The sequence below is a fragment of the Streptomyces sp. NPDC054783 genome (genome assembly GCF_053611725.1).
On the sequence record NZ_JBSHAY010000002.1, the window covers coordinates 227,946 to 590,727 of the forward strand.

309 protein-coding genes, 5 tRNA genes, 10 pseudogenes and 2 riboswitches (1 of these 326 running past the window's edge) are annotated in these 362,782 nt (G+C 69.8%); of the genes and pseudogenes, 170 read left to right on the forward strand and 154 right to left on the reverse strand.

Annotated features, from left to right (window positions below; all coding sequences use genetic code 11):
• Positions 1 to 54, forward strand: the 3' portion of a protein-coding gene (locus ACWGJ5_RS05330; RefSeq protein ID WP_355721006.1) for an SCO5389 family protein. Its footprint begins 339 nt before the window's first position; 54 of the gene's 393 nt are visible here — the last part of the coding sequence; its start codon lies beyond the left edge, outside the window; the stop codon is at positions 52 to 54.
• A 116-nt stretch (positions 55 to 170) separates the two neighbouring features.
• Here the strand turns inward: ACWGJ5_RS05330 and ACWGJ5_RS05335 are convergent, their stop codons facing one another.
• A complete protein-coding gene (locus ACWGJ5_RS05335; protein ID WP_453308442.1) occupies positions 171 to 1,199 on the reverse strand; it encodes an LLM class flavin-dependent oxidoreductase in 1,029 nt (342 codons plus the stop codon).
• Positions 1,200 to 1,421: 222 nt separating this feature from the next.
• Between ACWGJ5_RS05335 and ACWGJ5_RS05340 the strand changes: the two genes are divergently transcribed.
• Positions 1,422 to 1,754, forward strand: a complete 333-nt coding sequence (locus ACWGJ5_RS05340) for an ATP/GTP-binding protein (RefSeq protein ID WP_453308443.1) — start codon at positions 1,422 to 1,424, stop codon at positions 1,752 to 1,754.
• A gap of 19 nt (positions 1,755 to 1,773) precedes the next feature.
• On the opposite strand, the gene ACWGJ5_RS05345 is transcribed toward ACWGJ5_RS05340, so the two are convergent.
• The 7 genes from ACWGJ5_RS05345 to mce form a co-directional block, all read right to left on the reverse strand.
• Positions 1,774 to 2,661, reverse strand: a complete 888-nt coding sequence (locus ACWGJ5_RS05345; RefSeq protein ID WP_453308444.1) for an ABC transporter permease subunit — start codon at positions 2,659 to 2,661, stop codon at positions 1,774 to 1,776.
• Entirely contained in the window at positions 2,658 to 4,049 is a 1,392-nt protein-coding gene (locus ACWGJ5_RS05350) for an ATP-binding cassette domain-containing protein (RefSeq protein WP_453308445.1), read from the reverse strand. Before ACWGJ5_RS05350 ends, ACWGJ5_RS05345 begins: the two co-directional genes overlap by 4 nt.
• 100 nt (positions 4,050 to 4,149) lie before the next feature.
• Positions 4,150 to 4,917 (reverse strand): ABC transporter permease, encoded by a 768-nt coding sequence (locus ACWGJ5_RS05355; RefSeq protein ID WP_453308446.1) that lies wholly within the window; start codon positions 4,915 to 4,917, stop codon positions 4,150 to 4,152.
• A 5-nt stretch (positions 4,918 to 4,922) separates the two neighbouring features.
• Positions 4,923 to 5,876 (reverse strand): ABC transporter ATP-binding protein, encoded by a 954-nt coding sequence (locus ACWGJ5_RS05360; protein WP_453308447.1) that lies wholly within the window; start codon positions 5,874 to 5,876, stop codon positions 4,923 to 4,925.
• A gap of 101 nt (positions 5,877 to 5,977) precedes the next feature.
• Entirely contained in the window at positions 5,978 to 6,913 is a 936-nt protein-coding gene (locus ACWGJ5_RS05365; RefSeq protein WP_453308448.1) for a cellulose-binding protein, read from the reverse strand.
• A 182-nt stretch (positions 6,914 to 7,095) separates the two neighbouring features.
• On the reverse strand, positions 7,096 to 10,977 hold the full coding sequence (gene scy / locus ACWGJ5_RS05370) for a polarized growth protein Scy (protein WP_453308449.1): 3,882 nt from the start codon (positions 10,975 to 10,977) through the stop codon (positions 7,096 to 7,098).
• 206 nt (positions 10,978 to 11,183) lie between these two features.
• The gene (mce, locus tag ACWGJ5_RS05375) at positions 11,184 to 11,624 is read right to left on the reverse strand and encodes a methylmalonyl-CoA epimerase (RefSeq protein WP_453308450.1); all 441 of its coding nucleotides are present in this window, start codon (positions 11,622 to 11,624) and stop codon (positions 11,184 to 11,186) included.
• Positions 11,625 to 11,772: 148 nt separating this feature from the next.
• Between mce and ACWGJ5_RS05380 the strand changes: the two genes are divergently transcribed.
• The 3 genes from ACWGJ5_RS05380 to ACWGJ5_RS05390 all read left to right on the forward strand — a co-directional run bounded on the left by ACWGJ5_RS05380 (position 11,773) and on the right by ACWGJ5_RS05390 (position 15,328).
• On the forward strand, positions 11,773 to 12,972 hold the full coding sequence (locus ACWGJ5_RS05380) for an acetyl-CoA C-acetyltransferase (protein ID WP_453308451.1): 1,200 nt from the start codon (positions 11,773 to 11,775) through the stop codon (positions 12,970 to 12,972).
• Positions 12,973 to 13,023: 51 nt separating this feature from the next.
• Positions 13,024 to 13,980 carry a methylmalonyl Co-A mutase-associated GTPase MeaB gene (meaB, locus tag ACWGJ5_RS05385; protein ID WP_228623613.1) on the forward strand — a complete coding sequence of 319 codons (957 nt, stop codon included), beginning with the start codon at positions 13,024 to 13,026 and terminating at the stop codon, positions 13,978 to 13,980.
• A 148-nt stretch (positions 13,981 to 14,128) separates the two neighbouring features.
• Positions 14,129 to 15,328, forward strand: coding sequence for an MFS transporter (locus ACWGJ5_RS05390; protein ID WP_453308452.1), 1,200 nt, complete (start codon positions 14,129 to 14,131; stop codon positions 15,326 to 15,328).
• A 113-nt stretch (positions 15,329 to 15,441) separates the two neighbouring features.
• Here the strand turns inward: ACWGJ5_RS05390 and ACWGJ5_RS05395 are convergent, their stop codons facing one another.
• From ACWGJ5_RS05395 to ACWGJ5_RS05410, 4 genes are all read right to left on the reverse strand, one after another.
• Positions 15,442 to 15,918 carry a MarR family winged helix-turn-helix transcriptional regulator gene (locus ACWGJ5_RS05395; RefSeq protein WP_351611926.1) on the reverse strand — a complete coding sequence of 159 codons (477 nt, stop codon included), beginning with the start codon at positions 15,916 to 15,918 and terminating at the stop codon, positions 15,442 to 15,444.
• Positions 15,919 to 16,010: 92 nt separating this feature from the next.
• Positions 16,011 to 16,772, reverse strand: coding sequence for an AIM24 family protein (locus ACWGJ5_RS05400; RefSeq protein WP_453308453.1), 762 nt, complete (start codon positions 16,770 to 16,772; stop codon positions 16,011 to 16,013).
• Between the two features lie 53 nt (positions 16,773 to 16,825).
• Positions 16,826 to 17,476 (reverse strand): AIM24 family protein, encoded by a 651-nt coding sequence (locus ACWGJ5_RS05405; protein ID WP_453308454.1) that lies wholly within the window; start codon positions 17,474 to 17,476, stop codon positions 16,826 to 16,828.
• A gap of 2 nt (positions 17,477 to 17,478) precedes the next feature.
• Positions 17,479 to 18,111 (reverse strand): AIM24 family protein, encoded by a 633-nt coding sequence (locus tag ACWGJ5_RS05410; RefSeq protein WP_228623656.1) that lies wholly within the window; start codon positions 18,109 to 18,111, stop codon positions 17,479 to 17,481.
• Between the two features lie 193 nt (positions 18,112 to 18,304).
• Between ACWGJ5_RS05410 and ACWGJ5_RS05415 the strand changes: the two genes are divergently transcribed.
• The 3 genes from ACWGJ5_RS05415 (at position 18,305) to ACWGJ5_RS05425 (ending at position 19,796) form a co-directional block, all read left to right on the forward strand.
• A complete protein-coding gene (locus ACWGJ5_RS05415) occupies positions 18,305 to 18,649 on the forward strand; it encodes a DUF3817 domain-containing protein (protein ID WP_453308455.1) in 345 nt (114 codons plus the stop codon).
• Positions 18,646 to 18,942 (forward strand): MTH1187 family thiamine-binding protein, encoded by a 297-nt coding sequence (locus ACWGJ5_RS05420; RefSeq protein ID WP_453308456.1) that lies wholly within the window; start codon positions 18,646 to 18,648, stop codon positions 18,940 to 18,942. Before ACWGJ5_RS05415 ends, ACWGJ5_RS05420 begins: the two co-directional genes overlap by 4 nt.
• A gap of 98 nt (positions 18,943 to 19,040) precedes the next feature.
• The gene (locus ACWGJ5_RS05425; RefSeq protein ID WP_453308457.1) at positions 19,041 to 19,796 is read left to right on the forward strand and encodes a hypothetical protein; all 756 of its coding nucleotides are present in this window, start codon (positions 19,041 to 19,043) and stop codon (positions 19,794 to 19,796) included.
• Here the strand turns inward: ACWGJ5_RS05425 and ACWGJ5_RS05430 are convergent.
• The gene (locus tag ACWGJ5_RS05430) at positions 19,744 to 20,796 is read right to left on the reverse strand and encodes a DUF5937 family protein (RefSeq protein WP_453308458.1); all 1,053 of its coding nucleotides are present in this window, start codon (positions 20,794 to 20,796) and stop codon (positions 19,744 to 19,746) included. The two genes, ACWGJ5_RS05425 and ACWGJ5_RS05430, sit on opposite strands and share 53 nt — an antisense overlap.
• Positions 20,797 to 20,870: 74 nt before the next feature.
• Between ACWGJ5_RS05430 and ACWGJ5_RS05435 the strand changes: the two genes are divergently transcribed.
• The 4 genes from ACWGJ5_RS05435 to ACWGJ5_RS05450 all read left to right on the forward strand — a co-directional run bounded on the left by ACWGJ5_RS05435 (position 20,871) and on the right by ACWGJ5_RS05450 (position 24,815).
• Positions 20,871 to 22,115 (forward strand): MFS transporter, encoded by a 1,245-nt coding sequence (locus ACWGJ5_RS05435; protein WP_453308459.1) that lies wholly within the window; start codon positions 20,871 to 20,873, stop codon positions 22,113 to 22,115.
• Positions 22,116 to 22,137: 22 nt separating this feature from the next.
• Entirely contained in the window at positions 22,138 to 22,647 is a 510-nt protein-coding gene (locus ACWGJ5_RS05440; protein ID WP_453308460.1) for a MarR family winged helix-turn-helix transcriptional regulator, read from the forward strand.
• A 43-nt stretch (positions 22,648 to 22,690) separates the two neighbouring features.
• Positions 22,691 to 23,029: a DUF3817 domain-containing protein gene (locus ACWGJ5_RS05445; protein WP_453308461.1), complete on the forward strand. Its 339-nt coding sequence runs from the start codon at positions 22,691 to 22,693 to the stop codon at positions 23,027 to 23,029.
• A gap of 85 nt (positions 23,030 to 23,114) precedes the next feature.
• The gene (locus ACWGJ5_RS05450; RefSeq protein WP_453308462.1) at positions 23,115 to 24,815 is read left to right on the forward strand and encodes an acyl-CoA mutase large subunit family protein; all 1,701 of its coding nucleotides are present in this window, start codon (positions 23,115 to 23,117) and stop codon (positions 24,813 to 24,815) included.
• 6 nt (positions 24,816 to 24,821) lie between these two features.
• Here ACWGJ5_RS05450 and ACWGJ5_RS05455 read toward each other — a convergent pair whose 3' ends face one another.
• Positions 24,822 to 25,439 (reverse strand): TetR/AcrR family transcriptional regulator, encoded by a 618-nt coding sequence (locus tag ACWGJ5_RS05455; RefSeq protein WP_453308463.1) that lies wholly within the window; start codon positions 25,437 to 25,439, stop codon positions 24,822 to 24,824.
• Positions 25,440 to 25,672: 233 nt separating this feature from the next.
• Between ACWGJ5_RS05455 and ACWGJ5_RS05460 the strand changes: the two genes are divergently transcribed.
• The 4 genes from ACWGJ5_RS05460 to ACWGJ5_RS05475 all read left to right on the forward strand — a co-directional run bounded on the left by ACWGJ5_RS05460 (position 25,673) and on the right by ACWGJ5_RS05475 (position 29,934).
• The gene (locus tag ACWGJ5_RS05460; RefSeq protein ID WP_453308464.1) at positions 25,673 to 26,641 is read left to right on the forward strand and encodes a tetratricopeptide repeat protein; all 969 of its coding nucleotides are present in this window, start codon (positions 25,673 to 25,675) and stop codon (positions 26,639 to 26,641) included.
• Positions 26,642 to 27,264: 623 nt separating this feature from the next.
• A complete protein-coding gene (locus ACWGJ5_RS05465; RefSeq protein WP_453308465.1) occupies positions 27,265 to 27,897 on the forward strand; it encodes a DUF6230 family protein in 633 nt (210 codons plus the stop codon).
• Positions 27,898 to 28,013: 116 nt separating this feature from the next.
• Positions 28,014 to 28,568, forward strand: coding sequence for a DUF6114 domain-containing protein (locus tag ACWGJ5_RS05470; protein ID WP_453308466.1), 555 nt, complete (start codon positions 28,014 to 28,016; stop codon positions 28,566 to 28,568).
• The gene (locus ACWGJ5_RS05475; protein ID WP_453308467.1) at positions 28,558 to 29,934 is read left to right on the forward strand and encodes a hypothetical protein; all 1,377 of its coding nucleotides are present in this window, start codon (positions 28,558 to 28,560) and stop codon (positions 29,932 to 29,934) included. The genes ACWGJ5_RS05470 and ACWGJ5_RS05475 overlap by 11 nt, the downstream gene beginning before the upstream one ends.
• A gap of 99 nt (positions 29,935 to 30,033) precedes the next feature.
• Here the strand turns inward: ACWGJ5_RS05475 and pyk are convergent, their stop codons facing one another.
• The 3 genes from pyk to pta form a co-directional block, all read right to left on the reverse strand.
• Positions 30,034 to 31,464, reverse strand: a complete 1,431-nt coding sequence (gene pyk, locus ACWGJ5_RS05480) for a pyruvate kinase (protein ID WP_453308468.1) — start codon at positions 31,462 to 31,464, stop codon at positions 30,034 to 30,036.
• An 87-nt stretch (positions 31,465 to 31,551) separates the two neighbouring features.
• Positions 31,552 to 32,772: an acetate kinase gene (locus tag ACWGJ5_RS05485; protein ID WP_453308469.1), complete on the reverse strand. Its 1,221-nt coding sequence runs from the start codon at positions 32,770 to 32,772 to the stop codon at positions 31,552 to 31,554.
• A gap of 23 nt (positions 32,773 to 32,795) precedes the next feature.
• The gene (pta, locus tag ACWGJ5_RS05490; RefSeq protein WP_453308470.1) at positions 32,796 to 34,925 is read right to left on the reverse strand and encodes a phosphate acetyltransferase; all 2,130 of its coding nucleotides are present in this window, start codon (positions 34,923 to 34,925) and stop codon (positions 32,796 to 32,798) included.
• 219 nt (positions 34,926 to 35,144) lie between these two features.
• Between pta and ACWGJ5_RS05495 the strand changes: the two genes are divergently transcribed.
• On the forward strand, positions 35,145 to 36,170 hold the full coding sequence (locus ACWGJ5_RS05495; protein ID WP_453308471.1) for an ATP-dependent 6-phosphofructokinase: 1,026 nt from the start codon (positions 35,145 to 35,147) through the stop codon (positions 36,168 to 36,170).
• A gap of 36 nt (positions 36,171 to 36,206) precedes the next feature.
• On the opposite strand, the gene ACWGJ5_RS05500 is transcribed toward ACWGJ5_RS05495, so the two are convergent.
• The 6 genes from ACWGJ5_RS05500 to ACWGJ5_RS05525 form a co-directional block, all read right to left on the reverse strand.
• The gene (locus ACWGJ5_RS05500) at positions 36,207 to 36,899 is read right to left on the reverse strand and encodes a helix-turn-helix domain-containing protein (RefSeq protein ID WP_453308472.1); all 693 of its coding nucleotides are present in this window, start codon (positions 36,897 to 36,899) and stop codon (positions 36,207 to 36,209) included.
• A gap of 180 nt (positions 36,900 to 37,079) precedes the next feature.
• Entirely contained in the window at positions 37,080 to 37,907 is an 828-nt protein-coding gene (locus ACWGJ5_RS05505; protein ID WP_453308473.1) for a carbohydrate ABC transporter permease, read from the reverse strand.
• 7 nt (positions 37,908 to 37,914) lie between these two features.
• Entirely contained in the window at positions 37,915 to 38,772 is an 858-nt protein-coding gene (locus ACWGJ5_RS05510; RefSeq protein WP_453308474.1) for a carbohydrate ABC transporter permease, read from the reverse strand.
• Entirely contained in the window at positions 38,769 to 40,142 is a 1,374-nt protein-coding gene (locus ACWGJ5_RS05515; protein ID WP_453308475.1) for an extracellular solute-binding protein, read from the reverse strand. Before ACWGJ5_RS05515 ends, ACWGJ5_RS05510 begins: the two co-directional genes overlap by 4 nt.
• A gap of 326 nt (positions 40,143 to 40,468) precedes the next feature.
• Positions 40,469 to 41,161 (reverse strand): response regulator, encoded by a 693-nt coding sequence (locus ACWGJ5_RS05520; RefSeq protein WP_453308476.1) that lies wholly within the window; start codon positions 41,159 to 41,161, stop codon positions 40,469 to 40,471.
• Positions 41,158 to 42,789, reverse strand: a complete 1,632-nt coding sequence (locus tag ACWGJ5_RS05525; protein ID WP_453308477.1) for a sensor histidine kinase — start codon at positions 42,787 to 42,789, stop codon at positions 41,158 to 41,160. The genes ACWGJ5_RS05520 and ACWGJ5_RS05525 overlap by 4 nt, the downstream gene beginning before the upstream one ends.
• Positions 42,790 to 42,944: 155 nt before the next feature.
• Between ACWGJ5_RS05525 and ACWGJ5_RS05530 the strand changes: the two genes are divergently transcribed.
• Positions 42,945 to 44,324, forward strand: a complete 1,380-nt coding sequence (locus tag ACWGJ5_RS05530) for a cation:dicarboxylate symporter family transporter (RefSeq protein ID WP_453308478.1) — start codon at positions 42,945 to 42,947, stop codon at positions 44,322 to 44,324.
• Between the two features lie 112 nt (positions 44,325 to 44,436).
• Here ACWGJ5_RS05530 and ACWGJ5_RS05535 read toward each other — a convergent pair whose 3' ends face one another.
• The gene (locus ACWGJ5_RS05535; RefSeq protein ID WP_453308479.1) at positions 44,437 to 45,060 is read right to left on the reverse strand and encodes a TetR/AcrR family transcriptional regulator; all 624 of its coding nucleotides are present in this window, start codon (positions 45,058 to 45,060) and stop codon (positions 44,437 to 44,439) included.
• Between the two features lie 135 nt (positions 45,061 to 45,195).
• Between ACWGJ5_RS05535 and ACWGJ5_RS05540 the strand changes: the two genes are divergently transcribed.
• Positions 45,196 to 46,869: an MFS transporter gene (locus ACWGJ5_RS05540; RefSeq protein WP_453308480.1), complete on the forward strand. Its 1,674-nt coding sequence runs from the start codon at positions 45,196 to 45,198 to the stop codon at positions 46,867 to 46,869.
• A 110-nt stretch (positions 46,870 to 46,979) separates the two neighbouring features.
• Positions 46,980 to 47,744 carry a DUF2127 domain-containing protein gene (locus tag ACWGJ5_RS05545; protein WP_453308481.1) on the forward strand — a complete coding sequence of 255 codons (765 nt, stop codon included), beginning with the start codon at positions 46,980 to 46,982 and terminating at the stop codon, positions 47,742 to 47,744.
• Positions 47,745 to 47,832: 88 nt separating this feature from the next.
• On the opposite strand, the gene ACWGJ5_RS05550 is transcribed toward ACWGJ5_RS05545, so the two are convergent.
• Positions 47,833 to 48,726 carry an aldo/keto reductase gene (locus tag ACWGJ5_RS05550; RefSeq protein WP_453308482.1) on the reverse strand — a complete coding sequence of 298 codons (894 nt, stop codon included), beginning with the start codon at positions 48,724 to 48,726 and terminating at the stop codon, positions 47,833 to 47,835.
• A gap of 1 nt (position 48,727) precedes the next feature.
• Positions 48,728 to 49,633 (reverse strand): NAD-dependent epimerase/dehydratase family protein, encoded by a 906-nt coding sequence (locus ACWGJ5_RS05555; RefSeq protein ID WP_453308483.1) that lies wholly within the window; start codon positions 49,631 to 49,633, stop codon positions 48,728 to 48,730.
• A gap of 45 nt (positions 49,634 to 49,678) precedes the next feature.
• Between ACWGJ5_RS05555 and ACWGJ5_RS05560 the strand changes: the two genes are divergently transcribed.
• The 4 genes from ACWGJ5_RS05560 (at position 49,679) to ACWGJ5_RS05575 (ending at position 53,405) form a co-directional block, all read left to right on the forward strand.
• Positions 49,679 to 50,194, forward strand: a complete 516-nt coding sequence (locus tag ACWGJ5_RS05560) for an Lrp/AsnC family transcriptional regulator (protein ID WP_453308484.1) — start codon at positions 49,679 to 49,681, stop codon at positions 50,192 to 50,194.
• 52 nt (positions 50,195 to 50,246) lie between these two features.
• Entirely contained in the window at positions 50,247 to 50,675 is a 429-nt protein-coding gene (locus ACWGJ5_RS05565) for a MerR family transcriptional regulator (protein WP_453308485.1), read from the forward strand.
• Entirely contained in the window at positions 50,672 to 51,004 is a 333-nt protein-coding gene (gene trxA, locus ACWGJ5_RS05570; RefSeq protein ID WP_453308486.1) for a thioredoxin, read from the forward strand. Before ACWGJ5_RS05565 ends, trxA begins: the two co-directional genes overlap by 4 nt.
• Positions 51,005 to 51,143: 139 nt before the next feature.
• Positions 51,144 to 53,405: a HelD family protein gene (locus ACWGJ5_RS05575; protein WP_453308487.1), complete on the forward strand. Its 2,262-nt coding sequence runs from the start codon at positions 51,144 to 51,146 to the stop codon at positions 53,403 to 53,405.
• Here ACWGJ5_RS05575 and ACWGJ5_RS05580 read toward each other — a convergent pair.
• The 5 genes from ACWGJ5_RS05580 to ACWGJ5_RS05600 all read right to left on the reverse strand — a co-directional run bounded on the left by ACWGJ5_RS05580 (position 53,392) and on the right by ACWGJ5_RS05600 (position 61,918).
• Complete coding sequence (locus ACWGJ5_RS05580) at positions 53,392 to 54,219, reverse strand: hypothetical protein (RefSeq protein ID WP_453308488.1); 828 nt, start codon at positions 54,217 to 54,219, stop codon at positions 53,392 to 53,394. The two genes, ACWGJ5_RS05575 and ACWGJ5_RS05580, sit on opposite strands and share 14 nt — an antisense overlap.
• Positions 54,220 to 54,324: 105 nt before the next feature.
• Positions 54,325 to 56,529, reverse strand: coding sequence for a 1,4-alpha-glucan branching enzyme (glgB, locus tag ACWGJ5_RS05585; RefSeq protein WP_453308723.1), 2,205 nt, complete (start codon positions 56,527 to 56,529; stop codon positions 54,325 to 54,327).
• Positions 56,530 to 56,607: 78 nt separating this feature from the next.
• Positions 56,608 to 57,981, reverse strand: a complete 1,374-nt coding sequence (locus ACWGJ5_RS05590) for a maltokinase N-terminal cap-like domain-containing protein (RefSeq protein ID WP_453308489.1) — start codon at positions 57,979 to 57,981, stop codon at positions 56,608 to 56,610.
• 86 nt (positions 57,982 to 58,067) lie between these two features.
• Positions 58,068 to 59,768: a maltose alpha-D-glucosyltransferase gene (treS, locus tag ACWGJ5_RS05595; protein WP_453308490.1), complete on the reverse strand. Its 1,701-nt coding sequence runs from the start codon at positions 59,766 to 59,768 to the stop codon at positions 58,068 to 58,070.
• Positions 59,765 to 61,918: an alpha-1,4-glucan--maltose-1-phosphate maltosyltransferase gene (locus ACWGJ5_RS05600; RefSeq protein WP_453308491.1), complete on the reverse strand. Its 2,154-nt coding sequence runs from the start codon at positions 61,916 to 61,918 to the stop codon at positions 59,765 to 59,767. Before ACWGJ5_RS05600 ends, treS begins: the two co-directional genes overlap by 4 nt.
• Positions 61,919 to 62,249: 331 nt before the next feature.
• Here ACWGJ5_RS05600 and glgP point away from each other — a divergent pair, with 331 nt between their 5' ends.
• Positions 62,250 to 64,868 carry an alpha-glucan family phosphorylase gene (gene glgP / locus ACWGJ5_RS05605; protein WP_453308492.1) on the forward strand — a complete coding sequence of 873 codons (2,619 nt, stop codon included), beginning with the start codon at positions 62,250 to 62,252 and terminating at the stop codon, positions 64,866 to 64,868.
• Between the two features lie 9 nt (positions 64,869 to 64,877).
• On the opposite strand, the gene ACWGJ5_RS05610 is transcribed toward glgP, so the two are convergent.
• Together ACWGJ5_RS05610 and ACWGJ5_RS05615 are read right to left on the reverse strand one after the other, a co-directional pair.
• Positions 64,878 to 65,054 (reverse strand): DUF397 domain-containing protein, encoded by a 177-nt coding sequence (locus ACWGJ5_RS05610; RefSeq protein WP_453308493.1) that lies wholly within the window; start codon positions 65,052 to 65,054, stop codon positions 64,878 to 64,880.
• A gap of 8 nt (positions 65,055 to 65,062) precedes the next feature.
• Positions 65,063 to 65,896 (reverse strand): helix-turn-helix domain-containing protein, encoded by an 834-nt coding sequence (locus tag ACWGJ5_RS05615; protein ID WP_453308494.1) that lies wholly within the window; start codon positions 65,894 to 65,896, stop codon positions 65,063 to 65,065.
• Between the two features lie 181 nt (positions 65,897 to 66,077).
• Here ACWGJ5_RS05615 and ACWGJ5_RS05620 point away from each other — a divergent pair, with 181 nt between their 5' ends.
• Positions 66,078 to 66,494, forward strand: a complete 417-nt coding sequence (locus ACWGJ5_RS05620; protein WP_453308495.1) for an ATP-binding protein — start codon at positions 66,078 to 66,080, stop codon at positions 66,492 to 66,494.
• A gap of 32 nt (positions 66,495 to 66,526) precedes the next feature.
• Positions 66,527 to 67,423 carry a hypothetical protein gene (locus ACWGJ5_RS05625; RefSeq protein WP_453308496.1) on the forward strand — a complete coding sequence of 299 codons (897 nt, stop codon included), beginning with the start codon at positions 66,527 to 66,529 and terminating at the stop codon, positions 67,421 to 67,423.
• A 401-nt stretch (positions 67,424 to 67,824) separates the two neighbouring features.
• Here ACWGJ5_RS05625 and ACWGJ5_RS05630 read toward each other — a convergent pair whose 3' ends face one another.
• The 7 genes from ACWGJ5_RS05630 to ACWGJ5_RS05660 all read right to left on the reverse strand — a co-directional run bounded on the left by ACWGJ5_RS05630 (position 67,825) and on the right by ACWGJ5_RS05660 (position 78,880).
• The gene (locus tag ACWGJ5_RS05630; protein ID WP_453308497.1) at positions 67,825 to 68,289 is read right to left on the reverse strand and encodes a barstar family protein; all 465 of its coding nucleotides are present in this window, start codon (positions 68,287 to 68,289) and stop codon (positions 67,825 to 67,827) included.
• Positions 68,286 to 72,992: a putative T7SS-secreted protein gene (locus tag ACWGJ5_RS05635; RefSeq protein ID WP_453308498.1), complete on the reverse strand. Its 4,707-nt coding sequence runs from the start codon at positions 72,990 to 72,992 to the stop codon at positions 68,286 to 68,288. Before ACWGJ5_RS05635 ends, ACWGJ5_RS05630 begins: the two co-directional genes overlap by 4 nt.
• Complete coding sequence (locus tag ACWGJ5_RS05640) at positions 72,992 to 73,642, reverse strand: hypothetical protein (protein ID WP_453308499.1); 651 nt, start codon at positions 73,640 to 73,642, stop codon at positions 72,992 to 72,994. Before ACWGJ5_RS05640 ends, ACWGJ5_RS05635 begins: the two co-directional genes overlap by 1 nt.
• Positions 73,639 to 74,169 (reverse strand): hypothetical protein, encoded by a 531-nt coding sequence (locus ACWGJ5_RS05645; protein ID WP_453308500.1) that lies wholly within the window; start codon positions 74,167 to 74,169, stop codon positions 73,639 to 73,641. Before ACWGJ5_RS05645 ends, ACWGJ5_RS05640 begins: the two co-directional genes overlap by 4 nt.
• 187 nt (positions 74,170 to 74,356) lie before the next feature.
• On the reverse strand, positions 74,357 to 74,878 hold the full coding sequence (locus ACWGJ5_RS05650; RefSeq protein WP_453308501.1) for a DUF1990 domain-containing protein: 522 nt from the start codon (positions 74,876 to 74,878) through the stop codon (positions 74,357 to 74,359).
• A gap of 72 nt (positions 74,879 to 74,950) precedes the next feature.
• Positions 74,951 to 76,600 carry a M4 family metallopeptidase gene (locus tag ACWGJ5_RS05655; RefSeq protein WP_453308502.1) on the reverse strand — a complete coding sequence of 550 codons (1,650 nt, stop codon included), beginning with the start codon at positions 76,598 to 76,600 and terminating at the stop codon, positions 74,951 to 74,953.
• 237 nt (positions 76,601 to 76,837) lie between these two features.
• Positions 76,838 to 78,880, reverse strand: coding sequence for a M4 family metallopeptidase (locus ACWGJ5_RS05660; RefSeq protein WP_453308503.1), 2,043 nt, complete (start codon positions 78,878 to 78,880; stop codon positions 76,838 to 76,840).
• Between the two features lie 343 nt (positions 78,881 to 79,223).
• Here ACWGJ5_RS05660 and ACWGJ5_RS05665 point away from each other — a divergent pair, with 343 nt between their 5' ends.
• A complete protein-coding gene (locus ACWGJ5_RS05665; RefSeq protein WP_453308504.1) occupies positions 79,224 to 79,727 on the forward strand; it encodes a hypothetical protein in 504 nt (167 codons plus the stop codon).
• 414 nt (positions 79,728 to 80,141) lie between these two features.
• Here the strand turns inward: ACWGJ5_RS05665 and ACWGJ5_RS05670 are convergent, their stop codons facing one another.
• From ACWGJ5_RS05670 to ACWGJ5_RS05695, 6 genes and pseudogenes are all read right to left on the reverse strand, one after another.
• On the reverse strand, positions 80,142 to 82,202 hold the full coding sequence (locus tag ACWGJ5_RS05670; protein WP_453308505.1) for an ABC transporter ATP-binding protein: 2,061 nt from the start codon (positions 82,200 to 82,202) through the stop codon (positions 80,142 to 80,144).
• On the reverse strand, positions 82,199 to 83,905 hold the full coding sequence (locus ACWGJ5_RS05675) for an ABC transporter transmembrane domain-containing protein (protein ID WP_453308506.1): 1,707 nt from the start codon (positions 83,903 to 83,905) through the stop codon (positions 82,199 to 82,201). Before ACWGJ5_RS05675 ends, ACWGJ5_RS05670 begins: the two co-directional genes overlap by 4 nt.
• Before the next feature lie 93 nt (positions 83,906 to 83,998).
• The gene (locus ACWGJ5_RS05680; RefSeq protein ID WP_453308507.1) at positions 83,999 to 84,643 is read right to left on the reverse strand and encodes a response regulator; all 645 of its coding nucleotides are present in this window, start codon (positions 84,641 to 84,643) and stop codon (positions 83,999 to 84,001) included.
• Positions 84,633 to 85,883: pseudogene (locus ACWGJ5_RS05685) on the reverse strand (sensor histidine kinase). Before ACWGJ5_RS05685 ends, ACWGJ5_RS05680 begins: the two are co-directional and overlap by 11 nt.
• Before the next feature lie 25 nt (positions 85,884 to 85,908).
• Entirely contained in the window at positions 85,909 to 86,643 is a 735-nt protein-coding gene (locus ACWGJ5_RS05690) for an ABC transporter permease (RefSeq protein ID WP_453308508.1), read from the reverse strand.
• Entirely contained in the window at positions 86,640 to 87,548 is a 909-nt protein-coding gene (locus tag ACWGJ5_RS05695; protein ID WP_453308509.1) for an ATP-binding cassette domain-containing protein, read from the reverse strand. The genes ACWGJ5_RS05690 and ACWGJ5_RS05695 overlap by 4 nt, the downstream gene beginning before the upstream one ends.
• 195 nt (positions 87,549 to 87,743) lie before the next feature.
• Between ACWGJ5_RS05695 and ACWGJ5_RS05700 the strand changes: the two genes are divergently transcribed.
• The 3 genes from ACWGJ5_RS05700 to ACWGJ5_RS05710 all read left to right on the forward strand — a co-directional run bounded on the left by ACWGJ5_RS05700 (position 87,744) and on the right by ACWGJ5_RS05710 (position 92,208).
• Complete coding sequence (locus tag ACWGJ5_RS05700) at positions 87,744 to 89,537, forward strand: ABC transporter ATP-binding protein (RefSeq protein ID WP_453308510.1); 1,794 nt, start codon at positions 87,744 to 87,746, stop codon at positions 89,535 to 89,537.
• Positions 89,534 to 91,408, forward strand: a complete 1,875-nt coding sequence (locus ACWGJ5_RS05705; protein WP_453308511.1) for an ABC transporter ATP-binding protein — start codon at positions 89,534 to 89,536, stop codon at positions 91,406 to 91,408. Before ACWGJ5_RS05700 ends, ACWGJ5_RS05705 begins: the two co-directional genes overlap by 4 nt.
• A 275-nt stretch (positions 91,409 to 91,683) precedes the next feature.
• Positions 91,684 to 92,208, forward strand: coding sequence for a hypothetical protein (locus tag ACWGJ5_RS05710; protein WP_228625455.1), 525 nt, complete (start codon positions 91,684 to 91,686; stop codon positions 92,206 to 92,208).
• Between the two features lie 34 nt (positions 92,209 to 92,242).
• On the opposite strand, the gene ACWGJ5_RS05715 is transcribed toward ACWGJ5_RS05710, so the two are convergent.
• The 5 genes and pseudogenes from ACWGJ5_RS05715 to glgX all read right to left on the reverse strand — a co-directional run bounded on the left by ACWGJ5_RS05715 (position 92,243) and on the right by glgX (position 97,799).
• Positions 92,243 to 93,484, reverse strand: a complete 1,242-nt coding sequence (locus ACWGJ5_RS05715; protein ID WP_453308512.1) for a hypothetical protein — start codon at positions 93,482 to 93,484, stop codon at positions 92,243 to 92,245.
• A gap of 29 nt (positions 93,485 to 93,513) precedes the next feature.
• A pseudogene (locus ACWGJ5_RS05720) lies at positions 93,514 to 94,293 on the reverse strand (dolichyl-phosphate beta-glucosyltransferase); the annotation flags it as partial.
• A gap of 70 nt (positions 94,294 to 94,363) precedes the next feature.
• Complete coding sequence (locus tag ACWGJ5_RS05725; RefSeq protein WP_453308513.1) at positions 94,364 to 94,927, reverse strand: hypothetical protein; 564 nt, start codon at positions 94,925 to 94,927, stop codon at positions 94,364 to 94,366.
• Between the two features lie 10 nt (positions 94,928 to 94,937).
• Positions 94,938 to 95,444: a SigE family RNA polymerase sigma factor gene (locus ACWGJ5_RS05730; protein WP_453308514.1), complete on the reverse strand. Its 507-nt coding sequence runs from the start codon at positions 95,442 to 95,444 to the stop codon at positions 94,938 to 94,940.
• Positions 95,445 to 95,546: 102 nt separating this feature from the next.
• Positions 95,547 to 97,799 carry a glycogen debranching protein GlgX gene (glgX, locus tag ACWGJ5_RS05735; RefSeq protein WP_453308515.1) on the reverse strand — a complete coding sequence of 751 codons (2,253 nt, stop codon included), beginning with the start codon at positions 97,797 to 97,799 and terminating at the stop codon, positions 95,547 to 95,549.
• Positions 97,800 to 98,139: 340 nt separating this feature from the next.
• Between glgX and ACWGJ5_RS05740 the strand changes: the two genes are divergently transcribed.
• The 10 genes from ACWGJ5_RS05740 (at position 98,140) to ACWGJ5_RS05785 (ending at position 107,101) form a co-directional block, all read left to right on the forward strand.
• A complete protein-coding gene (locus ACWGJ5_RS05740) occupies positions 98,140 to 99,309 on the forward strand; it encodes a L,D-transpeptidase (RefSeq protein WP_453308724.1) in 1,170 nt (389 codons plus the stop codon).
• Between the two features lie 155 nt (positions 99,310 to 99,464).
• Complete coding sequence (locus tag ACWGJ5_RS05745; protein WP_453308516.1) at positions 99,465 to 100,691, forward strand: L,D-transpeptidase; 1,227 nt, start codon at positions 99,465 to 99,467, stop codon at positions 100,689 to 100,691.
• A gap of 124 nt (positions 100,692 to 100,815) precedes the next feature.
• Entirely contained in the window at positions 100,816 to 101,583 is a 768-nt protein-coding gene (locus ACWGJ5_RS05750) for an enoyl-CoA hydratase/isomerase family protein (protein ID WP_453308517.1), read from the forward strand.
• 299 nt (positions 101,584 to 101,882) lie between these two features.
• On the forward strand, positions 101,883 to 102,386 hold the full coding sequence (locus ACWGJ5_RS05755; RefSeq protein ID WP_228625445.1) for an ATP-binding protein: 504 nt from the start codon (positions 101,883 to 101,885) through the stop codon (positions 102,384 to 102,386).
• 85 nt (positions 102,387 to 102,471) lie between these two features.
• A complete protein-coding gene (locus ACWGJ5_RS05760; protein WP_453308518.1) occupies positions 102,472 to 103,287 on the forward strand; it encodes a polysaccharide deacetylase family protein in 816 nt (271 codons plus the stop codon).
• Positions 103,287 to 104,474 carry a YVTN family beta-propeller repeat protein gene (locus ACWGJ5_RS05765; protein ID WP_453308519.1) on the forward strand — a complete coding sequence of 396 codons (1,188 nt, stop codon included), beginning with the start codon at positions 103,287 to 103,289 and terminating at the stop codon, positions 104,472 to 104,474. The genes ACWGJ5_RS05760 and ACWGJ5_RS05765 overlap by 1 nt, the downstream gene beginning before the upstream one ends.
• A 47-nt stretch (positions 104,475 to 104,521) precedes the next feature.
• Positions 104,522 to 105,433, forward strand: coding sequence for a helix-turn-helix domain-containing protein (locus tag ACWGJ5_RS05770; protein ID WP_453308520.1), 912 nt, complete (start codon positions 104,522 to 104,524; stop codon positions 105,431 to 105,433).
• Positions 105,434 to 105,492: 59 nt separating this feature from the next.
• Positions 105,493 to 105,705 carry an EF-hand domain-containing protein gene (locus tag ACWGJ5_RS05775; RefSeq protein ID WP_453308725.1) on the forward strand — a complete coding sequence of 71 codons (213 nt, stop codon included), beginning with the start codon at positions 105,493 to 105,495 and terminating at the stop codon, positions 105,703 to 105,705.
• 273 nt (positions 105,706 to 105,978) lie between these two features.
• Positions 105,979 to 106,335, forward strand: coding sequence for a hypothetical protein (locus ACWGJ5_RS05780; RefSeq protein WP_453308521.1), 357 nt, complete (start codon positions 105,979 to 105,981; stop codon positions 106,333 to 106,335).
• A 106-nt stretch (positions 106,336 to 106,441) separates the two neighbouring features.
• Positions 106,442 to 107,101 (forward strand): NADPH-dependent F420 reductase, encoded by a 660-nt coding sequence (locus ACWGJ5_RS05785; protein WP_453308522.1) that lies wholly within the window; start codon positions 106,442 to 106,444, stop codon positions 107,099 to 107,101.
• 6 nt (positions 107,102 to 107,107) lie between these two features.
• Here ACWGJ5_RS05785 and ACWGJ5_RS05790 read toward each other — a convergent pair whose 3' ends face one another.
• Together ACWGJ5_RS05790 and ACWGJ5_RS05795 are read right to left on the reverse strand one after the other, a co-directional pair.
• Positions 107,108 to 107,662, reverse strand: coding sequence for a glycoside hydrolase family 25 protein (locus ACWGJ5_RS05790; protein ID WP_453308523.1), 555 nt, complete (start codon positions 107,660 to 107,662; stop codon positions 107,108 to 107,110).
• Between the two features lie 94 nt (positions 107,663 to 107,756).
• A complete protein-coding gene (locus ACWGJ5_RS05795) occupies positions 107,757 to 108,794 on the reverse strand; it encodes a phosphatidylinositol-specific phospholipase C domain-containing protein (RefSeq protein WP_453308524.1) in 1,038 nt (345 codons plus the stop codon).
• 117 nt (positions 108,795 to 108,911) lie between these two features.
• Between ACWGJ5_RS05795 and ACWGJ5_RS05800 the strand changes: the two genes are divergently transcribed.
• From ACWGJ5_RS05800 to ACWGJ5_RS05815, 4 genes and pseudogenes are all read left to right on the forward strand, one after another.
• Positions 108,912 to 109,256, forward strand: a complete 345-nt coding sequence (locus ACWGJ5_RS05800; RefSeq protein ID WP_453308525.1) for a VOC family protein — start codon at positions 108,912 to 108,914, stop codon at positions 109,254 to 109,256.
• Between the two features lie 70 nt (positions 109,257 to 109,326).
• A pseudogene (locus ACWGJ5_RS05805) lies at positions 109,327 to 109,823 on the forward strand (class I SAM-dependent methyltransferase); the annotation flags it as partial.
• Between the two features lie 310 nt (positions 109,824 to 110,133).
• Positions 110,134 to 111,618, forward strand: a complete 1,485-nt coding sequence (locus tag ACWGJ5_RS05810; RefSeq protein WP_453308526.1) for a zinc ribbon domain-containing protein — start codon at positions 110,134 to 110,136, stop codon at positions 111,616 to 111,618.
• A 46-nt stretch (positions 111,619 to 111,664) separates the two neighbouring features.
• Positions 111,665 to 112,036 (forward strand): hypothetical protein, encoded by a 372-nt coding sequence (locus ACWGJ5_RS05815; RefSeq protein ID WP_453308527.1) that lies wholly within the window; start codon positions 111,665 to 111,667, stop codon positions 112,034 to 112,036.
• Between the two features lie 152 nt (positions 112,037 to 112,188).
• On the opposite strand, the gene ACWGJ5_RS05820 is transcribed toward ACWGJ5_RS05815, so the two are convergent.
• From ACWGJ5_RS05820 to ACWGJ5_RS05830, 3 genes are read right to left on the reverse strand one after another with little or no spacing between them, the layout of a single operon-like run.
• Positions 112,189 to 113,904: a hypothetical protein gene (locus tag ACWGJ5_RS05820; RefSeq protein WP_453308528.1), complete on the reverse strand. Its 1,716-nt coding sequence runs from the start codon at positions 113,902 to 113,904 to the stop codon at positions 112,189 to 112,191.
• Positions 113,905 to 113,921: 17 nt separating this feature from the next.
• On the reverse strand, positions 113,922 to 114,839 hold the full coding sequence (locus ACWGJ5_RS05825; RefSeq protein WP_453308529.1) for a protein phosphatase 2C domain-containing protein: 918 nt from the start codon (positions 114,837 to 114,839) through the stop codon (positions 113,922 to 113,924).
• Between the two features lie 26 nt (positions 114,840 to 114,865).
• Positions 114,866 to 115,549 carry a vWA domain-containing protein gene (locus ACWGJ5_RS05830; RefSeq protein ID WP_228625417.1) on the reverse strand — a complete coding sequence of 228 codons (684 nt, stop codon included), beginning with the start codon at positions 115,547 to 115,549 and terminating at the stop codon, positions 114,866 to 114,868.
• Between the two features lie 563 nt (positions 115,550 to 116,112).
• Between ACWGJ5_RS05830 and ACWGJ5_RS05835 the strand changes: the two genes are divergently transcribed.
• Positions 116,113 to 117,990: a DNA/RNA non-specific endonuclease gene (locus ACWGJ5_RS05835; protein ID WP_453308530.1), complete on the forward strand. Its 1,878-nt coding sequence runs from the start codon at positions 116,113 to 116,115 to the stop codon at positions 117,988 to 117,990.
• Positions 117,991 to 118,128: 138 nt separating this feature from the next.
• On the opposite strand, the gene ACWGJ5_RS05840 is transcribed toward ACWGJ5_RS05835, so the two are convergent.
• Positions 118,129 to 119,565, reverse strand: a complete 1,437-nt coding sequence (locus tag ACWGJ5_RS05840; RefSeq protein WP_453308531.1) for a tyrosine-type recombinase/integrase — start codon at positions 119,563 to 119,565, stop codon at positions 118,129 to 118,131.
• A 114-nt stretch (positions 119,566 to 119,679) separates the two neighbouring features.
• Positions 119,680 to 119,946 carry a helix-turn-helix transcriptional regulator gene (locus tag ACWGJ5_RS05845; protein WP_453308532.1) on the reverse strand — a complete coding sequence of 89 codons (267 nt, stop codon included), beginning with the start codon at positions 119,944 to 119,946 and terminating at the stop codon, positions 119,680 to 119,682.
• Between the two features lie 1,158 nt (positions 119,947 to 121,104).
• On the opposite strand from ACWGJ5_RS05845, the gene ACWGJ5_RS05850 reads away from it, so the two are divergent.
• Both ACWGJ5_RS05850 and ACWGJ5_RS05855 read left to right on the forward strand, forming a co-directional pair.
• Positions 121,105 to 121,677 carry a hypothetical protein gene (locus ACWGJ5_RS05850; protein WP_453308533.1) on the forward strand — a complete coding sequence of 191 codons (573 nt, stop codon included), beginning with the start codon at positions 121,105 to 121,107 and terminating at the stop codon, positions 121,675 to 121,677.
• A 511-nt stretch (positions 121,678 to 122,188) separates the two neighbouring features.
• Positions 122,189 to 123,079 (forward strand): hypothetical protein, encoded by an 891-nt coding sequence (locus ACWGJ5_RS05855; RefSeq protein WP_453308534.1) that lies wholly within the window; start codon positions 122,189 to 122,191, stop codon positions 123,077 to 123,079.
• 469 nt (positions 123,080 to 123,548) lie between these two features.
• Here ACWGJ5_RS05855 and ACWGJ5_RS05860 read toward each other — a convergent pair whose 3' ends face one another.
• The gene (locus tag ACWGJ5_RS05860) at positions 123,549 to 126,530 is read right to left on the reverse strand and encodes a patatin-like protein (RefSeq protein ID WP_453308535.1); all 2,982 of its coding nucleotides are present in this window, start codon (positions 126,528 to 126,530) and stop codon (positions 123,549 to 123,551) included.
• A 77-nt stretch (positions 126,531 to 126,607) separates the two neighbouring features.
• Here ACWGJ5_RS05860 and ACWGJ5_RS05865 point away from each other — a divergent pair, with 77 nt between their 5' ends.
• A complete protein-coding gene (locus ACWGJ5_RS05865) occupies positions 126,608 to 128,632 on the forward strand; it encodes a GMC oxidoreductase (RefSeq protein ID WP_453308536.1) in 2,025 nt (674 codons plus the stop codon).
• A 213-nt stretch (positions 128,633 to 128,845) separates the two neighbouring features.
• On the opposite strand, the gene ACWGJ5_RS05870 is transcribed toward ACWGJ5_RS05865, so the two are convergent.
• The 10 genes from ACWGJ5_RS05870 to ACWGJ5_RS05915 all read right to left on the reverse strand — a co-directional run bounded on the left by ACWGJ5_RS05870 (position 128,846) and on the right by ACWGJ5_RS05915 (position 140,656).
• Positions 128,846 to 130,375 carry an amino acid permease gene (locus ACWGJ5_RS05870; protein WP_453308537.1) on the reverse strand — a complete coding sequence of 510 codons (1,530 nt, stop codon included), beginning with the start codon at positions 130,373 to 130,375 and terminating at the stop codon, positions 128,846 to 128,848.
• 42 nt (positions 130,376 to 130,417) lie between these two features.
• Entirely contained in the window at positions 130,418 to 131,080 is a 663-nt protein-coding gene (locus ACWGJ5_RS05875; protein ID WP_453308538.1) for a hypothetical protein, read from the reverse strand.
• A 728-nt stretch (positions 131,081 to 131,808) separates the two neighbouring features.
• Positions 131,809 to 132,564, reverse strand: a complete 756-nt coding sequence (locus ACWGJ5_RS05880) for a TylF/MycF/NovP-related O-methyltransferase (RefSeq protein WP_453308539.1) — start codon at positions 132,562 to 132,564, stop codon at positions 131,809 to 131,811.
• On the reverse strand, positions 132,561 to 133,523 hold the full coding sequence (locus ACWGJ5_RS05885) for an LLM class flavin-dependent oxidoreductase (RefSeq protein ID WP_453308540.1): 963 nt from the start codon (positions 133,521 to 133,523) through the stop codon (positions 132,561 to 132,563). Before ACWGJ5_RS05885 ends, ACWGJ5_RS05880 begins: the two co-directional genes overlap by 4 nt.
• On the reverse strand, positions 133,520 to 134,605 hold the full coding sequence (locus ACWGJ5_RS05890; protein ID WP_453308541.1) for a phosphotransferase: 1,086 nt from the start codon (positions 134,603 to 134,605) through the stop codon (positions 133,520 to 133,522). Before ACWGJ5_RS05890 ends, ACWGJ5_RS05885 begins: the two co-directional genes overlap by 4 nt.
• A 17-nt stretch (positions 134,606 to 134,622) precedes the next feature.
• Positions 134,623 to 135,684: a tryptophan--tRNA ligase gene (gene trpS / locus ACWGJ5_RS05895; RefSeq protein ID WP_453308542.1), complete on the reverse strand. Its 1,062-nt coding sequence runs from the start codon at positions 135,682 to 135,684 to the stop codon at positions 134,623 to 134,625.
• On the reverse strand, positions 135,677 to 137,443 hold the full coding sequence (locus ACWGJ5_RS05900) for an aminotransferase class I/II-fold pyridoxal phosphate-dependent enzyme (RefSeq protein ID WP_453308543.1): 1,767 nt from the start codon (positions 137,441 to 137,443) through the stop codon (positions 135,677 to 135,679). Before ACWGJ5_RS05900 ends, trpS begins: the two co-directional genes overlap by 8 nt.
• Positions 137,444 to 137,718: 275 nt before the next feature.
• Positions 137,719 to 138,576, reverse strand: coding sequence for a hypothetical protein (locus ACWGJ5_RS05905; RefSeq protein WP_453308544.1), 858 nt, complete (start codon positions 138,574 to 138,576; stop codon positions 137,719 to 137,721).
• Positions 138,561 to 139,181 (reverse strand): HAD hydrolase-like protein, encoded by a 621-nt coding sequence (locus ACWGJ5_RS05910; protein WP_453308545.1) that lies wholly within the window; start codon positions 139,179 to 139,181, stop codon positions 138,561 to 138,563. Before ACWGJ5_RS05910 ends, ACWGJ5_RS05905 begins: the two co-directional genes overlap by 16 nt.
• A gap of 776 nt (positions 139,182 to 139,957) precedes the next feature.
• Positions 139,958 to 140,656, reverse strand: coding sequence for an HAD family hydrolase (locus ACWGJ5_RS05915; protein ID WP_453308546.1), 699 nt, complete (start codon positions 140,654 to 140,656; stop codon positions 139,958 to 139,960).
• Positions 140,657 to 140,754: 98 nt separating this feature from the next.
• On the opposite strand from ACWGJ5_RS05915, the gene ACWGJ5_RS05920 reads away from it, so the two are divergent.
• Both ACWGJ5_RS05920 and ACWGJ5_RS05925 read left to right on the forward strand, forming a co-directional pair.
• Positions 140,755 to 141,504, forward strand: a complete 750-nt coding sequence (locus ACWGJ5_RS05920) for an XRE family transcriptional regulator (RefSeq protein WP_453308547.1) — start codon at positions 140,755 to 140,757, stop codon at positions 141,502 to 141,504.
• 7 nt (positions 141,505 to 141,511) lie between these two features.
• Entirely contained in the window at positions 141,512 to 141,979 is a 468-nt protein-coding gene (locus ACWGJ5_RS05925) for an NUDIX hydrolase (protein WP_453308548.1), read from the forward strand.
• A 10-nt stretch (positions 141,980 to 141,989) separates the two neighbouring features.
• Here ACWGJ5_RS05925 and ACWGJ5_RS05930 read toward each other — a convergent pair whose 3' ends face one another.
• Positions 141,990 to 142,559, reverse strand: a complete 570-nt coding sequence (locus tag ACWGJ5_RS05930; RefSeq protein ID WP_453308549.1) for an HD domain-containing protein — start codon at positions 142,557 to 142,559, stop codon at positions 141,990 to 141,992.
• A 187-nt stretch (positions 142,560 to 142,746) separates the two neighbouring features.
• Between ACWGJ5_RS05930 and ACWGJ5_RS05935 the strand changes: the two genes are divergently transcribed.
• On the forward strand, positions 142,747 to 144,126 hold the full coding sequence (locus ACWGJ5_RS05935) for a hypothetical protein (protein ID WP_453308550.1): 1,380 nt from the start codon (positions 142,747 to 142,749) through the stop codon (positions 144,124 to 144,126).
• Here the strand turns inward: ACWGJ5_RS05935 and ACWGJ5_RS05940 are convergent.
• Both ACWGJ5_RS05940 and ACWGJ5_RS05945 read right to left on the reverse strand, forming a co-directional pair.
• Positions 144,123 to 145,025, reverse strand: coding sequence for a phosphotransferase enzyme family protein (locus ACWGJ5_RS05940; RefSeq protein ID WP_453308551.1), 903 nt, complete (start codon positions 145,023 to 145,025; stop codon positions 144,123 to 144,125). The two genes, ACWGJ5_RS05935 and ACWGJ5_RS05940, sit on opposite strands and share 4 nt — an antisense overlap.
• Before the next feature lie 132 nt (positions 145,026 to 145,157).
• Complete coding sequence (locus ACWGJ5_RS05945) at positions 145,158 to 145,598, reverse strand: pyridoxamine 5'-phosphate oxidase family protein (protein ID WP_453308552.1); 441 nt, start codon at positions 145,596 to 145,598, stop codon at positions 145,158 to 145,160.
• A 687-nt stretch (positions 145,599 to 146,285) separates the two neighbouring features.
• On the opposite strand from ACWGJ5_RS05945, the gene ACWGJ5_RS05950 reads away from it, so the two are divergent.
• From ACWGJ5_RS05950 to ACWGJ5_RS05960, 3 genes are read left to right on the forward strand one after another with little or no spacing between them, the layout of a single operon-like run.
• Positions 146,286 to 146,828 carry a hypothetical protein gene (locus tag ACWGJ5_RS05950; RefSeq protein WP_453308553.1) on the forward strand — a complete coding sequence of 181 codons (543 nt, stop codon included), beginning with the start codon at positions 146,286 to 146,288 and terminating at the stop codon, positions 146,826 to 146,828.
• Between the two features lie 12 nt (positions 146,829 to 146,840).
• Positions 146,841 to 147,947 (forward strand): MAB_1171c family putative transporter, encoded by a 1,107-nt coding sequence (locus ACWGJ5_RS05955; protein WP_453308726.1) that lies wholly within the window; start codon positions 146,841 to 146,843, stop codon positions 147,945 to 147,947.
• Positions 147,948 to 147,975: 28 nt separating this feature from the next.
• Positions 147,976 to 149,169 (forward strand): amidohydrolase family protein, encoded by a 1,194-nt coding sequence (locus tag ACWGJ5_RS05960; RefSeq protein WP_453308554.1) that lies wholly within the window; start codon positions 147,976 to 147,978, stop codon positions 149,167 to 149,169.
• Between the two features lie 126 nt (positions 149,170 to 149,295).
• Here ACWGJ5_RS05960 and ACWGJ5_RS05965 read toward each other — a convergent pair.
• Positions 149,296 to 150,489 (reverse strand): annotated as a pseudogene (locus ACWGJ5_RS05965) (IS701 family transposase); the annotation flags it as partial.
• Between the two features lie 2,339 nt (positions 150,490 to 152,828).
• Between ACWGJ5_RS05965 and ACWGJ5_RS05970 the strand changes: the two are divergent.
• Positions 152,829 to 153,848, forward strand: a complete 1,020-nt coding sequence (locus ACWGJ5_RS05970; RefSeq protein ID WP_453308555.1) for a GntR family transcriptional regulator — start codon at positions 152,829 to 152,831, stop codon at positions 153,846 to 153,848.
• Between the two features lie 125 nt (positions 153,849 to 153,973).
• Here the strand turns inward: ACWGJ5_RS05970 and ACWGJ5_RS05975 are convergent, their stop codons facing one another.
• A complete protein-coding gene (locus tag ACWGJ5_RS05975; RefSeq protein ID WP_453308556.1) occupies positions 153,974 to 154,876 on the reverse strand; it encodes a helix-turn-helix transcriptional regulator in 903 nt (300 codons plus the stop codon).
• A gap of 833 nt (positions 154,877 to 155,709) precedes the next feature.
• On the opposite strand from ACWGJ5_RS05975, the gene ACWGJ5_RS05980 reads away from it, so the two are divergent.
• From ACWGJ5_RS05980 to ACWGJ5_RS06030, 11 genes are all read left to right on the forward strand, one after another.
• The gene (locus ACWGJ5_RS05980) at positions 155,710 to 156,078 is read left to right on the forward strand and encodes a hypothetical protein (protein WP_453308557.1); all 369 of its coding nucleotides are present in this window, start codon (positions 155,710 to 155,712) and stop codon (positions 156,076 to 156,078) included.
• Between the two features lie 2 nt (positions 156,079 to 156,080).
• Positions 156,081 to 157,019, forward strand: coding sequence for a hypothetical protein (locus ACWGJ5_RS05985; protein ID WP_453308558.1), 939 nt, complete (start codon positions 156,081 to 156,083; stop codon positions 157,017 to 157,019).
• Entirely contained in the window at positions 157,019 to 157,732 is a 714-nt protein-coding gene (locus ACWGJ5_RS05990) for an ATP-binding protein (RefSeq protein WP_453308559.1), read from the forward strand. The genes ACWGJ5_RS05985 and ACWGJ5_RS05990 overlap by 1 nt, the downstream gene beginning before the upstream one ends.
• A 98-nt stretch (positions 157,733 to 157,830) precedes the next feature.
• Positions 157,831 to 158,415: a WhiB family transcriptional regulator gene (locus tag ACWGJ5_RS05995; protein ID WP_453308560.1), complete on the forward strand. Its 585-nt coding sequence runs from the start codon at positions 157,831 to 157,833 to the stop codon at positions 158,413 to 158,415.
• The gene (locus tag ACWGJ5_RS06000; RefSeq protein ID WP_453308561.1) at positions 158,412 to 159,440 is read left to right on the forward strand and encodes a DUF2637 domain-containing protein; all 1,029 of its coding nucleotides are present in this window, start codon (positions 158,412 to 158,414) and stop codon (positions 159,438 to 159,440) included. The genes ACWGJ5_RS05995 and ACWGJ5_RS06000 overlap by 4 nt, the downstream gene beginning before the upstream one ends.
• A 103-nt stretch (positions 159,441 to 159,543) precedes the next feature.
• Positions 159,544 to 159,768, forward strand: a complete 225-nt coding sequence (locus ACWGJ5_RS06005; protein WP_453308562.1) for a hypothetical protein — start codon at positions 159,544 to 159,546, stop codon at positions 159,766 to 159,768.
• 236 nt (positions 159,769 to 160,004) lie between these two features.
• Positions 160,005 to 160,388, forward strand: coding sequence for a plasmid mobilization protein (locus tag ACWGJ5_RS06010; RefSeq protein ID WP_453308563.1), 384 nt, complete (start codon positions 160,005 to 160,007; stop codon positions 160,386 to 160,388).
• A gap of 4 nt (positions 160,389 to 160,392) precedes the next feature.
• Complete coding sequence (locus ACWGJ5_RS06015) at positions 160,393 to 162,141, forward strand: relaxase/mobilization nuclease domain-containing protein (RefSeq protein ID WP_453308564.1); 1,749 nt, start codon at positions 160,393 to 160,395, stop codon at positions 162,139 to 162,141.
• A gap of 77 nt (positions 162,142 to 162,218) precedes the next feature.
• Complete coding sequence (locus tag ACWGJ5_RS06020; protein WP_453308565.1) at positions 162,219 to 162,617, forward strand: hypothetical protein; 399 nt, start codon at positions 162,219 to 162,221, stop codon at positions 162,615 to 162,617.
• A gap of 119 nt (positions 162,618 to 162,736) precedes the next feature.
• Positions 162,737 to 163,450, forward strand: a complete 714-nt coding sequence (locus ACWGJ5_RS06025) for a TIGR02391 family protein (protein ID WP_453308566.1) — start codon at positions 162,737 to 162,739, stop codon at positions 163,448 to 163,450.
• Positions 163,451 to 163,674: 224 nt separating this feature from the next.
• Complete coding sequence (locus tag ACWGJ5_RS06030; protein ID WP_453308567.1) at positions 163,675 to 164,091, forward strand: hypothetical protein; 417 nt, start codon at positions 163,675 to 163,677, stop codon at positions 164,089 to 164,091.
• 368 nt (positions 164,092 to 164,459) lie between these two features.
• Here ACWGJ5_RS06030 and ACWGJ5_RS06035 read toward each other — a convergent pair whose 3' ends face one another.
• From ACWGJ5_RS06035 to ACWGJ5_RS06045, 3 genes are read right to left on the reverse strand one after another with little or no spacing between them, the layout of a single operon-like run.
• Positions 164,460 to 164,822 (reverse strand): esterase, encoded by a 363-nt coding sequence (locus ACWGJ5_RS06035; RefSeq protein ID WP_453308568.1) that lies wholly within the window; start codon positions 164,820 to 164,822, stop codon positions 164,460 to 164,462.
• A gap of 56 nt (positions 164,823 to 164,878) precedes the next feature.
• Positions 164,879 to 165,103 (reverse strand): hypothetical protein, encoded by a 225-nt coding sequence (locus tag ACWGJ5_RS06040; protein ID WP_453308569.1) that lies wholly within the window; start codon positions 165,101 to 165,103, stop codon positions 164,879 to 164,881.
• Positions 165,104 to 165,143: 40 nt separating this feature from the next.
• Positions 165,144 to 165,518, reverse strand: a complete 375-nt coding sequence (locus tag ACWGJ5_RS06045) for a DUF317 domain-containing protein (protein WP_453308570.1) — start codon at positions 165,516 to 165,518, stop codon at positions 165,144 to 165,146.
• Between the two features lie 238 nt (positions 165,519 to 165,756).
• Between ACWGJ5_RS06045 and ACWGJ5_RS06050 the strand changes: the two genes are divergently transcribed.
• Positions 165,757 to 165,909, forward strand: a complete 153-nt coding sequence (locus ACWGJ5_RS06050; RefSeq protein ID WP_453308571.1) for a hypothetical protein — start codon at positions 165,757 to 165,759, stop codon at positions 165,907 to 165,909.
• On the opposite strand, the pseudogene ACWGJ5_RS06055 reads toward ACWGJ5_RS06050, so the two are convergent.
• The 17 genes and pseudogenes from ACWGJ5_RS06055 to ACWGJ5_RS06135 all read right to left on the reverse strand — a co-directional run.
• Positions 165,903 to 166,651 (reverse strand): annotated as a pseudogene (locus ACWGJ5_RS06055) (IS630 family transposase); the annotation flags it as partial. The gene ACWGJ5_RS06050 and the pseudogene ACWGJ5_RS06055 overlap by 7 nt on opposite strands.
• A 75-nt stretch (positions 166,652 to 166,726) precedes the next feature.
• Positions 166,727 to 168,052, reverse strand: coding sequence for an IS110 family transposase (locus tag ACWGJ5_RS06060; protein WP_453308572.1), 1,326 nt, complete (start codon positions 168,050 to 168,052; stop codon positions 166,727 to 166,729).
• 219 nt (positions 168,053 to 168,271) lie between these two features.
• Positions 168,272 to 168,622 (reverse strand): annotated as a pseudogene (locus tag ACWGJ5_RS06065) (helix-turn-helix domain-containing protein); the annotation flags it as partial.
• Positions 168,623 to 168,703: 81 nt separating this feature from the next.
• Positions 168,704 to 169,579 carry a DUF317 domain-containing protein gene (locus ACWGJ5_RS06070; protein WP_453308573.1) on the reverse strand — a complete coding sequence of 292 codons (876 nt, stop codon included), beginning with the start codon at positions 169,577 to 169,579 and terminating at the stop codon, positions 168,704 to 168,706.
• A gap of 209 nt (positions 169,580 to 169,788) precedes the next feature.
• Positions 169,789 to 170,262 carry a hypothetical protein gene (locus tag ACWGJ5_RS06075; protein ID WP_453308574.1) on the reverse strand — a complete coding sequence of 158 codons (474 nt, stop codon included), beginning with the start codon at positions 170,260 to 170,262 and terminating at the stop codon, positions 169,789 to 169,791.
• Positions 170,259 to 171,065, reverse strand: a complete 807-nt coding sequence (locus ACWGJ5_RS06080; RefSeq protein WP_453308575.1) for a hypothetical protein — start codon at positions 171,063 to 171,065, stop codon at positions 170,259 to 170,261. The genes ACWGJ5_RS06075 and ACWGJ5_RS06080 overlap by 4 nt, the downstream gene beginning before the upstream one ends.
• A 1-nt stretch (position 171,066) precedes the next feature.
• Positions 171,067 to 171,669, reverse strand: a complete 603-nt coding sequence (locus ACWGJ5_RS06085) for a DUF4913 domain-containing protein (protein ID WP_453308576.1) — start codon at positions 171,667 to 171,669, stop codon at positions 171,067 to 171,069.
• Between the two features lie 94 nt (positions 171,670 to 171,763).
• Positions 171,764 to 172,660, reverse strand: coding sequence for a DNA cytosine methyltransferase (locus ACWGJ5_RS06090; protein ID WP_453308727.1), 897 nt, complete (start codon positions 172,658 to 172,660; stop codon positions 171,764 to 171,766).
• A gap of 91 nt (positions 172,661 to 172,751) precedes the next feature.
• Positions 172,752 to 172,943: pseudogene (locus ACWGJ5_RS06095) on the reverse strand (DNA cytosine methyltransferase); the annotation flags it as partial.
• On the reverse strand, positions 172,933 to 173,535 hold the full coding sequence (locus ACWGJ5_RS06100) for a hypothetical protein (protein ID WP_453308577.1): 603 nt from the start codon (positions 173,533 to 173,535) through the stop codon (positions 172,933 to 172,935). The gene ACWGJ5_RS06100 and the pseudogene ACWGJ5_RS06095, both read right to left, overlap by 11 nt.
• Entirely contained in the window at positions 173,535 to 174,710 is a 1,176-nt protein-coding gene (locus ACWGJ5_RS06105) for a DnaB-like helicase N-terminal domain-containing protein (RefSeq protein ID WP_453308578.1), read from the reverse strand. Before ACWGJ5_RS06105 ends, ACWGJ5_RS06100 begins: the two co-directional genes overlap by 1 nt.
• Positions 174,707 to 174,943, reverse strand: a complete 237-nt coding sequence (locus tag ACWGJ5_RS06110) for a hypothetical protein (protein ID WP_453308579.1) — start codon at positions 174,941 to 174,943, stop codon at positions 174,707 to 174,709. Before ACWGJ5_RS06110 ends, ACWGJ5_RS06105 begins: the two co-directional genes overlap by 4 nt.
• A 104-nt stretch (positions 174,944 to 175,047) precedes the next feature.
• Positions 175,048 to 176,841, reverse strand: a complete 1,794-nt coding sequence (locus ACWGJ5_RS06115; protein ID WP_453308580.1) for a type IV secretory system conjugative DNA transfer family protein — start codon at positions 176,839 to 176,841, stop codon at positions 175,048 to 175,050.
• 159 nt (positions 176,842 to 177,000) lie between these two features.
• Positions 177,001 to 177,708: a hypothetical protein gene (locus ACWGJ5_RS06120; protein WP_453308581.1), complete on the reverse strand. Its 708-nt coding sequence runs from the start codon at positions 177,706 to 177,708 to the stop codon at positions 177,001 to 177,003.
• Between the two features lie 14 nt (positions 177,709 to 177,722).
• Positions 177,723 to 178,220: pseudogene (locus ACWGJ5_RS06125) on the reverse strand (hypothetical protein).
• Between the two features lie 246 nt (positions 178,221 to 178,466).
• Positions 178,467 to 179,027: a hypothetical protein gene (locus ACWGJ5_RS06130; protein ID WP_453308582.1), complete on the reverse strand. Its 561-nt coding sequence runs from the start codon at positions 179,025 to 179,027 to the stop codon at positions 178,467 to 178,469.
• A 24-nt stretch (positions 179,028 to 179,051) separates the two neighbouring features.
• Positions 179,052 to 179,768 carry a hypothetical protein gene (locus tag ACWGJ5_RS06135; RefSeq protein ID WP_453308583.1) on the reverse strand — a complete coding sequence of 239 codons (717 nt, stop codon included), beginning with the start codon at positions 179,766 to 179,768 and terminating at the stop codon, positions 179,052 to 179,054.
• 404 nt (positions 179,769 to 180,172) lie between these two features.
• Between ACWGJ5_RS06135 and ACWGJ5_RS06140 the strand changes: the two genes are divergently transcribed.
• The 3 genes from ACWGJ5_RS06140 (at position 180,173) to ACWGJ5_RS06150 (ending at position 182,328) form a co-directional block, all read left to right on the forward strand.
• Complete coding sequence (locus tag ACWGJ5_RS06140) at positions 180,173 to 180,373, forward strand: hypothetical protein (protein WP_453308584.1); 201 nt, start codon at positions 180,173 to 180,175, stop codon at positions 180,371 to 180,373.
• Positions 180,374 to 180,440: 67 nt separating this feature from the next.
• Positions 180,441 to 181,772 carry a hypothetical protein gene (locus tag ACWGJ5_RS06145; protein ID WP_453308585.1) on the forward strand — a complete coding sequence of 444 codons (1,332 nt, stop codon included), beginning with the start codon at positions 180,441 to 180,443 and terminating at the stop codon, positions 181,770 to 181,772.
• A gap of 25 nt (positions 181,773 to 181,797) precedes the next feature.
• Positions 181,798 to 182,328 carry a hypothetical protein gene (locus tag ACWGJ5_RS06150; RefSeq protein WP_362129493.1) on the forward strand — a complete coding sequence of 177 codons (531 nt, stop codon included), beginning with the start codon at positions 181,798 to 181,800 and terminating at the stop codon, positions 182,326 to 182,328.
• A 259-nt stretch (positions 182,329 to 182,587) separates the two neighbouring features.
• Here the strand turns inward: ACWGJ5_RS06150 and ACWGJ5_RS06155 are convergent, their stop codons facing one another.
• From ACWGJ5_RS06155 to ACWGJ5_RS06185, 7 genes are all read right to left on the reverse strand, one after another.
• Complete coding sequence (locus ACWGJ5_RS06155) at positions 182,588 to 184,093, reverse strand: ATP-binding protein (protein WP_453308586.1); 1,506 nt, start codon at positions 184,091 to 184,093, stop codon at positions 182,588 to 182,590.
• Positions 184,094 to 184,111: 18 nt separating this feature from the next.
• Positions 184,112 to 184,567, reverse strand: coding sequence for a DUF6238 family protein (locus tag ACWGJ5_RS06160; protein ID WP_453308587.1), 456 nt, complete (start codon positions 184,565 to 184,567; stop codon positions 184,112 to 184,114).
• A 43-nt stretch (positions 184,568 to 184,610) separates the two neighbouring features.
• Entirely contained in the window at positions 184,611 to 186,080 is a 1,470-nt protein-coding gene (locus ACWGJ5_RS06165; protein ID WP_453308588.1) for an SCO6880 family protein, read from the reverse strand.
• Positions 186,081 to 186,170: 90 nt separating this feature from the next.
• Complete coding sequence (locus tag ACWGJ5_RS06170; RefSeq protein WP_453308589.1) at positions 186,171 to 187,541, reverse strand: SCO6881 family protein; 1,371 nt, start codon at positions 187,539 to 187,541, stop codon at positions 186,171 to 186,173.
• Positions 187,542 to 187,572: 31 nt separating this feature from the next.
• Positions 187,573 to 188,259 (reverse strand): hypothetical protein, encoded by a 687-nt coding sequence (locus tag ACWGJ5_RS06175; protein WP_453308590.1) that lies wholly within the window; start codon positions 188,257 to 188,259, stop codon positions 187,573 to 187,575.
• Complete coding sequence (locus tag ACWGJ5_RS06180; protein ID WP_362129475.1) at positions 188,259 to 188,567, reverse strand: DUF6112 family protein; 309 nt, start codon at positions 188,565 to 188,567, stop codon at positions 188,259 to 188,261. Before ACWGJ5_RS06180 ends, ACWGJ5_RS06175 begins: the two co-directional genes overlap by 1 nt.
• A 67-nt stretch (positions 188,568 to 188,634) precedes the next feature.
• Positions 188,635 to 189,762 carry a C40 family peptidase gene (locus tag ACWGJ5_RS06185; RefSeq protein ID WP_453308591.1) on the reverse strand — a complete coding sequence of 376 codons (1,128 nt, stop codon included), beginning with the start codon at positions 189,760 to 189,762 and terminating at the stop codon, positions 188,635 to 188,637.
• Between the two features lie 621 nt (positions 189,763 to 190,383).
• On the opposite strand from ACWGJ5_RS06185, the gene ACWGJ5_RS06190 reads away from it, so the two are divergent.
• The 3 genes from ACWGJ5_RS06190 (at position 190,384) to ACWGJ5_RS06200 (ending at position 195,139) form a co-directional block, all read left to right on the forward strand.
• The gene (locus tag ACWGJ5_RS06190; RefSeq protein ID WP_453308592.1) at positions 190,384 to 191,148 is read left to right on the forward strand and encodes a DNA-methyltransferase; all 765 of its coding nucleotides are present in this window, start codon (positions 190,384 to 190,386) and stop codon (positions 191,146 to 191,148) included.
• Between the two features lie 150 nt (positions 191,149 to 191,298).
• Entirely contained in the window at positions 191,299 to 191,571 is a 273-nt protein-coding gene (locus tag ACWGJ5_RS06195) for a hypothetical protein (protein WP_453308593.1), read from the forward strand.
• A gap of 262 nt (positions 191,572 to 191,833) precedes the next feature.
• The gene (locus tag ACWGJ5_RS06200) at positions 191,834 to 195,139 is read left to right on the forward strand and encodes a hypothetical protein (RefSeq protein WP_453308594.1); all 3,306 of its coding nucleotides are present in this window, start codon (positions 191,834 to 191,836) and stop codon (positions 195,137 to 195,139) included.
• A 230-nt stretch (positions 195,140 to 195,369) separates the two neighbouring features.
• On the opposite strand, the gene ACWGJ5_RS06205 is transcribed toward ACWGJ5_RS06200, so the two are convergent.
• Positions 195,370 to 196,284 (reverse strand): DUF5655 domain-containing protein, encoded by a 915-nt coding sequence (locus ACWGJ5_RS06205; RefSeq protein WP_453308595.1) that lies wholly within the window; start codon positions 196,282 to 196,284, stop codon positions 195,370 to 195,372.
• Positions 196,285 to 196,764: 480 nt separating this feature from the next.
• Between ACWGJ5_RS06205 and ACWGJ5_RS06210 the strand changes: the two genes are divergently transcribed.
• Complete coding sequence (locus tag ACWGJ5_RS06210; RefSeq protein ID WP_453308596.1) at positions 196,765 to 198,678, forward strand: DNA cytosine methyltransferase; 1,914 nt, start codon at positions 196,765 to 196,767, stop codon at positions 198,676 to 198,678.
• Positions 198,679 to 198,688: 10 nt separating this feature from the next.
• Here ACWGJ5_RS06210 and ACWGJ5_RS06215 read toward each other — a convergent pair whose 3' ends face one another.
• The 15 genes from ACWGJ5_RS06215 to gcvT form a co-directional block, all read right to left on the reverse strand.
• Positions 198,689 to 199,237, reverse strand: coding sequence for a very short patch repair endonuclease (locus ACWGJ5_RS06215; protein ID WP_453308597.1), 549 nt, complete (start codon positions 199,235 to 199,237; stop codon positions 198,689 to 198,691).
• 8 nt (positions 199,238 to 199,245) lie between these two features.
• Entirely contained in the window at positions 199,246 to 201,258 is a 2,013-nt protein-coding gene (locus ACWGJ5_RS06220; protein ID WP_453308598.1) for an AIPR family protein, read from the reverse strand.
• A complete protein-coding gene (locus ACWGJ5_RS06225; protein WP_453308599.1) occupies positions 201,251 to 202,264 on the reverse strand; it encodes a PD-(D/E)XK motif protein in 1,014 nt (337 codons plus the stop codon). The genes ACWGJ5_RS06220 and ACWGJ5_RS06225 overlap by 8 nt, the downstream gene beginning before the upstream one ends.
• A complete protein-coding gene (locus ACWGJ5_RS06230) occupies positions 202,261 to 205,053 on the reverse strand; it encodes a Z1 domain-containing protein (protein ID WP_453308600.1) in 2,793 nt (930 codons plus the stop codon). Before ACWGJ5_RS06230 ends, ACWGJ5_RS06225 begins: the two co-directional genes overlap by 4 nt.
• Positions 205,054 to 205,120: 67 nt before the next feature.
• Entirely contained in the window at positions 205,121 to 206,605 is a 1,485-nt protein-coding gene (locus tag ACWGJ5_RS06235; protein ID WP_453308601.1) for an ATP-binding protein, read from the reverse strand.
• Positions 206,606 to 206,900: 295 nt separating this feature from the next.
• Positions 206,901 to 208,481: a hypothetical protein gene (locus ACWGJ5_RS06240; RefSeq protein ID WP_453308602.1), complete on the reverse strand. Its 1,581-nt coding sequence runs from the start codon at positions 208,479 to 208,481 to the stop codon at positions 206,901 to 206,903.
• Between the two features lie 99 nt (positions 208,482 to 208,580).
• The gene (locus ACWGJ5_RS06245; protein ID WP_453308603.1) at positions 208,581 to 210,479 is read right to left on the reverse strand and encodes a hypothetical protein; all 1,899 of its coding nucleotides are present in this window, start codon (positions 210,477 to 210,479) and stop codon (positions 208,581 to 208,583) included.
• Positions 210,479 to 213,934, reverse strand: coding sequence for a helicase-related protein (locus ACWGJ5_RS06250; protein ID WP_453308604.1), 3,456 nt, complete (start codon positions 213,932 to 213,934; stop codon positions 210,479 to 210,481). Before ACWGJ5_RS06250 ends, ACWGJ5_RS06245 begins: the two co-directional genes overlap by 1 nt.
• A 903-nt stretch (positions 213,935 to 214,837) precedes the next feature.
• The gene (locus ACWGJ5_RS06255) at positions 214,838 to 218,041 is read right to left on the reverse strand and encodes a metallophosphoesterase (protein ID WP_453308605.1); all 3,204 of its coding nucleotides are present in this window, start codon (positions 218,039 to 218,041) and stop codon (positions 214,838 to 214,840) included.
• Positions 218,042 to 218,341: 300 nt separating this feature from the next.
• A complete protein-coding gene (locus tag ACWGJ5_RS06260) occupies positions 218,342 to 218,782 on the reverse strand; it encodes a transposase (RefSeq protein WP_453308606.1) in 441 nt (146 codons plus the stop codon).
• Entirely contained in the window at positions 218,779 to 218,928 is a 150-nt protein-coding gene (locus ACWGJ5_RS06265) for a hypothetical protein (RefSeq protein ID WP_453308607.1), read from the reverse strand. The genes ACWGJ5_RS06260 and ACWGJ5_RS06265 overlap by 4 nt, the downstream gene beginning before the upstream one ends.
• Before the next feature lie 413 nt (positions 218,929 to 219,341).
• Positions 219,342 to 220,709, reverse strand: coding sequence for an L-serine ammonia-lyase (locus ACWGJ5_RS06270; protein ID WP_453308608.1), 1,368 nt, complete (start codon positions 220,707 to 220,709; stop codon positions 219,342 to 219,344).
• A gap of 104 nt (positions 220,710 to 220,813) precedes the next feature.
• Positions 220,814 to 222,082 (reverse strand): serine hydroxymethyltransferase, encoded by a 1,269-nt coding sequence (glyA, locus tag ACWGJ5_RS06275; RefSeq protein WP_453308609.1) that lies wholly within the window; start codon positions 222,080 to 222,082, stop codon positions 220,814 to 220,816.
• Between the two features lie 14 nt (positions 222,083 to 222,096).
• Positions 222,097 to 222,474 carry a glycine cleavage system protein GcvH gene (gcvH, locus tag ACWGJ5_RS06280; protein WP_228625406.1) on the reverse strand — a complete coding sequence of 126 codons (378 nt, stop codon included), beginning with the start codon at positions 222,472 to 222,474 and terminating at the stop codon, positions 222,097 to 222,099.
• Positions 222,475 to 222,582: 108 nt separating this feature from the next.
• A complete protein-coding gene (gene gcvT / locus ACWGJ5_RS06285) occupies positions 222,583 to 223,710 on the reverse strand; it encodes a glycine cleavage system aminomethyltransferase GcvT (RefSeq protein WP_453308610.1) in 1,128 nt (375 codons plus the stop codon).
• Between the two features lie 44 nt (positions 223,711 to 223,754).
• A riboswitch (glycine riboswitch) is annotated at positions 223,755 to 223,867 on the reverse strand.
• Positions 223,868 to 223,965: riboswitch (glycine riboswitch) on the reverse strand.
• A 178-nt stretch (positions 223,966 to 224,143) separates the two neighbouring features.
• Between gcvT and ACWGJ5_RS06290 the strand changes: the two genes are divergently transcribed.
• The 10 genes from ACWGJ5_RS06290 (at position 224,144) to ACWGJ5_RS06335 (ending at position 235,546) form a co-directional block, all read left to right on the forward strand.
• Entirely contained in the window at positions 224,144 to 224,788 is a 645-nt protein-coding gene (locus tag ACWGJ5_RS06290; RefSeq protein ID WP_453308611.1) for an AAA family ATPase, read from the forward strand.
• 66 nt (positions 224,789 to 224,854) lie between these two features.
• On the forward strand, positions 224,855 to 225,646 hold the full coding sequence (locus ACWGJ5_RS06295; RefSeq protein ID WP_453308612.1) for an enhanced serine sensitivity protein SseB: 792 nt from the start codon (positions 224,855 to 224,857) through the stop codon (positions 225,644 to 225,646).
• A gap of 174 nt (positions 225,647 to 225,820) precedes the next feature.
• Entirely contained in the window at positions 225,821 to 226,639 is an 819-nt protein-coding gene (locus ACWGJ5_RS06300) for an enhanced serine sensitivity protein SseB C-terminal domain-containing protein (RefSeq protein WP_453308613.1), read from the forward strand.
• A 269-nt stretch (positions 226,640 to 226,908) separates the two neighbouring features.
• Positions 226,909 to 227,916: an ABC transporter permease gene (locus tag ACWGJ5_RS06305; RefSeq protein WP_453308614.1), complete on the forward strand. Its 1,008-nt coding sequence runs from the start codon at positions 226,909 to 226,911 to the stop codon at positions 227,914 to 227,916.
• A 70-nt stretch (positions 227,917 to 227,986) separates the two neighbouring features.
• Complete coding sequence (locus ACWGJ5_RS06310; RefSeq protein WP_453308615.1) at positions 227,987 to 229,774, forward strand: ABC transporter substrate-binding protein; 1,788 nt, start codon at positions 227,987 to 227,989, stop codon at positions 229,772 to 229,774.
• A 111-nt stretch (positions 229,775 to 229,885) separates the two neighbouring features.
• Complete coding sequence (locus ACWGJ5_RS06315) at positions 229,886 to 230,884, forward strand: ABC transporter permease (RefSeq protein ID WP_453308616.1); 999 nt, start codon at positions 229,886 to 229,888, stop codon at positions 230,882 to 230,884.
• Positions 230,881 to 231,978: an ABC transporter ATP-binding protein gene (locus ACWGJ5_RS06320; protein ID WP_453308617.1), complete on the forward strand. Its 1,098-nt coding sequence runs from the start codon at positions 230,881 to 230,883 to the stop codon at positions 231,976 to 231,978. Before ACWGJ5_RS06315 ends, ACWGJ5_RS06320 begins: the two co-directional genes overlap by 4 nt.
• A 23-nt stretch (positions 231,979 to 232,001) precedes the next feature.
• Complete coding sequence (locus ACWGJ5_RS06325) at positions 232,002 to 233,348, forward strand: ABC transporter ATP-binding protein (protein WP_453308618.1); 1,347 nt, start codon at positions 232,002 to 232,004, stop codon at positions 233,346 to 233,348.
• 100 nt (positions 233,349 to 233,448) lie between these two features.
• The gene (locus ACWGJ5_RS06330) at positions 233,449 to 234,840 is read left to right on the forward strand and encodes a M1 family metallopeptidase (protein ID WP_453308619.1); all 1,392 of its coding nucleotides are present in this window, start codon (positions 233,449 to 233,451) and stop codon (positions 234,838 to 234,840) included.
• A 46-nt stretch (positions 234,841 to 234,886) separates the two neighbouring features.
• The gene (locus ACWGJ5_RS06335) at positions 234,887 to 235,546 is read left to right on the forward strand and encodes a trimeric intracellular cation channel family protein (RefSeq protein ID WP_228625384.1); all 660 of its coding nucleotides are present in this window, start codon (positions 234,887 to 234,889) and stop codon (positions 235,544 to 235,546) included.
• Here the strand turns inward: ACWGJ5_RS06335 and ACWGJ5_RS06340 are convergent.
• Positions 235,455 to 236,786 carry an alpha/beta hydrolase gene (locus ACWGJ5_RS06340; protein ID WP_453308620.1) on the reverse strand — a complete coding sequence of 444 codons (1,332 nt, stop codon included), beginning with the start codon at positions 236,784 to 236,786 and terminating at the stop codon, positions 235,455 to 235,457. The two genes, ACWGJ5_RS06335 and ACWGJ5_RS06340, sit on opposite strands and share 92 nt — an antisense overlap.
• A 172-nt stretch (positions 236,787 to 236,958) precedes the next feature.
• Here ACWGJ5_RS06340 and ACWGJ5_RS06345 point away from each other — a divergent pair, with 172 nt between their 5' ends.
• Entirely contained in the window at positions 236,959 to 237,822 is an 864-nt protein-coding gene (locus tag ACWGJ5_RS06345; RefSeq protein WP_453308621.1) for a thioesterase family protein, read from the forward strand.
• Between the two features lie 100 nt (positions 237,823 to 237,922).
• On the opposite strand, the gene ACWGJ5_RS06350 is transcribed toward ACWGJ5_RS06345, so the two are convergent.
• Complete coding sequence (locus ACWGJ5_RS06350; protein WP_453308622.1) at positions 237,923 to 238,525, reverse strand: TIGR03086 family metal-binding protein; 603 nt, start codon at positions 238,523 to 238,525, stop codon at positions 237,923 to 237,925.
• 152 nt (positions 238,526 to 238,677) lie between these two features.
• Here ACWGJ5_RS06350 and ACWGJ5_RS06355 point away from each other — a divergent pair, with 152 nt between their 5' ends.
• Both ACWGJ5_RS06355 and ACWGJ5_RS06360 read left to right on the forward strand, forming a co-directional pair.
• Positions 238,678 to 239,703 (forward strand): helix-turn-helix transcriptional regulator, encoded by a 1,026-nt coding sequence (locus ACWGJ5_RS06355; protein WP_453308623.1) that lies wholly within the window; start codon positions 238,678 to 238,680, stop codon positions 239,701 to 239,703.
• Between the two features lie 45 nt (positions 239,704 to 239,748).
• The gene (locus ACWGJ5_RS06360; protein WP_453308624.1) at positions 239,749 to 240,111 is read left to right on the forward strand and encodes a hypothetical protein; all 363 of its coding nucleotides are present in this window, start codon (positions 239,749 to 239,751) and stop codon (positions 240,109 to 240,111) included.
• A 37-nt stretch (positions 240,112 to 240,148) separates the two neighbouring features.
• On the opposite strand, the gene ACWGJ5_RS06365 is transcribed toward ACWGJ5_RS06360, so the two are convergent.
• On the reverse strand, positions 240,149 to 240,775 hold the full coding sequence (locus ACWGJ5_RS06365; RefSeq protein WP_453308625.1) for a TetR family transcriptional regulator: 627 nt from the start codon (positions 240,773 to 240,775) through the stop codon (positions 240,149 to 240,151).
• Between the two features lie 145 nt (positions 240,776 to 240,920).
• Between ACWGJ5_RS06365 and ACWGJ5_RS06370 the strand changes: the two genes are divergently transcribed.
• From ACWGJ5_RS06370 to ACWGJ5_RS06380, 3 genes are all read left to right on the forward strand, one after another.
• On the forward strand, positions 240,921 to 241,088 hold the full coding sequence (locus ACWGJ5_RS06370) for a hypothetical protein (protein ID WP_453308626.1): 168 nt from the start codon (positions 240,921 to 240,923) through the stop codon (positions 241,086 to 241,088).
• Positions 241,089 to 241,120: 32 nt separating this feature from the next.
• Positions 241,121 to 241,399 carry a DUF4190 domain-containing protein gene (locus ACWGJ5_RS06375; protein ID WP_453308627.1) on the forward strand — a complete coding sequence of 93 codons (279 nt, stop codon included), beginning with the start codon at positions 241,121 to 241,123 and terminating at the stop codon, positions 241,397 to 241,399.
• A 266-nt stretch (positions 241,400 to 241,665) separates the two neighbouring features.
• On the forward strand, positions 241,666 to 242,835 hold the full coding sequence (locus ACWGJ5_RS06380; RefSeq protein WP_453308628.1) for a cysteine desulfurase family protein: 1,170 nt from the start codon (positions 241,666 to 241,668) through the stop codon (positions 242,833 to 242,835).
• A gap of 262 nt (positions 242,836 to 243,097) precedes the next feature.
• Here ACWGJ5_RS06380 and ACWGJ5_RS06385 read toward each other — a convergent pair whose 3' ends face one another.
• On the reverse strand, positions 243,098 to 243,751 hold the full coding sequence (locus ACWGJ5_RS06385; protein ID WP_453308629.1) for an N-acetylmuramoyl-L-alanine amidase: 654 nt from the start codon (positions 243,749 to 243,751) through the stop codon (positions 243,098 to 243,100).
• A 438-nt stretch (positions 243,752 to 244,189) separates the two neighbouring features.
• Between ACWGJ5_RS06385 and mnmA the strand changes: the two genes are divergently transcribed.
• On the forward strand, positions 244,190 to 245,314 hold the full coding sequence (gene mnmA / locus ACWGJ5_RS06390; RefSeq protein ID WP_453308630.1) for a tRNA 2-thiouridine(34) synthase MnmA: 1,125 nt from the start codon (positions 244,190 to 244,192) through the stop codon (positions 245,312 to 245,314).
• Positions 245,315 to 245,381: 67 nt separating this feature from the next.
• On the opposite strand, the gene ACWGJ5_RS06395 is transcribed toward mnmA, so the two are convergent.
• Both ACWGJ5_RS06395 and ACWGJ5_RS06400 read right to left on the reverse strand, forming a co-directional pair.
• Positions 245,382 to 246,173 carry an alpha/beta fold hydrolase gene (locus ACWGJ5_RS06395; protein WP_453308631.1) on the reverse strand — a complete coding sequence of 264 codons (792 nt, stop codon included), beginning with the start codon at positions 246,171 to 246,173 and terminating at the stop codon, positions 245,382 to 245,384.
• 37 nt (positions 246,174 to 246,210) lie between these two features.
• Complete coding sequence (locus ACWGJ5_RS06400) at positions 246,211 to 246,534, reverse strand: DUF427 domain-containing protein (RefSeq protein ID WP_453308632.1); 324 nt, start codon at positions 246,532 to 246,534, stop codon at positions 246,211 to 246,213.
• A 76-nt stretch (positions 246,535 to 246,610) separates the two neighbouring features.
• Here ACWGJ5_RS06400 and ACWGJ5_RS06405 point away from each other — a divergent pair, with 76 nt between their 5' ends.
• The 5 genes from ACWGJ5_RS06405 to ACWGJ5_RS06425 all read left to right on the forward strand — a co-directional run bounded on the left by ACWGJ5_RS06405 (position 246,611) and on the right by ACWGJ5_RS06425 (position 253,731).
• Positions 246,611 to 247,150 (forward strand): LOG family protein, encoded by a 540-nt coding sequence (locus tag ACWGJ5_RS06405; RefSeq protein WP_453308633.1) that lies wholly within the window; start codon positions 246,611 to 246,613, stop codon positions 247,148 to 247,150.
• 7 nt (positions 247,151 to 247,157) lie between these two features.
• Complete coding sequence (locus tag ACWGJ5_RS06410; RefSeq protein ID WP_453308634.1) at positions 247,158 to 247,856, forward strand: SDR family oxidoreductase; 699 nt, start codon at positions 247,158 to 247,160, stop codon at positions 247,854 to 247,856.
• Between the two features lie 150 nt (positions 247,857 to 248,006).
• Positions 248,007 to 249,014: a methionine synthase gene (locus ACWGJ5_RS06415; protein WP_453308635.1), complete on the forward strand. Its 1,008-nt coding sequence runs from the start codon at positions 248,007 to 248,009 to the stop codon at positions 249,012 to 249,014.
• Between the two features lie 15 nt (positions 249,015 to 249,029).
• Positions 249,030 to 251,222, forward strand: a complete 2,193-nt coding sequence (gene ligA, locus ACWGJ5_RS06420) for an NAD-dependent DNA ligase LigA (protein WP_453308636.1) — start codon at positions 249,030 to 249,032, stop codon at positions 251,220 to 251,222.
• A 262-nt stretch (positions 251,223 to 251,484) separates the two neighbouring features.
• Complete coding sequence (locus ACWGJ5_RS06425; protein ID WP_453308637.1) at positions 251,485 to 253,731, forward strand: putative bifunctional diguanylate cyclase/phosphodiesterase; 2,247 nt, start codon at positions 251,485 to 251,487, stop codon at positions 253,729 to 253,731.
• Positions 253,732 to 253,825: 94 nt separating this feature from the next.
• On the opposite strand, the gene ACWGJ5_RS06430 is transcribed toward ACWGJ5_RS06425, so the two are convergent.
• Positions 253,826 to 254,404 carry a TetR/AcrR family transcriptional regulator gene (locus ACWGJ5_RS06430; RefSeq protein ID WP_453308638.1) on the reverse strand — a complete coding sequence of 193 codons (579 nt, stop codon included), beginning with the start codon at positions 254,402 to 254,404 and terminating at the stop codon, positions 253,826 to 253,828.
• 89 nt (positions 254,405 to 254,493) lie between these two features.
• Between ACWGJ5_RS06430 and ACWGJ5_RS06435 the strand changes: the two genes are divergently transcribed.
• The 12 genes from ACWGJ5_RS06435 to ACWGJ5_RS06490 all read left to right on the forward strand — a co-directional run bounded on the left by ACWGJ5_RS06435 (position 254,494) and on the right by ACWGJ5_RS06490 (position 266,587).
• The gene (locus ACWGJ5_RS06435) at positions 254,494 to 254,865 is read left to right on the forward strand and encodes a DUF4267 domain-containing protein (RefSeq protein ID WP_453308639.1); all 372 of its coding nucleotides are present in this window, start codon (positions 254,494 to 254,496) and stop codon (positions 254,863 to 254,865) included.
• A gap of 22 nt (positions 254,866 to 254,887) precedes the next feature.
• The gene (locus tag ACWGJ5_RS06440; protein WP_453308640.1) at positions 254,888 to 255,382 is read left to right on the forward strand and encodes a cupin domain-containing protein; all 495 of its coding nucleotides are present in this window, start codon (positions 254,888 to 254,890) and stop codon (positions 255,380 to 255,382) included.
• 94 nt (positions 255,383 to 255,476) lie between these two features.
• The gene (gene gatC, locus ACWGJ5_RS06445; protein ID WP_004925108.1) at positions 255,477 to 255,773 is read left to right on the forward strand and encodes an Asp-tRNA(Asn)/Glu-tRNA(Gln) amidotransferase subunit GatC; all 297 of its coding nucleotides are present in this window, start codon (positions 255,477 to 255,479) and stop codon (positions 255,771 to 255,773) included.
• Positions 255,774 to 255,778: 5 nt separating this feature from the next.
• Positions 255,779 to 257,278 carry an Asp-tRNA(Asn)/Glu-tRNA(Gln) amidotransferase subunit GatA gene (gene gatA, locus ACWGJ5_RS06450; RefSeq protein WP_453308641.1) on the forward strand — a complete coding sequence of 500 codons (1,500 nt, stop codon included), beginning with the start codon at positions 255,779 to 255,781 and terminating at the stop codon, positions 257,276 to 257,278.
• The gene (locus tag ACWGJ5_RS06455; RefSeq protein ID WP_228625348.1) at positions 257,275 to 257,514 is read left to right on the forward strand and encodes a hypothetical protein; all 240 of its coding nucleotides are present in this window, start codon (positions 257,275 to 257,277) and stop codon (positions 257,512 to 257,514) included. Before gatA ends, ACWGJ5_RS06455 begins: the two co-directional genes overlap by 4 nt.
• 16 nt (positions 257,515 to 257,530) lie before the next feature.
• Positions 257,531 to 259,045, forward strand: a complete 1,515-nt coding sequence (gene gatB, locus ACWGJ5_RS06460) for an Asp-tRNA(Asn)/Glu-tRNA(Gln) amidotransferase subunit GatB (RefSeq protein ID WP_453308642.1) — start codon at positions 257,531 to 257,533, stop codon at positions 259,043 to 259,045.
• A gap of 269 nt (positions 259,046 to 259,314) precedes the next feature.
• Entirely contained in the window at positions 259,315 to 261,546 is a 2,232-nt protein-coding gene (locus tag ACWGJ5_RS06465; RefSeq protein ID WP_453308643.1) for an MMPL family transporter, read from the forward strand.
• Complete coding sequence (locus tag ACWGJ5_RS06470) at positions 261,524 to 262,099, forward strand: GNAT family N-acetyltransferase (protein WP_453308644.1); 576 nt, start codon at positions 261,524 to 261,526, stop codon at positions 262,097 to 262,099. Before ACWGJ5_RS06465 ends, ACWGJ5_RS06470 begins: the two co-directional genes overlap by 23 nt.
• Before the next feature lie 52 nt (positions 262,100 to 262,151).
• The gene (locus ACWGJ5_RS06475; RefSeq protein ID WP_453308645.1) at positions 262,152 to 262,724 is read left to right on the forward strand and encodes a hypothetical protein; all 573 of its coding nucleotides are present in this window, start codon (positions 262,152 to 262,154) and stop codon (positions 262,722 to 262,724) included.
• Positions 262,725 to 262,921: 197 nt separating this feature from the next.
• Positions 262,922 to 263,110, forward strand: coding sequence for a hypothetical protein (locus ACWGJ5_RS06480; RefSeq protein ID WP_453308646.1), 189 nt, complete (start codon positions 262,922 to 262,924; stop codon positions 263,108 to 263,110).
• Between the two features lie 203 nt (positions 263,111 to 263,313).
• Positions 263,314 to 266,367 (forward strand): helix-turn-helix transcriptional regulator, encoded by a 3,054-nt coding sequence (locus ACWGJ5_RS06485; protein WP_453308647.1) that lies wholly within the window; start codon positions 263,314 to 263,316, stop codon positions 266,365 to 266,367.
• Between the two features lie 37 nt (positions 266,368 to 266,404).
• Positions 266,405 to 266,587 carry a DUF6191 domain-containing protein gene (locus ACWGJ5_RS06490; RefSeq protein ID WP_453308648.1) on the forward strand — a complete coding sequence of 61 codons (183 nt, stop codon included), beginning with the start codon at positions 266,405 to 266,407 and terminating at the stop codon, positions 266,585 to 266,587.
• A gap of 9 nt (positions 266,588 to 266,596) precedes the next feature.
• On the opposite strand, the gene ACWGJ5_RS06495 is transcribed toward ACWGJ5_RS06490, so the two are convergent.
• Positions 266,597 to 267,763, reverse strand: coding sequence for a PQQ-dependent sugar dehydrogenase (locus ACWGJ5_RS06495; RefSeq protein WP_453308728.1), 1,167 nt, complete (start codon positions 267,761 to 267,763; stop codon positions 266,597 to 266,599).
• A 122-nt stretch (positions 267,764 to 267,885) separates the two neighbouring features.
• Positions 267,886 to 268,884, reverse strand: coding sequence for an aldo/keto reductase (locus ACWGJ5_RS06500; RefSeq protein ID WP_453308649.1), 999 nt, complete (start codon positions 268,882 to 268,884; stop codon positions 267,886 to 267,888).
• A 76-nt stretch (positions 268,885 to 268,960) separates the two neighbouring features.
• Between ACWGJ5_RS06500 and ACWGJ5_RS06505 the strand changes: the two genes are divergently transcribed.
• From ACWGJ5_RS06505 to serA, 6 genes are all read left to right on the forward strand, one after another.
• Complete coding sequence (locus ACWGJ5_RS06505; protein WP_453308650.1) at positions 268,961 to 269,902, forward strand: 2-hydroxyacid dehydrogenase; 942 nt, start codon at positions 268,961 to 268,963, stop codon at positions 269,900 to 269,902.
• Between the two features lie 376 nt (positions 269,903 to 270,278).
• Positions 270,279 to 273,344: a putative bifunctional diguanylate cyclase/phosphodiesterase gene (locus ACWGJ5_RS06510; RefSeq protein ID WP_453308651.1), complete on the forward strand. Its 3,066-nt coding sequence runs from the start codon at positions 270,279 to 270,281 to the stop codon at positions 273,342 to 273,344.
• A gap of 243 nt (positions 273,345 to 273,587) precedes the next feature.
• Complete coding sequence (locus ACWGJ5_RS06515; RefSeq protein WP_453308652.1) at positions 273,588 to 275,435, forward strand: acetolactate synthase large subunit; 1,848 nt, start codon at positions 273,588 to 273,590, stop codon at positions 275,433 to 275,435.
• Between the two features lie 21 nt (positions 275,436 to 275,456).
• Positions 275,457 to 275,981 (forward strand): acetolactate synthase small subunit, encoded by a 525-nt coding sequence (gene ilvN / locus ACWGJ5_RS06520; protein WP_055708145.1) that lies wholly within the window; start codon positions 275,457 to 275,459, stop codon positions 275,979 to 275,981.
• A gap of 131 nt (positions 275,982 to 276,112) precedes the next feature.
• Complete coding sequence (gene ilvC, locus ACWGJ5_RS06525) at positions 276,113 to 277,111, forward strand: ketol-acid reductoisomerase (RefSeq protein WP_453308653.1); 999 nt, start codon at positions 276,113 to 276,115, stop codon at positions 277,109 to 277,111.
• Between the two features lie 243 nt (positions 277,112 to 277,354).
• Positions 277,355 to 278,944 carry a phosphoglycerate dehydrogenase gene (gene serA / locus ACWGJ5_RS06530; protein ID WP_453308654.1) on the forward strand — a complete coding sequence of 530 codons (1,590 nt, stop codon included), beginning with the start codon at positions 277,355 to 277,357 and terminating at the stop codon, positions 278,942 to 278,944.
• Between the two features lie 60 nt (positions 278,945 to 279,004).
• Here serA and ACWGJ5_RS06535 read toward each other — a convergent pair whose 3' ends face one another.
• Positions 279,005 to 280,540, reverse strand: coding sequence for an MFS transporter (locus ACWGJ5_RS06535; RefSeq protein WP_453308655.1), 1,536 nt, complete (start codon positions 280,538 to 280,540; stop codon positions 279,005 to 279,007).
• A gap of 97 nt (positions 280,541 to 280,637) precedes the next feature.
• Here ACWGJ5_RS06535 and ACWGJ5_RS06540 point away from each other — a divergent pair, with 97 nt between their 5' ends.
• Complete coding sequence (locus ACWGJ5_RS06540; RefSeq protein ID WP_453308656.1) at positions 280,638 to 281,225, forward strand: TetR/AcrR family transcriptional regulator; 588 nt, start codon at positions 280,638 to 280,640, stop codon at positions 281,223 to 281,225.
• 301 nt (positions 281,226 to 281,526) lie between these two features.
• Here ACWGJ5_RS06540 and ACWGJ5_RS06545 read toward each other — a convergent pair whose 3' ends face one another.
• Positions 281,527 to 283,107, reverse strand: coding sequence for a PucR family transcriptional regulator (locus ACWGJ5_RS06545; RefSeq protein ID WP_453308657.1), 1,581 nt, complete (start codon positions 283,105 to 283,107; stop codon positions 281,527 to 281,529).
• Positions 283,108 to 283,271: 164 nt separating this feature from the next.
• On the opposite strand from ACWGJ5_RS06545, the gene ACWGJ5_RS06550 reads away from it, so the two are divergent.
• The 3 genes from ACWGJ5_RS06550 to ACWGJ5_RS06560 all read left to right on the forward strand — a co-directional run bounded on the left by ACWGJ5_RS06550 (position 283,272) and on the right by ACWGJ5_RS06560 (position 286,533).
• Positions 283,272 to 284,198: a proline dehydrogenase family protein gene (locus ACWGJ5_RS06550; RefSeq protein ID WP_453308658.1), complete on the forward strand. Its 927-nt coding sequence runs from the start codon at positions 283,272 to 283,274 to the stop codon at positions 284,196 to 284,198.
• 39 nt (positions 284,199 to 284,237) lie between these two features.
• Positions 284,238 to 285,869 (forward strand): L-glutamate gamma-semialdehyde dehydrogenase, encoded by a 1,632-nt coding sequence (gene pruA, locus ACWGJ5_RS06555; protein WP_453308659.1) that lies wholly within the window; start codon positions 284,238 to 284,240, stop codon positions 285,867 to 285,869.
• Between the two features lie 124 nt (positions 285,870 to 285,993).
• Complete coding sequence (locus ACWGJ5_RS06560) at positions 285,994 to 286,533, forward strand: GNAT family N-acetyltransferase (protein ID WP_453308660.1); 540 nt, start codon at positions 285,994 to 285,996, stop codon at positions 286,531 to 286,533.
• Positions 286,534 to 286,540: 7 nt separating this feature from the next.
• On the opposite strand, the gene ACWGJ5_RS06565 is transcribed toward ACWGJ5_RS06560, so the two are convergent.
• The gene (locus ACWGJ5_RS06565; protein ID WP_453308661.1) at positions 286,541 to 287,536 is read right to left on the reverse strand and encodes a zinc-binding dehydrogenase; all 996 of its coding nucleotides are present in this window, start codon (positions 287,534 to 287,536) and stop codon (positions 286,541 to 286,543) included.
• Between the two features lie 103 nt (positions 287,537 to 287,639).
• Here ACWGJ5_RS06565 and ACWGJ5_RS06570 point away from each other — a divergent pair, with 103 nt between their 5' ends.
• From ACWGJ5_RS06570 to ACWGJ5_RS06595, 6 genes are all read left to right on the forward strand, one after another.
• A complete protein-coding gene (locus ACWGJ5_RS06570; RefSeq protein ID WP_453308662.1) occupies positions 287,640 to 288,548 on the forward strand; it encodes a LysR family transcriptional regulator in 909 nt (302 codons plus the stop codon).
• Positions 288,549 to 288,805: 257 nt separating this feature from the next.
• A complete protein-coding gene (locus tag ACWGJ5_RS06575) occupies positions 288,806 to 288,934 on the forward strand; it encodes a hypothetical protein (protein ID WP_451554187.1) in 129 nt (42 codons plus the stop codon).
• A 90-nt stretch (positions 288,935 to 289,024) separates the two neighbouring features.
• On the forward strand, positions 289,025 to 290,068 hold the full coding sequence (locus ACWGJ5_RS06580; protein ID WP_453308663.1) for a 3-isopropylmalate dehydrogenase: 1,044 nt from the start codon (positions 289,025 to 289,027) through the stop codon (positions 290,066 to 290,068).
• Between the two features lie 247 nt (positions 290,069 to 290,315).
• Positions 290,316 to 291,404, forward strand: a complete 1,089-nt coding sequence (locus ACWGJ5_RS06585) for a branched-chain amino acid aminotransferase (protein ID WP_453308664.1) — start codon at positions 290,316 to 290,318, stop codon at positions 291,402 to 291,404.
• Between the two features lie 178 nt (positions 291,405 to 291,582).
• Positions 291,583 to 292,626, forward strand: a complete 1,044-nt coding sequence (locus ACWGJ5_RS06590) for a hypothetical protein (RefSeq protein ID WP_453308665.1) — start codon at positions 291,583 to 291,585, stop codon at positions 292,624 to 292,626.
• A gap of 33 nt (positions 292,627 to 292,659) precedes the next feature.
• Positions 292,660 to 293,979: a KamA family radical SAM protein gene (locus ACWGJ5_RS06595; RefSeq protein ID WP_453308666.1), complete on the forward strand. Its 1,320-nt coding sequence runs from the start codon at positions 292,660 to 292,662 to the stop codon at positions 293,977 to 293,979.
• Between the two features lie 39 nt (positions 293,980 to 294,018).
• On the opposite strand, the gene ACWGJ5_RS06600 is transcribed toward ACWGJ5_RS06595, so the two are convergent.
• A complete protein-coding gene (locus tag ACWGJ5_RS06600) occupies positions 294,019 to 295,455 on the reverse strand; it encodes a cytosine permease (RefSeq protein WP_453308667.1) in 1,437 nt (478 codons plus the stop codon).
• A 144-nt stretch (positions 295,456 to 295,599) separates the two neighbouring features.
• Between ACWGJ5_RS06600 and ureA the strand changes: the two genes are divergently transcribed.
• The 6 genes and pseudogenes from ureA (at position 295,600) to cimA (ending at position 302,066) form a co-directional block, all read left to right on the forward strand.
• The gene (gene ureA / locus ACWGJ5_RS06605) at positions 295,600 to 296,283 is read left to right on the forward strand and encodes an urease subunit gamma (RefSeq protein WP_453308668.1); all 684 of its coding nucleotides are present in this window, start codon (positions 295,600 to 295,602) and stop codon (positions 296,281 to 296,283) included.
• The gene (locus tag ACWGJ5_RS06610; RefSeq protein ID WP_453308669.1) at positions 296,280 to 297,962 is read left to right on the forward strand and encodes an urease subunit alpha; all 1,683 of its coding nucleotides are present in this window, start codon (positions 296,280 to 296,282) and stop codon (positions 297,960 to 297,962) included. Before ureA ends, ACWGJ5_RS06610 begins: the two co-directional genes overlap by 4 nt.
• 16 nt (positions 297,963 to 297,978) lie before the next feature.
• Positions 297,979 to 299,019: an agmatine deiminase family protein gene (locus ACWGJ5_RS06615; RefSeq protein WP_453308670.1), complete on the forward strand. Its 1,041-nt coding sequence runs from the start codon at positions 297,979 to 297,981 to the stop codon at positions 299,017 to 299,019.
• 16 nt (positions 299,020 to 299,035) lie between these two features.
• A complete protein-coding gene (locus ACWGJ5_RS06620) occupies positions 299,036 to 299,644 on the forward strand; it encodes a TetR/AcrR family transcriptional regulator (RefSeq protein WP_453308671.1) in 609 nt (202 codons plus the stop codon).
• A gap of 78 nt (positions 299,645 to 299,722) precedes the next feature.
• A pseudogene (locus ACWGJ5_RS06625) lies at positions 299,723 to 300,167 on the forward strand (MFS transporter); the annotation flags it as partial.
• 288 nt (positions 300,168 to 300,455) lie between these two features.
• Positions 300,456 to 302,066 carry a citramalate synthase gene (cimA, locus tag ACWGJ5_RS06630; protein WP_453308672.1) on the forward strand — a complete coding sequence of 537 codons (1,611 nt, stop codon included), beginning with the start codon at positions 300,456 to 300,458 and terminating at the stop codon, positions 302,064 to 302,066.
• Positions 302,067 to 302,116: 50 nt separating this feature from the next.
• Here the strand turns inward: cimA and ACWGJ5_RS06635 are convergent, their stop codons facing one another.
• Positions 302,117 to 302,716 (reverse strand): GOLPH3/VPS74 family protein, encoded by a 600-nt coding sequence (locus ACWGJ5_RS06635; RefSeq protein WP_453308673.1) that lies wholly within the window; start codon positions 302,714 to 302,716, stop codon positions 302,117 to 302,119.
• 127 nt (positions 302,717 to 302,843) lie between these two features.
• The gene (locus tag ACWGJ5_RS06640; RefSeq protein WP_453308674.1) at positions 302,844 to 304,709 is read right to left on the reverse strand and encodes a ricin-type beta-trefoil lectin domain protein; all 1,866 of its coding nucleotides are present in this window, start codon (positions 304,707 to 304,709) and stop codon (positions 302,844 to 302,846) included.
• Positions 304,710 to 304,817: 108 nt separating this feature from the next.
• Between ACWGJ5_RS06640 and ACWGJ5_RS06645 the strand changes: the two genes are divergently transcribed.
• On the forward strand, positions 304,818 to 307,832 hold the full coding sequence (locus ACWGJ5_RS06645) for a glycoside hydrolase family 3 protein (protein ID WP_453308675.1): 3,015 nt from the start codon (positions 304,818 to 304,820) through the stop codon (positions 307,830 to 307,832).
• A 48-nt stretch (positions 307,833 to 307,880) separates the two neighbouring features.
• Entirely contained in the window at positions 307,881 to 309,257 is a 1,377-nt protein-coding gene (locus ACWGJ5_RS06650) for a hypothetical protein (protein WP_453308676.1), read from the forward strand.
• Positions 309,258 to 309,260: 3 nt separating this feature from the next.
• On the opposite strand, the gene ACWGJ5_RS06655 is transcribed toward ACWGJ5_RS06650, so the two are convergent.
• Entirely contained in the window at positions 309,261 to 309,596 is a 336-nt protein-coding gene (locus tag ACWGJ5_RS06655) for a MarR family winged helix-turn-helix transcriptional regulator (RefSeq protein ID WP_453308677.1), read from the reverse strand.
• Between the two features lie 10 nt (positions 309,597 to 309,606).
• Between ACWGJ5_RS06655 and ACWGJ5_RS06660 the strand changes: the two genes are divergently transcribed.
• Positions 309,607 to 309,894 carry a hypothetical protein gene (locus ACWGJ5_RS06660; RefSeq protein WP_453308678.1) on the forward strand — a complete coding sequence of 96 codons (288 nt, stop codon included), beginning with the start codon at positions 309,607 to 309,609 and terminating at the stop codon, positions 309,892 to 309,894.
• Between the two features lie 152 nt (positions 309,895 to 310,046).
• On the opposite strand, the gene ACWGJ5_RS06665 is transcribed toward ACWGJ5_RS06660, so the two are convergent.
• Complete coding sequence (locus ACWGJ5_RS06665; RefSeq protein ID WP_453308679.1) at positions 310,047 to 310,655, reverse strand: YceI family protein; 609 nt, start codon at positions 310,653 to 310,655, stop codon at positions 310,047 to 310,049.
• A 258-nt stretch (positions 310,656 to 310,913) separates the two neighbouring features.
• Here ACWGJ5_RS06665 and ACWGJ5_RS06670 point away from each other — a divergent pair, with 258 nt between their 5' ends.
• From ACWGJ5_RS06670 to ACWGJ5_RS06680, 3 genes are all read left to right on the forward strand, one after another.
• Positions 310,914 to 311,429, forward strand: coding sequence for a hypothetical protein (locus ACWGJ5_RS06670; RefSeq protein WP_453308680.1), 516 nt, complete (start codon positions 310,914 to 310,916; stop codon positions 311,427 to 311,429).
• Positions 311,430 to 311,759: 330 nt separating this feature from the next.
• On the forward strand, positions 311,760 to 313,355 hold the full coding sequence (locus ACWGJ5_RS06675) for an acyl-CoA carboxylase subunit beta (protein ID WP_453308681.1): 1,596 nt from the start codon (positions 311,760 to 311,762) through the stop codon (positions 313,353 to 313,355).
• A gap of 57 nt (positions 313,356 to 313,412) precedes the next feature.
• Entirely contained in the window at positions 313,413 to 313,607 is a 195-nt protein-coding gene (locus tag ACWGJ5_RS06680) for an acyl-CoA carboxylase subunit epsilon (RefSeq protein WP_453308682.1), read from the forward strand.
• Between the two features lie 147 nt (positions 313,608 to 313,754).
• On the opposite strand, the gene ACWGJ5_RS06685 is transcribed toward ACWGJ5_RS06680, so the two are convergent.
• From ACWGJ5_RS06685 to ACWGJ5_RS06720, 8 genes are all read right to left on the reverse strand, one after another.
• Complete coding sequence (locus ACWGJ5_RS06685; protein WP_015657622.1) at positions 313,755 to 314,336, reverse strand: GTP-binding protein; 582 nt, start codon at positions 314,334 to 314,336, stop codon at positions 313,755 to 313,757.
• Positions 314,317 to 314,892, reverse strand: a complete 576-nt coding sequence (locus ACWGJ5_RS06690) for a DUF742 domain-containing protein (protein ID WP_453308683.1) — start codon at positions 314,890 to 314,892, stop codon at positions 314,317 to 314,319. Before ACWGJ5_RS06690 ends, ACWGJ5_RS06685 begins: the two co-directional genes overlap by 20 nt.
• Positions 314,893 to 314,989: 97 nt before the next feature.
• Positions 314,990 to 315,403 carry a roadblock/LC7 domain-containing protein gene (locus tag ACWGJ5_RS06695; protein ID WP_004983065.1) on the reverse strand — a complete coding sequence of 138 codons (414 nt, stop codon included), beginning with the start codon at positions 315,401 to 315,403 and terminating at the stop codon, positions 314,990 to 314,992.
• A 10-nt stretch (positions 315,404 to 315,413) separates the two neighbouring features.
• A complete protein-coding gene (locus ACWGJ5_RS06700) occupies positions 315,414 to 318,638 on the reverse strand; it encodes a nitrate- and nitrite sensing domain-containing protein (protein WP_453308684.1) in 3,225 nt (1,074 codons plus the stop codon).
• A gap of 391 nt (positions 318,639 to 319,029) precedes the next feature.
• Positions 319,030 to 319,605, reverse strand: a complete 576-nt coding sequence (locus ACWGJ5_RS06705) for a GTP-binding protein (RefSeq protein ID WP_453308685.1) — start codon at positions 319,603 to 319,605, stop codon at positions 319,030 to 319,032.
• Positions 319,586 to 319,984 carry a DUF742 domain-containing protein gene (locus ACWGJ5_RS06710; RefSeq protein WP_030168425.1) on the reverse strand — a complete coding sequence of 133 codons (399 nt, stop codon included), beginning with the start codon at positions 319,982 to 319,984 and terminating at the stop codon, positions 319,586 to 319,588. Before ACWGJ5_RS06710 ends, ACWGJ5_RS06705 begins: the two co-directional genes overlap by 20 nt.
• Before the next feature lie 110 nt (positions 319,985 to 320,094).
• Positions 320,095 to 320,508 carry a roadblock/LC7 domain-containing protein gene (locus tag ACWGJ5_RS06715; RefSeq protein ID WP_023546525.1) on the reverse strand — a complete coding sequence of 138 codons (414 nt, stop codon included), beginning with the start codon at positions 320,506 to 320,508 and terminating at the stop codon, positions 320,095 to 320,097.
• A gap of 9 nt (positions 320,509 to 320,517) precedes the next feature.
• The gene (locus ACWGJ5_RS06720; protein WP_453308686.1) at positions 320,518 to 324,402 is read right to left on the reverse strand and encodes a nitrate- and nitrite sensing domain-containing protein; all 3,885 of its coding nucleotides are present in this window, start codon (positions 324,400 to 324,402) and stop codon (positions 320,518 to 320,520) included.
• Positions 324,403 to 324,973: 571 nt separating this feature from the next.
• On the opposite strand from ACWGJ5_RS06720, the gene ACWGJ5_RS06725 reads away from it, so the two are divergent.
• The 3 genes from ACWGJ5_RS06725 (at position 324,974) to gltX (ending at position 327,616) form a co-directional block, all read left to right on the forward strand.
• Complete coding sequence (locus tag ACWGJ5_RS06725) at positions 324,974 to 325,165, forward strand: hypothetical protein (protein ID WP_453308687.1); 192 nt, start codon at positions 324,974 to 324,976, stop codon at positions 325,163 to 325,165.
• Positions 325,166 to 325,344: 179 nt separating this feature from the next.
• Entirely contained in the window at positions 325,345 to 326,130 is a 786-nt protein-coding gene (locus tag ACWGJ5_RS06730; RefSeq protein ID WP_453308688.1) for a fumarylacetoacetate hydrolase family protein, read from the forward strand.
• Positions 326,123 to 327,616, forward strand: coding sequence for a glutamate--tRNA ligase (gltX, locus tag ACWGJ5_RS06735; protein WP_453308689.1), 1,494 nt, complete (start codon positions 326,123 to 326,125; stop codon positions 327,614 to 327,616). Before ACWGJ5_RS06730 ends, gltX begins: the two co-directional genes overlap by 8 nt.
• 60 nt (positions 327,617 to 327,676) lie before the next feature.
• Here the strand turns inward: gltX and ACWGJ5_RS06740 are convergent, their stop codons facing one another.
• Positions 327,677 to 327,961 (reverse strand): hypothetical protein, encoded by a 285-nt coding sequence (locus ACWGJ5_RS06740; RefSeq protein WP_453308690.1) that lies wholly within the window; start codon positions 327,959 to 327,961, stop codon positions 327,677 to 327,679.
• A 41-nt stretch (positions 327,962 to 328,002) separates the two neighbouring features.
• On the opposite strand from ACWGJ5_RS06740, the gene ACWGJ5_RS06745 reads away from it, so the two are divergent.
• From ACWGJ5_RS06745 to ACWGJ5_RS06770, 6 genes are all read left to right on the forward strand, one after another.
• The gene (locus tag ACWGJ5_RS06745) at positions 328,003 to 328,734 is read left to right on the forward strand and encodes an HAD family hydrolase (RefSeq protein ID WP_453308691.1); all 732 of its coding nucleotides are present in this window, start codon (positions 328,003 to 328,005) and stop codon (positions 328,732 to 328,734) included.
• 90 nt (positions 328,735 to 328,824) lie between these two features.
• Positions 328,825 to 328,896, forward strand: a tRNA-Gln gene (locus ACWGJ5_RS06750).
• 21 nt (positions 328,897 to 328,917) lie between these two features.
• Positions 328,918 to 328,990 (forward strand) — tRNA-Glu (locus ACWGJ5_RS06755).
• A 29-nt stretch (positions 328,991 to 329,019) separates the two neighbouring features.
• Positions 329,020 to 329,092: transfer RNA gene (locus ACWGJ5_RS06760), tRNA-Glu, on the forward strand.
• 21 nt (positions 329,093 to 329,113) lie between these two features.
• Positions 329,114 to 329,185, forward strand: a tRNA-Gln gene (locus ACWGJ5_RS06765).
• 28 nt (positions 329,186 to 329,213) lie between these two features.
• Positions 329,214 to 329,286 (forward strand) — tRNA-Glu (locus ACWGJ5_RS06770).
• A gap of 51 nt (positions 329,287 to 329,337) precedes the next feature.
• On the opposite strand, the gene ACWGJ5_RS06775 is transcribed toward ACWGJ5_RS06770, so the two are convergent.
• Complete coding sequence (locus tag ACWGJ5_RS06775; protein WP_453308692.1) at positions 329,338 to 329,982, reverse strand: MerR family transcriptional regulator; 645 nt, start codon at positions 329,980 to 329,982, stop codon at positions 329,338 to 329,340.
• 81 nt (positions 329,983 to 330,063) lie between these two features.
• On the opposite strand from ACWGJ5_RS06775, the gene ACWGJ5_RS06780 reads away from it, so the two are divergent.
• Positions 330,064 to 330,573, forward strand: coding sequence for a DUF4188 domain-containing protein (locus ACWGJ5_RS06780; protein ID WP_453308693.1), 510 nt, complete (start codon positions 330,064 to 330,066; stop codon positions 330,571 to 330,573).
• Positions 330,574 to 330,660: 87 nt separating this feature from the next.
• On the opposite strand, the gene ndgR is transcribed toward ACWGJ5_RS06780, so the two are convergent.
• Positions 330,661 to 331,377 carry an IclR family transcriptional regulator NdgR gene (gene ndgR, locus ACWGJ5_RS06785; protein ID WP_009320373.1) on the reverse strand — a complete coding sequence of 239 codons (717 nt, stop codon included), beginning with the start codon at positions 331,375 to 331,377 and terminating at the stop codon, positions 330,661 to 330,663.
• 208 nt (positions 331,378 to 331,585) lie between these two features.
• Here ndgR and leuC point away from each other — a divergent pair, with 208 nt between their 5' ends.
• The 4 genes from leuC to ACWGJ5_RS06805 all read left to right on the forward strand — a co-directional run bounded on the left by leuC (position 331,586) and on the right by ACWGJ5_RS06805 (position 334,889).
• Positions 331,586 to 333,010 carry a 3-isopropylmalate dehydratase large subunit gene (gene leuC / locus ACWGJ5_RS06790; protein ID WP_453308694.1) on the forward strand — a complete coding sequence of 475 codons (1,425 nt, stop codon included), beginning with the start codon at positions 331,586 to 331,588 and terminating at the stop codon, positions 333,008 to 333,010.
• A gap of 6 nt (positions 333,011 to 333,016) precedes the next feature.
• Entirely contained in the window at positions 333,017 to 333,610 is a 594-nt protein-coding gene (leuD, locus tag ACWGJ5_RS06795) for a 3-isopropylmalate dehydratase small subunit (protein ID WP_453308695.1), read from the forward strand.
• Positions 333,611 to 333,874: 264 nt separating this feature from the next.
• A complete protein-coding gene (locus tag ACWGJ5_RS06800; protein WP_453308696.1) occupies positions 333,875 to 334,105 on the forward strand; it encodes an SCO5555 family protein in 231 nt (76 codons plus the stop codon).
• Positions 334,106 to 334,241: 136 nt separating this feature from the next.
• Positions 334,242 to 334,889 (forward strand): HU family DNA-binding protein, encoded by a 648-nt coding sequence (locus ACWGJ5_RS06805; protein ID WP_453308697.1) that lies wholly within the window; start codon positions 334,242 to 334,244, stop codon positions 334,887 to 334,889.
• 70 nt (positions 334,890 to 334,959) lie between these two features.
• Here ACWGJ5_RS06805 and ACWGJ5_RS06810 read toward each other — a convergent pair whose 3' ends face one another.
• Positions 334,960 to 335,163, reverse strand: coding sequence for a hypothetical protein (locus ACWGJ5_RS06810; protein ID WP_228622983.1), 204 nt, complete (start codon positions 335,161 to 335,163; stop codon positions 334,960 to 334,962).
• Positions 335,164 to 335,388: 225 nt separating this feature from the next.
• The gene (gene cofC / locus ACWGJ5_RS06815; RefSeq protein ID WP_453308698.1) at positions 335,389 to 336,027 is read right to left on the reverse strand and encodes a 2-phospho-L-lactate guanylyltransferase; all 639 of its coding nucleotides are present in this window, start codon (positions 336,025 to 336,027) and stop codon (positions 335,389 to 335,391) included.
• 154 nt (positions 336,028 to 336,181) lie between these two features.
• Here cofC and ACWGJ5_RS06820 point away from each other — a divergent pair, with 154 nt between their 5' ends.
• The 3 genes from ACWGJ5_RS06820 to ACWGJ5_RS06830 are packed head-to-tail and all read left to right on the forward strand — an operon-like array spanning position 336,182 to position 339,212.
• Positions 336,182 to 336,988: a lysophospholipid acyltransferase family protein gene (locus tag ACWGJ5_RS06820; protein ID WP_453308699.1), complete on the forward strand. Its 807-nt coding sequence runs from the start codon at positions 336,182 to 336,184 to the stop codon at positions 336,986 to 336,988.
• The gene (locus tag ACWGJ5_RS06825; protein ID WP_453308700.1) at positions 336,985 to 337,995 is read left to right on the forward strand and encodes an NAD(P)H-dependent glycerol-3-phosphate dehydrogenase; all 1,011 of its coding nucleotides are present in this window, start codon (positions 336,985 to 336,987) and stop codon (positions 337,993 to 337,995) included. Before ACWGJ5_RS06820 ends, ACWGJ5_RS06825 begins: the two co-directional genes overlap by 4 nt.
• Positions 337,996 to 338,054: 59 nt before the next feature.
• The gene (locus tag ACWGJ5_RS06830) at positions 338,055 to 339,212 is read left to right on the forward strand and encodes a D-alanine--D-alanine ligase family protein (RefSeq protein WP_453308701.1); all 1,158 of its coding nucleotides are present in this window, start codon (positions 338,055 to 338,057) and stop codon (positions 339,210 to 339,212) included.
• 12 nt (positions 339,213 to 339,224) lie between these two features.
• Here ACWGJ5_RS06830 and ACWGJ5_RS06835 read toward each other — a convergent pair whose 3' ends face one another.
• Positions 339,225 to 339,746: a DUF3515 domain-containing protein gene (locus ACWGJ5_RS06835; RefSeq protein ID WP_228622988.1), complete on the reverse strand. Its 522-nt coding sequence runs from the start codon at positions 339,744 to 339,746 to the stop codon at positions 339,225 to 339,227.
• 20 nt (positions 339,747 to 339,766) lie between these two features.
• Entirely contained in the window at positions 339,767 to 340,000 is a 234-nt protein-coding gene (locus tag ACWGJ5_RS06840; protein WP_003997603.1) for an Lrp/AsnC family transcriptional regulator, read from the reverse strand.
• A gap of 247 nt (positions 340,001 to 340,247) precedes the next feature.
• Between ACWGJ5_RS06840 and ACWGJ5_RS06845 the strand changes: the two genes are divergently transcribed.
• The gene (locus tag ACWGJ5_RS06845; RefSeq protein ID WP_228622989.1) at positions 340,248 to 341,213 is read left to right on the forward strand and encodes a thiamine-phosphate kinase; all 966 of its coding nucleotides are present in this window, start codon (positions 340,248 to 340,250) and stop codon (positions 341,211 to 341,213) included.
• Positions 341,210 to 342,091 (forward strand): bifunctional hydroxymethylpyrimidine kinase/phosphomethylpyrimidine kinase, encoded by an 882-nt coding sequence (gene thiD, locus ACWGJ5_RS06850; RefSeq protein WP_453308702.1) that lies wholly within the window; start codon positions 341,210 to 341,212, stop codon positions 342,089 to 342,091. Before ACWGJ5_RS06845 ends, thiD begins: the two co-directional genes overlap by 4 nt.
• A 109-nt stretch (positions 342,092 to 342,200) precedes the next feature.
• Here thiD and rpmB read toward each other — a convergent pair whose 3' ends face one another.
• On the reverse strand, positions 342,201 to 342,386 hold the full coding sequence (rpmB, locus tag ACWGJ5_RS06855) for a 50S ribosomal protein L28 (RefSeq protein ID WP_009190838.1): 186 nt from the start codon (positions 342,384 to 342,386) through the stop codon (positions 342,201 to 342,203).
• Between the two features lie 260 nt (positions 342,387 to 342,646).
• On the opposite strand from rpmB, the gene ACWGJ5_RS06860 reads away from it, so the two are divergent.
• Positions 342,647 to 344,428 carry a DAK2 domain-containing protein gene (locus tag ACWGJ5_RS06860; protein WP_453308703.1) on the forward strand — a complete coding sequence of 594 codons (1,782 nt, stop codon included), beginning with the start codon at positions 342,647 to 342,649 and terminating at the stop codon, positions 344,426 to 344,428.
• Between the two features lie 9 nt (positions 344,429 to 344,437).
• On the opposite strand, the gene ACWGJ5_RS06865 is transcribed toward ACWGJ5_RS06860, so the two are convergent.
• Positions 344,438 to 347,851: a tetratricopeptide repeat protein gene (locus ACWGJ5_RS06865; RefSeq protein WP_453308704.1), complete on the reverse strand. Its 3,414-nt coding sequence runs from the start codon at positions 347,849 to 347,851 to the stop codon at positions 344,438 to 344,440.
• Positions 347,848 to 349,695 (reverse strand): HSP90 family protein, encoded by a 1,848-nt coding sequence (locus ACWGJ5_RS06870; RefSeq protein ID WP_453308705.1) that lies wholly within the window; start codon positions 349,693 to 349,695, stop codon positions 347,848 to 347,850. The genes ACWGJ5_RS06865 and ACWGJ5_RS06870 overlap by 4 nt, the downstream gene beginning before the upstream one ends.
• 153 nt (positions 349,696 to 349,848) lie before the next feature.
• Between ACWGJ5_RS06870 and ACWGJ5_RS06875 the strand changes: the two genes are divergently transcribed.
• The 8 genes from ACWGJ5_RS06875 (at position 349,849) to mutM (ending at position 358,240) form a co-directional block, all read left to right on the forward strand.
• The gene (locus ACWGJ5_RS06875) at positions 349,849 to 353,088 is read left to right on the forward strand and encodes a helicase-related protein (protein WP_453308706.1); all 3,240 of its coding nucleotides are present in this window, start codon (positions 349,849 to 349,851) and stop codon (positions 353,086 to 353,088) included.
• 107 nt (positions 353,089 to 353,195) lie between these two features.
• On the forward strand, positions 353,196 to 353,783 hold the full coding sequence (gene rsmD / locus ACWGJ5_RS06880; protein ID WP_453308707.1) for a 16S rRNA (guanine(966)-N(2))-methyltransferase RsmD: 588 nt from the start codon (positions 353,196 to 353,198) through the stop codon (positions 353,781 to 353,783).
• 26 nt (positions 353,784 to 353,809) lie between these two features.
• Positions 353,810 to 354,289, forward strand: a complete 480-nt coding sequence (gene coaD / locus ACWGJ5_RS06885) for a pantetheine-phosphate adenylyltransferase (RefSeq protein WP_453308708.1) — start codon at positions 353,810 to 353,812, stop codon at positions 354,287 to 354,289.
• A gap of 66 nt (positions 354,290 to 354,355) precedes the next feature.
• Positions 354,356 to 355,429: a cell division initiation protein gene (locus tag ACWGJ5_RS06890; RefSeq protein ID WP_453308709.1), complete on the forward strand. Its 1,074-nt coding sequence runs from the start codon at positions 354,356 to 354,358 to the stop codon at positions 355,427 to 355,429.
• A 128-nt stretch (positions 355,430 to 355,557) separates the two neighbouring features.
• Positions 355,558 to 356,202, forward strand: a complete 645-nt coding sequence (locus ACWGJ5_RS06895; protein WP_228622997.1) for a YceD family protein — start codon at positions 355,558 to 355,560, stop codon at positions 356,200 to 356,202.
• A gap of 2 nt (positions 356,203 to 356,204) precedes the next feature.
• On the forward strand, positions 356,205 to 356,378 hold the full coding sequence (gene rpmF / locus ACWGJ5_RS06900; RefSeq protein ID WP_003951102.1) for a 50S ribosomal protein L32: 174 nt from the start codon (positions 356,205 to 356,207) through the stop codon (positions 356,376 to 356,378).
• Positions 356,379 to 356,386: 8 nt separating this feature from the next.
• Positions 356,387 to 357,295, forward strand: a complete 909-nt coding sequence (gene rnc / locus ACWGJ5_RS06905; protein WP_453308710.1) for a ribonuclease III — start codon at positions 356,387 to 356,389, stop codon at positions 357,293 to 357,295.
• Between the two features lie 84 nt (positions 357,296 to 357,379).
• Positions 357,380 to 358,240: a bifunctional DNA-formamidopyrimidine glycosylase/DNA-(apurinic or apyrimidinic site) lyase gene (mutM, locus tag ACWGJ5_RS06910; protein WP_453308711.1), complete on the forward strand. Its 861-nt coding sequence runs from the start codon at positions 357,380 to 357,382 to the stop codon at positions 358,238 to 358,240.
• Here mutM and ACWGJ5_RS06915 read toward each other — a convergent pair.
• Entirely contained in the window at positions 358,213 to 358,608 is a 396-nt protein-coding gene (locus ACWGJ5_RS06915; RefSeq protein ID WP_453308729.1) for a winged helix-turn-helix transcriptional regulator, read from the reverse strand. The genes mutM and ACWGJ5_RS06915 overlap by 28 nt on opposite strands.
• Positions 358,609 to 358,725: 117 nt before the next feature.
• Here ACWGJ5_RS06915 and ACWGJ5_RS06920 point away from each other — a divergent pair, with 117 nt between their 5' ends.
• From ACWGJ5_RS06920 to ACWGJ5_RS06940, 5 genes and pseudogenes are all read left to right on the forward strand, one after another.
• On the forward strand, positions 358,726 to 359,307 hold the full coding sequence (locus tag ACWGJ5_RS06920; protein ID WP_453308712.1) for a flavodoxin family protein: 582 nt from the start codon (positions 358,726 to 358,728) through the stop codon (positions 359,305 to 359,307).
• 317 nt (positions 359,308 to 359,624) lie between these two features.
• A complete protein-coding gene (locus ACWGJ5_RS06925; RefSeq protein WP_453308713.1) occupies positions 359,625 to 360,035 on the forward strand; it encodes a VOC family protein in 411 nt (136 codons plus the stop codon).
• 321 nt (positions 360,036 to 360,356) lie between these two features.
• A pseudogene (locus tag ACWGJ5_RS06930) lies at positions 360,357 to 361,099 on the forward strand (replication initiator); the annotation flags it as partial.
• On the forward strand, positions 361,096 to 361,290 hold the full coding sequence (locus ACWGJ5_RS06935; protein WP_031167282.1) for a helix-turn-helix transcriptional regulator: 195 nt from the start codon (positions 361,096 to 361,098) through the stop codon (positions 361,288 to 361,290). The pseudogene ACWGJ5_RS06930 and the gene ACWGJ5_RS06935, both read left to right, overlap by 4 nt.
• 196 nt (positions 361,291 to 361,486) lie before the next feature.
• Positions 361,487 to 362,200 (forward strand): tyrosine-type recombinase/integrase, encoded by a 714-nt coding sequence (locus ACWGJ5_RS06940; RefSeq protein ID WP_453308714.1) that lies wholly within the window; start codon positions 361,487 to 361,489, stop codon positions 362,198 to 362,200.
• 20 nt (positions 362,201 to 362,220) lie between these two features.
• Here the strand turns inward: ACWGJ5_RS06940 and ACWGJ5_RS06945 are convergent.
• The coding region (locus ACWGJ5_RS06945; protein WP_453308715.1) for a CAP domain-containing protein at positions 362,221 to 362,782 on the reverse strand (562 nt) is incomplete at its 5' end.

The window sequence follows — 362,782 nt, forward strand, 5'->3', positions numbered from 1 at the left end:
ACATCGGTACGCAGCCAGTTGCTGAACCAGTCGCCGGAGCTTCGGGACTGCTGACGGGGCAGTCCCGGTACGGCAGACGTTGTGAGCCGCTAGCTTGCCGCTCCATCCGCGGGAGGTGCATTCAGTGCTGGGGCGGCAAGCCCTCATGACGGCCGGTGAGTTGCGGCGGGTCAGCGCAGCTGGGGCAGCACCTCGGCGCCCAGCCGCCGCAGGTTCTCCTCCGTCGCGGCGAGGTCGCCCGAGCCCTCCACCAGGAGGGCGAAGCGGGAGATGCCGGTGCGCTCCGAGGTGGCCGCGAGCCGGTCGGCGGCCAGCCGCGGGGTGCCGACCGGGTGCAGTCCGCAGAGCAGTTCGGTGTAGGCGTAGGGGTCGCGCATCGCGCGGACCCGGCCGTCCACCGTCACATGCGCCTCCAGCCCCTGCTTCAGCCAGCCCGGCATGGCCTTCAGCAGCGTCTCCGCCGCGTCCGTGCGCCGGTCGGCGAGCTGGCACACCCCGGCCGAGACATGCGCGGCGCCCGCGATCTCCTCGCCCGGTCGGCCGGCCGCGCGGGCACAGCGTTGCCAGAGGGCCACCATCTCGGCCTTTTCCTCGTCCCCGACGTGCATGCCGAGCAGCATCGGCAGCCCGCGCTCGGCGGCCAGCCGTACGCTCGCCGGGGAGGTGCAGGCGACGACGACCTCGGGGCCCGGGGTCTCCGTGAGCGCCTCCGACGGGCGGGGTACGACCGGCACCTCGCGGAAGCTGAACCGTTCGCCGGACGCCGACACCCGTGGCTCGCGCAGCCAGCGCAGCAGCAGATCGAGTGACTCCGGGAACCCGTGTTCGTACGCCTCCAGGCCCGCGCCGAAGACCTCCAGGTCCACCCAGGGCCCGCCGCGGCCCACGCCGAGGGTGAACCGTCCGCCGCTCGTCAGGTGCAGCAGCGCGGCCTGTTCGCCGAGGGCGACGGGGTGGGCGGTGGGCAGTACGCTGACCGCCGTGCCGACCCGGATGCGGCTGGTGCGGCCGAGCAGCAGCGCGGCAAGCGTGACGGCGGACGGGCATGTGCCGTACGGCACGAAGTGGTGCTCGGCCAGCCACACGGCGTCCAGCCCGGCCTCCTCGGTGACCTCCGCCGAGCGGACCGCCCGGTGAAGGGCCTCCCCGGGGCCCTGGCCCGGGAACTGGGCGCCCAGCACAAAACTTCCTACGTACATCGCATTTCCTGCTTCCTTGGCTCCGACTCGGAGCTCCCCCACCCGGCATAACCGTCTGACACGTGCCCAGGACACGGCCTCGCGGAGAGATTTGCGGATTGTCTGCAGAATGGGTCGTCCTGGAGGGGGACTTGTGCGGGTTGGTTCCGTACGCGTACCCCGCACGGCGGCGCGTAGGCTGGATACAGCCCGTGCTTCCTGTATAGCCCCGAGAGGTGTCCCGTGTCCCCGCGTCGCAACCGACCGAACGCAGCCGGATCGTCGGGCCGGAGCGCCGAGGACGACCGGACCGGCCGGTACGGCGGCTGGCAGTCGACCGAGAACTGGCAGGGCGAGGACTGGAGCGTGCGCCATGTCGCCGGGTCGAGCGCGGAGGGCAAGACCTATCGCTGCCCGGGCTGCGACCAGCTGATCGCCGCCGGGGTCCCGCACGTGGTGGCCTGGCCGGAGTACGCGGGCGTGGACGACCGCCGCCACTGGCACAAGGCGTGCTGGAACGCGAAGGACCGCCGCACCACGCGGGTGCAGCGGTCCCGTAACGCGCCGAAGTTCTAGCGGCCGTCCGGCAGCGGCCTCACACGTCCCGCTTCTGCAGCAGCGCGAAGGCACCGGCGAACGCGACCGCCGACAGGCCCAGCATGATCCACAGCGGGTCCCAGCCCGTGGGGCCGGACCTGCTCAGGGAGTTGTCGTAGAAGCAGCTCATCTGGCTCGGGATGGAGTACTCCAGCAGCCACTGCCGCACCTTCTCCAGGGACTGCGAGGCCATGAACAGCGCGATCACCAGCGGGGCCAGCACCGTGCCGATCATGATGGTGATGGCGCCCGCGGAGTGCCGGATGATCGAGCCGACGAGCAGCGAGAACAGGCCGAGCAGCGCGACGTAGAGGCTGATGCCGACGGTCGCCTTGAGCCAGTCGCCGGCGGAGGGGGTGCGCGCACCGCCGACGTCCTTCAGCATCGACGCGTGGATCATGGCCACGAAGCCGGACGTGGCGAGGGTGACGACGAAGGCGACGACGAAGAACACGATCGCCTTGGCGGCGAGCACCCGGCTCCGGCTCGGGCACGCGACCATCGTCGTACGGATCATGCCGGTGCCGTACTCCGAGGCCGTGGTCAGCACGCCGAGCGTGATGATGCACATGCTGCCGAGGAGCAGGCCGAAGAACCCGAACTGCAGCGGGTTCTGGTCCGACATGCTCTCCGCGCCGGAGTTGGACCTGACCAGCGAGGCGGACAGCAGGCCGATCCCGAGGACGAGGACCACGAACACGCCGAGCGTCCACATCGTCGACCGCACCGACTTGATCTTGGTCCACTCGGAGGCCAGCGCGTGCCCGAGATGGGTGCGCACGACCGGGATCGGCGAGGTGTAACCGGGGTACGGCCCGCCGGGCGCCGCCTGCCAGTCGGGCGCGGCGGCCGGGGCCTGCGGCATCGGGGGCTGGTGGGTGCTCATCGGGCGTCCTCGGGCTTGGTCAGGTCGGCGGGGGCGGTGGCCGGGGCAGCAGCGGCGGGCGCCTGCTGCGGCGGCACCGGGACCGGCGGCTGGTCCTGCGGGGCCGGAGCGGCCTGCGGGGCGGCGGGGGCCGGCGGCTGCGCCTGCGGGGCCTGCGGGGCGGCTGCGGCGGCCGAGGCCGCGCCCAGTGCCAGCGTCTGCGGCGCCGGGACGCCCTGCGGGGCGGAGCCGGGCTGCTGGGCCTGCTGGGCGTACGGGTTGGCCGTCTCGGTGCCCGGGGCGGCCGGCGTGCCGTAACCGGGCGGCTGCGGGGCGCCGTACGGGCCCGCGGGCGTCTGGGGCATCGCGAAGGCCTGGCCGCCCTGCTGGGGCGGCGGTGGGGCGTACCAGCCGGGCTGGCCCTGGCCGGGCACCGGCATGGGCGGCTGGGCGCCCGGCGGCAGCGGCTGCTGCAGGCCCGCCTTCTGGTCGACGGTCGAGCGGTAGTCGACAGCGCCCTGCGTCATCCGCATGTACGCCTCCTCCAGCGAGGCCTGGTGCGGCGACAGCTCCCACAGCCGGACGCCCGCCTCGTGCGCGAGGTCGCTGATCCGGGGCAGCGGCAGCCCGGTCACGCGCAGCGCGCCGTCCGGCTCCGGCAGCACGTGGCCGCCCGCCTCGGCGAGCGTGGTGCCGAGCTTCTCGCGCAGCTGCGGCTCGGTGTCCGGGGTCCGCACCCGGGCGAAGTCGGCGGAGTTGGCCGAGATGAAGTCCTTCACACTCATGTCGGCGAGCAGCTGGCCGCGCCCGATGACGATCAGGTGGTCGGCGGTCAGCGCCATCTCGCTCATCAGGTGCGAGGAGACGAAGACCGTACGGCCCTCGGCGGCCAGGGCCCTCATCAGGTTGCGGACCCAGAGGATGCCCTCGGGGTCGAGGCCGTTGACCGGCTCGTCGAACAGCAGCACCTGCGGGTCGCCGAGCAGCGCGGCGGCGATGCCGAGACGCTGGCCCATGCCGAGCGAGAAGCCCTTGGAGCGCTTGCGTGCCACGTCCTGAAGGCCGACGACGCCGAGCACCTCGTCCACGCGCCGGGCCGGGATTCCCGACAGCTGGGCGAGGCTCAGCAGGTGGTTGCGGGCGGTCCGGCCGCCGTGTACCGCCTTGGCGTCCAGCAGCGCGCCGACCTGGCGGGGGGCGTTGGGCAGCTTGCGGTACGGGTAGCCGCCGATCGTCACCGCCCCGGACGTCGGATTGTCCAGCCCGAGGATCATCCGCATCGTCGTCGACTTGCCCGAGCCGTTCGGCCCGAGGAAGCCGGTGACGGCACCCGGCCGCACCTGGAAGGAAAGGTTGTACACGGCGGTCTTGTCGCCGTAGCGCTTGGTCAGGCCGACAGCCTCGATCATGCTCCGCACCCATCGAAAGGTTCAGGACAGCGGGGACCCGCCCCCGTAAGGGTTAGGAGGATATCGGGGCGCTGACGGTTCCGCCCAAGAGAAAGTAAAGCTATGCGTCCCGGTTCTTGAGCACTGCGTAACCGCCGGCGAGCGCGGCGATCACCCACAGCACCATGATCCCGAGCCCGCCCCAGGGCCCGTACGGCGTGTCGTCGGCCCTCGGCACCACCCGCATGATCCGGCTGCCCGCCTGGTCCGGCAGGAACCGGCCGAGCTTCTTCGTCGCGTCGACGTTGCCGAGGATGTTGGAGATCAGGAAGAAGAACGGCATCAGGATGCCGAGCGACAGCATCGGCGAGCGCAGCATCGCGGCGACGCCCATGGAGAACATCGCGATCAGCGTCATGTAGAGCCCGCCGCCGAGCACCGCGCGCAGCACACCGGGGTCGCCGATCCGCGCCCCGTGCGGGCCGAGCATCGCCTGGCCGAGGAAGAACGCGGCGAAGCTCGTGGCCATGCCGACCACGAGCGCGAGCGCGCCGGCCACCGCGATCTTGCCGAACAGGAAGGTCGCACGCTGCGGTACGGCGGCCAGCGAGACCCGGATCATGCCGGTGCTGTACTCGTTCGAGACCACCAGCACACCGAACACGATCATGGCGAGCTGGCCCAGGCTCATGCCCGCGAAGCTGACGTAGGTCGGATCGAACGACAGCCGGTCCTGCACCGGCATCGAGTCGAACTGGTTCCGCGAGAGCGCGGAGATGAGCAGTCCGAGGGCGATGGTGACCACCACGGCCAGCGAGAGCGTCCACACCGTGGACGCCACCGACCGGATCTTGGTCCATTCCGACCGGATGACCTGTGCGGCTGCCATGGACGTCAGGCCCTCCTCCAGTCGGCGCCCCAGTCCCGCGGGGCGGGCTCCGGCCCGGCGTGCGCGTGGTACTCCACCGCCTGGGCCGTCAGCTGCATGAACGCCTCCTCGAGCGAGGCCTGCTGGGGGCTCAGCTCGTGCAGCACGATCCCGTCGCGCGCCGCGAGCTCACCGATCCGCTCGGCCTTGCCGCCCGCCACCTCCAGCGCACCCCCGCCGGCCTCCACGACGGTGATCCCGTCCTCGTGGAGCACATCGAGCAGCCGCTCGCGCTGCGGAGAACGGATCCGGACGCACGACCGCGAGTTCTCCCGGATGAAGTCGGCCATGGACGTGTCCGCGAGCAGTCGTCCCTGCCCGATGACGACGAGGTGATCGGCGGTCAGCGCCATCTCGCTCATCAGGTGGCTCGACACGAACACCGTCCGCCCCTGCGCGGCCAGCGATTTCATCAGGTTCCGGATCCAGTGGATGCCCTCCGGGTCCAGCCCGTTGACCGGCTCGTCGAACATCAGGATCCGCGGGTCACCGAGCAGCGCCGCGGCGATCCCCAGCCGCTGCCCCATGCCGTAGGAGAACCCCTTGGCCTTCTTCCGTGCCACGGCGGTGAGCCCGACGGTGTCGAGCACCTGCGCCACCCGGGCCCGCGGGATCCCGTTGCTCTGCGCGAGACACAGCAGATGGTTGTAGGCACTGCGCCCGCCGTGCACGGCCTTGGCGTCCAGCAGCGCGCCGACGTACGTCAGCGGGTCCTTCAGCTGCCGGTAGTGCCGGCCGTCGATACGCACGTCGCCGGCGGTGGGGTGATCGAGCCCGAGGACCATGCGCATGGTCGTGGACTTCCCGGCCCCGTTGGGCCCGAGGAACCCGGTCACCATCCCGGGCCGCACGGCGAAGGTGAGCCCGTCGACCGCCACCTTCTCGCCGTACCGCTTGGTCAGCCCCTCCAGCTCGATCATGCGGCCACGCTAGGACGAGCGGAAGCCCCCTGCCACCGGAAGTGACAGGGGGCTTCCCCATGCTCAGTGAACGTACGCGTGCCGACGGCGCACGCGAAGCGTCACCGGGACTGCTGCGCCGGCACCCCACGGGAGATGGGCTCGTCGTCGCCCGGCGTGCCCGCGGCGGCGACAGCGGCGCCCGTCAGCGTCGCCAGCATCTCGCGGACGTTGGTCAGCTGGGCGTTGATCGAGTCGCGGCGGTTGGTCAGCGCGGCGAGCTCGCGCTCGGATTCCGAGCGGATGCGGTCGGCCTTGGCGTTGGCGTCGGCCACGATGTCCTCGGCCTGACGCTGGGCCGTCTCCACCGTCTGGCGGGCGCGGCGCTCGGCGTCGGTGCGCAGCTTCTCCGCCTCCAGGCGCAGCTGCTCGGCGCGGTGCTCGATCTCCGCCAGCCGCTTCTCGGCCTTCTGCTGACGCGAGGCCAGGTCGCGCTCGGACTGCTCGCGGCGCTTGGCGAGGTTCGTCTCGAAGTCGGCGGCGGCCTGCGCGGCCTTGGCGCGGGTCTCCTCGAAGAGGGCGTCCGCCTCCTCGCGCTTGGACTGCGCGTCCTTCTGCGCCTCGGTACGCAGCTGGGCGGCGTCGCCCTTCGCCTTCTCGACGATCCGGATGCCCTCGTCCTCGGCCTTGGCCTTGCGCTCGGCGGCGTAGGACTCCGCGTCGTTGCGGACCTGCTGGGCCGCGGACTCGGCGAGGTCGCGGTGCTGTTCGGCCGCCCGGCGGGCCTCCTCACGCAGCTCCTTGGCCTCTTCCTCGGCCAGGCGCAGGATCTTCTCGACCCGGGCACCGAGACCCGCGTACGACGGCTCGGCGTCGGTGACCTGGGCCTGGGCGTTCTGCGTCTCGAGGTGGAGCTCCTCGATGCGCTTCTCCAGGGCGGTGATGCGGGCGAGAGCGCTGTCACGGTCGGAGACGAGCTTGGAGATACGTTCGTCCACCTGAGCGCGGTCGTACCCACGCCGCACAAGCTCGAAGCCGTAGGGGGAAGTGTCGCTCATGGGGTTCCTGTCAATGAGACCGGTGAGGTGATAAGGGGAATCCTAGGGGCCGAAGCGGTGTGTCATCGAGCGGATACGGTTTTGATCTGGAGAATGGCACCTCTTTTGGGTGGCTGACCGCCGGAGGGCTTGCCAACGACTCGGGCAAAGCCCCCAGACGTTACCGGAACGCACCGCTGACATTAGCCGTCTGACGACTTGCCACCCGATCGGGGGGCGCCGACCGTCGCGCCGGCCTTGACCGAGCCCTCCTTGCCGGACGTCGGTGCCTCGAAGGACTCCAGCGCCTCCAGGACGTCCTGGACCCGGGAGATCTCGGCGTTGATGTCCTCGCGCCGGCGCACCAGGATCTCCAGCTCGCGCTTGCCCTCCTCGACCGTGCGCCGGGCCTCGCGGATCGCCTCGGCCTTGAGCTCCTCGGCCTCCTTGACGAGGCTGGCCTTCTTCTGCTCGGCCTCCTTGAGCAGCCCCTCCGCCTTCTTGACGGCGGCGATGCGCACCTTGCCCGCCTCGGAGTTGGCGTCCGAGACCAGCTCCTTGGCCTTCGCCTCCGCCTTGGCCAGCTGCTCCTCGGCGGCCTTGATGAGGGCGTCGCAGCGGTCGCCGGTGGACTTCATCGTCTCGGCGGCCTCGCGGCGGGCCCGCTCGTGCAGCTCCTCGATCTCGGTGGTGATGCGGTCGCGCAGCTCCTCCGCGCGCTCCCGGATCGCGGTCGCGTCCCGGCGGGCGCCGACCAGCAGCTCGTCGGCGTCCGTGCGCGACTTCTCCACCATCGAGTTGCCCTCGATCGTGGCCTCGGAGACGATCCGCTCGGCCTCGCTGCGGGCCGCGCCGACCATCGTGTCGGCCTGCGACTCGGCGTCCGCGGTGGTCTTCAGCGCCTGCTCCTGCGCCTCGCTGAGCAGCTTGTCGACCTCGGCCGTGGTCTCGGTGATGAGCGTGTCGACCTGCTCGGCCGCCTCCGAACGCCGCTTGTTGGAGTCCTTGCGGGCCTCGTCCAGGGTCCGCTCCGCCTCCTCGCGGGCGGAATTGACGAGCCGTTCTGCCGTGTCCTCCGCGTCCGCCCTGAGCTGCTCGGCCTCCGCCCGCACCCGATCGGCGTGCGCCTGCGCCGAGCCGACCGTCTCCGCGGCCTCCGCGCGCAGCCGCTCGGCCTCGCCGGTGGCGTCCCCGATGAGCTGCTCGGCGGCCGCCAGGGCCTCCGCGCGCACCCGGTCCGCCTCGGCGGCGGTCTCCGTCTGGAGCCGGTCCGCCTCGGCGACCGTCTCGTTCTGCAGGCGCTCGGCCTCGTTACGAGCCTCGGTGATGAGGGTGTCCGCCTGGGTCGCCGCGTCGGAGCGGATCCGGTTGGCGTCCTCGCGGGCGTCCGCACGGGTCCGGGCGGCCGCCTGGTCGGCCTCGGCGAGCGCGTCCGAGGCCTCGGTGCGCACCCGCTGGGCGTAGTCGCCGGCGTCCGCGCGCTGCCGCTCGGCCTCCGCCATCGCCTCCGCGACCGTACGCTCGGCCAGCGCCCTGGCGGCCTCCGACTCCTCGCTCGCCTTGCGGCGGACGCGGCTCGCGTCCTCGCTCGCCCGCTCCCGCTCGGCGTAGGCGTCGGCGCGGACCCGGTCCGCCTCCTCCTCGGCCTCCCGCCGGGTGCGGTCCGCCGCGTGCTCGGCGGCCGAGCGCAGCCCGGTGATCTCCTCCTGCGCCTGCTCGTGCAGCCCGACGACGGAGTCCCGCACCTGCTGGGCGTGCTGCTCGGCGGCGGACACCATCTCGATGGCCCGCCGGTCGGCCTCCTCGACCAGCCGGACCGCCTCGGTCTGCGCCTCCTCGACCCGCTTGCGCGCCGAGGCCAGCAGCTCCTCGCTCTGCTCACGGGCCCGAAGCCGCTCCTGGTCGGCCTCTTCGCGTGCGGACCCGAGGGTCTCCTCGGCCTCGCGACGCCGCCGGACGGCCTCCTCCTGGGCGGCGGCCAGCGTCTCGGACGCCTCCGTGCCGAGCCGCTCGGCGGCGGCCTGCGCCTCCGCGCGCACCCGGTCGGCGGTGTCCTGGGCCTCCGCCTTCAGCCGCTCGGCCTCGGCGGCGGCCTCGGAGCGCAGTCGTACGGCGACGGCCTCGCCCTCGGCGCGGGAGGCGGACGCGTCGGACGCGGCCTCGTTGCGCAGCCGGTCGGCCTCGGCCTCGGCCTGCTGCTGGAGGGCGCGGATGCGTTCAGCGGCCTCGGCGCGCAGCCGCTCGGTCTCCTCGGCGGCCTCGCGGCGGATCCGGGCGGCCTCCCCGCGGGCGTCCGTGAGCGCCTGCTCGGCCGACTCCAGCCGGTCCTGCGCCTCGGTCTGCAGCCGCGTGAGCCCCTCGGCGGCCTCGGCGCGGCGGGCCTCGACGGCGCGCTCGGTCTCCTCGCGCAGCTCGCGCGCGGCGGTCTCGGCGTCCGCCTTGACCGCCTCGGCCTGCTCGTCGGCCTCGGCCCGCAGCCGTTCGGCCTCCTTGCGGGCCCGGTCCAGGGTCTCCTCGGCCTGCCGGCGCAGGCTGGTGGCCCGCTCGATGGCCTCGGTGCGGACCTTCTCGCTGTCGGTGGTCGCCTTCTGCCGCAGCTCGTCGGCGTCCACCTTGGCCTTGGCCAGCAGCTCCTCGGCGGACTTGGCCGCCTCCTCGATCTGCGCGACCGCCTCCCGGCGGGCCTCCGCGCGGATCGACTCGCCCTCGGCGACCGCGTCCGCGCGCAGCTGCTCGGCCTCGCCGCGCAGCCGGCGAGCCTCCTCCTGCAGCTCGACCGTCTTGGCGCGGTACTCCTTGGTGTCGTCCTTCGCCGCGCCCTTGAGCTGCTCGGCGATGTCGTGCGCCTCGGCGCGCAGCCGGTCCGCCTCGGCCTCGGCCTCCGTGCGGATCCGCTCGGCCTCCTCGGCGGCGGCCTTGGTGGTCTGCTTGGCTTCCTCGGACGCCTTGTCCAGCACGTCCTCGGCGGTCCTGGCCGCCTTGGACAGCTGGCTCGCCGTCTCCTCGGCGGTGATCGAGCGGGCCTTCTCGGCGGCCTCGGCGACGATCTTCTCGGCCTCGGCACGGGCGTCCGCGACCAGCTGCTCGGCCTCGGACCTGGTGTTCTCGGCCTCCTTGGTGGCCTCCTCGACCAGCCGGGCGACCTGCTCCTTCGCGGTGCGCGTACGCGCCTCGCCCGCGGCCTCGGCGCTGGCCAGGGCCTTGGTGGCGGCCTGCTCGGCCTCCGTCTGCAGCTTCTCGGCCTCCGCCTGCGCCTTGCGCAGCGCCTCCTCGGCCGCCGTCATCCGCTCCTCGGCGGCCCGGGTCAGCTCGGCGGCCTGCCGGCGGGCGGCGTCCGACTCGCTGACCGTGCTGGTGCGCAGCTGCTCGGCGTGGTCGGTGGCCTCCTGGGCCTGGGTGGAGGCGGCGTTCAGCAGCCGCTCGGCGTCCGTGCGGGCGCGGCGCAGGATCTCCTGGGCCTCCGTGCGGGCCGTCTCGGCGTCGCTCTGGAGCCGCTCGCGGGCCTCCCGGGTCAGCCGCTCGGCCTCCGTGCGGGCGGTGGCGAGCGCCTGCTCGGCCTCGGTGCGGGACTCGTCGAGGAGGCGGCGGGCCTGCTGTTCGGTGCGGGCGCGCAGCTGCTCGGCCCAGGCCACGTTCTCGTTGACGTGCGACTCGACGGTGGCGCGCCGCTCGGCCAGCTCCTGGTCGAGCTGCTGGCGCCGGGTCACCGCCTCCTGGTGCAGCTCCGCCTGGAGGCGGGCGGCCTGCTCGGCGTGCTCCTGCAGGATCCGCTGGGTCTGCGCGCGGGCCTGGCTCAGCTCCCGCTCGGCGTCCTGACGCAGCTGGTCGGCCTGCATCTGGGCATTGCGGAGCAACTGCTCGGCCTGATAGCCGATGTCACCGCCGTCGAAGGCGGGCCGGGTCATCAGGGTGCGGCGCGCCTCGTGCAGCTTGGCGCGCAGCACCTCGACCTGGTAGCCGAGGTCCTCGGCGTGCTGGATCGCCTTTTCCCGCTCGGTCTTCAGCCGCTTCATCTCGGCCTCGAACCGAGAGAGGTGGTCGACGTCAGCCGCCGGCTCTCGCTCCTGGCTCTCGTAGCCCCGCACTGCGCGGTCCCATCCGTCCCCTGGTCAGCTTCTCCAACGAGCTCCGTCCATCCGCCGAACGGGGCCCCCGGGGAATGGTGTCAGATCAACGGCGGAGCACGGGCTGTTGCCCCGACGCTCGTCCCCCGAAACCCGGACCCCGGCACGGCCGTCCCCCGCTTTCAGGGACGACCGCCCCCAACCCTACCGGCCCATATGTACGAGGGTCAGTGCTCGGGCGACTCAACGGGGGCCGAAGTGACCAGTTCTGTGAGCACGCCATGGCAATCCTTGGGGTGCAGGAAGGTGATCCGCGACCCCATGGAACCGCGCCGTGGCTCGTCGTACAGGACGCGAACGCCCTTGCTGCGGATGTCCGCGGCGTCCCCGTCCACGTCCGCCGTACCGAAGGCGATGTGGTGGACGCCCTCCCCGTTCTTCGCGAGCCACTTGCCGACCGCGGAGTCCTCGCGGGTCGGCTCCAGCAGCTGGAGGTAGGAGGCGCCGCCGTCCGAGGTCTCGTTGATCTTGAGCATGGCCTCGCGCACGCCCTGCTCCTCGTTGACCTCGGTGTGGAACACCTCGAAGCCGTACGTGGCCCTGTAGAACTCGACGGTCGCGTCGAGGTCGTGGCAGGCGATTCCGATGTGGTCGATTCGCGTCAGCATGGATTCAGTGCAGCGCGCCGGGCATGGTTACGCAACGTGCGCGCGATCACACCGACGGCCCGATGACGGCACGGAGTGCCATCAGTACATTCGAAGTAAACCCTCGTTCACTCCTCGGCTGTGCAGGCCGGTAAGGGGATCGCAGCTCATGCCTTCTGGAACGACCAGCTCGGTGATCGTCGCGGGTGCGCGCACCCCTATGGGACGACTGCTCGGCTCTCTCAAGTCCTTCTCCGGAGCCGACCTCGGCGGCTTCGCGATCAAGGCCGCCCTCGACCGTGCGGGGATCGGTGGCGACCAGGTGCAGTACGTGATCATGGGCCAGGTGCTCCAGGCCGGCGCCGGCCAGATCCCGGCCCGCCAGGCCGCCGTGAAGGCCGGCATCCCGATGAACGTCCCGGCGCTCACCATCAACAAGGTGTGCCTCTCCGGCCTCGACGCCATCGCCCTGGCCGACCAGCTGATCCGCGCCGGCGAGTTCGACATCGTCGTGGCGGGCGGCCAGGAGTCCATGACCAACGCCCCGCACCTGCTGCCGAAGTCCCGCGAGGGCTTCAAGTACGGCGCGGTCCAGATGATCGACGCCATGGCCTACGACGGCCTGACCGACTCCTTCGAGGGCGTCGCCATGGGCGAGTCCACGGAGAAGCACAACACCCGCCTCGGCATCGGCCGCGCCGAGCAGGACGAGATCGCGGCCCTGTCCCACCAGCGGGCCGCCGCCGCGCAGAAGAACGGCCTGTTCGAGGCCGAGATCACCCCGGTGGAGATCCCGCAGCGCAAGGGCGACCCGGTCCTGTTCAGCAAGGACGAGGGCATCCGCGGCGACACCACCGCGGAGTCCCTGGGCAAGCTGCGCCCGGCCTTCAGCAAGGAGGGCACGATCACCGCGGGGTCGAGCTCCCAGATCTCGGACGGCGCGGCCGCCGTGGTCGTGATGAGCAAGGCCAAGGCGGAGGAGCTGGGCCTGACCTGGCTCGCCGAGATCGGCGCGCACGGCAATGTGGCCGGACCGGACAACAGCCTGCAGTCCCAGCCGTCCAACGCCATCCAGCACGCCCTGAAGAAGGAGGGCCTGGAGGTCTCCGACCTCGACCTCATCGAGATCAACGAGGCCTTCGCCGCCGTCGCCGTGCAGTCAATGAAGGACCTCGGCGTGTCCACGGAAAAGGTGAACGTCAACGGCGGCGCGATCGCCCTCGGTCACCCGATCGGCATGTCCGGCGCCCGTCTCGTCCTCCACCTCGCGCTGGAGCTCAAGCGGCGCGGCGGCGGCGTCGGCGCGGCCGCGCTGTGCGGTGGCGGCGGCCAGGGTGACGCGCTGATCGTGCGGGTACCGAAGGCGTAATCATCCCCGTTGTACCCGTCTGTACGTCTGTGAACTGAACGGAGCTGTTTGATGCAGGACGTCTCCTCTCTGGTGGCCCTGGCCAGGGAAGGCCGGCCGCGGGCCGTGGCCCGGCTGATCTCCCTCGTGGAGGGGGCGTCCCCGCAGCTCAGGGAGGTCATGGCGGCGCTGGCCCCGCTGACCGGCAACGCCTATGTCGTCGGTCTGACGGGCTCCCCGGGTGTCGGCAAGTCGACCTCGACCTCCGCGCTGGTCACGGCGTACCGCAAGCAGGGCAGGCGGGTGGGCGTCCTGGCCGTCGACCCGTCCTCGCCGTTCTCCGGCGGCGCCCTGCTCGGCGACCGCGTCCGCATGTCGGACCACGCCTCCGACCCGGGCGTCTACATCCGCTCGATGGCGACCCGCGGTCACCTGGGCGGCCTGGCCTGGGCCGCCCCGCAGGCGATCCGGGTGCTGGACGCGGCGGGCTGTGACGTGATCCTGGTGGAGACGGTGGGCGTCGGCCAGTCGGAGGTCGAGATCGCCTCCCAGGCCGATACGAGCGTGGTGCTGCTGGCCCCGGGCATGGGCGACGGCATCCAGGCGGCCAAGGCGGGCATCCTGGAGATCGGCGACGTCTACGTCGTCAACAAGGCGGACCGGGACGGCGCGGATGCCACCGCCCGCGAGCTGAACCACATGCTGGGTCTCGGCGAGTCCCGCGGCCCCGGCGACTGGCGCCCGCCGATCGTGAAGACGGTCGCGGCCCGCGCCGAGGGCGTCGACGAGGTCGTGGAGGCCCTGGAGAAGCACCGCGCGTGGATGGAGGAGCGCGGTGTCCTCGCCGAGCGCCGCAAGGCCAGGGCGGCCCGTGAGGTGGAGACCATCGCGGTGACGGCCCTGCGCGAACGCATCGGCGACCTCCACGGCGACCGCCGCCTCAGCGCGCTCGCGGAACGCATCGTCGCCGGCGAACTGGACCCCTACCGCGCGGCGGACGAACTGGTGGCGGGCCTGACACAGGGCTGAACGGGTCGCCAACTCCGCGCCGGCACTGCTAGTTTGAGGGGCATGTTCCTCCTCCTGGCGTAGAGCGCACACCGGATCGCGAGGCCGACGACAAGGCCCTCGCGTCCCTCGGTGTCCCCTCTTCCGCCTCCACCTGAGGAACATCAGCATGTCGACGCATGCCCCTTCGCGGCCCTCCTACGCCGCCGTGCTGCGCCTCCCGCACGCGCGCCGCACCTTCGTCTCCGCCCTCACCGCCCGCCTGTCCTACGGCACGGTCTCCCTGGCGGTGCTGCTGTCCGTCACCCGGGCCACCGGCTCCTACGCCGTCTCCGGCGCCGTGCTGTCCCTGTTCGGCGCCACGTCGGTCTTCCTGATGCCGTTCAGGGCCGCCTTGATCGACCGGCATGGCGCCCGCCGGGCCCTGCTGCCCATGGCGGTGCTCTACGGCGCCCTGCTGTGCGTGCTGGCCGCGCTGACCTGGCGCCCCGGCGCGCCGCCGCCGGCCGTCGGCGCCGCGGCGGCCCTCGCGGGCGCGTGTGCCCCTCCGCTGGGCCCGACCATGCGCGCACTGTGGGCGGAACTGGCACCGGAACCGGGCATGCTGGCCCGCGCCTACAGCCTGGACGGCATCGCCGAGGAACTGCTGTACGTCTCCGGACCGGCCCTGGTCGGCGTGCTGACCGGCTTCGCCCCGCCGGCTGCCGGGATCCTGCTGAGCGCACTGCTGATCGTGGGCGGCACGTCCGTCTTCGTCACCTCCCCGGTGATGTGCGGCCCCCGCGCCGCCGCCCCCGGGCAGAGCCGCGGCGCCCTCTCCGGTCTGCTGGTTCCGGTCGCCGTGGCCACGGGCGTGGGACTGGCTCTCAGCGGCGTGGACCTGCTGCTGATGGCCTTCGCCACACAGCGTTCGTACGACACCGCCGTGGTGCCCTGGGTGCTGGGTGCGCTCTCGGCGGGCAGTGCGGTGGGCGGGCTGGTCAACGGTGCGGTCCGGTGGCGGGCGCCGGCCCGGGTCCGCCTGTGCCGGTTCGCCGTGGCTCTCGGCCTGGTGATCGCGGCGGCGGGCCTGGCCCCCGACCTGTGGACGCTCACGGCGGCCATGGCCTGCGCCGGAGCGGTGGTCGCTCCGGCGCTGACCACGGCGTATCTGCTGGCCGCGGAGATGGCGGGCGAAGGCTCGCGCACGCATGCCGGGGCGTGGGTGAACACCGGGGTGAACGCCGGGAGCTCCGGCGGAGCGCTTGCCGTGGGACTGCTGATCGGGCGGGTGCCGATCGGGATGTGCTTCCTGCTGGCGGGCGGGGCGGCCGTGCTGCCCGCCGTGGGGGCCTTTCGCCGTCTCAGGGTGCCGGCCGTGGTGGGCTGATCGCGCCCACGCTCGGCGGCCGCACATCGATACGGCCCCGCGTCCCCTGCGGGGCGCGGGCCGGGCGCACCCACCCCTGCCCGGCCACACTGCCCCGGGCTTGCAGGCCGAGCTCAGGGACGCCCCCGTTGCCCCCTCAGGTGCTCGGCGATCGGCTTCAGCGCCTTGTCCAGTTCCGTCAACGCCTCCGGCGACAGCAGATCGATGAAATGCCGCCGCACGGAGGCGACATGATGTGGCGCCACCTTCTTCATCGTGTCCATGCCATGCTCGGTCAGCACGGCGTACAGTCCCCGCCGATCGGACTCGCAGTTCTCGCGGCGCACCAGGTTTGCGTTCTCCATGCGCGTGATCTGGTGTGACAGCCGGCTCTTGGACTGGAGAGTCGCGGAGGCGAGGTCGCTCATCCGCATCCGGTGGTCCTCCGACTCGGACAGGTTCACGAGGATCTCGTAGTCGTTCATAGTCAGGCCGAACGGCTGCAGATCCTTCTCCAGCTGGTACGTCAACAGCCTGTTGACCTCCAGGTGGGTGCGCCAGGCGCACTGCTCCGCATCGGTCAGCCAGCGCGTGGCCGTCTCGGTCTCCATGAATGAAGTCTACCTAAGAAGTTGAATTCCGAACTACATTGGATGGTGTGACAGTGCGCACGCGTTCGATGTCACCCTCCGCAGACTACCGCTCACAGCCCGAAGCGGCGCTGGAGGTCTCCCAGCTGTCCGGGAAGACGCGGTACACCCGATGGTTGCTGACCGTGTCCGCCCGGTGCCGCTCCGCCACCGCCGGGCACCCCCGGTTCGGACGGAACGACCCCCGTCGCCGCCTCCTCCATGAGGGTCTCCGTCGACTGCAACAGGACCGTCCCGGCGCCCACGAACTCGAACTGGTGCTCCTCACCGGATACCCCGCCCAGGCCCGTCATCGCACGTAGACCGCCCAGCACACCCGTCAGATACCCGTGGTCGTAGTGATGACACGGTGACGGGCAGTCGGCCCACCCGACGAGCGCCTGCGGGTCGACCCGGATCGGAGGTTCCACGAACACCACCGGACCGTTAGATGCGGCGACAAACTTTCCGGTTCCGATAAGGGTCAGAAAACCCGGCACGATCGATTGCTTGAGCGCGAGACTTGGCTGAAAAGCGAGCAGGTTGCCCGCGCGAATGGTCAAGTTCCCGTCGTCCAGGTCGTAGGAGTTGACGTCGAAGGCCCGGTCGGCGAGCAGCATCTTGCCCGAACCCTCCGCCACGACCCAGTCGCTCGCGTGCAGTGGCGAATGAAACGAGGTACGGACAAGTCGGTCGAGTCGGCCGTGCCCGATGCCGTTGAACGCGATCGCCCCGTAGTAGGCGATCATCTTCCCCTTCTGCAGGAACCACTGCCCGCTCTTGAGCTCGACGCAGAACGTGTACTTGTTGACGTTGTCGTCGGCGGGCAGGGTCATCGGGTCGTGCACCACCGGGCCGCCGGGGGTGCCGTACGTGCCTCCGTACGCGCTCACAGCTTCTCCTCCGACGCCTGGACGTACACCGTGCCGTTGCCGCTCAGCTCCAGCTGGAAGGCCTCGCCGGAGCCGCGGCCCACCATGTCGCGCCAGCCCAGCGCGGCCGACAGCTTGTTGCGGACCTCGCCGTGATGGGCGACGTACGCCTGCGGGTCGACGTGGACCGGGTGCTGGGGGGTGATCGGGATCTCGAAGACGCCGCCGTGTGCCATCACGGCGACCGAGCCCTGCCCCTGGAGGGTGGTGGTGAACAGGCCCTGCCCGGTGACCTGGCCGCGGACCAGGCCCATGACCCCGCCCTGCGAGCCCATGAACATCGTGCCCTGCCGGAGCGTGCCCTCGAAGGCGAGCAGGCGGTCGGCCTCGACGTAGAGGGTGTCGCCGGAGAGGTTGATGACGTGGACGTGGTGGCCGCCGTGCCCGAAGAAGACCGTGCCGCTGCCCTCGACGGTCATCAGCGGGGTCGCCTCGCCCGTCACCCGGCGCCCGATCATGGACATCAGCCCGCCCTGACCGCCCTGGATGTTCGGTGTGAAGGACACGTCCCCCTTGTAGGCGAGCATCGCCCCGCGCTGACTGAACAGCCGCTGCCCGGGCAGCACGGCCGCCTCGACCATCTTGGAGTTGATCTCCCGGAACGCCATGGCTACAGATCCCCCGCGATCGTGTTCCGCTCGCTCGGCTGCACGTACACCAGTCCGTCGCCCTCGAAGCGGATCTGGAAGGCCTCGCCGCCGCCCTCCCCGAAGAACGTGCGGAACGTCACGCCGGACTGGAAGGACTGCCGGACGTTGCCCTGGTGGGCGATGTAGGCACCCGGATCGACGATCAGCGGGTACTGCGGGCTGACCCGGAGCACCACCGCCGGCCCGTCGGACATGATCGCCGCCTGCCCGTGCCCCTCGACGGTCGTCGTGAACAGGCCGTTGCCCTGCGAGGCGCCGCGCAGCCCGGTGAACGTCGTGCCCGTGCGCAGCCCCGCGTCCGTCACGAGCAGGTTGCTCGACTCCACGTACAGCTTGTCGCCCTGGAGGCTCACCAGGTTGATCTCGGTCGCCCGGTCCGCGAACCAGCAGGTGCCGTGCCCCTTCACCTCCATCACCGTCATCTGCTCGCCGGTGAGCCGCCGGGTCACCATCCCGCGCAGTCCCTCGCCCCCACCGGTGAGCTTCTTGAAACTCATCTGCCCGTCGTACGCGACCATCGAGCCGTTCTTCGCCTTCACGGCGTCCCCGGTCATGTCGACGGCGAGCACCTTGCTGCCTTGCAGTCGGAACATCGCCACGCAGCGAAAGTAGCGGCGACGCGGGTGGACGGAACAGAGCCCGTGGGTGGACACGGACCCTGAGCGGACCCCCAGGGCCGTCGTTTGCCACAATGGGGGACGCTTGTGCGTGCGTTCACAAACTGCAGCCCGCTGCCGACGGACCGTAACCGCAGACCGTCGCGACCCCTCCCACCGAAGGTGATCCGTGGACATCAAGACCGCCACCGCCCTCCGCCGCCTCCGCCTGGTCTCGGCCCCGGAGGCCGTGTCCTTCCTGATCCTCCTCGTCTGCTCGGTGCTGAAGCGGACCACGGACTTCAACGCGGTCCCCGTCATGGGCGCGGTCCACGGCGTCCTGTTCGTCCTGTACGTGATCTTCTGGGCGGACGCCTGGAACCGCGCCAAGTGGCCGCTGAGGACCGCGGCCCTCTACTTCGTCCTCTCGGTGCTGCCCACCGGCGGCTTCTTCGCCGAGCGCAAGCTGCGCCGCGAGGCCGAGGACGCCGTCATCGCGGCCCGCGCCCGCAAGGAAGGAATCGTGAACGCATGATCGTCGCCTTCTCCGTGACGCCCCTCGGCGTCGGCGAGGACGTGGGGGAGTACGTCGCCGACGCCGTGCGCGTCGTCCGCGAGTCGGGGCTGCCCAACCGGACCGACGCCATGTTCACCTCCATCGAGGGCGAGTCGTGGGACGAGGTCATGGACGTCGTCAAGCGTGCCGTCGCCGCCGTGCAGGAGCGCGCCCCACGCGTGTCGCTCGTCCTCAAGGCCGACATCCGCCCCGGCGTGACCGACGCACTCACCTCCAAGGTCGAGACCGTCGAACGGCACCTGGCGCAGTAGTCGGCCCCCTTTTGAGCGGTCGCATGCGGAGGTGTACGTTCCCCTCCTGATCATCCGAGCGATCGCTCAACTTCACTGTTCTGACCTGGGGGAACACCATGGGTCGTCTCTACAGAGAGACACACATACGCGCCGACCTCGACGAGCTGTGGGCGTGTACCCAGGACCCCGTCACGCGCCTGCGCTGGGACCTCCGCTTCACGTCGATCACCCCCCTCCCGGCCGTGGCCGGCGAGCCGCGGCGCTTCACCTGCACCTGGCGTGTGCTGCCGCTCCTCACCGTGCCCGGCACCGGCGTCGCCGCCGGGGAGAAGGACCGCCCCGACGGCACGCGCGTGTGCGCCCTGCGTTTCTCCTCCTTGCACCCGCTGTCCCCGATCGCCGAGGCGAGCGCCTACTGGCGTTACCAGCCCGACGCGCACGGCGTACGCCTGCTCACCGGGTACGAGTACCGCGCCCGCGGGGGCGCGTTCGGGGCGGTCGCGGACCGCCTGGTGCTTCGGCCGCTGACCGGCTGGGCGACGGGGTGGTCCTTCGACCGGCTCCGGCTCTGGCTGGAGCGGGGGATCACTCCCGAGCGTGCCCTGGTCAACTGGATCGTCGAGCTGGCGGTCCGTGCGGTTGTCCTCACGGTGTGCCTGACCGGGCTCGGGCTGGAGTCGCTGCTGCGGCTCTTCGGGACCTTCGCCGACACCGTCGCCTATGTGTGCCCGCTGCTCCTGGTGGTCGGCGGCTCCCTCGCGGTCTTCAAGGCGCCGCTGGCCGGGACGCCCGCCGCCCGGCGGTGCCTGCGGGCGCCGGTCACCCGGGCGCGTGCGCCGAGGGTGCTGCGGCGGCTCGAGGCGTACGGGTGAGGCTCCTGGCGACCTGCGGGGCCCCGGAGCTCGTCAGTGCCACGCCCAGCGGTGTCCTCTCGTACAGCACCTGATGTCCGTACCGCCGTGAGGTGAGCAGACCGGCGTCGCGCAGTACCGTCAGGTGGGCCGACACCGACGAAGGGGCCAGTCGCAGCCGGTGGGCCAGTGCTGTGGTCGTCGCCGGTTCGTCCAGTGCGGCCAGCACCTCGGCACGGTTTCGGCCCAGCAGCCGTACCAAGGCCTCCGGCGTGCGTTCGCCCGACTCCGTCCACAATCCCGCGATTCCCCGGGCCGGGTAGACCAGCGTCGGCTGCCACGGCGGCTCGAAGCCGGTGATCACGTCGGGCCAGGAGAAGACGCTCGGCATCAGAATCAGGCCCTGGCCGTCCAGGGCGCGGGTGTACTCGTCGTGTCCCGCGAGCGTGAGCGTACGGCCGTCCCAGGCCAGGCGGCTGTCCAGTTCCGGCAGCAGCGTGCCGAGGCCCACCTCGGCCAGGCGGCGGGAGTGGAAGGCCACATCCGCCTCCAGCAGGGCCCGCAGCCGGGGCCAGTCCGGGGCGATCAGCACCCGCCAGGCCTCCTCCATGGCATCCGCGAGCTCCTGGATCATCCGCACCGGATCCGCCAGCCAGGCCCGGCCCTGCGGTGAGCGGAGCGCGCCCGGTGTACAGGCCAGCGAGCGGGCGGTGTCCTCACGGGCCGCCTCCGGGTCCGACGCCCGTACGGCGGCGATCTCCTCCTCGAAGGTGGCGGCCGGCCCGATCGGCGGCGCGCCCAGCCAGTCCGGCGAGTGCCCCCGCCGGGGCATCAGCAGCCACAGCGGAGCCAGCTCGAGACCGGCCGCCGCCTGTCTGATCCGCCGCAGCCATGGCGCCTGATAGGCGTGCCGGTCGGGCCTTCTCAGGGTGCGCACCGCCTCCTGTGTCTCCCACAGCGGGGAGATCGCGAACCGGCAGCGCAGGAAGTCGTCGTCGCCGAAATGCAGCCGCGACGCCATGGGCACCCCTTCGGAGATTCGGCTGGGGCCGAAACTCTACGGCGTCCGGCCCGTTGCCGGGCACGCTGCCCGGCATGTCCGCACCCACCCAGGCCGCCCCGGCGTCCGCCGGCTACGGCCGTGTCCTCGCCGTGCCCGAGTTCCGGGCCGTCTTCGCCGCGCACGTGCTGTCCATGCTCGGCGTGATCGTCAGCGAGATCGCTCTCTCCGTCCTCGTCTACGACCTCACGCGCTCGCCCCTGCTGAGCGCGCTCACCTTCGCGCTGGGCTTCCTGCCGTACGCCGTCGGCGGCGCCCTGCTCGCACCCTTCGCCGACCGCTTCCCGGCCCGGCCCGTGCTGGTCGGCTGCGACCTGGTGTGCGCGGGCTGTGTGGCCCTGATGACGGTCCCGGGCAGCGGCATCGGGCTGCTGCTCGCGCTGCGCTGCGCGCTCGCCGTCGTCGCGCCGGTGTTCTCCGGCACCCGCATGGCCACCCTGGCCGACGTCCTCGGCGACGGCGACCTGTTCGTCCTCGGCCGCTCCCTGCTGCGGATCGTCGCCCAGAGCGCCCTGCTCGTCGGCTACGGCCTCGGCGGTCTGCTGCTGACCGCCGTCAGCCCGCGCCACGCCCTGCTGATCACCGTCGCCACCTTCCTCGCCTCCGCCGCGCTGCTGCGCTGCGGCACCCGGCACCGCCCCGCCCGCAAGCGCCGGAGCACGGACACCGCGCCGGGCCCGCGCCCGCTGTGGGCCGACCGCCGGGTGCGGGTCCTGCTGCTCATGTTCTGGATCCCGGCGGCGTTCTCGGTCGTACCCGAGGCGCTGGCGGCGCCGTACGCCGACGAACTGGGCAGCGGATCCGCGGGCCTCGGCCTGCTGATGTGCGCGCTGCCCGTCGGCACGGTGGCCGGCGAACTGTTCGCCGGGGCCAGGCTCGGCCCCCTGGCCCGCGAGCGCGTCGCGCTGCCTCTGCTCTGTCTGACCCTGCTGCCGTACCTCGGCTACGCCCTGCGCCCGGGCCTTGCCGCCTCCCTGGTGCTCCTGCTGCTGTCCGGGGCCGGGTCGGCCTACACCCTGGGCCTGGACCAGTGGTTCGTGCGGGCCGTGCCGGAGGAGTTGCGCGGGCGGGCCATGACCGTGCTGCACGCCGGGCTGATGACCGTCCAGGGCGTCGGCATGGCGCTGGCCGGCGTGGCGGCGCAGACGGCGGGGGTGCGTACGGCGGTGGCCGGGGCCGGTGTGGCCGGTGTGCTGTGCTGCTGCGCGCTGGCCGTAGCGGCGCGGGCGACCGGGAACGACAGGCGACCGAAACCCGAGACGGGGCTGCCCGGAATATGACTGGCCGGTAGGGTCTGATGACGTGCCGAAGCCACTCAGCCTCCCCTTCGACCCCATCGCCCGCGCCGACGAGCTCTGGAAGCAGCGGTGGGGAAACGTGCCGCCCATGGCCGCGATCACCTCGATCATGCGGGCCCAGCAGATCCTGCTCGCCGAGGTGGACGCGGTGGTCAAGCCGTACGGCCTGACGTTCGCGCGGTACGAGGCACTGGTGCTGCTCACGTTCTCCAAGGCCGGCGAGCTGCCCATGTCCAAGATCGGCGAGCGTCTGATGGTGCATCCCACGTCCGTGACGAACACCGTCGACCGGCTGGTGAAGTCCGGGCTGGTCGCCAAGCGTCCCAATCCCAACGACGGCCGCGGCACCCTCGCCGTCATCACCGACAAGGGCCGCGAGGTGGTCGACGCGGCCACCCGCGACCTGATGGCGATGGACTTCGGACTCGGCGTGTACGACGCGGAGGAGTGCGCGGAGATCTTCGCGATGCTCCGCCCGCTGCGCATCGCGGCGCACGACTTCGAGGACGAGTGACCCCGGACAAGATCTCCCGGAACGGGTGGTTACGCTCATGGGCATGAAGAAGAGCGTGCTGACCCGCTACCGCGTCATGGCCTACACCACCGGTGTCCTGCTGGTGCTGCTGTGCCTGACCATGATCGCGAAATACGGGCTCCACATCGACGGCGCCGCGGACGTCACCCGGGTCGTCGCCATCGCCCACGGCTGGCTGTACGTCGTCTACCTGGTCGTCGCCTTCGACCTGGGGTCCAAGACGAAGATGCCGATCGGCAAGCAGCTGTGGGTGCTGCTCGCGGGGACGATTCCCACCGCCGCCTTCTTCGTCGAGCGGAGGATCAGCCGCGAGCTGGAGGCCAAGGTCGCCGACCAGGCCCCGGCCGCCGCCAAGGCGTAGGGCGACGGGCGTCACACCGCCGTACGGACACCGTACGGCGGTCAGCCATCGACATTTACTAGGACGTCCAAGTAAATTCGATGGTATGGACGCTCACGCCATCGAGGAGGGCCGCCGACGCTGGCAGGCCCGCTACGACGCCGCGCGCAAGCGCGACGCAGACTTCACCACGCTCTCCGGTGATCCCGTGGAGCCGGTGTACGGGCCCCGACCGGGCGACACGTACGAGGGATTCGAGCGGATCGGCTGGCCCGGGGAGTACCCCTTCACGCGCGGGCTCCATCCAACCGGTTACCGCGGGCGTACCTGGACGATCCGGCAGTTCGCCGGGTTCGGCAACGCCGAGCAGACCAACGAGCGGTACAAGATGATCCTGGCCGCCGGTGGCGGCGGCCTGTCCGTGGCCTTCGACATGCCGACGCTCATGGGCCGCGACTCCGACGACCCCCGCTCGCTCGGCGAGGTCGGGCACTGCGGGGTCGCCATCGACTCGGCCGCCGACATGGAGGTTCTGTTCAAGGACATCCCGCTGGGCGATGTGACGACGTCGATGACCATCAGCGGACCGGCCGTGCCCGTCTTCTGCATGTACCTGGTCGCCGCGGAGCGGCAGGGCGTGGACCCGTCGGTGCTCAACGGCACGCTGCAGACCGACATCTTCAAGGAGTACATCGCGCAGAAGGAGTGGCTCTTCCAGCCCGAGCCGCATCTGCGCCTGATCGGCGACCTCATGGAGTACTGCGCGGCCGGTATTCCCGCCTACAAGCCGCTGTCCGTGTCCGGCTACCACATCCGTGAGGCGGGGTCGACGGCCGCGCAGGAGCTCGCGTACACCCTGGCGGACGGCTTCGGGTACGTCGAACTGGGGCTCAGCCGCGGCCTGGACGTGGACGTGTTCGCGCCCGGCCTGTCCTTCTTCTTCGACGCGCACGTCGACTTCTTCGAGGAGATCGCCAAGTTCCGTGCCGCGCGCCGGATCTGGGCACGCTGGATGCGGGACGTCTACGGCGCGAAGAGCGACAAGGCGCAGTGGCTGCGGTTCCACACGCAGACCGCCGGTGTGTCGCTGACCGCGCAGCAGCCGTACAACAACGTCGTCCGTACGGCCGTGGAGGCGCTGGCGGCGGTGCTCGGCGGGACCAACTCGCTGCACACCAACGCGCTCGACGAGACCCTCGCGCTGCCCAGCGAGCAGGCCGCGGAGATCGCGCTGCGCACCCAGCAGGTGCTGATGGAGGAGACCGGGGTCGCCAACGTGGCCGATCCGCTGGGCGGTTCGTGGTACGTCGAGCAGCTGACGGACCGGATCGAGGCCGACGCGGAGAAGATCTTCGAGCAGATCAAGGAGCGCGGCCTTCGGGCCCACCCGGACGGGCGTCACCCGATCGGGCCGATCACCTCCGGGATCCTGCGCGGGATCGAGGACGGCTGGTTCACCGGGGAGATCGCCGAGTCCGCCTTCCGGTACCAGCAGGCGCTGGAAAAGGGCGACAAGAAGGTCGTCGGCGTCAACGTCAACACCGGGTCCGTCACTGGTGATCTGGAGATCCTGCGGGTCAGCCACGAGGTGGAGCGGGAGCAGGTGCGGGTGCTCGCCGAGCGGAAGGCCGGGCGGGACGAGGCCGCGGTGCGGTCCGCGCTGGACGCGATGCTGGGTGCGGCCCGGGACGGGGCCAACATGATCGAGCCGATGCTGGACGCGGTGCGGGCGGAGGCCACCCTGGGCGAGATCTGCGGGGTGCTGCGGGACGAGTGGGGGGTGTACACCGAGCCTGCCGGCTTCTGAGCGGGCTCAGGCGGACGAGGTCAGGCCCAGGAGCAGCACGCGCGTGAAGTCGCGCACCCACTCCTCGTCCGCCGGTTTGCCGCTCACCAGGGTGCGGTGGACGACCGCGCCCGCGACCACGTCGAAGATCAGGTCCACCGTGCGGGCGGACTCCTCCGGGTCGGGTTCCGGGGGGAGCTCGCCCCGGCTCTGCGCGCGGGTGCGGCCCTGGAGGACCAGGCGCATCTGGCGCTCCACGATGGAGGTGCGGATGCGCTCGCGCAGGGCGTCGTCGCGAGTGGACTCGGCGACCACCGCCATCAGGCCACTCTTGGCCTCGGGGCGGGCCAGGATGGCCGCGAACTGCAGCACCACGCCCTCGATGTCGGCGGCCAGGCTGCCGCGGTCGGGAAGCTCCAGCTCGTCGAAGAGTTCCGCCACCGCGTCGCACACCAGCTCGGGCTTGCCCGCCCAGCGGCGGTACAGCGTCGTCTTCGCAACCCCGGCCCGCGTCGCCACGTCTCCCAGCGTCAGCTTGGACCACCCCAGCTCCACCAGCGCCTCCCGGGTCGCGGCCAGGATCGCGGTGTCCGCGGCGGCGCTGCGCGGGCGCCCCGTACGGCTGGCGGGAGTGCGGCTCTGCATCCCTCGACCATAACCGGCGGGATCTGTGCGGTCGTGAGGGAGATCACCGGCGAGTGGTGTCGCGAGGGGTCCGCATGGCATTACGCTACGAGTCGTAGCGAAAGCTCGTGGGGGCTCGTGATGGACGTACACGAGGCGTGCACGAGCAGTGATCATGAGGGCGTGGGGTGGGGACCCGGCGCCCACGCACACCGCTTTTTCATTTCGACGCGGTAACGGGGGAGGATAGACGCATGCAGCCACGGAACATGTCCATGAGCGGCGTCGTCGACCTCGCCGCGGTGAAGGCGGCCCAGGAGGCCAAGGCCAAGGCCGAGCAGACGCGCGCCGAGGCCGCCCGGCAGGGCGGCACGGGAGCCGTCTCCCCGGCCGATCTCGTCATCGACGTCGATGAGGCGGGCTTCGAGAGGGACGTCCTCCAGCGATCCGCCGAAGTTCCCGTCGTGATCGACTTCTGGGCCGAGTGGTGTCAGCCCTGCAAGCAGCTGAGCCCGGTCCTGGAGCGGCTGGCCGTCGAGTACGACGGACGCATCCTCCTCGCCAAGATCGACGTCGACGCCAACCAGATGCTGATGCAGCAGTTCGGGGTGCAGGGCATCCCGGCCGTGTTCGCCGTCGTGGCCGGACAGGCGCTGCCGCTGTTCCAGGGGGCGGCCGGTGAGGAGCAGATCCGGCAGACCCTGGACCAGCTGGTGCAGGTCGCCGAGCAGCGGTTCGGCATCACCGGCCTGACCGTCGACCCGGACGCGCAGCCGGGCGGTGCGGCCGTACAGGAGCAGGCGGGGCCGTACGACGCGGCGCTGAACGCCGCCGCCGACGCGCTCGACGCGGGCGACCTGGGCGGTGCCGTCCGGGCCTACCAGAACGTGCTGGCCGACGACCCGGGCCACCCCGAGGCCAAACTGGGCCTCGCGCAGGCCGAGTTGCTGCAGCGGGTGCAGGGCTTCGACCCGCAGAAGGTCCGTCAGGAGGCCGCCGAGAACCCGAAGGACGTCGACGCGCAGATCGCCGCCGCCGATCTGGACCTGGTGGGCGGGCACGTCGAGGACGCCTTCGGCCGGCTGATCGAGACCGTGCAGCGTACGGTGGGTGACGGCCGGGACACCGTGCGGCGCCGACTCCTCGAACTGTTCGAGGTCGTGGGACCCGAGGATCCGCGTGTGGTGGGCGCTCGAAGGGCCCTCGCGCGCGCCCTGTTCTGACCAGTCGCTAAACGCCACGGCTTGTGATGCCGGGGTGAAAGGTTTGCCGACGAGTCGTCACGGTGGCAGTGCTTTACCAAATCTTGGTAATCGCGCAACCTGTTACTCGGAGTAAGTCGAGGCCGTTGATCTGTCTGGTTTCGTCCAGGGATCAACGGCTTTGCTCTGCCCTTGGATACCACCCAGCGTCGCGCTCCGAGACCGGTCGGTCGTCCTCCGGTTATCCGGCCGTTACTAGCCAGTAACGAACCCCCTTGTGCCCGGGCCGAGAATGCACCACGATCGGCGACGCTCGGTCCATTCCCGTACCCCGACAGCCGGTCGGGTCACGGGAGAATCTGGGTCCCCACCGAGCAGAGCCGGCGGCAGTGGCGCCGGCTCTAGGGCAGGGGGGTCTTCGCCCACCCGGCGAAGCCTGTCCAGCAAGGTTGTGCGTGATGCGTGTCAGGCGCGACCAGTGGTTGTCGCTCGGGGGTGATCGCCGGTGATTCGGGCGCGGTTCGCGCCTCCGAGCGCGGGCGCTCTCCTTCCCGAGGACGTAGCACTTCTCCCATCCCTGCCCGGCTGAGCCGCCGACGGCGGCGAGTCCGGGCCAGGAGATGTACGTCCGAGAAGGAGGAAATATGGAGTCCCAGGTGCGTGGCGGGACCAGATGGAAGCGGTTCGCTGTGGTCATGGTGCCCAGCGTGGCCGCCACGGCGTGCATAGGTGTCGCCCTCGCGCAGGGCGCTCTCGCCGCGTCGTTCAGTGTGTCGGGTCAGTCGTTCAAGGTGACGGCGGACAAGCTGGTCGGTCAGGGCTTCGAGCAGTACGGCGCGATCGACAACGGGTACACCCTCAGCGGACAGAAGACGGCGCACCCGGTTGCGGTCTCGGCCTTCAAGAAGGCCACGATCAACAACATGTGCCAGTCCGTCGTCACGCCGGACATCCCGGTGTTCGGCTCGGTGAGCCTGGTCCTGAAGGCGGGCGCCGACAAGCCGGTCGAGGCTGACAACCTCTACATCGACGTCTCCGACCTCAACGCCGACGCCACCTTCAACAACATCGACATCGGTGTTGCCGGCAAGGACGCCGACAAGGGTCCGGGCATGAAGGGCGGCAGCGAGCAGGCCAACCCCTACGGGTTCGCCCAGCAGGCCGACTCGGCCACGCTGACCGACGTGAAGCAGACGGCCTGGGCCACCACGGCCGGAACCTTCAAGCTCAGCGGACTGCACATGTCGCTGCAGACGGGTTCGCACGAGTGCTACTGAGCACGCGGTGATGGGCGGGGGAGCCGGTGGCGCCCCCGCCCGTCCACTCTCCGGCCGTGTTTCACACGCGGCACACATCACCACCACAGCAACGCCGCACCAGGGAGCTGTTTTCCATGAGCGCCGAGACCTCTGCCGCCGCGCCCGGCCAGTTCACCCGCCGGAGGCTGCAGTTCCGCGCCTGGCGGGGCACCCGTCCGTTCTGGGCCGGCCTGTTCGTCTTGCTCGGCGGCTTTCCGATCATGTACTTCCCGTACGCCCATCTCCAGATCGGCCATCTGACGCTGGCGATGGCGACCACCGCGGGAGCCGGGTCCCTGATCATCGGCGTGCTGCTGGTCGTCCTGGGCATCAGCCTCTGGTTCCAGAAGCACGTACGGGTCTTCGCCGGAGTCGCCGCGATCCTGCTCGCGCTGGTGTCCATCCCCGTGTCCAACTTCGGCGGCTTCGTCATGGGCTTCCTCTTCGCCCTCATCGGCGGAGCGATGGCCGTGGCCTGGGCGCCGGGCACGCAGCCGCAGCCGCAGCCGCCGGCCGAGGCGGCCCCGGGCGAGGGCGGTGCCCCGCAGATCGCGGAGCTGCCGCCGCAGTACCCGGACGCGGTGAAGTCGAACGACCTGTCAGGAACGAGCCCGGCCAACGGGGCGAACGGGAGGCACAGTGCCGGCTGACGAGGTGACCCGCGGGACCGATGTGGACGGGTCCCGCGCGAGAACCGGGCCCCGCCACGCGGCTCCCAGAAAGCCGCTGTTCACCAGGTTCCACATGCCGGCCGGCAAGGCGATCGCCTCCGTGGCGATGCCGACGGCGGTGCTGATGGGCATGGGCTTCACGTCCACGCTGGCCCTCGCGGCCGGCAACGGCGGCAGCCCGTCCCCGTCGACCACGGCCAAGAGCCTGACGGCCGACGAGTACAAGGACTGCGTCAAGGCGCTGGACAGCTCCAAGGACGCCTCGTCCTCGCCCTCGCCGTCCGCCTCGAAGAGCGCTGACACGGCCACGCCGTCGCCCTCGGCGAGCGCGGACGCGAAGGACTCGAAGTCCGGCGGTTCGGGCACGTCCTCTTCGCCGGATTCAGGTTCCGGCGACCAGGCCACGCCCAAGCCGACCGCGACCTCCGGCTCCTCCGGTTCCGGCTCGGACGCGGGCTCCGGCTCCTCGGGTTCGTCGTCGCCCTCCGGCGGTGACACGGCCACGCCCACCCCGTCGGCGTCCACGAGCAGCGGCGGTCTGCTGGGCACCCTCGGCGACACGCTCGGCGGCATCCTCGGCGGCGGCAGCTCGGACTCCGGCAGCTCCTCCGCGAGCCCCACGCCGTCCGCGACCCCGTCGGCGAGCGCGTCCTCGGACTCCGCGTCCCCGTCGGGTACGTCGTTGTCCGGTTCCAAGGCCACCGGCGCCGTGGGCGACACCGTCTCCAAGGTCACCAAGACGGTCGGCGACACGGTGAAGAAGACCACCGACACGGTCTCCAAGACGGCCGGGGACGCCACCAAGGCGGTCACGGACGCGGCCGGGTCGGTCACGCCGAGCCCGTCGGCGAGCTCCTCCACCTCGGCGCAGGACTGCCCGGCGGCCACCACCGACCAGGGCGGCGTCGACAACAAGGTGCCGGTGGCGGACGACCCGTGGTACCTGAGCGCCAGCTCGCTGCTGCTCAAGGGCGCCGACTACCAGGGCATCGTGGAGGTGAAGACGGCGTCCGGCACCACCAAGAAGGTGCTGAAGTACGTCATCTCCGACGGCACGGACATCGGCGACCTGCACCAGACGGTGAACGACAAGCTCTCCGGCAAGACCTACCACGTGCAGGCGGCCAAGGGCTCGACGTCCACCATCCGGGGCGGCGCCACCACGATGTACACCGAGAGCATCTCGGGCAACCTGTTCGGTCTGATCCCGATGACGTTCACGCCCGACAGCCCGCCCCCGCTGAACCTGCCGCTGATCTACTTCACCAACGTCAAGGTGGTCCAGGCGGCACAGTTCGGCGGCAACCTGCACGTGCCCGGCATGCACGTGTACACGACCGACTGACCGGTCCTGCAAGCCCGTTCGGGAGCCGCACACAGCTGAGGGCGCCCCCCTGGTCCAGGGGGGCGCCCTCAGCGCCGTACAAGGCCCTTGTGAGGCTTGTCAGTTGTTCTGGGTGCCACCGAGGTGGTGGACGCGCAGCATGTTGGTGGTGCCGGGGACGCCGGGGGGCGAGCCGGCGGTGATGATGACCGTGTCGCCCGCGTCGAAGCGGTCCAGCCGGGCGACCTCCTGGTCCACCAGGTCGACCATCTCGTCCGTGGTGTTCACGAACGGCACGACGTGCGGCTCCACGCCCCAGCTGAGGGTGAGCTGGTTGCGGGTGCCCTCGTCGGTGGTGAAGGCGATGATCGGCTGGACCGCGCGGTAGCGGGACAGGCGGCGCGCGGTGTCACCGGACTGCGTGAAGGCGATCAGGCCCCGGCCGCCGAGGAAGTCGGCGATCTCGCAGGCCGCGCGGGCCACCGAACCGCTCTGGGTGCGCGGCTTCTTGCCCGGCACCAGCGGCTGCAGGCCCTTGGAGAGCAGCTCCTGCTCGGCCGCCTGGACGATCTTCGACATGGTCTTGACCGTCTCGACCGGGTACGCGCCCACGCTGGACTCGGCCGACAGCATGACCGCGTCGGCGCCGTCCAGGATCGCGTTGGCCACGTCGGAGGCCTCGGCGCGGGTCGGACGGGAGTTGGTGATCATCGACTCCATCATCTGGGTCGCGACGATCACCGGCTTGGCGTTGCGCCGGCACAGCTCGATCAGGCGCTTCTGCACCATGGGGACCTTCTCGAGCGGGTACTCGACGGCGAGGTCACCCCGGGCGACCATCACACCGTCGAACGCCATCACGACGTCCTCCATGTTCTGCACCGCCTGCGGCTTCTCCACCTTGGCGATGACCGGGACCCTGCGGCCCTCCTCGTCCATGACGCGGTGCACGTCGTGGACGTCCTTGGCGTCCCGGACGAAGGACAGCGCGACCAGGTCGCAGCCCATGCGGAGGGCGAAGCGCAGGTCCTCGATGTCCTTCTCGCTCAGCGCGGGCACGTTGACGGCCGCACCGGGCAGGTTGATGCCCTTGTGGTCGGAGACGACACCGCCCTCGATGACGATCGTCTTCACCCGGGGGCCCTCGACGTCCAGGACCTTCAGCTCGACGTTGCCGTCGTTGATCAGGACCTGGTCGCCGCGGGAGACGTCGCCCGGCAGCCCCTTGTACGTCGTGCCGCAGATGTACTTGTCGCCCGGCACGTCCTCGGTCGTGATGACGAACTCGTCACCGCGTTCCAGCTCGACCGGACCCTCGGCGAAGGTCTCCAGGCGGATCTTCGGGCCCTGCAGGTCGGCGAGGACGCCGATGGGCCGGCCGGTCTCCTTGGACGCGGCCCGGACGCGGTCGTACCGCGCCTGGTGCTCGGCGTGGGAGCCGTGACTGAAGTTGAACCGGGCCACGTTCATGCCCGCCTCGATCATGGCGACGAGCATCTCATGGGAGTCGACCGCGGGGCCGAGAGTACAGACGATTTTCGAACGGCGCATGGGGCGATCCTATCGGTTTGTTTCGCTACGGAATATTCCGTCTGGCGGAAGATACAAATGAGTGCCGCACCGCTCAGGTGCTGCTATTCAGTTGTTCTTTCCGACCAGTGCGTAGGTCTGCGTCGCGATCTCCAGTTCTTCATCCGTCGGCACCACGGCGACCGCGACACGCGCACCCTTCGGCGAGACGATCCTGGCCCGGTCCGCTCGCACCGCGTTCAGCTCCGGGTCGACCGCCAGGCCCAGGGACTCCAGGCCCGCGACCGCCGCCTCGCGCACGGGCGCCGCGTTCTCGCCGACCCCCGCCGTGAACGCGACCGCGTCCACCTTCCCGAGCACGGCGTAATAGGCGCCGATGTACTTCTTGAGCCGGTGAATGTAAATGTCGAACGCGAGAGCGGCCGCTTCGTCACCCTCGTCGATCCGGCGGCGGATCTCCCGCATGTCGTTGTCCCCGCACAGACCGAACAAACCGCTCCTCTTGTTGAGAAGAGTGTCGATCTCGTCCATGGACATTCCGCCAACCCGGGCCAAATGGAAGATGACGGCAGGATCCACATCACCGGAGCGCGTACCCATCACCAGTCCCTCCAAAGGCGTGAGCCCCATGGAGGTGTCCACGCAGCGGCCCTTCTCCACCGCGGTCGCCGAGGCGCCGTTGCCCAGGTGCAGCACGATCACGTTGACCTCGGACGGGTCCTTGCCCAGCAGCCGCGCGGTCTCCCGCGAGACGTAGGCGTGCGAGGTGCCGTGGAAGCCGTAACGGCGGATGCGGTGCCGGTCGGCGATCTTCGGGTCGATCGCGTAGCGCGCCGCCGACTCCGGCATCGTCGTGTGGAACGCGGTGTCGAAGACGGCGACCTGGGGCAGGTCGGGGCGCAGCGCCTGGGCGGTGCGGATGCCGGTCAGGTTGGCCGGGTTGTGCAGCGGGGCGACGGGGATCAGCCGCTCGATCTCGCTGAGCACCTCGTTGTCGATGACGGTCGGCTCGGTGAAGAACATGCCGCCGTGCACGACCCGGTGCCCGATCGCGGCCAGCTGCGGCGAGTCGAGGCCCAGGCCGTCCCGGCTCAGCTCCTCGGCGACCGCCTTCAGCGCGGCGTCGTGGTCGGCGACCGGCCCGCTGTGCTCGCGGGTGTCACCGGTGGTGAGGCAGGTGTGCTTGAGCCGGGAGGTCTGCTCGCCGATGCGCTCCACCAGCCCGACGGCGAGCCGGCTCGCGTCGCGCATGTCGAGCAGCTGGTACTTCACCGACGAGGAGCCGGAGTTGAGGACGAGTACGCGGCTCGCCGCGAGGTGTTCTGTCACGGTGATTCGGATGCTCTCTGTGGTCAGGTGACGGGCGTCTGGGCCTGGATCGCCGTGATGGCGACAGTGTTGACGATGTCCTGGACGAGCGCGCCCCGGGACAGGTCGTTGACCGGCTTGCGCAGACCCTGCAGGACCGGTCCGACGGCGATCGCGCCGGCCGAGCGCTGCACGGCCTTGTAGGTGTTGTTGCCTGTGTTGAGGTCCGGGAAGATCAGAACCGTTGCCTGGCCGGCGACATCGGAGCCGGGCAGCTTGGTCGCGGCGACGGACGGCTCCACGGCCGCGTCGTACTGGATCGGGCCCTCGATCCTCAGGTCGGGCCGCCTGCTGCGCGCCAGTTCGGTGGCCTCGCGCACCTTGTCGACGTCGGCGCCCGAACCGGAGGTGCCGGTGGAGTACGACAGCATCGCGATCCTCGGCTCCACGCCGAACTGCGCCGCCGTGGTCGCCGACTGGATGGCGATGTCCGCGAGCTGCTCGGCGTTCGGGTCGGGGTTGACCGCGCAGTCGCCGTAGACCAGCACCTTGTCGGCCAGGCACATGAAGAAGACGGACGAGACGATCGACGACTCCGGCCTGGCCCGCCCGTCTCCCACCGCCGCCTTGTCCGACGCGCTTCGCGCGGCCCCCTTTGCTCCTATGATCTCGAAGGCGGGCCGGATGGTGGCCGCCGTCGAATGCACCGACCCGGACACCATGCCGTCGGCCAGGCCCTCCTGGACCATCAGGGTGCCGAAGTAGTTGACGTCCGACACGACGTCGTAGGCCAGCTCGGCGGTCACGCCCTTGTGCGCCCGCAGCCGGGCGTACTTCTCGGCGAAGGCGTCGCGCAGCTCGGAGGTGGCTGGGTCGATCAGCTGGGTGTCGCCGAGGTCGACGCCGAGGTCGGCGGCACTCTTGCGGATCCGGTCCTCCGGCCCGAGCAGGGTCAGATCGCACACGCCCCGGCGCAGCAGCACCTCGGCCGCGTGCAGCACCCGCTCCTCGGTGCCCTCCGGCAGCACGACCCGGCGCTTGTCGGAGCGGGCCTGCTCCAGCAGCTTGTGCTCGAACATCATCGGGGTGACCCGGTCGCCGCTGGGGGCGCTCACGCGCGCGGCCAGCCCGGCGGTGTCGGCGTACCGCTCGAACAGACCTAGCGCCCGCTCCGCCTTGCGCGGGGTGGCCGCGTTCAGCTTGCCCTCCAGGGAGAACAGCCGCTCGGCGGTGGGGAAGCTGTTGCCCGTCACGGAGAGCACCGGGGTGCCCGGGGCGAGGCGGGCGGCGAGGGTGAGGATCTCCTGGCTCGGCACCTCGTTCAGGGTGAGCAGCACGCCGGCTATCGGCGGAGTGCCGGCGCTGTGCGCGGCCAGCGAGCCGACGACCAGGTCGGCGCGGTCGCCCGGGGTCATGACCAGGCAGCCGGGGGTCAGGGCGCCGAGCAGGTTGGGCAGCATCGCGCCGCCGAAGACGAAGCCGAGGACGTCCCGGGCGAGCCCGGAGTCGTCGCCGAGCAGCACCTTGGCGTCGAGGACCTGCGCGATCTGGGCGATGGTCGGCGCGGACAGCGCGGGCTCGTCGGGGACGACGTAGCAGGGCACCGGCAGTCGGTTCGCGAGCCGCTCGGCGATCTCGTCGCGGTCCTCGCGGGCCACCCGGTTGGTGACCATCGCCAGCACGTCGCAGCCCAGACCGTCGTACGCCCGGTAGGCGTTGCGGGTCTCGGCGAGCACGGACTCGGTGGTCTGCCCGCGGCCGCCGACCACCGGGATCACGGAGGCGCCGAACTCGTTGGCGAGGCGGGCGTTCAGGGACAGCTCGTCCGGCAGCTGGGTGTCGGCGAAGTCGGTGCCGAGGACGAGGACGACGTCGTAGTCGCGCGCGACCAGGTGGAAGCGGTCGACCAGCGCGGAGACCAGCTCGTCGGTGCCCTGCTCCGCCTGGAGCGCGGATGCCTCCTGGTAGTCCATGCCGTAGACCGTCGCCGGATCCTGCGAGAGGCGGTACCGCGCCCGCAGCAGCTCGAACAGCCGGTCGGGGCCGTCGTGCACGAGCGGACGGAACACGCCCACCCGGTCGACCTGCCGGGTCAGGAGCTCCATGACCCCCAGCTCCACGACCTGGCGGCCGTCACCGCGGTCGATCCCGGTCACGTACACGCTGCGCGTCACGCGTCCACTCCGTTCCTCATGCTGTATGACCTGCACTGACCTGTACGCCTTGAATGTCGCGTCATCGGCATAAAAATCGCCCACCAAGGTGAGCAGAACCCTCTTGACAATACCCCCGCCGCCGGATAAGGCGCCCGTCAAGTGGCTCAGTGTCCCGGCGGACGTGAAACAATCGACACTGGCTCACCGGTAACGACAGCGAGCAGGAGACACAGCACGATGCGCATCGGAGTTCTCACCGCAGGCGGCGACTGCCCCGGCCTGAACGCCGTGATCCGGTCGGTCGTGCACCGGGCGGTTGCGCAGTACGGCGACGAGGTCATCGGCTTCGAGGACGGCTACCGGGGTCTGCTCGACCGGCACTACCGCAGCCTCGACCTGGACGGGGTCAGCGGCATCCTGGCCCGCGGCGGCACCATCCTCGGCTCCTCCCGGCTGGAGCGCGACCGACTGCGCGAGGCCTGCGAGGGGGCCGCCGACATGGTCGAGGAGTTCGGCATCGACGCGCTGATCCCGATCGGCGGCGAGGGCACGCTCACCGCGGCCCGCATGCTCTCCGACGCGGGCCTCCCGGTCGTCGGCGTCCCCAAGACCATCGACAACGACATCTCCTCCACCGACCGCACCTTCGGCTTCGACACGGCCGTCGGCGTCGCCACCGAGGCGATGGACCGCCTGAAGACCACGGCCGAGTCCCACCAGCGCGTGATGGTCGTCGAGGTGATGGGCCGGCACGCCGGCTGGATCGCCCTGGAGTCCGGCATGGCCGCCGGCGCCCACGGCATCTGCCTGCCCGAGCGCCCCTTCGACCCCGCCGACCTGGTCAAGATGGTCGAGGAGCGCTTCGCCCGCGGCAAGAAGTTCGCCGTCATCTGCGTCGCCGAGGGCGCCCACCCCGCCGAGGGCACCATGGACTACGGCAAGGGCGAGATCGACCAGTACGGCCACGAGCGCTTCCAGGGCATCGGCACCGCGCTGGCGTACGAGCTGGAGCGGCGCCTCGGCAAGGAGGCCAAGCCGGTCATCCTCGGCCACGTCCAGCGCGGCGGCGTCCCCACCGCCTACGACCGTGTCCTCGCCACCCGCTTCGGCTGGCACGCCGTCGAGGCCGCGCACCGCGGCGAGTTCGGCAGGATGACCGCGCTGCGCGGCACCGACATCGTGATGGTGCCGCTCGCGGAGGCGGTCACCGAGCTCAAGACGGTGCCGAAGGACCGCATGGACGAGGCGGAATCGGTCTTCTAGGCCACCCTGTCAGTCTTCCGGACCGTACCTGTCGGCCTACTGCGCCGACCTGTCCGCCACGCCCTCCCAGAAGGTCTCCACGATCCGGTCGAGGAACTCCCGGCCGGACTCGCTGGCGCTCGTGCTGCCGCCGCCCCAGCTCAGGGTGGCGGCCATGTGACCCTGGTAGTCCTCGTAGAGCTGCTGCAGCACGCCTTCGAGGACGTCCGTGTCCAGGGGCGCGAGCTTGCGCACCGGCCGCACATAGGCCTGCCAGCGGGTGGTCACCGCGCTGTGCAGCAGGTCGGCGAGCTTCGCCTCGCGGCCGGTGACGGCGACGAAGTCGGGCAGGGCCAGGTCCAGCACCCGGGCGAGCGCGGCCGACTGGCGCTCGTTGCCCCGCCACTGCCCGTTCTCCTCCATGCGCAGGTAGCTGCGCAGGTCCATGTCGACGGCACGGGCGAGGTCCTCGGGTGCGACGGCGCGGGCGATGCGATGCTCGCGCAGGGTCTGCGGCCGGCCGAGGAGTTCGCCCGGGGAACACCACAGCACCCCGGCCAGCGCGGTGAGTTCCGGGTGGCTGGGAGCCACCGAGCCGCGTTCCCAGGCGATCACCAGATCGGGTGTGACGTAGGGCAGGCCGTACGAGGCCCGCATGCCGTAGGCGACGTGCTCGGGGCCCATGCCGAGCGCGGCGCGCAGCCGACGGGCCGCCGGGGCGTTGAAGGGGGGAGCTGAGGGTTGGCGCACCTCGCACAAGCTAGGGGGACCGTGACGGGATGGCTACGGTCTGTTCGGACAGGATCACGGATTGTCGGAACGTACAGTTCCGGCCGTTCGGTATGTAACGGACGGACCACCCTTACGGCGCACCTCTTGACCCCCTTCCCGTGCGCCCCTTGACCTCTTCCGTCCGCCCCTTGGCCCCGCTCATCCCTTGACCGCCCCGCCCAGCGCGAAGCCACCTCCCAACCGTCGCGCCACCAGGACGTAGAGCAGGATCACGGGCGTCGAGTAGATGACGGAGAACGCGGCGAGCTGGCCGTAGGCCACCATGCCCCGGTTGCCGAAGAAGTCGTTGATGCTGACCGAGGCCGGCATCTGGTCCGGGGTGAGCAGCAGCATGAAGGGGACGAAGAAGTTCCCCCACATCATCACGAACGAGAACACCGTGACGACGGCGAGCCCCGGCCCCATCAGCGGCAGCACGATCCGGACCAGGGACTGCAGCGAGGACGCCCCGTCCGTCCAGGCCGCCTCCTCCAGCTCCTTCGGCACCCCGTCCATGAAGTTCTTCATCAGCCAGATGGCGAAGGGGAGTTGGGAGGCGGCGAAGAACAGGATCGTGCCCTGCAGGGTGTCGATCAGGTTCACCCGCACGAACAGCGCGTAGACCGGCACCATGATCGCGGTGATCGGCAGGCTCGTCGCGAACAGGACCGACAGCAGGAACGGCCGGTTGAGCCGGGAGCGGAAGCGGGAGAGCGGATACGCGGCGAGGGCGGCGCAGGCGACGGTCAGCGCGGTGGCGCCGCCGCACAGGATCAGGCTGTTGAGCAGTGGGGTGTAGGTGATGTCCGGGGTCAGGATCGCGTCGAAGTTGCCGAAGGTGAACCCGTCCGGGGCCTTCACCCTCAGGTCCGCGTGGGGGTCCACGGAGGACAGCACCACCCAGGCGAGGGGCAGCGCGAAGGCTACGGCCACGATCAGGAGCGAGACATCGGCGGCGAGCCGGCGGGAGGTGCGCTTGCGGGGCATTCCGTGCTCACACCTCCGTCCGCAGCAGCCGCAGGTAGACGACCGAGAACAGGGAACCGACGAGCAGCAGGAGCAGGGCGACCGCGGTGCCGTACCCGATCATGCTGTTCTGGAAGGCCTGTTCGTACATGAACAGCGGCAGGGTCTGGCTCTTGTTGCCGGGGCCGCCCCGGGTCATCACCCAGATCAGCCCGAAGACGGACAGCGTCTGCAGGGTGTTGAGCATCAGGTTGGTGCCGATGGACCGCCGGATCATCGGGAGGGTGATGTGCCACATCCGCCGCCATCCGCCGGCCCCGTCCACCTCGGCGGCCTCCGTGATCTCGGCGGGTATCTCGTCCAGCGCGGCGGAGTAGACGAGCATCGAGAACGCCGTACCGCGCCAGACGTTGGCGAAGGACACGGCGAGGATCGGCAGCGTGAACAGCCAGTTCTCGCGCGGCAGACGAAGCCAGTCCAGGATGGCGTTCAAGGTCCCCTCCCGCCGGAAGAAGGCGTACAGCAGGAACCCGGCGACCACCTCCGGCAGCACCCACGCGGTGACCACGACCCCGCCGGTGAGGGTGCGCACCGGTTTCGAGGCCCGCTTCATGAGCGCCGCCAGGGCGAGCCCCAGTGTGTTCTGCCCGACGAGCGAGGACAGCACGGTGAACACCAGGGTCAGCCAGACGGCGTTCAGGAACGCGTCGTCCTGGAAGGCGTGCCGGAAGTTGGCGAACCCGACGAACGACGAGTGCGCCTGACCGGTCAACTGCAGGTCGGTGAAGGCGATGCAGACGCAGTAGGCGATCGGCCCGGCGAGGAAGAGCAGGAGGAGGACGAGGGCGGGGGCGAGCGGGAGGGCGCGGCTGATCCGGCGCCTCATTTGCCGACCACTTGGCCGCCGGTCACGTCCTTGAGCGTGTCGTCGTACCCGCCGGCCGCCTTCTCCGCCGACCGGTCGCCGGTCGTCACGCCTTCCATGGCCTCCTGGATGGCCGTCGACACCTTCGGGTAAGCCGGGTACGCGGGCCGGTAGTGCGTGCTGGACACCAGGTCGGTGAAGAACCTGATGCCGGGCTGGGCGGTGGCGTAGGCGGGGTCGGCGGCGACGTCCTTGCGTACCGAGATGCCCGAGTTGACGATGTACCACTTCTTGGCGTTCGCCTCGGTCTGCATCGTCCTGATGAAGTCGAAGGCGAGGTCCGGGTTGCCGGCCTTGGCCGGGATGGCCCAGGTCCACCCGCCGGACATGCTGACCTTCCCCGGCGCCTGCCCATGCTCGGTCGGCATGTACGCCAGCCCCAGCTGCTTGGACCAGTCCGGCCACTCGTGGCCGCTGCCCGGAAGCCAGGTCAGCGGAAGCCAGGAGCCGTCGAGGTTGATGCCGATCTTGCCCTGGGGGAGGAGCTCGCCCATCACGGTGGTGGCGAAGTTGGGGTCGAGGGCGTCGGAGACGTCGGGCCCGAGCTTCTCCTTGAAGACGGTTTCGACGAACTTCAGCGAGTCCGTGAACCCCTGGCTCCCGGCGATCCACTTCTTGCTGCCGCTGTCGTACAGGGGGTCGGACTTTCCGTCCCCTGTGCCGTAGAGCAGCATCTCCATGCCCTGCATGGTGGCCCGCTCACCCGCCGGCTTGCCGGTGTAGATGTTGAGCGGGGTGACGCCGGGGACCTTCTGCTTGATGGTCCGGGCGGCGGCGAGGACGTCGTCCCAGTTCTTCGGCTGCCAGTTCTCCGGCAGCCCGGCCTTCCGGAACACCCGCTTGTCGAACCACAGTCCGCGGGTGTCGGTCCCGTCCGGAACGCCGTACGTCTTCCCGTCCTCACCCCTGGCCGCCGCCTTGGCGGTGTCGAGGAACCGGCCCCAGTCCGGCCACTTGGCCAGGTACGGGTCGAGCGGTTTCAAGTACCCGCTCGTGATGTCGGAGTTGATGAGGAAGGTGTCCTCGTAGACCAGATCGGGCGCGGTCCTCGGAGAGCGCAGCATCTGCTGGAGCTTGGTGTAGTACTCGGAATCCGGGGCCTTGATGGGCACGAACTCGACCTTCTTCCCCGGGTACTTCTTCTCGAAGTCCTTCTTGATCCCGGCGAGGTAGGTGTCCATCACCTTCACGGAGTTGTCCGTGGACTGCTTGTACGACACCTTGATCGTGTTCGGGCTGCTTCCGGAGCCGTTGCCGCACGCGGTGAGGGCGGTGGCGGCGAGAGCGGCGGTGAGGAGGGCGGAGAGGGCGGCGGTGGGGCGCACGGGCATGACCTCCTGAGAACGCACTGCTGAGTGGCCAGGTGGTTGCCGTGTGAAGGTAAGAGGAGTGGTCTAGTCAGGTCAATGTGCTTGCGCAGGATTGGAGTTCGGCGATCTCCAGAAGGTTCGGAGGCCGTCCGCGAGCCGCGCCGTAATCTTGGCGCACCCGCCACCGATGGCGGGCCTGTACCAAACCTTGCCGATGATGTATCCGCCGCGCCCCTGAAGACTGCACACGGTGAAGACATCACCGTCATCGTGGAACGTCATGCTCCCCAAGCCGTCACGGTCACGGATGGTGGCGGCGTGCGACATGGGAGGTTGGCCCCCCGGTCTCACCGCCCCTGCGGCACCCACCGATACACCAGCTCAGGCCTGCCCACCTGCCCGTACAGCGGGCTCCGGCCCGCCCGCCCCGCCTCCACCAGGTGCTCCAGGTACCGGCGCGCGGTGATCCGGGAGATGCCGACCGCCTCGGCCAGGCCGGCCGCGGTCAGCCCCTCGGAAGCCTCGCGCAGTGCTCCCGTCACCCGTTCCAGCGTCGGGCCGCTCAGGCCCTTCGGCAGCGCGGCGGGCGACGGGGCCCGCAGGGCCGCCAGTGCGCGGTCGACCTCGTCCTGGCCGCTCGCCTCGCCCGCCGCCGCACGGAACTCGGCGTAGCGGACCAGGCGGTCCCGGAGCGTGGCGAAGGTGAAGGGCTTCAGGACGTACTGGACGACGCCAAGGGAGACGCCCTCGCGGACCACCGCCAGGTCCCGGGCCGACGTGACCGCTATGACGTCCGCGTGATGGCCGGCCGCGCGCAGGGAGCGGGCCAGCTGCAACCCGTGCACATCCGGCAGATGCAGGTCCAGCAGCAGCAGGTCCACGGCCGTACGGTCCAGGAGGCGCCGCGCCTGCGCGCCCGTGTGCGCCTTGCCGACCGCGACGAATCCCGGCACCCGGTCGACGTACATGACGTGCGCGTCGGCGGCCACCGGGTCGTCCTCGACGACCAGGACGCGGATGGGCTGCCGCTCGTTCGTCATCTGCTGCCACCCGCGGGGGTACGCAGCGGCAACCGCACCTCGAACACCGCTCCGCCCCCGCCCTTTCCGTCGGACTGCGCCACCGTCAACGTGCCCTCGTGGCGGGTCACCGCCTGCCGGACCAGGGCCAGCCCGAGGCCCCGTCCGCCGGGCCCGGCCGGCTTCGTCGAGAACCCCCGCTGGAATACCAGGCCGGCATGGTCCGCGTCGACACCGGGGCCCGTGTCCGACACCCTGAGGACCACCTCGGTGTCCGAGGCGTACGCCGTCACCGTCACCCGCGCCCGGACGCTGCCCTGCGCCGCGTCCACCGCGTTGTCGATCAGGTTGCCGAGGATGGTCACGAGGTCGCGGGCCGGCAGGTCGTCCGGGAGCAGGCCGTCGTCCAGGCGGCTGTCCTCGGACACCACCAGCTCCACGCCCCGCTCGTTCGCCTGGGCCGTCTTGCCGAGCAGCAGGGCGGCGAGCACCGGTTCGCCGACCGCCGCGACCACCTGGTCGGTCAGCGCCTGGGCCAGCTCCAGTTCCGCCGTGGCGAACGCCACCGCCTCCTCGGCCCGGCCCAGTTCGATCAGCGAGACCACCGTGTGCAGGCGGTTGGCGGCCTCGTGCGCCTGCGAGCGCAGCGCCTGGGTGAAGCCCCGCTCCGAGTCCAACTCGCCCATCAAGGACTGGAGTTCGGTCACGTCGCGCAGTGTGGCCACCGTTCCGCGGCGCTCTCCGCCCGACACCGGGGAGGTGTTGACCACCAGCACCCGGGACGCCGTCAGGTGCACCTCGTCCACCCGGGGCTCGGAGGACAGCAGCGCGCCGGTCAGCGGGGCCGGCAGGCCCAGCTCGGCGACCGAGCGGCCGATCAGCTCCGTGTCCGGAGCCCCCAGGCCCAGCAGCTCCCGTCCGCCGTCGTTGATCAGTGCCACCCTGTACTGCCCGTCCAGCATCAGCAGGCCCTCGCGGACCGCGTGCAGCGCCGCCTGGTGGTAGTCGTGCATCCGGCTGAGCTCGGTTGCGTTCATGCCGTGGGTGTGGCGGCGCAGCCGGGCGTTGATCACGTAAGTGCCGACCGCGCCGAGCAGCAGGGTCGCGCCGGCGACGCCGAGCAGGGCCGTGACCTGGCCCTGGACCCGGGCGCTGATCGCCTCCACCTTGATGCCGGCGCTGACCAGGCCGATGACGCGGCCGTTCTCCTCGATCGGGGTGACCGCGCGGACGGAGGGCCCGAGGGTGCCGGTGTAGGTCTCGGTGAAGGTGTGGCCGTGCACGGCGGGGCCGATACGGCCGAGGAAGCGTTTGCCGATCTGCTTCCGGTCGGGGTGGGTCCAGCGGATGCCCTCCGGGTTCATGATCGTGACGAAGTCGACGTCCGCGTCCCGCATGACCATGAGCGCGTACGGCTCCAGCGCCGCAGTGGGACGGGAGGTGTGGATCGCCGAGCGCACCGAGGGGGCGTCCGCGATCGAGCGGGCCACCGCGGTGACCTGGCGGACCGCCGCGTCCTCGGCCTGCCGCTGGTCGCCGACGTAGGTGAACAGCGCGTACCCGGCCACGACCACCGCTATCAGCACGGCCTGCATGGCGAACAGCTGGCCCGCGAGGCTGCGAGGACGGGGGAGGAACGGGAAGCGCATGTCAGCAGTGTGCCTCTCCGGTTAAGCGTGAACTAAATGAACGGAAGGGTGACCGCCCTCACAGGGCGGGAGATAGTCACGGCATTCCCCGAACAAAGCCCGGACGTGAGCCGCACGCCGGTTGTTCACCGACGAAGACGTCAAGGAGGGCAGTCGTGGCCGCCAGCTCCCCCGACACGGCACCTGCCGCAGCCCGCGTGAAGCGGGACCGGACCCATTACCTGTACATCGCCGTCATCGTGGCGGTCGCGCTCGGTATCGCCGTGGGCCTCATCTGGCCCGACGCCGCGGTCCAGCTGAAGCCGCTCGGTACGGGCTTTGTGAACCTGATCAAGATGATGATCTCGCCGATCATCTTCTGCACGATCGTGCTCGGGATCGGGTCCGTACGGAAGGCCGCCAAGGTCGGCGCCGTCGGCGGTATCGCCCTCGGCTATTTCCTCGTGATGTCGCTCGTCGCGCTCGCCATCGGGCTCGTCGTCGGCAACGTGCTGCACCCCGGCGACGGGCTGCACCTGACGAACGCGATCAAGCAGAGCGGCCATGCCCAGGTGTCCACCGAAGCGCTGCCGCCCGTCGAGTTCGTGCTGTCGATCATCCCGACCACCTTCGTCTCGGCCTTCACCGGGGACCAGGTCCTCCAGACGCTGCTGGTGGCTCTGCTCGCCGGGTTCGCGCTGCAGGCCATGGGCTCGGTCGGGCAGCCGGTGCTGCGCGGCATCGAGCACATCCAGCGGCTCGTCTTCCGCATCCTGTCGATGGTCATGTGGGCCGCGCCGGTCGGCGCCTTCGGTGCGATCGCGGCCGTCACCGGTTCGGCCGGAATCGACGCGCTGAAGAGCCTCGCCGTGCTGATGCTCGGGTTCTACGTCACCTGCTTCCTGTTCGTCTTCATCGTGCTCGGCGCGCTGCTGCGGATCGTCGCGGGCCTGAACGTCCTCTCGCTCTTCAAGTACCTGGCGCGGGAGTTCCTGCTGATCCTGTCCACCTCCTCCTCCGAGTCCGCGCTGCCGCGGCTGATCGCGAAGATGGAGCACCTGGGCGTCAGCAAGCCGGTCGTCGGCATCACCGTGCCGACCGGTTACTCCTTCAACCTCGACGGCACGATGATCTACATGACCATGGCCTCGCTGTACATCGCGGACGCCCTGGGCACGCCGATGTCCGTCGGCGAGCAGATCCCGCTGCTGCTCTTCCTGCTGCTCGCCTCCAAGGGTGCGGCGGGTGTCAGCGGCGCCGGTCTCGCCACGCTGGCCGGCGGCCTGCAGTCGCACAAGCCCGCGCTGGTCGACGGGGTCGGGCTGATCGTCGGTATCGACCGGTTCATGAGCGAGGCCCGTGCGCTGACGAACTTCGCGGGCAACGCGGTCGCCACGGTGCTGGTGGGCACGTGGACGAAGGAGATCGACAAGGCGCGGGTGCGGCAGGTGCTCGCCGGTGAGCTGCCGTTCGACGAGACCACGCTGATGGACGAGGGGCAGGGGACCGTCACCGCGGTTCCCGAGCCGCGGGAGGGGGAGCTGGCCAAGGCCTGATCCCCGAGAAGGAACTCCGGATGCCCGGCCCCGCCTGAACCCGGGCCGGGCATCCGGGAACCACCGCCGGGCGGCTGGGGCTCCCCCCGTACCTCAGCCGCCCGGCTTTTCGTCATTTCCCCTCACTCACCCTGGCCACCAGCTCGGTGGCCGTCGGGGCGGGTACGCCCGCCGCGGTCAGGACCGTGACCGTGGCCGAGCGTCCCGCCTCCTGTGCTGCCAGGAGGCCGTCGTTCACCGCCTCCATCACCGCCATGATCATCTGCTCGTGCACGTACGCCAGCGCCGGCGCCGGCAGGGGTGAGCTGAACACCCCCTGATCCAGGCCGTGCTGGAGCAGTTCGACCTTGCCCGCGCGCAGCGGGGCGAGGCGTTCGCGGATGCCCTGGACGGTGACCGTGCGCTGGGCCAGGGCGATCAGCAGCCGGTAACGGTCGGCGATCTCCCCGATGGCGAGCACCGAGCGGGCCACCGCCTCCGCCGGGTCCGTCACCCCGTCACGGGCGCGGGCGTCCGCGTCCGCAAGCGCTGCCACGGCCTCGTCGACGAGGGTGCTGATCAGCGCCTCGCGGCTGGGGAAATGGCCGTACACCGTCCGTCGTACGACTCCCGCGGCGCGCGCGATCTGGTCCATGGAGGCGTCGGGATCGCGCAGCAGTTCGGCGAGGGCGACGTCGAGGATGCGGCGCCGGTTGGCGTCGGCGCGGCTGGTGTTACCCGTGGTCATGGCGGTCATTGTGCCCCCTCGGTCAACTTGCACAGCAGTGTGCAAAGGCGTACCTTGCACATGGCTGTGCAATTGCACGCTGTTGTGCAAGTCCACTCCGTACCTCACGTTCTCGTCGCGCATCCGAGGAAGGCGACCCCTGCCATGCGACTCGTCATGACCGAACCGGTCGAGAAGATGGAGCGCCCGTACGCCCGGCGCTGGTGGGCACTGCTCGTGCTCTGCCTGAGCCTGCTGATCATCGTGATGGCGAACACCGCCCTCACGGTCGCCGCGCCCGACATGACGAAGGACCTCGGGCTCTCCAGCGCCGACCTGCAGTGGGTGATCGACGGCTACACCGTCCCCTACGCGGCGCTGATGCTCCTGCTCGGCGCCATCGGCGACAAGTACAGCCGGCGCGGCGCCCTCGTCCTCGGGCTCCTCGTCTTCGGCGCCGGTGCCGTCTTCGGCTACCTCGCCGACAGCGCGGCGACCGTCATCGCCGCCCGCGCCGTGATGGGCGTCGGGGCGGCGCTGATCATGCCCGCCACGCTCTCCCTGCTCGCCGCGACCTTCCCGCGCGCCGAGCGGGCCAAGGCGATCACGCTGTGGACCGCCACCGCCGGCCTCGCCATCGCCGCCGGTCCCGTGGTCGCGGGCGCCCTGCTGCGCGACCACGGCTGGTCCTCGACCTTCCTGATCAACGTGCCCATCGCGGCCTTCGCGCTCGTCGCCGCATTCGTCCTGATCCCGCCCTCCAGGGCCGGTCACCACGACCGCATCGACTACGTCGGCGGACTGCTGTCGGTGATCTGGACCGGCTCGCTGGTCTACATGATCATCGAGGGCCCGCACTTCGGCTGGGGCGTGAAGGCCGTCACGGCGGCGGTCGTCGCGGGCGCAGGCCTGGTCGCCTTCGTCCTGTGGGAGCTGCGCCACCCCCGCCCGATCCTGGACGTGCGCCGCTTCGCGCACCGCCGCTTCGCCGGTTCCAACCTGGCCGTCGCCCTGTTCTTCCTGGCCGTCTTCGGCGCCTTCTACTACCTCACCCAGCACCTGCAGTTCGTCCTCGGCTACGACGCCCTGGAGACCGGCGTGCGCATGCTGCCGCTGGCCGGCGCGGTCTTCGCCGGCTCGGCACTGACCGGCTGGCTCACCCCGCGCGTCGGCATGAAGTGGACCGTCACCGCGGGCATGGTCGGCGGCACGACCGCGCTGGCCCTCCTGACCCGGGTGGACGCGGCCTCGGGCTACGGCGACTTCCTGGCGCCCCTGATCATCCTCGGCCTCGCCATCGGCCTCGCCCTCTCGCCCTGCACCGACGCCATCATGGGCGCCTTCCCGGAGTCCGAGCTGGGCGTCGGCGGCGCGGTCAACGACACCTCGCTGGAGCTCGGCGGTTCCCTCGGCATCGCCATCCTCGGCTCGCTGCTCGCCACGTCGTACGGCAACCATCTGAGCGACGCCACCGCGGGCAGCAGGCTCCCGGCGAGTGCCCTGGACACCGCGCAGGACTCGGTCGGCGCCGGGTACGCCGTCGCCCAGGGCATCGGCGAGAAGGCGCACGCGCTGGCCGCGCAGGCCGCCCACGCCAAGGACCCCCAGCAGGCCGCACAGCTCAAGCAGCAGGCCGCCGAACTCGCCTCCGGCGCCCGACGGATGGCGGACGCGGTCGGCTCCTCCTTCTCCGACGCCGTCGCGCACACCAGCCTGGTCGGCGCGGTGATCCTCGGCATCGGCACGGTACTCGTGGGCATCCTGCTGCCGCGCCGTGAAACCGCCGCGCCGGAGGTGAAGACCGAGGAGAGGGAGCTGGTGAACAGCCCGGCCGACTGACGGTTACCCGCCTCCATCCGCTAACGTGCCGCTCCGGACCGACCGGAACGGCACGTTCGTGCCTGGCGTCAGTACATGTGAGTCAGTAGCTGTATGGAGGCACGGGGGACATGAAGATCGACTGGGACCGGCGGACCTGCGCGCGCAAGGGCCATGTGACCTACGCACCCGACGACCCCCGGCTGCGGTTGCGGCTGCACGCCGAGACCGCGCTCGGGGACGTCTGGCGCTGCCTGCGCTGCGGCGACTTCGTGCTCGGTGAGCCGCACGGCTCCGGCCCGGCCGGGGACGCCCCGCTGGTGCCGCGCGGCAAGGTCCTCCGGGACCTGTTCATCCTCCGCTTCCTGGCGATCGAGCGGGCGGTGCGCGGGGTGTTCATCGTGCTGGTCGCGGTCGCGGTGTGGAAGTTCAGCAACAGCCAGGACTCGGTGCGCCGGCTGTTCAACGAGTACCTGGACGTCTTCCGCCCGGTCTTCCGCCACTTCCACTACGACCTCGACCACTCACCGGTCGTCGGCTCCATCCAGAAGGTGTTCGGCTACAAGCACTCCACGCTGCTGCTGGTCGCGGCCCTGCTGCTCGCCTACGCGCTGATCGAGCTGATCGAGGCCGTCGGCCTCTGGTACGCCAAGCGCTGGGCGGAGTACCTGACGGTGGTCGCCACCGCCGCCTTCCTCCCCCTGGAGATCTACGAACTCACCGAGAAGGTCAGCTACCTGAAGATCGCCACGCTCACCCTGAACATCCTCGCGGTCCTCTACATCGCCCTGGCCAAGCGCCTGTTCGGCCTGCGCGGCGGCCGCCGCCGGTTCGAGGAGGAGCGCCACAGCGCCTCCCTGATGGAGGTGGAGGAGTCGGCGGGGGTGACCGTCTGATTCCGGACGAGACGCCTGCCGCTCCGCCGAGGACACCACCGACCGGTTCCGGCTGCGGACCCTGACGGCGATCACGGGCCGCGGGGCCTCACCGGGGCCGCGCGGCCTCCGCCAGACGGGTCAGCTCCTCCTGCGTCAGCACCAGGTCCGCGGCGCCCGCCGAGTCCCGGATCGTCTGCGGGCGGCTCGAGCCCGGGATCGGGACGACGGTCGGGGAGAGCGACAGCAGCCAGGCCAGGCAGACCTGCTGGGGGCTCACCCCGCGCTCCCGGGCCACCTCGTGGAACGCCAGGTGGCGTGCACCGGCGGTCTGCCCCGACGGGCCGTCCAGGGAGCTGCGGGAGATCCCGCCGAGGGGGCTCCACGGCAGGAACGCCAGGCCCAGCTCGGCGCACAGCCGCAGCTCGGGGTCGCTGTCACGGGTCCCGGGGGAGTAGCGGTTCTGTACGGAGACCAGACGGTCGCCGAGGATCGCACGGGCCCGGTGGATCTGGTCGGACGTCACGTTCGACAGGCCCGCCAGGCGGATCTTGCCCTCCTCGAGCAGGTCGCGCAGGGCGCCGACGGACTCCTCGAAGGGGACGGCCGGGTCCGGCTTGTGCAACTGGTAGAGGCCGATGGCCTCGACCCCGAGCCGCTTCAGGGAGGCCTCCGCGGCCGCCTTGAGATGCGCGGGTGTGCCGGTGACCGTCCAGCTGCCGTCGGCCGGACGGCCCCGGCCGCCCTTGGTGGCCACCAGGACGCCGTCCGTGTCGCCGCCGTAGGCTGCCAGGGCGCGGGCGAGGAGCAGTTCGTTGTGGCCGGGAGCCTGGCCGGGCAGGTGGTAGGAGTCGGCCGTGTCCAGCAGGTTCACGCCCGTGTCCAGGGCCGCATGGATCGTGGCCAGGGCGCGGGTCTCGTCCGGCCGGCCCTCGATCGACAACGGCATGGCGCCGAGCCCGACCGCGCTCACCCGCAGTCCGCCAAGAGTGCGGTAGCGCACGTCAGATGTCCTTTCCGAGCATCTCGGAAACGGCCTTCGGCAGCCACTCCCGTACGTCCCCGAAGGCGAAACCGAGCCGCACGGCCCGGGAGTTGTCCATGGCGTAACGGCGGCGGAAGGCGAAGGGGGAGGCGGCGCCGTCCGTCACCTCGAACACCGGCGTGCCGCCGTCGAGCCGGGCTGCGACCGTCTCGCACAGCTCCTGCACCGTCAGCTCTCCGTGCGAGGCGGCGTTGACCGGTCCCGTGAAGTCCTCGCCCGCCGCCCAGAGCATGAAGTCGGTGATCTCCTCCACGTGGATGTACGTCGCCGGCCGCGCGGTGGGCGGTACGGCGATGGGGGCGCCGGTGCGGATGCGGTCCGCGTAGTGATCGAGGCGGCCCGTGAAGTCGTCCGCACCGCCGAGGACATGCGCCACGCGCACCGAAGCGAACGGGAAGCCGGCGCCCGTGAGCACCGCTTCCGCCTGCCGCTTGCCCTCGCCGTAGTGCGCCTCGGTGAATTCCGGGTCGCCCCAGGGGAGTTCCGGCTCCACCGCGACCGCAACCGGATCGACCGCGCTCTCCGGTACCGGCGCCGGGGAGTCCTCGTGCTCGTACACCTCCACCGTCGAGGTCATCACATAGCGGCCGGTGCGGCCGGCGAAGACCCGGCGGGCGATCGCCGCCTGGCGCGGGGTGTAGCAGACCTGGTCGAGAACGACGTCGAATGCGCGGGTCCCGAGCGCCTCGGTCAGCGCCTTCTCGTCGTCGCGGTCGGCCACCAGGTGCTCCGCGCCGGGCGGCGGGGCCACCGACCCCCGGTTCAGGACCGTCACCCGGTCACCCGCCGCCAGCAGCCGCCCGATCAGCCGCTTGCCGAAATAGCGGTTGCCGCCGATGACCAGTACCTCTCGTGCCTTTGTCATGACCATAATTCTCCGGGCCGACACACAGGTCCTGAAGGGGGAGACATGGGAGATACGACCACCGCACCGAAGGAACCACGGCATCTGCGGGCCGTCGCCAACGAAACACCGGTGGTGTTCGATGCGGTGGACCGGCAGATCCTCCAGCTGCTCCAGACCGACGGGCGGATCAAGCTGAGCGAGCTGGGCCGGCGGGTCAGTCTGAGCCCGGCGGCCGTCACCGAGCGGGTGCGCCGGCTGGAGGCGGCGGGCGTCGTCGAGGGGTACGGCGCCCGGGTCGCGCCCACCCGCCTCGGCTACGGCATCCAGGCCTTCATCCGGGTGAACCCGCACGGCGGCTACACCCTCAAGCACCCGAGGACCCTGGAGCTGATCGAGCGCCCGGAGATCACCGAGGTGCACCACGTCGTCGGCGAGGACTGCTGGATCCTCAAGATCGCGGTCACCGGCACCGCGCACCTGGAGGAGATCCTGGAGCAGACCTCGGCGCTGGGCCGTACGACGACGTCGATCGTGCTGTCCTCGCCGGTGCGCCGCAAGCCGCTGCTGCCACCGACGTGAGGGGAGCCCACCGCTTGCCTTGACGCCGACGTCAACACCTACCGTCATAGGCATGCGAATCGGCGAGCTGGCCGCACGGGCCGGAACCACCACCCGCACCCTGCGCTACTACGAGGCACGGGGGCTGCTGTCCGCCCGGCGCGACGACAAGGGACACCGCACCTACGACGAGGGCGACCTGCGGCTGCTCCGGCAGATCCGGACGCTGCAGGACTTCGGGTTCGACCTGGAGGAGACGCGGCCGTTCGTGGAGTGTCTGCGCGCCGGGCACCCGGAGGGCGACTCCTGCCCGGCCTCCCTCCTGGTCTACCGGCGCAAGCTGGACGAGCTGGACGCGCTCATCGGGCAGCTGACGTCGGTGCGGGAGACGGTCGCGGGGCAGTTGCGGCGGGCGGAGCGGGCGCGGGACGCGCTGGCCGCCGAGGCGCTGGTTCCGGGGGGTCCGGAACCCGTGTGCGAACTGGGAGGGCTGACGCGGTGAGTGTGGTGAGCGGACTGGCCGAGGTGACGGACGCGGATTTCCAGGCGGAGGTGATCGGCGCCGACCTACCGGTCCTGGTGCAGTTCACGGCCGACTGGTGCGGTCCGTGCCGGCAGCTGGCGCCGGTGCTGAAGGACATCGCCTTCGAGGAGGGCGACCGGCTGAAGATCGTGCAGCTCGACGTCGACCGCAATCCGGAGACGACGGTCGCCTACGGGGTGCTGTCCACGCCGACCCTGATGGTCTTCAGGGACGGTGAGCCGGTGCGGTCGATGGTGGGGGCGCGGCCCAAGCGGCGCCTCATGGAAGAGCTGGCCGACGTGCTGTAAAGCACGGCCGCCCACGAAAAAATCCCCTGAGCAATTGCGCTCGGGGGATTTCTCTGCGTATATTCAGTGGTTCGCGACTTCAATTGGACAGGGTCGCGGAGAAGTTCACTGGGCAGAGTATATCCGGGCGGGAGCGGAATTGTCAAACACCGAATTTCCGGACGATGAATTGCAGCGTGAGCAGGAATTCATCGACGGACTGTACGCGCGCGTGGACGTACTGCGCGGCGCGGCCGAGACCTCGGTCGCGGACGCGCTCGCCCAGGGCGACAAGCCCATGCAGGCCCGGCTGGAGCGGGACATCCTGGTCGCCGAGCGCTCGGGGCTGCTCGCCGCGCTGAACGCCGTCGACGGCTCGCTCTGCTTCGGCCGGATCGACCTCGCCGACGGCGCCGCCCACCACATCGGCCGGATCGGGCTGCGCGAGGACGACGCCGAGCGCACCCCCGTCCTCGTCGACTGGCGGGCCGACGTCGCCCGCCCCTTCTACCTGGCCACCGGGCACACCCCGATGGGCCTGCGCCGCCGCCGGCACATCAGCACCGAGGGCCGGACGGTGACCTCCCTGCACGACGAGATCCTCGACCTCGGCGACGCCACCCGCACCGGGTACGAGGACCACAACGGGGACGCCGTGCTGCTGGCCGCGCTGAACTCGGCGCGCACCGGCCGCATGAGCGACATCGTGCAGACCATCCAGGCCGAGCAGGACGAGATCATCCGGGCGCCGTACCGCGGGGTGCTGGTGGTCGAAGGCGGGCCCGGCACCGGAAAGACCGCGGTCGCGCTGCACCGCGCCGCCTACCTCCTGTACGAGTACCGCGAGCTGCTGGCCCGCCGGGCCGTCCTGATCGTCGGCCCCAACCCGGCCTTCCTCGGCTACATCGGCGAGGTGCTGCCCTCCCTCGGCGAGACCGGAGTGCTGCTGGCCACGGTGGGCGAGCTCTTCCCCGGTGTGAAGGCGACCGCGGCCGACACCCCGCAGGCGGCCGCCGTGAAGGGCCGCGCCGACATGGCCGACGTGCTCGCCGCCGTCGTACGCGACCGGCAGGCCCTGCCGGACCCGGTCATCGCGATCGAGCACGACCGCGAGGTCCTGATGCTCGACGACGGACTGGTCTCCGTCGCCCGGGAGCGCACCCGCGCCGCCAAGCTGCCGCACAACGCCGCCCGCGAGCACTTCGAGGGCCACATCCTCAACACCCTCACCGAGCTGTACGCCGAACGTGTCGGCACCGACCCGTACGACGGCTCCAGCCTGCTCGACGCCTCCGACATCACCCAGATCCGCGACGAACTCGCCGAGAACCCCGAGGTGTGGTCCGCGATCGACCAGCTGTGGCCGCGGATCACCCCGCAGCGCCTCGTCGCCGACTTCCTCGCCGCACCCGACGGCCAGCTGGACGACGAGGATGCGGCCGCCGTCCGCCGCCCGGTGACCGGCGCCTGGACCGTCGCCGACGTCCCCCTCCTGGACGAGGCGGCCGAACTCCTCGGCGAGGACGACCGGCTGGCGCGGGCGCGTGCCGACCGCGAGCGCGAGACCCAGATCGCCTACGCCCAGGGCGTGCTCGACGTGTCGTACGCCTCCCGGACCTATGAGTTCGAGGACAGGAACGACGAGGACTCCGAGGTGCTGTCGGCGCACGACATCATCGACGCCGAGCGGTTCGCCGAGCGGCAGGAGGAGGCGGACCACCGCAGCGCCGCCGAGCGCGCCGCGGCCGACCGGACCTGGGCGTTCGGGCACATCATCGTGGACGAGGCCCAGGAACTGTCGCCGATGGCCTGGCGGCTGCTGATGCGGCGCAGCCCGACCCGCTCGATGACCCTGGTCGGCGACCCCGCCCAGACCGCCGAGGCGGCCGGTGTCGGCTCCTGGGCGGACATCCTCGCCCCTTATGCCGAGGACCGCTGGGAGCACACCCGGCTGGGCGTCAACTACCGTACCCCGGCCGAGATCATGGAGCTGGCCGCGGCCGTCGTCCGCGCCGAGAACCCGGACTTCGAGCCGCCGAGCTCGGTCCGGTCGACCGGGGTACGGCCCTGGGTGCGGCGGGCCGACGGCGACCTGCCCGAAACCGTGGTCAAAGCGGTCGCCGAACTCACCCCGGCCGAGGGCCGCCTCGCGGTCATCGCGCCGCGCGAGCTGCACCGCTTGCTGGCCACCCGGCTGGACGGCGTCACGGCGGGCGCCGAGCCCGACCTGACCCGCACGGTCGTGCTGCTCGACCCCCGCCAGGCCAAGGGCCTCGAATTCGACTCGGTCCTGGTGGTCGAGCCGGGCGCGTACGGCACGAGCGACCTGTACGTCGCCCTGACCCGGGCCACCCAGCGGCTCGGCGTGCTGTACACGGACGAACTGCCCCAGGCGCTGGCCGCGGGCATCACCGGGGAGTAGGGGAACCGCCGGTGCGTGACGGCGGCGGATAGCTCGGGTGCAGCGAGGAGGACAGCGGCTCCAGCGACGCGCACAGCGCGGTCGGGAAGGCCGGTTCCCTTCGCTGCACCGCCGTGCAGCCGCCGGCCGCGCTCTCGAAGAACGGCTCCCAGCCGGAGCGTTTCGCGCGCAAGAAGTAGCGGTCGCCGAGGTGGGACGTGCAGGCGGAGTCCTTGGTGTCGTCGCCGCACGCCGGCCCTGTGCGCCAGGAGAAGTCCAGCACCAGCCATTTTCCGTCGCAGTGCTCGGCGTCACGGTAGGAGTGCATGGGCGCGTCGACGGCGATCATCGCCTGCTCGTAGGAGGCGGTGGTGCAGCCGGTGACCGGCGGGTGGCAGCCGAGCCGGCCACACAGGCGCAGCGCGGGCGGCTCGGCGCCGTCTGCGGTGAAGACCGTGTCGTTGTCGACCACCAGCTCCCGCTTGCCCAGCGGCTCGGGCAGCCGCACGCGGGCGGTGGCCGTCCGCTCCTTGGTGCACCCGGAACGCCGGTCGAGGGAGGTGGAGTCGAAGGTGAGCTGCACGTGCACGGTGCCCGGCACACTGCCGTACCGGGCGTCGGTGTCCACCGCCTTGAAGTCCCGCATGCAGGGATACGCGCCGCTGGGCACGTCCGCGTCGACGCTCAGCGTGCGGTGGTCGGCGTCGAGCCGGGCGGCGGTGACCCGGGAGGGCGCCCCGAGGGTCCACTGGATCGGCCCGGTCTCCGTGGCAGACGCCCCTCCGCCTGGCCCTGCCACCCGGGTGCCGCAGCCGCTCAGCAACCAGACGGCCACTGCACACAGCATGGCGGCCAGTGATCTGTACGGTCGCACGTGCCTCAATCTCCCCGTAGTGCACCCAAGTTGACCTGGGAGCACTATAAGGCGCGCGTCGTCCGGTCAGGCCGGCCGGAGCCAGAGGGTGGCCAGCGGCGGCAGGGTCAGCCGGATGCTCGCCGGGCGGCCGTGCCATCCCTGGGGCTCGGGTTTGATGATGTCGGGATTGGTGACGTCGCCGCCGCCGTACCGCGCGGTGTCCGTGTTCAGCGACTCGTGCCAGGCGGGTACCTCCTCGGGCACGCCGAGCCGGTAGTCGTGGCGGACCACCGGGGACATGTGGGAGACCGCGAGGAGCGGGTTGCCGTCGGTGTCCAGGCGCAGGAAGGCGAAGACGTTGTCGTCCGCCGCGTCTCCGGTGATCCACTGGAAGCCCGCCGGGTCGGTGTCCCGCTGCCACAGTGCCGGGACCGCCCGGTACAGCGCGTTCAGGTCCCGCACCAGATCCCGTACGCCCCGGTGGTCGGCCTCGGCGCCGTAGGACGGGTCGAGCAGCCACCAGTCGGGGCCGTGCGCCTCGGACCACTCGGCGCCCTGCGCGAACTCCTGCCCCATGAACAGTAGTTGCTTGCCGGGGTGGGCCCACATGAAGCCCAGGTACGCGCGGTGGTCGGCGCGCTGCTGCCACCAGTCACCGGGCATCTTCGACACCAGGGACCGCTTGCCGTGCACGACCTCGTCGTGGGAGATGGGCAGGACGTAGTTCTCGCTGTACGCGTACACCATCGAGAAGGTCATCTCGTGGTGGTGGTACTTGCGGTGCACCGGCTCGTGGCCCATGTACTGCAGCGAGTCGTGCATCCAGCCCATGTTCCACTTCAGGCCGAAGCCGAGCCCGCCGAAACCGCTCGGGCCCGTGTGGTGGGTGGGGCGGGTGACGCCGTCCCAGGCCGTGGACTCCTCGGCGATGGTCACCACACCCGGGCAGCGCCGGTAGACCGTGGCGTTCATCTCCTGCAGGAAGGCCACCGCGTCCAGGTTCTCCCGGCCGCCGTGCTCGTTCGGCGTCCACTGGCCCGGCTCGCGCGAGTAGTCCAGGTAGAGCATGGAGGCGACCGCGTCCACGCGCAGGCCGTCGATGTGGAACTCCTCGCACCAGTACACGGCGTTCGCCACCAGGAAGTTGCGCACCTCCTTGCGGCCGAAGTCGAACTCCAGGGTGCCCCAGTCCGGGTGGGCGGCCCGCAGCGGATCGTGGTGCTCGTACAGCGGACGCCCGTCGAACTCGGCCAGCGCCCAGTCGTCGCGCGGGAAGTGCGCCGGCACCCAGTCCATCAGCACACCGATGCCGGCCTGGTGCAGCCGGTCCACCAGGTACTTGAAGTCGTCCGGGGTGCCGAGCCGGGCCGTCGGGGCGTAGAACCCGGTGACCTGGTAGCCCCACGAGCCGCCGAAGGGATGCTCGGCGACCGGCATCAGCTCCACATGCGTGAAGCCCATCTCCCGTACATAGGCGGGGAGTTGCTCGGCCAGCTGTCGATAGGTGAGGCCGGGACGCCAGGAGGCCAGGTGGACCTCGTAGACGGAGAAGGGCGCCTCGTGCACGGGCGTGTCGGCCCGGTGCGCCATCCATTCCGCGTCGGCCCACTCGTGCTCCGAGACGTCCACGATCGACGCGGTCGCGGGCGGGGCCTCCGTACGGCGGGCCAGCGGATCGGCGCGCAGGGTGCGCGAGCCGTCCGGGCGGGTGATCTCGAACTTGTACACCTCGCCCGCGCCGATCCCCGGCACGAACAGCTCCCACACCCCGGAGGAGCCCAGCGAGCGCATCGGGAAACCGGTGCCGTCCCAGAAGTTGAAGCCGCCCGCGATCCGCACGCCCCGCGCGTTGGGCGCCCACAGGGCGAACCGGGTGCCGGACACCCCCTGACGGGTGGTGACGTGCGCGCCGAGCGCCCGCCACAGCTGCTCGTGCCGGCCCTCGCCGATCAGGTGCAGGTCCAGCTCGCCGAGGGTGGGCAGGAAGCGGTAGGGGTCCTCGGTGTCCAGCACGGTCCCCTCGTACGCCACCAGCAGCCGGTACTCCGGTACACCTGCGAGCGGCAGCAGCCCCGAGAAGAACCCGTCGCCGTCGTCGTGCAACTCGGCCCGCAGCTCGCCGGCGACGACCGTGACGGACAGCGCGTACGGCCGGAAGACCCGGAAGACCACGCCTCCGGGCACCGGGTGCGCGCCCAGCACCGAGTGCGGGTCATGGTGGGTGCCGTGCAGCAGCCGCTCACGGTCGGCGGGGGAGACACCGGCCGCCGGGCGCTCGTGCGCCGGCACCTTCTGCCTCGGAACCGTCTTCTCCCTGGTCCTGGTGTGCTTCTTGCCCTTCGGGGTCACGGACGAGCCTCCTGGTCTTCACGCGGCGAGGCGACGGATCGCCGAGAGCGGTACGGGCAGCCAGTCGGGGCGGTGCCGGGCCTCGTAGACGATCTCGTAGACCGCCTTGTCGGTCTCGTAGGCCCGCAGCAGCACCGGATCGGTGCGCGGATCGCGGCCGGCCACCTCCGCGTACCCGCAGCAGTAGGCGGCCCGGCACACGCGCGTCCAGTCCGGCGCGGGCGGGGTCACGGAGTGGGCCGCGTAGTCGAAGGAGCGGAGCATCCCCGCGATGTCCCGCACCGGCGGCTGCGGCATCCGCCGTTCGGCCGGCGGCCGGGCCGGCTCGCCTTCGAAGTCGATCAGCGACCACTCCCCGGACGGGGAGCGCAGGCACTGGCCCAGGTGCAGATCGCCGTGGATCCGCTGGGCGGTCCAGGTGCGGCCCTCGGTGGCGAGGGAGGCCAGCGCCGCATAGGCCGAGCGCAGCCCGCTCTCGTACGGCCGCAGGCTGGGCACCGCCTGGACGGCCGCCGCCAGCCGCTCGGTCATGCCGTCGGCCAGCGACTGCAGCTGCACATGACCGAGGGTGACCGTCGGCAGGGCACGGGCGAGCGCGGTGTGCACCTCGGCGGTGGCCCGGCCCAGCGCCCGAGCCTCGGCGGCGAAGTCCTCGCCCTTGGCCAGCTCGCGCAGTGCCAGCTCCCAGCCGTCGCTCGCTCCGCTGACGAAGGGCTGGAGCACCGCCAGGACGTACGAGTCCGTTCCCAGCTCGGCGTGCAGCCAGGCGGTCGGCGCGGGCACCCGGGGGCAGCCCTCGCGGGCCAGGGCCAGGGGTATCTCCAGGTCGGGGTTGACGCCGGGCACCACTCGGCGCAGAAGTTTCAGGATGAACGTATCGCCGTAGACCACCGACGAGTTGGACTGCTCGGCGGTCATCAGCCGGGCCACGAGGCCCTCGCGTATCTCCTGGCGCGGGTCCCGCTCGAAACAGAGACCGCCGATGCGGGCCCGGGTGCGCAGGGCCTCCAGGAGCACTTCGGCGGGCCGTGGGTCGTACAGGGCCTCGTACACCGTGCGTCCGGCGAGCGGCCCGTCCTCCACATGTCCGATCAGCGCGGGCGCCAGCCGGGGCGGCAGCGCCTCGCGCACGCCTATGAGGAGCTGGTAGCAGTCGCCCGGGTGGGGCCCGGCGCCAGGCGTGGACGGCTGGTGGACGCGCAGCAGCAGGTGGTAGAGGCCCAGCCGGCCGTCGGGCGGCAGCAGTTCGGTCACGGCCACGGGGGTGAACCCGGTGACCGGACGCCCCTTGCCGGCGAACCAGCGCTGCCTCGGCAGCCACTCGCGCAACAAGGGGTCGAGCGAGGCGAGGAGAGGAGTGTTGGTGCTGGAAGATGTGACCGTTTCCGCCATGGGCGTCACGTCCCTTCCCCGGGTCGTCGGGGTGTTACTGATGCGTGCCCCGGGTGGGGCGGTGGAAACCGCCCCACAAGAGCCCACTACGCGGCGTCCCGCCGCAAGCGGAACCAGTAGAAGCCGTGCCCCGCGAGGGTGAGCAGGTACGGCAGTTCGCCGATCGCCGGGAAGCGGACCCCGCCGAACAGCTCGACCGGGTGCCGCCCGCCGAACCGGCTCAGGTCCAGTTCGGTGGGCTGTGCGAAGCGGGAGAAGTTGTGGACGCACAGCACGAGGTCGTCCTCGTACTCGCGCAGGAAGGCGAGCACCGCCGGGTTGGTGGACTGCAGCTCGTTGTAGGACCCCAGTCCGAAGGCAGGATTCTGCTTGCGGATCTCGATCATGCGGCGGGTCCAGTGCAGCAGCGACGACGGCGAGGACATCGACGCCTCGACGTTGGTGACCTGGTAGCCGTAGACCGGGTCCATGATCGTGGGCAGGAAGAGCCGTCCTGGGTCACAGGACGAGAAACCCGCGTTGCGGTCGGGGGTCCACTGCATCGGGGTGCGCACGGCGTCGCGGTCGCCGAGCCAGATGTTGTCGCCCATGCTGATCTCGTCGCCGTAGTACAGGATCGGCGAGCCGGGCAGCGAGAGCAGCAGGGCGGTGAACAGTTCGATCTGGTTGCGGTCGTTGTCGAGCAGGGGCGCGAGCCGCCGCCTGATGCCGATGTTGGCGCGCATCCGTGGGTCCTTGGCGTATTCGGCCCACATGTAGTCGCGCTCTTCGTCGGTGACCATCTCCAGGGTCAGCTCGTCGTGGTTGCGCAGGAAGATGCCCCACTGGCAGCCGGAGGGGATGGCCGGCGTCTTGGCGAGGATCTCGGAGACGGGGTAGCGGGACTCGCGGCGTACGGCCATGAAGATGCGCGGCATGACGGGGAAGTGGAACGCCATGTGGCACTCGTCGCCGCCGGAGGCGTAGTTGCCGAAGTAGTCGACGACGTCCTCCGGCCACTGGTTGGCCTCCGCCAGCAGCACCTTGTCGGGGTACTGGGCGTCGATCTCCTTGCGCACCCGCCTGAGGAACTCGTGGGTCGCCGGCAGGTTCTCGCAGTTGGTGCCCTCCTGCTGGTACAGGTACGGCACCGCGTCCAGCCGGAACCCGTCGATGCCGAGGTCCAGCCAGAACTTCAGCGCGGAGATCATCTCCTCCTGCACCGCCGGGTTCTCGTAGTTGAGGTCCGGCTGGTGCGAGAAGAAGCGGTGCCAGTAGTACTGCTTGCGTACCGGGTCGTACGTCCAGTTGGAGGCCTCGGTGTCGACGAAGATGATCCGGGCGTCCTGGAACTGCTTGTCGTCGTCGGCCCAGACGTAGTAGTCCCCGTACGGACCGTCCGGATCCCGCCTCGACTCCTGGAACCACGGGTGCTGGTCGCTGGTGTGGTTCATGACGAAGTCGATGATCACGCGCATGCCGCGCTGGTGGGCGGCGTCCACGAACTCCACGAAGTCGGCCAGGTCACCGAACTCCGGCAGCACCGCGGTGTAGTCGGAGACGTCGTAACCGCCGTCCCTGAGCGGCGACTTGAAGAAGGGCGGCAGCCACAGACAGTCGACCCCCAGCCACTGCAGATAGTCGAGCTTGGCGGTCAGACCCTTCAGGTCGCCGATGCCGTCGCCGTTGCTGTCCTGGAAGGAGCGGACCAGGACCTCGTAGAAGACGGCCCGCTTGAACCAATCCGGGTCCCGGTCCCTCGCGGGCGTGTTCTCGAAGGTGTCCGGGACGGGCTCATTGACGATCATATTGTGGGTGACCCTCCGATCTGCGGGTTGGACGGTCGCAGGACGGTGAAGACATGCGCGGGCCTATGACCCGGTTCGAGGCGCACATAGTTGGCCCTGCCCCAGTAGTAGGTCTCGCCGGTGAGCTCGTCGCGCACCGGCACGGACTCGTGCCAGTCCAGGCCGAGTTGCGGCATGTCCAACGAGACCGTTGCCTCCTGGGTGTGGCGGGGGTCGAGGTTGGCGACCACGAGAACCGTGTTCGACCCGCTCCGCTTCGAGTAGGCGATCACCGCGTCCTGGTCGGCGTGGTGGAAGTGCAGGTCGCGCAGTTGGCGCAGGGCCGGATTCTGCCGTCGGACGGTGTTGAGGCGGGTGATGAGGGGCGCGATGGTCCGGCCCTCGCGCGCCGCCCCCTCCCAGTCCCGCCTTCTGAGCTGGTACTTCTCCGAGTCGAGGTACTCCTCGCCGCCCTCCCTGAGCGGGGTGTTCTCGCACAGCTCGTAGCCGCTGTAGATGCCCCAGGCGGGGGAGAGGGTCGCGGCGAGCACGGCCCGCACCTCGAAGGCGGGGCGTCCGCCGTGCTGGAGGTAGGCGTGCAGGATGTCCGGGGTGTTGGCGAAGAAGTTCGGCCGCATGTAGGCCGCTGCCTCACCCGCCAACTCGCCGGCGTACTCGGTGAGTTCCTGCTTGCTGTTGCGCCAGGTGAAATAGGTGTAGGACTGCTGGAAGCCGATCTGGGCGAGGGTGTGCATCATCGCCGGCCGGGTGAACGCCTCGGCGAGGAAGACCACGTCGGGGTCGGACGCATTGATGTGGGCTATCACCCGCTCCCAGAAGACGACCGGCTTGGTGTGCGGATTGTCGACCCGGAAGATGCGCACCCCGTGGCCCATCCAGTGCCGCAGAACGCGCACCGTCTCCGCGACCAGTCCGTCCATGTCCGCGTCGAAGGCGACCGGGTAGATGTCCTGGTACTTCTTCGGCGGGTTCTCGGCGTAGGCGATCGTGCCGTCGGGCCGGTGGTGGAACCACTCGGGGTGTTTCTGGACCCACGGATGGTCGGGCGAGCACTGCAGCGCGAAGTCGAGGGCGATCTCCAGCCCCAGTTCTCGGGCGCTTTCGACGAAGAAGTCGAAGTCCTCGATCGTGCCGAGGTCGGGATGGACGGCGTCGTGCCCGCCCTCGGGAGAGCCGATCGCCCACGGCACGCCCACGTCCTCCGGCCCGGCGGTGAGCGTGTTGTTGGGCCCCTTGCGGAAGGTCGTACCGATGGGGTGGACGGGCGGCAGATAGACGACGTCGAATCCCATGTCCGCGATCGGCTTCAGCCGGCGCGCGGCCGTACGGAAGGTGCCGTGCGGCTGTTCTGCCGTGCCCTCGGAACGCGGGAAGAACTCGTACCAGGAGCCGTACAGCGCCCGCTCCCGCTCGACCAGCAGCGGCATCGGGTCGGAGGCGGTGACCAGCTCCCGCAACGGATAGCGGGCCAGCAGGTCCCGCACCCGAGGTGCCAGCGCCGCCGCGAGGCGCCAGGCGGCCGGGCGGTTGTCGTTCCGCAGGGCCGCCACCGCCTCTCGGAGGACCGGTCGTTGCCCGTCGGGGATCCCGGCGGCCGCCCGATCGTACAGCCGCGCGCCCTCCTCCAGGACCAGTTCGGTGTCGATGCCCGCCGGGATCTTGATGCCGGCGTGGTGCTGCCAGGTGGCGACCGGGTCGGACCAGGCCTCCACCGTGTACGTCCAGCGGCCGGGCTCGCCCGCGGTGACGGTGGCGCCCCAGCGGTCGGTGCCCGGGGCCAGTTCGCGCATCGGCGTCCACGGCCCGGGCCGGCCGGCCGGGTCGCGCAGCACCACGTTCGCCGCGACGGCGTCGTGCCCTTCCCGGAAGACGGTGGCGGACACCTCGAACGACTCACCGGTCACCGCTTTGGCCGGCCTGCGCCCCTGCTGGACCACGGGGCGTACGTCGAGGACGGGGATACGGCCGAGGGTGCTCTCCCCGGAGGCGGGTTGGGGGTCGGCGGGGCCGGGCGGGCCGGGCACGTCGGCGGCGGCCTTTACGGCTTTCTTGCCCGATGTTTTCCTGGCCGGTTTCTTCGCGGCCTTCGCTGCCGCTGCCGTGGCCTTGCTGCTTGTCGGGGGTGCTGACGAATGGTGCGTGGCGGGCATGACCGCTCCTGTCCGCGTCAACGTGGGTGTGGGCGGATGGATGTGGGGAGGTGGGTCCTGCGGAGGTGCTGTGGGACGCCTGTGGGGTCGTACCGGAGGAGCCTTCCCACCCTGATCGGGTGGGCAATCCGGAACATTGTTAACTACTCCCGCGTATGTCCACCCACAAGACCGGCCCCTTTTTACCAAGTGCCCGCAGGCCGCTCCTTGACGCCCCGACACCCGCGCCGGCGCCTCCCCACCGACGCCCCGGTAACCACTACCGTCGAGGTTGACGACGAGACGTACAGCGCCGTGCGTCTCACTCCGTGACGCGTCCGAGGTGGCAGCTGTGAAGGCGATCCGTCGGTTCACCGTCCGTCCCGTTCTCCCCGAACCCCTCCGGCCACTGAGCGACCTGGCGCGCAATCTGCGCTGGTCCTGGCATGCGGAAACGCGCGATCTGTTCCAGTCCGTGGATCCCGAGGCATGGGCCGCAGCCGGGGGCGACCCGGTGCGGATACTGGGCCGGGTACGGCCGGCGCGGCTGACCGAGCTGGCCGCCGACCGGCGCTTCCTGCGCCGCCTCACCGCGGCCGCCGACGACCTCGACGACTATCTGACCGGCGAGCGCTGGTACCAGGCCCAGGCGGACGGCATGCCCGCGGCCATCGCCTACTTCTCCCCGGAGTTCGGCATCACGGCCGCGCTGCCCCAGTACTCGGGCGGCCTCGGCATCCTGGCGGGCGACCATCTCAAGGCGGCCAGCGACCTCGGCGTACCCCTGATCGGGGTCGGGCTGCTGTACCGGCACGGGTACTTCCGGCAGACACTCTCCCGCGACGGCTGGCAGCAGGAGCACTACCCGGTGCTCGACCCCAACGAACTGCCCCTCACCCAGCTGAAGGAGGCCGACGGCACCCTGGCGCAGGTCTCGCTCGCGCTGCCCGGCGGCAGGGCACTGCGCGCCCGGATCTGGCTGGCCCAGGTGGGCAGGGTGCCGCTGCTGCTCCTCGACTCGGACGTGGAGGAGAACGACCTCGGCGAACGCGGGGTGACCGACCGGCTCTACGGGGGCGGCAGCGAGCACCGGCTGCTGCAGGAGATGCTGCTCGGGATAGGGGGTGTCCGGGCGGTACGGACGTACTGCCGGCTCACCGGCCACCCGGAACCGGAGGTGTTCCACACCAACGAGGGCCACGCGGGCTTCCTGGGCCTGGAGCGGATCGCCGAACTGTGCGAGCGGGGCCTCGACTTCGACTCGTCCCTGGAGGCGGTGCGCGGGGGCACGGTCTTCACCACCCACACCCCCGTCCCGGCCGGCATCGACCGCTTCGACCGGGAGCTGGTCGCCCGGCACTTCGGGGAGGACGCCGAGCTTCCCGGCATCGACGTACAGCGGATTCTGACCCTCGGGATGGAGACGTACCCGGGTGGCGAGCCGAACCTGTTCAACATGGCCGTGATGGGGCTGAGGCTGGCCCAGCGGGCGAACGGCGTGTCCCTGTTGCACGGCCAGGTGAGCCGGGAGATGTTCGCGGGCCTGTGGCCGGGATTCGACGCCGAGGAGGTGCCGATCACCTCCGTGACGAACGGGGTGCACGCGCCGACCTGGGTGGCCCCGGAAGTCCTGCGCCTGGGCGCCCGGCAGGTCGGCTCGGAGCGGGCCGAGGAGGCGCTGGCCGTCGGCGGCTCCGAGCGCTGGGACTCGGTCGCGGAGATCGAGGACCAGGAGATCTGGGAGCTGCGCCGCACCCTGCGCGAACAGCTGGTGCTGGAAGTGCGGGAGCGACTGCGGGCGTCCTGGCGGCAACGGGGCGCCGGCAACGCCGAGTTGGGCTGGATCGACGGAGTGCTGGACCCGGAGGTCCTGACGATCGGCTTCGCGCGCCGGGTCCCGTCGTACAAGCGCCTGACGTTGATGCTCCGCGACCGGGACCGCCTGATGGAGTTGTTGCTGCATCCGGAGCGCCCGATCCAGATCGTCGTGGCGGGCAAGGCGCACCCGGCGGACGACAGTGGCAAACGCCTGGTGCAGGAGCTGGTCCGCTTCGCCGACGACCCGCGGGTCCGCCACCGCATCGTCTTCCTCCCCGACTACGGCATGGCGATGGCGCAGAAGCTCTACCCCGGCTGCGACGTGTGGCTGAACAACCCCCTGCGCCCGCTGGAGGCGTGCGGCACGAGCGGCATGAAGGCGGCCCTGAACGGCTGCCTGAACCTCTCCGTCCGGGACGGCTGGTGGGACGAGTGGTTCCAGCCGGACTTCGGCTGGTCCGTCCCGACGGCGGACGGCGCGGGCACGGACCCGGACCGTCGCGACGACATCGAGGCGGCGGCGCTCTACGACCTCCTGGAACAGCGGGTGACTCCGCGCTTCTACGAGCAGGGCCGGGGCGGACTGCCCGACCGCTGGATCGCGATGGTCCGCCAGACCCTCACCCTGCTCGGCCCCAAGGTGCTGGCCGGCCGCATGGTCCGCGAGTACGTCGACCGCCTCTACGTCCCCGCCGCGCAGGCGCACCGCGCGCTGACCCCGGACACGGCGGGCGATCTGGCCGTCTGGAAGGCCCGGGTCCGGGCGGCCTGGTCCGCGGTGAGCGTGGACCACGTGGAGACGACGGTGACGAGCGCCACCGCTGAACTGGGCACGACGGTGGGGCTGAGGGTCCGCGTCGGCCTGGGCGATCTGACCCCGGACGACGTGGAGGTCCAGGCGGTGTCGGGCCGGGTGGACGCGGAGGACCACATCACGGATGCGACGGTGGTCCCGCTGAAGCCGACCGGCGCCCCCGACCTGGAGGGCCGCCTGCTGTACGAGGGCCCCCTCGCCCTGGACCGCACAGGCCCGTACGGCTACACGGTCCGCATCCTCCCGAGCCACCGACTGCTTGCGTCCGCGGCCGAGCTGGGGCTGGTGGCGGTGCCGTCGGAGGAGGCGGTGGAGGGGGCGGGGGTGCTGCTGCGGTGAGCGAGGGGCTCAAGCCTTCTTGAGAGCCTCGATGAGGAGGGCGAAGGACCCGGCCGGGACGGTGAGGACGCCTGCGGCCGGGTCCTTGGAGTCGCGGATGGTGGTGTGGGTGGGGGTGGTGGCTATTTCCACGCATTCGTTGCCGTCGCCCTCGCCCGAGTAAGAAGACTTCCGCCAGTTGTCCATGGGGTGCCTCACAGCTCTTTTGCCAGCCGGTTGATGAAGTCACGGGACTCGGCCGGTTCGAGTGATACGGCCTCCACCATACGGAAGCGCGTTCGATAAATGTTGAGCTGAGCCTCGGAATCGATGAAGACTGTGCCGTGGGGCGCGTCACGCACCACCGTGTCCAACTGGGGCAGGGGGCCGCCGGCGTAGGTCATCCCGCTTGACGCGGCGAAGCCATCCAGGTCAAAGGGGATGACGCGCAAGGTGACGTGGTCCGCCTCGGACAGCTCGAGGAGCCGGGTGAGCTGTGCCTTCGAGGTGGCACGGTCGCTGACCCTGATGCGAAGCGCCGCCTCATGGATCAGTGCTTCGTACGGGGTGGTGATCCTCTGGCGCTCCTTTCGGTGACGAATGCGCAACTCGAGCTCGTCATCGGTGAGTTTGGGCAACCTTGACGAGAAGACGCCACGGGCATAGTCCTCCGTCTGCAGCAGCCCGGGCACGTACAGAATTGCCACGTGGTGCAGGAACCGGGCGTGGTGCTCCAGCTCGGACAGGTCCAGGAACGACGTGGGCAGGAGGTGCCGGTACTCCTCCCACCAGCCACGCGTCCTGTCCGTGGCCATCTCGACCAGTGCGTCGATGAACTGGCCGTCGGTACAGGCGTAATGAGACGCCAGCCGACGCAGCCGTTCCTCGCTCACTCCAATGAGCCCCGACTCGATGTGGCTGATCTGGACCCTGTTCATCCCGAGCAGCGCCGCCGATTGGACGGCGGTGAGTCCGGCCGCCTCACGGAGCCTGCGCAGTTCGAGCCCCAGGCGCAACTGACGACCTGTTGGTTCACGCCTCTGAACCATGAGTTGCTCCTGCTCTTTCGGGGGTGGATCGTGCGATCAGCTTGTCACGGGTAACAGATTACCCCTACCGTCGGTGACGTAGCGCACACGCAGCGGAAGCGCACTGCTCCGCCGTGCCATGGCGGTTGCGGCAATGCCACCGCGTGCAAAAACCCCACTCACTGAACGGAGTTGATGACGCATGCCCGAAAGCGAAACCTGGGACTACACGCTCTACATCCCCAACGACCTCAGAGCCGTGACTGTCTGCCGCCGCACCCTGCGCCTGATCCTGACCCTGCACGGTCTGATCGGCCTGGTGGACACGGCGGAGCTGCTGGCGGCGGAGCTGGTGTCGAACGCCGTACGGCACACCAAGGGGCCGGCCGCGCTCAGGGTCCGCCGGACCCCGGAGGGCACCGTGTGGATCGGGGCGTGGGACACCGACCCGGCGCCGCCGGATCCTCCACGTGAGCTGGAGCAGGTGGCGGAGCTGGAGTGGGAGGACGGGCGGGGGCTGGGTCTGGTGAAGGCGTGTGCGGAGTACTGGGGGTGGCAGCCGACGGCCAGGTTCGGGGACCGGGGGAAATTCGTGTGGTGCGAACTTGCGGCGGCGTAGCTCGTTGATCACGGCGATGGAAAGGAGAGCTGATGGTCGGCTCGTCGCATGAGGCGTTGCACCGGATCTTCCAGAAGGATCCGACACTGCTGACGAAGGCGTTACAGAGGGTCCTGCACGTCCCCTTCCCCGAACCGAGGGAGATCGCCGCGCTGAACGTGGACCTCACCGAGATCGAACCGGTCGAGCGCCGCGTGGACACGCTGCTCAGGGCGGAGACGGACGAGGGCACGTATCTGCTGGTGGTGGAGTCGCAGGGGAAGGTGGACGAGCGCAAGCGGGGCAGCTGGCCGTACTACCTCTCCTACCTGTACGAGAAGTACCGCTGCGAGCCGGTGCTCATCGTCATCACCCAGAGCAGTACGACAGCGCGGTGGGCCTCCCGGTCGATCCGGCTCGGCTTCCCGGGCTGGGAGTCGCTGACGGTACGTCCGCTGGTGCTGGGTCCGGACAACGTGCCGGTGATTGCGGACGAGCGGCAGGCCGAGAAGGACGTCCCCCTTGCGGTGCTCTCGGCCATGACACACGGCCGTGGACCGCAGGCTCCGGCCATACTGGAATCCCTGGCCGCCGCCCTGCGGACCATCGACCCGGACAGCGCCGCAGTCTTCGTGCAGTTCGTCGACTCCTGCCTGGCCGACCCCCAGGCGAAGCAGATGTGGAGGGACCTGATGACCGCCATCCAGTACTTCTGGCGACACCCGCTGGCCGAACAGGTACGCGAGGAGGGGCGAGAACAGGGCCGGGCTGAAGCCAAGGCTGAGGCCAAGGCCGAGATGGTCCTCCGTGTCCTGGAGTGGCGTGACATCCCAGTGCCCGACGACGTCCGAGAGCGTGTGATGTCCTGTACAGACCTGGACCAGCTCGACGTCTGGGCCCAGCGGGCGGTGCATGCGGCGGACGCGACGGAGTTGTTCGACGCCGGGTGAGGAAGTGACCGCTGGGCCGCCCGCTTCTCGGTCAGCGTCGTGCCTCCGCGAGGCGAGTCAAGGGCGCTGCGCGTCGCCTTCGGCGATGGCCTTCCGGGCCACCCTTGACACACCTCGCTCCAGCACGAGGAGGAAGCGAGCGAGCGGCACTGCAAGACGGCGGTCCGGGACGGTGTCTGTGGGCATCCGCCAGCTAGGCGCCTGCCGTCGGCCTGGCGGGCGCGCTCTCGGTGCGCCCCCCGTTGGGCGGTGTTGGCGGCCTGCTGTCAGTGGGCGGTGAGTCGCGGGCTGACGCGCGACTCGGCAGGAGCGGAATACCGGCTGACGCGGTGGTCGTAACCCACATGTGGCATCGACGGAGACCGGGCCACCAGATCAATACCGACTGAGCCCCGAGTGACCTACGAGCTCAGGAGTTCGTTGCGAACCTCTTCCTGGATGTCGGGCGGACACAGCAGCACGACCTCGAAGGTGGTCTTCTCTTGCCCCGGCAGTTCTGGTCTCCCCGCCCAGAACCTCACAGCGTTTTTCAGGGTACGCATGAGAATTTTGCGTTCTTCAGGATCTTCTGACAGAACTGCGTCGGCGTCGTCAATGATGAGGAAGAAGTGTACGGCATTGAGCCAGTGGAGATCGCGCAGGCAGTCCAGCAACGCGTTCCAGTTCCAGCCGAAGTAGTCCGGGAGACGCAGTGCCTCGTAGAACTGAGTGAACACGCCGTCGGAATCGCGCATCTCGCGGCCCTGCATTCGGGCCGAGTAGATCAGGCCGGTGGGAGGAAGAGCACAGGTCACGGGGATCGTAGAATCGATCGGCGCAACACGGACTTCGGCTTCGTCTCCGCCCCACCAGAAGGTCTCGTTCATCGGCCGGTCTCCATGACGATGTATGTTTGGTAATGGGTTGGAGTGTAGTAGGCGGAACCGTCGGAACCGGTCACGATTCTCTCGCCACCCCATTTCGGATTGTCGATGGACTGCACCGTTCCCCATTCCGTGTATTTGATCGGATTCCCTTGACTGTCGAATTCTGGGAGCTTGTATCCGCCGCCCTTACCGCTGTTCTCGAACGGTTGGGGAAGGGAGGGGCCCATGCGCTGAGGACCGGCGCCCTGCGCCTCGACGCCGAACTCGCGGATGTCTTGTAGGACTGCCTTGGATTCCTCCGGCACCTGGGTGGGGATCCACCCGGTCAGCTTTGACGTGTCCCCCAGAGCCTGGCCCACCTGGTAGTTCGGCGAGAGCCCCAGTGGGTCCGTCCAGGTATGCGGGTGGGACACGTACGCGTGGGGATTGGGAGCAGGCGCCAGGCCGAGCGGATCGGGGGTGGTGTATCGGGCGGTCTCGGGATCGTAGTGACGGAAGTAGTTGTAATGGAGGCCGGTTTCGGGGTCGTAGTACTGCCCGGGGAAGCGAAGCGGGGTATAGCCCGTGGCATCAGTATTCCAGGCCGTGGTGCCCCAGAGCGTGCTGCGGGTGCGCCAGGCGATGGTGCCATGCGCATCGACTAGTTCGCTGGGGGTGCCGACAAGGTCGGTGACGATGGCGAAGAAACGGGAGTCGATGTCTTCTTGGGGAGCGTCGACGGAGGCGATGCGTTCCGTCTGGGTGACGGGATGAAGATCCTGGTGGTCCCAGGTGAGGGTGACCTGGTTAGGTGACTCCGAGGTGCGCGTTGTTTGTTCGCACAGCGTGGTGCCGTCCCAGGTGAAATCGGTGTGTTCCAGGACCGTTTGATCGTCGCTGGCGTAGCGAAGCTTGGCTGTACGACGGCCGAGTGGATCGTAGGTGTATCGCCAGCGAGTGCCGTTAGGGGTGACGACGGAGGTCAGGCGGTCTTCGGCGTCCCACTCGTAGCGCCAGGTGTCCGGCTTTCTCGACAAGCGGGCCTTTTGGCGCAGGGTTATGCGGCCCAGGGCGTCGTGTTCGTAGCGGACGTTCCCGGCTCGGGTGATGCGGGTGCCTGCGTAACTGCGGGGGCCCGTTGCCTCCGCGCCCGGGTGGTCCGACGGCCAGGACGCCTGGGTCTGGTTGCCTGCTTCGTCGTAGGCGTACCGCTCCGTCCAGTTCGCCGCGTGGACCGCGGTGACCCTGCCGGTTGCATCCAGGTCGAAGCGGCGGGAGCCGGACAATTGGTCGTCGATGCCGATGAGGTTGCCGTCGGCCCGGTAGGTATAGGTTCGCTGTTGGAGTCTGCGATCCTCAATCCCCGCTACCGACTGGCTAGTAAGGCGGCCCACCGCGTCGAAGGTGTGCCGCAGGGTGATCGTCTCGCCGATGTGACGGGACAGTTCGCGGCCTGCCTCGTCGTGCTTGAAGTCGATTGCCCGGCCCGAGGCCACCATGCCCGTGCGGCGGCCTGCGACGTCGTACGACCAAGTCGTCGTTGCGCCCGTGGGGGTGGTGCGGCTCGTGCGGCGGCCCAGGGCGTCGTACGTGTATGTCACCGTGCGGCCGTTGACCGTTTCCGAGCGCAGGCGGCCGCGGCGATCTCGCAGCAGGGTCAGTGTGGTGCCGTCCGGGCCCGTGGCCTGGGCCATTTGGTCCGTCAGGTCGTATGCATAGGTCGTGACCTGGCCTGCTGCATCCTTGTGGAGCACCTGGCCGAGTTCATTGCGTTCGAAGGACACCGCCTCGCCGAGTGCGTTCCGCCGTGTGACAAGGCGGCCTGCGGCGTCGTATTCGTACGTCAGCGTGCGGTCGTCGAAGTCTGTCTCCGACAGCACGCGGCCGGCTTGGTCGTACACGTACTCCCACGTCAGGCCCTGAGGGTTGGTGACCTTGGCCAGGCGCAGTTCGGTGTCGTGGGCGAATTCGTAGCGGACTCCGTCCGGGCCCGTCCGGGCCGTCAGCAGGTCGAAGTGGGTGTACTCGAAGTGCGAGACGCCGCCCAGGGCGTCGGTGTGGCTCGTGCAGTTGCCCTCGCCGTCGTACGTCCACGTCTCCGTCGTGCCGTCGGGGGCCGTGCGGCGGGTCAGGTGGCCCTCGATCGACCATTCCAGGCGTGTTGTTGCCCCGGTGGGGTCGGTGATCGCGGTCGGGCGGCCGAGTGTGTCCCGTTCGTAGCGGGTCACCGCCCCCAGGGGGTCCGTCACCTCGGTGGGGAGTCCTGCGCGGTCGCAGACCACCGTTGTCGTGTGGCCGAGAGGGTCGGTCACGGACGTCAGGTGGCCGGCCTCTGTGTACGTGAAGTGGGTCGTCTGCCCCGCCGGGTCCGTCACCGATGTGCGGTTGCCCCGCTCGTCGTACGTCTGGCGGATCACCGTGCCGTCCGGGTTCGCCACCTTCACCGGCAGACCCAGGTCGTTGTACTCCGCCTTCGACTCGCGCCCGTCCGGGCGGGTCACCGAAGTGAGGTTGCCCTCGTCGTCATAGTGGAACGTCGTCGTGTGGCCCAGCGGGTCGGTCGTGGAGAGCAGGCGGTTGTAGCGGTCGCGGACGTATCGGGTGGTGGCGCCGAGTGCGTCGGTCTCCGCCACCACCTGCCACGCCTTGTTGACCAGGTAGCGGCGGGTGTGGCCCTCGCCGGTCGTCGCCGTGGTGGTGCGCAGGCCCGTCGCGGGGTCCGGATCCTCGTACGTCAGGCGCAGGGCCATGTGGCCCTCCGAGCCGCCCTCCGCAACGCAGCGGTCCTGGTCGTCGTACTCGTACGTGTAGCTGCGATCGTTCGTGTCCGTCCAGGACGTGACGCGGCCCCGGTCGTCGTACGTGAAGCGGAGGGGAAGGCCCGAGGAGTTGATGACCTCCGTGAGGTTGCCGTCCGTGTAGGCGAAGCGCTTCAGCTCCTCGCCTGTCGCTGTCAGGTGGTACGCGGTGACGCGGCCCGAGTCAGTGGTGATGCGGACGCCCTGGCCGGCGCTCGTGTGGACGGCGAGTGGGGTGCCTTCGGTGTCGTACTCGAAGGTGGTCCAGTTGCCGTTGCGGTCGTCGATCTGTTCCAGGACCGCCAGGCCGGGTCCGCGATCCGCGAAGTGCCAGGTGCGGTGCGTGCGCGGGTCGGTGATCGTGTAGCCGCCGTCGACCCGGTCCAGGGGGAGGCGGGGGCCGTGGCTCGCCAAGGTGGGCAGGCCCGGTGCCGGATGCGGGTACGGCAGGAGCAGGCCGTCTTCCGAGACGTAGACGACTCCCTCGGCGTCGATCTCCAGGCGCTGGTCCAGAGTCGAGGACCAGGACGGGCCGAACCAGCGGCCCAGGCGGTAGCCCGACTCCACCCGGCGGGTCAGGACCAGCGGCAGTGCTCCGGGGAGCGCGACGTCCGTCTGCGGCAGGTACATCTTGCCGGTGGCCAGGTTGATCGGGTCGGTACCGCCGCTCTCTGTGCTGTTCTCGTCATGCGAGTGCTGGGGCGGGTCTTCGTTGACCTCGTCCCGGGCCGTTGCCTTGCCCGCGTCCTCCGCTCCCGCCCGCGCCTCCCGCCCTGCGGCCCCCTCCGCCACCTGGCGCACCAGTCCCGCCTCCGCCGCGTCCCGGGCCAGCCCGATCTCCATTCCGGCGCCGTCGCCGAGGAAGAGCTGGGGGAGCATGCGGCCGCCGAACTCCGACGGGTCCTTGCGGAACTGGGTCCACATGTCCTTCAGGGCGCGGTCGGGATGCGTGCCGGTGGAGACCAGGCCCGTGATCGTCATGCTGACGTTCTGCAGGTACTGGGCGGGGTGGGTGATGTTGTAGGGGTCGGTGGGATCCAGACCGCGGGCGAAGCTGATCAGGCCGGCGGTGCCTTTGACGAGGCCGCCCGTGAAGTGGAGCGCCTCGGTGTTGAGGGCGCCGGCGCCGTCGAGGGCGTCCGCCTTCAACCGGGTGAGCGCAGGTGGCTCGGCGGGGGCGTGGGACAGGGCTTTGTCCACGGCCTTGGCGGTGGCCTCGGCAGCTGTGTTGCGCTGTTTGCGGGCCTCGTGAAGGACTTCCCGGGCGCGTTGAATGTCGGCTGTGCCCGGGTCGTGGAACTTGCCGGGCCGTGGGCCGGGGTCGTCGCCCGATTTCACGGCTGCGTTGTAGGCGTCGACCTTCTTGTTGTACGCGTCCGCCGCCTCCTTGGAGGCGTGCGTGCCCTTCTTGTACAGGGCGATCGCGTGCGTGGCCTGCTTCTGTGCCCATTCGACGGTCTCGGCGTACGCGTCCAGAGCCGTGGCGGCGCCGCCGCAGGCGTCCGCCGCCTGCAGCCATTTCGCCGGGTGCATGGCGAACTTCTTGCGGAAGGCGTCGGCCGCCTCGCCCTGCCAGGACGAGGAATCCAGCGTGCGCATGCCCTGGCCGACGTTGTCGAAGGCGGTGTGGAATTTCTTCAGGTCTTTGGCGGAAGACCGGATGGCCGCCGGGGCGCCGTGAACCAGTTCCGAGGCGATGTCGGTCTCGCCGAGCTGTTTCTCACCCGGGGTCGCGCCCAGTTCGGAACCGATGTAGTCGCCCGTACTCCTGATGATGTCGGCGTACTTGTGGGCGCCGACGTGGTCCAAGAGGTCACCGGTGAGGTCGGCACCCTTCTCGATGCCCTTGCCGACCAGTTTCTTGCCCGAGTCGTAGAGGTGCTCGCCCTCGTCCAGGAGTGAGTTGGTGACGTCCCCGAGGCCCATCAGCCCTCACCGCCCTGCTGTTGGGCGGCCTTGGCGCGGGCCTCGGCAGTGGGACCGAAGACCTCGTTCATGTCCTTGTTCCACTCGGCGTCCGACACGCCGCTGGGCTTGAGGCCCAGGTTGTCCGCGACCTGCGAGGTCATGAAGTCGTGGCTGGCGTCCGTCCAGCCCTGCTTGCTGTTCTCCCACGCGTCATGGAAGGACTTCTCGCTGTAGTCCGGGTGCATGTAGGCGTCGGCGGTGCTGTCGGCCCACTGGCTCCAGCTCATCTTCTCGACGTCGGCCTCGGAGGCGTGCGGGTTGCCCACCAGCGCGTTCGCGCCGACCCTCAAGGTGCCACCGACGTACTGGTCCGTCTCGTAGAGCGTGCCCGCGGACAACCCCACCTCCGCCGCGAAGGCGTTGCCCTCCGCCACCAGGCCGCGTACGCCCCACTCCCAGCGCTCGCAGAACGAGGTGAACTTCGACGTCAGGTCCTCATGGCCCAGCTCCATCCCGGAGAGTTCCAGGATCGAGAAGCCCCGGCCCGCTCCCGCCAGGCCGACGAGGCCCAGGTCCTTCAACTCGTCCAGCGTCTGGGTGATGCCCTGCGCGATCAGGTTCAGCCCGGCGGCCTTGATGTCCTTGCCGCCGCCCTTGTCCCCGCTCATCGCGGTGTCTCCCCGTTCGTCTCCTCGACGGCCCGGTCGACGGCCGCCGCCTCCGGCACGATCCCCACCACCGGCGGGAACAGCACCCCTTCGCCCTCGCTGCCCACATCCAGGGCGACCCCGCAGGGCACGCCCACTGCCGGGACACCGGCATCCAACAGGCGTGCTCCCAGCCACCTTTGATACGCCCACTCCCACTCGCCCTCACCCCGCGCGACGGCGAAACGGGCCAGGGCGCGTTCGTTCGAGAAGGCATGGATCCAGCGGACGCCGCCGAAGTCGCCCGTCAGGGGTGCGTCGGCCTCGTCCACCGGCACGAGCACTGCGGTACGACGGAACTCGCCCAGCAGCACCGCGAACTCGCGGCGCCTACGCTCAACCTCGTCGGAAGAGCGGACATCGGGAGAGCTGATGCCCGGCGAAGACGCGGGCTGCTCTTCGTCCCCTCCGGCCATGTCCGCGTAGTCGTACAGCCGTGACCTGGGTATGCGTGCGGTCGAGTTGGTGTCGCCCCCGAGCTCGGACATATCTCAGATCATCACATCAGTCCATTGCGCATCGCAAAGCAGAAAGGGGACTCGGCGCACAGGTCGGCCGAATTCAGATCCCGGCGTGCCGGCACCGGCGCCAGTCCCCGCCGTTCTGTGCGGGGCAGGACGGCGAACACGAGTAGGGCACCCAAGGCGCAGGCGAGGCCCGTCCGGGCCCTTCGGGTCATTCCTCGGACAGCCCCTCGCACAGCCTGCGCAACACCGTCCCGCACCGCCGGGCGTACGCATGCTGCAACCCCCGTGTCGCCGGGCCGCCGGCCTTCGCGTACCACTTGGCCGGTTTGCTGAAGGCGGCCACCGTCAGCCAGACCGTGCCGTCTCCCGTGCGGTCGACCACGAAGGCCTCCTCGCCGCATTCGGGGTGGTCCTCCAGGGTGCCGTAGGCCCAGCCGGCGCGGCGGGGTTCCTCGGTGGTCCAGACGATGCGGCAGGGGGCCTTGATCAGTGCGGCCAGGGTGACCGTGACGTCGACGCCCTCCGCGGCTCTGTCCGCGCTCGCGTCGATGCCCACGCCCAGGGCGCGGTGCATCTCCCAGGTGAGGACCGCCTCGGCCGCCCGCTGGAAGAGCTTCTGGCCCTCGCCGAGGCGGGTGCGGACGAGCATCGGGTGGAAGCCGGGCGGGCAGTACGTCAGGTCGTCGCGGGTCGCGCCGACCGGCTCGTAGGTGAAGGGCGCCGAGGACATGGGTCACAAGGGTAGGGCGGCACCCGGAAGGTCCTTCTTCCGGGTGCCGCCCCGTACCGGTGAGGCCGTGGTTCAGTTGACGTTGACCGCCGACCAGGCCGCGGCCACCGCCTTGTACTCGGTGCTGCTGGAGCCGTAGAGGGCCGATGCCGCGCTCAGCGTGCCGGTGCGGGCCGCCTTGTAGTTCGTCGTCGACGTGAAGTACGTCGTCAGCGCCTTGTACCAGATCTGCAGCGCCTTGGCGCGGCCGATGCCGGTGACCGTGGAGCCGTTGGAGGTGGGCGAGTTGTACGTCACTCCGTTGATCGTCTTCGAACCGCTGCCCTCCGAGAGGAGGTAGAAGAAGTGGTTCGCGACGCCCGAGGAGTAGTGGACGTCCAGGTCGCCGACCGACGAGGACCAGTAGTCGGCCGAGCCGCCGTCCTTGCTGGGCTTGTCCATGTAGCGCAGCGGGGTGCCGTCGCCGTTGATGTTGATCTTCTCGCCGATGAGGTAGTCACCGGGGTCGGAGGCGTTGTTGGCGTAGAACTCCACGCCGGTGCCCATGATGTCGCTGGTGGCCTCGTTCAGGCCGCCGGACTCGCCCGAGTAGTCCAGGCCCGCGGTGTTCGCGGTGACGCCGTGGCTCATCTCGTGGCCGGCCACGTCCAGCGAGGTCAGCGGGTGGGTGTTGCTGTCACCGTCGCCGTAGGTCATGCAGAAGCAGCTGTCGTCCCAGAAGGCGTTGACGTAGTTGCTGCCGTAGTGGACGCGGGAGTAGGCGCCGACGCCGTCGTTCTTGATGCCGCTGCGGCCGAAGGTGTTCTTGTAGAAGTCCCAGGTCTCCTGCGCGCCGTAGGCGGCGTCCGCGGCGGCGGTCTGGTTGGAGGAGGAGCTGGGGGCGGTGCCGGTGCCGAAGATGTTGGTCGAGTTGCTGACCAGGGTGCCCTTGCCGGACGTCTTGCGGGCCAGGTTGTAGGTCTTGTGACCGCCCCGGGAGGCGTCGGTCAGGTTGTACGACGAGCCCGACTGCGTGGTGGTGAGGCTGACGGTGCCCGAGTAGAACGTCTTGCCGGTGCCGGTCGCGTTCTCGACGCCCTGGTACTCGAAGAGCTTCTTGCCGGTGGCGGCGTCGGTGATGACGTGCAGCTGGTTCGGGGTGCCGTCGTCCTGGAGGCCGCCGACGACCGTCTCGTAGGCCAGCACCGGCGTGCCGTTCGCCGCCCAGATCACCTTGCGGGCGCCGTCCGCGGCGGACTTGGCGGAGCCGAGGGTCTTGGCGGCGGACACCGCCTGCTTCTCGGCCTTGGCGGCGGAGATCTGCGGCTTGAGCGAGGCCACCTTGATGGCCGCCTTGGTCGCCTTGGTGACGCCCTCGGTTCTGCCGGACTTGGCGGTGTGGACGACCAGGTCGCCGCCGAGCACCGGCAGGCCCGCGTAGGTGCGCTCGTAACGGGTGTGGACCGTGCCGTCGGCGTCCTTGACGACGTCCTTGACGATCAGCTTCTCCTTGGCGCCGAGGCCTATCTGCTGCGCGGTCTGGGCCGCGTCGGCCTGCGCCTTCTGTATCAGGGAGATATGGGCCGAGTCCGACAGCGCGGCCGGCGCGGCGGCGAGCGTCGAGCTGCTCTTGCCGGCGGCGGTCGCGGTGGTGGTCAGACCGGTGGAGAGCAGGGCTCCGGCGGCGACGGCGGTGGCGATGGCCAGAGTGGCGCGCTTGTGACGCGTGTAGAGGGGGGTCACGCAAGCTCCTTCTCGTGGGGAGTCCGGTCAGCGTGGGGTTACTGGCCGGAGAGGTGGGGTGAAGCTCTGCGGCGGGTGAAGGAAGGGTGACATTGGGGGCGCGTACATGTCAGGCCCCTGAAGTGATGTTGGCCAGAAATCAACTGTCCGAGAAACGTTTCGGGTGTGTTAACCGGCGCCGTCCGAGGGTGTCGGACCCTCGAACGGCGCCCAGTTCCCGGGCTTTTGGCGGTCGATTTACGGGAACGTCAGCTTCCAGCCGTTGATCGTTCCGGTGTCGTAGGTGGCCTGATCCTGCACCCGCAATTTCCAGGTTCCGTTGGCCGGTTCGGCGGAGGCGTTGACCGTGTAGGTCTGCTTCACGTTGTCCGCCGAGTCCGAGGAGCTGAAGTTCTTCAGGCGGTAGGCGGTGCCCGAGGGGCCGACGAGGTCGATCACCAGGTCACCCCGCCAGGTGTGCGTGATGTCGACGTACACCTGCAGGTTGCTCGGCGCGTTTCCGGTCCTGCCGGAGACGGTGATGTCCGAGGTGACGGCGGGTCCGTTGTCCGGGATGGCGACCTGGGCGTTGCTCTCGTACGTCGTACCGCCGCCGCCTCCGCCGCCGTCGGAGCGCGAACCGACCGCCACGGCCGCCCAGGCGTCCTGCACCGCCTTGTACTCGGTGCTGGAGGTGCCGTACAGCTCACCGGCCGCCGCGAGGGTGCCGGTGCGGGCGCCGGCGTAGTCGGTGGTGGAGGTGAACTTGGTGGTCAGCGCCCGGTACCAGATCTGCAGCGCCTTGTCCCGGCCGATGCCGGTGACCGGAAGCCCGTCCGCCGTCGGCGAGTCGTAGCTGACGCCGTTGATCACCTTGGCGCCGCTGCCCTCGGACAGGAGGTAGAAGAAGTGGTTCGCGACGCCGGACGAGTAGTGGACGTCCAGGTCGCCGACGCCGGAGTACCAGCTGTCCGCCGAGCCGCCGTCCTTGCTGGGCTTGTCCATGTAGCGCAGCGGGGAGCCGTCGCCGTTGATGTTGATCTTCTCGCCGATGAGGTAGTCACCGGGGTCGGACGAGTTGTTGGCGAAGAACTCCACGCCCGTGCCCATGATGTCGCTGGTGGCCTCGTTCAGGCCGCCGGACTCGCCCGAGTAGTCCAGGCCCGCCGTGTTCGAGGTGACGCCGTGGCTCATCTCGTGGCCCGCGACGTCGAGCGAGGTCAGCGGGTCGGCGTTGTTCGAGCCGTCGCCGTAGGTCATGCAGAAGCAGCCGTCGTCCCAGAAGGCGTTCACGTACGAGTTGCCGTAGTGGACACGCGAGTAGGCGCCGACGCCGTCGTTCCTGATGCCGCTGCGCCCGAAGGTGTTCTTGTAGAAGTCCCAGGTCTCCTGCGCGCCGTAGTGGGCGTCCGCGCCGGCGGTGGCCGCGTTGGACGTGGTCCCGTTGCCCCAGGTGTCGTTGCTCTGGGAGAACAGGGTGCCGGTGCCCGAGGTGCCGTGGTTGAGGTTGTACGTCTTGTGGCCGCCGCGCGCCCCGTCGGTCAGCGTGTACGCCGACCCCGACTGGGTCGTCGTCAGGTTCACCTGGCCGCTGTACTGGGTGTTGCCGACGCCGGTCTCGATGCCCTGGTACTCGTAGAGCTTCTTGCCGGTGGCGGCGTCGGTGATGACGTGCAGCTGGTTCGGGGTGCCGTCGTCCTGGAGGCCGCCGACGACCGTCTCGTAGGCCAGGACGGGCTTTCCGGTCGCCGCCCAGATCACCTTGCGGACACTGTCCGCGGCGGACTTGGACCCGCCCCGGGCCTTGGCCCGCTGTACGGCCTGCTTCTCCGCCGTGGCCTGTGACACGGCCGGGGTGAGACCGGCGACCTTCACGGTGGCGCGGGTGGCCTTGACGACGTCCATGGTCTTGCCGGACGTGTTGCTGTCCACGACCAGGTCACCACCGAGCACCGGAAGGCCGGCGTAGGTGCGCTCGTAGCGGGTGTGCAGGGTGCCGTCGGCGTCCTTCACGACGTCCTTGACGACCAGCTTCTCCTTGGCGCCGAGGCCGAGGGACCGGGCCGTCGCGGCCTTCGAGGCGTCGGCGTGGCGTATCAGCTCGGCGCGCTGCGAGGGCGTGAGCTTGACCGCCACATGGGCCGGATTCACCTTGCCGGGCTGGGGCTTCGCCGGTGCTGCGCTGGCCGCGCCCGACTGGACGGCGGCGGCGATCAGGGCGGCGACGCCGGCGAGGGCGACGGTGGCAGTGCGCCGGTGTGACGCGTGGGGGGTGCGTCTGCGAGAGGAACTGCTGCTCAACACTGACTCCTTCTGCGTGGCCGCGGGTCGCGCGGCCAGGGGAGACCGGACGGTGGGTTGGGGACGTCCGGGCAGAACAGGGCGGTACGCGGAACCACGTGCAGGCCGGCTCACACGAGCAGATGTGACTGTGGGGTTGCTGTGAGTCGGCCTGGGAAGAGTGACAGGGGATCACGGCGCCTGTCAGGACCGCGTCAGAAAGTTGGCCGGAAATGGTTCGTTGACCGGATGTTCATGTTCGATATGCGGACTGGTCATGCGGGTGTGCAAACGGGTGTGCTCCGGGGTGTGTTCAGGCCGTCCATTACGGTGGCCGGCCCGGCTACGGGGGTGAGAGCGGACGGTGCAGGGGCGGGAACGCAGGGGCGGGCGCGGGACGCTGGGCCGGGGGCTGCGAGTGGGCCTGGTGATGGCGGGTGTGCCCGCGGTGCCCTGGGCCGCCCTCTGTCTCGTGGTCGCCGCGGCCGAGTGTCTCGGGGGAGGGGACACCGAGCTCGCCGCCTTCGACCTGCGGGGCTTCGGACTGCTCGTGGGTGGCGGTCTGCTGGCCGGCGTGCTGATGGGGCTCGGTCTCGCGGGCGGGCTGGCCCTGGCATCCCGTGTGCTGCGCGGCACCGGGGGACTGACGTTGGTGGGAGCACTGCTGGGCGGGCTGGTCTTTCCCGCCGAGTTCGTGGTCGTGGGTGTCGCCTCCGACGGGGGGTACGCGGAGTTCGGCACGACCTTCCTGCTGTGGCCGGTCATGACGGCGGTGGCCGGCGCGCACGGTGCCGACATCGTGGGCCGCACCCGCAGGCGGGGGTGGCTGTGGAAGCCGTTGCGGGGGCGCGGCCCGTCGGAAGGCTGACGGGGCGTCGGGGGCGTGGTCGGCGGAGCGTTCGGGCCGGCGTCTGCGGCTCGGGTGGGTTGATCCGTACGCCGAGTCGTGCCGGTCGGAGGCGGGTCGGTTCGTGTCCGTGGTTTCGGGTGGGGCTGGGCTGCAGGCCGAGTCGGGTGGTTGGTGCCGGGCCGGGGCGTGTCCGTGGGTTTGGGTGGGGCCGGCCTGTGGCGGCGTGGTGCGGCTCGTGTCGGGTCAGGTCAGGTCGGGTCGTGTCCGTGGCTTGGGCGCGGTCGGCACGTGGCTGGGTGGTGCGTCCAGTGTCGGGTCGGGGCGTGGCCGTGGCCTCGGGGGGCTGGTGTGGGCCGAGTGTGCGGCGTCCGTGGCTCGGGCGGCCGGCCATTCCCGGAGTCGCGTGGCCGGGCCGGCCGGTGCCGAGTCGGCTCACCTCTCAGTGGTGTCCCCGTGCCAGGTCCGCCACAGGGCCGCGTAGGGGCCGCCGGCCGTCACCAGGTCCTCGTGCGTGCCCAGTTCGGTCAGGCGGCCGTCCTCCATGACCGCCACCCGGTCGGCGTCGTGGGCCGTGTGGAGGCGGTGCGCGATGGCGATGACCGTGCGGCCCTGCAGGACGGCGGCGAGGGCGCGTTCGGCGTGCCGGGCCGTCGTGGGGTCCAGCAGGGCGGTCGCCTCGTCCAGGATCAGGGTGTGCGGGTCGGCCAGCACCACCCGGGCCAGGGCGAGTTGCTGGGCCTGGGAGCCGTCGGTGGAGCGGCCGCCCGCGCCCAGCCGGGTGTCGAGGCCGTCCGGCAGGTCCCGGACCCAGTCGTCGGCCCCGACCGTCGCGAGCGCCGCCCACAGGTCGTCGTCCGTGGCGTCCGGCTCGGCGATCAGCAGGTTGTCGCGGACCGTACCGAGGAACACGTGGTGTTCCTGCGTGACCAGGACCACCTGGCGGCGCAGCAGCTCCGGCTCCAGGTCGGCCACCGGCACTCCGCCCACCGTGACGGTGCCCGTGCCGGGCCGGTCGATGCCCGCGAGGAGTCTGCTGAGTGTCGTCTTCCCGGCGCCGGAGGGGCCCACCACCGCGAGCCGCTCCCCGGGCCGTACGGTCAGGTCCACCCCGCGCAGCACCTCGCCGCCGCGCTCATAGGCGTACCGGACCCCGCGCACGTCGATCCGGTCGTCCGCCGGGACCGGGGAACGGGCCCCGGTCTCCCCGCACGGCGTCTGCGCCGGGCGGGCGCAGTCCGCGCCGTGCGCGTGCACCGCCCTCGCCGATTCCCCGCGCCGCGCGGGTGACGGCCCTGCGGTGTCCCGGCCGCCGGCCCGCGCCGTTCCTGCGGTGTTTCCGTGCCCTGCTCGTGCCGGCCCCGCAGTGTCTCCGTCACCCGTCTGGCCCGGCCCGGCGGCGCCCCCGCCACCCGCCCGCGCCGGCCCTCCGGTGTCTTCGCCACCCGCCTGCGACAGCCCGCCGGTGTCCCCGCATGGCGTCGGCGCCGTACTCGCGGGCTTCCCGCGCGGTGCCTGGGCCAGGCCCTCCACCCGCGCGAACGAGGCGCTGCTGCTCTGCAGTTGCTCCACGCGCATCAGGATCTGGTCCAGTGGCTCGGTGAACTGCCGCAGGTACAGCGCCGCCGCCACCACCGCGCCGACCCCCATCGCGCCCCGCTGGTGCAGCCAGCCGCCGAGCAGCAGCACGCCCACCACGGGCACGGTGTACGTCACCTCGACCGCCGGGAAGAACACCGTGCGCAGGAACAGCGTGTAGAAGCGGGTGCGGCGGGACTTCTCCAGCGCGTCCCGGCTCGCCGCCGTCCGCCGCTCCTGCAGCCCGAACGCCTCGACCGTCCGGGCCCCGGCCGCCGTCGAGGCGACGATCTCCGCGACCTGGGACGTGGCCGCGCCCTCGGCGAGGTAGCCGTCCCGGGCCCGCCGCAGATACCAGCGCAGCGCCAGCCAGATCGGGGTCAGCCCGAGCAGCCCGAACGCGCCCAGCAGGGGGTCGAGCGCGAACACCGCCACCAGCACGAACAGCGCCTGCACCGTGTTGACCAGCAGCTCCGGTCCGACGTCCCGCAGCGTGGTGCCGACGATCGCCACGTCCGCCGTGCCGCGTGCCGTCAGATCGCCGGTGCCGGCCCGCTCCACCACGGACGCGGGCAGGGCCAGCACCCGCTCGACATACTGCTCACGCACCCGGGCCAGCGTCCGCTCCCCGAACCGGTAGCCCACGTCGCGCGCCCAGCGGGCCAGCAGCAGCTGGGCCAGCGCGCACACCAGGATCCATGGCGCGAGCCGGTCCACCGCGTCGACCCCCTGCCCGCCCCGCACATCGTCCACGATCCGCCCGACCAACCACGGCCCGACCAGCCCCGCGCCCGCCGCCAGCGCGTTCAGCAGCAGCGCGGCGACGAACGCCCGCCCGTCGGCCCGCACCAGCCGCAGCGCGGCGCGCCGCACCCGAGCCCGGTCGGCGACCGGTAGCAGTCCCTGGCCCCCCGTCACCGTGCGACCCCCTCCGTATCCCGGGCCACCAGCGCCCGGTAGCCCGGTTCCGCCGTGAGCAGGCGGCGGTGTGGGCCGGTTGCCGCGACCTTTCCGTCGACCAGGAACACAACCGTGTCCGCGCGGTCCAGCATCAGCGGCGAGGTCGACGTCACCACCGTCGTGCGGCCCTCCCGGGCCTCCCGCAGGCGGCGTGCGACCGTCGCCTCGGTGTGTGCGTCCAGCGCCGACGTCGGCTCGATCGCAAGCAGCACCTCCGGGTCGGCCGACAACGCCCTTACCAGCCGCATCCGTTGGCGCTGGCCGCCCGACAGGCTGCGGCCCTGGCCGGACACCGGCGAGTCCGGGCCCTCCGGCAGCCCGCGTACGACGTCCTCGGCGGCCGCCGCGTACAGCGCCCGGCCGAGCGCCGCCTCGTCGACGGGGCGCCCGGCGGCCACGACCTCCCGCAGCGGGCCCGCGAACAGGTCGGCCTCGTTGTCCGCGACCAGGATCCGCCCGCGCACGTCCGCCAGCGGGACCGCGTCCAGCCGTACCCCGCCCCAGGTGGCGTCGGTCGGCCCGAAGCGGCCGAGCCGGTCCACGACGGTGGCGGCCTCGGCGGGCCGCGCGGTGGCCAGCGCGGTCAGCCGGCCCGGCACCACCCGTACTCCCGACGCCGGGTCGTGCAGCTCGGCCGGTTGCTCGGGAGCCGGCAGCGTACCCTCGTCCGGCTCCGGCTCCAGCCGCAGCAGCCGTACGACGCGGCGCGCGGCCACCACCCCCCGGTTGAGGTCGTAGGCCATCTGCACGAAGAAGGCGACAGGACCGATCAGTACGGCGACATAGCCGTACACGGACACCAACTCGCCGATGGTGATGGACCCTTGGGCCGCGAGCCGCGCCGCGAGCCAGGTCACCACGGCCAGGAACAGGGTGGGCAGGCCCACGCCGAGCGCCTGCACCCAGCTGGCCACCGCACCCACCCGGTAGCCCTGCGCGCGCAGCCGCTGGGAGTCCTGCCGGAAGGCATCCGCGAACAGGCCTTTCCCGCCCAGGCCGTTGAGGACGCGCAGTCCGCCCGCGAGGTCGCCGATGCGCGCGGTCAGCACGCCCTGCCGTTCGCGGTAGGTGCTCTCCGCGCCCTGCAGCCGCAGTGTCAGCGGCCCGGTGACCAGCGCGATCACCGGCAGTCCGAGCAGCACGACGGCGGCGAGCGGCGCCGAGAGCGCCAGCAGCAGCCCGGCCACCACGACGTAGACCACGGCCGAGCCGACGCCCGGTCCGACCACGGTCAGCGCCTGCGCGAGGGTGTGTACGTCGCCGACGCCGATCGTCACCACCTCGCCGGCCCCGGCCCGGCGCGGCAGCGCGGCCCCGAGCCGCACCACCTGCCCCACGACGACCTTCACCGTGCGGAAGTAGGCGTCCATCCGCACCCGGGTCATCGTGCGGTGCCGCATGATGCTCAGCCAGGCGTTCACCGACCCGACCACGAACATCACCCCGGTCCACGCGGCCAGCACCCCCAGCCGCCCCGGCACCAGCCCCTCGTCCACGGCCCGCGCCAGCAGATACGGCTGCGCGGCCAGCAGCACCATCCACACACTGCCCAGCAGCGCCCCGGCCGCCGACCGCATCGGCTGGCGCAGCACCAGCCACCACAGATAGCGCCAGCCGCCGCGGGTGTCCGGGGTGCCGGGATCCTCGTACGCGTCGATCATCCATCCCCCGATCGGCTCGGCCCCGCCCTGGGAAAGGTCGAAGCTATCGAGGGCGGGGGCGGCTGCTCCAGCCAATTAAGCCGGGGGGTGGTCCTACCCGAGGATCCCCCGGTCGTACCCCGCCGCCACCGCCGCCGCCCGGTCGTTGACGCCGAGCTTGGCGTACAGATGGGTGAGGTGGGTCTTCACCGTGGCCTCGCTGATGAACAGTTCGCGGGCGATCTCCCGGTTCGACGTGCCTTTGGCCACCAGCACCAGAACCTCGCGCTCGCGGGCCGAGAGCGGCTCGCCCGCCGGGGTGCGGGGCGCGCGGACGGCGTGGACCAGACGGGAGGCGACGGCCGGGGAGAGGACCGTACGGCCCTCGGCGGCGGCGCGTACGGCGGTGAACAGCTCCTCGCGCGGGGCGTCTTTCAGGAGGTAGCCGGTAGCGCCCGCCTCGATCGCGGGCAGGGTGTCGGAGTCGGTGTCGTAGGTGGTCAGGACCAGGACCTTCGCGCGGGCGCCCCGGCGGGTCAGCTCACGGATCGCCTCGACGCCCGAACCGCCCGGCATCCGCAGGTCCATCAGGATCACGTCCGGGTCCAGGGCCGCGGCCCGGGCCACCGCCTCGGTGCCGTTCGCCGCTTCCCCGAGCACCCGGAAGCCCGGGGCGGACTCGAACATGCCGCGCAGGCCGTCGCGGACCACCGGGTGGTCGTCGACGATCAGGAGGGAGACGGCGGGCTCAGCGGTCATCGCGGACCAAGGGTACGCGAGCCGACACCGCCGTACCGTGACCCGGCTCCGACTCGATGGTGAGGGAGCCCGCGATGCGCTCGGCCCTGGCCCGCATGCCGTCCAGGCCGAAGCCGCCGCTGCGGGTGCGCTCCGGTACGGCGGCCGGGTCGAAGCCGGTGCCGTCGTCACGGATGTCCAGCGTGACCTCGTCGCCCATGAAGGACAGGGTCACCCCGACGCGGGTCGGGCGGGCGTGCCGGGCCGCGTTGGACAGGGCCTCCTGAGCGATGCGCAGCAGGGTCGCCGAGACCTCGTCGTGCAGCTGCTCGGTGGTGCCGGTGACCGTGAACTGGGCGCGTACTTGGGTGCGTTCGCCCCATTCGGCGACCGTCTTCTGCAGCGCCTCCGGCAGCCCGTCGGCGGCGAGGGCGACCGGGGCGAGGTTGTGCACCGAGCGGCGGGCCTCGCCGAGGCTGTGCCGGGCGAGGGCGGAGGCGCGCTCCAGGTGGGTGCGGGCGGTGTCCAGGTCGGGGGCGTTGGCGACGACCTGGAGCTGGGCGATGATCCCGGTCAGGCCCTGGGCGATGGTGTCGTGGATCTCGGCGGCCAGTCGGCGGCGCTCGTCGGCGACGCCCGCCTCCCGTGCCTGGAGCAGGAGTTGGGCGTGCAGCGCGGCGTTCTCGTCGAGGGCCTGCTGCAACGCCGTGTTGGTGCGCTCCAGTTCGGCGATGGTGTCGGCCTAGACGACGGCGCGATCCTGCTCCTGCACGGCGTACCGGGTGAACACGCTGACCATGCCCATGTTGACGGCCAGGACGAGGAAGAAGCCGAGCCACAGGAACGGCCCGTGCGGCGGCCAGCCGCCGATCTCGCTGCCGGCCATGGTGACGGCGGTCAGGAACAGACCGGGCAGCACCAGCCGGCGCGGCAGCTCCTGGGCCGCGGTGTAGTAACCGGTCACGGCGTAGAAGGCGAAGAACGGGTTGGCCCAGGTCAGCATGAAGGCGATGGCCCAGCGCAGCAGGTAGAGGCAGACACTGGTCCGGCTCGGGTCCGGCCGTTTGCGCTTCACCCTTCCCCGGCACAGCTGCAGCACGACACCCACGGGCACGAGCACGGCGCTGACGATCATCCCGGGCCGGTCCATCCCGACCGCGCGGGCCGAGAACGCCGCCGCGACGACACCGACGGCCAGCAGCGCCCAGGGCCCCCACGTGTCGAAGGAGGCCCGGGCCGGCAGTTGCGCGGCAGTCGTCATCCCACCAGTGTCCGGCACGGCCAGTTCACTCCCAGCGGAACCAACGTGCCGCCCCCGCCGTCAGGAGCACCGCCCAGCCCGCGAGCACGCCCAGGTGCCCCCAGCCCGGCCAGTCGCCGGCGGCCGCCTCGCCCAGGGCGCGGGCCGCCGCGCCGAACGGGGTGAGCTGGACCACGCGGGCCATGGCGTGCGGCATCTGCTGCACCGGCAGCCACACGCCCGCGCAGAACATCATCGGGAAGAACACCGCCGAGCCGATCGCGCTCGCGATCTTCGTGGTGCGGGACAGCGCCGAGACTACGGAGCCGAGGGCGAGGGCCGACGCGGTCGCGAGCAGCAGGGCCAGCAGATATCCGGCCGGCTGCGCGGGCAGCTTCACGTCGAAGGCGAGGCGGCCGACGACGAGCGCGAGCAGCGCCGAGGCCAGCGCCACCGTGCCCTGCACGACCATCTGAGCGGACAGCAGGGCGGAGGGCCGTACGGGGGTGAGCCGCATCCGGCGCAGGATGCCGCGCTCCCGGTGGCCGGTCAGGGCCTGGGGCAGCGACTGCACCCCGGACATGATCAGGGCGATCAGAACTGCGATGGGGACATAGGCGTCGACCGGCCGCAGCCCGCCCAGGGACCTGTCGGCCTCCCGGAACGACGGGATCGAGCCGAGGATGACCAGGAGCAGCGTCGGGAACAGGAAGATCCAGAAGACGGCGCCGGGTTCCCGGCGGAACAGACGGAACTCGGCGCGCAGGACTGCGGTGTTCATGCCGCGGCCTCCTTGGTCAGGTCCAGGAACGCGTCGTCGAGGGTGGCGTCGAGGACACGGAGCTGATGGGCGGTGATGCGGTGCCGGGCGAGCAGGGTGATGACCGCGTTGACGGTCTCGTCGGTGCCGGAGAGCGTGATCCGGCCGTCCTTGCGCTCGATGGAGGCGATGGCCGGGAGCGCGGCGAGGTCATGGTCGTCCAGCGGGGCCGACGGGGTGAAGCTGATGACGGTCGCGCCGGCCGAGCGGCGGATGAGTCCGGCCGGGGTGTCCAGCGCGGCGACCCGTCCCTTGTCGATGACCGCGATACGGTCGCACAGCCGCTGCGCCTCCTCCATGAAGTGGGTGACGAGCAGCACGGTGACGCCGCTCGTGCGGACGTCCTCGATGAGCTGCCAGGTGTCGCGGCGGGCACGCGGGTCGAGGCCGGTGGTCAGCTCGTCCAGCACCACGACCCGGGGGCTGCCGATGAGCGCCAGCGCGATGAACAGCCGCTGCTGCTGCCCGCCGGACAGCTTGCCGAACCGGGTGCCGAGCTTCGCCGTGAGCCCGAGGCGTTCGGCGAGCGGCCGCCAGTCGGCCGGGCTGGGGTAGAAGGCGGCGTACAGCTCCAGCGCCTCGCGCACGGTGAGCTTGGGCTGGAGTTCGCTCTGCTGGAGCTGGGCGCCGAGGATCCTGGCGACCTCGTCGTGGTCGGCGACGGGGTCCAGGCCGGCGACCCGGATCCGGCCCGCGTCGGGGACCCGCAGCCCCTCGACGCACTCCACGGTGGTGGTCTTGCCGGCGCCGTTCGGGCCGAGGATTCCGAAGATCTCGCCCTCCTCGACGGCGAAGGAGACCCCGTCGACGACGGCCCGGCCGCCGTAGGACTTGCGCAGATCGGTGACTTCGATGACGGATGGCATGCCTCGAGAATCCCGGGCGGACGGGGGCCCGCACATCGGCCGGCCCGCTCGAAGCGGCATCGTCCGATCGGTTGATGCCGGGCTACGACTTCCGTGTGCGGATGCTCGAACAGGCAGGTCGTAGGACCAAGGGCGGACCCGGGTCCGGCCGAAACTCAGTGGGCGATGTCAGTGCCGGTCCGTACGCTCGCGGTGATGCCCACGACACGTGCAACCACCGAGGACCGTTCCGCCGTTCGTACCCTGCTGCGGCTGTGGCCGTACGTCCGCCCCGTGCGGGCGCGGCTGTTCACGGCCGCGTTCGTCGCGATCGTCGCCTCCTGCACCGGGCTGGTGATCCCGCTCGTCCTGAAGTGGATCGTGGACGGGCCGGTCGCCGACCGGGACCCGGCGGGAGTGTGGCTCGGCGCGCTGTACCTGCTCCTGCTCGGGATCGCCGAGGCGGTCCTGTTCGGCATACGGCGCTGGCTGGTGGCCCGCCCGCTGTCGCATGTCGAGGCGGAGATGAGGGCGGGCCTGTACGGCCATCTGCAGCGGCTGCCCGTCGCCTTCCACGACCGCTGGGCCTCCGGCCAGCTGCTGTCCCGGGGCACGACCGACCTGATGCTGCTCCGCATGTTCCTCGCCTTCCCGCTGACGTTCCTGCTGGTCAACGGGGTCACGATCCTCGTCGGCGTGGTGATCATGCTGATGCAGGACTGGGTGCTGGGGCTGGTCATCCTCGGCCCGGCGATCCCCGTGATGTGGACCTGCGCGGTCTTCGAGCGGCGGTACGCCGAGGTGGCGCGGCGCGCGCAGGACCAGGTCGGCGACCTGACGACGGTGGTCGAGGAGAGCGTGCTCGGTATCCGCATCATCAAGGGCTTCGGCCGGCACCGCAGCCAGGCACGGGCGTTCCGCGAACTGTCGGTCACCCTGCGCGGCACGGAGCTGCGCAAGGCTCGGCTGCTGGCGATGATCTGGGGCGTCATCGTCACCCTGCCGGAGCTGGCGATCGGGGCGGCGCTGGTGCTGGGCGCGGTCAGGGTGGCCGACGGGGGGCTGTCGGCCGGCACGCTGGTCGCCTTTCTGAGCACGGCACTCGCGCTGCGGTGGCCCGTGGACTCGATCGGTTTCCTGCTGGCGATGAGCCAGGAGGCGGCGACTGCGACGGAGCGGTACTTCGAGGTGATGGACGAGGTGAGGGAGGACGACGCGGTGGCACCCCGCGAGGGCGGGCAGGCGCGAGCGGCCGACACCGGACTCCGCTTCGAGAACGTCCTGTTCCGCTACCCCGACGCACCCCCCGGCTCCCCGCCCCTGCTCACCCGCATCGACCTCCACGTCCGCCCCGGCGAATCCATGGCCCTCGTCGGCGCGACCGGCAGCGGCAAGACCACCCTCACCGCCCTGGTCCCCCGTCTGCACGAGGTCACCTCGGGCCGGATCACCCTCAACGGCGTCGACATCACGGCGATGCCCCGCGAGGAGCTGCGCGCGAAGGTGGCCGTCGCCTTCGAGGAACCCACTCTGTTCTCCACGAGCGTCGGCGAGAACGTCCTGATGGGCGCCCCCGACGGTGCCGGACGACCGGACCTCGACCGGGCGCTCGCGGTCGCGCAGGCCGACTTCGCGCACGCCCTCCCCCAGGGCACCGACACCCGCGTCGGCGAGCAGGGCCTCAGCCTTTCCGGCGGCCAGCGGCAGCGCCTCGCGCTGGCCCGCGCGGTGGTCGGCAGACCGGAGTTCCTGGTGCTGGACGACCCGCTGTCCGCCCTGGACGTGCACACGGAGGCCGCCGTGGAGGCCGCGTTGCGGCAGGTCCTCGCCGACACCACCGCGCTGATCGTGGCGCACCGCCCGTCGACGGTGCTGCTCGCCGACCGGGTGGCCCTGCTCTCGGGCGGCCGGATCGCCGCCGTCGGCACCCACCAGGAACTGCTGCGCACCAACGCCGAGTACGCGCATCTGATGTCCGGAGACTTCGAGGACACGGAGGACTCCCGTTGACCACCACGACCGCCTCCACCCCCACCGCCGAGGACGACGAACTACCCGGCCCGCAGGGCCAGGGCACCGGCAGCGACTCGGGTGACGTCTTCGACCGGGATGTACTGCCCGCCCCGCCCGGCGCCACGGCCGCCCTGCTGCGCTCCCTGCTCGCGCCCCTGAAGGCCCGGGCCGTGGTGACCATGCTCCTGCTGCTGCTCCAGCAGGCGGCGGTGCAGGTGGGCCCGTTGCTGGTGGCGTACGCCATCGACAGCGCCGTACCGGCGTTCCGGGAGCACCGGCACGGCCCGCTGATCGCGGTCGGCGTCGGCTATCTGCTGTGCGCCCTCGCCTCCGGCGTGCTGCAGTTCGCGTTCATCGAGGCCTCCGCCCGGGTCAGCCAGGACGTGCTGCTGGATCTGCGGGGCCGGATCTTCCGGCACGCGCAGGCGCTGAGCATCGACTTCCACGAGCGGTACACGTCCGGACGGCTGATCTCCCGTTCCACCACCGACGTGGAGTCGCTGCGCGAACTCCTCAACGACGGCCTCCAGGAGCTGGTGACCGTCGTGCTGTCCTTCGTCTACATCTCGGCGATGCTGCTGTGGCTGGACCTCTCGCTGGGCGCGGTCGCGGTGGCCTCGTTCGTGCCGTTGTACCTGCTGGTCCGGGTCTACCAGCGGCGGGCGGGACGGGTGTACCGGGCTCGGTCGACGGCGATCGCGGCGGTGATCGTGAGGTTCGTGGAGACGATGAACGGCGTCCGCCCGGTGCGCGCCTTCCGCCGGGAGGCGGCCAACGACGCCGAGTTCGCCGTGCTCAACCGGCGGCACGAGCGGACGAACGGGGACGCGCTGTTGGAGATGGCCCGCTATGTGGTCGGCTCCCGGCTGGTGGCCAACACGGCGGTCGCGGGGATTGTGCTGTGGGGCGCCTACCGGGTGGCGTCCGGCTCGCTGGCGCTGGGCGTGCTGGCGGCGGCGGTGCTGTATCTGCGCCGGCTGTACGACCCGATCGACCGGCTGGGGATGTTCCTCAACTCCTACCAGTCGGCCGCCGCCTCCCTGGAGAAGGTCGCCGGGCTGCTGGCCCAGACCCCGTCCGTGCCGGAGCCGGCGGTCCCTGGTGAACTCCCGCCGCTGAAGGGTGACTTCCCGGGCCGCGAGGTCGTCTTCGACCGGGTCCGGTTCGGCTACCGCACCGGCGGTGAGGTGCTGCCCAGCTTCGACCTGACCCTGCCGGCCGGCCAGACGGTCGCCGTGGTGGGTGCCACGGGCGCCGGCAAGTCCACCCTCGCCAAGCTCCTCGCCCGTTTCTACGACCCCTCCGAGGGCCGCGTGCTGCTGGACGGCGTGGATCTGCGCGAGCTGCCCGTGCCGGAACTGCGGCGCGGTGTCGTCATGGTGACCCAGGAGGCCTTCCTGTTCTCCGGCACGGTCGCGGACAACATCGCCATCGGCCGGCCGGACGCCACCCGTGAGGACATCGAGCGGGCGGCGAAGGCGATCGGCGCGCACGAGTTCATCAGCGCCCTGCCCGACGGCTACGACACCGACGTCCGCAAACGCGGCGGGCGCATCTCGGCCGGGCAGCGCCAACTGGTCGCCTTCGCCCGCGCGTTGCTCGCCGACCCGGCGGTGCTGATCCTGGACGAGGCGACCAGCTCGCTGGACATCCCGGGCGAGCGGGCCGTGCAGCGGGCGATGTCGACGGTGCTGCGGGGTCGTACGGCGGTGGTGATCGCGCACCGGCTGTCGACCGTGGAGATCGCGGACCGGGTGCTGGTGATGGAGCACGGCCGGATCGTCGAGGACGGCCGCCCGGATGAACTGATCGGCGGCACGGGCCGGTTCGCGGATCTGCACAGGGCGTGGCGGGACAGCCTGGCGTAGGTGTGTCATTGTGTCGTTCAGCGTGTGTTCACTCGGGCTATGGTGGGTAGTTGACGAGCGATCACGCCGCCGTCGGCGCACGTCCGGGCCTCTCGGCCGGATGCGATGTCAAGCCCGCGTCAAGGCCTTGCCTCGCACTGTTCTCGCGTGGATAAACGTTCAACCAAGGAAGCCCTCGGTCGGGCAAAGGGGTCTACTCGCATAGATGATCCCGGTGCTGTCATGCTCACGACCGCCCGGAATCTCTGCCGGGCACCGCACCGGGAGACCCCCACATGTCCCGAATATCGCGCCCCCTGGTGACCGCCCTCTCCTCCCTCGCCCTCGCCGCCGCGGGCCTCACCGTCACCACCGGTACGGCCCACGCCGCCAGTTGCAGCCAGGACTACCTCCCCCTGCCCGACCCGGCCTGCACGCCCGGGGCCCTCAACCCCGACGTCACCCAGGACACCATCGACTCGACCATCTGTGTCTCCGGCTGGACCGCGACCGTACGGCCGCCCAGCTCCTACACCACCGCGCTGAAGAAGCAGCAGATCGTCGAGTACGGCTACTCCGACACCAACCCCTCGGACTACGAGGAGGACCACTTCCTCCCGCTCGAACTCGGCGGCGCCCCGAGGAGCGCGGAGAACCTCTGGCCCGAGCCGCACTACGGCACCGAGACCTCCGCGAACAAGGACACCGTCGAGAACAAGCTGAAGAGGGCCGTCTGCGCCGGCGACGTCAGCCTCGACGACGCACAGAACGCGATCATGACCGACTGGACGACCGCCCTGTCCAGCCTCGGCCTGGGCTGAGCGTTCGGCTCCCCGCCGGGCTGGGGGTGCCGGATCACGGCACCCCCAGCTCGAACAGGGCGTACCCCGCGTACGACCCGGAGGCGAGCGCCGCGATGCCGAGCAGGGTGCACTGCACCGGCAGGCTCAGCCGGCGCATCGCGACAGCGAGCGGCAGGAACAGCGGGAAGCAGGGCAGCAGATAGCGGGAGACGTTCGCGAAGATCTGCTGGCTGCCGAGGACCAGAGCGAGGGTGAGGACGGTGTGCACGACCAGCACCGCCGGCGGCCGCAGCCTCAGCAGCAGGGGCAGCAGGGCGAACGCGAGCAGGACCACGCCGACGCCGATGACGTCCGCGAAGGGGTAGGCGAACAGGTAGCCGCCGAAGTTGCCCACCGGTACGGACGTCAGCACGTCCAGGGTCTGCCTGCCGTAGTCGAACTCGTGCGCCCAGGCACCCGACTGCAGCTTGAAGTAGCCGCCCAGGTCACCCATGCGGTCGCCGACCCAGAGCAGATAGCCGATCAGCCCGAGCGGGGCCAGGGCCGCCGCGCACAGCGGGCGCAGGCCGTCGTCCTCGCGGCGGCGCAGGGAGAGCAGCGCGGCGATGCCGACCCCGGCGATCAGCGCGGCGGCCGTGGGCCGGTTGAGGCCGGCCGCGAAGGCGAGGACGCCGGCGGTCAGCCAGCGGCGGGTGATGACGGTGTAGCAGGTCCAGGCGGCCAGGGCCACGTAGAGGGAGTCGGAGTAGACCGCCCACTCCACGCCCGAGCCCGGCCACACCGCCCACAGCCCGGCCGCGGCGAGCCCGGCCCGCCGCCCGCCGAACCGCTCCGCGATCGCATGGACGGCGAGCGCGGCGGCGAAGGAGGCGAGGACCGACACCAGCAGGCCGGCGCCGTACGGACCGAGGCCGGTGACGGCCGTGACCATCCGCGTCAGGGCCGGGTACAGCGGGAAGAACGCCGCCGAGTTGCCCTCCAGGGTGATCAGTCCGGTGGCACCCGGCACGTGGACGAGCCGCGGGTCGTAGCCGTGCAGGGCGATCTGCTGGTACCACCAGCCGTCCCAGGTGCCCAGGACGTCCCAGGCGTGCGCTCCGCCGCCGAACCGGGGGTCCTTGGTGCGGTAGTCCCCGGCCGAGGACAGCAGGTACATGAAGGAGAGGAAGCCCGTCAGCTTCAGCGCGCCGAACAGCGCGAGCACGGGGCCGTGCCGGCGGGCGGCGGCCCGCAGCCGGGAACCGGAGGCGACCTGCGCGGCAGGGGCCGGCGTGCGCGGCAGCGTCACGGTCACGAGGCGGCCGGTCCGGTACGGCCACGGCGGCGGGCCGGGGTCCGCAGCATCCGGGCGATCCCGCGCAGGTCGGCCAGCGCGGTGGCGACGATGTCGACACTGCTGTCGGGGTCGTCGACCCAGTCCACCGGGACCTCGTGGATCCTCAGGCCCGCCCGCTCGGCCAGCACCAGCAGCTCGGTGTCGAAGAACCACTCCCCGTCCCGCACCTGCGGCAGCAGCCGTTCGGCGACCTCGCGGCGCACCGCCTTGAAGCCGCACTGCGCGTCGGAGAAGCCGACCGCGAGCGTGCAGCGCAGCAGGACGTTGTAACAGCGGGAGATGACCTCGCGCTTGGCACCGCGCACCACCCGTGCGCCGGGCGCGAGCCGGGTGCCGATGGCCAGGTCGGAATGGCCGGATATCAGCGGCGCGACCAGCGGCAGCAGCGCGGCGAGTTCCGTGGACAGGTCCACGTCCAGGTACGCCAGCACGGGTGCCCGCGACCCCGTCCAGGCCGCCCTGAGCGCCCGGCCGCGGCCTTTCTCCGGCAGCCGCAGCGAGACCACCCCGGGCAGTTCGCCGGCGAGCCGGGCGGCGATGTGCGGGGTGCCGTCGGTGCTCGCGTTGTCGGCGATGGTGATCCGGAACGGATAGGGGAAGGTGTGCCGCAGATGTGTGTGCAGCCGCCGGACGTTCGGCTCCAGGTCCTTCTCCTCGTTGAACACCGGTACGGCCAGGTCCAGGACGGGTTCGCCCGCCTGCGGCGACAGGGGTGCGCGCTGGGGCGCCGGTGCCGTGGCCGAGGCTCGGCCCGGTCGGAGTTTCATCACGTTGTTCCCCGTTTGTTCCTGTTGGTCGGGCATGCCGAAGGGACTTGGACACGGTGGTGGACGCGGGTCAGCGGGTCGGGCTGATCGCCGATGAGGGGTTGTCCGACGGCTCGGCCGGTGCGCTCACCGTCGCGGAGGCCGGCGGAGCGGTGGTGCTCCGCGAGGTGGCTGTGCCGGACGGCGGCTGCTGTGTGGTGGTGGCGGTGGCAGAACTCCCGCTCGCACCGGGCGGGTTGGCGGTCGACGTGGTCGAGTCCGGGGTGGCGGGGGCCGTCGCGGGCGAGGACGGCGGCCCGCTCGGCGCGCCCGTGGTGCTCGGCGACTGCGACGGACCCGGTGAGGTGCTCCGGACGGGCGCCGGGCTGGTCGCGGGCCGGGGGTGCGGGGCGCTGGGCCGGTCGTCGGTGTGGCCGTGCGGCCACAGCAGCAGACCGAGACCGAGTCCGCCGACCGCCAGCACGGAACCGGCAGCCCGGCGCGCCGCGCGCACCCGGCGCCGCGCCCGCACGCCCGCGTGCAGCGCCTCCTGGTGCCGGGGCTCGTAGCGCACCGGTTCCCGTGTGCTGTGCATGAGCCGCGTCAGCTGCCGCTCGAAGTGATCCATGTGCTCGGTGTCGTCCAAGTGCTTCACGGGTCCCCCCTCACCCCACCGGCTCGATGACGTCGGCCAGCAGCCGGCGCAGCCGGGCCACCCCGCGCGCGGCATGCGACCGGGCGGTGCCCACCGGACAGCCCAGGATCTCCGCCACCTGCCGGTCGGGCAGGTCCTGGTAGTAACGCAGCACGACCGCGGCCCGCTGCTGCGGGCTCAGCTGGGCGAGCGCCGCCTCCAGCCGGGAGCGCTCGGCCACGGTCGCCGACAAGTCGCCGGCCGCCGCCACCTCGGGCAGCACCTCCACGGGCCGCTCGCCCCACCAGCGCCGGCGGGCCGAACGGGCCGCGGCCCGCGCCAGCACCCTGCGCACATACGCCTCCGGTGCCTCGTCGGCGACCTTCGGCCAGACGAACCACAGCTTGACCAAGGACTCCTGCAACAGGTCCTCGGCCCGGTGACGGTCCCCTCCGGTGAGCAGACGGGCCAGATGGAACAACACCGACCAGCGGGCCGCCACGAACGCGTCGTACTCACCGGCCCGAGCCTGCTCCATCCTCACGGTCCCCGTTCTCGCCGGCTGTCTTCACGAGGAGTAAGGCCCTGGAGGCCCGGGAACGCTGCACCGGCCGGGCGTGATCCGCGTCACGCACGGCCGTCACTCAGGGGTGACCCGCAGGAGGAGTACGGAGCGTCCCGGCACCGTGATCTCCGCGCCCGCCGGGTGGACCGTGCCCGGCGGCTCGGCCTGGTCCTCCCGGGAGGTGTCCACGACCACCTCGTACCGGTCCGCCCACGGCTGACCCGGCAGCACGAAGACCGCCGGGCCTTCGCCCGCGTGCAGGACCGCGAGGAAGCTGTCGTCCGCGACCGGTGCGCCCCGCTCGTCGCGGCCCGGGATGTCCCGGCCGGAGAGGTACATGCCGAGCGTGGCCGCGGGGGCGTACCAGTCGCCCTCGGTCATCTCCGTGCCCCGCGCGGTGAACCAGGCCAGGTCCCGCAGCCCGTCCGCCGAGTGGGCGCGGCCGGAGAAGAAGGCGCGGCGGCGCAGCACCGGATGCCGGTGGCGCAGTGCGATCAGCCGGGAGGTCAGCTCGAACAGGGGCCGCCAGGAGGGGTCGTCCAGCAGGGACCAGTCCAGCCAGCTGATCTCGTTGTCCTGGCAGTAGGCGTTGTTGTTGCCGCGCTGGGTGCGGCCGAGTTCGTCGCCGGCCACCAGCATGGGCACGCCGGTGGACAGCAGGAGAGTCGTGAGCAGGTTGCGCATCTGACGGCGGCGCAGGGCGCGTACCCGCTCGTCCCGCGTCCCGCCCTCCACCCCGCAGTTCCAGGAGCGGTTGTCGTCGCTGCCGTCGCGGTTGTCCTCGCCGTTGGCCTCGTTGTGCTTGTGCTCGTACGACACCAGGTCGCGCAGGGTGAACCCGTCGTGCGCGGTGACGAAGTTGACCGAGGCGTACGGGCGCCGGCCGCCCCAGGCGTACAGGTCGCTGGATCCGGACAGGCGGTAGCCCATCTCGCGTACGTCCGGCAGGGCGTGCCGCCAGAAGTCGCGGACGGCGCCCCGGTAGCGGTCGTTCCACTCGGTCCACAGCGGGGGGAAGGCGCCCACCTGGTAGCCGCCGGAGCCGATGTCCCACGGTTCGGCGATGAGCTTCACCCGGTGCAGTACGGGGTCCTGGGCGATGACCGCCAGGAACGGGGACAGCATGTCGACGTCGTGCATCGAGCGGGCCAGCGCCGCCGCGAGGTCGAAGCGGAAGCCGTCCACGCCCATCTCCGTCACCCAGTAGCGCAGCGAGTCGGTGATCAGGCGCAGCACCTGGGGCTGGACGACGTGCAGGGTGTTGCCGCAGCCGGTGTAGTCGGCGTACCGGCGGGCGTCGTCCTGGAGGCGGTAGTAGCCGCGGTTGTCGATGCCCTTCAGGGACAGGGTGGGGCCCAGCTCGCCCGCCTCCGCGGTGTGGTTGTAGACCACGTCGAGGATGACCTCGATACCCGCCGCGTGCAGCGCGCGCACCATCCGCTTGAACTCGCCGACCTGCTGTCCCGTCGTACCGGACGCGGCGTAGGCGGCGTGCGGGGCGAAGTAGCCGATGGAGTTGTAGCCCCAGTAGTTGCCAAGGCCCCGGCGCAGCAGGTGGTCCTCGTGCGCGAACTGGTGGACGGGGAGCAGCTCGACGGCCGTGACGCCCAGCGTCACCAGGTGCTCGATCGCCGCCGGGTGCGCGAGGCCCGCGTAGGTGCCGCGCAGCTCCTGGGGGACGCCGGGGTGCAGCTTGGTGAAGCCGCGTACGTGCAACTCGTAGATGACGGAGTCGGCCCACGGGGTCTTCGGCCGGCGGTCGTCCTCCCAGTCGTCGTCATCGTCGACGACGACGCCCTTCGGGACGTACGGCGCCGAGTCCCGGTCGTCGCGCACGGTGTCGGCGACACGCTGCTCGGGCCAGTCCCGGACATGCCCGTACACCTCCGGCGGCAAGCCGAACTCCCCGTCCACCGCCCGCGCGTACGGGTCCAGCAGCAGCTTGGCCGGGTTCCAGCGGGCGCCGGTCCACGGGTCCCAGCGGCCGTCCACCCGGTAGCCGTAGCGCTGCCCCGGCATCACGCCCGGCACGAAACCGTGCCAGATCTCGTGCGTCAGCTCGGTCAGCCGGACCTGGGTCTCCCGGCCCCCCTCGTCGAACAGGCACACCCGGACCGCCTCCGCCCCGCCCGCCCACAGCGCGAAGTTGGTGCCCGCGACCCCGTCGGGGCCGACCCGGAACCGGGCCCCCAGCGGTGTCGGGGCGCCCGGCCACACCACGGGGGCCGGCACCGTGGCGTGCCGGGCGCCGTTCACCACGGCCGGCTGCTGCCCGGTCCCGGCGGCCGGCTCCCCGGCCGGTGCCCGCTGCTCGGCTGCGCTCGTCACCTGTCGGCCCCTCTTTCAGTGGCTCGCCCCGGGGCGGCGCAACCGGCCGTGCCGAAGGGCCGAGGCTGCCCCGCAGCACCCTCGGCCGCCCGGTACGGCTGCGCCCCCACGGTCGGGGCGCCCTCCGGATCGCGCGTTCCGTCCCTTTCCGTCGGTCCGATCCAAGAAGGCGCCCTGCTCGGTACGGGCGCGGCGGCTCCCCAGCGTGTCGTCCTTCCCTCTGTTCTGCCCAGTGCGTGCGTCGCACTCACGTTTCCCCGGAGCGGGCCCGGTCGTTGAGCCGCGCGTGAGGCACGTACAAGGACGCGCGCGGCGCTCGGGGGTCGCACTGGCCGCCGTAATGACCTGGGTGGCACTGCTGGGAGGGTGCTCCTCCGGGGGCTTCGGACCGCTCGGGCTGGACGGGGTGCCCGGCAGACCCCCGGCACCCGAGGACGTCATCCACGTCACCCCCGACGCCGACAGCAAGGCCGTACGCCCCGACCGGCGGCTGCGGGTCCGGGTGCCCGACGGGCGCCTGCAGCGGGTCACCGTCGTCGAGTCGCAGGACGCGCAGGACTCCCCGGTGCCCGGGCACATCAGCGCCGACGGCCGGACCTGGCGGCCGGACGAGGACCGGCTGGCGCTCGCCGCCACGTACACCGTCGACGCCGTGGCGCTCGACGCGGACGGCCGCCGCTCGGCCCGGCACACCACCTTCACCACGTTCGTCCCCGACGAGCGGTTCATCGGCTACGTCACCCCCGAGAACCGCGCCGTCGTCGGCACCGGCATGATCGTCTCCCTGAGCTTCGGCCGGGGGATCACCGACCGGGCCGCCGTAGAACGCGCCGTGCGGGTCAGCGCCCGGCCCCCCGTCGAGATCCGCCCGCACTGGTTCGGCCGCAGCCGTCTCGACTTCCGTCCCGAGCAGTACTGGAAGCCCGGCACCGAGGTCACCGTCGACCTGAACCTGAGGGACGTCCAAGGAGCGCCCGGCGTCTACGGGTTGCAGGACAAGACCTTCTCCTTCACCGTCGGCCGCAGTCAGGTCTCGCTGGTCGACGCCGTCCGGCACACCATGCAGGTACGCCGGGACGGCCGGCTGCTCGCCACCGTGCCGATCACCGCGGGCGCCCCGCGGAACCCCACGTACAACGGCAAGATGGTGGTGATGGACATGCTGGACGTCACCCGGATGAACAGCCGCACGGTCGGCTTCGGCGGCGAGTACGACATCCCCGACGTCCCGCACGCCATGAAGCTCACCGACTCCGGCACCTTCGTGCACGGCAACTACTGGTCGCCGAACGCCCCGGGACGGGTCAACGTCAGCCATGGCTGTGTGGGCCTCAGGGACGTCAAGGGCGGCAGCTCGGCCACCCCGGCCGGCTGGTTCTTCGACCGCAGTCTCGTCGGTGACGTCATCGAGGTCGTGGGCAGCCGGGAGAAGACCGTCGCCCCGGACAACGGCCTCGGCGGGTGGAACATGACCTGGCAGGAGTGGAAAGCGGGCAGCGCGGTGAAGTAACCGGGGAGGGGCCAGGGTTCGGGCGGGGGACCGGGCGGAAGTTGCGACGGAACGGTGACATTCGCCTGACACCCCACTCAAAACCAGGCGGTTAATATGCGCGCACCAATGTGGTGGGGAGCGGGCCTGACCAGGCCCGGCGAGGGGAGAACAACTTGAACGTGCGGCCTATAGCGGGGGCGTCGGTGGTGGGGCGGCGAGGCCGTAAGGGGCTGGCGCTCATATCCGGCGCCCTGGTGCTCACCCTCGCGGCGTGCGGCGGGGGCGGGGGCAAGGGTGCCGGCGACGGCAAGGGCAAGGAGACCCAGCAGGGCAAGCAGCAGTCCACCGCCGCCGTCACCATAGCGCCGAAGTCCGGTGCCACCGGCGTCGACACCAGCGGCGCGCTGAAGGTGAGCGTCGCCAAGGGCAAACTGACCGAGGTGACCGTCAAGGACGCCAGGGGCGCCGCGGTCGCCGGCACCATAACCGGCGGCGGCGCCTCCTGGGCGCCGTCGACCCACCTGGCCGCCTCCACCAAGTACACGGTGCACGCGGTCGCCAAGGACTCCGAGGGCCGCGAGGCCGCCGAGGACTCCACGTTCACCACCCTGACCCCGAAGAACACCTTCCTCGGCTACTTCACCCCCGAGGACGGCTCCACCGTCGGTGTCGGGATGCCGTTCTCCGTCAACTTCACCCGGGGAATCACGCACCCGCAGGCCGTCGAGAAGGCCATCAAGATCAGGACCGAGCCGGCCGTCGACGTCGAGGGCCACTGGTTCGGCAACGACCGCCTGGACTTCCGTCCCGAGCAGTACTGGAAGGAAGGCACCAAGGTCACCGTCGACCTCGACCTCGACGGGGTCGCGGGCCGCGACGGCGTCTACGGCAAGCAGCACAAGACCATCAAGTTCACCATCGGCCGCAACCAGGTCTCCGTCGTGGACGCCAAGAAGCACACGATGAAGATCACGCAGGACGGCAAGGTCATCAGGACCCTCCCGGTCACCACCGGCAAGCCCGGTTACGAGACCTGGAACGGCCAGATGGTCATCAGCGAGAAGCTCGCCGTCACCCGGATGAACGGCGAGACGGTCGGCTACGGCGGCGAGTACGACATCAAGGACGTCCCGCACGCCATGCGCCTGACCACCTCCGGCACCTTCCTGCACGGCAACTACTGGGGCGGCGACGCCTTCGGCAACTACAACGCCAGCCACGGCTGCGTCGGCCTGCGCGACGTGCGCGGCGGCTACGACAGCTCCACCCCGGCGGCCTGGATGTTCAACCACTCGATCATCGGCGACGTGGTGATCGTGAAGAACTCCCACGACCGGACGGTGGACCCGGCGAACGGGTTCAACGGCTGGAACATGTCGTGGGCGGACTGGACGAAGTAGACCTTCACCGACGTACGGACCCGGTGCCGTGAGGTACGGCACCGGGTCCGTAGCCGTTGGTGCCCGGCCGAATGTGATCGACCGCACCGGACCGGATGCCGTTAGTGGCCGTTAACCTGCCTCCATGACCGTGAATCTCGAAGTCGCCGAAGGTGTCGGAACCCTGCGCCTGGACCGCCCGCCGATGAACGCGCTGGACGTCGCCACCCAGGACCGGCTGAAGGAGCTCGCCGAGGAGGCCACGCGCCGCGACGACGTGCGCGCCGTGGTCATCTACGGCGGTGAGCGGGTGTTCGCGGCGGGCGCGGACATCAAGGAGATGCAGAACATGGACCACACCGCGATGGTCCTGCGCTCCCGCGCCCTGCAGGACTCCTTCACGGCCGTCGCCCGCATCCCCAAGCCCGTCGTCGCCGCCATCACCGGCTACGCCCTCGGCGGCGGCTGCGAACTGGCCCTGTGCGCCGACTACCGCATCGCCGCCGAGAACGCCAAGCTCGGCCAGCCCGAGATCCTGCTCGGCCTGATCCCGGGCGCCGGCGGCACCCAGCGGCTGTCCCGGCTGGTCGGCCCCTCCAAGGCCAAGGACCTCATCTTCACGGGCCGTCAGGTCAGGGCCGAGGAGGCCCTCGCGATCGGCCTGGTGGACCGGGTCGTGCCGGCCGCCGAGGTGTACGAGCAGGCGCACGCCTGGGCCGCGAGGCTCGCCCAGGGCCCGGCGATCGCCCTGCGCGCGGCGAAGGAGTCCGTCGACACCGGCCTGGAGACCGACATCGACACCGGTCTCGCAGTCGAACGGAACTGGTTCGCGGGCCTGTTCGCCACCGAGGACCGCGAGACCGGCATGCGCAGCTTCGTGGAGGAGGGCCCGGGCAAGGCCAAGTTCCGCTGAGCGTCAGCGGTGTGAACTTCCCCGTAACTCCCGTGGCACGTCTTGCAATTGACGTCTCGTCTCCTCAGGGTCCCTCGATGGGGCGGTTTATGGGAGCCTTAAGGCAGCCTTAAGCCCGCTCGGTCGAGGGAGCCTGACGATTGCCCGAAAGCGAGCCGTCTTCGCAGCTCAACCGGGCCCTACCGGCCAGTGACATGCCTTCGGCATATGCCGGTCGCTGGGCGGAGAGCGGGGGCGTGCAGGGGGCGTATTCCTTCGGAACGGCCCCCAAGACGACTCCGGGCCGCCATCATGGGGGCATGGCGGGGCTGGAGGGCATCGAACAGCCGCGGGGACACAGCCGTGCGGCCGCGGCGCGCTGGTCGCCCGCGGTAGAGGACGAACAGGCGCTCAAGGCGCTCGAACTGTACGGTGACCCGGCGGTGACAGAGGTGCCGCTGCCGTCCCGCCCGGAGTCCGCGGCCGCCGCACGGCGGCTCGCCCAGGTCGTCGTCCTGCGCACCTGGCACCTCACCCCCAAGCTCACCGAGGACGCCGTCTTACTCGTCTCCGAACTCGTCGGCAACGCCGTACGGCACACCGGCGCCCGGGTCTTCGGCCTGCGGATGCGCCGCCGCCCCGGCTGGATCCGGGTGGAGGTCCGCGATCCCTCGCGCGGCCTGCCCTGTCTGATGCCGGTTCAGGAGATGGACGTCAGCGGCCGCGGGCTGTTCCTCGTGGACAAGCTCTCCGACCGCTGGGGCGTGGACCTCCTGCCGCGCGGCAAGACGACCTGGTTCGAAATGCGGGTGGCCGACCGGTAGCGAGGGGATGACATCCTCCTTACGGCGACCCGAAATCGTCCCACATTCGGGCCAATCGGAGGTTTTCTTACCTATCGCCCCTTAAATGGTGCGGGTGACCACCACCAACCGACGCGGGGTGCTGCGCGCGGGCGCCGGAATCGTCGCCGGCGGCGCGCTCGCCGCCGGTTGCGACGCAGGCCGGGACGCCCCGCCCAACACCCAGGACTCCGCGCCCCCTTCCGCCTCCCCGGCCGGCACCTCCTCGGGCCACCACACGGCCGGCGCCAAGGCCGCCCCCGCTCCCCGGGCCTACCCCGGACAGCCCGCCCAGATCACCCACGGCCCGCGCAGCCGCGCCCAGGTCGCTCTCACCTTCCACGGCCAGGGCGACCCCGCCATCGCCCACTCCCTGCTCGGTACGGCCGAGCAGCACGGCGCCCGGCTCACCGTGCTCGCCGTCGGCACCTGGCTGGACGAACACCCGGACATCGCCCGCCGGATCGTCGACGGCGGCCACGACCTCGGCAACCACACCCAGCACCACATCGCCGTCAACGCACTCGCCGAGGCGGACGCCCGCAAGGAGATCACCGACTGCGCGGACCGGCTGAAGCGGCTCACCGGTTCCATCGGCACCTGGTTCCGTCCCTCCCGCTCGCCGACCGCCTCCCCGCTGGTGGCCCGGCTCGCCCGTACCGCCGGCTACCCGCACGTGCTGTCGTACGACGTCGACTCGCTCGACTACACCCGCCCCGGCGCCGCCGCCGTCACCCGCAAGGTTCTCGCCGACGTGCGCGGCGGGTCGGTGGTGAGCCTGCACTTCGGGTACCCGGACACGGTCGCCGCCCTGCCCGACCTCCTCCACGAACTCGACCGCCGCGGACTGCGCGCGGTCACCACCACGGAGTTGCTGAGCTGATGCGAACCAACAAAGCCGCCCGCCTGCTGGCCGTCGGTGCCGCCCTCACCGCCCTGACGCTGCTGCCCGCGTGCACTTCGGGCTCTCAGCACCACGCGAACGAGACCTTGGCCAGCAGGGCCCCGGCCCAGCCGGGGAACGGCAAGCGGCAGGTGAACGTGCTGCCCGGGATGCCGCCCGTCCAGAACCCGAAGGACCTCTACTCCGCCGACCGCCCGAACCGGCTCTCGCCGGTCGTCAGGGACTTCCCGTCCCGGGTGTACGTCCCCAACACCAACTCGGACACGGTCACCGTCATCGACCCGGCAACCTACAAGGTCATCGACACGATCCCGGTCGGCCGCCAGCCCCAGCACGTCGTGCCGTCCTGGGACCTGAAGACCCTCTGGGTCAACAACGACCTCGGCGACAGCCTCACCCCCATCGACCCGAAGACCGGCAAGGCCGGCAAGCCGGTCGCCGTGCACGACCCGTACAACCTGTACTTCACGCCCGACGGCAAGTACGCCGTCGTCATGGCCTCCAGGGACCGCCAGCTGGTCTTCCGTGACGCGCACAGCATGAAGGTCGTCAAGGCCGTGCCGGTCAGCTGCTACGGCGTCAACCACGCCGACTTCTCCCCGGACGGGCGCTACTTCATCGTCTCCTGCGAGTTCAGCGGCGAGATCCTCAAGGTCGACACCGCGAAGATGAAGGTCCTCCGCCAGGAGCGGCTGCCGTACGAGGGCGCGATGCCGCAGGACGTCAAGATCTCCCCGGACGGCAAGCTGTTCTACGTCGCCGACATGGCCGCGAACGGCCTGTGGATCCTCGACGGCGACAAGTTCACCAGGCCCCGCTTCCTCTACACCGGCAAGGGCGCCCACGGCCTCTACATCAGCCGTGACTCCCGCGTGATGTACATCTCCAACCGGGGCGAGGGCACCATCTCCCTGTTCGACTTCGGCAAGAACCGGCTCACCGCGAAGTGGCACCTGCCCGGCGGCGGCAGCCCCGACATGGGCGGCGTCTCCGCCGACGGCACGGTGCTGTGGCTGTCCGGCCGCTACAACGCCGTGGTGTACGCCATCGACACACGGACCGGAAACGAACTGGCCCGCATCAAGGTGGGCAGCGGCCCGCACGGCCTCGCCGTCTACCCGCAGCCGGGCCGCTACTCGCTCGGACACACCGGCATCTTCCGCTGAACCCGCCGGTTGAGTCTCCACCCGCTGGAAGGCCCAGACTCGCCGACATGACCGAAGACGGCACCGGACTCCTCACCATCGGCGAGCTGGCCCGGGCCACCGGGCTGAGCGTGCGCACCATCCGCTACTGGTCGGACGAGGGCGTCCTCACCCCGGTGACCCGGTCCTCCGGCGGCTACCGGCTCTACGACGGCGCCGCCGTGGCCCGCCTGGAGCTGATCCGCACCCTGCGCGAGCTGGGGCTCGGCCTGGACGACGTACGCCGGGTGCTGGCCGGGGAGCGGACGCTCGCCGAGGTCGCGGCCACGCACGTCGCGGCCCTGGACGCGCAGATCCGGTCGCTGAGGGTGACCCGCGCGGTGCTGTCGACGGTCGCCCGACGAGGCTCGACCGCCGAGGAGATGACCCTGATGAACAAACTTGCCCGACTGTCGGCCGCGGAGCGACAGCGGATCGTGGACGACTTCGTGGAGGAGATCTTCCACGGGCTGGACACGGCCGACCCCTGGATCCGGGAGCGGACCCGGACCCTCGGCGTGGCCCTGCCGGACGACCCCACACCGGAGCAGGTCGACGCCTGGGTGGAGCTGGCGGAACTGCTGCAGAACCCGGACTTCCGGGCCGCGATGCGCCGCATGATCGAGTACAACGCCGCCGACCGCACCCCGGGCACTCCGGCCGGCGCCTCGGCGATGTTCTTCAAGCGGCTCGTCGAGCTGGTCGGCGCCGCCCGGGAACGCGGGGTGACCCCGCATTCGGCAGAGGCGGACACCGTCCTGACCGAACTGCTCGGCGCGGACACCGACCGCGCGGCCGTGCTGCGCCGTATCGACCTGGGCAACGAGGTCGTCCGCTACCGGGAGTTGGCCGCCGTGATCAAGGGCGAGCAGGAGCCCCCGAGGTTCCAGGAGGAGTTCGGCTGGGTGGTCGCGGCACTGAAGGCCTGGCCGGGCCGTTAATCTGACCAGCGTCAGTACGCCAGCACGGCATGAGAAACACGAATAAAAGGGGCGGATCGGTGGCGGACATCGAGGAAGCACGCAAGCAGTTCCAGCGGATCGACGCGGACGGCGACGGATTCATCACCGCCGCGGAGTTCAAGGCCGCCCTGGCTCAGGGGGGCGACTGGAACGTCACGGACACTGTCGCCGAGGCCATCATCAAGCAGCGGGACCTCAACGGCGACAAGGTCCTGTCGTTCGACGAGTTCTGGGCCTACCTGAACAAGTGACGTGCTGAGAGGGGCCCTCACCGGGGTGAGGGCCCCTTGGTCATGCCCGCCGCGTCCGCACGCTCCACCGGCCCTCCGGGGTGCGGCCGCGCTCGCCCTGCGGGAGGGCCGAGCCGGCGGGCGTCCCGGAGTGCGGCGAGCCGGAGCCCGAGCGCGGACGGCCTCGGCCCGCTCCGCCTGCTCTGCAGACGGCCGCCGCCTCGGCACCGGCGCCACTGAGTTCGTCACCCCGGTGAGCACCACGTCCCCTCCGGAGAGCGGCGAGGTCGGCGGATGGCGCGCGTCGACGTGTCCGGCGTGTGCCCGCAGTTCCCGCAGACCGACCCGGCCCGAGCGCCCCCGAGTACCTCCACCGTGCCCCGGGTGGGGGGCACCGTCAGCGACACCTCCCGCAGGACGGGCCGCCCGCCCCGGGCGAGATCGACGCCCGCGGTGCGCAGCACCTCGGTCACCGGGCCGCCGCCCGCCTCGCCGCACGGCGCCGCACACCCGAGGACGTCACCGTACTGCGGGCCGCGCCGGAGGGCCGCCGTGCGGCTGCGCGAAGGCCTGGTGACCCTGCACCGGCGCGCCGCCACACCGCCTGACGGAGTACAGCCGCCACACCGGCAGATCGTCGTACCGCTGTGAGTGCGTTCACCCGATTGCCGCAGGGACGGAATAGCACCCGCCTCCAAGGGGTTGTCGCCCACGACGGACACATGCACATGCATACAAGGATCCCGGAGGGCCTGTCATGAAGATCGGCATCATCGGCGCGGGCAACATCGGCGGCAACCTCACCCGGCGGCTCACGGCTCTCGGCCACGAGGTGTCCGTGGCCAACTCCCGCGGCCCCGAGACGCTCAACGAGCTGGCCGAGGAGACCGGAGCGACCCCGGTCCGCGCAGCGGAGGCGGCCAAGGGCGCCGAGGTGGTGGTCGTCACCGTCCCGCTGAAGGCGGTCCCCGGCCTTCCCTCCGGCCTGCTGGACGGCGCCGCCGAGGGCGTGGCGGTGATCGACACCGGCAACTACTACCCGCAGCGCGACGGCCGGATCGCGGCCGTCGAGGACGAGGGCCTGACCGAGAGCCGCTGGACCGAGCGACACCTCGGCCACCCGGTGATCAAGGCCTTCAACGGAACCTACGCCCAGGACATCCTGGACCGCCCCCGCCCCGCGGACGACCCCGAGCGCCTCGCCCTACCCGTCGCCGGCGACGACGAGGCGGCCAAGACGAAGGTCCGTGCCCTGATCGACGAACTCGGCTTCGACACGGTCGACGCGGGCGGCATCGACGACTCCTGGCGCCAGCAGCCCGGCACCCCGGTCTACGGCCTGCGCGCAGGCGTGGAAGGAGTGAAGAAGGCCCTCACGGTGGCCTCCCCGGAGCGCCCGGCCGACTTCCGGGGCTGACCGGCACTACGGCGTGGCCCACTCCTTCAGTGCGGCCTTGCTGGAGAAGTTGGCCACGTCCTTGTCGTGCGGCGTGCTGGAGTACTGGTGGAAGCGCCAGTGCGCCTTGATGCGGGGGTGGCCGGCGGTGACGTAGTCGGCGATCCACAGGCCGTCGCCGGCGTAGGACGTGGAGTCGATGGTCAGCCAGAAGTCGCGGTTGCAGTAGAGGATGACCCGGTGGGTGGGCCGCAGGGCCTTCACCTTCTTGAGGAAGGTGTCCTTCTCGGAGTTGCTCGCGTGGGTGCCGTCGCCGGTGGTCTCCCAGTCGACGGCGAGGATGTCGCCCGCCTTCGACGGGGCGGCGGTCACGAAGTGCTCCGCCTGGGCGGTGAGGTTGCCCGGCCACAGGAAGTGGTAGAAGCCCACGACCAGGCCGGCGTCGCGCGCGGTCTTCGCCTGGGCGGTGGCGTGGGGGTTGACGTAGGAGCGGCCCTCCGTCGCCTTGATGAAGGCGAAGGAGAGGCCGCTCGTGTCGTACGAGGACGACTGGTACGCGCTGACGTCGATGCCGCGGAGCATGTGGGGACTCCTCGATGTGCCGGTGGGGGAAAGGAGTTGCTGGTTGAGTGATGCCCCACGATGGCACGCCCGATCCGCCGCGGGCGGGGGAACGTCAGCTCCGGGTGACCACCGAACTGAGTACCGAGGCCGGCTTGGCCGACCAGTCGGAGGTGATGAGGCTCGCGTGGTCCTTGGCCAGCAGGGCCAGCCGGGCGGCGACTTCGGCGTCCGTCGGGTTGGTCGAGGAGATGGCCGGAGAGACGTTGTAGGCGTCGGTCATGATCGAGATGTAGTGGTTCGTGGAGTAGAACGACGTGTCGTAGCCGTTGTTGACGTACGTCGCCGCGTCACCGTCGAAGAACACGAACCAGGGGCGGATCGAGGTGTCGGAGGTCCAGCGGGTCGCCCGTGGGTCGCCGTTCGCCGCGCCCAGCACCGCCGGGAAGGCCTCGGCCCGTGAGATGTTCCCGGCCGCGTACAGGTCGCGCAGGTGGTCGCCGTACTCCTGGTCCGTCCAGTAGTGGTCGAAGGGGTTGTTCATCTCCACGGTGCCGGGGATCACCTCGAAGACGAACTTGCCCTTGAGGGAGTCGCGCGACGGCCAGGCGTTGGCCTTGGCGGCCGCGTCCAGCGTGCTGTACGTGCCGTTCAGCAGGTCGGCCGGCTTGTAGACGCTGCCGCCGAGCTTCTGGTCGACGAGGGTGTCGAACTCGTCGGGGCCGAGCCCGATGTTGTTGTTGAAGCCGACCTTCATCTCGATCTTGAAGACGATCGGCGGGTGGTCGGGGTGGAGCTGGTTCCAGGCCGCGATGTTGTCCAGGCAGCTGCCGAAGTCCTGGTCGCGGTTCTTGCTGTACAGCTCGCTCGGGGTCTTCGCGGCCTCGCAGTTGTTGTCGTCGCCGAACGGGTTGCTGTGGCTCACCCGCCAGCGCCTGCTCAGGCTGTCCGCGTAGATGTCGATCTCGAGCAGCGAGGCGCCCGAGTCCAACGCCTGGGCGAAGTACGTGTACTTGGACTTGTCGTACGCGTTGTGCGTGCCGATCGCCGTCGTCTCGGAGAACTTCGGCGCCGCCGCGTGGGCGTTGCCCGGCCCCACCATCAGCAGAGCGGCGGCCCCCGCGAATGCCGCCAGTCGTCTCACCGCACCCATTGCTCAACTCCCCTTCACTGTCGCCGAGTTGGCGGCAGCGTAGAAGCGAGCGGTTACTGCACGGTAGCCCCTGGAGGAACATCGGCCACTTTCCGGCCGTCGCGCGGGCCGTCATCGATGGCGCTGGTCGCAGACGCACTGCGCGCCGTTTCCCTGGAGACCCACAACTGGGGAAAGGCGTCGAAGTTCTTCCAGGCGCTGGGCTACGACCTGGAGTTCGCCACCGACCACGACTCCGGCCTGCTCCGCAACGGCGAAGGTCCGTACGTGTTCATCGCCGACGTCCCCGAGGACCGGGAGCCGCAGACGCAGATCGTGCTGAAGGTGCCGGACGCGGACGCGTTCCGCGCCGACCCCGCCGCCGAGGTCGTCACGCCGTTCGAGGACACCCACTTCGGAACCCGGATGATGACGGTCCGCGACCCCGACGGGCGGCTGTGGAGCCTCCAGACCCCGCGGTGAAGCGACGGGCACGGGAGGCGCTGCCATGACCGGCAACGCTACGGGCGACAACGCTACGGGCGACAACGCTCTGGCCGGCGAGCGGACCGGGACGCCGGACGACACGGCAGTGCGGTGCGCCCTGCGGCGGGCGATGCACGTCCAGGTCGACCCGCCGCCCCACGTGCTCGAGGACGAGATCGGCCTGCGGATCGCGGACCCCGGTGACGGTGGCGCGACTCCCCGGACATGGACCAGGAGGCCACCCGCGGATTCCGTGCCGCCATGGTGGCCCGCGCCCGCTTCGTCGAGGACCTGGTCGCCGCGCAGGCGGACCTGGGCGTCGACCAGTACGTCCTCCTCGGCGCCGGCCTGGACACCTTCGCCCAGCGCGCCCCGGGGACCGCCTCCCGGCTGCGGGTCTTCGAGGTCGACCAGCCGGGCCCGCAGGCCTTCAAACGCCACCGCCCGGCAGAGCTGGGCCTCGGCATCCCGGACCGGCTGCACCTGGTGCCGGTGGACTTCGAGGCGGCCGGCGGGTCCTGGCCGGAGCGACTCACCGCACCGACGGCCTGCGCCCCTCGACCGGAGAGGACCTGCTGCCGGCCACCACCTGAGCCCCGGCTCAGCCCGCATGACCCGATGCTGTCCTGCATCCTGCGGCGGTTCAGCCCAGGTCGAGCGCCAACCCAACGCACCGTCCGTGTAACGGAATTGGTCTAGGTGACGTTGGTGACGCCTCCTTGCGGTATGTGTGGTGCACCGTAATCTTGCGGGTTCGCTTACGAACGGGGGAGCAATGACGACGGCATGCCCCGGATGTGGCCGGGGCGCGGCCACGTGGTCCACGCTGTGCGCCTCGTGCGGTACACCCCTGAACACCCCGAAGCCGGCCGCTGTGCAGCCCACGTCCCCTGCTGCCGCGCCGCTCACGGTCAAGGGGCCCACCACGTGGGGCGGCGGACGACGCCATACCTCCGCGATCCGATGGGGCGGAGGCCTGGATGTCACCAGATATCTGTGCGCGGCCGCGTACCTGGACCGCGCGTACGCCGAGTTACTCATCAAGCAGATCGCCGCGGAACCCCACCTGGGGGTGGGGGCGGCCCCGGCATGCGAGGTGCCGGTGGTGCTCCGCCACGCCTATCTGGCCAATGCGCGCCGCCACCAGCGGGACCTCCTGCTCGCCCCACTGCTCGTGCTGTTACTGCTCTTCGTGTTATGGGCTCACGACTCCGGGGTTGCCCTTCTGGTGCTGTTCCTGGCCTGGCTGACCGTGTTGGCCTTCGAGCTCTCGACCCGTTACGGGGGGCACCTGCAGAGCCTGCGCCCGAACCGGTTCGACCCCGCGGCCGCGCCTCCTCCGCGCAACGGTGACATCGCGACGCGGCTCAGCCAGATCAGCGCCTACGCTGACGGAAACACCATCGTCTACAGCGGATACTCCCCCTTCGTCGGGTACGGAGTTCCACTCGACTCGTGGTCCTTGACGTTCGACGTCAGTGCCCCGGGCCCGCTCGGGGGTACTCCACAGGACTTCGACGTGACGGAGCTCTACGACCACGTCGCCGCGCGCCTCGGCACCCTGTCTCTGCCCTGTCTGGAGATCGAGGAACGGCTCTTCGTCGAAGGAACGACCCTCCTGGGGGACGCCCGCTTCCTTGCCGACCCACTCGGCCGGCCCGTCCCCCGGATCGGCCAGGACCAGATGGACAAGCTGAAGCGAGCACCCGAGGAAGGCGCCCGCCCCTATCTGGCCGTGCACTCCACCGGCTGGGGCGGTGAACTGGTCACCTCGCTCTTCCTGCGCTTCGTCCGGTCCGACTCCAACCTGTGCGTGGAAGCGACTCAGACGGTGTTGTTCCCCCTCGCCGACCGCTACCGGATCATCGACACTCTCATGCCCCGGCCATCCCTGCGCCAGGTGGCTGAGCTGATGTCGGAGACCTTGGCCAGCACCCCGTTCGTCCTGCTGGCCTCGCCTGTACGCGCGGTCACGGGGTTCTCCCCCGACTACCGGATCACGCGGCGCGTACGGCAGCAGAACAAGCTGATCACCTCGCTGCGCCGGTTCGACTACGGCGCGCGGTGGGGCGTACGACAGCAGGCCGCCGCGACGAGTCATCAACGCCACTTCCACAAGGCCGACAGCGGTCTTGCTCTGAAGATGATCGAAAGGCGTGCCCTGGACGCGCTCATCGAATTCGCCGAGGCACGTGGCATCGACGTGAGCGAGCTGATCCAGCGCCAGCAGCTGATCGTCAACAACGGCATCATCGCGACGGGCGGTTCGCAGGTGGCGTCCAGCTCGATCGCCTCCGGAACGCAGTCACGGATCTACATGCGCTTGCTCAACAAGATCCCACTGGTGAACACGGATTGATGTCCAGAAGGCCGCACGGTTCGAGGACGAGGTTTGGAGGACAGGAATGAACAGCAATCGCGGGATCATCGCGACGGGCGGTTCGCAGGTCGTCGGGAACGCTGTTGCCAGCGGCAGGAACGCGAAGGCCGACGTTCGGGACAGCGGTCTGATCCAGTCCGGCGAGGTCAGGCAACGCACGCCCCAGGAGATCGGCGACCTGCTCGGCCAACTGATCGATGAGCTGGGCCGGTCCGAGCATCCCGAGCGCGCCGACCTGATCGAGGCCGCGCAGGACGCGCGGGACGAACTCGGCTCCGAGACACCGCGTGTGGGCAAGCTGAAGCTGTTCTCGCGAGCACTCGTGGACGCGGTGCCGGGGGTCACGGCGATGGCCTCCCTGGCTGCGACGATCGAAGAGGCGATCCACAGGCTGTAGCCGGGCCGGCAGCAGAACCCGGTGCCGGCGCGGATCAGGGGGACCCGGTGAGCTCCCGTGATGGCCCGCCGGCGGGCCTCGGCGGACTCGGCGAGTTCGCCGCCATCGCGAGGCCGCTGCCGGACGGGCCGATCGTGGGTGGTCTCGGAGGGCTACATGTCGGGAAGGCCGTGACGCTTCCAGATGCCCTTCCCGCACAGGACCGCGCCGTTGCCGGGCTTCCACAAGCGGTCCCTCCCGCAGGCGTCGTCAGGAGCGCCGCCGGGGTACACCCTCGTGAGCTGGACGGTGTACTGGTAGTCGTCGGGGATGCCGGCGTCGCACGGAGTGACGGCGTTGAAGTACATCGAGAGCGTCTGGCCGCTGGCTTTGGCGAACATGCACTGGCCGGTCACGTAGTTGCGGTCCAGGCAGAGATTGGTCTCGGTGTAGTCGCTGTTGTTGTGGTACCAGGTCATGTCGTCGGAGGAGCAGGTCCCGTGCTCGACCGACGCCACACGGAAGTAGGCGTCGGTGTCGGAGCAACTGGTCGTCGTCGGCGTGGACGAGTTCCATTCCGCGTCCTTGTAGTAGTCGCTCAGGCAGTCGTCGGTGGAGACGTCGCTGAATGCCTGGTCCTCCGCGCTGGGCGGAGTGGTGCTGGGGTCGGTGGTCGTCGCTCCACCACCGTCGCTGCTGCTTCCACTGCCGCTGCTGTCGTCGGCGGTGCCGTCGCTCGGGTACTGGGAGGGCCCGCTGGTGTAGTCCTGGGAGACGGTGGGCTGCGGTGAATCGTCCGACGCGGAGCTGGAACCGCTGTGCGAGTGCGTGGCCACGAACGCGACGACGATCACGATCAGGGCGACCACAGCAGCGACTGCATTGAGAACGGACCAGTTGACACCGGGTTGATTGCCCGCCGGGCCGTGCGAGACCCCCGCCGCGCTCCCTCCGCCGGGGTGGCCGGCCGATGAGGCGTTGGCCCGGCGGGACGTGCGCTGCGCGGTGGGCGCTGTGGCGGGGGCGGTCGATGCGGTGGTGCTCGCCGCGCTGAGCTGCTCGGCCCACGCGGCCGGGGCCGGCCTGCGGGCTGTGTCGGGGTTGAGACTGGCGCGGGCGAGGTCACCGAGTCCCGGGCTGAGCGCGGTGAGCGCGGTGGGGTCGGTGGCGGACTGATCGCGGGCGAAGAGCCGGATGGCGAGCAGCGCGAGCTTGTGGACGTCGCTGGCGCGTGTGGCCTTCTCCTCGCCCGAGGGGACCTGCCAGTCGGGTGTCTCGGCCTGGGGCAGCACGGTGGTGCCCCGCACGCGCATGGCGTCACAGTCGATGAGGAAACACTCCGGCCGCGGGGCCGTGGTGAAGAGCAGGTTCTTGGGGGAGAGGTCGCCGACCGTGATGCCGATGCGATGCAGCCGGGCGAGGGTGGCCGCCAAGTCGGTCAGAATGTCGAGCCGGTCGCGTTCGCTGATGGTCAGACCGACCCCCGCGACGTAGGCGTCGTCGTTCAGCAGGTACTCCAGATTCGCCAGGCGCCTTGTTCCCGTGGGCGTGCCGGCCAGGCTCTGGAAGCTGAAGCGGAACCGGTCGGGAACGGCACGCATGAGGAACCCGCAGGCATGGCCGTGGCGTTCGACAACGGCCGCGGGCCAGGCGGTCTTGTCGCACAGCCACCGGCCGTCCTCGGCGCTCAACTCGCCGAGCAGGCCCACTTGCGCTGCCAGTGCGGCCGCGTCGAGGTCGGGCAGCACGGCGGTGGCGTACTCCTTGTAGGCCACGTCCCAGCCGGCGCCCTCGGCCTCGTTGATCTTCTTGTTGGTGACCTGGTACACGGTGCCCTGGCCGCCTTGGCCCAGCCGGCGGCCCAGGGTGAGCGTGCTGTGTTCGACCACCGGTAATGGCCTGGGGCTCATCGTGACTCTGCCGTGGAGTGGGGCCAGACGGCCAGCAGAGTGCGGTCGTCGTCGAAGGTCTCCCGGGAGAAGTCCAGCAGATGCGCCAGCCACAGCGCGGGCGGCGGGGCCGCGAGGTGGCGGGCGAACAGGGAGCCGACCTGGCCGTCGCCGTCGCCGAGCGGATCCTCGAACCCGTCGGTGCCGATCAGCAGCGCCTGACCGGAGTCCAGGCGGGCGCTGGTGTGTTCCAGCGGATCGGGGACGTGGGGAAGCGGTGTCACCTCGTTCGACACCACCAGGGCGTCCGAGTCGGTCTTCGGGCCGAACAGCGGCTGATACCGCCCGCTGGGCGAGTCCAGTACCCAGGCGCCGGAGTCCCCGATACGGCAGATCTCGGCCACGGGCCCCGACGGGTGGGCGCGTACGGCGCCGGCGACGAGCGTCGTCGCGTAGAGGCCCGCCACCTCGCTCGGCTGGGGCTCTTTACCGTTCAAGCGCCACCGGGCCAGCTCCCGCAGTCGCTCGGCGGCATGCCGGGCCACCTCCGGAAAGACCAACGTGCCTTCGGCTTCGGAGAGTTGATGCAACATCATCTCAATGGAGGCCCGGCACGCTTCGACAGCGCCCAACTCGGAATTGGCGGCGCTGGAGACACCATCGGCCACGGCGAAGACGACGCTGCCCGTGGATTCATGTACCGCGGCACGTGCGGCATCCTGGCGCGGCCGGCGGTAGTACCGGTGTTTGGCACCGCGTACCGAAGCGAAGCGCAGGGACAGCGAAGGTGTCGACCAGCCGTCACACTCGGTGTCGGGGAAGTCGAAGTCGTACTGGCCCGGCGGCCGCGCCTCGAACTCGGGGCCCGGAACGCCCACCGTGACCCGTTGCCAGGGCGCAGGCCCATGTGCGGCCACGGGGGAGGTCGGCGCCACGGCGGGACCGTCGCCCCTCGGGAACTTCACTCGCCGACCTCATCGATCGCCATGGTGAACTGGTCCGGCCGGTTCACCACCAGTTGCGGGCTGGCCGAGTTCAGCGCCTGCCCCGAGGCGACCAGGCTCGCGGTGAGCGCGTGGAAGAACTCGGCGACCGCCCGGCCGATGTCGGTGCCCGGCTTGGCGACGAAGGCGAACTCCTTGCGCGTGGCGACCTCGACCATCGTGTGAGCCTGGGCATCACCGATCCCGCAGGCCACGATGTTCGGGGCGGTCGGTGTCGTCGCCTTGTCGGTCAGCTTGGCATGGGGCTGACGCCAGGCCCCGCCGTCGGTGGGCTGCCCGTCGCTGAGGAAGAACACCACCGGACGGTGAACCTTGTACCCCTCACCGCGCAGCCACTGGACGTCGGAGGGAATCCGGGCCAACAGATCGTCGAACACCGCCTCGTAGTTGGTCAGGCCCCGGATGCTGACCTGGGGCAGGCTGGTCTCGGTACGCATGTCGGCCACCGCGAGACGCACCTGCACGTCGTCGGAGAAGCCGAGCACGGCCAGCCGTAGCTTGGCCGCGACCATGGGCTCGGCCCGAAGGCCCTCACACAACGACACAAGACCATTCGACAAGTCCTGCCGGTACGGTCCCATCGACTGCGACTCGTCCGCCAGCACATAGGCCGGCAGCAGTACGCCCCTGGTCTCCGCCATTGAGTCGGTCTCCCCCGTTGTCTGGTCCGTCGCGCCGTGTCGGAAGTGTGCAGGGCTGGGTGAACTCCTATGACTGCCCTGGGAGTTGAAGTATGTTCCCGCGATGGGTGTAGAGGCTAGCGATACGGGGTGGAGCTTCGGTGGGGAATCGCTCCTGGAGTAACGAATCCGACGAGCCGAAGTTGCCGACCTGGCAGCAGACGCCTCGTGCCGTGCCACCGCCCCAGGGACGGCCCGCGCCCCTGCCACCCACCCGGTCCGGCGCGGGCGGAGCTGCCGCTCAGGGCGGATCGACCTGGACCGCCACGGGTGCGAAGCCTCCCGCAGGCGCGGCTGGATCGCCTCCCGCAGGCGCGGCTGGATCGCCTCCCGCAGGCACGGCTGGATCGCCTCCCGCAGGCACGGCTGGATCGCCTCCCGCCGGTGCGAGGGCATCGACGTGGGCCGGTCCGGCGGCACCGCGGTCCGCACCGCCGCTGTCCCCGGGCCCCGGACCGGCTCCGGGACCGGCCCCCGGGCCACCGCACCAGCCGACGCTCCGGACCGGCGCCGCCGTAGCCGTCATGTCCACGCACCGCGCCGGCCGCTGGGTGGCGCTCGTGGCGTTCGGTGTGATCGCCGCCCTCGCCGCCGTACTGCTGACCAGGCACGGCTCCACGACACCGACACCGACACCGCAAACCGATCGCCGGGCGCCGTTCGCCGCCGCCCTGGTGGATCTGGCTCTGCAGCCCGGCGTGCGGTACTCCTCGACGACGGACGGTTCCGGCTGGACACAGTCACAGGTCACGGCCACCGGTGAAGCGCTCGGCGAGGAGCCGTACGCCGGCGCGCGCGTCAAGACGCTGACCGTGGGCGGCACCACCTACGTCAAGATGCCCGACCCGCTGCCCGCCGGGCTCGGTGGCTCGGACGGCCGGACGGATCTCGCGGGCAAGTGGGTGACCGGGGTCGCGGAGGCCGATGCGGCGAGCGGTGCGACACCCCGCGCCGGGCTGAGTCCCGCGGTGCTCGCGAACCTGCTGCTCAAAGCGGTCAACAGCGGAAGTACGGCCCTGCCGGACTCCGACGCCGCGCCCGTGAGCGCGGACGGTGTGCCCGCGCTCAGGGCGAGGACCGCCCAGGGCGACCTGTACGTATCGAAGGCACCCCCGCACCGGTTCCTTCAATTCGTGCCGCGTGCCTCCTCGCGGAGCGGGCAGAGCCGTACGGGAACCGGCACGCAGCAGGCCGACGCGCGCGAGCCGGCCGTCGCGAACCGTCTCGCCGCCTTCACCACATGGGCGAGCGCACCCGCCACCGGCGCCTTCACGGTATCCGCACTGTCCGGACCGGAGAGCAGCTCTCTGCTCGGCGAGATCCACGACGACACCGCGCAGCTGTCCGGCGCGCTGGACAGCGGCGTCACGGCGCGTGCCGAGGAAAAGCCGCACGTGAGCTGCTCTGCCACCGGATGCGTGGTGGGCAGTCACATCACCGGCGTCGTCCCCAGCGGTGAGGCCAGGAAACGGATCACCAGCGGACGGGTGACGGTCGAGCTGACGGCGACCGTGACGATCGAGGGCCAACCCGCCGGCACCTGCACCGCCACGGCGGAACTGCCGCTGGAGAGCTCCGGCGACATCACGTGCAGTGACGCGGACGCCGGCCCGGTCTTCGCCGAACAGGAGGCCGAGAGGAGGCAGGAGGCGGAATCCGAATCCCGGGCCCAGGGCGGGACGTCGGTTCCCTACGGCATCCACTACGCCGCCGACATCGAGGTCCGTGTCCTGGCACGGGTGGACGTGGCGGCCCTGCAGCAGGCGCTGCAGCAGGAAGAACAGCTGACCCGGGAAGCACCGGCACCGGCCGATCTGGTCGAACGGGCGGCCCCTGCCCGGGAGGACGAGGCCCGGGACTGCACCCGTTCCCGCCCGGACCGGGCGGTCGACAACGGCGCCGGCTGGATGCTCAACACCCTCGGTGCCAACGGCCGCAGCGAAACCGGTCAGGCCTGCCTGAAGAACCCGCCCAACAACAGCAGCGACGAAACCAAGGCCGACCCGTTCGGCTATCAGCAGGCACGCGCCGAGGTGCGCAGCCTCGGCCGTGACCCCCAGGACGATCTGGCGCGCTGCCACATCATCGCGGCACGCTTCGGCGGCTCCAATACGCTGGCGGCCAATCTCAGCCCGTGCGGACAGCGGATCACGAACAACGGCCCTCTGGGCATGTCGGCGTTCGAGAACGAGGTGGCCGGGGAACTGGCACTCCAGCCTTCCGGCAGCATCCGCTACCTGGTCGAGCCGTTCTACGCGTCCCCTCGGAGCAGCATCCCCAGGGGGTTCGTGATGATCGCCATCGGCTACACCCCGGCCGGAGTCCCGAACGACGTCATCTCGCGGTCGGTCCTGAACGTGGTGGAGCCGGCCGGCGGCGGCCTGACGAACATCGGCGACTGAGGCCGCCCGCGCCCGCGATCTCCGTCCCGAGGGATCGGGTCTGGCCGGTCTTCGGGTCGCGGGCTCCGGCGAGGGCTTCGACGCAGGCGGACATTTCGCGCCTGAAAGACGCGGACGCGCTGGTCAGGGCCTACTGCCTCAGCACTCGATGATGTTCACCGCAAGCCCGCCACGCGCCGTCTCCTTGTACTTCACGGACATGCGCGCGCCGGATGCGGCAATCCCCTTGACCTGCGGATTCGGGGGGATTTTCTTGATCCACCCGGCCAGCAGGGACTTCTCAGGGACTTTCGGCTGGTGGCGGTCCTCCAGCCATGTGTCCATGGCGGCGAGACCTCGCTGACCTGCGCCCGGCATGAAGTGAGCATAGTGGTCGAGGGTGACCTTCGGTGTCGAGTGCCCGAGCCACTTCGACAGGCTGACGATCGACTCGCCGGCCTCCAGCTGCACGCTCGCATAGGTGTGCCGGAGGACGTGGAACATGTCCTCGCGTGGGGCGGCGTAGATGGGGACGCGACGAACGCGGCCTCCGTCACGCCGCACCTTCTCCCCGACGGGCTCGATGATGCCGGCGGCGGCGAGGGCGGGCTTCCAGCTGCGGTCGTTCCAGGTGCGGTAATAGATCCGGTTGCCGTGCGAAGTGGTCAGGACCAGGTTCACCGTAATCGGCATCCGCTGGCGTTGCTCCAGGGCGGTGGTCGGTGGCTCGGGGTTGCGCCAGGGCAGCGTGCAAGGTGTCGAAGGGAAGCGCCGGAAGTGCTCGCGTGCGCGGAGAGCGAGGTTGGGCGGGAGGGGCACGTCGCGGGTCTTGCGCCCCTTGGGGACGGAGAAGTAGGGGCGTCCTTTGATGTCCCACTTGAGCTGGCGTCGCACGTGGACGACACCCGCCTCGAAGTCGAAGTCCCCTTCTGCCAGACCGAAGGCTTCACCTTGACGGAGCCCCAGCCCGATACCCAGATCGACAGCGAACCAGTAGCGATCCTGGAGACCCGCCCGAACGGCGTCGACAATCTCACGGGCCCAAGCCTTCGCCTTCTTCTCAGTGGGGCGTGGGGGTTTGACGCTGTTCTTGGCCTTCATGGGATTGCGCAGCAGGCGCTGGTCGTCCACGGCACTGGCGAGGATCGACGACAGGTGCCCCCAGATCACCTCCGCCGTCGTCTCCTCGACCCGGGAGAGCAAGGCGGCCTTGAAGGAGCGCAAGGCCGCTGCATCGATCTCACGCAGAGGGAGATCGCCCACCAGCGGGATGATGTGGTTCCAGATGCGGCTGGCCAGCGGGCCCGCAGTCGAGGGCTCGTCGGCTCGGGCCGGCCACCAGTGGTCCACGGTGTAGTCGGTGAGCGAGATCTCGCCCCTGCGCGGGTCGACGAAGTCGCCACGACTGGAGTCGGTCTGGGCGGTGGCGAGCCACTGCTTGGCGTCCTCGCTCGTGTCAAACGAACGGTCCTGGACTCCCGGAATCCCCTTGACCCGGTACCGCTTCCCCTTGCCGTACTGAGAGGTGCGCTCGCGTTTGCCGGTCTGCTTGTTCGGCCGCTTCTTGAGCCAACGGTCTTCTATGTAACCGGCCATTCAGTTGGTCCTCCATGCTTAACGTGCGTCACGTGCTGGTTGGTGGCAACGCACTCCGCGGCCAGTGTTTATCCCGGCTGCGGACGCTCTTTTCCTGGTCTTTTCGAGAGGGTGCTACTTGGGGGACTTGTGACGGCGCTGCGGCTTTTGGGTAAGGGGGTTGAGGGCAGAGTTGGACCGGGAGTCCGCCTGCTCTTGGGCCTGCACCCACGTGTCGAGCGCGGTGATGCGGTACATCACGCGGCGTCCCATCCGGAAGCTCGGAGGGCCTTGGCGACGATGACGCCAGACATAAAGGGTGTTGGGGGAGATCCCCAGATACTCGGCGGCCTTCGGGAGATTCAGGAAGGCGGTCTCGGGTGCTTGGCTGGCTTGTGGCACGACTGTTCTCCTGTCGTGATGACTGCGACGACAGGATGAGAGTCCGGAGAAAGGCAGGTTTGGTTGGGCTGGGACTTTCTGGTAGGAAGACCGACAGAGTCGGCGTTGACACTCTGCTGAAGCCGTGAAGCTGACCGCCGCCGAACCACCGATTGCGTCGGCCGAGAAGATCGATGACTGCCGCTACGTGATCACCGACATTCTCGGCGGACTATCGTGGAGCGCCGGCCAGGGTAGCGGTTGTTCATGGCCTAGGAACGGACGCAGGCCAACTGGTGAGTCGGTGCGGGGCATTGGCGGTCCTGTAACGCAGGCTGCGACGTGGGTGGCAAGCCGTCTTGAGGCCACAGCGACAGGGCCTGAGTACGCGTCTGCTCCCTGGCCTCCGTGAGTACTGGAGGGAAGGCAGAGCCCTCATAGCCGTGGTACTGAGTCGCTGGGGCAAATTGGTGGCCTGTTGCGGCTCGACTACATACGCGGCGCAACCCCGGGAGGTGGAACTGAGGGGCGAGGCGCGTAAGATCGTCCTCTTCCAGCGCCACAGAGATCATGGCCCCCTAGCAGGTCACGGATCACGGAAGCCTTTCAGCGTTGCTGCTCAAACAGTCAACCTCGTGCTCGAGCGGGGCCCGCGCCCTCGAGGCGGTCGGCTGATGGTCTGTTGGGTGAGCGTCACCTTTCCTCTGGCAGGGGGTCTATCCGGTGTGGTCACCCACGCGCCGGCACCGAACTAAGCGCGATCGGCCAGGCTCGGCTCCCCTGGCACTTGCAGACCATAATGACCCGGTGGGCGCGGGCCACGGTGAGGTCGTGGCAGCGCCCCGGCAGGGCCGGGGAGAGCGTGGCCGCGGCTGCCCGAGGTCCTGTGCGCCGAGTTGAGCACGGCCTCGCGACTGGACTGGCCTCGCTGTGTGCTCGACTCCTCCCGTGTCAGGGTCCCCAAAGCCCGCCACTACGGCAGTGCACCATGGGGCTCTCAGCGTGCGCTGCGGCCAAACACGAGGCACACTCGTCGTGTAGGTGACCGCGCCGAGACGCTCGGCAGGCGAGGCTCCCCACGGGGGAATTCGGAACTCGCCGATGGAACCGGATTACCAAGAAGACGAGGCTTTCCAGCCCGTTAATACGCATGGGCGCTAGAAGGAATGGAGGATAGCTATGCCAGGGATCAAGCCGACCAAAGTCACGTTCTTCAACCACGGTGAGATGACGGGGAAGTATCCCTTGGTGGATTCACACTTTGACTCGCTTGACGATGAGTCGTACTTCACCCACAGCAACCCTACCGAGGCTCAGATTATAGGGCCCGTTGAAGCGCAGGTCACGTTCTTCGATGACCAGCTGTTCAAGCTCGACGAGAACGCACTGCTTGTCTCCCTGAAGCGCGAAGGAACAGAAGGCAACCCGGTCACGGTGGACGTGGCTCAGCAACGCCTGGGTCCAAACGATCACGACAATGATATTTACAAGGGGGAACAGGACGACTTCTGCTGGATTCTCTACAAGCACGCTAAGGCTGACTGGGCTCAGCAAACCCTCCAAGTAGCTGGGAACTTCGCGGAACTGGCCAAAGGCATCGCGGACAACGTCCCCGGCGGCGGGCAGTGGCAGGATTACATCCAGATCGGCACCACCGTCATCCAAAAGCTCAACGCGTTCAATAATCCTGACCGGTCGGATAACAGTCAGGTCGACAACATCTCAAGCGTGCTATTCGGCACCAGCAACTAAAGCCGTGCATCTGCGGAAGCGCATCGCTAACGCAGGCGGGTGCAGTCAACCGAATAAGTAGGACGGTTGGGATGCATAGCCGCGCCCGTACGTCATCTCATCCGCTACGCGTGATATGCACTCTATGTTTCCTCTTCGGGGAATGTATCAGGAAGAGGCGTCCTCCGCCGTGAAAAACGGGAAGCCCTGCGCAATTAGAAACGAGAAGAAGCCCGGACGGATAGCAATCCTTCTCGTTCTAATGCTGGTCCTGAAGCGCGTTCTCCATGAAGAGGCGACTCCTGGCCCCACTCGGCCGCATAACGTAGAAACGCGTCAAGGAATCCATATGGCAGGGCTGCATCATTGGTTTCGCATGCGAGTCAGGGAAGTTCGGGAGCTGTTCAGGAACCATAGAACGGCGTGGCGCGAGCGAGTTAATGCTCGGATTATATATCTCAAACAGCAAGCAGCCCGTGAGCGTTGCCGACAGGCGAAAGATCCGGCTGAGAGATGCCAAAGGGAAAAGGCCTTGGAGGGGATTGAAGCTCACCTTAAAGAGGCAGCTGCTGCAATATACAAGCGGCGTAGACTCTTCTCTGGAGCGGCTGCTCTCGAACGGGCTTGGGCAAATTTGCGCGCTGCGGACACGGCTCTCGTCTCAATTTGCTCGGACGAAGATCTGGTTGGGAGGAGTGTCGACGTACTAAGGAAGGTTGAATATCATATAAAGAAGGATGACCCCCTCAGAGTGGAGGTGGAGAATACAGTTAGGCGCATAGCGCAGGAAGGGGTGCGGGCAGGTGACCGCAACCTTCTTGTGCTTGCGTTGGACGCTTCATACGAGGCGCTGGATGCCGAATATAGCCGCGTGCGAAGCCTTAGCGGGATCCTGCGAATAGCGACGTTTTTCGTCTTGATCGGAGCTGGTGGGCTAGCAGCTTGGGGATGGTTTTGCCCTCATTCTTTGAATATGTGCTCTCTGCCGCAGGGTGCATCATTCGCCGCTTGCCCATCGGGAGACTTCACGAGACGTCTCGGGGAGCCTCCAAGTTATTATGCGAAGCGGATAGACGTTCTTGTTGTGGAAGCGGCGGGTCTGACAGGTGCCGCCCTGACGGTGATCGCTTCTCTTCGGCAAATTCATGGTACAAGTTCCCCTTACATGCTACCGCTCTCTGCAGCGTTGTTGAAATTCCCCACGGGAGCGTTGACCGCGTTTGCTGGCGTACTGTTCATAAACGGTGCATTTATTCCAGGTTTGAGTGAGCTGGACACAAGCTCGCAAATAGTTGCCTGGGCTATTTCCTTCGGCGCGGCGCAGCACCTTGTAACGCGCTTTGTTGACCAGCGGGCCCGCGAGACGCTTTCAGACGTGGGGCGTCCGCCGAGCGATTCGGATTCGGCAGCATCAAAGGCCTGATCAGGTGAGGGGAACAGTGTCCGCAACGAGGCTTCCGGCCGTTGAGGTGTTCGAAGTCTCAACCCGCCAATGCAGGAGCCTCCCGCCGCAACGGCGTACCCGGGTTGGGACTCTGTACCTGCGCAGACACGACGCCCTCGCTCAGATCGCGGCCGGCTTCGGCGTCTCCGTCGTTCACAGCACCGCCTTGCCATCGACCTGCTCTCCGACCGCGTGCCCTGCGTGAAACTCCGCCGACGCGTCAATGCCCTCTGGGCTCTCCTAGGCGGCAGGCAGTGCTAGGAGCCCACTCCGCCTGCTGCCCTCGCGGCTCGGCAGGTTCCATTAGGAATTACGGACTCGATGCAGATGGTCACCAAATTCCCGGCAACTGTATGGCAGGCTTCGCTGTCTCAGGTGGGAAGGCGCGTTGGACACCGGGCGTGCGAAAAGGCGCTGGACGGAGCTTACCGGAGAGGAGGAAGCGGCATCAGGACGGTTGCCTCTGGCGCGGTCTCCGGGGAAAGACGTCGCGGACCATCCAGAATGGAGGCACCAGGAGCACGCAGAAGAAGGCGGCCCATGCCCAGGGGTGATCGCGCAGATAGGGGATGGCGCAGTTGCTGAGCCATGGAAACAGGGTGGCCTTGACGTAGGGGATGAATCCTGCCGCAGCAAGGACGGCGAGGGCTGCCACCAGAACCCCGGTGCTGACGTAGGCAAGCTTCCGGGGGGCTACGACGGCGAGCACGATGATGCCCGCCAGGACGGCGATCAACCCCGCCGCGCTGATCCACGATGCCGTGCTGCTGGCGGCGAACGCTCCGATGGCCAGGAGACCAAGGCCCGCCATCAGTGGGCGGCGTGCGGTGAGGTCGACGGTGGTGCAGGCCAGTCGCAGGGCTTTGCTGAGCATCGTCATGAGCGGCCGAAGCGGCTTCCAACCGATGGTGGCTGCTTCCACTGCGTTGGCGGTCACCGCCATGGTCTGCACAACGGTGCGTGTCAGCAGAGGTGTACCGACCTCCCCGGAGAGGGTTTCCTTGGAGATCTGGCACTGGTTGAGCAGTTGTTGCGCGTTCTCCCGTGTTACCTCGGTACGTTGGCATGCCCGCTCGAAGGCGCTTGCCCTGTCTGACCCTCCGTCCTTCCTGTCCAGCGCGACCTGCTCGGCGACGCGGGGGAGCTCTTCGGCCGCGATGAGCCGTTGCAGCGCGTCAGCGACCCACATGGAGGTGAGTGGGAGGCTGCTGGGACGGCGGACCGAGGGATCTCTGCCGAGAAAGGCCAGTTCGGTGCGGATCGGATCTTTGAGGCTCTCCGGCGGTTCACTGCCTGCGATCTGCTTCAGCTTGTCCCATACGAACTGGGTGGCCCGATCCGCGCGTTGGTCTCGGGCCACCCAGGCCAACCGTTCGGGAGACAGCAGGATGTGCACCAGCCACCCAGCGCCGTCCAGGCGGCCCCACATCCAGTCATTGGCTCGCCAGGAACGCTTGTAAAAGGCGCCGAAGTGATGGAGTTGCAAGCCGGTGAGCTTCTCGGACGCCAGACTCCTGACGTCGAGCAGTGTCCGCGTGTCAGCGCTGACCTCGACGAGCCCCACCTTCTGCGGAACAGCTGTCTCCCCAGCGGACAAGACCTCGTGAGCCGCCTGCAGCACGAACAGGCGTCGCGCCGCCCTCCCCGGCGAAGCGGGTGACTCCTTCCGGCCTTTGGTGAGAAAGGTCAACCGGCCGTCCACCACCCTGCCTTTGAGGCCTTTCTGCGCCTCCTGCACGGCCTCGTCGAGCGCTTGCCAGGCAGCTGCCCACGCCTCGAGCGGGCCCTTGGGGGGCGCGCTCAGGGCAGTCTCCACCTTTTCAGGGATCTCAGCCTCGTGCCCGAGGGGGATGGGCGCGCCGAGTGCCTCGCTGAGGTCAGTGATGGGCCAGCGCGATGCCTGTCGGCTCGTCTTGGCGTGTACCTTTCTGATGATTGCCTGGAGGTCCTTCCGCCTGTCGGGGTGCATGTGGCAGCTCTCACGGAGCAGGTCGAGCACGGTGGCCTTGGCGCAGTCGAGTGAAGCCTGGCCGAAGAGTGCCAGGGTGTGGAACAGGTCCTTGTCGCGCTCGGACTCTTGTTGTGCAGCGCTGGTGGGGCCTCGATGGCGTTGGAGACTGGTGAGCGCGCTGATGCATCCGGGCCGCTCGGCCGGGAGGCGGGCGGGGATGCGCCGGCTCAGGGCAGTACGGGCCACGGCCGTGGCCGTCTCCAGGTCGGCGCCGAAGCCGCTGGGCCGTTTGTCAGCGGCGCGGGCGCCCGCCGCGACACGGGCGAGGACCTGCTCCGCTGCTGCCTGGGCCTTGTCGTCGATCCACGCGGTGCGGTACTGGGCAAACAGGGTGTCGGCGTCCTCGAGCGAAACCCAGTGCGCCAGCCATTCCTCGCGGCGACGGCGAGCCATCACATGCTGGTTGTGTTCTTTGAGCGCCTTCAACTCTGCTGCGTTGGTCTGCGACGTGGCGGCATCGAAGTCTTTGACGAGTCCGGGGACGATCCCGGGGATCTGATCGGGCCGGGGATGAGGGTGTTCGGTTGGGACTGCTTCGACGGTAGGCACCACGTAGGCGAGCACCCGGCGAACCTCTGTTTCCGCGGGGCGATCGAAGATGGCTTGGAGAGCCGGACCCAGAGGTCGGTTGGCGAGCAGTCCGCCGTCCGCGCAAAACTGGGTTCGGCATCCGGCGTCGAGGTAGGGACGCATGTCCGGATGACCGGCGGGTCCGGGTTTACCGATCGGGATATACGCAGGCTCGAAGGCTGCTGGAAAGGATGCGCTGGCCCTGGCGGCTAGGGCCAGCGCATCCGCCACGTCGGCGTCATGCTTCAACTGTTCGGGCCGGAAGGTGAACAGGCCGTGGTGGTCGGTGTCACGCACGGCTGTGTCGAAGTCGTCGCGCAGGGAGCTCTGGGCACCGTCCAGCAGGGTGGTGGTGATGAACACGTGCGTGGGATTCTCGCCGGTGCCGTCCTCCTCCGCCAGATTCCCGAGCGCACTGCGCAGCCCGTCCAGCAGGACCTGATCGCCTTTCAGTAACGAGGGCGGAGCCTGCTCCGACGGCGCGCGTAGCAGCCCCTCGAGCGAGCCTTCCCCCAGCCACAGGTCCCTCAGGCTTGCCAGGTCACAGCCTCTGGCGTTGGCCAGCCCCAGGAATGCCACGTTGATACCGCCGGCGCTGGTACCGGACAACACGTCAAGGCTGACGTCGATCTCCAGGAGGTCGAGCAGCTCCTTGTACTTCGCCCGAGCTCCGGCCGCGCCGGCGCCACCAATGCCGCCGGCGGCACGATGAGCGAGCAGGAGCAGGTTCATCTCCCGGGCGACACCGCCCATCCAGACAGCCAGGCTGACGCCGCCTGTGAATACGGTCGCCAGCCTCAGTTCCAGGCGTTCCGGTCGCCCCTGTTCCTGCACCGCCTCTCCAGCCATGCGGTCACTATGCCCGATTTGCGCCTGAGGCGGATTGTTCCATCAGCATTTGATGATCGATTCTCCGCTTTTGGCGGGTGGCGCCGCGTGCTTCCAAAGGGCGCCAGCTGCTCGACCTGTCGCATTGGCACCCCGGCCGCACCGGTCGTAGCGTGGAAACAGGCAAGCGGCCCAACCGTTCGCACAAGATCATGAGGGCACGTACGCCGCCGCGGCAGGCGCCCCATGCAGGCTTCGCCTCCGGGCACCCTCCGTCACCCGTGACGCCCAGTTTTGGCATGCGCAGGAGGGACCCTGTGTTCACGATTCGCTTGGTGACAGACACCTACGCACCGGATCAGACAGTGGTGCTGCGGACATCGGCCGACAACTGGCGCATCGATCGCGGTGGCAACTACACCGACGGGGCGTGGACCTTCCAGTTGGACGAGCAGGCGTACCCGACAGGACTGCAGTTCAAGTTCGTCCTGAAACCCAACGAGTGGATGAACGGGGACAACCTGTCCCTGCAGCCCGGCGAACTGCAAGGCATCCGTGACTACACCGAGGCGCAGGTCGCCTTCCCTGCCAGCGAGCAGGTGATCACCGAGAACGGAGTGATACCCCGGAGCTTCTTCAAGCGCTCCCTGGATACCGGGCACGTCCACGACGTGATCGTCGTCGGCTCGGGAATGGGCGGCGGGATCCTGGCGAGCAGGTTGGCCGACAAGGGCCTGGACGTGTTGGTCCTGGAGGCGGGGTCATACCTGTTCCCCACTCACGTGGGAAATCTTTCGCGCAGGCTGAAGCTGGGGCAGTTCGACAAGCACGTCTGGTCGCTGTGGGAGGACTTCCGCGTGCCAAACTACGTCAAGGCCCCCGGCGTCAAGGCCCCCGGCACGGACTTCCAAGGAGCGCAGGCGTTCAACCTCGGAGGGCGGTCCCTCTTCTGGGGAGGACTCATCCCGGAGCAAGCCGCATGGGAACTGGCCTCCTGGCCCGCGACCGTGCGAGGCGACCTGCTCCAGAGGGGGTTCGCCGTCGCAGCACAGCACATCAACGCCGTCCCACCGCAGGACACCGCATACCAGGACCAAGCCCGAACCGTTCTCGGCGGCCTGATCGCCGGATACACCGCCACGGACGCCCCCATGGCGGTCGAGTACATCGGCCCGACTCATCTCTCCATACCCGCCGGGTTCTTCTCCACGGCAGACCTGCTGATGGAGGACCGGCTGGTCGAGGATCCCGGATGGGTGGGCCGCAACCCGCCGACGGTCAACCTCAACCACGCCGTGTGGCAGGCCCTCCCGGACACGAACAATCGGCGAGTCACCGGCGTGCGCTGTTACGACCTGCTGGCGCAGAAGGTGCGTGAGTACCCGGCCAACACAGTGGTGCTGGCCGCAGGAACCATCGAATCGGCGAAAATCGCGCTCCAGTCCCGACTCACCGACCGGAACCAGAAGATCGGCCAGGGACTGACCGACCACACCATCCGCTACCGGCACTTCACACTGTCACCGAACGGCCTACTCAGCTCGACCACCGACTCGGCCAAGGTGCTGCTTCGCCACCCCGCTGCTCAGCCCGGCAGTCACGCCTTCGACATCGTCATCGAGCTCGGCGCGGACTTCAACCAAGGCCGCTACGTAGACCCTGCCAACCTCGCCCGCGAACGGCAGGAACGAAACAACTGGATGCTCTGCGAGATCGTGTTCATGTACTACGCCGATCTACAAGACACCAATGGGTTGACCATCACCGGCCAACCCGAGGACCCCGTCACAGTGACCGTGAACCGCGCACCACCGTCACGCAACGATCTCGACGAGGCCGAGGCCATCGCTGCAAAGCTTTTCACCACCCTCCAGGCCGAGCCCGTACTCGGTGAGAACGGACTTGCCCTCCAGGATGCCGGTCTCGGCTGGGTCGCCCACGAGGTCGGTACCCTGCGCATGTCCGACCGGGGCGACGGAGTGGTCGACGAGAACCTCAAGTTCCTCGATTACGACAACCTCTACGCCTGCGACAACTCCGTCTTCCCGGCCTCTCCTGCCGCGAACCCGAGCCTGACTCTTGTCGCCCTCGCGCTCCGCCTGGCAGACCACCTCGCGCCATGAGACCTCTCGCCGCTGCGCGACCGTATAGTCGTCGCCTAGGTCCGCTCCATCAAGGATGCGCATGACACGGGTGGCGGCTCACTCAAAGCCCATCGCGCATATTCGCTTCTGGGCCGGACAACTGACTTGATCAGGTTTTCGGAGACCAGGGCCTCCAGCGTTCGCTCGACAATCTTCAACGTTTCCGTGGCATGCGCCGGCTCCGGCATGTTCCTAACGGCGGATCCCTTCCCTCCCGTCGGCGGACCGGCGATCCGGAACGGCGTGACGCGGGTGCGCAGGGTTGAGGAACCACCTACGCGCCGACACAAGCCACCAGATGGCGCAGAAGGCGATGACGACGCCGACCGCGATGGGCGCGTAGTTGAAGGTGTGCGCGGTGACGGGAGAGGTCTGCGGCAGCATGAACAGCACGGTGATCACCAGCACCCAGGCGACGGCGATCACGCCCACCACAGGGGACCAGGAGCCGAGGTGCCAGGGACCGCGCTCGAACCGGCCGCCCTGGCGAAGCCGGAGGTAGGTCGGGATGACATAGGCGATGTACAGGCCGATGGTCGCGATCGACGTGACGGCCTCGTACGCGGTTGTGTTCCACAGGTAGGGCAGGCCAAGGCCGAAGGCGCCCCCAGCGGCGAGCCATACGGCGTTGGTGGGCGTGCGCGTGGCGGGGTTCAGCTTGTGCCATACCTTGGAGAAGGGGAGGGCTCCGTCGCGGGAGAAGGCATAGATCATGCGGGAGTTGGCGGTGACGGACGCCATGCCGCAGAAGAGCTGCGCGACGATGACGACCAGCAGCAGCCATTTGCCGGCCGCAGCACCGAGGGCATCCATGAGGATCTGCGCCGGGGGCACCCCCGTCCCCGAGTTGAGTGCGCCGACGTAGGACTGGACGGCGTAGGTGAAGCCGAACAGCAGGATGAAGCCGGCGGCGAGGGAGACGAGGATGGAGCGGACGATGCCCTTGGGGCCAGCGGTCGAGGCGTCGATGGTCTCCTCGGTCATGTGGGCGGAGGCGTCGTAGCCGGTGAAGGTGTACTGCGCCATCAGCAGTCCGATCAGTACCACGTAGGTGCTGGAGGAGAAGCCGGTGTTGTTGACGAACCCGCCGAAGACGAAGCCGGCCGACCGGTGGTGGTCGGGTACGAGCACCAGAGCGCCGCAGATAAGGATGACGCCGAGGATGTGCCACCAGATCGAGACCTCGTTGAGGAAGGCGACGATGCGGACCCCGAAGGTGTTCAGGACGCCGTGCAGGATAAGGATGATCCCGAACAGGGTGATGGTGTGGCCGGGCGTGGCGGTGAAGTCGAACTGGAGGTCGAGCAGGGCGTTGAGGAAGGTGGCGGCGCCGAAGTCGACTCCTGCGGTCACCGCTATCTGACCCAGGGCGTTGAACCATCCGGTGAACCATGCCCAGGCCGCGGCCGTCCTTGCGGGGGCCATGCGGTGAGCCCAGAAGTACAGGCCGGCGCTGGTCGGGTAGGAGGAGCAGACCTCGGCCATCGACAGTCCGACGAACAGTGTCATCAGGCCGACGAACAGCCACCCCCACATGATCACAACCGGGCCACCGGTGTTCATGCCGTAGCCGTACAGGGTCATGCAGCCGGACAGAATCGAGATGATCGTGAAGCTGACGCCGAAGTTGGCCCGGCCGGACATCGAGCGGGAGAGCGTCTGCTGGTAGCCGAGTTGCTTCAGGCGCTCCTCGTCGGACACGCGGGAGACGTCAAGAGGCATAGGTGTGCCGTCCTTCGTACATCGGAGGGTGGTGTCGGGTGCTCAGTGGTGCCGGCGCCGCGGTGGGCTGTAGGCCCAGGCCCGGTGGCGCAGGAACAGGCCTTCGGCCTGGCCGCAGTAGGCCCAGGGAGCCCGGGTGGCGTAGGGGCCGATCGCGTCGAACACCTCCAGGGCCTCGGTATGGCGATTGGCAAACGACATGGCATGCGCTAGGTAGTTGGCGTCGTCGGCGAAGCAGGCGTGTGGACGAGGCGCGCGGTAGCGCCACCAACGCCCCAGCACGTGGTCGATCTGCGGACAGTCGATCCAGGGATGGATGGTCAGCCCATAGGCCCGCTGGTCCCGCTCCTGACGCGCCCGGTGGGCTTCGGCAACCACGACCAGGGGAAGGGCAGCGATCGGCAGCCCTTGCGGGGCGATGGACGCCTGTTCCTCGGCCCACCACATCGCCTCCCCTGCCCGGCCGTGGTAGCGCTGGAACAAGTAGGTGACGACTTCGTGATGGGCCTCGCGGTTCCACGGATCACGCTTCTTGATCTCCGCCCACACCTGCCGCAGAGTCGCTCGGTCCGGTGCATGCGTCCGCAGCAACGCAAGCATCACCACCAGGGGGGCCACATCCTGCGGCCACACTCCCAAAGCCACGCGGCAGGTAGCCCACGCCTCCTCCATCAACGACCGGCCGGCAGCACGACCGCTGATCATCGCTCGGAGTGCCTGCACATTCCCCAGGAGAGCAAGTGCGTGCGGCGAGCGTGGTTCCGCCTTTGCCCAGGTGTCGGCAAACCGCAGTCGAGCACCAGCTTCTGCGAGAACCTGAAGACGGAAGATCCTGCGGTCCCAGTCCACACCGGTAGAGGCCAACAGCTGCTGAGGGCCCTCCCAGCGCCCCATGGAGGCGTCTTCCAAGGCCCGCCGCAGTGCTTCGTCACCCCGTGCCGGGTGTGTGTCGAGCGGTTCTCTGGTTCTCATCCCTTCGTGTCCCCGTCCACCCTCGACTGGCCAAGGCGGTCGTCCCGCCGGACCACACGCTCGAAGGCCGTGTGCCCAGAGGCACCGATACCGAGGGCGAGAGACGGCGTCCTGATCATCGGACTGCAAACCTCCTGTGACGACGCTGAGTGGCTTCTCCCGGATCCCGGTTTGGTCACCGCAGCACAGCAGCTCCACCGGAGGCAGTACGACCGCCCGACGCCGGAGCGGTCATCCGCCCGGCGCCGTACTTCACCTCTCTCCCGCTGCCGAGGAGGGCGTAGTTGTCGAAGTTGTGGCGCAGCGCAGGCGCCAAAGCCCATAACGGTGTCGTGGCTATACACACTGGACAGCTGCTCGGCGACGTGGTCGGCCAGGGTGTCCGGGTGACCGAGGCCGTTTCGTTCGATAAGTCCCGTCCGGCCGAGCGGACGGCATCAATGAGCGTGAGTTCTCCGGGGCTACCGACCGACGCGGCTGCGCCCCACTGCCGAATCCCAGGCAGCCTGGTCATCGGGGGACAGCTGGTTCGGCAGGGTGGCTTCTACGGACGGGGAGAAGTGCATGAGGTGCCCGGTGTGGGCGGGCTGCTCCAGCCGTGTGCCCGGGTGGGCTGCCAGGTACTCGCGGAACGCCCGGGTCTCGCCAGGAAAGACCCCGTAGTTGTCCACGATCACAATGCCGCCGGGGGACACCAGGGGAACGAGCTGGGTGAGACAGGTGACGGCTGGCTCGTAGAGGTCAGTGTCGATCACGAGCAGCGAGATGGCGAGTTCGGGATGGTCGGCGACGAACTGGGGGATCGTCTCGCAGACGTCGCCCGGGACCAGCTCCGTGTTCGCTTCGAGCCCACGACCGCGTCGGCCCAGGGTCTCCAGGAGCTGGTCTGTTCCGATGCAGTCGAGGCCGGCGACCTGCTGGATGTGGTCGACGATGCGTTGGTCGGTTTCGGCGCTGGTACGGGGGAATTCCCCAAATGTGTCGAAGCCGATGAGGGCTCGGGTGTGCTCGGACTCCAGCAGGTGCCGCAGCATCGCCCACATGGTGAAGGATCCCCCGCGGAAGACGCCGCACTCGACAATCGCACCGGGAACCTGGCGTATCCGCTGGTAGATGTCGTAGAGCGCGAGCATCTTGCCGATGCGGCTGGGGCCGCAGGTCAGGAGGAAGTCCTGTTCGTGCTGGAATGCTGCGGTCGGATCGGGCAGGTTGATCATGTTGTTACCCCCTGAGTGAGTGGCTTGGCGGTGGTGGTGGCTTTGGCCCGGCACGCCGCGGTCGCGAGTAGGTCGATCTGCTCGTCGTCGAACAGACCGAAGGGCATGCCGAGGGCGCACACGACGTGGTCGATCCCGAGGCTCTCCCATGCGGTGAGCCGGTTGTGCACCTCGTCCGGGGTACCGATCAGCCCCCGGCTGCGCCAGGCCTCGAAGCTGAGCCCGTCGAGGTGGCCGCCTGGCACCCAGCGGCGCAGCGTGGTCCATCGCTCGTGGAGATCGGCTTCGTCGGTACCGATGACGGTGGTGAGCCCGACGGAGCGGAGGATCGGCATGGTGCTCCTCCATACCGACGGCTGCGGTGCGTTCAGCCGGGCAAGACACCGTCGGTAGTCGGCAGGGGTGGGATCCCAGGCCAGGTTCCAGCCATCGGCGATACGTGCGGCGACGCCCAGAATGCCGCTGCGTTTGCCCCCCACCCAGACCTGCGGTGCCGTAGGACCCAACTCGGTGCGGATCAGCGCTGCCGTTCGTTCCACGCTGGCGAGCCGGTCGGCAGTTGCGGGAAACCGGCGGCCTGCCGCTGAGAATTCGGCGGCGTTCCAGCCGGCTCCGAGCCCGATGTCGAGGCGCTCTCCGGCGAGATCGGCGACCGTGGCGATCTGATGGACCAGCAGTTCGGGCTCGCGCAGCGGTGCGGGGGTGACCAGGGATCCAAGCCGGACGCGACAGGTGGTCGCGGCGATCGCGGCTAGCAGAGTCCAGCAGTCCGGGGAGCGGCGACGGTCCTGAGGGGCGACATCGAGCCAGAGATGGTCCGATACCCAGAGGTGGTGCAGCCCGGCCTGCTCGGCTCTTTGTGCGTAGGCCAGTGCCTTGTGCGTTCGGTCTGCTCCGGTGACCCCTGAGGTGGGGAAGAAGCCGTCGTAATGAGGCAGTGCCAAGCCGATCGTGATCACGCCGGGCTCCCGTCGGTCTGCTGTGGATGGTTGAAGGGCTCCAGCAGCGGGTGTGGACGGTCGGAATACGAGGAGTCGAGGAGCCGGGCTGCCTCGCCCAGGAGCGGAGCGAACAGTTGGTGCCTTCCGTCCACGATGACCTTGGGTATCTCCCGGAGCAGGAGCATCGCGGTGTGAACAGCGAGCGCACCGAGGTCCTGCTCGAATTCGGCGGGCCTACTCGTCCGTCGGAAGGCGCCCACTGCAGGCGCAGTCCACCTGGAGAGACTGGTTGGGCGCGGGGTGTTGTAACTGAGAGTCAGTGCGGAGCGTGTGGGCGTGAGGCGGCCGTGCGCGCCGGCCAAGAGGGCCTCGACGTACCACCAGCCGACGAGGTGGCTTGTCATCATGCGCCAGTCCTGGTGGTGGCCGGACCACTCCCAGTCCACCAGGTGCCACTGGTTCGCGTGGTCGAGCAGGATGTTGCGGGGTTGGGGATCTCCGTGACAGGCGACTCGAATGGTGGGCGGTCGAAGGGCTGCCAGCCGATCCAGCATCCGGTCCAGGGATCCATGGTCCGTGCCGTTGACGATGATGTGGTGCCCGCCGTCGATCGGCAGTCGCAGGCGGTGCGCGGCGTGGTGTAAGCCGTGTCGGGCACGTTCCAGTCGCAGTGCGTGTTTTCTGGTGGCCAGGGCCGGTTCGAAGCCGGGCTGTGCGGATTGGAGCCACACCCGGCAGAGTGCCTCGGTCACCTCGCTCCATGCCGCGGCTGCGGTCGTGGGCCCGGGGCGCAGGGCGGCGTCCGCCAGGGTGGTCACTGAGGGGCAGCGGGTGATCAGGGTGTCGTTGCCGTGGTGGTGACCGGCGAAGAGAACTTCCGGGAGCCTGGCGCCGAAATAGGGGGCGATGGCGTCCCGGGCGCGGGCCTGCTGGGTGGCGGGCACTCGCGGGTTGCGGGCGGTCTTGACGGCCACGAGCGTGCCGTCGGGCCGCCGGACGATGCGGACGAGGGCTCCCGAGGAGCCGGTGCGGACGATGCGGACGGTGTGGGCGGTGCGGGAGCTTAAGGGCCGCTCCCGCACCGATATACCAGAAGGCATGGGTTTCCCGGTGGTCTTCAGGAGGCTGTGTTTTCCCTGCTCTTGCGGGCTCGCTCGGCCCTGCGGCGCAGCTGGTTGTAGGCGGCGGTCAGGCCCATCGCCTTGCGGGCTTCAAAGACCACCTGCTGCACCTCGCGGCGGGTGCGCTCGGTGCCTTCGACGATGATTTCGTCGACGAGCCCGCTCTGTTCCTCGTAGCGCGCGCGACGCTCCCGCATCGGGTCGAGGAAGCGGTTGATGGCGGCAGCCAGCTTGTCCTTGACCTCTACGTCGCCGACCCTGCCCGCTCGGTAGCGTTCCTTGAGGTCGGCGACCTCCGCGGGGTTGTCGTTGAAGACGTCGTGGTAGATGAAGACAGGATTGCCTTCGACAGTGCCGGGAATGTCGGCCCGGATCCGGTTGGGGTCGGTGTACATGCCGGCGACCCTCTTGCGGACATCCTCGGCGCTGTCGGAGAGGTAGATGACGTTGCCGATGGACTTGCTCATCTTCCCCTGGCCGTCGGTGCCCACGAGGGTGGGCACCTCGCTCTCGACGAGTTCGGGGACGGGGAAGGTCTCCCCGTAGAGGTAGTTGAACCGGCGGGCGATCTCCCGGGTGACCTCCACGTGGGCGTGGTTGTCCTTGCCGACGGGTACGACATGCGCCTTGACGCAGAGGATGTCGGCCGCCTGAAGCACGGGGTAGCCGAGCAGGCCGTATGGCATCTCTTCCTTGCCCGCGTCCCGAGCCATGTCCTTCAGGCTGGGCACGCGTTCCAGGCGCGGCACGGTCACGAGGTTCTGGAACAGGGCGTTGAGCTCGGTGACCTCGGGGATGGCCGATTGCAGGTAGAAGGTTGCCCGAGTCGGGTCAATGCCGGCCGCGAGGGAGTCCAGGACCATGTCGCGGGCGTTGGTGGAGACCTTGGCGATGTCCTCCCGGGTGTTCTTGGTGGTGAGCATGTGTAGGTCGGCGATGATCAGGAAGGTCTCATACTTGTGCTGGAGCTGCACCCGGTTGGCGATGCTGCCCACGTAGTGCCCGAGGTGCAGCTTTCCGGTGGGTCGGTCTCCAGTGAGCATGCGCTGGTCAGTCATGGAGCTGATGGCCCTTCAATTCCTTGTCGTACGGCGACAGACGGTGAGATGAAGTCCCATTCTCGCCGGTCGTGACCTGCCGAAGCGCCTCGATAAGTGGTTCGACGAACGGCACGTCGATCAGATGGAGCTGTATCCAGCCGGGCATCGACCAGCGTCGGCCGTCTCGGAACGGCGTCCCACCGGCCCGCAGGCGGCGGGTGACCGGTGCGAACCGGGTGCCGAGATCCATGAGGAGGAAGTTCGCCTCGGTCTGGACGTACGTGATGCCGAGGTCCTGGAGGGTTGCCGTGAGCCGTGCCCGGGCTTCGTGGCTGGCCTGTACGGTCCGCTGCCGGGACTGGTCGTCCATCAGCGCGCTGTGCGCCGCAGCGAGCGCCAGCGAGTCCATCGTGTAAGGGAGCCGCTGGAAGCGCAGCCGATCGGCCAAGCGGGTAGCTGCGAGGGCGTACCCGACTCGGGCGCCGAGCAGGCAGTGAGCCTTGGACATCGACCTGAACAGCACGGCGCGCGGATATCGGCTGAGGAGTCGCGAGGCCGATTCGATGGGCGTGCGTGTGAAGTCGGCGTAGACGAGGTCGAGCAGCACGACAGCGTCATCAGGCAGAGCTTCGAAGAGGCGGTCGAGCAGGTCGGTGACCTCGCCGACGGCTCCAGAAACGGAGTGCGGGACGTCGATGACGCACAGTGTCGTGTCCCGGTCGGCCAGACGGACCAGGGCCGCGGCGTCGTGGCTGAAGGAGCGCCGATCCCACGCAGCAGTCTCGTACCGCAGGCCGTGGCGTTCCGCGAGCTCTTGGTACAGCTCGAAAGTCGGCTCGGTAGCGATCACCTTTGCGCCGGGGCCGGCCTGGATGTGGAACAGCCAGTCCATGACCTCCGTGGATCCGTGTCCCACCACAACCTGTTCGGGCTGTACTCCGGACCGTTCCGCGAGGGCAGCCTCCAGGTCGGTGGCGTCGCGGGGTGGCGGCCGGTGCAGTCCTTCTGCGGTCCGGCTGACGGCGGGTTTCACCTGCGCGGAGGTGCCTGCGCGCAGAGGCGTCCTGGTGGCGACGCGGAGCCCGGAGACCACTCCGGTCACGTGCTCCGCCTTGCAGTCCCCGCAAGCCCGACCCGACAGGCAGCCGTCCAGTGCCCGCTGGGCGGTCTCCGGTGGGCTCAGCAGCTCGATCATGGCGAACGCCGAGCACCGCGTCGCGTCCCCTCCTAGGGCACGCTGCTCCTCGGCGCTCGCCCGCCCACCGGTCCGTGACCGCAGAAACTTACGCCGGACCGTCGCCTCGTCGTCGTCCGCGAAGACCACAGAGGACGGCTCGCGGACGCTGCCACGCTCACCTTCCCGCCGAAGATTTGGGAAGAGTCGGCGGTAGAACAGCTCCGGAACCTTGGCGTCGACAGTCCGCGCGGCTCGGGGCAGCAGGGCCGAGTGCGGTGCCTGCATGGCGTCGACCAAGGCCGTACCCCCTTGCTCCACTCCTTCCGGGGTGTAGAGGAAGAAACTGATCATGGCGGCCAGGTCGGTCAGTGCGCTCGCTGGTGTACTGCTGTCCCAGCCGTAGAGGCGGCGCATCCTGTCCAACCTCAGCCCGGCCAGGGCCCGGTGCTGCCACTGCCATAGGTCGGAGCCGTACCCGATGATCTGGTCGGACACCGAGCATCCTGCGTAGTGACGGACCGCGGTGCGGAAGCCGCCGACGATTGACCCGGAACCGACCGAGGCGTCGAACAGCAGAAGTTGCGCACCACTGCCGGCCATCTGTGCTGCAGTTCGTGCCAGCCCGAGGTGGCCCAGGTGCAGGCGTCGGCCCGCGAACCCTACACGGACCGGAGAGGCGAACGAGTGTGGAGACGGGTGCGAGCCACCGAACACCTGGGTCGCCCAGACCTCGTCGGGGACCACCGACTTCCCTGTCGCATGCGCGCCAGCGTCGGAATCGGCGACTGGCCGGAGGCCGAACTGCCGTGAGCGGTGCTCTTCGAGCGCGGCGGTCTGCCGGTTGCATGCCGCGTGCCATGCCGTCAGGGTCATGGTCATGGTGCCTCTCCTCCCTCGGCGATGCCGTGGAGGAAAGCCAGGGCCGAGTGCTGTTCGTGTGGCGTTGCGTGAGCGTCCGTTTTTCGGAAGTACACATCGGGGAAGCTGGGGTCCGCTTCGTGGGACACGGCGCCGAAGGCCCAGAACCGGGCCGTGCAGCGGGCGCGCTCCCGGTCGGCATCATCGACTGGTGTGAGCCCGGTATACACCCAGCCTCCGTGGCTGCTCGCGGGGGTGATGTACCCCGCGGACAGGAGCGCTTCCAGGTATGTGTGGCGCTGGTGCCCCCACACACGGGCCATCAGCGGGGGGTTACGTAGGAGCCTGGCCAGGTAGCCCGCAGCGTCCGGGTAGAGGTCCAGGAATGCCAGATGGGCATGCGCGAGCAACTGGTCAGCGCTCCAGGGAGTGTCAGGCTGTCCCAGGGCGAGCAACTCGCCGAGTGGAGCCAGGAACCGGGCTGTGTGCTGCGAAAGCGACAGGTCACGCTCGGGCTGGTCTGATACGAAGGGGCCGAACAGTTTCAGCGTGAAGTATCCGCCGAACTGGCGTCTCAGTCCGTCGTCCGCCAGATCTTCGTGGGACAGTACGTAGATCGTCACGGGCGTCGCGTCCAACCGGGCACTTCGCCGGTGCGGAGCCCTACTGGGGCTGCCGTCATGGAGGAGAAACGCGTCGAGGTCGCTGCCCTCGCGCCCCTGGCCGAGCGGCAGGCTGCCGTAGAAGACCCACTGCCGGCCCTTGCGTGAAATGTCGGCCACAGCAGGTTCCAAGAGGGCGATGAGGTCGGGGATCCGGTCGACGAAGTCTTGACTGATCGCCTCTTCCACCGGATCGGTCAGCATCCCAGCCACGCGTCCACCTCATCGGTCCATCGGCCGTCGGCATCGGCGAGCAGGCTCCTGACACCGAGCGACCTGGCGGCAGCGACGTTCGCCAGCTTGTCGTCTACGTAGAGGGCCTGGGCCAGGTCAGTGCTGCCGAGCGGCCGGTCGTACGCCGTCGGATCAGGCTTGACCGCTCCCGTGATGCTGGAGATCCACACATCCGAGAAATGGCCGGTCAGGGCGAGAGCCTCCAGCCGCGGTACGAGCCACTCGTGCCGATGGTTCGAGAGCAGGACCAGCCGAGCCTGACGACCCCAGGACGGGAGTCGGTGGACCGCAGGCAGGGCCCGCATGGACAGGCAGACGACCGTACGCCACACCGCCGGAGCGCGCTCCATCCCGCAGGCCGCGGCCAGGGAGGTCCAGAAAGAGGCCTCGTCCATGCGGCCGGCCCACAGATCGTCGCGGAACCGCTGTCTGAACAGCTGCGCGACCACTGCGGGGCGCAGACCGCTGGAGGCGGCGACGGCGCGGAACAACGGCTCCATGGGTTCACCCAGCACGACTCCGCAGGCGTCGAGCAACAGCGTCCGCTCCGGCGATTCGCGTTGCAACTGCGGTTGGCTCCTCATGGCCTCCTCCCGGCCCGCTCTGCGCCGGCCAGCTGGTCGCCGCCGCAGTAGAGCGGCTGCCACGGGGCGGCAACCTCTCGGAGGACCGCCTGGACACGCCGGCGGTGGGGTTTCACTTCCGCCGCCTGGCGACTGCAAACGACGGTGAAGTAGGGCGCGACGCTGCTGCGGCTCCCGGACTCGACGATGTCCGGGGTCGCATCGCTGCGAGCGGCCAGCCTGGCTGCAATCAGTACGTCAGGCACGGAATGTGTAGCGTTCGTGGACGGCCCCATCGACAAGGGCGCGCACGTCGGCGGATAGGGCATGGTGAGGCTCCATCAGTAAATCGGTGTTCTGGGCAGCACCGAACTCTCCGGCTGGCTGGGCTTCCTCGACCCAAAGACGCCTCATGGAGGCCTCCGATAGGCGAAGGAGAGCGGCCCGGCCTGCCACCGAGTCGAGGTGACCGCGCTGATCTTGCGGCGCTGACTCAACTGTCGCCGGACCGAGACGACTTCGGGAGCGTGCACTTGGGGGTGCACTCGTGCACTCCTAGGTGAACCCTCCTGCCCAGTACCGCTGCGCGAGTCGCTCCACGTCCGCGAGAGTGGATGTCGCGCTCGTCTGCCCGCCGGGTAAAGCTGTCACGCGTGTGCTCCATCCATGAGGCCGGAGGGATTGCACGTCGGCGGAACGCGGGGGACGCTCCGCCGACGGCTCACAAGAGCGTGCCGTCGCACGGCAGGACGGCGAACCACGGGCGGGGATTTCTGGCGGACGTCCTGGGACGTTTTTCAGCAGACGGCGTGAGCCAGCAACCGTAGGTGACGCATCAGGGCGGCGACGTCCGTGAGGTCGGCGAGCACGGTGCTGGCTCCGGCCTGTTTCAGCTCGTCTGCGCTGTGGACGCCAGAGGCCACGGCAACCACGTAAGCGCCGGAGTCGAGGGCGGCCTGGACATCACGCGGGGTGTCGCCGATGAGGACCACGGGCGACTCGGCCGGGATGCCATAGGCGGTGCGGACACGGGCACGTGCAACGTCGACCAGATCGGCCCGGCCCGTCGCGTCCGCTCCGTACGCCCCGCGCTCCATGTCGACCAGCCCGTCCAGTCCGAAGGCCCTGAGCTTGACACGGGCGTTCGCTCGGATGTTCCCGGTCAGGACAGACGAGATCATGCCGGGCTCGGCGGCCACTGCGGCGAGCGCCTCGCGGGCACCGGGAAGAGCACGGCCGCGACGGGCGAGGTCAGCCTCCCGTGCTGCGCCAGCGGCCTCCAGGGCGGGCTGGATCAACGCCCAGTCCGGTGGCTCCATACCGTGGTCCCGGAACATCCCCGCCAGGATGAGTCGGTCGGTCCGGCCCTCGGTGCGGGCCGGATGGTCGGCGGCACGGCCGGCGGCGCCCTCGAAAGCGGCGGCGTAGATCTCTTTGCTGACGCCGGAGTTCTCGATGAGGGTGTGGTCGATGTCCCAGAGCACGATCAGTGGCACTGGGCCAGCGTAGGCATACGAACAGTTCCGGCCACAACCGCCCGCGGCAGGCTCATCGTACTTGCGGCACGCTGTCACGGTCCGGTTGGCTTGCCTGAGTGAATGAGCGACTGCGTTCCGTGCTTGTCCAACGCGGCCTGACCGTGGAGGAGTTGGCTGAAGCCTGCTCCGTGGACCCCAAGACCGCCAGTCGCTGGGTCGGTGGCCGGGTCCCTCACCGTCGGCACCGTTGGACGGTCGCCAACCTGCTGGGCGTCGACGAGGCATACCTGTGGCCGGAGAACGGCCAGGGAGCTCAACGGCCTGGCACGGCACGCTCGGAACTCGTCGGCACCTACCCCAACCGGGCGAGCGTCCCCCGCGATGTGTGGCTCTCGTTGCTGCTGGGAGCCATGAAGCAGGTTGACGTACTCGTCTTCTCAGGAACCTTCTTCGCGCAGACGAACCCACACATCGCGAGGATGCTCCAGGAAAGGGCGCAGGCGGGCGTCCGAGTGCGGCTGTGCTTCGGTGATCCGGACGGGGAGGCAGTCCGGGTCCGGGGCAGGGAGGAGGGAATCGGAGACACGCTCGCGGCCAAGATCAGGGCGTCCCTCACGTACTACCGCGACCTCGTCGACTACCCAGGGTGTGAGGTGCGCCTTCACGACACGACGCTCTACAACTCGATCTTCCGATACGACGACCACCTCGTGGTCAACCCGCACGTCTGGGGCCAGCCAGCGAGCGCGAACCCGATACTCCAGCTCCGCAACACAGACGATGGGGAATGGTTCCAGCGCTACGGCGACAGCTTCGAGGCCGTGTGGGCATCTGCGCGCCCCTGGGCGCCCGACAGGCAGGAGTAGCAGCACCGTGGGCAGGACCGAGTACTACCACGACCCCAAGGCCCCCAAGGCCAACACCCTCATCCCCGCCAGCAACCTGCTCGTGGTCAACGACGAAGGCGCCATCCTCCTCCAGCGACGCCGCGACACCGGCCAGTGGGCCCTGCCCGGCGGGGCCCAGGACATCGGCGAGAGCCCGGCACAGTGCGCCGTCCGGGAGTGCGAGGAGGAGACCGGCATCGTCGCGCAGGTCACCGGCTTCCTGGGCGTCTACTCCAATCCGGACCACATCATCGAGTACACCGACGGCGAGATCCGGCAGCAGTACGAGGCCGTGTACATTGGCCGGCCCGTCGGCGGCAAGCCCACCGTCAATGACGAAGCCGATGGCGTGCGCTGGGTCCACCCGGACAACCTGCGCACGCTGGATATCCATCCGAGCATGCACGAGCAGATCGGCCACTACCTCACCGGTGCGTACCCCTACCTCGGCTGACCGCTCGCATTCACAGGTCGACGCCGGCCTCGACCGCGGCCGCCCGCACCCGCTCCACGCTCGCGTGGATGTGCGGCGCGGCCCGCCGGATGAAGCGCCCGACCACGCTGTCCTCGCCGTAGCGGCCCAAGATCTCATGCAGTCGCTCGTGGGGCGTCGTCCGCTGGCCGTCCGGTGTCGTGGTCATGTCGCAGTAGACCAGCGCGTCAAACAGGAGCGGATCACTCAGGAGGGGGAACTCGTCGGCCAGCTCGCCCCCGAGGCCACGCTGTTCGGCTTCCAGTATCGCGTACGAGTGGTTCGCGACCAGGCGGACGATGGGCTCCTCCGCCGCGTACACGTCCCGGAGGTACCGCGCTCCGTCCAGCGGATGGAATCCGGTAGACACCAGCGTGGGTGCGTAGCCGATGTCATGGAGTACCGCGGCGGCCTCCAGCACCTCGGCGTTGTTACCGACCAGCGGCGCCAGCATCCGGGCGCAAGCGGCAACGCCCTGCGTGTGAGCCCACCTGCGCGGAAGGCTGCTACTCAGCAGCTCGCCAGCCAGTTCATACGCCCAGTCAACCTCAGTCGCTGCCATGCGGGGAGGATATGGCAGCACTGGCGAGGACGTCTTGGGCATCCGTGGCCGTGCTCAACCTGTCCACGGAGTCGAGGTAGAGCGTGCGTTCATGCACTCCTGCGTGCAAAACTCCTACACCCTGGTTCTGACCTGCGTAGAGTGACCGTGCGTCAAGCTGGCACTACGGCTGTTCTCTGGGGGGCCGATGGCACAACGGAACGCCCGGCTCGTCGCGCTCATGCAAGAAGCCGACTTCTCGCACAAGTCGCTTGCCCGCGCCGTGCTCGCCGCAGCTGCTCTAGCAGGCGAAGACATCACCTGCGATCACACGTACGTCACCCGCTGGCTCAAGGGCTCGATACCGCGCGGGAACATGCCGCAGTTCATCGCCGACGCCATCGGGCGCAAGCTGGGACGCCGCCTCACCATCGACGACATCGGGATGGGCGACGCGGCGGTGTCCGCTGTACAGCCCGACCTGGGACTCGACTTCGCAGACCGCCCCGACGCCACGGCAAAGACCGTGACCGACCTGTGGCGTGCCGACCTCGCCGAGGCCGAGGCGTTGATCCGGGCACAGCCGGACTCTGCTGCATCGAGCACCGTTGCCCTGCGCTGGCTCGTAGCGCCGCCGGACGGAGTGCTGACGGGGGCTGGTGACCGGGCCATTGGCGCAGTGGACGTGGAGATGGTGCGCTCAACTGCGGAGGCCTTCAGCATGCTTGACGGGAAGTTCGGCGGTGGTCACGCCCGGCGTGCGTTGATCCAGTACCTGCACACGGATGTCCGGCCGATGCTCGATGGGAAGCACTCAGACGCCGTGGGTAAGCAGCTGTACTCGGCTGTGGCCGAAGCGCTCTTGCTCGCCGGATGGATGTCGTACGACAGCTGCCTGCACGGCATTGCTCAGCGCTACTTCATCCAGGCTCTTCGCATGACCCAGGCGGCTGGTGATAGGCGCCTGGGCGGGAGCATTCTGTCCGCGATGAGCCATCAGGCCACGTTCATGGGCCGTTATCAGGACGCAGCAACTCTCGCCCGAGCCGCGTATACGGGTCCGGGTGCAAGCCTGGGGCCGACGATGGCCGCGCAGTTCCGCGCCATGGAGGCGCGGGCTCTGGCTCGTCTAGGTGACGACCGAGGCTGTGACCTGGCCCTGGTGGAGGCGGAGCGCCAGCTCGGCCAGAGGACAGCCGACAGCGACCCGCCGTACATCGCATACTTCGACGAGGTAGAGCTGGCCGCCGAGGTCGGCCACTGCTTCCGGGACCTAGGACGCTCAATCGAAGCCACGCAGCGGGGCGCAGGCTCCATATTCGGCAACGGCATGAACACCCGCAGCGACTTCTTCGCGACGATGGTGCAGGCGGAGGCGTACACCAACCAAGGTGAGATCGGCCGCGGCTTCGAGGTCGCACTGAGCGCGCTGAGCCTCGGTGAGGGGCTGAAGTCGGCGCGCTGTCTGCAGTACGTGCGGGAGTTTCAGGGCCGTGTTACAGGCGCCATGCGGCGGGCCGCGGAGTTCCGCGACTTCGCGGAACGAGCCCGCGGTTACCGCCTCTGGCTGGAAGCCGGAGTCGCCTAGAAAGGCGCCCAAGCCCGCCGCGAACCACCTGACCGTAGCGTCTCGACACGCTTCTCGACTTCCTCGGCGGCGCGCGGATCCGCGCCAGCGTTTTGCGAGAGCCATGTGACCATCAGCAGTTCCCGGACGCTTCGGAGAACGGTGTATCCGGACCACTGCCGGACGTCGAAGCCGTAGCCGTCCGCGAAGTCGGCGTACTCGGCTTCCGTGTGCCAGCCGAAGCTGTCGTAGTACATGGCCGTCTGTATCAGGTCCCACTCACGGGGACCGGTTACGAAGCCGTCCAAGTCGATGACTTGAGGGTGGCCTTCGTCATCCCTCAGGACGTTGCCGACGTTGAAGTCGCCGTGCAGATGTCCCGGCGGAAGGGCGAAATCCAGCTTCTGGTACTCGGCGGCCAGCCCCTCGGCCAGACCTGTTAGATATGTGCGAGTCTCGTCCCGGATCTCAGCACGTCCCAGGCGCTGCCTGACCCTGTCGAAGGGACGGAGTTCGGGTAGGGGAAAACGAGGCGGTTCCAGTCCATGGAGCTGCCTCAAGAGTTCGCCCATCTCGCTTGTACTGGCGTATTTCTCGCCGTCAGCCAGCCCTTCCCAGAAGGTCACTGGATGTCCCTCGACGACGACAGGCTGGTCAGTCCCCGTGGCGAGCCGCGCCGCCGGGTAGTCCTCGGCTTCGAGCCATTGCGCTACAGCGACTTCTCGGCGCACGGACGGCAGGCGGTCAGCGTGGCGGCCGACTCGCGACACGACTCGCCCGCCGTCAACGCGGAACACTGCATGGTCACCGAGTCGCAGCATTTCGATCCCATCGGGGACCAACCCTGCTAGCTCGCAGGCTCTGCGCAAGATGCTTTCTGCCGTCGCGGAGTCGAACGTGGTTCGTTCGTTCGTCGTCACGCCGTCTGACCTCCCTGTGCCGCAGGCAGAAAGAGTATGACCCGCGTCCACCAGGCCACACGACCTGAAGCCACCAGCTGGTTCAGGATCAGACCCCGCCGACCGTCAACTGCTCAGAAAGCAGCTTGAGCCCTAGGCTGTGGCGCTAGCGGTCTTGGGCTTGGGCACACCGACATGCCCCATGGCTCGGTCGATCGTGATCTCGATGACGACACGCTCCGGGTCCGGAGCTGGCGTTCGCCCGTATCGCTTTCCGTAGCGCGTCACAGCGTCGGCCACTGTGGCTGCATCGGTGTGCACTTCGGCCGTGCCCTCCAGCGTCGCCCAGCGTCCTCCGTCCACTTGGCAGACAGCGACGCGCGCCTTACCGGGGAGCGCTGCCTGAACGTTGGCGACTTTCTTGCTCGATTTGCGGGTGATAACCCGAGCGACGCCGGCGTCGGCGTCCACGGTGACCCCGACGGGCACGACGTGCGGGCGGCCGTCCGGCCGGAGCGTCGTCAGAGTGCACAAATGGTACTCATCCCAGAACTTCAGGTAGTCAGGTCCATTGCGGTGTATCTCGGCGTGCATGACTGGAAGCCTAATCGCGAATATGTCTGGACTCTCCACAAGTGGTCGCGGTCACGCGCCACTGTCCCGGCATTCGATTCACGGTAGTTTGAAGCTATATGGTCCGATTTAGTAGACATGTTTGAGTATTGAATTTCTCGGATTGATAACGAAGCGGACACCCCCATGGTTCTTGTCATGGCTGTGTCGGGCTGGCGAATGGCCAGTTCAAGCCATGATCTACGTCCAGGTTGGCTGATTTGGGATGATTTGATGTGTCGATGTCGATGGCGCCTGACGGGTGATCTCCAGCCAAGGGCTTCGCGTAGTGTCCGATGTGTCCCCACAGCCTGCCCGGGGCGCTTTGCATCACTTCATTGCTCGTTCGCGTCAGTGACTTCGGTGTCAGAGGAGTCCTGGGTGCGCACCTGTGTGATCCACGGATCAGGTTCTTCGCGGCCCAGGTCGACGTACTGCCGTCGATGCCTGCGATCACTTTCGGCTGCGCCGTGCAGCGGGACTGGACATGGTCGGAACGGGCGAGGCCGTCGCCCCGCTTCGTGTCGGAGCAATCCACGGCTGGTGTAAAGGGGATTACTGATGTGGCCGGGAAGAACTGACCGCGGCGCGACTGAACACAAGGTGGCTGCGCGGGTCGCAGTGAGCCGCCGGCGGTTGGGGCGGTGGCGTACAGCTGAGAGGCGGACCGTGGAGCGCGACCTTCACCGTCGGCTGCGGCAGGAGCTGCGCAACCTCGGTATCCATCCGCCCCTTGACGTGGAGGAGTTGGCACGGGCGCTCAGCGAGAGGCGCGGACGCCCGATTGTTCTGCGCCCTTTCCCGCTGGAGAAGCCGGGGCCCTCGGGGCTGTGGATCGATACGCCGCAGATGGACGTGGTCGTCTACCAGCAGGAGACGACGCGGCTGCACCAGCGGCAGATCATCCTCCACGAACTTCTCCACATCGTCGTCGCCGAGTGGGACGAGGAGCAGGTCAAGGATTCACCAGAAGAATCCCCGGACGACTTCGTCGAGGGCTGGGCGACGCTCATTCCCGTGCTCGACCCCAAGCTGATCCGGCGCGTTGCCTGCCGCTGCTCGTACGAGGACGAGAAGGAGTGCTCGGTCGAGCTTGCAGCCACGATCATCCTCGAGTGGTCTTCGGTGCTAGATGCGCTCCCCCCGCTGTCGGAGGACCCGGAAGTACGTCGGGTTCAGTCCGCGCTGGGTGACCGGCGAGGGTGGCTGTAGTCCGTGGCTGAGATGCTCCTGCTGATCATCGCCGCTGCTGTCATATGGCGGCTCTTCCTGTGGTCGCGCGCTCCGCACGACGCTCCCACCCGGTCGGTCGCCCTGTCCCTCCTGAGTGCGGGTCTGTCGTATCCGGCGGCCATGCCAGGGGGCGCCTCCGGTATCGACACCGTGGCAGGGGACGGCGCGGCGAAGCTGTTCCAGAACGTCCTGCTGTTGGGGACGGTCTACTTCCTGATGTGCTTCTACCTGTACTCGGCTGACGGGGAAGCCGCGCGGCGTCGCGCCCGGTGGGAAGCCGTCGTCGTGACCGTGGTCGCGGTGGCGATTTCGCTGGCGGCCGTGAGTGTGCCGCACCGGGCGCTCGCCGGCTCGTTCAGTACGGCGGACATGACGATCTCCCAGGTCGCGTTCTTCTATGCTGCCGCCGGTCTTTATCTGATGTACGCGCTCGGTGCTGCCGGACGGTGGTCCGCCCGCTACGCCCGCATGTCCCGACGCCCTCACGCCACGGGGTTGTGGATGACCGCGATCGGCCTCGGCGCGATGGCGGTGGCCTGCGTCGTCCGCGCGGTCTTCGTCGCCGTGCGGTGGCGCGGCGGGTCCGTGCCGCACCAGCTCACGACAGGAGTAGCCGTCGAGTTGGTGGTGTCGAGCCTGGTCTTCGTCACGGGCATCACCTATTCGGGGGCCCGCGCCAGGGTCACGGCGACGCGGTTGTGGCTGCGCCGACGGCGGGACCACCGTCGGCTGACTCCGCTGTGGCAGCTGCTGATCGACGTCTATCCCGGGAACGAGCTGCGCCCTGCTTCCCGTGGGCTCTGGGACCGGTGGCGGGCCCGTGGAGTGCACCGCCGCTACCACCGACGGATAGTGGAATGCCGGGATGGTCTGCTCGACATCAGTCCCTACCTGGTGCGTGCGGAGGACGGCACCGGCCTGCTGGACCTTGAGCCGACTCAGCTGGCCCGGCGCCTGCGACTCGCAGTACCCATGATCAAGAACGGCGTGCCGGCACCGAGTCAGGGAGTCGCCCTGGCAGTGCCGCAGGAAGATGACCGGAACGCGGATGTCCGTCAGCTCATCGCGGTGTCGGACGCGCTGCGGCTGACGGTGTGACCTGGAAGAACGAAGGAGACGAGACGAGATGCTGATCACCGCCCGCCGGATCCTGACTGGCACGGGGACATACCTGGAAGACGGCGCCATCCTCGTCGAGGGCGACTCGCTCGCGGCAGTCGGGCCGCGCGCACAGCTCGCAGGCCGCGCCGGCGCAGGCGCGACACACCTGTCGTTTCCCGACGCGACGGTGGTACCCGGCCTGATCGACGCCCACGTGCATCTCGCCTTCGACGGCGGCGGCGACCCTGTCGCCACTCTTCAAGACTCCAGTGACGAGCGACTGCTTCAGGACATGCGCCAGCGCGCGGAGCGGCTCCTGTCCAGCGGCGTCACGACGGTCCGTGACCTGGGTGACCGAGACGGCCTGGCCTTCCGCCTTAACAAGGAGATCAGCCGGGGCACGACTCCCGGTCCCCGCATCGTGGCCGCAGGCACACCGGCGACTGCGCCCGGAGGCCACTGCTATTTCCTGGGCGGTGAGGTGTCAGGTGTGGGCGAGGTCCGTGATCTCGTGCGGCGCAACCTTGCCGCGGGCGCCGGCGTGATCAAGGCGATGGTGACCGGCGGGGGACTGACCAAGGACGGCCCCAAGAGCTGGCAGAGCCAGTTCTCCGCCGAGGAACTCCTGGCCCTGGTGGACGAGGCACATCAGGCCGGCGTGCCGGTGGCCGCGCACGCTCACGGAGCGGACGGCATCGCCGCGGCCGTGGAGGCCGGCGTGGACACCATCGAGCACTGCACCTGGATGACAAGCGACGGCTTCGATCTCCGTCAGGACGTCCTGAAGAAGATCATCGACCAGGGCATCGTGGTCTGCCCGGCGGTCAGCCCGCACTGGCGAATGCTGCCCCGCTTCTTCGGAGAGGAGCGGGCGGCAGTCATGTTCGCCCTGGTCCGGGAGATGGCCGAGGCCGGCGCCAAGCTCATTGCCGGAACAGACGCCGGTGTTCAGCGGGCCGGGTTCGACGGGCTCGTGCCTGCGCTGTCGTTCTACGACGACCTGGGCCTGCCCAGTAGCCGGATCCTGGACATGGCCACCATGGACGCGGCGGAAGCCCTGGGGCTGGGCGGGAAGGTGGGCCGGATCGTGCCGGGGCTCCGCGCGGACCTCCTGGTCGTTGACGGAGACCCGCTGGACGACCTCGGCGCCCTCGGTCAGATCCGTACCGTGATCGCGGCGGGACGAGTGCATGAACCAGACTCCCCGGCAGTGCAATAGCGACGCCACCGGCCCGCAGCCCAGAAGTTGCAGGCCGGACTAGTAGGACTCCGTTGGGTCTGTCTTGATCTTGGTGTGATCCTGCTGGGCAGGGGTTGGTGGCAGGTGGTGCAGGTGCCGGTCCCAGCAGGTCCTGGAAGGCGTTGAGGATCTGATAGAGGATGAGTCCGATGTGTCGGCTTTTGGGGTCAGCCGCTGCTCAGTGAGGAAGGCGTGGGCGGCGGTGACCGGGGTGGCGTGGTGATGCCAGCCGATCCAGGAGCGGCCTTCGAAATGGTCCAGACCCAGGCCGTGCTTGAGTTCGCGGTAATCGTGCTTGATGCGCCAGCGGATCTTTGCCAGACGGACCAGGTCGGCGATCGGTGTGTCGTCGGGCAGGTCGGACAGCCAGAACCGGGTCGGTTCGGCCTCGCCGTCGGGTCATTCGGCTAGCAGCCGCGCCTGCGGCAGGACGCCGTCCCACTGGCCGTGCCCGGCCACCACGGATGCCTGGGCCGGCCGACGCGGGCGTACCCCCCGCCGGCCGGAGACGCACGGCGCGGAAGCGGGAGGCCATCGGGCCGTGTGAGCCTTCCCACCAGGTCACCTCCCTGAAGTTCCCCGCCGGCGGCCGCGGCCAGTTCCGTCACCGGCACTGGTGGCTGCCGGTAACGGGGCACCGGCGGGCGGCCGTTCCCGGACCAGGCCGGGGTAACCGGGACCGCGTCATGCGGCCGGACGGTCAGCTTGCCGCGGATGCCGACCACGTACACGTGTCTCCATCCGGCCAGTTCATCCAGGGCGCCCAGCGAGGCGCCACTTCTCCCGATGCGCGATGTCTTCCGGCACGCCGGTCCGCCGGCGCCGGGCGGCGTCATCAGCCCACTCCTGGGGCAGGAGCAGCCGCCAGTTCAACCGGCACGAGGCCGTGTCGGAGACGGCGTGCACGCTGCCCGTGACCTGGCAGTTCGCCTGCTTGCCCAGCGCACCGCAGTACTGAGGAACCACCCCGACCGACACCCTGCCGTCCTTGGGGAACCACACGTCATCGACCGCCCAGGCGTCCGGGCCGACCTGCGGCACCAGCCGCTCGGCGATCCGCCGCCGCACCGGCAGCGGATCCCACGTGGACTGGTTCACGAACTGCTGCAGGTTCTCCTCGTTGCCGTCCGGCAGCCGCGAGGCCATGGCCTGGATGGACTTGCGGCGACCGTCCATCATCAGCCCCCGCAGACAGCAGTCGTTCTTGGACCGCTGGTCCTTGCGCGCCACCGAGGCGAACGCATCCGCCACGAATAGCACCAACGTCACCCGAACAGGTTTCCCTTCATGTGCGTCCACACACTCACCGTGCCCCTGAACAAGGTCGACACACAGACCTAACGGAGTCCTACTAGGGCAGTTATCCGGCCCCCACTGTGCGGGCCCCAGGCCTTGGCGGAGAGCGGCCTCACGGCGGGCGTCGCGCGCCCCAGTTAATGGATATGAAGGCGGGCCCCGCCGCTCCACGCTCCAACGCCTGAACGTGGAGGTGTGAGCGTACGGGCCCCACGTGTTCCGCCTCCGCGCCCCGTTCTCTCCTCCGGGTTGATGCGGGGGCGTTGAGCCCTATGGCTTGTGCGTGACCCACGCCGTGAGGCCGGCGCCCACGCTCGCGGCGAACGTGGAGGTGACGAGCTTCGGCACGAAACCATCGAACCTGCGCGAGTTAGTTCGGGGGCGTCCCGCCTGGACATGCAAGGTGCCTACTCGCAGCTCAAAGTAGGCCGTAGGGACGGGAGTTGACTGTGTCACGGCATGCCTTCCTAGGCGTTCACGTCGATGCGGAGCGCGCGCATAGTGATGCTGGCACAGCGCGGAGTGTGTCCGCCACCGATTCCGGCACTCTCGCTCTTGAAGGCAGGGCGCAGGACTGCAATTTGTAGTTTGCCCCCGGCTGGTGGGTCCTTGGCCCGCGCGAAACCGACCAGGTACCCAGTTGGTTTTGGTCCGAGTTCGCTGGCGGGACCGCCGAACCAGACCGAGCGCCTGATTCGCTTCCTATCGAAAGCCCAGGTCAGCTTCCTTTCGGAGGTCAGGCAAACCATGCGCCGTGCCTGGTTTGGCTCGGGAGTTCATCGAACCAGACCGATCGTCTGATTTGGTTCGCAGGTGGGCCACAGGGATGGTCTTCCGGGTGGCGGAGCGTCTGGGGTTTCCCGGAACTCGGTCCCCGTCAGCCACTGGGGGCGCTCGCGGGAAGCGAATACGCCCTTGACGCTGTTCGGGGCAGCCGCTGCTGACCAGGGGCATCGAGCGGGTGCGGGTGCTGTTCTCCAAATAGCTGCTTCAAATGACAGGAACGCTGGGCCCCTGAATTTACCCGGCGGCTACGGAGAGGGAAGAGGTGACGCGATGTAGCGGTACGGCCTAGGCCGTGCGGGCCGGAGCGGTCGGCCGGCGGTGGAGCGTCAAACGACTGACGCTGACACAACTGCCTTAAGTCGGCTGCGTAAGCGCCTCATGCTCCAACCTGACAGGCCGGGTTGCGTACGCAGTTGCGTACGCACCTAGTGCGCGCGCAGGTGCGCGCGCACCCTGCGATCGCAAGTGCGGTCGCACCTGATGGGAGTGACATTTTCTCGTCGGGCGGAATCTCGCAGCGAGAATATGTCACCGTTGGCCTGTCTGGCCTAGGCAAGACAGGCCAGAAGCGCCACCTGGCGAACCCCTGGCGAATAGTTCTCCGGCAACCCGTGCGCCTTTTGCGGTCGGGGCCGCCAAACGGCGCGTCTGGATGCGTCACTGGCGTATCTCGGTGAGTCGCTGATGCGCGACGACCCGCCTCCGTCGGAACATGTTCCGACCGTCGGGTGCCGTGCCATCGCCGGACCCGCCACCATGTACCAACTTCCGTTGCCACGCTTGATAGTTCTGCCAGGAGGTGGGAGGGAATCTTGTCTGCGGTCACTCGGAACGTGCCCACGCGCAACTCGAAGGAGGGCTTGTGCGGCCGTCGTTGCGTCCTGGCGCTAGGCATGACTCCCGCTGGCCGATTGCGTTGTGGCTCGCGTGGAGCTGAATCCCCGCTCTCTAGAAATGCATACAGCTTTTGCCGGAGAATGCCGAGGTTGCCCCAGTATGTTCGTCTTCTGCTGGATTCATGAATGAGTTGGTGTGACACTGAGCGGCGGTCCAGGATTCCCGGTGACTGGCGGGCCCTGCGGGCCATGGTCCTGAAGCGGGACGCTCACATGCGCGTGACCATCCTGCGGGCCACGGGTCTCCGCTGCGCTGCGGGTGGCCATGGACATGGACCACATCGCCCCCGGCGGCGACCACTCGATGACCAACCTTGAGGCCCTGCGTGCGTGGCACCATGCACGCAAGAGCGCTGCGGATAGAGTGGCGGCTAGGAGTCGACGGGTGCCCAGGAAGTGGCCGGAGGGCCCTTGGGGCAGTCGCAGGACGGCGTGGTCTTGGGGGTGGCGTCGGGGACTCCCTGCCTAGGCTCCGCTCCGGGGCCCGCATCACCTTGTCATGCGAGTGTTCGAACTCGCCGCGCACGTTCCAGATTGGCCCGCGCATTGCGTCCCTGGGCGGTATCTGGTGCGAGGTTTGCGGCGCGGAGTTCACAGAGAATTGACTGACCGCCGGAGTGCGGACAGTACCCTGGGCTCGCGAAATCGGAAGGGGAGACGATGACCAAGGCGGCCAGGTGGGAACAGGCGGCGGAGTCCATTCGCCAGGAGATCCAGGCGGGAACGTACGCCGGGGGAGTGGTCCTGGACGTGGGGGAGCTGGTCGGGAAGTACAGCACCACTAAGCCCACCGTGACCAAGGCCCTGGACGCCCTGGCCGGGGACGGTCTGGTGGTGAGGGACGGCGACTCCTGGAAGGCGGCGGAGAGTCTGTTCCCGGCGGAGCCGGAGCTCACGGAGCCGGAATCCGTGGGGGCCCCTGTCGTCCAGGGGCCGGCGGAGGAACTGACGGCCCGCATGGCAGCCAATGCGGCGGAGAAGGCCCAGGCGGCCGGCGGGGCGGTGGTCGTCCGGGAGGCTCCCCAGGTCCTGGAGGGCCGCGTGTTCACGGAGCACGTGGACCCGGACGCGGAGCGGGCCCTGAAGCGTGAGGACGTGGCGGAGGTGTACCAGGAGGCCAAGGTCCTGGGTCGGGAGTGGCTAGCGGCGGAGGGTCGGGTCACGGAGGCCAAGAAGGCCGTAGCCTCCAAGTTGATGGACCTACGCGGGATGTTCACGTACAAGGGGGACCCCGACTACAACGGCCAGTCCCGGGAGTACCAGGCCGTAGCCAAGCTGCTGTACCAGGACATCGGCGCGGACGCGTCGGCCCAACGGGCCATCCTGCACCACGTGGAGGACCGCAAGCGGGCCGTGATCCCTCCGGCCCAGTGGTCCAAGTTCGGTGTGGACCCGCTTACACGCGGGGAGCGGGCGGGCCTGGACAAGAGGTCTGCCAAGGCCCTGACGAGTGTGGATGAGACGGCCAAGGCTGCGGCGAGCCAGGCCCGGAAGGGCAAGGCCACAGGCCACCAGCTGGTGACACTCATGTCTCGCATTGACCAGGGCATGGCGGTGTTCTCCACTGCGTCCCTCCGTGTGATGTCCCCGGCGGAACGCCGGAAGTTCAAGGAACAGGCGGAGGAGACCAAGGCCCGCGCGGAATCGTTGCTCCGCGAGCTGGAGGGCCTGGAGGACTGACCGCCAAGACGCACCCTCGCTCTGGGGCCCCATTCCATCATGGAGCGGGGCCGTTTTGTCTGCCCCGGGGCAGACAAAGTGTCCTGGAGACTTTCTTCCTTCATGTGTGTTTAGGGAAGCAGTAGCTAGTTGCCCGTGTCCGTCTCCTTCTCCTCCAACTCCGCCACCAGCTCGTTGACCAGCGCCATCGCCTTGGGCGACAGGCCCTGGGAACCCAGGCCGCGAGCTCTCACCCGGCCCACGGCGCCCTTCTTTGCGGCGGCCAGCAGCTGGAGTCCCTCGTAGACCTGGGCGGCCACGGCCTCGTCCGGCTCGAAGTACATCCGCGAGACGCCGACGGCCGCTGCCAGTGCATCCAAGACCGTGGGAGACGCCGTTCCGGCGACGCCTGTGCGGAGATCCCGGAAGCCCTCCTCCGTGATGACCTGCGCCCCGGCGCGGGCGTTCACCGCACTCGCCATCTCCGCATCCGAGGGAGGCCCTTGGGGACCGGGATACGAACTGTCCAGGAGCAGAGTGATCTTCTGGGCGAGCGACTCGGGAGGGACCCCAAGAGCTGGGACGCTCCTGGTTCCCGGCGGTGCCGGTTCATCAGCCTGCCCACCCTGTGCCTTGGCGATCGACCGAGCCTCGGCTCTTCGCAGTTCGTCCTGGCTGACCCCGTACGCCGTCGCCAAAGCCGGGACGTACTTGTCCTTGAGCGGCCGCTCGCCGCGCTCGGCTGCCGCTACGGGGCCAGCGCTCTTGGTTCCGATCAGCCCAGCCGTCTCGTACTGGTAGTAGCCGGCATCACAGCGCAGATCAGTCAGGTCGGGCGGACCAGACCGCGGGAACAGGTCGTCCACGTCACGTCCGAGCGCACGCGCCAGCGCAGGAAGTTTCTCCGGATCGGGAGTCTGCGAGCCGCTCTCCCAGCTGGCAACCGCCGAGTCGGACACGCCCAGCGCCTCGCCAACGGCAGCCTGGTAGATCTCGGCGGCTCGCCGCACCGCACGTAGACGGCTTCGGTCGAAGTGACGAGCAGGCATGGGACCTCGTTTTTTATGGAAGCTGGAGTCGATCCAGTGTGTTGACTTTTTCTTCAGGCGGGAATAGTTTCAGCTTAGCGAAGACCGGGCTGTGGTGCACGCGTGCTCGATCCTCGTCTTCGAACCCTCCCAAGGCTCTGGTCTGGGGGAGGGGGCTGCCGGAGTCCGCCGCGCCATCCTGTGCGCGGGGGGCTTTCAAAAGAAATCGACACCGAGGGCTCGTCTCTCGGGCGTTGGGAGGTGTGCGTCTTCGGGGCCGAAGGGGCTTGGAGATCGCACTTCGGTCACTCCAAGCCGTGAACGGCAGTCGAGTGGCTGCTGCGTGAGGAGTGTCGCATGTCTCTGCTTCGTCGAATGGGTGGCGGTAAGTCCGCCCGGCCCGAAAGAGCGGTGACTACAGAAGCTCAGCCGTGCCTCAAGCCACGCCCACGCTGATTCTCACCCGCTTCGAGAGCACGGAAGCCAGGTCGGGGCCAGTGTCCGACCTGGCTTTGAGTCCGATCGCCAACTGATCCAGTGAAATATGTCGAGTTGGCGTCGGATCCGCCCAGTCCCCGCTGTGGACTGGAGTGTTGACCGCCGCCTGCATATGTTGCTGGTCCCCCGGCGGGAAACGCCGGCACCACGCTCAACACTCAGGAGGGAATCAGGACTTACCCCGAGCGCCAGAGACGCGCTTCCTCCAGGGGAAATGAAACCGGCGCCCAGAAGTTAGCCGCTTCCGGACGCCGAGCCCGCCACCCGAAGGGGGCGGATCCATAACTGGAGCTGGTCGGCTGACCTTTTCGACGAGAACGGCCGTCCCACTCCACCTACGAGTGAGGAATTCTCGCATGCCCGAGTCCCGGAACGGAAGGGCGCATACCGCCCAGGCCGTCCGAGTCCTCGACCCTGCCATCGGGTCCCGCCAGCGTCGCCTGGCCGCCCTCCTCGCGGACATGGTGCCCGGTGCCCGTACCATCCGCGTCTCGCAGCGTGAACCAGACCGGACCTGGCCGAGCCCCTATGCCCGTGCCTATGACGCGCAGGGGAGCCTTGTCGCCCTCAACCGGGCCAAGGGCCTGACGGCCGCACGCTGGGTGATGCGCGCCCATCCCGAGGTGAACTGGATCGAGACCAGCGGGACATACGACCTCGATCTCGCCACCGGTGTCCTGCGCCGCGCCGTCGAGGCCTACGCGGTCGCTGACGGGAGGCGCTGACCGTGGCGCGGATTCGCACCTTCAAGCCCGAAACCTTCACCTCCGAGTCCCTGGCGCAGGTGAGCGTCTACGCCGAGCGAACCTTCTTCGGCCTGATCAGCCGGGCCGACGACCACGGGCGCGTCCGCGACCAGCCCGCCGCTCTCTGCGGAGAGCTCTGGGCCGTTCGCGGCGGGCGCACGCCGGTCGACGTCGAGGAGGATCTGATCCAACTCGCCGCCGCCAACCTGATCTGCCGCTACGAGGACGGTGAAGGCAAGCGGTACCTGCACATCGTCACCTGGCACCGGCACCAGAAGATCAACCGCGCGAGCCGCAGCCGACTTCCCGAGTGCCCGAAGCACAACGCCGAGAGGCTGAAGGCGGAAGCGTCGCAGTCTTACGGCGACGTTCCGGAGTCCTCAGTGAAGGCTCACGGAGGACTGACTGAGGACGCAGACATCCTCGTTGAATCATCCGGAGGGCGCGAAACCGCAGGTCGCGAGCTATTCAGTGAGTCCTCAGTGAACAATCACGGAGGGTGCGCTGAAGCGGCAGTGAGCCCTCACGCCCTGGATCTTGGACCTAGGAACCTGGATCAAGGAACTTCTTTCCTTTCGGGGGGCGCAAGCGCCCGCGCACCGGAGACCACCTCGGCCCAGCAGCTCATCGCCGAGTACACCGCCGCCTGCGCACACCGCCCGCCCAGCGGCGTCCTCGGTCACCTCGGCCGCGAGACGGCCAAGCTCCTTGCGGAGGGCATCGAGCCCAGCCACCTCCGGGCCGGTCTGGCTCTCCACCGCGCCAAGGGCCTGCACCCCAGCACCCTGCCGAGCCTGGTCCACGAGGCGATGAACGCCACCCGCGCAGGTTTGGTCCGGCCGGAATCCCGGCCTAACGTGCCCGGGCACCAGGCCTGGGCCAACCCCGCCGACCCTGCCGCCTACGCCGAGGAGCTGTGATGCGCGACTACGAGGCCCAGCCCGTCGGCGGCATCGCCCGCCGCCTCGCCCACATCCTCACCACTCGGGGCATCGACCCGAACACCAAGCTCACCGACCCGGTCGAGCCCATCCCCGCCCTCCATGCGGCACAGGCCCGTATCCCGGCCCGCTACCGGGCAGCCGTCGCCGACCACCCGGCCGTCGCCGCCTGGGTTCGCGAGGTCGCCGAGGGCGGACGTCCCGGACCCGAGGGCGCCCCGGGGCTCGCCGAGGGCCACTCGCTGCTGATCGTCGGCACCACCGGTACGGGCAAGACGTACCAGGCGTACGGGGCGGTCCGCTCCCTCCTGATCGCCGGGGTCCGGCTGCGCTGGAAGGCGATTACGGCTGCCGATCTCTACGCGGATCTGCGACCCCGCCCCGGTCAGGACGGCGAGCGCGAGCTGATGGACCTGGCCCGCTGCCCGCTGCTGATCATCGACGATCTCGGCGCGGCGAAAAGCAGCGAGTGGACCGAGGAGATCACGATGCGGCTGATCAACCGCCGCTACAACGCGATGCTTCCGACCCTGATCACCACCAACCTCGGCATGGCCGACCTGCGGGCCCACATCGGCGACCGCGTTGCCTCCCGGCTCACCGAGATGACCGACCGGGTCATCCTCGGCGGCCCCGACCGCAGACGAGCCCTCGCGGCCGAACGACGCGCTCTCGCCGCTGCCCGCGCCTGACCCTGCCCCACGGCGGTCGACACCGGCCCGCCTCCTTGCCGCACCAACCCCCTGGTCGCTCCTGCCCGAACGCGCCCTGGGGGATACGGAGAATCCTCATGCACCGCACGAAGACCTCGCAGCCCCGCACCCTCGGTGACCACACCTGGCGTGACCGGGCCGCCTGCAGCTCGACGCCCCACCACCGGGTTGACCCGGAACTCTTCTTCCCCGAGCCTGACGAGGTCGACCGCATCCGCGAGGCCAAGGCCCTGTGTGCCCAGTGCCCCGTCCGCAGGGTCTGCCTTGACGCCGCCCTTGAAAACGGCGACAGCGTCGGCATCCGGGGCGGGATGACGGAAGAGGAACGTGAGCCCCTGCACAAGAAGCTGGAGCACCGCCTCGACTACGCGCGCGTCAACGAAGTCCTGGCCGGACGCGACATCCACCTGACCAAGGCCGAGCGCCGCGCCGTTGTCCGCGCCGCCTACCAGGCCGAGCTTCCCTCCACACGGCTCGCCTGGCTGCTGAAGATCACGGAGGAGCACGCCGAGAAGCTCTACAGGCGAACCCGGCGCGAGATCCGCAACCGGGCCGTCGAACAACAGAAGAGGCCCGGGACGACGCCCAAGAACCAGTCTCACGCGTTGAAGAAGCCCAAGGTCATGCGCCCCGTCCGTGACGACCTCGGAACGGCCGCGTGAGCCACATCGCGTCGGCACCGGCGCGGATCAACGGCTGGGACCGGGCCGCGATCGTCGCTCTCGGCGGCGCGGGATGCGCCCTGTCGTACGACGCCCTGCAGCAGATGGCCACCGCGATCCACGTCCGGGGACTCCTGACTTTCGTCTTCCCGCTGGTCATCGACGGGTTCATCGCCTACGGAGTGCGAGCCCTCCTGGTCCTGCGCACCGCCCCACTCGCCGCCCGTTGCTACGTCTGGACGCTGTTCGGCACGGCGACCGCCGCCAGCATCTGGGCCAACGCCCTGCACGCCGTACGCCTCAACGAGCAGCAGCACGACGGCTCGGGCCTCCGGCTCGGTGACGTCACCGTCGGCGTCCTGTCCACCCTGGCCCCGCTCGCCTTGGCCGGAGCCGTCCACCTGTACATCCTCATCGCCCGCCGGGTCGCCGAGGCCGACCTGTCCGGACCCCCGGAGACTTCCGGCGTCCGGACGGAGCAGGTCACCGACCGTCCGGACACCCACCGGGCCAGGGGCGTGCGAGGACCAGCCCCGGTCACCTCCGGACAGCCCGCCGAGTTGCCCGGTCCGGACACCGGTCGCCCCGCGGTCACCAAGGGCCCGGACCCCTCGGAGATCCACTCTCCGGACAGCCTGTCCGGAGAGCCAGGGAGGCCGGTCGAGCCGGAGCCCGAGCACGGCGGCCGTGACGCTGACCAGGGCGGACACCCCGCCTCCAGACCCGGCTCGGTCACCCGCTCCAACCCGGCCAAGCATCCGGACACCACCCCGGGTGCGGCCCGGGGGAACGGTCCCACCGCACGTCCGGACACCGGTGACCGCAAGTCGGCGGCCCCGGTCAGCGACGAGCAGCTTCTCGCGATCGCCCGCCAAGCGGTCACCGAGGCCGGCGACCTGACCCGGAAGGTCGTCGCGGACGCCATACGCGGTCACGGACACGGTCTCGGCAACGACCGGCTGACCGTCCTGATGCAGCGCCTCCGCAAGGAAGCAGAGCAAGCTCCGGACACCCGGACCGGCTGACCGGACAGCCGCTCGGCGGGCGCTCCGGCCCGTCCACCGGGACCGACGCACCCGCCGAGCACACGACTCCCTCCCAGCTCGCACACGCACTGGAGCCGCCACCATGAGCACCACCTCGGCCACCCGAGCAGAAGCCGACGCCTGGATCACCGTGCTCAGCCGGTACGGACACCTCCATCACGCCGAACCCGGACCCGACGGAGTCTGGACCGTCCAGCGCACACCCACGAGCACACCGCGCACCCTCCACCATCCCGTCCTCGCCCTCGACTTCGTTGCCGAAGTCCTGCGCGACGTACGCCGCGATGCCTCCGGACTGCCCCGATGACGCCCACCGATCCGCCCGCCGCCCCCACTGACCCGGGAGAAGGCCACTGCCCGGTACCAGGCCGAGCAAGCTGTACCTTCCGAAACTCCTCCGCAGCCACGGGCTGCGGAGGAGTTTCGGAAGGGCTTGCCGCAGCCCCCGAAGGGGCAGGGGATGCCCGGCACCAGGGGGAGCCGGGGCTTGGGGTCGCGACCGAGGGCGGATCGCAGCCGGAGGGTGAAGAAGCCGCGCATTCCGTGCCGCGTACGCGCGCCCGCCTGCGCCAGAGCGTGCACCGCGACCAAGTCCGCAGCGTCCGCCTGACCCGCGACGAACTCGACATCGTCAAGCGTGCCGCCGAAGCCGTCGGTCTGAAGGCCGCCGGCTTCATCGCCGACGCCGCGGTCGCGGTCGCCCAGGCTCAAGCCGGCCCCAAGGTGTGGCTGTTGGACCAGCGCGGACGCGTCGAGGAGCTGATGTCCGCCAGTGCCCAGCTCGCCCGCGCCGGCAACAACCTCAACCAGGTGGCACGCATCCTCAACTCCGGCGGCCGGGCCGAGTACGCCGACGACGCGGTCACCCGCGTCCTGCGCGCTGCCGCCAAGGTCGAGGCCGCCGCCATAGAGATGGCGAGGCGCTGACACCGTGGTCCCGGACATCTCCACCGGCAGCCGCACGTACGGACTCCTCGCCTACCTCTACGGGCCCGGCCGCCGGGACGAACACACCGACCCGCACATCGTCGCCGCCTGGATGCCGGAACTCGCACCCGACCCCGGCCGCGACCCGACCGCCACCCTCAAGCAGCTCACCGACCGGCTCGACCTTCCCGTCCTCGCTCTTCCGAAGGACCGCCGCCCGGCCAGGCATGTCTGGCACTGTCCCGTCCGCACGGCCCCCGGCGACCGGCACCTCACCGACGCCGAATGGGCCGAGGTCGCCCGTCGCATCGTCCATGCCACCGGTATCGCCGAGGAAGGCGATGCCAAGGCGTGTCGCTGGGTCGCCGTACGCCACGCCGACGACCACATCCACATCGTCGCCACACTCAAGCGCGAAGACGGGCGAAGCCCCCGCCGCCACGAGGACGGCATTCGGGCCCAGTCCGAATGCCGCAAGATCGAAAAGGAGTGGGGTCTGCAGATCCTCAACGGCGGTGACCGCACCGCCGCTCAACGTCCCACCAGTGCCGAACGCGCCAAGGCGAAGCGCACCGGCCGTGCCGAGCCGCCGCGTGAAACGCTGCGTGAGCACGTACGCCAAGCGCTGGCCGGCGCCGCCAACGAGGACGAGTTCTTCTGCCGCCTCACCGAAGCCGGCCTTCGCCTCGAAAAGCGCCTCGCCCCTTCCGGTGACATCCTCGGTTACAAGGTCGCCCTGCCGGGTGACCGCAACCGTGACGGCGAGCCTATCTGGTTCCCCGGCTCCCGGCTCGCCCCCGACCTCTCTCTCCCCAAGATCCGGCAACGCCTCGCGGCTGGATCGCTCGGGGACGAGCCCGCGTCCGTCGCGAGCCGCGCCCCGCATACGTCTCGCCCGGCCAGCGCTCGCCGCGACGCCACCCACGTCGCCGAACAGGCCGTCACGGTACTTGCCGGGGACGATGAGGCCGCAGGCGCCGCCCAGCTCATCGGCGTCGGCGAACTCCTCGACGCCGTCGCCCAGACCGCCCCGACTTCCACCCGCAAGGAACTCGCCGAAGCCGCCCGTGCCTTCGAACGCGCGACCCGTTCCCACATCCGAGCCGAGCAGGCCGACCACCGCGCCCTCCGTTCCGCCGCGCGCGGCATCGTGCGGGCCGGCAATGCACTCGGCAAAGGCGAGGATGGCGGTGCCACCTCGATGCTGCTGTCCACGATGGTCCTCGTCACGATCGCCGCCGTTCGCTGGCACTCCGCCCGTGGCCACGCCCAGCAGGCCGCCGCCGCCCGACAAGCCGCACAGCATCTGCGTGCCGCCTACCGGTCCGCGTCTGCCACGCCCATGAAGGCGATGCGCGAGCAAGGCCGCCAACTCCCCGCCCTCGTACGCGATCGCTACGCCCACGCTGTGGATGCCGCACTGCCAGGGCAAGCCGACCACGTTCTGCGCGAGCCCGGCTGGAACGCGCTCGCCGCCACCCTCGCCCAAGCCGAACGAGCGGGACACGACCCCGACGCGCTGCTCCAGCAGGCGATCGGATGGCGTGAGTTGGAGACCGCCGACAGCGTCACCGACGTACTCGTCTGGCGCCTGCGGCGCATCGGAAAACTGCCCGCCACTGCGGACCTGCCCCGCACACGTGCCCACCTGCGGACACCCCCGCCGCAGCCTCGACCCCCGAAGCCGCAGGCAGCGGAGCCCGTGGTTCGCAACGACACGAACAGCGCCCGCAGGCAGGGCCCACGGCGCTGACCAGCGCCTCAAAGGGCTGGACACCCGCGGCCGGCGCTGTTAGGGCTGGTCAGCAAGAGGACGAGGAGATGAAGCCGATGCCCTACGAAGACCTCCGGACCCGGAGAGCCATGTTGCCGGAGGCGGTAGCCGACGACCCCTTGCTGAGGCCCCAGAAGGAGACGCGGCTCGGCGACGGCATCATCCGTCGCCGCGCCACCACCCACCCCGAGGAAATCCGCATCGGCGGCATCCTGGTGATGTGCCCGAAGTGCGGAGCCCGGCGCGACTGGATGGTCATCTGCGACCGCAGCGAGCTCAGTATCCGCTGCCGGTGTGCGCACCAGTGGGTCGAGCCCGAGCTGACGCGCGCGGACTACGAGGCGATGATCGACGTCGGAGGTCAGGACTATCCGAGCCTGGAGGCCGCTGCACAGGCCGTGGGGTACGACGGCACGCTCGCTGGCACCTATCTGTCGGAGCCGAGGCCGGAGTAGAGACCCGGGGCCGGGCAATCGACGCCCTCTGGCCGGACGCGGACGGTCGGACCGTAGGGCCGAATCCGATCGGGTCGAAGGCACATCCGCTGCGACGGTCCGCCTCCTAGGATGCGCCCGTGGATCGTGACTGGATGCGGCAACAGCTCGAAGCGTTCATAGACCTGGCCAAGCGGTACGAGGCCGAAAAGAGACCGGGTGACTTCATCGGTGACGAGAACCTCTACGCGCAGCTGCATCGGTCGGAGCCCACGGTCAAGCAGGTCCTGCGCCTGCTCGACCCTGCGATTGCCGAGAAGATCGACATCGACCAGATGGCCGGAGTTGCCATGGCGCGCAACGAGGTCCAGCGCGGACTTGGCATCCTGGCGGACAAGGACGAGTGGGCGACCAGGCTGGTACCCGACGCACCCACACTGGCCGCTGACCGTTTCCACCCGTGGGTCTGGGAGCCAGCGGCACCATTGTGGGCTGCGGAGGCCCGGCAAGACTCGGTTCTCGCGGCCGCCCGGACCGTGAACCGCCGCCTTCAGCAGAAGCTGAACCGTCACGACATAGGCGAGACCGACCTTTGTCTTCAGACTTTCGACCTGAAGGATCCCGTGGCTGGGAAGCCTCGCCTGCGCTTCCCGGGAGACCGGAACACACCGACCTGGCGTGCTCGTCAAGAGGGAGCCAAGTACCTCGCGGCTGGCGTCTTCCTGGCGATTCGCAACGTTGCCGCCCACGAGGACGAGGTGTCCTGGACCGAGCAGGAGGCGCTGGAGCATTTGGCAACCCTGAGTGTTCTCGCCCGTTGGGTCGAGGAGTGCGACGCGGAGTCTGCTCCCTGAGAAGGTGACGGTTACGGAGGCGACCATCGTGGTTGGCCACGGGCCCGTATGCCCGCGTCGTCGGCGCAGCTCGTCTGGGGTCGAGGTCCCCGTCGAGGCGTCTCTTCAGCTCGTCGAGGGTGGCGCACGCGATCGAGACCTCCAGGAGTTCAGATAGACAGGCTGGTAATTGAGTTCAGTCAATCAGATAGACAGCCTGATATCTCAGATAGATACTCAACCGTGTGACAGACGTGTTCAGCGCCGCAGTGCGTCGGAGGAACAGCGAAGGCATGACCTTCGGCCGTATGGAAGCACTTACTTGGGACGTAGGAGGGAAGGAAGGCAGCCGGTCATCGGCTTGGTGGAACAACATGGCCAGGTACGACATGGAGACCCCGCCTGCGCCCAAGTACTTTCCGGGCATCGCTGCAGTCCTCCAGGTGTCCCAGCGGCGGGTTTCCGAGATGGTGGCCGAGCAGTGGTACCACGTGAAGCCCGACGATCGACTCCCGCGTGGCCTGGAGCCCCTGGTCTCCGCAGCGGAGACGCTGGACCCGGAAGACGTGGAACGGCTGACGGACATGGCTCGGCACTTGCTGGAAATCCGGCGAGAACTGAGAGGTCTCCAGGGCGGCGAAGGACACTACGACCCGGACTAGGGCCTGGCCAGAAGGCTAGCGGGCAGGGGCTGTGTCATGAGATCCCTTGCCAATCAAGTTAGTCGCCGCAGGCCAGCGCGCAGCGGACGACTGACTTCGTTGTCCAAGGACACCTCGGGCCGAGGCACGGAGGGGCTCGACGCCGCGCCACCAAGGACACGGCCGCTTCGAAGCGTGCGACGAGCGGTTCAAGCGGGTGGCGGAGGCGAAATGCGAGCCGGACCGAGTCTTCCAGAAGGTGTCAGGAAAGCCCTGGGCCTGGAGCAGCCCGACGTACGGCAGCTGTGCCTCGGGGTTTGCGGAACCGCATGCGCCGAGGGGCTGTCCCTGTGGGGACAGCCCCTCGGCGTTCGGGACGGGTTGAGGAGTCAGACGTCGGCAAGGTGATTGGCGAGGTGCAGCGCGCCGATAGCCACCGATAGCGCGGCGTGCAGACCGATGGTCTCAAGCAGTGTGGGATGGACGATCGGGGTCCAGTCCCCGTGAAGGTTCGGCCATGTGGCGAGGGTGACGTCCGCCGAGGCCAGGCCCAGGCGGGCAGCGACGTCCATCCCGCCGGAAGGGGCGCGTTCCCAGTGCAGCAAAACGGAGCCCGGACGAAGGGGAGCGCGGTCTTGCACGGACACCCAGGTCGCATGAATCGGCTCGGTGGCGTACCGGGGCACGGAGCGGACGAAGGCACCACGTACGCCTGAGGGCATGGGACGTTGAGCCAGATCGCCGAGAATCAAGGGCGTTCGCCTCGGGCTCTTCGCGCATGCTGCGGGCTGGGCGCATGACTGGTGGTTCACGCGTCGGCCCAGTCGAGCTGAGTGCGGACCTCGGCCGGTAGCACACCCTCTTGGCCGTTCTCGGCGAGGTATACGGCGCCGTCTGGGCCACTGGTCTCGATGAGGCGACCGACGCGGTGGGCCTGGGGCCAGTCCGGGTTGATGGCGAAGTACACGGGGAGATCCGGATCGACGACCTGGAGCTGGTGTATCAACTGGCGAACGGTGATCGCATGCGGCAAGAGAGAATCCTGAGTTGGTGAGGGGAGCGGTTGGCGTAGGTCAGACGCAGGCACAGCAGCGGTTGGGGAAGGCGATGAGTGCAGCGATGAAACCGGCCACGGCCTGAGCCGGAACGCTGGGCCCGAGGGCCTGGCTCCACGCCACCTTTCCGTCGGCGTCCTTGACGTGGATGTGCCACAGCTCGCCGCGCGCGGCCTCCTTGGTCTCGGGGAGGAACCCGACGTACACACGCTGGTCGGGGCTGGAGCAGTGGACGTTGGCGTAGAGGTCGGGGATGACGTCCCAACCCTGGCCCTTGAGGAGATCGATGACCGGGCCCGCACAGTGGCAGTCGAGAAGCCACTCGCGGTTGCCGAGCGCAGCGTGCGGAGATTCGGCGGGGAGGTGGAACGGCGTGGTGGCGCTAAGTGTCACGAGTAGCAAACCCTTCGTTGACCTGCGGCTTTTCGAAGTGGTCGTACGTTGACATGGCCGACGGGCAGGTCTCCAGTCCTTCCCAGCGGTGGGTGTCTGCCGTGGGCGAACTGGCGGTGTGGTGGCTGATGAACCGAGGAAGGAATGGATCGGTCGCCCCGGGAGCTTTTCCCGGGGCGACCGATGCGAGGGGAAGGGCGGCGTGTTGGACAGGGAGATGTGTACGTACGACGAGACTGTGGACGACGCGGTGGCGGCGTCCCTGGGACGATCCCGCATGGCGGCTGGCGGTCGGATTGAGCTGAGCGTCGAGGAGCTCGCGCAAGCGGTGGGCGATACCGCCGGGGATCCGCCCGTGCAGGAGCGTCGTGGGGCCGACGGGCGCTACTGACGTTGTTGCCGTGATGTCGTCAATGTGAGTTCGGTTTCGGCGAGACATCCGTCGATGAGGTTGCTGCGGTACTGGATCTGGCGGAGACCATGCCGGAGCGTGTTGATGAGGTGGTCGGGGTCGGTGAAGGCGGTGTTGACCTGGCTGCTGCGCCGCAGCAGGGACCAGATGCCCTCGACGGGGTTGAGGTCTGGTGCATAGGCCGGGAGGAAGTAGCAGGTGATCCAGTCGTGGGCGTCGATGAACTCCCGCAGTCGGCGGTCCTTGTGGACGTTGAGGTTGTCCCACACGAGCACGATGGGTGCACCGAGCTGTTGGTGCGCGGCGATGAGCAGGTCGCGGTAGTCGGTCCAGGTGAAACTGCGTCTGCCGCCTCGTTTGTGATCGACATGCCGCTTGGGTCGATAGATCAGCCGTGAGCGTTCACCTTGCTTGTAGCAGGCCAGAGCGGCGACGGAGAAGCGCCTCTGGGAGCGTCCTCGCACCCGGATGACGGGTGTGCGTCCGCGCCGCGCCCAGGTCCGTGCGGTGGGCGGCGTCATCGAGAAGCCGGCCTCGTCTTCGAAGCACAGCCAGGCGTCGAGCGCCGCCACGGACCTTCCACCTGCGGCCAGGTTTCCTTCACCCAGCCCGCCACGGCCTCCTCGTCGCGCTCGATGGCTCGGCGGGCCGGGACCTGGTGGCTGAAGCCGTGCCGGTGCAGCATCTGCGCGATCGCCGACAGTGTCATGCTGAACGGAAAATCGAACCTTGGCCAGGCAGGCGGCAGGGTCCGTTCTGCGAAGCAGAACGGACGTCGGAGGCGGATCCGGAAGGTTCAGGCTGCGGGTGCGAGAGTGACTTGGTGCCCGAGGGCCTGGAGCTGGCGGACAAGATCTCGGGTCTTGCGGGCGGGATTGAGATGACGGTGGTGCCATTCAGCACCGAGTTCTTGGTAGGAAGCGTCAGGCTCGCTGAGCAGGTGCCAGGTAATGACAAGCAGCGAGCGAGCGACGGCGACCAGAGCCTTGCTGTGGCCCCGGCGTTTAACGATGCGTCGGTAACGGGCACCGAGGAAGGTATCGGTGCGGGCGGCGGCGCTGGCTGCTTCACCCAGTGCGCCCTTGAGCCAGGGATTGCCCCTGCCGGCCGGACCGGTGGTGTTCTTGGCTCCGGACTGGATGGTTCGCGGACATAGTTTTGCCCACGAGACCAGGTGCTCAGGGGTGGGAAAGCGGCTCATGTCCAGGCCGATCTCGGCGAGGATGATCTGGGCAGTAGCCTGCCCGACGCCGGGGACGGCATCCAAGCGTTCGGCCAGGTCCTGAGCGGTCACGTCTGTGTGGTCGGTCAGGTTGCTTCCGCGGTCGTCGTGCGGGGCCGTGGTCTGGCCCATGAGATCGACAATCAGCCGGTCGAGTTCCTGGATCTGCGCGGTGAGATGGTCGACGGTTCCCAACAGCACGTGGAGCAGGCGGGCGTGGTGGTCGTCGAACTGTCCGGTGAGCGCCTCGACGAGGGCTGCCTTCTTCTTCACCAGGTTCCCTTTGGCGAGATCCGCCAGCGTTCTGGGAGTACGCTCCCCGGCGACCAGGGCACCCAGCATCGCCCGTGCTGACATCCCGAAGAGGTCCGAGACGACGTCGGACAACTTGATCTGCGCGTCCTGGAGGACTTTGTCCACCCGGTGTTTGTGCCGAGTGCGTTCTTGGACGAAGACGGTTCGGGTGCGGGTGAGGTCCCGCAGCTGCCGCACCGGCTTGGGCGGAACGAACGAGGCCCGGACCATGCCTCGTTCGGCGAGCTTGGCCAGCCAGACCGCGTCTAGCTTGTCGGTCTTGGGCCGACCAGGGACGTTCTTCACGTCGCGCGCGTTGACCAGCCAGCATTCCAGGCCACGGGATTCCAGAAGATAGAAGAAGGGCCGCCAGTAACTGCCTGTCGCTTCCATCACCACCCGCTGGATGCCTTGGCAGATCAGCCGGTCGCCGAGCTCGAGAATCGCGTTCGTGGTGGACGCCACTGTCCAGACCTGCTGAACACGCCGACCCTCGATGGTGTCGTGCGGGACACGCAGACACACCATCCCGGACGCCTTGGCGATGTCGATCGCCGCGACCCGCGCAACACTTCCGTCGTCGTGGTCCTCACTCAACTCCTTCATGGGCATACTCCCCTCGTGCGCCGTGCAGGTAGGGACTGCCCGGAGAGCCTGAGGGAGACGGAGAAGCTGAACGGCGTGTTCGAGACGACAGTGTGCGGCCCCTCAGGCGGCTCTCTCACCAGACTCTTGTGCGGGCTCACGGCCCAAACATGAAGCGGCGTCGGCGGACAGCCCCGTTCCAATTTTCACGCCCGCGAGGCGTCAACCGCAGGTGAACGGCAGACTCTTGTGGAACCGGCGCCCGATCAGCGTCTTGATCCGCGCCAGTGTCCACGTCTGGTCCGGCCAGCCGTGCGCGACCGGCCCCTTGGCGAGCTCCTGCTCGAGCACGGTGAACAGGGCCTCACTCAGCTTGGGCCGTGACACGGGCCCGGCAGACCGCAGCCCCTCGGTGCCGGCGTCGTGCCAGGCTCGGCGCCATCGCTGCACCGAGCGCACACTCACCCGTAAGTCCTTGGCGACCTCGGCGTTGGAGGCACCCGCAGCGAATCGCTCCGCAGCCTCCAGCCGGATCCACTCGCGAAACGCCTGCCGTTCAGGCGTCAGCCCACCACCCTGCGGATATCTCACACAACCGGCATACCGCGACGATCACACATCGTCAGCCCTCAACGACATCACGCCGCAAAGGTCAGTAACGGCGGCACCGTCTCATGAGCGCGCCGCCGCAGCTCGCCGGTGGTGGGCAGAGCGGGTCGGCAGGACAGCACTAGGGCTGACCGGGATTGCGGGCGCTGCCGCGGGCCGGCCGACGAGGTGATTGGCGTGGGAGCGTGTGCGCGCGGCTGCGGCACGCCGAACGTCCAGCGGGGTCGGCAACGGGGGAGACACAGGGTGGATTCGGGCGGTACTGCGGTTTCGCTCCGGAACTTCGAGCGCGTAGCGGAGCACAGGGCTGGGGTCGGCCAAGCGCCCGGTGGTCGCCGCAATCAGATCGATCGGGACCGTGGAGGTGAACGTGGCGTACCAGCGCGAACTGAAACTGTCATGGCCACCCCAGAGCAACCAGCGGTCCTGGTCGCCGCGGAGCTCGACGTGTCGATTCAGGATCCCGCTCCTGTAGGTGAGGCCGGCGAGCCCGTCGGGTGCCGTGAAGAGGGTGGTGAGCTGCCAGCTTCCTCGCTTCCATCCGGCGCCTTCCAGAGACCGAAAGGCGTCCTCTGCCGGGCGACGAGGACTGCCCAACACGGATTCCGGATCCTCGGAGTAGCCGGTGGCAAGGGCAAAGGTGAAGGCGGTCACCAACTCCGTTGGAGTGTTGGAATCGAAGGTGGCCAGCCAGTCTGGCGGTCCGAACGGGTCGCTACGGGCGGCGACCTTCCACAGGGTGTCGTCCGGGCCTTCGGGTAGGAATCCGAGCCGGACATGCTGGTCGGGGGAGGAGACGTAGACGTTCGCCAGTTCGTCGCTCGGCGCCGTGAACCCGTGGTCGAGGAGTGGTTGCATCGCCGGGTCGCCGATCGTGGTGGCGCCGGCGAGGTACAGGGGAGTCACGTAGACGTCGCCGTCGAGTGTGCGTGAGGGCATGCGGGATCTCCGGGTGTGAGCGGTGGGCCGTCAGCGCTGGCGGCGTGAACGACCGTGCGCGGCAGGTGACGCGGGCCGGGTTGCGCCCTTCGCTCCGGGCGCCAGCGTGTGGACTGGTGCAACGAGGACCTCGGTACTTGGGGCGAGATCGCCGAGGTCGAGAGGCGGCATGCGGAAGTGCCTCCGGGCGGTGAATGAGGGGCTAGGGGTCATGACCGGCGACGCACTCGCGGAGGAGCCGTGGAAGCGGAGGGGGCCGGCGAAGCGGCGTGTGCCGAATGGGTCCTCCCGTGCGGGGAGCGGAACCGTGCCGCCTCTGCACGACGGCCGTGCAGAGGCGACGCTCCGGCGGATGCCTCCCGTTCACGTTCCAGTCGGCGAGCCGCGGTGCGGTAGGCGGCGTGGTCTTGGCGCTCGCCGACTGCCAGGAGGTAGATCTCCCGGCGGTGCTGCGAGGACGCTGGGGCGTCGCGGTACTGGATGACCATGCGCCAGCGGGTCTCCGGATCGACGTAGATCTTGTGGCAGCCCGCGAGCTCGCGGGTCAGCGCCGCGCCGCGTTCGTTGCCGTGGACCAGGTGCTGCAGTTCCAGCAGCGCCAGGTCGCGGATGCTCTCCGGGACCGAGCGCAGGTCGGCCAGGGCCTCAGGGTGCGCCGCGAAGGCGTACCGCGCCCGGCTCACGGCGCACCCCGGCCAGAGCGCGGAGCAAAAGGAGTCACGGCAGGAGCCGTGACAGGTGCCGGCGGGACCGCGAGGCCGGCCGTTCCGGCGAGCGGTGAGCGGGCGCGGGCAGCCTGCGCCCTGTGCCCCTCGGTGCTCCGCGGACCCGGTGCCAGCGGGAGAGGGGAGTTGCGGTTCATGGCCCAGGCGTCCGCCGACTCGGCACTGGTGAAGGCCTCTTCGCGCAGTGTGTACGAGCGGAAGTCCTCGGCCGTCTCTTCGAGGAAGAGAAGGTAGGGAGCGCGCGTGGCATCCGGGTGGCTGTCGTGCACGAGCGTGCGCACCTCGGTGCCGAAGCCGAAGGAGCCCGGATTGTCGGTGTAGTGGTCGATGACCTCATACCGGCCGTCGGGGTTGGTTCGGAGCAGGTCCTCCAGCCGCGAGGTGAGTTCGTCGGCGGGGTACGGACCGGGGTTGAGGGTCGGCATGGTGGCCGTCGGCGGGCAGCCCTGGCGGATAAGCCAGTTCTGGGCGAGCGGCACGACGGGGGCCCGCTCGTACTCGAACGTGAACGTTCGCTGATCCACGTCACGGGTGAGGTGGAACGCGACGTACACCGCCGTGCCGGGCACGTCCCAGATGGCCGCCCTGTCGTAGAACAGCAGGTAGCTGTCACGTCCGTCGTCGCTGTGGTGCTCTGCGAGCGGCTCGAACATGTCGTCCGAGAGCGTGACCGAGGAGAAGTCGCGCTCGACCGCCTCGGTGGCCGGCTCGAAGCCGTCGATGCGGTAGTCCGGCACCTGCGGTTCGTACATGTTGGCCATATCAGGCTCCCGCGGACTCGGGCGAGGCCAGGAGCCGGTGGTTGGGACGGTTCGGGCTTGTGGTGCACGCGCCGAACGGGCCGTCTGGTGTGCGCAGTTGGAGCAGCGTCGGGTCGAGGTGGTCGCGGTGCCACGTCGAGGGTCCGGTGAGCCCAGTCTCGACGTCGGTCAGCTGCTGCCAGGCCAGCCACAGGGCATGCAGGCGGGCCACGGCCTCGGGATGCTCCTGCCACCGCTGGCACCAGGGGCGGCCGGTGGTGATCTCCCGGCCGTAGACCGGCAGCAGCAGGTCGTGCACCCAACTCGTCAGTGCCGCAAGCTCCTCGGCGTACGCAGCGCCGTCGAGCGCCAGGATGAAGATGGACGCCGGGCCCTCCTGTGGGCCACCTGGCCCGGCCGCCGCCAACGCGGCGACCGGGCCCTCGCTGTCACCGGCCTCCCCGCTGCCATCGTCATCCGAGGGCGGTGCGTCGTCGGTGAGCCGGGCGAGCGTCTCGCCCTGCTTACGGCTCTCCGTGACCAGCTTCGCGACCGTGGAGACCAGGTCGTCCAGGTCGTGGTCCGGCACACGTATCGGCTCGCTTTCCTGATCGGGTTCAGCCATTGCTACCCCTCCGCAAGATCGGGTGGTTGGGGTGGCGAGGATCCGGAGAAATCCGGGTTTGGCCCGGCCGGGAATCCGGTGTAGAAAGCGCCGTTCACCGCGAGTCGTGATGGCGGCAGACAGGGATGGGAGCGAGGATCTCCAGCGCGTGAGCGGCCTGCTGCGGAACAACTCCGTTGCCTAGTACGGCTAGTTGGGCCGGGCGTCCCAGTTCCGGGGTGGCTGTCACCCAGCCGGGAGCAAGTCCCTGCATCCACTCCACGAACAGCGGGCTGAGGCGTCCCGCCCCGTCGGTGGGTTGGGGCGCTGGGCGTGTGATGCGCTCCCATCGGGCGATGGCCGCCGCGTACGGACCCCATGTCTGGGGCCGCCCTCGAACAGCGTCTGCGCCGGAGGCGTCCCAGAGCCAGCGGCCGTGTGCCGCCTGGTTGTGCGCGTGGACTCCGTGTCCGGGGCATGCCTCAAGCGGGCCGCTGCCGAGGTCAGGGTCAAGTCCCCGTTGCCGTGCCGCTGGTTCTGCGAACCTTTGGCCCCGTCGGATGCCTTCGGCGTCGGCAGGAGCCACTCCACCTCGTCCGCCAGATTCGGACCGTGGCCGCCCGCCTTCCGCTTGACCGGATGCTGACTCCCACCGTTCGTCGCCAGGTTGCTGGTCGGCGTCTTCAGCAGTGGCGGTCCGCCAGGAGGGCCAGGCAGCGAGGAAGATCCGCTCGCGACGGTGCGGGGCTCCGACATCAGAGGCGCGAAGCACACACCAGCGTGCATCGAACCCGAGGTCGGCCAGGGAGCCGAGTACGGCACCGAGTGCGCGCACAGCAGGCTGGCCTGCAGTGTCTCCCAGACACCACGGGCAGGGTTCCACGTCGCCAGGGGAACCGGCGGGGGAGGTGAGGAGTCCTCGGACATTCTCGATGACCACCAGGCATGGGTTGAGGGCTTCGATGGCACGGACGATGTGAAGCCACAGGCCGGACCGGGTGCCATGAGCCAGTCCGGCGCGACGGCCGGCGACCGAGACGTCTTTGACAGGGGAATCCGGCCGTCAGGACGCACACCTCCAGTGCGTCGGCCCAGTTCACGGCCGTGATGTCGCCGAGGTTCGGCACGGTCGGCCAATGCCGGGCAAGGATCCGGGCCGGGCCAGGATCGATCTCGGCGTGCCAGGCGATCGTTCCGCCGAGGACGGCCTGGACGCCGAGATCCAGGCCGCCGTACCCGGAACACAGGCTCCCGATCGACGGCCAGGGCGGTGCCGTTGGATGGTCAGCGCGCATGGTGAGACGCCGACATGTAGGCGAGACGGATCGGCTCCGCCACGGGGAGCTTGGCCGGGACGCGGTAGATCGAGTTCGCGGGGCGTGCCGAGCGGCTCAGCGGGGCGAGGACGCGAGGCGGGGTGCCGTCAATCCGGTCGGCAGCGCACCGCAGTACGACGACCGTTTCCTGCAGCGAGTCGACGGTGAGGTCCAGCCGGTCCTGCACGACGTCGAATGCGGCTTGGAGGGCATCACGAAGGTCTGCCGAGGTTAGGGCTTCCGCGTACTTGCGCAGGAACCCGAGCTGCTCGAAGGCTTCCGTGTAGGTGTTCATGGCGCACCCCGCCGGGGCGGACGCGCTGGTGTAGGCGGCGATGACCGGGCCGAAGTCGAGGCCCGGATCGGTGTCGATGGCGCGGAAGAGTACCTCGTCGGACAGGTCTTTCACGAGTCCCGTGAGCGCGCCGAGATGATGGGAAGCGGTGACAAGGTCGGGCAGGGAGCGCTGCCGGTACGTCCGGACGATCTCGGAGCGGAGTTGCTCAAACTCCCTGGCTACCGCGTACAGTTTGGCCTTTCCCAGGCTCGCGCGGCCGGTGTGGTCGGTCATTACTGACTCCGATGGTTGTGGCGGTCGGGAAGCGCGGCGCAGGAGGCCGCGGTCGTCGCCGCAGGGCCCGCGGTGTCCGCGAGGGGGCTACGGGCGCGGGCAGCGTCGATGCGGGCGGCTAGTGGCGGAGCACTGGGCCGGCTGACCGGTCGTCGCGGCTCAGGCTCGGCTTCGTGTGCTAGGCGCAGGCGGCGGCGCACGTCGTCCAGGGGGCCGAGCGCGTGCAGGGCGTAGCCGATGAGCTGCCCCGGCGCGAGCGCGTCGTGGTCGGCCAGTTCTCCCACCTGCTGTGCCGCCAAGGTGGCCGTGCGGACGAGGGAGGCTTGGACGACCTGTTCGCCGACGTGTTCGGCGGCCAGGCCCACGAGCGGATCGCAGAGGCGCCGCACACGCTCGGCATCGAGCGTCCCGTCGACGAGAGCACCGCGACGCTGGACTTCCCACAGCACGGTCAATTGGTCGATCGGCTCACCGCGATGGTGTAGGGCCCCGAGCGCCTGGTAGATCTGCTGATGACCCCGGTCGGCGAAGTCGCCGGGGCGAAGCCACTGCACCAGCCCGAGCAACTGCTCGGGGCGGGAGGTGAGACAGCCGAGGAGGAACTCCTCGTCGGCGAGGACCCGCTCGCCCACCGGCTGAGGGTGCTCGGTCTGGGGAGCGTACGCGTCCGGCGGTTGCACGGGACGTGCCTCGGTGCCCCAGCCGCGAGCGAGGTCCGCGAGTACGTCGGACAGGACCTGGGCGTGGTGCAGTGTCTCCGTCACGGTGCCGGCCCGGCTGGCGGCGAGCGCTGCTTGGTGGAGGCGGGCGGCGTGCTTGGCCACACCGCGGTGGATGGCGCCCTCCAGAACCATCCGTCCGTACACAGCGGCGTGGTCGGGGCGCGGGCAGGCCGACACCAGGGAGTGCAGGTATGAGGCGGTGAGCCCACGCGTCCGCGTGCTCGCCTCATGCAGCGTGTCGGTAACCCAGGCCAGAGGGACAGGGATGCCGGCTTTCGTGCCCGCTGCCGGGTGACCGTCGGCCTTGAGCTCGAGCATCGCGTTGTAGACCGCCGCGTGCGCGGGACGGGAGAAGTGTTCCGGTCGCAGCCAGGGCGAGAGCCGGTCAAGTTGGCCGGGCTCCAGGAAGATCGCGCCCAGTACGGCCTGCTCGGCGTGGACGAGGGGGGTCACGACCGCGCCTGGCGCGCGGCATGGCCCTGGGCCGGTATCCCGGCGACCGCGCGGTCGGCCGCGGCCAGGTCGGCGGCGAAACGGTCCAGCTCACTCGTGAAGACGGGGTCCGAGGCGATCACAGACCCGGATGGGGATACGAGCCACCAGTCGGTGCCACGCCGTACGACGGGTGTGCCGGCGAGGTGCTCGGACCGGCGGGCCAAAGCCCAGGACGGGGCGGGGTGGGACATGGGAGTACCTCAAGAAGACGACGAGGGCGACGGCCCGGGGGATACGAGGCGGATGGGGCGTGTTCCATCGCGTCTCGCCAGCCGGGGGCCTGACAGCAGCGGGGTCATGCGGCCGGGCCGAAGGCGTGGCGACGCAGGTTCTTGGCCAGCGCTCGCTCGGTGATCGCCGCGGTCTCTTTGGCGGAGGCGGCGCCGAGCCGTTCGGCGTCCGGCTCCCGGTACCAGGGCTTGAGGTCGAGGAGTGCGGGGCGGATGCCGGTGGCCAGCAGGAGGGCGGAGCCCTTGGGAAGAGCGCGGATCGCGTCGGTCGGCAACACCCGCTCCTGACGCATGGAGACCGACGTGGACTTGCCCGACTCGCTGGTGGACACCGAAACCGTGCGGACGTCGTGGTCGCCCACCAGGCGGCTGAGCTTGTCCGCGAAGTCGGCGTCGTCGATGCCCGAGCCGACGAGCTTGATCGTCGCGGCGGACCACAGGGCGTCCATTCCGGCCTCGCCCCAGACCCGGACGCCCTGCCGGTAGGACTGCAGGATCGTGACTGGAATGACGCCCCGGGAGCCGAGGTGCGAGTACAGGTCCGGCAAGTCGGCGATCTTGCACACGTTGGCGGCCTCGTCGAGGATCGCGAGCAGCGGAGCGTCGAGCCGCCCACCGTCGCGCTCGGCCTGGATCACGGCCGCGCGCATCACCGCGTCGGCCGCGGCGGCGATGACCGCCGAGGCGGACCCGCCGCCGTCCTTCGACAGCAGGAACAACGTGTCCTTGCTGGTGGCGAAGGCCTCCGGTTTGAACTCACGGATCTTGGCGAGTCCGCTGGGCGGCGTGACCCAGGCGGCGATGGCCGGGTCGAGCAGGCAGTTGGCGTACTGCCGTGCGGTCTCGAAGATGCCGTCCCGGGTCTCGACGGCGCCCGCCATGGTGCCCTGCAGCTGGGCGGCGACCGCGTCGAGTCCGGCATCCTGGAGCAGGTCGATGGGGGTGCGATCGGCCGGGGAAGCGAGCCAGGCCAGGACATCGGTAATCGGCCGCCGGTCACGGGCGGCGGCGAGGAACAGCGCGGTGAGAGTGTTCGCGGCGGCGGTGGACCAGAAGTCGCCGACGCTCGAGTCGTCCACGGAGGCGGTCACAAAGTGCCCGGCCAACCGACGTGCCCCGGCGAGATCACGGGCATCGGCAAGGATGTCCCACCACATCGTCTGGGGTGCGTGGGCGATCTGCTGCGGATCGAGCGTCCACACCGTGCCCAATTCGGCGCGGTCCGCGAGGGTGGCGGTGTAGGCGTCACGCGCTGCCTTGTTGGAGGTCAGCAGCACCGGTCCAGGCGCGCGCAGGATCGCCGGGATCGCCAGACCAGAAGTCTTCCCGGACCGGGGCGCCATGATCGCCAGAATCACGTCCTCCCACGAGGAGCGGACCTCGCGCGTGCCGGGCGCGAGCGTGCCCAGCAGAACGCCGCGGTCGTCGGGTACTACGTCCTTGGGCCTGGAGCCTTTGAGGCTCGGACGAAGATCGATCGCCTTGGCCGCAATCTTCTTCGGCATCAGGTCGGCCAGATCGCGCTGATCCGCTAGCCCCTTGGCGTTGCCACGCAGTCGCAGCCACACCTTCGCAGCCAGCAGCGCGGCGGTTACGAGGATGAGTGCGGGCAGGACGTAGCAGGCGCCAACGAGGACGGGCTGCGGGAGGTGGGGCCAGACCTCATGGGGATGCAGTAGTGCGTCGGTCGGTTCGTACGGGGCCCAGGAGCCGGACCTAGTGAGGGCGTTGGCGCCGTTGCCGAACAACCAGGCCAACGTCCCAGCACCCATGCCAAGGGCGGCGACGGACAGCATCAGGTACAGCAGGAAGTCGGTGCCGGTGGTGGTCGAGGGCGTGCTGGTGCGTGCAGGAGACAATGCGCGGTCCCGGTACGTGGTGCGGGTTGGGCGGTGTGCTGGGGGTCGGCGAGTTCTTCTGGCGATCACGGGTGGGCTCGTGGCGGCTGCGGTCGGTGGAGGAGGGAGTCGAGGCGGCGGCTGGGACCGAGTTGCCCGGGTGCGCAGGCGGCGTGGTGGTCAGGGCCTCCGGTTCGGCCTCGACATGGGCGGCGGAGAGGCAGATGACGCCGCAGGCCCGGGGGTGGGCTTTTCTGTGTGCCGGGATGTCGGCGCGGTTGTGTAGTAGTTGGCGACTCGCGTCCGCCAGCTCGGCTTCGCCGGACGATCGAGTGCCCGCAGCTGGTCGGCGGCGTCGTGGAGCTCTTCGCCGAGGGAGGCGAGCGTCGCGGCGGCTTCCGCGAGGTCGTACGAGAGGTCCCAGCCGGCGTCGGTCTCGGATGTCTTGGCCTGCTCAGCGGCGGCCTCGAAGAACTCGCTGAGCCGGACGACCACACCGTCGTTGGGGTCGAGGACGTGCTCGGTGAGCTCGGCAGCGCTTTCGTACGTCTCGGCGCCGTTGAGTTCGTCGGTCAACCGCAGGATCTGTTGGCCAGGGACGCGTTTGCCCTGGGGGTCGGAGGGCGTGGTGATGGCACCGACACGCAGATCGGGGCCGAGGCCGACGCGGTAGCCAACGGCGGTGAGCATGCGGGCAGCCTGGCTGGCCATCTGGTTCTCGCGGGCTTCGCCCATGTCCCAGGGCAGGCGGTACCAGAAGGACCGAGGCGTCGTCTCGATGACGAAGCCAGCTCGTTTCAGGAGTATGGCGGCGAGTTCGTCTCCGCCTTCGGCTGTGACGTTGCCGGTCGGATGGCGTGTGATGACGACATCAGGCGCAATGGGCATGGTGGGTCTTCCGTTCAGAAGTGCGGGTTCTCGGACGGCTGGTCGCTCGTGGAGGCGGCTTCCAGCAGTTCAGGCAGGTCCGCGGGGTCGGCGTCGCGCTGGTCGATCCACCAGCCGGCGCGGGTCAGGGGTCGTACGGCGCCCTCGATGGCCTCCCACTCTGCCTCGCTCATCGTTCCTTCGACGACGAGCGAGGTGTACGCGGCGGAGACGAGCTGGTGGCGACAACGGGTGGCCCAGGCGACCGCGCGGTCGGTGCCGTCCAGCGGGGGCATGCGGTACTGCTCGGACCACTCCTCGGCCTAGGCCTGCTCGGTCGCCCTCTGCTTCGCGAGCCACTCGCCCTTGGCCTCGGTGTCCTCCTCGCGGGAGGCCCGCCAGCAGTCGGAGCAGTCCCGACTGGCGAGCCAGCGCGCGTATCCGGCACGCCTGTCGGCGGGACGGTCGGAGAGATCGGCCTCAGCGGTGTGACCGCAGGCGTGGTTGATGGTCCAGAACTTCTTCACGGCCATGGGCCGGACTCCTTGAATCTCGAGGAAAGGGGGATCAGCCCGTACGGCTTGGGTTGGCCGGACCGGCCTGGGGCCGAGGCGCCACCTCGTCCTGACGCATCGGGCCGTTGTCCGAGCGGTTAGGGGGCGACGCCACGGCGGCGAGCGCTCGCGCGGTGTGAGTGCCCCGGAGCCACTCCTGCCGGTCCGGCAACGGCGCCTCGGCCAGGGGAGGGGCATTCTCGGGAGTCGAGTCGGCCATGACGGCTAGTTCGAGCTGGGCGCCGACGAGCTGGTCACCGAGGAGGCGACGTGATGGGCGATGTCGCGCAGATGAAGGCCCAGTTCGTAACCGTTGGGTGTCCCGAGGCGCTCGCACCAGGCGGCGGCCGTGTCGATCAACTCCTCTAAGTCGAGCACGACGCCGTGCTGCTCGTCGAGGATCTCGCCCAGGGTCTCGGAGACGTCCGCCGCGCGACGCCGCCCGTGCAGTTCGCCGGTCAACGCGGTCACGGACTGGCCGGACTGTGGCGCCCGTGCCGAGACTCCGTCCGAAGTCGGGACCGGTGACGGAATCATGATCCTCGGATCGGCCGCGACGGAGAGACCGGCCTCCTGGAATTGGCGGGTCGCGCGGGCCACGGTCCGTACCGCCGTGTTGTGGGGCGTGTCGTCCGCCAGCAGGTAGACGTCGAGGTGCTCGCTGTAGCGGAAGTGGTGTTTGCGCAGGACCTCGTCCAGAAATGGGCGGCCGTCCGCGACGGCGGCGGCCACCCCGAAGTCGGGGTGCATCCTGAAGGCGACGTCCGGTTCGAGTCGCAGGGTCATCGCGGGGGCTCCTTGGCGTGCGGTTCAGCGGGTGTGGACCGGCTGCGGGGCGACGGGGGCAGGGCGGCACTCGACGGCGACTGCGGGAGATCGTGCGGGCAGTGCACCCGCCCTGGCTGGAGAGACTGTGGTAGCGGCCTGCGCCCGGCGCTGTTGCGTCGAAGTCGCCGGATCGGGGCGCCCGTTGCCACGGATGTAGGAGAAGGCGTCGAAGGCGAGGTCCGTGCTTGCCAGCCGGGTCTCGACATAGCGGAAGTCACCCTCGCCGTGGAGCAGGACGCCCTCACGGGTGTGCGTGTCCGTGCCCACCGCGCGCAGGGTGCCCTCGGGATCACGGACCTGGTCGTGAACGACGATCCGGCCTGCTCGGACGTCGGCGTCGAGCGTGCGTGCCGAGGCGAACGCGGCTTCCTCAACGGTGGACAGCGACGGGGCGGAAGGGTTCTCCAGTCGGCCGAGGAGACCTCGTCCCACGCCGAGCCGGGCATGAGGCTGGAGGTCGTACGCGGCATCGGAGGTGACGCTGTACTGCGCGGCCCGCAGGGACTGGACCGCTTGCGCCCCACGCCGGCTGGGGGCACGGTGCGGGTCGGTCAGGCCGTACAGGGCGCTGCCGGGCAGCCGCTCGAAGCCGACGAGCCGCAGGATGTGCTCGGCGACGTGATTGTCGTGCGACGTCGCCGCCACGACGCCGTAACGGTCGTGGTGGCCGACGGTGATGTGCGGGCGTGTGTCCGCCACGAAGATGCACCTCGCAGAGTCGGGGCCGTGCGGAGGATGAGGATGCAGCCGGAAGGCGGATTTGGTGTGGCCGGAGAATTGGGTTAGGTCTGTCCGGTGGATCGTGCGATCGGCCCGCATGGACCCAGGGTGGTGGTAACGGTAAACAGCCTTCGATAGGGTCTGCGTTGATCTGCCGAGAGCCACATGGAGTACCGGCGACGTGTCCGACTGGGGGCGGTGTTCCGGCCTCGATCGAGAGCAGATCACGGATGAGTCTCTAATCGTCGCGGAGTCTCAGCAGGCCATCGGAAGCGGTGGTCGAGCTGAGGCTGCCTGCCGACTGGTCAACTACCCTCATACGAAGGGATCGACTGGTGAGGCCGACGTTTCCCGTTCAGGTGCTCCTTGTGATCGTGTCATTCATGTCGTCACTGCTCATTGCCGTACTGGCGGGTGTTCTGTCTCGCTCGACAGGAACGCAGATTGCTGGTGCCGTGTTGTACGGCGGTGGTGCGTTCATCGCCTGGAAGACTCTGTGCGTCACCGTGCTGACCGCACTCGGCCTGCTGGGGCATCCCCGAGAGGGCGGGCATACAGAGAACCTGGGAATCCAGTCAGCGTGAGGGCTCTCGTGCCGCCTTGTCGCTAAATCGTCGGCGCGGACGGGTGCTGCCTCACTACCGTGGCTACGTGGCCACGACGAGCATGTCCTCCGCGAGCCAACCACTTGCGCCCGTCTATCCGTACAACGAACCGGGTCAGGTCGTCCTTCTACACGATGGGCCGATCGGTGGGCTAGGGGCAACCGACGTTGCCGGGCGTGTCGAGTTGACCTGCTCTAACGGTTTCAGCTTCGAGTGGAAGGTTGGGGATGGGGCGTCGCCAGGCTTTGCCAACCGCGACGAGGTTTCCCTGACGCTCCGTCGTCCAATGGGCGGCATGTCCATGCCTGGAGTGCCGCGCAACATCGACGGAGGATGGTCGAACGGGGCCTCATTCGGGGACCCCAATGCTCCATTGACCCGAGTCGTCGTTCATTGGTTCAACCTGCCCAACTGGCACGGCCCGCTGAAACTGGTGGCGAAGACTGCCAGCGGAGAGCAGGAGTGGTCAGGCCGTTGGGTGCACCAAGCGGGCGGTTGGAAGATCACGCTCGACGTGCGCCCCGACTACCAGCGGGTTTGGTGCGATCTCCACACGAGTGATGTGTACGTGATGACGCACGTCATGGAAGTGCGTCGAGCCGACGGCTCGCCCTTCACAGCTGACGAGGTAGATCCCGTGCTGGCCGCGATGCACGTCGGGATCTCGTTTGCCCTCGGCCGATGGGCCGCTCCCATGCTGCCGGTCGGCGAGGACAGCGACGGTCGCGTGGTGTGGGAGCAGTGGGGAGTTTCTCACTGCGACCCAGCGCGCAGGATCAGTGATGGTTGGTGGTACGACCAAGACCACGAATCGCTTGGCGACTTCTTGAGTCTCGTGATCGATGCCTTTGGTGCCCCTGACAAACGCGTGCCGCTGCGTTTTCAGATGATGTATGCCATCTCCGCCACACGGAGCCGTGACTTCGTCGAGCCCCGCATCATCATGGGTACGGCTGGTCTGGAACACATCATGTGGGAGCGTCTCGTCCTCAGCGGAGCTCTGACAAAGCAACAGTACAAGCACCGCCCGGCACATGACCTGCTGCGAACGGTACTGCGGGGTGCCCGAATTCCTGTCGATATCGACCCCGACCTTCTGCCTGCAGCCGCACAGTATGCCGCTGACGCAAAGGCCGATGAGAACAGGGACGTCGACGGGGCCGACGTCGTGACGTGGGTTAGGAACCGACTGGTGCATCCACAGGAGTCGCAGGAGCCGGTGTACCGACTGGACGGCCTGACGAGGGACGCGTGGCTCCTCGCCCGGCACTACCTCGTGTTGCTGATCATGAACTCGGTGGGGTACGACGGCAGTTACAGAGACCTCAGACGAATCCGTGGTTCGGTAGGTGACGTGGGTAGCGTGCCCTGGGCCTGATGAGACCGTTAGCGAAAGGACCACCGTGGCGAACAACGATTCCCAGGTTGACCTGGAGATGCTCGGCTCTGCGTTGCTTGGTTACCACCGCGCTATCGCACGGTTCGGTCAGGACTCGGCGCGCGTTGCCGAGGGCGAAGACATCCTCGGAGCGCTGGCCTCGGCCACCGAGTGCCTCTTCTGGGCATGCTCACTCGAAGAACAGCTTCGCAAGAACGACCCCACGTACGAAGAGGGCACTGATCAGTACGGCCGAAGTCTTGTACAAGGGGCTCGATGGGCTCGGAACCAGGCGACTCACCAACTTGCCTTCGTCGTTTCCCGCTCTGGTGACCCGGTGTATCCCCAGCCAGTACCAATACGCGAGGCTGAAGTGGTTTGGCGGCGTGCGGACGAGATGCCGACGGCCGAGCAAGAACGTCGGGGTCAACGTGCGGCGTACGACCAGTACCTGTCTGGCAGGTCGGCACGAACGACGTTCGACAGCATCGCTGGCTTCTTCGCCAGTGAGCAGAACAGACCGGGCTCCCTCCTGAACAAGATGACCCAGGGCTGATCACTTCTGCTGGGACCGATCATTTCGGTGGGCAGATCTGGTGGGACTGATCGCCTGCATCCGAAACGGACAGCCGAGCTGGTGCCGTCAGGTTCGTGTCGACAGGCATCGCCGAGGCCGGGGAGGCAGCGGCAGATCGTGTGCTTCAGGTGCATGGGTGTGCCTTCCGGTATGGAGAGGCGTGGCGCGACGGGGCGGAGAGGGGGAGCCGAGGCGATGCGTCGGCTCCCCAGGAGGGCCTTGATCGCGAGCGGACGGCTCAGGCGTGCATTCGGGCGTCGGTATCGAACAGCTCGCACTCGTGCGGGTGCAGCAGATGTTGAGTGATGAACGATCGGCCTGCGACCTTCCACAGACCGCGTCCCTTGGTGAGGGCGGAGACAGCCTGCGTCTCGACACCGGTGAGGCCCAGCAGGGCGGCCGCGGAAGCGAGTTGGTCGGCTTCCTGACGGTAGATGATGCGGGTGGAGCAGTCGGTGAGCAGGCCCTCGGCCAGTGCGCGGCCCCGGGAGCCGGCGTCGCCGGCGGTGAGCAGGTCGCTGAGGCGGTGGATCACCATCATGTTGGCGATGCCGAGCCCTCGGCTGAGCTTCCACTGGCTCTGCATGCGCTCCAGCAGTGCCACGTGCCGCATCACGCGCCACGCCTCGTCGTAGATCACCCACCGCCGTCCGCCGGTGGGGTCGGCCAGCGCGGACTCCATCCAAGCCGAGGCGCAGGTCATCGCAAGGACGAGCGCGGTGTCCTCGCCGGCGCCGCCGAGCCGGGACAGGTCGATGGAGAGCATCGGTGCGGCCGGGTCGAAGGCCACGGTGCTTGGCGCGTCGAACATTCCCCCCAGGTCGCCGTGGACGAGGCGCCGCAGTGCGTGCGCCAGGTCCTCGGCCGCCCGTCCGAGACGTCCGGACAGGTCCCCGAGTGCGGCGTCGAGGCGTGCGGGTGAGCCGAGTACATACGCGACGTCACCGAGCAGCGGAGTGGTCCCGGCGGCTTCGGCGTGGGTGACTGCCTGGTCGAGTGCCACATCCAGCGCGGTGTGCTCCATCGGGTGCAGGTCGCGCCTCAGAACGGTCTTCGCGAGGGAGCCGAGGAGAAGCAGGCGTCGCTTGCGGACCTCGCCTGCCCAGTCGTCCTTGCTGACGCCGAACGGCCGGGTGGGGGCGTCCAGCGGATTCAACCGGCCGGGAAGGCCGGGGCCGAGGGCGATGGTCTGCCCGCCCAGCGCCTGAGCGACCATGGTCCATTCGCCCTTGGGGTCGCAGGGCACGTAGATGCGGTAGCCGAAGGCCACGGCGCGTACGGCGAGGGACTTGGCCAGGGCGGACTTGCCCATGCCGATGATCCCGGCGAGCAGGATGTTCGGGTTGGTGAAGCCGTCGAGCCGTCCGTACAGCGCGAACGGGTCGTAGGTGAAGGCGGCTTCCGCGTGCACGTCGCGGCCCACGTAGATGCCCTGGGCGCCCAGGCCGCCCTCGGCGAGGAAGGGGTAGGCGCCGGAGGCGGTGGCGGTGGTCATCCGGTGGGCAGGGAGCTTGAGACGGCCGCTGCGGGCGGAGGCGGGCCCTGGGCGACCAGCGGCTGGATAGGTGGCGCGCAGTTCGTGATCGATGCCGGTCTCGGCGCGGCGGGATTCGGGCGGGGCGGCGTTGCGGGCCTTGTCGCGGGCGGCGGCGAACTGGTCGCGGGAGGCGCGGGCCGTACGGCGGTCGGTCTTGCGGGGGACGAACAGCGGACTGGCGCTGGCGCGGGTGGTTCGGCTGGGCATGGCGGTGGTCTCCGGTGGTCAGTGGCGGGTGAGGCCGGTGAAGGGGTCGCGCAGGTCGGCCGGGGTGTGGTCGCGGCGGACCCGGGCGGCGGTGGAGAGGTGGCGCTGGCAAACCGTGAGGTCGGGGGCGCCTTCGGGAAGGCGGGTCCGGCACGCCTCCCGAGCAGGAAGGCGGCCGGTGACCGGGTGTGGGGCCGCGTGGTACGCGGCGTGGAGGTGCTCGGCTGCCTGCCACAGCCGGATACGGCAGGCCTTCAGGTGATCGCCCTCGGCGACGGCCACGGGAGAGGTCCGCGCGGTGTGGGCGTCCAGCAGTCCGTACAGGGCGACCAGGTGGGCGTGCAGGGAGTCCAGTTCGGTGCGGCTGGCGGCGACCGGGGTGACGGGGATGTTGATGGCCCGGTGGAAGTCGAGCGCGGCGGTGGCGAACGGGACGAAGTCCGGAGCCAGTTCGGGCAGGGGCTCGGTCGGCATGGGGTGCCCTTCGGTAGAGCGCGGTCGGTGGTGCTGGGCTGCGCTACGGGCGGGTGAGCGGCAGAGCGGCGTTGGTGAAGGCTTCGGCCTGCTGCCAGGTCAGCAGGCGCAGGTCGACGAGGGCGGCGACTGCGGCCGTCTCGACGGCGGCGCAGGCGGCGTTGAGCTCCTCGTCGGTGTCCGCACTCACGGTGAGCAGGCCGGTGAGTGCGACATCGGCGTGTCCGGCGATGAGCTGGCGCTCACGCCGCTTGATGTCGGCGTACTCGACCGAGTCCTCCTCGGAGTCGACTTGGCCCTTGCGGGCACGCTCGGCGGCGTCCGCGATCACGGTGGCCTTCTTGCGCTGTACGTCCTTGAGGGCGGCGTCAAGTCCCTTGGGCTCGTAGGTCAGCGAGAGGGTGCGGCGCACGCCGGTGGTGAACAGGAGCTGGTGGAGGAAGCCGGGGTTGGTCTCGATGCGCGGCCAGTTCTCGATCCAGAACGTGGCGTGGTGGGCCGAGTCGGTCTGGATACGGTCGGCCTTCTCGACCAGGACGACCGGTCCGGCCGCCGCGGGGTCGGCCTGCGGACGGCCCGAGTCGGACCACTGGTCGAGGGCGGCCGACGCCTTGGGGTCGTACGCGGTGCGGATCACGGCGGCGATCTCGCGGGCGGGCAGCCAGCCCCCGGGCGTGAGGCCGGAGGTACGGGCGGCCTGGTCGAAGGTGGAGGCGAGCTGGGCCAGGACGGCGAAGGCTCCGGTGAGTCCGCCGCCGGCCTGGTTGATCAGACGGCGAGCGGCCTTGAGGTCGAGGGCGAGAGCGACGTACGCCTCGTGGGGTGCGGCGGCGGGGCCGGCGGCGGCCAGCAGGTCGCTGTAGACGGGACCGGCGAGCGTGGTCTGGGCGTTTCCGTGCTCGTGCCAGTAGCGGTTGAGCGCGTCGCCGGAGTCGGGGACGGTGCGCTCCAGGACCTGTACGCGGGCGATGTGCCCGGTGCGTGCGAGCGCGGCCAGCGTGCGGCCCCAGCCGGAGACGTTGCTGGCCTGGGCACCCGGGTCCAGCAGGGCGAAGGCGCGGGAGGAGACCTTCACCACGGCGGTGAGAGTGGCCTGGTGCGGATCGTGCACCGCGCCGAGACGTCCGTCCGGCGAGGTGACCACCCGCAGGGAGGCGGCCGTGCCCGGCAGGTGGAGCAGGCCCTCTCGCTGCGGCCGGGTGGACGGGCGGGTGAGCCAGACCAGCTGCCCCCGCAAGCGACGGAGTGTGTACCGGATCGCGATCGGGGCCCAGTCGGCGAGCGCGCGCCCGCGGTGACGGATGAAGACCGCCGCGAGGACGACGGCCCACAGCGGTAGGAGCTTGAGCGCTCCGGTCACACCGGAGGTGAGCAGCACCGCGAGCAGGAGCAGACCGCAGGCGGCAACGACGATCAGCTGTGGGGCCGAGAGACCGAGCAGCACGCCGCGGCGCGAGCGGTGGGGGAACTTGACCGTGCCCGGTCCATCGGGGTGCGGAGCGTCAGGGAGCATGGCGAAGCCGTCCTTGGAGCGTGAAAGGGAAGAAAGAGGGGGAGACGGGGCGGGCCGAGCGGGGCCTCGGCCCGCCCTGTCAGCTGCCAGCTACGAGCCCGAGCCGTCTGTGGGGCCGGGATAGATCCACCGTGGCGGGGTGGCGTCACCTTGTGGGGCAGGACCGGTGCGCCGTGGTGCCGGCGGATCCAGGTGCGTGACCTGCGGGCGTGCGACGGAGGCGCCCTGTGGTGTCGGTCCGGAGACCACTGGTGCCGAGTCGGCTTCCGGGCTGTCGCCGGGGCGTCGGATGAGCGGGACTCCGCGGTCGCCGTCCGTGGGAGGGCGACGGATCAGCGCCCGGCCCTTGTCTCCGGTCGCGCCGGCGTCCTCACCGAAGCGGAAGTGGGTCTGCTTCGGCTTGGCATCACCACCGGATGCGCCGGTCGGATCGATCCCGGAGGCGACTCCGCCGGAGCCCTGGCCCGGAATCGTTGCCGGTCCCTGGGGAGCCCGCATCCCTGTGCCAGCCTGGACCGCGAGCTGTCCCGCGGTCTTCGCCGCACCGGCCGCCACAGCCATCCCTGCGACGCCCGTACGGTGCAGGTCGTCATGGCCCGAGCCGTCGGCTGCCCAGTGCACGAACCGGTACGTCGCGTACGGGCACAGCATCACCAGCACCATCACGACGATGCCCGCCATGGCATCCGACAGAGCGCTGAGCCCGTCGGAAGCGTCGGTCTTGCCCATGGCCGAGACACCCAGCAGGAACACGATCGTCATCAACAGCTTGCTGACGACCAGGGTCGCGGTCGCCTCGATCCACCCACGCCGCCAGCGCCGGGCAACCTCCCAGCCGCCGCCGGCCCCGGCGAACACGGCCAGCGTCACCAGGATCAGGATGCCGACCTTGCGGGCGACCATCACGGCCCAGTACAGGAACGCGCCGACAGCGCACCCGAGGCCGACCATGGCGGGGATCGTCCAGCCCAACGCGTACATCGGACCCAGGTCGTTGACCTCGATGATGCGCCGGATCGCGTCGTCCACCGAACTGTTCGCCGCCCTGAACAAGCCGGCACTGAGCGCGTCGACCACGGTCAGCGCGACAGTGGTGCAGGCGATGGCGGCGAAGGCGAACAGGACACCGGCCACAGTGCCGTACACCGCCTGAACCAGCGCGCGTTCGTCCCGGCGCCAGGCGGCGCGGGTGAGTTGCAGACAGAAGGTCCCCACGGTCAGGACGAGGCCGATGGGCAGGATCAGCTCGTAGTTGCTCCGGAACCATTCGGCATTCAGGTCGATGGCCGTGGTCTTGTCGACGGCTTTCGAAGCCAGGTCCGCTGCGGCCTGGGCCAGTTCGCCCATCGATTTGGCGATCCAGGCGCCGATGCCGTCGGTGACCGCCTCGCCGGTGGACCCGACGACGCCGCCGATGGTGTTACAGACCGTGTCCATCACGGGCAGGTCGCAAGCCCCCATGAGGACACCTCCTTTCGGGAATCGGCGGCGATCACGGCGCCACGTTCGGCAGCACGCCGACGAGGGCGCAGTTGTGGTGGGGGCGGCACTGGACGGCGAGGGTCGTCGAGCGGGACTCTGCTCCGGCGCCCGAGCCCTTCCAGACGATGGACTGCTTGCCGGTGACCGTGACGGCGTAGACGTATGCCTCGGTGATCGCGCCGGGGTCCTGGGCCAGGGCGGTCTTGAACGCCTGCGGGAAGTGGCCCTCGCCGACGCGGGCGCTGGCGTGCTGCCCGTTGTCGTGCATCCGCGCCCACAGCACCGGGCTGGGCACCTGGTCCGTGACCGACTTCCAGTCGGCGTCCTTCTTCTCGCCGGTCATCCACCGCTTGAGGCCGGCCAGGTGCTCGGCCTGGGAGAAGACCCGGGTGTCGTAGGTCCACAGGACCTTGGTGGCGGCCTTGGCGAACTCGATCGGATCGGTCGTCCTGGGCGGCGCGGCCACCGCCTCCCCGCCGTGCGCGGTGGCAGCCGGGGCGGGGGACGCGGAGGAGGACGCTGGCGCGGGGGTGGCCTTCGCCGGGGACGGGTTCTGCGTACGGGTGAAGTACGCGACCAGACCGGCGACGGCCAGCAGAACAGCGAGGACAACGCCGCCGATCGAGGAGCGGCGCAGAACAGAAGACGGGGCTCCGTACGTCCGCTCCCTGGCGAAAGGGAAACGTTCCTTTGGCATCAGTGAACCTGCGTCCCCATCGCTGAGAAGAACGCGACGATGCCGTTGGCCGCACCCAACAGCAGAGCGCAGCCGGCGGCAACGACCGTGCCCTTCTTGCCGTTGGCCTCCGCCTGATGGCCGCCGCTGTGGTGGCCCCAGGCCCACACGAGGGCGGAGATGGCGAGGGCGCCGACCGTGGCGATGATGCCGAACATGTTGATGCTGCCCATGACCTTCTTCAGAACGTCGAGGCCCGGCAGGCCGCCCGAGCTCGGTGTGACGCCGGGGTTGTACGCCAGGATCTGGGCGTGCTGAATGAGCTTCATTGGAACTCCAGTACGATTTTGGGCGCTCGAAGGCCCGAAGGGGGAGCCAGGGGGAGGGGGAAGCCGGTCAGGCGATCCGGCGGGCGGCGAGGACGTCCGGACGCCACTCGGCGAGGGTCGAGATCTTGACCACGTCACCGGTGCGAGGCGCCTGCAGGATCAGGCCGTCACCGATGAACATCCCGACGTGTTCCGGGACCTCGGCCGTGCCGCGCGTGAAGAGGAGGTCACCCGGCCTGAGAGCGCTGACGCTGACCGCCTTGCCTTCCTTGACCTGCGTGTACGTGGTCCGGGAGATCGATATGCCACCGGCCTTGTACGACGCCTGCATCAGGGACGAGCAGTCGCAGCGGCCCATCGGGTCCTGACCGTGCGGATCGGTGCACGCGCCACCCCACTGATACGGAGTGCCGAGCTGGCCGAGTCCCCAGCGGATGGCGGAGCGGATCGGCTTGGACGCATCGGCCGGGATCTTGTAGCCCTCGGGGATGGAGCCGGCGGGGATCGGACCGAACTCGGCACCGTTCTCACCGGTGCTGCACGCGCCAGGCGACGAATCCGTCTGCTCGCCCCCGTCGCCTTCGCCGGCACTTGAATCCGATGACAGAGACTTGGCGATGGCCTTCTGAAGAGCCGTGGCCAGCGGATCCCACTTGGCGTACGCGCTGGGGAAGCCGCTCTTCTGGACCGCCTGCGCAGCCTGCGCGACGGTCATGGACTGCCAGCCGGATACCTTCAGCAGCGCCTCGTAGAACTTCGTCGAGGCGTGCACCGGGTCGCGGACCTCCTGGGCCGTCCCCCAGCCCTGACTGGGGCGCTGCTGGAAGAGACCAAGTGAATCCCGGTCGCCGTAGTCCAGATTCCGCAGCCCCGACTCCTGCAGGGCCGTGGCCAGAGCAACGATCTGTCCCCGAGCCGGCACTTTCATGGCGACGCCGGTGGCCTGGATCGTCCTGGCGTTCGGGATCTGTTCCGCGGGATCGTCCAGCCCTGGGATAGACACCGTGGCCTCACGGCCTCCCTTGAGGATCGACCGCACCTGCTGGGCGACCGCCGTGGAATCCACAGCCTGTGCATCGCCGCCCGTACAGGCGGCCTGGGCGCTGTTCGCGCCGGCCAGAGCTATGGCGAGCGGGGCGATCAGCAGCAGCGGGCCGAGAGCCACAGCCCCGACTATCGCCGCGCCCGCCTTCACGGTCGCGGGCCATCCGTCGAGCGGTGGGTGAAAGAGACGGACTGCGGGGAAGGGCGTGCCTGGACATGCTGCATCAGCAGCTCCTTACTCGTAGGCAGCGCAGCACCAGCGTTCTCGTCGAAAAGGTCACCGGAACCGCGCTGGTCGGGAATTCACACCTGAGATCAGGGATGGGGTGCAGAGGCCGGGAGCGGCTAACTCCCGACCTCTGGAAACCCGTTACTGAAGAGCGGCAGCCAGCCGCGCTCTTAATCTCACACGCCACACGGAGAATCTCCCTGGCCGAAATTTCAGGCTGCCTCGTGAGTGCCGCGCGTGGCGCCGCCTGGGCGAGGCGACACGCATCAGAACCGCTCAACGCGGCGGGATCTGAGTCCCGTCCGTCGAACACGGCGAGACTGTAGAGACGAATTCCGGCCGCACCAAACGACGCCTTGGCTAACAGCCGGGGCCCGAACGTGGAGGCCGAGCATCATTAGGTGTGGCTGGAAAGGGCGGTTACTCTCCAGCCCGTCGCTCTCCCCGAGCAGTTGCTTCGGGGGCCGACTCACGCCGACGTGTGCAGAATCCCAGGAACGAGATCGGGCGCACACCTTCCCTGCGGAAAGAGAGAACCGCACTATGTCGTACACCCTGCATCGAGGCGACGCGCTGACCGCTCTCGCCGGCATCCCCGACAACAGCGTCGATGCCGTCATCACGGACCCGCCCTACAACAGCGGCGGCCGGACCAGTAGTGAACGAACCGGCCGCAGTGCCCGCGCGAAGTACACCTCGGGCGACGCCGAGCACGACTTGGCCAACTTCCCCGGCGAGAACCGTGACCAGCGTTCGTACGGCTTCTGGCTCACCCTCCTGCTTACGGAGTCCTACCGGGCAACCGTCGAGTCGGGTGCTGCGCTCGTCTTCACCGACTGGAGGCAACTGCCCACCACGACCGACGCATTCCAGGCGGCTGGCTGGACATGGCGCGGCATCGCTTCGTGGCACAAGCCGGTTTCCCGACCGCAGAAGGGTCGACTCAAGCAGTCCTGTGAGTACATCGTCTGGGGCACCAAGGGCCCTGTCGACTCAGACCGCCACCCCGTCTACCTGCCCGGCCTCTACACCGCGAGCCAGCCCAGGAAGGACCGAGTGCACATAACGCAGAAACCCGTGGAAGTGATGCAGGAACTGGTGAAGATCTGCCCGCCGGGCGGTACGGTGCTCGACCCCTTTGCTGGTTCCGGCACGACCGGCGTCGCGGCACTGCGCGAGGGGCGACAGTTCATCGGAGTCGAGCTCTCCGAGCACTACGCCAACATCGCCAATGAGCGGCTATTGCAGACGATGGAACAAATGGGCAGCCAGGAAGACTTCGTTCTCGTAGGTCCGGAAGCCGAGTAGCGGTACATAAACCGCGGCCCTGGAGCACACGATCAGGGGATTCCCCGGCGTCCACGTTCGTCGCAACGATGATGCATCGGCTGCAACGCCGGAGGTGGACGGTGACGGGCAGCGAGTCTCCGGGGCCAGCGGTCTTGGAACTGGGCGCGATTGTGCGGCCGTTGGATCCGGAGTGGCACGATCGCGCCACGGCCTTCTCGTCTCACCGCGCCCGGCCCATCCGGCAGTGTCGGGCCGACGCGACTGGCGACCGACACCCTCGGTCTGCGCCTCGTCGTCTGCGTCACCGCCACGAACATCGGCGACCGGGAGGCCGCGGCGGGCCTGCTGACCCGACTACGGCGCCTGCACCGCGACGTCACCCTCGTCTGGGCCGACGGCGGCTACACCGGCGGCCTCCTCGGCTGGTGCCGGGATAAATAGGCTCTGACCTTGGAGGTGGTCAAGCGCACCGACGATCTCGGCGATGGCCCCATACCACGACAGGCCCAGAACGTGGTCGGCGTAGTCGGCGGCCGACCTCTCCGTCCCAGACTGACGTAAAGAGAGGCAGATGGCGGTGCAGACGCCCGCCACGAGAGCCAGCTGGCCGCAGCCGGGCACTCCACTGTGCTGTTCGCGGCTGCGCCGGTCTCCAAGGCGCCAGGCCGGGGTATTTGTCAGTGGCACACCGCAGACTAGTGGCGTGTCAGATATAGCCCCGATCCTGCCCGCCTCGGTGTGCTCCTCGTCCACAGCCGGGACCGATGAGCCTGATGCCGCGTGGCAGGACTACCTGCAAGACCCTGTTCTCAAAACCTCCGCCGAGCCGGGCACCACGGGCAACGTGCCGCCCGGTGAGGATCTGAACCTGCATATCGGCTGGGACCGTTTCGAGAAGCTGATGCTCGCTGTCTGCCACAGCGGGCTGGGACTTCACCGGGTCAGGTTCCGCCGCTACGGCGTGCAGGGCCAGTCACAGCATGGGATTGACCTGGCCGGACGCGGTCCGGACGGCACCACGGTGGTCCAGTGCAAGGACTACCAGCAGTTCACGCCTGCCGTTCTGCGGGCAGCAGTTGAGAAGTTCGCCACCGGTCGGCGGCCGTTCGGCGCGAAGCACCTGATCATCGCGACGTCGGGATCCACCGAAGCCACCCAGTTCGCCGACGAACTCGACGCCCTCGAAAACGAGCACCCCGACCTCGACCTGGAGCTGTGGGGCTCGGAGCAGATCAACGAGCGTCTTCGGTCCCTCGGCAATGTGGTCGCCCGGTTCTGGACACGCGAGACGGCCGAGGCGTTCTGCACGGACGCCCCTCTCGCCGGGATCCCGATCCCGCTGCCCGACCGCGTTGAGCAGGCCGAGAAGATCCTCATCGGTCCCCTGAAGACCAGTGCCGTGAGCCCTTTGCTGCGGCAGGCGGAGGAGCAGCGCGCCACGGCACCGAAGGTCTCGGCGCGCCTGTACGTGGACCTGGCCCGGCAACTGGAGGAAGCCGGCTTCCTTGGCCACGCCATCGTCTTGAGGAAAAGGCAGCTCGACGCGCTGCAGGCCGCCTGCCTCTTTGACGAGGCGGCCCGCTTGGCGGCGCAGTTGGCAGTCAACGCCATCCACGCTGGCGAAACGAGCGAGTCCAGGACCCTGGCCGGACAACTCGAGCGCGTGGCAACGGAAGCGGTTGAGGCTGGCAGCGAGGCCGCGCCGTTGATCAAGCGCCACGCCGACATGGTCCGCGCCGCGCTCGAGGTCGTTGCTCACCCGCTGGGACCGTGTGAAGCGCTACGGGCCGCTCTGGAAGACACCACGGATACCGAGCCGGAGTACCGGCCCGTCCTGGTGCTGCTGCTTGCTGAGCACACTCTCGTCTGGGCTCCGGAAACACTGCCAGCGCTGGACACGCTCATCCGCGGCGCCATCGAACAGCAGCGGACATCGGTGTTTGAGGCGCAGGAGACGCTCATGCGCCTGCGTCTCGTCCGGGCCGAGTACGACCCGGCCGAACGCACCGAACTGCAGCGTCTGGCCCGCTGGCATCAGCTGCCCGGACGGCTGGCCGCGTGGGTGAACGCGCGCGAGGCCCGCCGGTGCGTGTGGGAGAGCATCGCCGACACGGCCTTGGACCACTGGCGCGATGCCGTCGAGGACGCGATCCACGCTGGGCTCGCCGAGGAAGCCGCCGACTGGTTGTACGCGATCCGTGCCGTGAACACTCTGTTCGGCCCCTGGGGGGACCTGGACGACGAGCACCGGCTCGCACAGGCACTACGGGGCACCGGGACAGCCCGCCTGTTGGTCCGTTCCCGCGAGCCGCGCGACCGCGCCCTGTCCGCGAAGGGGAACGCCAAACCCATTGAGGCGGTGCTGTCCGCACGCCGCTGGCTGGTCGACGCTACCGTCACGGGCGACTGGGGAGGCGAACTAGAGGCCCTCGACTTCCTTGGCGACCTCTACGCCGCGAACCAAGAACCCCGCCTGGCGGCCGGCCTATACCGCCGCGCCGGCCGTACAGAGAAGCTGCGGGCACTGGCCGCCGCGATGGGAGACCACCCGCTGCCCAGTACCCCGATTGGCGACGCGCCCTGGTGGGTACTTCACGCCGACGCCGCGCTCGCCGAGGCACAGGCCGACCTCATTGACGACGACACGGCGCAGTCACTCATGGGCGCCGTCACCACCCTCGCCGAGAGAGGCCGCGCCGGTGAGTTGACCGAGTCGCCGACGCGCGCGCTCACCCACCAGGCAACCCAGACCGCCTGCTCACTCGCCGGCCGCGGTACCCCCGAGCAGGCCCTGAAACTCCTGGACCTCCTGGCCGCGGACGTGCCCCGCGAGCCGCACCATTTCCATCACTCTGACCAGAGCCACGCCCAGGCGTGCGTGGCGATCGCCAAAGCCCATCCCAGCGCGGCGAAGCGGGCCCTCACGCGACTGTTCGACCTGGCCGAGGCAGGAATCCAAGAGGCACTCCAGCTGCTGGTCGGCGACGAACTGATCGGTCTGATCCGCACGCCCGAGGGCGAGGCCCCCCAGGCAAGCGAGTCAGGGCTGTCTGACGAGGCCATCGCTGAACTTCGAAACCGGATCGGCGACCTAGACGACAAGGGCCTGTACCTCGCCGATGTCGCCCGCGCGCTGTTCGAGCCCGCTCATCCAAAGACACTGCTGCGGGCCCTGCAAGCCCGCGACCGGATTCTTCAGCGACCCGCACCCACACCTGGCATCGCCCAGATCGGCTCCACCCTCGTGCCCGATTCCTACCAGGTGGCCCGTTCTCGCGGCCTGAACGATGACGATCGCAAGGCCTGCCTGCAGCAACTCCTGGCGATCGCCAGCGACGGGCGGGAGGTCGCCTTTACGCGGCAACAGGCTCTGACTGTGGCGGGGAACCTGGTCGTGGGTCGACCGCAACCGGACCGGCGCTACGCCTTCCAGGCCGTCACGAGCCTGGTGGTCGGCGACGAGTCCGACAGCTACCTGGGCGAAGTACTCACGGGCAGCCCGCACCCTCTGAGCGCGTTCCAGGTCAACATCGGGTCGGCGTCGCTGCGCGGCCCCGCGCTCATGTTCGCTGCTGCAGCGGCCTCCAGTTCTGATGAGCACGCGTGGGTCCGCGACCAGGCGACCGAGTTGCTAGGCAGCCGCGACGAGCACGATGTCCACGAGGCGGCCGCTGCGCTGTGCAGGCTCCCGATCGACATCGCCGGCACCGTCGACCCCGGACTGCTCGCCACCCACGACCACTTCGGCGTCCGCCAGGCCAGTGCCGTCCTGTGCGTGCGGTTCCCCGCCCGCCATCACAAGACCGCCCTGCGCCTCGTCCGCGACCCCGACTTCCGCGTGCGGCGGGTCCTGGCCGATGCCGCCGCGAACGCGGCCGTGGAAGGCCCGGAGATCGACGCGATTCGCCAGATCCTGTGCGGCGACCCGCGCCACAGCATCCGGTCACGCGCGGGAGCGCGACGGACGACTTCTGACCGGGCCGGCGCCCCAGGCCGGACACGGGCCTGATCCGGCAGCGCGGCGGAACCCGATGAGGTTGAGGTTCCGCCCCGCAGACCGTGATGCGGTGTAGCCTCACCGTCTGTATCGGCGGCTTCGGCCAACCTCCATGCGCCAGCACCTGGGCGATGCCGTTCCGCACCCCCACCCTGCCCGCGCCGATGACGTGCGCAGAATGCGGAGGAGGGCGGTTGTTCCACCGCTCTGGTGGAACAACCGCCCTCCTCATGAATGGGGAGTCACCCAGCTTCGATGCTCCGCTGAATAAGATCGGTAGCCCGCACGAGGTCCTCGCGCGAGCCGATCCGGACCTCGACGCCGCCACGGACTCCCAGGACCCCCACGCCGCGCATGTCGCGGGAGAAGCCGTCGTGCAGCTCCACCGTGTCCGGATCCAACTTCAGATTGACCACGAGCAGCCGGTTGCGTGGCTGCAGGCGCAGTGTGGCGACATTGTTGATCCGCCGGTAGGCGATGTAGTGGAGCTGGGGCTCCTTGCGCACGCCCGGGTGCGTCAGCAGCAGCTCGTCGAGATCTGCGTACAGCTCCTTCAGATCCTGAGACGACTCGTCGAGGTACTGATGGACCGATTTCGGCGCAGCATACGCAGTACGGACCGAGCCCGACGTTCCGCCCCGCGGGGAGGTGCGGGCGCCGCCGGCCGACGCGATGAGCTGCAGCGTGAGTACGTCCTCGAAGACCCGGTACGTCACGAGGTCGATCCGGTGGCCGATCATCTCCATCGCCACCGTGTCGTGGTGCGTGAAGGCCCCCGCAACGCAGACGATTCGAGGAGCGGTCCAGTCGATCTCCTCGGCCGCCTCGTCTCCGAGCTTCTTCCGGGCCAGGCTCTCGAACTCGTGGTGGTGGTCGTGAAGCCACCACAGGTACGAGAGCCCCTGGCTGATGACGTTCTGGTCGCGGTTGCGCTTGTACTCGACGATGACGGGCGTGCCGTTCTCGTCCAGGCCGAGGGAGTCGATACGGCCTCCGTGACGGCCGGTGCGGTACTCGGTCGCCAGGAACCGGATGCCGAGCATCACCTCCATGTTGGCCTCGATCAGCCGCTGCAACTCGGCCTCCACCCCGACGGCTGACCCCGGCACCTCCGTGGCCTGTCCGTCTCTCACCCTGAAGACCTTTAGGTTGCTCATGAGCCTCCCGTGCCACCTTGATCACTGCGGAACGAACAATCGATCGCGGCAGGCAGGTATTCCGGTCGGGACATCGGAGCTCGGTCCGGCCGCATGCCGAGATGCGCGCGAGAGGTGCTTGGGCGGTGCTGGTCGCGAACGTGATGCAGTTCAAGCGGTCGGGTGTCCTTCTGCCGGCGCTGGAACGCTCACGTCGGCGCCTGTGAGCGTGCTCGGTGGCGGCGGAATACCCGCCAGGACGAGTTACGAACTCCACACTCCTTGCGTCACACGCGTCCCTTATCATTGGCCCTCTGAGTGCGCACCAGGCCGTTCACGCGAAGTCAGGGGGATCGGTACACCTCCACAGCTCGTACGAGCACCGACAGCTGCATGCAGGGCAGGCGGAACACCGAGGTCAACGGCCTCTGAATCTTGCTTTGACCAGCCCTTGTGTGATGTCCTGGTGCTCGTTTATGTCGTTGTGACGGAGGTCGGACTGTGGCTGGGCACTACGGTGTGCCTCTCGAGCGGAGCGATTACCTGGAGCTTGACCCGCACGAGAACAGCTGCACCCCGGAGGACTTCGGGAAGTGGCTGAAAACCTTCGGCAAGGGCAAGAGGCTTGCCGTTGACCTCTTCTCCGGGGCGGGTGGCCTGAGTTACGGCCTTCAGCAGGCTGGATGGACGCTCGCCGCTGCAGTCGACTTCGACCAGCGAGCGCTGGAAACCCATCGTGCGAACTTCCCCGGTCTGAGCCTCCACATGGACCTCGGGGATCCGGCCAACCGCAGAAAGCTGCTGAAGCTGCTCGAACCAGCGAAGATCGACCTGGTTGCCGGAGGGCCGCCGTGTCAGCCGTTCAGCAGGGCCGGTCGCAACAAGATCCGTGATCTCGTGGCCAACCACAACCGGGATCCGGAGGACCACCGTAAGAAGTTGTGGCGGTCGTACCTGGACGTTGTCAAGGAGATCAGGCCCAGGGTCGTCCTCATGGAGAACGTCCCTGACATGGGGCTCAGCGACGACTTCTCCGTGATCCGCACGATCGAGGAGGAACTGGAGGAGCTCCACTACGCGACCCAGGTCAGGCTCGTGGACGCGTGGAGCTACGGGGTCCCCCAGCATCGCAAGCGGCTCATACTGCTGGCGAGGAACGATGTGGACCGGTTCGAGTGGGGTGACTCCGAACCTGTCCGGACGACGCTTCGAAGCGCCATCGGCGATCTTCCCGAACTCGAAGTCGAGCCCTTGGAGCGGGTCGGCGAGCGCGAGATGGCCTACAGCGAGCCCGCCGACATCTCGCCCTTCGCCAAGAAGATGCGCGAAGGCGCCCCGGAGGGCCTCATCTGGGACCACATGACCCGGAGGGTCCGAAAGGACGACTACAGGATCTTCTCCGTGATGGACCACACAACGCTGTACTCGGACCTGCGCGAGAAACTCAACCCCGAGGAGTGGGAGTTCCAGCGGTACAACGCCGAGCAGTACACCGACAAGTACAAGAAGCTACCCTGGGACGACCTCAGCCGGACGATCACCGCTCACATCGCCAAGGACGGCTACTGGTACATCCATCCCGAGCAACTGCGGACGCTCACGGTGCGTGAGGCAGCCCGCGTCCAGACCTTTCCTGACGGCTTCCGTTTCGCAGGCACTCGGAGTGATGCGTTCCGTCAGATCGGGAACGCGGTGCCGCCCATGCTGGGCAAGGCGGCGGCAGAGGTTCTCAAGCCGGTCAAGGGAGCCAAGCCTCCTGCGGGTGCTGGGCTGAACCCTCACTGGCAGCAGGTCCGTAAGGCACTCACGGCATGGGCGCTTGAGCGGCGCCAGGCCAACGACTGGTATGAGTTCCCTGCCGAGGAGCCCGTGCCGTTCCATGCCGCTGTGGCCGCTTTGATCTCCGGAACGAGGATGAAGCCGGAGGAGCGGGCCGCGCTGATGGCGGTCGTGCGACGGTCCAAGCAGCTTACGGTTACGGGTTTTCAGAAGCTGGTTGGCGCGGCTCCGAACGCCACCGTACGAGCTCGCATCGACCGCCTGGAACCGCTGGTGGACCAGCCGGCGGCCTGGAAGCCGAACAACCAGTCCGAAGTCCCCGCCAAGCTGGCAATGAAGCCAGCCGAGGAGTCGCTGTACAGGTTGCTGATCGGCGAGGACCTAATGCTGGTGGGGCAGGGCACGATCCGCGTTGCCGCCCGGATGAACGGGGTCAGGACGGATCACGAGAACCGCCTCAGTGAGGGCAGGGTCAACCTGGTCAAGCTTCTGGGCGCGGGAGAGCATGCCCCCGTCCGCATGGCCGCGATCCGGCTGATCGGCGCAGAGCTCTGTCGAGAGCAGCAGACGACGTGTTCGGAGTGCCCGCTTGCTGCCTTCTGCCCTCGCAAGGAGGAGACGCCGACGATTTTCTGACCTCGCAGCGTCACGCGTGATCTGAGGAGATCGTACGCGGGGCTGTGGCGCCGGCCCGGGTCAGCTCTGCCACCCTCTGGGCCGCAGCCTCGGGGTCCTTTCGGATCTCACACTCCCAGACCCGGACGACCTCCCAGCCGGACTCCCGGGCGGCCTCGTTGTTCCGCCTGTCACGGGCCTGGTTCGTACTGATCTTCTCCGCCCACCGCGGGGCGTTCGGGCCGCGGAACTCACGAGCTCCGTGTTCCGGACAGCCGTGCCAGAAGCACCCGTCGACGAAGACGGCGATGTGGTGCTTCGGCAGTACGAAGTCCGCGGTGCATCGGGGTGCCACGCGTCGGTGCAGGCGGAACCGGAAGCCGAGTCTGTGAAGAACACGACGGAGCGCCACCTCGGGAGCCGTGTCGCGTACACGCCGCCCCTTCAGGTGCTCCCCCTTCGCCGTACTCACCCAATGGCCGGTTCCACCGCCGAGAGGAGACGGCTGGCCGGGGGCGCCGTGCTCGGGCTGGCTGTCCAAGGGCGCCGAGCGGTCGGGTGACGCGGATGGTGAGGTCACCGAGTGCCCTACGCTTCGTCGAGGGTGAAGCCCAGACGGAGAGCCTCACTGCGTACATGCAGCAGCTGCATCGCCTGGGCCTCCGAAACCGATTCGTTCACCTGCAGTCGCCGTTCCGCCACCTGCAGCAACTGACGCTGCCATGGTTCCAGACTACGTGTTGCCCTCGCCCACTGCGTGATTCCTGCCCACTGCGTCAGGGGGATCTGCGCAACTGCCTCCTGAGCCGTGTTGGTGTCGGCACCGTCGGTAGTGCCTTCCTGCTGTTCCTCCACAGGATGAGCCGGGAGCTCGGCCTCCAGGGCCTCAGGCACCGTCCACCGCACCCGGGAGACGGCGTCCCAACAGGCCGGTTGCTTGGCCCACTCTCCAATGTGCGTGCCCCTGAGAGGGCGGGTCACAGCAGTCATGACCTTTGGGCATAGATCGTCGAGTGCGTCCGTGAGTGCCTCGGACACCCACTGCCGACGCCAGATCTCGTCGAGATCGATCCGCTTCCCCACTGCCAGGGAGAGGCGGGCCACGGTGTAGGTCGTGATCGCACTCTTGTAGCTGCCGGCTTCGTGGCTACGAGCGATGCCGTCCGCCGCCTTGAAGAGGAGGGCCTTCGCGATGATCCGCTGGCAGTACGACGTGTCCACGTCGACCGGCTGCCTGCGAAGGTTGATCATGAACTCGTTGAAGTTCTTCTGGGCTCCCCGACTCACCAGGAACGGCAGCTGGTCCCATGAATGGGCGTACTTCGCCAGGTCGGCCTTCGTGAACTTCTGCCGCGTGGGCCAGAGCGTCCTGAAGCGCTTCTGCCCCGCAGTTGTCAGCTGGGCCAGTTCGTCGGCGTACTGCCCGCGCGCACGCTCGTAGAACCAGTGGGTCTCCTGCCCGCTGCCGTCTACGGCAGGAGCCCAGAGGGAGCGAGTGATCCGTTGCACGTCGACGTGGAACTCGTGGTTGGAGCTGAAGTCGACCAGCGTCACCTTGTTCTGGGTGTTGGAGTACTCGGAGATTCTCGGGACGATCTCCATCAGTCTTTCAGGCGAGACCACCGTGAGCTTCATCTGCACGCGCACGTTGGTCAGGTCCGCCTTGTCCCGCTTCTTGGCGTGGTGGAGCGAGGCCGTGGTCTGGCCGCCGTTCACGATCTGCAGACCGTGGATCCTCGAGATGCCGAGGTGCTGGCCGTCGGCCCCCTCGGCGAACTCCACCTGGGAGGCCGTCGCGGTGATGCCGTTGTTGTAGGCGAGGAAGCGACCCGGTGAATGCAGCAGCGACTCCCGGATTCCCTTGTTGACCGTACCCCTTGCCTGCAGGAACGAACGCACGTTGAGTTCGAGCAGCCGCGTGCCGTAATCCGCGTAGAGGTCGGCGAGCCTGTCGCCGGGAAGCACGGTGAGAGCGACGGAGTGATCCGCCTCCGTACTCGGTGCGGAGAGGCAGGGGAGCGGAGGATCGAACGTGACGACGATGGGCTCGCTCAGGGTGCCGGAAGTCGCATGCCGGTGCAGCCTGGGCAGGTCCCATATCTCGTGGACAACCTGGATGCCCTCGAACTCGGCCGGGCCTGAAGCTGTCGAAGTGCTGACACAGTTGCTGAGCAGGAAGAGGCGGATCTGCGTGACGTCGGTGAGTGCCTTCTCCACCGCGTCACACATGTCGTAGACGTCCGACGACTCGTCGATGTGCTGACGCAGGCCGTTCTGACAGCGGCGCAGGAACGTCAGAAGTCGTTTGAAGCGGGACTCGGCCTGCGCGCGCGTGAGCTTGTCCTCCAGCGGTGACAGCCGGAAGTCGGTGATGAAGAGGTCCAGCCGGCCGGAGTCCTCCCCTGCGCCGTAACCGTGTACCTCCAGACCGTGGGACCGGTGGTAGGCGGTGTACGTGTTGCTGACGACACCCGCCTCCTCGAGTTCTTCGAGTACCCGCGCCGTGAACGCCTCGGGAGTGGTTGTGCGTTCGGCCTCAGCGGTCGCCAGGACGTCGCCGACGAGCTGGCGGGCGTACGCGCCCTGGTCGAGCTCACTCATTCTTTCCCCTGATCAGATCGCCCACCTCGGTGTCGCTGAGGCGGTACTGGTCGAGCCCTGAGAGCGCCAGACTGTAGGCACAGTCGCTTATGCCGGGGGCCAGTTCGGATTCGACGATTCTTGGAAATCCGTCGCGCACCTCCCAGAACCGCAGGTCACGAGGCGTGTAGCGCGGCTCGTCGTAGAGCTCGCGCTGGCCTGGCAGGTAGCCGGCCTGGATCAGCAGTCCGTCGAAGCGGGCTCGTGCGCCGGGGTTGGCGAGTTGGTTCCGCACCTGGTCGACGAGCGCGTTGAGGCTCTGCCCGAGCCCTCCACGCCTTTCGTCGAGCGTGACGAGCGCCAGCAGCAACGAGGGCGTTCCTGCGCCGTCGAGCTGCCTCTCGCTGGCGATGCGCACCGTTCCGGCGTTCCTCGCGGTGGTCGTCTTGACCTCAAGCGCCACGTACGGGCACTGGAAGTCCTGGTTGGCGCCGGTGGGACCGGTCCAGGCAGCAACCGCCTCGGACTGCGGAAGCGAAGTCACCATGTGCTCCCTGAGCACCAGGACCTCGCCGAAGAGACCGCGCCGTGCCTCCGTCCCAAGGCCGTCGCGGCCCACGGAACGCAGAAGGTTCTGCCAGTGACCGAACCGGCTGACAACCGCGGTGAGAGCCTCGAGAGTGGTCGGTTCGTCCTTCGCTGTCGCGGCGATGTCCGCAACGAGCGGGGTGAAGACCTCCCGCAGATCGTCCGCAGTGAGGACCACCTGCAGCTCGTACTGGTGGCGCGACAGGGACGTCAGCGACAACTCGAGGCCGGCCGTCTGCGGAAGTCGTCCCAGGGAACGGACAACGCCCTCGGCAGCGGTGGCCTCCGCCTGGAACACCAGCATCCGTCGACGACCAGGGTGGGAGACGGACAGGAAGATGTCATGAGGCGATCTCGAGTGGATGCGACGCATGGACCGACCCGGTGTGGCCTGGGGCGCGTCCTCCAGCTCGATCCAGTCGCCCTCTGTGATCGTCACTCGTCCTCCTCCTCGTCGTAGGTCTCGATGTCCTCCTTGATCCAGATGTCGTTGACCACGTACTCGGTCTTCTCCTGGTGGCGCGAGCGGGGAAAGCTCACCGCGAAGCCGACCAGCGGCGTTTTGGGATCCAGATCCCCGTAGGCCGGCGGCTGGACGGGATAGATCAGCAGCAGAGGCTGGTCGGGGCGCCTCTGGTACCGGACCTGGGGGCCGGCGGGCACTTTGGGGTCCCTGGGCTCGCCCTTGCTGGTGGTCGTTCCCTCGGCAGCCTTCCAGGTCCTGGCGAGTGCGATGTCGTACTGCTCCTTGTCCAGGTCCAGGCTCTCGTCGGTCGGGCTCAGCACCCGGCGGATCGTGTACCGGCCCTCGCTCTCCGGATCGTTCAGCGGCTTACGTGTGACCATCCCGACCTCGTGCCCGGAAACGCACACGGGGGCATCCGCAGGCTTCTTGCCCACGAGCCTTACCGTCCAGCTCCCCAGTTCCCCCACCGCGGCGCACTTGCGGATGTATTCGGCGATGAACGCCGGTCGCACCCTCTGCGCCGCACGATCGGGCTGGTAGGCAGCGAAGAACCCGGAGACGATCTCCTCCGGCGGAACGTCCCGCCAGACCACACTGTCGCCAGGCGACTCCACCTTGGGGCTTGAGACGACGTCCAACCTGCTCACGAACGTTTTCAACGTCTCGAAGTTCTGGTCCACAGCCTTCTTCGACAGATTGAAGAGCACGGTCTCGGGACCTTCGGCCGAGTAGCTGAGCAGGACCTTCGTGCCGTTCCTCATCTTGTTGGCAGCCGTGACTCCGAGCCCCAGCGACGATGCCTTGACCTTGAGCCCGAACCGACGGGGGGTGAGGCGCAGGGCCGCCATCTCCTCGACCTCGCGGCGCAGTTCGTCAGTCGCCGCCGTGATCTCCACGTACGCCCTCTTGAGGGATGCGGTGGTGTACAGGCGGCAGAGGTCCTCGTAACCGGGGCGGTATCCGAACCACCGACCCATCTGGAGCAGGGTGTCGTAGGTCTTCGAGGCGCGGAGGTAGTAGCTGACCGTGAGCCCTTCGAGGGTCAGCCCTCGGGAGAGTTTCTCACCCCCGACGGCGATGACCGACAGCCCGGTCCTGCGGTGCTCGTAGTAGTCGAGAGCGTCCCTGGCCGCTCCGTTCACGGCCTTGACCTCGATCTTCCGCAGCGCGGGCAGGATGTGCGGGGCGACCTCGTCCCAGGTGAGACGGGACGCCTCGTCCGCGGTGAAGTAGCGGGTGGTGGGAACGTAGTCCTTCTCCCAGAGATCCCGGAACTCCTCCATCCGTGTGCTTGCCGCGCTTCCGTGGCGGTCGCGGAGACTGTCCTTGATGAGCCGGAGGAAGTCGTCGATCTGTGTGCGGACGATGCTCTGGATGGCTGTGAACCGCGTGACGTGGACCAGCATCGAGTTGTGGTCGGTCAGCTGACCGCGCGCACGGCGCGCAGCGCAGGAGAGGACGAACGAGTGGATCGCCTTCCTCAACGAGGCAGGCAGCGTGTCGGCCGGCTCGTGACCGGACTTGTGCTTGCCTGGGAGCCAGCCGTCGGCGTCGTTCACCTCGTGGACCAGGGGCAGCGGCTCGACGTCGTCCTCCTCCACGTCGTCCGTCCGGAGACCGAAGACGCGCTCGGGCCCCAGGTAGTTCGAGGGAGCGCGCAGGGTGCGGATGAAGCCTTCGGGAAAGAGGTCCGGCCCGTACTCCTTGTGGTTCACGTCCGGGTCTATGTAGATGTTCGCGTACGGAGTCGCGGTGTAGCCGACGTACGAGGCCTTGTCGAAGCTGTTCACAAGCTTGCGCACAGCGGCGTTGATCTTCGAGGGATCGGTGTCGGCATCCTTGGACGTGTTGATCGAGGCGTTGTCCGCCTCGTCGTCGATCACGAACAGCGGTGCGTTGCGGACGATGTCCCTACCGGTCTCGGGATCGTGCTCCCCGTGGGTGCTCGTGACCCACTCGCGAAGGTTGTCGATGATCTTGCGATGCTTCTTGATCACGAGCACGACGGGGAAGCTGCCGATGGGCAGGTTTGCCTTGGCTGCGGTCCTGCGGTCGAAGTCGCCCTTCTCGGAGCTGTTGGTCAGTGAGGCGCTGGGCAGTTGTTTGGCGTGCGACATAGCGCCTGCACCGATCCGTCGGCGACTGGCGCCCGCCTCGTCGGAGCGCATCAGGTGCTGGGAGTCGAACCCGAGAAGGCCCTCGTCCACCCGCAGCTGGGTCTGGCTGCGGAGGTCGTTGTGGATGCCGGCCAGGATGACGATCAGCCGGTAGCCGGCGTCCACCGCCTTGGCCGCGAGACCGATATAGTGACCGGTCTTTCCCGACTGGACCTGTCCGATCACGAGGCCGGACCGGCGCCATGAGCCCTCACGCTGCGGGTCCTCCAGCTCACCGAGGACCTCGTCGGTGCTCTCGTCGAGGCGCCACACCACCCGGCGGGGCATGTTGCGGACATCCTCGAGATAGAGCCGGTACCGATCCCAGAAGTCCCAGCTCCGGTCGTTCTTCGCGTCCGGCAACCAGGCCCTGTGCCCGACGTCGTCGTGCAGACCGGACGAGATCTCCTGGTAGACGGCGACCATTTCCTGGAGGTCCTTCGTGAACTGGTCACGGTCCAGGACCTTGCCCTGGGCAGCCATCATTCCCATGACCGCGTTCACGGCGAGAGTCACTTCCTCCGGCGACGCCTGGCGGTCCACAGGCAGCATGGCGAGGGCGACGCGGCGAGCCACGGCGAAGGTGTCGTCGGGGGTGCTACTCACGAACTGCCTCCGAGGCGTACGAACTTGGTGTGGAGCAAGAGTAGGGGTGCTCACTGACAACCAGGCGTCAGTCGTTCCAAAAGCCCTTCATCTGGTCGAAGGGCGGCATGACGCGGATCCTGTCCCGGGCCGCGCTGGGCGAGCGTCCCTGGGTGACGAGCGACCTGTAGACCTGCTCGGCGACCTGCACAGCCTCTGGCGGGGCCATGTCGGCGCCGCCGAAGGGTACGGGGTCGTCCTCGGAGTCCGTCTCGTGCAGGGCGCGCAGCGCCGTGACAGGCACGGTCTCCTCCAACAGGCGGACCAGAGCCTTCACCTCCGGTGCCGAGTCGCGACCGGCCTGCAGCAACTCCCGTACGAGCGGGTGGCTTCGGTTGATCCTGCAGCTGACCTGACCGTTCTCCCGCTTGACAGTCCAGGCGTAGAGGAGTGGATCACCATGCGTTCGGGCGGACACGCGCCCACGGTGCCGGAGCACCTCAGCTGCTCGTGTGCGTGCCTGCGTCGCGATTCGACGCAGGTGCCGACGGAGACCAACAGGGGGCACAACACTGGCCTTGCGGACGTCGACTCCCCAGTCGGTGTCCGTCTCAACCGGAATGTCGACAGCAATGCGTGCCAGGTTGAACCGCTCCTCCCGGCGCATGCCGGGGAGTCCCAGCCAGTCGCCGGCAAGGATCAGACGGTCGCGACGGTAGACGTAGAACCCCTGCTGCCCGAGCCACCCGGCGGGTCCGGCGGCACGGTCGTAGGCGTGCTCCGAGAGGCGTTGGGCGCTGGGAAGCACGAACGCCTCCACCCTGACGCTGTCCTCTCCGAGCGGCAGGTGTTCGACTGGCAGGCGCTGCACGGAAGGGTGTGTGACCAGGAACGGGTCCCACGGTTCGACGGGGGTTCCGGAAACGCGTATGGTCCGCCTGCCCAAACCCGTGAGAAACCGGGCGAAAACCATTCCCAGGTGGGACTCGGTCCGCTCGGCCTCGGCGTAGAACTGCTGTTGTACCTTCTCGTCGGCCTCTCCCACTTCCTGGGAGTGGAATCCTCTGAGGCGTCGCCAGACCACGATGGTGCCCTTGGCGGCACCGTCACGGAGACGGTCGATCAGGGCCGTGGTCTCCGTGTCCGCCCCGCAACGCAGCAGCCACCTGCCCGATGCCTCGACGACGTCCAGGTCCCAGGTTCTTATGCTCCATTCGCCGCCGGCAGAGCTGGCAACGGTGAGTTGCCGTGCCTGCGAGAACGAGGCGGACTTGAGGCCGACCCCGAACCTGCCGAGGTCGGTACTCGTGCGAACGGTATGAGGGCCGCGAGCGGCCACCGTCATGGCGGTCACGAGCTGTTCGCCGGTCATCCCCTCGCCGTCGTCGACCACGGCAATCCAGGAGTTCCCTCCCGCCCAGGTGAACTCCACGTCAATACGCCGCGCTTTGGCGGAGATGCTGTTGTCCACCAGGTCGGCGACAGCTGCTTCCAGCGAGTAGCCAAGAGAGCTCAGCGAGGCGACCATGCCTGCCGGGTCGGGTGCGGCGACCACGTAGTCCTCGTACTTCACACTCATTCTTCGTGCCATGCCCCCGTCGGCCAGAGGTTGTGTGTGTGGCCGTCCGATGTCACAAAGACCGTGAAGGACGACAGCCTTGTAAGAGGCCGTCTCCCTCTGCATTCCCCATCCCCGAGAGCGCGGATGCCCCACCCAGGATCCATGGTAGTTGAAGGCTTGTGAATCCAGAGGCGTGGAGCAGCGATGTTTTCGCTGCGTAGAGGGATTCGAGTCGGCACTCCCAGGATCCTCGACGGCTGGTGGGGTCCTGCTGTCGCGGGGATGTAGCCCGGCCGCTCGTGACTGCTCATCCGTTCTCGCGCTCCGGCTGCCTCAACGGCTCCGTGCGGAAGTGGGGACGCCAACGGTCTGTGGACACACCGATCGTGTCCAGGTGCACCTGGCGGCGCCCAACCGGGAATGACCGCTTGGACACCGCGAAATGCTCTCCCTCACGTGGTAGGTCCGGCTTCACCAAGATGTCCACGAGGGCGTCGAGGCCGGGTGGCGTTCCCAGTGCCTGTACGTACCGCAGGGAGGTGGCGTGCATCTCCGGCACCGGCAGGGGGCGCAGGCAGAGCTGCTGCGGAGTACCGACGCACCACGTCCAGTCGATCGAGTCGAAAGCCGGCCATCCGTCCGGCAACTGAACTCTGGCCGTGCCCGACCGAAGTTCTCCTCTCAGACGGTCAAGCTGGCGGGCAGCGGAGGTGACCCAGTTCTCGACCTTCATGGCCTCGGGCAAGGAGACCGCCTCGATGGGCCATTTGATCTCGATGCACACGCCGACACCTTTGGCCGGGTCCACAACAACCACGTCAAGGTCACCAGCAGAGCGGCCGTCTGCTCTCGTGGCAGGGAGCCGTTCGGCTACCAGGACGCCCGGAGTCGCGCGCAGCCAGTCAGCCCATGCGGTCGCACGTTCCCCCTGCTCTCGCCCGACAGAGCCAAAGCTCCGGGGGTTGTGGGCAGCAGAACGAAGCATGATCGCGTCCACCGCTCTGGGGGTTACCAGAGGCGGACAGATGATCAAGGTGTCACCGTACTGAACCAGTGGAGAGGTTCTGTACGAGCGACCGGCACGGTAGGTGAGCCTCTGCACCGCCAGGGCTTGGTGAGCCGTCGATACGGTGGGGCAGAACTCCGCTAGAAGACTCATCAGCTGGGGGACTCGTAGGTGGGCGAGGGTTGACTCGAGTCTCGCAAGCCTGTGTGCCGTCTCCTCACACAGTGAGGCAACGGCCATGATCACAGCCAGAACACGGACCATGTCCCCGGCCGTCATCCCCTCGCCAAGGGGAAACGTGTCGGGGACCTGCCCCTCGGGCACCGCCTGCCGGTACGCCTCGATCGTCTCGGTGGCGCGGTCAACGGCCGCCCGCAGCACCGCCGGCGGTGGACCACTACGGGAGTCGACGGACCTTGTCGAGATCCATCGGCGTTCTGCCTCGGAGAGCTTTGGAAGGAGCGTGGGCGTCGCGGCTTCGGCGAGGATCATGTCGGCTACCTCGACCGACGGGTTCCAGCGATGGCGCACGCGGAACTTCCCACCTGACAGACGCACCTGGTAGGCGCCCGATCGCACGCCGGTCTCGAGGTGATCCAGCCGCTGGGCCATGGCGGCAAGAGCCGTGACCTCGGTGGCAGACCTCTCGTCGCACGGCCCCGAACCGACAGGGAACTCATGGTGCCAGGCGACAAGTTGGGCCAGAACGCTTTCCCAGGGGAGGTCGGACACAAGTCCTGCCGTGATCTCCATGGCGCGCAGCTTGGTCGCTGTACGCAGAAGGTCGTAGATGCGCTCCGGCCCGGAGTTCCAGGCTGGGTGGGCTTCCACCTGGGCACGGGCACTGGTGACGGTGTCCAGAAGCTCCAGTTCGGGTTTCACAAAAGGACTCCTACTTGTCCCAGACCGGTGGGTGGCTGGGTCCTCAGCCGTGGTGGGGGGCCGGTGGCGGGCAGACCGCCGTTCCGGCCCCCCTTGAGCTCACAGGGTCGGATCCCAGTACCCGATCCTGGAGCCGTCCGGGGAGCCGAACAGGTGCCAGCGGGAGAGGTTCCGGTTCCAGAACTGGCAGGCCGTCTCCGGAAGCTGGAGGCAGCCGTGATCCGCGCCCTCGTTCGTGATCATGCAGTTCGGGTCGTACAGACAGGCGTCGTTGTCGACGGCGCGACTGACGACTGCGTCCAGGTTCTGTTCGAGGACCGTCCGCATGGCGCCGAGACTGAAGTCGCTACCCCCGTTGGGATAGATGGCGAAGGCCAGGTCGTAGGGAAAGAGGTACTCTGACAGGCTCGTCTCGCTGTAACCACTGTCAACTGCCAAGGCTCGCAGGAGCTGGTGGGACAGGGAGTGAAGCAGCCCGAACAGGTCGTGAACCGGCAGGTCCGGGTGTCCGGGCTCTGGACGGGTCTCGTGTGAGAGGGCCTTGCCGTCGCTGGGCCCAAGCTGGTGCACCAGCCACTTGGCGACGCCGCCGGCCTCGTCCAGGGTGTTGCGACTGACGAGTTCGTTGCGGACCAGCCACCGGCATACCCGCTCCCGGTCCACCGGGAAGAGCAGCGCCTCCGCCTCGGTGGGGTGGGCGTAGACGAGGGTCTTCTCGGGGGCTCCTCGTGTGGCCCGCCCCCGGTACGGGACCAGGTCCGCCTCCTCGGGGCTGAACCCTGTCCGGCTGTAGCCGATCGCGAGATAGGTGATCGGGAGATCACTGACCAGACAGGTCTCCTGCCCGAGACCGGCGGAGGCGAGGACGCCGGGATATCGTTTGTACAGGGCTAGGCGTTCGGCGTTGCGTGCCTCTCGCTGGAGACGGGGTACGCCCACACGTTCCAGGTTCAGGACCCGGCGGTAGGTGTGCAGCTCGGCCGCGAGCCCGCGTGCGTCGTCGCTCTCGGTGTCGAGTCCGAGCGCCTTGCCCACCCGGTCCCGCAGATGGTCCACCTCGACCGGCATGAAACGTGCTCGGAGTGCTCGCGCCTGGTCGTGCAGGCCGGCCTCCTCCATCACACGGATGCTCTCGACAACCTCGTCGGGGACGTCAACTGTGTGGCCGTCCGTGAGTCGGCGGAACTCGTCCTCGGTGATCTCACCGAGCCACCAGCCGAGCACGGCAGCCGTGTACAGGGGGTTGCTCTGCCGGGTGGCCTCTTCGGTCGTGGTCACGTTCACGAGTGTCAGGCCCTGGCCGACATGCGCGGTCCCTGCAGTGTGGAGGAGCGGGTTCATGAACTTGTCCGGATAGCTGCACGAGGAGTTGCTGCAGCTCCACTGCACGCCCAGAGGGAAGCCGCAGGTCATGCACTCCCATCGGAAGTCACGGAACCGACTGGCACGGTCGTCGAGCCTGAAGCGTGTGTGCCCCCTGGGGCACTTGCTCGGCGGGTACATGGGCGACATCTCGCCGCACTTGTGCGCGAAGACGAACTGGAGCTGCCGGTTCCCAACAGGGTTGCCGCAGGCGGGGCAGGCCGGCGGCCAGTCGTCCGTTCCGGGGCGCGGGTCACTGGCTGTCCAGACGTGTCCACACCCACTGCTGGAGCAGCGCACCACCCGGGGCCAGATGCGGCAGAAGACCTTGCCCGGCACCACGACTTCGTAGTGACGGTCGGCGAGCCGGTCCTCGTCCCCGGGGAACTCCGGTGCCCGGTCGGTCCCTGCGGAGAAGGCACGCCCTGCGGCCCGCCATCTACGCACGAACCGCATCGCCTCCTGTACCAGATGCTCCCTGTCGAGCGAGGGGCCGTCGAACTCCTCGTCACGCCCGAACTGCACCACTTGGGCCGTGTAGCCGCCGCGGTGATCAAAGGTCTGACCAGGACGGTATCGGTAGAGGACCTGGCCCCGGTCACGGGCCATGTCGTCGTTCCTGGGGTTGAACGCCATCACGACCTCCTGCCGTCGGACACGATGTGGAACGGGATGCCCTCGGAGACGTCGCGGAGGCTTGTCATGGGCCGGTGCTCGAGACCCAGGTAGTCGCCCGTCGCGCGGTACCCCCGGTTGTTCCCACCCGCGAGACCGGCAGAGGCGCCGGCGGAGCGGAGGCTGGCCAGGGCGTGTTCAACCATGTCCTCCAGGTCGCTGTGGAGTTCCTGCCCCTCCGGGCGCTTCGACTGGAAGACGGTGTGAAGGGCCTCCAGCAGTTCGGTGAGCTGGACACCGTCGAGACCTCCGCTGGATGGATCACGCAGGGCGGCCTGCATCTTCGAGAGGTCATGGAGGTGGCTCGGAGCGTTGCCTGCCCGCCACCAGTCGCGGTTCGCGATCTGGAGAAGGTGTCCCATCAGTATCCCGGGGAGGGTCTTGCGCACTGCGAACCTGCTCCAGCGGTTGATGGCCACCGGCTCGACCATGCGGTCCAGGTACTCGTGGAACTTCCCGTGGTAGCGGTAGTGCGAGCGGTCCCTCTCCCTCACCGGGTTGAAGAGCATGAACACGAGGCCGTGGTAGGCCCGGCCGACCCTTGACGACGCCTGGATGTACTCCGCCATGGACCTGGGCATGCCGTTGAACAGCATGAGGTTCAACCGGTCCACGTCGACCCCGTGGCTGACCATGCTCGTTGCGACGACCATGCCCGTGCTGCCGTTGGTGCTACCCAGGTCGTCCAGGACACCGCGGACCTCATCCAGACGTGTTTCGCCCTTGAGTTCCGCCACTTTGAGGTCGGGAAAGCCCTCCCTGCGCAGGGCCTCGTTGACCTGGGTGTCCAGTGAACGGCGGATACGGCCGAAGTCGACGAGCGTGGTCGCGTAGGTGAGGCTCGTACGGTAGAGGTCGACGACATCGCGGAGCTCATCCTCCGGCCAGCCTGCGAGAGCGGGGGGAAGGTCCTGTCGGCGATCGAGTTTCCAGAGTGCCCGGTGGGCGGACGTCAGGATTCTGACCAACGTCATCTCCGCCGTTCCGCGAGTTGGCATGACTCCCACGAATCGGCGAAGCGGAAGGCTCCGGTCGAGCCGCCAGTAGAAGCTCTCGTCGAGGTTGGGCCCGGGGAGTGGCACCACCACCGACCGCAGGCCGAAGAGGTGTTCGCTCTGACGGTCCTCGCCACGGATGGTCGCGGTGGTGGCGACCACCTTCATCCGGACACCCCGGCCGTCGGGCCGCTGCCTGGACGACAGGGTGCGCTGCACCTCCGCCAAGAGACCCTCATAGTGCCCGGAGAACGCACCGAGTTCCTCGTTGACCATGTGGAGCTCGTCGATGATCTCCAGAGAGGGGGAGGGGTCGTAGAGGGGTTCGCCGAGAGGCTTGAGAGGGGTCTTCGGATGGCCTGGCGCGTGACGTTCGTGGCACTTTCCGCCTCGGCCGAAGCCGTGCGGAGGGCACCAGCAGTCCACATCGCCGAAGAGTGCACCGAACTTGTCCGACAGCCCTATGTTGGCGAGCTTGTCCAGGGTTCCGACCACGACGGTCGGCAGGTAGCGGTAGATCTCGGTGTCCACGACGACGATCGGCAGGACGCTCCCGCACTGTTCGTTGCCGCAGACGTGTTCCAGTCTGAGCCGCTGGGGATCCGGCGCCGGGATGCGGACCGATCGTTCACCGCAGTAAGGACAGTCGTGAACAAGTCGGTACGCGTGCCGTTCCTCCTCGCTTGAGCGAAGGCGGTCGAACATCCGGTCTGCGGTCAGTGAGTTGGGGGTGTTGCCCCCACCGGCGTAGAAGCCGATGAAGAAGGGCCACCCGGGGTCGCCGCCGACCTCCCTGAGCAGAGCGGCGTTCTTGTCGCGGACCGTCTCCGCGGCGGCGACGACGTCGAGCTGCCGTTGTGTCTGCTGCAGAGTCAGCAGCCGGAGAGGGAAGCGGCACCAGGCCGAGACCCCGACCCTCTTCCCTCGGGCACGGTCGTAGAACATGCACACCAGCACCAGGCCGAGATACGCCTCGGTCTTGCCGCCTCCGGTGGGGTACCAGACGACGGTTGCCGCCTCGGTCGGATCCACGTTGTTCTCTTCACCCCAGAGCCCTGGGGTGAAGAGGTCCTCCGGGTGCTCCCGCCAGGCAAGTGCACCGAGCTGGCTGACAATGGCCACCAGCTGGAAGAGCCGCCACCCCCGGCTCGGCCGTTTCCGCTTCTTGTTGAGCTCCACCATGGACTCGTTGGCGAGCTGGAAGGCTGTCAGGAGGCGCCTGTCCCGCCGCAGCCACGCAATGCCGTCACGAAAGCGGGCGACCTCCAGTGATGCGGCCTTTCGGTCGGCTTCCTTGCGGTGGGCGAGATCAGGCCTGTCCTGGAGATCCACCGTGCTCCAGGCGGGCGTCTCCAGGTACGCCTCCATCTCGTCGGCGAGGTCGTCGAGCATCGGAAGAGGGTCGGCGGCGAGCGTCGCGTAACCCCAGCGTTCATCGGTCCGGGCCACGGCGCGGTGGGTGTCATGCTGTGGAACCGGCACGCTGCGCACTGCCACGAGCCGACCCTCGTGCCACCGTGGCTCGACGCCGCAGTTGTTCGCGTACGCACCCAGCTCTCCCGAGTAGCGGTAGGCGTCGGCACCGAGGTCCATCACGATGGGCAGGAGACGGTCGCCCTCGACCTCCAGCCCGGCACGGAACAGTGAGTTGTCCCTGGCCTCGTCGCGACGGTTACGGCCGGCGTTGCTGCCCCGGCCCTGCACGGTCACGACGGGATCGGTGGCGAGGTTCTGCAGCGTCGCGGTCACACGGAGCCGTCCGGACGCCACTGGCCTCGATGTGACGACGACGTGCGCGGCGGGGGACGGTACCACCGGGTGCCCGCCCACCTCCCGAGCCAGCCACTGCTCGAAGGCCCCGTCGTCTGCCATTGCGGCAGGTGGGACCAGCCGCTCTCGGCGGTCGTTCCCGACACGGCGGTCGATCCGAGGATCCTGGAGGGCCTGCTTCACAGCCTTGTCGAAGGCATGCTGGAACTCACGTTCCAGGGTCTGACGCAGGCCGGCCTCGTGTCCCAGAACGATCTCCACCGGCCCGACCGTCACACCGAGTCGTTTGAACAGCGGCGCCAGCCGGTACGGCTCCTCGCGCTCACCTGCCCACTCCAGCTGCTGGGCGCGAGTCGGGACAGCCGCGTAGTAGAACGATGCCCGCGCCTTGACGGTGATGGAGCTGGCGTTCTCGGCCTCGAACTCGAACCCGAGGCTGTCCGGCGTCGTGCGGCCGTAGCGCGGGGCGGCTCCACCAGGTTCGACGGCGTGCGGGCCGAGGCTCTCCATGAAGTAGCGAGCACTCGGAGGCTCGCCGAGGCAGATGTCGCCCTGGGCCTCGCCGGTCGCGTCGGTGACCACCGCGTTGACGAGGTGGTCGACGAGGGCAGTCTGCTGGGCGACGCTCGGCTCGAACGGAGGCTTGGTCACCGCGCCTCCCCGTCGGGTCCGATGTACTCCGCCGACAGGAGACGAAGGGGGAGGGGATGCCTGCTCGCACATGCGGAGTGAGGCGAGAGCCGAGACGGCTCAGAAGGGCGTGCCGGTCCGGGCGGACATGCAAAACCGGCCCGCGGGACATGCGTGTCCACGGGATCTCCAAGGTTCGCGAGTCAGAAGCCGCCATGGCACGACGCCATGGCCGGACGTCTTCTGCTTCTCCGAACCTCAGCAGCATCGGACGCAGGCATATGAAGTCACAAGCAACTATGCCAAGTTGATCGGATCTGACGTGATCCTTACCGCGCGATGTCTGAATTCGACACCAGTTGGACGAGTGGAGCGCCGCATGGCGGCGTTGTCATGTTCCTTGCCGGGCGGCGGCGCTGGCCGGCGGCGTGGCATCCTGGGGTTGTGATCAGAGAGCCTGCGGAAGTCCGACTAGGCGAGGACGGGACGGTTGAGATCCCCCTGGGGGTTCTGGCAGAGGCCGGGTTGGACCCCGGGGCCCAGCTCGTGGCCTACAGCGACGGTGACGGACGGGTGGTCCTGCGCCGCCAAGAGGACGCGATTGGGGTCCTGCTTGAGGACGGAACTCTGTGACCGGATGCCAGGGCCTTCTGGAGTGTGACCGGCCCGCCCGTATTAGCGGGTGTGGGGCGTTGCGCCGACTGGATGGCGCTGCTGCACGGCGGAGCGGTCTGGGACGCGGAGCATGCGGCGTCAGAGACTGCCGGGCCTCATCTTGGTGATCGCCCCATGCTCCGCACTCCGCCGGGCTACTGATACCGACCAGACACTGCCACGCAATCGGCTCCGACAACACCGATTGTCATTGGAGGGGAGTTTTTCCTCTTGCAGCACTAACCATGAGCGATCCCCTTGTCAGTGAGGTCAGATCAAGTTACCAAACGGATCAACCGCTACACGGCTAGCTGCCATTAGTCGGGAGCGGCGACCCCTGAGGTCTCTAACTAGTCTGGCTTTGGCAGATCCTGGGTTGAATCGCGCCTTATCTTCTCTGTAAGGGTAATTACGCGGAATTTGAATATTTCGCACAGCGATCTCGGCGAGCAGTGATTCCAGCTGCACCGACTCCTGCTGGCCGCAGTCGGGAGCTAGGTAGGAGATCGTTGCAAAGGCCCGGAGAGTCTCAATTACCACGCGACGGTCACCATGGCGTACCAACAGCGATTCTGCATACTGTGCCCAGTTCTTGACTCCGACCAGGTGCGCGAGCAGCGTTCCCATGAGAGCCTGCCCAGGGTCTTCGGAGAAGGCTGGATCTTGCAATGCATCCTCAACCAACCCGGTCAGCTTGTTACTCGCAAGCCGTTTGGACATCGCATACCACGCCGAGAAGACGGGGGCAAAGAGAGTGATCCTTTCACGTATCTCGTCCAGTTGAGAGGAAGTTAGACCACTATCTTCAGAAAAACTACCTGGAGCCTCCAAGATGAACTCCTTCAGCGATTCATCGCCCGATAGGAGAGCCGCATAGACTGCGTACCCGTTCAAGATTTCTCGGAGAACTTCAGCCTTTAGGGAAGTATCTTGAACAAGTTCGCTGTTGCTAAGTGTCGAAGACGCGAGGGAAAGAGCCGCAGAGTAAGTCTGCAGCTGGGACCTTACCCAAATTTCGTCGGGTTGCTTCGAGACGGCCATCGTTATAGCGTCGATAGCGTCGAGAGCGTCCGTGAATGCTTCATCTTCTCGATCGGGCAAGGGGATATTTTGCTCGTTATCGTCACTGAAGGGCCAAACCTTTTTGACGAGGCTTTCATACTGCTCCTGCCCCGCCCACCCTTCCGCGCATGCCATCACCGTAAAAGGGTCCTGGCCAGCTGATTCCATTTGCGATCGGACGTCTTTGAAGGTCTCGCTAACCTTCTGCAACAAGGACCGGTCACTTCGACGCAGGGCCGCAGCATGCCGAATTATCTGGGAATTTCCGATTGGATCACGAAGGATCCAATCGCGAAATCCCACAGAATCCATTGCTCCTTGGGCAGCAAGAAGGGATAGGAGCGAAGGATGTCTGAATCTTATGCTGCCCCTGTTTTCGCTGAGCACGCGCCTGGAGACGAAGGAGTCAAGTACCGATCCGGGAGGCTCGGACCACCCTAGGCTCTGGAAGTAGGTGAACAAGAATCCTTCAGCATCGACCCGGTTGATCGCCTGCGTGTTCTCTCTGATTAGCTTTTCAGCCAACGCTGACAGAATATGCTGCCGGTCTCGGTAATCCATTTGGAAACGAAGATCCTCGGCGATGTCTCCTCGCCCCAATAGCATTCCTACGTAAGCTTCGAGCACGGCTGTATCGTTCGTTCCGGCACTCCATGTTTGATCGTTTGCGATGATGGACACCAAGGCGGCCATCATTCCAGGCGTTCTCGGTAGCTTCTCTCGATCAAGCAACGCAAGAACCGACTTCATGACGTCCTCGGGGTTCTCGGGTGCAACAAGTTCGATCAGACCTCGAAGCTCTCGCCTGCCAAAATTTCCGAGGTATCTCGTCAGAGCGGTATCTGAGAGTTGAGAGAGAGCACGCGTAATTTCAGGCTCGTCTGAACGCCGGCATCCCAAAAAGAGCTTGCTCTGCTGGCCTTGCCTGATGAGTTCCAGGAGCCGTGCCAGGGACTTAGGTCGGCTTAGGTCTATGTTGTCGACGGCGAGCGCAAGTCGTGGAACCAGATCCTTTGGAGACGCTGGAATCCCAGCTAGTGCGAGTTTTTTCCGGATTTCCGCAACAATACCTGATTGCCCAGATCCAACCGCTCTATGGTCTATCAAAATCGGTGCAAGCTGGTTGTCCATGGCGTAAGCTTCATAGGTCAGCCACTGAAGCGCGCTCGTGAGGCCGCTGGACTCTTCCCCTACGATAAGGAAGAAATTCGTGCCCGCGAAGTCCGACCGAATGTCTGCACGCTCAAGCTCGATCCCGTTTTTGAGGTCTTTGGCGGAAATATACTGGTCTACGGGTAGGGGGAGGAAAACAGGGGGAACTAGCAGCTCGCTCATTGTGCGGTTGTCGATGTCAGGGCTGGTGAGCATGCTTTTCTCTCGTACGGACTCAACAAGTGCCTCTGCGGCTAGGTCTGCAGGGGCGAACCGGCTTTCAGGGAGTTCCGACTTGTCGACTACCGGTTCGAAGCTGATCCGGACGATTCCGTTTGGTGCCACGTTCGAGGCGGCATCGAAGTCATCGCGGGAATCCCAGTAGCTGCGCACAGATATCGTCCCGTCCATTCTCTGTGCATCTATGTCAAGGATCGAGAAAGAGTTGAGGTAATCCCGCGAGTGGTACATGGAGCCTGAGGCGCTGTGGATCATCGTTCCCAAGGCCGCATGGACCGCTTGGGGATCGTCAACGTGTATGTGACCAGTACAGAGTAGGTGGAAGTTCTTGGTCAGCTCACGTTTCACGTCCATTTGATCGAACACTGCCAACCAGTTAATCGGGTGATGCATGACTGCGATGCGGAAATCGGCTCCGCTCACGGCTTGGGCGGCTTCGGATACTTGCCGATCGCCTACCAGTAGGTGAGTCAGATCCCCATCATTGGGAGCTCCTGTTGCCCTCCAGGCAGACGTGAGGGACGCGGCTCCGACTGTCACGTCCCCGACCAAGAAATTGTGAACTGTAACAAGCGGCGAAATTCGGGAGATACTACATCCATCGTAGTACCGTTCCTGGAACTCTAGCCATGGCCCCAGGCGCTCAATATGTTTTGTCAGGGAGTCTCTATCGTCAAGGAGTGCATTGACTGCATCACGACTTGTGAGAAGACTTTGCAGTCCCTGCTCCGAGAATCGGTCGATCTTTGATATGTCAACGTCGTGATTCCCTGGAGCTAGGATAATCCGATCCCTCGGAACGCCCGTGACCTCTTCTATGGGGGCCAAAAGGTGTTGCTCGGCGAACTGATACTGATCCGCGTGCGCGCTGAAAGCCAAGTCTCCACTAAAAACTACGACATCGACAGGTCGATCCTCGCATTGTTTCCCGAGGTCTCGCAGGAATGCAGAAATTACCCTGTTTTGGTCCGCCTCCCAAGTTGAGCGTATATGTAGATCGCTCAAGTGCAGTAGACGCATGGCTGCCTCCCCGCGTAAGGCCCAATTCGTCGGCTCGGCGTGGTGTATTCACACGCCCAAATGGTTGGGTGGAAGGAGTCCTCACTGGAGATACACTATTTTACGCCTGAGCGCCCCTGCCTGCGCGTTCGGCCGAGGCCGTACCGACCTCACCTCCGGGAAGCGGTCCCACCTCGCCCGTCACGTGATCTCTTAGTGGTCGACGCCGTAAATCCTTCGAGGGTTGATCATGCTGTCGGCGCGGCGAGGATTCTTCGTGTCGGCCGGCGGTGTGCTGGTCGAGCCTGGCCAGCAGGTCGTCTAGGTCGGAGGTGGTGAACTTCCACTGGAACGGCTGTGCCGTGGCGTTGTAGCGGTCTTCGAAGGCTCGGAGCCGGTCCCCGACCTGGGCGAGGTCGGTGAAGTGGGCGAGACGACCTTGCGTTGCACGACGGAGAAGTAGATCTCCACTTGGTTCAACCAGGAGGCGTGCATCGGGGTGTGGACCATCGCCGCGTTCGGGAACGCGGCCGACAGCCGGTCGGCGGCCTTCTGCCCGCGGTGGGAGGAGCGGTTGTCGACGATCCAGCACACGCGTTTCGCGCTGGCGTAGGGCTCTTGGGTCATGACCTGGGCGACCAGGTTCATGAACGGGTCGACGCCGGTCTGGGCTCGGTGCGGCCGGACACCCGTGCGGCGTGGACGTCGTAGGCGGCCAGGTAGGCAGGCCACTGCGCCGCCGCGGCTGTAGGTGTTGCTCACACGCGCATGGCACGGGCCTGGCCGGGGGCGAGGGTGGGGTGGCAGCGGCAGCGGGCCTGGATGGAAGTCCATTCGTCCGCGCTGATGACGTACTCGTCCTCGCCCAGCGTCCGGTCCTGCCAGGTGCGGGCGTACAGGTCCAGCACACGGGCGGCCTTCAGCCGGAAGCCGGGGTAGCACCAGGACCGCGCACGCTGTCCAAAGCGAGGCGTTGCCCGCCTGGCAGCCACGAGGTGTCGCGGTCCGGCACTCGAACGCTCCTGGAGCTACCGCTCTCTTGGAACGCTTTAACAAGGGATTAGGGCCTCCTGGGCGGTCCAACACGGGGTGACAACAGCGGGTCCCAGTGTCTCTGGACTTCTGGCTGTCTCAAGAGCGCGGGTGTCGGCAACGCCGCCCCGTGCCGACCGAAACGGCGTCGTTCGTCTGGGACGGGCCAGGGACTTTTCAGGGACTTTCACACCTGTCCCAGGGAGTTTCCAGGGACTTTCCGCAGCGTAAGCAGGGAAGGCCCCGACAGCGCCGAAAGACACGAACGCGCTGGTCAGGGCCCTCCCCCTCAGCACTCGATGATGTTCACCGCGAGCCCGCCCCGGGCCGTCTCCTTGTACTTCACGCTCATGTCCGCGCCGGTGTCCTTCATGGTCTTGATGACCTTGTCCAGGGACACCTTGTGGGAGCCGTCGCCGCGCATGGCCATCTTCGCCGCGGTGACCGCCTTGACCGCGGCCATGCCGTTGCGCTCGATGCACGGGATCTGGACCAGGCCGCCGACCGGGTCGCAGGTCAGGCCCAGGTTGTGCTCCATCCCGATCTCGGCGGCGTTCTCGACCTGCTCCGGGGAGCCGCCGAGGACCTCGGCAAGGGCGCCCGCGGCCATCGAGCAGGCGGAGCCGACCTCGCCCTGGCAGCCGACCTCGGCGCCGGAGATGGAGGCGTTCTCCTTGAAGAGCATGCCGATCGCGCCCGCGGCCAGCAGGAAGCGCACCACGCCGTCCTCGTCGGCGCCCGGCACGAAGTTCATGTAGTAGTGCAGAACCGCCGGGATGATGCCGGCCGCGCCGTTCGTGGGCGCGGTGACGACCCGGCCGCCCGCCGCGTTCTCCTCGTTCACGGCCATGGCGTAGAGCGTGATCCACTCCATGGCGTGGGCCGGTGCATCGCCCTCGGCGCGCAGCTGGCGGGCGGAGACGGACGCGCGGCGGCGCACCTTCAGGCCGCCGGGCAGGATGCCCTCGCGGGACATGCCGCGCTGGACGCACTCGCACATCACCCGCCAGATCTCCAGCAGGCCCGCGCGGATCTCCTCCTCGGTGCGCCAGGCCCGCTCGTTCTCCAGCATCAGCGAGGAGATCGACAGGCCGGTCTCCTTCGTCAGCCGCAGGAGCTCGTCGCCGGTGCGGAAGGAGTACTTCAGGACCGTGTCGTCCAGCTTGATCCGGTCCGCGCCGACCGCGTCCTCGTCCACGACGAAACCGCCGCCGACCGAGTAGTACGTCTTCGACAGCAGCTCCGCGCCGGAGGCGTCGTACGCCCACAGCGTCATGCCGTTGGCGTGGTACGGCAGGGCCTTGCGGCGGTGCAGCACGAGATCCTTGTCGAAGTCGAAGGCGATCTCGTGTTCGCCCAGGAGACCTATCCGGCCCTCGGCCTTGATCGCCTCCACGCGCGCGTCCGCCGTCTCCACGTCCACCGTGCGCGGCGAGTCGCCGGTCAGGCCGAGCAGGACGGCCTTCGGGGTGCCGTGGCCGTGCCCGGTCGCGCCCAGGGAGCCGTACAGCTCCGTCCGGACGGTCGCTGCCTTTTCCAGCAGCCCTTCGTTGCGCAGGCGGCGGGCGAACATCCGCGCCGCGCGCATCGGGCCGACCGTGTGGGAGCTGGACGGGCCGATGCCGATCGAGAACAGGTCGAAGACCGAGATGGCCACGGTCACTCCTCAAGACAGCAAAAACAGGGGGGTGGTGGGGCGCCCGCCAGGACCTTCCGGCACTGTCCTCACGAGTGCCCCACCGGGGATCTACTTGTCCGGGCCTACTTGTTCAGGCCCGGGTACAGCGGGTGCTTGTCGGCGAGCGCCGTCACGCGCGCCTTGAGCGCCTCCGCGTCGTAGGACGGCTTCAGCGCCTCGGCGATCACGTCCGCGACCTCGGCGAAGTCCTCGGCGGTGAAGCCGCGGGTCGCGAGGGCGGGCGTACCGATCCGCAGGCCCGACGTCACCATCGGGGGACGCGGGTCGTTCGGGACCGCGTTGCGGTTGACCGTGATGCCGACCTCGTGGAGGCGGTCCTCGGCCTGCTGGCCGTCCAGCTCGGACTCGCGCAGGTCGACGAGGATCAGATGCACGTCCGTACCGCCGGACAGGACGTTCACGCCGGCCTCGCGCGCGTCCGCCGCCGTCAGGCGCTCGGCGAGGATGCGGGCACCCTCCACGGTACGACGCTGGCGCTCCTTGAACTCCTCCGAGGCCGCGACCTTGAAGGAGACCGCCTTCGCCGCGATCACGTGCTCCAGGGGACCGCCCTGGAAGCCCGGGAAGACGGACGAGTTCAGCTTCTTCGCGAAGTCCTTGCTGCGCGCGAGGATGATGCCGCCGCGCGGACCGCCCAGCGTCTTGTGCGTGGTGGAGGTGACCACGTCGGCGTAGGGCACCGGGTTGGCGTGCAGACCGGCCGCGACCAGGCCCGCGAAGTGCGCCATGTCGACCCACAGGTAGGCCTCGACCTCGTCGGCGATCCGGCGGAAGGCGGCGAAGTCCAGCTCGCGCGGGTACGCCGACCAGCCCGCGATGATCACCTTCGGGCGGTGCTCCTTGGCGAGGCGCTCGACCTCGGCCATGTCGACCAGGCCGGTCCCGGCGTCCACGTGGTAGGCGACCACGTTGAACTGCTTGCCGGAGAAGTTCAGGCGCATGCCGTGGGTCAGGTGGCCGCCGTGCGCGAGGTCCAGACCGAGGATGGTGTCCCCGGGCTGGGCGAGGGCGAACAGGGCCGCCTGGTTGGCGGAGGCGCCGGAGTGGGGCTGGACGTTGGCGTACTCGGCGCCGAACAGCTCCTTGATCCGGTCGATGGCGATCTGCTCGGCGACGTCGACGTGCTCGCAGCCGCCGTAGTAGCGGCGGCCCGGGTAGCCCTCGGCGTACTTGTTGGTGAGGACGGAACCCTGCGCCTCCATCACCGCGAGCGGCGCGAAGTTCTCGGAGGCGATCATCTCCAGCGTGGACTGCTGGCGGCCGAGCTCGGCGTCGACCGCGGCGGCGATCTCCGGGTCCAGTTCGTGCAGGGACGTGTTCAGGACGGTCATACGGCTACGACTCCTCAGCCGGCGTTCTGGGCGGTGTACTCGTCGGCGGAGAGCAGGTCGGCCGGCTCCTCCGCGACGCGCACCTTGAACAGCCAGCCGCCCTCGAAGGGGGCCGAGTTGACCAGCGACGGGTCGTTGACGACGTCCTCGTTGATCTCGGTGACCTCACCGGTGACCGGCGAGTACAGGTCGGAGACCGACTTGGTGGACTCCAGCTCGCCGCAGGTCTCGCCCGCGGTCACCGTGGAGCCGACCTCGGGGAGCTGGGCGTAGACGACGTCGCCGAGCGCGTTGGCCGCGAACTCGGTGATGCCGACCGTCGACACGCCGTCCTCGGCGGCCGACAGCCACTCGTGCTCCTTGCTGTAGCGCAGCTGCTGGGGGTTGCTCATGGCCTGAATTCTCCTGTACGCGCGGGAGTGCTGTTGAAGGGGGGACTGCTGAGATCGCTGGTGAACAGCGGAACGTGCGCGGCGTCACACGGTGACCGCGTCCAGTGTCTACTTCTGGCGCTTGTAGAACGGCAGAGCCACGACCTCGTACGGCTCGTGACTGCCCCGGATGTCCACGCCGACGCCCTCGGTGCCCGGCGCCGCGTGCGCCGCGTCGACGTAGGCCATGGCGATCGGCTTGCCCAGGGTGGGGGAGGGGGCGCCGGAGGTGACCTCGCCGATCACCTCGCCGCCGGCGACGACGGCGTACCCGGCGCGCGGCACCCGGCGGCCCTCGGCGACCAGGCCGACCAGGACCCGCGGCGGGTTCTGCTCGGCTCGGGCGGCGGCCTCGGTGAGCGCCTGGCGCCCCACGAAGTCGCCCTCCTTCTCGAACTTCACCACCCGGCCGAGCCCGGCGTCGAAGGGGGTGAGCGAGGTGGTCAGCTCATGCCCGTACAGCGGCATGCCCGCCTCCAGGCGCAGGGTGTCCCGGCAGGACAGGCCGCAGGGGACCAGGCCGACGCCCTCGCCGGCCTTGGTCAGCGCCTGCCACAGCTCGACCGCGTGCTCGGGCCGCACGAACAGCTCGAAGCCGTCCTCGCCGGTGTATCCGGTGCGGGCGATCAGGGCCGGGACGCCGGCGACCGTGCCGGGCAGGCCGGCGTAGTACTTCAGGCCGTCGAGGTCGGCGTCGGTGAGGGACTTCAGGATGCCGGGGGACTCCGGGCCCTGGACGGCGATCAGCGCGTACGCGTCCCGGTCGTCGCGCACCTCGGCGTCGAAGCCGGCGGAACGCTCGGCGAGGGCGTCCAGCACCACCTGGGCGTTGGAGGCGTTGGCCACGACCATGTACTCGGTCTCGGCGAGCCGGTAGACGATCAGGTCGTCCAGGATGCCGCCGTCGGCCCGGCAGATCATGGTGTAGCGGGCGCGGCCCACGCCGACGGAGGCGATGTTGCCGACCAGGGCGTGGTTCAGGAACGCGGCCGCCCCGGCGCCGGTGACGGTGATCTCGCCCATGTGGGAGAGGTCGAACAGACCCGCCTTCGTCCGCACGGCGATGTGCTCGTCGCGCTCGGAGCCGTAGCGCAGCGGCATGTCCCAGCCGGCGAAGTCGGTCATCGTCGCACCGAGCGAGCGATGCAGGGCATCGAGCGCGGTGTGGCGCAGCTCGGAGGGTTCGGTACTGCTCATCGGTCGGTCGTCTCCCAGGGAAAGGCAGGACGGGCGAGGAACGTTCCTCCCCATCTGTCATCGGAACCTGAGAGGTTCGCCAGGACCGCCACAGGGACGATCACGGCTTGCACCTTGGGTGGAGCCACTGTCGCAGCGGCCCGCTTTTCAGATGTGCCTCGCCCGCGCGGTAACGGGGCCTGAGAGATTCAAGGGAGGGACTTGCTCCTTCGGCGTCCCAGCGAAGGCTGCTGGGAACTCTCCCGCGCGGATTCAAACGGCCGGTATGCAGTTGGCGGCCACATCATTGCACGCCGCACCCCCGCCCGTCAGGGCCGCATCTGTAACCGAGCTGTGGCAGGACGCGCACGAAACCAGCGGGCCCCGTGCATTACCTTCCCTTTACATTTGCTGGGCATGAATATTGCCAAGCCCATGGGGGAGGACGATCACGGTGAACAGGACCCCGTTGTACGCCACCGTCGCCACCGGCATTGCGGTACCGAGGCAACGCACCGCTGCGGACCAGAGCGTCCGCGACCTGCGCGACCGCACCGGCCGCGGCCCCGGCGCCCTGGCCTTCGGCCCCCGCGACCTGGTCGTGATGGCCGGCCTGCCCGGCAGCGGCAAGTCCACCCTGATGCGCCGCGCGGTCGCCGGCCGCCGCATCGACTCCCAGGACACCCGCGACCGCTTCGCGGCCCGCCTGCCCCGCGCCCTCCCGTACGCCCTCTACCGCCCCCTGGTCCGCCTCGCCCACTACGCCGGCCTGCGCCGCGCCCTGCGCACCGGCGAGGGCGTCGTCGTGCACGACTGCGGCACCCAGCCCTGGGTGCGTGCCTGGCTCGCCCGCGAGGCCCGCCGCCGTGGCGGCACCCTCCATCTGCTCCTGCTCGACGTCACCCCCGAGACCGCGCGAGAGGGCCAGCGCGAGCGCGGCCGGGGCGTCTCCGCCTACGCCTTCCGCCGCCACCGTCGTACGACCGCCCGGCTGCTCGCCGCGGTCGAGCGTGGCGAGCTGCCCGCGGGCTGCGGCGCGGCCGTGCTGCTGGACCGCCCGGCGGCGGACGGCCTGCGGCGGATCACATTCAGGAGGTGAGGCACGGTCACGGTCACCCGATAGCCTTCATGGTCACAGCAGTGGTTCCCAGCAGGCGGTAGGCAGATGGACTTCCCAGCGGACATTCCCGCGGACTTCCCGGCACAGGCGCACCCCCAGCCGCACGGCGGCTGGCCCGGCAACGAACTGGAGGAGGTGCTCTCGGCCTCCCTCGGCATACCCGCCGCGGCCGGCCGGATCATCGAGGTGCTGGGCCGGAGCCTGCTCTGGATCCCGCTGCCCAACGGCGGTGGCCCGGACAGCGTCGCCCTCGACCTGCCCGCGCTGGACATCGAGGGCCAGGCCTACGTCCCGGTGTTCAGCTCCGAGGAGCAGCTGCGCCAGGCGGCCGGCTCCCACATGGCTTACACCATCGCCCCCGCCGTGGAGTTCGCCCGCGGCCTGCCCCCGCAGGTCGGCCTCGCGGTCAACCCCGACGCGCTGGTCGGCATCCCGCTCCCGCCCGCGGCGGTGGCCGAGCTGTGCCGGGCCGGCCGTACCCCGCTGGACGGCCCGAACACCGGCGCCCGGGTCCGCCTCTTCGAGCCCGACTGGCAGGACGACCCGGTCGACTTCCTCTCCGCCGCGTCCGCCGAGTTCGCCGAGACCGGCGTGGTCCTCACCGCCCGCCGCTGCCTGGCCGCCGTAGAGACGGACGACCCGGTGATGTTCGTGGGCGTCGAGCTCTCCCAGTGGGAGGGCGACCTGCGCGCCCTGCCCCTGCAGGCCCTGGGCAGAGCCCTCGGCGAAGTCCCGGTCAAGTGGCCGGTCAACCTGGTCCTCATGGACGTGACGGACGACCCGGTGTCCGAATGGCTGAGGTCGAACGTCCGTCCCTTTTACCAGCACGGCCACTAGAAGCCGACGCAAGGGGCAACCTGAGGGGCGCGGGGCTGTGTCCGATATGCGGCTCCGCCGCGTGGGCGCGAGCAGCCGCACACAACCCGCACCCGTGCACGCACCCAGGGCCCCGGGCCAGTAGGCGCATAAGCTGTCTCCAAACACCGGGGCACAAAAAGAAGGGCACGACAGGTGAGCGCGAGCCACAGCGGCAGCGTCGGCGTGGAACACACGCTGCGCCAGGTCACCCCCGGCCGCTACGACGCCTACGAGGCCCTGCTCCGCGCCCTTGCCACCCCGTCGTCCGGCCAGATCTGGATGCTCCTGTGGCACGGCCAGGCCGGCTCCCCGGACGCCCAGTACGGGAACATGGAGGTCGACGGCTTCCAGTACGCCCCGTGCGTCACCTCCGCCCAGGAACTCTCGGCCAGCGGCTGGAACCGGTCGTACGAGGTCGTCGAGGGACTGGACGTGGCCCGCACCCTCTACCCCGACCACTACGGCCTCTGGCTCAACCCGCACGCCCCCGGCGGCGGCGTCGGCATCCCCTGGCTGGACCTGCGCCGCATCGCCACGGGTCTGGACCGCCAGCCCGCGGGCCCCCTCCGGCTGACCGAGCCCGGCATCGAGATCGCGCAGTTCTACGCCCTCCTCGCGCAGAACGCGCACCGCACCCCGGCCCTGCGCTCCCTGCGGCGCGTCTGGGTGCAGCCGGCGCTCGGCGCGCCGTACCTCGCCATCGGCCTGGACGTGTACGACACCTCCCCGGCCGCGGTCGACTCGGTGCGCGCGATGATGCAGCAGTCCGTCGGCGCGGTCCCGGAGGGCCTGCCGGTGTCGACGGTCGCCATGACCGACGACTACGACCCGGTCGTGATGTGGATGCGGGCCAACGCCCGGCCGTTCTACGACCGCGAAGCCCACGCGGCCCCGCCCCAGCCGCAACTCCAGGCCTCCCCCCAGGCCCCGGCCGCCGGCTACGGCTATCCACCGGTGCACGGCGGCTACTGACCTGGGCATATCGCCCGTAAAGACCTTCGCCGCACCCCTATGTCCCACCCGGCGCCGTCCGGTCGCCGCGATTTCCTGTCCGCATAACAGGAAACGCCAGCTTGCATCACGGTTGCGCATCCATTCCCCGTCAAGGCTGGCGGCTGATCGCGCCAGCGTTGAAGACTCCCCCTTCAAGGGGTTCGCCCCTGTGTACGACGGACTGTTTGATGCCGCTACCAGCGGCTAGTGCGGGCCGGCTACCGCCGGTTGAGAGGGGTCCCAGCCTAATGACGGCACCATTGCACGAGCCGACCGCGGAAGCGGCCCCGGGTGCGGCCGAGGAAGCGGCGGTCGCGGCCACCGACGCGAAGGCCGTCCAGGGCCGGTCCCTGGGACGGATCGCCTGGGAACGCCTCAAGCGGGACAGACTCGCCCTGTCGGGCGGCATAGTCGTGCTTCTCCTCATCGTGATCGCGCTGCTCGCGCCGGTGATCACGAACCTCGTGGGCCAGGACCCGGACCTGTACCACCAGAGCCTGATCGACCCGCTCTTCAGCACGCCCAAGGGATCCCTGGGCGGCATGAGCGGCGACCACCTGCTCGGTGTGGAGCCGGTCAACGGCCGCGACATCTTCGCCCGCATCCTCTACGGCGCCCGGATCTCGCTGCTCGTCGGCTTCCTGTCGGCCGTGGTGGCCGTCGTCCTGGGCACCGTCCTCGGTATCCTGGCGGGCTTCTTCGGCGGCTGGGTCGACTCGCTCATCAGCCGGATCATGGACGGCCTGCTCGCCTTCCCGCAGCTGCTGTTCATCATCGCGCTGGTCTCCGTCATGCCCAACCAGATGCTGGGCCTCACCGGCACGGGCGTGCGTGTGTTCGTGATGATCCTGGTCATCGGCTTCTTCGGCTGGCCGTACATCGGACGTGTCGTGCGCGGCCAGACGCTCTCGCTGCGCGAACGCGAGTACGTCGAGGCGGCCCGCTCTCTCGGCGCCGGGCAGTTCTACATCCTCTTCAAGGAGCTGCTGCCCAACCTCGTGGCGCCCATCATCGTGTACACGACGATGATGATCCCCACCAACATCCTCACCGAGGCGGCCCTCAGCTTCCTGGGCGTGGGCGTCAAGCCGCCCACCTCCTCCTGGGGACAGATGCTCTCGAGCGCGATCGACTACTACGACTCGGACCCCATGTACATGGTGATCCCGGGCGTGGCGATCTTCATCACGGTGCTGGCGTTCAACCTGTTCGGCGACGGCGTGCGAGACGCGCTCGACCCGAAGGCTTCCCGCTGACGTGCCGTACCCCAAGCGTCCCGTGAGCTCTGCCACGGGGTCTCTCATCAAAACCGGAGGATCCGAGATCGTGAACACCCAACGCACCTCAGGGCGGCGCAAGCAGGCCCTCGCCGCTGCCGCAGTGGTCGCCGGTCTGCTGACCACGGCGGCGTGCGGCGGTGGCAATGGCGGAGGCTCGAAGAACGGCGCGGCCGGCTTCAACGCGGCCGTCAACAAGGTCGCCCAGGCCGACCAGGTCAAAAAGGGCGGCACGCTGAAGTTCGTGAGCACGCAGGACGCCGACTCGTGGGACACCACGCGCGGTTACTACGGCTTCATGTGGGACTTCTCCCGCTACTACAGCCGCCAGCTGGTCACCTACAAGACGGCACCGGGTGCCGAGGGCGCCACGCTCACCCCGGACCTCGCCACCGACATGGGCAAGGTCTCGGACGGCGGCAAGACCTACACGTTCACGCTGCGTGACGGCGCTACCTGGGAGGACGGCAAGCCGATCACCTCCCAGGACATCAAGTACGGCATCGAGCGCGTCTGGGCGCAGGACGTCCTGTCCGGCGGTCCGATCTACCTCCAGCAGATGCTCGACCCGAAGAACACCTACAAGGGTCCCTACAAGGACACCTCGAAGGACCACCTGGGCCTGAAGGCGATCTCGACGCCGGACGCCAAGACGGTCGTCTTCCACCTGCCGCAGCCCAACTCGGACTTCCTGCAGGTGCTGGCGATGGTCACGGCCTCCCCGGTCCGCCAGGACATGGACACCAAGTCCAAGTACGGTCTGCACCCGTTCTCCTCGGGCCCGTACAAGTTCCAGTCGTACAGCCCGGGCAAGGGCCTGGTCCTGGTCCGCAACTCCAACTGGAAGGCCTCCTCGGACCCGGTCCGCAAGGCCTACCCGGACAAGATCACCCTGGACATCTCCACCAACCAGGTGAACTCGGACCAGCAGCTGATCAACGGCGACTACGACGTGGACGCCTCCCAGACCGGCCTGGGCCCGCAGGGCCGTCAGATCGCCCTGAAGCAGCACAAGGACAACCTGGACAACCCGGTCTCCGGCTTCATCCGCTACGCGGTCTTCCCGCAGAGCGTCAAGCCGTTCGACAACGAGCACTGCCGCAAGGCCGTGATCTACGCCGCCGACCACGTGTCCCTGCAGACCGCTCGCGGTGGCCCCATCGCCGGTGGTGACATCGGCACCAACATGCTCCCGCCGACCCTCGCCGGTGGAGAGGGCCAGAAGTACGACCCGTACCAGATCTCCGGTGCCAACAAGAACGGCAACGACAACCTGGCCAAGCAGGAGCTGAAGGCCTGCGGCAAGCCGAACGGCTTCTCCACCACCATCGCGGTGCGCAACAACAAGTCGCAGGAAGTGGCCACCGCCGAGTCCCTGCAGGCCGCGCTGAAGAAGGTCGGCATCAACGCCGACATCTACCAGTACGACGGCTCGCAGAGCCCGGGCATCATCGGCTCGCCCTCGAACGTGGCGAAGAAGAAGCTCGGCATCATCATCATGGGCTGGGGTCCGGACTTCCCGACCGTCCAGGGCTACGGCATCCCGCTGTGGAGCAGCCACTACATCCTGCAGAGCGGTAACAACAACTACGCTCTGATCAAGGACAAGACGATCGACGGTCTCTTCGACCAGTACACCACCACGCTGGACGAGTCGAAGAAGACTCAGCTCTCCACGGAGATCAACCACAAGGTCATGGAGGGCGCGTACTACCTGCCCTTCACCTTCGAGAAGCTGCTCAACATCCGCTCCTCGCGTCTGGCCAACGTGTACACGACGAACGCGTACAGCGGTTACTACGACTTCGTCAACCTCGGCCTGAAGTCCACGAAGTAAACCCGGCACACCCGCCGTACGGCACGAAAGGCAGGTGAAGGCCGGCGCGGCGAGCCGCGGGCCCCTCGGACGACCTCCGAAGGGCCCGCGGTCCGCGGCGGGCCGTTAGCTGTGCTCGCTTACCTCATCAGGCGGCTGTTCGCCGCCGCAGTGATGCTGGTCGTCATCATCCTGGTGGTCTTCAGCATCTTCTTCCTCGTCCCCAAGTGGGCGGGCGTGGACATCGCCACGAGCTTCGTGGGCAAGCAGGCAGACCCGCACGCCGTCGAGGCGGTGCGCGAGAAGCTGGGTCTGAGCGACCCGATCTACGCTCAGGTCTGGCACTTCTTCAAGGGCATCTTCGTGGGCCGCACCTACGCGGCCGGCGGTGACGTCACCCACTGCGCCGCGCCGTGCTTCGGCTACTCCTTCCGCAGCGAGCAGGCCGTCTGGCCGGTGCTGACCGACCGCTTCCCGGTGACCCTGGGTCTCGCGCTCGGTGCCGCTGTGCTGTGGCTGGTCTTCGGTGTCGCGGCGGGTGTGCTCTCCGCCCTCAAGCGGGGCAGCCTCTGGGACCGCGGCGCGATGGTCGTCGCCCTCAGCGGTGTCTCTCTGCCGATCTACTTCACGGGTCTGCTCGCCTCGGCGATCTTCGTCTTCGGACTGAAGTGGTTCAACGGCAACTACGTCTCGCTCAGCGACAGCTTCACCGGCTACTTCGGAAGCATGATCCTGCCCTGGATCACCCTCGCCTTCCTCTATGCCGCGATGTACGCCCGGATCACCAGAGCCACGATGCTGGAGATCCTCGGCGAGGACTACATCCGCACCGCCCGCGCCAAGGGCCTGAAGGAGCAGGTCGTCATCGGCAAGCACGCCATGCGCTCGACGATGACCCCGATCCTGACCATGCTCGGCATGGACCTCGGCGCCCTCATCGGCGGCGCGATCCTCACCGAGACCACGTTCAGCATTCCGGGCCTCGGCCAGGCCGTGCTGACCGCCATCAAGAACCAGGACCTGCCCATCATCCTGGGCGTCACCCTGATCACCTCCCTCGCGGTGCTCATCGCCAACCTCGCGGTGGACGTCCTGTACGCCGTGATCGACCCCCGAGTGAGGCTCGCATGACCGAACTCAGCAAGACCGGGGCGGCCGTGGGCGAGCCCACGGACTCCTCGCCCACGCCGACGTCCTTCCTGGAAGTGCGCGACCTGAAGGTGCACTTCCCGACCGACGACGGCCTGGTGAAGTCCGTCGACGGGCTCAGCTTCCAGCTGGAGAAGGGCAAGACCCTCGGCATCGTGGGCGAGTCGGGCTCCGGCAAGTCCGTGACCTCGCTCGGCATCATGGGCCTGCACACCGCCGGTCAGTACGGCAAGCGCAAGGCGCAGATCTCCGGCGAGATCTGGCTGAACGGCACCGAGCTGCTGTCCGCCGACCCCGACCACGTGCGCAAGATGCGTGGTCGCGAGATGGCGATGATCTTCCAGGACCCGCTGTCGGCGCTGCACCCGTACTACACGATCGGTGCGCAGATCGTGGAGGCCTACCGGACCCATCACGACGTCGACAAGAAGACCGCCAAGCGCCGTGCGGTCGAGATGCTCGACCGTGTGGGCATCCCGCAGCCGGACAAGCGGGTCGACAGCTACCCGCACGAGTTCTCCGGCGGTATGCGCCAGCGCGCCATGATCGCCATGTCGCTGGTGAACAACCCCGAGCTGCTGATCGCGGACGAGCCGACCACCGCGCTCGACGTGACGGTCCAGGCGCAGATCCTCGACCTCATCCGGGACCTGCAGAAGGAGTTCGGCTCCGCGGTCATCATCATCACCCACGACCTGGGCGTCGTCGCCGAACTGGCCGACGACATCCTGGTGATGTACGGCGGCCGCTGCGTCGAGCGCGGCCCGGCCGAGAAGGTGTTCTACGAGCCCCGCCACCCCTACACCTGGGGTCTGCTCGGCTCGATGCCGCGCCTGGACCGCGACCAGCAGGAGCGCCTGATCCCGGTCAAGGGATCGCCGCCCTCGCTGATCAACATCCCGTCCGGCTGCGCCTTCAACCCGCGCTGCCCGTACGCGGACATCCCGAAGGACAACCTGACCCGCACGGTCCGCCCGGAGCTGACCGAGGTCGGAAGCAAGCACTGGGCCGCCTGCCACATGTCCCAGGAGCAGCGGGAACGGATCTGGACCGAAGAGATTGCGCCGAAGCTGTGAGTGAGAACGCAGAGGACAAGGCAGTGAGGATCCCTGCACAGAGCGACGGTACGGAAGAGAAGTCCGCCGGTACGGCCACGCTCAACACGGACGCCGCTCCCGGCGAGGTCCTGCTGAAGGTGACGGGGCTGCAGAAGCACTTCCCCATCAAGAAGGGCCTCTTCCAGCGGCAGGTCGGCGCGGTCCGCGCGGTCGACGGGCTCGACTTCGAGGTCCGCTCCGGTGAAACCCTCGGTGTCGTGGGCGAGTCCGGCTGCGGCAAGTCGACGATGGGCCGACTGATCACCCGGCTGCTCGAACCGACCGCCGGCACCATCGAGTTCGAGGGCAAGGACATCACGCACCTCGGCGTGGGCGGTATGCGTCCCATGCGCCGCGACGTGCAGATGATCTTCCAGGACCCGTACTCGTCGCTGAACCCGCGCCACACCATCGGCACGATCGTCGGGGCCCCCTTCCGGCTCCAGGGCGTCGAGCCGGAGGGCGGCATCAAGAAGGAAGTGCAGCGGCTGCTGTCGGTGGTCGGTCTCAACCCCGAGCACTACAACCGCTATCCGCACGAGTTCTCCGGCGGTCAGCGCCAGCGCATCGGCATCGCCCGCGCGCTCGCCCTGAAGCCGAAGCTGGTCGTCGCGGACGAGCCGGTCTCCGCGCTGGACGTGTCGATCCAGGCGCAGGTCGTGAACCTCATGGACGACCTCCAGGAGGAGCTCGGCCTGACGTACGTGATCATCGCGCACGACCTCTCGGTCGTCCGGCACGTCTCGGACCGCATCGCCGTGATGTACCTCGGCAAGATCGTGGAGCTGGCGGACCGGGACTCGCTGTACAGGGCGCCGATGCACCCGTACACCAAGGCGCTGATGTCGGCGGTGCCGATCCCGGACCCGAAGCGGAAGAACGCCAAGAGCGAGCGCATCCTGCTCAAGGGCGACGTGCCCTCGCCGATCTCGCCGCCCTCGGGCTGCCGCTTCCACACCCGGTGCTGGAAGGCCACGGAGATCTGCCGGTCCACCGAGCCGCAGCTGCTGGAGCTGAAGCCCGGTCAGCGGGTCGCCTGCCACCACCCGGAGAACTTCGAGGACCAGGCCCCGCAGGACACGGTTCTGCTGACCGCCGCGAAGGAGGCGGCCGAACTGGTCGCCGACGAGGTCCTCGCCGAGTCGGCGGAGACGTCGGCGGCGGTGGCGGCGGAGCTGGCCGAGGAGGCGGCCGAGCCGACTGCCGAGGAGGCCGCCGAAGCGTCTGCCGAGGAGGCCGGGACCGCGGCGGAGTCTGCCGAGGAGCCCTCCGCGGAGACCACCGAGGAGACCTCTGAAGCCTCCACCGAGGCCTCCGAGACCGAGTCCCAGGAGTCAACCGACAAGTAGCACATGACAACTGGGCAAAGTCATGTACATGCCTGAACGGGAGAGCGCACAGTCGTTCGTGTCCGACCACTGATCGGCACACGCTCGAAAGGGACGACTGATGGCACTCTCCCGTTCGGCACGCCTGGGGACTCTCGCGACCGCGGCGGTCTCCTTCCTCGTCATCGCCGCCGCGCCCGCCCCCACCGCCGGCGCCCCCGGCATCGAGGACCCCTACTTCCCGAACCTCGGCAACGGCGGCTTCGACGCCCTCCACTACGACCTCGACGTCGCCTACGCCCCCGACGCCGGCCGCCTGGACGGCCGGACGACCCTCACCGCGCGCGCCACCCAGAACCTCTCCTCCTTCGACCTGGATCTGCAGCAGCTGGACGTCAGCCGCGTCGAAGTCGACGGCAGACGCGCCGAGTTCACGCGCACCGGGGACGAACTCGTCATCACCCCGCGCCACAGCCTCGCCCGGGGCCGCACCTTCCGGGTGTCCGTCACCTACGGCGGCACACCCCAGCCCCTCGGCGGCCCCATCGTGTTCGGCTCCAAGTACGGCTGGATGAAGACGGCCGACGGGGTCTTCGTGGCCTGCGAACCCAACGCCGCCTCCACCTGGTTCCCGTCCAGCGACCACCCCGCCGACAAGGCCACCTACGACATCCGGATCAAGGCGCCGAAGGGCCTGACCGGCGTCTCCAACGGCCGGCTGGTGTCGACGTACGACAAGGGCGGCTCGACCTACACCCACTGGCGCGAGTCGAGGCCGATGGCGACCTACCTCGCGACCGCCACCATCGGGAAGTTCGACGTCCGCACCGGGCGCACCCCCGGCGGCATCCCGGTCTACGTCGCGATCGACCCGGTGCTGAAGAACAGCAACAACGTCGACGTGTACGCCGTCACCGCCGCCGCCACCGACTACTGGTCGAAGGTCTTCGGGCCGTACCCGTTCGAGGAGACCGGCGCGATCGTGGACGACATGCCCGAGGCCGGGTTCTCGCTGGAGGTGCAGAGCAAGCCCGCCTACTCGGCCGTGCGCAACGAGACGACCATCGTGCACGAACTGGCCCACCAGTGGTTCGGCGACTCGGTGAGCGTGGCCCAGTGGAAGGACATCTGGCTCAACGAGGGCTTCGCCACCTACGCCCAGTGGCTGTGGGCGGAGCACCAGGGGACCAGGTCGGCGCACGACTCCTTCCGTGCCGCCTACGACGCCCGCCCCGCCGACTCGTCGTTCTGGCAGACCGAGGTCGCCGACCCGCAGCGCGACACGATGTTCGCCTCAGCCGTCTACCAGCGCGGCGCGATGACGCTCCAGATGCTCCGGGAGCGGATCGGCGACCGGGCCTTCTTCCGGCTGCTGCCCGCCTGGACCAGGCTCCACCGGTACGGCAACGCGGACACCGCCGACTTCGTCCGCCTCGCCGAGCGCGTCAGCGGGCAGCAGTTGGACGATCTCTTCCGGACCTGGCTGTTCACCACAGGGAAACCCGCCCTCTGACCTGGCTTTGTAAGGTTCACCCCCTTCGGCAGGTGAGAATGTAGGGGTGCAGCTCCAGCAAATCTTCAGTCCCTCCGTCCAGCACACGCTCGATGTCATCGGCATCTTCGTGTTCGCGATCTCCGGCGCGCTGCTGGCCGTCCGGAAGAACTTCGACATCTTCGGCATCGCCGTGCTCGCCGAGGTCACCGCGCTGGGCGGGGGACTGTTCCGCGACGTGGTCATCGGGGCCGTACCCCCGGCCGCCTTCACCGACCTCGGGTACTTCCTGACCCCGCTGCTCGCCGCGCTCGTGGTCTTCTTCCTGCACCCGCACGTGGAACGCATCCAGGCGGCGGTGCTGGTCTTCGACGCGGCCGGCCTCGGTCTGTTCTGCGTCAGCGGTACGACGAAGGCGTACAGCTACGGCCTCAACCTGACCGCGTCGGCGACCCTGGGCCTCGCCACCGCGGTCGGCGGCGGCGTACTGCGGGACGTGCTGGCCAACGAGGTGCCCTCACTGCTGCGCTGGGACCGCGATCTGTACGCGGTCCCAGCGATCGTCGGCGCCACGATGGTGGTGCTGTGCATCCACTACGACGTCCTGAGCCCCCTCACCAGTGGGCTCGCGGTCGTCACCGCCTTTGTGCTGCGCCTGCTCGCGATGCGGTTCCACTGGCGAGCTCCGCGTGCGTGGAACCGCCGGTCAACGGTGACTGAGGACTAGTCCCGGTGGTTCCGGCTCCGGTGGTTCCCGTGCTGCCGGCGGCGGTCCCGGTGGCGCCGGCGGCCCCGGTAAGAGAACCAGTGGTTCCGGTAAGAGACCGGTCATGGCCCCGGGCGTGGTTCTGGCCCATCTCGAGGGTGAGCCAGCGGAACACCGTGGCGACCTGGGGCCGCCACAGCGCCATGTTGTGACCGCCCGCACTGCGCGGGAGGAACACCACATGCACGGTCGTGGGTGCCTTGGCGATGGCCTCGAGCGCCACGCCCGCCTGATAGCCGTCGCCGGACTCGCCGGAGATGTACAGCGCGATCGGGGGCGGCACCGCGGCCTTCTTCAGCAGCAGGTAGGGGTTGTTCTCGTTGCGCACGGTGGGGTTCTGCGAGGCGAGGGAGTTGCGCTCGCCGATCGGGTCGTTGTAGCCGGACAGGCTCACGGCGGCCCGGTAACGGTCCGGGTGGGCCACGGCCAGCTTGACCGCGCAGTGCGCGCCAGCCGAGTACCCGGCCACGGCCCAGCCCTGCGGCGCCGGCTCGGCCCGGAAGTTGTCCATGACCATCTTCGGCACGTCGATACTGAGCCACGTGTCCGCGTTGACCTGACCGGGGATGTTCGCGCAGCCGGTGTCGACGCCGGCCAGCAGGTTGGTGCGCGGGGCGACCAGGATGAAGGGCGCCACCTGGCCGCTCTTCATCAGCGGCAGCAACTGCTCGTGCGCCTTCATGGAGCCGAACCACGCCTTCGCCGACCCGGGATAGCCCGGCAGCACCTCGACCACCGGGAACTTCTTGTTGCGGTAGGCCGGGTCGTTGTACTGCGGCGGCAGCCAGACGTAGACCTCGGCGTTCACCCCGGAGACCCGGCCCTTGAGCTGGGTGACCCGCACCCCGCCGGCCGCGTGCATACCGGGCCCCTCGGCCGCCGTGAAGGTCTGCTTGACCTTGGGCAACCGTTTCACCGCTATGCCGCCGGTACCGTCGCGGCCCAGGTCCTGGGCCTGCTGGACGTGGTTGCCGGTGCCGAGCAGGTCGGCCCAGTTGTCGTACAGGTTGTTCTGGTTGTTGACCAGGACGAAGATCAGCGTGACGGCGGTGCCCTGGGCGAACAGCAGCATCAGCAGCCTGGCCGAGGTACGCAGGGGCTTGGGCCCGCGCACCCGTGACCACAGGACGAGTGGCAGTATCAGTGCGACCACGGCCAGCACGATGGTCGTGTAGAGGAACGGAGTCCCGGTGAGGCTCATGTCCCCATAGAGGGGAAACAGGGGCCTGAGGTTGTGGACGTGTCTGGACACTTACTTAGAAATTGCCGGAACCTCACCCGGGAGGCGGATCCCGCTCGGCGGACGCCGCACGGAACAGGCCCCCGATGCCGGAAAGCTACCGCTTAGTAGTTTCCTGTTGTACCGTTCATCCATGCCAGAAGCAGCTTCCGCACCCTCCCCGTCGCGGGCCGTGATCGGCGACAGCGAGTTCGACCGCGACACCGCGGTCACCCGGCGCGAGCCCGGCGTCTACGACATCGACCTCTCGGCCGGCTGGACCATCTTCAACGCCGTCAACGGCGGCTATCTGCTGGCCGTGCTGGGCCGGGCCCTCGCGGACGCGCTTGCGCACCGGGACCCGTTCACCATCTCCGCGCACTACCTCACCGCGTCCCGCCCCGGCCCGGCGGTCGTCCGCACGGACATGGTCCGCACCGGCCGCACCCTCTCCACGGGCCAGGCCTCCCTCTTCCAGTACGACGACGAGGGCAACGAGGTGGAACGCATCCGCGTCCTCGCCTCCTACGGCGACCTCACCGCCCTCCCCGACGACGTCCGTACGACCGCGACGCCGCCCGCGATCCCGCCGCTGGAGGAGTGCTTCGGCGCGGAAGACGGCCCCGCCCCGGTCGAGGGCGGCTCGGCGATCGCCGACCGCCTGATGCTCAAGCTGGACCCGGCGACCCTCGGCTGGGCCCTCGGCGCGCCCTCCGGCAAAGGTGAGATGCGGGCCTGGTTCGGCCTGGCCGACGGCCGCGACGCCGACCCGCTGTCTCTGTTGCTCGCGGTGGACGCCCTGCCGCCGACGGCCTTCGAGCTCGGCCTGAAGGGCTGGGTCCCCACCGTGGAACTCACCGTCCACGTCCGCCGCCGCCCGGCCCCCGGCCCGCTGCGGGTGTCCATCACCACCCGCAACCTGGCCGGCGGCTTCCTGGAGGAGGACGCGGAGGTCTGGGACACCGGCAACCACCTGGTCGCGCAGTCGCGCCAGCTGGCCCGGGTCAGGCTGGGCTGACCCAGGTCTTCGAGGTTCGGCCGGACCGGACCCGGCCGGGCGAGGCCTTCGGCGGGGGTGGCCGTTTTGGTCGCGTGCCGGCTCGGCCGGGCGGCGTGCGTCAGGCCCGGCCGAGCGGGGTGCGGCCCAGCCAGGCCGCCAGCTCCCCGTAGACGTCGGAGCCCTCGGGGGCCTCGCGACGGCCGTCGAACGGTGTCTCGGCATCCCGCGGCCGGGAGTCCGGCAGGACCCTGCGCGCGGTGTCGAGGGCGAACTCGGCGAGCTCCGGGTCGAGTTCGAGCGGGTGACCGACCGCCTCGGCGAGGTCCCAGGTGTGGGTCACGATCTCCATGACATAGCCGGAGAGCGCCGCGTGACCGGGTACCTCGCCCCACGGCACCCGCACCGACGACGTCATCCGCTCGTCGCTCGCCCAGGCCTTCAGGACGCGGACGCGCACCTCGTCGTAGGCCGCCGCCCAGCCGTCGTCCGCTACCCCGTGGGTGGTCGGCTCCACCGCCATTCCGTCCCCGCCCTCGCCGACCACCGCGATCCGCCGGGTGCCCCCGACGATGTGGCCCAGCAGGGCCCGTACGTCGAACTCGGAACAGGGGGTCGGGGCGCCGAGGTGCTCGGGGCGCACGGTCTTGACGAGGGCCGCCGCCTGCTCGGTGGCGCGGGTGTAGACGGGGCGCGGGTCGGTGAAACCGGTGGTGGTGGTCATGATGTGCCTCTCTGTTTCCCCATGGATCGGTAGGGCCGTCTCCGTGAGCCGGTGGGCCGTCTCCGTGAGCCGGTACGACGAGGATCGCGGGATAACCTGACATCCTCCGTCAACATTTGCGGGAAGCTCGCCGAGGGCGGGATTCTGGGCGCGTGAAGTCCGACCGGCTGCTGTCGATCCTGCTGCTCCTGCAGACCCGGGGCCGCGTCCCCGCGCACGAACTCGCCGACCGGCTGGAGGTGTCGGTCCGCACCATCTACCGGGACATCGAGGCGCTGTCGGCCTCCGGCGTCCCGGTGTACGCCGAGCGCGGCCGGCACGGCGGCATCGAACTCCTCGCCGGCTTCCGCACCGACGTCACCGGACTGACCGCCGACGAGTCCCGCGCCCTGTTCATCCTGGCCGCCCAGGGCGCCCACGCCGCGCTCGGCCTGGACACCGCCCTCGGCTCGGCCCTGCGCAAGGTGATGGCCGCGCTGCCCGCGCCGCACCGGCCCGCCGCCGAGGTGACCAGCCGCCGCATCCTGGTGGACGCCACCCGCTGGAAGAGCGGCCCCCAGCAGGCCGTCGACCTGGAGGTGCTGCAGGAGACGGTCTTCGCCGACCGGCGCCTGCGGCTGCGCTACCGGCACAGCGGGGACCGGGAGCCGCGGACGTACACCGTGGACCCGTACGGCCTGGTCGCCAAGGCCGGGGTCTGGTACCTGGTCGCCGACCGGCGGGGAGCGCCACGACTGTTCCGGGCCGACCGGATCCGCTCGGCCCGGCCGCTGGACGAGCCGGTGCGCCGCCGCCGAGGCGTCGAACTCGCCGACGCCTGGGAGGTGTTGCGCCGCCAGGTGGAGGACCGGCCGGGCGGGATCGGGGTCACCGTGCGGGTACGGCGCGAGCGGCTCGACATGTTCCAGCGGATGGTTGCCGCCCAGCTGACGGCACCGCCCGAAGTCGACGGCGAGAGCGACTGGGTCACCGCCCGGCTCACCTACCCGGCGCTGCGTGCGGTCCGCCAACTCCTCGCGTTCTCGGACCAGGTGGAGCTGCTGGACCCGCCCGAGGCCCGCGCGGAACTGCTGGCGGCGGCCCGTTCTGTCGCGGCCTTGTACCAGGAGGGGCCCCGACCCCGATTGACAGCCGACGGACAGGACGGGCTCAAGTCCCGCCAAGGCGGCGTTGGTTGAGTGCGGTTCCTCAGGACTTCCTCATCCTCATCGGAGCTGACTCTCATGACGCGTGCCCGTCTCGTCCCCGCCGTCGCCCTGCTGGCGCTGTCCCCGCTGCTGCTGACCGCGTGCGGCTCGGGCGACTCCTCCCCGTCCAGTGGCAATTCCGGTGGGCGGCAGGCCTGCCAGGCGCCGTCCGGCGTGCCCACGGGCGGCGCCGGCCGCCGGCCGAGCGGGATGCCGAGCGGGATGCCGAGCCGGATGCCGTCCGGCACGCCTTCGGGCGCGCCGTCGGGCGGGTCGTCCGTGAAGCCCACCGGCGCACCCGGCGGTGCGCCCTCGGGCATGCCGACCGGCGCTGCCGGCGGCCAGGGCGGTCCCGGCGGCTGCGGCGGTCCGGGCGGCGGGCAGGCTCGGCAGGGCTGAGTGAGGGACGGGTCTGCGCCGCTGTCCTCGGGGCGGCTCAGTCCAGCCAGTGGCCGCGGCCGATGGAGATGAGCCGCAGCTGCCGGGTGGCGAGCTGGGTGACGCGCTCCCGTTCCTCCGGCGGCGCCTCCAGGGCCTCCAGGAACAGCGAGGCGGTGATGAGCATCTGGTCGACGTAGAGGTGCGCGAGCATCAGCAGGTCGTCGTCGCTCCAGTCCGCGGCCTCGGGGTCCTTGGCCAGCTCGGCCTTCACCTCCTCTGCGAAGCGGACCAGTTGGGCGCGGATGGCCTCCCGTACCGGCTGCACCCCGCCGTGCCGTTCCCGGGCGATGAACCGGACATGTGCGGGGTACGCGTCCACGTGGCGGGCGATCAACTCGATGGCGCGCGTGATGCGCTCCTCGCTGTCGCCCGCCGTGGACACCGTCGTCCGCACCATCGGATGAAGGCTGCCCAGCGCCTCGTCGACCAGTGCCACGCCGAGGTCGGCGGTCGACCGGAAGTGCCGGTAGAACGCGGTCGGTGCGACGCCGACGGCCCGGGTGACCTCGCGCAGACCCAGGCTGCTCAGGCTCTGCTCCTCCAGCAGAGCGAGCGCGGCGTCGAGGAACGCCTGCCGGGTCTTCTGTTTCTGCGCCTGCCGGATGCCGAGGGTGTGACTCATGTCATCCAGTTAACAACTGTTCTCTGGAATTGGGAAGCCGGGAAGCGCGCTAGCATAGAAGTCAGTGAACAACTGTTACTACAACTGTTCACCGAAACTTCACACCGGCCCGATACGAGGTATCCCGGAGGGGGGATCTGATCCCATGTTGTTCCTCGTCGCCGCACTCATGCTGCTCGGTGTCGTGCTGGGCACCGTCGCTCACGTGCCGCTCACCGTCACCGCCGCCGTCGCCGCAGTCATCGCCGTCTGGCTCGGCATCTTCGCGATCCGCGAGCGCCTCGGCCGCCGGCGCCGTACGCCGGCCAACTGACCGTCCGCCACGACTTCCAGGAGCTGAGCACCATGCAACTCACCGCACCGGTCACGAGCGCCGGCGAGACCCGCCCGGCCGCACGCGACGCCGACGGCATGGCCGTCGCGTCCTTCATCCTCGGCCTTCTCGGCCTGCTCGTCCTCAACATCTTCCTCGGCCCGATCGCCATCGTCCTGGCCGCCGTCTCCCTCTGGCGCGGCACCGCCCGCCGCGGCCGAGCCCTGCTGGGCCTGGCCCTGGGCGTCGCCGACCTGGCCGTCCTGGCGATCGCGATGGAGGTCTCCCACACGCTGTCGTGGAGCCTGTGAGCCGGGACAGCGCCGTCGGCCCGTGCCGGCCCCGAGGACGACGGGGCACCGGCTTGGACCTCACCGCCGTGGGCAGTCGTTCCGCCGGGGCGGAACGGGTGGGCGCGGCCGGCAGTGCCGGGCGCCACGCCACCAGGTCCGGGCGCAACCCGGCAAGGCGTACGGCAAGCCAGGCCGACCCGCACGGGTAAGCCGTACCCCAGGCTCAGCCATCCCCATGGCCGGAGCCGACCGCGGGGCCCCGGCGCCGTAGAATCGGCCGCACCATGGCTTACCTCGACCACGCCGCGACAACCCCGATGCTCCCGGAGGCGGCAGAGGCCCTGACCGCCCGGTTGAGCATCACGGGCAACGCCTCCTCCCTCCACGCATCCGGCCGGCAGGCACGCCGCACGGTCGAGGAATCCCGCGAGACCCTCGCCGAAGCCCTCGGCGCCCGCCCCAGCGAGGTGGTCTTCACCGCCGGCGGTACCGAGGCCGACAACCTCGCGGTGAAGGGCCTGTACTGGTCCCGCCGCGCCGCCGACCCGGCCCGCACCCGCGTCCTGGCCAGCCCCGTCGAGCACCACGCCGTCCTCGACGCCGTCCACTGGCTCGGCGAGCGCGAGGGCGCCACGGTCGAGTACCTCCCCGTCGACTCCTACGGCCGCGTCCACCCCGACGCCCTGCGCGAGGCCATCGCCCGCGACCCCGACGACGTCGCCCTGGTCACCGTGATGTGGGCCAACAACGAGATCGGCACGATCCTGCCGGTCCGTGAACTCGCCGAGGTGGCCGCCGAGTTCGGCATCCCGATGCACGCGGACGCGGTCCAGGCCTTCGGCCAGCTCCCGGTCGACTTCGCCGCCTCCGGCCTCGCCGCGATGACCGTCTCGGGCCACAAGATCGGCGGCCCGTACGGCATCGGCGCGCTACTGCTGGGCCGCGACCAGACCCCCGTGCCCGTCCTGCACGGCGGCGGCCAGGAGCGGCACGTCCGCTCCGGCACCCTCGACGTCCCCGCCATCGCGTCCTTCGCCGTAGCCGGCCGGCTCGCCGCCGAGCGGCGGGAGTGGTTCGCCCGGGAGATCGGCGCCCTGCGCGACCAGCTGATCGCGGCGGTCCGCAGCGCCGTCCCGGACGCGATCCTCGGCGGCGACCCGGCATCCGAGGGCCGCCTGCCGGCCAACGCGCACTTCACCTTCCCCGGCTGCGAGGGCGACTCCCTGCTGCTTCTGCTGGACGCCCAGGGCATCGAGTGCTCCACCGGCTCCGCCTGCACCGCCGGCGTCGCCCAGCCCAGCCACGTGCTGCTCGCCACCGGCACCGATCCGGACCTGGCCCGCGGCACCCTGCGCTTCTCCCTCGGCCACACCTCCACGGAGGCGGATGTCGAGGCGGTCGCCAAGGCGATCGGCCCGGTGGTGGAGCGCGCCCGGGCGGCAGGGCTCAGCTGAGCACACGAAAGCGACCTACGAGGCGGGTTCCCTTCGCCGGCATTGTCCGGATCAGGTTATGGGGGTCGCCTTCCGGTCCAATCCTTGCGACCTTCCGGCCTCTCAGCCCGAGCGTCGATGTCGGCACCAGCGGAGATGGTGTACCTCTCCTTGAAGAGAACAGATATCTCGCGCTGAAGTCGGCTACTCCGCTTGGGCTCCCTCACTCGTCTCGTAGGTCTTGTAAACAGGATAGAACCACACCTACCGGACGAAAAAGGGTCTAGGCCTTGATTTTTTTCAGGTATTGCTCCCAGTCCCAGTGCGGCCCCGGATCGGTGTGGTCCGTCCCCGGCACCTCCACGTGCCCGATGATGTGCCCACGGTCCACGGGGATGCCGTACCGCCCGCATATCGCCGCCGTCAGCCGGGCCGAGGACGCGTACATGACCTCCGTGAAGGAGGAGGCGTCCGCCACGAAGCCCTCGTGCTCGATGCCGACACTGCGCTCGTTGTACTCCCGGTTGCCCGCGTGGAACGCCACGTCCAGCTCCCGTATCAGCTGGGTGATCCGGCCGTCCCTGCGCACGATGTAGTGCGCCGCCGCGCCGTGTGCCGGGTCCTGGAAGGCCTTCACCGCGCTCGCGTAGCCGCCCTGCGTGACATGGATGACGACCCGGTCGATCGTGTAGTCGTCCGGCCGGTCCGCCCGCCGGTAGTTGGCCGGGGAGGCCGGCACCCAGCGCGCGCCCCGGAAGTCCACGGCCCCCGCCACCCGGGGCTTCTCCACTCCGGGCAGCCGCCACCACAGATGCGTCAGCTCCGCACGGGCCAGCGCGGCCGTACCCACGGCGGCCGCCGCACCACCGACGAGCAGCGCCCGCCGCCCCAGCCGCCGATCCCCGTCACCCTTGAGCCCCCGATCCGTCCCGCTCATGCCTGCCCCGCCCACACCCGCCCCTCGTCCGCGCCCGCCCCCGCCCCTGTCCGTGCCGACCCCCGTCCACGCCCGGCCCCGTCCGCGTCCGCCCCGTCCGGCCTTGTCCGCGCCCGGCCCCGTCCCGCCCTCGTCCGGCCTCATCCGTCCCGGCCCTGCCCGTGGCTGGGGCCTTGCCGGTGTCCGCCCTCGTCCGTGTCCGCCCTCGTCCGTGCCCGGCATCCTCCACGCCCGCCCCGTCCGGCCCTGTTCGCGCCGCTCTCGTTCATGTCCGCCCCCGTCTGCCCCCGCCCCGCCCGCGCCCGGCCCCGTCCATGCTCGGCTCCACCGTCCGCGCCCTGCCCCCCTGCCCGCCCCGTCCGCTGTGTTCTGCCCCTTGTGATCGTCAACGGATATCCGGCGGTCCCGGTTCCCGCGGCCCCGTACCCTGGAAGGGTTATGACTGAGACCCCGCAGCGCCCCCTCCGCGTCCTCGCCGCCATGTCCGGTGGAGTCGACTCCGCCGTCGCCGCCGCGCGCGCCGCGGAAGCCGGCCATGACGTCACCGGCGTCCACCTCGCGCTCTCCGCGAACCCGCAGTCGTTCCGGACCGGCGCGCGGGGCTGTTGCACCATCGAGGACTCGCGTGACGCCCGCCGCGCGGCCGACGTCATCGGCATCCCCTTCTACGTCTGGGACCTCGCCGACCGCTTCCGCGAGGACGTGGTCGAGGACTTCGTCGCCGAGTACGAGGCGGGCCGCACCCCCAACCCCTGCCTGCGCTGCAACGAGAAGATCAAGTTCGCCGCGCTGCTCGACAAGGCGCTGGCGCTGGGCTTCGACGCGGTCTGCACCGGTCACTACGCGAAGGTCGTGCTGAACGAGGACGATTCCCGCGAACTGCACCGCGCCTCCGACATGGCGAAGGACCAGTCGTACGTCCTCGGTGTGCTGGACGAGAAGCAGCTCGCCCACGCCATGTTCCCGCTCGGCGACACGGTCACCACCAAGGAGGAGATCCGTGCCGAGGCAGAGCGCCGCGGTCTCGCCGTCGCCAAGAAGCCCGACTCGCACGACATCTGTTTCATCGCCGACGGCGACACCCAGGGCTTCCTGGCCCAGCGGCTGGGCAGGGCGGAGGGCGACATCGTCGACGAGTCCGGCACCAGGCTGGGCACGCACGAGGGCGCGTACGGCTTCACCATCGGCCAGCGCAAGGGCCTCAGGATCGGCACGCCGGCCCCCGACGGCAAGCCCCGCTACGTCCTCGACATCTCGCCGGTCACCAACACGGTCACCGTCGGCCCCGCCGCCGCCCTGGACGTCACCGCCCTCACCGCGATCAAGCCCCGCTGGTGCGGCAGCGCCCCCACCGGCCCCGGCACCTACACCGCCCAGTTGCGCGCCCACGGCGGCGAGACCGAGGTCACCGCGGAGCCGGTCGACGGCGAGCTGCGCGTGCGCTTCACCGAACCGGTCCGCGGCGTCGCCCCCGGCCAGGCGATCGTCCTGTACGACGGCACGCGCGTGGTCGGCTCGGCCACGATCGCGTCGACCACGCGCGCGACGGCCGCTGCGGTGTAGGCACCCCCGAGGGGTGCTGCAGAAGGCATGGTGGCGGGCACGTCCGGATGATGGCCGACCGGCTGTTTCACCCTGCCTGGCCGGCCACGAACTCCGCGAGCACCGGCCCCAGCACCTCCGGCTCCACCATGTGGGTCTGCCCCGGAAGCAGCCGGTACGTGCCCTCGGGCACCGCTTCCGCAACGGCTTGGCCCGCCCTGTGCATCCACTCCGGGCTCGCGCCGCCCGCGACCGCCAGCACGGGCACGGAGATCGCGGCGAGCCGGTCGCGGGGGAGCAGACCGTCGCCCATGACCGTGTCGTCGTAGGCGAGACTCGGCGCGACGGCCTCCATGCCGGCCCACATCGGCGACTGGCGGGCACGCTGGATCATCACCTCGGCCAGACCCGTCAGCCGCAGGAACAGCTCCACCGCGTCCCCGCGCCGGCCCTCGGAGAGTGCCTTGTCCAGCTGTTCCTTGTACGTGGCCTCCCGCTCGGCACCCCCCTGCAGGAAGTCGGCGTACGGCACCTCGTACACGGCGGCCCGGCCGACCGGCAGCCCGCTCGCCACCGCCTCGAGCACCAGCGCGCCGCCCGAGGAGACCCCGAACAGCGCCGCCTCGCCCCCCACGGCGTCGATCAGCGCCGCCAGGTCCTCGACCTCGCGCTCGACCGCGTACGGCTGCGTGTCACCGCTCTCGCCGCGGCCCCGCCGGTCGTAGACGACGGCCGTGCAGTGGCCCGCGAGCCGCTGCGCCAGGGGCGCCAGGGTGCCACCGGTGGACATCGCGCCGCTCACCAGGACCACCGTCGGCCCCTGACCGGTCACCTGGTACGCGAGGGGGGTTCCGTCCCGCGAAGTCGTCTTCTTGTCCATGTCGGTGCAGACTGCCGTACCGGCACGGACTCATCGCTCACGACACGTCGGCGTCGTAGAAGCAGAAGTGATCCTTGATCTCCGCCACCCCCGGTTTCGGGTCCGGGTACGCCCATACCAGGTCCGGCGCGTCCGGCAGCGACCAGTAGGACGCCGTGCCCTTGAAGGGGCACACGGTGTGCGTGTCGGAGGGGGTCAGCAGATCGAGGCGTACGTCCTCGGCGGGGATGTAGTACCGCACCGGACAGCCCGTCTCGCGCAGCGCCAGCGGTCGGTCGGTCTCCGCGAGCACCTGGTCGCCGTGCACCACGCGCACGTGCCGCTCGCTCTTCTCGATGGTGATGGTGTGTCCTTCGGTCATACAGGGACAGCACCGGCGGCCCCGCGCTTCTTCCCGCCTGGTAGCGCCCGTGCGGCGGGCCCGTACGGTAGGGGTCATGAACATCTGCGTCTTCCTGTCCGCCGCCGACCTCGACGAGCGTTACACGCGCCCCGCGCGCGAGTTCGCGGAACTCATCGGCAAGGGCGGTCACACCCTGGTGTGGGGCGGTTCCAACGTCGGTCTGATGAAGGTCGTCGCGGACGGGGTGCACGAGGCGGGCGGCAGGCTGCTGGGCGTGTCCGTGGAGTTCCTCGCCAACAAGGCGTGGCCCGGCGCCGACGAGATGGTCATCGCCGCCGACCTCGCCGAACGCAAGAAGCTGCTGCTGGACAGGGCCGACGCCGTGGTGATCATGGTGGGCGGCACCGGCACGCTGGACGAGGCCACCGAGATCCTGGAGCTGAAGAAGCACGGCCGCACCGACAAGCCGGTCGTCCTGCTGAACACCGCGGGCTTCTACGACGGCCTCAAGCAGCAGTTCCGCCGCATGGAGGACGAGGGCTTCCTGCCCCGTCCGCTGTCCGAGCTGGTGTTCTTCGCCGAGGAGCCGGTCGGCGCCCTGGCCTACCTGGAGGAGTCGCTGGGCCACCGCTGATGCGAGCATGGCGGGCATGGCTACTCATGTGATCACCGGGGCCGGCTCCGGCATCGGCGCGGCCGTCGCCCGCCGCCTGCACGCGCGCGGGGAGGAACTGTGGCTGCACGCGCGCGACGCGGGCCGCGCGAAGGGACTGGCGGCAGAGTTCCCCGGCGCCCGGACCCTGGTCGGCGACCTGGCCGACCCGGAGCGGCTCTCCTGGGCCTTCTCCCACCAGACCCTCCCGGACCGGGTGGACTCCCTGATGCACATCGCGGGCGTCGTCGACCTGGGCGAGGTCGGCGACCTGACCCCCAAGTCCTGGCGCCACCAGCTCAACGTCAACCTGATCGCCCCCGCCGAGCTGACCCGGCACTTCCTGCCCCAGCTACGTGCGGCCCGCGGCCATGTGATCTTCGTCAACTCCGGTGCCGGCCTGAGCGCCCACGCCGGCTGGTCCGCGTACGCCGCCTCCAAGCACGGCCTGAAGGCCCTCGCCGACTCCCTGCGCCACGAGGAGCACGCGAACGGCGTCCGGGTCACCTCGGTCTACCCCGGCCGTACGGCCGGCCCCATGCAGGCCAAGGTCCACCAGCAGGAGGGCAAGGAGTACGACGCGTCGAAGTGGATCCACCCCGAGTCGGTCGCCACGACGATCCTCATGGCCCTGGACCTGCCCGGGGACGCGGAGGTCAACGACCTGACGGTGCGCCCGGGTCGCTGAGCGCGACAAGCGCTACGGAGATCCGGGACCGGCCGGCGAAGGTGTGGTCCCGGACCGAGGCCTTCGCGGCCGACCGGGTCGGATGGCGGGTGAGCACAAGCCGGGGGACAGGGGGGCGGAGCCCCTGGGTGTTCGGCATACCCTGCCGAGGTGAGTGACAACAGCGAGTTCAGGTTCCCGGGAGCCACCGGAATCGGGTCCATGCCCGGCGGCGACGCCAGGGAAGCCGCCAAGACCGTCACCGGCAGCTTCGAGGACTTCCCCTTCCTGCCCGAGCTGCCCGCGCGCGGCCCCGGCGCCGACATGATCGGCCGTACCGCCGGGATGCTGGTCGAGCTGTACGCGCGCGTGGAGCCCAGCGGCTGGCGCATCGGGGACCGGCCGGGCCGGGACACCAGGCGGGCGCGGTCCTGGCTGGGGGAGGACCTGGACGCCCTGGAGGAGTTCACCCAGGGCTACGCGGGCGATCTGAAGGTGCAGGCCGTCGGGCCGTGGACGCTCGCCGCCGCGCTGGAGCTGAAGAACGGCGAGGCCGCCCTCTCCGACCCCGGCGCCTGTCGCGACCTCGCCGCCTCCCTCGCCGAGGGGCTGCGGCTGCACCTGGCCGAGGTCCGCCGCCGGATCCCGGGCGCGCGGATCGTGCTCCAGCTCGACGAGCCCTCCCTCACCGCCGTCCTGCGCGGACAGGTCCGCAGCGCCAGCGGCTACCGCACCCACCGGGCCGTGGACCGGCAGATCGTGGAGGCCACCCTGCGAGACGTGATCGGGGCCCACGCCGACGGGCCCGTGATCGTCCACTCCTGCGCCCCCGACGTGCCCTTCGCCCTGCTGCGGAGGACCGGCGCGGCCGGTGTCTCCCTCGACTTCTCGCTGCTCACCGAACGTGATGACGACGCGATCGGCGAGGCCGTCGAGGCCGGTACGCGGCTGTTCGCCGGTGTCGTGCCGGGCACGGACGGCCCATTGTCAGACCCTGCCGGTAGCGTCATGGGTGTCAGGACGTTGTGGCGCAGGCTGGGGCTGCTTCCGGGGCTGCTCGCGGAGGCGGTCACGGTCACCCCGGCGTGCGGTCTGGCGGGCGCTTCCCCCGCCTACGCACGCCAGGCGCTCGACCACTGCGTCCGGGCGGCGAGATCCCTCGCGGACAACCCAGAGTAACGGGAGGACAACACGGTGGCCGGCGACAAGCAGCAGGCGGAGACGGCAGTGCCCGCCGAGGCACGTGACAAGCACGCGCAGCTCGCTGAGCAGATCGAGGAGCACCGCTTCCGGTACTACGTGAAGGACGCTCCGGTCATCAGCGACGCCGAGTTCGACAAGCTCCTGAAGACTCTGGAGGCCCTGGAGGAGCAGTATCCGGAGCTGCGCACCCCGGACTCGCCGACCCAGAAGGTCGCGGGGTCGTACGCGACGGAGTTCACCGCGGTCGAGCACAGCCAGCGGATGCTGTCCCTCGACAACACCTTCAACGACGAGGAGCTGGCCGCCTGGGCCGAGCGCATCGCGCGCGAACTCGGCGACCAGGACTACCACTTCCTGTGCGAGCTGAAGGTGGACGGCCTCGCGGTCAACCTCACCTACGAGAACGGCCGGCTCACCCGCGCGGCCACCCGCGGCGACGGCCGCACCGGCGAGGACATCACCCCCAACGTCCGTACGATCGCGGAGATCCCGGACCGCCTCAAGGGCGACGAGGTGCCCGACCTGGTGGAGATCCGCGGCGAGGTCTACTTCCCGATGGAGAAGTTCCTCGAACTGAACGAACGCCTGGTCGCCGCCGGTGACAAGCCGTTCGCCAACCCCCGCAACGCCGCCGCCGGTTCACTGCGCCAGAAGGACCCGCGGGTCACCGCGACCCGCCCGCTGCACATGGTCGTCCACGGCATCGGCGCCCTGGAGGGCTTCACGGGCATGACCCGTCTCTCCCAGGCCTACGACCTGCTGAAGACCTGGGGCCTGCCCACTTCCCGGCACAACCGCGTGGTCGACGACCTCGACGGCGTACGCGAGTTCATCGCCCACTACGGCGAGAACCGCCACTCCGTGGAGCACGAGATCGACGGTGTCGTCGTCAAGCTGGACGAGATCCGCCTCCAGGGCCGCCTCGGCTCCACCGCGCGTGCCCCGCGCTGGGCGATCGCGTACAAGTACGCGCCGGAAGAGGTCAACACCAAGCTCGTCGACATCAAGGTGGGCGTCGGCCGCACCGGCCGGGTCACGCCGTACGCCCAGGTCGAGCCGGTCACGGTCGCGGGCAGCGAGGTCGAGTTCGCCACCCTGCACAACCAGGAGGTCGTCAAGGCCAAGGGCGTCCTCATCGGCGACACGGTCGTCATCCGCAAGGCCGGTGACGTCATCCCGGAGATCCTCGGCCCGGTGGTCGACCTCAGGGACGGCACCGAGCGGGAGTTCGTGATGCCGGGCGAGTGCCCCGAGTGCGGCACCCCGCTCAGGCCCATGAAGGAGGGCGACATCGACCTCCGCTGCCCCAACGCCCGTACCTGCCCGGCCCAGTTGCGCGAGCGTGTCTCCTATCTCGCCGGCCGCGAGTGCCTGGACATCGAGCACTTCGGCGGGGTGGCCGCCGCCGCGCTCACCCGCCCGCTGGAACCGGCCGACCCGCCACTGGTGGACGAGGGCGACCTGTTCGACCTGACGGTGGAGAAGCTGCTGCCCATCAAGGCCTATGTCCTCGACCCCGACAGCGGTCTGCCCAAGCGGGACCCCAAGACGGGCGAGGAGAAGGTCGTCACGGTCTTCGCCAACCAGAAGGGCGAGCCGAAGAAGAACACCCTCGCGCTGCTGGAGAACATCGAGGCGGCCAAGTCCCGCCCGCTCGCGCGCTTCCTGAACGGGCTGTCCATCCGGCATGTCGGACCGGTCGCCGCGCAGGCCCTCGCCCGCGAGTTCCGCTCCGTCGACCGCATCGAACAGGCCACCGAGGAAGAGCTCGCCACCACCGACGGCGTCGGCCCGATCATCGCCGCCGCGCTCAAGGAGTGGTTCGCCGAGGACTGGCACCGCGAGATCGTCCGCAAGTGGAAGACGGCCGGAGTCCCGCTGGAGGACGCCTCGACCGGCGAGGACGAGGGCCCGCGCCCGCTGGAGGGGCTCACGGTCGTCGTCACCGGCACGCTGGAGAACTTCACCCGCGACGGCGCGAAGGAGGCACTGCAGAGCCGGGGCGCGAAGGTGACCGGATCTGTTTCGAAGAAGACCTCGTTCGTCGTTGTGGGTGACAACCCGGGATCGAAGCACGACAAGGCCATGCAATTGAAGGTTCCGGTCCTGAACGAGGACGGTTTCGGTGTCCTCTTGGAGCAGGGTCCCGAAGCGGCGGCCGAAGTCGCGCTTACGACCGAGTAGTAGCGGTTGAAGGCCACCCGATCGGTGCATATCAGTTGCATACGGGTGGCCCGGGCGCTTTCGGGCAACCGTCGACGACCGGTGCCCGTGGAAGCCTTCTGCGGCCTACTGTTGAGATGTGCACCTGCCGTGCCCAGCTGCGGTTGGGGCATCCCCGTGCGCTCCCGGCGTGCGAGGAAGGTTTCTTCAACGCGGAGCTGCTGATGGCTGTCGGACATCGGGCCGCGTGGCGTGGGCACCGCCGGCTGTGAGAGGGACGGGAATGGAACCGACCGAGAGCGTCGCCCCGGACTCACGGCTGCGACTGCGCCGGCGCACGTGCACCTGGCGGGTGACCCGATGGACGGGGCGGGGCCACGGCCGCACGCGCGGCCGGGCACGCGCGGCCGGACCGGGCGCCGCCGCCGACGCGCGCCCGCCCATACCCGTGGTCATCGAGTCCGTCCCCGGCCTGACCGGCGCCGGCACCGACCCCGAACGGCACCTCACCCGGCCCACCCTGCCCACGGCCGTCGTGGCCGCCGCCGCGCTCGTCCTCGGCGCCGGTTTCTACCGCGCCTTCGCCGGCCATCACGCCCTCTTCCCGAGCGGCACCGTCGGCTGGTCGCTGGCCCTGCTCACCGGTGCCATCGTCGGCCACCTCGTCATGCTGGGCCGCGCCCGCTGGTGGGGCGGCACCGGCTCCGGCGCCGCGCTGACCCTCGCGGTCCTGCTGCTCTACGGCTGGGTGCCGGCCGGAATGGTCAGCCTCACCGTCGTGGTCCTGGTCGGCATCGCCCGGCGCCACCGCGGGCGGCAGGGCGTGCTGCACGGCGCGATGGACCTCCTCGGCATCGGCGCCGGCGCGCTGGTGCTCGGCGCGTTCGGCCGCGTCCCGAGTGTCGAGACGCCCTGGCGACCCGACAGCTGGAGCTTCGCCGCCGCACCCGAAGTGGTCCTCGCCGCCGTCGCCTACCTCGCGGTCAGCCGCGGCCTGCAGTGGTACCTGCAGGCCCCGCGCAGCGGCAAGGTGCCCACCGTGGCCCGTACCGCCCTGGTGAGACAGGGTCTGCTCGCCGTCGCGCTGCTCGGCATCGCGCCGCTGCTGTGCGTCGTCGCCGACGCGGAGCCGATCCTGCTCCCGCTGTTCGCCATCCCGCTCATCGCCCTCGACTCCACCCTGTGGATGGCACGCGCGCGTGCCGAGGAGCAGCTGCGCGACCCGCTGACCGGACTGCCCAACCGGCAGTGGCTGCTGGAGCGGATCTGGACGGCCCTCGACGACGCCGAACGCATCGGCGCCCGTTCCGCCCTCATGCTGATCGACCTCGACCGTTTCCGGTCGGTGAACGACACCCTTGGTCATCTCGCCGGTGACCGGCTGCTGCTCCAGATCGCCGACCGGCTGCGGCTCGCCCTGCCGCGCGGGGCGGAGGCCGCGCGGCTCGGCGGCGACGAGTTCGCGGTGTTACTGCCCGTCGCCGACTCCACGACCTCGGCCACCCGCGTCGCCCGCGGCCTCGTCGCCGCGCTCAGCTCCCCGCTGGACCTCGACGGGCTCACCCTCGTCCTGGAGGCCAGCGCCGGCGTCGCCGTCTTCCCCGACCACGCCCTGGACGCCGAAGGGCTGCTGCGGCGCGCCGATGTGGCGATGTACCAGGCGAAAAGGGACCGTACGGGCGTCGAGGTCTACGAGTCCAAGCGCGACTCCAACACCCCCGACCGGCTCGGCCTGCTGGGCGATCTGCGCCGGGCGCTCGACGCGCACGAGGTCCAGCTGCACTACCAGCCCAAGGTCCGCTTCGACGGTCAGGTCGCCGGCCTTGAGGCGCTGGTGCGCTGGGTGCACCCCGAGCGCGGGAAGGTCCCGCCGGACGAGTTCATAGCGATCGCCGAGTCCTCCGGGCTGATGCCCCATCTGACCGAGTACGTCCTGGAGACCGCGCTCGGGCAGGTCGCCAAGTGGCGCGCGCAGGGGCTGCGGGTCCCGGTCGCGGTCAACGTCTCCCCGCGCGACGTCCACACGCCCGGTTTCGCGGGCTCGGTCGCCGCGCGGCTGGCCCGGCACGGGGTCCCTGCGGGGGCCTTGCAGCTGGAGATCACCGAGCACGTGCTGCTGGAGGACCCGCAGCGGGCCGCGGACACCCTCGCGGGTCTGACCGGGCACGGCGTGAAGATGTCGCTGGACGACTTCGGCACCGGGTATTCGTCCCTGGTGCATCTGCGGCGGCTGCCGGTGAGCGAACTGAAGATCGACCGGTCGTTCGTGGCGCGGCTGGCCGTTGACACCGAGGACGCGGAGATCGTGCGGTGCACGGTCGATCTCGCGCATTCCCTGGGGCTGCTCGTCGTCGCCGAGGGGGTCGAGGACGACGAGACGTGGGAGCGGCTGCGGGACCTTGGCTGCGACGCCGTTCAGGGGTGGCTCGTTGCCGCGGCGATGCCGCCCGAGGAGACCACGGCGTGGTTGCGTGCGCGCGGGTCCCGTGGGTGGCAGAGGCCGCGGGCGGCTCTGCCGGCCGCCGAGTAGTCATCCCACCCGCTCATCGGCGGGCGCGTCATGGCTGGTCGCGCCCACGCGGCCGAGCCGCATCCTCGACACGGCCCCGCGTCCCTTCGGACGCTCAGGCTCCCGTGAAGTGGGCGATCAGCAGTGCCAGCCGGCGCTCGTGCGCCTCCTCCGGCAGCCGCCCGCTCCTCGTCAGTGTCGCCAACCCGTGCAGCCCCGCCCAGAACGTCTCCGTCAGCAGGCCGGGGTCCTCTCCCTCGGCCGTGATCGGCTGCACGACGACCAGCAGCTCACCGAACGCCTCCCGCAGGGGCGCCGGAGCGTCCTCCGTCGCGAACGGCAGGTCCACCAGGTGGGTGAACATCGCGTCGTAGAGGGCGGGCCGGCGCCGCGCGAAGGATGTGTACGTCTCCGCCACCGCCATCAGCGCCTCCCGCGTGCCCGGCGCCGCCGTCCGCGCCCGCCGTAGCTCCGTCGCCAGGTCCGCGCAGCCCTGCACCGCGACCGCCGCCATGATCGCGTCCTTGCCCTTGAAGTGGCTGTAGAGGACCGGCTGGCTGTACTCGATCTCGGCGGCCAGCCGGCGTGTGGTCACCGCGTCCCAGCCCTCCGTCTCGGCCAGCTCCCGCGCGGCCGTCACGATCAGCTGCTCCCGCTCCGCTCGTTCGCGCTTCCGGCGTTTCTGGATCGTCATGATCGCAATTCTAGCAGCGCTAGCCAAACTGTCGACGCTCTGCTAGCTTGGCTCTTGTCACTAGCGCTGCTAGAAAAACCGGAGGGGTCATGACCGTCACCGCGTACACCCTGGCTGTCCTGCTCGACCTGTTCTGCGTGTTCCTCGGCTACCGGTTCTGGTTCCAGCCCGGCCCGGCCGCCGCCGGCTACGGCGTCGCAGCCGACCCCCGTGGCGACGCCGGCGCCTACCTGTCGATCAAGGGCCTCAGGGACGGCGCCTTCGGGCTGCTGGGCCTGGTCCTGCTGGCCGCGGCCGGGGCCCGTGCCGAGGCGTGGTTCATGGTCTGCGTGGCACTCGTCCCGCTCGTCGACACCCTGATAGTCCTGCGACACGGCGGGACGAAGGCGGTCGCGTTCGGGATCCACTTCGCCACCGCGATCGTTGTACTGATCAGCGCCGGACTGCTCTTCGCGGTCTGACCACAACACGAGGGAACGCATCATGTCGCTGTTCGTGCCCGAGTTCGACGATTCCGTGATCGTGCGCGGCGCCGAGGCCGAGGTGGTCGGGGGTGCACCCGTCGGCGTCCGGCTGCTGGCCGACAAGAGTGCGACCGGAGGGGCGCTGTCCACCGTGCGCGTCACCCTGGCCGAGGGCGCCGATGGTGCGCGACCCCACCTCCACCACAGCGGGGCGGAGATGTTCTACCTGCTCGACGGGTGTGCCGAGATCCTCTCCGGTGACGACATCGTGACCGCGGAGCGCGGCGACCTCGTCATCGTCCCGCCGGAGAAGCCGCACGCCTTCGCCGCCGTACCGGAGACCACGGCGGACATCCTCATCGTCTTCACCCCGGGCATCGAGCGCTTCGAGTACTTCCGCCACCTGCAGCGCATCCGTGTCGGCGAGGCCACCCCGGAGAGCATCCTCGAGGTGCAGGACCGGTACGACAACCACTTCCTGAGGAGCGAGGTCTGGGAGGGCCGCCGGGGGTGACGAGCGGGGGGCCGGGAAACCGTTTCACGGCCACCCGGCCCCGCCCCATAGGATTGGCCCCAAACCACACACACTCACCCCAGAGGATCGCTGCATGCCTGGCATCACGCGCGAGGAGGTCGCCCACCTCGCCCGGCTGGCGCGTCTGGAGCTGAAGCCCGAAGAACTCGACCACTTCGCGGGACAGCTGGACGACATCATCGGCGCGGTCGCCCGCGTCAGCGAGGTCGCCGACCAAGACGTACCGCCGACCTCGCACCCGCTCCCGCTGACGAACGTCATGCGGCCGGACGAGGTCCGTCCCTCGCTCACCCCCGAGCAGGCGCTCTCCGGCGCCCCCGCCCAGGAGCAGCAGCGTTTCAAGGTGCCGCAGATCCTGGGGGAGGAGTGACCACCATGACGGACAACAACATCATCAAGCTCACCGCCGCGCAGATCGCCGGGAAGATCGCTTCCGGCGAGCTCACGGCCGTCGAGGTCACCGAGGCCCACCTCGCCCGGATCGAGGCCGTCGACGAGAAGGTGCACGCCTTCCTGCACATCGACCGCGAGGGCGCCCTCGCCCAGGCCCGTGCCGTGGACGAGAAGCGGGCCCGCGGCGAGAAGCTCGGACCGCTGGCCGGCGTCCCGCTCGCGCTCAAGGACATCTTCACCACCGAGGGCGTGCCCACGACCGTCGGCTCGAAGATCCTCGAGGGCTGGATCCCGCCGTACGACGCGACGCTCACCAAGCGGCTGAAGGCCGCCGACGTGATCATCCTCGGCAAGACCAACATGGACGAGTTCGCCATGGGGTCCTCGACCGAGAACAGCGCCTACGGCCCGACCGGCAACCCGTGGGACCTCACCAAGATCCCCGGCGGCTCCGGCGGCGGTTCCTCCGCCGCCCTCGCCTCCTTCCAGGCGCCGCTCGCCATCGGCACCGACACCGGCGGCTCCATCCGCCAGCCGGCCGCCGTCACGGGCACGGTCGGCGTGAAGCCGACGTACGGCGCGGTGTCCCGCTTCGGCATGGTCGCCTTCTCCTCGTCCCTCGACCAGGGCGGCCCCTGCGCCCGTACGGTCCTGGACGCCGCCCTGCTGCACGAGGTCATCGCCGGGCACGACCCGATGGACTCCACCTCCATCGACGCCCCGGTCCCGCCGGTCGTCGAGGCCGCGAAGAACGGCTCCGTGCAGGGCATGCGCGTCGGCGTGGTCAAGCAGTTCCGCGGCGAGGGCTACCAGGCCGGCGTCATCCAGCGCTTCGACGAGTCGGTCGAGCTGCTGAAGGAGCTGGGCGCCGAGATCGTCGAGCTGGACTGCCCGTCCTTCGACCTCGCGCTGTCGGCGTACTACCTGATCGCGCCGTCCGAGTGCTCCTCCAACCTCGCCCGCTTCGACGGCCTGCGCTACGGCCTGCGGACCGGCGACGACGGCAGCCACTCGGCCGAGGAGGTCACCTCCCTCACCCGCGAGGCCGGCTTCGGCCCGGAGGTCAAGCGCCGCATCATGCTCGGCACGTACGCCCTGTCGAGCGGCTACTACGACGCCTACTACGGCTCCGCGCAGAAGGTCCGCACGCTCATCACGCGGGACTTCGAGAAGGCCTTCGAGCAGGTCGACGTCATCGTCTCGCCGACGACCCCGACCACCGCATTCGCGATCGGCGAGCGCGCCGACGACCCGATGGCGATGTACCTCGCGGACCTGTGCACCATCCCGACCAACCTGGCGGGCAATGCGGCCATGTCCCTGCCCTGCGGCCTCGCCCCGGAGGACAACCTCCCGGTGGGCCTGCAGATCATCGCCCCCGCGATGAAGGACGACCGCCTGTACAAGGTGGGCGCCGCCGTCGAGGCCGCCTTCGTGGAAAAGTGGGGTCACCCGCTGCTGGAGGAGGCTCCGTCGCTGTGAGCAAGCTGTCCAAGGCCAAGGACTTCAAGAAGTCCAAGTCCGGTACGTACCTGTCGATGGCCACCACCGCGTTCGGCGCGTTCGGTGTCGCCAAGCAGATCAAGAAGGCCCGCGCCGAGCACGACACGCTGCGGCTGGTCGACGCCACGGTCTCCGCCGTGGCCATCGTGACCGGCCTCGCGATCCTCTACCGCGAGCTGAAGCGGCTGGGCGACGACGACGTCCTGCTGGGCTGAGAGGGAAGTTTTCACCGTGACCACCACGACCGACCTGGTGTCGTACGAGGACGCGCTGGCGTCGTACGACCCCGTCATGGGCCTCGAGGTCCATGTCGAACTCGGCACCAAGACCAAGATGTTCTGCGGCTGTTCGACGGCGCTCGGCGCCGACCCGAACACCCAGACCTGCCCCGTCTGCCTCGGCCTGCCCGGCGCGCTCCCGGTCGTCAACGCGACCGGCGTCGAGTCGGCGATCAGGATCGGTCTCGCGCTGAACTGCGAGATCGCCGAGTGGTGCCGCTTCGCCCGGAAGAACTACTTCTATCCGGACATGCCGAAGAACTTCCAGACCTCCCAGTACGACGAGCCGATCGCCTTCAACGGCTACCTCGACGTGCAGCTGGAGGACGGCGAGACCTTCCGCGTGGAGATCGAGCGCGCCCACATGGAGGAGGACACCGGCAAGTCCACCCACGTGGGCGGCGCGACCGGCCGGATCCACGGCGCGCAGCATTCGCTGCTGGACTACAACCGCGCCGGCATCCCGCTGATCGAGATCGTCACCAAGCCGATCGTCGGCGCCGGCGAGCGTGCCCCCGAGGTCGCGAAGGCGTACGTCCGTGAGCTGCGCGAGCTCATCCGTGCCCTCGCTGTGTCCGAGGCCCGCATGGAGATGGGCCAGATGCGCTGCGACGTCAACCTGTCGCTGATGCCCAAGGGCGCGGACAAGTTCGGCACCCGCAGCGAGACCAAGAACGTCAACTCGCTGCGTTCGGTGGAGCGCGCGGTCCGCTTCGAGGTCATGCGCCACGCCGCGGTGCTGAACGACGGCGGCAAGGTCGTCCAGGAGACCCGCCACTTCCACGAGGACACCGGCTCCACCACTTCCGGCCGGACGAAGGAGGAGGCCGAGGACTACCGGTACTTCCCGGAGCCCGATCTCGTCCCGGTCGCCCCGTCCCGAGAGTGGGTCGAGGAGATCCGCGCGGCGCTGCCCGAGCTGCCGCTGGTCCGCCGCACCCGGCTGCTCGCCGAGTGGGGCATCTCCGCCATCGACATGCAGGCGATCCTCAACGCCGGCGCGCTGGACCCGATCGTCGCCACGATCGACGCCGGTGCCGACGCCGCATCCGCCCGCAAGTGGTGGATGGGCGAACTGGCGCGCAGCGCCAACGAGTCCGGCAAGGCGCTGGACGAGCTGGCGATCACGCCCGCGCAGGTCGCCCGGGTCACCGAACTCGTGGCGAAGGGTGACCTGAACGACAAGCTGGCCCGTCAGGTCATCGAGGGCGTCCTCGCGGGCGAGGGCACCCCGGACGAGGTCGTCGACAAGCGCGGTCTGAAGGTCGTCTCCGACGAGGGTGCGCTGACCGCCGCCGTCGACGAGGCCATCGCCGGCAACCCGGGCGTCGCGGACAAGATCCGCGGCGGCAAGGTGGCCGCGGCCGGCGCCCTGGTCGGCGCGGTCATGAAGGCGACCCGGGGTCAGGCCGACGCGGCCCGCGTCAAGGAGCTGATCCTCCAGAAGCTGGGCGTCAGCGAGGGCTGAGAGACACCGCGAACCAACCCGAGGGGCAGTACACCGAACCTGGTGTACTGCCCCTCGCTCGCTTACAAGGACCTTATGTGGCGACAGAGTTCGCCGGAGTGTCCTGTGATGTCCCTCGCACTCCTGTGAATAAGCCCATGATCACGGCAAACGATCACTTTCGCCTGCAAGAGTGTCCTGCGATTGCTCATGCGTTCTTTGCGGGTTGTTCAGTTCATGGACCACTGTTCCCGGTCAAAGATCCACAAATAGTCCCTGGGAGCACGTCCGTGGCAGACCTCGCCCGTTGGTGCGTCCGGCATCGGCTGATCGCCGTGCTGCTGTGGCTCCTCGCCTTCGGCGGGGTCACCACGGCCGCCGCCGTGGCGGGTTCGTCGTACTCGAACTCCTACGACGTCCCCGGCACCGAGGCGGGCCGCGCCGCGCAGCTCCTCAAGGACGGCTTCCCGGGCCTTGGCGGCGACAGCGACACCGTCGTCTGGCACACCACCACCGGCACCGTCCGCGCCGCAGGCGTCGAGCGGACCATGACCCGCACCCTGGACCGCATCGCCTCGCTGCCCGGTGTCGCCTCGGTGAGCGGCCCGTACGGCCGCCAGGGCGCGCACCGGATCAGCGCCGACGGCCGTACGGCGTACGCCACCGTCACCTTCGCGCAGGAGGCCGAGCACATCGGCAAGGCCGAGGCGCAGGCCGTGGTCGGCACCGCCAAGGCCGCCGAGGGCCACGGACTCCGGGTGGAACTGGGCGGCAGCGCCATCGGACTCACCGCGTCCCCGCGCGAGCACACCGCCGAGATGGTCGGCGTGCTCGTCGCGGCCGTCGTGCTGTTCCTCGCCTTCGGCTCGCTCGCCGCCTCGGCCCTGCCCATCGCCACCGCCCTGGTCGGCGTCGGCACCGCCTACTCCGGCATCGGGCTGCTCGGACACGCCATGACCGTCGCCGACTTCGCGCCCATGCTCGGCATGCTCATCGGCCTCGGCGTCGGCATCGACTACGCGCTGTTCATCGTCACCCGGTACCGGCGCGGACTGAAACGCGGGCTGAGCGTCACCGAGTCCGCCGTGAACGCCGTGGCCACCACCGGACGCGCCGTCGTCTTCGCGGGTGCGACGGTGTGCATAGCCCTGCTGGGGATGCTCATACTGCGGCTGGGCTTCCTCAACGGGGTTGCCGTCGCCGCCTCGTTGACGGTCGTGCTCACCGTCGCGGCCTCGGTCACGCTGCTGCCCGCCCTGCTGTCGTACATCGGCCCCCGGGCCCTCAGCCGCCGCGAGCGCCGCCGGCTCGCCGAGCACGGGCCGGGCCCCGAGCTGCCCACCGGTCTCGCCGCCCGCTGGTCCGCGCTCGTCGAACGCCGCCCCAAGCTGCTCGGCTCGCTCGCCCTGGCCGTCGTCGCCCTGCTCGCCCTGCCGACCCTCTCCCTCCACCTCGGCACCTCCGACCAGGGCAACGACCCGCGCACCTCCACCACTCGCAAGGCCTACGACCTGCTCGCCGAGGGCTTCGGACCCGGCGTCAACGGGCCGCTCACACTGGTGACGCGCGTAGACGGTGCCGCGGACGAGCTCGCCCTGGACAACCTCGACACGACCCTGCGCGCCACCCGGGGCATCGCCTCCGTCACCCCGGCCACCTACGCCTCCGGCGGCGGCACCGCCTACCTCACGGTCGTCCCCGACTCCGCCCCGCAGTCCCAGGACACCAGCGACCTGGTGAACCGGCTGCGCACGAAGGTGCTGCCACGCGCGGAAACCGGCACCTCCCTCGACATCCAGGTCGGCGGGGTCACCGCCGGCTACGACGACTTCGCGGATGTGATCATCGGCAAACTGCCGCTGTTCGTCGGCGCGGTCATCGGGCTCGGCTGTCTTCTGCTGCTCGTCGCGTTCCGCTCGCTCGGGATCCCGCTGAAGGCCGCGGTGATGAACATCGCCGCCGTGGCCGCCGCCTTCGGCGTCGTCGTCGTGGTCTTCCAGTGGGGCTGGGGCAGCGAACTGCTCGGCCTCGGCCGGGCCGGCCCGATCGAGCCCTTCCTCCCGGTGATCATGGTGTCCGTCCTCTTCGGCCTCTCCATGGACTACCAGGTCTTCCTGGTCGGCCGGATGTACGAGGAGTGGCTGGAGACCGGCGACAACCGGCGCGCCGTCCGCGTGGGCCTGGCCGAGACCAGCCGGGTCATCAACTCCGCAGCGGTCATCATGATCTCGGTCTTCCTCGCCTTCGTGCTCAGCGGCGACCGCGTGATCGCCATGTTCGGCATCGCCCTCGCCTCCGCCGTCGCCCTGGACGCCTTCGTCCTGCGCACCCTCCTCGTGCCCGCGCTGATGCATCTGCTCGGCGCCGCCAACTGGTGGCTGCCCGCCTGGCTGGAGCGCCGCCTGCCCCGCGTCAGCATCGAGCCGCCCGAGTGCCGCGCCGCGCATGAGAGGCTCGGCAAGGTCTCGGTGGCGGAACTGCGGAAGGAAGAGCAGCGCGATGTACGCGATATCCCTGGGTGACGACGGCGCCGAGCTGCGGCCCCTGGAGGTCTGGCACGCCGAGGAACTCCTCGCCGACATCGACCGGGGGCGGGAGTTCATCGGTCGGCACATCGGGCTGCCGGACGTCGTCACCGACCTGGACTCCGCCCGCGCCTATCTGAAGGCCTACGCCGACAAGCGCGGCGCCGACGCCGGCGGCCTGCACGGCATCTGGCTGGACGGCAAGCTGGTGGGCGGCCTGCTGTTCCGGGTGTGGGACACCCCGAGCGGGGTCTGCGAGGCCGGCTGCTGGCTGGAGCCCGCGGCGGCCGGGCGCGGGCTGGTCACGCGGGGCATGCGGGTGCTGCTGGAGTGGGCCTTCGAGGAGCGCGGCATGCACCGGGTGGAGTGGCAGGTCTCCTCCGCCAACGAGCCCAGCATCAACGTGGCCCGCCGGCTCGGCATGACCCGCGAGGGCGTGCTCCGCGAGAACTACCCGCACCGGGGCGTGCGCACCAGCACCGAGATCTGGTCGGTGCTCGCCCGCGAATGGCGTGCGGCACGCGCGCGTAGCACGCACGACGATCATTGATGATCGACGATCATTAAGAGACCTCTCAGACAGCGTCCGTACGGTGCCGGGCATGGCTACGAAGACAGAGGAATGCGCCGAGGCGCGCAACGACGAGGAGACGGCGGTGGAGGCCGCCACCACTGAGGAGGAATCCGCGCAGGCGGAGGCTCTTGAGGATGGCCCCGGGCAGGCGGACGCCGTCGACGAGGAGGCCGCCGGGGAGCAGGAACCCGCAGAGGAGAAGGTGCCCTCCGGAGTCGGTCAGGGCGCCGGTGCCGTCGTCTCGGCCGCGCTGGGCCTCGTCTCGCTCAGCGGCGGCTGGATCGGCACCGTCGCGGGCGCCCGCGAGCAGCTCGTCGGTCAGCTGCGGACCTCCTCCACCGCGAGCGTCGCCACCCAGATCAAGGCGGTCTACGGCAACGCCTGGCACAGCACCGCCCTGTGGGCCGGCCTGTTCGCGCTGGCCGCGCTGCTCACCGGCGTGGTCGTGCTCGCCCGGCCCGCCTTCGGCGCTCCCGGCCGTCCGCAGGCACACTGGATCAAGTCGGTCGCCTGGGCGGGCGTCTCGCTCGGGGCCATCGGCCTGCTGCTGGCCGTGCTGAAGTACTCCGACGCGTTGCTCGCGCTGCCCTCGGCCGGCTGAGAACCCGCAGGTCCCAGGGGGCCTTAGGGAGTCCATAAGCACCTTAGGGACTCCCTGAGGCCCCTTACGCGCGCGTGCGGCCCGTACGCCGCCCGAAGATGCGGAACTCTCCCGATGTGGCGCACCCCCCTGGGAGAGGAAGGTGGAGGCATCGCAGAAAGCGACGCACGACACCGGCTCTCCTCGAAGGACACGTCATGATCGAGATCGAGTACCACAAGATGCGCTCCGCCCAGCTGATCCACGAGGCCGAGCAGACGCGCCTGGCCCGCGAGGTCGCCCGGGCCCGCCGCGCCGCCCGCCGCGACTCCGCCGGCCAGGACGGCGCGGTCGCCGAGTCCCATACCGACCGGCCCCGCCGGCACCGGATCCCGCGCACCGCGTGACCACCGCACCGACGGACGGGGCCGGAACGGAGGGTGGCCGTACGGGGGTCGGCCGCCTTCCGGACCTCCCGGACCGGGGTCGTACGACTGTCCGCCCCAGTCGTACGACCCTTCCGTCCGTTTCTACGACCCTTCCGGCCACCGATACGACAATCGCACCGAGCCTGTGGAAAACCGCTGCCCTGCCGTCCGGGCACCATGCGATGCTCGGGTCCGTGGAGACCAGGTCCGTCAGTCCCGTGTTCGTCGGCCGCGCCGACGAGCTGGACACCTTGAACGACGCGCTCGCCCGCGCCCGCGCCGGCGAGCCCCAGGCGCTGCTGCTCGGCGGCGAGGCCGGGGTCGGCAAGACCCGCCTCGTCGAGGAGTTCGCCACGGCCGCCGGCCGGCACGCGGTCGTCGCCGTGGGCGGCTGTGTGGAGATCGGCGCCGACGGGCTGCCGTTCGCGCCCTTCTCCACCGCGCTGCGCGCCCTGCGTGACGCCCTGCCCGCGGAGTTCGCCGCAGCCGCCCAGGGACAGGAGGAGGAACTGGCCCGCCTCCTGCCCGACCTGGGCGAGGCCGGCGCCGGCCGCCACGACGAGCAGGGCATGGCCCGCCTGTTCGAACTCACCGCCCGGCTGCTGGAACGCGTCGCCGCCGAACACCCGGTCGTGCTCGTCCTGGAGGACCTGCACTGGGCCGACGCCTCCACCCGCCACCTCCTCGCCTACCTCTTCCGCACCCTGCGCGCAGGCAAGCTCCTCGTCCTCGCCAGCTACCGCTCCGACGACATCCACCGCCGCCACCCGCTGCGCCCCCTGCTCGCCGAACTCGACCGGCTGCGCACCGTCCGCCGCGTCGAACTCGCCCGCTTCACCCGCGAGGAGGTGGGCCGCCAGATCGCCGGCATCCTCGCCGCCGAACCCGCCCCCGCGCAGGTCGACGAGATCTTCGAACGCTCCGACGGCAACGCCTTCTTCGTCGAGGAACTCGCCGTCGCCGCCTGCGACGGCTGCTGCACCGGCCTCACCGACTCCCTGCGCGACCTGCTCCTGGTCCGGGTCGAGGCGCTGCCCGAGAGCGCCCAGCGGGTCGCCAGGGTCGTCGCCGAGGGCGGCTCCACCGTGGAGTACCGGCTGATCGCCGCCGTCGCCCAGCTCGGCGAGGACGACCTGATCGAGGCGCTGCGGGCCGCCGTCGGCGCCAACATCCTCACCGTCACCCCGGCCGGCGACGGCTACCGCTTCCGGCACTCCCTGGTCCGCGAGGCCGTCGCCGACGACCTGCTGCCAGGCGAACGCTCCCGGCTCAACCGCCGCTACGCCGAAGCCCTGGAGGCCGACCCCACGCTCGTCCCCGCCGACGCCCGCGTGATGCGCCTGGCCAGTTACTGGTACCACGCCCACGACGCCGCCAAGGCCCTGCCCGCCGTCCTGGACGCCTCCGTCGTGGCCCGCCGCCGGCACGCCTACACCGAGCAACTCGGGCTCCTGGAACGGGCGATGGAGCTGTGGGACAGCGTCCCGGAGGAGGTGCGCTCCGCCCTGCGCCCGGTCGACTACACCGAGGTCTACCCTCCGTGCGGCTGCGACCCGGCCACCGCACCGCTGCGCTGTCTCGACCTGATGGCCGAGGCAGCGGTCGCGGGCCGCTTCGGCGGGGAACGCGAACGCGCCCTGAAGATCACCAAGCGGGCGCTGCGCCTGCTGGAGGACGAGCCGGACCCCCTGCGCGCCGCCTGGTTCTGGGTGCAGCGCTCCCGGCTCGTCCAGGCCCTGGCCCGCGGCGACGGCTGGCAGGAACTGGCCACCGCCCAGGACCTGGTGCGCGGCCTGCCGCCCTCCGAGGTGCACGCCGAGGTGCTGGCCCTCGCCGCCGGCTGGTCCATGCTGCACCGGCCCGGACGCGAGGCCTTCGCCGCCGCCGAGCGGGCCGTGGAGTACGCGCGCATGGTCGGCGCCCGCGACATCGAACTGCACGCCCGCCTCACCCTCGGCGGCCTCAAGGTGGACGCGGGCGACACCGAGACGGGCCTGGCGGAGATGCGGCAGGTGCTGCGGGACAGCCTCGCGGAGGGTGTGCACTATGTCGCCGGCCGCGCCTATGTGAACCTGCCGTCCGAGCTGCAGAGCATCGGCCGTGACCGGGAGGCCGTCCCCCTCCTGCGCGAGGGCATCGCCTTCGCCCGCGCCCACGGACAGATGGACTCCGAGTCCTGGATACGGGGCAACCTGTCCGAGGCGCTCTACTCGCTCGGCGACTGGGCGGAGGCCGCCGAGACCGCCACCCACGCCACCCGGGTCGGCCACAGCGTCAAGCCCCGCGGCCAGGGCGCCCTGCGCCTGGCACACCTCGCCCTGGCCCGCGGCGACCGCGCCGAGGCGAGCCGCCGGCTCGCCGACGCCCGCGCCCACTACGGCACCCACGACCCCATGCCCCAGCACGCCCTGCCCCTGGCCCGGGTCGCCCTCGGTGTCGCCGCCGAGGAGGGCCGCATCGCCGACGCCCGCACCGAACTGCTCCGGGCCCTGGACGACGGATTCCCACCCGGCACCCACCGCTACGGCTGGCCGCTGCTGCGGGCGGCCGCCACCGCGGAGGCCGAGGCCCGCACCCTGCCCGCCGCCGAGCCGGGCCGCGCCGGGATCCTCGACCGCCTGCGTGAAGCCGCACGCGGCCTCACCACCGGCGCCCCGCTCTGGCAGGCCTACGACCAGTGGACCCGCGCCGAGCTGCGCCGCGCGGAGGGCAAGGACACCGCCGACGACTGGTCGCAGGTCGTCACCGCCTTCGAGTGCCTGGACCGCCCCTACGAACTCGCCCGGGTCCGCCACCGCCTCGCCGGAGCACTCCTGGCCGACGGCGGCGACGACGACCGCGACCGCGCGGTGGAACTGCTCCGGCTGGCTGCCGCCGTCGCCGCCCACCTCGACGCCCGCTCCCTCGCCGGCGCCGTCGCCCGGCTCGCCCAGCGCGCCCGCCTCACCCTGACCCGCGCGCCCGGGCAGGCCCTCGCCTGCGCCGACCCGGCCGCGGCCCTCGGCCTCACCAGCCGGGAGCGGGACGTCCTGCGGCTGGTCTCGGCCGGCCGCACCAACCGCCAGATCGCCGAGGAGCTGTTCATCTCCCCGAAGACCGCGAGCGTCCACGTCTCCAACATCCTCAGCAAGCTCGGCGTCTCCGGCCGGGGCGAGGCGGCGGCGCTGGCGCACCGGCTGGGACTGTTCCCGGCACAGACGCTCACTGCCGGAACGGCGGGCTGGGACCTACGCTGAAGAAAAGCCGCAAGGGGGAGAAAGCGGGGGAGGGGCCGTGTTCAACGCCTTCGAGGAACTGTTCGCACCCGGCCGCAAACACACCCGGGACGAACAGAACCGCCTGGAGCTGACCCGCGAGGACGTCGGCGACAGCGATCCGGGCCGGGGCCCGATAGACCTGGCCTCCGGAAAGGCGGTCATACGCCTGCCCGAGCCACCGCCGGCCGACGACGAGTGACGGCGCTCCTCACCGCACCTCCGCCTCCAGCACCCGGTCGTCGCCCTTCCCCGGCCGGCCCCGGCCGTCCGTGTTGCTCGTCACCAGCCACACCTTGTCGCCGCCCGCCGCGACCACCGTGCGCAGCCGGCCGTACGTGCCGGTGAGGAAGGCCTGCGGCGACGCCGAGGCCTCCGTGCCCTTGAGCGGGATGCGCCACAGGCGCTGCCCCTTCAGGCCCGCCATCCAGATCACGCCCTTCACATACGCGATGCCGCTGGGGGAGGCGTCGTCGGTGTGCCACTGGGCTATCGGGTTCTGGAAGGCGGTGTCGGAGGACCTGCCCTCGGCGTTCGGCCAGCCGTAGTTCGCGCCCGGCTTGATCGCGTTCAGCTCGTCCCAGGTGTCCTGGCCGAACTCCGAGGCGAACAGGCGCTGCCTGCCGTCCCAGGCCAGGCCCTGGACGTTGCGGTGGCCGTACGAATACACCGGGGAGCCGGGGAACGGGTTGCCCGGCGCGGGTTCCCCCTCCGGGGTCAGGCGCAGGATCTTGCCGCCCAGGGACTTCCTGTCCTGGGACAGGCCCCGCTCCCCGCTCTCACCGGTGCCCGCGTACAGCATGCCGTCCGGGCCGAACGCGATCCGGCCGCCGTTGTGGACCTGGCCCTTGGGAATGCCCTTGAACACCGTGTCCGGAGCGCCCAGTTGCTCACCGGGCGGCTTCCGTTCGTCGTACAGCACGCGGACGATGCGGTTGTCCGAGACCGAGGTGAAGTAGGCGTAGACCATGTGGTCCGAGGCGAAGCCGGGGGACAGGGCGATGCCCAGCAGACCGCCCTCGCCGGCCGGGGACACTCCCGAGACCGTCCCCAGCACGGTCTTGCGGCCCGTCCTGTCGTCGATCCGGATGATCGTGCCGTCGTCGCGGGAGGAGACCAGCAGTCCGCCGCCGGGCAGCGGGGCCAGCCCCCAAGGCGTCCGCAGGCCCTCGGCCACGGTGCGCAGCACCTTCACCGAGCCCTTGGCCGGCGGTGCCGGCTCGGTGGCGTCGCCGGAGGGGGCCGCGCCCGGTGCCGTACCCGTGGCCGTCCTGCCGAGGCCGCCAGGGGGTCCTCCGCCGTCGGAGGAGCAGCCGGCCGTCAGCAGGAGGGCGGCCGCGGCCAACACGGCCGACACAGCTCGTCGTTGCACGATCAGGGTCCCTTCGAGGCGGTCGTCCAGCGGCAGGTGCTACCTCTCATACACCGCCGAGCCCCATCCGGGTTCCCGCTCCACCGCGACCGATCCCGCGAACCCCTCTGTCCCGCGCTCCTCGGCGCTCAGTCCCACGATCCCCGAGCCGCCGGCAGCCGCGACACCTCCGCGAGGTCCTCGCCGGTCAGCCGCAGGTCGCCCGCCGCCGCGTTCTCCACGGCCCACCGCTCCTGCTTGGCGCCCGGAACGGCGATCACATGGCGGCCCTGCGCCAGGACCCAGGCCAGGGCCACCTGGGCCGGGGTGACGTTCTCGCCGTGGCGGCGCGCGATGCGGCGCAGGCCCGCGACGATCGGCTGGTTGGCGGCCATCATCTCGGCCGTGAAACGGGGATGGCGGGCCCGGACGTCGTCCGGTTCGAAACCCTCGCCGGGGGTCAGCGTGCCGGTCAGGAAGCCGTTGCCCAGCGGCATCGCCGCGAGGAACCCCACGCCCCGCGCCTCGCACCACGGCAGCAGCGCCTGGAGCGCCTCCGGCGACCACACCGACAGCTCCGCCTCCACCGCGGCCACCGGGAACACCTGCTGCACCCGCTGCAACTGGCGCACCGTACCGTCGTGCAGTCCCGCCCCCGAGCGGCGGCCGCCGCGCGCACCCACCGCGCACAGGCCCAGTGCCCGCACCTTGCCGGCCCGCACCAGTTCGGCCATCGCGCCCCACGTCTCCTCGACGGGGACCTCGGGGTCGGCGCGGTGCAGCTGGTAGAGGTCGATCACGTCCGTCTGGAGGCGGCGCAGGGAGGCGTCGCAGGCCCGCTTCACATACCCGGGGCGGCCGTTGGCCACGATGTGCTGCTCGCCCACCAGCAGCCCCACCTTCGTGGACACGAAGGCCTCCGCGCGCCGCTCCTTCAGCACCCGGCCCAGCAGCAGCTCATTGGTGAACGGGCCGTACATGTCCGCCGTGTCCAGGAGGGCCGAGCCCAGGTCCAGCGCCCGGTGCACGGTCCTGAGCGATTCGCCGCCCCGCTGCCGCGACCCGCTGTACGCCCAGCTCATCGGCATGCACCCGAGTCCGACGGCCCCCACCGCGAGCGCCCCCGCGCCGATCGTCCTGCGCTCCACCTGCTCGTGAACCTCCCTCTGCCCGGACCCCAACCTAACCTCTGCACGCGCGCGTGCCTGACATAGCCTCCATGGCATGACTGCTGAGGTGTGGCTTCCCATAGCGCCGGAGGAGATCGAGGGGCTTCCCGAGGGGCTCCGGTACCTGTTCTGGGACGGCGCAGAGGAGTTCCCGGCCGACCCGGCCGACTGCTCCTTCTACGTCGTGCCCTACATGAAGCCCGCCGGGATCGGTGTGCGCCCGCTGCCGGAGATGACTGCCGTCGAGGTCGTACAGACGCTGTCGGCCGGAACCGACCATGTGCAGCCGGGCCTGCGCCACCTGCGCCCGGGCGTGCGGCTGTGCAACGCGCGCGGGGTGCACGAGGCGAGCACCGCCGAGCTGACGCTCACCCTGGTCCTCGCATCCCTGCGCGGCATCCCGGACTTCGTACGGGCCCAGGACCGCGGCCAGTGGCTCGGCGGGTTCCGGCCGGCCCTCGCCGACAAGTCCGTCCTCATCGTCGGCTACGGCTCCATCGGCGCCGCCATCGAAGACCGGCTCGCGCCGTTTGAGCTCGCGCGGGTGGCGCGCGTCGCGCGCTCTGAGCGCACCACGGCGCGCGGTCCGGTGCATCCGCTCACCGAATTGCCTTCTCTGCTTCCGCACGCCGATGTCGTGATCCTTTCCACACCCTTGACGCAGGAGACGCGGGGCCTGGCAGACGCCGAATTCCTGGCGCGGATGAAGGACGGGGCGCTGCTCGTGAACGTGGCCCGTGGCCCCGTCGTGGACACCAAGGCGCTGCTCGCGGAGCTGGAGAGCGGCCGCATCACCGCGGCCCTGGACGTCACCGATCCCGAGCCGCTGCCGCCCGGACACCCGCTCTGGCAGGCCCCCGGCGTGCTCATCAGCCCCCATGTGGGCGGACCCACCTCCGCCTTCCTGCCGCGCGCCAAGAGCCTGCTCGCCGACCAGCTGACGCGTTTTGTGAACCACGAGCCCCTGCGGAACGTGGTCCTGACGACAGGGGCGTAATCCGGTTCCGGCACCCTGCGCAACCCTCCGGAAGCGCCCCGTACTCGCATCGCCGCTGGTCGTCACGGAGCGTAGAGAAGCTATGTCCCTGAGTGACGATCCTGGTGTATCGTCCCGACAGGGGCTGCGCCGCCTACCGTTCGGCGCCGGGGATGGACATTTCAGATTTGTGAGGGGGGCGACGGGCGATGCACGGCCTATGGACGAACGATCCGACGCAGCGGAGCCGCCGACGGCGGCCCTGGCGCACGGCCGCGCGCAGACGCGGCCACCACACCAGCCACCAGCAGCGCAGGCCCAACGGCCGCAGGAGGCATGCGCACCCAGCGCACCGGGACCGTCGGGACCCGGGAGCGGCGCTGACCGGGAGGCCCCGGTGAGCGCGCCGCCCTCGGTGACGACCGCCCTGGACGCGGCGGTGCGCGCACCGCATCCGCAGCAGGCGCCGCCGCCCCGCCGGACGGCCGTCGGTGAACGCACCCGCACGAGGGAGCAACTCGTCCTCGCCCTGGTCTGCGCGGCCTACGCCGTCGGGGCCGCCTTCGACTGGGGCACGGACGAACTGGCACTGATCATGGGCGACTTCGGGCTGGCCGCCGCGGCGGGCACCGCGGCCGTCTCCTGCTTCCTGTACGCCCGCAGCCCGCGCGTCCGCTTCCGCTCGGCCTGGCTGCTGTTCGCCCTCTCCTCGGCGATGGCGGCCCTCGGCAACGCGGTCTGGGGATGGTACGAGGTCGTCCTCGGCCGGCCGGTGCCCAGCCCCTCCTACGCGGACCTGTTCTTCCTGTGCTTCGCGCCGCCGGCCATCGTGGGCCTGCTGGTGCTCGCCAAGCGGCCGGTGACCAAGGCCGGCTGGATCTGCCTGGCGCTGGACGCCTGGCTGATCGGCGGCTCGCTGCTCACGCTCTCCTGGAGCCTGGCGCTCGCCCAGGCGGCCCGGTTCGACGGACCGAGCGTGGCGCACACCGCGCTGTCGCTGGCGTACCCGCTGCTCGACATCGCGCTCGTCAGCATGGTGCTCGCGCTGCACTTCCGCCGCACCCCGGGCAACCGCACAGCCGTGAACACGGCGATCGGCGCGCTCGCGCTGACCGTGATGTGCGACGCGCTGTTCACCTCGCCGCTGCTGCACAGCAGCTACCACTCCGGTCAGCTGCTGGACGCCGGCTGGTTCGCCGGTTCGCTGCTGCTCGCCTACGCCCCCTGGGCAACGCCCCGCCGCAAGGGCGCCCAGGAGGCGCACGCAAGGGACGGGCACACGCGCGTGGTCCACGAACACGTGCCCGGACAGCGCGGCACGAGCCACCACCATGTGTCCGCGCCCGCCCCCGGAGGTGATCACAGCCGGTATCCGGCCGGCCGGCCGCTCACCGGCTCCCTAGCCGCCCTCACCCCGTACCTCGCCGCCGCCGTGTGCACCCTGGGCATCCTGTACAACGTCCTCAACGGGCGCCGACCCGACCACGTCGTGCTGATCACCGCGGGCGCCGTCGTGCTCGCGCTCGTCATCCGGCAGGGCATCATGCTGCTGGACAACATCACCCTGACCCAGGAACTGGCGCAGAAGGAGAACCACTTCCGCTCCCTGGTGCAGGGCTCCAGCGACGTGATCATGATCGCCGCGCCCAACGGCATCCTGCGGTACGTCTCCCCGGCCGCCGCCGGGGTCTACGGCCGCCCGGCCGAAGACCTGGTGGGCACGGAACTGGCCGCCCTCATCCACCCGGAGGACCTGGGCTGCGTGGTGCACGAGGTGCGCCGCTTCCTCGCCGCCGACCCCCTGGAGGAGCCCACCACCCGCATCGAGTGCCGCTTCCGGTCCGGCGGTGGGGGCACCAACCGCTCGAGCGAAGCCGAGAGCGGGGGAGGATGGCTCAACGTCGAGTCGACCGTCAACCGCCACCACGGCGGCCTGATCTTCAACAGCCGGGACGTGACCGAGCGCGTCCGCCTGCAGGCGCAGCTGCAGCACAACGCCGAGCACGACCCGCTGACCGACCTGCCCAACCGCGCGCTGTTCACCCGGCGCGTCCAGCAGGCCCTGTCCGGCCGCCGCGCCACCGACCGGGGAGCCGCCCTGCTGGGCACGGCCGTGCTCTTCATCGACCTGGACGGCTTCAAGGCCGTCAACGACACGATCGGGCACCAGGCCGGGGACGAACTGCTCGTCCAGGCCGCCCGCAGACTCCAGGACGCGGTCCGGCAGGGGGACACCGCGTCCCGGCTGGGCGGCGACGAGTTCGCGGCCCTGATCGCCGGGGACGGAGCCCGTGACCGTGCCGCCCGGGAACGGAACATCCTGGAGCTCGCCGACCGCCTCAGGGTGACCCTCTCCCAGCCGTACGCCATCGACGGCAGCGACGTGCGGGTCAACGCCTCCATCGGCGTCGCCTTCGCCGAACAGGGCCTCGGCGCGGGTGAGTTGCTGCGCAACGCCGATCTCGCGATGTACCGCGCGAAAGCGGCCGGAAAGGGCCGGGTCGAGCTGTACAAGCCGCAGATGCAGCAGGACGTCGTACGCAAGGCGGAGCTGGCCACCCGGCTGCGTGCCGCGCTCCACGACGGCGAGTTCGCCCTGCTGCACCAGCCGGTGGTGTGCCTTTCGGGCGGCCGGATCACGGCGGTCTCGGCGCAGGCGCGCTGGCGCTCCTCTCAGGGGGTGCTGTTCACCCCGGCCGAGTTCCTGCGGGTGGCCGAGGACGGCGACAAGACCGCCGAGCTGGACCGCTGGATCCTGCAGGAGGCCGTCGAGCAGGCCGCCGAGCGGGCCGCCGCCGGGATCGTCGTCCCGGTGACCGTACGGGCGAGCGCCCGGCGGCTGCTGGACCGCTCGATGCCGGTCGGTTCCATGGAGGCGCTGCTGACCCGGCACGGGCTGCCGCCCGGCGCACTGGTCCTGGAGCTGTCCGACACCGATCCGCGGGTCTCGCTGGACGAGCTGGAGCGGCGGCTGAGCGCGCTCAGCCGGCTCGGGGTGCGGATCGCGCTGGACGGCTTCGGCAGCGGCTACGCGGCCATCACCGCTCTCAGAAGGCTGCCCGTGGACATCCTGAAACTCGACCGCAGCCTGGTCGAGGGCGTCGTGGAGTCCACGCGGCTGCACAAGATCACCAGCGGTCTGCTGCGGATCGCCGGCGATCTCGGGCTGCAGTCGGTGGCCGAGGGCGTGGACCTGCCGGAGCAGGTCGTCGCGCTGCGCGCGATGGGCTGCACGCACGGGCAGGGCATGGCCTTCGCGGGGCCGCTGGACGAGTACCGGCTGCGCCGGGCGCTCGGATCCGGCCACTACCCGGTGCCGCACGCACCGGCCGAACCGGCGTTCGCCGGGAGTGTGAGCGAGCCGAAGGGGCGCTCAGGGGTGTACACAGGGGGTGTTACGGCTGTCTTCGGAGGCGGCAGTGCCCTTCGTTCACATTCTGAGACTCCCGTCCCACCCACTTGACACGTGGTGCGCGTCGGGGGGAGGGTCAGTGCCATGCGCACCCGAATTCTCGTACTTGGACAGCGCGTCGGCTGAGCTGGGACCCACCGGAGGACGATCCGGAAACCCCAGCGACCTCACCGGCGCGCTCCCCTCGCTTGCCTTGCGGCACGAGGGGTTTTTTGTTGCACGAGTGCCTTTCGTGCACCGCGTGAACTCCGTACAAACCTCGCAAAAACCCTCAGCATTGAGAAGAGAATGCCGATGACCGAGCAGGCCACCGGGGCCCATCCGCAGCCGCGGCCCCGATCCGGAGGACAGCAGTCCGCCCCCGTCGAGCACGTCACGGGTGCGCAGTCCCTCATCCGCTCCCTCGAGGAGGTCGGCGCTGACACGGTATTCGGCATTCCCGGCGGCGCGATCCTGCCGGCGTACGACCCCCTGATGGACTCGACGCGGGTCCGTCACGTGCTGGTCCGCCACGAGCAGGGCGCCGGCCACGCGGCCACCGGCTACGCACAGGCCACCGGCAAGGTCGGCGTCTGCATGGCCACGAGCGGCCCCGGTGCCACCAACCTGGTCACGCCGATCGCCGACGCCCACATGGACTCCGTCCCGCTCGTCGCGATCACCGGCCAGGTGGCATCCAAGGCGATCGGCACCGACGCCTTCCAGGAGGCGGACATCGTCGGCATCACCATGCCGATCACCAAGCACAACTTCCTCGTCACCAAGGCCGAGGACATCCCGCGGGTCATCGCGCAGGCGTTCCACATCGCCTCCACCGGCCGCCCGGGCCCGGTCCTGGTCGACATCTCCAAGGACGCCCTCCAGGCGAAGACGACCTTCACCTGGCCGCCCACCATGGACCTGCCCGGCTACCGCCCGGTGACCAAGCCGCACGCCAAGCAGATCCGCGAGGCGGCCAAGCTGATCACCTCCGCCCGGCGGCCCGTCCTCTACGTCGGCGGCGGCGTCATCAAGGCGCACGCCACCGCCGAGCTGAAGGTCCTCGCCGAACTCACCGGAGCGCCCGTCACCACCACCCTGATGGCGCTCGGCGCGTTCCCCGACAGCCACCCGCTGCACGTGGGAATGCCGGGCATGCACGGTGCGGTCACCGCCGTCACCGCGCTGCAGAAGGCCGATCTGATCGTCGCCCTCGGTGCCCGCTTCGACGACCGGGTCACCGGCAAGCTGGACAGCTTCGCCCCGTACGCCAAGATCGTCCACGCCGACATCGACCCGGCCGAGATCGGCAAGAACCGCGCCGCGGACGTGCCGATCGTGGGTGACGCCCGCGAGGTCATCGCCGACCTGGTCCAGGCCGTGCAGAAGGAGCACAGCGAGGGCCACAAGGGCGACTACACCGCCTGGTGGAGCGACCTCAACCGCTGGCGCGAGACCTACCCGCTCGGCTACGACCAGCCCGATGACGGCTCGCTCTCCCCGCAGCAGGTCATCGAGCGCATCGGCCAACTCGCGCCCGAGGGCACGATCTTCGCCGCGGGCGTCGGCCAGCACCAGATGTGGGCCGCGCACTTCATCCAGTACGACAAGCCCGCCACCTGGCTGAACTCCGGCGGCGCCGGAACCATGGGCTACGCGGTCCCGGCCGCCATGGGCGCCAAGGCCGGGCAGCCGGACCGCGCGGTCTGGGCGATCGACGGCGACGGCTGCTTCCAGATGACCAATCAGGAACTGACCACCTGCGCCCTGAACAACATCCCGATCAAGGTCGCCATCATCAACAACGGCGCCCTCGGAATGGTCCGCCAGTGGCAGACCCTGTTCTACAACCAGCGCTACTCCAACACCGTGCTGCACAGCGGCCCCGACGACATCAACCCGGAGGCCAAGGGCACGCGCGTGCCGGACTTCGTGAAGCTGTCCGAGGCGATGGGCTGCGTGGGCCTGCGCTGCGAGCGCCCGGAGGACCTGGACAAGGTCATCGAAGAGGCGAACTCCATCAACGACCGCCCCGTCGTCATCGACTTCATCGTCCACGAGGACGCGATGGTCTGGCCGATGGTCGCCGCCGGCACCTCCAACGACGAGATCATGGCCGCCCGGGACGTCCGCCCCGACTTCGGCGACAACGAAGACGACTGAGCGAGAGAGACGAAGAAGACCATGTCCAAGCACACGCTCTCCGTCCTGGTGGAGAACACGCCGGGCATCCTCGCCCGGATCGCCGCCCTGTTCTCCCGTCGCGGCTTCAACATCGACTCGCTCGCGGTCGGCGTCACCGAGCACCCCGACATCTCCCGCATCACCATCGTGGTCGGTGTCGAGGACCTGCCCCTGGAGCAGGTGACCAAGCAGCTCAACAAGCTCGTCAACGTGCTGAAGATCGTCGAGCTGGAGCCCGGTCAGGCCGTGCAGCGCGAACTCGTCCTGGTGAAGGTCCGCGCCGACAACGAGACCCGCTCCCAGATCGTCGAGATCGTCCAGCTGTTCCGCGCCAAGACCGTCGACGTCTCCCCGGAGGCCGTCACCATCGAGGCCACCGGATCCAGCGAGAAGCTGTCCGCCATGCTCAAGATGCTGGAGCCGTTCGGCATCAAGGAGCTGGTGCAGTCCGGCACGATCGCGATCGGCCGCGGCGCCCGTTCGATCACGGACCGCTCGCTGCGCGCCCTCGACCGATCCGCGTAAAGCTGAAGTACGGCTGAAACCGGGCGGTCGGCGACACGCCGTCCGCCCGGATGCCGAGACCCCGAGACTTCCCTTCCCCTCACCGTCATACGGTGGGACGCACAACCTGCACACCAAGGAGAGAACCCAAAGTGGCCGAGCTGTTCTACGACGCTGACGCCGACCTGTCCATCATCCAGGGCCGCAAGGTCGCGGTCATCGGCTACGGCAGCCAGGGCCACGCCCACGCGCTGTCGCTGCGTGACTCCGGTGTCGACGTGCGTGTCGGTCTGCACGAGGGCTCCAAGTCCAAGGCCAAGGCCGAGGAGCAGGGCCTGCGCGTGGTGACGCCGTCCGAGGCCGCCGCCGAGGCCGACGTCATCATGATCCTGGTGCCGGACCCGATCCAGGCCCAGGTCTACGAGGAGTCCATCGCCCCGAACCTGAAGGACGGCGACGCGCTGTTCTTCGGCCACGGCTTCAACATCCGCTTCGGCTTCATCAAGCCCCCGGCCGGCGTGGACGTCTGCATGGTCGCCCCGAAGGGCCCGGGCCACCTGGTGCGCCGTCAGTACGAGGAGGGCCGCGGCGTTCCGTGCATCGCCGCCGTCGAGCAGGACGCCTCCGGCAACGCCTTCTCGCTGGCCCTGTCGTACGCCAAGGGCATCGGCGGCACCCGCGCCGGCGTCATCAAGACGACCTTCACCGAGGAGACCGAGACCGACCTGTTCGGTGAGCAGGCCGTCCTCTGCGGTGGTACGGCCGCGCTGGTCAAGGCGGGCTTCGAGACCCTGACCGAGGCCGGCTACCAGCCGGAGATCGCCTACTTCGAGTGCCTGCACGAGCTGAAGCTGATCGTGGACCTCATGTACGAGGGCGGCCTGGAGAAGATGCGCTGGTCCATCTCCGAGACCGCAGAGTGGGGCGACTACGTCACCGGCCCGCGGATCATCACCGACGCCACCAAGGCCGAGATGAAGAAGGTCCTCGCCGAGATCCAGGACGGCTCCTTCGCCCAGCAGTGGATGGACGAGTACCACGGCGGTCTGAAGAAGTACAACGAGTACAAGAAGCAGGACTCCGAGCACCTGCTGGAGACCACGGGCAAGCAGCTGCGCAAGCTGATGAGCTGGGTGAACGAGGAGGCGTAAGTCTCACGTCAGGGGGCCGGGGCAGACTGCTCCGGCCCCCTCTTCCCTCTGTTGTCCACCCCGTCCAGCCCCGGACGGGTGATCCTTCCGTGGAGGCGCAAGATGCCCTGCGCCACGCCACTAGACTGCTGCACAACACGCGTCAGGCCCACAGCGTCGTGCGTCTTCCGCGGCTAGCCCCCCTCCTCCGCCTGCGGCCGTCGGGACGGCCGTCCGCATGCTCTGGACTTGTGAGGACCTCACGTGAGCTCGAAACCCGTCGTACTCATCGCTGAAGAGCTGTCGCCCGCGACCGTGGACGCACTCGGCCCGGACTTCGAGATCCGGCACACCAACGGAGCCGACCGAGCCGAACTGCTCCCCGCCATCGCCGACGTCGACGCGATCCTGATCCGTTCCGCCACCAAGGTCGACGCCGAGGCCGTCGCCGCGGCGAAGAAGCTCAAGGTCGTCGCCCGCGCCGGCGTCGGCCTGGACAACGTCGACGTCTCCGCCGCCACCAAGGCCGGCGTGATGGTCGTCAACGCCCCGACCTCCAACATCGTGACCGCCGCCGAGCTGGCCTGCGGTCTGATCCTCGCCTCCGCCCGCAACATCCCGCAGGCCAACGCCGCGCTGAAGAACGGCGAGTGGAAGCGCAGCAAGTACACGGGCGTCGAGCTGGCCGAGAAGACCCTCGGTGTCGTCGGCCTCGGCCGCATCGGCGCCCTGGTCGCCCAGCGCATGTCCGCCTTCGGTATGAAGGTCGTCGCCTACGACCCCTACGTCCAGCCCGCGCGGGCCGCGCAGATGGGCGTGAAGGTCCTCTCCCTGGACGAGCTGCTGGAGGTCTCCGACTTCATCACCGTCCACCTGCCCAAGACTCCCGAGACCCTCGGCCTCATCGGCGACGAGGCGCTGCGCAAGGTCAAGCCGAGCGTGCGCATCGTCAACGCCGCGCGCGGCGGCATCGTGGACGAGGCGGCGCTGTACTCGGCGCTGAAGGAGGGCCGCGTCGCCGGCGCCGGTCTCGACGTGTACGCCAAGGAGCCCTGCACCGACTCCCCGCTGTTCGAGCTGGACCAGGTCGTCTGCACGCCGCACCTCGGCGCCTCCACCGACGAGGCCCAGGAGAAGGCGGGCATCGCGGTCGCCAAGTCCGTCCGTCTCGCCCTCGCCGGCGAGCTGGTGCCGGACGCGGTGAACGTCCAGGGCGGTGTCATCGCCGAGGACGTCAAGCCGGGTCTGCCGCTCGCCGAGCGCCTCGGCCGGATCTTCACCGCGCTCGCCGGTGAGGTCGCGGTCCGCCTCGACGTCGAGGTCTACGGTGAGATCACCCAGCACGACGTGAAGGTGCTGGAGCTGTCCGCGCTCAAGGGCGTCTTCGAGGACGTCGTCGACGAGACGGTGAGTTACGTCAACGCGCCGCTGTTCGCGCAGGAGCGTGGCGTCGAGGTCCGGCTGACCACCAGCTCCGAGTCGCCCGAGCACCGCAACGTCGTCACCGTGCGCGGCACGCTCGCGGACGGTGAGGAGGTGTCGGTCTCCGGCACGCTGGCCGGTCCGAAGCACGTCCAGAAGATCGTCGCGGTCGGCGACTACGACGTCGACCTCGCCCTCGCCGACCACATGCTCGTCCTGCGCTACGAGGACCGCCCCGGTGTCGTCGGCACCGTCGGCCGCATCCTCGGCGAGGCGGGCATCAACATCGCCGGCATGCAGGTCGCTCGCGCGGCCGCCGGCGGTGAGGCGCTGGCCGTGCTCACCGTCGACGACACGGTTTCCTCCGGTGTGCTGGCCGAGGTGGCCTCGGAGATCGGTGCGACGTCCGCCCGCTCGGTGAACCTCGTCTGACACATGCGCGAACGCCGGACGGGCTGACCTTCGTCAGCCCGTCCGGCGTTTTCGTTTCCCCTAGTCGTCGCTGACCTCGATCTTCCGCAGGCTCACCGCCGCCCCCACCGCCGCCAGCGCCACCAGCACCGCGCCGGCGATCGCCGCGCCCTGCATCCCGCTGGTGAAGGCCTCGCGGGCCGTGGTGAGGAGGGACTCGCCGGCCCGGCCGGGCAGGTGGGCGGCCGTGGCGAGGGCGTCACCCAGGGTCTCGCGTGCCCCGGCCGGGGCGGTGGCCGGCATCTCGTGGCGGTAGACGGCCGTACCGATGGAGCCGAGGACCGCCATGCCGAGCGCGCCGCCGAACTCGGCGCTGGTCTCCAGCAGGGAGGAGGCCGTACCCGCCCGCTCTACCGGGGCGCCGCTCATGGCCAGGTCGGTCAGCTGGGAGACGATCGCGACCATTCCGCAGGCGAGGACGCCGGCCCCGGCGAGCACCAGCCACAGCGAGTCCGTGCCGACGAGGGCGAGCATCGAGTAACCGGCCGCCATGGCCGCGAAGCCGCCGGCGACGACGTACCCCCGGTTGACGCCCCGCTGGACGAGCTGCGCGGTGACCGGACCGGCGACGCCGATGAACACCGAGGGCAGCAGGCTCCACAGGGCCGCCGACAGCGGGCTCTTGCCGAGGACCGACTGCAGGTACTGCGTGGTGAAGACGGCCGAGCCCATCATGGCGAGGGCGGCGACGAGGTTCAGGACCAGCGCCGGGGTGAAGCCGCGGCCCTTCAGCAGGGCCGGCGGGATCAGCGGGGAGGCGCTGGTGCGCTGGCGGTGGACGAACAGGGCCGCGAAGAGCAGGCCGACGGCGATCGAGACGACGTAGAGCGGGTGCCAGCCCTCGGAGGGGATCTCCTTCAGGCCGTAGATCACGGGGAGCACGGCCGCCATCGACAGCGGCACGCTCAGCCAGTCGAAACGCCCGGGGTTCGGGTCCCTGGACTCCGGCAGCAGCACCGGGCCGAGGAGCAGGAGCAGGGCCATGGCGGGCAGGTTGACCAGGAAGACCGAGCCCCACCAGAAGTGCTCGACCAGGATGCCGCTCATCACCGAGCCCAGTGCGATACCGCCGGTCATGACGCCGGACCACATTCCGATCGCCTTCGCGCGCTGAGCTGGGTCGGTGAACATCGTGCGCAGCAGCGCCATCGTGGACGGCATCAGGGTCGCACCACCGAGGCCGAGGACCGCGCGGGCCGCGATCAGGGTCTCGGCGCTGTCCGCGTAGGCCGCGAGCAGCGAGGCCGCGCCGAAGGCCGCGGCGCCCGTCAGGAGGAGCCTGCGGCGGCCGATGCGGTCGCCGAGGGAGCCCATGGTCATCAGCAGGCCGGCCAGGACGAAGCCGTAGACGTCGAAGATCCACAGCTGCTGGGTGCCGCTCGGGTGCAGGTCGGCGCTGATCGCGGGGGTCGCGAAGTACAGGACCGAGACGTCCATCGAGACCAGCAGCAGCGGCAGCATCAGCACGCCGAGAGCGGTCCACTCGCGGCGCCCGGCGCGGGCGGGGGCGGCGCCTTCGGCGCCTGCGGAGGTGGTTGTGCTCGTCGAGTTCGTCATGACGGTGACTGTACGGGCGTCTTAAACGCTTGTCTAGAACGCTTGTATAAGTCATCCGTCTAGGACGTCCGTATGGACCGGCGGTAGGGTGACGGGCATGGGACACCGTGAGGATCTGCTCGAAGGCGCCAAGCGCTGCCTGCTGGAGAAGGGGTTCCTGCGTACGACCGCGCGGGACGTCGTCAAGGAGTCGGGGACCAACCTGGCGTCCATCGGCTACCACTACGGGTCGAAGGACGCGCTGCTGGTGCAGGCGTACATCTCGCTGATCGAGGGCGTGGGGGAGCGCTTCGATCCCAGCCTCGGCGGGAAGGTGACACAGCCTCCCGGATCCCTGGAGCGCTTCCAGGAGGTGTGGACGAGCATCATCCGTACGGTGCCCGAGTCGCGGGCGATCTGGATGCTGAGCTTCGAGCTCATGTTCCAGGACGACGACCGGATCACGGAGGTGCGCAAGCTGCTGGCCGAGGCGCAGAAGGAGGGGCGCTCGGGGCTGGTGTCCCTGTTCAGCGGCATCCCGGAGGCCGATCTCGGCGAGGAGGCCACCGAAACCGAGGGCCGTTTCTACATGACCCTCCTCAACGGCCTCATGGTCCAGTGGCTCTTCGACCCGGACTCGGCCACCTCCGCGGAGCAGCTCACCGAGGGTCTCCGGCGGATCGTCGGGGGGACCACGGCGGGCTGATCCGGCCCTCCCGTATGCGCGCGACCGCCGACCGAGGAGTTCGGAGGTGTCGTAGCCCAGCTCACCGATCGTCGCCCCGGAGCCGGGGGACGGCCACATCGCCGCCCACCGGCCCGACGGCCCGCACACTCCGGGCACCCTCACGGAGGCCCTCACCGCGCTCACGGGTGCGCGTGACCGCGCCGCGGACCGGCTGCCGCGCGGACGGCGCCGCTGATGGCTGACCGGGTTACGTTGGGCGGGCCGAGGGGTGCTCCCGGGGTGATGAAACGCCGGCTCGGGTGACGGGCGGCGGCCGGCCTCACAGCCGCGCCCCCTTCAGCGCCATGTGCAGCAGCAGCCGGTCCTCGCCGTCGTCCAGGTCCAGGCCGGTCAGCTGCTCGACCCGGGAGAGGCGGTAGTACAGGGTCTGCCGGTGGATGCCCAGTTCGGCGGCCGTACGGCCGGCCTGGCCCGCGCAGTCGAGGTAGACCTCGGCGGTGCGGGCCAGTTCCCGGTGGGCGGGGGAGAGGAGCGGGCCGACCACGGGATCGTGCGCGGCCTGCGGTGGCAGCACGGTCAGCAACCGGTACGGCCCGATCCGCGCCCACTCCGCGACCGGCCCGAACCGCGGCTCGGCCAGCGCGGCACGCGTGGCGGCGACGGCCTCCTGCCAGACCGTGCCCAGCTCGGCGAGGCCGCTCCGTGGATCACCGACCCCGGCGGCGCATCCGGCGCCCCCGGCCGCTCCGAAGGGTCCCGCGGCCGCCCGCGCCCCGGTCCCCCGCGCCACGCCACCCACCGCCGCCACCCCGGCCCCGGCTCCAGCCCCGGCCCCGCGTGCCCCTCGTCCCATCGCCACCCCGGCCTCTCCCCCCGCCCCGGTCCCGGCGCCCCGCGCCGTTCCTCCCGCAGCCCCGGCCGCCTGCCCCGCTCCTCCTGATGTCCCGGACCCGCGCCCAGCTCCGCCCGTAACTCCTGCCCCACCGGTAGCTGCTGCTCCCCCGGCGACACCTGCTCCCCCGGCAACACCTGCCCCGCCAGCAGCTCCTGCCCCGCGCGCCGTTCCTCCCGCGGTCCCGGCCCCCCGCCCCGCTCCCTCCGAAGCACCGCGACCCCCCTCGGCCTCCTTCAGCAACCGTGTGGCCGCCGTCAGCGCAGGGGTGGTCACCTCCGTGGTCCGCAGGCGTACCAGTAGCGCGAGGGTCTGCTGCGACGTGCCCCAGGGGAGGGTGCACAGCGCGAGGGCGTGGGGGATCGTGCGGGCGGCGGGGGCGTCGTCGGGGTCGGCCGAGGGCCAGGGGGCCACGCAGACCAGGGTGAGCGGGCCGTCGGCGCGGGGGCCGAGCGCGGTGCGCAGCTCCGCCACCGCCATGTCCTGCTGCCAGCCGCGCTCGGCGGTGAGCACCGCCCGCAGCTCCCGGCTCAGCCCGGCCCCGGCCTCCGCCTCGTCCGCGAGCAGCGCACCGATCCGGCCCGCCACCTCCATCGCGGCGGTCAGCTGGGCGTCCGTCGGCCCGGGATCGCCGTCCAGGAGCCAGACGTAGCCGAGGACGACGCCCCGATGGCGTACCGGGAGGCAGATACGGCCGCGATACACGCCCGCCTCCGGACTCGGCGGGATCCGTACCGGGCCGGTCGCGCGGGTGATGCCGAAGCCCTCGAACCACGACCGGACCGTGGCCGTGGAGCGCCGGGTCAGGATCGAGCGGGTGCGCACCGGGTCGAGTGCGGAGGGATCCAGATCGCCCTCGCTGTCGTACGCCCCGAAGGCGATCAGCTCGAAGTCGCGGTTCTCCAGGGTCGCCGGGGCCCCGAGCAGCTCCGAGATCTCGTCCACCAGCTCCTGGTAGTCACCCTTGAACGCCTTGAAATCCGCCGCCACTCGGGCATTCTCCCTCATTTTCCGGCGGCCTTCATACACTTGTCTGAGATCCCGTGCAGGAATGCGTGACAGCTGTCGATGGCCCACGATCGGAGAGATCCTTAGGTTTCACGGTGGTTCTCCGTGCCGTACCCGAATCGTTGGGTCATGGCCGATTTGATGCTTGCCTGTGGAGGTGCCCCGTGCTGGGTCCCGTGATTCTCGCCGCGTCGCGCAGCGACCGGATGCGACGCCTGATCTCGGCGGCCCCGGTGACCAAGCAGGTCGTCGACCGCTTCATCCCCGGCGAGACCGTGGCCGACATCGTGCCGATCATCAAGGACCTGACGGCCAGGGGCCTGGAGCTGACGATGGACGTCGTCGGCGAGGACATCACCACCCCCGAGCAGGCCACCGCCGCCCGGGACGCCTACCTGCTGCTGATCGGTCACCTCAAGGACCTGCAGCTCGGTGAGCGGGTCGAGATGTCGGTCAAGCTGTCCATGTTCGGCCAGGCGCTCCCCGGCGGCCACGAGCTGGCCCTCGCGAACGTCCGCCCCGTCGTCGAGGCCGCCGCCGCCATCGGTACGACCGTCACGCTGGACGCCGAGGACCACACCACCCTCGACTCGATGTTCGCCATCCACGAGGAGCTGCGGAAGGACTTCCCGCAGACCGGCTGTGTCATCCAGGCCTACCTCTTCCGCACCGAGGCCGACGCCCGCCGCCTCGCCGCCGCCGGCAGCCGCGTCCGCCTGGTGAAGGGCGCCTACAAGGAGCCCGCCGAGGTCGCCTACCAGCAGAAGCACGAGATCGACAAGGCGTACGTCCGTATCCTGCGGATCCTGATGGAGGGCGAGGGGTACCCGATGATCGGGTCGCACGACCCGCGCCTGATCGCCATCGCCCAGGAGCTGGCCCACAAGGCCGGCCGCAAGCTGGACGAGTACGAGTTCCAGATGCTGTACGGCATCCGCGGCGACGAGCACCTGCGCCTGGCCGCCGAGGGCCACCGCATGCGCGTCTACACCGCGTACGGCACAGACTGGTACGGCTACTTCATGCGCCGTCTGGCGGAGAAGCCCGCGAACCTGCGCTTCTTCCTCCGCTCGATGGTCAGCAAGGGCTGAGTCCGAACACCCGCTCACGTACAAGGAGTCAAGGAACCTATGGACGCTGTGACCCAGGTCCCCGCCCCGGTCAACGAGCCGGTGCACGGCTACGCCCCCGGCTCGCCCGAGCGTGTCCGGCTGGAGGCCAAGCTCAAGGAGCTGGCCGAGAACCCGATCGACCTGTCGATGACCATCGGCGGCGAGAAGCGGATGGGCGGTGGCGAGCTGTTCCAGGTGGTCCAGCCGCACAACCACAAGGCCGTCATCGGCACCGGCCGCCACGCCACGCAGCAGGACGCGCAGGACGCCATCGACGCGGCCCTCGCCGCCGCGCCGGCCTGGCGTGCCATGTCCTTCGACGACCGCGCCGCGATCATCCTGCGCGCCGCCGAGCTGCTGGCCGGCCCCTGGCGCGAGACGATCGCCGCCTCCACCATGCTCGGCCAGTCGAAGACCGCGCAGCAGGCGGAGATCGACAGCCCCTGTGAGCTCGTCGACTTCTGGCGGTTCAACGTCCACTTCGCCCGCCAGATCCTCGCCGAGCAGCCCCCGGCGAACTCCCCGGGCGTGTGGAACCGTCTCGACCACCGTCCGCTGGAGGGCTTCGTCTACGCGATCACGCCCTTCAACTTCAGCGCCATCGCGGGCAACCTGCCGACGGCCCCCGCCCTCATGGGCAACGTCGTCGTCTGGAAGCCGTCCCCGACCCAGACCCACGCGGCCGTGCTGCTGATGCAGCTCCTGGAGGAGGCGGGCCTTCCCAAGGGCGTCATCAACCTGGTCACGGGCGACGGCATCGAGGTCTCCAAGGTCGCCCTGGTCCACCGCGACCTGGCCGGCATCCACTTCACCGGTTCGACCAAGACCTTCCAGTACCTGTGGAAGACGGTCGGCAACAACATCGAGAAGTACCGCTCGTACCCGCGTCTGGTCGGCGAGACCGGCGGCAAGGACTTCCTGGTCGCCCACCCGAGCGCCGACCGCGCGGTGCTGAAGACCGCCCTGACCCGCGGTGCCTTCGAGTACCAGGGCCAGAAGTGCAGCGCCACCTCCCGCGCCTACGTCCCGGCGTCCATCTGGAACGCGGGCTTCAAGGAGGAGTTCGCCGCCGAGGTCGACTACCTCACCATGGGTGACGTCACCGACCTGTCGAACTTCATCGGCGCCGTGATCGACGACCGTGCCTTCGCCAAGAACAAGGCCGCGATCGACCGTGCCAAGCAGGACCCGGCCTGCACGATCGTCGCGGGCGGCAGCTACGACGACTCGGTCGGCTACTTCGTCCGCCCGACCGTCGTCGAGTGCTCCGACCCGGAGAACGAGGTCTTCCGCACCGAGTACTTCGGCCCGTTCCTCGCCGTGCACGTCTACGAGGACGACAAGTACGACGAGATGCTGACCCAGATGGAGTCGGTGTCCGACTACGCCCTCACCGGTTCGGTCATCGCGGGCGACCGCGCCGCGGCGGCGTACACGATGGAGAAGCTCCGCTACGCGGCGGGCAACTTCTACATCAACGACAAGTCGACCGGCGCCGTCGTCGGCCAGCAGCCCTTCGGCGGCGGCCGCGCCTCCGGCACCAACGACAAGGCCGGCGCCCCGCAGAACCTGCTGCGCTGGACCCTGACCCGCGCCATCAAGGAGACCCTGGTCCCGCCGACCGACTACTCCTACCCGCACATGGGCTGACCCCCAGCCCCCTGAACACGGGCCGGCAAGCCTGACCTCTGAGCAGGCTTGCCGGCCCGTTCCCATCCACGGACGGTCCTTCCCCACGGCACCCGTTCCAGCGGTCGGGTGAGACGATGGCGCCATGGTCATCCGAGTGCGTCTCGCCCACACCGCCGACCTCGAACCCGCCGAACTCGACGCCGCCCGTGCCCTGTTGGACGAGGCGTTCGACGGTGGCTTCTCCGACGAGGACTGGAACCACGGGCTCGGCGGGATGCATGTGCTCGTCCGTGACGGGGGCGGGCTCGCCGCGCACGGGTCCGTGGTGATGCGGCGGATCCGGCACCGGGGGCGCTGGCTGCGCACCGGGTACGTCGAGGCCGTCGCCGTACGGCCGGACGCGCGGCGCACCGGGCTCGGCGGGCGGGTCATGGCCGAGGTGGAGCGGGTGATCGAACGGGCCTACGACCTCGGCGCGCTCTCCGCGAGCGAGGAGGGGGCCCCGCTGTACGCCGCCCGGGGCTGGCAGCAGTGGAGGGGGCGGGTGCACGCCCTCTCGCCGGACGGGATCGTGCGGCTGCCGGAGGAGGAGGGGGGTATCTACGTGCGGCCCGCGCTCGCCGGACCGCTGGACCCCGGCCGGGAGCTGGTCTTCGACTGGCGGGACGGAGACGTCACCTGATGCTACGTCAGCCCGTCCCGCGCACCAGGACCTTGCCCGTGTTCCCGCCGCGCAGCATCAGCAGGAACGCCTCCACGATCCGCCCGAACCCGTCGACCACCGTCTCGTCCGCCGCCAGCGTCCCGCTGCGCAGATGCGGTACGGCGAAGTCGTACAGCTCTTCCTGCGCGTCCCGGTGGTCCTTCACCAGGAAGCCCTCGATCCGCAGGCTCTTCTCCACCACGTCCGCGTGGTCGAAGAGGACGGGCGGGGCATCGGGGGTGTTGTACTGGCTGATCGTGCCGACCCGCACCACCCGGCCCCACTCGCGCAGCGCGCCGATCGCCGCGCCGAGCTGCTCCCCGCCGACGTTGTCCACGAAGACGTCGATGCCGGTGGGGGCGGCCCGGGCCAGCAGGCCGGCGGCCGGGGCCGTGCGGTAGTCGAAGGCCGTGTCGTAACCGACCTGTTCCGTCAGGTACTTCACCTTCTCCTCGGTGCCCGCGCTGCCGATCACCCGGCCGGCGCCGAGCAGCCGGGCGAAGCGGCCGGCCGCCGTGCCGACCCCGCCCGCCGCACCGGAGACGAACACGTCCTCGCCCTCGCGCAGCCGGGCGATCCGGGTCAGGGCGACGTACGCCGTCAGGCCCGTGCCGCCCAGCACGCTCAGATACGCCGACAGCGGAACGCCCGGGTGGTGCGGGAGCCGGCGGACCTCCTCGGGGCGCACCACCGAGTGCGTGCGCCAGCCCAGGCGGTGGAAGACGATCTCGCCCTCCGGCAGCTCCGGGGTACGGGAGGCGGTGACCCGGCCCAGCGTGCGGCCCTCCAGCGGGGCGTGCAGCGCGAAGTCCCCGTCCATCATCTCGCGGTGGTACGGGTCCACGGACCACAGCAGGTTCTCCACCAGGGCCGTGCCGGGGGCCGGCTCGGGCACCGGGGACTCGGCGAAGCGGAAGTGGTCGGCCGTGGGGAAGCCGGTGGGGCGGGCGGTCTGCTGCACGGTGAGCGCGATCTCGGTCATGACAGGGGACGCTAGGGAGGAATGCGGGGCGCGGGCAGGGGGTTGGGCTCATGGAACGCGCCGATCCATGAAGCGGTCTCATGAACGCAGGTGGGAGCCCCGAATGACAGCGGTCGACCTTGCCCCGCAGGAGCTGAGGATCCTGGTCGCGGTGGCCGACGAGGGTGGGTTCTCCGCCGCGGCCGCCCGGCTCGGGGCCACCCAGTCCGCCGTCTCGCACGCTGTGCGCGGCATCGAGCGGAAGCTCGGGGTCGTCCTCTTCGAGCGCGGGCGGTTCGGTGCCCGGCCGACGCCCGCGGGGGAGCGGGCGGCGGCCCATGCACGGCGGGTGCTGCGCATGCTCCAGGCACTGGCCGCCGACGTCCGCGGGGCGGACACCGGCGAACTCTCCGGGCCGCTGCGCATCGCCGCCTTCCGCAGCGCCGCCCTGCATCTGCTGCCGCCCGCCCTGGAACGGCTCGCCGCCCGGCACCCCGGCATCGAGGTGACCGTCACCGTCGTACGGGAACTGGGCGCCGGCACCGCGGGCGAGGTCGCCGCCGGGCGGGCCGACCTCGGGATCGCCACCCTGAGCGGACCGCCGCCCGCCGGACTGGTCGGCGGGGCGCTGCTTGAGGAGCCGTACTCCCTGGTGCATCCGGCCGGGCACCCCGACCCGCGCACCCTGCCGCTCGTCGACTGGGCCGAGAACTGCGGTTCCTACACCCGCGCCTGGTGGGCCGCCCAGGACTGGATCCCGGCGGCGACGGTCAAGGCCGAGGACGACGGCGCGGTGCTGTCGATGGTGGGCAGCGGGCTCGGCATGGCGATCATGCCCGCGCTGTCCCTCACCGGGGCGCCTCCCGCCGTCGCGATCACCGACCTCGGGCCCGAACGGCCGTACCGCTCCGTCGGTTACGTCACCACCCCGGAGCTCGCCGCCACCGCCGCCGTACGAGCCATGATCCGCAGCCTTCGCTTCCTGGGCGCACCCTCACCCGAACGCACGAAAGCCCAGCTCAGAGCGGTGTGACGCGGTCCACCGTCTCAGATAGTAGGAAGTCCGAGTAGTTGTGCAGACAGAACCGGGCCGCTCCCTTAACTTTGTAGGAGCCGAACGTCTCGCTCGATCAAGCGAACGGCGGTCGTGAGCCGGGCCCGGTGCAGGCAACCCCTGCGGCCCTTCGGCTCCCCGCCCCTTCTGGGGGTCCCCCCACGCCCTTTAGGCAGTGGGGGAGTCTCGCAATCTCTCATTGCCGTGCTCCGTGTTTGCCGAAGGAGTCGATTCCCATGGCCGAGACGACCGTCCGCCGCGTCCGCCACGTGACCCGCGCGAGCGAGTCCGACCGCAAGAATGCCGCCGCCGCCCTCCAGCGTGCCCTCGACCGCCGCGACAACGGCGGCGAGACCGGCCACTGAGCTCTCGTCCGACGCCGTCCGGGCCGTCTCCCGCCGTCCAAATGGTGGACGGGCCGTGTCATCACCTGGGACGAGGAGTAGGGTGCCCGCATGTCTCGCAGCATCGATCTCGCAGTGATCCCCGGAGACGGCATCGGACAGGAAGTCGTGTCCGAGGGTCTCAAGGTCCTCTCCGCCGTCCTGCCCGGGGACGTGAAGCTGGAGACCAAGGAGTACGACTTCGGCGCCAAGCGCTACCACGCCACCGGTGAGACCCTCACCGACGCCGACCTCGACGCGCTGAAGCAGCACGACGCCATCCTGCTCGGCGCCATCGGCGACCCGTCGGTGCCGTCCGGTGTCCTGGAGCGCGGCTTCCTCCTCAAGCTCCGCTTCGCCTTCGACCACCACGTCAACCTGCGCCCGTCGAAGCTCCTCCCCGGCGTCGCCACCCCGCTCGCCGGCCAGCCGGAGATCGACTTCGTCGTCGTCCGTGAGGGCACCGAGGGCCCGTACACCGGCAACGGCGGCACCATCCGCAAGGGCACCGAGCACGAGGTCGCCACCGAGGTCTCCGTCAACACCGCCTTCGGTGTCGAGCGCGTGGTCCGCGACGCCTTCGCCCGCGCCCAGGCCCGCCCGCGCAAGAAGCTCGCGCTGATCCACAAGAACAACGTGCTGACCTTCGCGGGTCACCTGTGGACCAACGTCTTCAACAAGGTGGCCGCGGAGTTCCCCGAGGTCACCACCGAGTACATGCACGTCGACGCGGCCACCATCTACCTGGTCACCCAGCCCGAGCGGTTCGACGTGATCGTCACCGACAACCTCTTCGGCGACATCGTCACCGACCTCGCCGCGGCCGTCTCCGGCGGTATCGGCGTGGCCGCGAGCGGGAACATCAACCCCTCCCGCGAGTTCCCCTCGATGTTCGAGCCGGTCCACGGTTCCGCGCCCGACATCGCCGGGCAGGGCAAGGCCGACCCCACCGCCACGGTCCTGTCCGTCGCCCTGCTGCTGCGTCACCTCGGCTACGACAGCGAGGCCGACCGCATCGACGCGGCGGTCGCCGCGGACCTGACCGAGCGCGCCGCACTGGGTACCCGCAGCACTTCGCAGGTCGGCGACGCGCTCGCCGCCCGAGTAGCCGGCTGACCCGGCGCTCACCCACGAGAAGCCGCCGGGTCGGACGACCACCCGGCGGCTTTCCCATGTCCCCGCCGGGTGCCACCATCGACCCCTGGGCCGCTTTCACCCCCATTCCTTCCGCCGCGGGCCCCGCGCGATAATCGGACGCGGAGCCGCGGTATGAGGGAAAGCTCGGACGTCCTAACACTGGCAGGTCACAGTGACGGGGCGTGAGCGCGGCCCGTCACGACAACCGGTGAAGGACACATCACTCATGACGACGCCCACGATCGAGCTCAAGCCCTCCGCCAGCCCCCTCGCCGCCGCAGAGCGCGAGGCGATCCTGGCCAACCCGGGGTTCGGCCGCCACTTCACCGACCACATGGTGACGATCAAGTGGACCGAGGGCCGCGGCTGGCACGACGCCCAGCTCGTCCCGTACGGCCCGATCTCCCTCGACCCCTCCACCCACGTCCTGCACTACGGCCAGGAGATCTTCGAGGGGCTGAAGGCCTACCGCCAGTCCGACGGCTCGATCGCGCTGTTCCGCCCCGAGGCGAACGCCCGCCGCTTCCGCAACTCCGCGCGCCGCATGGCCATGGCCGAGCTGCCCGAGGAGCTGTTCATCGCCGCGCTGGACGCGCTGCTCGCCCAGGACGCCGACTGGGTTCCGGCGCACGGCGGCGAAAAGTCCCTGTACCTGCGCCCGTTCATGTTCGCCACGGAGGCGGCGCTCGGCGTGCACCCGGCGAACGAGTACCTGTTCATGCTCATCGCCTCGCCCTCCGGCGCCTACTTCGCCGGTGGCGTCAAGCCGGTCACCATCTGGGTCTCCGAGGACCACGTCCGCGCCGTCCCCGGCGGCACCGGCGACGCCAAGACCGGCGGCAACTACGCCGCCTCGCTGCTGCCGCAGGCCGAAGCCGCGGCGCACGGCTGCGACCAGGTCGTCTACCTCGACGCGGTGACCCGCACCAAGGTCGAGGAGAGCGGCAGCATGAACGTCGCCTTCGTCTACGGCGACCGGATCGTCACCCCCGCCCTGACCGGCTCGATCCTGGAGGGCATCACCCGCGACTCCCTGCTCCAGGTCGCCCGCGACCTCGGCTACACCGCCGAGGAGGGCGTGGTCACCCTGGAGCAGTGGCGTGCGGACGCGGCCTCCGGCGCGCTCACCGAGGTCTTCGCCTGCGGCACCGCCGCCGTGGTCACGCCCATCGGCCACGTCAAGACCAGGACGGACGCGTGGACCCACGGCGACGGCACCCCCGGCCAGGTCACCATCCGCCTGCGCGAGGCCCTGCTCGGCATCCAGCGCGGCGTGACGGAGGACAAGCACGGCTGGATGCACAGGATCGGCTGAGGTCCGCTTCACCGGCCGCCCGACGGGAGTGAATGGTGCGCGCGTTCGAGGCGTACCACCACTCCCGTCCGGGTATCCACCCCTTCCGCGGGGGAGCGTGCCCCCGCGGACACGCATCCGGGGTGACACCCGACACGGGGGAGGGGCGCACGTGAACGCTTGGTCTCCGGTGCCACGAATGCGCTGGTTACTGCGCGCGTTACGGACCCCGCGCCGCCCGCAGAGCCTCACCGCGCTGGCGGCCCTCACCGGCTGCGCCGGCCTGCTGCTGTGGACCGCGCACGGCATGGACGCCTACCAGCAGAACCTCGCCCTCAACCTCGGCACCGACCTCGTCGGCGTGGTCACCACCGTGTTCGTGATCGGCCCGCTGATCTCCCGCGCCCAGGAGGGCCGGGTGCGTGAACACACCCGGCTGGACTACGAGTGGTTCGCTTCCCAGGTGCACGGCGCCACGGCCTGCGTGAAGGTGCTGGACACCTTCTCCAACCTGTTCGGGCCGCAGTTCTCCGAGCGTCTCTTCCGGGGGATCAAGGCGGCCACCGCGCACGGGTCGCGGGTGCAGATCCTGCTGCTGGACCCCGACTCGCTCGCCGTCATCCTGCGCGGCCGTGAACTGGGCGAGCAGAGCGCCGACATCCGCCGCGACATCATGCGCAACCTGCGCACCCTGGACCACTTCGCGCATCGCCTGGACGGCACCTCCCGCACCCTGCTCGAGGTCCGCCTGTGCCAGACGTCCCCCGGTGTGACGCTCTACCGCTGGGACGAGCGCTGTCTGGTCTCCTTCCTCACGGTGGGCCGGCTCTCCGGCGAGGGCGTCCAGCTGGAGGTCGCCGTCCGCTCCCCGCTCGGCACCTTCGTGGAGCAGCGCTTCGACGAGCTGTGGGGGCAGAGCAAGCCGATGGAGCACTTCACCCGGCTGCCGCTCACCCTGGTCGACGCCTCCGACGGCCGCCGGGAGTTCCGCTGCCCGTTCGTGTCCGTCGAGGACCGCCTGTACGTCGCCGGACCCGACCTGGTGTCGTACATGGCCCGGCACCGCCTCGACCAACTCTCCGCCTTCAGCGAGGTCTTGACCGTACCGGGTGGGCACGAGCTGATCGTGGTCGACGACGAAAGTCCGCTGCACGCCCTCCTCATCCAGCACTTCGCGGAGAAGTACGATGCGTCGGCGGCCGCCTTCGTAGAGCTGCGACCGCCGGTCCTGGTCACGGAATAGCGGACCCGGCACAGAATAGAGGCCCTGGCACAGATGAGTTCAGCGCTCCACCCCGCTTTGCACGCGAGACCCCGGTATCGCGCCTTCACCCCCCGTGACCTGGACGGACTGCTGGACCGGGTGTCCCTGCCGCCCGCCGAGCGGCTCGCCCTGCGGGCCGTGTCGGCGGTCCTGCCCTTCCGCACGAACTCCTACGTGGTGGACGAACTGATCGACTGGTCGGCCGTCCCCGACGACCCCGTCTTCCGGCTGACCTTCCCGCAGAGCGGCATGCTGCCCGCGCACGAACTGCGTCGGATGGCGGACCTGCTCGCGCAGGACGCGCCCGCCGCCGAGGTCCGGCGCGCCGCGCACGAGATCCGGATGCGGCTCAACCCGCACCCCTCCGGCCAGCTCGACGCGAACGTCCCCGTGCACGAGGGCCGCCGCCTGACGGGGCTTCAGCACAAGTACTCCGAGACGGTGCTGATCTTCCCGCGGCAGGGCCAGACCTGCCACGCCTACTGCACCTACTGCTTCCGCTGGCCGCAGTTCGTCGGCGAGTCCGAGCTGCGCATCGCCACCGACGACATCGCCGCCACCAGCGCCTACCTGCGCGCCCACCCCGAGGTGACCAGCACGCTCATCACCGGCGGCGACCCGCTGGTGATGAGCACCGAGGTGCTGCGCCGCTATGTGGAGCCGCTGCTGGCCATCGACACCGTCCGCTCGGTCCGGATCGGCACCAAGGCGCTCGCCTTCTGGCCGTACCGCTTCCTGACCGACCGGGACGCCGACGACCTGCTCCGGCTCTTCGAGAAGGTCGTCGCGAGCGGCCGCCACCTGGCGCTCATGGCCCACTTCACCCACCCGCGGGAACTGCGCCCGCCGGTGGTGCGGGAGGCGATGCGCCGGGTCCGGGACACCGGCGCCGTGATCCGCTGCCAGGGGCCGCTGGTCGCCGGGATCAACGACAGCGCCGAGGCATGGGCGGAGCTGTGGGAGGAGACGACCGCGCTGGGGGCGGTGCCGTACTACCAGTTCGTGGAGCGGGACACCGGCCCGCAGGGCTACTTCGGGGTGCCGCTGGCCCGCGGCCACGCGATCTTCCGGGACGCCTACGCCAGGGTCTCCGGGCTCGCCCGCACGGTGCGCGGGCCGGTGATGTCGGCGATGCCGGGCAAGGTCTGCGTGGACGGCATCGCCGAGGTGGCGGGCGAGAAGGTCTTCGTCCTCCACCTCATCCAGGCCCGCGACCCCGAGCTGGTCGACCGCCCGTTCTTCGCCGCGTACGACGAGGACGCGACCTGGTTCACCGACCTGAAGCCGGCGTTCGGCGCCGAGCGGTTCCTGCCGGGGCTGGAGGCGGGGTGACTGCCTGACCGAACCGCACCGGACTTCGCCGGGACTCGCTCAGCCCCGGCTCTCCGCGCCGACCGGTTCCTGCGCGGCCTCGACGCGGGCCGAGGCCTGCTGCCGGGGCGCCAGGATCAGGTAGATCAGGCCGCCGGCCGCGCCCGACAGCAGGAAGCTGCAGTCCACGCCGCCGGTCAGGTGCAGCAGCGGGCCCTGGTACGACGGCAGGGACACCGCCAGCAGACCGACCCCGGCGCCCAGGGCCCAGGAGACGGTCGCCCGGATGTTCCAGCCGGCCCGGTACCAGTAGATCCCGCCACGCGAACGGCGGTTGAAGACCTGCAGGGCGTCGGCGTCGTAGACACCCCGGCAGCGGGCGAAGCCGATGAGGGTGATCACGGCCCACGGGGTGCCGATGGCGGTGAGGAGCAGGACGAAGGACGTCATCGCGGACTGCGCGTTCCAGGCGTAGTGGCCGACGAAGACGCAGGCCGTGGCGACGATCGCGACCGTGCAGGTGGCGCGGGCGCGGGAGGCCCGGGGCAGGATGGCGTCCAGGTCCAGGCCCATGGAGTACAGCATCAGACCGGCGTTGCCCACCGAGCCGGCCGAGGCGGACAGCAGCAGCGGGATGAGGTACCAGGTGGGCGAGGCCGCCACCAGGGGACCGGCGTAGTCGAGCGCTGCGCGGGCGCCGTACGCCGTGAACGTGCCGAACAGCTGCGGCACCAGCAGGCCCAGGATCAGGCCCAGCCAAGTGGCCTTCAGGACGCGGCGGCCCGAGTGCCGGGCGGGGGAGATGTAGCGGGTGTAGTCGCCGAGCAGGGTGATGAAGGCGATGGGACCGGACAGGCCGGCCGCCACGGCCGAAAGCAACCAGGTCGGCCAGAAGGAGCCGAGCAGATAGCCGCCCGTCCCGGGCATGGCCGCGGTGGTGAAGTGCGGGGCGTAGGCGAGGACGCCGAGCAGCAGCAGGACGGTCATGCCGATGGACAGGACCTTGGACATCTTCAGCAGCACCCGGTAGCCGTACACCGCGCCCGCGACCGTGGCGCCGGCCAGCAGCGCGTAGACGGCGGCGTACGACGCCCCGTCCGCGGGCAGCCCGAACATCCGGCCGAGCACGCCGATCATCACGTCGCCGCCGATCCACACCGTCAGCGCGGTGTACCCGAGGGCGAGCAGCAGGCCGACGACCGAGCCGACCAGACGGCCCCGGACGCCGAACTGGGCGCCGGAGGAGGTGGAGAGGTTGGTCGCGGTGCGCAGGGAGATCAGGGCCAGCGGCGCCGTCACCGCCGTACCGACGATCGTGCCCGCGACGATCGAGCTGACCGACGCCCACCAGCCGAGCCCGAACGACGGCGGCAGCCAGCCGAAGATGATCACCCCGAGACAGAGGTTGGAGCCGAGCAGGATCGAGACGAGGTCGCGCGGACCACTGGTCCGCTCCTCGTCCGGGATGGTGTCGACTCCGCGCTGTTCTATCGGCATGGCTGGTCTCCTTCGACTCCCGCCGGTTCGGTTTGAGCGACGTTCAATGTCCGTGAAACAAAGCCAGCAGTCAATGCTTCAGTTTCATGAATTCTGTGTTTAGAGTGATGTTCTAAACTGTGGAAGGCAAGGAGGTGCCGCGTCGTGAGACTGACCCCCACGGAACGTGACCGGCTGCTGCTCTTCGGAGCCGCCGAGCTGGCCCGGGCCCGCCGGGCGCGCGGCCTCCGGCTCAACGTGCCGGAGGCGACCGCGCTGATCGCGGACACCGTGTGCGAGGCGGCCCGGGACGGCCGGCGGCTCGCCGAGGCCATCGAGGCGGCCCGCTGCTTGCTCGGCCCCGAGGACGTCCTGCCGGGTGTCGCCGACGTCGTCACCGAGGTGATGGTCGAGGCGGTCTTCGACGACGGCTCCCGGCTCGCGGTGGTCTCCGACCCCATCGGCGGCGGCCTCGGCGACCTGGCGCCGGGCGCGCTGCTCCCGGCGCCCGAGCACGTCGAGCCGGAGGCGGTGGTACGGCTCACGGTCACCAACACCGCGACCGTGCCGGTCTCCGTCACCTCCCACTTCCACTTCTTCGAGGCCAACCCGCGGCTGGACTTCGCACGGGAGACGGCCTACGGGATGCGCCTCGCCGTCCCCGCGGGCTCCTCGGTGCGCTTCGGCCCCGGCGAGAGCGTCGAGGTGGGACTGGTGCCGATCGGCGGCGACCGGATCGCGATCGGCTTCGCCGGACTGGTCGACGGGCCGCTGGACGCGCCCGGCGCGAAGGAGGAGGCCCTGCGCAGGGCCGAAGCCTGCGGATACCTGGGAGCTGAGGACCGATGAACCCCTACGAGTACGCCGCCACCCACGGCCCCCGCGCCGGCGACCGCATCCGCCTCGGCGACTCCGGGCTGACGATCCGCGTGGAGTCCGACTCCCAGCGCTACGGCGACGAGTTCCTGGCCGGCTTCGGCAAGACCGCCCGCGACGGACTGCACCTGAAGGCCGCCGCCGTCCGCGAGACCTGTGACGTCGTCATCAGCAACGTCGTGGTGATCGACGCCGCCCAGGGCATCCGGAAGGTCTCCATCGGCATCCGGGAGGGCCGGATCTGCTCGGTCGGGCGGGCCGGCAACCCGGACACCCTCGACGGCGTGGACGTCGTCGTCGGCACGGGCACGTCGATCGTCTCCGGTGAGGGGCTGATCGCCACCGCGGGGGCCGTCGACACCCATGTCCACCTGCTGTCGCCGCGCATCATGGAGGCCTCCCTCGCCTCCGGCGTGACCACGATCATCGGGCAGGAGTTCGGCCCCGTCTGGGGGGTCGGCGTCAACTCGCCCTGGGCGCTGCGCCACGCCTTCAACGCCTTCGACGCCTGGCCGGTCAACATCGGCTTCCTGGGCCGGGGTTCGTCTTCCCACCGGGCCCCCCTGGTCGAGGCGCTGGCCGAGGGCGGCGCGTCCGGCTTCAAGGTGCACGAGGACATGGGCGCCCACACCCGGGCCCTGGACACCGCCCTGCGGGTCGCCGAGGAGCACGACGTCCAGGTGGCCCTGCACAGCGACGGCCTGAACGAGTGCCTGTCGGTCGAGGACACCCTGAAGGTGTTGGAGGGCCGCACCATCCACGCCTTCCACATCGAGGGCTGCGGCGGCGGACACGTGCCCAACGTGTTGAAGATGGCCGGCGTCCCGAACGTCATCGGTTCCTCCACCAACCCCACCCTGCCCTTCGGCCGGGACGCGGTCGCCGAGCACTACGGCATGATCGTCTCCGTCCACGACCTCAAGCCCGACCTGCCCGGCGACGCCGCCATGGCCCGCGACCGCATCCGCGCCGGCACCATGGGCGCCGAGGACGTGCTGCACGACCTGGGCGCGATCGGCATCACCTCCTCCGACGCCCAGGGCATGGGCCGGGCCGGTGAGACCGTCCGCCGTACCTTCGCCATGGCCGGCAAGATGAAGGCCGAGCTGGGGCCCCTGGAGGGCGACGGCGAGGGCGACGACAACGCCCGCGTCCTGCGCTACATGGCCAAGCTGACCATCAACCCCGCCATCGCGCACGGCCTCTCCCACGAGGTCGGCTCCATCGAGGCCGGCAAGCTCGCCGACATCGTGCTGTGGCGCCCGGAGTACTTCGGCGCCAAGCCGCAGCTCGTCCTCAAGGCCGGCTTCCCGGCGTACGGCGTGACCGGCGACCCCAACGCGGCCACCGACACCTGCGAACCCCTCGTCCTGGGACCGCAGTTCGGCTCCCACGGCGCCACGGCCGCCGACATCTCGGTCGCGTTCGTCGCCAGGGCCGCCGTCGACCAGGGCAACGACGCGATGCCCACGCGGCGCAGAAGGGTCGCCGTGCGCGGCACCCGGGGCATCGGCCCGGCCGACCTGCGGCTGAACGCCCGCATCGGCGCGGTCGACGTCGACCAGCGCACCGGCCTGGTCACCCTCGACGGCGACCCGCTGCGCTCCGAGCCCGCCGACTGCGTCTCCCTCAACCGCCTCTACTTCCTCTGAGAATCCGGGAATTCCTATGACGACCCCCGCCGCCGACGGCTTCCGCATGCCCGCCGAGTGGACCCCGCACGAGCGCACCTGGATGGCGTGGCCGGGCCCCAACCCCACCTTCGACGACCCGGACGACCTCGCCGCCTCCCGTGCAGCCTGGGCCTCGGTGGCCCGCGCGATCCGCCGCTTCGAGCCGGTGACGGTCGTCTGCGGTCCCGGTCAGTCGGCGCAGGCGCGGGCGCTGCTCGGCCCGGACGTCGACACCGTCGAGCGCGAGCTGGACGACGCCTGGATGCGGGACATCGGCCCCACCTTCCTGACCAACGGCCGTGGACAACTGGCTGCCGTGGACTGGACGTTCAACGGCTGGGGCGCCCAGGACTGGGCCCGCTGGGAGCACGACTCCAAGATCGCCGCATACGTCTCCGACCTCGCGGGCGCCAGGACGTACGCCTCGAAGCTGGTCAACGAGGGCGGCGCGATCCACGTCGACGGCGAGGGCACCGTGCTGCTCACCGAGACCGTGCAGCTCGGCCCCGAGCGCAATCCGCACTGGTCCAAGGAGCAGGTGGAGGCCGAGATCCACGCCCACCTCGGCACAGCGAAGGCGATCTGGCTGCCGCGCGGCCTGACCGGCGACTACCCTCCCCACGGCTTCGGCACGCTGGGCCATGTGGACATAGTCGCCGCCTTCGCCCGCCCGGGTGTCGTCGTCGCCCACCACCAGCCGGACCCGGCCCACCCCGACCACGAGGTCACCAAGGAGGTCATCGGCATCCTGAAGTCGGCGACCGACGCGCGCGGCCGCCGCCTGGAGGTCGTGGAGGTGCCGGCCCCGACCGCCCTGGAGGCCGACGGCCACTGGGCCGACTACTCCTACATCAACCACTACATCTGCAACGGCGGCCTGGTGCTGTGCGGCTTCGACGACCCGCGCGACGAGATCGCCGCCGGGATCTTCCGCCGGCTCTTCCCCGAGCGGACCGTGACCCTGGTGGACGCGCGTACGATCTTCGCGGGTGGGGGCGGCATCCACTGCATCACCCAGCAGCAGCCGAAGGTCTGAGATGTAGGAGACAGGGATGGCCGGTGCGGCACGGGCGAGGAGGAACGCGCCGCCGCGCGAGGAGGTACTCGCCGCCGCCATGGACATGATCGCCGAGCGCGGTCTGGAGAAGCTCACCATGGCGGCGCTCGGCCGCGAGGTCGGGATGAGCAGCGGCCATCTCCTGTACTACTTCCGCTCCAAGGACGAGCTGCTGCTGCAGACCCTGGAGTGGAGCGAGGGGCGGCTCGGCGCCGAGCGTGGCCGGCTGCTGGCCCGTCCCGGGACCGCGCGGGAACGGCTGTCCGCATACGTCGACCTGTACGTTCCGGACGGCCACCGCGATCCGCACTGGACGCTGTGGCTGGAGGTCTGGAACCGCTCGCAGAACGCCGACGACGAAGCCCGCGCCCGGCAGGTCGCCATCGAGGGCGCGTGGCATCGCGACCTGGTCGCACTGATCGCCGAGGGGATTTCGAGGGGCGAGTTCCGACGGGTGGACGCGGACCGCTTTGCGGCGCGGTTGCGTGCGCTGCTCGATGGTTTCTCCATCCACGTCGCCATCGGGCTGCGCGGTACCGGCCGGGAGCAAGTACTGGCGCATGTACGGGAGTTCATCGAGGAGGGGCTCGCTGTGGTTCCCTAGGGGCGGGGCCGCATCGGCATGCGGCTTTGCCGCGTGGGCGCGACCACCCACGGCGCACCCGGCACTCCGCGTCCGGCCGTCGCGTACTGCACGTACACGACCTGTCTGACCAAATACCTGTCCAACTCGGCCTGACTGTCCAAGCAGACGGCGACGCTGGTGTCCTTCACCGCGCTGATCGTCTTCGCCTGCCTCCAGCCGCTCGCCGGCGCCCTGTCGGACCGCACCGGCCGCCGCCCGCTGCTCATCACCTTCGCGGTCGGCTCCACCCTCCTCACCGTGCCGATCACGACCCTGCTCAAGCACGCCGGCAGCTTCTGGCCGGCCCTCGGTCCCGCCCTGCTCGCGCTGGTCGTCGTCACCGGCTACACCTCGATCGACGCCTGTGTGCAGGCCGAGCTGTTACCGACCGGGCTGCGCCGCTGTGTCCCTGGTGGTGTACGTCGCCATGCGGGAGACGAAGGACCTGGACCTCGCCCGGGCGGGGGACCGTACGGATTCCAGTCCGACGACCGCATCCTGAGACGGTCGCGGAGCCGGGGACGGGGGTGTGCCAGACTGCCACCGTGCTCTCGTTCGCCATGATTATTGGCAGCAGGCGCGCCGGTCCGCAGTGACCACCTCGTACGACCAGGTGCGGGTGGCCACCGTCGTCCTCGACCCGCGCGCAGACCTCTCGCACCCGCGAGGGGTTTTTTCGTTTTCCGGCCCACCTTCAGCCGGGGAACGACAAGCGCGAGGGACCATTGGGGGGACGGTGGAGCCGGTCATTCCGGTAAGACCGAAGATCCACAACAGGAGCCTTGACACCATGACCGAGACGGCAACCAGCGAGCTCGACGACTCGTTCCACGTCTTCGACACCACGCTGCGCGACGGCGCGCAGCGCGAGGGAATCAACCTCACCGTCGCGGACAAGCTCGCCATCGCACGGCACCTGGACGACTTCGGCGTCGGCTTCATCGAGGGCGGCTGGCCCGGCGCGAACCCCCGCGACACCGAGTTCTTCGCCCGCGCACAGGCGGAGATCGACTTCAGGCAGGCCCAGCTGGTCGCCTTCGGCGCCACCCGCCGCGCCGGCGCGAAAGCCGCCGAGGACCCGCAGGTCAGGGCCCTGCTCGAGTCCGGCGCCCCGGTGATCACCCTGGTCGCCAAGTCGCACGACCGGCATGTGGAACTGGCGCTGCGCACCACGCTCGACGAGAACCTGGAGATGGTCCGCGACACGGTGTCGTACCTGACGTCTCAGGGCCGCCGGGTCTTCGTCGACTGCGAGCACTTCTTCGACGGCTACCGCGCCAACCCCGAGTACGCCAAGGCCGTCGTCCGTACGGCCGCCGAGGCCGGCGCCGACGTCGTGATCCTGTGCGACACCAACGGCGGCATGCTCCCCGCCCAGGTCCACGCCGTCGTCGCCACCGTCCTCGCCGACACCGGCGCCCGGCTCGGCATCCACGCCCAGGACGACACCGGCTGCGCGGTCGCCAACACCCTCGCCGCCGTCGACGCGGGCGCCACCCACGTGCAGTGCACCGCCAACGGCTACGGCGAGCGCGTCGGCAACGCCAACCTCTTCCCGGTCGTCGCCGCCCTGGAGCTGAAGTACGGCAAGAAGGTCCTGCCCGACGGCAAGCTCCGCGAGACGACCCGGATCTCGCACGCCATCGCCGAGGTCGTCAACCTGACCCCCTCCACCCATCAGCCGTACGTGGGCGTGTCGGCCTTCGCGCACAAGGCCGGCCTGCACGCCTCCGCGATCAAGGTCGACCCGGACCTGTACCAGCACATCGACCCCGAGCTGGTCGGCAACACCATGCGCATGCTGGTCTCCGACATGGCGGGCCGCGCCTCCGTCGAGCTCAAGGGCAAGGAGCTCGGCATCGACCTCGGCGGCGACCGGGAACTGGTCGGCCGGGTGGTCGAGCGGGTGAAGGAGCGCGAACTCAAGGGCTACACCTACGAGGCGGCGGACGCGAGCTTCGAGCTGTTGCTGCGGACCGAGGTCGAGGGCCGCCCGCTGAAGTACTTCGACGTGGAGTCCTGGCGGGCCATCGTCGAGGACCGCCCCGACGGCACCCACGCCAACGAGGCCACGGTGAAGCTGTGGGCCAAGAGCGAGCGGATCGTCGCCACGGCGGAGGGCAACGGCCCGGTCAACGCCCTCGACCGCGCGCTGCGCGTGGCCCTGGAGAAGATCTACCCGCAGCTCGCCAAGCTGGACCTGGTCGACTACAAGGTCCGCATCCTGGAGGGCGTGCACGGCACCTCCTCCACCACCCGCGTCCTGATCTCCACCTCGGACGGCTCCGGCGAGTGGTCCACGGTCGGCGTGGCGGAGAACGTCATCGCGGCGTCCTGGCAGGCCCTGGAGGACGCGTACACGTACGGCCTGCTGCGGGCGGGAGTGACACCGGCGGAGTAGCTCCGCCGGTTCGGCGGGGGCGCCTCTCGGTGAGCAGCGCCCCCGCTCGGCTACGGCGCGCGCCAGATGTTGTCGAACGCCGCGTTCTCGATGCGCCGCCGCTCCCGTACGGCCCCCAGCTCGGTCACCGCGTCGCCGACCGCCAGCAGCACCGTGACGACCGCCTCGTCGCCGGGCTCCTCCTCGGGCGGCCGCTCGCCCTGGATGCCCAGGGTGGCGGCGAGCCCGGTGAGGACCGGCTCGCGGGACCACCAGCGGTCGGCGGCATGGCGCCGGGCCGGGGTGTCGGCGGCCGCCGCCTTGTCGGCCCGGTGCGGCCAGCGGTGCCGCTTCCCGGAGAGCTGCCCCCCGGTGTCCAGGACGTCACGGTAGGCCGTGGCCAGCCCCTCGCCGCGGCGCCACAGCCAGTCCTCGACCGTCTCGTACGGCTCCTCGCGCACGAGCGCCGCCCCGGCCTCGTCCAGCATCCGGTCGCCCGTGGTCAGCACGGGCCCGGGCACGATGCGCTCACCGTCCAGGGTGAGCGCCCGCGCCCCGAGAAGGTCGATCAGCTCGGCCCCCGCGAGTGCCAGCGACAGGTCGCCCGGCTCGACGGGGTGATCGCCGGGCACGTCCAGGCTGACGAGGAACAGATCCTGCGGTGTGGTCATACCCCCACCATGTGCCGTGCGCAGCGGATCCGCCAGCACGGGTGGCCCGCCTCTCGGCCGACCGAGTCGGGTGGGGGATGGACGAGGCCGGGGGTCCAGAGGGCGGGGAGTCCCCTGGTGGGGTGCGCTACTGCAGGTGCCACTTCTGGTTGGCGGCCCCCGTGCACGACCAGATCTGTGCCCGCGCCCCGTTCGCGGAGGAGTTGTCCGTCACGTCGAGGCACTTGTCGGCCGCCAGGTTCACCACGTCACCGGTCGAGGAGTTGTACGACCACTGCTGGGCGCCGGTCCCGTTGCAGTCGTACACCTGCACCTTGGCGCCGTCGGCGGTCGAACCCGACGACACGTCCAGGCACTTGCCGAGCGCCTGGATCGACCCGTCGGCCGCCACCGTCCACTGCTGGGCGGCGGTGCCGTTGCAGTCGTAGAGCTGTACGGCCGTGCCGTTGGCGCTCGAACCGCCCGCCACGTCCAGGCACTTGCCGGCCAGGCCGACGAACGAGCCGGTCCGTGCGCCGCCGCCGGACTGGGTGCCGGACCAGGTGAAGGTGGCCGAGGTCCTGCTGGGCAGCGAGTAAGTGGCGTGCTGGGAGCCCCAGTTGATCGTGACGCTCTGCGCCGAGGAGGAGCCGTTGTACGCGATCAGCGCCTTGCTGCCGTCGGGGTTGCGCCAGGCCACGTTCGGCACGGTGGTGGACGCCGTGGAGGCGATCCGCTGGGCGCCCGGCCGGACGAACTTGGTCAGGTGGCCCATGTCGTAGTACTCGACGGTGTAGTCCACCGTCCCGCTCGCACCGTCCCCGTCGTGCACGGTGACCAGCCCGGTGCAGGTGCCGCAACCGCCGTTGTGGGGACCGCCGTTCTGGTCCACGGCCAGCGACCACTTGGTCACCGACTTCGCCCAGTTGCGGGTGTAGTCGATGATGTTGGACATGTCCTCGTGCTGCTGGTCGGCGATCCAGGTGCCGCCGGAGTGCTCGGTGCCGAAGGCGTCCAGCGAGGGGTACTGGTCGTGCACGGTGGTCTGCTTGGTGACGTCACCGCCGTAGCCGTGCCAGGCGATCCCGCCGAAGTTGGGGTGGTTGCGGATCGCCGGGTCGTCCACGGACTGGGCGGCGTAGGAGTCGTAGGTGTCCCAGTTCCAGTCGTGGGCCAGCACCTTGGTGCTCAGCCCCGCCGACTGCAGCTGCGGCAGCAGGTCGTTCTTGAGGAAGTACTGGATGCCGGAGGCGTTCCAGCTCATCGACGGGTAGCCGGAACAGCAGGTCGGCTCGTTCTGCGGGGTGACGTACGAGACGTTGATCCCCTGGTCCCTGTACGCCTGGAGGTACTTCACGAAGTAGCCGGCGTACGCCCCGTAGTCCTCGGCCTTCAGCCAGCCGCCGTTGAGCGAGCCGCTGTCCTTCATCCAGGCCGGGGCGGTCCACGGCGAGGCCATCACCGTCAGCGACGGATTCAGCTGGAGCGCCTGCCGGGTGAGCGGCGCGACGTCCGCGAGGTCGTGCGCGATCGAGAACTTCGCCAGGGAGGCATCCGTCTGGCCGGACGGCACGTCGTCGTACGTGTAGCCGTACCGTGCGAGGTCGGAGGCGCCCATCGGGTTGCGCAGGAACGACAGCCCGATGCCGTCCGTCGGCGAGAACAGCTTGCGCATGGTCGCGTCCCGGGTCGCCTGGGACAGTGCGCCGCTGCTGTTCATCAGCCAGGCCGCGGTGTCCGTGAAGGACGCGCCGCCGCCGGTGAAGGCCTGGTAGCGGGTGTTCTCGTCCACGGTGATGTTCGTGCCGCCGCCGCCCGTGCCGGACTGGAAGGCGAACGGCGTCTGCGGCTGCAGGCCGCGCACGACATGCCGGCCGGCGGAGTCGTCGGTGGTGGTGAGCCAGGCCGTGACCTGCTCGCCGGCCGCGTGCGCGGGGGTTGCGGCGGCGGTCAGACCGGCGGCGGAGAGCAGCCCGGCCAGCAGCAGCCGGACCGTGCGGGGGGTTCTCCTCATGTGCGTCGCCCTTCAACTGACGTGCACTCTTGACGGGTTGGGGTGCCGTTAGTTAACTCACGGCGTGATCTAAGCCATGAGTGAACCATGAGAGCCGAGGGAAGGTCTATGCCGAGAACCGCCCTGCTCGTCTCCGGGGCCCTGCTCGCCGCCCTGTTGCCCCTGTCCGCCGCGGCGCACGCCGCCGACGACCCCGTGCCGGTCCCCGTCGACCGCTTCGAGGGCGAGGTCCCCTTCGCCTCGCAGCCCGCCGACGGCATCTTCACCTGGGGAAGCGACGCCGACGACCCGCCCGCCCTGCACCTCACCGACCGCGCCGACGCCCCCGAGGGCGCCAAGGTGCTCACCGGCACCTACGACATCAGCGGCTACGGCGGCTTCACCCACGACTTCGCCGCCGACCGGCCCGCCCACGACTGGTCCGCCCACCAGGGCATCCGCTTCTGGTGGGAGGGCCGGGACAACGGGCGGAAGATCGCCTTCGAGATCAAGGACGGCGGCGCGAACGGCGAGGCCTCCGAACTGTGGACGACCTCCTTCACCGACGACTTCACCGGCTGGAAGCAGATCGAGATCCCCTTCACCGACTTCGCCTACCGCACCGACTACCAGCCGGTCGGCGGCATCGACCACGTCCTCGGCCTCACCCGGATGTGGGGCTACGCGGTCACGCTCCCGGCCGGCACCAAGGGCGACTTCGCCATGGACGACGTCGAGCTGTACGGGAAGGCCGACCAGTCGCTGCGCGCCTCCGTCAGCACCGACGCGGCCGTCTACCCGGTCGAGGCAGGCGGCACCGCCGAGGTCAAGGTCACCCTGGCCACGACCGGGGACCGGCCCGTCGACGACCCGGTGACGGTCACGTACGCCACGGAGGGCGGCACCGCCACCGCCGGCCGGGACTACACCCCGACCGAAGGCACCCTCACCTTCCCGGCCGGTACCGCCTCGGGTACGACGCGGACCATCGAGGTGCCCACCCGGAAGACCAAGGGTGCAGCACCCGCCAGGACCATCCCGCTCAAGCTCACGGTCACCGGGGCCAAGGCGCCCGCCGAGACCCCGCAGGTCGTCATCGACGCCCACGGACTGCCGTACCTGAACAGCAGGTTGCCCGTGCAGAAGCGCGTCGCGGACCTGCTGTCCCGCATGTCCCTCCAGGAGAAGGCCGGGCAGATGACCCAGGCCGAGCGCGGGGCCGTCGGGGCCGGGGGCGACATCGCCACGTACGCCCTCGGCTCGCTGCTGTCCGGCGGCGGCTCCACGCCCACGCCCAACACCCCCGAGGCCTGGGCGAGGATGGTCGACGGCTTCCAGCTCCGCGCCCGGGCGACGCGGTTCCAGATCCCGATGGTCTACGGTGTCGACGCGGTCCACGGCCACAACAACCTGGCCGGCGCCACGATCATGCCGCACAACATCGGCATCGGCGCGAGCCGGGATCCCCGACTGGCCGAGAGGACGGGGGCGGTGACGGCCGCCGAGGTCCGGGCCACCGGCATCCCCTGGGACTTCGCGCCCTGCCTGTGCGTGAGCCGCGACGAACGCTGGGGCCGCTCCTACGAGTCCTTCGGCGAGGACCCCGCCCTCGTGCAGTCCATGGAGACCGTCATCCAGGGTCTCCAGGGCCGGGCCGACGGACGGGACCTGAGCCGGAACGACAAGGTGCTCGCCACCGCCAAGCACTTCGTCGGCGACGGCGGCACCGCGTACGGCTCCTCCACCACCGGTACCTACACCATCGACCAGGGCGTCACGACGGTCACGCGGCAGCAGCTTGAGGACATCCACCTGGCGCCGTACCAGACCGCCGTGGACCGGGGCATCGGCACGGTCATGCCGTCGTACTCCTCCCTCGACATCGTCGGGGACGGCCGGGGCGCGGTGAAGATGCACGCCCGAGGCGACATGATCAACGGTGTGCTCAAGGGCCGGATGGGCTTCGGCGGCTTCGTCATCAGCGACTGGAACGCAATCGACCAGCTCCCCGGCGACTACGCCACCCACGTCCGTACGGCGGTGAACGCGGGCGTCGACATGATGATGGTGCCGTACGGCTACAAGGACTTCAGCGGCACGCTCGCCGACGAGGTGAAGGCGGGCCGGATCAGCGAGAAGCGGATCGACGACGCCGTCTCCCGCATCCTCACCCAGAAGTTCAGGCTGGGGCTGTTCGAGCACCCGTACGCCGACACGTCCGGCGCCGCCGCCATCGGCTCCCCGGCCCACCGGGCGGTCGCCCGCCGGGCCGCCGCCGAGTCGCAGGTGCTGCTGAAGAACAGCGGCGGGCTGCTGCCGCTGAAGAAGAGCGAGAAGGTGTACGTCGCCGGGTCCAACGCCGACGACCTCGGCAACCAGACCGGCGGCTGGACCCTCACCTGGCAGGGCGCGTCCGGCACCCACACCCGGGGCACGACCATCCTCCAGGGGATGCGAGACGCCGGGGGAGACGTCACCTACTCCAAGGACGCCTCGGCCCCGACGGACGGCTACGACGTCGGCGTGGTCGTCGTCGGCGAGACCCCGTACGCCGAGGGCGTCGGCGACGTCGGCAACGGGCACTCGCTGCAGCTGTCGGCGGCCGACCGGGCGGCCGTGGACAAGGTGTGCGCGGCCATGAAGTGCGCGGTGCTGATCGTCTCCGGCCGCCCGCAGCTCATCGGCGACCGGCTCGGCGGGATCGACGCGCTGGTTGCCTCCTGGCTGCCCGGCACCGAGGGCGAGGGCGTCGCCGACGTCCTCTACGGCAAGCGCCCCTTCACCGGACAGCTCCCCGTCACCTGGCCGAGGTCCGAGTCCCAGCTTCCGATCAATGTCGGCGACGCCTCGTACGACCCGCAGTTCCCCTACGGCTGGGGCCTGACCACGCTCACCGGCGTCCCGCGCGGCGGCACGGCCGCTCTGCAGGCGCTGGGCGCTGCGGCGACGGCGGCCGAGCGCAGGGGCGACGTCCGGGCCGGCCGTGAGCTGGTCACCACGGCGCGGCTCCTGGTCCAGCAGAAGATCGGCGACCGGATGACACCGGCGGTGGCGAAACCCTTCGCCGACGCCGACCATCTGCTGCTGACGGGCCGGTACGGAAAGGCGGTGGAGAAGCTGATCGAGGCGTACGGGGCCGCGTAGACCCGGACGGTATGACCGATTGGGGGAGGCTTCGGGTAGCTTCGAAGGATGAAGGCCGTCCTGCGGACCCGAAGCCTCCCAGCCCTGCTGCTGGCCGCCCTCGCCCTGGTCGTCGCGACCCTGTTCGCGCCCGCGGCGAGCGCGGACACGAGCATCTCCGCCATCGCCCAGGCCCTCCGCAAGAGCCCGGTCTACGTCGACCCGGCCGCCTCGGCCCAGCTGCCGAAGGCGGACGCCGACGCGCTCGCCAAACGCATCAAGGACGCGAACAAACCGCTGTTCGTCGCGGTGCTCCCGGCCGGCTACCCGACCCGGAACCTCTTCTCCGACCTGCGCGCGGCCACCGGCGTCACCGGCCTGTACGGCATCCGCCTCGGCGAGCGCTTCGACGCCCGCGCCGATTCCTCCGTGATGTCGGCGACGGCCCGGCGGAACCTGGTGACGAGCGTCCAGGGCGAGCCGGCCAAGGCCCAGCTCAACGACTTCACAGACCGCGCGCTGGCCACCATGCGCGGCCATGCCCCGTCGAGCTGGGGCGGCTCCGGCGGGGGATCCTCCGGTACGGCCGCCCTGATCGCGGTGGCCGCGGTGCTGGTGGCGGGCGGTGCGGGCGCCTACGCACTGGTGCGCCGCAGTCGCCGGCGGCGCGCCGAGGAGCAGCGGGCCGCCCTGGACCGGCTCCGGGTGGTCGTGGACGAGGACATCACCGCCTTCGGCGAGGAGCTGGACCGCCTCGACTTCCAGCCGGCCGGGCCCGGCGCCGACGACGCGATGCGCGCCGACTACGAACACGCCCTCGACGCCTACGAGACCGCCAAACAGCGCATGGCGCAGGCGAGCCGCCCGGAGGACGTGCGCACGGTCACCGAGGCCCTGGAGGACGGCCGTTTCTCCCTGGCCCGGCTGGCCGCCCGCCGCGAGGGCCGCCCCCTGCCCGAGCGGCGCCCGCCCTGCTTCTTCGACCCCCGGCACGGCCCCTCCGTGACCGACGCCACCTGGACCCCGCCCGGCGGCGCCCCGCGCCAGGTGCCCGTCTGCGCGGCCGACGCCACCCGGCTGGCCGACGGCCGCGACCCGGTCATCCGCGAGGTCGACACGGACTACGGCCGCCGCCCCTACTGGGACGCGGGCCCCGCCTACGGCCCCTGGGCGGGCGGTTACTTCGGCGGCGGCATCCTGCCCGGGCTGCTCGTCGGCACCCTTCTGGGCAGCATGATGGCCACCCCCTCGTACGCGGCCGACTACGGCACCGGATACGGCGACTTCGGCCCCGGCTACGGCGGCGACTTCGGCGATGACCACCAGGGCGGCGACGTCTCCGGTACCGATTTCGACGCCGGGGACTTCGGGGGCGGGTTCGGCGACGGCGGGGGGTTCGACGGGGGAGGGGGCGACGGCGGCGGGGACTTCGGCGGGGGTTTCTAGGTCTCAGCCCCGGCTGTCCGCCTCCGGCGACCCCGATCCCAGCCGCTCCATCAGCCCGGCCGCCGGCGCCAGCACGCCGCGCTCGGTCTCGCCGAGCGACTTCAGTGCCCCGGCCAGCCAGGCGTCCCGCTCGGCCATGTCCCGCGCCAGTGCCCGCCGTCCGGACTCGGTGAGCGACAGCACGGACTGGCGCCGGTCGTCCGTCGCCCGCTCCCGCACGATCCGCCCCTCGGCCTCCAGCTCGGCGTAGACCCGGGTGAGCGACTGCGGCCGCTGCCGCTCCTCCGCCGCGATCTCACCGGGCGTCGACGGCCCGTGCCGGTGCAGGTATCCGAGCACGGCGAGCTGGTTGGGGCTGAGGCTCCCGTCCCCGCGCTCCTGCCGCGCCGTCGCCCTGTGGCTGCGACCGCTCAACTACGCCTACTGGGCGGCCGGCATGACCACGGCCCTGTCCCTGCTCCTCGGCTACTTCGGCCAGAACGCGACGGAACTGCTCCCGACCCGTCTGGCCGCGACGGCGCTGGGCGCGGCCCTGTGCATCGCGGCGGCGTGGTGGCTCCTGCCGGTCAACGCCCGTACCGGCGCGCGCACCGCTGCCCGGCAGCATGCCACCAGCCAGACGGAGAAGGCCCTTTGACGACGGAGGCCGGCCGATCGTGGGTCCTCGAACGGCATCCAGTCGATGCCGTGTTCCCGCAGTCAACGCCATGCCGGCAGGACACGCGAGCGTCCGCCTCCCGTTTCCGGGAGCGGGTGCGCTCGCGGTGTCGTCGGCGGGCCGCCGAAGGCTCAGGCCTGCTTGATCGCCGAGAGGTCGAAGTGCAGCTTGATCTTGTCGGAGACGAGCATCCCGCCGGTCTCCAGCGCCGCGTTCCAGGTGAGGCCCCACTCCGAGCGCAGGATCTCGGCCTTGCCCTCGAAGCCGACACGCTCATTGCCGAACGGGTCCTTCGCGGCGCCGTTGAACTCCAGGTCGATGGTGATCGACTTGGTCACGCCGAGGAGGGAGAGGTCGCCGGTGATGCGGTAGTCGTCGCCGCCCAGGGCCTCCGCCTTGGTGGAGCGGAAGGTCATGACCGGGAACTCGTCGATCTTGAAGAAGTCCGACGACTTCAGGTGACCGTCCCGGTCGGTGTTGCCGGTCTCGATGCTCGCCATCTGGACGTCGATCGTGGCGGTGGACCTGGCGGGGTCCGCCCCGTCCAAGTGGAGTGTGCCGGTGAAGTCCTGGAAGGCGCCCTTGACGTTGGTGACCATCGCGTGGCGCGCCACGAAACCGATCGTGGTGTGCGCCGGGTCGAGCGTGTAGTCACCGGTCAGCGCGGTCAGGTCGGGACCCGTGCCGGTCGGCGCGGCGGCGGTCTCGGGGGTGCTGTTCTTGCGGCCGAAGAAGCCCATGTCGTGCTCCAGGGAGAGGTCTGAACGGAACCTGCGAATCTGCCGAACGAAATCAGTTGAACGTTAAACGAACTCGCATCTCCGACGGTAGACCCATTCGGTTCGGTTTTCAACATCATCCGGAAAGTGTTTTCACCGTCGCCGAGAGTGACCTGATGCGGACCTCTGGCGGACGCGCGTAGAACTCGGGCACCATCTGCGTGCACCGCCTGCACAGCCGTCCCACAGGAAGCCCGGCCCACCGCAGGAGAGGTCCCCATGAAGCTCGCGAAAGCCATGCGTCTCCGCTCCGTCCTGACCGCGCTCGCTCTCGTCGTCGCCCCCGGTGTCGCCGTCGTCGGCACCGCCACCGACGCGTTCGCCGTCACCAAGATCAGTCAGGCCACCGCCGAGTCGATGTTCCGCCAGGTCGGCATCACCTGGTCGTCATCGGGCAACTGCACCGACCGGAACAACCCCACCTGTACGTCCTTCGAGCAGCTCAACCTCGCCACCGCCCAGGGTGCCCAGACCCTGAAGCGGGCCAGCGGCTGCGCCCTCAACATCACCGGCGGCACCGAGACCGGCCACGCCTCCGGCACCTACTCGCACTGGAACGGCTACAAGCTCGACTACAGCAAGTACACGTGCGTGACGTCGTACATCAAGAACAACTTCACCTACATCGGCCTGCGCGGCGACGGCTACCCGCAGTGGCGGTCCGCCTCCGGCAACATCTACGCCGACGAGGGCACCCACTGGGACGCCCTTTACTACAACTGCGGCGGCTGCTGAGCCGGAACGGGCCGGCGGCGACCCCTTGGGGCACCCCGCGCCGCCGCCGGCCCGGCATCGCCCTCGGGACGGGCTACGACCCGGCCGCCGATCCATGGGTGAGCCGCCGTCCGAGGCCCCGTGTCACCCCGGGGATGGCATGTGCCGGCCGCGAATGTGAGGTGGCTCTCCGGTGACGTCTTTGTGGCCCCCTTACAACGCCGACGCCCTGTGAGCAGTCGGAACGGCTGCACGCGGCCATGGTTCTGTTCACTGGTACCAGGAAAACGGGCCGGAGACTGTACGGAGTCAACGGCTCGCTTTCCTTGGTGTCCTTCGTAAGGTCACTACATGACCGTTTTGGAAGAGACGACGGGTGAGCCGACCGGCGAGCCGACGGACGCGCGCGGACGGGTCGCCGAGCTGCACGACATTCGTGCCCGGGCCTTGGCGGGCCCCAGCGAGAAGGCGACCGAGGCGCAGCACGCCAAGGGCAAGCTGACGGCGCGGGAGCGGATCGAGCTGCTCCTGGACCCGGGGTCCTTCCAGGAGGTCGAGCAGCTGCGCCGGCACCGCGCGCAGGGCTTCGGCCTGGAGGCGAAGAAGCCGTACACGGACGGTGTCATCACCGGCTGGGGCACGGTGGAGGGCCGTACGGTCTTCGTCTACGCCCACGACTTCCGGATCTTCGGCGGCGCGCTGGGCGAGGCCCACGCCACCAAGATCCACAAGATCATGGACATGGCCATCGCGGCCGGTGCCCCGCTGGTCTCGCTGAACGACGGCGCGGGCGCCCGTATCCAGGAGGGCGTCAGCGCCCTGGCCGGGTACGGCGGCATCTTCCAGCGCAACACCAAGGCGTCCGGCGTCATCCCGCAGATCTCGGTGATGCTGGGCCCGTGCGCGGGCGGCGCGGCGTACAGCCCCGCCCTGACGGACTTCGTGTTCATGGTCCGTGAGACCTCGCAGATGTTCATCACGGGCCCGGACGTGGTCAAGGCGGTCACGGGCGAGGAGATCACCCAGAACGGGCTCGGCGGCGCCGACGTCCACGCCGAGACCTCCGGTGTCTGCCACTTCGCGTACGACGACGAGGAGACCTGCATCGCCGAGGTGCGGTACCTGCTGTCGCTCCTGCCGCAGAACAACCGCGAGAACCCGCCCCGGGCGGACTCCTCCGACCCGGCCGACCGCCGCAGCGACGTCCTCCTCGACCTGGTCCCGGCCGACGGCAACCGGCCGTACGACATGGCCAAGGTCATCGAGGAGATCGTCGACGACGGCGAGTACCTGGAGGTCCACGAGCGCTGGGCGCGGAACATCATCTGCGCGCTGGCCCGCCTGGACGGCCAGGTGGTCGGCATCATCGCCAACCAGCCGCAGGTCCTCGCCGGCGTCCTGGACATCGAGGCGAGTGAAAAAGCTGCGCGCTTTGTCCAGATGTGTGACGCTTTCAATATCCCGATCGTCACCTTCCTGGACGTGCCGGGGTTCCTCCCCGGTGTCGACCAGGAGCACGGCGGAATCATCCGCCACGGCGCGAAGCTGCTGTACGCCTACTGCAACGCGACCGTGCCGAGGATTTCGCTGATCCTGCGCAAGGCGTACGGAGGTGCCTACATCGTCATGGACTCCCAGTCGATCGGCGCCGACCTCACCTACGCCTGGCCGACCAACGAGATCGCCGTGATGGGCGCGGAAGGCGCCGCGAACGTCATCTTCCGCCGCCAGATCGCCGGCGCGGAAGACCCCGAGGCCATGCGCCAGAAGATGGTCAAGGAGTACAAGGCCGAGCTGATGCACCCGTACTACGCGGCCGAGCGCGGCCTCGTGGACGACGTCATCGACCCCGCCGAAACCCGCGAGGTCCTGGTCAAGTCCCTGGCCATGCTGCAGTCCAAGCACGCCGACCTGCCCTCCCGCAAGCACGGCAACCCCCCGCAGTAACCCGGCGGACCCGCCGCGGCAACCCCGCGGACCTCTCTCTCACGGAGACTGACACCCATGAGCACTCCTGACATCCGCGTCGAGAAGGGCCACGCCGAGGCCGAGGAGGTCGCCGCCATCACGGCCGTCCTCCTGGCCCGCGCGGCCGCCCAGCCGGCACCCACGGCCCACACCCACCGAGGCCGCGCCAGGGCCGCCTGGCGCCGCCTGGAGCGCGAGGGCGGCTTCCGCGCCCCGCACAGCTGGCACTAGGCTGCGCCGCTTCGCCCGGTTCCTGAATTCCTGAAGGGCCCCTCCGCCATGGAGGGGCCCTTCTTGGTGTGTGCGCACCTTGGTGTGTACGCACAGAGACAAAGAACCCCGCGCTCCAGGGGCGCGGGGTTCCTCACGAACGAACTGCTAGCGCAGGCGGGCCATCAGGGCGTGCTCGACCAGCGTGATCAGCGCACTCTTGGCGTCCGCGCGGTGGCGGGCGTCGGTCGTGATGATCGGGGTGTCGGGGCCGATCTGGAGAGCCTCTCGGACCTCGTCGGGGTTGTACGGCTGGTTGCCGTCGAAGCCGTTGAGGGCGATGACGAAGGGCAGTCCGCTGTTCTCGAAGTAGTCGACCGCGGGGAAGCAGTCGGCGAGGCGCCGGGTGTCCACGAGCACCACCGCGCCGATCGCACCGCGCACCAGGTCGTCCCACATGAACCAGAACCGGTCCTGACCCGGGGTACCGAAGAGGTAGAGGATCAGGTCCTGGTCGAGGGTGATGCGGCCGAAGTCCATGGCCACCGTGGTGGTGGTCTTGTCCCCGGTGTGGGTGAGGTCGTCGATGCCGGCCGAAGCGGACGTCATGACGGCCTCTGTGCGCAGCGGGTTGATCTCCGAGACGGCGCCGACGAACGTGGTCTTGCCCACGCCGAAGCCGCCCGCCACCACGATCTTCGCGGAGGTGGTGGAGCGGGAAGGACCGCCGCTAGAGCTTGCGAAGTCCACTGAGCACCCTTTCGAGCAGTGTCACGTCTGGCTGGCCACCGGCGTTCTCGTCGCCGCCGGGCTGATGGATGGCGACCAGGCCCGCCTCCGCCAAGTCGGCGACGAGGATCCTGGCCACGCCGAGGGGGATTGTCAGGAGCGCGGAGATTTCGGCTACCGACTTGATCTCACGGCAGAGGTTGCAGATCCGCTGATGCTCGGGCAGTTGACCCTGCATCTGGTGCGGAGCGGCGGTGGTGTGCACCAGTGCCTCGATGGCGAGCTGGTAGCGCGGGCGGGTCCGGCCGCCGGTCATGGCGTACGGACGCACCAAGGGGTTGTTGGATGCCGTGGCCGGCGCCGGCTCGGGGCGGCGCTGGGGCTGCACCGGCTGGATGCGCGGGGCCGGGGGCTGGTCGTACGGTGAGGGGCCGGGGCCCTGCGGTGCGTACGGCTGCCTGTGGCTCGGTGCGGAGGGGAAGTTGTAACGGTTCGGGTTCTGGGAACCGTCGCCCCGGCCCTGGCCAGGGCCGTACGACCAGTTTCCCGAATTCGAACCGCCTGGGGGTGTTGCCACTCTCTTCTCCTCCTCCGACTGCGCCGGGCACCCATCCGTGTGGAGCCGCGTCCCGAAACCTTACGGCCACGGGACACGAATACGCATCGTCCCTTAATTAGTTGAGAAGGCTTCCCTGGAGCTCCGCACGGAGATCCGGGGTGAGGACCGTGCCCGCGCGGTCCACCAGAAGGGCCATCTCGTACCCGATGAGGCCGATGTCCGCTTCCGGGTGGGCCAGGACCGCGAGGGAGGACCCGTCGGAGATGGACATGATGAAGAGGAATCCCCGCTCCATCTCCACAACCGTCTGATTCACGCTGCCCCCCTCGAAGATCCGGGAGGCGCCTGCCGTCAGAGACGTCAGACCGGAGGCGACGGCCGCGAGCTGGTCGGCGCGGTCGCGGGGGAAGCCTTCGGACATCGCCAGAAGGAGTCCGTCGGCGGAGACCACCACCGTGTGGGACACCCCCGGGGTGTTGTCCACGAAGTTGGTGATCAACCAGTTCAGGTTCTGTGCCGCCTGGCTCATCGGGCTCACACTAACGCTCCTGGTTGTAGGTGCTGTCAGGACCGAAGCCCTGGCCGTTCGTTTCACTGCCTGCGCTGCGTCCGCGCTGGACGCCCCGACGCAGGTTGCTCAGCCTGCCCCGGACGTCCTCCGGGGCGCGGGAGACCTGTGGGCCCCCCTGGGGGGTGGTTTCGGCGGCACCCGAGACCAGATTGGCCTTGGGCACCCGCCGCGGCAGGCCCGAGGCGGTGACCCCGCCTGCCTTGGGCTTCCGGAGCTGCGACGCCTGCTGCCACCGCTCGTCGTTCTGCGAGCGCCAGCCGCTGTCGCCGTTCGTCCCCGGAGTGTTGCCCGGTGCGGGAGCCGACGCTTCCTGCTGCCCGCGCGCCGCGTTACCTGAGGTACCCGAGCCGTTGGAAGCGCTCGCGACGGATCCGCGGCGGGGCAGCCCGGCGTCGGTCAGCTCGTGGGCGGCGGGAGAGGCCGGTCCCGGACGGTCGAAGCCTACGCGGTTCCGCTCACTTGCGTCAGCGGCCTGCGAGGATTCCGTTTCCGGAGCGTAATGAGCCGGATAGCCGTTCTGGTAGCTGTCCTGCTGGGGCTGCTGCGGCCAGTCGTCCTGGTACGACGGGCTCGCGGCCGGCTCCGCGTACGCGGGGTCGGGGTAGCCGCCGTTGGAGGGGTAGTACTGCTCGTCGTACGGCTTGTCGTACGACTGCTCCTCGAACGAGGTCTGCTGCGGCTCCGCGTAGGCCTGCTCCTCGTACGTCTGCTGCGGCTGCTCCTGGTAGGACCGCTCCTCGTACGACGGCTGCGGGCGCTCCTGGTACGACGGCTGTTCGTCGAACAGCGGGCCCGAGTAGCCGGTGGGGGCTTCCGCCGCCTCCTGCTGAGGCTGCCCGGGCTGCGGGCCGTGCGTCTGGGCCTCCAGGGCCGCCCGGCGCTCCTCGCGCATCAGGGAGCGGCCGACGGGGTCCAGATCGCGGATGTCGTCGGGGACGTCCACGTACCGGCTGTCGTCGAAGCCGAGCTCGGCGGCGGTGCGCATCGGCTGCACCTGGTTGAAGCTCTCACCCTGGAAGTGCTGCTCCGGGATGATCTGCGAGACGGTGAACTCCTCGCGGTCCAGCGGGGTCTCGCCGCCACCGCCGTGCGTGATCGCGTCCGGCAGCATGACCAGCGAGGTCGTACCGGCCTGCTCGCCCGAGGGACGCAGCTGGACGCGGATGCCGTGCCGGTCGGACAGCCGGCCGACCACGAACAGGCCCATGCGCTGCGAGATCGCGGCGTCCACGGTCGGCGGGTTGGCCAGCTTGTGGTTGATGTCCGCGAAGTCCTCGGCGGTCAGGCCGATGCCCTTGTCGTGGATCTCGATCATGATGCGGCCGTCGGGGAGACGGGTCGCGGTGACGCGGACCTTGGTCTGCGGGGAGGAGAACGTGGTGGCGTTCTCCAGCAACTCGGCCAGCAGGTGCACGAGGTCGGTGACCGCGCGGCCGTGGATCTCGGCCTCCGGGACGCCGGACAGTTCGATGCGCTCGTACTGTTCCACCTCGGAGGAGGCGGCGCGGAGCACGTCGACCAGCGGGACCGGCTGGTCCCAGCGGCGGCCGGGCTCCTCGCCGGCGAGGACCAGGAGGTTCTCGCCGTTGCGGCGCATACGGGTGGCCAGGTGGTCCAGCTTGAAGAGGTTCTCCAGCTGGTCCGGGTCGGCCTCGTTGTTCTCCAGGTCGGTGATCAGGGTCAGCTGGCCCTCGATCAGCGACTGGTTGCGGCGCGAGAGGTTGGTGAAGATCGCGTTGATGTTGCCCCGCAGCAGGGCCTGCTCGGAGGCGAGCCGGACCGCTTCGCGGTGGACCTGGTCGAAGGCGCGGGCGACCTCGCCGATCTCGTCCTTGGTGGTGATCGGGATCGGGGCGACCCGGGTGTCGACCCGGCCGGGGTCGGTGCGGGAGAGCTGGTCGACCAGCATCGGCAGGCGCTGCTCGGCGATGCCGAAGGCGGCGTTGCGCAGCTGGCGCATCGAGCGGCTCATCTGGCGGGCGACGGCACCGGCCAGGATGAAGGCGAGCAGCAGGGCGATCACGACGACGGCGCCGGTGATGAACGCGGAGTTCTTGGCGTCGTCGGCGATGCCGGAGGCCTCGTTCACCGCCTTGTCGGCCATGTCCGACTCGATCTTGCGGTACGCGTCGAACTTGAGGGTGTTGACCGCCCACCAGTTCTCGGCCGTGACGCCCCTGAGCGCGAGCTGCTGGCGCGCGAGGGTGCTGGTGGAGTCCAGCGTGGCGAGGGCCGTGACCATGTACTTCGGGTCGGACGGCGGCGGGACGTAGTTCGGGTTCTTGGCCTTGGCCTGCTGGGCCATCGTCACGGCCTGGGCCTGGATGTCCTTCTTCGCCGTGTCCAGCTTCGCCGCGTCGGCCTCGGTGCCGCCGCCGATGTACTCCTCGACGGCGATGCCCTCGAGGTAGGCGTAGGAGGAGAGGGCCACGCGCTGGCTCGCCAGGTTGGGGGCGTCGGGACCCGGCTTGAACAGCATGTGCATGCCGATCGAGCGGTCCAGCGACAGCGCCGCCTTGGTGAGCGACATGGCGTAGACGGTACGGCCGTAGGAGGTGATGTTGCCGGTGCCCAGGCCGAGCTCGTTGGCGAACTCCATCAGCGGGTGGGCGACCTTGACGTAGCCCTCCTCGGTCTGCACGCCGGTGAACTTGGAGGTGTACGCGCCGGCGCGCAGCGTCTGCAGGAAGGGCTCGGCCTCGCGGAACAGCTTCAGCCGGCGCTCCAGGCCGGACTCGTGCGGCATGTTCTGCGCGGCCTGGTCGAAGCCGTCGGCGGCCTGGTCGGTGGCGTTGCGGGCCGCCGTGATGGTCGCCTTGTCCTGGGCGGTCGCCAGCTTGCCCTTCAGCAGCGGGGCCGCGGTGATGTCGCGCTCGTTCTCGAGCGCGTTGGCGTACGACAGCGAGGCGCGCACCAGGCGGGCGGTGTTCTCGGCGTCGCGGGCCTGCTGCCAGGTGTCGATCGAGGTCTTCACCTGGAAGCCGCCCATGACGAGACCGACCGCCACGGGTATCAGCAGGATCGCGTTCAGTCTGGTCGGCACGCGCCAGTTGCGCGGGGAGAACCGGCCGCCGCTCGGCTCGGGAGCTGCCGCCGGCTCCGCACCGGTCAGGGGGGTGGGCGCCGCAGCGCGCGGCGGCGGGGTGAAGTTGCCCCGCGCCGACGGCTCGGGACCGTTCTTGCTTCGCCTCACTCGACCAACAACCTCTCGGCGGTCGGCACCTACGTCGTGCCGCAGTCTCTCAGAGCCCGGTTCGTCATCGACTAGTGAGTACGTCTTTGACTATTGGGCAGTTCAGGCATTCCAGCACGTGGACCAGTGCTCTTCCAAACAGCGGAAACCCTTGAGTGACGCTCTTGTCAGGCCAAGATAAAACGGTCATAAAGAGCGAGCCCCGGCAAAAGGCGGGGCCATTGTGAGCACAGCGGCACTGCGCGACCGCGTCGCGTGGTGATACCGGGGGATTCCTCTGCCGAACTGTTATGAACACCGGAGCCGACCGTGTCAAAGGCCACAGTCGGCTCCGGCGTCCCGTCACGACAACTGCCGTAAGTGACGTCGCACTTGAGTGCGTACGTGTGTGCTACTTGAGCCGCGCCATCAGGGCGTGCTCGACCAGCGTGATCAGCGCACTCTTGGCGTCCGCGCGGTGGCGGGCGTCGGTCGTGATGATCGGGGTGTCGGGGCCGATCTGCAGCGCCTCCCGCACTTCCTCGGGGGCGTAGGGCTGGTTGCCGTCGAAGCCGTTGAGGGCGACGACGAAGGGCAGTCCGCTGTTCTCGAAGTAGTCGACCGCGGGGAAGCAGTCGGCGAGGCGCCGGGTGTCCACGAGCACCACCGCGCCGATCGCACCGCGCACCAGGTCGTCCCACATGAACCAGAACCGGTCCTGACCCGGGGTACCGAAGAGGTAGAGGATCAGGTCCTGGTCGAGGGTGATGCGGCCGAAGTCCATGGCCACCGTGGTGGTGGTCTTGTCCCCGGTGTGGGTGAGGTCGTCGATGCCGGCCGAAGCGGACGTCATGACGGCCTCTGTGCGCAGCGGGTTGATCTCCGAGACGGCGCCGACGAACGTGGTCTTGCCCACGCCGAAGCCGCCCGCCACCACGATCTTCGCGGAGGTGGTGGCCCGGCCCGCGTCAGAGCTTGCGAAGTCCACTGAGCACCCTTTCGAGCAGCGTCACGTCAGGTGCGCCGCCGTTGTTCTCGTCGCCACCCGGCTGGTGGATGGCGACCAGGCCGGCCTCGGCGAGGTCGGCCACCAGGATCCGGGCCACTCCGAGCGGCATGGTCAGCAGCGCGGAGACCTCCGCGACCGACTTGACCTCACGGCACAGGTGGCAGATCCGCTGGTGCTCCGGGAGCAGTCCCATGAGCGCTGCCGGATCGGCAGTGGTGCTGATCAGCGCCTCGATCGCGAGCTGATACCGCGGCCGGGTCCGGCCACCGGTCATCGCGTACGGCCGTACCAGTGGCTGGTCGCCCTCGTCCCCGTACGGTTCCGCGTACGGATCGTGATGAGCGGTGGGCGGGGTCATGAATCCTCCGGGCGGGACAGCAAGTCGGTCAGTCAAGCCGTCGGACGGGGCCGGTGGGGGGATTGTGGCGGCCGGACGGTGTTTTCGTGAGGTGGGTGGTGCCGGGACGGTCAGTGGAGCAGACTGCCTTGGAGTTCGGCGCGCAGGTCCGGCGTAAGTACCGCCCCCGCACGGTCGACGAGCAGTGCCATCTCGTAGCCGACGAGACCGATGTCGCACTCCGGGTGGGCCAGTACCGCGAGGGACGACCCGTCCGAGACGGACATCAGGAAGAGGAACCCGCGCTCCATCTCGACGACCGTCTGCGCCACGGTGCCGCCCTCGAAGATCCGGGAGGCCCCGGCCGTGAGGGAGGTCAGCCCGGACGCGACGGCCGCCAGCTGGTCGGCGCGGTCCCGCGGGAAGCCTTCGGACATCGCCAGCAGAAGGCCGTCGGCGGAGACCACCACGGTGTGGGACACCCCAGGGGTGTTGTCCACGAAGTTGGTGATCAACCAGTTCAGGTTCTGTGCCGCCTGGCTCATCGGACTCAACTAACGCTCCTGCTGGTGAGTGGGGCTCGGGAAGCTGCCGGTCTGGCCGCTGCCGGCCTGACGGCCCTGAGCGATGCCCCGACGGAGATTGGTCAGCCGTCCGCGTACGTCGTCAGGCGCACGCGAGACCTGCGGACCGGCTTGGTGCTGTTGCTGCTGAGCCGTGCCCGGGACGAGGTTCGCCCGGGGCACCCGGCGCGGCAGGCCGGAGGTGGTGACGCCGCCCGCCGCTGGCTGCCGGACGCGCTCTGCCTGGCGGACGATCTCGTCGTTCGGCGAGGTGCGCCAGGAGCCGGTGACGGAGCCGTTGCCGGCCGCCTGCGCGCCCGCGGGACGCTGCGGAGCCGGGGCGGGCGCCTGCTGCGGCGCGGGCTGCTGCTGCGGACCGCCGTGGAACCAGTTGGTCTCCAGCGTGTCGTACAGCGGGGTACGGCCGTCGAGCGGACCACTGGCCGGCGGCAGCGCCTCCGGCTCACGCTGCGCCGGACGCTGCTGCTGCGGGGCCTGCGGACGCGGGGCGCCGAAGTCGTCCCGGCCGGCCGGCTGCGGGCGCTCGAACTGACCGGTGTGCGCCGGGTTCTGGCGCCCGGGCAGGGCGTGCTGGCCGGTGGAGCTGCCGTCGTAGCCGCCGTCGAAGCCCTGCGGGGCCGCGAACTGGCCGGTGTTCCGGCTCGCGTTCCGGGCGCTGTCGTCCCGCTGCGGCGCCGACGTGCCGAAGACGTCGGAGCGGACGAACTGACCCGAGCCGTCCCCGGCGGCGGGACCGTCGAAGCGGCCGGGCAGCTGGTCGGCGTCGGGACGCTCGAACTGGCCGGTCTGCAGCGGGTTCTCGGGGCGCGGGAACTGGCCGGTCTGCTGCGGGTTCTCGGGGCGCGGGAACTGGCCGGTCTGCTGCGGGTTCTCCGGCCGCGGGAACTGGCCGGTGTTCTGGGGGCCGCCCAGGCCGTTCAGGTCCGGGCGCGGGAACTCGCCCGTGGCCGCCGGGCCCTGTGCGTCGAACCGGGGAATCGCCGGTATCTCGGCGGTCGAGCCCGGACCCTGCCGGTCGTCGACGCGTGGCATGCGCGCGGTGTGCGCCGGACCCTGCTCGTCGTGGCCGCGCGGGGCGTCCAGCGAGGCGCGCGACAGCGGGGCCTGGGTGTCGCTCCAGTCCGGGGTGCGCGGCTGGTCACCGCCGGGCAGCTCGGCCCGCGGGCCGCCGCGCGGCGGCAGCTGGGGCTGGCGACCCTGGTCGGAGCCGGCACCGGACCGCTGCGGGCCACGGCCGCCGAAGGCGTCACCGCCGAAGGGGTCCTGCTGCGGGCCGCCCGGGTTCGCGGCCTGCAGGCCCTGCGGGGCGCCGGGCGTCTGACCGCCGAAGCCGCCCGCACCGGCACCCGCGGGCACCTGCCGGCCCTGCGGGCCACCGAGACCGGGACCGCCGGGAGTACCGAGGCCGCCCTGGGGACCGCGCGCACCGCCCGGCGCACCGGGACGGCCGCCCTGGCCGGCACCGGGCAGCGCGGCCCGGGGACCCTGGCCCGCACCGACCTGGCCGCGCGGAGCAGGACCCGCACCGAGCAGACCGCCACCGGACGGGGCGCCGCCGAGGGCACCGCCGCTCGCGTTGCCGGCCTGACGCCGGGCCGCGGCCGCACCGGCGGCGGCCTGCGCGGCGGCGGGGCCACCGGTGCCGATCGGCGCGCCCGCCTTGCCCGGAGCGGGCTTCTTCCCGCCCTGGGCCACGTCCACGGGCAGCATGACCAGCGCGGTCGTGCCACCGGAGTCGGACGGGCGCAGCTGGATGCGGATGCCGTGCCGCTGGGACAGCCGGCCGACCACGAAGAGGCCCATGCGGCGGGAGACGGAGACGTCCACGGTGGGCGGCGAGGCGAGCCGCTCGTTGATCGCCGCGAGGTCCTCGGGGGACAGGCCGATACCGGTGTCGTGGATCTCGATCAGCACGCGGCCGTCGGGCAGCGCGTGACCGGTGACCTTGACCTTGGTCTGCGGTGAGGAGAACGAGGTGGCGTTCTCCAGCAGCTCGGCGAGCAGGTGCACGAGGTCGTTGACCACACGGCCGGCGACCTCGGTCGTCGGCACGGAGGCCAGCTCGATGCGCTCGTACTGCTCCACCTCGGACGCGGCGGCGCGGAGCACGTCGACCAGCGGGACCGGTCGGGTCCAGCGGCGGCCGGGCTCCTCACCCGCGAGGACGAGGAGGTTCTCGCCGTTACGGCGCATACGCGTGGCGAGGTGGTCGAGCTTGAACAGCGAGGACAGCTGGTCCGGGTCGGCCTCGCGGGACTCCAGTTCGGAGATCAGCGACAGCTGGCGCTGGATCAGACCCTGGGAGCGGCGCGAGAGGTTGGTGAACATCGCGTTGACGTTGCCCCGCAGCAGGGCCTGCTCGGCGGCGAGGCGGACCGCCTCGCGGTGCACGTCGTCGAAGGCCGCGGCCACCTGGCCGATCTCGTCCCGGGAGTGCACACCGACCGACTCCACGGAGGTGTCGACGTCCTGCGGGTCGGACTCCGACAGCTGCTTGACCAGCTCGGGCAGGCGGTCCTGGGCGACCTTGGTCGCGGTCTCCTGCAGGCGGCGCAGCGAGCGGATCATGGAGCGGGCCACGATGAACGCGCCGACCAGCGAGACACCGAGCACGAGCAGGATCAGCGCACCGGAGATGATGGCGTCCTGCTGGGTGGCGCTCTTCAGCTCGCGGGCCTTCTGCTCCATCTCCTCGAGCAGCGTGTGCTCGATCTTCTTCATCTGCTCGATCTTGGTCGAGCTGTCGTCCACCCAGTCGCGGTAGGAGCGGGCGTTCAGGCTCTGCAGGCCGTCGGGGGAGTCGAAGACGCGCTTGGCGTAGGTGTCCGCGGACTCGATCGTCGGGTTGCCCTCGTCGATCGGCTTGAGGAGTTCCTCGGCGTTGTTGTTCGCGTAGATCTTCCGGAAGATCGCGATCTCGGAGTTCTCGCTCTGGTACGCCGACTGGCCGTAGAGGCGGTCGTTCGTCGACAGGTCACCCTTGGTCGACGTGGTCGCGGGCAGCGCGGCGGCGATCGTGGCGCGCTGCACGGAGGCGTACTCCTTGGCGGTGGAGAAGGCCGCCAGAGCGCGGGTGCGCGAGATCATCTCCGGGTTGCTGGACGCCTGGGCCATGTCCTGGGACAGGTCGATCAGCTGGGTGATGAGCCGGTGGTAGGACTCGATCGTCTGGGTGGAGTTGCCCTTCGAGGAGTAGGCGCCCTTGCGGATCTTGGCCAGCTGGTCGAGCTGGTTGAAGATGCCGACGAGGTTGTCACGCACGCCCTGGAGCTGGCCGCCCTTGCTGGCGGCGTCGATCTCCTGGGTGGAGTTCTCGAAGTTCGTCAGGGCCCGGTCGGTCTTGTCCCGGTAGCCCTTGACCGTGTAGTCGCTCGCGTTCAGGCCGTGCGCCAGGGGACCGGCGGACTGGTCGCGCTCCTCCTGGAGCGCGGCGGCCAGCTCGGTGGCCTGCTTGGTCATGTCCGTCAGCAGCTTCATGTTGTCGAGCTGCTGGATGTCGGTGATGTTCTGGTCGATGCGCAGCGCGCCCAGCGAGGTCGCCGCGACCACGGGCAGCGCGAGCAGCGACACCAGGCGCGTGGAGATGCGCCAGTTGCGCAGGGCCACGCGGGAGCCGGGGCCGCCGGAGCCCTTGGCGGGCTTGATGGCCGGCGCGGGGGTGGCGCCGGAGTTGCCGGTCCCGGTGGAGGCCGACGAGGCCGACACGGCGGGGCGTCCGCCGCGCTCACCGCCGTCCGCCGACGAGCCCGGGTTCTGGGCGTGCTGGGGCGAGGAGCTGCCCTTCATGGGGCCAGTCCCGTCGTGCGACTCCGGCTCCGCCGAAGCGCTGCCATCCCTCTTGAAACGTCCCTGCACTAGCGTCGCAACCTCTGGACCAGGCACCCCTCCGCGCGAACGGAGGGACACGGTGTCGGCGTTGTGGAGAGCGCCCTGAATACGCCCCCCGGTGGTCTTGAGTGACCGGCGCTGGTTCCCCCCTGTCTCGGCCGCCGCTCGGCGCTGCTTCGCGCCCCTTGCGCCGGCTCGATTCCCGCGGCGGTCCGTGGAATTCCAGCACAGTGCCGGATCTCCAACAAGGGCCGTGTCCCGAGCTGTGACCTCCGTGACGGGCTGTGAGTGCCGCGTCACCAGCAGTGGAGGCCGATCCCGAACATATCGGACGTATCCCGGCGAGTTAGCGGTCGGTGTCTGGTGTCTGAGTCGCCATGATCAGGAGCGGAATGATGGCTTCAGGTGGTCAATGTCCGTTTCGGGCGGTCGTGTTGCCAGTCGGATTTGACCGAATTGTCCGCGAGGTCGTGAGCAAACTCACATGGACCTCGTGGGCAGTTGGCGCCTTGGGCAGGGAATTGGATGTTTAGCCTGACGCTTTACATCAGGGACGTATCTGTAACCCCGCCGACACAGGACTAGGACGCCTACAACCGTGAAGACGACGATGATGTTCCACAGGATCGCCAACCCGCGACGCACCACCCTGGCGCACCTGAAGGACGCCGGCGAACTGCAGACGCCCGAGCAGGAGCACTCCGTCGACCTGCCCGCCCAGACGGCCAACCCCCGGCGCACGGTGCTGGTGGACGTCCCGGTCGGCGCGACGGCCTCGGCCGGAGAGTAGCGGACGGGCGTCCACCCGATGCGCCGAGCCGCCGGCGGCCGTGCTCCCGCGGCCACCGGCGTGCCGTACGGCCCACGGCACGGCCCCGGCGGCGCACGCCGGACACCGCGAACCTGGATCACCACCGGTTAACCTGGGGCGTCAGTACGCCGGTTCTCAGTAAGGGGCGCAAGGATCCCGTGCGCATCGCCAGGTTCTCCATCGACGGGAACGTAGCCTTCGGCGCGGTCGAGGGCGACAAGCAGGACGAACTCGTCCTCGACATCATCAAGGGCATCCCGTTCGCGGACTACGAGCTGTCCGGTACGAAGGTGCCGCTGAGCAAGGTCAGGCTGCTTCCGCCGGTCCTGCCCAACAAGGTCGTGGCGTTCGGCCGCAACTACGGCGAGCACGCCCGCGAGCTGGGCAACGAGGTGCCGGACACCCCCTTCGCCTTCTTCAAGCCGTCCACCTCGGTGATCGGCCCCGGCGACGAGATCCAGTACCCCTCCTTCTCCGAGGAGCTGCACCACGAGGCCGAGCTTGCCGTCGTCATCGGCCGCATGTGCCGCGAGGTCCCGCGCGAGCGCGTCAAGGACGTGATCTTCGGCTACACCTGCGCCAACGACGTCACCGCCCGCGACGTGCAGAAACGCGAGAAGCAGTGGGCGCGCGCCAAGGGCTTCGACACCTCCTGCCCGCTCGGCCCCTGGGTGGAGACCGGCCTCGACCTCGACCGCGCGAACGACCTCACCATCCAGCTCACCGTCAACGGCGAACAGCGCCAGCTGGGCCGTACGAGCGAGATGATCCACCCCATCGAGGACCTGGTCGTCAACATCTCCGAGGCCATGACCCTGCTCCCCGGCGACGTCATCCTCACCGGCACCCCCGCAGGGGTCGGCCCCCTCAACGTCGGCGACGAGGTCGCCGTCTCCATCGAAGGCATCGGCACTCTCACCAACAAGGTTGTCAAGCGTGGCTAGCGCACCCGGCTCACCCGTACGCGTCCGTTTCTGTCCTTCGCCCACCGGTAACCCGCACGTGGGCCTGGTCCGCACCGCCCTGTTCAACTGGGCGTTCGCGCGGCACCACCAGGGCAGCGGTGCCCAATTCGTATTCCGCATCGAGGACACCGACGCCGCCCGCGACTCCGAGGAGTCCTACCACCAGCTGCTCGACGCGATGCGCTGGCTCGGCTTCGACTGGGACGAGGGTCCGGAGGTCGGCGGCCCGCACGCGCCGTACCGCCAGTCGCAGCGCATGGACATCTACCAGGACGTCGCCCGGAAGCTCCTGGACGCCGGCCACGCCTACCACTGCTACTGCTCCCAGGAGGAGCTGGACACCCGCCGCGAGGCCGCCCGCGCCGCCGGCAAGCCCTCCGGCTACGACGGCCACTGCCGCGACCTGACCGAGGCGCAGGTCGAGGAGTACCAGGCCCAGGGCCGCACCCCGATCGTCCGCTTCCGGATGCCCGACGAGACGATCACCTTCACCGACCTGGTCCGCGGCGAGCTGACCTTCACCCCGGAGAACGTGCCGGACTACGGCATCGTCCGCGCGAACGGCGCCCCGCTGTACACGCTGGTCAACCCGGTCGACGACGCCCTGATGGAGATCACCCACGTCCTGCGCGGCGAGGACCTGCTCTCCTCCACCCCGCGCCAGATCGCGCTGTACAAGGCGCTGACGGAGCTGGGCATCGCGAAGCGCGTCCCCGAGTTCGGCCACCTGCCGTACGTGATGGGCGAGGGCAACAAGAAGCTCTCCAAGCGCGACCCGCAGTCGTCGCTGAACCTGTACCGCGAGCAGGGCTTCCTGCCGGAGGGCCTGCTCAACTACCTGTCCCTGCTGGGCTGGTCGCTCTCCGCGGACAAGGACGTCTTCTCGGTCGAGGAGATGGTCGCCGCCTTCGACATCTCCGACGTGAACCCGAACCCCGCCCGCTTCGACCTGAAGAAGTGCGAGGCGATCAACGGCGACCACATCCGCATGCTGGATGTGAAGGAGTTCACCGAGCGCTGCCGCCCCTGGCTGAAGGCCCCGTTCGCGCCCTGGGCGCCCGAGGCCTTCGACGAGGCCAAGTGGCAGGCGATCGCACCGCACGCCCAGACCCGCCTGAAGGTGCTGTCGGAGATCACCGACAACGTCGACTTCCTCTTCCTGCCGGAGCCGGTCGAGGACGAGGCTTCCTGGACCAAGGCGATGAAGGAGGGCAGCGACGCCCTGCTCCGCACGGCCCGCGAGAAGCTGGAGTCGGCCGACTGGACCTCCCCCGAGTCCCTGAAGGAGGCCGTCCTGGCCGCCGGCGAGGTGTACGGCCTCAAGCTCGGCAAGGCCCAGGCCCCGCTCCGCGTCGCCGTCACCGGCCGCACCGTCGGCCTGCCGCTCTTCGAGTCCCTGGAAGTCCTGGGCAGGGAGAAGACGCTGGCCCGCATCGACGCGGCACTGGTGAAGCTGAGCGCTTAGCCGGCCCATGCGTCAGGGGCGGCATCCGGAGGGTTCCGGGTGCCGCCCCTGTTGCGTTGGTCACTGTGCGTCGGCTTCGTCGATCAGATAGGCGCTCTCGTCGAAGATCTCCAGCACGACGACGACCATGATCGCGCCGGCCACGATGTACTCCAGCACCAGGCCGGGGGCCACGTATGCCTTGCGCAGGTGCTCGTCAGGGCCCAGCTGGGCGGTCGAGGTCTTCCGGAACGGGTCGCGTGCCAGTATGCGTACGGCCCTGTCCAACTGCGCTCTGCGCTCTGCGGGCAGGGCGTCGAACGTCGCGCGGGCCTCGACGGTGAACTGGACGCGGTACTCGCTCATGCCGCCCAGTCTGCCAGCCGTTCGGCGGTACCGTCGGTGTCATGACGATCAGAGCCGTGGTCTGGGACGTGGACGACACCCTGTTCGACTACACGACCGCCGACCGCGCGGGCATGCGGGCACATCTGGCGGCGGAAGGGCTGCTCGCCGGGTACGACGGCCCGGAGCAGGCCCTCGCCCGGTGGCGGGAGATCACCGACAGCCAGTGGGCGCGGTTCTCGGCGGGGGAGGTCAGCTTCGAGGGGCAGCGGCGGGACCGCGTGCGGGTCTTCCTGGACACGGAGCTGACAGACGCCGAGTGCGACACCTGGTTCCAGCGGTACATAGGGCACTACGAGGCCGCCTGGAGCCTCTTCCCGGACGTCCTGCCCGCCCTGGAGGCCCTTTCCGCCAGCCACCGGCACGCGGTGCTGTCCAACTCCAGCCTCACGGTCCAGGAGCACAAGCTGCGCACCCTCGGTCTCCTCGACCGCTTCGAGGTCGTGCTGTGCGCCGCCGAGCTGGGCGTCTCCAAGCCGGAGGCCGGCGCCTTCCTGGCCGTCTGCGAGGCGCTGCGGCTGCCTCCGCACGAGGTGGCGTACGTCGGCGACCACCCGGAGATCGACGGGCGGGGCGCCGCCGAGGCCGGGCTGCTGTCGGTGTGGATCGATCGCCGGACGGGCTCGGCGCAGGAGCCCGGGGAGGTCGTCTGCCGCCGGATCTCGACCCTCGCCGAACTCCCCGCGCTCGTCCGCGCGGATACCCGTTTTGGAGCCCCGTCCACCTTCGGGTAATGTTCTTCCTGCGCCGAGGGGATCGGGCCGGAAGGCCGGAGTCCCGAGGAGCAAGCTAGAACGACGACCCCGCAGGGGCTTGAGTTCCAGTGGCCTATGGTGTAATTGGCAGCACGACTGATTCTGGTTCAGTTAGTCTTGGTTCGAGTCCAGGTAGGCCAGCTCGCAGAGCTTATCTGCAAAGCCCCCGTTGTGTAGCGGCCTAGCACGCTGCCCTCTCAAGGCAGTAGCGCCGGTTCGAATCCGGTCGGGGGTACTGATCCTGATCCTGTCGGGATCGCTAGGGCCCCCGTTGTGTAGCGGCCTAGCACGCCGCCCTCTCAAGGCGGTAGCGCCGGTTCGAATCCGGTCGGGGGTACTGACTGGTCTAAACCATCATTGGTCTATGGTGTAATTGGCAGCACGACTGATTCTGGTTCAGTTAGTCTTGGTTCGAGTCCAGGTAGACCAGCTCGGGCCTGCGGAAACGCAGAGTCCACGCCCCCGTTGTGTAGCGGCCTAGCACGCCGCCCTCTCAAGGCGGTAGCGCCGGTTCGAATCCGGTCGGGGGTACGTACAGGGAAGGCCCTCCACTTCGGTGGGGGGCCTTCGCCGTACCCGGCCCTACTCGATGCCGTACCGTCGGCCCGACTCCTCCTCCTGGGCCAGCCGGCGCAGCGCCTGCAGCATCGACTCGGTCAGTACGGCACCGAGCACCGCCGTCTCCACCTTCTCCGCCTCCGACGGGTACGTCTCCACGACGTCCAGGTCGAGTTTCGCGACCTCGTGCATCAACCTGCCGTACTCCACCAGCAGTTCGGCGCCCCAGTCGTAGCCGAGCCTGCGGAACGCGGCCACCGACACCACCAGGGAGCGGTACGCGGGCGAGATGGTCGTCAGCAGCCGGGCATTGGACCAGCCCAGCGTCTCCAGCAGCTCGTCCGCTTCCCGGTGCGCGGCCCGCACGAAGCCGTCCTCCTCGTCCGGCTCCGGCACCTGTGGCAGCGCCCACAGGGCCGCGCCCAGCCGGATCGTACGGCTCAGGGACTCGTCGTCGATGTTCCGCAGCACCTCACGGACCGTGGCCACCGACAGCCCGCCGACCTGGATCATCGCGCGCACCAGCCGCAGCCGGCGCAGGTGCTCCTCGCCGTACTCGGCCGTGGTCGCGTTGAGCTGGCGGCCCGGCGGCAACAGGCCTTCGCGCAGGTAGTACTTGATCGTCGCGGTGGACACACCGCTGCGTCTGCTCAGTTCGGCCAGCCGCATGTCTTGCGCCCCTTCTTGGGTAACGGCACTATCCAAACATCGGCACTTGGATAGCACAGCTCGCCAATGAGGGGGGAAGTCATGGTGTCCCGTACGACCGCCGACGCGAAGGGTGAGGTCGTCGTCCTGCTGATCGGCATGCGCATCAACCGCTTCTGGGCGGTGCACCTGTGGCTGCCGGTGATGCTGGGGATGTTCCGCATGCTGCGGGAGCTGGAGAAGGACCCGGCGCGGGGCCTGCGCGCCAAAGTGCTGCTGACGGCGTCGCCGCGGACGTACTACGTCGTGCAGTACTGGGAGTCCAAGGACAAGCTGTACGCCTACGCGACCGCGCCGGACGCGTTCCACCACCGGGCGTGGACCGCACTCAACCGCAAGGAGCGCAGCGGCAGGCTGCGCGGGCAGGTCGGGATCTGGCACGAGGCGTACGTCGTGCCGGAGGGCTCGTACGAGGCGATCTACGGGGACATGCCGGCCTTCGGCCTCGCGGCCGCGCACGGGCAGATCGCGCTGGAGAAGCGGGGCCGGTACGCCAAGGACCGGTTCGCCCACCGGACGCAGAAGGCGCCGGAGGCCGAGAAGACCGGCTGACCGGCGGGATCGGGGGAGCAAGGAGGGCCTGCCGCGGCGTTGAGGCAGGCCCTCCTCGGTGTTGCCGAACCTTCCCGGCCCCCGGGCTCAGCCCGAACGGCGCAGGGCCTCCGAGAGGCGGGCGGCGGCGTCGATGACCGCCTGGGCGTGCATACGGCCCGGGTGGCGGGTCAGGCGCTCGATCGGCCCGGAGACGGACACCGCGGCCACCACGCGGTTGGAGGGCCCGCGCACCGGCGCGGACACCGACGCGACGCCCGGCTCGCGCTCGCCGATGGACTGGGCCCAGCCGCGCCGCCGTACGCCCGACAGGGCCGTCGCCGTGAAGCGGGCGCCCTGCAGGCCGCGGTGCAGGCGCTCGGGCTCCTCCCACGCCATCAGGATCTGCGCCGAGGAGCCGGCCTTCATCGTGAGCGTGGAACCGACCGGGACCGTGTCCCGAAGGCCGGACAGCCGTTCCGCCGCGGCCACACAGATCCGCATGTCACCCTGGCGCCGGTAGAGCTGTGCACTCTCGCCGGTGACATCACGGAGGTGGGTGAGCACGGGGCCGGCCGTCGCGAGCAGGCGGTCCTCGCCGGCCGCCGCCGCCAGCTCCGCGAGACGCGGGCCGAGAATGAAACGGCCCTGCATGTCGCGTGCCACCATGCGGTGGTGTTCCAAAGCCACGGCCAGGCGGTGAGCCGTGGGTCGTGCCAGTCCGGTCGCGCCGACCAGTCCCGCGAGGGTGGCCGGACCGGACTCCAGAGCGCTCAGGACGAGGGCCGCCTTGTCCAGAACGCCGACGCCGCTACTGTTGTCCATGCAACGATACTTGCGTCTCACTCTGTGAAACGCAAGTTCAATTTTCCGTGGAACGCGCCACTCTGGAATCACACAACGGCCCGCAGACCAAGGGGCCCGGCGGCGGACGCCCGGAATCACGACTTCATGGGGCCCTCAACAGGGCAGTCGCCGCTTCCTCAAGATCTCTAGTTGGGCCGGTGGACGTTTGCCGGCCGGAGGGAAAGCGATGGGTAGGACACTCGCGGAGAAGGTCTGGGACGACCACGTCGTCCGGCGCGCCGAGGGCGAGCCCGACCTCCTCTTCATCGATCTGCACCTGCTGCACGAGGTGACCAGCCCGCAGGCCTTCGACGGGCTGCGCCAGAACGGCCGCCAGGTGCGTCGCCTCGACCTCACCATCGCCACCGAGGACCACAACACCCCGACCCTCGACATCGACAAGCCCATCGCCGACCCGGTCTCCCGCGCCCAGCTGGAGACGCTGCGCAAGAACTGCGCCGAGTTCGGGGTGCGCCTGCACCCGCTGGGCGACGTCGAGCAGGGCGTCGTGCACGTCGTCGGCCCCCAGCTGGGCCTGACCCAGCCCGGTACGACCGTGGTCTGCGGTGACTCCCACACCTCCACGCACGGCGCGTTCGGCGCGCTGGCGTTCGGCATCGGCACCTCCCAGGTCGAGCACGTGCTGGCCACCCAGACGCTGCCGCTGGCCCGCCCCAAGACCATGGCCATCACCGTCGAGGGCGAGCTGCCCGAGGGCGTCACCGCCAAGGACCTGATCCTGGCGATCATCGCGAAGATCGGTACGGGCGGCGGCCAGGGCTACGTCCTGGAGTACCGCGGCTCCTCCATCGAGAAGCTCTCGATGGAGGCCCGGATGACCATCTGCAACATGTCGATCGAGGCCGGCGCCCGCGCGGGCATGATCGCCCCCGACGAGACCACCTTCGAGTACCTCAAGGGCCGCCCGCACGCCCCCGAGGGCGCCGACTGGGACGCCGCCGTCGCGTACTGGAAGACGCTGAGGACGGACGACGACGCCGAGTTCGACGCCGAGGTCGTGATCAACGCCGACGAGCTGTCGCCGTTCGTCACCTGGGGCACCAACCCCGGCCAGGGCGCGCCGCTTTCGGCGAACGTCCCCGACCCGGCTTCGTACGAAGACGCTTCGGAGCGCCTCGCCGCCGAAAAGGCCCTGGAATACATGGGGTTGGACGCCGGCCAGCCGCTGCGCTCCATCAAGGTGGACACCGTCTTCGTAGGCTCGTGCACCAACGGCCGCATCGAGGACCTGCGCGCCGCCGCCGACCTCCTCAAGGGCCGCAAAGTCGCCGACGGCGTACGCATGCTGGTCGTCCCCGGCTCCGCGCGCGTGGGTCTGCAGGCCGTCTCCGAGGGCCTGGACGTGGTCTTCAAGGAGGCCGGCGCCGAATGGCGGCACGCGGGCTGCTCGATGTGCCTCGGCATGAACCCCGACCAGCTGGCCCCGGGCGAGCGCTCCGCCTCGACCTCCAACCGCAACTTCGAGGGCCGGCAGGGCAAGGGCGGTCGTACGCACCTGGTGTCGCCGCAGGTCGCGGCCGCCACCGCCGTCCTGGGCCACCTGGCCTCGCCCGCCGACCTGTCCGACGCCCCTGTGCCCGCTGGAGTCTGAGAAATCATGGAAGCCTTCACCACCCACACCGGCCGGGCCGTCCCGCTGCGCCGCAGCAACGTCGACACCGACCAGATCATCCCTGCTCACTGGCTCAAGAAGGTCACGCGGGACGGCTTCGAGGACGGGCTGTTCGAGGCCTGGCGCAAGGACGAGAACTTCATCCTCAACCGCCCCGAGCGGCAGGGCGCGACCGTCCTGGTCGCCGGCCCCGACTTCGGCACCGGCTCCTCCCGCGAGCACGCCGTCTGGGCGCTGCAGAACTACGGCTTCAAGGCCGTGATCTCCTCCCGCTTCGCGGACATCTTCCGGGGCAACTCGCTGAAGAACGGCCTGCTCACGGTGGTCCTGGACCAGAAGATCGTGGACGCCCTGTGGGAACTGACGGAACAGGATCCCACTGCTGAGGTCACTGTTGACCTTGAGGCTCGTGAGGTTCGCGCGGAGGGCATCACCGCCGCCTTCGAGCTGGACGAGAACTCCCGCTGGCGGCTGCTGAACGGCCTGGACGACATCTCCATCACGCTCCAGAACGAGCCCGACATCGCCGCGTACGAGGCCAAGCGGCCGTCCTACAAGCCGCGGACGCTCCAGATCTGATCCAACCCGCCGAGCGCGTCGCGTTTCGGCCACCCAACACCCCGTCCGTACCCCCGATCGCCACGATCGGGGGTACGGCCGTGTCTGCACCCGCACGGCCCCCGTGAGCTTCTCACTTCGCGCTCAACTTGCCACGTTACGAAGGCCGTTGCCTGGGTACGTGAGTGCTGGGATCGCGCCCTCCGCAAGTGCCTGGAAGGCCATTTGAGGCGGCAGTTGCCCCCTGCGCAGGCGACAACTCGCCCCAGATGGCACAATCTGTGCATGGAACACGACGGCCAACTCCAGCTCTATACGGCGGTCGCGAACCAACTCAAGGAAGCGCACTCAAGGGTGCGCGCACTGCAAGTCCCGGAGGGCGTACGGATGGCGCTGACCCGGAAGCTGCTGGTCATTACGGCCGCGGCCAAGCACGATCTCGCCGCTGCGGCAAGGCGGCTCGAGCGGTTCAACGCGGACCTCGACGAGGGTCGGATCCCCGGCGAGGACGACTGAACAGCCCGAGACCATCGAGTCTGTTGCGGCACAAGGGTGATAAGCCCGTTTCGTGTTTGATTTGCGGTATATATCTGCCTAACGTGCGAAAAAGCTTGAACACTTTCGTTCTGGCGATGTCTCCGAAGGGGAAGACGTGAACAAGGCGCAGCTCGTAGAAGCGATTGCCGACAAGGTGGGTGGCCGCCAGCAGGCCGCCGAGGCTGTCGATCATGTCCTGGACGCCATCGTCCGCGCGGTCGTCGCGGGCGAGCGGGTCTCGGTCACCGGCTTCGGGTCCTTCGAGAAGGTGGACCGCCCCGCCCGCTATGCCCGCAACCCTCAGACCGGCGAGCGGGTTCGGGTCAAGAAGACCTCCGTGCCGCGCTTCCGCGCCGGTCAGGGGTTCAAGGACCTGGTGAGCGGCTCGAAGAAGCTGCCGCGCGGTGGCGAGGTCTCGGTCAAGAAGGCACCCAAGGGCAGCCTGACCGGCGGGGCCGCGGCGACGGTCAAGAAGGCCGCCGCGAAGAAGACCACCAAGGCGGCCGCGAAGAAGGTCACGGCCAAGAAGGCGGCCCCGGCGAAGAAGGCGGCCGCCGCGAAGAAGACCGCGGCGAAGAAGGCGCCCGCCAAGAAGACCACCGCGGCCGCCAAGACCACCGCGGCGAAGAAGGTCACCGCGAAGAAGGCGGCGGCCAAGAAGGCCCCGGCGAAGAAGGTCACCGCGAAGAAGGCCCCGGCCAAGAAGTCGACGGCCCGCAAGACCACCGCCAAGAAGGCCACCGCCCGCAAGGCGACGTCGTAAGGACGCCAGGGCACTCACGCGCCGGGCCGGACTCCCCAGGGAGTCCGGCCCGCGGCGTGTGTAAGGGCAGTTACAGCGTTTGAAGGGTTACGAGGGTGATGCGCAGCGCGTCACCGGTTCCCTCCGTCTCGATCCGCACCCGCTGTCCGGGGCGCAGCAGCAAAAGGCCTCCGGCGGTGAACGCGGCGGCATCGAACGGCACCGGGGTGCCGTCGTCGAGGAGCACCTGTCCGCTGCGGGTTTCGGGGTCGTACGTGTATGCGGTGGCCTGCATGACGGCCAGCCTAGTGTTCGCCGGCGGGGGATGCGCCGTGGGGCTGCGGCCGTTCGCGGGCCGCGGGCCCGTCGTGGCCGGTCGCGCCCACGCGGCGGAGCCGCACATCGATACAGCCCCGCACACCCGGGGGTTGCAGCCGCCGCTCCCGCATTCGCGCCGTGGCTGCGGCACCTCCCGGCGAGCAGCGCCCCCAGCCCTGCTCGGCCCCGGCGCCGGGTGCGTTCAGAATCCGGGGATCAGCAAACCCGCCGAAACCGCGGCCGTATGCGGGCCGACGCCCAAGGCCAGCGCCGTCCGCAGATCGTCTCCGGTGTCCACGTCCTGCCGTACCGAATCCACGCCCGCCAGCCGGAGTTCCTCCGCCCCCGAGTCCCGGTGCCGGGAACGGGAATCAATACCGAACTCCGGCTGCAATTCCCCGTCGGGCCGCGCGGCCAGCAACGTCGTGCCCAGCCCCGCCGCATCCGCGAGAAACGCCCGGGAAAACTCCGCCGCCGCGCCCAGGACGACGGCCAGTTCCGCCGCGCGCAACGCCGGCAGATCGGCGTTCAGGGCGGCAACAGGTGTGCGCGGGCGCATTTCCCGTACGGCCTCCGCGCCGTGCGCCAGCGCGGCGTTCAGACCGCTTCCCGGCGTGTCCGGGACGATCCGCGCGCCCAGCGCCGCCAGCTCGCGCGCCGCCCGCTCGTCGTCCGTGACGACCGCCACATCCGCCACGGCCGTACAGGACAGCGCCGCGGCCACCGTGTCCTGCGCGAACGCGAGCGCCAGCCCCGGGCGCACCCCGTCCCCGGCGGTGTCCGAGAGCCTGCTCTTGGCCCGCGACAGGGGCTTCAGGGGGATGACCAAGGTCCACTGCACCGGCGTACCGTCCCTCTCTCGTCACGATCATTGTCCCCCGCGCCATCTGGCACTGTCGGTGGCGGGGCGTACGGTGTTCTCGACAGACCGGCGGCACGGGGCGACAATCGTGCGGCCCCCGCCGGGGTGGCAGCCCCTAGAGGAAGGTGTCCTTGTGCCCCGCCGCAGAATCGGCTTCTGGTACCGCTTCGCCGCGGTGATCTGCAAACCGCCGCTGGTGGTTCTGATCAAGCGGGACTGGCGCGGAATGGAGCACATTCCGGCCGAGGGCGGATTTATCACCGTGGTGAACCACAATTCCCACGTGGACCCCTTCGCGTACGCGCACTATCAGTACAACACCGGACGGGTTCCGCGATTCCTCGCGAAGAGCGGGCTTTTCAAGAAGGGATTCGTCGGCGCCGCCATGCGTGGCACCGGGCAGATCCCCGTCTACCGCGAGTCCACGGACGCGCTCAGCGCCTTCCGGGCCGCGATCGACGCCGTGGAGCGCGGCGAGTGCGTCGCCTTCTACCCCGAGGGCACCCTCACCCGCGACCCGAACGGCTGGCCCATGACCGGCAAGACAGGTGCCGCGCGCGTCGCCCTGCAGACCAAGTGCCCGGTCATCCCGGTCGCCCAGTGGGGCGCCAACGAACTGCTGCCGCCGTACGCCAAGAAGCCGGACCTCTTCCCGCGCAAGACCCATCACGTGCTCGCGGGCCCGCCCGTGGACCTCTCGCGCTTCTACGACAAGGAGATGACCCCGGAGCTGCTCAAGGAGGCCACCGAGGTCATCATGGCGGCCATCACCCGCCGGCTCGAGGAGATCCGCGGCGAGAAGGCGCCCGAGACGCCCTACGACCCGCGCCGCGAGCGGATCGAACAGCGGCGCCGCACCGAGGCGCAGACCGCGCAGACGGCGCAGACGGCGCAGACGGCGCAGGCCAAAGGCAAGGAACCGGAGGGGCAGGGCAAGTGAGCAAGGCGGTCAAGGCGGCGGTCATGGGCACCGGCTCATGGGGCACCGCCTTCGGTATGGTGCTCGCCGACGCGGGCTGCGAGGTGACCCTGTGGGCCCGCCGCCCCGAGCTGGCCGAGGCAGTCAACTCGACGCGGACCAACCCCGACTACCTGCCCGGCGTCGAACTCCCGGAGAACCTCAGAGCCACCTCGGACCCGGCCGAGGCCCTGCGCGACGCCGACTTCACCGTCCTCGCCATCCCCTCACAGACGCTGCGCGCCAACCTCGCCGAGTGGACCCCGCTGCTGGCCCCGGACACCGTGCTCGTCTCCCTGATGAAGGGCGTCGAACTCGGCTCCACCATGCGGATGAGCGAGGTCGTCGACGACGTCGCGAAGGTCGGCTCCGACCGCATCGCGGTCGTCACCGGGCCCAACCTGGCCCGTGAGATCGCCGCCCGCATGCCGGCCGCCGCCGTGGTCGCCTGCACCGACGTCTCCGTCGCCCAGCGCCTCCAGGCCGCCTGCCACACGCCGTACTTCCGGCCGTACACGGAGACCGACGTGGTGGGCTGCGAGCTGGGCGGTGCCGTGAAGAACGTCATCGGGCTCGCCGTCGGCATCGCGGACGGCATGGGGCTCGGCGACAACGCCAAGGGCTCGCTCATCACCCGGGGCCTCGCCGAGACCGCGCGGCTCGGTGTCGTGCTCGGCGCCGACCCGCTGACCTTCTCCGGACTCGCGGGCCTCGGCGACCTGGTGGCGACCTGCTCCTCGCCGCTGTCGCGCAACCACACCTTCGGTACCAACCTCGGCAAGGGCATGACCCTGCAGGAGACCATCGCGGTCACCAAGCAGACCGCCGAGGGTGTCAAGTCCTGCGAGTCCGTGCTGGATCTGGCCCGGCGGCACGGCGTCGACATGCCCATCACCGAGACGGTCGTCGCCATCGTCCACGAGGGCAAGTCCCCGGTGGTCGCCGTCAAGGAGCTGATGTCGCGCAGCGCGAAGCCCGAACGACGCTGAGCGAACCTCCTGAGTCGGCGCTGTATCCGGGCTCTACCAACGGGTACTCTCAACGCGATATGAGCACCGAGAACCTCCCCCAGAGCCCCGAGCAGCCGCCTCGCAAGCCGCGCGTGGCCGTCGTGTTCGGCGGGCGCAGCTCCGAACACGGGATCTCCATGGTCACCGCCGGGGCCGTCCTCAAGGCCATCGACCGGACCAAGTACGACGTCCTGCCGATCGGCATCACGCGGGAGGGCCGTTGGGTGCTCACCGCCGACGAGCCGGAGCGGATGGCCATCACCGACCGCCGCCTGCCCGCCGTCGAGGAGCTGGCGGAGTCGCACGAGGGCGGCGTGGTGCTCCCCGTCGACCCCGCGAACCGCGAGGTCGTCTACAGCGAGCCCGGCTCGGTGCCCAAGGCGCTCGGCGAGGTCGACGTGGTCTTCCCGGTGCTGCACGGCCCCTACGGCGAGGACGGCACCCTGCAGGGCCTCCTGGAGCTGTCCGGGGTGCCGTACGTGGGCGCAGGCGTGCTCGCCTCGGCCGTCGGCCAGGACAAGGAGTACATGAAGCGGATCTTCACGTCCTACGGGCTCAAGGTCGGCCCGTACGTGGTGATCCGGCCTCGCGAGTGGCAGCAGGACGAGTCCGCCGCCCGCAAGAGGATCATCGACTTCGCGGGCGAGCACGGCTGGCCGCTGTTCGTGAAGCCCGCGCGTGCGGGCTCGTCCATCGGCATCACCAAGGTCGACGACCTGTCCGGCCTGGACGAGGCGATCGCCACCGCGCAGGCCCACGACCCGAAGATCCTGATCGAGGCCGCCGTACGCGGCCGTGAGATCGAGTGCGGCGTCCTGGAGTTCGAGGACGGCCCGCGCGCCTCCGTCCCGGCCGAGATCCCGCCGCCGGACGCGCACGCGTACTACGACTTCGACGCCAAGTACATCGACTCCACGCCCGGAATCGTCCCCGCGCCGCTCACCGAGGAGCAGACCGCCGAGGTGCAGCGGCTCGCGGTCGAGGCGTTCGAGGCGGTCTCCTGCGAGGGCCTGGTCCGCGCGGACTTCTTCCTCGCCGAGGACGGCGAGTTCGTGATCAACGAGATCAACACCCTGCCCGGTTTCACGCCGATCTCGATGTACCCGCAGATGTGGCAGGCCAGTGGCGTCGGCTACCCGGAGCTGATCGACCGCCTGGTGCGGGCGGCGCTGCGCCGTTCGACCGGACTGCGCTGAGCGGCCCGCGAGTCACCCGCGCATGGAGGCGATCCCCTTGGGGATCGCCTTCTTCACGGCCGCCGCGAGATCCGTGAGTACGGCCGTGCCCTCCTCCTGCGCGGACATGCCCTTGGGCAGGCCGATCTGCACGTACGCCGCACGGCCCGCGGTGGTGAACCGCCAGGTGCCGTCGGCCTGCTTCTCCATCAACCAGTCGACGCCGTTCACCCCGCCCGCGATGGCGTCGGGGTCACCGCCCTCGGCCACCTTGGGATCGATCATCTTCGGCGGCCGTACGACACCGCAGCGCAGTATGATCGCCGGGTTTCCCCAGCCCGCCGTGTAGGCGGACCGGGGTTCGGGGTCGTTGCGGCTTCGCCCGTCGAGCTTCTGGGGCAGCACCCGGTGCAGGGCCCGGCACACCGGCGCCGTCTTCGCGTCGGGGCTGGGAACCGCCACGGCGGCGCTGTCGTCTGCCGAGGAGCAGCCCGCGACCGCGATCAGCAGCGCGGGCGCGAGCAGGCCGAGGGGCCGGTGACGGAAGATGTTCACCGGCCAAGCGTAGACGGGGGCTACAGATGCACGACCGGACAGGTCAGGGTGCGGGTGATGCCGTCCACTTGCTGGACCTTGGCGACCACCATGCGACCGAGGTCGTCGACCGTGTCGGCCTGGGCGCGCACGATGACGTCGTACGGTCCCGTCACGTCCTCGGCCTGGATCACTCCAGGGATCTTGCTGATCGTCTCGGCGACGGTCGACGCCTTGCCGACCTCCGTCTGGATCAGGATGTACGCCTGTACCACGGAACCTCCAGGGCGGCCACGAGGATCATGTGGGGAAAAGGAACGCCACGGTATCGCGTTGCCGCTCCCCGCGGGGAGACCTGCGGGAACCGGGCTTGCGCGCCAGGGTGCAGGCACGACGGAAGTTGACGGTCGCAAGGACCGTTCCGACGGTCTTCCGGACCGTATCGACAGTCACCTCGACCGTATCGGGGACACTGATGACGCGCGACTGGGCACGGCATGGCAGAGAAGGGGAGCAAGGGCAATGAAGGGCACTGTTGGTGAGCTCGGGGAGTTCGGGCTCATCAGGGAGCTCACCTCCCGTCTCACCACCACCCCGGCGGTCCGGATCGGCCCCGGCGACGACGCCGCGGTGGTCGCCGCGCCCGACCGGCGGGTGGTGGCGAGCACCGACATCCTGCTGGAAGGGCGGCACTTCCGCCGTGACTGGTCCACGGCCTACGACGTCGGCCGCAAGGCGGCGGCGCAGAACCTCGCCGACATCGCCGCGATGGGCGCCGTACCGACCGCCCTGCTGCTCGGCCTGGTAGTCCCGGCCGAACTCCCGGTGACCTGGCCCAGCGAGCTGATGGACGGCCTGCGCGACGAGTGCCAGGTGGCGGGCGCCTCCGTGGTCGGCGGTGACGTCGTACGCGGTGACACGATCATGGTGTCGATCACCGCGCTCGGCGATCTGCGCAACCAGGAGCCCGTCACGCGGGCCGGTGCCCAGCCCGGCGACCTGGTGGCCGTCACGGGCTGGCTGGGCTGGTCCGCCGCCGGTTACGCGGTCCTCTCCCGGGGTTTCCGCTCCCCGCGCGCCTTCGTGGAGGCCCACCGCCGTCCCGAGCCGCCGTACCACGCGGGCCCGGCGGCCGCCGCGCTCGGCGCGACCGCGATGTGCGACGTGAGCGACGGACTGATCGCCGACCTCGGGCACATCGCCGAGGCCAGCAAGGTCCGCATCGACATCCGCTCGGGCGCGATCGACATCCCGACCCAGATGAACGACATCGGGCAGGCCGTCGGCGTCGACCCGCTGCAGTGGGTGCTGACCGGGGGAGAGGACCACGCGATCGTCGCGACCTTCCCGTCGGACACCAAGCTCCCGGCCCGCTGGAAGGTCATCGGCGAGGTCCTCAACCCCTCCGCGCTGCCCCAGGTGACCGTTGACGGGGCGCCCTGGACCAGCAAGGGCGGCTGGGACCACTTCGGGGACATAGAGTCATGATCCCGCGCGTACTGACCGTGGCGGGCTCGGACTCCGGCGGCGGGGCCGGCATCCAGGCCGACCTGAAGACCATGCTGGCGCTGGGCGTGCACGGGATGAGCGTGATCACGGCCGTGACCGCACAGAACTCCCTGGGCGTGCAGGGCGCCTGGGAGCTGCCCGTGGAGGCGGTACGGGCCCAGTACCGCAGCGTCGTGGACGACATCGGCGTCCAGGCCGTCAAGACCGGCATGCTGGCCTCCGCGGAACTGGTCGGGACGGTCGCCGAGTTGATCTCCGGCACGGACGCTCCGGCCGTCGTGGACCCGGTGGGCGTCTCCAAGCACGGCGACCCGCTGCTGGCCGCGTCCGCGCTGGACACCGTACGCACGCGGCTGCTCCCGGTGGCGACCGTGGCGACCCCGAACCTCGACGAGGTGGCACAACTCACCGGGGTGCGGGTCGAGTCCGAGGACGATCTGCGACCGGCCGCGGCGGCCGTGCTGGAGTACGGGCCGCGCTGGGTGCTGATCAAGGGCGGGCACCTGTCCGCAGACGCAGGGCGGGCGGGCGGGAGCCAGGCGGTGCGGGCGGGCGGGAGCCAGGCGGTGCGGGCGGGCGGGAGCCAGGCGGTGCGGGCGGGCGGGAGCCAGGCGGTCGACCTGCTGACCGACGGCTCGGCGGAGCACTGGCTGCGGGCGCCGCGCCACGACAACCGGCACACGCACGGCACGGGCTGCACACTGGCGTCCGCCATCGCGTCGGGGCTGGCCAAGGGGCTCTCCGTGCCGGAGGCGGTCACGGCGGCCAAGGAGTACGTCACGGGGGCGATCGCCGCCGGATTCACGCTCGGCGCGGGGATCGGGCCGGTGGATCACGGCTGGCGGCTGCGGGGGTGACCAGGCCGGGCACGGAAAAGAGCCCGGGTACGGCAAAAAGCCGGTCCACCCTCGGGTGGACCGGCTCAGTGCAGCGAACCAGGCAGTGGCCGCGCGCTCAGCTGTAGCGTCAGCGCGAGACCTTGCCGGCCTTGATGCACGAGGTGCAAGCGTTCACGCGCTTCGGCGTCCCGCCGACCACGGTACGCACACGCTGGATGTTCGGGTTCCAGCGGCGGGACGTACGGCGGTGCGAAAACGAGATGTTGTTGCCGAAGCCCGGCCCCTTGCCGCAGACGTCGCAGTTGGCAGCCACGGGTCACTCCAAAGACTTCAGATGCACTTACGGTTAATCCCGGCATGCCGGGATCGAGATCCTAAGACCTGAGATCTTGAGTGGCGTTGCCAGGGGAACGGCCCGATCAGATCGGGCAACCGGAGCAGCATACAACGGCTGCGCCCGTACAACGAAACTACCATGGCAGCTCAGGGCCCCGCTCCCGGCCCTCTTCCGGTGGACGGGGTTCCTGGGTCTACGCTGCGACCACGTTCAGCCAGCAGGTCAGGGAGGCGCAGGTGGCGCAGGTGCCGCAGACATTCCTCGATGCTCTCGCGGTGCGTACCTGGTGCGGTCTGGCGCTCGGAGCGCTCGGCCGCGCGCGTGAGGAGATCGACGCGATCAACGTCTATCCGGTGGCCGACGGCGACACCGGAACCAATCTCTACCTCACCCTGGAATCGGCGGCCACGGCCGTGGAGGCGGTGTTCGCCGGGTACGGGACGGGCGCGGGGGAGCCCTCCCTGGCGGACGCCGTGCACGCGATGGCCCACGGGGCGCTCATCGGGGCCCGCGGCAACTCCGGGACGATCCTGGCGCAGCTGCTGCGCGGCATGGCGCAGGTGCTCGCCGACGACACCGGGCGAGAGACGCCCCAGATCGGCGGCGTGGCGCTGCGGCGGGCGCTGCGACGGGCCGCCGACTCGGCCCGGCAGGCCGTGGCCCACCCCGTCGAGGGCACGGTGCTGACCGTCGCCTCGGCCGCCGCCGAGGCCGCCGAGGAGGCCGAGGGCGACTGCGGCACGGTCGCGCGGGCGGCCTACGACGGCGCGCGTACGGCACTCGCGGCCACTCCGGGCCAGCTGCCCGTGCTCGGCCGGGCCGGGGTGGTCGACGCGGGCGGACGCGGGCTCGTGGCGGTGCTGGGGGCGCTGGTGGAGGCGTTCACGGGGGAGGCGGTGCGGGAGGCTCCGGCGGCGTGGGAGAGCCTGGCGGTGCCGGAGAGCTCGGAGACCTTGGCGGTACGGCAGACCCCGCAGACCCTGGTCGCCGGTGAGGACACGGACGCGATTTCCGGCGGGCACGCGCGCGTGGGCGGGCACACGCGCGTGCAGGGCATGTCCGACGCCGGCCGGTGCGCCGACGCCACCGACGCCGACGGGCCCGCCTACGAGGTGATCTATCTCCTGGAGGCGGGCGACACGGCCGTGGCCCGGCTCCGGGAACGCCTCGACGCGCTCGGCGACTCCCTGGTCGTGGTCGGCGGCGACGGGCTGTGGAACGTCCATGTGCACGTCGACGACGCGGGCGCCGCCGTGGAGGCGGGCGTGGAGGCCGGACGGCCGTACCGGATCCGGATCACCCACTTCGGGCTCGGGGACGTGCACACGGGCGGCGAGCGGCCCCCGCGCGAGCGCGCCCAGCGGGCCGTGGTCGCCGTCGTGCCGGGCGAGGGCCTGGCCGGGCTGTACACCGAGGCGGGCGCCACGACCGTGCTCGCGCGCCCCGGGGAGCCGCCCGCCAGCGGGGAGCTGGTGCAGGCCGTACGGCGGGCCCACGCGCGCGAGGTGGTCCTGCTGCCCAACGACGCCGAGTTGCGCCACACGGCCGCGGCGGCCGCCGAGCAGGCCCGTGCCGACGGCATCCGGGTGGCCCTGATCCCGACCCGCTCGGCGGTCCAGGGCATCGCCGCGCTCGCCGTGCACGAGCCGGAGCGCCGGTTCGACGAGGACGTGGTCCAGATGACCGCGGCGGCGGGCGCCACCCGGTACGCCGAGGTCGTCGTCGCCGAACACCAGTCCTGGACGACGGCCGGCATCTGCCAGGCCGGGGACGTGCTCGGGCTGATCGACGGCGACGTGGCGGTGATCGGCGCCGACGTCACCGCCACCGCCGCGACCGTCCTGGACCGCATGCTCCAGGCCGGCGGCGAGCTGGTCACCCTCGTCGTCGGCGACGAGGCCCCCGAGACGGTCGCCGAGCACCTCGAGGCCCGCGTGCGGGAGTCCTACCTCGCCGTGGACACGGTCGTGTACCGGGGCGGCCGGCAGGGGACCCTGCTGCTTATCGGCGTGGAGTGACCCCGCGCCTCACTGTTCCGGCCCGAGCATCCCGGTGGCCTCCGCCCGCCGCGCCCGGACGGTCCCGTCCTCGTCGTCGGCACCCGCGTAGGCCGCGAGCACGGCACGCGCGCGTGCCGCCGCCTCGGCGGGCCGGCCGAGTTCGGCCGCCAGGCGGCCGGCGGCGAGTTCGGCACCGGTACGGTCGTGCAGCCCGTCCGCGCCCAGCGTGCCGAACAGCGCGGCCGCCCGGTCCATCTGGACCAGCGCCGCCTCGAACAGGCCCTGGACCACGCCGCCTTCGGCTTCCTCGTCCTGCTCGTCGTCCTCCTCGTCCTGCTCGATCGCCGTGCGGGTCAGCAGGTCGCCGAACTGGTGGTGGGTGTGCGCGAGTTCGTCCGTGAGCTGTTCCCGGGACACCGGGTCGGCCGCGGCCTCCCGCGCCCGTTCGCACGCGCGCACCGCCTCCGCCATCAGCTCCCGTGCGCTCTCCGATCGGCCGTTCCCGCGCAGGGCCAGCCAGCCGCGGGCACGCAGCGAACGGACGAGGAAGGCCGGGTTGCCCAGTGCGCGCCACAGTTCACCCGCCCGCGCGTAGGCCCGGTCGGCTTCCTCCGGCAGACCGGCCTTGCCCAGCGACTCGGCGGCGAGGTGGGCGAGCGTGGCGTGATCCTGCTGCTCGGGCCAGTGCCGGGCGGTCTCGGCCGCCCGCAGCCGGTGTTCGGCCGCCGCCCGGTGCTCGCCGAGCTCGCCCAGACAGTCCCCGAGCCACCACCGCGCCTGTACGACGGCCCCGTCCCCGTGCGTCTCGGCGGTCAGGTCGGCCAGCGCCGACTCCAGCACCTCGGCGGCCTCGGCGAACCGCCCCTGCCGCAGCAGGAACCCGCCCAGCTGCTGCCGCGCCCAGGCGCCCAGCGTGCCGCTCTCGCCCGCCTCGTCGGCCCAGTGCGCGGCCTCCAGCGCGTGCTCGGCGGCCTCGGCGATCCCACCCCGGGCGCCGACGACCTCGGCGAGCTGCAGATGCAGCTGGGCCCGCCCGACCGGCTCCACGTACGGCCCGCCGTGCTCCAGCGCGGCCCGCAGAGCCCGCTCGGCCCCGGCCGGGTCACCGGCCTGGTGGGCGAGCGCGGCGACCTGCGCCTCGTACTCCACGGAGAACCACGGCAGCCCGGCGCCCACGTACGCGTCGGCGGCCCGCCGGAACAGCTCCGCGGCTCTCCCTGCGTCCCCGCGCAGCCCGGCAAGCTCGGCCAGCATGCCCCGCGCCTCCGCGGCCCGAGCGGCCAGCCGCACATCGTCCGCGCCCCGCCCGCCGACCAGCGCCAGCACCTCACCCACGGCCTTCTCGACCCGCACGAGCCCACCCCGCACCCGTTCCTCCGCGGACCCGCCGGAAACCGGCTCACCGGGCCCGCTGTCCCCGGTCCCGGGCCGATGGGCGGCTGTCTCGTGGGAGGGCGGCCCGCTGGGCAGGCCGTCCTCGGGCCCTGGCCCACGGTCGGCCGGTTCGCCGGAGGCCGGCCCGCCGGGTGCACTGTCCTGGGGTCCCGGCCGATGGGTGCCCGGCTCACCGGGCCCGCTGTGCCCGGGCCCCAGCTGATGGGCGGTGGGCTCGCCGGGGGCCGGCTCGCCGGACCTGTTGTCCCCGGGGCCTGGCCGGGGGGCGGCTGCCTCGTCGGTGATAGGCGCGCCGGGCACGGCGTCGTCGGGCTTCGGCCGAAGGGATGCCGCTCCGCCAAAGGTCGCTCCGCCCGGCAGCAGGCCCTCGCGCTCCGGCTCGTCCGAGGCCGGCGCCTGGACCGTGGACCGAGGGGCCGCACCGGTCGTGTTCGGGGCCGGGTCCTCCAGCACCGGCGTTCCCCCGTGGGCGTACCGCATCAGGATCCGGGCCCGGCTCATCAGCACCGACGCCGTCTGCCGTACGTCGGTGGCCTCCTCGGCGTACAGGGCGAGCGCCTCGTCGTACAGGCCGTTGACCGTCGCCAGTGCCGTGTCCACATCGCCCGTCAGCGCGCGGACGTACGCTGCACGCGCGCGTGCCGCCAGGGCCTCGCCGAGGTCGCCCGCTTCCGCGTACAGGGCCGCTGCCCGCTCGAACAGCTCGATGCCCGCAGGGCCGCGGGACATCGCCTCGTGGTCGGCGAGCTCCGCGCGGTCGCGCGGCTCCAGCTCCCTGCCGTGCGCGGCCCGCGCGACCGCCGCCCACGCCTGAAGCGCGTGCGGCTGCAGGGTGTCCGACAGCCGCCGTGCCTCGGCGAGCAGGGCCGCCAGGTCGGGCTCGCCGGGCCCCTCCGGCGGCGGGGGTGCGGCCACCGGTGCCGGCACGGGGCGCACCGTACGCACGCCCAGCGGCAGCCGGTCCACCAGTGGCCGCTGGGCCATACGCGCGCGTGCCCGGTCGCCGACGTTCGACGTGCCGTTGCGCCGGTCGAACCGCTCGGCCAGTTCCTGCGTCTCCACGCGCGCGTGGGCGGCGAGTTCGCTCGCCGTCCAGGTCCGCCCGGCCGGCCCCGGCACCCGCTGCCCGCCGAGGCCCAGCTCGGTCAGCCGGTCCATGAGCAGCGTCACCACCGCCGTGAACTCCAGCCGGCTGCGCGGATGCCCGGTGTCCGTGAAGTAGGCGGGCCGCTCGGCGAGCAGCTCCAGTGCGCGCGCCTCGTTCCCGGTCAGCGCGCAGAACTCCACATGGTCGGCGTACGCGCCGCGCATCGACTCCATCGGGCGGACGAGGCGCAGGCCCCGCAGATGGTTCGCGCGCGCCTCGTCCACGCGTCCCAGCCGCAGCAACGGGGCCAGCGAGGAGGCGAGCACGGTGTGCGGTTCGTGCGCGCACGCGAACTCGCCCTCCAGCACCGGCCGCCACAGCTCGAGCGCCTCCTCGTCCTGCCCGCGCTCGACCTGCCAGACGCCCTGCCCGTGCAGCTCGCAGGCGTGACAGTCGGCCATCTCGTCGCGGTCCGCGGCGAGCCACGCGGTGTACGCCCGCTCCGCCCGCGTCACGTCCCCGATGTGCGCGGCCACGCTGAACTCCGCGCCGCGCACGGCTCGTTGGGAGTATCCGGCGAGCCGGTAGCGGTGCTCCATCTCGCCGAGCCACTTCTCGATCGAGGCGAGCGGGATGTGCGGCTGGCCCAGCATGCCCGCCGACATCCACTTGTAGACCCAGTGCAGCGAGTGCGCCTCGTACGCGTCGAAGTCCTCGGGCCGTTCGTCCCACATGCGCAGCAGCCGCGCGAACGGGACGAACATCTTGTCCTTCTCGGAGCTGTAGTTGTAGACCTTCAGCTGGTGCCCGAGCGCCTCGATGACGGCCAGCGGGATGCCGAGGCCCTCCGCCGCGGCGAGCAGCTGCTCCGCGCGCGCGTTGCGGGCCGGGCCCTCCGGCTGCTCGGAGTTCTCCGCCATCGCCCGGCGCAGCGCGTCGAAGTCCGTGATCCCGCTCATCGCCCGTCACCCTCCCCATGGGTCGCCCACTCCAGCAGGCCGATGAACGCCCGGTTCAGCAGCGCCGAGTCGGCCGGCCTGAGGGGGCGCTGCGCCATCAGCAGGGCCTGCCCGTACAGCGACTCGGTGGCGGTGCCGATCAGTTCCGGGTCCTTCAGTGAACCGATGCGCCGCACCAGCGGGTTGAGATGGTTGAGCACCAGACGCGCGCGTGGTGCGCTGCCGCGCAGCGAGCCGAGGATGCCCGCCCACAGGTCGCCGGCCTGCTCCTCGGCCGCCGCGCGCGCCTGCTCGTGCCGCGCCGCCCGGTCGTCCAGGTGCAGTGCGGGCACGGACAGGGGGTGGAAGGCCCGTAGGACGACGTCACAGCCCAGCGGGTCCAGCTTCGCCCGCGCGGCCGCCAGGAAGCCGGACAGGGCCAGCTCCTCTCCGGGGTCGATCGCGTCCAGGTGCGCGGTCACGGTGTCCGCGTCCAGCTCGGCGACCACGGTCCCCGGCCGCACCGACGGCAGCGCCTCGACCAGCTCGCCGTCGTACGTGTAGCCGCCGTTGACCACGCCGACGCCCTGCGCGGAGGCGATCGGCGCGACCTGACGGTACTCCTCGACGGTCCGCGTGAAGTGCACGACCGGGTGCCGCTGGGCGAATTCCTCCAGGGACAGCTGCCCGTCGGTCGTCTCGAACGGCAGCCAGGGCAGCATGGTGCGCAGCATCTCGCGGTCGTGCCGGGCGAGGGACTTCACACCCAGGTGGTGTACGGCGAGGAAGGCCGTGAGCCGCTCGGGATCACCGGCGGCGAGCCCCGTGAGCCAGGAGCGGATCCTTTCCCCGAGCGCCTCGCGCACCGCGGCCAGCGTCTCGTCCTCGTACAGCGACTCGCGCGAGGCCGTCGGCCGCAGGCTGTCGGTGTCCAGCACGCAGCGCACGAAGAACGCCCAGTCGGGGAGCAGCTGTTCGGCCCGCTCGGTCAGCAGCATGCCCTTCAGGTGCAGCCGGTGGCTCGCCCGCTGGGCGGGGCTCACGGCCGACGGCAGTACGTACGCAACCCCGCGGATGCCGGCCAGCGGCACGTCCAGGTCGATCGAGTCCAGAGGGGTGAACCCGAACAGCTCGTGACAGTGCCGGGCCAGCGCCACCCGTCTGCGCGCAGGGCTCGGATACGGCCGGTCCCAGGGCGCGGGCAGATCGGTGACCGGCTCCTCGCCCACCCGGACGTCGTACGGCAGCAGCGTGCCGAAGTCGCGGGCCAGGGTCAGCACCCGCTCCGGCGCCAGCCACTCGGCCGACCCGGGCCGCGCGGTCAGGTGGACGGTCGTGCCGGGCTCGGGCCGCGCGGAGTCGGGCAGCGTCCGCACGGTGTACGAGCCGTCGTCGCACGCCGTCCACTCCACCGGCGGCGCGCCGGGCGTTCGCGCGCTGCGGCTGACCACCCGGATCCGCTCGGCGACCACGAAACAGGCCAGCAGACCGATGCCGAACTGGCCGAGGAAGTCCGAACGGGCCTCCTGCAGGCCCTCGGCCCGTTTGGAACTGCGCCCGATGGTGGCCAGCAGGTCGTGCACGTCCGCCTCGGTGAGCCCGATCCCGCTGTCCTCCACCCGCAGGCCGCCGTCCGCCGGGTGCAGCCGGACCAGCGCCGGGGCGTCCGGCTCCGCGGCCCGCCGTGCGGTGACGGCGTCCACCGCGTTCTGCAGCAGCTCGCGCAGGTAGACCTTGGGACTCGAGTAGAGGTGATGGGAGAGCAGGTCCACCAGACCGCGCAGGTCGACCTGGAACATGTGAGGTGGGTGAGGTCGGTGAGGTGACTGGGATGCCTGGGATGACTTCGGGGTCTGGGAGTCCATCGTCACTGCGCCGGAGGGGGAGTGCGTGCGGCGCGGGGTCGGGCGGTCCCGGCGGGGCGGTGACCGCAGGGGATGGCCGGAGCGCGCCATCCTAGAGCCGGAACAGTCCGGCCGACCAGGGGTTTCCCCGCATTGTCAGTGCCGTGGTGTGCAATGGATCTCGTGCCCGCACTGCAAGAACCACTGAAGCAGCCACTGAAGTCGGTGCTCGGCCCCGCCACCGCGAAGGTGATGGCCGAGCACCTCGGCCTGCACACCGTCGGCGACCTCCTCCACCACTACCCGCGCAGATACGAGGAGCGCGGCCAGCTCACCCGACTCGCCGACCTCCCCATGGACGAGCACGTCACGGTGGTCGCCCAGGTCGCCGACGCGCGCCTGCACAGCTTCGCCTCCGCCAAGGCCCCCCGCGGCAAGGGCCAGCGTCTGGAGGTCACGATCACCGACGGCAGCGGCCGGCTCCAGCTGGTCTTCTTCGGTAACGGCGTCCACAAGCCCCACAAGGAGCTGCTGCCGGGCACCCGCGCGATGTTCGCCGGAAAGGTCTCGGTCTTCAACCGTCGCCTCCAACTGGCCCACCCGGCCTACGAGTTGCTGCGGGGCGACACCGACGAGACGGTGGAGAGCTGGGCCGGCGCCCTGATCCCCATCTACCCGGCCACCGCCAAACTGGAGTCCTGGAAGATCGGCAAGGCGGTGCAGACGGTGCTGCCCACCGCCCAGGAAGCCCTGGACCCCCTCCCGCCGTCCCTGCGCGAGGGCCGTGGCCTGGTCCCGCTCCCCGAGGCCCTGCTCAAGATCCACCGCCCGCACACCAAGGCGGACATCGGCGACGCCCGCGCCCGCCTGAAGTGGGACGAGGCCTTCGTCCTCCAGGTCGCCCTGGCCCGCCGCCGCCACGCGGACACCCAGCTCCCGGCCGTCCCCCGTCGGCCGAGGCCCGACGGCCTCCTCACGGCCTTCGACGACCGCCTGCCCTTCACCCTCACCGACGGCCAGCAGAAGGTCTCCAAGGAGATCTTCGACGACCTCGCCACGGAACACCCGATGCACCGCCTGCTCCAGGGCGAGGTCGGATCGGGCAAGGCTCAGCCGCTGGACTCGCTCGTGCTCACGCCCGACGGTTTCCGTCGAATGGGAGACGTGAAAGCAGGGGATGAGGTGATCGTGCCGGACGGGGAGGTCGCGCTGATCGACGGCGTCTTCCCGCAGGGAGAACGCGACGTCTGGCGTCTGGTCCTGTCCGACGGGAGTTCGGTGGAGTGCGACGACGAACATCTCTGGATCGTCGGTACGAGCCGTGAGTGGCACCGGGGCCGGACACCCGAGATCATGACGACTCGGGAGATCCGCCTTGACACGTTCAAGGCAAACGGATCCGCGAAGTGGTACGTCCCGGCTGCAGCCCCCGTCGACCTCGGGGGCGACTCGAATCTGCCGATGGATCCCTACCTGTTCGGCCTCCTTCTCGGAGCCGGCTCCTTTCGCCACAACCTGCGTCTGTCCACGATCGACGACGAGATCCGCGGTGCCGTGGCAGCCGCCGTGGCGCCGGCATGCCGGTTGGTGCCGGTGTCGGGCTCCCGTTGTGACTACACGATCCAGCTCACACGACGTGTCGGCGGGGCCCGGAATCCAGCGATCCAAACCCTGCGCGATCTGGGGCTGTGGGACCTGACCTCACACGACAAGTTCGTTCCCGACGTGTTCAAGAACACGTCGATCAAGAACCGTCTCGGTGTGCTCCAGGGGCTTATGGACACCGACGGCACCGTTCACACGGGCGGCTTCAGTGCCTCGTTCTGTTCCGCCTCGCGCAGGCTCGCGGACGACGTCGCCTGGCTGGTGCGCTCCCTGGGAGGCCGGGCGCGGGTCCTACCGAAGCGGGCCGAGTTCAACGTCTCCGTTTCCCTGCCCGACCCCTACGCTCCGTTCAGGCTGAGGCGCAAGGCTGAACAGGTAGGCCCCCGGCCGAAGCACAACACCTTCCGACGCGGAATCCGCGCAGTCGAGTACGTGGGACGAAAACCGGTCCAGTGCATCAGCGTCGCCCACCCGAGCCATGCCTACGTCACCGACAACTTCACGGTGACCCACAACACCATGGTGGCCCTGCGCGCCATGCTCGCCGTGGTCGACGCGGGCGGTCAGGCGGCCATGCTGGCGCCCACCGAGGTGCTCGCCCAGCAGCACCACCGCTCGGTCACCGAGATGATGGGCGAGCTGGCCGAGGGCGGCATGCTGGGCGGCGCGGAGCACGCCACCAAGGTCGTCCTGCTCACCGGCTCCATGGGCGCCGCCGCCCGCCGCCAGGCCCTGCTCGACCTGGTCACCGGCGAGGCCGGCATCGTCATCGGCACGCACGCCCTGATCGAGGACAAGGTCCAGTTCCACGACCTCGGCCTGGTCGTCGTCGACGAGCAGCACCGCTTCGGCGTCGAACAGCGCGACGCCCTGCGCGGCAAGGGCAAGCAGCCCCCGCACCTGCTGGTCATGACGGCCACCCCGATTCCGCGCACGGTCGCCATGACGGTCTTCGGCGACCTGGAGACCTCCGTCCTCGACCAGCTCCCCGCCGGCCGCTCCCCGATCGCCAGCCACGTGGTCCCGGCCGCCGACAAGCCCCACTTCCTCGCCCGCGCCTGGGAGCGGGTCCGCGAGGAGGTCGGAGGCGGCCACCAGGCGTACGTCGTCTGCCCCCGCATCGGCGACGACATCGACGAGGCGGCCGACCCGAAGAAGGCCCAGCAGAAGTCCCCCGAGGACGAGGCGGAGAAGCGCCCGCCGCTCGCGGTCCTGGACGTCGCCGACCAACTGGGCCGCGGCCCCCTGCAGGGCCTGAAGGTGGAGGTCCTCCACGGCCGTATGAACCCGGACGACAAGGACGCGGTGATGCGCCGCTTCGCGGCCGGCGAGACGGACGTCCTGGTCGCCACCACGGTCATCGAGGTCGGTGTGAACGTCCCCAACGCCACGGCGATGGTGATCATGGACGCCGACCGCTTCGGCGTCTCCCAGCTCCACCAGCTCCGCGGCCGCGTCGGCCGGGGATCGGCCCCCGGCCTGTGCCTCCTGGTCACCGAGATGCCCGAGGCCGGCGCGGCCCGCCAGCGCCTGAACGCCGTCGCCGCCACCCTCGACGGCTTCGAGCTCTCCCGCATCGACCTCGAACAGCGCCGCGAGGGCGACGTCCTCGGCCAGGCCCAGTCCGGCGCCCGATCCTCCTTGCGCGTCCTCGCGGTCATCGAGGACGAGGAGGTCATCGCGGAGGCGAGGGAGGAGGCGACGGCCCTTGTGACCGCCGATCCCGAGCTGGAGCGACTGCCGGGTCTCCGTACGGCGCTGGACGCCCTGCTGGACGAGGAAAGGGAGCAGTACCTGGAAAAGGGCTGAGGCGGAAGCGCCGAGGGGGCGCGGGGCCGTGCTCCGTCTGCGGCTACCGCCGCGCGGGCGCGACCAGCCACAATGAACGTAAAGCCGCCCACGAAGAAGGACCCCACATGACCCGCGTGATCGCCGGCAGGGCCGGCGGACGGCGCCTCGCAGTACCCCCCGGCACCGGAACCCGGCCGACATCGGATCGCGCCCGCGAAGGTCTCTTCTCCACCTGGCAGTCCCTCCTGGGCGGCCCCCTGGACGGCGAACGAGTCCTCGACCTCTACGCCGGCTCGGGCGCCGTAGGCCTGGAGGCCCTCTCCCGGGGCGCGAGCCACACGCTCCTCGTCGAAGCGGACGCTCGCGCAGCCAGAACGGTCCGCGAGAACGTCAGGAACCTCGGCCTCCCCGGCGCCGAGGTGCGAGCGGGCAAAGCGGAACAAGTGATCAGAACCGCACCCCCCGCGGCGCCGTACGACCTCGTCTTCCTCGACCCCCCGTACGTTGTCACAGATCACGATCTTCGCGAGATTCTGCTCACACTCCACTCGGAAGGCTGGCTCGCTGAGCAAGCGCTCGTCACCGTGGAGCGCAGCACCAGAGGCGGCGAATTCCGTTGGCCGGACGGCTTCGAGGCGATCAGGTCCCGTCGCTACGGCGAGGGAACGTTTTGGTACGGTCGCGCCGCCTCTACGTGCGAAGACGCACGATGACCGGACCGGAGAGCGAGGGATCACAAGTGCGCCGCGCCGTCTGTCCCGGGTCGTTCGACCCGATCACCAACGGACATCTCGACATCATTGCCCGAGCCTCCCGTCTGTACGACGAGGTCTACGTCGCGGTGATGATCAACAAGTCCAAGAAGGGCCTGTTCGAGATCGAGGAGCGGATCGAGCTGATCCGCGAGGTCACCGCCGACTACGCCAACGTCCGCGTCGAGGCCTTCCACGGCCTCCTCGTCGACTTCTGCAAGCAGCGCGACATCCCCGCCATCGTCAAGGGCCTGCGCGCCGTCAGCGACTTCGACTACGAGCTGCAGATGGCCCAGATGAACGTCGGCCTCACCGGCGTCGAAACCCTTTTCGTGCCCACCAACCCCACCTACAGCTTCCTCTCCTCCTCGCTGGTCAAGGAGGTCGCGGCCTGGGGCGGCGACGTCTCCCACCTGGTGCCCGCCCCGGTGCTCGAGGCCCTGAACAAACGCCTGCGCAAGGTCTGATGGGACCGATGGGACTACAGTCGTCCCGTCCGTCTCCATCCCGGCTGTAGAGAGTGGCGAGCACAGGTGGACGTGCAGAAGAAGCTCGACGAGATCGTCTCCGCGGTCTCCGGCGCCCGGTCCATGCCCATGTCGGCGTCCTGCGTGATCAACCGCGCCGAGCTGCTCGCGATGCTGGAGGAGATGCGCCAGGCCCTGCCCGGCTCCCTCGCGCAGGCGCAGGAGCTGATCGGCGACCGTGAGCAGATGGTCGAGCAGGCCCGTCAGGAGGCCGAGCGGATCATCTCGAACGCGCACGCCGAGCGCGGGTCGCTGATCTCCGACACCGAGATCGCCCGCCGCTCCCAGGCCGAGTCCGACCGGATCCTCGCCGAGGCCCGCACGGAGGCCGAGGAGGTCCGCGCCGAGGCCGACGACTACGTCGACTCCAAGCTCGCCAACTTCGAGGTCGTCCTCACCAAGACCCTCGGCTCGGTGGGCAGGGGCCGGGAGAAGCTGCTCGGCACGGGCCCCGGCCTGGACGAGAACGGCTACGAGGACGAGGACGCCCCCGAGCGCAGTCACGACCCGGAGACCCTGCGCCACAACGCCGACCGGTACGTCGACGTCAAGCTGGGCGCCTTCGAGGCGGTCCTCGCCAAGACCCTGGAAGCCGTCGGCCGCGGCCGGCAGAAGCTGCACGGCCGGATCGCCACGGACGACCTCGGCGCCCTCGCCGACGACACCACGACCTTCCAGCACTCCAGCGACGCCGACTACCTCGCCGACCTCGCCGCCCTCGCCGAGCAGGACACCCCGGCCGAGCGCCCGGACCGGCAGCAGCAGCCGCAGCAGCCGTCGTACGACCCGCAGCCGGCCTACGCGTCGTACGAGCAGCAGCAGCCCGATCCCTACGGCGGCTTCCCGCAGCAGCCCGCCTACGGACAGCAGGACCCGTACGGCTACCAGCAGGCCGACCCGTACGCGGCCTACCAGGGCTCCTACGACCCCCAGCAGGCCGCCTACGACCCCCAGCACGCCCAGCAGCCCCAGCACGCCCAGCAGCAGGGCTACGCCCTGGACGAGACCAGCCTCTTCGACACGAGCATGATCAGCGCGGAGCAGCTGCGGGCGTACGAGCAGGGGCGCGGTCTGCAGTGACGCACCGGATTGGGCCCTGAGCGAAAGGTCCAGTATCCTGGCTCTTCGGTCGCGCGTACGTCCGCGATCACCGCTGCCCTCGACATCGACGGGCGGCGGCCCTCCGAGCTCGAAGATCGAAAGCAGGAATGGCCTCCAACGCCCGCCTCGACCACCGCAACCCCCTCGTGTTCGACACGCACGAGCTGGGTCGGCGTCCTGGCGCGCTGCAGCGCCTGACCCGCACGATCGACGCTCCCGCCGATCTCGGCATCCAGGGAGTCATCGGAGTGCCGGAAGGCGCCCCGGTGGAGCTCGAACTCCGGCTCGAGTCGGTCATGGAAGGGGTGCTCGTCACAGGCACCGCCCGTGCACAGGCCGAGGGGGAGTGCGTAAGGTGTCTGGAGCCGGTCGGGCTGGAGCTCGAAGCGGACTTCCAGGAACTGTTCTCGTACCCTGACGCCGACGACCGGGGCCGCGTGATCGCGGAACCGGGCGACGACGCCGAGGACGACGAGGACAGGTTCTTCCTCGAGGACGGACTCTTCGACCTCGAACCTCTGCTGCGCGATGCGGTGGTGCTCGCACTGCCGATGCAGCCGGTGTGCCAGGAAGACTGCCCGGGCCTGTGCTCCGAGTGCGGAGCGCGGCTCGCGGACGACCCGGACCACCACCACGACGCCGTCGACATCCGTTGGGCGGCATTGCAGGGACTCGCCGGTTCACTCGAAGACGGCGAGAAGGACGAGATGAGCGGCGCCGAAGCGGGCGTCGACGAGAAGCAGGAGAAGTAGCCGTGGCTGTTCCGAAGCGGAAGATGTCGCGCAGCAACACGCGCCACCGCCGGTCGCAGTGGAAGGCTGCGGTCCCCACCCTGGTTGCGTGCGAGCGCTGCCACGAGCCCAAGCAGCAGCACATCGCGTGCCCGTCTTGCGGCACCTACAACAAGCGCCAGGTCCTCGAAGTCTGAGTGGGCTGGTGAGAGGCACTGTGTCCAGTCCCAAGAAGGCGGAAGACGCCAAGGCGGACGCACCCGCCAAGAAGAAGGCGGACAACCAGGCCTCGTCCCACACGCTCCTGGAAGGGCGGCTCGGCTACAAGGTCGAGTCCGCCCTTCTGGTGCGCGCGCTGACCCACCGTTCCTACGCGTACGAGAACGGCGGTCTGCCGACGAACGAGCGGCTGGAGTTCCTCGGTGACTCCGTCCTCGGACTCGTCGTCACGGACACGCTGTACCGCACCCACCCCGACCTGCCCGAAGGCCAGCTGGCCAAGCTGCGGGCCGCGGTGGTCAACTCGCGTGCGCTGGCGGAGGTCGGCCGCGGCCTCGACCTGGGCTCCTTCATCCGGCTCGGCCGCGGTGAAGAGGGCACGGGCGGCCGGGACAAGGCGTCCATCCTCGCCGACACCCTGGAAGCGGTGATCGGCGCGGTCTATCTCGATCAGGGCCTCGACTCGGCGTCCGAGCTGGTGCACCGGCTCTTCGACCCGCTGATCGAGAAGTCCTCGAACCTCGGTGCCGGCCTGGACTGGAAGACCAGTCTCCAGGAGCTCACCGCGATCGAGGGGCTCGGCGTGCCCGAGTACCTCGTCACGGAGACCGGTCCCGACCACGAGAAGACCTTCACTGCTGCTGCCCGCGTCGGAGGCGTCTCGTACGGCACCGGCACCGGCCGCAGCAAGAAGGAGGCGGAGCAGCAGGCCGCCGAGTCCGCCTGGCGGGCCATCAAGGCCGCCGCGGACGAGCGCGCCAAGGCGGCCAAGGAAGCGGCCGCCGCGGACGCCGAGGCGGTCAAGGCGGCCAAGGAGGCCGCCGCCGAGGACGGCGATCCGGCAGCCGGACAAGCCGCCGCCAAGGACGGCAACCCGTCGTCCGCTCCCGCCTGACCCACAGCAGTACCGAGCGCCCGCCCCGCCGTTCCCGACGGGGCGGGCGCTCCGCTCGTCCACCGCTTCGTACGGGGGGTCCCGATGCCCGAGTTGCCCGAGGTCGAGGTCGTACGGCGCGGTCTCGCGCGCTGGGTCGCCCACCGCACCGTCGCCGAGGTCGAGGTGCTGCATCCGCGCGCCGTGCGCCGGCACATCGCGGGCGCCGAGGACTTCGCGCACCGGCTCAAGGGACACCACATCGGCATGCCCAGCCGCCGCGGCAAGTACCTGTGGCTGCCGCTGGAGGAGACGAACCAGTCCGTGCTCGCCCACCTCGGCATGAGCGGCCAGCTGTTGGTGCAGCCGCACGAGGCACCCGACGAGAAGCACCTGCGCATCCGGATCCGGTTCGCCGACTCCCTCGGCACCGAACTCCGCTTCGTCGACCAACGCACCTTCGGCGGGCTGTCGTTGCACGACAACACCCCTGGCGGCCTGCCCGACGTCATCGCGCACATCGCCCGTGACCCCCTCGACGAGCTGTTCGGGGACGAGGCGTTTTACCTGGCACTGCGCCGCAAGCGGACCACCATCAAGCGGGCCCTGCTGGACCAGTCGCTGATCAGCGGCGTCGGCAACATCTACGCGGACGAGGCGCTGTGGCGCGCCCGCATCCACTACGAGCGCCCGACGGCGAACTTCACCCGTCCCGTCACGACCGAACTCCTCGGCCACATCCGGGACGTGATGAACGCCGCCCTCGCCGTGGGCGGCACCAGCTTCGACAGCCTGTACGTCAACGTCAACGGCGAGTCGGGCTACTTCGACCGGTCCCTGGACGCGTACGGCCGCGAGGGCGAGCCCTGCAGGCGGTGCGGCACTCCGATCCGCCGCCGTCCCTGGATGAACCGGTCCAGCTACTTCTGCCCGAAGTGTCAGAGGGCGCCGCGGGTCTCGTCGTAACGCTCCCGTGCCGCGAGGACGTCGTCCATGGCGTCCTCCACGCAGTGGATGAGCGCCAGCAGCCGCTCAGCCACCTGCCGGCCCAGGGGAGTCAGCCGGTAGTCCACGCGCGGCGGGTTGGTCGGCTGCGCCTCGCGGTGCACCAGGCCGTCGCGCTCCAGCGCGTGCAGCGTCTGGGACAGCATCTTCTCGCTCACGCCGTCCACGCGGCGGCGCAGCTCGTTGAAGCGCAGCGAGCCCTCGTACAGCGCGCCGAGCGTCAGTCCGCCCCAGCGGCCCGTGACGTGCTCCAGCGTGCCGCGCGACGGGCAGGCCTTGGCGAAGACGTCGTAGGCGAGGTCGTCGTGGTCCTGGGCGGTGGCACTCATACCGGCGGTCATGGCACAAGGGTACGCCCGCACAGCGCTAACCACCAGGTTGCACTAACTCATGGTTAGTGCTTTCCTTGGGTCACTACTTCCGAGCTGCCCATTCGAGGAGTCTCTGTGACCACCCCTGTCGTTTCCATCGCCTACCACTCCGGCTTCGGCCACACCGCCGTCCTCGCCGAGGCCGTCCGTGCCGGTGCCGCCGGCGCGGGTGCCGAGGTGCACCTGATCAAGGTCGACGAGATCACCGACGAGCAGTGGGAGACGCTGGACCGCTCCGACGCGATCGTCTTCGGCTCGCCCACCTACATGGGCACCGCCTCCGGTGCCTTCCACGTCTTCGCCGAGGCGACCTCCAAGCGCTGGTTCGGCCAGGACTGGAAGGACAAGCTGGCCGCCGGCTTCACCAACTCGGCGTCCAAGAGCGGCGACAAGCTGCACACCCTGCAGTTCTTCCAGACGCTCGCCGCCCAGCACGGCATGACCTGGGTCAACCTCGGCCTGCACCCGGGCTGGAACGCCAGCACCGCCTCCGAGAACGACCTCAACCGCCTCGGCTTCTTCTCCGGCGCCGCCGCCCAGAGCAACAACGACGAGGGTCCCGAGGGCGTCCACAAGGCCGACATAGCCACGGCCGAGCACCTGGGACGCCGGATCGCTCAGACGGCCGAGGTGTTCACGCGGGGGCGCGCGGCCTGAGGGCTCGGTGACGGTTCAGGGCGGAGGGCCGCCGGCAGTCGGCGGGCGCGAGGGGATCGCCGTACGCGGCACCCTCGCCCGGACCGTCTCAGTACGCGAAGAAGTGACAGGCCGGGTCTCTGACCTGCGGCCGTGTAATCGATCAACGCTGCGACCTGCGACTTAGCTGTCGGTGGTTGTCAGCGTTGGTCGTCGTTGAGCGCCCTTCGACGGCCCCGGGACGGCCCGGCGAAGCTAGAACGGCCGGAACGACTCGTGCGTCCACGAAGCCAAGGCTCGTCTCGAAGTCGGGTGTGAGCTTGTGACAAGATCGCGGGATGCTACGACTCACCGATTTCATTATCGACTGCCCGGACACGATGAAGCTGGCGGCCTTCTACTCCGAGGTGACGGGCCGTCCGATCAAGGAAGGCAGCTCCGAGGACTGGGCTGGCATCCAGTTCGGCGAGATCGAGCTGGCATTCATCCGGGTGGACGACTACCGCGCTCCGCAGTGGCCCGACAGCGAGCACCCCAAGCAGTTCCACCTCGACTTCGAAGTGGACGACATCGAGTCCGAGCAGCGCCGCGTCCTCGACCTCGGCGCGACGCTAAGGCAGGACTTCATAGGCCCCAACGGCTACGGCTGGCAGGTCTACACCGACCCGATCGGCCACCCCTTCTGCCTGTGCCGCAACAAGGGCGTCATCTGGACCGACCAGGGCCCGATCTGGCCCAAGCGCGACTAATCAGCCGCCCACTTCCTCACCCACCACTCTCCCCAGCTCCCCGCGCACGCCCCTACGGACCCGCACCCGCGTACGGCGCCCCCTCCATCCCGGTGCCGGCCGATCCCCCGCCGGAGGCATGTTCTTGATCGGGCCGCGATATGCGGTGATCGACTCATGGCCACCGGCCCTATCCACGTGGGCGCGCGTCGGCGCAGCGTATGACGGCCAGGCGCCGCTTGGCTTCCTGGTCAAGCGGCGGGGTGGTGGGGGTGGACTTCGGCATGTGGATCTCCGTAGTGATCGAAGACCCAGGTGTCAACGGTGATCGTCAGTTTTAGAGCCGAGTTCCAGAAGCGCGGCTCCGTGCACTTCCACGCGGTGGTGCGGCTCGAGGGTCCGGACGGCCCGGACACCGCCCCGCCGGCATGGGCCACGGTGGCGCTCTTGGACGATGCCATCAAGGCCGCCGCCGCTCGTGTCTCCGTTCCGGTCCCCGCCTCCGATGGCCACCCGGCCCGCGTCCTGCGGTGGGGTCTCAGGTCGACGTGCAGCCCATCGGCGCGCTCGGGCATGAGGAGCTGACGGAACAGGCCGTGGCCTCCTACGTGGCCAAGTACGCCACGAAGGCCGCCGAGACCACGGGCACGGTGGACCACCGCATCAGGGAGCTCTCCGAACTCGATCGGCTGCCGCTGCCCGCCCACACTCGGCGCTTGATCGAAGCGTGCTGGGGCCTGGACGATGCCTACCCGGAACGGCTGCCGGCCCGCTGGGCTCACATGCTCGGCTTCCGAGGGCACTTCTCCACCAAGTTCCGCCGCTACTCCACCACCCTCGGCGCCCTCCGCCAGGTCCGCGCCGACCACCGCGCCCGGCAGGAACGCCGCGAACGCGGGCTCTCCGAAGACCTCGACGACACGGAGGGCTCCACGCTCGTGCTCGCCCACTGGACCTACGCCGGACAGGGCCACACACCCGGCGAATCCTGGCTCGCCGCAACGATCGCCCGAGACATCCGCCTGAACCGTGAGACAGCACGCGAAGCCCTGGCAGACGTGGACGACTGGGAGGTCTGCGCATGAAGCGTCCGCTCCCTTCCCGCTACCTGACACCGATCGACGTTGCTGACCTGCTCGGCGTGCCGGTCGAGACCGTCTACCAGTGGCGGCGCAAGGGCACTGGCCCCCGTGGCTTCCGCGTCGGCCGGCATCTCCGCTTCGACCCGGAAGATGTACGCGCCTGGGTCGAGTCCCTGATGGAAGGGGCCGCCTGATGGCCGGACACATCCAAGACCGCTGGTACAAGACGGAGGCCGGGCCCCGTCACACCTTCGGCTCTGGCTGCGGACACTGGAGGATCGTGGGCTTTCCGCCGGGTACCGGCGCGGCATCTTCGCCCATGTCTCCACGGTCTTCACCCCTGCCGTCGAGGACCGGATCATCCGGTCCAACCCGTGCAGCGCTCGGTCCGTGCGTGCGCCGCGCCTGGAGCCTCGCAAGGTCAAGCCGTGGCCTGCCGAACGCATCATGGCGGTGCGCTCGGCGCTGCCGGACCGCTATCAGGCCCTCGTCAACGTCGCGGCCGGGTGCGGTCTGCGTCAGGGTGAGGCCTTGGGCTTTGCCGTGGAAGACGTGGACTTCCTCGGGGGAGTGGTGCACGTCGTACGGCAGGTCAAGCTACTTCGGCTGAACCGGCCCGTGTTCGGCCCGCCGAAGGGCGGCAAGGAGCGTGACGTTCCCCTGCCGGAGTCCGTCGCCTTCGCGCCGGCTAGTCACCTCAAGCGCTACCCGGCCGCGAGGATGACCCTGCCGTGGAAGAGCCTCGACGGGCCGCCGGTGACGGCATCGCTGATCTTCACCGGCTCCATGGGGCTGGCGCTGGACCGGAACCGCTTCAACCATCGCGTCTGGCGGCGGGCACTTCGGGCCGCGGGCGTCGAGACCGGGCGGGACAACGGCATGCACGCGCTGCGGCACTTCTATGCCTCGGTGCTGCTGGACGCGGGGGAGAGCATCAAGGCTCTCAGCGAGTACCTGGGCCACCATGACCCCGGCTTCATGCTGCGGACGTACACGCACCTGATGCCGTCGAGTGGGACCCGGACCCGGGCCGCCGTGGATCGCGTCTTCTCGGAGGAGGAACCCACGGCTGACGGCCCGGACACGGCCCAGGAGGGTGCTTAGCCGTCTGACCTGCGGCTATCTCAATACCCGAAGTCCTGCGTCCACCAAGGCCCGCCCGGGCCGAAGTGGACGCCGACGCCGAGGGTCTTGAAGTCGCAGTTCAGGATGTTGGCGCGGTGGCCGGCGCTGTCCATCCAGGACTGCATCACGGCCGCCGCGTCGGCCTGGCCGCGCGCGATGTTCTCGCCGCCGAGGCCGGTTATCCCCGCCGCCGCGGCCCGGTCCCACGGCGTCTTGCCGTCCGGGTCGGTGTGGTCGAAGAAGTCCCGCGCCGCCATGTCGTCGCTGAACGACTCGGCCAGCCTGGTCAGCGAGGAGTTCACGGTCAGCGCGCTGCAGCCGACCTTCGCCCGCTCCTCGTTGACGAGCTTCAGCACCTCCGCCTCGGTGGCGTCGGCCTTGGCCACTGCCGCCGGCGCGGCACTCGTCCTCGGCGCCTTGGACGCCGTACTCGACGGGGTGCTCGTCGGCTTGCCGTCCGGCGTCGCCTGCGACGTCGGCGTCCCCCACGCCCACTCCCTCCACGCAGCGAAACGACCGGCCCGTCCGGCGAAGGCGACATCAGCGAGCGAGGACATGGGC

What these genes read in the sequence shown, in the direction of transcription:
- meaB (WP_228623613.1), top strand. Translation starts at nt 13,024, where the DNA reads ATGCAGGACGTCTCCTCTCTGGTGGCCCTGGCCAGGGAAGGCCGGCCG.
- ACWGJ5_RS06620 (WP_453308671.1), top strand. Translation starts at nt 299,036, where the DNA reads ATGGCCGGTGCGGCACGGGCGAGGAGGAACGCGCCGCCGCGCGAGGAG.
- ACWGJ5_RS06775 (WP_453308692.1), bottom strand. Translation starts at nt 329,982, where the DNA reads ATGCGGCTGGCCGAACTGAGCAGACGCAGCGGTGTGTCCACCGCGACG.
- ACWGJ5_RS06080 (WP_453308575.1), bottom strand. Translation starts at nt 171,065, where the DNA reads ATGGCCAACATGTACGAACCGCAGGTGCCGGACTACCGCATCGACGGC.
- ACWGJ5_RS06915 (WP_453308729.1), bottom strand. Translation starts at nt 358,608, where the DNA reads ATGAGTGCCACCGCCCAGGACCACGACGACCTCGCCTACGACGTCTTC.
- ACWGJ5_RS06160 (WP_453308587.1), bottom strand. Translation starts at nt 184,567, where the DNA reads ATGCCGACCGAGCCCCTGCCCGAACTGGCTCCGGACTTCGTCCCGTTC.
- mnmA (WP_453308630.1), top strand. Translation starts at nt 244,190, where the DNA reads ATGACTGAGACCCCGCAGCGCCCCCTCCGCGTCCTCGCCGCCATGTCC.
- ACWGJ5_RS05880 (WP_453308539.1), bottom strand. Translation starts at nt 132,564, where the DNA reads ATGATCAACCTGCCCGATCCGACCGCAGCATTCCAGCACGAACAGGAC.
- ACWGJ5_RS06535 (WP_453308655.1), bottom strand. Translation starts at nt 280,540, where the DNA reads ATGACGAACTCGACGAGCACAACCACCTCCGCAGGCGCCGAAGGCGCC.
- ACWGJ5_RS06295 (WP_453308612.1), top strand. Translation starts at nt 224,855, where the DNA reads ATGGACTTCCCAGCGGACATTCCCGCGGACTTCCCGGCACAGGCGCAC.
- ACWGJ5_RS06110 (WP_453308579.1), bottom strand. Translation starts at nt 174,943, where the DNA reads ATGTCCCACCCCGCCCCGTCCTGGGCTTTGGCCCGCCGGTCCGAGCAC.
- ACWGJ5_RS06180 (WP_362129475.1), bottom strand. Translation starts at nt 188,567, where the DNA reads ATGAAGCTCATTCAGCACGCCCAGATCCTGGCGTACAACCCCGGCGTC.
- ACWGJ5_RS05540 (WP_453308480.1), top strand. Translation starts at nt 45,196, where the DNA reads ATGCGACTCGTCATGACCGAACCGGTCGAGAAGATGGAGCGCCCGTAC.
- ACWGJ5_RS06365 (WP_453308625.1), bottom strand. Translation starts at nt 240,775, where the DNA reads ATGAGTCACACCCTCGGCATCCGGCAGGCGCAGAAACAGAAGACCCGG.
- ACWGJ5_RS06120 (WP_453308581.1), bottom strand. Translation starts at nt 177,708, where the DNA reads ATGCCCATTGCGCCTGATGTCGTCATCACACGCCATCCGACCGGCAAC.
- ACWGJ5_RS05755 (WP_228625445.1), top strand. Translation starts at nt 101,883, where the DNA reads ATGGCGGGGCTGGAGGGCATCGAACAGCCGCGGGGACACAGCCGTGCG.
- ACWGJ5_RS06580 (WP_453308663.1), top strand. Translation starts at nt 289,025, where the DNA reads ATGTCTCGCAGCATCGATCTCGCAGTGATCCCCGGAGACGGCATCGGA.
- ACWGJ5_RS06585 (WP_453308664.1), top strand. Translation starts at nt 290,316, where the DNA reads ATGACGACGCCCACGATCGAGCTCAAGCCCTCCGCCAGCCCCCTCGCC.
- ACWGJ5_RS05690 (WP_453308508.1), bottom strand. Translation starts at nt 86,643, where the DNA reads ATGAACACCGCAGTCCTGCGCGCCGAGTTCCGTCTGTTCCGCCGGGAA.
- ACWGJ5_RS05640 (WP_453308499.1), bottom strand. Translation starts at nt 73,642, where the DNA reads ATGAGCGGGGACAAGGGCGGCGGCAAGGACATCAAGGCCGCCGGGCTG.
- ACWGJ5_RS05955 (WP_453308726.1), top strand. Translation starts at nt 146,841, where the DNA reads ATGCTCCTGCTGATCATCGCCGCTGCTGTCATATGGCGGCTCTTCCTG.
- ACWGJ5_RS05645 (WP_453308500.1), bottom strand. Translation starts at nt 74,169, where the DNA reads ATGTCCGAGCTCGGGGGCGACACCAACTCGACCGCACGCATACCCAGG.
- ACWGJ5_RS06165 (WP_453308588.1), bottom strand. Translation starts at nt 186,080, where the DNA reads ATGCTCCCTGACGCTCCGCACCCCGATGGACCGGGCACGGTCAAGTTC.
- ACWGJ5_RS05835 (WP_453308530.1), top strand. Translation starts at nt 116,113, where the DNA reads ATGTCCACGCACCGCGCCGGCCGCTGGGTGGCGCTCGTGGCGTTCGGT.
- treS (WP_453308490.1), bottom strand. Translation starts at nt 59,768, where the DNA reads ATGATCGTCAATGAGCCCGTCCCGGACACCTTCGAGAACACGCCCGCG.
- ACWGJ5_RS06245 (WP_453308603.1), bottom strand. Translation starts at nt 210,479, where the DNA reads ATGGCGTTCAACCCCAGGAACGACGACATGGCCCGTGACCGGGGCCAG.
- ACWGJ5_RS05460 (WP_453308464.1), top strand. Translation starts at nt 25,673, where the DNA reads ATGCAGCCACGGAACATGTCCATGAGCGGCGTCGTCGACCTCGCCGCG.
- ACWGJ5_RS06610 (WP_453308669.1), top strand. Translation starts at nt 296,280, where the DNA reads ATGAACCCCTACGAGTACGCCGCCACCCACGGCCCCCGCGCCGGCGAC.
- ACWGJ5_RS06220 (WP_453308598.1), bottom strand. Translation starts at nt 201,258, where the DNA reads ATGAGTGAGCTCGACCAGGGCGCGTACGCCCGCCAGCTCGTCGGCGAC.
- ACWGJ5_RS06810 (WP_228622983.1), bottom strand. Translation starts at nt 335,163, where the DNA reads ATGCAGGCCACCGCATACACGTACGACCCCGAAACCCGCAGCGGACAG.
- ACWGJ5_RS05990 (WP_453308559.1), top strand. Translation starts at nt 157,019, where the DNA reads ATGCGCGACTACGAGGCCCAGCCCGTCGGCGGCATCGCCCGCCGCCTC.
- ACWGJ5_RS05785 (WP_453308522.1), top strand. Translation starts at nt 106,442, where the DNA reads ATGAAGATCGGCATCATCGGCGCGGGCAACATCGGCGGCAACCTCACC.
- ACWGJ5_RS05525 (WP_453308477.1), bottom strand. Translation starts at nt 42,789, where the DNA reads ATGCGCTTCCCGTTCCTCCCCCGTCCTCGCAGCCTCGCGGGCCAGCTG.
- ACWGJ5_RS06615 (WP_453308670.1), top strand. Translation starts at nt 297,979, where the DNA reads ATGACGACCCCCGCCGCCGACGGCTTCCGCATGCCCGCCGAGTGGACC.
- ACWGJ5_RS05970 (WP_453308555.1), top strand. Translation starts at nt 152,829, where the DNA reads ATGACCAAGGCGGCCAGGTGGGAACAGGCGGCGGAGTCCATTCGCCAG.
- ACWGJ5_RS05465 (WP_453308465.1), top strand. Translation starts at nt 27,265, where the DNA reads ATGGAGTCCCAGGTGCGTGGCGGGACCAGATGGAAGCGGTTCGCTGTG.
- ACWGJ5_RS06435 (WP_453308639.1), top strand. Translation starts at nt 254,494, where the DNA reads ATGACCGTCACCGCGTACACCCTGGCTGTCCTGCTCGACCTGTTCTGC.
- ACWGJ5_RS05410 (WP_228623656.1), bottom strand. Translation starts at nt 18,111, where the DNA reads ATGTTCCGACTGCAAGGCAGCAAGGTGCTCGCCGTCGACATGACCGGG.
- ACWGJ5_RS05335 (WP_453308442.1), bottom strand. Translation starts at nt 1,199, where the DNA reads ATGTACGTAGGAAGTTTTGTGCTGGGCGCCCAGTTCCCGGGCCAGGGC.
- ACWGJ5_RS06375 (WP_453308627.1), top strand. Translation starts at nt 241,121, where the DNA reads ATGCAACTCACCGCACCGGTCACGAGCGCCGGCGAGACCCGCCCGGCC.
- ACWGJ5_RS06565 (WP_453308661.1), bottom strand. Translation starts at nt 287,536, where the DNA reads ATGACCGAGATCGCGCTCACCGTGCAGCAGACCGCCCGCCCCACCGGC.
- ACWGJ5_RS05445 (WP_453308461.1), top strand. Translation starts at nt 22,691, where the DNA reads ATGAAGAAGAGCGTGCTGACCCGCTACCGCGTCATGGCCTACACCACC.
- ACWGJ5_RS06360 (WP_453308624.1), top strand. Translation starts at nt 239,749, where the DNA reads ATGACGCGTGCCCGTCTCGTCCCCGCCGTCGCCCTGCTGGCGCTGTCC.
- ACWGJ5_RS05875 (WP_453308538.1), bottom strand. Translation starts at nt 131,080, where the DNA reads ATGATCAGCGGTCGTGCTGCCGGCCGGTCGTTGATGGAGGAGGCGTGG.
- ACWGJ5_RS06405 (WP_453308633.1), top strand. Translation starts at nt 246,611, where the DNA reads ATGAACATCTGCGTCTTCCTGTCCGCCGCCGACCTCGACGAGCGTTAC.
- ACWGJ5_RS06505 (WP_453308650.1), top strand. Translation starts at nt 268,961, where the DNA reads ATGACTGCTGAGGTGTGGCTTCCCATAGCGCCGGAGGAGATCGAGGGG.
- ACWGJ5_RS05555 (WP_453308483.1), bottom strand. Translation starts at nt 49,633, where the DNA reads ATGACAAAGGCACGAGAGGTACTGGTCATCGGCGGCAACCGCTATTTC.
- ACWGJ5_RS06020 (WP_453308565.1), top strand. Translation starts at nt 162,219, where the DNA reads ATGCCCTACGAAGACCTCCGGACCCGGAGAGCCATGTTGCCGGAGGCG.
- ACWGJ5_RS05900 (WP_453308543.1), bottom strand. Translation starts at nt 137,443, where the DNA reads ATGGCCGGCAGTGGTGCGCAACTTCTGCTGTTCGACGCCTCGGTCGGT.
- ACWGJ5_RS05740 (WP_453308724.1), top strand. Translation starts at nt 98,140, where the DNA reads ATGACCTGGGTGGCACTGCTGGGAGGGTGCTCCTCCGGGGGCTTCGGA.
- ACWGJ5_RS06085 (WP_453308576.1), bottom strand. Translation starts at nt 171,669, where the DNA reads ATGGCTGAACCCGATCAGGAAAGCGAGCCGATACGTGTGCCGGACCAC.
- ACWGJ5_RS06480 (WP_453308646.1), top strand. Translation starts at nt 262,922, where the DNA reads ATGATCGAGATCGAGTACCACAAGATGCGCTCCGCCCAGCTGATCCAC.
- ACWGJ5_RS06425 (WP_453308637.1), top strand. Translation starts at nt 251,485, where the DNA reads ATGGAACCGACCGAGAGCGTCGCCCCGGACTCACGGCTGCGACTGCGC.
- ACWGJ5_RS05815 (WP_453308527.1), top strand. Translation starts at nt 111,665, where the DNA reads ATGAACAGCAATCGCGGGATCATCGCGACGGGCGGTTCGCAGGTCGTC.
- ACWGJ5_RS05600 (WP_453308491.1), bottom strand. Translation starts at nt 61,918, where the DNA reads ATGCCCGCCACGCACCATTCGTCAGCACCCCCGACAAGCAGCAAGGCC.
- ACWGJ5_RS06590 (WP_453308665.1), top strand. Translation starts at nt 291,583, where the DNA reads ATGCGCTGGTTACTGCGCGCGTTACGGACCCCGCGCCGCCCGCAGAGC.
- ACWGJ5_RS06560 (WP_453308660.1), top strand. Translation starts at nt 285,994, where the DNA reads ATGGTCATCCGAGTGCGTCTCGCCCACACCGCCGACCTCGAACCCGCC.
- ACWGJ5_RS06190 (WP_453308592.1), top strand. Translation starts at nt 190,384, where the DNA reads ATGTCGTACACCCTGCATCGAGGCGACGCGCTGACCGCTCTCGCCGGC.
- ACWGJ5_RS06600 (WP_453308667.1), bottom strand. Translation starts at nt 295,455, where the DNA reads ATGCCGATAGAACAGCGCGGAGTCGACACCATCCCGGACGAGGAGCGG.
- gcvH (WP_228625406.1), bottom strand. Translation starts at nt 222,474, where the DNA reads ATGAGCAACCCCCAGCAGCTGCGCTACAGCAAGGAGCACGAGTGGCTG.
- ACWGJ5_RS05350 (WP_453308445.1), bottom strand. Translation starts at nt 4,049, where the DNA reads ATGATCGAGGCTGTCGGCCTGACCAAGCGCTACGGCGACAAGACCGCC.
- ACWGJ5_RS06350 (WP_453308622.1), bottom strand. Translation starts at nt 238,525, where the DNA reads ATGACCACCACCACCGGTTTCACCGACCCGCGCCCCGTCTACACCCGC.
- ACWGJ5_RS06440 (WP_453308640.1), top strand. Translation starts at nt 254,888, where the DNA reads ATGTCGCTGTTCGTGCCCGAGTTCGACGATTCCGTGATCGTGCGCGGC.
- ACWGJ5_RS05545 (WP_453308481.1), top strand. Translation starts at nt 46,980, where the DNA reads ATGAAGATCGACTGGGACCGGCGGACCTGCGCGCGCAAGGGCCATGTG.
- ACWGJ5_RS05750 (WP_453308517.1), top strand. Translation starts at nt 100,816, where the DNA reads ATGACCGTGAATCTCGAAGTCGCCGAAGGTGTCGGAACCCTGCGCCTG.
- ACWGJ5_RS06005 (WP_453308562.1), top strand. Translation starts at nt 159,544, where the DNA reads ATGAGCACCACCTCGGCCACCCGAGCAGAAGCCGACGCCTGGATCACC.
- ACWGJ5_RS05630 (WP_453308497.1), bottom strand. Translation starts at nt 68,289, where the DNA reads ATGAACGAGACCTTCTGGTGGGGCGGAGACGAAGCCGAAGTCCGTGTT.
- ACWGJ5_RS06140 (WP_453308584.1), top strand. Translation starts at nt 180,173, where the DNA reads ATGTCGTCACTGCTCATTGCCGTACTGGCGGGTGTTCTGTCTCGCTCG.
- ACWGJ5_RS05450 (WP_453308462.1), top strand. Translation starts at nt 23,115, where the DNA reads ATGGACGCTCACGCCATCGAGGAGGGCCGCCGACGCTGGCAGGCCCGC.
- ACWGJ5_RS06670 (WP_453308680.1), top strand. Translation starts at nt 310,914, where the DNA reads ATGAAGCTCGCGAAAGCCATGCGTCTCCGCTCCGTCCTGACCGCGCTC.
- ACWGJ5_RS06745 (WP_453308691.1), top strand. Translation starts at nt 328,003, where the DNA reads ATGACGATCAGAGCCGTGGTCTGGGACGTGGACGACACCCTGTTCGAC.
- ACWGJ5_RS05765 (WP_453308519.1), top strand. Translation starts at nt 103,287, where the DNA reads ATGCGAACCAACAAAGCCGCCCGCCTGCTGGCCGTCGGTGCCGCCCTC.
- ACWGJ5_RS06430 (WP_453308638.1), bottom strand. Translation starts at nt 254,404, where the DNA reads ATGACGATCCAGAAACGCCGGAAGCGCGAACGAGCGGAGCGGGAGCAG.
- glyA (WP_453308609.1), bottom strand. Translation starts at nt 222,082, where the DNA reads ATGACCGTCCTGAACACGTCCCTGCACGAACTGGACCCGGAGATCGCC.
- ACWGJ5_RS06780 (WP_453308693.1), top strand. Translation starts at nt 330,064, where the DNA reads ATGGTGTCCCGTACGACCGCCGACGCGAAGGGTGAGGTCGTCGTCCTG.
- ACWGJ5_RS05760 (WP_453308518.1), top strand. Translation starts at nt 102,472, where the DNA reads ATGGTGCGGGTGACCACCACCAACCGACGCGGGGTGCTGCGCGCGGGC.
- ilvN (WP_055708145.1), top strand. Translation starts at nt 275,457, where the DNA reads ATGTCCAAGCACACGCTCTCCGTCCTGGTGGAGAACACGCCGGGCATC.
- ACWGJ5_RS05795 (WP_453308524.1), bottom strand. Translation starts at nt 108,794, where the DNA reads ATGGGTGCGGTGAGACGACTGGCGGCATTCGCGGGGGCCGCCGCTCTG.
- ACWGJ5_RS06330 (WP_453308619.1), top strand. Translation starts at nt 233,449, where the DNA reads ATGGCACTCTCCCGTTCGGCACGCCTGGGGACTCTCGCGACCGCGGCG.
- ACWGJ5_RS06320 (WP_453308617.1), top strand. Translation starts at nt 230,881, where the DNA reads ATGACCGAACTCAGCAAGACCGGGGCGGCCGTGGGCGAGCCCACGGAC.
- ACWGJ5_RS06640 (WP_453308674.1), bottom strand. Translation starts at nt 304,709, where the DNA reads ATGAGGAGAACCCCCCGCACGGTCCGGCTGCTGCTGGCCGGGCTGCTC.
- ACWGJ5_RS06870 (WP_453308705.1), bottom strand. Translation starts at nt 349,695, where the DNA reads ATGGACTCCCAGACCCCGAAGTCATCCCAGGCATCCCAGTCACCTCAC.
- ACWGJ5_RS06485 (WP_453308647.1), top strand. Translation starts at nt 263,314, where the DNA reads ATGCTCGGGTCCGTGGAGACCAGGTCCGTCAGTCCCGTGTTCGTCGGC.
- ACWGJ5_RS06830 (WP_453308701.1), top strand. Translation starts at nt 338,055, where the DNA reads ATGAGCACCGAGAACCTCCCCCAGAGCCCCGAGCAGCCGCCTCGCAAG.
- ACWGJ5_RS05695 (WP_453308509.1), bottom strand. Translation starts at nt 87,548, where the DNA reads ATGCCATCCGTCATCGAAGTCACCGATCTGCGCAAGTCCTACGGCGGC.
- ACWGJ5_RS05870 (WP_453308537.1), bottom strand. Translation starts at nt 130,375, where the DNA reads ATGCCTCTTGACGTCTCCCGCGTGTCCGACGAGGAGCGCCTGAAGCAA.
- ACWGJ5_RS05935 (WP_453308550.1), top strand. Translation starts at nt 142,747, where the DNA reads ATGGCACAACGGAACGCCCGGCTCGTCGCGCTCATGCAAGAAGCCGAC.
- ACWGJ5_RS06740 (WP_453308690.1), bottom strand. Translation starts at nt 327,961, where the DNA reads ATGAGCGAGTACCGCGTCCAGTTCACCGTCGAGGCCCGCGCGACGTTC.
- ACWGJ5_RS05345 (WP_453308444.1), bottom strand. Translation starts at nt 2,661, where the DNA reads ATGAGCACCCACCAGCCCCCGATGCCGCAGGCCCCGGCCGCCGCGCCC.
- ACWGJ5_RS05945 (WP_453308552.1), bottom strand. Translation starts at nt 145,598, where the DNA reads ATGCACGCCGAGATACACCGCAATGGACCTGACTACCTGAAGTTCTGG.
- ACWGJ5_RS05435 (WP_453308459.1), top strand. Translation starts at nt 20,871, where the DNA reads ATGTCCGCACCCACCCAGGCCGCCCCGGCGTCCGCCGGCTACGGCCGT.
- ACWGJ5_RS05430 (WP_453308458.1), bottom strand. Translation starts at nt 20,796, where the DNA reads ATGGCGTCGCGGCTGCATTTCGGCGACGACGACTTCCTGCGCTGCCGG.
- ACWGJ5_RS06070 (WP_453308573.1), bottom strand. Translation starts at nt 169,579, where the DNA reads ATGCCCTCACGCACACTCGACGGCGACGTCTACGTGACTCCCCTGTAC.
- ACWGJ5_RS05470 (WP_453308466.1), top strand. Translation starts at nt 28,014, where the DNA reads ATGAGCGCCGAGACCTCTGCCGCCGCGCCCGGCCAGTTCACCCGCCGG.
- ACWGJ5_RS05650 (WP_453308501.1), bottom strand. Translation starts at nt 74,878, where the DNA reads ATGTCCTCGGCGCCCTTCACCTACGAGCCGGTCGGCGCGACCCGCGAC.
- ACWGJ5_RS05830 (WP_228625417.1), bottom strand. Translation starts at nt 115,549, where the DNA reads ATGGCGGAGACCAGGGGCGTACTGCTGCCGGCCTATGTGCTGGCGGAC.
- ACWGJ5_RS05610 (WP_453308493.1), bottom strand. Translation starts at nt 65,054, where the DNA reads ATGGACAACTGGCGGAAGTCTTCTTACTCGGGCGAGGGCGACGGCAAC.
- ACWGJ5_RS06155 (WP_453308586.1), bottom strand. Translation starts at nt 184,093, where the DNA reads ATGCCCAGCCGAACCACCCGCGCCAGCGCCAGTCCGCTGTTCGTCCCC.
- rsmD (WP_453308707.1), top strand. Translation starts at nt 353,196, where the DNA reads ATGACCCGCGTGATCGCCGGCAGGGCCGGCGGACGGCGCCTCGCAGTA.
- ACWGJ5_RS05995 (WP_453308560.1), top strand. Translation starts at nt 157,831, where the DNA reads ATGCACCGCACGAAGACCTCGCAGCCCCGCACCCTCGGTGACCACACC.
- ACWGJ5_RS06340 (WP_453308620.1), bottom strand. Translation starts at nt 236,786, where the DNA reads ATGAGCCTCACCGGGACTCCGTTCCTCTACACGACCATCGTGCTGGCC.
- ACWGJ5_RS06545 (WP_453308657.1), bottom strand. Translation starts at nt 283,107, where the DNA reads ATGAGGGAGAATGCCCGAGTGGCGGCGGATTTCAAGGCGTTCAAGGGT.
- ACWGJ5_RS06865 (WP_453308704.1), bottom strand. Translation starts at nt 347,851, where the DNA reads ATGAGCGGGATCACGGACTTCGACGCGCTGCGCCGGGCGATGGCGGAG.
- ACWGJ5_RS06255 (WP_453308605.1), bottom strand. Translation starts at nt 218,041, where the DNA reads ATGCGTCTACTGCACTTGAGCGATCTACATATACGCTCAACTTGGGAG.
- trpS (WP_453308542.1), bottom strand. Translation starts at nt 135,684, where the DNA reads ATGACTGACCAGCGCATGCTCACTGGAGACCGACCCACCGGAAAGCTG.
- ACWGJ5_RS06645 (WP_453308675.1), top strand. Translation starts at nt 304,818, where the DNA reads ATGCCGAGAACCGCCCTGCTCGTCTCCGGGGCCCTGCTCGCCGCCCTG.
- gatA (WP_453308641.1), top strand. Translation starts at nt 255,779, where the DNA reads ATGACGGACAACAACATCATCAAGCTCACCGCCGCGCAGATCGCCGGG.
- ACWGJ5_RS05425 (WP_453308457.1), top strand. Translation starts at nt 19,041, where the DNA reads ATGGGTCGTCTCTACAGAGAGACACACATACGCGCCGACCTCGACGAG.
- pyk (WP_453308468.1), bottom strand. Translation starts at nt 31,464, where the DNA reads ATGCGCCGTTCGAAAATCGTCTGTACTCTCGGCCCCGCGGTCGACTCC.
- ACWGJ5_RS06675 (WP_453308681.1), top strand. Translation starts at nt 311,760, where the DNA reads ATGACCGTTTTGGAAGAGACGACGGGTGAGCCGACCGGCGAGCCGACG.
- ACWGJ5_RS05405 (WP_453308454.1), bottom strand. Translation starts at nt 17,476, where the DNA reads ATGGCGTTCCGGGAGATCAACTCCAAGATGGTCGAGGCGGCCGTGCTG.
- gatC (WP_004925108.1), top strand. Translation starts at nt 255,477, where the DNA reads ATGCCTGGCATCACGCGCGAGGAGGTCGCCCACCTCGCCCGGCTGGCG.
- ACWGJ5_RS06400 (WP_453308632.1), bottom strand. Translation starts at nt 246,534, where the DNA reads ATGACCGAAGGACACACCATCACCATCGAGAAGAGCGAGCGGCACGTG.
- ACWGJ5_RS05505 (WP_453308473.1), bottom strand. Translation starts at nt 37,907, where the DNA reads ATGCCCCGCAAGCGCACCTCCCGCCGGCTCGCCGCCGATGTCTCGCTC.
- ACWGJ5_RS06695 (WP_004983065.1), bottom strand. Translation starts at nt 315,403, where the DNA reads ATGAGCCAGGCGGCACAGAACCTGAACTGGTTGATCACCAACTTCGTG.
- ACWGJ5_RS06305 (WP_453308614.1), top strand. Translation starts at nt 226,909, where the DNA reads ATGACGGCACCATTGCACGAGCCGACCGCGGAAGCGGCCCCGGGTGCG.
- ACWGJ5_RS05395 (WP_351611926.1), bottom strand. Translation starts at nt 15,918, where the DNA reads ATGGAGACCGAGACGGCCACGCGCTGGCTGACCGATGCGGAGCAGTGC.
- ACWGJ5_RS06575 (WP_451554187.1), top strand. Translation starts at nt 288,806, where the DNA reads ATGGCCGAGACGACCGTCCGCCGCGTCCGCCACGTGACCCGCGCGAGC.
- ACWGJ5_RS05615 (WP_453308494.1), bottom strand. Translation starts at nt 65,896, where the DNA reads ATGGTTCAGAGGCGTGAACCAACAGGTCGTCAGTTGCGCCTGGGGCTC.
- ACWGJ5_RS06205 (WP_453308595.1), bottom strand. Translation starts at nt 196,284, where the DNA reads ATGAGCAACCTAAAGGTCTTCAGGGTGAGAGACGGACAGGCCACGGAG.
- ACWGJ5_RS05840 (WP_453308531.1), bottom strand. Translation starts at nt 119,565, where the DNA reads ATGGCCGGTTACATAGAAGACCGTTGGCTCAAGAAGCGGCCGAACAAG.
- ACWGJ5_RS06345 (WP_453308621.1), top strand. Translation starts at nt 236,959, where the DNA reads ATGCCAGAAGCAGCTTCCGCACCCTCCCCGTCGCGGGCCGTGATCGGC.
- leuC (WP_453308694.1), top strand. Translation starts at nt 331,586, where the DNA reads ATGGGTAGGACACTCGCGGAGAAGGTCTGGGACGACCACGTCGTCCGG.
- ACWGJ5_RS05355 (WP_453308446.1), bottom strand. Translation starts at nt 4,917, where the DNA reads ATGGCAGCCGCACAGGTCATCCGGTCGGAATGGACCAAGATCCGGTCG.
- ACWGJ5_RS05360 (WP_453308447.1), bottom strand. Translation starts at nt 5,876, where the DNA reads ATGATCGAGCTGGAGGGGCTGACCAAGCGGTACGGCGAGAAGGTGGCG.
- pruA (WP_453308659.1), top strand. Translation starts at nt 284,238, where the DNA reads ATGGACGCTGTGACCCAGGTCCCCGCCCCGGTCAACGAGCCGGTGCAC.
- ACWGJ5_RS06935 (WP_031167282.1), top strand. Translation starts at nt 361,096, where the DNA reads ATGAAGCGTCCGCTCCCTTCCCGCTACCTGACACCGATCGACGTTGCT.
- mutM (WP_453308711.1), top strand. Translation starts at nt 357,380, where the DNA reads ATGCCCGAGTTGCCCGAGGTCGAGGTCGTACGGCGCGGTCTCGCGCGC.
- ACWGJ5_RS05675 (WP_453308506.1), bottom strand. Translation starts at nt 83,905, where the DNA reads ATGATCGACGCGTACGAGGATCCCGGCACCCCGGACACCCGCGGCGGC.
- ACWGJ5_RS05565 (WP_453308485.1), top strand. Translation starts at nt 50,247, where the DNA reads ATGCGAATCGGCGAGCTGGCCGCACGGGCCGGAACCACCACCCGCACC.
- ACWGJ5_RS05455 (WP_453308463.1), bottom strand. Translation starts at nt 25,439, where the DNA reads ATGCAGAGCCGCACTCCCGCCAGCCGTACGGGGCGCCCGCGCAGCGCC.
- ACWGJ5_RS05590 (WP_453308489.1), bottom strand. Translation starts at nt 57,981, where the DNA reads ATGGCGGAAACGGTCACATCTTCCAGCACCAACACTCCTCTCCTCGCC.
- ACWGJ5_RS05790 (WP_453308523.1), bottom strand. Translation starts at nt 107,662, where the DNA reads ATGCTCCGCGGCATCGACGTCAGCGCGTACCAGTCGTCCTCGTACGAC.
- ACWGJ5_RS05365 (WP_453308448.1), bottom strand. Translation starts at nt 6,913, where the DNA reads ATGAGCGACACTTCCCCCTACGGCTTCGAGCTTGTGCGGCGTGGGTAC.
- ACWGJ5_RS05850 (WP_453308533.1), top strand. Translation starts at nt 121,105, where the DNA reads ATGCCAGGGATCAAGCCGACCAAAGTCACGTTCTTCAACCACGGTGAG.
- mce (WP_453308450.1), bottom strand. Translation starts at nt 11,624, where the DNA reads ATGCTGACGCGAATCGACCACATCGGAATCGCCTGCCACGACCTCGAC.
- ACWGJ5_RS06650 (WP_453308676.1), top strand. Translation starts at nt 307,881, where the DNA reads ATGAAGGCCGTCCTGCGGACCCGAAGCCTCCCAGCCCTGCTGCTGGCC.
- ACWGJ5_RS05860 (WP_453308535.1), bottom strand. Translation starts at nt 126,530, where the DNA reads ATGGCTGGAGAGGCGGTGCAGGAACAGGGGCGACCGGAACGCCTGGAA.
- ACWGJ5_RS05400 (WP_453308453.1), bottom strand. Translation starts at nt 16,772, where the DNA reads ATGACCCTGCCCGCCGACGACAACGTCAACAAGTACACGTTCTGCGTC.
- cimA (WP_453308672.1), top strand. Translation starts at nt 300,456, where the DNA reads ATGACCGAGACGGCAACCAGCGAGCTCGACGACTCGTTCCACGTCTTC.
- ACWGJ5_RS06665 (WP_453308679.1), bottom strand. Translation starts at nt 310,655, where the DNA reads ATGGGCTTCTTCGGCCGCAAGAACAGCACCCCCGAGACCGCCGCCGCG.
- ACWGJ5_RS06570 (WP_453308662.1), top strand. Translation starts at nt 287,640, where the DNA reads ATGACAGCGGTCGACCTTGCCCCGCAGGAGCTGAGGATCCTGGTCGCG.
- ACWGJ5_RS06395 (WP_453308631.1), bottom strand. Translation starts at nt 246,173, where the DNA reads ATGGACAAGAAGACGACTTCGCGGGACGGAACCCCCCTCGCGTACCAG.
- ACWGJ5_RS06635 (WP_453308673.1), bottom strand. Translation starts at nt 302,716, where the DNA reads ATGACCACACCGCAGGATCTGTTCCTCGTCAGCCTGGACGTGCCCGGC.
- ACWGJ5_RS05890 (WP_453308541.1), bottom strand. Translation starts at nt 134,605, where the DNA reads ATGCCTTCTGGTATATCGGTGCGGGAGCGGCCCTTAAGCTCCCGCACC.
- ACWGJ5_RS06385 (WP_453308629.1), bottom strand. Translation starts at nt 243,751, where the DNA reads ATGAGCGGGACGGATCGGGGGCTCAAGGGTGACGGGGATCGGCGGCTG.
- ACWGJ5_RS05620 (WP_453308495.1), top strand. Translation starts at nt 66,078, where the DNA reads ATGCCCGAAAGCGAAACCTGGGACTACACGCTCTACATCCCCAACGAC.
- ACWGJ5_RS05710 (WP_228625455.1), top strand. Translation starts at nt 91,684, where the DNA reads ATGTCCCGAATATCGCGCCCCCTGGTGACCGCCCTCTCCTCCCTCGCC.
- ACWGJ5_RS05515 (WP_453308475.1), bottom strand. Translation starts at nt 40,142, where the DNA reads ATGCCCGTGCGCCCCACCGCCGCCCTCTCCGCCCTCCTCACCGCCGCT.
- ACWGJ5_RS06895 (WP_228622997.1), top strand. Translation starts at nt 355,558, where the DNA reads ATGGCCTCCAACGCCCGCCTCGACCACCGCAACCCCCTCGTGTTCGAC.
- ACWGJ5_RS06925 (WP_453308713.1), top strand. Translation starts at nt 359,625, where the DNA reads ATGCTACGACTCACCGATTTCATTATCGACTGCCCGGACACGATGAAG.
- ACWGJ5_RS05980 (WP_453308557.1), top strand. Translation starts at nt 155,710, where the DNA reads ATGCCCGAGTCCCGGAACGGAAGGGCGCATACCGCCCAGGCCGTCCGA.
- leuD (WP_453308695.1), top strand. Translation starts at nt 333,017, where the DNA reads ATGGAAGCCTTCACCACCCACACCGGCCGGGCCGTCCCGCTGCGCCGC.
- ACWGJ5_RS06680 (WP_453308682.1), top strand. Translation starts at nt 313,413, where the DNA reads ATGAGCACTCCTGACATCCGCGTCGAGAAGGGCCACGCCGAGGCCGAG.
- ACWGJ5_RS05680 (WP_453308507.1), bottom strand. Translation starts at nt 84,643, where the DNA reads ATGACCGCTGAGCCCGCCGTCTCCCTCCTGATCGTCGACGACCACCCG.
- ACWGJ5_RS06540 (WP_453308656.1), top strand. Translation starts at nt 280,638, where the DNA reads ATGGGACACCGTGAGGATCTGCTCGAAGGCGCCAAGCGCTGCCTGCTG.
- gcvT (WP_453308610.1), bottom strand. Translation starts at nt 223,710, where the DNA reads ATGAGCAGTACCGAACCCTCCGAGCTGCGCCACACCGCGCTCGATGCC.
- ACWGJ5_RS05770 (WP_453308520.1), top strand. Translation starts at nt 104,522, where the DNA reads ATGACCGAAGACGGCACCGGACTCCTCACCATCGGCGAGCTGGCCCGG.
- ACWGJ5_RS05520 (WP_453308476.1), bottom strand. Translation starts at nt 41,161, where the DNA reads ATGACGAACGAGCGGCAGCCCATCCGCGTCCTGGTCGTCGAGGACGAC.
- ACWGJ5_RS05380 (WP_453308451.1), top strand. Translation starts at nt 11,773, where the DNA reads ATGCCTTCTGGAACGACCAGCTCGGTGATCGTCGCGGGTGCGCGCACC.
- ACWGJ5_RS06380 (WP_453308628.1), top strand. Translation starts at nt 241,666, where the DNA reads ATGGCTTACCTCGACCACGCCGCGACAACCCCGATGCTCCCGGAGGCG.
- ACWGJ5_RS05700 (WP_453308510.1), top strand. Translation starts at nt 87,744, where the DNA reads ATGCCCACGACACGTGCAACCACCGAGGACCGTTCCGCCGTTCGTACC.
- ACWGJ5_RS05910 (WP_453308545.1), bottom strand. Translation starts at nt 139,181, where the DNA reads ATGAGGAGCCAACCGCAGTTGCAACGCGAATCGCCGGAGCGGACGCTG.
- ACWGJ5_RS05625 (WP_453308496.1), top strand. Translation starts at nt 66,527, where the DNA reads ATGGTCGGCTCGTCGCATGAGGCGTTGCACCGGATCTTCCAGAAGGAT.
- ACWGJ5_RS06515 (WP_453308652.1), top strand. Translation starts at nt 273,588, where the DNA reads ATGACCGAGCAGGCCACCGGGGCCCATCCGCAGCCGCGGCCCCGATCC.
- ACWGJ5_RS05730 (WP_453308514.1), bottom strand. Translation starts at nt 95,444, where the DNA reads ATGGAGCAGGCTCGGGCCGGTGAGTACGACGCGTTCGTGGCGGCCCGC.
- ACWGJ5_RS06410 (WP_453308634.1), top strand. Translation starts at nt 247,158, where the DNA reads ATGGCGGGCATGGCTACTCATGTGATCACCGGGGCCGGCTCCGGCATC.
- ACWGJ5_RS06715 (WP_023546525.1), bottom strand. Translation starts at nt 320,508, where the DNA reads ATGAGCCAGGCGGCACAGAACCTGAACTGGTTGATCACCAACTTCGTG.
- thiD (WP_453308702.1), top strand. Translation starts at nt 341,210, where the DNA reads ATGATCCCGCGCGTACTGACCGTGGCGGGCTCGGACTCCGGCGGCGGG.
- ACWGJ5_RS06475 (WP_453308645.1), top strand. Translation starts at nt 262,152, where the DNA reads ATGGCTACGAAGACAGAGGAATGCGCCGAGGCGCGCAACGACGAGGAG.
- ACWGJ5_RS06800 (WP_453308696.1), top strand. Translation starts at nt 333,875, where the DNA reads ATGGAACACGACGGCCAACTCCAGCTCTATACGGCGGTCGCGAACCAA.
- ACWGJ5_RS06130 (WP_453308582.1), bottom strand. Translation starts at nt 179,027, where the DNA reads ATGACCCTGCGACTCGAACCGGACGTCGCCTTCAGGATGCACCCCGAC.
- ACWGJ5_RS05420 (WP_453308456.1), top strand. Translation starts at nt 18,646, where the DNA reads ATGATCGTCGCCTTCTCCGTGACGCCCCTCGGCGTCGGCGAGGACGTG.
- ACWGJ5_RS06100 (WP_453308577.1), bottom strand. Translation starts at nt 173,535, where the DNA reads ATGACCGACCACACCGGCCGCGCGAGCCTGGGAAAGGCCAAACTGTAC.
- ACWGJ5_RS05960 (WP_453308554.1), top strand. Translation starts at nt 147,976, where the DNA reads ATGCTGATCACCGCCCGCCGGATCCTGACTGGCACGGGGACATACCTG.
- ACWGJ5_RS05975 (WP_453308556.1), bottom strand. Translation starts at nt 154,876, where the DNA reads ATGCCTGCTCGTCACTTCGACCGAAGCCGTCTACGTGCGGTGCGGCGA.
- ACWGJ5_RS06060 (WP_453308572.1), bottom strand. Translation starts at nt 168,052, where the DNA reads ATGAAGGAGTTGAGTGAGGACCACGACGACGGAAGTGTTGCGCGGGTC.
- ACWGJ5_RS05510 (WP_453308474.1), bottom strand. Translation starts at nt 38,772, where the DNA reads ATGAGGCGCCGGATCAGCCGCGCCCTCCCGCTCGCCCCCGCCCTCGTC.
- ACWGJ5_RS06710 (WP_030168425.1), bottom strand. Translation starts at nt 319,984, where the DNA reads ATGACCCCGCCCACCGCTCATCACGATCCGTACGCGGAACCGTACGGG.
- ACWGJ5_RS06845 (WP_228622989.1), top strand. Translation starts at nt 340,248, where the DNA reads ATGAAGGGCACTGTTGGTGAGCTCGGGGAGTTCGGGCTCATCAGGGAG.
- ACWGJ5_RS05390 (WP_453308452.1), top strand. Translation starts at nt 14,129, where the DNA reads ATGTCGACGCATGCCCCTTCGCGGCCCTCCTACGCCGCCGTGCTGCGC.
- ACWGJ5_RS05535 (WP_453308479.1), bottom strand. Translation starts at nt 45,060, where the DNA reads ATGACCGCCATGACCACGGGTAACACCAGCCGCGCCGACGCCAACCGG.
- ACWGJ5_RS06175 (WP_453308590.1), bottom strand. Translation starts at nt 188,259, where the DNA reads ATGCCAAAGGAACGTTTCCCTTTCGCCAGGGAGCGGACGTACGGAGCC.
- ACWGJ5_RS05780 (WP_453308521.1), top strand. Translation starts at nt 105,979, where the DNA reads ATGGCGCGCGTCGACGTGTCCGGCGTGTGCCCGCAGTTCCCGCAGACC.
- ACWGJ5_RS06370 (WP_453308626.1), top strand. Translation starts at nt 240,921, where the DNA reads ATGTTGTTCCTCGTCGCCGCACTCATGCTGCTCGGTGTCGTGCTGGGC.
- ndgR (WP_009320373.1), bottom strand. Translation starts at nt 331,377, where the DNA reads ATGGACAACAGTAGCGGCGTCGGCGTTCTGGACAAGGCGGCCCTCGTC.
- ACWGJ5_RS05800 (WP_453308525.1), top strand. Translation starts at nt 108,912, where the DNA reads ATGGCGCTGGTCGCAGACGCACTGCGCGCCGTTTCCCTGGAGACCCAC.
- ACWGJ5_RS06470 (WP_453308644.1), top strand. Translation starts at nt 261,524, where the DNA reads ATGTACGCGATATCCCTGGGTGACGACGGCGCCGAGCTGCGGCCCCTG.
- ACWGJ5_RS06595 (WP_453308666.1), top strand. Translation starts at nt 292,660, where the DNA reads ATGAGTTCAGCGCTCCACCCCGCTTTGCACGCGAGACCCCGGTATCGC.
- ACWGJ5_RS05495 (WP_453308471.1), top strand. Translation starts at nt 35,145, where the DNA reads ATGCGCATCGGAGTTCTCACCGCAGGCGGCGACTGCCCCGGCCTGAAC.
- ACWGJ5_RS06875 (WP_453308706.1), top strand. Translation starts at nt 349,849, where the DNA reads ATGGATCTCGTGCCCGCACTGCAAGAACCACTGAAGCAGCCACTGAAG.
- ACWGJ5_RS06170 (WP_453308589.1), bottom strand. Translation starts at nt 187,541, where the DNA reads ATGGGGGCTTGCGACCTGCCCGTGATGGACACGGTCTGTAACACCATC.
- ACWGJ5_RS05930 (WP_453308549.1), bottom strand. Translation starts at nt 142,559, where the DNA reads ATGGCAGCGACTGAGGTTGACTGGGCGTATGAACTGGCTGGCGAGCTG.
- ACWGJ5_RS05560 (WP_453308484.1), top strand. Translation starts at nt 49,679, where the DNA reads ATGGGAGATACGACCACCGCACCGAAGGAACCACGGCATCTGCGGGCC.
- ACWGJ5_RS05635 (WP_453308498.1), bottom strand. Translation starts at nt 72,992, where the DNA reads ATGGGCCTCGGGGACGTCACCAACTCACTCCTGGACGAGGGCGAGCAC.